Annotated in this window: 352 protein-coding genes, 5 tRNA genes, 7 other RNA genes, 10 pseudogenes and 1 riboswitch (2 of these 375 running past the window's edge); of the genes and pseudogenes, 187 read left to right on the top strand and 187 right to left on the bottom strand. The window is 65.3% G+C overall.

Annotated features, from left to right (window positions below; translation table 11 throughout):
- On the top strand, window positions 1-196 hold the end of the coding sequence (locus tag XCC_RS10650) for an alginate export family protein (RefSeq protein ID WP_043877759.1). 1,196 nt of this gene lie to the left of the window's left edge; 196 of the gene's 1,392 nt are visible here — the last part of the coding sequence; its start codon lies off the left edge, out of view; its stop codon occupies window positions 194-196.
- A 230-nt stretch (window positions 197-426) separates the two neighbouring features.
- A protein-coding gene (locus XCC_RS10645) for an IS5 family transposase (RefSeq protein ID WP_087942925.1) occupies window positions 427-1,225 on the top strand; the annotation gives its coding sequence in 2 pieces (ribosomal slippage) (window positions 427-698 and window positions 697-1,225; 801 coding nt in all).
- 68 nt (window positions 1,226-1,293) lie between these two features.
- Here the strand turns inward: XCC_RS10645 and XCC_RS10640 are convergent.
- Window positions 1,294-1,602, bottom strand: coding sequence for a hypothetical protein (locus XCC_RS10640; protein ID WP_011269764.1), 309 nt, complete (start codon window positions 1,600-1,602; stop codon window positions 1,294-1,296).
- Between the two features lie 353 nt (window positions 1,603-1,955).
- On the opposite strand from XCC_RS10640, the gene XCC_RS10635 reads away from it, so the two are divergent.
- Window positions 1,956-4,064 (top strand): methyl-accepting chemotaxis protein, encoded by a 2,109-nt coding sequence (locus tag XCC_RS10635; protein WP_043877760.1) that lies wholly within the window; start codon window positions 1,956-1,958, stop codon window positions 4,062-4,064.
- 252 nt (window positions 4,065-4,316) lie between these two features.
- Here XCC_RS10635 and XCC_RS10630 read toward each other — a convergent pair whose 3' ends face one another.
- Complete coding sequence (locus tag XCC_RS10630) at window positions 4,317-6,365, bottom strand: TonB-dependent receptor (protein ID WP_011037209.1); 2,049 nt, start codon at window positions 6,363-6,365, stop codon at window positions 4,317-4,319.
- A 292-nt stretch (window positions 6,366-6,657) separates the two neighbouring features.
- On the opposite strand from XCC_RS10630, the gene XCC_RS10625 reads away from it, so the two are divergent.
- The 5 genes from XCC_RS10625 to XCC_RS10605 all read left to right on the top strand — a co-directional run bounded on the left by XCC_RS10625 (window position 6,658) and on the right by XCC_RS10605 (window position 10,435).
- Entirely contained in the window at window positions 6,658-7,083 is a 426-nt protein-coding gene (locus XCC_RS10625; protein WP_011037208.1) for a YqaA family protein, read from the top strand.
- Between the two features lie 131 nt (window positions 7,084-7,214).
- The gene (locus XCC_RS10620) at window positions 7,215-7,490 is read left to right on the top strand and encodes a hypothetical protein (protein ID WP_016945311.1); all 276 of its coding nucleotides are present in this window, start codon (window positions 7,215-7,217) and stop codon (window positions 7,488-7,490) included.
- A 198-nt stretch (window positions 7,491-7,688) separates the two neighbouring features.
- On the top strand, window positions 7,689-8,831 hold the full coding sequence (locus XCC_RS10615) for an SPFH domain-containing protein (protein ID WP_011037207.1): 1,143 nt from the start codon (window positions 7,689-7,691) through the stop codon (window positions 8,829-8,831).
- 15 nt (window positions 8,832-8,846) lie between these two features.
- Entirely contained in the window at window positions 8,847-10,184 is a 1,338-nt protein-coding gene (locus XCC_RS10610) for a hypothetical protein (RefSeq protein ID WP_012438421.1), read from the top strand.
- Window positions 10,181-10,435, top strand: a complete 255-nt coding sequence (locus XCC_RS10605; RefSeq protein WP_012438420.1) for a hypothetical protein — start codon at window positions 10,181-10,183, stop codon at window positions 10,433-10,435. The genes XCC_RS10610 and XCC_RS10605 overlap by 4 nt, the downstream gene beginning before the upstream one ends.
- A 109-nt stretch (window positions 10,436-10,544) precedes the next feature.
- Here XCC_RS10605 and XCC_RS10600 read toward each other — a convergent pair.
- Window positions 10,545-10,619, bottom strand: a non-coding RNA gene (locus XCC_RS10600) — sX9 sRNA.
- Window positions 10,620-10,680: 61 nt separating this feature from the next.
- Complete coding sequence (locus XCC_RS10595; RefSeq protein ID WP_011037204.1) at window positions 10,681-11,097, bottom strand: winged helix-turn-helix transcriptional regulator; 417 nt, start codon at window positions 11,095-11,097, stop codon at window positions 10,681-10,683.
- Window positions 11,098-11,339: 242 nt separating this feature from the next.
- On the opposite strand from XCC_RS10595, the gene XCC_RS10590 reads away from it, so the two are divergent.
- Complete coding sequence (locus XCC_RS10590; RefSeq protein WP_043877761.1) at window positions 11,340-12,548, top strand: MFS transporter; 1,209 nt, start codon at window positions 11,340-11,342, stop codon at window positions 12,546-12,548.
- 52 nt (window positions 12,549-12,600) lie between these two features.
- Here the strand turns inward: XCC_RS10590 and XCC_RS10585 are convergent, their stop codons facing one another.
- The 3 genes from XCC_RS10585 to XCC_RS10575 form a co-directional block, all read right to left on the bottom strand.
- Window positions 12,601-13,179 carry a copper chaperone PCu(A)C gene (locus tag XCC_RS10585; protein ID WP_012438417.1) on the bottom strand — a complete coding sequence of 193 codons (579 nt, stop codon included), beginning with the start codon at window positions 13,177-13,179 and terminating at the stop codon, window positions 12,601-12,603.
- A 90-nt stretch (window positions 13,180-13,269) separates the two neighbouring features.
- A complete protein-coding gene (locus tag XCC_RS10580) occupies window positions 13,270-13,881 on the bottom strand; it encodes an SCO family protein (RefSeq protein ID WP_228442175.1) in 612 nt (203 codons plus the stop codon).
- 388 nt (window positions 13,882-14,269) lie between these two features.
- Complete coding sequence (locus XCC_RS10575) at window positions 14,270-14,701, bottom strand: DUF2946 family protein (protein ID WP_011037200.1); 432 nt, start codon at window positions 14,699-14,701, stop codon at window positions 14,270-14,272.
- A gap of 310 nt (window positions 14,702-15,011) precedes the next feature.
- Between XCC_RS10575 and XCC_RS10570 the strand changes: the two genes are divergently transcribed.
- Together XCC_RS10570 and XCC_RS10565 are read left to right on the top strand one after the other, a co-directional pair.
- On the top strand, window positions 15,012-15,887 hold the full coding sequence (locus XCC_RS10570) for an SDR family oxidoreductase (RefSeq protein WP_011037199.1): 876 nt from the start codon (window positions 15,012-15,014) through the stop codon (window positions 15,885-15,887).
- 202 nt (window positions 15,888-16,089) lie between these two features.
- Window positions 16,090-18,180 (top strand): M13 family metallopeptidase, encoded by a 2,091-nt coding sequence (locus XCC_RS10565; protein WP_011037198.1) that lies wholly within the window; start codon window positions 16,090-16,092, stop codon window positions 18,178-18,180.
- A 107-nt stretch (window positions 18,181-18,287) separates the two neighbouring features.
- Here XCC_RS10565 and XCC_RS10560 read toward each other — a convergent pair whose 3' ends face one another.
- Complete coding sequence (locus XCC_RS10560) at window positions 18,288-18,983, bottom strand: thermonuclease family protein (protein ID WP_011037197.1); 696 nt, start codon at window positions 18,981-18,983, stop codon at window positions 18,288-18,290.
- Window positions 18,984-19,220: 237 nt separating this feature from the next.
- Here XCC_RS10560 and XCC_RS10555 point away from each other — a divergent pair.
- Window positions 19,221-19,295: non-coding RNA, sX9 sRNA (locus XCC_RS10555), on the top strand.
- Window positions 19,296-19,361: 66 nt separating this feature from the next.
- On the opposite strand, the gene XCC_RS10550 is transcribed toward XCC_RS10555, so the two are convergent.
- The 3 genes from XCC_RS10550 to XCC_RS10540 form a co-directional block, all read right to left on the bottom strand.
- Window positions 19,362-20,399, bottom strand: a complete 1,038-nt coding sequence (locus XCC_RS10550; protein WP_011037196.1) for a Gfo/Idh/MocA family protein — start codon at window positions 20,397-20,399, stop codon at window positions 19,362-19,364.
- 215 nt (window positions 20,400-20,614) lie between these two features.
- Complete coding sequence (locus tag XCC_RS10545) at window positions 20,615-21,925, bottom strand: PQQ-dependent sugar dehydrogenase (protein WP_011037195.1); 1,311 nt, start codon at window positions 21,923-21,925, stop codon at window positions 20,615-20,617.
- Window positions 21,922-22,338, bottom strand: coding sequence for a DUF2231 domain-containing protein (locus XCC_RS10540; RefSeq protein ID WP_011037194.1), 417 nt, complete (start codon window positions 22,336-22,338; stop codon window positions 21,922-21,924). The genes XCC_RS10545 and XCC_RS10540 overlap by 4 nt, the downstream gene beginning before the upstream one ends.
- A 662-nt stretch (window positions 22,339-23,000) precedes the next feature.
- On the opposite strand from XCC_RS10540, the gene XCC_RS10535 reads away from it, so the two are divergent.
- The 3 genes from XCC_RS10535 (at window position 23,001) to XCC_RS10525 (ending at window position 27,852) form a co-directional block, all read left to right on the top strand.
- Entirely contained in the window at window positions 23,001-24,272 is a 1,272-nt protein-coding gene (locus tag XCC_RS10535) for a GAF domain-containing sensor histidine kinase (RefSeq protein ID WP_011037193.1), read from the top strand.
- A 129-nt stretch (window positions 24,273-24,401) separates the two neighbouring features.
- Entirely contained in the window at window positions 24,402-25,175 is a 774-nt protein-coding gene (locus tag XCC_RS10530) for a DUF4440 domain-containing protein (RefSeq protein ID WP_011037192.1), read from the top strand.
- 712 nt (window positions 25,176-25,887) lie between these two features.
- Window positions 25,888-27,852 carry a beta-N-acetylhexosaminidase family protein gene (locus tag XCC_RS10525; RefSeq protein ID WP_011037191.1) on the top strand — a complete coding sequence of 655 codons (1,965 nt, stop codon included), beginning with the start codon at window positions 25,888-25,890 and terminating at the stop codon, window positions 27,850-27,852.
- Window positions 27,853-28,068: 216 nt separating this feature from the next.
- Here XCC_RS10525 and XCC_RS10520 read toward each other — a convergent pair whose 3' ends face one another.
- On the bottom strand, window positions 28,069-28,671 hold the full coding sequence (locus XCC_RS10520; RefSeq protein ID WP_323473846.1) for an alpha/beta fold hydrolase: 603 nt from the start codon (window positions 28,669-28,671) through the stop codon (window positions 28,069-28,071).
- Between XCC_RS10520 and XCC_RS10515 the strand changes: the two genes are divergently transcribed.
- The gene (locus XCC_RS10515; protein WP_016945305.1) at window positions 28,661-29,257 is read left to right on the top strand and encodes a TetR/AcrR family transcriptional regulator; all 597 of its coding nucleotides are present in this window, start codon (window positions 28,661-28,663) and stop codon (window positions 29,255-29,257) included. The genes XCC_RS10520 and XCC_RS10515 overlap by 11 nt on opposite strands.
- A gap of 1,503 nt (window positions 29,258-30,760) precedes the next feature.
- Window positions 30,761-33,586, top strand: a complete 2,826-nt coding sequence (locus XCC_RS10510) for a S8 family serine peptidase (protein ID WP_011037188.1) — start codon at window positions 30,761-30,763, stop codon at window positions 33,584-33,586.
- Window positions 33,587-33,669: 83 nt separating this feature from the next.
- Here XCC_RS10510 and XCC_RS10505 read toward each other — a convergent pair whose 3' ends face one another.
- Window positions 33,670-45,513 (bottom strand): autotransporter-associated beta strand repeat-containing protein, encoded by an 11,844-nt coding sequence (locus XCC_RS10505; RefSeq protein ID WP_221209867.1) that lies wholly within the window; start codon window positions 45,511-45,513, stop codon window positions 33,670-33,672.
- A gap of 692 nt (window positions 45,514-46,205) precedes the next feature.
- Between XCC_RS10505 and XCC_RS10500 the strand changes: the two genes are divergently transcribed.
- Window positions 46,206-48,011 carry an EAL domain-containing protein gene (locus tag XCC_RS10500; RefSeq protein ID WP_011037186.1) on the top strand — a complete coding sequence of 602 codons (1,806 nt, stop codon included), beginning with the start codon at window positions 46,206-46,208 and terminating at the stop codon, window positions 48,009-48,011.
- Window positions 48,012-48,079: 68 nt separating this feature from the next.
- Here the strand turns inward: XCC_RS10500 and XCC_RS10495 are convergent, their stop codons facing one another.
- From XCC_RS10495 to XCC_RS10470, 6 genes are all read right to left on the bottom strand, one after another.
- On the bottom strand, window positions 48,080-49,000 hold the full coding sequence (locus tag XCC_RS10495) for a M14 family metallopeptidase (protein WP_011037185.1): 921 nt from the start codon (window positions 48,998-49,000) through the stop codon (window positions 48,080-48,082).
- Window positions 49,001-49,137: 137 nt separating this feature from the next.
- Window positions 49,138-50,190, bottom strand: a complete 1,053-nt coding sequence (locus tag XCC_RS10490) for a chemotaxis protein CheB (RefSeq protein WP_011037184.1) — start codon at window positions 50,188-50,190, stop codon at window positions 49,138-49,140.
- A 381-nt stretch (window positions 50,191-50,571) separates the two neighbouring features.
- Complete coding sequence (locus tag XCC_RS10485; protein WP_011037183.1) at window positions 50,572-51,081, bottom strand: ferritin-like domain-containing protein; 510 nt, start codon at window positions 51,079-51,081, stop codon at window positions 50,572-50,574.
- A gap of 763 nt (window positions 51,082-51,844) precedes the next feature.
- A complete protein-coding gene (locus XCC_RS10480; protein WP_012438401.1) occupies window positions 51,845-52,102 on the bottom strand; it encodes a KGG domain-containing protein in 258 nt (85 codons plus the stop codon).
- Between the two features lie 211 nt (window positions 52,103-52,313).
- Complete coding sequence (locus tag XCC_RS10475) at window positions 52,314-52,622, bottom strand: hypothetical protein (RefSeq protein ID WP_011037181.1); 309 nt, start codon at window positions 52,620-52,622, stop codon at window positions 52,314-52,316.
- A complete protein-coding gene (locus tag XCC_RS10470; protein ID WP_011037180.1) occupies window positions 52,613-53,788 on the bottom strand; it encodes an NAD(P)/FAD-dependent oxidoreductase in 1,176 nt (391 codons plus the stop codon). Before XCC_RS10470 ends, XCC_RS10475 begins: the two co-directional genes overlap by 10 nt.
- A 245-nt stretch (window positions 53,789-54,033) precedes the next feature.
- Between XCC_RS10470 and XCC_RS10465 the strand changes: the two genes are divergently transcribed.
- The 6 genes from XCC_RS10465 to XCC_RS10440 are packed head-to-tail and all read left to right on the top strand — an operon-like array spanning window position 54,034 to window position 60,115.
- Complete coding sequence (locus tag XCC_RS10465; protein ID WP_011037179.1) at window positions 54,034-55,218, top strand: glycosyltransferase; 1,185 nt, start codon at window positions 54,034-54,036, stop codon at window positions 55,216-55,218.
- A gap of 54 nt (window positions 55,219-55,272) precedes the next feature.
- Window positions 55,273-56,046 carry a glucose-1-phosphate cytidylyltransferase gene (gene rfbF / locus XCC_RS10460; RefSeq protein ID WP_011037178.1) on the top strand — a complete coding sequence of 258 codons (774 nt, stop codon included), beginning with the start codon at window positions 55,273-55,275 and terminating at the stop codon, window positions 56,044-56,046.
- 4 nt (window positions 56,047-56,050) lie between these two features.
- Complete coding sequence (locus XCC_RS10455; protein WP_011037177.1) at window positions 56,051-57,100, top strand: NAD-dependent epimerase/dehydratase family protein; 1,050 nt, start codon at window positions 56,051-56,053, stop codon at window positions 57,098-57,100.
- Window positions 57,097-57,678: a dTDP-4-dehydrorhamnose 3,5-epimerase gene (rfbC, locus tag XCC_RS10450; RefSeq protein WP_011037176.1), complete on the top strand. Its 582-nt coding sequence runs from the start codon at window positions 57,097-57,099 to the stop codon at window positions 57,676-57,678. Before XCC_RS10455 ends, rfbC begins: the two co-directional genes overlap by 4 nt.
- Window positions 57,675-58,973 carry an NAD(P)H-dependent oxidoreductase gene (locus XCC_RS10445; protein ID WP_011037175.1) on the top strand — a complete coding sequence of 433 codons (1,299 nt, stop codon included), beginning with the start codon at window positions 57,675-57,677 and terminating at the stop codon, window positions 58,971-58,973. Before rfbC ends, XCC_RS10445 begins: the two co-directional genes overlap by 4 nt.
- 56 nt (window positions 58,974-59,029) lie before the next feature.
- Window positions 59,030-60,115 (top strand): acyltransferase family protein, encoded by a 1,086-nt coding sequence (locus XCC_RS10440; RefSeq protein WP_011037174.1) that lies wholly within the window; start codon window positions 59,030-59,032, stop codon window positions 60,113-60,115.
- Window positions 60,116-60,148: 33 nt separating this feature from the next.
- Here XCC_RS10440 and cobA read toward each other — a convergent pair whose 3' ends face one another.
- The 7 genes from cobA to XCC_RS10405 form a co-directional block, all read right to left on the bottom strand.
- Window positions 60,149-60,895, bottom strand: coding sequence for a uroporphyrinogen-III C-methyltransferase (cobA, locus tag XCC_RS10435; protein ID WP_029628959.1), 747 nt, complete (start codon window positions 60,893-60,895; stop codon window positions 60,149-60,151).
- Window positions 60,896-60,961: 66 nt separating this feature from the next.
- A complete protein-coding gene (locus XCC_RS10430) occupies window positions 60,962-63,760 on the bottom strand; it encodes a nitrate reductase (protein WP_019237668.1) in 2,799 nt (932 codons plus the stop codon).
- Window positions 63,757-64,122 carry a nitrite reductase small subunit NirD gene (nirD, locus tag XCC_RS10425; RefSeq protein ID WP_019237667.1) on the bottom strand — a complete coding sequence of 122 codons (366 nt, stop codon included), beginning with the start codon at window positions 64,120-64,122 and terminating at the stop codon, window positions 63,757-63,759. The genes XCC_RS10430 and nirD overlap by 4 nt, the downstream gene beginning before the upstream one ends.
- Window positions 64,119-66,536 carry a nitrite reductase large subunit NirB gene (gene nirB, locus XCC_RS10420; RefSeq protein WP_029628960.1) on the bottom strand — a complete coding sequence of 806 codons (2,418 nt, stop codon included), beginning with the start codon at window positions 66,534-66,536 and terminating at the stop codon, window positions 64,119-64,121. The genes nirD and nirB overlap by 4 nt, the downstream gene beginning before the upstream one ends.
- Window positions 66,537-66,594: 58 nt before the next feature.
- Window positions 66,595-67,764: a nitrate/nitrite transporter gene (locus tag XCC_RS10415; RefSeq protein ID WP_029628961.1), complete on the bottom strand. Its 1,170-nt coding sequence runs from the start codon at window positions 67,762-67,764 to the stop codon at window positions 66,595-66,597.
- Between the two features lie 373 nt (window positions 67,765-68,137).
- Entirely contained in the window at window positions 68,138-69,208 is a 1,071-nt protein-coding gene (locus XCC_RS10410; protein WP_011037168.1) for a CmpA/NrtA family ABC transporter substrate-binding protein, read from the bottom strand.
- Window positions 69,209-69,212: 4 nt separating this feature from the next.
- Window positions 69,213-69,785 carry an ANTAR domain-containing response regulator gene (locus XCC_RS10405; protein ID WP_011037167.1) on the bottom strand — a complete coding sequence of 191 codons (573 nt, stop codon included), beginning with the start codon at window positions 69,783-69,785 and terminating at the stop codon, window positions 69,213-69,215.
- Between the two features lie 84 nt (window positions 69,786-69,869).
- On the opposite strand from XCC_RS10405, the gene XCC_RS10400 reads away from it, so the two are divergent.
- Window positions 69,870-70,868 carry an NAD(P)-dependent oxidoreductase gene (locus XCC_RS10400; RefSeq protein ID WP_011037166.1) on the top strand — a complete coding sequence of 333 codons (999 nt, stop codon included), beginning with the start codon at window positions 69,870-69,872 and terminating at the stop codon, window positions 70,866-70,868.
- Between the two features lie 24 nt (window positions 70,869-70,892).
- Here XCC_RS10400 and XCC_RS10395 read toward each other — a convergent pair whose 3' ends face one another.
- The 3 genes from XCC_RS10395 to XCC_RS10385 are packed head-to-tail and all read right to left on the bottom strand — an operon-like array spanning window position 70,893 to window position 73,114.
- Window positions 70,893-71,255, bottom strand: a complete 363-nt coding sequence (locus XCC_RS10395; RefSeq protein WP_011269778.1) for a hypothetical protein — start codon at window positions 71,253-71,255, stop codon at window positions 70,893-70,895.
- Entirely contained in the window at window positions 71,239-71,817 is a 579-nt protein-coding gene (locus XCC_RS10390; RefSeq protein ID WP_011037164.1) for a molybdenum cofactor guanylyltransferase, read from the bottom strand. The genes XCC_RS10395 and XCC_RS10390 overlap by 17 nt, the downstream gene beginning before the upstream one ends.
- Before the next feature lie 46 nt (window positions 71,818-71,863).
- Window positions 71,864-73,114 carry a molybdopterin molybdotransferase MoeA gene (locus tag XCC_RS10385; protein WP_011037163.1) on the bottom strand — a complete coding sequence of 417 codons (1,251 nt, stop codon included), beginning with the start codon at window positions 73,112-73,114 and terminating at the stop codon, window positions 71,864-71,866.
- A gap of 172 nt (window positions 73,115-73,286) precedes the next feature.
- Here XCC_RS10385 and XCC_RS10380 point away from each other — a divergent pair, with 172 nt between their 5' ends.
- Window positions 73,287-73,562 (top strand): hypothetical protein, encoded by a 276-nt coding sequence (locus XCC_RS10380; RefSeq protein WP_011037162.1) that lies wholly within the window; start codon window positions 73,287-73,289, stop codon window positions 73,560-73,562.
- Here the strand turns inward: XCC_RS10380 and xth are convergent.
- Window positions 73,559-74,629: an exodeoxyribonuclease III gene (gene xth / locus XCC_RS10375; RefSeq protein WP_011037161.1), complete on the bottom strand. Its 1,071-nt coding sequence runs from the start codon at window positions 74,627-74,629 to the stop codon at window positions 73,559-73,561. The two genes, XCC_RS10380 and xth, sit on opposite strands and share 4 nt — an antisense overlap.
- Before the next feature lie 143 nt (window positions 74,630-74,772).
- Between xth and XCC_RS10370 the strand changes: the two genes are divergently transcribed.
- Window positions 74,773-75,543, top strand: a complete 771-nt coding sequence (locus tag XCC_RS10370) for an OBAP family protein (protein ID WP_029628963.1) — start codon at window positions 74,773-74,775, stop codon at window positions 75,541-75,543.
- Between the two features lie 61 nt (window positions 75,544-75,604).
- Here the strand turns inward: XCC_RS10370 and XCC_RS10365 are convergent, their stop codons facing one another.
- From XCC_RS10365 to XCC_RS10350, 4 genes are all read right to left on the bottom strand, one after another.
- Complete coding sequence (locus XCC_RS10365) at window positions 75,605-76,774, bottom strand: zinc-dependent alcohol dehydrogenase (RefSeq protein WP_011037159.1); 1,170 nt, start codon at window positions 76,772-76,774, stop codon at window positions 75,605-75,607.
- Entirely contained in the window at window positions 76,771-77,316 is a 546-nt protein-coding gene (locus tag XCC_RS10360) for a hypothetical protein (RefSeq protein WP_011037158.1), read from the bottom strand. The genes XCC_RS10365 and XCC_RS10360 overlap by 4 nt, the downstream gene beginning before the upstream one ends.
- A 3-nt stretch (window positions 77,317-77,319) precedes the next feature.
- Window positions 77,320-77,898: a DUF4142 domain-containing protein gene (locus XCC_RS10355; RefSeq protein ID WP_029628964.1), complete on the bottom strand. Its 579-nt coding sequence runs from the start codon at window positions 77,896-77,898 to the stop codon at window positions 77,320-77,322.
- Window positions 77,899-78,011: 113 nt separating this feature from the next.
- Window positions 78,012-79,370, bottom strand: coding sequence for a cytochrome P450 (locus tag XCC_RS10350; protein WP_019237687.1), 1,359 nt, complete (start codon window positions 79,368-79,370; stop codon window positions 78,012-78,014).
- A 209-nt stretch (window positions 79,371-79,579) separates the two neighbouring features.
- On the opposite strand from XCC_RS10350, the gene XCC_RS10345 reads away from it, so the two are divergent.
- The gene (locus XCC_RS10345; protein WP_011037155.1) at window positions 79,580-80,458 is read left to right on the top strand and encodes an SDR family oxidoreductase; all 879 of its coding nucleotides are present in this window, start codon (window positions 79,580-79,582) and stop codon (window positions 80,456-80,458) included.
- Window positions 80,459-80,595: 137 nt separating this feature from the next.
- Here the strand turns inward: XCC_RS10345 and XCC_RS10340 are convergent, their stop codons facing one another.
- Both XCC_RS10340 and XCC_RS10335 read right to left on the bottom strand, forming a co-directional pair.
- A complete protein-coding gene (locus XCC_RS10340; RefSeq protein WP_011037154.1) occupies window positions 80,596-80,811 on the bottom strand; it encodes a hypothetical protein in 216 nt (71 codons plus the stop codon).
- Between the two features lie 80 nt (window positions 80,812-80,891).
- Window positions 80,892-83,567: a TonB-dependent receptor gene (locus tag XCC_RS10335; protein ID WP_043877762.1), complete on the bottom strand. Its 2,676-nt coding sequence runs from the start codon at window positions 83,565-83,567 to the stop codon at window positions 80,892-80,894.
- A gap of 199 nt (window positions 83,568-83,766) precedes the next feature.
- Here XCC_RS10335 and moeB point away from each other — a divergent pair, with 199 nt between their 5' ends.
- A complete protein-coding gene (moeB, locus tag XCC_RS10330) occupies window positions 83,767-84,960 on the top strand; it encodes a molybdopterin-synthase adenylyltransferase MoeB (protein WP_043877763.1) in 1,194 nt (397 codons plus the stop codon).
- 10 nt (window positions 84,961-84,970) lie between these two features.
- On the opposite strand, the gene XCC_RS10325 is transcribed toward moeB, so the two are convergent.
- From XCC_RS10325 to ndk, 8 genes are all read right to left on the bottom strand, one after another.
- The gene (locus tag XCC_RS10325) at window positions 84,971-86,191 is read right to left on the bottom strand and encodes a molybdopterin molybdotransferase MoeA (RefSeq protein WP_011037151.1); all 1,221 of its coding nucleotides are present in this window, start codon (window positions 86,189-86,191) and stop codon (window positions 84,971-84,973) included.
- Window positions 86,192-86,222: 31 nt separating this feature from the next.
- Entirely contained in the window at window positions 86,223-87,620 is a 1,398-nt protein-coding gene (gene der, locus XCC_RS10320) for a ribosome biogenesis GTPase Der (protein ID WP_011037150.1), read from the bottom strand.
- A gap of 10 nt (window positions 87,621-87,630) precedes the next feature.
- Window positions 87,631-88,848: an outer membrane protein assembly factor BamB gene (gene bamB / locus XCC_RS10315; RefSeq protein ID WP_014507731.1), complete on the bottom strand. Its 1,218-nt coding sequence runs from the start codon at window positions 88,846-88,848 to the stop codon at window positions 87,631-87,633.
- The gene (locus XCC_RS10310; RefSeq protein WP_011037148.1) at window positions 88,848-89,486 is read right to left on the bottom strand and encodes a YfgM family protein; all 639 of its coding nucleotides are present in this window, start codon (window positions 89,484-89,486) and stop codon (window positions 88,848-88,850) included. Before XCC_RS10310 ends, bamB begins: the two co-directional genes overlap by 1 nt.
- Before the next feature lie 70 nt (window positions 89,487-89,556).
- On the bottom strand, window positions 89,557-90,411 hold the full coding sequence (locus tag XCC_RS10305) for a helix-turn-helix domain-containing protein (RefSeq protein ID WP_011037147.1): 855 nt from the start codon (window positions 90,409-90,411) through the stop codon (window positions 89,557-89,559).
- A complete protein-coding gene (pilW, locus tag XCC_RS10300) occupies window positions 90,408-91,196 on the bottom strand; it encodes a type IV pilus biogenesis/stability protein PilW (protein WP_011037146.1) in 789 nt (262 codons plus the stop codon). Before pilW ends, XCC_RS10305 begins: the two co-directional genes overlap by 4 nt.
- 10 nt (window positions 91,197-91,206) lie before the next feature.
- On the bottom strand, window positions 91,207-92,412 hold the full coding sequence (rlmN, locus tag XCC_RS10295) for a 23S rRNA (adenine(2503)-C(2))-methyltransferase RlmN (protein WP_011037145.1): 1,206 nt from the start codon (window positions 92,410-92,412) through the stop codon (window positions 91,207-91,209).
- 18 nt (window positions 92,413-92,430) lie between these two features.
- Window positions 92,431-92,856 carry a nucleoside-diphosphate kinase gene (gene ndk, locus XCC_RS10290; protein ID WP_002812972.1) on the bottom strand — a complete coding sequence of 142 codons (426 nt, stop codon included), beginning with the start codon at window positions 92,854-92,856 and terminating at the stop codon, window positions 92,431-92,433.
- A gap of 218 nt (window positions 92,857-93,074) precedes the next feature.
- Between ndk and XCC_RS10285 the strand changes: the two genes are divergently transcribed.
- From XCC_RS10285 to XCC_RS10270, 4 genes are all read left to right on the top strand, one after another.
- On the top strand, window positions 93,075-93,707 hold the full coding sequence (locus XCC_RS10285) for a TetR/AcrR family transcriptional regulator (RefSeq protein WP_011037144.1): 633 nt from the start codon (window positions 93,075-93,077) through the stop codon (window positions 93,705-93,707).
- A gap of 25 nt (window positions 93,708-93,732) precedes the next feature.
- Window positions 93,733-96,105: a 3-hydroxyacyl-CoA dehydrogenase/enoyl-CoA hydratase family protein gene (locus tag XCC_RS10280; RefSeq protein WP_011037143.1), complete on the top strand. Its 2,373-nt coding sequence runs from the start codon at window positions 93,733-93,735 to the stop codon at window positions 96,103-96,105.
- Window positions 96,106-96,252: 147 nt separating this feature from the next.
- Complete coding sequence (locus tag XCC_RS10275) at window positions 96,253-97,458, top strand: acetyl-CoA C-acyltransferase (RefSeq protein ID WP_011037142.1); 1,206 nt, start codon at window positions 96,253-96,255, stop codon at window positions 97,456-97,458.
- Between the two features lie 172 nt (window positions 97,459-97,630).
- A riboswitch (Fluoride riboswitch) is annotated at window positions 97,631-97,706 on the top strand.
- 85 nt (window positions 97,707-97,791) lie between these two features.
- Window positions 97,792-99,114 carry a voltage-gated chloride channel family protein gene (locus XCC_RS10270; protein WP_011037141.1) on the top strand — a complete coding sequence of 441 codons (1,323 nt, stop codon included), beginning with the start codon at window positions 97,792-97,794 and terminating at the stop codon, window positions 99,112-99,114.
- A 42-nt stretch (window positions 99,115-99,156) separates the two neighbouring features.
- Here the strand turns inward: XCC_RS10270 and XCC_RS10265 are convergent, their stop codons facing one another.
- Window positions 99,157-100,527: a replication-associated recombination protein A gene (locus tag XCC_RS10265; RefSeq protein ID WP_011037140.1), complete on the bottom strand. Its 1,371-nt coding sequence runs from the start codon at window positions 100,525-100,527 to the stop codon at window positions 99,157-99,159.
- Window positions 100,528-100,765: 238 nt separating this feature from the next.
- On the opposite strand from XCC_RS10265, the gene xopZ reads away from it, so the two are divergent.
- A complete protein-coding gene (xopZ, locus tag XCC_RS10260; protein WP_011037139.1) occupies window positions 100,766-104,932 on the top strand; it encodes a XopZ family type III secretion system effector in 4,167 nt (1,388 codons plus the stop codon).
- A 118-nt stretch (window positions 104,933-105,050) separates the two neighbouring features.
- Here xopZ and lolA read toward each other — a convergent pair whose 3' ends face one another.
- The 3 genes from lolA to XCC_RS10245 all read right to left on the bottom strand — a co-directional run bounded on the left by lolA (window position 105,051) and on the right by XCC_RS10245 (window position 110,234).
- Window positions 105,051-105,722: an outer membrane lipoprotein chaperone LolA gene (gene lolA / locus XCC_RS10255; RefSeq protein ID WP_029217217.1), complete on the bottom strand. Its 672-nt coding sequence runs from the start codon at window positions 105,720-105,722 to the stop codon at window positions 105,051-105,053.
- A gap of 64 nt (window positions 105,723-105,786) precedes the next feature.
- Window positions 105,787-107,715 carry a DUF3857 domain-containing transglutaminase family protein gene (locus tag XCC_RS10250; protein ID WP_011037137.1) on the bottom strand — a complete coding sequence of 643 codons (1,929 nt, stop codon included), beginning with the start codon at window positions 107,713-107,715 and terminating at the stop codon, window positions 105,787-105,789.
- A 161-nt stretch (window positions 107,716-107,876) separates the two neighbouring features.
- On the bottom strand, window positions 107,877-110,234 hold the full coding sequence (locus XCC_RS10245; protein ID WP_011037136.1) for a DNA translocase FtsK: 2,358 nt from the start codon (window positions 110,232-110,234) through the stop codon (window positions 107,877-107,879).
- Window positions 110,235-110,519: 285 nt separating this feature from the next.
- Between XCC_RS10245 and trxB the strand changes: the two genes are divergently transcribed.
- The 4 genes from trxB (at window position 110,520) to infA (ending at window position 113,754) form a co-directional block, all read left to right on the top strand.
- Entirely contained in the window at window positions 110,520-111,488 is a 969-nt protein-coding gene (gene trxB, locus XCC_RS10240; protein ID WP_011037135.1) for a thioredoxin-disulfide reductase, read from the top strand.
- Window positions 111,489-111,545: 57 nt separating this feature from the next.
- Window positions 111,546-112,664, top strand: coding sequence for a GNAT family N-acetyltransferase (locus tag XCC_RS10235; protein ID WP_011037134.1), 1,119 nt, complete (start codon window positions 111,546-111,548; stop codon window positions 112,662-112,664).
- A 41-nt stretch (window positions 112,665-112,705) separates the two neighbouring features.
- Complete coding sequence (gene aat / locus XCC_RS10230) at window positions 112,706-113,455, top strand: leucyl/phenylalanyl-tRNA--protein transferase (RefSeq protein WP_011037133.1); 750 nt, start codon at window positions 112,706-112,708, stop codon at window positions 113,453-113,455.
- A gap of 80 nt (window positions 113,456-113,535) precedes the next feature.
- Window positions 113,536-113,754 carry a translation initiation factor IF-1 gene (gene infA / locus XCC_RS10225; protein WP_011037132.1) on the top strand — a complete coding sequence of 73 codons (219 nt, stop codon included), beginning with the start codon at window positions 113,536-113,538 and terminating at the stop codon, window positions 113,752-113,754.
- Between the two features lie 407 nt (window positions 113,755-114,161).
- Here infA and clpA read toward each other — a convergent pair whose 3' ends face one another.
- Complete coding sequence (gene clpA, locus XCC_RS10220; RefSeq protein WP_011037131.1) at window positions 114,162-116,444, bottom strand: ATP-dependent Clp protease ATP-binding subunit ClpA; 2,283 nt, start codon at window positions 116,442-116,444, stop codon at window positions 114,162-114,164.
- 143 nt (window positions 116,445-116,587) lie between these two features.
- Window positions 116,588-116,908, bottom strand: a complete 321-nt coding sequence (gene clpS, locus XCC_RS10215; protein WP_011037130.1) for an ATP-dependent Clp protease adapter ClpS — start codon at window positions 116,906-116,908, stop codon at window positions 116,588-116,590.
- Between the two features lie 292 nt (window positions 116,909-117,200).
- Between clpS and XCC_RS10210 the strand changes: the two genes are divergently transcribed.
- The 5 genes from XCC_RS10210 to XCC_RS10190 all read left to right on the top strand — a co-directional run bounded on the left by XCC_RS10210 (window position 117,201) and on the right by XCC_RS10190 (window position 121,127).
- A complete protein-coding gene (locus tag XCC_RS10210) occupies window positions 117,201-117,659 on the top strand; it encodes an NUDIX hydrolase (RefSeq protein WP_011037129.1) in 459 nt (152 codons plus the stop codon).
- Entirely contained in the window at window positions 117,656-118,792 is a 1,137-nt protein-coding gene (gene mnmA / locus XCC_RS10205; protein WP_011037128.1) for a tRNA 2-thiouridine(34) synthase MnmA, read from the top strand. The genes XCC_RS10210 and mnmA overlap by 4 nt, the downstream gene beginning before the upstream one ends.
- Entirely contained in the window at window positions 118,792-119,406 is a 615-nt protein-coding gene (gene hflD, locus XCC_RS10200; RefSeq protein ID WP_029217215.1) for a high frequency lysogenization protein HflD, read from the top strand. Before mnmA ends, hflD begins: the two co-directional genes overlap by 1 nt.
- A gap of 151 nt (window positions 119,407-119,557) precedes the next feature.
- On the top strand, window positions 119,558-120,748 hold the full coding sequence (locus XCC_RS10195) for a methyl-accepting chemotaxis protein (protein ID WP_011037126.1): 1,191 nt from the start codon (window positions 119,558-119,560) through the stop codon (window positions 120,746-120,748).
- 88 nt (window positions 120,749-120,836) lie between these two features.
- Entirely contained in the window at window positions 120,837-121,127 is a 291-nt protein-coding gene (locus XCC_RS10190) for a hypothetical protein (RefSeq protein WP_012438360.1), read from the top strand.
- 558 nt (window positions 121,128-121,685) lie between these two features.
- Here the strand turns inward: XCC_RS10190 and XCC_RS10185 are convergent.
- Both XCC_RS10185 and XCC_RS10180 read right to left on the bottom strand, forming a co-directional pair.
- Window positions 121,686-121,760: non-coding RNA, sX9 sRNA (locus tag XCC_RS10185), on the bottom strand.
- Between the two features lie 506 nt (window positions 121,761-122,266).
- Window positions 122,267-125,053 carry a bifunctional diguanylate cyclase/phosphodiesterase gene (locus tag XCC_RS10180; protein ID WP_016945287.1) on the bottom strand — a complete coding sequence of 929 codons (2,787 nt, stop codon included), beginning with the start codon at window positions 125,051-125,053 and terminating at the stop codon, window positions 122,267-122,269.
- A 157-nt stretch (window positions 125,054-125,210) separates the two neighbouring features.
- Here XCC_RS10180 and XCC_RS10175 point away from each other — a divergent pair, with 157 nt between their 5' ends.
- Window positions 125,211-127,304, top strand: a complete 2,094-nt coding sequence (locus XCC_RS10175; protein ID WP_011037123.1) for a PAS domain-containing sensor histidine kinase — start codon at window positions 125,211-125,213, stop codon at window positions 127,302-127,304.
- A 3-nt stretch (window positions 127,305-127,307) separates the two neighbouring features.
- Entirely contained in the window at window positions 127,308-129,029 is a 1,722-nt protein-coding gene (locus tag XCC_RS10170; protein ID WP_011037122.1) for an EAL domain-containing protein, read from the top strand.
- A 150-nt stretch (window positions 129,030-129,179) separates the two neighbouring features.
- Here the strand turns inward: XCC_RS10170 and XCC_RS10165 are convergent, their stop codons facing one another.
- The 4 genes from XCC_RS10165 to flgA all read right to left on the bottom strand — a co-directional run bounded on the left by XCC_RS10165 (window position 129,180) and on the right by flgA (window position 131,853).
- On the bottom strand, window positions 129,180-130,406 hold the full coding sequence (locus XCC_RS10165) for an ATP-binding protein (protein ID WP_011037121.1): 1,227 nt from the start codon (window positions 130,404-130,406) through the stop codon (window positions 129,180-129,182).
- A 77-nt stretch (window positions 130,407-130,483) separates the two neighbouring features.
- Complete coding sequence (locus tag XCC_RS10160) at window positions 130,484-130,816, bottom strand: hypothetical protein (protein ID WP_011037120.1); 333 nt, start codon at window positions 130,814-130,816, stop codon at window positions 130,484-130,486.
- Window positions 130,817-130,830: 14 nt separating this feature from the next.
- Entirely contained in the window at window positions 130,831-131,142 is a 312-nt protein-coding gene (flgM, locus tag XCC_RS10155) for a flagellar biosynthesis anti-sigma factor FlgM (protein WP_011037119.1), read from the bottom strand.
- Between the two features lie 66 nt (window positions 131,143-131,208).
- Complete coding sequence (gene flgA / locus XCC_RS10150) at window positions 131,209-131,853, bottom strand: flagellar basal body P-ring formation chaperone FlgA (protein WP_011037118.1); 645 nt, start codon at window positions 131,851-131,853, stop codon at window positions 131,209-131,211.
- A 242-nt stretch (window positions 131,854-132,095) separates the two neighbouring features.
- On the opposite strand from flgA, the gene XCC_RS10145 reads away from it, so the two are divergent.
- From XCC_RS10145 to XCC_RS09895, 52 genes and pseudogenes are all read left to right on the top strand, one after another.
- Entirely contained in the window at window positions 132,096-133,040 is a 945-nt protein-coding gene (locus XCC_RS10145; RefSeq protein WP_011037117.1) for a chemotaxis protein, read from the top strand.
- A gap of 464 nt (window positions 133,041-133,504) precedes the next feature.
- Window positions 133,505-133,906, top strand: coding sequence for a flagellar basal body rod protein FlgB (flgB, locus tag XCC_RS10140; protein ID WP_011037116.1), 402 nt, complete (start codon window positions 133,505-133,507; stop codon window positions 133,904-133,906).
- 3 nt (window positions 133,907-133,909) lie between these two features.
- The gene (flgC, locus tag XCC_RS10135; RefSeq protein WP_011037115.1) at window positions 133,910-134,317 is read left to right on the top strand and encodes a flagellar basal body rod protein FlgC; all 408 of its coding nucleotides are present in this window, start codon (window positions 133,910-133,912) and stop codon (window positions 134,315-134,317) included.
- 23 nt (window positions 134,318-134,340) lie between these two features.
- Complete coding sequence (locus XCC_RS10130) at window positions 134,341-135,006, top strand: flagellar hook capping FlgD N-terminal domain-containing protein (RefSeq protein ID WP_011037114.1); 666 nt, start codon at window positions 134,341-134,343, stop codon at window positions 135,004-135,006.
- A 31-nt stretch (window positions 135,007-135,037) separates the two neighbouring features.
- Complete coding sequence (gene flgE, locus XCC_RS10125) at window positions 135,038-136,261, top strand: flagellar hook protein FlgE (RefSeq protein ID WP_011037113.1); 1,224 nt, start codon at window positions 135,038-135,040, stop codon at window positions 136,259-136,261.
- Between the two features lie 143 nt (window positions 136,262-136,404).
- On the top strand, window positions 136,405-137,160 hold the full coding sequence (gene flgF / locus XCC_RS10120) for a flagellar basal-body rod protein FlgF (protein ID WP_011037112.1): 756 nt from the start codon (window positions 136,405-136,407) through the stop codon (window positions 137,158-137,160).
- A gap of 793 nt (window positions 137,161-137,953) precedes the next feature.
- The gene (flgG, locus tag XCC_RS10115) at window positions 137,954-138,739 is read left to right on the top strand and encodes a flagellar basal-body rod protein FlgG (protein ID WP_005994332.1); all 786 of its coding nucleotides are present in this window, start codon (window positions 137,954-137,956) and stop codon (window positions 138,737-138,739) included.
- A gap of 38 nt (window positions 138,740-138,777) precedes the next feature.
- The gene (gene flgH, locus XCC_RS10110) at window positions 138,778-139,470 is read left to right on the top strand and encodes a flagellar basal body L-ring protein FlgH (protein ID WP_011037111.1); all 693 of its coding nucleotides are present in this window, start codon (window positions 138,778-138,780) and stop codon (window positions 139,468-139,470) included.
- A gap of 10 nt (window positions 139,471-139,480) precedes the next feature.
- Window positions 139,481-140,599, top strand: a complete 1,119-nt coding sequence (locus XCC_RS10105; protein ID WP_011037110.1) for a flagellar basal body P-ring protein FlgI — start codon at window positions 139,481-139,483, stop codon at window positions 140,597-140,599.
- 1 nt (window position 140,600) lies between these two features.
- Window positions 140,601-141,788, top strand: coding sequence for a flagellar assembly peptidoglycan hydrolase FlgJ (locus tag XCC_RS10100; protein WP_011037109.1), 1,188 nt, complete (start codon window positions 140,601-140,603; stop codon window positions 141,786-141,788).
- An 11-nt stretch (window positions 141,789-141,799) separates the two neighbouring features.
- Window positions 141,800-143,674, top strand: coding sequence for a flagellar hook-associated protein FlgK (gene flgK, locus XCC_RS10095; protein WP_011037108.1), 1,875 nt, complete (start codon window positions 141,800-141,802; stop codon window positions 143,672-143,674).
- Entirely contained in the window at window positions 143,674-144,879 is a 1,206-nt protein-coding gene (flgL, locus tag XCC_RS10090; protein WP_011037107.1) for a flagellar hook-associated protein FlgL, read from the top strand. The genes flgK and flgL overlap by 1 nt, the downstream gene beginning before the upstream one ends.
- A 318-nt stretch (window positions 144,880-145,197) precedes the next feature.
- Entirely contained in the window at window positions 145,198-146,397 is a 1,200-nt protein-coding gene (locus tag XCC_RS10085) for a flagellin (RefSeq protein ID WP_011037106.1), read from the top strand.
- Window positions 146,398-146,617: 220 nt separating this feature from the next.
- Window positions 146,618-147,946 carry a flagellar filament capping protein FliD gene (gene fliD, locus XCC_RS10080; RefSeq protein ID WP_011037105.1) on the top strand — a complete coding sequence of 443 codons (1,329 nt, stop codon included), beginning with the start codon at window positions 146,618-146,620 and terminating at the stop codon, window positions 147,944-147,946.
- Between the two features lie 147 nt (window positions 147,947-148,093).
- Window positions 148,094-148,507 (top strand): flagellar export chaperone FliS, encoded by a 414-nt coding sequence (fliS, locus tag XCC_RS10075; protein WP_011037104.1) that lies wholly within the window; start codon window positions 148,094-148,096, stop codon window positions 148,505-148,507.
- Window positions 148,508-148,515: 8 nt separating this feature from the next.
- Entirely contained in the window at window positions 148,516-148,809 is a 294-nt protein-coding gene (locus tag XCC_RS10070) for a hypothetical protein (RefSeq protein ID WP_016945285.1), read from the top strand.
- Window positions 148,809-149,375: a PilZ domain-containing protein gene (locus tag XCC_RS10065; RefSeq protein ID WP_012438350.1), complete on the top strand. Its 567-nt coding sequence runs from the start codon at window positions 148,809-148,811 to the stop codon at window positions 149,373-149,375. Before XCC_RS10070 ends, XCC_RS10065 begins: the two co-directional genes overlap by 1 nt.
- Before the next feature lie 69 nt (window positions 149,376-149,444).
- Window positions 149,445-150,077 carry a response regulator transcription factor gene (locus XCC_RS10060; protein ID WP_011037101.1) on the top strand — a complete coding sequence of 211 codons (633 nt, stop codon included), beginning with the start codon at window positions 149,445-149,447 and terminating at the stop codon, window positions 150,075-150,077.
- 225 nt (window positions 150,078-150,302) lie between these two features.
- The gene (rpoN, locus tag XCC_RS10055) at window positions 150,303-151,706 is read left to right on the top strand and encodes an RNA polymerase factor sigma-54 (protein WP_011037100.1); all 1,404 of its coding nucleotides are present in this window, start codon (window positions 150,303-150,305) and stop codon (window positions 151,704-151,706) included.
- A gap of 8 nt (window positions 151,707-151,714) precedes the next feature.
- Window positions 151,715-152,098, top strand: coding sequence for a response regulator (locus XCC_RS10050; protein WP_005997154.1), 384 nt, complete (start codon window positions 151,715-151,717; stop codon window positions 152,096-152,098).
- A complete protein-coding gene (locus XCC_RS10045) occupies window positions 152,091-153,581 on the top strand; it encodes a sigma-54 dependent transcriptional regulator (protein ID WP_011037099.1) in 1,491 nt (496 codons plus the stop codon). Before XCC_RS10050 ends, XCC_RS10045 begins: the two co-directional genes overlap by 8 nt.
- A gap of 228 nt (window positions 153,582-153,809) precedes the next feature.
- Window positions 153,810-154,946 carry a DegT/DnrJ/EryC1/StrS family aminotransferase gene (locus XCC_RS10040; RefSeq protein ID WP_043877902.1) on the top strand — a complete coding sequence of 379 codons (1,137 nt, stop codon included), beginning with the start codon at window positions 153,810-153,812 and terminating at the stop codon, window positions 154,944-154,946.
- 40 nt (window positions 154,947-154,986) lie between these two features.
- Window positions 154,987-155,979 carry an ATP-grasp domain-containing protein gene (locus XCC_RS10035; protein ID WP_225443804.1) on the top strand — a complete coding sequence of 331 codons (993 nt, stop codon included), beginning with the start codon at window positions 154,987-154,989 and terminating at the stop codon, window positions 155,977-155,979.
- Window positions 155,966-156,682: a class I SAM-dependent methyltransferase gene (locus XCC_RS10030; RefSeq protein ID WP_011037096.1), complete on the top strand. Its 717-nt coding sequence runs from the start codon at window positions 155,966-155,968 to the stop codon at window positions 156,680-156,682. The genes XCC_RS10035 and XCC_RS10030 overlap by 14 nt, the downstream gene beginning before the upstream one ends.
- A gap of 8 nt (window positions 156,683-156,690) precedes the next feature.
- Window positions 156,691-157,812, top strand: a complete 1,122-nt coding sequence (locus XCC_RS10025; RefSeq protein WP_228442177.1) for a class I SAM-dependent methyltransferase — start codon at window positions 156,691-156,693, stop codon at window positions 157,810-157,812.
- 23 nt (window positions 157,813-157,835) lie between these two features.
- Entirely contained in the window at window positions 157,836-161,435 is a 3,600-nt protein-coding gene (locus XCC_RS10020) for a glycosyltransferase (protein ID WP_043877764.1), read from the top strand.
- 273 nt (window positions 161,436-161,708) lie between these two features.
- A complete protein-coding gene (gene fliE, locus XCC_RS10015) occupies window positions 161,709-162,080 on the top strand; it encodes a flagellar hook-basal body complex protein FliE (protein WP_014507679.1) in 372 nt (123 codons plus the stop codon).
- 13 nt (window positions 162,081-162,093) lie between these two features.
- Entirely contained in the window at window positions 162,094-163,815 is a 1,722-nt protein-coding gene (gene fliF / locus XCC_RS10010) for a flagellar basal-body MS-ring/collar protein FliF (RefSeq protein ID WP_011037092.1), read from the top strand.
- A gap of 10 nt (window positions 163,816-163,825) precedes the next feature.
- On the top strand, window positions 163,826-164,815 hold the full coding sequence (gene fliG / locus XCC_RS10005; protein ID WP_011037091.1) for a flagellar motor switch protein FliG: 990 nt from the start codon (window positions 163,826-163,828) through the stop codon (window positions 164,813-164,815).
- Entirely contained in the window at window positions 164,812-165,432 is a 621-nt protein-coding gene (locus XCC_RS10000; RefSeq protein WP_011037090.1) for a FliH/SctL family protein, read from the top strand. The genes fliG and XCC_RS10000 overlap by 4 nt, the downstream gene beginning before the upstream one ends.
- A complete protein-coding gene (fliI, locus tag XCC_RS09995) occupies window positions 165,429-166,805 on the top strand; it encodes a flagellar protein export ATPase FliI (RefSeq protein WP_011037089.1) in 1,377 nt (458 codons plus the stop codon). The genes XCC_RS10000 and fliI overlap by 4 nt, the downstream gene beginning before the upstream one ends.
- Window positions 166,806-166,808: 3 nt before the next feature.
- The gene (gene fliJ, locus XCC_RS09990; protein ID WP_011037088.1) at window positions 166,809-167,264 is read left to right on the top strand and encodes a flagellar export protein FliJ; all 456 of its coding nucleotides are present in this window, start codon (window positions 166,809-166,811) and stop codon (window positions 167,262-167,264) included.
- Complete coding sequence (locus tag XCC_RS09985) at window positions 167,261-168,541, top strand: flagellar hook-length control protein FliK (protein ID WP_011037087.1); 1,281 nt, start codon at window positions 167,261-167,263, stop codon at window positions 168,539-168,541. The genes fliJ and XCC_RS09985 overlap by 4 nt, the downstream gene beginning before the upstream one ends.
- A 166-nt stretch (window positions 168,542-168,707) precedes the next feature.
- Window positions 168,708-169,250, top strand: coding sequence for a flagellar basal body-associated FliL family protein (locus XCC_RS09980; protein ID WP_016945280.1), 543 nt, complete (start codon window positions 168,708-168,710; stop codon window positions 169,248-169,250).
- Between the two features lie 12 nt (window positions 169,251-169,262).
- Window positions 169,263-170,276 carry a flagellar motor switch protein FliM gene (gene fliM / locus XCC_RS09975; protein ID WP_011037085.1) on the top strand — a complete coding sequence of 338 codons (1,014 nt, stop codon included), beginning with the start codon at window positions 169,263-169,265 and terminating at the stop codon, window positions 170,274-170,276.
- Entirely contained in the window at window positions 170,273-170,611 is a 339-nt protein-coding gene (gene fliN, locus XCC_RS09970) for a flagellar motor switch protein FliN (RefSeq protein WP_011037084.1), read from the top strand. Before fliM ends, fliN begins: the two co-directional genes overlap by 4 nt.
- Complete coding sequence (gene fliO, locus XCC_RS09965) at window positions 170,608-171,015, top strand: flagellar biosynthetic protein FliO (RefSeq protein WP_011037083.1); 408 nt, start codon at window positions 170,608-170,610, stop codon at window positions 171,013-171,015. The genes fliN and fliO overlap by 4 nt, the downstream gene beginning before the upstream one ends.
- A gap of 1 nt (window position 171,016) precedes the next feature.
- Window positions 171,017-171,859: a flagellar type III secretion system pore protein FliP gene (fliP, locus tag XCC_RS09960; protein WP_011037082.1), complete on the top strand. Its 843-nt coding sequence runs from the start codon at window positions 171,017-171,019 to the stop codon at window positions 171,857-171,859.
- A gap of 746 nt (window positions 171,860-172,605) precedes the next feature.
- Window positions 172,606-172,701: pseudogene (locus XCC_RS22190) on the top strand (superoxide dismutase family protein); the annotation flags it as partial.
- Window positions 172,702-172,944: 243 nt separating this feature from the next.
- Window positions 172,945-173,214 carry a flagellar biosynthetic protein FliQ gene (locus XCC_RS09955; protein ID WP_011037081.1) on the top strand — a complete coding sequence of 90 codons (270 nt, stop codon included), beginning with the start codon at window positions 172,945-172,947 and terminating at the stop codon, window positions 173,212-173,214.
- Between the two features lie 12 nt (window positions 173,215-173,226).
- Window positions 173,227-174,018, top strand: coding sequence for a flagellar biosynthetic protein FliR (gene fliR, locus XCC_RS09950; RefSeq protein ID WP_011037080.1), 792 nt, complete (start codon window positions 173,227-173,229; stop codon window positions 174,016-174,018).
- 104 nt (window positions 174,019-174,122) lie between these two features.
- The gene (locus tag XCC_RS09945; RefSeq protein ID WP_011037079.1) at window positions 174,123-177,113 is read left to right on the top strand and encodes a ligand-binding sensor domain-containing diguanylate cyclase; all 2,991 of its coding nucleotides are present in this window, start codon (window positions 174,123-174,125) and stop codon (window positions 177,111-177,113) included.
- Window positions 177,114-177,243: 130 nt separating this feature from the next.
- Window positions 177,244-180,171, top strand: coding sequence for a ligand-binding sensor domain-containing diguanylate cyclase (locus XCC_RS09940; protein ID WP_029628969.1), 2,928 nt, complete (start codon window positions 177,244-177,246; stop codon window positions 180,169-180,171).
- A gap of 87 nt (window positions 180,172-180,258) precedes the next feature.
- On the top strand, window positions 180,259-182,349 hold the full coding sequence (locus XCC_RS09935; protein WP_011037077.1) for a putative bifunctional diguanylate cyclase/phosphodiesterase: 2,091 nt from the start codon (window positions 180,259-180,261) through the stop codon (window positions 182,347-182,349).
- 446 nt (window positions 182,350-182,795) lie between these two features.
- Complete coding sequence (gene flhB / locus XCC_RS09930) at window positions 182,796-183,926, top strand: flagellar biosynthesis protein FlhB (protein WP_011037076.1); 1,131 nt, start codon at window positions 182,796-182,798, stop codon at window positions 183,924-183,926.
- A 17-nt stretch (window positions 183,927-183,943) separates the two neighbouring features.
- Complete coding sequence (gene flhA / locus XCC_RS09925; RefSeq protein ID WP_016945277.1) at window positions 183,944-186,016, top strand: flagellar biosynthesis protein FlhA; 2,073 nt, start codon at window positions 183,944-183,946, stop codon at window positions 186,014-186,016.
- A gap of 999 nt (window positions 186,017-187,015) precedes the next feature.
- A complete protein-coding gene (gene flhF / locus XCC_RS09920) occupies window positions 187,016-188,683 on the top strand; it encodes a flagellar biosynthesis protein FlhF (protein ID WP_011037074.1) in 1,668 nt (555 codons plus the stop codon).
- Window positions 188,670-189,554, top strand: a complete 885-nt coding sequence (locus tag XCC_RS09915; RefSeq protein ID WP_010374294.1) for a MinD/ParA family protein — start codon at window positions 188,670-188,672, stop codon at window positions 189,552-189,554. Before flhF ends, XCC_RS09915 begins: the two co-directional genes overlap by 14 nt.
- Window positions 189,551-190,318 (top strand): RNA polymerase sigma factor FliA, encoded by a 768-nt coding sequence (locus XCC_RS09910; RefSeq protein ID WP_011037072.1) that lies wholly within the window; start codon window positions 189,551-189,553, stop codon window positions 190,316-190,318. The genes XCC_RS09915 and XCC_RS09910 overlap by 4 nt, the downstream gene beginning before the upstream one ends.
- 23 nt (window positions 190,319-190,341) lie before the next feature.
- Window positions 190,342-190,734, top strand: coding sequence for a chemotaxis response regulator CheY (gene cheY, locus XCC_RS09905; RefSeq protein WP_014507662.1), 393 nt, complete (start codon window positions 190,342-190,344; stop codon window positions 190,732-190,734).
- Complete coding sequence (locus tag XCC_RS09900; protein ID WP_011037071.1) at window positions 190,734-191,360, top strand: protein phosphatase CheZ; 627 nt, start codon at window positions 190,734-190,736, stop codon at window positions 191,358-191,360. The genes cheY and XCC_RS09900 overlap by 1 nt, the downstream gene beginning before the upstream one ends.
- A 2-nt stretch (window positions 191,361-191,362) precedes the next feature.
- The gene (locus XCC_RS09895; RefSeq protein WP_011037070.1) at window positions 191,363-193,018 is read left to right on the top strand and encodes a chemotaxis protein CheA; all 1,656 of its coding nucleotides are present in this window, start codon (window positions 191,363-191,365) and stop codon (window positions 193,016-193,018) included.
- Window positions 193,019-193,248: 230 nt separating this feature from the next.
- On the opposite strand, the gene XCC_RS09890 is transcribed toward XCC_RS09895, so the two are convergent.
- The 11 genes from XCC_RS09890 to XCC_RS09840 form a co-directional block, all read right to left on the bottom strand.
- Window positions 193,249-194,151: an XVIPCD domain-containing protein gene (locus tag XCC_RS09890; RefSeq protein ID WP_068574067.1), complete on the bottom strand. Its 903-nt coding sequence runs from the start codon at window positions 194,149-194,151 to the stop codon at window positions 193,249-193,251.
- A gap of 104 nt (window positions 194,152-194,255) precedes the next feature.
- A complete protein-coding gene (locus tag XCC_RS09885; protein ID WP_228442179.1) occupies window positions 194,256-194,957 on the bottom strand; it encodes a hypothetical protein in 702 nt (233 codons plus the stop codon).
- A gap of 101 nt (window positions 194,958-195,058) precedes the next feature.
- Window positions 195,059-195,676, bottom strand: a complete 618-nt coding sequence (locus tag XCC_RS09880; RefSeq protein ID WP_011037067.1) for a hypothetical protein — start codon at window positions 195,674-195,676, stop codon at window positions 195,059-195,061.
- A 512-nt stretch (window positions 195,677-196,188) separates the two neighbouring features.
- Complete coding sequence (locus XCC_RS09875) at window positions 196,189-197,403, bottom strand: IS4-like element IS1481A family transposase (protein WP_011035386.1); 1,215 nt, start codon at window positions 197,401-197,403, stop codon at window positions 196,189-196,191.
- A gap of 174 nt (window positions 197,404-197,577) precedes the next feature.
- The gene (locus XCC_RS09870) at window positions 197,578-199,047 is read right to left on the bottom strand and encodes an XVIPCD domain-containing protein (RefSeq protein WP_195919096.1); all 1,470 of its coding nucleotides are present in this window, start codon (window positions 199,045-199,047) and stop codon (window positions 197,578-197,580) included.
- Window positions 199,048-199,061: 14 nt separating this feature from the next.
- Window positions 199,062-199,691: a hypothetical protein gene (locus tag XCC_RS22410; protein WP_011037065.1), complete on the bottom strand. Its 630-nt coding sequence runs from the start codon at window positions 199,689-199,691 to the stop codon at window positions 199,062-199,064.
- An 86-nt stretch (window positions 199,692-199,777) separates the two neighbouring features.
- Window positions 199,778-200,194 (bottom strand): SymE family type I addiction module toxin, encoded by a 417-nt coding sequence (locus tag XCC_RS09860; protein WP_011037064.1) that lies wholly within the window; start codon window positions 200,192-200,194, stop codon window positions 199,778-199,780.
- The gene (locus XCC_RS09855) at window positions 200,191-200,481 is read right to left on the bottom strand and encodes a hypothetical protein (RefSeq protein ID WP_228442242.1); all 291 of its coding nucleotides are present in this window, start codon (window positions 200,479-200,481) and stop codon (window positions 200,191-200,193) included. The genes XCC_RS09860 and XCC_RS09855 overlap by 4 nt, the downstream gene beginning before the upstream one ends.
- A gap of 483 nt (window positions 200,482-200,964) precedes the next feature.
- On the bottom strand, window positions 200,965-201,768 hold the full coding sequence (locus tag XCC_RS09850; protein ID WP_011037062.1) for a hypothetical protein: 804 nt from the start codon (window positions 201,766-201,768) through the stop codon (window positions 200,965-200,967).
- Window positions 201,765-202,571, bottom strand: coding sequence for a hypothetical protein (locus XCC_RS09845; protein WP_162866379.1), 807 nt, complete (start codon window positions 202,569-202,571; stop codon window positions 201,765-201,767). The genes XCC_RS09850 and XCC_RS09845 overlap by 4 nt, the downstream gene beginning before the upstream one ends.
- Before the next feature lie 244 nt (window positions 202,572-202,815).
- A complete protein-coding gene (locus XCC_RS09840; protein WP_164923333.1) occupies window positions 202,816-205,917 on the bottom strand; it encodes a TonB-dependent receptor in 3,102 nt (1,033 codons plus the stop codon).
- Window positions 205,918-206,782: 865 nt separating this feature from the next.
- Between XCC_RS09840 and XCC_RS09835 the strand changes: the two genes are divergently transcribed.
- From XCC_RS09835 to XCC_RS09710, 25 genes and pseudogenes are all read left to right on the top strand, one after another.
- Entirely contained in the window at window positions 206,783-207,523 is a 741-nt protein-coding gene (locus tag XCC_RS09835) for a flagellar motor protein (RefSeq protein WP_011037059.1), read from the top strand.
- A 7-nt stretch (window positions 207,524-207,530) separates the two neighbouring features.
- Window positions 207,531-208,505, top strand: coding sequence for a flagellar motor protein MotD (gene motD / locus XCC_RS09830; RefSeq protein ID WP_011037058.1), 975 nt, complete (start codon window positions 207,531-207,533; stop codon window positions 208,503-208,505).
- Between the two features lies 1 nt (window position 208,506).
- Entirely contained in the window at window positions 208,507-209,289 is a 783-nt protein-coding gene (locus tag XCC_RS09825; RefSeq protein ID WP_011037057.1) for a ParA family protein, read from the top strand.
- Complete coding sequence (locus tag XCC_RS09820) at window positions 209,286-210,521, top strand: chemotaxis protein CheW (RefSeq protein WP_011037056.1); 1,236 nt, start codon at window positions 209,286-209,288, stop codon at window positions 210,519-210,521. Before XCC_RS09825 ends, XCC_RS09820 begins: the two co-directional genes overlap by 4 nt.
- Window positions 210,522-210,618: 97 nt before the next feature.
- Window positions 210,619-210,927, top strand: coding sequence for an STAS domain-containing protein (locus XCC_RS09815; RefSeq protein WP_011037055.1), 309 nt, complete (start codon window positions 210,619-210,621; stop codon window positions 210,925-210,927).
- Window positions 210,924-211,289, top strand: coding sequence for a response regulator (locus XCC_RS09810; RefSeq protein ID WP_002806565.1), 366 nt, complete (start codon window positions 210,924-210,926; stop codon window positions 211,287-211,289). Before XCC_RS09815 ends, XCC_RS09810 begins: the two co-directional genes overlap by 4 nt.
- A gap of 33 nt (window positions 211,290-211,322) precedes the next feature.
- Window positions 211,323-213,326, top strand: a complete 2,004-nt coding sequence (locus XCC_RS09805; RefSeq protein WP_011037054.1) for a chemotaxis protein CheA — start codon at window positions 211,323-211,325, stop codon at window positions 213,324-213,326.
- A 459-nt stretch (window positions 213,327-213,785) separates the two neighbouring features.
- Window positions 213,786-216,050, top strand: coding sequence for a methyl-accepting chemotaxis protein (locus XCC_RS09800; protein ID WP_011037053.1), 2,265 nt, complete (start codon window positions 213,786-213,788; stop codon window positions 216,048-216,050).
- Window positions 216,051-216,286: 236 nt separating this feature from the next.
- On the top strand, window positions 216,287-216,820 hold the full coding sequence (locus tag XCC_RS09795; RefSeq protein WP_011037052.1) for a hypothetical protein: 534 nt from the start codon (window positions 216,287-216,289) through the stop codon (window positions 216,818-216,820).
- Window positions 216,821-217,553: 733 nt separating this feature from the next.
- Window positions 217,554-219,725, top strand: a pseudogene (locus XCC_RS09790) (methyl-accepting chemotaxis protein).
- Window positions 219,726-219,784: 59 nt separating this feature from the next.
- On the top strand, window positions 219,785-222,574 hold the full coding sequence (locus tag XCC_RS09785) for a methyl-accepting chemotaxis protein (protein ID WP_164923332.1): 2,790 nt from the start codon (window positions 219,785-219,787) through the stop codon (window positions 222,572-222,574).
- A 231-nt stretch (window positions 222,575-222,805) separates the two neighbouring features.
- The gene (locus tag XCC_RS09780; RefSeq protein WP_011037048.1) at window positions 222,806-225,064 is read left to right on the top strand and encodes a methyl-accepting chemotaxis protein; all 2,259 of its coding nucleotides are present in this window, start codon (window positions 222,806-222,808) and stop codon (window positions 225,062-225,064) included.
- Window positions 225,065-225,528: 464 nt separating this feature from the next.
- Entirely contained in the window at window positions 225,529-227,775 is a 2,247-nt protein-coding gene (locus XCC_RS09775; protein WP_011037047.1) for a methyl-accepting chemotaxis protein, read from the top strand.
- Between the two features lie 88 nt (window positions 227,776-227,863).
- A pseudogene (locus XCC_RS09770) lies at window positions 227,864-230,343 on the top strand (methyl-accepting chemotaxis protein).
- Window positions 230,344-231,080: 737 nt separating this feature from the next.
- A complete protein-coding gene (locus XCC_RS09765; RefSeq protein ID WP_011037044.1) occupies window positions 231,081-233,339 on the top strand; it encodes a methyl-accepting chemotaxis protein in 2,259 nt (752 codons plus the stop codon).
- Between the two features lie 61 nt (window positions 233,340-233,400).
- Window positions 233,401-233,473, top strand: a non-coding RNA gene (locus tag XCC_RS09760) — sX9 sRNA.
- Window positions 233,474-233,847: 374 nt separating this feature from the next.
- A pseudogene (locus XCC_RS09755) lies at window positions 233,848-236,520 on the top strand (Cache 3/Cache 2 fusion domain-containing protein).
- 978 nt (window positions 236,521-237,498) lie between these two features.
- Window positions 237,499-238,284 (top strand): flagellar brake protein, encoded by a 786-nt coding sequence (locus XCC_RS09745; RefSeq protein ID WP_019237702.1) that lies wholly within the window; start codon window positions 237,499-237,501, stop codon window positions 238,282-238,284.
- A gap of 111 nt (window positions 238,285-238,395) precedes the next feature.
- Entirely contained in the window at window positions 238,396-238,881 is a 486-nt protein-coding gene (locus XCC_RS09740) for a chemotaxis protein CheW (protein WP_011037040.1), read from the top strand.
- Between the two features lie 314 nt (window positions 238,882-239,195).
- Window positions 239,196-239,579 (top strand): hypothetical protein, encoded by a 384-nt coding sequence (locus tag XCC_RS09735; RefSeq protein ID WP_003486337.1) that lies wholly within the window; start codon window positions 239,196-239,198, stop codon window positions 239,577-239,579.
- An 85-nt stretch (window positions 239,580-239,664) separates the two neighbouring features.
- Complete coding sequence (locus XCC_RS09730; RefSeq protein ID WP_019237701.1) at window positions 239,665-242,031, top strand: methyl-accepting chemotaxis protein; 2,367 nt, start codon at window positions 239,665-239,667, stop codon at window positions 242,029-242,031.
- Window positions 242,032-242,225: 194 nt separating this feature from the next.
- On the top strand, window positions 242,226-243,095 hold the full coding sequence (locus XCC_RS09725) for a CheR family methyltransferase (RefSeq protein WP_011037038.1): 870 nt from the start codon (window positions 242,226-242,228) through the stop codon (window positions 243,093-243,095).
- Complete coding sequence (cheD, locus tag XCC_RS09720) at window positions 243,092-243,688, top strand: chemoreceptor glutamine deamidase CheD (protein ID WP_011037037.1); 597 nt, start codon at window positions 243,092-243,094, stop codon at window positions 243,686-243,688. The genes XCC_RS09725 and cheD overlap by 4 nt, the downstream gene beginning before the upstream one ends.
- Window positions 243,685-244,761 carry a protein-glutamate methylesterase/protein-glutamine glutaminase gene (locus tag XCC_RS09715; RefSeq protein WP_011037036.1) on the top strand — a complete coding sequence of 359 codons (1,077 nt, stop codon included), beginning with the start codon at window positions 243,685-243,687 and terminating at the stop codon, window positions 244,759-244,761. The genes cheD and XCC_RS09715 overlap by 4 nt, the downstream gene beginning before the upstream one ends.
- Window positions 244,762-244,766: 5 nt before the next feature.
- A complete protein-coding gene (locus XCC_RS09710) occupies window positions 244,767-247,049 on the top strand; it encodes a sensor domain-containing protein (RefSeq protein WP_372357244.1) in 2,283 nt (760 codons plus the stop codon).
- Between the two features lie 249 nt (window positions 247,050-247,298).
- Here XCC_RS09710 and XCC_RS09705 read toward each other — a convergent pair whose 3' ends face one another.
- The 4 genes from XCC_RS09705 to XCC_RS09690 all read right to left on the bottom strand — a co-directional run bounded on the left by XCC_RS09705 (window position 247,299) and on the right by XCC_RS09690 (window position 251,615).
- Window positions 247,299-248,114, bottom strand: a complete 816-nt coding sequence (locus XCC_RS09705) for an alpha/beta fold hydrolase (RefSeq protein WP_011037034.1) — start codon at window positions 248,112-248,114, stop codon at window positions 247,299-247,301.
- 195 nt (window positions 248,115-248,309) lie between these two features.
- Window positions 248,310-250,901, bottom strand: coding sequence for a bifunctional aconitate hydratase 2/2-methylisocitrate dehydratase (acnB, locus tag XCC_RS09700; protein WP_011037033.1), 2,592 nt, complete (start codon window positions 250,899-250,901; stop codon window positions 248,310-248,312).
- A gap of 52 nt (window positions 250,902-250,953) precedes the next feature.
- Entirely contained in the window at window positions 250,954-251,361 is a 408-nt protein-coding gene (locus XCC_RS09695) for a type II toxin-antitoxin system VapC family toxin (RefSeq protein ID WP_011037032.1), read from the bottom strand.
- Window positions 251,358-251,615, bottom strand: coding sequence for an AbrB/MazE/SpoVT family DNA-binding domain-containing protein (locus XCC_RS09690; RefSeq protein ID WP_011037031.1), 258 nt, complete (start codon window positions 251,613-251,615; stop codon window positions 251,358-251,360). The genes XCC_RS09695 and XCC_RS09690 overlap by 4 nt, the downstream gene beginning before the upstream one ends.
- 148 nt (window positions 251,616-251,763) lie before the next feature.
- Between XCC_RS09690 and acnA the strand changes: the two genes are divergently transcribed.
- A complete protein-coding gene (gene acnA, locus XCC_RS09685) occupies window positions 251,764-254,532 on the top strand; it encodes an aconitate hydratase AcnA (protein ID WP_011037030.1) in 2,769 nt (922 codons plus the stop codon).
- A 189-nt stretch (window positions 254,533-254,721) separates the two neighbouring features.
- On the opposite strand, the gene XCC_RS09680 is transcribed toward acnA, so the two are convergent.
- Window positions 254,722-255,168 (bottom strand): hypothetical protein, encoded by a 447-nt coding sequence (locus XCC_RS09680; RefSeq protein ID WP_012438294.1) that lies wholly within the window; start codon window positions 255,166-255,168, stop codon window positions 254,722-254,724.
- Window positions 255,169-255,265: 97 nt separating this feature from the next.
- On the opposite strand from XCC_RS09680, the gene XCC_RS09675 reads away from it, so the two are divergent.
- Both XCC_RS09675 and XCC_RS09670 read left to right on the top strand, forming a co-directional pair.
- Window positions 255,266-256,948: a long-chain fatty acid--CoA ligase gene (locus XCC_RS09675; protein WP_011037028.1), complete on the top strand. Its 1,683-nt coding sequence runs from the start codon at window positions 255,266-255,268 to the stop codon at window positions 256,946-256,948.
- A 176-nt stretch (window positions 256,949-257,124) separates the two neighbouring features.
- On the top strand, window positions 257,125-257,994 hold the full coding sequence (locus XCC_RS09670) for a crotonase/enoyl-CoA hydratase family protein (RefSeq protein ID WP_011037027.1): 870 nt from the start codon (window positions 257,125-257,127) through the stop codon (window positions 257,992-257,994).
- 12 nt (window positions 257,995-258,006) lie between these two features.
- Here the strand turns inward: XCC_RS09670 and XCC_RS09665 are convergent, their stop codons facing one another.
- The 6 genes from XCC_RS09665 to XCC_RS09640 form a co-directional block, all read right to left on the bottom strand.
- On the bottom strand, window positions 258,007-260,187 hold the full coding sequence (locus XCC_RS09665; protein ID WP_011037026.1) for an ATP-binding protein: 2,181 nt from the start codon (window positions 260,185-260,187) through the stop codon (window positions 258,007-258,009).
- A 7-nt stretch (window positions 260,188-260,194) separates the two neighbouring features.
- Window positions 260,195-260,809, bottom strand: coding sequence for a hypothetical protein (locus tag XCC_RS09660; RefSeq protein WP_014507612.1), 615 nt, complete (start codon window positions 260,807-260,809; stop codon window positions 260,195-260,197).
- Between the two features lie 10 nt (window positions 260,810-260,819).
- Complete coding sequence (locus XCC_RS09655; protein WP_011037024.1) at window positions 260,820-261,956, bottom strand: response regulator; 1,137 nt, start codon at window positions 261,954-261,956, stop codon at window positions 260,820-260,822.
- Window positions 261,957-262,094: 138 nt separating this feature from the next.
- The gene (gene lysS, locus XCC_RS09650) at window positions 262,095-263,612 is read right to left on the bottom strand and encodes a lysine--tRNA ligase (protein WP_011037023.1); all 1,518 of its coding nucleotides are present in this window, start codon (window positions 263,610-263,612) and stop codon (window positions 262,095-262,097) included.
- Between the two features lie 214 nt (window positions 263,613-263,826).
- Window positions 263,827-264,952 (bottom strand): peptide chain release factor 2 gene (gene prfB / locus XCC_RS09645; RefSeq protein WP_100097357.1). Its coding sequence is split into 2 segments (ribosomal slippage): window positions 263,827-264,876 and window positions 264,878-264,952, totalling 1,125 coding nucleotides; the frame shifts between segments, so codons are not numbered across the junction.
- Window positions 264,953-265,025: 73 nt separating this feature from the next.
- Window positions 265,026-265,874, bottom strand: coding sequence for a LytTR family DNA-binding domain-containing protein (locus tag XCC_RS09640; RefSeq protein WP_228442243.1), 849 nt, complete (start codon window positions 265,872-265,874; stop codon window positions 265,026-265,028).
- A gap of 209 nt (window positions 265,875-266,083) precedes the next feature.
- On the opposite strand from XCC_RS09640, the gene XCC_RS22555 reads away from it, so the two are divergent.
- The 4 genes from XCC_RS22555 (at window position 266,084) to XCC_RS09620 (ending at window position 269,835) form a co-directional block, all read left to right on the top strand.
- Complete coding sequence (locus XCC_RS22555; RefSeq protein WP_011037020.1) at window positions 266,084-266,410, top strand: acyltransferase family protein; 327 nt, start codon at window positions 266,084-266,086, stop codon at window positions 266,408-266,410.
- A 146-nt stretch (window positions 266,411-266,556) separates the two neighbouring features.
- Complete coding sequence (locus XCC_RS09630; protein WP_274400778.1) at window positions 266,557-267,279, top strand: acyltransferase family protein; 723 nt, start codon at window positions 266,557-266,559, stop codon at window positions 267,277-267,279.
- A 175-nt stretch (window positions 267,280-267,454) separates the two neighbouring features.
- Window positions 267,455-268,717, top strand: coding sequence for an acyltransferase family protein (locus XCC_RS09625; RefSeq protein WP_019237697.1), 1,263 nt, complete (start codon window positions 267,455-267,457; stop codon window positions 268,715-268,717).
- Between the two features lie 89 nt (window positions 268,718-268,806).
- The gene (locus tag XCC_RS09620; protein ID WP_011037017.1) at window positions 268,807-269,835 is read left to right on the top strand and encodes a DUF1176 domain-containing protein; all 1,029 of its coding nucleotides are present in this window, start codon (window positions 268,807-268,809) and stop codon (window positions 269,833-269,835) included.
- Window positions 269,836-269,922: 87 nt separating this feature from the next.
- Here the strand turns inward: XCC_RS09620 and recJ are convergent, their stop codons facing one another.
- The 13 genes from recJ to XCC_RS09555 all read right to left on the bottom strand — a co-directional run bounded on the left by recJ (window position 269,923) and on the right by XCC_RS09555 (window position 284,115).
- The gene (recJ, locus tag XCC_RS09615) at window positions 269,923-271,662 is read right to left on the bottom strand and encodes a single-stranded-DNA-specific exonuclease RecJ (RefSeq protein WP_011037016.1); all 1,740 of its coding nucleotides are present in this window, start codon (window positions 271,660-271,662) and stop codon (window positions 269,923-269,925) included.
- On the bottom strand, window positions 271,659-272,579 hold the full coding sequence (locus XCC_RS09610; protein WP_011037015.1) for a hypothetical protein: 921 nt from the start codon (window positions 272,577-272,579) through the stop codon (window positions 271,659-271,661). Before XCC_RS09610 ends, recJ begins: the two co-directional genes overlap by 4 nt.
- A gap of 3 nt (window positions 272,580-272,582) precedes the next feature.
- Complete coding sequence (gene greA / locus XCC_RS09605) at window positions 272,583-273,047, bottom strand: transcription elongation factor GreA (RefSeq protein WP_014507602.1); 465 nt, start codon at window positions 273,045-273,047, stop codon at window positions 272,583-272,585.
- Between the two features lie 8 nt (window positions 273,048-273,055).
- A complete protein-coding gene (gene carB / locus XCC_RS09600) occupies window positions 273,056-276,298 on the bottom strand; it encodes a carbamoyl-phosphate synthase large subunit (protein ID WP_011037013.1) in 3,243 nt (1,080 codons plus the stop codon).
- 57 nt (window positions 276,299-276,355) lie between these two features.
- Window positions 276,356-276,907 (bottom strand): hypothetical protein, encoded by a 552-nt coding sequence (locus tag XCC_RS09595; RefSeq protein WP_011037012.1) that lies wholly within the window; start codon window positions 276,905-276,907, stop codon window positions 276,356-276,358.
- Complete coding sequence (carA, locus tag XCC_RS09590) at window positions 276,907-278,034, bottom strand: glutamine-hydrolyzing carbamoyl-phosphate synthase small subunit (protein ID WP_011037011.1); 1,128 nt, start codon at window positions 278,032-278,034, stop codon at window positions 276,907-276,909. The genes XCC_RS09595 and carA overlap by 1 nt, the downstream gene beginning before the upstream one ends.
- Window positions 278,035-278,273: 239 nt before the next feature.
- Window positions 278,274-278,990, bottom strand: a complete 717-nt coding sequence (dapB, locus tag XCC_RS09585; RefSeq protein ID WP_011037010.1) for a 4-hydroxy-tetrahydrodipicolinate reductase — start codon at window positions 278,988-278,990, stop codon at window positions 278,274-278,276.
- Window positions 278,991-279,064: 74 nt separating this feature from the next.
- Window positions 279,065-279,793, bottom strand: coding sequence for an MOSC domain-containing protein (locus tag XCC_RS09580; RefSeq protein ID WP_011037009.1), 729 nt, complete (start codon window positions 279,791-279,793; stop codon window positions 279,065-279,067).
- Complete coding sequence (locus tag XCC_RS09575; RefSeq protein WP_040941378.1) at window positions 279,790-280,992, bottom strand: PLP-dependent aminotransferase family protein; 1,203 nt, start codon at window positions 280,990-280,992, stop codon at window positions 279,790-279,792. The genes XCC_RS09580 and XCC_RS09575 overlap by 4 nt, the downstream gene beginning before the upstream one ends.
- A 204-nt stretch (window positions 280,993-281,196) precedes the next feature.
- Window positions 281,197-281,697: a nuclear transport factor 2 family protein gene (locus tag XCC_RS09570; RefSeq protein WP_019237696.1), complete on the bottom strand. Its 501-nt coding sequence runs from the start codon at window positions 281,695-281,697 to the stop codon at window positions 281,197-281,199.
- Window positions 281,698-281,760: 63 nt separating this feature from the next.
- Window positions 281,761-282,009: a DUF6587 family protein gene (locus XCC_RS09565; RefSeq protein ID WP_011037006.1), complete on the bottom strand. Its 249-nt coding sequence runs from the start codon at window positions 282,007-282,009 to the stop codon at window positions 281,761-281,763.
- 1 nt (window position 282,010) lies between these two features.
- Window positions 282,011-283,870: a ferrous iron transporter B gene (feoB, locus tag XCC_RS09560; RefSeq protein WP_011037005.1), complete on the bottom strand. Its 1,860-nt coding sequence runs from the start codon at window positions 283,868-283,870 to the stop codon at window positions 282,011-282,013.
- Window positions 283,867-284,115, bottom strand: coding sequence for a FeoA family protein (locus XCC_RS09555; RefSeq protein ID WP_011037004.1), 249 nt, complete (start codon window positions 284,113-284,115; stop codon window positions 283,867-283,869). Before XCC_RS09555 ends, feoB begins: the two co-directional genes overlap by 4 nt.
- A gap of 116 nt (window positions 284,116-284,231) precedes the next feature.
- Here XCC_RS09555 and XCC_RS09550 point away from each other — a divergent pair, with 116 nt between their 5' ends.
- The 5 genes from XCC_RS09550 (at window position 284,232) to XCC_RS09530 (ending at window position 287,946) form a co-directional block, all read left to right on the top strand.
- Complete coding sequence (locus tag XCC_RS09550) at window positions 284,232-285,029, top strand: enoyl-CoA hydratase-related protein (RefSeq protein ID WP_011037003.1); 798 nt, start codon at window positions 284,232-284,234, stop codon at window positions 285,027-285,029.
- A gap of 76 nt (window positions 285,030-285,105) precedes the next feature.
- On the top strand, window positions 285,106-286,002 hold the full coding sequence (locus tag XCC_RS09545; protein WP_011037002.1) for a hydroxymethylglutaryl-CoA lyase: 897 nt from the start codon (window positions 285,106-285,108) through the stop codon (window positions 286,000-286,002).
- Between the two features lie 103 nt (window positions 286,003-286,105).
- A complete protein-coding gene (locus XCC_RS09540) occupies window positions 286,106-286,876 on the top strand; it encodes an SDR family oxidoreductase (RefSeq protein ID WP_011037001.1) in 771 nt (256 codons plus the stop codon).
- A gap of 100 nt (window positions 286,877-286,976) precedes the next feature.
- Complete coding sequence (yeiP, locus tag XCC_RS09535) at window positions 286,977-287,543, top strand: elongation factor P-like protein YeiP (protein ID WP_011037000.1); 567 nt, start codon at window positions 286,977-286,979, stop codon at window positions 287,541-287,543.
- Between the two features lies 1 nt (window position 287,544).
- The gene (locus XCC_RS09530; protein WP_011036999.1) at window positions 287,545-287,946 is read left to right on the top strand and encodes a hypothetical protein; all 402 of its coding nucleotides are present in this window, start codon (window positions 287,545-287,547) and stop codon (window positions 287,944-287,946) included.
- A gap of 248 nt (window positions 287,947-288,194) precedes the next feature.
- Here XCC_RS09530 and XCC_RS09525 read toward each other — a convergent pair whose 3' ends face one another.
- Genes XCC_RS09525 through XCC_RS09515 form a run of 3 tightly spaced genes read right to left on the bottom strand, consistent with a single transcriptional unit; the run spans window position 288,195 to window position 291,803 of the window.
- On the bottom strand, window positions 288,195-290,060 hold the full coding sequence (locus tag XCC_RS09525; protein ID WP_011036998.1) for a DUF4105 domain-containing protein: 1,866 nt from the start codon (window positions 290,058-290,060) through the stop codon (window positions 288,195-288,197).
- The gene (locus tag XCC_RS09520; RefSeq protein ID WP_011036997.1) at window positions 290,057-290,350 is read right to left on the bottom strand and encodes a DUF2388 domain-containing protein; all 294 of its coding nucleotides are present in this window, start codon (window positions 290,348-290,350) and stop codon (window positions 290,057-290,059) included. The genes XCC_RS09525 and XCC_RS09520 overlap by 4 nt, the downstream gene beginning before the upstream one ends.
- A 34-nt stretch (window positions 290,351-290,384) precedes the next feature.
- Entirely contained in the window at window positions 290,385-291,803 is a 1,419-nt protein-coding gene (locus XCC_RS09515; protein ID WP_011036996.1) for an FAD-binding oxidoreductase, read from the bottom strand.
- A gap of 207 nt (window positions 291,804-292,010) precedes the next feature.
- On the opposite strand from XCC_RS09515, the gene serA reads away from it, so the two are divergent.
- Window positions 292,011-293,252: a phosphoglycerate dehydrogenase gene (serA, locus tag XCC_RS09510; RefSeq protein WP_011036995.1), complete on the top strand. Its 1,242-nt coding sequence runs from the start codon at window positions 292,011-292,013 to the stop codon at window positions 293,250-293,252.
- A 211-nt stretch (window positions 293,253-293,463) separates the two neighbouring features.
- Here the strand turns inward: serA and XCC_RS09505 are convergent, their stop codons facing one another.
- Together XCC_RS09505 and XCC_RS09500 are read right to left on the bottom strand one after the other, a co-directional pair.
- A complete protein-coding gene (locus XCC_RS09505) occupies window positions 293,464-293,745 on the bottom strand; it encodes a hypothetical protein (RefSeq protein ID WP_011036994.1) in 282 nt (93 codons plus the stop codon).
- A gap of 106 nt (window positions 293,746-293,851) precedes the next feature.
- Window positions 293,852-294,403, bottom strand: a complete 552-nt coding sequence (locus tag XCC_RS09500) for an NUDIX hydrolase (protein WP_011036993.1) — start codon at window positions 294,401-294,403, stop codon at window positions 293,852-293,854.
- Between the two features lie 173 nt (window positions 294,404-294,576).
- Here XCC_RS09500 and XCC_RS09495 point away from each other — a divergent pair, with 173 nt between their 5' ends.
- From XCC_RS09495 to XCC_RS09470, 6 genes are all read left to right on the top strand, one after another.
- On the top strand, window positions 294,577-296,049 hold the full coding sequence (locus XCC_RS09495; protein ID WP_016944570.1) for an amino acid permease: 1,473 nt from the start codon (window positions 294,577-294,579) through the stop codon (window positions 296,047-296,049).
- Window positions 296,050-296,122: 73 nt separating this feature from the next.
- Window positions 296,123-297,553: an amino acid permease gene (locus XCC_RS09490; protein ID WP_011036991.1), complete on the top strand. Its 1,431-nt coding sequence runs from the start codon at window positions 296,123-296,125 to the stop codon at window positions 297,551-297,553.
- 667 nt (window positions 297,554-298,220) lie between these two features.
- The gene (locus tag XCC_RS09485) at window positions 298,221-298,874 is read left to right on the top strand and encodes a methylthioribulose 1-phosphate dehydratase (protein WP_011036990.1); all 654 of its coding nucleotides are present in this window, start codon (window positions 298,221-298,223) and stop codon (window positions 298,872-298,874) included.
- Window positions 298,875-298,907: 33 nt separating this feature from the next.
- Entirely contained in the window at window positions 298,908-299,474 is a 567-nt protein-coding gene (locus XCC_RS09480) for a 1,2-dihydroxy-3-keto-5-methylthiopentene dioxygenase (RefSeq protein ID WP_011036989.1), read from the top strand.
- A 2-nt stretch (window positions 299,475-299,476) separates the two neighbouring features.
- Window positions 299,477-300,175, top strand: coding sequence for an acireductone synthase (gene mtnC / locus XCC_RS09475; RefSeq protein ID WP_011036988.1), 699 nt, complete (start codon window positions 299,477-299,479; stop codon window positions 300,173-300,175).
- 355 nt (window positions 300,176-300,530) lie between these two features.
- A complete protein-coding gene (locus tag XCC_RS09470) occupies window positions 300,531-301,580 on the top strand; it encodes a C13 family peptidase (RefSeq protein ID WP_019237693.1) in 1,050 nt (349 codons plus the stop codon).
- A 190-nt stretch (window positions 301,581-301,770) separates the two neighbouring features.
- Here XCC_RS09470 and XCC_RS09465 read toward each other — a convergent pair whose 3' ends face one another.
- From XCC_RS09465 to hisS, 12 genes and pseudogenes are all read right to left on the bottom strand, one after another.
- Complete coding sequence (locus tag XCC_RS09465) at window positions 301,771-303,357, bottom strand: calcineurin-like phosphoesterase C-terminal domain-containing protein (protein ID WP_011036986.1); 1,587 nt, start codon at window positions 303,355-303,357, stop codon at window positions 301,771-301,773.
- A 130-nt stretch (window positions 303,358-303,487) separates the two neighbouring features.
- Window positions 303,488-303,805: pseudogene (locus XCC_RS09460) on the bottom strand (metallophosphoesterase N-terminal domain-containing protein); the annotation flags it as partial.
- Window positions 303,806-304,448: 643 nt separating this feature from the next.
- Window positions 304,449-305,069 carry a bifunctional phosphoribosyl-AMP cyclohydrolase/phosphoribosyl-ATP diphosphatase HisIE gene (gene hisIE, locus XCC_RS09455; RefSeq protein ID WP_011036985.1) on the bottom strand — a complete coding sequence of 207 codons (621 nt, stop codon included), beginning with the start codon at window positions 305,067-305,069 and terminating at the stop codon, window positions 304,449-304,451.
- On the bottom strand, window positions 305,059-305,835 hold the full coding sequence (gene hisF / locus XCC_RS09450; protein ID WP_011036984.1) for an imidazole glycerol phosphate synthase subunit HisF: 777 nt from the start codon (window positions 305,833-305,835) through the stop codon (window positions 305,059-305,061). Before hisF ends, hisIE begins: the two co-directional genes overlap by 11 nt.
- The gene (gene hisA, locus XCC_RS09445; RefSeq protein ID WP_011036983.1) at window positions 305,829-306,563 is read right to left on the bottom strand and encodes a 1-(5-phosphoribosyl)-5-[(5-phosphoribosylamino)methylideneamino]imidazole-4-carboxamide isomerase; all 735 of its coding nucleotides are present in this window, start codon (window positions 306,561-306,563) and stop codon (window positions 305,829-305,831) included. The genes hisF and hisA overlap by 7 nt, the downstream gene beginning before the upstream one ends.
- Complete coding sequence (hisH, locus tag XCC_RS09440; protein ID WP_011036982.1) at window positions 306,560-307,162, bottom strand: imidazole glycerol phosphate synthase subunit HisH; 603 nt, start codon at window positions 307,160-307,162, stop codon at window positions 306,560-306,562. The genes hisA and hisH overlap by 4 nt, the downstream gene beginning before the upstream one ends.
- Window positions 307,159-308,286: a bifunctional histidinol-phosphatase/imidazoleglycerol-phosphate dehydratase HisB gene (gene hisB, locus XCC_RS09435; protein ID WP_011036981.1), complete on the bottom strand. Its 1,128-nt coding sequence runs from the start codon at window positions 308,284-308,286 to the stop codon at window positions 307,159-307,161. The genes hisH and hisB overlap by 4 nt, the downstream gene beginning before the upstream one ends.
- A complete protein-coding gene (gene hisC / locus XCC_RS09430) occupies window positions 308,283-309,371 on the bottom strand; it encodes a histidinol-phosphate transaminase (protein WP_011036980.1) in 1,089 nt (362 codons plus the stop codon). Before hisC ends, hisB begins: the two co-directional genes overlap by 4 nt.
- A complete protein-coding gene (hisD, locus tag XCC_RS09425; RefSeq protein WP_011036979.1) occupies window positions 309,368-310,663 on the bottom strand; it encodes a histidinol dehydrogenase in 1,296 nt (431 codons plus the stop codon). The genes hisC and hisD overlap by 4 nt, the downstream gene beginning before the upstream one ends.
- Window positions 310,660-311,574, bottom strand: coding sequence for an ATP phosphoribosyltransferase (gene hisG, locus XCC_RS09420; RefSeq protein WP_011036978.1), 915 nt, complete (start codon window positions 311,572-311,574; stop codon window positions 310,660-310,662). Before hisG ends, hisD begins: the two co-directional genes overlap by 4 nt.
- 9 nt (window positions 311,575-311,583) lie before the next feature.
- Entirely contained in the window at window positions 311,584-311,910 is a 327-nt protein-coding gene (locus XCC_RS09415; RefSeq protein ID WP_011036977.1) for a YerC/YecD family TrpR-related protein, read from the bottom strand.
- 235 nt (window positions 311,911-312,145) lie between these two features.
- The gene (gene hisS / locus XCC_RS09410) at window positions 312,146-313,579 is read right to left on the bottom strand and encodes a histidine--tRNA ligase (protein WP_011036976.1); all 1,434 of its coding nucleotides are present in this window, start codon (window positions 313,577-313,579) and stop codon (window positions 312,146-312,148) included.
- Window positions 313,580-313,783: 204 nt separating this feature from the next.
- Between hisS and XCC_RS09405 the strand changes: the two genes are divergently transcribed.
- Entirely contained in the window at window positions 313,784-314,449 is a 666-nt protein-coding gene (locus XCC_RS09405; protein WP_029628971.1) for a Crp/Fnr family transcriptional regulator, read from the top strand.
- A 91-nt stretch (window positions 314,450-314,540) separates the two neighbouring features.
- Here the strand turns inward: XCC_RS09405 and XCC_RS09400 are convergent, their stop codons facing one another.
- Window positions 314,541-315,281: a murein L,D-transpeptidase catalytic domain family protein gene (locus tag XCC_RS09400; RefSeq protein ID WP_011036974.1), complete on the bottom strand. Its 741-nt coding sequence runs from the start codon at window positions 315,279-315,281 to the stop codon at window positions 314,541-314,543.
- Between the two features lie 99 nt (window positions 315,282-315,380).
- On the bottom strand, window positions 315,381-316,685 hold the full coding sequence (thrC, locus tag XCC_RS09395; protein ID WP_011036973.1) for a threonine synthase: 1,305 nt from the start codon (window positions 316,683-316,685) through the stop codon (window positions 315,381-315,383).
- A gap of 164 nt (window positions 316,686-316,849) precedes the next feature.
- Between thrC and XCC_RS09390 the strand changes: the two genes are divergently transcribed.
- The gene (locus XCC_RS09390; protein WP_042598957.1) at window positions 316,850-317,164 is read left to right on the top strand and encodes an EthD family reductase; all 315 of its coding nucleotides are present in this window, start codon (window positions 316,850-316,852) and stop codon (window positions 317,162-317,164) included.
- A gap of 68 nt (window positions 317,165-317,232) precedes the next feature.
- On the opposite strand, the gene XCC_RS09385 is transcribed toward XCC_RS09390, so the two are convergent.
- From XCC_RS09385 to XCC_RS09375, 3 genes and pseudogenes are all read right to left on the bottom strand, one after another.
- Window positions 317,233-318,201 (bottom strand): homoserine kinase, encoded by a 969-nt coding sequence (locus XCC_RS09385; protein ID WP_011036971.1) that lies wholly within the window; start codon window positions 318,199-318,201, stop codon window positions 317,233-317,235.
- The gene (gene thrA / locus XCC_RS09380; protein ID WP_011036970.1) at window positions 318,198-320,705 is read right to left on the bottom strand and encodes a bifunctional aspartate kinase/homoserine dehydrogenase I; all 2,508 of its coding nucleotides are present in this window, start codon (window positions 320,703-320,705) and stop codon (window positions 318,198-318,200) included. The genes XCC_RS09385 and thrA overlap by 4 nt, the downstream gene beginning before the upstream one ends.
- Window positions 320,706-321,428: 723 nt before the next feature.
- Window positions 321,429-321,916 (bottom strand): annotated as a pseudogene (locus XCC_RS09375) (TspO/MBR family protein).
- A gap of 303 nt (window positions 321,917-322,219) precedes the next feature.
- On the opposite strand from XCC_RS09375, the gene XCC_RS09370 reads away from it, so the two are divergent.
- Complete coding sequence (locus XCC_RS09370; protein WP_011035386.1) at window positions 322,220-323,434, top strand: IS4-like element IS1481A family transposase; 1,215 nt, start codon at window positions 322,220-322,222, stop codon at window positions 323,432-323,434.
- 14 nt (window positions 323,435-323,448) lie between these two features.
- Here the strand turns inward: XCC_RS09370 and XCC_RS09365 are convergent, their stop codons facing one another.
- The gene (locus XCC_RS09365) at window positions 323,449-323,712 is read right to left on the bottom strand and encodes a hemagglutinin repeat-containing protein (protein ID WP_373040003.1); all 264 of its coding nucleotides are present in this window, start codon (window positions 323,710-323,712) and stop codon (window positions 323,449-323,451) included.
- A gap of 10 nt (window positions 323,713-323,722) precedes the next feature.
- Window positions 323,723-324,223, bottom strand: a complete 501-nt coding sequence (locus XCC_RS22775; protein WP_407368642.1) for a PoNe immunity protein domain-containing protein — start codon at window positions 324,221-324,223, stop codon at window positions 323,723-323,725.
- A 159-nt stretch (window positions 324,224-324,382) separates the two neighbouring features.
- Here XCC_RS22775 and XCC_RS09355 point away from each other — a divergent pair, with 159 nt between their 5' ends.
- Window positions 324,383-325,750 carry an IS5-like element IS1478 family transposase gene (locus XCC_RS09355; protein WP_011035783.1) on the top strand — a complete coding sequence of 456 codons (1,368 nt, stop codon included), beginning with the start codon at window positions 324,383-324,385 and terminating at the stop codon, window positions 325,748-325,750.
- 69 nt (window positions 325,751-325,819) lie between these two features.
- Here the strand turns inward: XCC_RS09355 and XCC_RS22770 are convergent.
- Window positions 325,820-325,972: pseudogene (locus XCC_RS22770) on the bottom strand (hypothetical protein); the annotation flags it as partial.
- A gap of 138 nt (window positions 325,973-326,110) precedes the next feature.
- Here XCC_RS22770 and XCC_RS09345 point away from each other — a divergent pair.
- A protein-coding gene (locus tag XCC_RS09345; RefSeq protein WP_087942069.1) for an IS3-like element IS476 family transposase occupies window positions 326,111-327,243 on the top strand; the annotation gives its coding sequence in 2 pieces (ribosomal slippage) (window positions 326,111-326,366 and window positions 326,366-327,243; 1,134 coding nt in all).
- Here XCC_RS09345 and XCC_RS09340 read toward each other — a convergent pair.
- The 3 genes from XCC_RS09340 to XCC_RS09330 form a co-directional block, all read right to left on the bottom strand.
- Window positions 327,244-336,000 carry a filamentous hemagglutinin N-terminal domain-containing protein gene (locus XCC_RS09340; protein ID WP_011036966.1) on the bottom strand — a complete coding sequence of 2,919 codons (8,757 nt, stop codon included), beginning with the start codon at window positions 335,998-336,000 and terminating at the stop codon, window positions 327,244-327,246.
- A 69-nt stretch (window positions 336,001-336,069) separates the two neighbouring features.
- Window positions 336,070-337,770: a ShlB/FhaC/HecB family hemolysin secretion/activation protein gene (locus XCC_RS09335; RefSeq protein ID WP_011036965.1), complete on the bottom strand. Its 1,701-nt coding sequence runs from the start codon at window positions 337,768-337,770 to the stop codon at window positions 336,070-336,072.
- Between the two features lie 881 nt (window positions 337,771-338,651).
- A tRNA-Arg gene (locus XCC_RS09330) sits at window positions 338,652-338,728 on the bottom strand.
- Between the two features lie 136 nt (window positions 338,729-338,864).
- Between XCC_RS09330 and amaB the strand changes: the two genes are divergently transcribed.
- From amaB to XCC_RS09290, 8 genes and pseudogenes are all read left to right on the top strand, one after another.
- On the top strand, window positions 338,865-340,397 hold the full coding sequence (gene amaB / locus XCC_RS09325) for an L-piperidine-6-carboxylate dehydrogenase (RefSeq protein WP_011036964.1): 1,533 nt from the start codon (window positions 338,865-338,867) through the stop codon (window positions 340,395-340,397).
- 329 nt (window positions 340,398-340,726) lie between these two features.
- A complete protein-coding gene (locus XCC_RS09320; RefSeq protein WP_011036963.1) occupies window positions 340,727-341,011 on the top strand; it encodes a DUF4190 domain-containing protein in 285 nt (94 codons plus the stop codon).
- Between the two features lie 2 nt (window positions 341,012-341,013).
- Window positions 341,014-341,781, top strand: a complete 768-nt coding sequence (locus XCC_RS09315; protein ID WP_040941399.1) for a class I SAM-dependent methyltransferase — start codon at window positions 341,014-341,016, stop codon at window positions 341,779-341,781.
- Window positions 341,782-341,786: 5 nt separating this feature from the next.
- Window positions 341,787-342,842, top strand: a complete 1,056-nt coding sequence (locus XCC_RS09310) for a quinone-dependent dihydroorotate dehydrogenase (protein WP_011036961.1) — start codon at window positions 341,787-341,789, stop codon at window positions 342,840-342,842.
- On the top strand, window positions 342,839-343,891 hold the full coding sequence (murB, locus tag XCC_RS09305; RefSeq protein WP_011036960.1) for a UDP-N-acetylmuramate dehydrogenase: 1,053 nt from the start codon (window positions 342,839-342,841) through the stop codon (window positions 343,889-343,891). The genes XCC_RS09310 and murB overlap by 4 nt, the downstream gene beginning before the upstream one ends.
- Complete coding sequence (locus tag XCC_RS09300; protein ID WP_011036959.1) at window positions 343,885-344,796, top strand: DMT family transporter; 912 nt, start codon at window positions 343,885-343,887, stop codon at window positions 344,794-344,796. The genes murB and XCC_RS09300 overlap by 7 nt, the downstream gene beginning before the upstream one ends.
- A gap of 144 nt (window positions 344,797-344,940) precedes the next feature.
- Window positions 344,941-345,645, top strand: a complete 705-nt coding sequence (locus XCC_RS09295; RefSeq protein ID WP_011036958.1) for an aspartate/glutamate racemase family protein — start codon at window positions 344,941-344,943, stop codon at window positions 345,643-345,645.
- Window positions 345,646-345,839: 194 nt separating this feature from the next.
- A pseudogene (locus tag XCC_RS09290) lies at window positions 345,840-347,101 on the top strand (MFS transporter).
- A gap of 143 nt (window positions 347,102-347,244) precedes the next feature.
- Here XCC_RS09290 and XCC_RS09285 read toward each other — a convergent pair.
- Window positions 347,245-347,976 (bottom strand): phosphatase PAP2 family protein, encoded by a 732-nt coding sequence (locus XCC_RS09285; protein ID WP_011036955.1) that lies wholly within the window; start codon window positions 347,974-347,976, stop codon window positions 347,245-347,247.
- Window positions 347,957-349,222: a flavodoxin-dependent (E)-4-hydroxy-3-methylbut-2-enyl-diphosphate synthase gene (gene ispG / locus XCC_RS09280; RefSeq protein WP_011036954.1), complete on the bottom strand. Its 1,266-nt coding sequence runs from the start codon at window positions 349,220-349,222 to the stop codon at window positions 347,957-347,959. The genes XCC_RS09285 and ispG overlap by 20 nt, the downstream gene beginning before the upstream one ends.
- A gap of 121 nt (window positions 349,223-349,343) precedes the next feature.
- On the opposite strand from ispG, the gene XCC_RS09275 reads away from it, so the two are divergent.
- Complete coding sequence (locus tag XCC_RS09275; RefSeq protein ID WP_014507542.1) at window positions 349,344-350,570, top strand: sensor histidine kinase; 1,227 nt, start codon at window positions 349,344-349,346, stop codon at window positions 350,568-350,570.
- The gene (locus XCC_RS09270; RefSeq protein ID WP_011036952.1) at window positions 350,567-351,142 is read left to right on the top strand and encodes a response regulator transcription factor; all 576 of its coding nucleotides are present in this window, start codon (window positions 350,567-350,569) and stop codon (window positions 351,140-351,142) included. Before XCC_RS09275 ends, XCC_RS09270 begins: the two co-directional genes overlap by 4 nt.
- 321 nt (window positions 351,143-351,463) lie before the next feature.
- Here XCC_RS09270 and XCC_RS09265 read toward each other — a convergent pair whose 3' ends face one another.
- Window positions 351,464-352,465, bottom strand: coding sequence for a glycoside hydrolase family 5 protein (locus XCC_RS09265; RefSeq protein WP_011036951.1), 1,002 nt, complete (start codon window positions 352,463-352,465; stop codon window positions 351,464-351,466).
- A gap of 426 nt (window positions 352,466-352,891) precedes the next feature.
- Between XCC_RS09265 and XCC_RS09260 the strand changes: the two genes are divergently transcribed.
- Window positions 352,892-354,748 carry a sensor domain-containing phosphodiesterase gene (locus XCC_RS09260; RefSeq protein WP_011036950.1) on the top strand — a complete coding sequence of 619 codons (1,857 nt, stop codon included), beginning with the start codon at window positions 352,892-352,894 and terminating at the stop codon, window positions 354,746-354,748.
- Window positions 354,749-354,828: 80 nt separating this feature from the next.
- Here the strand turns inward: XCC_RS09260 and XCC_RS09255 are convergent, their stop codons facing one another.
- Complete coding sequence (locus tag XCC_RS09255; protein WP_011036949.1) at window positions 354,829-356,391, bottom strand: sodium/sugar symporter; 1,563 nt, start codon at window positions 356,389-356,391, stop codon at window positions 354,829-354,831.
- Between the two features lie 260 nt (window positions 356,392-356,651).
- A complete protein-coding gene (locus tag XCC_RS09250; RefSeq protein ID WP_011036948.1) occupies window positions 356,652-359,270 on the bottom strand; it encodes a glycoside hydrolase family 3 protein in 2,619 nt (872 codons plus the stop codon).
- 430 nt (window positions 359,271-359,700) lie between these two features.
- On the opposite strand from XCC_RS09250, the gene XCC_RS09245 reads away from it, so the two are divergent.
- A complete protein-coding gene (locus XCC_RS09245) occupies window positions 359,701-361,656 on the top strand; it encodes a PhoX family protein (RefSeq protein ID WP_019237714.1) in 1,956 nt (651 codons plus the stop codon).
- Between the two features lie 55 nt (window positions 361,657-361,711).
- Here the strand turns inward: XCC_RS09245 and XCC_RS09240 are convergent.
- From XCC_RS09240 to pcnB, 7 genes and pseudogenes are all read right to left on the bottom strand, one after another.
- Window positions 361,712-362,300 (bottom strand): annotated as a pseudogene (locus XCC_RS09240) (hypothetical protein).
- Between the two features lie 55 nt (window positions 362,301-362,355).
- The gene (pgi, locus tag XCC_RS09235) at window positions 362,356-363,870 is read right to left on the bottom strand and encodes a glucose-6-phosphate isomerase (protein ID WP_011036944.1); all 1,515 of its coding nucleotides are present in this window, start codon (window positions 363,868-363,870) and stop codon (window positions 362,356-362,358) included.
- Window positions 363,867-364,247, bottom strand: coding sequence for an aspartate 1-decarboxylase (panD, locus tag XCC_RS09230; RefSeq protein ID WP_011036943.1), 381 nt, complete (start codon window positions 364,245-364,247; stop codon window positions 363,867-363,869). Before panD ends, pgi begins: the two co-directional genes overlap by 4 nt.
- Before the next feature lie 107 nt (window positions 364,248-364,354).
- Window positions 364,355-365,209, bottom strand: coding sequence for a pantoate--beta-alanine ligase (gene panC, locus XCC_RS09225; protein WP_011036942.1), 855 nt, complete (start codon window positions 365,207-365,209; stop codon window positions 364,355-364,357).
- A complete protein-coding gene (gene panB, locus XCC_RS09220) occupies window positions 365,206-366,021 on the bottom strand; it encodes a 3-methyl-2-oxobutanoate hydroxymethyltransferase (RefSeq protein ID WP_011036941.1) in 816 nt (271 codons plus the stop codon). The genes panC and panB overlap by 4 nt, the downstream gene beginning before the upstream one ends.
- 35 nt (window positions 366,022-366,056) lie before the next feature.
- A complete protein-coding gene (gene folK / locus XCC_RS09215) occupies window positions 366,057-366,542 on the bottom strand; it encodes a 2-amino-4-hydroxy-6-hydroxymethyldihydropteridine diphosphokinase (RefSeq protein ID WP_011036940.1) in 486 nt (161 codons plus the stop codon).
- A 3-nt stretch (window positions 366,543-366,545) separates the two neighbouring features.
- The gene (pcnB, locus tag XCC_RS09210; protein ID WP_011036939.1) at window positions 366,546-367,913 is read right to left on the bottom strand and encodes a polynucleotide adenylyltransferase PcnB; all 1,368 of its coding nucleotides are present in this window, start codon (window positions 367,911-367,913) and stop codon (window positions 366,546-366,548) included.
- Between the two features lie 47 nt (window positions 367,914-367,960).
- Here pcnB and XCC_RS09205 point away from each other — a divergent pair.
- Window positions 367,961-368,035 (top strand) — tRNA-Glu (locus XCC_RS09205).
- Window positions 368,036-368,420: 385 nt separating this feature from the next.
- Here XCC_RS09205 and folE2 read toward each other — a convergent pair.
- Window positions 368,421-369,356, bottom strand: a complete 936-nt coding sequence (gene folE2 / locus XCC_RS09200) for a GTP cyclohydrolase FolE2 (RefSeq protein WP_011036938.1) — start codon at window positions 369,354-369,356, stop codon at window positions 368,421-368,423.
- A gap of 34 nt (window positions 369,357-369,390) precedes the next feature.
- The gene (locus XCC_RS09195) at window positions 369,391-370,551 is read right to left on the bottom strand and encodes an N-acetylmuramoyl-L-alanine amidase (RefSeq protein ID WP_011036937.1); all 1,161 of its coding nucleotides are present in this window, start codon (window positions 370,549-370,551) and stop codon (window positions 369,391-369,393) included.
- A gap of 220 nt (window positions 370,552-370,771) precedes the next feature.
- On the opposite strand from XCC_RS09195, the gene XCC_RS09190 reads away from it, so the two are divergent.
- A complete protein-coding gene (locus XCC_RS09190) occupies window positions 370,772-370,996 on the top strand; it encodes a hypothetical protein (RefSeq protein WP_011036936.1) in 225 nt (74 codons plus the stop codon).
- Window positions 370,997-371,202: 206 nt separating this feature from the next.
- A complete protein-coding gene (locus XCC_RS09185; RefSeq protein ID WP_043877915.1) occupies window positions 371,203-371,673 on the top strand; it encodes a hypothetical protein in 471 nt (156 codons plus the stop codon).
- Here the strand turns inward: XCC_RS09185 and XCC_RS09180 are convergent.
- From XCC_RS09180 to XCC_RS09120, 13 genes and pseudogenes are all read right to left on the bottom strand, one after another.
- Window positions 371,627-373,165 (bottom strand): MASE1 domain-containing protein, encoded by a 1,539-nt coding sequence (locus tag XCC_RS09180; RefSeq protein ID WP_011036934.1) that lies wholly within the window; start codon window positions 373,163-373,165, stop codon window positions 371,627-371,629. The genes XCC_RS09185 and XCC_RS09180 overlap by 47 nt on opposite strands.
- 381 nt (window positions 373,166-373,546) lie before the next feature.
- Window positions 373,547-374,974 (bottom strand): sugar porter family MFS transporter, encoded by a 1,428-nt coding sequence (locus tag XCC_RS09175; protein WP_019237716.1) that lies wholly within the window; start codon window positions 374,972-374,974, stop codon window positions 373,547-373,549.
- A gap of 85 nt (window positions 374,975-375,059) precedes the next feature.
- Window positions 375,060-376,400, bottom strand: coding sequence for a xylose isomerase (xylA, locus tag XCC_RS09170; protein ID WP_011036932.1), 1,341 nt, complete (start codon window positions 376,398-376,400; stop codon window positions 375,060-375,062).
- Window positions 376,401-376,436: 36 nt separating this feature from the next.
- Window positions 376,437-377,930 carry a xylulokinase gene (xylB, locus tag XCC_RS09165; RefSeq protein ID WP_011036931.1) on the bottom strand — a complete coding sequence of 498 codons (1,494 nt, stop codon included), beginning with the start codon at window positions 377,928-377,930 and terminating at the stop codon, window positions 376,437-376,439.
- Entirely contained in the window at window positions 377,927-380,290 is a 2,364-nt protein-coding gene (locus XCC_RS09160; protein WP_043877916.1) for a glycoside hydrolase family 95 protein, read from the bottom strand. The genes xylB and XCC_RS09160 overlap by 4 nt, the downstream gene beginning before the upstream one ends.
- Window positions 380,291-380,381: 91 nt before the next feature.
- Window positions 380,382-383,285 (bottom strand): TIM-barrel domain-containing protein, encoded by a 2,904-nt coding sequence (locus tag XCC_RS09155; protein WP_011036929.1) that lies wholly within the window; start codon window positions 383,283-383,285, stop codon window positions 380,382-380,384.
- 112 nt (window positions 383,286-383,397) lie between these two features.
- A non-coding RNA gene (locus XCC_RS09150) (sX9 sRNA) lies at window positions 383,398-383,472 on the bottom strand.
- Between the two features lie 61 nt (window positions 383,473-383,533).
- A complete protein-coding gene (galD, locus tag XCC_RS09145) occupies window positions 383,534-385,201 on the bottom strand; it encodes a GH35 family beta-galactosidase GalD (protein WP_011036928.1) in 1,668 nt (555 codons plus the stop codon).
- Between the two features lie 83 nt (window positions 385,202-385,284).
- Window positions 385,285-387,198, bottom strand: coding sequence for a sialate O-acetylesterase (locus XCC_RS09140; protein ID WP_011036927.1), 1,914 nt, complete (start codon window positions 387,196-387,198; stop codon window positions 385,285-385,287).
- A gap of 103 nt (window positions 387,199-387,301) precedes the next feature.
- A complete protein-coding gene (locus XCC_RS09135; RefSeq protein WP_011036926.1) occupies window positions 387,302-389,557 on the bottom strand; it encodes a sialidase family protein in 2,256 nt (751 codons plus the stop codon).
- Window positions 389,558-389,668: 111 nt separating this feature from the next.
- A pseudogene (locus XCC_RS09130) lies at window positions 389,669-392,404 on the bottom strand (TonB-dependent receptor).
- Window positions 392,405-392,741: 337 nt separating this feature from the next.
- Window positions 392,742-395,654 (bottom strand): TonB-dependent receptor, encoded by a 2,913-nt coding sequence (locus XCC_RS09125; RefSeq protein ID WP_011036923.1) that lies wholly within the window; start codon window positions 395,652-395,654, stop codon window positions 392,742-392,744.
- A 257-nt stretch (window positions 395,655-395,911) separates the two neighbouring features.
- Window positions 395,912-396,883, bottom strand: a complete 972-nt coding sequence (locus tag XCC_RS09120; RefSeq protein ID WP_011036922.1) for a LysR family transcriptional regulator — start codon at window positions 396,881-396,883, stop codon at window positions 395,912-395,914.
- Window positions 396,884-397,302: 419 nt separating this feature from the next.
- On the opposite strand from XCC_RS09120, the gene XCC_RS09115 reads away from it, so the two are divergent.
- The 5 genes from XCC_RS09115 to fdxA all read left to right on the top strand — a co-directional run bounded on the left by XCC_RS09115 (window position 397,303) and on the right by fdxA (window position 401,404).
- Window positions 397,303-397,941, top strand: coding sequence for a 2-dehydro-3-deoxy-6-phosphogalactonate aldolase (locus tag XCC_RS09115; RefSeq protein ID WP_011036921.1), 639 nt, complete (start codon window positions 397,303-397,305; stop codon window positions 397,939-397,941).
- Complete coding sequence (dgoD, locus tag XCC_RS09110) at window positions 397,938-399,086, top strand: galactonate dehydratase (protein WP_011036920.1); 1,149 nt, start codon at window positions 397,938-397,940, stop codon at window positions 399,084-399,086. Before XCC_RS09115 ends, dgoD begins: the two co-directional genes overlap by 4 nt.
- Complete coding sequence (locus XCC_RS09105; RefSeq protein ID WP_011036919.1) at window positions 399,080-399,991, top strand: SMP-30/gluconolactonase/LRE family protein; 912 nt, start codon at window positions 399,080-399,082, stop codon at window positions 399,989-399,991. Before dgoD ends, XCC_RS09105 begins: the two co-directional genes overlap by 7 nt.
- Window positions 399,988-400,866, top strand: coding sequence for a 2-dehydro-3-deoxygalactonokinase (locus XCC_RS09100; protein WP_011036918.1), 879 nt, complete (start codon window positions 399,988-399,990; stop codon window positions 400,864-400,866). Before XCC_RS09105 ends, XCC_RS09100 begins: the two co-directional genes overlap by 4 nt.
- Window positions 400,867-401,080: 214 nt before the next feature.
- Window positions 401,081-401,404 carry a ferredoxin FdxA gene (fdxA, locus tag XCC_RS09095; RefSeq protein ID WP_011036917.1) on the top strand — a complete coding sequence of 108 codons (324 nt, stop codon included), beginning with the start codon at window positions 401,081-401,083 and terminating at the stop codon, window positions 401,402-401,404.
- 76 nt (window positions 401,405-401,480) lie between these two features.
- Here fdxA and XCC_RS09090 read toward each other — a convergent pair whose 3' ends face one another.
- Both XCC_RS09090 and dapA read right to left on the bottom strand, forming a co-directional pair.
- Entirely contained in the window at window positions 401,481-401,999 is a 519-nt protein-coding gene (locus tag XCC_RS09090) for a hypothetical protein (RefSeq protein ID WP_011036916.1), read from the bottom strand.
- A gap of 16 nt (window positions 402,000-402,015) precedes the next feature.
- A complete protein-coding gene (dapA, locus tag XCC_RS09085) occupies window positions 402,016-402,924 on the bottom strand; it encodes a 4-hydroxy-tetrahydrodipicolinate synthase (protein ID WP_011036915.1) in 909 nt (302 codons plus the stop codon).
- 92 nt (window positions 402,925-403,016) lie between these two features.
- Here dapA and XCC_RS09080 point away from each other — a divergent pair, with 92 nt between their 5' ends.
- The 9 genes from XCC_RS09080 to XCC_RS09040 all read left to right on the top strand — a co-directional run bounded on the left by XCC_RS09080 (window position 403,017) and on the right by XCC_RS09040 (window position 408,529).
- The gene (locus tag XCC_RS09080) at window positions 403,017-403,643 is read left to right on the top strand and encodes a glycine cleavage system protein R (protein WP_011036914.1); all 627 of its coding nucleotides are present in this window, start codon (window positions 403,017-403,019) and stop codon (window positions 403,641-403,643) included.
- 13 nt (window positions 403,644-403,656) lie between these two features.
- Window positions 403,657-404,007, top strand: coding sequence for a ribonuclease E inhibitor RraB (locus tag XCC_RS09075; protein ID WP_016945239.1), 351 nt, complete (start codon window positions 403,657-403,659; stop codon window positions 404,005-404,007).
- A 38-nt stretch (window positions 404,008-404,045) separates the two neighbouring features.
- Complete coding sequence (locus XCC_RS09070; RefSeq protein WP_011036912.1) at window positions 404,046-404,528, top strand: peroxiredoxin; 483 nt, start codon at window positions 404,046-404,048, stop codon at window positions 404,526-404,528.
- An 82-nt stretch (window positions 404,529-404,610) separates the two neighbouring features.
- Window positions 404,611-406,008 carry a PhoH family protein gene (locus XCC_RS09065; protein ID WP_011036911.1) on the top strand — a complete coding sequence of 466 codons (1,398 nt, stop codon included), beginning with the start codon at window positions 404,611-404,613 and terminating at the stop codon, window positions 406,006-406,008.
- Window positions 406,008-406,487 (top strand): hypothetical protein, encoded by a 480-nt coding sequence (locus XCC_RS09060; protein WP_011036910.1) that lies wholly within the window; start codon window positions 406,008-406,010, stop codon window positions 406,485-406,487. Before XCC_RS09065 ends, XCC_RS09060 begins: the two co-directional genes overlap by 1 nt.
- Before the next feature lie 66 nt (window positions 406,488-406,553).
- Entirely contained in the window at window positions 406,554-407,369 is an 816-nt protein-coding gene (gene thiD / locus XCC_RS09055) for a bifunctional hydroxymethylpyrimidine kinase/phosphomethylpyrimidine kinase (RefSeq protein ID WP_029217200.1), read from the top strand.
- Window positions 407,360-408,211: an alpha/beta hydrolase family protein gene (locus XCC_RS09050; protein ID WP_011036908.1), complete on the top strand. Its 852-nt coding sequence runs from the start codon at window positions 407,360-407,362 to the stop codon at window positions 408,209-408,211. Before thiD ends, XCC_RS09050 begins: the two co-directional genes overlap by 10 nt.
- Before the next feature lie 68 nt (window positions 408,212-408,279).
- Window positions 408,280-408,356: transfer RNA gene (locus XCC_RS09045), tRNA-Arg, on the top strand.
- Between the two features lie 96 nt (window positions 408,357-408,452).
- Window positions 408,453-408,529 (top strand) — tRNA-Arg (locus XCC_RS09040).
- Between the two features lie 65 nt (window positions 408,530-408,594).
- On the opposite strand, the gene XCC_RS09035 is transcribed toward XCC_RS09040, so the two are convergent.
- Complete coding sequence (locus XCC_RS09035; RefSeq protein WP_011036907.1) at window positions 408,595-409,587, bottom strand: DedA family protein/thiosulfate sulfurtransferase GlpE; 993 nt, start codon at window positions 409,585-409,587, stop codon at window positions 408,595-408,597.
- Between the two features lie 44 nt (window positions 409,588-409,631).
- Window positions 409,632-410,576 carry a LysR substrate-binding domain-containing protein gene (locus XCC_RS09030; RefSeq protein WP_011036906.1) on the bottom strand — a complete coding sequence of 315 codons (945 nt, stop codon included), beginning with the start codon at window positions 410,574-410,576 and terminating at the stop codon, window positions 409,632-409,634.
- 137 nt (window positions 410,577-410,713) lie between these two features.
- Between XCC_RS09030 and XCC_RS09025 the strand changes: the two genes are divergently transcribed.
- Entirely contained in the window at window positions 410,714-410,914 is a 201-nt protein-coding gene (locus XCC_RS09025; protein WP_011036905.1) for a hypothetical protein, read from the top strand.
- Complete coding sequence (locus XCC_RS09020) at window positions 410,908-411,609, top strand: pirin family protein (protein ID WP_011036904.1); 702 nt, start codon at window positions 410,908-410,910, stop codon at window positions 411,607-411,609. The genes XCC_RS09025 and XCC_RS09020 overlap by 7 nt, the downstream gene beginning before the upstream one ends.
- A gap of 690 nt (window positions 411,610-412,299) precedes the next feature.
- Here the strand turns inward: XCC_RS09020 and XCC_RS09015 are convergent.
- The 9 genes from XCC_RS09015 to XCC_RS08975 all read right to left on the bottom strand — a co-directional run bounded on the left by XCC_RS09015 (window position 412,300) and on the right by XCC_RS08975 (window position 425,740).
- Window positions 412,300-414,264: a methyl-accepting chemotaxis protein gene (locus tag XCC_RS09015; protein ID WP_011036903.1), complete on the bottom strand. Its 1,965-nt coding sequence runs from the start codon at window positions 414,262-414,264 to the stop codon at window positions 412,300-412,302.
- Between the two features lie 1,036 nt (window positions 414,265-415,300).
- A tRNA-Ser gene (locus XCC_RS09010) sits at window positions 415,301-415,393 on the bottom strand.
- An 85-nt stretch (window positions 415,394-415,478) separates the two neighbouring features.
- Window positions 415,479-415,691, bottom strand: coding sequence for a carbon storage regulator CsrA (gene csrA, locus XCC_RS09005; RefSeq protein ID WP_011036902.1), 213 nt, complete (start codon window positions 415,689-415,691; stop codon window positions 415,479-415,481).
- 141 nt (window positions 415,692-415,832) lie between these two features.
- Window positions 415,833-418,481: an alanine--tRNA ligase gene (gene alaS, locus XCC_RS09000; protein ID WP_011036901.1), complete on the bottom strand. Its 2,649-nt coding sequence runs from the start codon at window positions 418,479-418,481 to the stop codon at window positions 415,833-415,835.
- A gap of 101 nt (window positions 418,482-418,582) precedes the next feature.
- On the bottom strand, window positions 418,583-419,071 hold the full coding sequence (gene recX, locus XCC_RS08995; protein WP_011036900.1) for a recombination regulator RecX: 489 nt from the start codon (window positions 419,069-419,071) through the stop codon (window positions 418,583-418,585).
- 115 nt (window positions 419,072-419,186) lie between these two features.
- Window positions 419,187-420,218, bottom strand: coding sequence for a recombinase RecA (gene recA / locus XCC_RS08990; protein WP_011036899.1), 1,032 nt, complete (start codon window positions 420,216-420,218; stop codon window positions 419,187-419,189).
- A 172-nt stretch (window positions 420,219-420,390) separates the two neighbouring features.
- The gene (gene lexA, locus XCC_RS08985; protein WP_011036898.1) at window positions 420,391-421,032 is read right to left on the bottom strand and encodes a transcriptional repressor LexA; all 642 of its coding nucleotides are present in this window, start codon (window positions 421,030-421,032) and stop codon (window positions 420,391-420,393) included.
- 66 nt (window positions 421,033-421,098) lie between these two features.
- Complete coding sequence (ubiB, locus tag XCC_RS08980; protein ID WP_011036897.1) at window positions 421,099-422,775, bottom strand: 2-polyprenylphenol 6-hydroxylase; 1,677 nt, start codon at window positions 422,773-422,775, stop codon at window positions 421,099-421,101.
- Window positions 422,776-423,199: 424 nt separating this feature from the next.
- A complete protein-coding gene (locus XCC_RS08975) occupies window positions 423,200-425,740 on the bottom strand; it encodes a TonB-dependent receptor (protein WP_011036896.1) in 2,541 nt (846 codons plus the stop codon).
- Window positions 425,741-425,985: 245 nt separating this feature from the next.
- Here XCC_RS08975 and XCC_RS08970 point away from each other — a divergent pair.
- Window positions 425,986-426,061, top strand: a non-coding RNA gene (locus XCC_RS08970) — sX9 sRNA.
- 190 nt (window positions 426,062-426,251) lie between these two features.
- Here the strand turns inward: XCC_RS08970 and XCC_RS08965 are convergent.
- The 7 genes from XCC_RS08965 to rlmE form a co-directional block, all read right to left on the bottom strand.
- Window positions 426,252-426,746, bottom strand: a complete 495-nt coding sequence (locus tag XCC_RS08965; RefSeq protein WP_016945236.1) for a CinA family protein — start codon at window positions 426,744-426,746, stop codon at window positions 426,252-426,254.
- Between the two features lie 405 nt (window positions 426,747-427,151).
- Window positions 427,152-428,471: a ribosome rescue GTPase HflX gene (gene hflX, locus XCC_RS08960; RefSeq protein WP_011036894.1), complete on the bottom strand. Its 1,320-nt coding sequence runs from the start codon at window positions 428,469-428,471 to the stop codon at window positions 427,152-427,154.
- 11 nt (window positions 428,472-428,482) lie between these two features.
- Entirely contained in the window at window positions 428,483-428,761 is a 279-nt protein-coding gene (gene hfq / locus XCC_RS08955; protein ID WP_011036893.1) for an RNA chaperone Hfq, read from the bottom strand.
- A gap of 76 nt (window positions 428,762-428,837) precedes the next feature.
- Window positions 428,838-429,821, bottom strand: coding sequence for a tRNA (adenosine(37)-N6)-dimethylallyltransferase MiaA (miaA, locus tag XCC_RS08950; protein WP_011036892.1), 984 nt, complete (start codon window positions 429,819-429,821; stop codon window positions 428,838-428,840).
- The gene (folP, locus tag XCC_RS08945; protein ID WP_016945234.1) at window positions 429,821-430,723 is read right to left on the bottom strand and encodes a dihydropteroate synthase; all 903 of its coding nucleotides are present in this window, start codon (window positions 430,721-430,723) and stop codon (window positions 429,821-429,823) included. The genes miaA and folP overlap by 1 nt, the downstream gene beginning before the upstream one ends.
- Before the next feature lie 312 nt (window positions 430,724-431,035).
- Window positions 431,036-432,976: an ATP-dependent zinc metalloprotease FtsH gene (ftsH, locus tag XCC_RS08940; RefSeq protein ID WP_016945233.1), complete on the bottom strand. Its 1,941-nt coding sequence runs from the start codon at window positions 432,974-432,976 to the stop codon at window positions 431,036-431,038.
- A gap of 61 nt (window positions 432,977-433,037) precedes the next feature.
- A complete protein-coding gene (gene rlmE, locus XCC_RS08935; protein ID WP_012438562.1) occupies window positions 433,038-433,670 on the bottom strand; it encodes a 23S rRNA (uridine(2552)-2'-O)-methyltransferase RlmE in 633 nt (210 codons plus the stop codon).
- A 65-nt stretch (window positions 433,671-433,735) separates the two neighbouring features.
- Here rlmE and yhbY point away from each other — a divergent pair, with 65 nt between their 5' ends.
- The gene (yhbY, locus tag XCC_RS08930; RefSeq protein ID WP_011036888.1) at window positions 433,736-434,041 is read left to right on the top strand and encodes a ribosome assembly RNA-binding protein YhbY; all 306 of its coding nucleotides are present in this window, start codon (window positions 433,736-433,738) and stop codon (window positions 434,039-434,041) included.
- Between the two features lie 16 nt (window positions 434,042-434,057).
- The gene (locus XCC_RS08925) at window positions 434,058-434,432 is read left to right on the top strand and encodes an Mth938-like domain-containing protein (protein WP_011036887.1); all 375 of its coding nucleotides are present in this window, start codon (window positions 434,058-434,060) and stop codon (window positions 434,430-434,432) included.
- A 167-nt stretch (window positions 434,433-434,599) separates the two neighbouring features.
- Here the strand turns inward: XCC_RS08925 and XCC_RS08920 are convergent, their stop codons facing one another.
- From XCC_RS08920 to surE, 4 genes are read right to left on the bottom strand one after another with little or no spacing between them, the layout of a single operon-like run.
- Window positions 434,600-435,382, bottom strand: coding sequence for a peptidoglycan DD-metalloendopeptidase family protein (locus tag XCC_RS08920; RefSeq protein ID WP_029628973.1), 783 nt, complete (start codon window positions 435,380-435,382; stop codon window positions 434,600-434,602).
- A complete protein-coding gene (locus XCC_RS08915; RefSeq protein ID WP_011036885.1) occupies window positions 435,379-435,993 on the bottom strand; it encodes a YqaA family protein in 615 nt (204 codons plus the stop codon). Before XCC_RS08915 ends, XCC_RS08920 begins: the two co-directional genes overlap by 4 nt.
- A gap of 18 nt (window positions 435,994-436,011) precedes the next feature.
- Window positions 436,012-436,689 carry a protein-L-isoaspartate(D-aspartate) O-methyltransferase gene (locus XCC_RS08910; RefSeq protein ID WP_011036884.1) on the bottom strand — a complete coding sequence of 226 codons (678 nt, stop codon included), beginning with the start codon at window positions 436,687-436,689 and terminating at the stop codon, window positions 436,012-436,014.
- Window positions 436,686-437,465: a 5'/3'-nucleotidase SurE gene (gene surE, locus XCC_RS08905; protein ID WP_011036883.1), complete on the bottom strand. Its 780-nt coding sequence runs from the start codon at window positions 437,463-437,465 to the stop codon at window positions 436,686-436,688. Before surE ends, XCC_RS08910 begins: the two co-directional genes overlap by 4 nt.
- Before the next feature lie 99 nt (window positions 437,466-437,564).
- Between surE and XCC_RS08900 the strand changes: the two genes are divergently transcribed.
- Together XCC_RS08900 and XCC_RS08895 are read left to right on the top strand one after the other, a co-directional pair.
- Window positions 437,565-438,104: a Smr/MutS family protein gene (locus XCC_RS08900; RefSeq protein ID WP_019237727.1), complete on the top strand. Its 540-nt coding sequence runs from the start codon at window positions 437,565-437,567 to the stop codon at window positions 438,102-438,104.
- Between the two features lie 60 nt (window positions 438,105-438,164).
- A non-coding RNA gene (locus XCC_RS08895) (sX9 sRNA) lies at window positions 438,165-438,240 on the top strand.
- A 120-nt stretch (window positions 438,241-438,360) separates the two neighbouring features.
- Here XCC_RS08895 and truD read toward each other — a convergent pair.
- The 9 genes from truD to XCC_RS08850 form a co-directional block, all read right to left on the bottom strand.
- The gene (gene truD, locus XCC_RS08890) at window positions 438,361-439,464 is read right to left on the bottom strand and encodes a tRNA pseudouridine(13) synthase TruD (protein ID WP_011036881.1); all 1,104 of its coding nucleotides are present in this window, start codon (window positions 439,462-439,464) and stop codon (window positions 438,361-438,363) included.
- A gap of 95 nt (window positions 439,465-439,559) precedes the next feature.
- Window positions 439,560-440,051 (bottom strand): 2-C-methyl-D-erythritol 2,4-cyclodiphosphate synthase, encoded by a 492-nt coding sequence (gene ispF, locus XCC_RS08885; RefSeq protein WP_011036880.1) that lies wholly within the window; start codon window positions 440,049-440,051, stop codon window positions 439,560-439,562.
- Between the two features lie 5 nt (window positions 440,052-440,056).
- Window positions 440,057-440,854, bottom strand: coding sequence for a 2-C-methyl-D-erythritol 4-phosphate cytidylyltransferase (gene ispD / locus XCC_RS08880; protein ID WP_011036879.1), 798 nt, complete (start codon window positions 440,852-440,854; stop codon window positions 440,057-440,059).
- Window positions 440,851-441,216: a cell division protein FtsB gene (gene ftsB / locus XCC_RS08875; protein ID WP_011036878.1), complete on the bottom strand. Its 366-nt coding sequence runs from the start codon at window positions 441,214-441,216 to the stop codon at window positions 440,851-440,853. The genes ispD and ftsB overlap by 4 nt, the downstream gene beginning before the upstream one ends.
- 3 nt (window positions 441,217-441,219) lie before the next feature.
- Window positions 441,220-442,512 (bottom strand): phosphopyruvate hydratase, encoded by a 1,293-nt coding sequence (eno, locus tag XCC_RS08870; protein WP_011036877.1) that lies wholly within the window; start codon window positions 442,510-442,512, stop codon window positions 441,220-441,222.
- Window positions 442,513-442,637: 125 nt separating this feature from the next.
- On the bottom strand, window positions 442,638-443,000 hold the full coding sequence (locus XCC_RS08865) for a hypothetical protein (RefSeq protein WP_011036876.1): 363 nt from the start codon (window positions 442,998-443,000) through the stop codon (window positions 442,638-442,640).
- The gene (gene kdsA, locus XCC_RS08860) at window positions 442,997-443,827 is read right to left on the bottom strand and encodes a 3-deoxy-8-phosphooctulonate synthase (RefSeq protein ID WP_011036875.1); all 831 of its coding nucleotides are present in this window, start codon (window positions 443,825-443,827) and stop codon (window positions 442,997-442,999) included. The genes XCC_RS08865 and kdsA overlap by 4 nt, the downstream gene beginning before the upstream one ends.
- Before the next feature lie 413 nt (window positions 443,828-444,240).
- On the bottom strand, window positions 444,241-445,905 hold the full coding sequence (locus tag XCC_RS08855) for a CTP synthase (RefSeq protein WP_011036874.1): 1,665 nt from the start codon (window positions 445,903-445,905) through the stop codon (window positions 444,241-444,243).
- Window positions 445,906-446,071: 166 nt separating this feature from the next.
- Window positions 446,072-446,311, bottom strand: coding sequence for a hypothetical protein (locus XCC_RS08850; RefSeq protein ID WP_019237729.1), 240 nt, complete (start codon window positions 446,309-446,311; stop codon window positions 446,072-446,074).
- A gap of 163 nt (window positions 446,312-446,474) precedes the next feature.
- Here XCC_RS08850 and parE point away from each other — a divergent pair, with 163 nt between their 5' ends.
- Window positions 446,475-448,364: a DNA topoisomerase IV subunit B gene (parE, locus tag XCC_RS08845; RefSeq protein ID WP_019237730.1), complete on the top strand. Its 1,890-nt coding sequence runs from the start codon at window positions 446,475-446,477 to the stop codon at window positions 448,362-448,364.
- A 263-nt stretch (window positions 448,365-448,627) separates the two neighbouring features.
- On the opposite strand, the gene XCC_RS08840 is transcribed toward parE, so the two are convergent.
- A complete protein-coding gene (locus tag XCC_RS08840; protein ID WP_011036871.1) occupies window positions 448,628-449,413 on the bottom strand; it encodes a CDP-diacylglycerol diphosphatase in 786 nt (261 codons plus the stop codon).
- 142 nt (window positions 449,414-449,555) lie between these two features.
- Here XCC_RS08840 and XCC_RS08835 point away from each other — a divergent pair, with 142 nt between their 5' ends.
- The gene (locus tag XCC_RS08835) at window positions 449,556-451,052 is read left to right on the top strand and encodes a S10 family peptidase (protein ID WP_011036870.1); all 1,497 of its coding nucleotides are present in this window, start codon (window positions 449,556-449,558) and stop codon (window positions 451,050-451,052) included.
- Between the two features lie 54 nt (window positions 451,053-451,106).
- Here XCC_RS08835 and XCC_RS08830 read toward each other — a convergent pair whose 3' ends face one another.
- From XCC_RS08830 to XCC_RS08820, 3 genes are all read right to left on the bottom strand, one after another.
- Window positions 451,107-451,868 carry a YdcF family protein gene (locus XCC_RS08830; RefSeq protein WP_011036869.1) on the bottom strand — a complete coding sequence of 254 codons (762 nt, stop codon included), beginning with the start codon at window positions 451,866-451,868 and terminating at the stop codon, window positions 451,107-451,109.
- 217 nt (window positions 451,869-452,085) lie between these two features.
- A complete protein-coding gene (locus tag XCC_RS08825; protein WP_011036868.1) occupies window positions 452,086-453,213 on the bottom strand; it encodes an inorganic phosphate transporter in 1,128 nt (375 codons plus the stop codon).
- 9 nt (window positions 453,214-453,222) lie between these two features.
- Window positions 453,223-453,849 (bottom strand): DUF47 domain-containing protein, encoded by a 627-nt coding sequence (locus tag XCC_RS08820; protein WP_011036867.1) that lies wholly within the window; start codon window positions 453,847-453,849, stop codon window positions 453,223-453,225.
- A 273-nt stretch (window positions 453,850-454,122) separates the two neighbouring features.
- Here XCC_RS08820 and XCC_RS08815 point away from each other — a divergent pair, with 273 nt between their 5' ends.
- Both XCC_RS08815 and XCC_RS08810 read left to right on the top strand, forming a co-directional pair.
- A complete protein-coding gene (locus XCC_RS08815; RefSeq protein WP_011036866.1) occupies window positions 454,123-455,433 on the top strand; it encodes a hemolysin family protein in 1,311 nt (436 codons plus the stop codon).
- The gene (locus XCC_RS08810) at window positions 455,417-456,091 is read left to right on the top strand and encodes an exopolysaccharide biosynthesis protein (protein ID WP_012438572.1); all 675 of its coding nucleotides are present in this window, start codon (window positions 455,417-455,419) and stop codon (window positions 456,089-456,091) included. The genes XCC_RS08815 and XCC_RS08810 overlap by 17 nt, the downstream gene beginning before the upstream one ends.
- A gap of 31 nt (window positions 456,092-456,122) precedes the next feature.
- On the opposite strand, the gene XCC_RS08805 is transcribed toward XCC_RS08810, so the two are convergent.
- Window positions 456,123-456,623, bottom strand: a complete 501-nt coding sequence (locus tag XCC_RS08805; RefSeq protein WP_011036864.1) for a pyridoxamine 5'-phosphate oxidase family protein — start codon at window positions 456,621-456,623, stop codon at window positions 456,123-456,125.
- A gap of 60 nt (window positions 456,624-456,683) precedes the next feature.
- Window positions 456,684-457,685 carry an LLM class flavin-dependent oxidoreductase gene (locus XCC_RS08800; protein WP_011036863.1) on the bottom strand — a complete coding sequence of 334 codons (1,002 nt, stop codon included), beginning with the start codon at window positions 457,683-457,685 and terminating at the stop codon, window positions 456,684-456,686.
- A gap of 423 nt (window positions 457,686-458,108) precedes the next feature.
- On the opposite strand from XCC_RS08800, the gene XCC_RS08795 reads away from it, so the two are divergent.
- Window positions 458,109-459,515: an MFS transporter gene (locus XCC_RS08795; protein WP_011036862.1), complete on the top strand. Its 1,407-nt coding sequence runs from the start codon at window positions 458,109-458,111 to the stop codon at window positions 459,513-459,515.
- A 79-nt stretch (window positions 459,516-459,594) separates the two neighbouring features.
- On the opposite strand, the gene XCC_RS08790 is transcribed toward XCC_RS08795, so the two are convergent.
- On the bottom strand, window positions 459,595-461,295 hold the full coding sequence (locus XCC_RS08790; protein ID WP_019237731.1) for an ATP-binding cassette domain-containing protein: 1,701 nt from the start codon (window positions 461,293-461,295) through the stop codon (window positions 459,595-459,597).
- Between the two features lie 39 nt (window positions 461,296-461,334).
- Window positions 461,335-461,373, bottom strand: partial view of an HPr kinase/phosphatase C-terminal domain-containing protein gene (locus tag XCC_RS08785; protein ID WP_011036860.1) — the 3' end only. Its footprint extends 1,050 nt past the window's final position; the window shows 39 of its 1,089 coding nt (coding positions 1,051-1,089); the start codon falls outside the window, past its right edge; it ends in the stop codon at window positions 461,335-461,337.

Genomic DNA, 461,373 nt, shown 5'->3' with positions numbered 1-461,373 from the left:
CATTCCACTGGCCGGCACAGCAGGCACCGGCACGCACTGGACAGGCCGTTACCTGCAGTTGCGTGGTGATTGGAAGCTGAGCACGCACCTGCAGACCGCCATCGAAGCGGTCCACTACCAGGCCGGCGAGACCGTGCATGCCGCCGGTGGCCGCGACAGCAACTACATTGGCTGCGAAATGAAGTTCATGTGGTAGCGCTGTTTGCATCGCCGGGGTCTCGGCTAGGCCTGCGCATGCCCGTTCCGGTGTCTCGGTGTTGTTAAGTGTGCAAATACTGTCTGCACTAAGCCGACTAATAGTGCTAAGAAGCGCTGCTTTTTGCTCGATTGGGTGGCCTGGCTGCGGTTCCGCTGCGCCCACCCAGTGACACCGAGAAACACTAAGAACCTGTTCACGATCTTTCCTGATCAGTGCAGACTATGCGGATGCGCCAAAAGACCTATCCAAGTGACATGAGCCGGGAGCAGTTCGAACACGTGCTGCCGATCCTGGAACAAGCGCGTAAGCGCACCAAGCCACGCCGTGTGGATATGTATGAGGTGTGGTGCGCAGTGTTGTACGTGCTGCGAACCGGTTGCCAATGGCAAGCGCTCCCCAGCGACTTTCCGAAGTGGCGGACCGTGCACTCGTACTTTGCCAAGTGGAGCGAGTGCGACGATGAGGGAGTGAGCCTGCTGGAGCAGGCACTTAAAAAATCAGGTTGGCGTGGCCCGCGCCAGACAGGAGCGCAACGCCTGCAGCAGGTTCTTGATCGTGGACGCGCAGAGCGTAAAGAACACCGACACAGCAGGGCAAAAGGGATATGACGCGGGCAAGAAGGTGTCGGGCATCAAGCGGCATATCGCTGTTGATACTCAGGGATTGCCCCATGCAATCGCGGTGACGACGGCGGAGGTGACCGACCGCAAAGGTGCGCTGCAGGCGTTGGAGCGCTGCCAGTCAAACTTGACGCATGTACAAACCTTACTGTGCGACAGCGGTTACACCGGCGTACGGTTTGCCGACGGCGTGCGAGAGATTTTAGGCGAGCAGCTCACGGTGCAGATTGCCAAGCGCAGCGAACTGCACACCTTCAAGGTCATGCCCAAGCGATGGATCGTCGAGCGTAGTTTTGCTTGGCTGGAGAAGAACCGAAGGCTATGGAAGAACTGCGAGCGCAAACTCAACACCAGCCTGCAGTTCATCCATTTGGCCTTCTTGGCACTATTACTCAGAAGATCGTGAACAGGTTCTTAGGCTGGTATTAGGCGAACGAGGCGCTGCGTGGCGCTCCAGTCACATGCGGTTTGCGATCAACGCGCCGCGTCTTTAAGTCCTTGCGCGTGCGCAAGCGCACCGGTGGACGCCAGCAACCGCGGCAATTCCTCGCGAAACGCTTCCGCCCTGCCCGGCAGCGCCCAGCTGCTGAAAGAAGCGCCTTCAAACATCACGTGATCGCGCAGCAGCGGTACATCGCGCCCCCGCAAGAGAAAATTGAAGCAGGCTTGCCAACGTGGGCCCGGCGCTGCCGAGAGGTGGACGGTGACTTTCTGGCCTGCGTCGGCAGAGCCCATCGGGCCGATGCTGACGGTGCGTGCTGTGATCTGGTTCCCACTGTTCATCCCGCCATCATCACAATTGCTGCGTCGCGGCGCCGTGAGCCACGCTCCGGGCCACTGAGGCCCGCCCGGTGGCCTGGCGCTGAGCTACGACGCGCGCTTCAGCGCAGTGACGCTGCTGGCTGGTGCGTATCGCACCGCCGCCGACAGCCGGGAGTCTGTCGCAGCAGGCGCGCCCGGCCGCTGCCAAAGCAAACGAGAACTAAACGCGATTGGGCGACGGGTTCAGCCAAGGCCCCCATCGCCGCTAACGGACTGGTCGAGTTCGCTAACCCGGTGCGCCGCGTCGGGCGGACAGCGATCGTGTTCCGCCTCCCGTGCATGGCATGGGCCCTCCCCCGCATTCGATCGAACCTATGTCCTTCTTCTCAAACCTGCGGATCGGCCAGCGCCTCGCGCTCGGCTTTCTGGCGTTGATCGTCCTGATGGTGATGCTCACGGTGGTGGGCATCCAGCGCGTACGCGCGATTGACCAACGGCTGACGCAAATCAATGACGTCAACAGCGTCAAGCAACGCTACGCGATCAACTTCCGCGGCAGTGTGCACGACCGTGCCATCGCCCTGCGCGACGTGGTGCTGATGAACACCACCGCAGACCGCCAGGCTGCCGAGCATGCCATCGACAAGCTCGCCGCCGACTACGCCCGCTCGGCGCAGCCGCTGGATGCATTGCTGGCCACCTCGTCGGACCAGAAAGAGAAGGACATCCTGCAGTCGATCAAGGCGATCGAGCAGCGCTCCATGCCGCTGATCGCGCAGGTACGCTCGCTGCGCGATGCGGGCGACCGCCTGCATGCGGAAGAAGACCTGTTGAAGCAGGCGCGCCCGGCCTTCATCGACTGGCTTGCCAGCATCAATGCCTTCATCGACCTGCAGGAGGCCAAGAACCGTGAGGCGGCCGAAGAAGCCGTCGCCACTGCGCGCGGCTTCGCCATGCTCATGGTGGTGTCCACCATCGTTGCCCTGCTGCTGGGCGCGGCCATTGCCTTGCTGCTGACGCGCAGCGTGGTGCTGCCATTACGTCAGGCGCTTGGGCTCGCCGAGCGCATCAGCGCGGGCGATCTGAGCAGCCGCGATGTGGCGGCAGGCGCGGACGAATCCGGCCAGTTGCTGCGTGCGATGCAACAGATGCAGGCGCGCCTGCAGGCCGTGATTTCCGCCCAGCGCGAAATGGCCGCGCGCCACGACGCGGGCGCGATCAGTTATCGCACCGATGCGGAGCGGTTTCCCGGCGACTACGGGCACATGGTGCAGGACACCAATGCGCTGGTCGATGCGCATGTGCGCACGCAGCTGCGCATGACCGAGGTCATGGGGCGCTACGCGGTTGGTGATCTTGCGCAAGACATCGAGCAGTATCCCGGCGAGAAGGCTGCCATTACCGCCACGATGTCGCAGGCCAAGCAGAACCTGCACGCAATCAATGCGCAGATCCAGGAACTCACCGAGGCCGCTTGCGCGGGCAACTTCAGCCGCCGCGGTCAGGCCGACCGATTCGAGCATGCATTTGCGCGCATGGTGGACAACCTCAACACCATGATGTCGACCTCCGACACCACCCTGTCCAGGTTCTCGTCACTGCTGCGCGCCATTGCCCAGGGTGACCTGACGGTTCGCATGCATGGCAACTTCCAGGGCGTGTTCGCCCTGATGCGCGACGATGCCAACAGCACCGTGGCGCGGCTCACCGAAATCGTTGCCGGCATCCAGGAGAGTTCCAACAACATCGGTTTCGCCGCCGAGGACATCACCGCCGGCAATCAGGCGCTGGCCAGCCGCAGCGCGCAGCAGGCCGCCAACCTCGAAGAGACCGCAGCATCGATGGAAGAGCTGACCTCCACCGTCAAGCAGAACGCCGACAATGCCCGCCGTGCCAATGCGCTTGCGCTGGGCGCGGCCACCGTGGCGTCGGAAGGCCGCGATGTGGTCAGCCAGGTGGTGGAGACGATGTCGGGTATTGAAGTCTCATCCAGGCGGATCGCAGACATCGTGTCTGTCATCGATGGGATTGCGTTCCAGACCAACATCCTGGCCTTGAATGCCGCCGTGGAAGCCGCACGCGCCGGCGAGCAAGGCCGTGGTTTCGCGGTGGTGGCATCGGAGGTGCGCACGCTCTCGCACCGGTCGTCGGATGCAGCGAAGGAAATCAAGATCCTGATCGCGCATTCGGTCCAGCAAGTGGCGGACGGTGCGGTGCTGGTGCACAAGGCAGGCGCCACGATGGGCGGCATCGTGGATAGCGTGCAGCATGTCACCGACATCATGGGCCAGATCGCCGCAGCGTCGCAGGAACAGGCCAGCGGCATCGAGCAAGTGAACCAGACCATCACCCAGATGGACGAGACCACGCAACAGAACGTCGCCCTGGTGGAAGCCGCCAACGCCGCCGCGCGTTCGCTGGAGCAGCAGTCCGCGCAGCTGGTGCAGGCGGTTGACGTGTTCAAGGTTGCCGCGCTGCACTGAGGCCACATGCGCTGGTTGCCACCGTCTGTCTCAGCGGTGGGCGGCGCCAGCACGGCGTATTAGACAGTCAGATCGCAGCGCGTCCGGTGACATTGTGCGCGTGGCAAAGGCGCCTGATGATTACCGCATCAGCCGAAGAAGTGGAGAGAGTGACCCCCGCGCCGAACCGCACAGCTGCACGAGCAGTCTGTGCGCCGCAGCTACACCGATCGCCTTGGCGTGACGGTGCTCGGGCACCGTCAAACGCGCCGATCACAGCTTGACGTTGAACGACAGGAACGCGGTGCGTCCCGGTGCCGGCGAGAACATCGGTTGATCGTTGCCGCCCCAGAAAAAGTTGTCGTACCAGGTGTAGGCATATTCCCGGCCGAACAGGTTCCTCACCTGCAGATCGAGGCTGATCCGTTCGGACAGCTGGTAGCGTGCGCTCATGTCCACCAACGCAAAGCCGCCGAACTTGCCTTGTGTGTTGCGCTCTTCGATGTAGTAATCGCCCTGCATCCGGCCTTGCACGCCGAAGGTCCACTGCGCGTTCGGGCGGTAGTCCGCGCCGATGTTGCTGATGTAACGCGGCGTGGCGATGACTTCATTGCCGGCCAGCGCATCGCCGGCAGTGGTGAAGGCGCTGATGACCTTGGCCTCTTGATACGCATGCGATGCCCACAGCACCCAGTGCTCGCCCAGGTGCGAGGACACCTGCAGGTCGACGCCCCGCCGGCGGGTTTCGCCCAAGCCCACCGTGGTGCCTGTGGCCGGCATGTTGGCCACTTCGTCGGTCGCATCCTGTTGCCAGACGGCCAGCCGCGCCTCGGTGCCGGCGGCGGGGGTGAACTTGATGCCCACTTCCTGCCCGGTGTTGATCGATGGGCGAAACGTCTCCTGGCCGGCGGTGAGATACGCAGGCGCGGTCGAGCCGGTGAGCACCTGGAAGGTCTTGCCCCAGTTGGCATAGACATGCAGGCCCGGGTTAAACGAATACACCACGCTGAGCTTGGGTTGCTCGATCCATCCGGTGTGCTGCAACGGTGCGGTCACGCCACCGGGAAGGCGCGTGTCGCCGCTGAAGCGGTCCACCCGAAATGCCGGCACGATCTTCAGCGCCGCGGTGGGCGTCAGCACGGCCTGCACGTAGGCGCCGACGTTCTCCAGCGTGTAGCGGTCGTCGTTCTGCGCGCGTGCCGGTGGGGCGTTGAAGTCGGTCGGCACGCTATAGGCGAAGCGCAGGCGGCGGTAGCCATTGTCTTGGTGCTCGACATTCGCCCCACCCTCCAGGGTCAGCAGCTCGCTCTGCCGCCAGGTGATGGTGCTCAGCATGCCGGTCTGCTTTTCGTCCCATTCGCGTTGTTGCCGCGGGGCATTGCCGGTGGGGAAACTGGTGAACGTCACGCGCCGGGTTTCTTCGTAGCTGTTGTAGTACAGCTTGTTGTTGAAGTGCAGGGTGTCGCTGAGCCGCAGGTCCAGATGCACGCCGAGATGGCGCATGTCGCGGTCCGCACCATCGTTGGCGTTCTTGGCTGCCGAGGCGGTGCGATCGGTGGCCAGTTCTTCGGCGGTCATGAACCCGGGTTCGTCGGCTTCATGGTGATAGACGCGCGCGACCAGGCCGAGCTTTGCGGTATCCGCGTCGCTGCCGACAAACCATTTGCCGCCCAGCGAATACTTCTGCGAGGTGTCGTGGTCGCGGTAGCCATTGGAGTCCTGCACGCCGACGAAGTAATTCTGTGCAAACCCGTCTGCCTCACGGCCGACGGCCAGCTGCGCCTCGCGGGTGTCGAAGCTGCCATAGGTCAGCCGGCCGTCGGTGTAGTTGCCACCCTGGCGGGTGCCGAAATTGATGTTGCCGCCAATGTTGTGCAGCCCGTAACGCGGATCGTTGGTGCCGCGCACCACTTCGATGTAGTCGATCTCCAGCGGGAACACCATGTCGATGAAGCGTTGATTGCCGCTGTTGACGTTGCTGGGCACGCCGTCGATCAGGATCTTGATGCCGTTGATGTAGCCCTCGCCGTTGAAGGCGCGGAACGTGGCCTTGCCGGATTCGGTGCCCTGGCGCGTTTCGGTCAGCTGGATGCCCGGCATTTGCCCGAGCAGCTCCCAGCTGTTCATGACGTTCTTGTTTTCGACCTGGTCGCCGCCCAGCACATCCACCGAGGTCAGGACCCGATTGGCGGCGAGCTGGCCGCGCCCGCCCTGCCGCACATCCACACTGCCCATCGTGACCGCCGAGTCGCCTGACTCGGCGCGCGCATCGTTTGCAAACGCCGCCGCCAGCATGGCGGGCACCAACACCTTGATTCTCATCTACGTTCGACCTTCGATCTGCGGACTGTTGCTGTATCGATATATTATAACGTAATTGGATTAGCGCCTAGGCGCGCTGGACACCTGCAGCGCCGCGCATGACCGAAGTGCGCCGCGTACTCGCACTCGGGCGCGTTGCCACTCGCGTATCGCCCTGCATCAGCAGAATCCGGATCAGCCGCCTACGCGTGCGTAGGTGCTACGCCTTGCCGTGTGCACCGGCCTCCCCTGCACGGCTTGCTAGCATCCACACCCCAGCACCACCTCCGTCACCCGCCCTTCCCCACGCGTCATGACCTATCTCTCGCTCTTTGCACTGGCGCTGATTGCAGCCACCTTGCTGCCGGCGCAGTCCGAGGCGGCGTTGGTGGCGTTGCTGCTGGATGGCGGTTCGGTGTGGGGCCTGGTCGCCGCTGCAAGCGCGGGCAACGTGCTCGGCTCGCTGATCAACTGGTGGATCGGGCGCGAGGTCACGCGCTTTCAGGGCCGGCGCTGGTTTCCCATCAAGCCGTCTGCCTTGCTGCGTGCGCAAGCCTGGTACGGCAGGTACGGCAAGTGGTCGCTGCTATTGAGCTGGATGCCGATCATCGGCGACCCGCTGACGCTTGCCGCCGGTGTCATGCGCGAACGCCTGGGTGTGTTCCTGATGCTGGTCACTGTGGCCAAGACCACGCGCTATGCAGTGTTGGCCTGGGCCACGGTGGGGCTCTCACGCTGACGCGTATTGCCTGTGCGCGCGTAACCGCCGAGCCGGCCCATCCGCACAACGCCTTCACCCTGCCGCCTTATGCTGGCGCGGCGTTGGACAAGCAGTGCAACGCATTCACGGACACTGCATCAGGAGACGTCATGAACAAGCTGCACATGCTGGTATTGGCTGGGGCAATGCTGGGCCTGAGCGCGCACGCATCGGCCGAGGTTGTGAACCTGACCAACAGCGCTGACGGCGCCAATCGCGACGCCGGTATTAGTGCGGTAAAGCAAAAACTGCAGGACGCATGCAAGGGACGCAAAGGCACGCCAGACATGGCGTCGTTCGAGGTGGTCTTCGAAAAGACCAGCACCAACCCTGACGTTCCAAAGCCGTATTACGTGGATGGAAAACTCAAATGCGACGTGCCCTGAGCATGTTGCGCTGACCTGCCGGCGCAAGCCAGGCACTGCCAATGAAAGCCCCGCTACGGCGGGGTTTTTTCGTTTGGCGCTCGCGCAATGTCACGACCGCTGCATCGCCGCCTGATCGGCCGGGCGCCCGGCCCGCTGCTGATATAGTGCCGCGATCACGCGGGGCGCCGTGCCTGCCGCGCATTACAGGGAGTTGTCATGGGTCTTGTGCAGGCGGTTGCAGGTGCAGTGGGTGGCGTTCTTGCCGACCAGTGGAAAGATTTCTACACCGTGCCGGCGGGCCTGCCTGCAACGGCTGCCGTGTTTGCCGCGGTGCCGCGCGGCAGTAATGCCGGACGCGGCGCCAATACCGGCGCATCTTCCAACGTCATCAGCAATGGCTCCAGGATCGTGGTCCCGGAGGGCTATGGGCTGCTGCTGATGCAAGACGGCGCCGTCACCGCGTTTGTCGCCGAAGCCGGCGGTTACGAGTGGCGCTCGGACGATGTCAACGCGCAATCGCTGTTTGCCGGCGACGGCCTGGTGTCGCCGTTGATCCGGCAGAGCTGGGAGCGCTTCAAGTTCGGTGGCCAGCCTGGGACGCAGCAGGCCGCCTTCTTTGTGGCGCTGAAGGAGCTGCCCGACAACCGCTTCGGCACGCAATCGGAAATCTACTGGGACGACGGCTTCCTGGGCACGCAGGTCGGCGCGGTGACGCGCGGCTCATACACGCTGAAGATCGTCGACCCGATCCTGTTCGTGAAGAACTTCGTGCCGGCCAGCTATTTGCAGCCCGGACAGGTGTTCGACTTCACCGACCTGGACAATGCGGCCGCCGGCCAGTTGTTCAACGAAGTGGTGAGCGCGCTTGCGCCGGCCTTCAGCCTGTACACCAACGACACCGCCAAGGGCAATCGCATCACCCGGCTGCAGCAGGATGCACTCGGCTTTGCCAAGAGCCTCTCCGCTGCGGTGGAAGAGGCGTATCAATGGCAGTCCGATCGCGGCCTGGCCATCGTCAAGACGGCGATTGTGTCGATCGAATACGACGCCAACACGCGCGAACTGCTCAAGACCGTGCAGCGTGCCGATGCGTTGAGCGGCGCGCGCGGCAATGCCAATCTGCAGGCGAGTGCCGCGCAGGGCCTGCAATCGGCCGGCGAACACGGCGGCGCGGCCGGACTGGTTGGCGTTGGCATGGCGACCGGCATGCTGGGCGGTTTGGGCAATCTGCAGCAGCCCGCCGCACCCGCAGCGCAAGACCCGGTGGCGACGTTGAAGAAGGCCAAGGAAATGCTGGACCTCGGGCTGATTACACAGAGTGATTACGACGCCGCCAAGGCCAAGGCGCTGGGCTTGTAAGTCGCAGGCCCGCCCATGTCCAGCTCCAGCATTCCGCCGCCGCTGCCACCGTTGCAGCCACCGCCGCTACCGCCTGCAGCGCACGGCCCAGGGTCGCCGCAGGGCGTGCCGCCGTTACCGGGACAGATGGCCATCGACCCGGCCACCCTGCCCGCGCCGATCCGCGCCGAACTGCAGATGCCCGACCCGCTCGCCATCGACACCGCCGCGGCCGAATTAAAAGATGGCCTCAACCGGTGTCCCAAATGTGGCGCCACCGATATCCGCCCCAAGCTCGGCACTGACCTGCTGGTGTGCCAGTACTGCCGCCACACCTGGGATGGCGCGCGGGTCGAGGAAGCGTATGGATTCGGCGCCGGCCTGGCCGAGTTGCGCGGGACGGTCATCGCCTCGGGTGCGCGCAACATCCAGGCCGATGCCAATAGCCTGATGAGCTTCAAATGCAGCGGCTGCGGCGCGGAAGTCACCATCAATACCGATAGCGCGATGACCGCGCGATGCCACTGGTGCCGACACGTGTTCGGCGTCAACGAACAGGTGGCCAATGGCGCGGTGCCCGATGCCGTGCTGCCCTTTCATATCGACAAGCAGGACGCGGTGGCGCGTATCCGCCAGTTCGTCGGCAAGCGCCGCCTGTTTGCGCTGAAGGCTTTCAAGCAGCAGTTCACCCCGGAGAACGTGGTGGGCGTCTATCTGCCTTACATGATCGTCGATGGCAACGTGAGCGCCAGCGTGACCGGCGTGGGCGAAATCACCACGCGCACGTACACCCAGGGCACCGAGAAGAACAAGAAGACCTATTACGACGCCGACATCTATGCGGTGAAACGGCAGGTGCAATTCACCGTGGACGATCTGCCACTGGAATCGTCTTCCGAGCGTGGCAATCTCGATAGCCGGGTCACGACCAACAACATCATCAACACCATCCTGCCGTTCGACACCAAGAATGCGGTGCAGTGGAACGCGTCGTATCTGTCAGGCTTCAGTTCGGAGCGGCGCGACAGCAATATCGAGCAGCTACGGCCACGGCTGGAAGACCAGTTGCTGTCGATCGCGCGCGCACAGGTGGAACGCTCGGTCAGCCGCTACGACCGCGGTGTGCGCTGGGAGCGGGAACAGCTCGAAGTGCACGGTACACGCTGGGTGTCGATGTATCTGCCGGTCTGGCTGTATTCCTATCATCAGCCTGGCCGCAACGGCGGTCTGCTGCACTACATCGCAGTGAATGGCCGCACCGGTGAAACCATGGGCAGCGTGCCGGTGCAGCAATGGAAATTGCTGCTTGCCGCGCTGGTCACCGGTACCGTGATCGAAGCGGCCGCACTGTGGTTTTTGGCGGTGATCGCATGAGCGACAATGTAGGGCTGCTGGTGTTGCTGGCCGGGCCGATCGGTGCAAGCACGCTGTACTGGGTCTTGTATCAGTACTACCGCAACACCGGGCAATCACATGCCTTCGAGCGCGAGACGCTGGTTGATGCCGAACCGGTGACGTGTTCGGACACCAGGATCGACACCATCACCGGAACACAGCGCAAGCAGATCGATGGCGACAATGTGGCGGCGTATCGCACGCGTGTGCGGCGCGATACGTCGCAATAACGCCTTGACTTGGAATGCCGAATGCATCGGCCTGCGCCCGAGCTTGAATGCGTTATGGCGCCGTGCGGTCGGCCGGGACTGGGCGCGGCACGCACACGGCGCTTAGAGCGGCTAACAAAACGTAGCGAGCAGTCGTCAGGCGGGTGCGGACGGCGCGGAGGAACCGGAGTGTACGTGGGTACATGCCGATTCCGAGCACCGGCCGCGCCCGCCTGGCGGCTGCGCAGTCGTTTTGATAGCTGCGCTTAGTCCTGCTCCGGGTCGGAGCCTTTGCTCAGCGGGCAACCGCCGGCGATCTCGCGCAGAGTAAGCGCAACGCCGGCCTGCGTTGGTTCTACCAGAGTCTCGGGCGGTGGCAGCGATTCGCCCCAGACGCGCATGGCGTCGAACACCGCACGCAGCTCCTCGCCCCGCGGCGTCAGTGCGTAGACCACGCGCGGTGGCGTCTCCGCGTAAGCGGTGCGGACCACCAGGCCGGCCGTTTCGAATTGCCGTAAGCGATGGGTCAGCGTGTGTGCGCTGATGCCGAGCAGGGCACTCCTGAGTTCAGTGAACCTGCGCGGCCCGGCGAGCAGTTCGCGCACGATCAACGACGCCCACGGCCCCTCCAGCAACAGCAGGAACCGCGCAACCCCGCAGCAGGGTTCTTTCGCAGTGCTCATGTGCGCCGTCCATCGGTGCAGTTGACTGGACCAAGGGCGCTCGCCCATCGTGCAGCGGCAGCAGGTGTGCCCTGCCCGCTCGCAGCACCTGCGTTGCGCGCAGGCTGCAGCAGGTGCACGGTGTAGATGTTGCTGCACCGCGTGCCTGCACGGCTGGCGGTGTGGTGTTGTTCCGGACATCCACGCGCAGCGCGCCGGCCGCACTGACAGCCTGCAGCACGCGCCCACGCACGAGGCCTTGCATGATTCGCGCAACCCAGGACCATCCCGCAGGATCGAAGCACGCACTGGTGGTGATCATCCTGGCGCAATTGCTGGGCACCTCGCTGTGGTTTTCGGTCAATAGCGCGGCCGAGGATCTGATGCGGCAATGGGCCAGTGGCCCGGCCAGCATCGGTGTGCTCACCATCGCCACGCAGCTCGGTTTCATTATCGGCACCTTGAGCTTTGCGTTGAGCGGGCTGGCCGACCGCTTTGCGGCCCACCGGATCTTTGCCAGCTGCGCGATCGCCGGCGCGGCCTGCAACCTGGGCTTTGCCGTGTTCGCCGATGGGGTGGCGAGTGGCCTGGTGTGGCGCTTCCTGGTGGGGCTCAGCCTTGCAGGCATCTACCCCATCGGCATGAAGCTGGTGGTGCGCTGGGCGCCCCAGCACGCTGGCAAGGCACTGGCATGGCTGGTCGGCATGCTGACCCTGGGCACCGCGCTGCCGCAAGGCATCAAGGCACTGGGCGCCGCGCTGCCCTGGCAGATGCCGATCCTGGTCGCCTCCGGCCTGGCCTGCATTGCCGCATGCATGATCCTGCGGCTGGGGCCCGGCGCGCAGCGCGCAGTCGGTGCGCCAACCAGGCTGGCGGTGGGTGCGGTCTGGCAGGCGTTTGCGGTCAAGGATTTCCGCGCGGCCACGCTGGGGTACTTCGGCCACATGTGGGAGCTGTATGCGATGTGGACGCTGACGCCGTTGCTGATCGCGCAGGCGGGGCTGGCACAGGCGCTCGGGATGCACCCGGCGGCACTGGCGTTCTGCGTCATTGCCGCCGGTGCAGTCGGCTGCGTGGCGGGCGGGCAGCTCAGCAGCCGGCTCGGCAGTGCGCGTGTTGCCGCGGTTGCGTTGCTGCTCTCGGCGCTGTGCTGTGCGGCATTTCCGTTGGTTGGCGCATGGTCCGCTCCAGCCACTGTCGCATTGATGCTGCTCTGGGGCGCCAGCGTTGTGGCCGATTCGCCGCAGTTCTCCGCACTGGCCGCGCGCGCCTGCCCGCCGGGGCTGGTGGGCAGCGCCCTCTCCATGCAGAACGCGATCGGCTTTGCGATCACCGTGGTCGCCATCGGGCTTACCACTCAGCTGGTGGAGACGCTTGGCCTGCGGATTGCCTGGGTGCTGCTGCCAGGCCCATTGCTGGGCCTGGTCGGGCTGTGGCCGCTGTGGCGCACAGCCCGCGCGGGCTCCGGCTAGCACTGCCGGCCGGTGCTGCCGATCGCGCCGCGGCACACGCAGCAGCCCGGCATCACTGCATGTGTCCGGCATGGTGGTGATCGTCGTCCGGCGCCGCAGCGCCCATTGCACGCACATCGAACTGCAGTTCCACCCGTGGCGCATGTTCAAAGACGAGGGTCGCCATGACCGGCTTGCCGACTTCGAACGGCGCATGCGGCCCGATGAACATCAGGTGGGTGCCACCTGGCCCGAGCACGACCGTTTCGCCCGGTGGCAGCGCCAGCCCGTCATCGAGGCGCCGCATCTTCATGACGCCACCGTCCATGCGCATGTCATGCAACTCCACTTGCGCGCTGGCCGGCGACTCCACCGCGACCAGCCGGTCCGGCGTGCTGGATTGATTGCGCAAGGTGACGTAGCCGCCAGCCACCGGCGCGCCAGGCGGCGTTGCGCGCGACCAGGCGTTTTCTGCCACCACCGATGCAGCGGCGGAGGTGGGGGCCGTTGCCGGGGCTGACGCAGGTGCCGGCGCATCGGCGGTGGCAGCTGGGGTTGCCGGCGACTGTGCAGCATCCGGTGCTTGCGTGCCCTTGCAGGCGGCCAGCGTCAATGCACTGATCGCAACCAGCAGTAATAAACGTGTGCTCATCGGTGTTCTCCGTCTACGTCGTGTGGCGATGCGTGGCGGCGTGTGTGCCGGCACGGGATGGGATGGAGCGGTGTCGCACGATGGCGCCACTTACTGCAGTGCCAGCACCTGGCGAATATCGGCGGCAACGGTTTCAACCGTCTGCTCATGGGTGAGGCCAACGCATAATTTGCCTTCGCGATCGAACACAAAACTGCGGGTGGAATGGTCGATGGTATAGGTCTTGCCCATCGGCACCTTGGCATACACCACTTTCAGATTATCTGCCGCCACCCGAATCTCCCCTTCGCTGCCGGTGAGGCCGATGAAGTCAGGATCGAAGGCTTTGACGTAGGTGCGCAGCACGTTGGGAACATCGCGTTGCGGATCCAGCGTGGCAAAGGCGAATTGCACCTGCGCCGCATCTGCGCCCAACGCGCGTTTCACTTGCGCGGCACGCGCCAGGGTAGTCGGGCAGACATCCGGGCAATTGGTGAAGCCGAAGAACAGCACCAACACCTTGCCGCGAAAGCTGCGCAATGGCCGTGGAGTGCCTTCGGTATCTTTCAGATAGAAGTCCACGCCCCGCCCCATGCTGCTGAGGTCCGTGCCGGTGGGTGAGAACGAGCTCGCCCATTGTCCGCACCCAGCGATGGCACACGCCATGCCCAGCACGATGCCCCGTATTCCCAGCCGTTTCAGCTGGCTTACAACACCCCGCATGTGTAACTCCTTTCGTTGTCTGCAGACGGCATCGCCGCCCTGCGTACGCTGACCCTGAGGGTGAGCGCGTGGATAGGTTGCCGAATGCGACGCCCTAGGCGGCATCCGGTTCGATCGCGTTGTCGGATTCGCATGCTTTGCCTGGGCACCGCGGTTGGTTGGCGCGCGCGCTCGGTGACTGGCGCGGGTTGGCGCTGCGCTGGGACACACGCCTGATATCTGCCTCGGTGACCAGCGCCAAGGTTGGGAGCAAGGTCACCAAGACAACGCAGGGCGTTGCCGCCGCAGGTGGCGGCAGAGAAAAATACGACATACGAAACGCTCCAAAGCACGTAAAACGCAGCCAGCCGTGGGCAACGCCCAGCGCTGACACACTCACTCAGCGTATTCAGGCCTGCAGCGGTGGCCCACGTGGCGTATGCGCGCGCCATCGCGCCTTCAAGGACCCAGGCGCTACGGTTCCTTCGCCGGGAACGGCCGCGCGCAGTAACGGGAACACCAGCAAGACGACCAACAACCACGGCAATAGCCTTGCCGAGAGCACGCAGTAATCGCAGGCCAATGCTCCATGCGCTGCTCCATGATCTTCGTGGTGCATGCTGCCCGGCCAGGCATCCGGTGCTGCACTGTTGATGCTCGCCGGACTTTCACCGCCAGCGATCTTGGCAAGCAACAGCACCGAGCGCGTGGCATTGCCAGCCTGATCGGGTTGGCTCTGGCACAGCGGCGCATCCAGAAAACGCTGTGCGCCATTGAGTGTTCGGCTCACCAACGGCGCGCACACCAACAACACCACGGCCAGGCAGGCCAGGTGCTGCATCAATCGGCGCAAAGGGGGAAGTGGCGTGGACACCGGCGAAGTGTAATGAAAAAACAGCGGCCGGGCTGCGACGCATTGTCGCAGCGCCAGCCCAGCTCAGTGTCGGCGCGTTGCAGGGTAATGAGGGGGCGCCGTGGACCAGTGCTGCGTTGACAGATGGCAGCACAGCCGCCTGCATCGCTTCGACATGCAGCGCCTCTGCACGATGCGCGAAGCATTCAGCCAGTTTCCATTAGTGCAGTTGAAGTAACCGATGGACGCCTCCCATGCTCCGGCGCCATCCCTCCAACCGCTCACACAGGAGCATGCAATGACCTACATCATCCACGGTGCCACCGGCGCTCAGGGCGCCCCGGTCCTCACACAGCTGCTGGCTGCCGGAAAGCATGCCGTTGCAGCAGTGCGCGCCCCCGATGCGCATGCAGGCACGGCCGCCATCCGGGTCGACAACACCTCCGTGCAGTCGCTCACCGAGGCGTATCGCGGCGCGAAGGGTGTCTTTATCCATTTGCCGGTCGCCCCGGAAGAGGCGCGCCTTGCACAGGCGAATGCCATCGTCGCAGCGATCGCTGCGGCCAGGCCGGCACGGGTGGTGATCTCCACCAGCGGCAGCATCGTTGATGCCCCCGGCAACGCGCTGCAGGCGCCGGCAAGTGCGGCAATCACCCTGCTGATCGAAGGTGTGCAGGCCACTGGCGTCTCCACCGCGATAGTGGCGCCGCGGCTGTTCCTGGAGAACCTGCTGCTGCCCATGGTGATTGGCGGCGCGCGTGCCGAGGGCGTTCTCGGCTACCCGATTCGTGAGGATTTCGCGGTCTCCTGGAGTTCGCATCTGGATGTTGCCGAGGTAGTTGTGCGGTTGTTCGAGATGCCGGATTTACGCGGTGTGGTTGGCGTGGGTCACCTCCCCGGCCTGCTCGGGAGCGATCTCGCGGCCGGCATGGCGAAGCAGCTGCAGCGCAGCGTGGCTTTCCGCGCTGTATTACCGGCTGACTTCGGCAAACTTCTCGAGCCGATGCTGGGGCCGGCTGCCGCGGGGATCGCCGGTTTCTATCAGGCGCTCTGGCAGGCTTCGGCAAACACCATCGATCCGGCCAGCAGTGCCCAGCACTTGCTTGGGCTGAGCCCGCGCTCGGTGGCGCAGTGGTTGCGTGACGTTTCGGCATCGGCTGCAACACCCAGCTGACAACGGCCTGCATGCGGACGCAGCGCCCGTACGTGGCTGTGTTACCGCAGTTGGCAACATGCCGCGTAGCCCATCACGGGCTCGTAGTGACCCAGCGGACGTGAATCCGAAACCTACGCAATGCTCAACATTCTTCACTCAAGCCCCCGGGGTGCAAGGCAAGCCTGTACATTGCGGCTCCCTCCTCCCCTGCGATGGCGCCATGACTCTTTCCAGGAGCACATTGCTCGCCGTTGCCACCGTGATGGCGCTGAGCGCCTGCAAGCGCGATCCGGCCACAGCGCCAGGCCCAACCGCAACACCGGCAGCCGCACCGCAACACGCTCCACAGCGCGCAGCGTTTGACCCGCAGGAACTGCAGCCCACCATCAGCGCCTGCCAGGACCTCAACGGCTTCGTCAATTCCAAGTGGCTTGCCAAGACAACCATTCCTCCCGACGAAACGGAAGTCGGCAGCTACCCAACGCTGCAGGACGAAAGCGATGCTGCCCAGCGCGAGATCGTGGAGGCGCTGGGCCGATCGAAACCTGTGGAGGGTTCCGTTGAGCAACTGGTGGGCACGTTCTACGCGTCCGGTATGGACGAAGCCACGATCCAGCGCCTGGGCGATGCACCCATTCGCCCGCGGCTCGCGCAGATTGAAGCGCTGAAAACGCCGCAGGACGTTGCCAATTTCATTGCTGCACGCAATACCCAAGGTGCCGGGCTGGTCTTCAAGTTCGGCGCCTACCCGGATTTCCAGGATGCGTCGAAGGTGATCGCTTATGCCGAAGAGAACGGCATGACGCTGCCATCGAAGGCGTATTACACCGACTCGCGCTATGCCGACATTCGCAAAGCGTATCTGGATTACATCACCCAGTCCTTCGTCCTGGCCGGCGCGACGCCCGAGGCTGCAACAGTGCAGGCCAAGCAGGTCTTGCAGGTTGAAACGGCGCTCGCAGCGGCATCGCTGAGTCCGGTCGAAGCGCGCGACCCAAAGACCCAATACCATCTGGTCAGCGTTGCACAGGCCGACGCAGTGACGCCGCATTTCTCGTGGAAGGCGTATCTGGCCGCGCAGGGGTTGAGCACGGATCAGCGTTTCTCCCTCTCGCAGCCGCGCTTCTTTGCAGGCTTCGATCACTTGTTGAAGACCTTGCCCGTCTCGCAATGGCAGGCCTATTTACGCTTTCGTGCGATTGACGATGCGGCGTTCGCCCTGAGCAAGCCGTTTGTCGATAACCGCTTCGCGTTCCGCTACAAGACCATGGACGGGCAGCAGGCGCAGCGGCCGCGCTGGAAGCGCGTGCTGTTTGCGACCAATGAAGCCATCGGCGAGGGTCTTGGCCAGCTGTATGTGGCAAAGATGTTCACCCCCGAAGCCAAGCAGCGCGCAACAGAGCTGATCGAAAACATCCGCCAGGCACTCAAGCTGCGGATCCAGCAGGCAGACTGGATGACAGCGGAGACCAAGTCCGCTGCATTGAAGAAATGGGCAGGATTCGTCGTCAAGGTTGGCTACCCGGATCACTGGCGCAGCTGGTCGGGCCTGCACTTCGAGCGCGACGCCTATTTACGCAATGTGGAAACAGCCGCGGCGTTCAACTATCGCTATGAGCTTGCCAAGGTCGGCAAGCCAGCGGACCGGACCGCGTGGTTCACCACGCCGCAAACCGTCAACGCGTTCTATTTTTCGCTGGACAACAGCATCAATTTCCCGGCGGCGGTCTTGCGTCCTCCCTTCTTTGATGTGACCGCGGACGACGCGCTGAATTACGGCGCCATTGGTGCCGTGATGGGACACGAGGCGACCCACGGCTTCGACGATCAAGGCAGCAAGTTCAATGCGGTTGGCACCAACGTCAACTGGTGGGCACCGGCCGATCGGGCCGCCTTCACTGCGCGCGCCAGCAAGCTGGTCACCCAGTTCAACGCCTACACCCCGCTGCCGAACAAGCCGGACGTGCACGTCAACGGCGAACTGACGCTGGGAGAGAACATTGCCGACCTCGGTGGCATCAATATTGCGTTCGATGCGTTGCAGGCCAATCTACAGCGGCATCCAAAGCGTGGTGCGGATATCGATGGATTTACGCCGCAACAGCGGTTCTTCCTCGGCTGGGCAAGACTGTGGCGCGGCACCATGCGCGAGGAGAAGCAGCTCAGCTTGCTCAGCTCGGATGGTCATGCGCCCTACGCGGTCCGCACGAATGCATCGCCGTCGAATATGCCGCAGTTCGCCACCGCGTTTGGATGCAAGCCGGGCGACGCGATGGTCCGATCGGAACAGGACCGCGTCGTGATCTGGTAAGACCATACCTGCGCCTGCGGGAGGACGCAGACACGGGTTCGCTGCATTGGCGGGCCCGTGCAGCGCTATACGCGCCTACGGGTTTTGATCGGCGAATGCGCTGCAGATCAACGCTGCGCCGGGCGCCAGCCCGCATCCAGTGCTTCCCTGACGCTGCAGAACATCCGCTCGCCATGGGCCGGGGCGATGCGTGTCTTTGCGTAGTCGCGCTGTCCGGGCAAATGGAAGATCTTGGCGCCCTTCGCCGAGACATTGCCCTTGATGGTGCAGCGGGCATTGCTCGGTGCGGACGTGCCTGCCGCAGGCTTGGCAGACGCACTGCGTTTGGCGCGCCGGTACTCCGATGGGGTCTGGAAGCTGCCGCTCCACAGCTGGCTCGCCTGCTGGCGGGCAATGGCTTCGTCAGCGACAAATGCCGTGGCATATTGCCGATACGCCACGGCCCAGCCCGAACGCACCATCCACGCGTTGATCGACTGGCCTTGCACGAAGCACTCGGCCACGATGCGCCCGTAGCGATCTGTATCCTTGGGCTGGCAGCGTACCGTCTTGTCCTGCACGTATGCGTCCAGTGCAGCTGCGGCGCGCCGGCCGCACGGCCATGCCTGGCCATTGCGGGCGGTGCATTGCTGCGCGCTCTCCGGCGCGTCGATCCCCCACAGACGAATGCGCTGCTGCGCCACGGTGAGGGTATCGCCATCGGTGACGGTGGCGCGACCGATCAGGTCTGCCGCCAAGGCGGGTGAAACGGTGAGCACACCAATAACGCACAACCAAGCTCTGAACCACATCAACAACAACATCCTTCTACATCAGGCAGCGCAGGACATCCGTGCGCGCTGGCCTTGGTGCAACGTTGCGGTTGCGTGTGACGTCGAGCAATCCATCGGGCTCGACACCAGGGCAGACACCACCGTCTGCCCTGCCTTGGGGCAGGCACTTTAGCGGTTACCGGCAGGGATTGGCAGTGCGGTGTTAAGAGCAGCTATCAAAACGACTGCGCAGCCGCCAGGCGGGCGCGGCCGGTGCTCGGAATCGGCATGTACCCACGTACATTCCGGTTCCTCCGCGCCATCCGCACCCACCTGACGACTGCTCGCTACGTTTTGTTAGCCGCTCTAAATGGTGCGCCCAACCCGGCGGCGATATGGGCACTGTGCACGCACGTTGCTGCTGCGCCCCTAACTGCGCATGCCCAGCTGCGCGCGTGCGGTGTCCAGTGTGGTCATGATCTGCACCACTTCGTCGAGTGGATGCAGCGGCGATTCGGTGCGACCTTCGCCGATGAAACGCGCGGCAGCGGTCGCTTGCCAGCAGAGCCCGTCATAGCCGCGGATGCCGGTCGGGTCCTGCCACAGCGCTGCGGCAGTGGCATCGCTGTTGCCTGCCAGCTGCAGCGTGGTGGGATTGTGGAACGAGGCGCCCAGGTCGACGCGCGCCTCGGTGCCGCTCACGTAAGCCGTGGACGTACTGCGGCCAACGATCGAGCTGATCAAGGTGGACTGCGCGTGTTGGCGGTGCGAGAGCACCAATGTGGAAAATGCATCCACGCCGGTGTCAGTGAGTGCGCCGGTTGCGGTGATGGCCGTCGGTGTGCCGAGCAGCATCGACGACAGCTGCACGGTGTACACACCCAGGTCGAGCAAGGCGCCGCCACCCAGCGCCGGATTGCGCTGCCGATGCGCAGGATCGCTGGGCCCCAACTGACTCAGGTCCGCAAAGACGTGGCGCACGCTGCCAAGCGCGCCGCTCTCGGACAGGGCCCTGAGCACCAGCGCATGCGGCAGGTAACGGCTCCACATCGCCTCCATCAGAAACAACCCACGTGCGCGGGCTTCCTGCACCAGCACACGTGCGTCCGCCGCGCAGGTGGTGATGGGTTTTTCGATCAGCACATGCTTGCCAGCGCGCAATGCGAGCAAGCCCTGCGCCAGATGTTCGCTGTGCGGCGTGGCGATGTAGACGATGTCGACCTGGGGGGCGTCCACCAGTGCCTGGTAACTGTCGTACGCTCGCGGGATGGACCAGGCCTGTGCAAACGCCTCCGCACGTGCCCGCGAGCGCGAGGCCACCGCGAACGGCTGTTGCCGGGTATGGCCGCGCATGGCCTTGACGAAAGCTGTGGCGATGACGCCGGGGCCCAGAATGCCCCAGCGCAGCGATGGCTCGCCCTGGTTGGCAACAAATAGCGCGGGTTCGGGAAATGTCAGCGATGGCATGCATGGCCCTTTCTATGACTGGCGCGATGGTAACAAAGCGCCGTTCCATCATCGTGCGTGTGCCTCGTTCGAACGTTGGCCACGACACCTCATGCCATGCCAGCGCGTTTTTCGAACAGCACGCCTACTCCACACACCGACCATGCCAACGCGCATCGGCCGTGTGCCCGCCTCCTTCGAAGCGGGCACACCGATTCAACGCCGTTGAATGCCGATCAGGGAGCGGCCGGCTTCGCAGCCGGAGTCACACGCCAGATGGTGTTGGCCAGATCGTCGGCCACGATCAGCGCGCCACGCGGATCCACGGTGACGCCGACCGGGCGGCCACGGGTCAGCCCGTCGTCGCCGTGGAAACCGGAGACGAAGTCGATCGGGTCGCCTGCCGGGCGGCCGTCGCGGAACGGCACGAACACCACCTTGTAGCCCGCCGGCGGATCGCGGTTCCAGCTGCCGTGCTCGCCAACGAAGACACCGTCTGCGAATTTTTCGCCCATGGCCGCCGACGAGAACGCAACGCCGAGTGCAGCCACATGCGAGCCCAATGCGTAATCCGGTGCAATGGCGGAGGCCACTTTTTGCGGATCCTGCGGCATCACGCGCGTATCCACATTCTTGCCCCAATAGCTGTAAGGCCAGCCATAGAAGCCACCTTCGCGCACGGAGGTCAGATAATCGGGCACCAGATTCGGACCGATCTCGTCGCGCTCGTTGACCACGGCCCACAGCGCGCCGCTCCCCGGCTGGATCGCCAGCGCGGTGGGGTTGCGCAGGCCGGTGGCATAGGCCTTATGTGCGCCGGTGGCGGCATCCACCCGCCAGATGCGTGCGCGATCGACTTCGGCGGGCATGCCGCGTTCGGTGATGTTGCTGTTGGAGCCGATGGCGACATACAGATAGCGCCCGTCGGCGCTGGCGGTGAGCGCCTTGGTCCAGTGATGGTTGATGGCAGACGGCAGCTCGGTCACCACCGTTGGCGCGCCGCTGGCCTTGGTCTGGCCTTCGCTGTAATCGAAGCGCACCAGCGCGTCCTGGTTGGCTACGTACAAGGCGTTGCCGATCAGCGCCAACCCGTAGGGCGCATTGAGCTTGTCGGCAAACACGGTCTTGAGTTCGTAGGTGCCGTCGCCGTCGGCGTCGCGCAACAACGTCAGCCGGTTGCCGCTCTTTACCGAACTGGTGCCTTTGGCCTTGATCTTGCCGGCGATCACGTCCTTGGGCTTGAGATTGGGCGCACCGCCGCCGCGTCCTTCGGCCACCAGGATGTCGCCATTGGGCAGCACCAGGGTCTGGCGCGGAATGCCCAGGCCGGTCGCAATTGCAGACACGCTGTAGCCAGCCGGCACGGTGGGACGGCGGTCGTTCCATGCGGCGGGTTTGGCAATCAACATGTCGGGCATCAAGCCACGGTACGGTGACGGCAACTCCGGCGCAGCGCCGTGCTGCTTGGCATCCGGTGCCTGGCCGCAGGCGGCCAGTGCAGTGGCCAATGCGGACACCGCCAACACAGCGAATGGACGGCGGCTCATCGTGCACCTCCGGTGCGCAGACTGGCGAAGCCCGCCCAGGTGGCCAGCAGCGCCAACAGCGTGACGATGACCGACAACACCAGTGCCATCGGCATGATCGCCCAGGCGTCGCGCGCATGATGCAACGCGTTCCAGAAACCGATCACCCAGGTGGCCACCAACGCAACGACATACAGCACATGCCGGCTACCGCGCACGAGCCCGACGATGCCGCAGAGCAAGGCGATGCTGGTGAATACCATCGCGCCGACCAGCAGCCAGGAGGCGAAGTTGCTCCACTGAATCTGGTAGCTGCTCCAGTACGCGTAGTCGCTCAGCAACGCGCCCAGGAACAGCGGCAACACGCCCCCCAGCACGGCTGCATGAAACGGGTGGATGGCCCATGTTCGTGGCGGGACAGCAATCGACTGCATGGCGGGCTCCTCTATAACGGTGTTTGGAATGCGCCGATGCTGCCACTGCGGTGTGCTAAGGCTTGTGATGTTTGCGGATGCAGCGGCGCGCGTCGTCGCGTGATCGCACGCGTCAGGCGGTTGGTCATGTGTGTACGCGCGTTGCCGGTGCGCGCACGCGACGCGCCAGGCAATAGTCCTTGGTGCATGCCCACAGGAACAACGACGCCACCGATGCACAAGACGGCGCTCGACATGTTCGTCATCGGCATCGGCATCATCTGAAAGCACCAAGCGCACGCAACCACCATGCGTTGTTGAACAGACTGGGCTGCCGAACCGACTTGCTGATCGAAGTCGCCTGCTGTGCTCCTGCCCCTACCCATTCCCCACTCTCGATTCCCGATTCCCCATCTCAGCGACGAATGCGGTCCGCCGATGCCGGGCATCGTGATCCAGCACCCACTGTCTGGATCGCTCTGTCCTCTTGATGCAAGCAATGCAGTCCAGGCCATCACAACGCCCCGGCCGCAGGCCCCGCCGCCTGCTCCGTCCATCTGGCAGCTCTGTTCGTTTGCCTGCCACTGCTCAGCTTGCAGGCAATTGGCACTAGACTGGCGCCACTTTGCGCCGCGCGGACTGATCAGCCCGCTTCTGCGCCCTTCCGGCCCGCGAGACGCACCATGCGCCCTTCCTCCGCTCCATCCGCGCTGAATGCCATCGCCGAGATCGAAAGAATCTCCGCCGTGCCGCAGATCCTGGAAACCGTTGCCCACATCACCGGCTCGCGGTTCACCGCCGTGGCCCGCGTCACTGACACCAGCTGGGTGGCCTGCGCCACCTACGACACGCTGGGGTTTGGCCTGAAGCCCGGCGGCCAGCTGGAAGTGGAATCGACCATCTGCCACGAGATCCGGCTGTCGCCCAAGCCGGTCATCTTCAGCCATGCCAGCCAGCATCCTGTCTACGCGCACCACCACACGCCCAAGTTGTACGGGCTGGAGAGCTATGTGTCGGTGCCGATCTTCCGGCGCGATGGCGGCTTTTTCGGCACGCTGTGCGCGATCGATTCCGCACCGGCCAACTTCGACGAAGCACATATCCTGAAGTCGCTGGAGTTCTTCGCCCTGCTCATCGGCAACTCGCTGGAAACCGAAGAAAAGCTGCAGCAGGCGGCAACGGCGCTGTCTGCGGCCAACGATGCAGGCGAGCTACGCGACCAGTTCATCGCCGTGCTGGGCCACGATCTGCGCAGCCCGCTGCAGTCGATCAGCATGGCCACCGAAATGCTGCAGCTGGAGCCGCAATCGCCACGTGGTGCGTCGCTGCTTGGGCATATCCGCACCAGCCTCACCCGCATCGGCGGGCTGGTGGATGACGTGCTCGACTTCGCGCGCGGCCGCCTGGGTGGCGGCATTCCGGTCACCTTGCGGGTGGAAGATGCGCTGGAGCGTCGACTGCTGGAGGTGGTGCAGGAAGTCTGCTCCGCCACCGGCCGCACCGACCTGCATGCCGACATCCACATTGGCGGCGAGATCGTCTGCGACGCGCCGCGGTTGTCACAGCTGTTCGCCAACCTGCTCAGCAATGCGGCCGTGCACGGCACGCCCAGCATTCCGGTCACCCTGCGCGCCTGGCAGGCTGCCGGCATACTGCACCTGAGCGTGCACAACGGCGGCGTGATTGCGCCGGAAAAGCGCGCCAAGTTGTTCAGCCCGTTCTCGCGCGACGACGACGACGCGCCGCAACCAGGTCTGGGGCTCGGGCTGTATATCGCGGCGGAAATCGCCAAGGCGCACGAGGGCCGCTTGTCGGTGAGCTCGGACCTGTTGGCCGGCACCACCTTTACCTTCGAGATGCCGGTCGCACCGGCGCAGCCACAGCACAGCGTGCATGCCGGCGACGAAGACGCGCTGGCCCGCGACGACGCACGCCCGCGCGCGATGCAGGGCTAACACCTGCGTTGTACTGACACGCGCAACGTCATCGCCCACGCCGATCGGCACGGTGACTTCCGGGCGGCGCGTCGCGCAGGCGCGATGGCCTAGCCTCGCTGATCGATGCACCCGCATCAGGAGTGACGCATGCCGCTGAGATCGGTCCGGACCACGCTCGCGGCCTTCGTGCTGGTCGCCCTGGCACCTGTCGCCACCGCCGCCACGCAGGATGAAGAAGCGGCCGTACGCGCCGCCGATGCCGCTTTCTGGAAGGCGTATAACGCGTGCGACCTGCCTGCCGCCGGCAAGCTGTTGAGCGCAGATGTGGAGTTCTATCACGACAGAACCGGGCTGACCCGGACACGCGACGGGTTGATCGAATCGTTGCGCAAAGGCCCCTGCGCCGATCCCAACATGCGGTTGCGCCGCGAAGCGATCGACACCAGCCTGGCGTTCCACCCGCTCAGCGGCGGCTTTGCACTGTTATCCGGCCAGCATCGCTTTTACGTGCAGCGGGCCGGCGCGCCAGAGTCGCTGGATGGCCAGGCATCCTTCACTACCGTGTGGATCGCCGATGGCGGGCAATGGCGCATGCATCGCGTGCTCAGCTACTCACATGGCCCGGCACCGTACATGCCGCCAGCGCGCACCCTCACCCTCCCCGCTGCGACGCTGGCGCGCTACGCCGGCCAGTATCGGTCCGCACGCATCGGCAGCATCGTGGTCGTGGCCGATGGGGACCATCTGCGGCTCACCGCCGGCAGCTTTGTCGCCACCTTGTATCCAGAATCGACCACCCGCTTCTTCGCGATGGAACGCGACCTGCGCTTTGACTTCGAAGCCGATGCCGCCGGCGCAATCGTCGCGCTGGCTGCCTACGAGCACGGCGAGGTCAGCGACCGTGCAGTGCGCGAGCCCTAGCCCTAGCCGCGGCGGTGCAGCCACCCCGCGCAGTGGCAACCCCACCCATTCCGCTCATCCTCACCACGACCATTCGGCCGCCCCGGCGACTGCAGGTCATGGATCGCTTCGAGCCCCGTCCCTGCACGTCTAGCCCCTCATCTACTGAGGTAGCAGGCATCTGATGATGGTTCGGGTAGCACTGTTGATCACCACCTTGAGCGCGACCGTGATCGGCCTTGCACAGGCCGCGCCCGCCGCTGAGGCGCAACGCCAGGCTGCCAAGCAGCCCGCAGATGCTCATCGCGACCACGCCGGCCAACTGCAGCAACTCCGGCACGCTGTCTTCGCTGGGCCGGGCCACATATGCGATCGCCAGGAACAGCGCCCACCCCAGGGCCTGCAGCAAGACAAACATCGGTTTTACGCGAACCATCGTGGCTCTTCCCTGGCAAGCATCGTGCCGCGCCCATCCCGTCATGGGGACCTGCACCGGCACACGGCGCCGGGCGGGAGCGAAGCATAGGACCGCATTCGGTCAACTGCATCGTTTAATGCCGGCCAGCGCACCAAGCGTTGCGGTGGCCGGCCGGGCGCGCCGGCAGGGCTGCGCAGCGTCGCGCGCGCCGGTCGTGCGTGGTTGCCGCCCCACTAAAGCCATGCCTCGACTTGCCCTGCATTGGTAGATACCATCCAAGATAAATCAAATACCAATTTGGCATGGAGATCTTTGATGCGACACCGCCGATCGTTTCGTATTGAAGCCGTGCTGACCGCCGCAGCGCTGGCCGCTGCCGTGCTCCCGGGCGCCGCTGCTGCCGAGTCCGCCACGCCGGCGACTGCGCCGGCGGTGTTTCCGGCGCCAACATCGCTGCGCTTGCTCGGGCCGGAGCTGAGCTTGGGCACGTCGGTCGTGCTGGTGCGCCCCAAAGGCACCGACGCGGCCTCCGAAGCCTTGGTACGCAAGGTGCTTACCACCGCCGGTGTGCGCAAGATCCGTGTCGCCACCACACCCGCCAGCGCGCCAGGCATCGTGCAGGTGGTGCTGGGCCTGAGCGAGACCGCCAGCGTGCGCAGCGCACTGGAACAGACCGGCGCTGCGCTGCCCGAGCGTGACGAAGCCTATGCACTGGGCAGCCGCGCCAGCGGCAGCGGCGTCACCATCGTGCTGGCCGGCAAGGACAGCGATGGCCTGTACCACGCGGCGCAGACCTTTCGGCAATTGGTGACCGCCGGGCAGATGCCGTCGGTGGCCATCGCCGATGCGCCGGCCATGCCGGTGCGCGGCTCGATCGAAGGCTTCTACGGCAAGCCCTGGAGCATGGCCGAGCGTGAGGACCACCTTGCCTTCCTCGCCCGCTTCAAGGCCAATACCTATATCTACAGCCCCAAGGACGACGTGTTCGCCCGTGAGCGCTGGCGCGAGCCCTACCCCGCGGCCACGCTCAAGGCACTGGGCAAGGTGGTGGAGGTTGCCAATCGCGAGCACATCAACTTCGTCTACGCGCTCTCGCCGGGCCCTTCGGTCTGCTACAGCGATCCGGCCGAGCTGGACGCCATCCGCCGCAAGTTCAGCGCATTGCGCAAACGCGGCGTGCGCAGTTTCTATGTCGCCTTCGACGATATCGAATACACCAAGTGGAACTGCAAGGCCGACGAAGCCGCCTTCGGCCCGTCTGGCGAACAGGCCGCGGCCACCGCGCAGGCTAAGTTGCTCAACGCCGTGCAGGCAGATATCGCCGCGGCCGGCCACGGCTCGCTGATCATGGTGCCCACCGAATACTTCAACGCCACTGTGTCGCCGTACAAGACCACGCTGCACAAGGCACTGGATCCGCGCGTGGTCATTCAATGGACCGGTACCGACGTGGTGCCCGCCTCCATCTCGGTAACCGACGCGCGCAACGCGACCAAGGCCTTCGGCCGCAAGACGCTGCTGTGGGACAACTACCCGGTCAACGATTTCGCCGAAACCACCGGGCGCCTGCTACTCGCCCCCTACGACCGCCGCCAGGCAGGGCTGTCGGCGGAGCTGAGCGGCATCGTCTCCAACCCGATGAATCAGGAAGTGGCCAGCCGGCCGGCGGTGGCGGGCTTGCTCGCCTTCGCCTGGAACGATGTTGGTTATGACGCACAGCGCACCTGGCGTTATGCGGCGCGCGATCTGGCCGGCAACGACCCGGTGGTGACCCAGGCCTTGCTGACCTTCTTCGACACCCAGCACGTCGCCCCGACCTTCGGCCACCTGCCCTGGCAACCGCAGGCGCCGCGCCTCAAGGCACTGGTCGATGACGCACGTGATGCGCTGGCCAGCGGCGACCAGGCGGCGATCACCCCGGCACTGCACGCACTCGCCAGCGCCGCCGATGCACTGGCGGCCGCGCCGGCGCAGATTCGCGCCGGCAGCACCACTCAGGCCTTCGTCCGCGAGGCCGCCCCGTGGCTCACCGCAGCACAGTTGTGGGGCCAGTCATTGCGCCGCAGTGTCGACGGCGTCTCAGCTGCGCTCGCTGCCAACTCGCAAGCAGCCACCCAGCAGTTCGATGCGGCCAAGCAACTCGCCGAACAGGCGGCCGCCATCCAGTCCATCCCCGGCGCCACCCGTTTCGCCGGCCCGGTGAAGGTGGCAGACGGCGTGCTGGACAGCTTCGTCAAGGACGCCCCTGGCTTGGTGTACGTGCCAACTGCGCAGGAGTAATCGCAAGTTGGTGCGTTGCATGCGTTGCATGCGCTGCGGTGGTGGCAGCGCCCATCGTGCTTGCATCAGTGTTGCGCATGATGGGCGATCGCCGTGCCGCTGCTTGATCGGTACCTGCACGCCCAAGGCCTTCCGTTCGGCTTTACCTGTCGTGGCGCGCAGTCAACGCGTGCGCGATTGCAGTGGCGACCGCGCCGAGCCACCGCAGCGCGCCGATCACCGATCCAAAAACGCCAGCACGCTCGCGACGAACGCGGCGTGGTACTGGAATGCCGCGCCGTGGCCGGCGTCCTGGTAGACGATCAGCTGCGCGTGGCGAATGCGCCTGGCCAGCGCTTCGCTGTGCACGGGCGGCACCAGGCGGTCGTGATCGCCGGCGGTGATGAGCACCGGCATGGTGAAGTTGGTGAGGTCTTGCGCGGGTTGTCGCGCCCATGCCTTGATCGCCTGCAGTTGCCGCCAGAACGCGCGCGGGCTGAGCGGTTTGTCGCGGTGCTGCGTGCGCTCGGCGAGGCGATCCAGGAACGCGGTTGCGGCGTGCCGCCCGCGCTGGCTGGCGGTGGAAAACAGGAAGTACTTTGGGTCGCGGCGCGTCAACGCACCCTTGAGAATCTGCGGCAGGCTGATTGCGCCCACCTTGTCGATCCCCGCGCCGCCGGCCGGGCCGCTGCTGGCCAGGATGAGCTTGCGCACACACTGCGGTGCCTGCCGCACGATGTCCTGCGCCACGAAACCGCCGAACGAGGTGCCGAGCAGATCAACCTGTGCGATGCCCAGGCTGCCGATCAGCGCGATCATGTCGTGCGCCATGGCGGCGATCGTCAGCGGCGCGGTGCCGCCCGAGCCGCCGATGCCGCGGGCACATATCGTCGAGACCGCGGCTGCGCTGTTTCGCGAGCGCGGCTACGACGGCGTGGGCGTGGCCGAACTGATGGCCGCGGCCGGCTTCACCCATGGCGGCTTCTACAAGCACTTCCGCTCCAAGGCGGACCTGATGGCCGAGACCGCCGCACTGGGTTTTTCCAAGACCGCTGCCGCCTCCGATGCGGTGGATGTGGCCGAATTCCTCAGCGATTACGTCTCGCGCAAGCACCGGGATAGCCGTGCACGCGGCTGCACCATGGCCGCGCTCTGTGGCGACGCCGCGCGGCAACCCGAGGCCATCAAGGCCGAATTCGCCAGCGGCATCAGCACGTTGCTGGACACGCTGGCCAACGCCGACGACGCGCGCAACGCTGCACAACGGCAGCAGGTGCGCGCCGACACCATCGACCGGTTGGCCCACGCGATCGGCGCGGTGGTGCTCTCGCGCGCCTGCCCGGACGATTCACCACTGGCAGACGAGATCCTGGAGGTCTGCCGCAGGAAGATCCTGGCTGCCCTGCCCGGGCAGCCAGCCAGGTAACGGGCGCGCTTAGCGACAGTGACACGGTCGGGCCCGGCTGAGACGCCGCGATCCGCTGCGACGGCCGTGCTGATGACCGAGATCGCCATGCATGTGGCCTGCCTGCGTCAGCGGCGCCCCTCGCCCGCTGCCTTTGGTGAACCGACGTCACCCCGCCACTTGGCTGCCGCAGCACTGAGATGCAGACAGCGTGGACCTTGCACCTGGCTGGATAGCTGGCTTGCGTCCGTCTACACGTGGTGCGCGCCGCTCAGGCAGCGGGAATCAGCTGAACGGCGCTGAACGGACCTGTGTTCGGACGGAAGCTCCGCCGAGAGCCCCGCTGAGCGGGAATCCGAGGCCTGTCGGCGCTGCTGCCCATCACTGCCTGGGCGAATGCAGCTGCTGGTTCGGCGTAACGCAGACGCCACCAGGCAGACGCCGCTCCGGATTCCAGTAAAGGCCGCTATGCATCGCGGGAACCAAACTGAGTAGCCCGGGTCCTGGCATCTACATCGCGCGATGCGTGCCGCAGATGGACACGTCGGTGGACGCTTTATTCAAATGGCGTACTCAGCCAGAGAATGGTGACGGTCGAGGGCGTCTGCAATCGTCGTCATTCAAACGCTCATTTGCTAGGCTGCGGCGCGTTGGCATGCGTACGGCATCCAAGCTCGAAATCCGCAGAAATCCGCAGAAATCCTGCTGAAAAACCGGATCGTCCTGTGCGTGGAGCACATTTCCCGAATTGTCAGCGCCAGGCATTTTCACTAGATCGCGATGGATAACGGCGCTGATTAAATTGGTGAGTCAGCGTCTTCGGCCAAGCGCACCCCGGGCAGCTCGATATAACCGTCTTCCAAATGCTTTAAACCAACCCATATAACAAGGCACCTTATCGACCTCTAATTTCGATGGATCGATGCGCATGAGTGCGGCCAGTTTATTCCTGAAAATAAACTGCGAGCAGCCCTGCATGTGCGCACGCCCAGAGCCACGCTCTATTCCGATAGTGTGCAAGCTAGAGTTCGCTAACTACAGTAGCGTCCGTCTTTACTGGTTGAGTTCGTTATCTACCGCTGCGTGGTAGGTGAATTGCCTACATCTACGATCGTCTTCCCTGATGCCATGCGACTTCGATCGCATTTAGGATGCTCGCCGTTTCGCCGCAAAGAATAAACGGACGCAAGCGTACAGCTTGTAGGGAATTGCCTTAAACCATTTCGGCTATTGCTCGAATCAATAAATCCTATTGAAGAGTTTCTTCTGAATACTGGCTGTCCAATCCTGTTTTAGAAGTTCCACCCATCGCCGTTAAACCATCAGGCAATTGAGGCGGCGCTACAAAACAGCCCTCTCGGCTGCGGTTCGCGACGACATCCATGGGGATGGATTCGCCAGCAACTTAAATGTCAATAACACGTGAATAAACTCTTGCGCCGGTCTGGGTCGGCGCAGGTCCACTGCGCCAGACGTTGATGTGAAGCGGCTAAGCGGCGCGCCATGACAGGAATCAGACCACCAATGAAACGCTCGCTCCTCGCAACGACGATCTCCTCCTGCCTTGTCCTGACTGCCTGTGGCGGCGGCGGTGGTGGCGGCAATGTCCGCAACGACCCGCCACCGACCACCACGGTGGTGCCGGCGCCGATCACCGATCCGACCCCCGCACCGGCCCCGACGCCTGCGCCAACGCCTGCTCCAACGCCTGCTCCAACGCCTTCTCCCGCTCCCGCTCCCGCTCCCGCCCCTCCCCCAACTGCCGATCCGCTGCCGAAAACTGCACCGGTGCCGGTCGCCCCCCCGCGCTACCAGGGCCTGGCCAGCAATCTGCTGGTGCCCACCAATGCGGATCTGGCCCAGCAGGCCGGTGCCAGGGGCCAAGGCGTCAAGATCGGCGTGATGGACGACAACCTGGTGCAGACCTACGCGCCGGTCGCTGGCAAGGTCGACGCGTTTACCGATTACACCGCCGTCCCCGGCGCAGCGGAATCCACGTCCAATCGGTTGCGGGGCCACGGCAGCGTGGTGTCTGCACTGGTGCTGGGTTCGGCGCAGGACGGCTTCGCTGGCGGTGTCGCGCCAGATGCCGACCTGATCTACGGCCGCATCTGCGCCGAGAATTCCTGTGGCACCCAGCAGGCGCGTCGCGCCGCAGTGGACATGGCTGCGGCCGGTGTCCGGATCGCCAACCTGTCGATCGGCGCCTCGTACGCCGATGCGGCCAGCAGCGCCAATGCGGCACTGGCTTGGCGCTTCGCGCTGACCCCGCTAGTGCAGGCAGATGCCTTGATCGTGGCCTCCACCGGCAACGATGGCGCCGCTGAAGCCTCCTACCCGGCCGCAGCGCCGGTGCAGGAAGCCAGCCTGCGCAACAACTGGCTGGCCGTGGGCGCGGTGGAGATCGACAGCGCCGGCAACCCGGCCGGGCTGAGCAGCTATTCCAATCATTGCGGGTCCGCTGCGCAGTGGTGCCTGGTGGCACCGGGCATGTACGCCGCCCCGGCCCTGGCCGGCACCGAGTTGCAGGGCCAGATCGCCGGCACCTCGTTCTCCACTGCCGCTGTCAGCGGCGTGGCCGCGCAGGTACTCGGCGTGTATCCCTGGATGAGCGCTTCCAACCTGCAGCAGACCCTGCTGACCACCGCCACCGACCTGGGCGATCCCGGCGTCGACGCGTTGTACGGTTGGGGCATGGTCAATGCCGCCAAGGCGATCAAGGGCCCGGGCCAGTTCGCCAGCAACTGGGCGGCAAACGTGACCTCCGGCTACGACAGCACCTTCAGCAACGACATCTCCGGCAGCGGCAACCTGACCAAGAACGGCGCCGGCAGACTCACCCTGAGCGGCAACAACAGCTACGCCGGCGGCACCAGCATCAGCGACGGCGTGCTGGCCTTGTCGGGCAGCGTGCGCTCCGACGTGCTGGTGCTCAATTCGGCCACGTTTGAATCGCGCGGCGGCACCATCAACGGCAACTACAGCCTGGTCAACAGCACCGGCACCACCGCGATCGAACTGGGCAAGGGCCTGACCGTGACCGGCCAGGCCAGCCTGAAAGGCAACCTGTTGTTGCTGCCGGAAGCGGCGGGCTACACGGTTGCCGGCAGCGAGCGCATCGTTCGTGCCGGCGCCCTGCAGGGCACCTTCGACCGCGTGCAGTACGCCAACAACTTCTTCTGGACCGCCGCGCTGGCCTATGACCCCACCAGCGTCACCGCCACGCTCACCCGCAATGCCGCTGCCGCCAGCGCACAGGCTGCCGGTGCGTCGCAGTCGGTGGTGGCCGGCGCCCGTCAGGCCGACAGCCTGGTCAAAGCCCTGGATACCCGCGTGGCGTCCGGCGACACCGCAAACCTGGGCGGCGTCATCACCGCGACCGGCGCGCTGCTACTGGCCACCGATGCGCAGGTCGCCAGCTCGCTGCCGACGCTGGTGGGCCAGGTCCACGGCATCGAACGCACGCTCGGGTTCCAGTCCGCGCTCAACGATGCACGTGTGGCGGCAGATCGCCTGCCGCTGCTGGCCAGCACCACCACGCTGACCACCTGGATGCAGGGCAGCTACCTCGACGGTGACCTGAGCCGCGCCGGCTACGCGTCGGCCGATTACACCCAGCGCGCAACCACCGTGGGCTTCGACATGCCGCTGGGCGGCGCCGGCACCATCGCGGGTGCAGCGCTCACCTCGGGCGAAGACCGCGGCACCATCAGCGCCTCGGCCAGCCGCCTGCGCGCCGACCGCTACGCGATGACCGCCTACCTGTACCAGCCGGTCGGCATGGCATATCTCTCGGCGATTGGCTCATACGGCATGGGCAGCGTGGAAACCGAACGCAGCGTGCAGGCCGGCAGCATCGGCGAGCGCCTGCAGGATCGTCGCCACGACACCAACTGGTCGCTGCGCACCGAACTGGGCTTGTTGCCGCGCGCCGGGCTGTCACCGTTCGTGGCCGCCGGTGTGGTCAGCCAGACCCAGGACGCCTTCAGCGAAGCATCGGTCACCGGCCTGGGCCTGAGCGCAGCCAGCGACACGCTGCGTGCCGGTTACGGCGAAGTGGGCGTGCGCGGTCACTTGGCGCATGGCAAGTGGGGCTTCGACGGCCTGGTTGCCTATCGCTCGCTGTTTGGCGACAACCGCGCCGACTTCACCGCCTGGTTCACCGGCCTGCCCGAGGCGCGGTTCACCGTTGCCGGTGAGCCGCTGTCCAAGGAAGCGCTGCGTGCATCGGTCGGCGTGCGCTACAGCGTCAGCGACACGTTCTCGCTGTACGGCAATGTGGGTGCCGAGCGTGGCAGTTCCGATGCCAGCAGCGTCAATGCCAATGTCGGCCTGCGCTGGCAGTTCTGAGGCACGCCGGGTCACTGGTGACAAACAAAAGGCCCCGGCATTGCCGGGGCCTTTGCTGTTTCAACACTGCAACCGCGACAGGATCAGAAGCTCCAACCCCAGGTCACCTGCCCGCCATACGCGGTCTGGCCATCGCCATTGAGGCCTTGCAGCGACAACGCCATGCGGCTGCTCGGCGAGGTGATCAGACTCACGCCCACTTCGCCCACCACCGCATTCTTGGCCAGGGTCACGCTGTGCACCGAGAAGCTGGTGCCCGCGCCGATGAAGCCCGCCGAGCGCTGCACCTGGCGGTCGCCATAGGCATGCCGCCAACCTACCGATGCGTAAAGACCGGCCTGGTGGCCCAGCTCCCAACGGCCGCGCACACCCACCGTACTGGTGGTGTACTCGTCCTTGGCGCTGTCCACCGACAGCCCGGCAATGCCGCCACGCTCGCTGAAACCGTCGGTCTTCAGATGCGTGTAGGCCGCCGCGACGAACGGGCTGTACACCGCGGTCCCTGCATGCAGGTTCCAGGCCGCTTCCAGCGAGACCGTGGTGGCCGTGGCGTCGTACTCGCTGCTCAGACGTTCTTCCATCACGCCGGGCAGAATCACGCGGCGGGTACTGTCGACACGATAGTCCGCATAGTCCACCCCACCCTGCAGGGTGAAAGCGGACCAGTCGGCCTGCGCGTACACGCCGACATGCGTGGCATCGATATCGGCACGATCATCGTTGGCACGCGACCAGCTTTCCAGGTCCTGGTTACCCACCGCGACGCCGATCAGGCTGCGCTCGCCGATGCGACGTTCGGCACCGGCCATCACGCCATCGTCTTCGCGCCGCACCGAGTTGGCAGTGCTGTCGCCGTCGATCCGGTTCGGACGGCTGCGGCCGGCGATCCAGACCGTGGTGTCGCCCACGCGGGTGTCCTGGCTGTCGCCACGCAGATGGCTGCTGATGCCGCTCATCAGGAAGCGGCTATCGAGCATTGCCGTCGCGGTAGTGGCGTGGCTTTCGCCGGACAGCGAGGCGAATGCAGTGCGCACGGCCTCCGGGGCGTCCGGCAAACGCAGCACCGCCTGCAAGATCGGGCTGGTGGTGGGCAGGCCATCCACAGCTGCGGCACTGGCCTGCTCGTTCGGCGTCACCGCAATGTCGACCATCGACACCGTATTGCGCCCAAACGACACCGACAGCCCGCCGGCACTCACGCTGACATTCGGGTCAATGAACGCGTAGTCGGAGGTGATGTTGGTGAACTGGCCGCTCAGGCCACCACCGGCATTGATCAGCGGAATATCCACGAACAGGGGCAGGTCCGGCGCGCGCACTAGTTGCAAGGTGCTGCCCGGCGCGACCACCGCCGTGCCGCCCACCGTGACCGGTGTGACCGTGCCGGTACTTCCCGGGGTTACTTGCCAGGTGGAGCCCGGATTGAAGGTGGCATTGCCGCCAACCGTGATCGAGCCGCTGTCGCCGCCACTGAGCAGGGTGCCCGACAGGTTCAGCCCACCGATGGTGCCGCTGCCGGTGAGCGTGCCGCCCGGGCCCACCGTCACCGGCCCACCCAGGGCCGCGCCCGGATTGGCCGGGTTGCCCACGCTCAAGGTGCCGCCACTCACCGTGGTCGGCCCAGTGAAGCCACCGCTGTTGGCGGTCACCAGCAAGGTGCCGGTGCCGTCCTTGACCAGGGTGCCGGTGCCCGACAGGGTGCCTGCATAGGTGCCGTTGGCGTCCTGCAGGAACACCAGCGCTGCGTTGTTGAGGATGTTGCCTTGCAGGCTGTCGGTGTCGCCGATCAGGGTGCCGGCATTGATGGTGGTACCGCCGAGATAGCTGTTGACGCCATCCAACGTGACCGCACCGGTGCCGTTCTTGATCAGCGTGCCGCTGCCGGCGATGTTGCCGGCAAAGGTGCCGTCACCGGCCTGGTCGAATACCAGCACGGCGTTGTCCAGGATGTTGCCCTGCAGGCTGCTGGTGGTGCCCTGCAAGGTGCCATCGGCAATCGTGGTGCCGCCGCTATAGCTGTTGGTGCCGCTCAGCGTGAGCACGCCATCGCCTTGCTTGACCACGTTGCCGGTGCCGCTGATGGCGCCGGCGAAGGTGCCGTCGGTGGCCTGGTCGAACACCAACGTGGCGTTGTCGACCACGTTGCCCTGCAGGCTGGTGGTGTTGCCGATCAGGCTGCCGGCGCTGACCAGGGTGCCGCCGGTGTAGCTGTTGGCGCCGGTCAACACCAACGCACCGGCGCCGGTCTTTTCGACACTGCCGGTGCCGCTGATCACACCGGCATACACGCCGCCACCGGCCTGGTCGAAGACCAGCGCCGCATTGTCGAGGATGTTGCCTTGCAGGCTGGTGGTATCGCCGATCAGGGTGCCCGCGGTGATGGTGGTGCCGCCGGTGTAGGCATTGGCGCCATTCAAACGCAGATCGCCCGCGCCGTCCTTGGTCACCGAGCCGGTGCCAGTGATCGAACCGGTGAACACGCCATCGGCGGTCTGGTTGAACACCAGCGCCGCGTTGTCGACGATCGCACCTTGCAGGCTGGCGCTGTCGCCCACCGTGGTACCGGCATTGAGCGTGGTGCCGCCGGTGTAGCTGTTGGTGCCATCCAGCGTCAGCGTGCCGGTCCCGGACTTGACCAGCGCACCGTTGCCGCTGATGTCACCGGCCAGGGTCAGATCTGCCGCGTTGGCGACATCGAGCGTGGCGCCGAGGGTGAGCGCGTTGCCCAGCGCCACCGCCACGGCATTACTCAACGTCGCATTGCCCAGTACCGAGAGGCTGCCGGTGCCCAGCGCCGTGTTGCTGCCCACACCGAGCGTGCCGGCATTCAAGACGGTGCCGCCGGTGTAGCTGTTGGCGCCATCCAGGGTGAGCGTGGCGGTGCCGTCCTTGATCAGCCCACCGGCGCCGCTAACCGGGCCACTCAGGGTCAGGTCGTTGCTGCCGGCCACGGTCAGCGCGCCGGTGAGGTCCACGGCATTGGCGATGGCAAGCGCCTGATCGGTATCCAATGTGGTGCCGGTGGCTGCGGTCAACGTGCCGGTGCCCAATGCCTGGGCATCGCCCAGCACCAGGGTGCCGCCGCCCAGCGCGGTACCACCGGTGTAGGTGTTGGCTGCGCCCAGAATCAACGTGCCGGTGTCGACCTTTTGCAAGGTGCCCGTGCCGCCAATGGTGACGTCGATGGTGCCGGTAACGCCCGGATCCACGCGCACGATGGTGGTGGCGGCATTGGCGCTGAGCGCGCCGGCGCCGGCATCGGTGAGCACATAGCCATCGGTGGCGAACTGCATGCCGGTGATGCCTTGCGTGCCCTGCACCCCGACGTTGCCGGCAGTGCCGGCGAATACGGCAAAGCTGTTCTGCCAATCGGTATTCGTGAGGCCGTCGATGCCGGTCCAGTTGGTGGCACCCGCCGTCCAGGTGCCGGTGCCGCCTTCGATCTGCGCGTTGCCCACCGTCTGTGCGCCATCCCAGAACTGCACGTTGCTGCCCGGCGCGGACACCACCACGTTGACCTGCTGCGCCAACGCGGTCTGCAAGGCCAACTGGGTGGGATCAACAGAACCAGGAATGGTGCCGAAGGCCAGGCCGTTGTCGGTCAGCCCGCCGGTGTAATCGATCAGGCGATACACACCATTGCCGAAGCCACCGATGTCGGTGATGTTGAGCGTGCCGTCCAGGGTGAGGTCGCCGTTGACCGCGAGCACGCGTGTATCGCTGGGCACTCCAAGCAATGCGTCGAGGCTGGCGCCAGATGCCAGCGTCAATGAACCGGTGGAGAGTGTGGAACCACTGGTCACCCCCAGGCGGCCGCCATCGGCGACGCCGACCGCGCCAACCACATTGCCACTGCCGGTAAGCGTCGCACCCGTCGCGACGGTAAGACCGCCGGCGCTACCAAACGTGCCATCCACATCCAGCGTGCCGCCGCTGATCTGCATCGTTCCGCCAAGTGCGCTGGTACCGGTGAGCTGCAGCGTGCCGGTGCCTACTTTCTGCAGGTTGCCGGCGTCGTTCAACGTACCGCCAAAGCTGCCGCTGGCGGCATTGGCACCCAACTGCAAGGTGTTGCCGCCGGTAATGGCGACAGTACCGGCCCCGGTCAAGGTGGCCAGCGCGGCATTGCCGCCCAGCGACAAACTGGCCCCTGCGGCGACATCGGCAGTGCTCGTCGTGCCTAACGTGCCGGCGGCTGTCGTGGCAAGCACACCGGCCTGCACCGCCAGTGGCCCGCTGAAGCTGTTGGCGCCGGACAAGGTCAGCGTTCCGGTGCCGCTCTTGGTCAGCCCGCCTGCCCCGCTGATCGCGCCGCTAAGCGACAGATCGGCCGCATTGGCAACAGCGAGATTGGCGTTGAGCGTGACCGCGTTGCCCAGTGCCACCGACACGGCATTGCTCAAGGTGGAGGTGCCGATCACGTCCAGGCTGCCGCCACCCAGTGCCGTGTTGTTGCCCACCGCCAAGGTGCCGGCGTTCAACACGGTGCCGCCCGCGTACGTGTTGGCGCCGTCGAGCGTCAGCGTGGTCGTGCCGTTCTTGATCAGGCTGCCGGCGCCGGTGATAGCACCGCTTGACGCTAGATCATTGCTACCGCCCACTGTCAGCGCGCCGGTGAGGTCCACCGCATTGGCGATGGCAAGCGCCTGATCGGCATCCAGTGTGGTGCCGCCAGCAGCAGTGAGCGTGCCGGTGCCCAGTGCCTGGGCATCGCCCAGCACCAGGGTGCCGCCTCCCAGCGCGGTGCCGCCGGTGTAGGTGTTGGCTGCGCCCAGGATCAGCGTGCCGGTATCGAGCTTTTGCAAGGTGCCCGTGCCGCCAATGGTGACGTCGATGGTGCCGGTGACACCCGGATCCACGCGCACGATGGTGGTGGCGGCATTGGCGCTGAGCGCGCCGGCGCCGGCATCGGTGAGCACATAGCCATCGGTGGCGAACTGCATGCCGGTGATGCCTTGCGTGCCCTGCACCCCGACGTTGCCGGCAGTGCCGGCGAATACGGCAAAGCTGTTCTGCCAATCGGTATTCGTGAGGCCATCGATGCCGGTCCAGTTGGTGGCGCCCGCCGTCCAGGTGCCGGTGCCGCCTTCGATCTGCGCGTTGCCCACCGTCTGTGCGCCATCCCAGAACTGCACGTTGCTGCCCGGCGCGGACACCACCACGTTGACCTGCTGCGCCAACGCGGTCTGCAAGGCCAATTGTGTGGGATCAACAGAACCAGGAATGGTGCCGAAGGCCAGGCCGTTGTCGCTCAGCCCGCCGGTGTAATCGATCAGGCGATACACACCATTACCGAAGCCACCGATGTCGGTGATGTTGAGCGTGCCGTCCAGGGTGAGGTCGCCGTTGACCGCGAGCACGCCGGTCTGGCTGGGAATGCCCAGGAACGCATCGATGGTTGCATTCGGTGCCAGGCTCAGCGTGCCGGTGGTCAGCAGCGCGCCGCTGCTCACGACCACGCGGCCACCGTCGGCTACCGTGACCGCCGCATCCACCACGCCGCTGCCGCTCAAGGCGCCGCCGTTGGCGACCGTGAGCCCACCTGCGCTGGCCAGCGTGCCGTCCACATCCAACGTGCCCGCACTCACCAGGGTGGTGCCACCAATGCTGCTGGTCCCGGTGAGCTGGAACACGCCGGTGCCGACCTTTTCCAGATTGCCCGCATCGCTCAGGCTGCCACCGAAGGTGCCGGTGACATTGGTGTTGCCCACCTGCAACGTGCTGCCGCCCAGGATGGCGACATTGCCCAGCCCGGTCAGTGCACCTAGTGCGGTGTTGCTGCCCAGCTGCAAGCCCGCGCCTGCGGCCACGTCCACTGCGCCCACGCCCGTGAGTGCACCCGGCGCGGTGGTCGCCACCACGCCGGTCTGCACCGACAAGGGACCGCTGAGGCTGTTGCTGCCCGCCAGCGTCAGCGCGCCCAGGCCGGTCTTGGTCAACCCGCCTGCGCCGGTGAGCACGCCGCTGAGCGAAAGATCGGCCGCCGTGTCTACGGTGAGCCCTGCACCGAGCGTGAGGTTGTTGGTCAATGCCAACGCGATCGCGTTGCTCAAGGTGGAGTTACCAATCACCGACAGGCTGCCGGTGCCCAACGCCGTATTGCTGCCCAGCGCCAGCGTGCCGGCATTCAACACCGTGCCACCGGCGTAGCTGTTGGCGCCGTCGAGCGTCAGCGTGGTGGTGCCGTTCTTGACCAGGCTGCCCGCGCCGGTGATGGCGCCGTTCAAGGCCAGATCGTTGCTGCCGGCAAGATTCAGCGCGCCGTTGAGCACGACCGCATTGCCAACGGCCAGGGCCTGGTTGGTATCCAGCGTGGTGCCGTTGGCGGTGGTGAGTGCACCACTGCCGAGCGCCTGCGCATCGCCAAGCACCAGCGTGCCGCCGCTGAGCGTGGTGCCGCCGGTGTAGCTATTGGCCGCATCCAGCACCAGCGTGCCGGTGTCCACTTTCTCCAGGCCACCTGCACCGCTGATGCCGACATCGAGCGTGGCGGTGGCATTGGGGTCCACGCGGACCGCCGTCAATGGCGTTGTGATGCTCAAGCTGCCCGCGCCGGCATCGGTCAACTGATACCCGTCGGCGACAAATTGCAGCCCGCCCACCGCTTGGGCGCCCTGCACACCCACGGTGCCGGCCGTGCCAGAGAACACCGCAAAATCGCCCTGCCAGGTGCTGTTGGCGGTGCCGTCCTGACCGGTCCAGTTGCTGGCGGCGCCCCATATTCCACTGCCGCCGTCCACGCTGCCGTTGGCAACCGTCTGCGCACCATCCCAGAACTGCACGATGCTGCCGGGTGCCGTGACCACCAGGTTGATCTGCTGGCCGATCGCGGTCTGCAGTGCCAACTGGCTGATGTCCACGCTGCCGGGAATGGTGCCGAGCAACAGGGCATTGTTGGTGAGCAGGCCGGTGTAGTCCATCAGCCGGTAAACGCCGGTGCCGAAGCCACCGATGTCGGTGATGTTGAGCGTGCCATCGAGTGTGAGGTTGCCGTTGACCGCAAGCAGCCGGGTGGCACTTGGCGCTGCCAGCGAGGCATCGATGAAGGCACCGGATGCAAGGGACAACCCGCCCACGCTGAGCGTGGAACCACTGGTGATCGCCAGACGCCCGCCGTCGGCGATGGTCACCGGGCCGGTCACCGCGCCGGCGCCGCGCAAGGTGCCGCCGAGCGCCACATTCAGCGTGCTGCTGGTCAGGCTGCCCGCCACATCCAGGGTGCCGCCACTGACCGAGGTGCTGCCGGCCACTCCATTGTCGCCGAGCAGGCTCAAGGTACCGGTGCCGATCTTGTCCAGGTTGCCATTGCCGATAAGGCTGCCGGCGAAGCTGCCCGCGCCCACCTGCAAGGTACTGCCCGCACCCACATCCACATTGCCGGCGCCGCCCAGGCTGTTGATCAGGCCACCGCCGGTCAGGCTCAGCAAGGCACCGGCGCCGACATCCACCGTACTCGCGTTGCCAAGTGCCGCAGCGGTGTTGGCCACCAGTGCACCGGCCTGCACTGCCAGCGGGCCGGTGTAGCTGTTACTGCCGTCGAGGGTAAGAATGCCCGCGCCGGTCTTGGTCAGCCCGCCGGTGCCGCTGATGTTGCCGGTGGCCAGCAGGTCGCCCACCGTATCGACGGTCAACGCCGCGTCCAGGGTGATGTCGTTGCCCAGTGCCACGGCAATCGCATTGCTCAGCACTGCATCGCCCACCACCGACAGGCTGCCGGTGCCGAGTGCGCCATCCGCACCCACGGCCAGTGTGCCGCCGGTCAGCGTGGTGCCGCCGCTATAGCTGTTGGTGGTGGTGAGTGACAACGTACCGGTGCCATTCTTGAGCAGGCCGCCGGTGCCAGTAATGGCACCGTTCAAGCTCAGGTCGTTGCTGCCGGCCAAGGTGAGCTGTGCATTCAACTGCACGGCATTGGCGAGGTTTGTCGCTGCAGCGGTATCCAGTTCGGCGACGCCGGCGATGGTCAGTTGCCCCGTGCCCAATGCGGCTTCGTTGCCAAGCACCAGGCGGCCAGCGCCCAGCGTCGTCCCACCGGTAAACGTGTTCGCAGTACCCAGCGTCAACGTGGCAGTGCCCTGCTTGTCCAGACTGCCGGCGCCACTGACCACCCCATTCAAGGTGAGATCCTGCGTGCCACCGATGGTGAGCGCGCCATCCACTGCGACTGCATTGCCCAAGGTTGCCGCGGTGGTGGCATCCAGCGTGGTGCCGGCGGCAGCGGTGAGGGTGCCCAGGCCAAGCGCGGTATCGCTGCCCACCAGTACCGAGCCGGCCTGCAGTTGCAACCCGCCGGCCCAGGTGTTGTTGCCGTTGAGCGTGAGCGCATTGGTGCCGTTCTTGATCAAACTGCCCGCGCCACTGACCACGCCATTGAGCGTGAGCGGTTGCCCATCGATGCTGAGCGCACCGCCCAGCGCGATGCCGTTCTGCAGCGTGACTGCAGTGCTTGCGCTGAGCGCGGTGCCATCGGCGGTGGTCAACGCGCCGGTGCCAAGCGCAGCATCCGCGCCAACCACCAGGCTGCCTGCGGTGAGTTGCGTCCCACCGCTGTAAACGTTGTTGCTGGTGAGCGTGAGTGCGCCGACACCCTCCTTGATCAGGCTGCCGGTGCCGCTGACGGTGCCGGTCAGATCCAGCGCGTTGCTGCCGCCTACCGTGAGTGCGCCAAGCAGGGCCACGTTATTGCCGACGCTGGCAGCGGCGGTTGTGTCCAGACGCGTGGCATCGGCTGCGGTGAGTACACCGGTTCCCAGTGCTGCGCCGCTGTTGATCAGCAACGTGCCTGCGTTGAGAGTGACACCACCGGTGAAGTTATTGGTGCCAGTCAAACTCAGCGCCGCATTGCCGTTCTTGATCAGTGCACCCGTCCCGCTGACGCTGCCGCCGAGTGCAAGATCCTGATTGCCACTCAGCGCCAGATTCTGCTCCAGCACCACTGCATTGCTCAGCGACACGGGCGCGGTGTTGTCCAACACACCGCCGGCGGCAGTCAGTGCACCGGTGCCCAGCGCCGTATCGCTGCCCACCAGCAAGCTGCCCGCGCTCAGGCGCGTGCCGCCGGTATAGGTGTTGTTGCCGGTCAGGCTCAGACTCGCCGTGCCAACCTTGTTCAAACTGCTCACGCCACTGATGTCGCCGCTCAGCGTGAGCGCGTTGGCACCGCCCACATTGACAGCGCCCACGCCGGTCAGCGCGATCGCGTTGGCGAGTGTGCTCACCACTGCAGAATCGAGCGTACTACCGGCTGCTGCCGTCAACGTGCCGCTGCCCAATGCGGTATTGCTGCCCACCGTCAACCGACCAGCGCTGAGCGTGGTGCCGCCGGTGAACACATTGTTGCCACTCAAGCTGAGATCACCGGTGCCGGATTTGACCAGGCTGCCGGTGCCGCTGACCGTGCCGGTCAGGCTGAGCGCTTGCGTCCCATCGAACGTCAGCGCGCCAGCAGACAGGTTCACGGCGTTGCCCAGCGTGGTGGCCGCCGTGCTTTGCAGCGCGGCATTGCCGGTGACGTTCAACGCCCCGCCGCCCAATGCCGTGGCACTGCCCACCTGCAAGGTGCCGCTTCCCAGCGTGGTGCCGCCGGTATATGTATTCAAACCACCCAGTGTCAGCGTGCCGGTGCCCAGCTTGTTGACACTGCCGGTGCCGCTGACGGTACCGGACAGCGTCAGCGCCGTGCCATTGCCGCCCACACCGAGCGCACCCGTGAGCGCGACCGCATTGGTCAGCGTGGTGGGTGCCGTGGCAGCAAGTTCGCCACCACTGGCGGTGAGCGTGCCGGTGCCCAACGCACTGCCCGTCCCCACCAGCAGACGGCCACTGCTCAACGTGGTGCCACCGGTGTAGCTGTTGGTGCCAGTCAGGGTGAGGTCGCCGGTACCGCTTTTAAGCAGGCTGCCGGTGCCACCGATGGCGCCGCCCAACGTCAGCGCCTGGGCACCGCTCACCGTCAATGGACCTGCAAGCGAAACCGCATTGCCCAGTGCCAGCGCAATGCTGCTCGACAAGGTGGACGCAGCCGTGACATTGAGCGTGCTGCCACCCAATGCCGCCGCATTGCCTACCTGCAAGGTGCCGCCGGCCAGCGTGGTCGCGCCGGTATAGGTATTGGCATTGGTGAGCGCCAACGTGCCGGTGCCGGTCTTGGTAATGCCGCCGGTGCCCGACAGCACGCCGGTCAGGCTCAGCGCGTTCCCGGTGGCACCCACGCCTAGTGTGCTGTTGAGAAGCACACTGTTCGCAAGCGACAACGGTGCGATGGTGTCCAGCGCTCCGCCGCCTGCGGTCACCACGCCGGTGCCCAGAGCGGCGGCATTTTCCAGCACCACTGTGCCGGCATTGAGCGTGGTGCCGCCGGTATAGGTATTGGTCCCGCCCAGGGTCAAGGTGTTGGTACCCGTCTTGACGAAACCACCGCCGCCGCTGACGGCGCCACCGAGCCGCACCGCATTGGTGCCGCCGATGGTCAGGCTATCGGTCAACGTAAAGGCGTTTGCGAGGTTGAGTGCGGTGGTGCCCGACAGGGTGCCACCTGCCGCAGTCACCGTGCCGGTTCCCAGCGCGGTGTTATTGCCCAGCGTCAGGCTGCCGGCTGCCAGCGTGGTGCCGCCGCTATAGGTATTGGCGCCGGTCAGGGTGACGGCACCTATACCGGTTTTGGTGAGCGCGCCGGTCCCGGTCAGCGCACTGCCGATGGTCAATGCATTGGCGCCCTGTACCGTCAGGCCGGTGCCGGTGAGTGCAATGCCACCGGTGGGGCTCAAGGTCAGATTGGCGGCGGTGGCCTCGATCGCGCCACCGTTGGCGGTGATGTTGGTGCCGAACAGGGCCGGGTTGGCGAATTGCGCCACGCCGCCATTGAGCGCGGTGTTACTGAAATTGGTCGCGCCGCCCAGCGTCCAGGTACCGCTGTTGACGCGCAGGCTACCGAAGTTGATGTATTGCGAGGTGCTCAGCGCCGCCGTGCCGGCGGTGCCGCTGCCAGTGCCCGTGGCGGAATTCTGCAGGATCAAGGTGTTGGTGCCGCCCGCCCCGCCATCCACGGTGCCGGTTGCCGCAAAGCTCAACAACCCGCCTGGGCCAAGTAGCGCGACCCCGATGCCACCTGCGCTGTTGACGCTGCTACCGGTGACCGCGGTGAAGCTGTTGATGCTGTTGGCGCCCATCGACACGCTGCCGTTGATGGCGCCGGAATTGATGAAGGTGTTGCCGGTGGCCGAGCTCTGGAAACCCACCCGCCCTTCGATGGTGCCGGAGTTCACTGCGTTGACCGTGGCGCCACCGCTGACCGCGATGACCGGCGTATCCGAGCCAAGCACCGAGAGATTCAACAGGGGGCGACTACTGATGGTGCCGGCGTTGTTGATCTGCACCACGCCGGCGGGCGCAGCTGTGATGCCCAGCGCCATGCCATCGAGGTTGAGCAGGTTGGCACCGAGCAGGCCGCCGCTTCCGTAGATCGTGCCGGTCGCGAGGTTATTGACGGTGACCTGCGTCGAGCTGGCGTTGCCCATCGTCACGCCGGTGCTGAGCACTGACAGCAGGCCAAGCACGGAAGGATCGATGGTGCCGCTGTTATTGAGCGTGGAATTGGTACCGCCGAGTGCAATGGCGGTGCCGCCAAGCAGCCCCGCCGTCATCTGCGTTCCGGGGGCGACATTGACGGTCAGATTGCTCGCGTTGCTGGAGAACGCATTACTGGTGATCGGCAATCCAGTGCAGGTCACCGTTTGCCCAGCGGCAGGTAGCGCCGGCGTGCACGCTCCCCAGGCCAGCGTGGGTGCAGCCGCTCCCAGGGCGAGGATCACCATGCTCGGCAGATTGCGCCGGGTCGCTCCCGATTTACGCCGCCGCCGCACCAACTCGTGCGTGACGACCCAATTACCGATAGCCGCGTTCCAGACCAGCGCAAACGCACGATTCATATGTTTCTCCTGAGTTACAAGCAAAGATCGGCGCGCACGCAAATGCGCGCCTGGATGACGTTTCAAAAAATGTTTGGATCAAACGCCGGCCTTATGGCAGCGCTCGATTAACCCCTGGATGAGTACGATGAATACCAATCCCGCCGAATGTTCTGAGCGATTAATAAACGAATCGTTATACACAAAGTGTGCGAAGTATCACTAACCATAAATACTTGCGCGACAGAACTGGAAAATGTCGAACGGTATGCTCGCGGTCGTTTGCAGTATTAAATTCAACATCAGGTGCAGTCGCGGCGAGCGTTACGGACCTGCCTGGTTAATGCGAACGACACAGTGCCCGATTTAAAAGGAACTCCAGCGGATGGGTTTGGCTGATGCTGCAAGCCACACAGTGGTCCGCGTCAAATTTCCGGCACTGCACGCACGCATCAGCTTTGCGGCACCGCATCAAGTTAATGCGCCAATTCCGAGAGGAGCGAATGAAATGAAATCAGATGAAATTTCATATACAAAATCCGGTACACCAATTAAACGACCTCTGCCGCCAAGACCACTGATTGGATAAGCAGCCTTTTTTCGTCGCGCGGAAAAAATGCCTCATCGTGTCTCGAGACAATGGAATGCACGCCTCGCTACAGAACCCCAAAGGCTGAATCAGCACTTCCCTTTGATATCGATCACGCGATAGTGTGATCTTCACCACGGAGCTCAATGGCATGACGCGTTCGTCAGACGAACAGGGACAGCAGCGGCATCTGGAGTGGCGCGATACACCGACCGACCTGGCCGGCATGGAGCCTCTCGATCAAATTGCACGTTTGGTATGCCATTCGCTGGGTGCTGCCGCTGCCGCGCTGACGATTACCGAATCCGGGCGGCGGCGTGTGTTGGCGGCGCATGGCATTGCACCGGACCAGGCCATGCAGACCGTGGCGGCCTTTGAAGACAACGGCACGCACGACGCTGAGCATGAGGCACTTGCCGTGGCGGTGCTGCCTGCAGTCCGGCTCGGTGAGACAGCGACCGCCGAGCCCGCACGCTTTGCCGCCTGTGTTCCCATTGGTGCACCGCAGACAGGCGTCTACGGCACCTTGTGCGTTCTGGATGCCTACGAACGGCGCCTGGACGTGCAGGAGCGCCAGCAATTGCGCATGTTCGCCAATGTGGCGGCCGCACAACTGGAGCTGCAGTTCGGTGCCGGCCGCCGCGAGCCGCATAGCGGCCTGCATAACGCCCGCCAGTTGCAGGCCGACCTGGACACGCTCGCCTACGGCAACCACGCCATGCCGGTGCTGGCGGCCTTCATCGAGATCTACGACACGCATGCGGCCAACGAGGCGCGGCAGGCGCTGGGCATGCAGCCCATTGAAGAGCTCGTTCGCCATGCCAGCTACGTACTGACGCGCGCACTGCGCGGCAAGGCCACCGTGTATCACGTGGCACCGATGCGGTTTGCCTTCTTCCTGCTGAATTCTGCCGCCGATGAAATGGAAGACCTGCTGCTGGATCTGCGCGACATGCTGCACGCGCCGGTGGATGCGGCTGGCATCCCGATGTCGCTGACCTTCCATGCCGGCGTGGTGAAGTTCCTGCCGCGTCAGCCCGACACCGGCGATGTGATGCGCAAAGGGCTCGTTGCTTTGGGCGATGCGGTGAGCCACCACGCGATCCTGTGCTGGTATAGCGCGGCGCACGACGACGCCATCCAGCGCTCGTATCGTCTGGCACTGGATGCAGAAGCGGCATTGGAGGCAGGCGATTTTCGCCTGGTGTTCCAGCCACGCATCAACCTGCTGGACCTGTCGGTGACCGGCTTCGAGGCCCTGCTGCGCTGGAAGCACGCAACGTTGGGCGCGATCGGGCCCGATGAATTCATTCCCTTGTTCGAAAAAACCGCGCTGATGTGCACGGTTACCGAATGGGTGATCGACCATGCACTCCGGCAACTGGCCGCGTGGCGCGCTGGCGGCCTGGATTTTTCGCTATCGATCAATCTGTCCTCGCGCGACTTCGGCAACGTCAATCTGGCCTCGGACGTGATCGACCGCTGCCAGGCCCTGGGCATTCCTACCGAACGGATCGAGCTGGAAATCACCGAAGGCCGCTGGTTGCGCAGCAATGTGCAGGCCTTGCCACGCTTGCGTGCCCTGCGCGACGCCGGCGTCAGCGTCGCGATCGATGATTTTGGCACCGGCTACAGCAACTTCGGCTACCTGACCGAGCTCCCCGTCAATGTGCTCAAGCTCGATCGCTCGCTGGTGACCGGCATCGCCGATCAATCCGGCATGCAGCTGCGTGCAGAAGCCGTCGTGCGGCTGGCCAGCGCACTCGGCTATCGCACCGTGGCCGAAGGCATCGAGCACGCCGACGAAATTGCGCTGCTACGGAGTTGGGGCTGCGACGAGGCGCAAGGCTTTCTGTTGGCCAGGCCGATGGAAGCCGGGTTGGTGCCAGCCTACGTGGCGCAGGCGAGCACCGCGGCAGGCCTGCCGTAACCGCTGTGCATCAGCGCCGCGCGCATATTCCGTTGGCCGCGCAATGTGCACGGCCTGGTGATGCCGCATCAGGTGTTGGCCAACGCACAATCCAGCGCGGCGCAGATCGCCACCACCTGGGCCAGGTTGCACTGCGCCGGCGTCGTACGCGGGCTGTCCGGGTACACCTCGGTGGTGGTGCGATAGCGCGCCTCGGTGACACCGGCGCACAAGCCGAGCCGGCGCACCGGGTAGTTGATCACGCCCTCGCCCACCACCGGCGCGCCGATGATCTCGCCCTGTGCATCGGCTGGCGCGATATGGGTCACCTGTGCCACCGCTGCAATCACCGCCTGCTGAAATGCCGGCTGCGGGTCGTCGCTGTCACCCACCAGATAGAAGCCGTCCGGGATGCTGCCGGGCACGAACGGCACGCCATCGCGCGCGGCCAACGCCGGGCGGAACTCGGTCTCGTCACTGTCGGTGGTTTCGTGCAGATCGATGTGCAGCAACGTCGTACCGGTGACGGTGGTCACCAGCTGCATGAGCGCTGCCGATTCCGCCGCAGGGCTGTTGGGCCGGAAGGCGCGATTGGGATCGATCGCCTCGGCATTCCAGCGCTGGATGCGCTCATAGCCCCACGGGTTGACGCAGGGAGCGACCAGCAGATTGATGCGCCCTGCATACGCTGCTGCGCGCTCCTGCAGGAATTGCAGTGCGCCCAGTACGCCACTGGTTTCATAGCCATGCACGCCACCGGTGACCAGCGCCCATGGCAAGGCGGCATCCCAGTGCGGGGTACGCAGTGCCATCAGTGGATACGTGTCCGCGCCCTGCCCGATAACGCCGTACTGCGTGCACTCGAATGCACCGGCGAGTGCGGCGACCGGCTGCAGCACGTCATCTGCATAGACCCGGCGGCGGACTTGCCGCGCACGCCACTGCGCACGTTCTGTCTCGCCCCAGGCCTGGCCGGGGCTGCCGATGGGATACCGCGTTTGCTCTGTCATTGCCGGGTCCAGTGCAGGAAGACCGACAAGCGTAAGCGCTCGCATGTCTCTGCGGAACCCACCGGCGCGGGTGGACCAATAGTGAGGCGAAGGCCAAGGTGACGGCTGGCCGCGCCTGTTGGCATGACTCGCGTTGCTTAATGCTGATCTTCCTGCGTCAGCAACGCGCCGTCTTCGACAAGCGCGCCGTGTTCGACCGGGCGCTGCAGTGAGGTCAACAAGGCGCTGCGCAACACATCCGCATAGCCGCGGTATTCCTTGGCACGCGCGGCATACAGCGAAGCGACCGATGGCTGGTGAGCGCGGTCGTCCCCGGCCATCCGGCTCACCAATTCGGCGCGTTCTTCGATCACGCGCAAGGCCACGCGCAGCGCCTCATCCACCGAACCTTCCTTCGCGGACATCAGTGCGGGCGCGGTGTAGCCATGACCCACCTGGCAACGAAAACGCAGCGTGCCCGGTGTATGCAGCTTGGTCAGCACGCCACCACACGCCGGGCAGCTGAGCGCCACCGGCTCCCCCAGCTGCGTCATCACCTCGGTGGTGGACGGCTGCCCGCGCGCGATCGCGACCTCCAGCTTGAGCGCATCCGACGGCGCGATCGGCCAGGCTGCGGGTTCGCGCACCAGATCGGTGATGACCGCACCCAGGGCCGCACTGGGTGCCACCACGTCCGGGGTGAGCGCACGCAGCGCGTTGCGCGGCATGTCGTCGGCGATTGCATCGTCCGGGTCCTGCACCGCCACCGCACCACCGCAGGCCTGGATGGCTTCCAAGCCGGCGCAGCCATCGTTGAGCATGCCCGACAGCAGCACCCCCAACGCGCGTGCGCCGTGTGAGACCGCAACGGAGCGGAACAAGGCATCGATCGACGGCCGCGACATGTTCTCGCGTGGCCCGCGCCCCAGCACGACGTGCATGCCATCGACCATCAGGTGGGAGTCCGGCACGGCCACATACACCGCACCCGGCACCAAGGGCATGCCATCACTGGCCACGTGCACCGGCAAGCCGCGCACTGCGCTGCGCACCATCTCCACGATGCCCGTGCCTTGCGGCGACAGATGCAGCACCACTAGCACCGCGGCGGGAAGATCGCGCGGCAGGTCTGCCAGCAGCGTGCGCAGCGCCTGGCTGGCGCCTGCCGACCCGCCGATCGCCACGATGTTGCGGTTATTTTCAATCGTCACTGGTCACTCCCATGCTGTCGCACATCACTATTGCCGAGCTTTCTTCTAGAGGGTGTGGAAGCAGACACGAGTTAGGTGTGTATCGATTCGGGTCTGCGGTGCGGCGAGGATGGCGAGCTGCTGCTGACCACAGACCATGCCGATTGCGACGCACATGTACGGCGTCATGCGTGTGGTGCGCTGCGCTGTCTCCGCAACAAGATGGAATTCCATAACAGCAGCAATCGAAGATTTCGGAACGCGTATTGCCCGCGTATTGCGTCTACCGCTTGGCCGCGTGATCCCGTATGCGTAAGTTATTGGCCAAAACGCACAGGGCCCCGCTATGCAGGGCCCTGTCTCCCACCCAGCACCAACACGTTGGTGCCCCAGGCGATGCAGTTACTTCTTCGCGGTGACTCCGGGCGTTGCATCACGCACCAGGAATTCTTCGGTCAGCTCGGGCAGGTGTTCCAGCAGCCATTTGGCCATGGCTTCTTCCTGCGGAAGGATCTGCTCGCACATGCGCTGTGTTTCGACGTCCCCCACCGTCTTTGCAGCACCCAACAGCGCGGTGTACGTGGCAATTTCCAGATTCTCGAACACGTAACTGGCCATCGCGCCTTTGACGATTTCGTCCGAGGTGGTCATGCCGCCCATGGCTTGCCCAAAGGCAGCCATCTTGCCCATCGCGTCCTTCACCACCGACGGCGACCCGCCCAGGCGCTCGATACTTGCCTCAACCAACCGCTGCTGCCCCAGCGTTTCTTCAAGGTGCTGCTCGATACGCGCCTTGAGCTTCGGGTAATGCTCGATCCGCGCGGCCTGGGCCTTGAGCATCTGCTCGGCCTGCTGCTCCATTGCATGCGCGTCGCGCAACCAGTCCATCAGGTTTTCACGGGGTTCGGCCATGCGGGGTCTCCTGTTGTCTACGATGGGTCCAGGCTGCCCGCGCTGCGATGAAAGGCGCGGCTGCATCGAGTGAACGGCGTGTGCGTCGTCGACAATGGCTTTACATGCACAGGCGTCGATGCGCGCCCGCGGCAAGTACCCGCGAGGTCGTGCGTCGTGTCTACATGCACGTTTTTGATGGCGCGCTTCACTGGCTTGTCGCTGACGACGCAGGCGCACACGGCGGCCCGGCGCAGTACTTCCGCGCAAGCCCGCGGTGGTCATGTTCAAGTCCGTTGCGCTGCATTAGCAGAGCCACACCCGGCCCAGGCCGCACTCTCTCGGGCAGTGGCGTCACAGCCATCTGCCCAGAGCAACTGCCTGTGCGGGCACTGCGTCGCACTGGGCTCGTCGCGCGTCACAAGCACGGCCACGCCAGGCATTCGGTGGTATGTGCATGCGTTGCACAGTTGGTTGCGGAGGCCAGAGTGATTGCGACAAATTCGCCTGCAATCGATCTCTCAGCACGAGACGGTGTGCAAAATTTGCCGACCCGACATGGATGCCTTGCGCATCAACAGGTTGGCAAGCCCAAGCGTACTGCATCACGCATCATGGCGCTGCCTGCATCCAGGAGCTGCAATCGATTGCGGCTGCCAGCAATGCGAAAGTGCGGGCAAAACGCGTCTTTTCAAACGCTAACGGCCCCGTGTCCGAAGCGCACCGGGGCCGGTTTCCATTGCTGACACAAGGACCCGGCACGCATTGCTGCGTGCCGGGTGACTTATGCGGATTCTTCCTGGGGCTTGGCCTGCTTGGAACGACCGCCCTTGCTGCCGATACGCGACATATGGTCACGATCACGACTCACGGCCTGGCCACCCTTTCGGCCTGCTTCGCGCGCTTCGTCGCTAGTAAATTCGTGCGCATTGCCACTGGCATGCGCCGCCTTGCCACCACTGCTCGCCAACAATCGGCGCTTCTCCGGATCCAATGCGGCAAAACCGCGCCGGCTGCGAGTTGCGTTCTGTCCGTCCTCCACTGTGCCTCCTCTCGATGCGTCGATGACTACGTCACTGGGTATAGGAGGTACCGCAACTATCGTGCCAACCCTCAAACCCACGCATTTCGGTGTGGCGACGACCAATGCAGGCAAAAACGGCTGCGCTCGCTGTGCAAAAGTTGCACACCCGCTTTCACGCGGCCCGACCCTAAAGGGATAGCGCTACCACGCACGCGCCGATCCGCACCGCTCAGAGCAGGGTGATCTCCTGCGCGCGCACGATCAGCTGTTCCTGGCGGAAGCGCTGCTCCAACTCCGCGCGGTAGCTGCGCCACCAGCCGCGATCCAGGTCATCGGCCATGACTTCGTAGATCACCAGGTCGTCGTGCACCAGCTGCGCGCCCTGCTCCTGCCACGCGCCATGCACCGGTGCCCGGGTGTAGGCAGTGATGCCACCAAACCGCATGGCCAGGTGGTGATGGACCTCGTCGAACATTGCCTGCTCAAACCGCACGCCATTGTTGTCGGCGAGCGGCAGCAGCACCTGGATCAGGAACATGCGGCACCTCCCTGCGCAGAATCACCTTGACTGGAAGCCCCTGCATGGGCGGCGGCCCGCGCCTCATCACCCAGCAGCGCTGCCACATGCTCGGCAATGCTCAGGCAAGCGGTCAGGCCAGGCGACTCGATGCCGAACAGGTTCACCAGCCCGGCCATGCCGTGCAGCGCGGGCCCATCGATCCGGAAGTCGGCGGCCGGCTCGCCGGGGCCGCTGATCTTCGGGCGCACACCGCAGTAGCCCGGTTGCAGTGCGCCATCGGGCAGCGCTGGCCAGTAACGGCGGATTGCCGCATAGAAATGCTCGGCGCGCGCCGGCTCGCAGTGATAGTCGGGCTGCGCCACCCACTCCACATCGGGGCCGAAGCGTGCACGCCCCTGTAGATCGAGCGTCAGGTGCACACCCAGGCCACCTGGCTCGGGCAACGGATACACCAATTTATGAAACGGCGACCGCCCGGCCAAAGTGAAGTAACTGCCCTTCGCATAGTGCGCGCGCACGCGCGCAGTGGCTGGCAGGCCTTCGGTGCATGCGGCCAACGCCGGCGCACCGTGACCGGCAGCGTTGATCAACCAGCGGCACGTCAACCCCATCGCGTCGCCGCCCGCCGTGCAGATGCGGAAGCCGGCAACCAGCGGTTCGATCGACTGCACCGGCGCGCGTAACGCCAGCGTGGCGCCATGTCGCTCGGCATCGCCCTGCAAGGCCAGCATCAATGCATGGCTATCGATAATGCCGGTGGTGGTGGATTCCAGCGCAGCCACGCAGCGCAGCGCAGGTGCGCGCGCCTGCATCTGTGCACTACTCAATGGCACCACACCGGGTGCGGCGCTGTCGGTTGCATTGCGCTGCAACGCCTCCAGCTGCGCGGTCTGCGCCTGATCGCAAGCAATGATCAACTTGCCGCAGCGTTGATGCGGCACATTGCGTTGGCGGCAATATGCATACAGCAATGCGTTGCCGCGAACACACAGCTCCGCCTTCAACGATCCGGGCGGGTAATACACCCCGGCGTGTATGACTTCGCTGTTGCGCGCACTGGTGCCGGTGCCAATGGCCGATGCGGCTTCGAGTATCAACACCTCGTTTCCCTGCATCGCAAGCTGTCGTGCAATGGCAAGTCCTACAACGCCGGCGCCCACCACGATGCAATCCACGTCGTGCATACGTTCGTCCAGTTCGAGACCGCGCAAGTGTAAACGCACACCAGATCGTCACGCATTGTCGCGACTGGTATCACTGTTCGCTTACGGAGATTTTCTATATTTAGGCTCCGTTAGCCAATGATTCACGGTTGTCTAGGGCCAACAAACTTTTATCTAACTTTTGTCGACGTGCGTTGCTCCACCCCACCCGGCCGTAGCGTTCGCTGCGGATCGGTCCGGAGAAGCGTTGGCGTCAAGGAGTTGCAATGCCTGCGGCCCGGTCAGTGCTGCTGTCCTCGAACTATGAGGCATGGCCCGAAGCGTTTAATGGGCAAGCCTATGCGTTTCTCAATGTGGTGCGCAGCCTGGAGCATGCCGATGTGGTGTGTCCGCCTGCGGCCGCGTATGCCAGCGGGCGCGGCGTCAACCCGAGTGTGTCCTATCTGCTCAACGAGCTCAGCTACCGCGGCGTATCCGCGCTGCGCCGCTTGCGCGGCCAACCGGCCGCATCCAATGCGCAACGGTGCGAGGTTGAGCGCGATTACGATCTGTTTTTCTACGTATGCCAGTTTCCTCGAGAGTTGAGCACGCTCAGCCGCATTGGGCACTGGCAAGAACGCTGCCGCACGCGCGTGGCCTATTTGCTGGAAACCTGGCCCGAGCAACTGGAATCGCAAAGGTCCGAGTTGCGCCTGCTGGATGGGTTCGATCACGTGTTTGTACTCAATGCCAGTTGCGTGGAGCCGTTGCGCGCGTACACGCGCACGCCGGTGTCGTTTTTGCCCAGCGCCTGCGATGTGTTGCTGGCCACGCCGATGCCGCATCCGCAACAGCGCTGCATCGATGTGGTGAGCATCGGCCGCCGCAAGCCAGACGTGCACGACAAGTTGTTGGCGCATGCGCAGGCGCACCCGGAATTCTTCTACCTGCACGATGTGGTGCGTGGCGGTGCCGTAACGCACTGGCCTGCCCACCGCCTGCAGTCGGCGGCGTTGATCAAGCGTGCCAAGTTCTTCATGGCCCACGACTTCGTGGTGGACAACAAGGGCTTCTTCAAGGGCGTCAGGAAGCAAGCCCTGGCCACCCGCTATTTCGAAGGCGCCGCCGGTGGTGCGGTGATCGTTGGCTCCGAGCAGCGTTGCCCCGAGTTCGCACAGTGCTTTGACTGGGACGATGCGGTGATCGAACTGCCGGCAGACCTGGACGATATTGGCGGGTTCCTGCGCGCGCTCGAACAGCAGCCGGAGCGGCTGGCACGCGCGCGCCTGCACAACACCGTGCACAGCCTGCGCCGGCACGATTGGGCGCACCGCTGGGCGCAGATCCTGCAGACCCTGGACCTGCCGCGGCCCACATTGATGGCAGAGCGCATGGCGATGCTCGACACGCTGGCCACCATGGCCGAGCAGACTGCCGTGTCTCCGTCCATCGCCCACAGCGTCAGCGCCTGACAGTCACCCATACAGCGCCAGCACCACCGGCGCGACAGCCCGAAGGATAGGCAGATGAAGGCAGTGATTCTGGCTGGCGGCCTGGGGACGCGCATCTCCGAGGAGACCGCCATTCGCCCCAAGCCCATGGTGGAGATCGGCGGCAAGCCGATCCTCTGGCACATCATGAAAATCTATGCGTATCACGGCATCAACGAGTTCGTGGTGTGCCTGGGATATCGCGGTGAGGTGATCAAGGATTTCTTCATGAATTACCACATGCGCGAATCGGATGTGACCTGCGATCTGGGCAGCAACACCACCACCTTGCACAACACCCGCGCCGAACCGTGGCGGGTGACGCTGGTGGACACCGGTGCGCAGACCATGACCGGCGGCCGCCTACGCCGTGTACGCGAGCACCTGCACGGCGATGACGCCTTTTGCATGACCTACGGCGATGGCGTGGCCGACATCGATATTGGCGCCGCCATCGCGCTGCATCGGCGCGAAGGCCGTTTGGCGACGGTGAGCGCGGTGCAACCGCCGGGCCGGTTCGGGGCGCTGCGCGTGGAAGGCGAACAGGTCACCGGCTTCCGCGAAAAGCCGCTCGATGGCGATGGCCTGATCAACGGCGGTTTCTTCGTGCTCGACCCGCGCGTCATCGACGTGATCGAAGGTGATGCCACGGTGTGGGAGAACAGCCCGCTGGAAACCCTGGTCGACCGCGGCGAACTGAGCGTGTACCGGCACGAGGGCTTCTGGCAGCCGATGGACACCCTGCGCGACCGCAATTATCTCGAAACCCTCTGGTCATCCAATCGGGCGCCCTGGCGCGTCTGGGAGTAAATACATGCGCATCTTGATCACCGGCAACATGGGCTATATCGGCCCGGTGGTAGCACGACACCTGCGGCAGCAGTACCCGGACGCGTGGCTGGTGGGCCTGGATCGCGGCTGGTTTGCGCATTGCCTGTCCGACCCGCGCCAGCTGCCCGAGGTGGTGCTCGATCAACAATGGTTTGGCGACGTGCGTGATCTAACCGCGCAGCAGTTGAGTGGCTTCGATGGCGTGGTGCATCTGGCGGCGATCTCCAACGACGCCATGGGCAAGCGCTTCGAGCAGGTCACCGATGCCATCAATTGCCGCGCCAGTGTCGCGGTAGCGCAGGCCGCCGCGCAGGCCGGCGTCAAACACTTCGTGTTCGCCTCCAGTTGCAGCGTGTATGGCGCCGCCGCAGACGGCACACCGCGATCGGAAAGCAGCGCAGTGGCGCCGCTTACCGCCTACGCACATTCCAAGATCGACACCGAGCGCGCCCTGGCCCAGCTGGAGACCGACATGGTGATCACCTGCCTGCGGTTTGCCACCGCCTGCGGTGCATCGCCACGCTTGCGGCTGGACCTGGTGCTCAACGATTTTGTTGCCAGCGCGGTGGCCAATGGCACGGTGGAAGTGTTGTCGGATGGTTCGCCCTGGCGGCCGTTGATCCATGTACGCGACATGGCGCGCGCGATCGACTGGGCGCTGGGCCGCACCCCACTGGCGGGCGGGCGCTTTCTGGCCGTCAACGCCGGCGCCGAGCAGTGGAATGTGCAGATCCGCGATCTCGCGCAGGCAGTGGGCGCGGCGATGCCATCGGCCACGGTGTCCATCTCCACCACCGCACCGGCCGACAACCGCTCGTATCGCGTGGATTTTTCGCTGTTCCAGCGCCTGGCGCCACAGCACCAGCCACAGCAGACACTGCAGTCCACCATTACCGAATTGCGCGATGACCTGCTGCGCGCAGGCTTTGCCGATGGTGACTTCCGCCAAAGTTCGGATTTCATCCGCCTGCGCATCCTGCAGCAGCTGGTGGACAGCGGCGCACTCGCGGCCGACTTGAGGGCGGCGGCATGATCTTTCGCCCCACGCCGTTGTCTGGCGCCTTCATCATCGAGCCCGAACCGCGAGGCGATGCGCGTGGATGGTTTGCGCGGGTGTTCTGTACCCAGGAGATGGCGCAGGCCGGGCTGGTGGACCAGTTCGTGCAGGTCAACAATTCCTTCAACGCAGAGGCCGGCACCTTGCGCGGCATGCACTATCAGCTGCCGCCCGCGCCGGAGGTCAAGATCGTGCGCTGCATCCGCGGCGCGCTGTGGGATGCCATTGTCGACCTGCGCCCGGATTCGCCCACCTACCTGCAGTGGTACGGGGTCGAACTCACTGCCGACAACCGCCTGGCACTGTATGTGCCGCGCGGGTTTGCGCATGGCTTCATCACGCTGCAGGCGCAGACCGAAGCGCTGTATTTCGCCAGTGCGATGTATACGCCGGCTGCCGAACGCGGACTGCGCTGGGACGATGCGCGCATTGGCATCCGCTGGCCGTGCACGCCCGCATTGGTGTCCGACAAGGACGCCGCCTGGCCGGAGTTCAATGAGCAGGTGCATGGCGTGACCCAACTGACCGGGCTGACTCAACAGGAGCGCGCATGAGCGTCGATCGGTTATTGCAGGCGCGTGCTGCCGAAGGCCGCCCGCTGCGTGTTGGGCTTTACGGTGCAGGATTCATGGCGCGCGGCATCGTCAACCAGATCGCCCACGCCGTGCCCGGCATGCGCGTGGCGGTGATCTGCAACCGCAGTGTCGATAAGGCGATCGAGGCCTACCGCCAGGCCGGCCAGCAAGCCATCCGCGTGGACGATGCGGCCGCATTGTCGCGGCAGATCGCCGCCGGCACACCGGCCGTCACCGACGACCCCGCGCTGCTGTATGGCTGCGATGCGCTGGATTGCCTGATCGATGCCACCGGCGCCATCGACTACGGCGCGCGGATCAGCCTGGGCGCCATCGCCAACGGCCGCCACATGGTCACCATGAATGCCGAGCTCGATGGCACCGTGGGCCCGCTGCTCAAGCGCAAGGCCGACGCGGCGGGCGTGATCTTCAGCGCCTGCGATGGCGATCAGCCCGGTGTGCAGATGAATCTGTACCGCTTCGTGCGCTCGATCGGGCTCACGCCGCTGCTGTGCGGCAACATCAAGGGCCTGCAGGACCCGTATCGCACGCCTACCACCCAGGCCGGATTTGCGGCCAAGTGGGGCCAGGACCCGCACATGGTCACCAGCTTTGCCGATGGCACCAAGATCAGCTTCGAGCAGGCGATCGTGGCCAATGGCACCGGCATGTCGATCCTGCAGCGTGGCATGACCGGTTATGAACACCACGGCCACGTCGATCAGCTGACCCAGCGCTACGACATCGATGCACTGCGCGCGGTGTGCGGTGCGGTGGATTACGTGGTGGGCGCCCTGCCCTCGCCCGGCGTGTTTGTGCTGGCCACGCACGACGACCCCAAGCAGCGGCATTACCTCAACCTCTACAAACTCGGCGAAGGCCCGCTGTACAGCTTCTACACGCCGTATCACCTGTGCCATTTCGAAGTGCCGCTGTCGGTGTCGCGTGTGGTGCTGCTGGGCGATGCCGTGCTGCAACCGCTGGGCGCGCCGCTGGTGGATGTGATCGCCACTGCCAAGCGCGATCTGGCCGCGGGCGAAACCATCGATGGCCTGGGTGGCTACATGAGCTACGGCCAATGCGAGCGCGCCGATGTCACCGCGCGCGCGCGCTTGCTGCCGATGGGCGTGGCCGAAGGCTGCGTGCTGCGGCATGCGGTGACCAAGGACCAGGTACTCACCTACGACGACGTCCAGCTGCCGCAGCACCGCCTGATCGATCAACTGCGTGCCGAGCAGGCCGCCGTGTTCGCATCGGCGGAGCTGGCCGCATGAGCGCGGCTGGCTGAGCCGCAGCACCGCCACGCAGAGCGCGTGGCAGTGCCACCCGCATGGTCTCGGTACCCGCCCGTTCCACCATCCGCGTGCTGCAGGCCGGGCGCGCGCTCGCCGCGTTGATGGTGGTGGGCAGCCACATGCTGCTGCCCACTACGCACCTGGTGGAACCCGTGCCGGCGTGGCTGGCCGCAGCCATGGCGCATGGCTATCTGGGCGTGGATTTCTTCTTTGTGCTGTCCGGTTTCATCATCTACTACGTCAACCACGCCAGCGCGGCGCTGCCCGGCTGGAGCCATGACTACGTCACCAGCCGGCTCAGCCGCATCTATCTGCCGTACTGGCCGGTGGGCATCGCTTTGGCGCTGATCTACACACTGCTGCCGGCGCTGGACGATGGTGGTCTGGACTGGTCATGGGTCACCACGCTGACGCTGCTGCCGGTAGGCGGGCAGTCAGCACTCGGCGTGGCCTGGACGCTCAGTTACGAATTGCTGTTCTACGCACTGGCGTGGGTGTTTTTTCGCAGTGGCCACCCCTTGCGCTGCGCGCTGGCCTGGGCTGCGCTCACCCTGCTCTACAACGCATTCCTGCACGCCGCCGCACTGCAGCCCGCCGACACGCGCGGCGCTGGCGCATGGGCCGCCCCGTTCGAACAACCCATCGATCCGGCCTGGCGTGCGCTGCTGCTCCACCCGATCACGCTGGAATTTGTGTTCGGCATGCTGGCCGCACGCGCAGTGTTGAGCACAGCGCGCTGGCCGCTGCTGGTGTGCGCGCTGCTGGCGCCACTGGCGTTGCTGTGCTTCGTGCTGGGCGGCCTGCAGCGTGCACATTCGCCGCTGCTCGGGCTGGCGATTGCCGCAGCGCTGGTGGGGCTGGTGCGTGCCGAATGGCGCGGCTGGATCCAGGTTGGGCCGGCGTTGGTCCTGCTCGGCAATGCGTCCTATGCGATCTATCTGGTGCACATGCCGCTGATGTCGGTGGTGGCGCGTGCCACGCGGCGGCTTGGGCCCGCCGCGACCTGGCAAGTGAACCTGCTGCTCAGTGCAGCCGCGGCGATTACGCTCGGCGTGGCCTACCACCTGTGTTACGAACGCCCCGCGTTGCGCCACGCACGGCGGTTGCTGTCGCGCCGCTAGCTGCGGTGTAACAGCCCAACACGGCGCACTGCCTCAACCCACGGCCTGCTGCAGCAGCAGGCCAAGCGAGTCATCGCACGCGGCATTGGCTTCGGCCATTGCCCCACCCACCAGCAACAGCGTGGGCAGGTCCGGCGGCAGCGTGGCAGCAGTGCGGCCCAGCTCGCCCAGCGTGGTGAGCCGGCGCTGCTGCTCGGCGCGCGTGGCCGCCTGCACGATGGCCGCCGGTGTCGTGGCCGGCAGATGCGCCAGCAAGGCACTGGCCACTGCGTCGGCCCGGCGCAGCCCCATGTAGATGCCCAGCGTGGTGCCGCTGGCCGCCAGCGCGCCCCAGTTCGGCCCGCCGTGGTCGTGCGTATGCGCGGTGACGAAGGTGATGCCGTGGCAATGCGCACGATGGGTCAGCGAGACCTCCAGCGCCGCCGCGGCCGCGAACGCCGCGCTGACCCCGTTGATCACCTGCACGCCCACCCCGGCGGCGCGCAGAAAGGCGATCTCTTCGCCCGCACGCCCGAACAACAAGGCATCGCCGCCCTTGACGCGCACCACCTGCACGCCTTGCAGCGCGTAGCGGCGCATCAGCCGGCAGATGAAGTCCTGCGGCGTGGAGCGGCAGCCACCGCGCTTGCCCACCCGGATCACGCGCGCCTGCGGTGCCAGTTCCACGATCTGCGGGTTGGCCAGATCGTCGAGCAGCAGCACCTGCGCAGTGGCCAGCGCCTTCACCGCCTTGATGGTGAGCAGTTCCAGGTCGCCGGGGCCGGCGGAGAGCAACACCACATCACGGCAGCGGGAGGACGAGTTGATCATGGCAGCGGTCTCGCAAGGCAGAAAGGGAACGCGCGCTCAGGCACGCTGGGACGGCCGGCACAGCCGGGTGAGTTGTGGAACGCAGGAGCCACACACCGTGCCGCAGCCCAGCCGTTGCTTGAGCTGCGCCAGGTCGGCGCCGTCGTCGATGGCGGCATGAATCGCGGCGCTGGACACGTGCATGCAGGTGCACACAATCGGATCGGCCGGCGCACCCTGGGTCTGCGCAAACACGGCCAGGCGCGCGCCGCGCCACGGCTGCCCGCGCAACGCCGTGTCAAGCAGCGACTGATTGGCCGCGCTAGGTTGCGCCGCAGTGAGCAGCACGCCATCGATATGGCTGTGCCCGTCCTGCAGCCGCCAGCCCACACGGCGCATCAGCCCGCGGCGCAGGTCGCGGTATTCGAGCACGTCGGCACCGGCCGGTAACTGCAACGCGGCCACCAACCGATCGATCCACTCCGCTGACGGAGCACGCTCGCAGGCCGCATGCAACACTGCCCACTGCCCGCCGGCATCGCCGCCCGGCTCGGCATGCAGGCGCAGGCCGGCATAGCCGCAATCGCGCAGCAACGGCTGCAAGGCTTGCTGCAGGGCCAGCGCATCGCCGCGGCGTGCCGCCAGCAGATGCCAACCGAACGCGGCCTTTTCCACGCGCACGGCCGCGTGCTTGAGCTCGGGCTGCTGCGAGCGTGTGTCCACGGCCGGCGTGCTGACTTCGTTGATGCCGCCGCTGGCCAGCGTCTGCGCGCTCCAGTGCATGGCTGCAAACACCGTGCCCGAGCGCAGCTCGTCGGACAGTTCCAACGGCAGCACCAGCGCGCCGCGCTTGCTGGCCACACGCACCAGTTCGCCGGCTTGCAGGCCACGGCGCACGGCATCGTCCGGATGCATGCGCAATGCCGGTTCGGGGCTATGCGCAAACGCACCGGGCGCGCGACCACTGCGCGACATGCCATGCCACTGATCGCGCAAGCGGCCGGTCAGCAAGCGCATCGGAAAGCGTGCCGAGGTGGGCTCGGCAACCTTGCGGTACGGCGTGGCATGGAAGCGCGCACGTCCGTTGGGGGTTGCAAACACGCCATCGGTGTAACGCCGCGCTTGGCCTTGCGTGGCACCCGCCGGGAATGGCCACTGCTGCGGCCCGCGTGCATCCAGTGCGGCGTGGTCCAGGCCGCCGATATCCAGGTCGCGCCCTACCGTCAACGCGCGGTGCTCATCGAAGATCTCCGCCGGCGTGTCGAATGCGAACAGGCCAGCGCCTTCCTGCGGGGCCAGGCGCACCTCCAGTCGGCGTGCCACCTCGCGCGCAATCCACCAGTCCGCACGCGCCTGGCCGGGCGGTTCCACTGCCTTGCGCACGCGGGTGATGCAGCGCTCGGAGTTGGTGACAGTGCCGTCCTTCTCGCCCCAGCTGGCGGCCGGCAGCAACACATCGGCATAAGGAACGGTGTCGGTGCCGGAAAACGCGTCCTGCACGATCACCAGTTCGGCCTGTTCCAGCGCCGCGCGCACGCCATCGATATCGGGCATCGAATGCACGGGGTTGGTGCACACGATCCACACCGCCTTGAGCGTGCCCGCGCGCAGGCGCTCGAACAATTGCACCGCCGGTGCGCCCGGCGTGGCGCTGATGCGCCCGGCCGGCACGCCCCACGCGCGCTCCACTTCCGCGCGCTCCTGCGCATTGCCGATCTCGCGGTGCGCGGCCAGCATCGTTGCCATGCCGCCCACTTCGCGCCCGCCCATCGCATTGGGCTGGCCGGTCAACGAAAACGGCCCCGCGCCCGGCTTGCCGATCTGGCCGGTGGCCAGGTGCAGGTTGATCAGCGCCAGGTTCTTGTCGGTGCCATGCGCCGACTGGTTCAAGCCCATGCAATACAGCGACAACGCGGCCGGGCTGCGCCCGAACCACTCGGCCGCCTGCACCAGGTCCTCGTGCGAGATTCCGCAGATCTCGGCGCTCATGCGCGGCGTGTATTCGCGCAGCATGTGCTTGAGGGCATCGAAGTCTTCGGTCTGCGCCGCCACGAAACGCGCATCCACCAGACCCTCCCAGATCAGGTGATGCAGCATGCCGTTGAACAATGCGACGTCAGTGCCGGGTTCGATGGCCAGGTGCAGGTCGGCCATGGCCGCGGTGTCGGTACGACGGGGATCGATCACGATCCAGCGAATCTCGGGGTTACGCGCGCGCGCATCTTCCAGCCGGCGGAACAGCACCGGATGCGCGTAGGCCATGTTGCTGCCGGCAAACAGCACCGTCTGCGCCAGCTCCAGATCCTCATAGCAGGTGGGCGGGCCATCGGCACCGAGGGCGAGCTTGTAGCCGGTGACCGCGCTGGACATGCACAGCCGCGAGTTGGTGTCGATGTTGTTGGTGCCCAACAGCCCCTTGGCGAGCTTGTTGAAAACGTAATAGTCCTCGGTGAGCAACTGCCCGGAGACATAGAACGCCACCGCATCCGGGCCGTGCTGGTCGATGATTGCAGCCAGCTTGCCGGTGACGTGATTCAAGGCCTGGTCCCAGCTCACCGCCGTGCGCGGTGCGTCGCGGTGGCGGCGCAGCTCCGGCGCTAGCACGCGGCCCTGTTGGCTGGCCGCGGTCTGCGGCAAGGCCAGTCCTTTGCTGCACAGGCGCCCGTGATTGGCCGGATGCAGCGGGTCGCCTTCGATGCCGACGATGCGCTCGCCGGCGTCATCGTGCGTGCTGTGGATCAACACGCCGCAGCCAACCCCGCAGTAGCAGCAGGTGGAGCGCGTGGTGCGATGCATCGGCGAGGACGCAAGCGGCTGCGCCTCACCGCCAAGCGCCGTCAGCAGGCCATCGCTCATGCGGCCGGCTCGGCAACGGCGTCGGCCTGCAGTACCGGCTGCAGCACGATCCACACCGCACCGGCCTCCACCTTCACCGGATAGCGCGGTGCGCAACCCACATCCGGTGCGCAGGCCTGGCCGCTCTGCAAGGCAATCGCCCAACCATGCAGCGGGCACGTCACCGTCTCTCCGGCGACGATGCCTTGCGACAACGGCCCGCCCTTGTGCGGGCAGCGGTCGCGCAAGGCAAATACCTGATCGCTGGCGGTGCGGAAGATCGCAATCGGCGGCAGGCCCTCCACGTCGAGCACGCGCGCACCCAGTTCGGGCAACTCCTGCAGCGCACACACACGCACCCAGGCGTTCTCGGCCATGCTCATTCCTTCACCGTGGCGGCTGGCGCGGCAATGCGCAGCGGTTGGTATTCCTGGCGGCGTTCGCCGGCGATGCGGGCCTTCCACGGGTCGACCAGGCCTTCGAGCGAATACAGCAGGCGCTCGTAGAGCGCGCGCCGGTTGGCGGCGTCGTCCACCACCTGCGCGCGGATGTAGTCCAGCCCCACGCGCGCGATGTAGTGCACGGTGCGATCCAGGTAATAGGCCTGTTCGCGGTAGAGCTGCAGGAACGCGCCGGTGTATTCGCGCACTTCTTCGGCGGTAGTCACCTTGACCAGAAAACGCGCCACCTCGGTCTTGATGCCGCCGTTACCGCCAACATGCAGTTCCCAGCCCGAATCCACCGCGATGATGCCCACGTCCTTGATGCCGGATTCGGCGCAATTGCGCGGGCAACCAGACACCGCCAGCTTCACCTTGTGCGGGCTCCACATGTTGGCGAGCATGGTTTCCAGATCGATGCCCATCTGCGTGCTGTTCTGCGTGCCGAAGCGGCAGAACTCGCTGCCCACGCAGGTCTTCACGGTGCGGATCGACTTGCCGTACGCATGCCCGGACTGCATGCCCAGGTCGCGCCATACATCCACCAGGTCTTCCTTCTTGACTCCGAGCAGATCGATGCGCTGGCCGCCGGTCACCTTGACCATCGGCACCGCGTATTTGTCGGCGACATCGGCGATCCTGCGCAGTTCGCTGGCATTGGTCACCCCGCCCTTCATCTGCGGAATCACCGAGAACGTGCCGTCTTTCTGGATGTTGGCGTGCGCACGTTCGTTGATGAAACGCGACTGCGGGTCGTCGATGGCTTCATGCGGCCAGGTCGACAACATGTAGTAGTTGATCGCCGGCCGGCAGGTGGCACAGCCGTTGGGCGTGCGCCATTCCATGAAGGCATAGGCCTGCGCGTGGGTCAGCAATTTGTGTTCGCGAATGGCGCGCCGCACCTCGCCATGGCTCAGGTCGGTGCAGGCGCAAACGGCCTTGGTTTTCGGGGTTTCCTGGAAGTTGGAGCCCAGGCAGTTCATCAGGATCTGCTCCACCAGCCCGGTGCACGAGCCACACGAACTCGCCGCCTTGGTGTGCTTCTTCACCTCGTCCACGGTGAACAGGCCCTGCTCGCTGATCGCCTTGACGATGGTGCCCTTGCACACGCCATTGCAACCGCAGACTTCGTCGCTGTCGGACATGGCGCTGGCGCGGTCCTGGCCGCCGGTGCCCGAATCGCCCAGTGCGCTTTCACCGAAGATCAACTGGTCGCGCTGCGCCTGGATCGGCGTGCCGTCCTTGAGCAACTTGAAGTACCAGCCACCATCGCTGGTGTCGCCATACAGGCATGCCCCCACCAGCACGTCGTCGCGGATCACCAGTTTCTTGTAGACGCCGCCGGCCGGATCCGACAGCACGATCTCCTCGCAGCCATCGCCGCCCATGAAATCGCCCGCAGAAAACAGGTCGATGCCGGTGACCTTGAGCTTGGTCGACGCCACCGAGCCGCGATAGATGCCGATGCCGAACTGCGCCAGATGGTTCGCGCACACCTTGGCCTGCTCGAACAACGGCGCCACCAGTCCGTACGCAATGCCGCGATGGTTGGCGCACTCGCCCACCGCATACACGCGCGGGTCGAAGCTTTGCAGGCTGTCGTTGACCACGATGCCACGCGAACAATGGATGCCGGCTTCTTCGGCCAGCCGCGTGTTCGGGCGGATGCCGGCGGCCATCACCACCAGGTCGGCCGGGATCTCGCTGCCATCGGCAAACCGCACCCCGATCACCTCGCCCTGCGCGTTGCCGAGCAGCGCGCTGGTGGCGGTGTTCAAGCGGAACTCCAGACCGCGCGCGCGCAAGGCCTGCTGCAGCAGGTTGCCGGCCACCGGGTCGAGCTGGCGTTCCAGCAACCAACCGGCCAGATGCACCACGGTGACCTCCATGCCGCGCACTTTCAGCCCATTGGCCGCTTCCAGGCCCAGCAGGCCGCCACCGATCACCACCGCGTGTTGGCGGGTGCGCGCGGTGTCGATCATGGTGCGCGTGTCCTGGATATCGCGGTAGCCGATGACCCCTTTCAGGTCGTTGCCGGGAATCGGCAGCACGAACGGCACCGAGCCGGTGGCGATCAGCAGGCGGTCGTATTCCGCCTCGGTGCCATCGGCGGCGATCACGCGGCGACGCACGCGGTCGATGCGGGTGACTTCCTTGTTCAAGTGCAGGTGGATGCCGTTGTCGCGGTACCACTGCAGCGGGTTGAGCACGATGTCGTCGAACTCCTGTTCGCCGGCCAGCACCGGCGAGAGCAGGATGCGGTTGTAGTTGGGATGCGGCTCGGCCCCGAACACGGTGATGTGGTACATGCCCGGCATCAGCTTGAGCAGTTCCTCCACGGTGCGGATGCCGGCCATGCCGTTGCCGATGACGACGAGTCTGGGTTGCTTCATTGCCTGGATTCCTGTCGACATGTCAGACGCGCGCCGCGCCGGCGGTGGACCATTCACTGCGCCATTGGGTCTTGACGCCGGCCAGCAGCGCCCAGCCACCCAGGGCGAACGCCGCGAACAACCACATGCCGATCGCATAGCTGCCGGTGTGCTGCTTGAGCACGCCCAGCCCCGCGGCCAATGCAAAGCCGCCAACGCCGCCGGCCATGCCGATCAGGCCGGTCATCACCCCGATGTCCTGGCCGAAGCGCTGCGGCACCAGCTGGAACACCGCTCCATTGCCGGCGCCCAGGCACAGCAGCGTGAGCACGAACAGCCCCAAGGTGATCGTGGCCCCACCTGCGCCAAAGCCGGCGATGCCGACCAAGGTGGCGACCAGCAAGTACACCGCCAGCAAGGCGCGCGTGCCGCCAACGCGGTCGGCGATGACACCGCCGAGCGGGCGCATCACCGAGCCGGCCAACACGCAGGCGGCCGTGGCCCAGCCCGCGGTGCGCGCATCGAAACCGAACTGGTCGTGGAAGTAACCCGGCAACGCGCTAGCAAATCCGGAGAAGCCGCCAAAGGTCACTGAGTAAAAAAACATGAAGCGCCATGCGTCGCGATTGCCAACCAGCACGCGGCCGTAATCGGCCCAGCGCTTGCGCGCAACCGGTATGGGCGCTTCGCGGGCAATCAACACAAACACGAGCAGCGTCAGCACCAGTGGAATGCACGCCAGCCCGAACACGTTCTGGTAGCCGAATGCCAGCGCCAGCATCGGCGCGAACAAGGCCGCCAGCACCGTGCCGGAGTTGCCGGCACCGGCAATGCCCATCGCCGTGCCCTGGTGTTCCGGCGGGTACCAGCGCGATGCCAGCGGCAGCGCCACTGCAAACGAGGCGCCGGCAATGCCGAGCAGCACGCCCAGCAGCAGCACCTGGCCCATGCTGTGCACGCCGAGTTGCCAGGCACCAAACAACGAGGCGATCACCGCCAACTGCGCCACCACGCCGGCGCGCTTGGCGCCGATACGGTCGGCCAGCATGCCCAACACCAGGCGCAACACCGCGCCGCACAGGATGGGCACCGCCACCATCAAGGCGCGCTGCTGCGTGTCCAATCCCAGCGCTTGCGCGATCGGCACCTGCAGCGGACCGAGCAGATACCACACCATGAAACTCAGGTCGAAATACAGGAAGGATGCGAACAAGGTGGGCGTGTGCCCAGATCGCCAGAACGAACGCTGCATAGAGGCATCTCCGAATGCGATGGCCAAAAAAAAACGGCGCCCCTCCGGTAAACCGGAAGGACGCCGTTGTCCTGGATGCGCGCGGATCGCCGTTGACCCGCTGCATCGTGTTCGTGTTGTGGCGAGTGCGCCGTTGCACCCACACGTGGTGCTACGCAATCACCGTGCCAACTTTTTCACTTCGCAATCACCGCGTGCAAGTACTTGAAAAGTAGGTATTTCAGCGGCCTCGCAGTACACGCCATGCCAGCGGGACCACGAGCCACTGCGGAGCCAATGCCCGGCTTTCGTGCGGCGATGCACCAACTGTGTGCGTCGCGGCCCCGCTGCGCGCTCAGGCGGCCGGCGTATCGAACAGGCGGTTGATGCGCCTGTCCGCGTCGGGCGCGGTGACGCCGGCACGCTGTGCCGCGCGGCGGTAGTTGTCCAAACGATGGATGTCGTGCAGGCGCGCGAGGTCGGCCGCTTGCAGCGTGTGCCAGCCCCAACGCTGGAATTGTTCCAGGAACCACTCGCCATCCGACAGCCACGGCATGTTCACCGCGCCACCGCGATGGAAGGCCAGCGCACTGGGGTCCACCGACACCGTGGCCGCGTCGGCATCCAGGCATGCGGCCAGATGTGCGGCCGGCACGCCGATGTAGTCAGGATCGGCCAGCCACTGTGCGCACTGCGCACGATTGGCGGGCGCCGCATCCAGCCAGCGGCACGCTTCCAGCACGCAGGCGGTCAGGCGTTCGCTCAGTTCCGGCTGCAGCGCGGCGAACTCGCGCCGGCACGCCAGCACTTTTTCTGGATGCTCGGGCCAGAGCTCGCCGCTGCGGATCACCCGCTGCCCGCTGCCCTGCGCTTCGGCCACGGCGGCCCACGGCTCGCCGGAGCAGTAGCCGTCCACCAACCCGCTGGCCAGCGCCTCGGGCATCTGCGGTGGCGGGATGCTCACTACATCCACATCGCGCATCGGGTCCACGCCGCAGGCAGCCAACCAGTAGTACAGCCACAGCGCGTGCGTGCCGGTGGGAAAGGTCTGCGCGAACACCACCCGGCGGCCCGCTTCAGCCAACACCTGCGGCAACGGTTGCCCCGCCGCCACGCCCTGTGCCAGCGCCGGCGCCAGGGTGATCGCCTGGCCGTTGTGGTTGAGCGTCATCAACAATGCCATCGGGCATTGCGGGCCACCAACGCCCAGGTCGATCGCATACACCAGGCTGGCCAGCGTGTGGGCAGCGTCCACTTCGCCGGCCAGCAGGCGGTCGCGCACGCCGGCCCACGACGCCTGCCGGTGCAACTGCAGCTGCAGGCCGTACGCGTGGTCCAACCCCAGCCGGCTGGCCGCCACCAGCGGCGCGCAGTCGATCAGCGGCATATAGGCCACGCGCAGCACGGGAAGTTCGGCTTGGCTCATGTAGTCATCCCAACAGATCGGCCATGGCGACGATGCGGCGCGCCACCTCCGCCAGCTTGACGCCCTGCTTCATCGCCTGCTGGCGCAGCGCGGCGTACGCATCGGCTTCGCTCAGTCCGCGTTTTTCCATCAGCAAGCCCTTGGCGCGGTCGATCTGCTTGCGGTCCTGCAAGGCCTGCTGCACTTCGTCCAGACGTTTGCGCATGCTGTTTTCGTGCGCGAACCGGGCCAGCGCCACCTGCACGATCGGCGCCAGCCGCGCCGGCGCCAGCCCATCCACCACGTAGGCGGTAACACCCGCGCCGACGGCGGCATGGATCAACGCATCGTCGCCATCGCCGGAAAACATCACCACCGGCCGCGGTGCATGCGCATGCAGCATCGACAACTGTTCCAGCGTGTCGCGCGAGGGCGAATCCACATCGATCACCACCACATCCGGCTGCTGGCTCTGCACTGCGTGCAGCAAGGCGCTGACCGATGCCACATCGTCGAGCACCGTATACCCGGCGCGCGACAAGGCCTGGCGCAGTTCGCCAATGGGCTTTTCGGTATCGTTGACCAGCAAAACACGCATTGGCGGCGGCGAGGCGTGGACGTGGCCCGATGGTGCCATGCAACATGCTGCCGGTGCGAGCCATCTTTTCCCGGAGCCAGCCTGATGCCGTTGTTCCCGTTGTTCGCAAACCTGCAGGCACGCGCAGTGCTGGTGATCGGCGGTGGCGAGGTCGCCACCCGCAAGGTACTGGCCCTGCTCAAGGCCGGCGCCCATATCCGGCTGTACGCGCACGCGCTGTCGCCGGAACTGGAGGTGTTGATGCAGGCCGGGCGTTTTGAACAGCTGCGCGGCAGTTTCGACGCCGCGTGGATCGATGACGTGTGGCTGGTGGTGGCCGCCACCGACGACACTGCGTTGAACCAGCAAGTGGCCGCCGCCGCGGGTGCACGCCAGCGGCTGGTCAACGTGGTCGACGATGCGGAGCTGTCCACGTATCAAGTGCCGGCCATCGTCGACCGCGACCCGTTGGTGATTGCGATCTCCTCCGCAGGCGCGGCACCGATGCTGGCGCGACGGCTGCGTGAGCGGCTGGAACGTGAGCTCGATGCCTCCGTCGGCACCTTCGCCGGCTTGTTCGCGCACTACCGCGAGCGCATTCGCAGCCAGTTCCCTGACATGAATCGCCGCCGCCGCTGGTTCGATCGCGTGATCGACGGGCCGGTGCCGCTGCTCCTGCAAGGCGGCGACACCGCCGCCGCCGATGCGGCCTTTCGCCAGGCGCTGGAGGATGCCGACGCGGTTCCCGCGCGTGGCAGCGTGCAATTGGTCGGCACCGGCCCGGGCGATCCCGGCCTGCTCACGCTCAAGGCACTGCGCGCGATGAACCTGGCCGATGTATTGCTGGTGGCGCACGACGTGCCGGAGGCGGTGGTGGAACTGGCACGGCGCGATGCATCACGCCGCGTATTGCCAGCCGACGTAGCCGAGCAGCAAGCCCTGTTGCTCCAGCTGGCCGGCGACGGCCTGCATGTGGTCGCGCTGCGCGGCGGTGCGGGGTTCGAGGCGGCACACGCGCAGCGCATCGCCGATGCGCTGCGCGTGCAGGGGCTGGCCTGCGATCAGGTGCCGGGCGTGGCTGCGGAGCCGCCAAGCGGCGACTGAGTCCGCGGCAGCGGTGTTACCGCGTCAGCTCTTGGGCAAGCGCTTGCGCGCACTGTCGCGCACGTCCACATCGAAGGTCACCTGCAAGGTCATGTGTTCGGCATGCCCGGCGCCCGCATCGAAGGTGAAGGTCAGCCCATCGCGGCTGGGCAAGCGCCGCGCATGCTCTTCCAGCGCATCGCGCGGGAGCGACAGCTGCCAGTGGTCGGTGGCGCAATTGCAGCTGGCGTGCCCGCCGGTGAGGCTGACGCTATGGCGCACCAATCGCGCGCCCTGCCCGCTTGGCAGCCGGCTCAGGTTGTCGATGCTGCGCCCATCCAGCAACGCGGCCAGTTCGGCCTCGTCGATACGGAACCGCAGGTGCTGACCTTCAATCTGGATTTTCATGGATGAGCTGAGTCCACTGCGCGGGCGTATTGCAATTGACGAACGCGGCACGTTCTGTGGCGGTGACGGCCACGCGATGGCACTGCAGTGATTGCTGCAAGGCGCGCAGCGAACGTGACGCTGCCGGCGCCTCCAGCAACTGCGCCAGGACAGCGCGGAGCTGTGCGTCCACCTGCACGCGCATCGGCAGCATCTCGTCTTCGAAGGTGGCGCAGCGTGCATCCGGCGGTGCCAACAGGCGTGCCAGCAGTGCACCAGACAGCAACGGCATGTCGACCGGCACCACCAGCAAGGTGGTGCCATCGGCAACGCGGTCGATCACGCTGGCCAGGCCGCCCAGCGGCCCGAGGTCGGCCCGGGCATCGGCAATGCCGGCAAACTGCGGGTAGTTGCCGCTGACCAGCACCTGCTGCGCGCCGGCTTGCAGCAGCAACGCCTGCATCTGCGCAAGCAAGGGGCGGCCATGCCACGGCAACAGCGCCTTGTCCTGGCCCATGCGCGAGGAACGCCCGCCCGCCAGCACCACACCGGTCCATGCGATGACTGCGGGTTTGGTTGTCATGCGGGCGTGCCTGTTGCAGGCCATTGCGCAGATTGCGCAAAGACCTTCATGGCACCAATACCGGCGCAGCGGGTTGCAGATGGCCCAGGCCGTACACCTGCGCCACCGTGCTGGGTGCAGCGCCGTCCGGCTGCGGCTCCACCACTGCCCAGACATTGGCCTGCAGCAACGGCGCCACGCGAAAGGATTCCTGCTGCGGCAACACCTGCACGCTGAGCATGCCCGTGGCCGAACAGGTCAGCTGCGCACGCAGATGCTGGCGCCATACCGGCCGCGCCGGCAGCGGTGCGTGCAAGGAAACTGGCAGGCCGTGTTCGTGCGGCATGCCAAGCAAGCCTCGCAATGCGGGCTCGACAAAAAAGCGTAGTCCTGCCGCGCTCGCCATTGGGTTACCGGGCAGCCCCACATACAGCACGCCATCCGGCAGGCGTGCCAGCAGCACCGGCTTGCCCGGCCGCACCGCGACCTTGTGGAACAGACATTGTGCGTTGTGGCGGGCCAGCGCATCGGGAACAAAGTCGTAGCGCCCACGCGACACCGCGCCGGTGCTCAGGATCACATCCGCGCCCGCCTGGCGCGCCTGTGCCAGCGCCGCATCGAAGGCCACCGGGTCGTCGCCCACCTGGGCCTGCCACACCACCCGCGCACCGGCCGCACGCAACTGGCTGAGCAGATAGTGGCTGGTGCCATCGCGAATCTGCCCGGGCAACAAGCGCTGCTCCGGGTCGGCCACCAGCTCGCGTCCGGTGGCGATCAGCGCCACGCACGGCTGGCGCATCACTGGCACGCGCGCGCAGCCCAGCGCGGCCAGCACCATCGCATGCGCGCCACGCAACAGCGTGCCGGCTTCGATCACGCGGTCGTGGACCGCCACGTCCTCGCCGCGGCGCCGGATGTGCTGCCCCGCACGCACGTCGGCACGCAGGCGGATCAGGCTGGGGCGATCGGCATGTTGTGCCAGGATCTCGAGTTGCTCGATCGGCACCACGGCATCGGCGCCCGCCGGCAACGCGGCACCGGTCATGATTTCCCACGCAGCACCGTCAGCGGTCGCAGGCACTTCGCCGGCAGCGACTGTCCCGGCAATCACATAGTCGCTGCCGGCGCGCGCACCGTTGCCGGCAGTGGCCAGCGCCACGCCGTCCATCGCGCTGTTGTCGAATGGCGGCAACGCATCCGGGCTCGACACGTGCTGCGCCAGGATGCGGCCTTCGGCCTCTGTACTGCTCACCCATTCGCCCGCAAGCGGTGCCACCTGCTGCTGCACAATCGCAAGGGCCTCGGCGTAGCTGATCATGAGCAGGAAAGGCCGATCGATGGATGACCTGGCTAGGATACCCGGCCGCTCGCATGCCGGGTACCGCGTGGCCATGGGGCGCCGCGCAACGCCACGTGTGCTTGACCCTGCTCGAACGCCCCGCCCACATCCACGCCGGCACAGTTGCCGCGTCCCCTCACTCGCTTCGCGCATGCAATTTGTCGATCTCGTCGGCTGGCTCGCCAGCGCTGTCCTCATTGCCACCCTCATCCGCCAGATCTACAAACAATGGCGATCGGACCAGAACCAGGGCGTATCGCGCTGGCTCTTCATCGGGCAGATCACCGCCTCGCTGCTGTTTATTCTCTACAGCGCGCTGGTGGGCAATGCGGTGTTCATCGTGAGCAATGCACTGATCCTGGCGACCGGCATCACCGGCTATGTGTTGCAGCGGATCAAGTTGAAGCGACTAGGTGATCGCGCTTAAGCCTTGGGACGTTTGCTAGCCTTGCGTGTCGTGGCGGGCGTTGCCTTCTTGGCTGCAGCTGCGGCTGATGCGGTGTTTGCCGATGCCTTTTTGGCTACTGGTTTCTTGGTGGCAGACTTCCTTGCAGCTGTCTTGGCGACCGCAGTGGTCTTCGCTGCGTTCTTTACGGCCTTCTTCGTCGCAGACGGCTTCTTCTCGCCCGCATTTGCCGCAGCCTCCTTCACCTTGGTGCGCTTGCGTGCAGGCCCGGCCGCAGCTGCTGGCACTGCATCGGTATCTGGCACATCCACCGTGATCCAGGTCGGCGCATGATCGCTGGCCTTCTCCAGCGCACGCACCCACTTGCCCACCCCCGCATCGCGTAGCCCCGCCGCCAACGTGCGGTTGAGCAAGAGATGATCGATGCGCAGCCCGCGGTCACGCGCGAAGTGCTGACGAAAGTAATCCCAGAACGTGTAGACCGGTGCATCGCCGTGGATGGCCTGCAGGCTGTCGGTCCAGCCCTGCGCCAGCAACTGCGCGTACGCGGCGCGGCTCTCCGGCTGCAGCAATGCGTCCTTGCGCCAGCCCTTGGGGTCATAGATGTGCGCATCGGTGGGCACCACATTGAAGTCGCCGATCAACGCAACCGGATGTGGCAGCGCCACCAGCGTGGCCGCATGCCGGAGCAGGCGCTGGAACCACTTCAATTTGTAGTCGAACTTCGGCCCGGGTTGCGGGTTGCCATTCGGTAGGTACAGGCAACCCACGATCACCCCGTGGATGGCGGCCTCCAGATAGCGGCTCTGCGTGTCCGCCGGATCCCACGGCAGGCCGCGCCGGATCTCTACCGGCTCCGCGCCACGTGCCAGCAGTGCCACGCCGTTCCAGGACCGCTGGCCCTGCCAGATCACCCCGTAGCCCGCATCGCGGATCGCCTGTTCCGGAAATGCCTCCTGCGTGGATTTCAATTCCTGCAGCCCCACGATATCCGGCTGCTCGCGTTGCAGCCATTGCAGCAGGTGCGGCAGGCGGCTGGCGATGCCATTGACGTTGTAGGTCGCAATCGTACGTTGAGTGGTGGGCATGGGCGAGCGGCCGCTGGCGTGGATCAAGAGCATCGCGTCTAACGCATTAACTCGATGCTCAAGCGAGGTGAAGCTGCGCGTGTGCACCGGTGCGCACTCACGCGCAGCGAACCCCTCGCATCCTTAGCCTTGGCAACCCCTGTATCGAAGGAGACCGCATGCGACCGTCCCTCTTGTTGCTGCCGCTGGCGTTTTGCGCCGCGTGCTCGCGCATTCCACCACCGGTTACACCGCCGGGCGCGGAAGAAACCACCAAGACCAATGTCCTCGAAGCCGGCGCCAAGGTCCTGCAATCCAATGGACCGGTGGGCAAACTCGATATCTACCTGGTTGGCTTTCATCCAATGAAGGATGCGCCGGAGCAACAGATGGAAGCGCATCACTACTGCCAGCAGGTCAACCAGGATCTGGCGCAGTGCGCGCTCTACGATGGCAATACGGCCGAGGCCAATCTCACCGGCATCGAGTACATCATTTCCGAAAGCCTGTTTGCGCAACTGCCCGCGCAGGAACGCGCGTTCTGGCATCCGCACAACGGCGAGATCCTGTCCGGCCAGCTCTCCGCACCCAATCTGCCGCTGGTTGCCGAAAAGGAACTGATGCGCAGCAAGATGAACAGCTACGGCAAGACCTGGCACACCTGGCATTCGCGCAAGGGCACCGCGCCAGGCGACACGCTGCCGCTGGGCGAACCGATGCTGGCGTGGTCATTCAGTCGCGATGGCGAGATCCAGCAGCCCTTGATCGAGCAGCGCGACAAGGCGGTGACCATTTCCACAGCCGAGCGCCGCGCCGATCGCAAGGACCTCACCGAGCTGGCGAAACCGCAGCATGGCGTGGATGCCCTGCACCGCCACTTCCCGGAAGCGACGCCGATCCCGGGCGTGGTGGATGCCGAGGCAACTGCGCAGTAAACACGAGTGCCCCGCCTGCAGTTGCAGCGGGGCAACGGAATGCCATCAATCACTGACCAACTTACGGAACAAACGCCGCGCGCACGCAGCCTTCGTGCTTGTGCTTGAACATCTCATAGCCGCGTGCGGCCTCTTCCAGCGGCATCTTGTGGGTCATCAGGAAGCTCGATTTGAGCCGGCCTGCGCGGGCCAGGTCCAGCAATCTGGGCACATACAACTGCCCATGCTGTTGCGCGGTGCGCATGGTCAGCCCCTTGTTCATGACCGCGCCGAGCGGGAATTTATCCATCAGCCCATACACGCCCAGCACGGACAGGATGCCGCCCTTGCGGCAGGCCAGGATCGCCTCGCGCAACGCCTGGCCGCGGTCGGTATGCAGATGCAGCGCCTGCTTCACGCGGTCATAGGCATGCCCCATGCCGGTGCCATGGGCCTCCATGCCCACTGCATCGATGCAGGCGTCTGGCCCGCGCCCGCCGGTCATTTCGCGCAGCACATCCACCACGCTGTCGACAGTCGAATAGTCGATGACCTCCACACCCAGCACATCGCGCGCCATGGCCAGGCGCTCGGGCAGGCGATCGATCGCAATCACCCGCTCTGCCCCGAGAATGCGTGCACTCTGCTGCGCCATCAGGCCGACGCCGCCACAGCCCCAGACCGCCACCGTATCGCCCGGCTGGATGTTGCAGAAGTCCGCACCCATGAAGCCGGTCGGCCCGGCATCGGACAAAAATAAGGCGTCCTCATCGGACACCTCGTCCGGCACTTCGAAGCAGCCAACGTCGGCATGCGGCACCCGGATATAGGTGGCATGCGAACCGGCGTAGCCGCCGAAGGCGTGCGTATAGCCGTAAATACCGGCGGTGGGGTGACCCAGCAGCGACTCCTGCATTTCCCAGTGCGGGTTGGTGTTGTCGCACAGGGAATATTCCTTGCGCTCGCAATGCCAGCAGCCGCCGCACGAAATAAACGAGGGCACTACCACGCGTTGCCCCACCCGCACGTTCTTCACTGCCGGCCCCACTTCCACCACCGTGCCCATGAACTCATGGCCGATGACATCGCCCTCGCGCATGGTGGGCAGATAGCCGTCGATGAAATGCAGATCCGAACCGCAGGTGGTGCTCAAGCCCACTTTCAGGATGACATCGCGTGGATTGACCAGCACCGGGTCGGGCACCGTTTCCACACGCAGGTCGTTGACGCCGTTCCAGCACAGTGCTCTCACAGCTGTTCTCCTGTTGGCTGGGAATGTTTGTCGCCACGTGCCGCGGGCGTGTGCGCCAGGGGCGGAATCTCCCCTGCCTCCAGCCATGCGCGCAGCCGCCGCAATGTCTTGCCCAGCAGCACGTAGGGCGCTGGGTTCACCAGCTTGGTAAACAGCTGCGCGATCACGCCCTCCACCGCGTAATGCAGCGTGGCGGTGACCTCGCTGGCATCACGCCCACGTGCGGGCCGCACCTGCAGCAGGACGTCGACTTGCAGGCCATGCTCGCCCTCGGCGATGTAGCGCACCGATTCCCCCAACCGTGCCTCGGCGCGACGTAGCTGCACGCGTAGTTGCTGCTGCAGCGGCGCGCGCAATTCCCATTCGGACGCGTGGCCGTCCCCATCGACCAACACGGCGGCGCCCTCGAGCAAGCGCTGCTGCACCGTGGCATCGCACCACGCGTCCAGGATCTGATGCGGCTCGGCGCGGATGGTCATGCTCCGCACGATGTGTGTGCCCTGCGCATCGGCGGCCACCGGGTTGGTCGGGGTCAGGCTCATGGCTTACTGCACCCCGGCATTCTTGGTGGTGGTTTGCAGGGCCTTGGCGGCGGCGAGATGGTCGGCCACGTGATGGCGCGTGGTCTTCAGGTGCTCGGCCACCTGCGGGTTTTGCGCTGCCGGGATCAGTTTCTTATCCAGTGCTTCCAGTGCGTCGGTGTGGTCCTTGACCATCGCCTTGATGTAGGCGACCTGGAATTGGTCGCCCTCGAGCTTTTGCAGTTTGCTCAGCTCTGCCTTGCCCTTGGTCATCTGCAGCTTGGCACCCATCGCAGAGGTATCCGGCGACCACTTGGCGATCTTCTGATTGTTCTCGGTGTGCTCCTTGATCATGCGCGTGGCGTAATCACGCACCCCGCCGGTGGCCTGCTTCTGCAGCGCCAGATTGGCCGCGTTGATCTCACTGGTATTGATCGCGCTGAGCATCCCTAGTGCTTCCTGCTCGTCTTCGCTGGGCGCGGCGGTGGCTGCACTTTTAGGTGCCGTGTTACTGCCGGGCTGGGTAGCGGTCTGTGCCTGCGCGCTCATCGCAAGTCCAAGCGACAATGCCAGGCCGGCCAGGAGTGGGGATGCAGTTTTCATGGGCAGTTCTCCAAAGGGATGTGGTGCAAGGATGCTGGCCCGCGCGGCGTGACTCGCTCGTCGAGCGCATGTCGAGACATGGCGAAGAAAGGCTGTTGCGGCGCAACACCCCCTCACGCACTCTGGACAACGCCGCCTACCGACACCGGCGGAATAAAATCGCGTAGCACCACGCCGCTGCGCGGCAGCGTTGGAAAACGATTCAATGGGTAGCGCAGATCCTGCGGCGCTAACGTGTAATCGCTGGATGCCAGCAGGCTGAGCGCAGACATCAGCAGTGCGATGCTCGGGTTTTCCCCGGGGCAGCGATGGTCGCGTTCGACACTGCCGCCGCCCTGCGCCACGAAGTCGTAGCGGCTGCCTTTCCAGTGCTCGAAACGCGAGGGATCGAAACGCTCGGGATCGCGCCAGACCGCAGGATGATGATTGGTGCCATACAGATCCACCATCATCCAGTCCCCCTGCTTGAAATGCCGGTCTCGCCAGACAAACGGCATGCGCACCCGCCCTCCAATTAGCGGAAAAAAAGGATAGAAGCGGCGCACTTCCTGCACAGTGTTCTGCAACAGACCGGGCTCACCGGCGCGCAGGCGCGAGCGCAGCGGCGGATGCTCATGCAGGGCAAGCGCGCAGAAGCTGATCCAGCGCGCCACGGCCACGATCGGGCGCAACAGGTTGATCAGCTCGGTTACCGCAGTGTGCACGCTCAACAGCACGCCGTCCGCATCGCGGTGCCAGGCGACTGTGGCTGCGATGCTGGCCTCGGGCGCTGTCCCGGCACGCCGCACATTGCGAACCGCACGTGCCACCCAACGCTCCACACGGCGACGGCCGCGCCATCCGCGCACCCAACGTGGCCCGAACGCCCCCGCGCCATCGATCATCGCACCCAGGTCGCGTGCAAGTGGCCTGCTCTGTTGCGCGCGCAGAGGCAGCCCCGCCCATCGGCACGCGGCGCGGCAGAGCACGTGTTCGGCTTCCTGCTGCAGGATGATGTGTGCGCTACGCGCCCAGGTGTCTGCCTGCCGGCTCCACTCCTCCTCGAAGCACGCCACCAGCCGCGAGGTTTCGGCAGGTGTCAGCACCGACAGGAACAGGCGCTTACGCTGCAGGTGCGCATCGCCATCGAGCTGCTGCACGCTGCCGCGTCCCTGCAACAAGCGCAGCGTGGTCGGCGGCATCGCGCCAACGCGGGTGAAGCGGCCTGGGTGATAGAAGGTGGCGAGCGCATCCGGCCCGCGCGCGAACACCACTTGTTGCAGCGCCAGACGTGCCTGAAACGCATCGCTGCCCAGCGCGTCGCAGTGTCTGGACACAAAGGCATAGCCGTCTCGCAGCAAGGCCGGGAGCACATCGCGCTGCGGTGCCTGTGCAATCCGTCCTTGGGTCTCCGCTGTCGCGTCCGCAGCGTCATCGCGCAGACGCTGCGCTGCGTGCCCAACATGGTCGGTGGTAGACGCGTGCATCGTCATTGCCTGTCTGCTCTTGTTGCGGTGATGCCTGGCACGCTGAACTCGGTGCACGCAGCAGCACGTGAATCGCACTCCACATGCGCCCCCGGCGCATGCGCAGACTTCACACCTGCCGCTGCGCGCGACGCACGTGAAGATGCTCGAGACTGGCTTCACTGCGTAATGAGCAACGCGTGCCTAGCGTCTAGGACTTTCCACGGAGCTACGCCATGGCCAAGCATCGCCCTCTCCACCAGCAGGTCATTGTCATCACCGGTGCCTCCAGCGGCATCGGCCTGTGCACCGCGCTGGCCGCCGCCGAAGCAGGCGCCAGTGTCGTCCTGGTCGCGCGCAGCGCCGGTGTGCTGCAGGAAGTGGCCGACCTGCTCACCACACAGGGCCACCAGGCCATCGCCGTGGTCGCCGACGTCACCGAACCGGCGCAGCTGCAACACGCCGCAGACACGGCAATCGCACGCTTCGGCCGCATCGACACCTGGGTCAACAATGCCGGCGTGGCGATCTTCGGCCTGTTACAGGACGTAGACGATCACGACAGCCGGCGCATGTTCGATATCAATTTCTGGGGCGTGGTCTATGGCTCGCGCATCGCGCTCCCGCACCTGGCCGCAAGCGGCGGCGCATTGATCAACATCGGCAGCGAAGCCTCGGAGGCCGTGGTCCCCTGGCAAGGCATGTATTCGGCATCCAAGCATGCGGTGAAAGGCTTCACCGACAGCCTGCGCATCGAGATCGAAGGCCTGGCCAAACAGCCGGTGTCGGTGGTGCTGATTCAACCCACCGCGGTGGACACGCCTTATCCGCAGCATGCGCGCAACTACATGCAAGCAGAACCGCAACTACCGCCGCCGCTGATCGAACCGATGCGCGTTGCCAACGCCATCCTGCATGCGGCCGAACACGGCGGCCGCGACGTCAAGGTGGGCGCGATGGCCAATGCAAATATCACCGTGACCCGGCTGATGCCGCGCGTGGCGGATGCACTCTCCGCCATGCGGTCCAAGACCCAACAACAGGATCGCGCTGCCGTCGATCCCGCAGGCACGTTGTACCGCGCGGGCGAAAGTGGACGCATCAACGGCGAATAAGCCTGGCGCCGGTCATGCGAGCACCGTCGCTTGACCGATTTCTGCCACATCTCTCGCTGCAAATACAGATCGCCGCAAGAGCGGCGATCTGTATCCATCACGCATCTGCGTCAAGAATGCGCGTTACACCATCGGTGCTAAGCGCCAGGGTCCGCCGGCCCAAGTTGGTTGGCCGCAAGCATGTCGTCGATGCGCTTGGTCACCTGCGCGGCATCCTCTTTGCTCTGCACCGCAGCGGTAATGGCCTCTGCGCGTGCATGGAACACATCCCAGAAGTCATCGGGATGCCGCCGCCGCAGCTCGGGGAGTTCGTCGGCCAGTGTTTTCAGTTGTGCGTCGATATCAGGGGTCATGGGGTCTCCTTTACGCGTCCACGCTACCCAGCAGCGGGTGAGCTTGGCGCCAACGTGCCTCCCACGCGGTCGAGCGCGCGTTACAGCCGGAAGCGCAGGCCTAGCGAATACGTGCGCTCGGGCGATGCAACTTCGCGCGGAAACGCACCACGTTGGGCAAAATAATTATCGGTGGTGGTGCCCAGCAGATTGGTCGCCTCGGCAAACACCGTCAGCCGCTCGCTCAACTCGTAGTTGAACGCCACATCCAGCCACTTTTCGCGCCCCTGGTTGATCTGCTCGGGTTGGTCACCGGAGCTGTTGAAGCTCACCGCATAATCGCCGCGCCAGTTGTAAGCCACGCGCGCGGAGAAGCGTGCATATTCGTACATCAAGATCGCGTTGTAGGCGTTCTTGGAGACATTGGTCAGCGGCTGGCTGACGCCCTCGGGTGAGTCGGCTTCGGCCGAAATATAGGTGTAGTTGAGCTGGGTTCCGAAGCCCGACAACCAGCCCGGCAAGAAGTCATAGAACTGCGTATAGCCCACCTCCACGCCCTTCAAACTGCCCTGCCCGGTGTTACGCGGGCGGCTGATCGAATAGGTGATGCCGTCGATCAGCTCATCGGCGGCGTAGTTCTGGATATAGCCGTCGATGTCCCGATGGAAGCCGGCGAGCGACAGCAGCGATCCCGGGCGGAAGTACCACTCCAGCGACAGGTCGGCATTGCGCGACTCCACCGGGCGCAGCTGCGGGTTGCCGCCATTGCCGCGCGCGGGCAGCGATTCGGTCGACTGATACAACGCCAGCTGCGGGTTCAGATCGGCAAACTCCGGCCGCGTAATGGTGGTGCTGCCGGCCAGGCGCAGGATCAGGTTCTCGTACAAGGTGAAGTTGGCGCTGTAGTTGGGCAACACCTTGTCGATGCGGCGATCGATGCTCACCGGGCTCAGCACACCGTCCAGCGACTGGCTGCCCTCCAGGCTGGAATCCAGCCGCGTCGCGCGTGCACCGATCCGCCCATCCACCGGCACCGGCCCCAGCGAGAAACCATAGTTCAGCTGCGCATAGACCGCGTAGTTGTCTTCGCGGTCATCAAAGAACAACGCCGGATTTTCCAGCGGCGCTTCCGGGGATTGCCCCATCAGCGTCCGCAGGCGTGCGCTTTGCTGCAGCAGCACGTCCTGGTTGGCGGAGGCCCAGCGATCGCTGGTGAACGCGCGCGCGCCGTCGAGCATGTTGCCTGGCGTTACCGATGCCAGCCCGGGCACGTCGCTCAGCAGGATCGGCGCGCCGGTGATGTTGTCGCGCGCACCGGTGTCGCCGGAATGATTGGTCGCGGTGCGCCGGCTGGCGCGCGCGCCCACCTCCAGCGAGGTCAGCGGCCCGGCATCCAGCTCGAAGGTGGCATCGCCGCGCCAGGCCCATTCTTCGCCGCGCTGCCGGTTCCAGCTGTCGTAGTACTGGCGCAAGACCCAGTTGCCTGGCGCAGTGATGTCATACGGGCTGCCATCGCGTTGGGTGATCCAGGTATCGGCCGCGCCACCGCCCGATCGCATGTGCAGCAGCGGCGCACGCGTGTCCATGTCCAGCGTGAATGCGCGATTCTTCGCATCGCTGTAGGTGTACGCCAGCTCGGTGCTCAGCTTAACGCGCTCCCCGCTCCAGCGCCCACCCAGCGCGGCCTGGTAGGTGTCCGACGCGTTCTTGTGCGCCTGCGTGCTGGACAGCGTCTGCAGATCGCGCGCCACCAGGCCATCGAGCACGTTGCTGCCGGGGCGCACGCTCACCGATTCGGTATTTTCCGCGTTCGCCAGCCCCGGGAATGGCAGCCAGTAATTCACCTGTGGCCGGTTGTCGTAACCGATGTACAAGGTGTCGATGTAGATTTCGCTGTTGTCGCTCGGCGCCCACTGAAACGAGAGATTGGCCGACTTGCGCTTGCGGTCGCCACGCGCCATCAACCCGCCGGCGCTGTACGGCACGTAGAGCTGCTGCGCTGGCTCCAGCGGATTCGGCTTGAGGTCATAAGTGCCGTAGAGCGTGTTGGACTCCTGATACGGGCGACGCTGGTAGGCCACACTGCCCATCACGCCCATGCGCCCCACCCCGGTCTCCCAGCGCTGGCTCATGGTGAGGCTGCCATTGGGCACGGTCTTTTCCGCCTGATCGCCGCGCAATGCGCTGACGCTGCCGGCAATCGTGCTGTCGTCGTCGAAATCGAACGGCCGCCGCAGATGCACATCCACCACGCCGGCGATGCCGCCTTCCTGGAACTGCGCACCGGTGGTCTTGTACACATCCACGCTGCGCAGCAACTCCGCCGGCACATCCGCCAACTCCATGTCGCGCCCCACCGTGGTGAAGACATTGCGCCCGTCCAGCGTGGTGACGACGTTCGGCAGGCCACGCACCAGCACCTGGCCCACTTCGCCGCCGGCACGCGCCACCTGCACGCCGGTCACCCGCTGCAGAGCCGCCGCAACGCTGTTGTCGGGCAGCTTGCCGATGTCCTCGGCCACGATCGAATCGCTGATCTCCTTGTGTGCCTGCTTGGTGGAAATGGCGCTTTCCACGCTGCTGCGCACGCCACGCACCTGCACCGCATCCAGCGTGGAGGTTGGCTGCGCGGTGGCTGGCTGCGCAGCAGCAGTGCCGTCGGGTGCGGCCTCCTGCGCGTGCACGCCTGGGCTGAGCAGCAGCGCGATCGACAACGCCAACGGGTGGCGTATTGCGCGTCTGCAATGCGCAGGCGATACGCAAAAAAGTGGGGTCATGACATTCTCCTGAAGCCGGCTGCAGGTATGGCGCACTGCGCGTTCTGCGTTCGGCAATGGGCGGACGAACCAGGCGCGAGCGCGCAACTGGCGCCACACCGGTAAGCGCTGGATTACAGCCACGTACCGGCCTAAGCCGTGTGATCGGCACATGCACATCCAGCGTGATCCGCACGCGCTCTTCATGCCGGCCACTCGGATGTTGCGCAACACACAGGTGCGTCATCGGATGGAGGCTTTGCGCGACAATGGCCGCATGAGCCACGACCTCTCTCCTGCCCAAGCCCGTGCCCGCGCCTTGCGCGGCGCCTTGCTGATCGATATCCGCCAACCGCACGAACGCGTCAGCGGCCAGGCCGAAGGCGCGCTTGCCATCGCACAGGCCGATCTGGAGCAGGCACCGGCGCAGCATCTGCCCGACCGCGATCGCGACATCCTGCTGATCTGCCAGAGCGGCAAACGCTCCGCACAGACCGCCGCGCAGCTGCGCGAGCAAGGCTATCCGCACGCGCTGTCGGTCCTCGGCGGCACCACTGCCTGGTCGCGCGACGGGCTGCCGCTGGTACGGCCGACGCTGCCGTCAGACGAAACGGATTTCCTGGAACGCTACTCACGGCATCTGCGCCTGCCGCAGGTGGGCATCGACGGGCAGCAGCGCCTGGCGCGCGCGCGTGTTCTGCTGATCGGTGCCGGTGGGCTCGGTTCGCCGGCCGCGTTTTATCTTGCCGCCGCTGGCGTCGGGCACCTGCGCATGGCCGATGACGATGTGGTGGATCGCAGCAATCTGCAGCGCCAGATCCTGCATACCGAAGACAGCGTCGGGATGGCCAAGGTGGTGTCGGCCGCGCAGCGCATCGCCGCGTTGAATCCGCGGGTGCAGGTCGACGCCATCCAGACGCGCGTGACCGCCAGCAACATCGAGGCCCTGCTGCAGGACGTCGATGTGGTGGTGGATGGCGCCGACAATTTCGCGGCGCGCTATTTGCTCAACGACGCCTGCGTGAAGCTCGGCAAGCCGTTGGTGTATGGCGCGGTGCAACAGTTCGAAGGGCAGTTGAGCGTGTTCGATGCCGGACGCCACCGCGGGCAGCTGCCGTGCTACCGCTGCCTGTTTCCCGAACCGCCGCCGCCGGAGTTCGCACCCAGTTGCGCCGAGGCCGGTGTGCTCGGTGTGCTGCCCGGCGTGATCGGCCTGTTGCAGGCGACCGAGGCGATCAAGCTCTTGCTCGGGCTCGGCGACAGCCTGGCCGGGCGCCTGCTCAGCTTCGACGCATTGGCCATGCGCTTTCGCGAGATCCGCCTGCCGCCCGATCCGCAGTGCCCGGTGTGCGCACCAGGCACGGCATTTCCCGGCTATGCCGACTACGCCACCTTCTGCGGCACGCCAGCCTGACGCACGGCGGTTAAAGCGCGTAAGGAATCACCCGCACCACCTCGCCCGCTTCGTAGTGACGCGCCGGCTCCGGCAGCACGATCAATACGTTGCTGTCGGCCGCGCCGCGCAGCAGATGCGAGGCGTCGCCACGGTGGGGCGTTGCGACCAGGCGGCCATCGGCGCCACAGTCCAGCCGGCCGCGCAGAAACTCCAGGCGTTCGTGGCTCTTGTCCCAGGGCGCCGACAAGGCCGCATGCCACACCGGCCGCGGCTCGCTGCGGCTCTGCAGGGCATCCAGCAGCGGCACGCCGTAGGCGATCAACGTCGCCAGCACCGACACCGGGTTGCCCGGCAGGCCCAACACCAGGCAGCGGCCGATCTGCCCCAACACCGCCGGCATCCCCGGGCGCATACGCACGCGCCAGAAATGGATCTGCCCCAATTCCTGGATCAGGCGAGGCAGATAGTCCTTTTCGCCAGCCGACACGCCGCCACAGGTGATCACCACATCGAAGGCCGCCGCCGCATCTTCCAGCATGGTGCGGATGCGCTGCGGATCGTCCGGCAAGGTTGGCCACGCGGTCGGCGCATAGCCCAGTGCCCGCAGCTGCGCCATCAACATGTCGCGGTTGCTGTTGTAGATCTGCCCCGGCCCCAGCGGCATGCCCGGCTCCACCAGCTCGTCACCGGTCGCCAGCACCGCAATGGTCGGGCGCGGCGCCACCGCAAGCCGCGACACGCCCAGCGCAGCGGCAAGGCCAATCCGCGCCGGGGTAAGGACCTGGCCGGGCTGGATCACCAGATCGCCCGCGCGCACGTCGCTGCCCGCCAGCCGCACCGCCGCCCCCAGTGTCGGGTGCGTGCGCAGGTGCACCAGACCTGCCTGCTCGTCGGCGTCTTCCTTCGGCACCACGGTGTCGGCACCGGCCGGCAACGGCGCGCCGGTGGTGATGCGCAGGCAGTGTCCGGCAGTCAGCGTGCCGTTCCAGGAGTCGCCGGCAAACTGCTCGCCCACCAGCTGCAGACGCACGTCCTCGCCCAGCGTATCGGCGTGGCGCACGGCAAAGCCGTCCATTGAGCTATTGGCGAACGGCGGCAGCGACAGTGGCGCGATCAGATCGGCGGCGGAGATCCTGCCGTCGGCACGCGAGGTGGCGATGTTCTCGTCGGGCAGGCGGTTGTTCGCCGCTACGGCGTGGAGAATCTCCAGTGCCCGTGCGTAAGGAATGCGGGAGGGATAGTCGGTCATGGCGCGCAGGATACCAGCGCGCCGTGCCGGCTTACTTGCCCTTGACGTGCCGCATCAGGCGACGCTTGCGCGCAATCTGCCGATCGGAGAGCGGATTCTTCTTGCCCTCGTACGGGTTGGCACCCTCGCGGAAAATGAAACGCACCGGCGTGCCGACCAGCTTGAAGCGCTTACGGAAGAAGTTTTCCAGATAACGCTTGTACGACTCCGGCAGCACCTTCAGGCGCGTGCCATGCACGATGAAGGTGGGCGGATTGGCGCCACCGGGATGCACGTAACGCAGCTTGGAGACATGCCCGCGAATGCTCGGCGGCGGATTGGTCTCGTAGGCAATTTCCAGCGCCTGGTTCACTTCGCTGGTGCTGAACTCATGCGTGGCCGATGCATGCGCACGATGGATCGCCTGAAATAGCTCACGCATGCCCGAGCCGTGCAACGCGGAGATCCGCACTGCCTCGGCCCAGTTCACAAAGCCCAGCTTGCGCGACAACAGGTCTTCGGCTTGGGCACGCTGATAGTCGCTCTGCCCATCCCACTTGTTGATCGCCACCACCAGTGCGCGGCCCGCATCGAGAATCGCACCGAGAATGGTCGCGTCCTGATCGGTTACGCCTTCGGTGGCATCCAGCATCAGCACCGCGACCTGGCATTGCTCGATCGCCTGCAGCGTCTTGAACGCGCTGAACTTCTCGACCGCCTCTTCCACCTTGCCGCGGCGACGCAGGCCGGCCGTGTCGATCAGGCGGTACTGGCGCCCGTCACGCTCCAGGTCCACGGCGATCGAATCGCGCGTCGTACCCGGAACTTCCGACGCGATCATCCGCTCCTCACCCAGCAGGCGATTGACCAGCGTCGACTTACCCACGTTCGGACGGCCCACGAATGCAATACGCACGCGCGCGGGGTCGTTATCGAGCAGTTCGCCCGCGCCTTCTTCCGGCAAACGCGCGCCGACTTCTTCCAGCAGGTCGTCGATGCCCTGCCGATGCGCGGCCGACAGCGCCACCACATCGGAGAAGCCATAGCGCGAAAACTCCGAACGCACCGATTCTTCATCGGTACCGTCGATCTTGTTGATCACCAGCACGGTCGGCCGGGCCAGCTTGCGCAGCCAGGCCAGGATTTCGTCGTCCAGCGACGAGGCGCCCTCGCGGCCATCGACCACGAACAACACCAGATCGGCTTCGCCAGCCGCAGCACGTGCCTGGCGCGCGGTGGCTCCAGCCAAGCCCTCTTCGTCGCCGGCGATACCGCCGGTATCGACCACGATGAAGGGTTGTTGCTCATCGAGCCGGCAGACGCCGTAGTTACGGTCGCGGGTGACGCCAGGCTGGTCATGGACCAGCGCGTCGCGGGTGCGCGTCAGCGCATTGAAGATGGTGGACTTGCCGACATTGGGCCGTCCAACCAGGGCGACCAGGGGCAGCATCGCAAGGTCCTTATTGTGCCAACCGGAAGGCGGTGATATCGCCGTCGGTATTTTGTACCAGCAGAATGCCATCGACGACCAGCGGCTGTGCCAGCAGCGTGTCGCGTCCAGCGCGAGCGCGCGCGGCCAGAGCACCGTCGCTGAGTTTCAACCAGTGCAGGTAGCCCTTGTAATCCCCCACCACGGCGTAATCACCCTGAATGGCCACACCGGTCAACGAGCGGCGTGCAAGCGCAGCCTGCGACCACATCGCCGCACCGCTGGACTTGTCCAGGCCCCACACCGAACCGGCGTTGTCGGCCACCACCACCACGCTGGACGACACGCCCGGACCACCGGCACCGCCGTGATCGCGTGTCCACAGCGGACGGCCACTGGGGCCTTCCAGGGCGAGGGTTTCGTTCTTGAAGCTGGTCGCATACAGGGTGGTGCCATCCAGCACTGGGGCGCCGTCCACGTCGGACATGCGCTCCAGCTCGGTACGGCCTTCCGGCACGCCGATGGCCTGTTCCCACAACGGGCGGCCATCCTGCAGCGCCAGGGCGCTCAGGGTGCCGACATCGTTGCCGACAAACACCACGCCCGGGCCGGTCACGATCGGCGCATTACCGCGCACCGACAGGGTCGGACCTTCCTCGGCATGGAACCAGCGGCGCTCGCCGGTGGCTGCATCGAACGCGCTCACGCGGCCGTCGTTGCTGCGCACCAGCACCAGGCTCTGCGCGATGGCAGGCGCGGCGATGACTTCGTTCGGTACCTTGGCCCGCCACTTCTCGGTGCCATCGGCCTGATTCAGCGCGATCACGTCACCGGACAGCGTGCCGATCACCACCAGGCCCTCGCCCACACCCGGGCCACCGGACAGGCGCTGCTTGAACTTGCGATCGTTGCGCTCTTCTTTCTTGGGCTTGTATTCCCACACGCGCTTGCCGGTCTGCAGATCCAGCGCCTGCACGCCACCGGTGATGGCGGCGGCATACACCTTGCCATCGGCCACGGCCGGACGCTGACGCACACCGATGTGCCCCTCGCCCTTGCCCACGCCGGTGGACCACAGCTTGTCGACCTTGACCGAAGGCTCGAACTTGACCAGTTCGGCCGGTTCCTGCGCCTTCTTGGCAGCCGCGTCCTTGCCTGCGAACCAACCCTTGACGGTGCTGCACCCCGCCAGCGACATGCCCATCAGGGCGATCAATGCAACGCGCTTGTACATATCAACCTGCTTCATCAAATCGGCTCCGCCGGATCGGGCACGGTGCCGCCCACATCCATCAGCTTGGTTTCCAGCAGGCGGCGCTGCGGCGATGCCACATCCACCGTTGCCAGTGCCTTGGTATAGAGCGCGCGTGCTTCGTCGCGCTTGCCCTGCTTCACCAGCGCATCGGCGCGGATTTCCAGGCTGGTGTGATCTTGCGCGTCGGCCAGCAGCTTGATCGCCTCATCCGGCTTGCCGCTGTCGGTCAGCACGCGCGCCAGGCGCTGCTGCACGATCTGCTTGAGCTCGCCTTCGGCGGGCACATCACGCAATGTCTTGATCGCTTCGGCGGTCTTGCCGGCATCCATCTGGGCCTTGGCCAGGCGCAGCGCAGCGAGCTCGGCATAAACGCCACCCTTGCCGTCGTCCAGCGCCACGATGTCCTTGGCGGCCTTGTCCAGGTCCTTGCCCTGGATGGACTTGACCACGGCCTCGTAGCGGGCATTGGCTTCCACCGACGCGGTCGTGTTGCGCTTCTGCCACCACTGCCACCCCAGGATCAGGGCCAGTCCCAGCAGGACTCCGCCAATCAGACCCGCACCATTCTTTCTCAACCAGGAACGAACCCGTTCACCTTGTTCGTGTTCGTCGAGCAGATCGTCGATCGCCATGCGTACTCTCGCTCCGCCACCTGCAGGCGCGGAACATCAAAAGGGGAAAATGAAAAACCGCAGTCCGCTTCTATTCGGAAGCAGGCACCACGGAGCCGTCGGAGGATACCGCAAAACGTGCCACGTTAGCGCGCTGGAACGGCTTCACGTCGACGATACTGCCGCCCTGCTGAACCTCTACCGCCGACGCATTGCCCAGCACCACACGGCCGATCTGGCCCGGTGAATAGGTGCGCTGCTCGCCGGCACGGATCAACGCTTTTTCCACCGCGCTGCCATCCGGTGCCAGGATCTGCACCCAGCTGTCACCGCTGAAACGCAACGACAACGTGCCAGCACTGCTGGCGGCCGGGGCCTCGGCAGCAGGGGCGGCCCGCGGCACCGGCGTCATCGAAGCGATATACGGCGCCGGTTGTTCACGCGGCACGGAGGACGGCGGCTCGGCAGTCCGCGCGGGCGTGCCGGTCTTGGCAGCATCCGGCATGCTGTCCAGCGACACGGTGCTTGGCCCCTGGCCATCCAGGTGCGAGCGCGTGGCGTACCACACCGGCACTGCGAACACGCCGGTGATCACGACGTACATCGCCTTGCGAGCGGTGCTTTCCAGAATCCGCCGGGCACGCGGGGTATGCGTGTGACTGACCAGCTTGACCGGTTCAACCGGCGCAATCGTGGTTTGCTGCAGCAGCGGATCGAGATCGACACGCAGCAGGCGCGCGTAGCTGCGCAACTGGCCGCGCACGAAGACCGGCGCGCCGAGGCGCTGCCATTCTTCCTGTTCGAGCGAACGCACCACGTGGGCCGGCATGCGCAGCTTGCCTGCCACATCGTCCACGCTCAGACCTGCCGCTTCGCGCGCGTCGCGCAACTGCTGCCCGCATCCCTTTTCCTGCTCGAAAGGATTCGGATTGGAATCACTGATCACAATGCATTGGCCCCAGGAGTAGCGGTCGCTGCGTCAGGAAATTCCTTGACCAACCGCTGTTGATAACGGCCGGCAGCTACCTTGTCGCCGAGCCCTTGCTCAATCTGAATGGCGAGTTGTAACACGGAAGCAGTTGCCGGTGCAGCCGCGAGCCGTCGTTCGACGAATGCGCGGGCTTCGAAATAATTGCGCTTGCCCGCTTCGGAACGGGCCATCGACTCCAGCGCATACGGATTATTCGGGTCCAATTCCAGCGCCTTGCGCAGGTCACGGGACGCACGCTCTAACTGCCCCACCTTGAGCGCGCAGCCGCCGGCATTGCCAAGCGCCGATGCAGGCGAGGAATAGCTGCGATCCGTCAACGCGCGATCAAACCAGACCAGCGACTCTGCCGGTTGGCCATTGGCACAGAGCCATGCGCCGTAGTTGTTGAGCACATCGCCACGTTGCGGCGCAAGCTCTGTGGCGCGGCGGTAGGAGGCACCCGAAGCCGCCCTGTCGCCTTTCGCGTCTTGAATCAGGGCGAGCATGCCAATGGCATCTACCGACTGGGAATCTTTCTTCAGCGCGGCGCGCACCTGCTCTTCCGCGCCGACGTAATCGCCAGTGCGCAGGCGATTGCTGGCCAGGCCAAGCTTTTCCTGCACCCCCAGACGACTCTTGGTGGCCGCGTTGTCGCGGAACGAATAGATCGGCGCAACCTCTTCGACCGTTTTCACCGTGCCGGCCTTGGCATTGCGCCCGCCGCAGCCAACCGCGCTGAGCGCGATCACCGCGGCCGCCATTAACGCGATATCACGCTGCCGCATCTCGATCGGCCTGCCCTTCCAATGTGCGGCGGAATTCCGCCTGGCGACGGGTCCGGTCCATGACCTGGCCCTTGAGCTGACCACAGGCTGCATCGATATCGTCGCCACGCGTGCGGCGTACCATCGTCAGCACCTGCGCATCGAGCAGGATCTTCTGGAATGCGCGGATCTCGGTTTCGCCAGAGCGCTCGTAGCGCGTGCCGGGGAACGGGTTGAACGGAATCAGGTTGACCTTGCCGGCATCCTTGGACTGCACGGCGTTGTCGAACTGCCGCATCAGCCGGGCGAGCTGACGCGCATGCTCGGGCTGGTCGTTGATGCCCTTCATCAAGGTGTATTCGAACGTCACCGAGTCGCGCTTCTTGTTGCCGCGCAGGTAGCGCGCGCACGACTCCATCAACTCGGCGATCGGGTATTTCTTGTTCAATGGCACCAGGCTCTCGCGCAGCACGTCGTTGGCGGCATGCAGCGAAACGGCCAGCGACACGTCGCTTTCGGTGGCCAGCCGGTCGATCATCGGCACCAGGCCCGAGGTGGACAGCGTCACCCGCTTGCTGGCCAGGCCGTAGCCCAGATCGTCGCGCATCACGCTCATCGCGCGCACGACGTTGTCGAAATTCATCAGTGGCTCGCCCATGCCCATCATCACCACGTTGGTGAGGCGACGCTGCTGGTGCGGCACGTTGCCCAGATGGCGCGCGGCAACCCAGACCTGCCCGATGATCTCGGCGGTGGTGAGGTTGCGGTTGAAGCCCTGGGTGGCGGTCGAACAGAAGGTGCAGTTCAAGCCGCAGCCGACCTGGGAGGACACGCACAGCGTGCCGCGGCCCTTGTCGGGGATGTAGACCGTCTCGATCGCATTCTTGCCGTCGGTCCCCATGGCCAGCAGCCACTTGTGGGTGCCGTCGGTCGACGGTTTGTCGAACACGACATTCGGGACGAGGACCTCGGCGTGCTGGTGCAATTTCGCACGCAGCGCCTTGCCGAGGTCCGTCATCTGGTCGAAATCGGTGACGTAGCGATGGTGAATCCACTTCATCACCTGATGGGCACGGTAGCGCGCCTCGCCGAGCGTATCGGCGAAGAAGTGCTCCAGTCCCTCGCGGTCGAGGTCGAGCAGGTTCTGCTTGTGCACCGGTGCCGCCGAGACGGGAACGTCCAGCAACACGGAGGGGATCACGACCTCATTCACGATTCGACTCTCTCGGCCTCAGCGCGAGACCACTTCAGTTGCAGCAAAGAAATACGCGACTTCGTTGGCAGCGTTCTCGACCGAATCCGAGCCGTGGGCGGCGTTGGCATCGATCGAATCAGCGAAGTCGGCACGGATGGTGCCCGGTGCGGCGTCCTTCGGGTTGGTGGCGCCCAGCAGGTCGCGGTGTGCGGCCACGGCATTCTCGCCTTCCAGCGCCTGGATCATCACCGGGCCGGAGATCATGAACTCGACCAGCGCGTTGAAGAACGGACGCTCGCGGTGCACGGCATAGAAGCCTTCGGCTTCGCGGCGCGACAGCTGCTTGTACTTGGCGGCCACGACCTTCAGGCCAGCCTTCTCGAAGCGGCTGTAGATTTCACCGATGACGTTCTTGGCGACGGCGTCGGGCTTGATGATGGACAGGGTGCGCTCCAGCGCCATGGGAGAATCTCCGTTGGGCGGGCCACTGAAGGCCCGAGGTTATCATGAAAAAAACCCGCGTCAAAACGCGGACTTAGCCTTCTTTGCGATGGTCAATTCTATCTCGTCGTCCTTACCTTTGCATACCAGGCCCTGAATCGTGCTGCAGTGCGGCATGACCATGGCATCGGCGAGACCGTAGACTCAAACAATCGTTTGATTGAGCGCCACGCCTGTCCATGCCCAAGCCCGCCCACTTCTCGACCAAGGACCGCATCCTCAGCGCGGCCGAGGAGCTGTTCGCACAGCACGGGTTCGCCGGCACCTCGCTGCGCCAGCTCACCACCCAGGCCGACGTCAATATCGCCGCGGTCAACTACCACTTCGGCTCCAAGGAAAATCTGGTCAACGAGGTGTTCCGCCGGCGCATGGACGAGATGACGGCCGCACGGCTGCAGCAGCTCGAGGCCGCCAAGCGTAGCCAGCCGGGCGAACTCACTGCGGTGCTGGCAGCGTTCGTGGAGCCGGCGCTGGCCATGGCCCAGGACCGCCAGAGTGGCGGCGCCTTCGTCCGCGTGATCGCCAGGGCCTATGCGGAAAAGAACGACAACCTGCGCAAGTTCCTCTCCGACCATTACGGCCATGTGCTGCGCGAGTTCGGCAAGGCTATCGCCGGCTGCGTGCCGGGCCTGAGCAAGGAGGAGCTGTACTGGCGCCTGGATTTCCTGGCCGGGGCGCTCACCTATGCCATGGCCGATTTTGGCCTCATCAAACGCCCGGCGGGCGTGAGCGAGGCCGACCATCGCGCGCACGCCGCGCGCGAACTGATTCGTTTCGCGGAACCCGGTTTCCGCACCCATTCCACACCGTAGTCGCACTCACCAAAGGCTCATCGCTATGTCCAATCCGTTGCTAGTCCGTCGCGCCGCCGTGCTCGGTGCCGGCGTCATGGGCGCACAGATCGCCGCGCACCTCACCAACGCCGGTGTCGACACCGTGCTGTTCGACCTGCCTGCCAAGGAAGGTCCCGTCGACGGCATCGTGCTCAAGGCGATTGCCAATCTCGGCAAGCTCAGCCCCGCCCCGCTCGCCAGCAAGGCGCTGGCCGAGGCGATCACACCGGCCAACTACGAGAGCGGCCTGGAACAGCTGCGCGACTGCGACCTGATCATCGAGGCGATCGCCGAGCGGATGGACTGGAAGCAGGACCTGTACAAGAAGATCGCGCCGTTCGTGTCCGAGCATGCGGTGCTGGCGTCCAACACGTCCGGCCTTGGCATCAACAAGCTCTCCGACGTACTGCCGGAGCAATTGCGCCATCGCTTCTGCGGCGTGCATTTCTTCAACCCCCCGCGCTACATGCACCTGGCCGAGCTGATCCCGGCCAAGGGCACCGACAAGGCCGTGCTCGAAGGCCTGGAAAGCTTCCTGGTCACCACGCTCGGCAAGGGTGTGGTGTACGCCAAGGACACCCCGAACTTCATCGGTAACCGCATCGGCGTGTTCTCGATCCTGTCCACCATCCACCACACCGCCGAGTTCGGCCTAGGCTTCGATGAAGTCGATGGCCTGACCGGCCCGCTGGTCGGCCGCCCGAAGTCGGCGACCTACCGCACCTCGGACGTGGTCGGCCTGGACACCATGGCGCACGTGATCAAGACCATGGGCGACACCCTGCCGGACGACCCGTGGCACCAGTATTTCAAGTCGCCGAAGTGGCTGGAGGCGCTGATCGCCAAGGGTGCGCTTGGCCAGAAGGTCGGCGCCGGCATCTTCCGCAAGGTCGGCAAGGACATCGTGGTGCTGGACCTGCAGAAGCAGGATTACCGCCCGGCCGACCGAAGCGCGGCGCCGGAAGTGATCGAGATTCTCAAGATCAAGAATCCGGCCGAAAAGTTCGCCAAGCTGCGCGAGAGCCAGCATCCGCAGGCGCAGTTCCTGTGGGCGACGTTCCGCGACCTGTTCCACTACAGCGCCTATCACCTGGCCGACATCGCCGAGACCGCGCGCGACGTGGATCTGGCGATCCGCTGGGGCTACGGTTGGTCGCTGGGCCCGTTCGAAACCTGGCAGGCCGCCGGCTGGAAGCAGGTAGCGCAGTGGATTGCCGAAGACATTGCCAGCGGCAAGAGCATGAGCAGCGCGCCGCTGCCGAACTGGGTGTTCGACGGCCGCGATGGCGTGCATGCGGCCGAGGGTTCCTACAGCCCGGCACGCGATGCCAAGCTGCCGCGTTCGGCGCTGCCGGTGTACAAGCGCCAGCGCTTCCCGGACCCGCTGCTGGGCGAGCAGTTTTCGCCGGGCGAGACGGTGTTCGAAAACGACGGCGTGCGCATGTGGCACGACGGCGATGACATCGCCGTGGTCAGCTTCAAGACCAAGATGAACACCGTGTCCGACCACGTGCTCAACGGTCTGCAGGAAGTCGTCGGCCGCGCCGAGAAGGACTTCGCCGGCCTGGTGATCTGGCAGCAGAAGGAGCCCTTCTCCGCCGGTGCCGATCTGGCCGGCGCACTGGGTCTGCTGCAGGCCGGCAAGGTGGACGCGTTCGAAGCGCTGGTCGCCAACTTCCAGGCCACCAGCCAGCGCATCAAGTATGCGCAGGTGCCGGTGATTTCGGCCGTGCGCGGCCTGGCGCTGGGCGGCGGTTGCGAGTTCCAGATGCATAGCGCCAAGACCGTGGCCTCGCTGGAAAGCTATATCGGCCTGGTCGAAGCCGGCGTCGGTCTGCTGCCGGCCGGTGGCGGCCTGAAGGAGATCGCGGCGCGGGCCTCGGTGGCTGCAGGTCCGGGCGGCGATGTGTTCGCCGAACTGAAGAAGACCTTCGAAACCGTCGCGATGGCCAAGGTCTCCAACTCGGCAGTCAACGCCCAGGAGCTGGGTCTGCTGCGCACCACCGACAAGATCGTCTTCAACAGCTACGAGGCACTGCACATCGCCAAGGCCGAAGCGCGTGCGCTGGCCGAAGGGGGCTACCGCGCCCCGCTGCCGGCACGCCGCATCCAGGTCGCCGGCGACGTCGGCATCGCCACCTTCAAGATGCTGCTGGTCAACATGCTGGAGGGCCGCTTCATCAGCGAATACGACTACGAAATCGCCACCCGCATCGCCACGGTGGTGTGCGGCGGCGAGATCGACCGCGGCGCGCTGGTGGACGAGGAATGGCTGCTCAAACTGGAGCGCAAGCACTTCGTCGAGCTGGCCCAGCAGGAGAAGACCCAGGCACGCATCGGCCACATGCTCAAGACGGGCAAGCCGCTCAGAAACTGAGATTCGTGATTCGGGATTGGGGATTCGTCACAACGGCTCCCCTGCCCTCCAACATTCCATCCCGCCGGACGGGACCATTCGGACATCGGAATTCGCTTTGACGAATCCCGACTCACGAATCCCCAATCCCGGCTATCGGAGATAGCCATGAGCAAGCAGATTCAAGAAGCCTACATCGTTGCCGCCACGCGTACGCCGGTGGGCAAGGCGCCGAAGGGCGTGTTCCGCAATACCCGTCCCGACGACATGCTGGCGCACGTGTTGCGCGCAGTGGTGGCGCAGGCGCCGGGCATCGATCTGTCGCGGATCGACGATGCCATCATCGGCTGCGCCATGCCCGAGGGCGAGCAAGGCATGAACGTGGCGCGTATCGGCGTGCTGCTGGCCGGCCTGCCCAATACCGTGGCCGGTCAGACCATCAACCGCTTCTGTTCGTCCGGCATCCAGGCCGTGGCGATGGCCGCCGACCAGATCCGTCTGGGCAATGCCGATCTGATGCTGGCCGGCGGTACCGAATCGATGTCGATGGTGCCGATGATGGGCAACAAGGTCGCCATGTCGCCGAGCGTGTTCGCCGACGACCATGTGGCCATTGCCTATGGCATGGGCATCACCGCCGAGAAGGTCGCAGAAGAGTGGAAGGTGTCGCGCGAGGATCAGGATGCCTTCGCGCTGGCCTCGCATCAGAAGGCGATCGCGGCGATCGCGGCGGGCGAGTTCCGCGACGAGATCACCCCGTACGAGATCCACTCGCATCAACCCGACCTGGCCGGCAATGTGATCGCGCTGCGCAAGCGCCTGGTCGATACCGACGAAGGCCCGCGCCCGGACAGCTCGCTCGAAGGCCTGGCCAAGCTGCGCCCGGTGTTCCGCAACGGCCAGTTCGGCGGCAGCGTCACCGCCGGTAACTCCTCGCAGATGAGCGATGGCGCCGGTGCGGTGCTGCTGGCCTCCGAGCAGGCGATCAAGGATTACGGCCTGACCCCGCTTGCCCGTTTCGTCAGCTTCTCGGTCGCGGGCGTGCGCCCGGAAGTGATGGGCATCGGCCCGATCGCGGCCATTCCCAAGGCGCTCAAGCAGGCCGGCCTGACCAAGGACCAACTCGACTGGATCGAACTCAACGAAGCCTTCGCCGCGCAGGCCTTGGCTGTCATCCGCGATAGCGAACTGGACCCGTCCAAGGTCAACCCGCTGGGTGGCGCGATCGCCCTCGGCCATCCGCTGGGCGCGACCGGCGCGATCCGTGCCGCAACGCTGGTGCACGGCTTGCGCCGCCGCCAGCAGAAGTACGGCATGGTCACCATGTGCATCGGCACCGGCATGGGCGCGGCGGGCATCATCGAAGCGCTTTAAACCGCGCAGTTAGCGGCCCGGCAGCGACTGCCGCTGCGATGGCCAAGAATGGATTGGAGCGCGCGCTCCAATCCACTGTCTCCGACCGATCCATTGCCGTCGGCAAGCGGACCGCTTGTCGTGCTATGCCACAAGGCAGCGGCTGGACAGCCAAGCGACGCGGGATTATTCTGGCCATCTCGGAGATGGCGTTCCTCCGCGCTGTACCATCAACCGTAGCGATCGCTACTGATGACGCCTACAAGAACTCTGGCCCGGCCAGGGATTGTAGGCGTGTCTCTGCTCACATCCCCCCTGCCGTGCCAGCCCTCACCTTCCAACCGACAGGCTGCCATGTCCGGATTCCGCCGCCCCGAGTATTTCGATCTTTTCCTACAGCTTGCCAAGTGGCTGGCGATCGCCAGCGTGGTGGGCGTCCTGGCGGGTACGGCGTCGGCGCTGTTCTTGCTGGCGTTGGAGGCGGCGACCGCCTGGCGTGAAAGCCATGCCTGGGTACTCTGGCTGTTGCCTGTGGCCGGATTCGGTGTCGGGCTGGTCTACCACCTGCTGGGCAAGGACGTGGACGCGGGCAACAACCTGATCATCGACGAAATCCACGATCCCCGGAAAACGTTGCCGCTGCGCATGGCGCCGCTGGTGCTCGGTGGCACGGTGATCTCACACTTGTTCGGCGCCTCGGTCGGGCGCGAGGGCACGGCGGTGCAGATGGGCGCAGCCCTCGCCGACCAACTGACGCGCGTGTTCCGTCTCCTGCAACAGGACAGGCGCCTGCTGCTGATGGCCGGCATCAGCGCCGGCTTCGCCTCGGTGTTCGGCACGCCGCTGGCGGGTGCAATCTTCGGCCTCGAAGTCCTGGTCATCGGCCGCTTGCGTTACGACGCGCTGTTGCCTTGCACGATGGCCGCGATCGTGGCCAATCAGGTGTGCCTGGCCTGGGGTATTCAACACACGCACTATGCGATCGAGCGCATAGTGCCAGTCGGTGTCGGCAGCGTATTGGCGGTGATGGCGGCCGGCGTGGTGTTCGGCCTGGTCGGCAGGCTGTTCGCCACGGCCACGCATCTCCTGGGTCAATCGGTCAAGCAGGCGATCGCCTATGCGCCGCTGCGGCCCCTGCTTGGTGGCGTGGTGATTGCCCTGGCGGTCTGGCTGCTGGGCACGCAACGTTACATCGGGCTGGGCATCCCGGAGATCGTGCGCGCCTTCCACGAACCCATGGAACCCTGGGATTTTCTTGGCAAGGCCTGCTTCACCGTGGCGTCGTTGGCCACCGGCTTCAAAGGCGGCGAGGTCACTCCCTTGTTCTACATCGGCGCGACCCTGGGCAACGCACTGGCGCCCCTGCTGCAACTGCCGTTCTCGATGCTGGCCGGGCTGGGCCTGGTCGCGGTGTTCGCCGGCGCGTCCAACACTCCGATCGCCTCGACGCTGATGGCGGTCGAACTGTTCGGCGCCGACATCGCCTCCTTTGCCGCCGTTGCCTGCATCACCGCCTACCTGTTCTCCGGCCATCGCGGCATCTATCACGCGCAGCGCATCGGCGATGGCAAGCATCATAGGCGTGGCATCGGTCCGGAAGACACCGCACGGCATGCCGACCTACCTGCGGCGGACTCGCAGCGCAGCGCCGCCGCGGACCACGACAACAGGCAATGAGTCGCTTCGGTCGTGGCGGCAGCCGCTCAAACTGCCGCTGCGCTAATTGCCGGCCTTGCCCTTGTCAGCCCGCGCCTGCGCGCGCGCCTCGCGCAGGCGATCGAGCTTTTCTTTCAGCTTGATCTCCATCCCGCGCGGCACCGGGTTGTAGTACACGCGCTCGCCCATCGCATCCGGGAAGCCGGTCTGATCCAGCGCGATGCCGCCCTCGGCATCATGGTCGTACTGATAGTCCTGGCCGTAACCCAGCGTCTTCATCAGCTTGGTCGGCGCATTGCGCAGATGCAGCGGCACCTCTTGCGTACCGCTGGCACGCACTTCGGCCTTGGCCTGATTGAAGGCCGCATAGCCGGCGTTGGATTTGGCGGTGCTGGCCAGGTACAGCACCAGCTGCGCGAAGGCCAGCTCGCCTTCCGGACTGCCGAGACGCTCGTAGATGTCCCAGGCCTCCAGCGCCATGCTCTGCGCGCGCGGATCGGCCAAGCCAATATCCTCGATCGCCATGCGGGTCAGCCGCCGCGCCAGATACGCCGGGTCGCAGCCACCATCGAGCATGCGCGTCAACCAGTAAAGCGCTGCATCCGGGTTGGAACTGCGTACGGATTTATGCAACGCCGAAATCTGGTCGTAGAACTGCTCGCCGTTCTTGTCGAAGCGGCGCGTGCGGTCGGCCAGCACCTGCAGCAGCGTTCGCGGTGTGATCTCACCGCCCTCGCCCGTCGCCAGTTCCGCAGCAATTTCCAATAGCGTCAGTGCCCGGCGTACATCGCCGTCTGCGGCGCTGGCGATTTCCAGCAGCGATGCTTCACTGACCTGGATCGTCTCCTGGCCCAAGCCGCGCTCGGCATCGTGCAAGGCCCGTTGCAAGGCTTCGACGATGTCCTGCGGCGACACGCCTTCCAGCACATGCACGCGACAGCGCGACAGCAACGCAGAGTTCAACTCGAAGGATGGATTCTCGGTCGTCGCACCGACGAACAGGATGGTGCCGCGCTCGATGTGCGGCAAGAACGCATCCTGCTGCGCCTTGTTGAAGCGATGCACCTCGTCGACGAACAGCACGGTGCGTCGGCCGCTGGCGAACCGCTGCGCGGCCTCGGCCAGCACCTGGCGCACATCGGGCAATCCGGACAACACCGCAGAAATCGCCTTGAATTCGGCATCGGCATAGTGCGCCAGCAACAAGGCCAGCGTGGTCTTGCCGCAGCCCGGCGGGCCCCACAGGATCATCGAATGCACGCGCCCGGATTCGACCGCGCGCCGCAAGGCGCTATCGGCCGCAAGCAAGCGTTTCTGCCCGACCATCTCGTCGAGGGTACGTGGGCGCATCCGCTCTGCTAACGGCCCCATGGCGCTGCGATCAACATGCAGCAGATCGGGCGTGATCGAGTCGGGACGTTTGGCTTTGCTCACCCCTTCATTCTACCGCCTCTGTCGGCGGGACGTTCCACAATGCGGTGTTCGGCCATCGCTGGCAGAAATGCTGGCGTTCTCTTTCCAAGCGACCACTTCGCGCAGGTGCAATACCTAAAACGCGCAGCACAATAATGTTACTAAGTAACGAGTGACCGCATACAATCGCTTGCCGGCACCCCGCACCGGCCGCCAGCTGCGCCAGCGCGAGCGGCACGTTCAGCGTACGGATCCCACCATGCCTCGCATTCCGCTTCGTCCCTCTGTCATCGCCGCTTGCCTTCCAGGGATGGCCGAGACCATCTCGCATCCATCCAAACCTTCAGCGAAGCGGCAGACGCATAACAAATTGGCGACGCCCGACCCACGCGCGTTCGAGGCGGAACTGATCCAGGCACAGGAAGATCCGCTGGGTTGGTCAGAGACGCTGCGTGAGCAAGTCAGACAGACAAGCGTCGTCGAGCCCGGATTGAAAGCCGCTCCCAAACGCAAACACGCTCTCCTGCGGCCCTGCAGGAAGGCCGCAGAGCGATTGGGCCTCAGCAGTGGTGCGCCAGAACCGCACGCGCGCCTGCTGCGCTATTCCTCGTTGCAGTGCGAGCGTGACAGACTAGCCGATCCATCGGATCGCAGCGCCAATGTCGCCCTTGCTCCGCACGCAGCCCCGCTGCTGTCGAATGCCACCCAGGATCTCAATGGAGCGCTGATAGCACGCCTTGAGCAATCCAACCACGACCTGGCCGCAGGGATCTCCCGGCGTCGCCAAGCCGAATTGAAGTACGCGCATGCACAAACGCTACACGCTGCACGCGAGCAGTTGGCGTTGAGAGCCCGGCGCGCCGCCAATCTCAGCGACAGCATCAATGTGCTGACGCGTGAACGCGCCGAACTGCTGCAGCAACTGCATGGATGCAATGTGCGAACTGATGCAGTGTCGGCGGCGATACACGATCTCGAGTCGAACATCGTCTCCGCGCGCGCTGCATTGAACGCGTTACCAGGCGTTCGGCAATCGCGCGCTGTCGTAGCGCGCACGGCGCCATCCGCGGCCAACGCGCATCAGGGCGAGGATCCCTCACACCTGCAGCGCGTCTGCACTCGGCTCGAACACGCAGTGCAGGATGCGCGCGCGCGCGGCGATGTGCTGGCCAAGACGGTCTTTTTCGGCCGCGGCTCGGCACAGGCAGCACAGGCAGAGCAAGCACTTGCGGATACTAATGCGGAGATCGATCAATTACGGAGCGCGTATGCACAAGCGCGCGATGCGTTGCGGTCAGATCCAGCAAGCAGCTCTGCCAACAGGCCGGCATCTCGCACGCTTGCGTCGGAACTTGTTGCAGAGCAAGACCGAGAAATCGAGGCACTGCGCACACGACTTGGGTACGACGAGAAGATGCTGACCCTGCAAGGTACGCATGCCGAGCGCTGCCGGCGGAATACGCGGCGCCTACAGGCACGCCTAGCCCAGGTCGACGCAAAACTGGAGCAGGCGCGGCATTCGTCGCGGATCAACACCGAGGAGTTGTGGCAGCAGGAACAGACCGTCAGCGTGCTGGAAGCAGCGGACGGCGACATGCAGCGCGGAGTGGAACATGCAGCCGCGCAGCTGCCGGCAGATGAGGCCCGGCCCGTAGCTTCCGATATCGTCGCCGACACCATGCAGACACTGCTCGACGTGCTTCCCGGCTTTCGCGAGGAAACGCTCGACCCCGTGAGTCGACAGGTTCTGCGCGTCTGGGCTGATGGCCTGCATGCTCGCAGCGCTGCGTTCGGGACCGAGGCCCTGCAGCCGGTCGACGCGTTGCGCATCGCCCTGCAGGCCTTATCGATCGCCAGCGGGGGCGATGCCACGGCGGCGGCCAACGCACTGCAACGCCTGAGCGTCGTGCGGATGCGTGAGCTAATTCCGCCGCCGCAGGTCTCCATCGCTGCCGAGGCGGTCCCGCCAATGGAGACCGTCACCGCCTGCGTCGGCCTGCTGGCCAGCGTGCCGCGCGGCATGCAGGTGCTTTCGCACATGCTGCGCGAAGAACCCACGCCTGCCTCCCGGGAATGGTTGGAGGCGGCGCAGGTCCATCTGCGTGCCAGCCACCGGCTTGCACTGACGCAGGACGCAGAACAGGCTGAACGCACCTGGCTGGGCGATGCGCAAATGGGAGCGCGCCATGCCGTGCACGGCGCTTCGCCGCTCCAGGGCCTGCAGTCTGCAACCGATGCCCAGCGCGGCGCATTTCATGCGTTCCGCAATGGCTACGAAACCACCCGGACAGGTTCACCCTATGCGCGCGTCAACGCATGCCTGCAGATGTTTGCGCAATGGGCGGTAGCAGGCAGCAGAAGGCGGGGCAATAGCGACCTCAACCCCTTCAACGCGCTCGCACTGGGAATGAAGGTCGGCGCCTCCGAAGCGCTTCCCACCGCTGTGCGGCGTGCCAACGATGCTTTTCGCGAGGCGGCCGGCCACTTGACCAGCTGGCTCGTCGCGCGCCGCCAGATCCAGCTGGCGGGCGGGCGAATGCCGTCACAGGACGAGCTGGCGATGCAGGCACTGTCGGAATACGCGCACTGGCTACCACACGAGCAGAACGCGACCGACCTGACCTTCACTGCCAAGGTACTGGGCACGATCGAGCGGCGCGCCCAGGAGCTTCAGCGCTCGGTGGCCGCCTCCGCGAGCGAGAGCGACGATCTGCAGCCGGCGGCGTGCCATCCGGCGATCGCATCCGCCTGGGTCGCATTACGCGCGGGCCGCATGCGTCTGCCGGAAACGCTGCGCCTGATCCAACGCGGCCTGCTCGACCACGCCGGACAGCCGACCGACATGCCGATCGGTGCAGCGCCCTTGGATGAAGAACTGGCGTCGGTCGCACGCAACCACTTCCATCAGGCCGTTGGTCATGCCAGCCGCTTTCTGCATGAGGGCGACACGTCCCGCGTCAGGTCGCCCCGCGCGCTATTCGAATGCCTGCGCAACCTGATGGAACGGCTGGAATGGCGCGACAAGCTGCGTATTACCGAACAACGTGTGATCGGACTCAATACGACGCCGCTATCGGCCGCGCTTGCGATCATCCCCAGCGGCCTGGGACTGAAACTCTCCGCGGGCGGTCAGACCAGTTCCGATCGCTCGGTGGAGATTTACATGGGACGCACCGGGCTGTCGCTGCAGATCGGGCGGCAGAAGGCGCGGCAGTTCAACGCCAGTACGGGCATTAGCGCGGGCGTGCTGCTGCCGGGCACCGAACGCGCGCCGGTGGGTATCACGGGCGCAGCCGAGTGGCGCATGAAAAAGGAATCGAGCATCGAGCATGGCGTGCAGATCCGCGTACCACGGCGGGGAAAGGGCCAGGAGCTGGAGCAGCGCGCGCAATTCCTGGCCATGTTTGAACACCTGCTGCAGCTCGCCGAGCAATCCGGCGGCGATGCAGGCCAGCTGACCGAGCGCGACTTTCTGGGGGAGCTACTGGCGCATCACCCCAGCATCACCGTTGGCTTGATCGGCCATGCCGAGCGCAACGCTTCGGCCACCGAGTCCAGCCTCAGCGTCGCTGCGGGCGTACGCGTGGGAAACATGGATGGCAAACCGCGTCGGGCCACCCTGGGGGCTTCGCTCGGCTTAAAAGCGCGCCGGGAAACCTCCCGTTCGCAGACGCCGATCGAAGGCTACATGACGATGGTACTGAAGGATTCGAGCGCGCAATCCAGGGTAGAGCTCGCAGGCCGCGCATCGGCCAGTGTCGTCGCTCAGCAGTGGACGCACCCAAGCATTGGCAATGCGCCGCCCACGCCAGTGGCGCGGCTGTCCATGGCCACGCTCGATCTCGGCTATAGCAGAGAACTGCATTCGGCCGGCAGCAATACGTTCTCCACCTTGTGGATGTTCAACAACGAAATCGACCCTGTGCGCACGGATCGTGGCTTCGAATTCTTCGACTTCGCCTCATTCGAACGCGAAGTGAAACGCAACTGGCAGTTATGGACGCACTATGGAATCTCCAAACTGCAAGGCAAGGTCGACGACCAGCGGGTCTACATGGTGGCCGAGCGCCAATTGCAGGACTTCGTCGACCGGGTCCGCCTCCATATGCAAGACAACAAGTTCGCCTCGATGATCGTGGACTGGGTGTTACAGGCAGAGGCTGCACCGCGCCTGGACGCATTGCGCGCACAGGCCCAGCTATTACGGGTCGCCGGATGCGAAGCGCAAGCAGTGGAAGCAGATCGCGCCTTCGATGACCTGATCAGCCACCCAGGCATCTGGGAACCGACCATCCTGATCCTGCGCGAAAAAGGCAAGCGCCAGCGCGAGCGTGGCATCGACTTCTTCGTCAAACGCCAGACCAACCAAGCGGCGGAGGCGATGCGGACGGTCGGTCAATGGATCCCGTACGAGCCAGTCCCCTAGCTCTGCAGGCGTGGCCCCGAGGGGTGGGGTCTCCGCCAGGTCACGGTGACGGCTGCGCCCCTCGCAGGCACAACCGATCGTTGCACCTTGCCTTCATCCCGTGCGTCCGCAGACGCATCTACTGCGCGTCGCCCACCACATCCACGCCCTTGCCCGGGGTGTAACGGAAAGTGTCGGCCGCGAATGCGGGGTTGCGCTTCCACCCGCTGAAGCTGATCGCGGTGCGCTGGCCGACTGCATCCACGACTTCCATCTTGGCCAGGCCGTCCTTGCCGAACCCCAGCGAGGCCATCTGGAAGCTGGCGTCGGTGTCGACCTTGGGCGTCAACGACAACCACTGCAGCCCATCGCGCGGCGCGGCTTCTTCGCTGACGTCGTACTGCTTGTCCAGGCGCGTCGGATCGATCAATGCCACCAGCGGGCTGTTCTGTTCTTCGCTGCCTTGTGCGCGCACGGTGACCTGCTCCAGATCGGGGTCGAACACCCAGACCTTCTTGCCATCGGCCACGATCAACTGCTTGTAGGGCTTGGCATATTCCCAACGGAACTGGCGCGGTGTTGCCAACGCAACCCGCCCGCTTGAATTTTCCTTGACCCGACCATTCGCGTCGGTCACGCGCTGGCTGAACTGTCCATCCAGCCCCTTCAAGCCACGCGTGAAGGTGTCCAGCTCCTGGCGCGCACCGGCAAAGGCGGTACTGGCGAACAGAGCAGTGGCAAGGACGGCATAACGGAGCTGGCGATGCATCGCGGTCTTCCAAAAGGACATGCGTCGATTCTGATGCTTCATAGATGAATGGGCGAGCGCTATTGCACGACATGTTCAGATGGCGGCGCTTGCGCGGCGATCCGGCTCAGTGCGCGGTATGCACCTTGGACAAATCGCCGTACACGATCTGCCCGCGAAAGCCGCGCCGCACCTGCTGGTACAACTGGCGAAACGCACGGTAATCCTGTGGCTGGCACAACGCCTGCGGGCCACGCACGGCCGCACGCTGCAGGCGATGCACGGCGGTCACCGTCTGCCCATCGCGTGTCCAGTCGACCACGTATTCGCCAGCGGCATTGCGAAAGGTGCTGCTACGCGGGATCGCAATGATCGGCACCGTGCTGGGGAAAGTCACCACATAGGTCTCTTCGCGTACGCTGTCGTTGCAGTAGAACGGGGTCAGATTGTCTTCGGCCGAGGTGGTGGTGTAGATCGCGCGGATCGATTCGGCACCGGGCATGTCCGGCAAGGTCATTCCGCCGACCACCGAAAAATCCACCGCATCCTTCGCCAGGAAGCTGTAGCGATAATTGAAGGGCGCATCCAGATCCAGCGGGTCGCCCTGGATCAGCAGATCGCCGGTGCCGTCGAAACCGGACTGGGCAAGGATCGACTCTTCGATCCGGTTGCGATTCTGCGCATTGAGCTGCACGAACATCGCGCGCAAGCCCACTTCGCCGGTCTGCCCGCTGTCGAGCGTGGTCATGCCCTGCAGGCCGCCCTGGGGCGTGAAGCGGTAGTCGGTGCGCGCGACGTAGCGATTGACCTTGCGGTCGTTCGGCGGCGTCTGCGTGACCTTGCCGTCGCGCGTATGCACCACCGGCGCGCCGAGATCGCCGGCCGGCAACTGGCCGAAGCGCGCGTACGGGTTGGTCGAATCGACATACAGATCGAATGCAGGGATGTAGGTGATGGCGTGATTGAAGCGGCCCAGCACCGGAATTTCAGGCAGTGTCGGGCCGCCCTCGGCGCCGATCAGCACCGGCGTGCTGGCGATGCCCTTGGCTGCAAGCAGAGCTTCCAGGATCACGGTGTGGTCTTTGCAATCGCCATAGTGGTTAGCCAGGATGCTATCGGCGCTGTTGGGTTCCAGCCCGCCATTGCCCAGATACACCGCCACATAGCGAATATTCCGCGCGACCCAGGCGTACAGCGCAGCTGCCTGCGCACGCGGAGCGTCGATACCGCGGGTCACTTCATCGGCCAGCGCCTGGATCGCCGGCGTCACCGCGGCAGCGCGCCCGCCCTTGACGTGATACGCCAGGCCCATCTGCGACCAGCTATCGAAGGTGCTGGCCATCAAGGTGGGGCTGAACTCCCAGGTCGCCGCGCTCCAGTTCTGGTTTTTCATCGGCGCGGTACGCTGGTAGCGCCACTCCCAGCGCGCTTGGTCGCCACGCACTACCGGCTTGTTACTGCCCTGCAGCCCGCGTGTGGAAAGATGCATCGGCAGCGACTTCGGTGCCACTAGCGTGACGACCGCATCGTCGTACTGCGCGAACACGCTGAAGGTCTCCCACAAACTAAAATAGCCTGGGAAATACGGTGTGTTCTGCGCCCGCCGCACCCGGTAGACGATGCGCGCGCCCGGCGCCAGATTCGGGAATACCACGACCTTGACCTTGCGGTCGGCATACATCGCCGCCGAGGCGCTGGAATAGCTTTCCTGGGTGTAGATCTTGTCGGCCGCCACATCCTGGCGCAGCCCTTCGGCCGTGACGGTATACGCCTGCAGCACGTCCAGCGTTTCCATCTTCTCGCTGTAGCTCAGTCGGACCTGACTGAACTGCTCCACCGCCGACTTTGTCTTGAGCAGGATCTCGTACTCGTCGGTCTCCACGCTGCTGGCGTCGGCGCGCACTTCGTAATCAGCGCGATAGCGCACGAAGCTGTAGTTGGTGTCGGCCTGCGTGCGTGCCGCAGCAGTGGGCGCTGGCCGTTGCTGGGCCTGCGCCTGGGCGAGCAACGGTACGCAGAGAAACAGCACGAACAACAACAAGGGACGATCCAACATGGGTCTCGGTCGCGGCAGGCCGGAGCGGCCCTCACTCACAGGGTAGCCGTTGTGCCCGGCAATGACAGGCACGGACTTCCAACAATGCCGCATTGCTGCACGCGGCGAGGTTCCTGAATCGAAAACGCACCAGTGGCAGCGTGCACCGATACCGCAGGCACTCACTTGGGCGGTGGCGGCGCCAGCACGGTGCGGTCGCCGTTGTGTTCGGGCGGGCTGACCACGCCCGCCGCCTCCATCGCCTCGATCAACCGCGCAGCGCGGTTGTAGCCGATCTTCAAGCGACGTTGCACGCCCGAAATGGACGCGCGCCGGGTCTCGGTAACGATGCGCAGTGCCTCGTCGTACAGCGGGTCGGATTCGTCGCCACCGCCGCCACTGCTTTCCGGCAACCCGGTCGCGCCAACCACGGTGCCATCGCCCATGGTCTGCACTTCGTCCAGCACGCCGTCCACATACGCCACTGGCCCGCTGGCCTTGAGATGCTCGACCACCCGATGCACTTCTTCGTCGCTGACGAAGGCGCCATGCACGCGGTCCGGCAACGCTGTGCCCGGCGGCAGGTACAGCATGTCGCCGTTGCCCAGCAGCGCTTCTGCACCGGACTGATCCAGGATGGTGCGCGAGTCGATCTTGGAGCTGACCTGGAACGCCACGCGGGTCGGGATATTGGCCTTGATCAGGCCGGTGATCACATCCACGGACGGGCGTTGGGTGGCCAGAATGAGGTGGATGCCGGCCGCACGTGCCTTCTGTGCCAGGCGCGCAATGAGCTCTTCGACCTTCTTGCCGACGATCATCATCATGTCGGCGAATTCGTCGATGAAGATGACAATGAACGGCAGCGTTTCCAGCGGCCGCGGCGCTTCACCCAGTTCCGGGTTCGGCTTGAACAGCGGGTCCATCATCGGCTGGCCGGCGTCCTCGGCATCCTTGACCTTCTTGTTGAAGCCGGCCAGGTTGCGCACGCCCACCGCGCTCATCAGTTTGTAGCGGCGCTCCATCTCGGCCACGCACCAGCGCAGGCCGTTGGCGGCCTCCTTCATGTCTGTGACCACCGGCGCCAGCAGATGCGGGATGCCCTGATAGACGCTCAGTTCGAGCATCTTCGGGTCGATCATCAGCATCCGCAGTTCCTTGTGCGAGGCCTTGAACAGCAGGCTCAGCACCATCGCGTTGACCGCCACCGACTTGCCCGAACCAGTGGTACCGGCCACCAGCAAGTGCGGCATGCGCGCCAGATCGGCGACCGTCGGGCGGCCGGCGATGTCCTTGCCCAGGGCCAGCGTCAGCGGGCTGGCCGACTTGTCGTATTCCTTGGAGCGCAGCAACTCGGACAGGAAGATCATTTCGCGAGTGACGTTGGGGATCTCCAACCCCACCACCGACTTGCCCGGAATCACGTCCACCACGCGCACCGACTTCACCGACAACCCGCGTGCGATGTCCTTGTCCAGCGAACTGATCTGGCTGACCTTTACGCCGGGCGCGGGCTCGATCTCGAACCGGGTAATCACCGGGCCCGGATACGCACCGACCACCTGCGCCTCGATGCGGAAATCCTTGAGCTTGAATTCGATCTGCCGCGACAGCGTTTCCAGCGTCTCTTCCGAATACCCCTTGGCCTGCGGCTTGGGGTCGTCCAGCAGCGCGAGCGGCGGCAGATCCGAGCCGTCAGTGCTGACGCCCTGGAACATCGGGATCTGGGTATCGCGCTTGGCGCGCTCGCTCTTTTCCACCACCGGTGCCGGCGGCGGCTCGATCTTGACCGGCTCGCGCTTGGCCTGCTTGACCGCATCGACCTTGCGCACTTCTTCGCGTTCTTCGCGCATCACGCGGGTCTGCTGCCACTCGGTCGCCTGATGCGACTTGCGCTGCAGCAACGGTCCCAGCGCCAGCACCCACTTGCCGATGCGCTCCATCACCACGAACCACGACAACCCGGTCGCCAGCGTGATCGACACCAGCAGCAGCACCACCACGAACAGGTTCGCCCCCAGCGCACCGAACCCGGCGCTGAGCGAATTGCTCACCAGCCGGCCCAGGATGCCGCCCGCGCCAGCCACGTCGCCATTGAACAGGCGCAGGTGCAGGAAGCCGGTCGAGGCAATCAGGAAGCCGACCATGCCGACCAGGCGCAAGGCCGGGCCCAGGTCGGCCTCGGCCTGCCCTTCCTTGTCCATGCCGAACAAGGCGATCCAGGCCACTGCGCCCAGCACCACCGGCAATAGGAAGGCCACGTAGCCAAACAGCTGCAGCAGCACATCGGCAATCCAGGCGCCTACCCGGCCGCCCATGTTGTGCACCGGTGCGACCACGCTGCCGGTCTGCGACCAGCCCGGGTCCGCCGCCGAATAGGTGAACAGGCTCGCCAACAGGTACAGCAACAGCGGCGCAACCGCGATCAGCGCCAGATCGCGCCAGAGCTTCTGCCGACGGGGAGTGTCCGCGGCCGCCGGCTTGCGCGACGACGACTTGCCCTCTGCGGGCTTGCTGCGTTCGGGAACCTGCTTTGCCACCTGTAGCCAGACCTTAGAAAAATGCTGTTAGTGGTTGATAATAAACGACTGAGTGCACAGTTTCAGCAGCCACGCATCGGATCGCCAGCAACCTACGCCGCAGCCAACGAAAAACGCCGCACAGGGCGGCGTCGAAAGCGCGAATGGGGATGACCATGCCATCGGCGGTCCAAGCAGTTCCATCGCGCCGCCTTGATTCACCGGGTGGGGACCGCCACTCTATGCCGCCACAGGGGCGCTGATTGCACCGCGCCAACCCTGCCTTTTCCTAGATCGCGAGTATACATGAGCGCCTCCTCTGCCAGTCCCGCCAAGCATTCCCGCCTGCTGATCCTCGGCTCCGGCCCGGCCGGCTGGACCGCCGCGGTCTACGCCGCCCGCGCCAACCTCAAGCCGGTAGTGATCACCGGGCTGCAGCAAGGCGGCCAGCTGATGACCACCACCGAGGTGGACAACTGGCCGGGCGACCCCCACGGCTTGATGGGCCCGGACCTGATGAGCCGCATGCAGGCGCATGCCGAGCGTTTCGATACTGAGGTCATCTTCGACCACATCCATACCGCCGACCTGTCGCAGCGCCCGTTCCGGCTGATCGGCGACAGTGCCGAGTACACCTGCGACGCATTGATCATCGCCACCGGCGCGACCGCCAAGTACCTGGGCATCCCCACCGAAGAAGCGTTCAAGGGCCGCGGAGTGTCCGCCTGCGCCACCTGCGACGGCTTCTTCTACAAGGACCAGGACGTGGTCGTGGTCGGCGGCGGCAACACCGCGGTCGAAGAAGCGCTGTACCTGTCCAACATTGCCCGCAAGGTCTACCTGGTGCACCGCCGCGACACGCTGCGCGCCGAAAAGATCATGCAGGACAAGCTGTTCGCCAAGGTGGCGGCCGGCAAGATCGAAACCGTCTGGCACCACGCCATCGAAGAAGTGCTGGGCAACGATGCCGGCGTGACCGGCGTGCGGGTCAAGTCCACCCTCGACGGCAGCACCCGCGACATCGACGCGCACGGCTTCTTTGTCGCCATCGGTCACCACCCCAACACGCAGCTATTCGACGGCCAGCTGGCCATGAACAACGGCTACCTGGAGATCCGCTCCGGCCTGAACGGCGCGGCGACCGAGACCTCGGTGGCCGGCGTGTTCGCAGCCGGCGACGTCGCCGACCAGCATTATCGCCAGGCCATCACGTCGGCTGGTTTCGGCTGCATGGCCGCGCTGGATGCCGAACGGTATCTGGACAAGAGCGCCTGAGGTGATGGCTGGGCGACGGCCCCACCCGCAGGCCCCTTGCGCTAGAGGGGCAGCGGCGTGAGCGTGACTGCGCGCTGGTGCCGCCAGCTTGCGGAGATACCTGCCGGCGCCTGGGACAGCCTGCATGACGGCGCGCACCCCTTCGTTTCCTACGCCTTCCTCGAAGGCATGGAGCGCGAAGGCTGCCTTCGCCCGGACTGGGGCTGGCAGGCACTGCACCTGACGTTATGGGACGGCGACGCCCTGGTCGCCGCTGCCCCGGGCTACCTCAAGAACAACTCCCATGGCGAGTTCGTGTTCGACCACGCCTGGGCACATGCCTATGCCCGCTACGGCCAAAACTACTTCCCCAAGTGGCTGTGCGGGGTGCCGTACTCGCCGGTGACCGGCCCCCGCCTGCTGGGCGACCCGCGCTGGCATACGCACCTGCTCGACGGCATGCGCACGCTGGTGGAAAGCGCCAGCCTGTCGTCTGCGCACGTCAATTTCTATCCCGCCAACGAGGACGCGGCATTCACCGCAGAGTGGCTGGAGCGCAACGACCTGCAATACCACTGGCACAACGCGACCGGCTGGGCCGACTTCGAGGCCTACTTGGGCGCGATGAACCACAAGCACCGCAAGAACATCCGCCAGGAGCGCGCCAAGGTGCAGCGCGCCGGGGTGCGTTTTCGTGTGCTGCATGGTGACGAGGCTAGTGCGGACGAGCTGCAGGCCATGTACGGCTTCTACCTCAAGACCTTCGAGGAATACGGCAACTCCCCCGCGCTAACGCCCGAATTCCTGCAGCACCTGGCGCAGCACCTGCCGCGGCAGCTGGTGATGTTCCTGGCCGAGCTGGACGGGCAACCCATCGCCGGGGCGCTATGCCTACGCGGCGGCGACACCCTGTACGGCCGCTACTGGGGCGGCGAAGCACTGCCTGGCCTGCATTTTGAAACCTGCTACTACCAGGGCATCGAGTATTGCCTGCGCGAAGGCCTGACCCGCTTCGAACCCGGCGCCCAGGGGCAACACAAGATTGCGCGCGGCTTCCTGCCCACCCTGGTGCGCAGCCGCCACTGGATTGCCGACCCCGGCTTCCGTGAGCCGCTGGCGCAGTGGTGCGCCGATGAGCGCGCCGCCGTGGCCCAGCATGCCGTCGAGCTGGCCGACCACAGCCCGTTCCGCGACTGACGACGTCGCCGCAGCGCAGACCGCGCCGCTAGACTCTGCGCATGTCGCGCACCCTGCCCCATCTGTTGTCATCGGATCCTGCAAGCCCGTTCCCACCCGCCGAGCACGCCTTGCGCGAGCCCGATGGGCTGCTCGCCATCGGCGGCGACCTGCACCCGCAGCGGCTACTCAACGCCTACGCGCACGGAATCTTTCCCTGGTTCTCCGACGGCCAACCGCTGCTGTGGTGGAGCCCGAACCCGCGCACCGTGTTTCGCACCGACGCCATCCACTTGTCGTCCCGCTTCAGGCGGCAGCTGCGCACGTGCACCTGGACCCTGCGCGCCGACACCGCATTTGCGCAGGTCATCGCCGCCTGCGCGTTGAGTCCGCGCCCTGGCCAGGACGGCACCTGGATTACCGACCAGATGCAGGAGGCCTACCTGGACCTGCACAGACGCGGATACGCGCATTCAGTGGAAGTGTTTGACGGCGCGCGTCTGGTGGGCGGCATCTATGGGGTTGCGATCGGCCAGATGTTCTTCGGCGAAAGCATGTTCAGCGGCGCCAGTGGCGGCTCCAAGATTGCACTGGCAGCGCTCGCCGCCGAACTGCATGGCCTCGGCTGGCCACTGATCGATGCACAGGTGGAAAACCCGCACCTGATGCGCCTGGGCGCACAACGCCTGCAACGCGAGCAGTTCCTGCAGCACGTAGCCACCCAGGTCGCATTGCCCGAGCCACCTGGCAGCTGGACGCAACGCTATGGCGAACGGCACGCAAGCGCGCTTGCAGGAGTCCGCTTAACATAAAATTTGCGCCTCGGCGAGATGGAGCGTAAAATGCTGTCCCTTACGGCCCTGCCGGGCCAACCGTGATTGCACAGGATTACATGTCGAAAGACGACTCCATTGAATTCGAAGGCAGCGTCAGCGAGACGCTCCCCAACACCACGTTCCGGGTCAAGCTGGAAAACGGGTATGAAATCATCGCCCACATCTCCGGCCGTATGCGCAAGAACTACATCCGCATCCTCACCGGCGACCGTGTCAAAGTTGAGATGACGCCGTACGACCTCACCAAGGGCCGTATTACCTACCGCATGAAGTAAGCGGTTCTGGTATCAAGACGCGAAGCGGCCAAGTGCCGCTTTTTGTCGTGCCTGGAGTTTTATTTTCTGCCCGTGCGGTCGCGTTACATGGGCAGGCTTTCGCCTGCGCGCTGATCTGTGCGTTGACGTTTTCGGCGGCCGATAGCGCAGCTGCGTGACGCAGCCGCAGAGGAGCGGGCGCCGGCGTCGGCGCATCATGGCGTCCAAGTGCGGGAAGATCGCCGTAAACCACCTAGGCGCCATGCGCTGCGTACAACCCTGAGCCGCGCTGCAGCGGTCGAACAGTCACATGGTCTGCTCCAGCAGTACGCCAGAACAGTGCCGCTCCAGCTCCAGCTCCAGCGCCTTCAACACAAAAAAGCCGCTCTTTCGAGCGGCTTTTCTCTAGCAGCGACCAATCGCAACGATCAATCAACCGTAGCCGGCAACAGGCGCTCCGGTTCCGGATGCGCTTCGACCACCAACTCGCCATCCTTGACGTCGATATTGACGCGGCCACCTTCCACCAGCTTGCCGAACAGCAACTCGTCGGCCAGCGGGCGCTTGATCTTCTCCTGGATCACGCGCGACATCGGGCGCGCACCCATCAGCGGATCGAAGCCATGCTGGGCCAGCCAGTCGCGCGCGGTCGGCGTGGCCGACAGCGACACGTGCTTTTCCTGCAACAGCATTTCCAGCTCGATGATGAACTTGTCCACCACCCGCAGGATGTGGTCAAAGCCCAGCGGCTGGAACTGCACGATCGCATCCAGACGGTTGCGGAACTCTGGCGTAAAACCGCGGCGAATCGATTCCATCGCATCGGTGGAATGATCCTGCTTGGTAAAGCCGATCGAACGACGCGAGGCCTGCGTGGCACCGGCGTTGGTCGTCATCACCAGGATCACGTTCTTGAAGTTCGCTTCGCGCCCGTTGGTATCGGTGAGGATGCCGCGGTCCATGACCTGCAACAGGATGTTGAAGATGTCCGGGTGCGCCTTCTCCACCTCGTCCAACAGCAGCACGCAGTGCGGCGTCTTGACGATCTTCTCGGTCAGCAGACCGCCCTGATCGAAGCCGACATAGCCCGGAGGCGCACCGATGAGACGACTGATCGAATGCGCTTCCATGTACTCGGACATGTCGAACCGCACCAGCTCAATACCCAATTGCAGCGCGAGCTGCTTGGTGACCTCGGTCTTGCCCACACCGGTCGGGCCGGCGAACAGGAAGTTGCCGATCGGCTTCTCCGGATTGGCCAGGCCCGAGCGCGCCAGCTTGATCGAGCCAGCCAGCGTTTCGATCGCCGGGTTCTGCCCGAAGATCACCATCTTGAGATTGCGTTCCAGATGCTGCAGCACGTCCTTGTCGGTCGCGCTGACCTGCTTGGCTGGAATACGCGCCATCTTGGCCACGATGGTCTCGATCTCTTGGATGTCGATGAGCTCCTTGCGCTGCCCTTCGGGCAACAGACGCTGGCGCGCACCGGCTTCGTCGATCACGTCGATGGCCTTGTCCGGCAGCAGACGGTCGCCAATGTGCTTGACTGAGAGATCCACCGCCGCCTGCAACGCATCATCGGCATAGGTCACGCCGTGGTGCGCTTCGTACTTGGGCTTGAGGCCCTGCAGGATTTCGAAGGTTTCACCGACGGTCGGCTCGACGATGTCGATCTTCTGGAAGCGGCGTGCCAGGGCACGGTCCTTCTCGAAGATGCCGCGGTATTCCTGGAACGTGGTCGAGCCGATGCAGCGCAGCTCGCCCGACGCCAGTGCCGGCTTGATCAGGTTGGAGGCGTCCATGGTGCCGCCCGACGCCGAGCCCGCACCAATAATGGTGTGGATCTCGTCGATGAACAGCACCGCGTTCGGCACCTTTTTCAGCGCCGTCAACACGCCCTTGAGGCGCTTTTCGAAGTCGCCGCGGTACTTGGTGCCTGCGACCAGTGCGCCAAGGTCGAGCGAGAAGATCACCGCGTCGGCCAGCACTTCCGGCACGTCGGCATCGACGATGCGCTTGGCCAGGCCTTCGGCGATCGCGGTCTTGCCCACGCCGGCCTCGCCCACGTACAGCGGATTGTTCTTGCGGCGGCGGCACAGGACCTGGATGGTGCGTTCGATCTCGTCCGCACGCCCGACGAGCGGGTCGATCTTGCCGTTACGGGCATGATCGTTCAGGTTGGTGGCGTACTCGGCCAGGGCGTCGCCCTTGCCTTCGCCCTCGCCCGCATCGCTCTTGGGCTCACCATCGGAGGCGGACGGCTGCTCGCCGTCTTCACCCAGCTTGGCGATGCCGTGCGAGAGGTAATTGACGATATCCAGGCGGGTGATGTCCTGCTGATTCAGGAAGTACACCGCATGTGAGTCTTTTTCGCCGAAGATCGCCACCAACACATTGGCACCGGTGACCTCCTTCTTGCCGGAAGACTGCACGTGGTAGACGGCGCGTTGCAGCACGCGCTGGAAGCCCAGGGTGGGCTGCGTGTCGCGGCCATCGTCCTCGGCCAGGCGCGAGACCGAGGCCTCGATCGCCTGTTCCAGGTCAGTGTGCAGACGCACCTGGTCCGCACCGCAGGCCTTCAAGACGGCTTGCGCGGAGGGATTGTCCAGCAGCGAGAGCAGCAGGTGTTCGACGGTCATGAATTCATGCCGCGCCTCACGGGCTCGCTTGTAGCACTGGCCGATGGTTTGCTCTAGGTCTTTGCTGAACATTGGTAACTCCGAACGGCTGTTGCCAACAATATGCGGCTTTTGTTGGGATTTTCCACAACCCTATCGGATAGGCATGTTCAGACGGCGTTAGCACGCCATTGCAGCAACACCGTTGCACTGCTGGAATGATCCAGCCAGACCGCTCAGGCCTGCTCCATCGTGCACAGCAGCGGGTGCTGGTTCATGCGCGAGAATTCGTTGACCTGGGCCACTTTGGATTCGGCAACCTCGCGGCTGTAGACGCCGCAGACGCCGCGCCCCCGCGTATGGACATGCAGCATCACCTGGGTGGCACGCTCCAGCTCCAGGTTGAAGAACTGCTGCAGCACGGTCACCACGAAGTCCATCGGGGTGTAGTCATCATTCAGCAGGAGCACCTGGTAGCGCGGCGGTGGCGCCACCTCGGGCTTGCTGGTCTCAACCACTAGGCCGTGGTCGTGTTCGTGGGAGGTCTTACGAGGCATCCGGCCATTATACGGTCCCGCGCCCTCCGCATTGGACGATTTGGCCCCGCGCCCGCACAATTTACGCCTGTTCTCCGGCCGGCCACTGATGACGTCTTCCACCACTGCGTTGCAATGGCACGCTCCGTGGCGCACTGCGCTACTGCCGGCATCCGCATTGGCGGCATGCAGTGTTGCACTGCGCCGCACTGCGGATGCCCCACCTAGCGCCCGCTGCGATCGGTGGACGGCGCTTGTTTCCTGTGCGGCGCGGATCAATCTCCAGCCTGCCACTTCCTGGACCCAGTGACTGATGACGCTTCAAGAAACCCGCTGGCACCCCGATGTCACCGTGGCCACCGTGGTGGTCCGTGACGGCCGCTTTTTGCAGGTGGAAGAATCCATCGGGGGGCGCCTGCTGTTGAACCAGCCCGCCGGGCATCTGGAGCCGGACGAAAGCCTGCTGCAGGCGGCCGTGCGCGAGACCCTGGAGGAAACCGGCTGGGACGTGCGCCTGACCCAGTTCATCGGAACCTATCAATGGGTGGCGCCCACCGGGCAGTGCTTCCTGCGCTTTGCCTTCGTCGCCGATGCCCTCGCCCATCATCCCGAACGCAGCCTGGACACGGGTGTGGTGCGCGCGCTGTGGATGACGCCCGAGGAACTGCGCGCTGCCAGCGATCGGCTGCGCAGCCCGCTGGTGTGGGAGGTGGTGGCCGACTACCTGGCCGGGCAACGCCATCCGCTTGCGCTGGTACGGCACGTCGCATGAGCACGCCGCGGACCATCGTAGGGGTGTCGGGCGGCGTGGATTCGTCGGTGGCGGCATGGAAGCTGGCCCAGGACGGCGAGCCGATCGCCGGCCTGTTCATGCAGAACTGGGCCGACGATGGCAGCGGCGACTGCCGTGCCGAGGACGACCGGCGCGATGCGGTGGCTGTCTGCGGCGTGCTGGGTATTCCCTTCCATTTCCGGGATTTCTCCGGCGAGTACTGGAGCGGCGTGTTCGAGCATTTTCTGGCCGAATACGCAGCCGGACGCACGCCGAACCCGGACGTGCTGTGCAACCGCGAGGTCAAGTTCAAGCACTTCCTGGAGGCTGCCCAGGCGCTGGGCGCCGAGCGGATCGCCACCGGCCACTACGCGCGCGTGGCGCATCTGGGCGGGCGCTGGCGGCTGCTGCGCGGCGCCGACCGCAACAAGGATCAGAGCTACTTTTTGCACCAGTTGGGCCAGAGCCAGCTGGCGGCCACGCTGTTCCCGATCGGCGAGCTGGAAAAGAGCGCGCTGCGCCGCATCGCCCAGGACGCCGGCCTGCCGACGCATGCCAAGAAGGATTCGACCGGCATTTGTTTCATTGGCGAACGCGACTTCCGCGAATTCCTGGGCCGTTATCTGCCCGCCCGCACCGGCGAGATCCGTGACCCGCAGGGGCAGCGAATTGCCGAGCATCCGGGGGTGTTCTATTTCACCCTGGGCCAGCGCGAAGGCCTGAATATCGGCGGCGTGCGTGGGCGTGCCGCAGCGCCCTGGTATGTGGTGGGCAAGGATGTGGGCAGCAACGTGCTGTATGTGGACCAGGACCGCGACAGCCCGCTACTGCAGTCCCGTTGGCTGCAGTCCGAGCAGGCGCACTGGGTCACCGGCGCGCCGCCGGCGCGCAGTTTCAGCTGCACCGCGCAAACCCGCTACCGGCAGCCGGATGAGCCCTGCACCGTCACCGTCCAGGACGACGGCACGCTGCAGGTGAACTTTGAGCGGCCGCAACGCGCAGTGACGCCGGGGCAGTCGCTGGTGCTGTACGACGGCGAGGAATGCCTGGGCGGTGCGGTCATTGCCGCCACCGATGCGCCGCTGGAACGCCAGCTGGCGGGATCTTCTTTTTCTTCCGAGGTAGTGGCTTGATGAGTTCTTCCATGGATCACCGTGTGCTGGCGCTGGCCGGCGTCGCTCAGGCCTTGCAGCAGGTGCGGCGGATCGCCGAGACCGGGCATTCGGAAGCGGCAACGGTTCGCACTGCCGTGGACAGCGTATTCCGGGTGGACGCCGCAACGCCCGAGGGCGTGTATGGCTCCTCGGCCGATGTGGCGCCAGGCCTGCGCCTGCTGCACAACTATTTCACCAACCAGGGCAAGGACGACATGCTGCCGCGGCTGGCCCTGGCGGTGCTGCAACTGGAGCGGCGCTTCGTGCGCGACCATTCCACGGTCGAGACCGTCTCCAAGGGCATCGAGGCGGCCGCCCGCCAGGCCCAGACCTTGGGCGACAGCGCGCACCCGGATGTGCTGAGCGCGCTTGGCGCCCTGTATGCGCAGACCATCAGCCACTTGCGCCCCAAGGTCATGGTGCAGGGCAACCCGCACTACCTGGGCCAGGCCGGCGTGGTCGCCGAGATCCGCGCGCTGCTGCTGGCCGCGGTGCGCTCGGCGGTGCTGTGGCGGCAGATGGGCGGCAGCCTGTGGGATTTCCTGTTCGCCAAGCGTGCCATGATCGAGGCGGTGGCGCGCGCGCTGCGTTGATTGCGCAGGTCGCCTGCGTGGCGTGAGACACGCGCAGGCAGTGGGCACACAGGTGTGATGCAGTTGAATGGCGTGCAGCGACGTGGTGATCGTCGCTAAAGACAAAGGGGGTACGGCCGATACAGCAACCGTGACTCTGCCGAGAACGCCCATGTATTCACGTCCACTTATCCGTCTGGCCGCCCCTTTGGCCCTGACCTTGCTGTTTCCCTTCGCCGTTGGATTCGACTGGCCCGCTTCGGTGCGCTGGGCGATCCTGGTGACCATGACCCTCAGTTGGTTGGGTTTCGCTGCCTGGGTGACGTATTCCCAGTTCCGGCGTAATCCGGACCAGATCCGCATCCTGCGCGAGCAGGACCAGTTGCTCAACGAACTGCGTACGTTCGTCAGCAACGAAGTCGACGGTTCGCGCTCCGAAGTGGAACGCGCCCGTGAACTGATCCGCCAGGCCGTGTCCGGTCTGGGTGGCAGCTTCGAATCGATGAACCGCAAGTCGCGCCAGCAGAGCCAGGCATTGGCCCGCATCGTCGACCGTGCCGGTGACGACGGCAGTGCCGGCGTCGACGTGGCCCGCTTCGCCCAGCACGCCAGCTCCCGCATGGAGCAGTTGGTGGAAGCGCTGGAACAGGTCAGCGGCCAGAGCACCAACACGGTGCACCACATCGACGAGATGGCCCAGCACCTGGATGGCATCTTTGCGCTGCTGGAAGACGTCAAGTCGATCGCCGACCAGACCAACCTGCTGGCCTTGAACGCCGCCATCGAAGCAGCGCGTGCCGGTGAAGCCGGTCGTGGCTTCGCGGTGGTCGCCGACGAGGTGCGCAACCTGTCCGAGCGCTCCACTACCTTCAACGAACAGATCCGCAAGCTGGCACACAGCTCCAAGGAATCGATCGCCAAGGTACGTGAAACGGTCTCGCAGCTGGCCTCTCGTCACATGGACCGCTCCCGCGAGGCGCGCCATGAATCGGCCGCGATGCTGGAGAACGTTGCGCAGATCAACGCCTCGTTGGGCGATGGCATGCGCGAGATCTCCGAGTGCGCACGCTCCATCGATGGCAGCGTGGCCGAAGCGGTGCGTGCCCTGCAGTTCGAGGACATCGCCACGCAGACGCTGAGCGGTATCCACACCCACCTGGATCGCCTCACCGCGATCAACCGCGAAGCCACGGCGCTGCAGGAACTGCTGCATCGCAATGGCGGCGTGTACGACAGCGACCTGGTTGCGTCGCTGGCCAAGGTGTCCAGCCGTCTGCGCGACATGCGTGTGGAGTGGGAACGCCCGCCGCACAAGCCGGTCGCACAGCAGGGCATGGGCGCTGGCACGGTCGAGTTGTTCTGAGACCGATGCCACGTACTGCCTGATCCCGACATTCCCCGGTCTTCCCGGGGATTTGTCGTTCCGCACGACCCTTCGATACGCCACGACCATGACCCTTTCCGTCTCGCTCCCAGAACCGCGCACCGATGTCGCTCTTGCGGCGGCCGCTGCCACCGCAGCGGCGCAGGCCGAGCGCATCGCCCACAGCGAAGCTGCCCGCCCCGCGCTGCGTAGCGTGCGCCTGCCGGCCGCGCTGGAACAGTTGGAACGTGCTGCCCGTGCGGAAGTACGGGCAATGCAGCACCCACGCCGCAGCTGCAGCGAAGAAGAACTGCTGTTGGCGACCGTGGCTTGGGATATGGGGCTGGATGGCGCCGCTGTCGGCGTTTCTGCACGCTGACGGTTACACGACGGCGTGGTTCCTCGGCAGGCGCCCCGCCGGTTGTTTTCAATGCCCGACATTGAGTGCTTCTGCATCAGACCGTGCTAATGGCTTTGGTGTGAGCAAGCAGCGCCATTTCATGCAGCATCAGGGTGAGTTCTCCCCTGCCCGTCTGCACGATGTCTTCTTATGACGTCTACAGCTTCGACTAATGCTCCGATCAGCTGATCTGCGGCTTGGCTGCTAAATGGTTGCTCGCCCAGCATCGCTAGGTATGCCGTGAATCCTCGGATGGAGGATCAATGCGGCATTGTTCTTCGTGCTGCTGGGTTGCTCTGCAGCGATCGCGCGCCTTCAGATCGCGCGACTGCTAGCGAGCAGGGAACGATCGAGTTTGCTGCGGGGCCCTTGCCGGCCCACCATTGCGGGACACGCCGTGAATCCATCCATGGAGGCTCTTATGCGGCATCCATGCTGCATAAGGTCCCGCAACAGTGCGGCCGGCAAGGACCATTCAAGATTGTCGGTTTGCAAGGTCAAGAGCACTGCGTGACGCGCTATTCCGGTACTTAGAGCGGCTAACAAAACGTAGCGAGCAGCCGTCAGGTGGGTGCGGGCGGCGCGGAGGAACCGGAGTGTACGTGGGTACATGCCGATTCCGAGCACCGGCCGCGCCCGCCTGGCGGCAGCGCAGTAGTTTTGATAGCTGCTCTTAGGCGCTAGCTCAAGGTCCGACGTTATCTCGAAGAACAAACAGCTTTTTCAAGGGCCACCAACCAACTTTCTGGTGCGGTGTCCTCGCCGCTTGCGGGGCCATGTGGCGGCATGGATGCCGCCACTGAGCCTCCATGGACGGATTCACGGCGTGTCCCGCAAGTGGTGAGGGCACCGCGCGCTCCACTCACTGAGCTTTTGACGTGGGCACCACTGCACCTAAAGAGCGCTACTGCTCAACTGGCGGCGTGTGCATTTGGTGAGTGCGGCGAGCAGATAGCTCAGTTACAGCGTTTGATCCGCAGCCTGGCTGCAGGGCAAGCGACCGCATACTGCGGGAACCGCCGGGAGTCGTAAAGGCACGTGTATTCAACGCAATGAGCTTTTGATCTGGGCATTGAATGACACACGACGCCTAGACCAGGCCATGCCGCAGAGTGCGTTCAGCTGGCGATGACCAGGCGTGCGCCCAGGCGCATGCCGGCTTCGGCTTCGCGCAGCCACTGCGCCATGTCGCGCGGCGAGAGCGGGCGCGAATAGAAGTAACCCTGGATTTCGTCGCACCCCTGCTGACGCAGCAAGGCATCTTCCTGCACGGTTTCCACGCCCTCGGCGACCACCTGCATGCCGAGCGCATGGCCCAGATGCACGATCGCCTGGGTGACTTCGGCCGTGTTGGCATCGTCGAGCATGCCCTGCACGAAGCTGCGGTCGATCTTCAGCCGCTGCACGGGGAAGCGGTTGAGGTAATGCAGGTTGGAGAAGCCGGTACCGAAGTCGTCAACGGCGAGCAACACGCCGTTCTGTTCGAACAACTCGAAGCAACGGCGCAATGAGTCCGAATCGCGGATCAAGGCTGATTCGGTCAATTCCAGCTCCAGCCGTGCCGGCGACCAGCCGTTGTCGCGGCAGATCTCCAGCACGCGCTCGGCAAAACCGCGCTCGCGCAGTTGCACGGCAGACACATTCACCGCGATGCGGCTGAAATGGAGGCCGGCGCGGTCCCACACCACGGCCTGGCGGCAGGCTTCGCCAATCACCCACTCGCCCAGGCGCACGATCTCGCCGCACTCTTCGGCAATCGGGATGAATTCTGCCGGGCTGCAGGGGCCATGGCCGGGGCGATTCCAGCGCATCAGCGCTTCGATCGCAGGCGAGGTATCGCCCACCGTGTTGACCAGCGGCTGGTAGACCAAGGTGAATTCTTCGCGCTCCAGCGCACCATGCAGCGCGTGCTCGAGCTCCAGGCGGCGCTGCGCGCGCAGCAGCACATCCTGGCTGTAGTAATGGAAGGTGTTGCGCCCGGAATCCTTGGCCGCATACATCGCCGCATCGGCGGCGCGCAGCAGGCTGTCGAAATCCGACAGGCCTTCACCCTGCAACGCGATGCCGATGCTGGCACCGAGCTTTAGGGTGACGTGGTCCTTGCGCAGCGGCTCGCCCAGCGCGCTGATCAGCTTACGTGCCACATGGCCGGCGTCTTCTGGCTCGGAAAGATCGCGCAGCAGCACGATGAACTCGTCGTCGCTGAAGCGGCCAAACAGATCGCTGTTGCGCAGGTGCTGATGCAGGCGCGAGGACGCGAGCTTGAGCAGATTGTCGCCGGTGGCATGGCCGAACGAATCGTTGATGCTCTTGAAGCCATCCAGGTCGATCAGCAGCATGGCCATCACCTGGCCACGCTCGTGTGCTTCGCGGATGGCGTTCTCGGCCTGTTCGCGCAGCAGGAAGCGGTTCGGCAAGCCGGTCAGGCGGTCGTAATGCGCAAGCAATTCGATCCGCTCATTGGCTTCGCGTTCGCGGCTGACATCGCGGAACAGCGCCACATACCGCGGCGGCAGGCCTTCGCGACGGTCCAGCTCGATCAGCACCTGCACCCACACTCGTTGCCCGGAGTTGCGGTAGAAGCACAGCTCCAGCTGTTCCGGCAGCCCACCATCGACGATGCGCAGCAAAGCCGCTTCGAAGGCGTCGCGCGAATCCTGGGTGTACAGCGACAGCGCCTGCTCCAGAGTGATGTTTTCCTTGCGCAAGCCATGGATGCGGTAGCACTCCTCGGTCCACTGCATGCGCCGGGTATCCACCTCGATCTCGCAGCCGCCAATCTTGCCCAGCGCAGACACGCGGTTGAGCAACTCGGTACGCCAACGGATCAGGGCATCGGTCTGCCGCTGCTCGGTTACGTTTTGCAGCTGGCCGAGCACGCGCACCAGTGCGCCGTCGCCGTCGAACACCGGCTGTGCCCAGACGCGTAGATGATGTGGATTGACCCCGAGCCGGCCGTTGATCTCCAGCTCGAAATGCACCGGCATCCCTTCGTGCTTGATCTTGCGCCAGGCGCTGCGCAGGTGTGCCACGGACGGGCCGGCCAGCAGACGCAGGATGTCGCGCACGCTGTGCAGGCGCAGGTCCGCCAGGCCAAGCTGCTGCAGGAAATCCTGCGACACCCACAATTGGTCCTTCAAGGTGTCCCAGCCCCAGCTGCCCATGCTGGCAATACGCTGGGCTTCTTCGAGCTGGGCCTGCTGCTCGCGCAGCTGCTGCTCGAGCAATTTATGATGATGCACGTCGGTATGCGTGCCGACCATGCGCAACGGGCGACCGTCGGAGGTGCGCGATACCACGCGGCCGCGGTCCAGGATCCAGCGCCACTGGCCATCGTGCTGACGCAGCCGGAACTCGGCTACATAGGTATCGGTGCGCCCGTCCAGATGCGCCTGCACGGCCGCGCTGACCTGCGCATGGTCGTCAGGATGGATCAGCCCGGACAGGGCGGTGAGATTGTTCGGCAGCGGCTGTTCGGAGTAACCCAGCATGCGGGTCCAGCGTTCGGAGCGGTACACCACGTCGGCGGCGATGTCCCAGTCCCAGAGCCCGTGGTCGGCGCTGTCCAGGCCGATTTCCCAGCGGCTGGTGCCATCGGCGCCCAGCGGCTCGGGAATACTCAGGGTGAAGGCCATGACCTGGCCCTGCTCGTCGCAGACCGCGCGCAGCCACCCTTCCAGGCGCCCACCACCGCTGCCCGGCAGCACGCACGCCGCCATGCCGCCGCTTTCGGCGATCTGGGCACGGCTGCTTTCCAGCACTTCGGCGTATGCGCCAAGGGTTGCCGGCAATCCGAGGGATTGCGCGACGCGGTTGGCCGCCAGGGGCTGGCCATGCGCATCCAACAACACCACCGCTGAGGTCAGCGGGTGCTGAAGCATGCTTGCGATGACGCCTGAGTCCACTCTGGAGCACTCCGAAGGTCGACCCCTGCCTCGGAGTCGCAATGGATAGCGGCCGTCTGGCGGATTAGTTGAGGCAGCCTTTCGCTGGCCGGCCGTGCCGGGCCGAGTTACGGCTAAGATGGCCGCATTGCCCGCTCCATGAGGTCGTCCGCGGACCATGCACCAACACGTTGCCGCGCCGGTGTTTTCTTCTGCTCCCGTGTCCCGACTTCGCCTCGCCGAGCGCCTGCAGCGCGGCCTGTGGACGCTCACCGGCCTGTATCTGCTGGCGGGCGTGGTCTGGCTGCTGCTGGGCAACCGCATGCTCGACCTGGCCGGCGCGCCCCAGCCCGAGCGCTGGTCCGATGCCGGCTTCCTGCTGATCTCAAGCGTGGTGATTCATCTGGTGCTGCGCCGCTTTGCCCAGCAGATCGTGGAAGAACACGGCGAGCTGGCGCAATCCCTAGCACTTTTACAAGCCAAGTTCCACGCCCTGCCCAGCCCGGCCTGGATCTATGACCTGGCCACCTTACGCATTCTCGATGCCAATCCGGCCGCGCTGGAATTCTTCGGCTGGGAGCGCGACGCCCTGCTGGAGCAGACCATCCACGCGATCTGGCCGGATGCCGATGCCGGCCGGCTGGAAGAGATCGTTGCGCAGATCCGCACCAAGGGCGATGACACCTGTGCGCTCACCGAAGACCTGCTGACCCGCAGCGGCCTGCGCCATGTGGAGATCCGCAGCAACCAGCTGCACCTGGCCAGCGGCCCGGCGCGGCTGGTGGTCACCGTGGACCGCAGCGAGGAGCGTCAGGCGCAACAGCTGCGCGACGAGGCGCTCAACCGTCTGGAAGAAGCCCAGGCCATCGCCCGGGTGGGCTCGTGGGAACTGGACCGCGCCACCGGCGTGGGCCGTTATTCGCCCGCGGTGTACCGCCTGCTGGGGCGCAGCGTGCCGATGCATCGGCGCGACCATCGGCTCGAAGAGCTGCTCACCGCCTCCGACACCGCGACCCAGGCACGCATCGTGCGCATGATCGAAGACATGTGCACCGGCGGTGAGGTGCAGATCGACGTCCTGCTGCCGCTGGTCGGCGGCGACTCGCAACCGCGCACCGTGCACCTGCGTGCGGAGAGCGTGACCACCCCGACCGGCGCACGGCACATCCACGGCACGCTGCAGGACGTGACCGAACGTGAGCAGTCACGCCGCCTGCTGCGCGAGCGCGAGGAGCAGTTCCGCGAGCTGGTGCGGGTGTTGCCGGATGGCGTGCTGATCCTGGCCGACGAACACGTGATGTACGCCAACGCCGCCGGTTCGGCGCAGTTTGGCTTCCAGGGCGAAACCATCCTGGGCGAACCGCTGCAGACCCTGGTTGGCGATGCCGATCTGCCGGTGGTGCGCGAGTACCTGCGTGCCGGCAGCGATCGCAATGAGCCGGTGTCCAGCGCACGGGCGATGCGCCGGCGCGACGGCAGCACCTTTTACGCGGGGCTGTCGGCCGGTGACATCCGTTATGGCGGGCGTGACTGCAAGTTGCTGGTGGTGCGCGACCTGAGCGAGCCCGAGCGCATGCGCGATGCATTGGCCGAAAGCAATGCCGAACTGCAAGCAATGGCCAAGCGGCTGTTCTCGTTGCAGGAAGACGAACGCCGCGCCATCTCGCGCGACCTGCACGACGACATCGGCCAGGCGATCACCGCGATGAAGTTATCCGCGCACGCAGCACTCGATGAAGCCGACCCGGTGGCGCGCCGCGAGGACCTGCAGGAGATCGTCTCGTTGGCAGACAGCACCGTCACCAAGCTACGCAATCTCTCGATGCTGCTGCGGCCGCCGCAGCTCGATGCATTGGGGCTGGAAGCGGCATTGCGTTGGCAGGCATCAATGCTGTTCCGCGCCTCGCAGGTGCGGCTGGAGCTGGATATCCAGGCCCTGGACGAGCGGCCGGGCAACGAGATCGAACAGGCCTGCTTCCGTATTGCGCAGGAAAGCCTGACCAATGCGTTGCGGCACGCGTGTGCGGGCGAAGTGCGGATGAGCCTGCAGTCGATCGACGGCAACGGCTTTCGCCTGGAAGTCAGCGACGATGGCGACGGGTTCGAACCGGAAGGTCCGCGTGGTTTGGGGCTGATCGTGATGCGTGAGCGTGCGCAAACCGTCGGCGGTGCGCTCGCGATAGAATCGGCTCCCGGAGCAGGCACGCGCGTGACGTTGCGCCTGCCCTATCACCCGGTCGGCGAGTCCGTCCCTGAAGATGGTGGACGTTGATTCATGTGGAGCCCTGTGATCCCGCCCGGACTGGAAATAGTCAAGCCGACCCGTCTGGGCGCGGGAAACCCTGAATTACTGCATCTGGTGGATGCCGCCGCCTCCGGCGGCCCGCCGCTGATGATCTTCCATATCGACATCGACCACTTCGCCTCGATCAACGAGAACATGAGTGGCGAGGTCGGCGACCAGGCGTTGACCCTGACCGCACGCAGGCTGCAGGAATTCCTGGGCACGCGCGGCAAGCTGTGGCGGCACGGTAGCGACGAAATGATCGTGGTGGCGGTGCGGCGCGAAGACACGCCACTGCCGGAAGACTTTGCCGAAGAGATCCGCCAGCAGCTGGAATTGCCGCTGTCGGTGTTGCCGTACACGTTATTCATGACCGGCAAGGTCGGCATCAGCCTGTGTCCGGAACATTCCACCTCGCTCTCCACCCTGCTCGACTACGCCGAAGAAGCCAGCTACCAGGCCGCGCGCGAAGGCGGCAATACGGTGCGCCTGTACACCCGCAATTCGGCCACCAATGCGCATAGCGAAAGCATCATTGCGCGGCAGATCGTCGATGCGATCCCGCATGGCGAACTGCGGCTGCGTTACCAACCACTGGTGAGCGCGCGCGATGGCCGCATCGTCGGCATGGAGGCGTTGCTGCGCTGGCAATCGCCCACGCTGGGCATGCTGGTGCCGGAGCGCTTCATGCGCACCGCCGAGCGGCTGGGCGTGATCGTGCAGATCGGCGAATGGGTACTGCAGAACGCGGTACGCCAGGCACGGCTGTGGCGCGACCAGGGCTTTGACGATTTCAGCATTGCGGTGAACGTCTCCACGTTGCAGCTGCTGCGCCCGGGCTTCTTCAACGAAGTCATGGCCATGCTGCAGACCGCCGGCGTGCCGGCGCAGTTCGTGACGCTGGAGATCAACGAAAGCGCGTTGACCAACAACGTCAACTTCGTCCACGAGACGATGGCCAACCTGCGCAACGAAGGCATCAGTCTCAGCCTGGACAACTTCGGCACCGGCGACTCCAGCCTCAGCGCGTTGGTGCGCTACCCGGTAGACCGGCTGAAGATCGACCGCAGCTTCATCAAGAGCGCACCGGCCGGCAGCCGTGAGGCCGCGATCGCGCGCGCCATCATTGCGATGGGCCATCAGCTGGGCATGACGGTGATCGCCAACGGCGTGGAATCGCAGGCGCAACTGGGGTTTTTGCGGCGCAATGACTGCGACATCTTCCAGGGCTATCTGTTCGGTGAGCCGATGTCGGCCGAGTCCGCCGGCATGGCGCTCCGCCGCCGCTATCTGCGCCCGGAATCGTTCGCCGAAAGCCGCCCCGACCGTACCTTGCTGTTGCTGGACGACGAAGAGAACGTGCTGCGCTCATTGGTGCGGCTATTCCGCCGCGACGGCTACCGGATTCTGGCGGCAGGCAACGTGCGCGACGCCTTCGACCTGCTGGCCACCAACGATGTGCAGGTGATCCTCTCCGATCAGCGCATGAGCGACATGAGCGGCACCGAGTTCCTGGGCCGGGTCAAGATGCTCTACCCCGACACCGTGCGCCTGGTGCTCTCCGGCTACACCGACCTGGCCACGGTGACCGAAGCGATCAACCGCGGGGCGATCTACCGCTTCCTCACCAAACCCTGGAACGACGACGAGTTGCGCGAGCACATTCGCCAGGCATTCCGCACGCATGATGAGTTGCGGAACGGCCGGGAATAGGGAATCGGGAGTGGGGAATCGGTACAAGCGGTGCGCGTGCTCCGTTTGTCTCCGTGTGGAATGAGCACCTCCGGGCAACGAAGCATCAGCGACGCCGCTCTACCGATTCCCCATTCCCGATTCCCGATTCCCCATTCCCAGCGCGAAGCGCTACCGCGGCTGCCGCACCGGCAACACGATCCGGAAGCTTGCGCCCTGCCCCGGGACGCTTTCGACGTCGATGCGGCCGTGGTGCTTGTTGATGATGCCGTAGGAAATCGACAGGCCCAGGCCGGTGCCGCTGCCGACCGGTTTGGTGGTGAAGAACGGGTCGAAGATGCGCTGCAGCAGGTCCGGGGCAATGCCGGCGCCGCTGTCCTGGAATTGGATCCAGACGTTTTCCGCCTCGTCGCGGCCGGTGGTCACGGTGATCGTGCCGCGCTCGACAATGGCCTGCCCGGCATTGAGCAGCAGGTTCATGTAGACCTGGTTGAGCTCGGATGGCAGGCATTCCACCAACGGCAGCTCGGCGTAATTGCGCTCCAGGGTGACCTTGTACTTGAGTTCGTTCCAGATGATGTTGATCGTGGATTCGAGACCGGCATGCAGGTCCACCATCTTCCAGGACTCGGAACGGTCCGAGTACGAGAAGTCCTTGAGGTCGCGCACGATGCGGGTCACGCGCTCGATACCCTCGCGTGATTCGGCCATCAGCTGCGGCAGATCGCGGCTGATGAAGTCGATATCGGCGCGGTTGCGGATCTCGTCGATTTCGGGGATCAGTGCTTTCGGATCCGGCGCCTGCAAGGCGCGTTCGTAGGCTTCGATCAGGGTGAACAGGCTGCGCAGATATTCCTGCAGGCTGCCCAGGTTCGAGTGCACATAGCCGATCGGGTTATTGATCTCATGCGCGACGCCGGCAGCGAGCTGGCCGATGGAGGCCATTTTCTCGGACTGCAGCAGTTTGTCCTGGGCGCCGTTCAAGCGCAGATAGGCCTGGCGCAACTCGGCATGCCGCTGTTGCAGCTCGCGCTCGTAGTCCTGCTGGCCTTCGATATTGTGGAACAGCGCCAAAAAATGCCCGACGCCCTGCTCCTCGTTGTAATACAGATGCGCAATCACCACCCGGTCGCTCACCGGCAGGCTGCCGGTCCAGGTGCCCTTGCTACGCGCCTGGTTGAGCGCATCGGCGGGCAAGACCTGCGAGATCCGCTCACCGAGATTGCGGTCGTCGGTGGGATCTTCCTTGCACAGGCTCTGCCGCGCGATGGCGTTGGCCATGATCAATTGGCCATCGGCGCGGAACAGCAACACACCCTCAAGCATCTGATCGCCGAAGGCGCGCAGCATGGCCGAGGAAGGCAACAACGTCTGATTGAGAAAGAACTTGGCAGTCACGGGACGAGGCAGCGTAGAGGACGCCCCAATATACGCCGAACCCGTGACCGGCCGTGTTGCCGAATGCGGCGTGGCGCTCAGGCCACCGCGAGCGAGCGCCCGGCGCGCAATACGCTGGACTGGCCATTGGCGTCGTAGGACGGCGCGCTTTCGGTCCGCCCCAGATGCCGCAGTGCCCAGTTCACCTCACGGCGACGGCGTGCCAGCAGCGCGCCATTGGCGCGGTTGGCTTCGGCCAGTTCGCGCAGACGCTCTTCCTGGCCTTCGGGCATCTGCACTTCGAGCGCGCGCAGTGCCGCCAGCTTGTCCTGGGTGTGCCGCATCAAGCTTTCGATGTCGTGCTCGATCAATGCCTGCCGTTCGCCGGCCAGCGCATCGCTGAGACGTTGCAGGGAATCGTTCACGTTCATCCTTTGGCCGGCAATTAGCCCGCCAGTTGCTGGTTCAGATCCATCATGCGGCTGGCGATGGCATCCGGGTTGATGGAATAGCTGCCGTTCTGCAACGCTTCCTTCACCGCCTGGACGCGACCGGTGTCGATCGCCGAGGACTGCGAAAGCTCGCGCTGCAGCGCTTGCAGGTTGGTCGCCTCGCCGGTCAGCTTGACGCTGTCGGTGGGCGGTGTTGCGGCAACGGGTGACGCGCGGTCTTCTCCAGCGGAGGCAATCTTGCTGCCCACGGTGGCGGTACGAAGAGTCGCTGCGGTCGGTAGATTGCCTTCGATTTTCTGGCTCATGTCAGGAACTCCTCTACAGGTCGTAGGGGATAACGGCAGCCAGAAAAAAAACTTTATAGAAAATTTCTATCTGGACACCACCACGGTACCGCTCGCTTCAACAATGCCCTGAACGACCCGGCGTGAGGATGAATTCTCCACCGAGACACGCTCGTTCTCACCAGCGTCGGACAGCGCGCGACCGCTCATGCGCACCTCCAGCCCACCATTGCGCGACACCAGTGGCACCGTGTCGCCACGCCGTACCAGCCGCGGGGTGACCAGGTCATTGGCCGACAACAGCGTGCCAGCCGGCAGAATGCGGCGGGCGGTCTTGCCCACCGCCGTAGCCGGGTCGGCCAGGACCGCACCGACGATCCGCGCGGCATCGCGCTTCTCGATGCTGATATCGGCCAACGAGATGGTTTCTCCAGAGGTGATGCCGCGACGCAGGACCAGCACATCCTGGTTGCGCCGCACCTTGAGCGGCACGAACAGGCGCCAGCCGGCCGGCTGCGGGCACGCCACTTCCACCGTATTGGTACCGGTGGGCTGGGCCTGCAGCGCGATCGGGCACGCCGGCATGCGAAGACCGGGATCGAGCGTGGCCTCGGCTTCGGCATCGGGGCCCACGGTGGCGAGCGCGGCGGCACGGATCGAATCGACGGACTGGTAGCCATCGGCCCAGGCCGGGGCAGACACCAACAGGATGACAAGCAGGAGCAGGCGCATGGGACCAGATCCGGAAGAAGACGCGGAAGACCTTGCAAGCTGTGTGCCGTTCTTTGGGGAATCGGGAGTGGGGAATCGGGAATCGCAAAAGCCGGGCGGCGCATCGGATACCTCAAGTATGTGGACCGCCCGTCGATTGGTAATGGGGACGGACCGATGGCCTGTCAGACGATTCCCGATTCCCGATTCCCGATTCTCCATTCCTGCTCAAGTTATTGCGCACCCCTGTCGATATCTGCCCCATGACCCACGATCTGCTCAACCGCATCGACCAGCGCACGCGTCTGGCTGGCCACAATCGACTGGCCCTGCTGCTGTTTCGGCTGGGCGGCCGCCAGCTTTTTGGTGTGAACGTCTTCAAGGTGCAGGAAGTGCTGCGCCGGCCGGAACTGTTCCAGGTGCCCGGCCTGCCGACCGAGTTCGCCGGCGTTGCCGACGTGCGCGGGCGCTCGGTGCCGGTGCTGGATTTAGGCCTGGCCATTGGCCACCCGGAGCGCGACCCGCATGGCGATAATGGGCCCGGCTACCTGGTGGTGGCCGAGTTCAACCGCTCGGTGCAGGGCTTTCTGGTCAGCGGCGTGGAACGCATCGTCAATATTGCGGTGGAAGATATTCACCCGCCGCCGGAACTGGGCGCTGAAGCCACTTATTTGACGGCGGTGACGCGGTTCCAGGGTGAGCTGATCCAGGTCATCGACGTGGAAAGCGTGCTGGCCGACATCGCCAAGGTCAGCAAGGACGTGCAGCTGGATCCCGGGCTGCAGCTGGTCACCTCCGACCGGCAGTTCCAGGTGCTGGTGGTGGACGACTCACGCGTGGCACGCCAGCAGATCCGCAGCGTGCTCGACCAGTTGGGCGTGGCGGCAACGCTGCTCTCCGACGGCCGCCAGGCGCTGGATCACCTGCTGCAGGTGGCCGCATCGGGCGAAAACCCGGCCGAGCGCTACGCCATGGTGATCTCCGATATCGAGATGCCGGCAATGGACGGCTACACGCTGACGACGGAAATCCGGCGCACGCCGGGCCTGCAGGGCCTGTACGTGCTGCTGCACACCTCGTTGTCGGGCGTGTTCAACAACGCCATGGTCGAGCAGGTGGGCGCCAACGCCTTCGTGGCCAAGTACAGCGCCCACGAGCTGGCCGATTACGTGCTGGCCCGCCTGCGCGTGGTGGCCGAAGCCGCCTGATCCTGCTCGATCCGGCCCTCCTGCCCGCTTGAGCGTGCAGGCCTGACGGGATTGCCCCCGTCTGAGATTCCCTCCGAATATGCTGCTGCCCAAACGGGCGGCCATACGCCTGCGCAAGCGCCGCAAGGGTTTGCCTGCGGCTGGCCCTCGCACACGCACCTTCTTCTATTAGCGATCAGCCACTTCCCTGGATGGCTTCGCCTGCTTGCGCGCAATGGGCTCGGCAGATTAGCCGCGTTGCGCTCTGGCCAGCCTTAAACAAGAACGCGGCAAAGCCCGCTGCCCCGTCTCCGCGCCTGGCCCTGCCGACGACGACACGGCCCATGCCCCGCGGCCCACCGCTTGCAATGCCAAGCGACCCCAGCGGCGACGCCCAGGCCCCCCTGCCCGGCCCCACCAGCACGGCGCCCAGGATCTGGCACAAACATTGCTTCTTCCCTGGCAACCTTCCACGGGAGAACACCGTGTCCAGTCCCTTCACCTCCTTCCTAGGCATCCACGGCGACGCGCTCACCTTGCGCGAGCAGCGGATGAAGCTCATTGCCAGCAATCTGAGCAATGTGGACACCCCTGGCTACAAGGCCAAGGATCTGAACTTCGAAGCGGCATTGAAGGCGGCAGAAGGCGTCCGCGACGGCGGCCTGATGCAGGCCACCGATGCCAAGCACTACGAGATCGGCAGCACCGCCGGCCTCAACCCATTTCAGATCACCCGCGAAGCCGACCAGCCCAGCCTGGACGGCAACACCGTCGATCCTGATGCAGAACGCGCCGCCTACGGCCGCGCCGCGCTGGAATACCGCGCGTCGCTGAGCTTCCTCGAATCCAAGGTGCGCTCGATGCTCACCGCGATCACGGGCCAATAAGTCATGAGCAATCTCCCGATTTTCGATGTCGCCGGTTCTGCGCTGCACGCGCAGTCCGTGCGCCTGAGCACCATCGCCTCCAACCTGGCCAATGCCGACTCGATCGCGGGCTCGGCGGAAGCGACCTACAAGCCGATCGAGCCGATCTTCCAGGCGCAGCAAAACCGCCAGGACCCCAGCCTGACCTCGGTGAACGTCAAAGAGATCACCACCACCAACGCGCCACCGATCCGCCGCTATGAGCCCGGGCACCCGCTGGCCGACGCCGACGGTTACGTGTTCTCGCCCGACGTGGACCCGGTCTCGCAGATGGTCAACATGATTTCCGCCTCGCGTAACTACCAGGCTGGCGTGGAAATGCTCAACACCGCCAAGGAACTGGCGCTCGCCACCTTGACCATGGGTCGCTGACCCTTCCTTACGGACCATTCCAGATGAGCACGATCGGCAGTGACCTTTACAACAGCCTTGGGCTGACCACCAGCAGCAAGGTCGCCAAGAAAGAGGACGCGCTCGGCCAGGCCGACTTCCTCAAATTGATGACCGAGCAGCTCCAGCACCAGGACCCGCTCAAGCCCATGGAAAACAGCGCGTTTCTGGGCCAGCTGGCGCAGTTCTCCACCGTGCAGGGCATTGGCGACCTCAATACCAAGGTCGGCAATTTCTCCGATTCGATGAACAGCGACCAGGTGCTCAAGGGTGCCGCGCTGGTGGGCCACAACGTGTTGGTGCCCTCGGCGCAGGTGGCGATCGATGCGACCGGCTCGGCCAAGGGCGTGGTCGCCGCGACCTCGGCCGGTTTCGTCAATTTCGAAATCACCGATGCCAACGGCACCTTCGTCAAACAGCTCAGCGTGCCGGCCAGCGCCGCCGGTGAGGTGTCGTTTGCCTGGGATGGCACCGACGCCAACGGCAACCGCATGGCCGCCGGCAAATACGGCATTACCGCCACCCAAACCGACACCGCCGGTGCCAAAAGCAAACTGGCCACCTACGTGGACGCACCGGTGGACAGCGTCACGATCGGCTCGGACGGGCTGTATCTCAACCTGACGGGGCTCGGCACCTCCCCGCTCGCCAACGTGCTCCGCGTCAGCTGAGCCGGCAACCGCCACTTAAAGGAACTCATCCATGGCTTTCAATACCTCGTTGTCCGGCATCAACGCAGCCAATGCCGATCTGAACGTCACCTCCAACAACATCGCCAACGTCAACACGACTGGTTTCAAGGAGTCGCGCGCCGAGTTTGCCGACATGTTCCAGAGCACCAGCTACGGCCTGTCGCGCAATGCAGTGGGTTCGGGCGTGCGCGTCAGCAATGTGGCGCAGCAGTTCTCGCAGGGCAATATCGACCCGACCGGGCGCAGCCTGGATCTGGCGATCTCCGGCGAAGGCTTCTTCGCTGTGTCCTCCAACGGCGCCAAGATGTACACCCGCGCCGGCAACTTCCAGACCGATGCCAACGGCTATGTGATCAACCCGCAGGGCGCACGCCTGCAGGTATTCGCGCCCAATCCCAGCGGTAACGGCTTCGACGTCGGTCGCCTGTCGGACCTGCAGCTGCTGACCACCGACAGCCCGCCCAAGTCGACCTCCACCGTCAACCTGGCCTTCACCCTGCCCGGCAATGCCAGCGCACCGACGGTCACCCCGTTCAACCCGGCCGATGACAAGACCTACAGCCATTCCACCGGCGGCATCAACGTCTACGATTCGCTGGGCGTCAGCCACGTGCAGACCTCCTACTTCGTCAAGACCGCCAACCCGAACGAGTGGCAGGTGCACAACTACGTGGATGGCTCGGCTGTTGGCGCGCCGACCACGCTGCAGTTCTCCGACACCGGCTCGCTGACCACCCCGGCCAACGGCATCGTGGCGATGGACCCGTTCACCCCGAGCACCGGTGCCGGCGTGCTGAGCATGCAGCTCAATGTCAGCGGTTCCACCCAATACGGCGAAGCCTTCGCGCTGCGCGATACGCGCCAGGATGGCTACGCCAGCGGCAAGCTCAACGAGATCAGCATCGACACCAGCGGCGTGGTGTTTGCGCGGTACTCCAACGGCGCCGACAAGGCGTTGGGCCAGGTCGCGCTGAACAGCTTCGTCAACCCGCAGGGCCTGCAGTCGCAGGGCAACAACATGTGGGCCGAAAGCTACACCTCCGGCGCCGCCCGCGTCGGCGCACCGGACACCTCGGACCTGGGCCAGATCGAATCCGGCTCGCTGGAAGCCTCCACGGTGGACCTCACCGAGCAGCTGGTGAACATGATCGTGGCCCAGCGTAACTTCCAGGCCAACTCGCAGATGATCTCGACCCAGGATCAGGTCACCCAGACGATCATCAATATTCGTTAAGAGCTGGGAATGGGGAATCGGGAGTAGGGAATCGTAAGAGCAAGCATCTCGTGCATCGGATGCCGGCCTTACCCCCTTCTCCCAGTCTCCAGCAATCCCGCTTTTGCAATTCCCGATTCCCCATTCCCGATTCCCGGTGCCAAATGGACAAAGCCCTCTACGTTGCAATGACCGGTGCCCGCGCTTCGCTGCAGGCGCAGAGCACCGTGTCGCACAATCTCGCCAACGTCGATACGGTGGGTTTCAAGGCCGCGTTGGCCAACACCGAGGCATTCCAGATCCGGGGCAAGGGGTATCCGTCGCGGATCGATGCGCTGCATGTGGACCAGGGCTTCGATCGCAGCCAGGGCCATCAGAAGGTCACCGGCAACCCGCTGGATGTTTCGTTGCAGCAGGATCGCTGGCTGGCGGTGCAGTCGCCGGACGGCAGCGAGGCCTACACCCGTAATGGCGAATTGGCGCTCACCGCCAATGGCCAGTTGGTCACTGCCAACGGGCACGCGGTGCTGGATGAAGGCGGCAACCCGATGACCATCCCGCCGCACCAGGCGATGGAAATCGGCAGCGATGGCAGCATCTCGATCATTCCGCAGGGCGAAGGCCCGCAGACCATGGCCATCGTCGGCAAGATGAAGGTGGTCGATGCGCCCGCCGACCGTTTGATGCGACGCCCGGACGGGTTGATGCGCAATACCAGCACCGACCCGGCGCAGGCATTTGCGGTGGCCACCGGCAAGACCGTCAACAGCGGCATGCTGGAAGGCAGCAACGTGGATGCCGCCGGCGCGCTGGTGGAGATGATCCAGCTGCAGCGCCAGTTTGAAATGCAGGTGAAGATCATCAAGAACGGCGACGACAACGCGCAGTCGGCCAATTCGTTGCTGCGTGTCAGCGGCTAACCGTCATCGCCAAGGCGACTGCGTCGTCGCGGGTCGGCCGGCCAGGGTTTTTGCCAACCACTTCGAGAGCAGGCGCGAGGCGGCATGGCAGGCTGACGCAATCGGCATGTCGTTTGGCCACTCTCGTCATGCACACGCAGGTCTACTGCTGAGCGAATGATCCGGTCTCTGGCGGCGGCTGATCTGCAGCGTGGCTGCAGGACCCTGGCTCACCCAGCTTGGCTGCAGGGCCCTTGCCCGGCCACCATCGCGGGACACCCTTTAGAGCGGCTGATCTGCGACTTGGTTGCAAGGCCCCTGCCCGCCCACCATCGCGGGACCGTGTGGCGGCATGGATGCCGCCACCGAGCCCCCAGGGACGGGTTCACGGCGTGTCCCGCGAGCGGTGAGGGCACCGCGCCTTCGACAGACCAGGCTTTTGAAGACACCGCACGCTCGACTTACCAGGCTTTTGACGGCACCACGCGCTCAACCACCCAAGCTCTTGATTGTGTCGCAATGCCAGCCGGCAAGTCCCAAGCACCCTTCCGCACGCAGCGCCAAGGGTTCACACGTCTTCGACCACATCGCTGACCGGCAACCGATCTACCGCGCCTGATCTGCCGCGCAGATTTCCACCACTTCCGCCTAGCCGCGACCTACCCGCCGCCAGCCCTGCCTCGCGAAGGCCGCCGCGCCAACTCCGCGTGACCCACCGCACAGCCGGCAGAAAACCGGCGCGGCTTTGGCACAACACGTGCATATACCCAGCCGTGCCCGGAACACATCCCCGGGTCTAACGAGGAATCGGGTCATGAATCAGGCTTTGTGGGTCGCCAAAACCGGACTGGATGCGCAGCAGACGCGCATGTCGGTCATTTCCAACAACCTGGCCAATACCAATACCACCGGCTTCAAGCGCGACCGTGCCGCGTTTGAAGACCTGCTGTATCAACAGGTGCGCGCGCCGGGTGGTTCCACCTCCGCGCAGACGCAGCTGCCCACCGGCCTGCAACTGGGTACCGGTGTGCGCGTGGTCTCCACCTTCAAGGGCTTCGACCAGGGCAGCCAGCAGCAGACCGGCCGCGCGCTCGACGTGATGGTCAACGGCCGCGGCTTCTTCGAAGTGCAGATGCCCGACGGTACCTCGGCCTACACCCGCGACGGCACCTTCCAGATCAACGCGCAGGGCGAAGTCGTCACCAACAGCGGCTACCCGCTGCAGCCGGGCATCCAGGTGCCGGAAGGCGCGCAGTCGCTGACCATCGGCAACGACGGCACCATCAGCGTGACCCTGGCCGGCCAGGCCGCCGCGCAGGAAATCGGCGCGTTGACGCTGACCGACTTCATCAACCCCTCGGGCCTGCAGGCCAAGGGCGAAAACCTGTTTGTCGAAACCACCGCTTCCGGGCCCGCGCAGAACGGCACCCCCGGCCTCAACGGCCTGGGTACCACCGTGCAGGGCGCGCTGGAAGGCAGCAACGTCAATACGGTGGAAGAGCTGGTGAGCATGATCGAGACGCAGCGCGCCTACGAAATGAACGCCAAGGCCATCTCCACCACCGACTCGATGCTCGGTTACTTGAACAACAACGTCTGATCGGCTCGCCGCTCGTCGCCCTCTCAGGAACTCACGCCATGTCCCGCCTGCCCTCTCTTTCCTCCCTGTGCCTCGCCATCGCCTGCAGCGCGCTGCTGGGTGGCTGCGTGGCAGCCGGCGACGTGCGGCCGTTTGCCGAACTGGCGCCGATCGTGCCGGTGGTTGCGCCGGTCGCGCAGCCCACCGCCGGTGCGATCTACGCTGCCGGCCCGAGCCTGAATCTCTACGGCGACCGCCGCGCACGCGATGTCGGCGACCTGCTGACGGTGAACCTGGTGGAAAACACCACCGCCTCGTCCACCGCCAACACCAGCATCAGCAAGGCCGACACCGTGGACATGAGCACGCCCACGCTGTTGGGTGTGCCGCTCACCGTCAACGGCATCGACGTGCTGCGTAACTCCACCAGCGGCGACCGCAGCTTCGATGGCAAGGGCAATACCGCGCAGAGCAACCGCATGCAGGGCAGCGTGACCGTCACCGTGATGCAGCGCCTGCCCAACGGCAATCTGGTGATCCAGGGCCAGAAGAATCTGCGCCTGACCCAGGGCGATGAACTTGTGCAGGTGCAAGGCATCGTGCGCGCCGCCGACATCGCCCCGGACAACAGCGTGCCGTCGAGCAAGGTGGCCGATGCCCGCATTGCCTACGGCGGCCGCGGCGCGATCGCGCAGTCCAACGCGATGGGCTGGCTGAGCCGCTTCTTCAATTCCCGTCTATCGCCCTACTGAGCCTGCGACCATGAATCTGTCTTCCCTGCCCCACCGTCTGCTCGCTGCCGCTGTCGCGCTGTGCGCGATTGCCGCACCGGCGTCGGCCGAACGCATCAAGGATCTCGCCCAGGTTGGCGGCGTGCGCGGCAACGCGCTGGTCGGTTACGGCCTGGTGGTTGGCCTGGATGGCAGCGGCGACCGCACCAGCCAGGCGCCCTTCACCGTGCAGAGCCTGAAAAACCTGCTCGGCGAGCTGGGCGTCAATGTTCCGGCGAACGTCAACCCGCAGCTGAAAAACGTCGCGGCCGTGGCCATCCACGCCGAGCTGCCGCCGTTCGCCAAGCCCGGCCAGCCGATCGACATCACCGTCTCTTCGATCGCCAATGCGGTGTCGCTGCGTGGCGGCTCGCTGCTGATGGCACCACTGAAGGGCGCCGACGGCCAGGTCTATGCCATGGCCCAGGGCAACCTGGTGGTGGGCGGCTTCGGCGCGCAGGGCAAGGACGGCTCGCGGGTGTCGGTCAATATTCCCAGCGTCGGCCGCATTCCCAACGGCGCCACGGTGGAACGCGCGCTGCCGGACGTGTTCGCCGGCAGTGGCGAGATCACCTTGAACCTGCACCAGAACGACTTCACCACCGTTTCGCGCATGGTGGCGGCGATCGACAACAGCTTCGGCGCCGGTACCGCGCGTGCGGTGGATGGCGTCACCGTCTCGGTGCGCTCACCGACCGACCCCAGCGCCCGCATCGGCTTGCTGGCGCGGCTGGAAAACGTTGAACTCTCGCCCGGCGATGCGCCGGCCAAGGTGGTGGTCAATGCACGCACCGGCACGGTGGTGATCGGCCAGCTGGTGCGGGTGATGCCGGCGGCGATCGCGCATGGCTCGCTCACCGTGACCATCAGCGAAAACACCAATGTCAGCCAGCCAGGCGCCTTCAGTGGCGGCCGCACCGCGGTCACCCCGCAGTCCACCATCAAGGCCACCTCCGAAGGTAGCCGCATGTTCAAGTTCGAAGGCGGCACCACGCTCGACCAGATCGTTCGCGCGGTCAACGAGGTGGGTGCGGCTCCCGGCGACCTGGTCGCCATTCTCGAAGCTCTGAAGCAGGCTGGCGCGCTGACGGCGGAGCTAGAGGTGATCTGACATGCGTATCTCTGCATCGCCCATTGATCTCAACCCGAGCACCAAGGCCGATCCTGCAAAGATCGACAAGGTCTCACGTCAGCTCGAAGGCCAGTTCGCGCAGATGCTGGTCAAGAGCATGCGCGATGCGAGCTCCGGCGACCCGATGTTTCCGGGTGAAAACCAGATGTTCCGTGAGATGTACGACCAGCAGATGGCCAAGGCGTTGACCGACGGCAAGGGGCTTGGTCTGTCGGCAATGATCTCCAAGCAGCTGAGCGGCGACACCGGCGGCCCGGCCTTGAACACCTCGCTGAGCACCGCCGATGCCGCCAAGGCCTATGCGCTGGTGGCCGGCAAGCGCGACGCGTCTTTGCCGCTGCCCGCCCGTGACGGCGCGGCAACCAGCGTCGGTGCGAGCCTCGGCGCAGCGGTCGGCACCGCTGCAGGTATCGGCGCAGGCGGCCTCACCGGCATCGGCATGAGCCAGGTGCTGGATCTGATTGCCGGGCGCACCGGCGGCGAAGCAGGCGGCGATGACGCGGCCGCGCTGAGCTGGCCCTCGGCCAACGACCGCTGGAGCGATGTCACCGCCACCGATGCGGCCGACGCCAACGCCGCAGTGAATGCCACCGCCGCTTCCAGCGCCGCCGCCAGCCTGGGCGAGCGCACACCGGAAGGCTTTGTCGCCAAGATCTGGACGCATGCGCAAAAGGCCGCCCGCGAACTTGGCGTGGATCCGCGCGCGCTGGTGGCGCAGGCCGCGCTGGAAACCGGCTGGGGCCGTCGCGGCATCGGCAATGGCGGCGATTCCAACAACCTGTTTGGCATCAAGGCCACCGGCTGGAACGGCGCCAAGGTCACCACCGGCACGCACGAATACGTCAACGGCGTCAAAACCACTGAAACCGCGGATTTCCGCGCCTACGGCTCGGCCGAAGAGAGCTTTGCCGACTACGTGCGCCTGCTGAAAAACAACAGCCGTTACCAGACGGCGCTGCAGGCCGGCACCGACATCAAGGGTTTTGCACGCGGCTTGCAACAGGCCGGGTACGCCACCGATCCGGGCTACGCAGCCAAGATCGCGGCGATCGCCAACGGTCCGACCATCGACCGTGCGGTGGCCGCGATTGGCAACGCGGCGGCCGACCTGTCCAACCGCTATGCCAGTACCGCCGAGCCCGTTGGGCTAGGCACCATTCGTCGCTGAGGTAATCGCCCATGTCCATCATGTCCACCGGGACCAGCGCGCTGATCGCCTTCCAACGGGCGTTGTCGACCGTTAGCCATAACGTCGCCAACATCAATACGGAAGGCTACAGCCGCCAACGTGTGGAATTTGCAACGCGCACGCCCACCGACATGGGCTACGCGTTCGTGGGCAATGGCGCCAAGATCAGCGATGTGGGCCGCGTGGCCGACCAGCTGGCCATCTCGCGGCTGCTGGACAGTGGCGGCGAACTTTCGCGCCTGCAGCAGCTGTCGTCGTTGTCCAACCGCGTGGACAGCCTGTACTCCAATACGGCTACCAACGTGGCCGGGCTGTGGTCCAACTTCTTCGACTCGGCCAGCGCACTGTCGTCCAACGCCTCCTCCACCGCCGAGCGGCAGAGCATGCTCGACAGCGGCAACAGCCTGGCCACGCGCTTCAAGCAGCTCAACGGGCAGATGGACAGCCTGAGCAATGAAGTCAACAGCGGCCTGACTTCGTCGGTGGATGAAGTCAATCGGCTGACGCAGCAGATCGCCAAGATCAACGGCACCATCGGCAACAGCATCGACAACGCCTCGGCCGACCTGCTGGACCAGCGCGATGCGCTGGTGTCCAAGCTGGTTGGCTACACCGGCGGTACCGCGGTGATCCAGGACGGCGGTTTCATGAATGTTTTCACCGCTGGCGGACAGGCGTTGGTGGTGGGGACCACCGCGGCCAAGCTGACCACGGTGGCCGACCCGTATCAGCCGACCAAGCTGCAGGTGGCGATGCAGACCCAGGGGCAGAACGTCAGCCTCAGCCCCAGCTCGCTGGGCGGGCAGATCGGCGGCCTGCTGGAATTTCGCAGCAACGTGCTCGAGCCCACCCAGGCGGAACTTGGCCGGCTGGCCGTGGGCATGGCCAGCAGCTTCAACACCGCGCACAGCCAGGGCATGGACCTGTACGGCGCGCTGGGCGGCAATTTCTTCAACATCGGCTCGCCCACCACCGCCGCCAACCCGAAGAACACCGGCACCGCAGCCCTCACCGCCAGCTTCAGCAATCTGGGCGCGGTGGACGGGCAGAACGTCACCCTGAGCTTCGATGCCGGCAGCTGGAAGGCCACGCGTACCGATACCGGCTCCACCGTGCCGCTGACCGGCACCGGCACCGCTGCCGATCCGCTGGTGGTCAACGGCGTGAGCATGGTGGTCGGTGGTGCGCCGGCCAACGGCGACAAATTCCTGCTGCAACCCACCGCCGGCCTCGCGGGCAGCCTCTCGGTGGCGATCACCGACCCCTCGCGCATTGCCGCGGCCACACCGGTGAAAGCCACTGCGACCATCGCCAACCTGGGCACCGGCAAGATCAGCGACGTCAAGGTCACCAATGCACAGAACCCTGCGCTGCTGACACCGTCGTCGGTGGAGTTCATCGACGCCAACCAGTACACCATCGATGGCACCGGCCCGTTCGCCTACACGCCCGGCCAGACAATCAGCGCCAACGGCTGGAGCTTCGCGCTGGATGGCGCGCCCAAGGCCGGCGACACCTTCGGCGTCGGCCCGATGGGCGCCGGCTCCAGCGACAACGGCAACGCCAAACTGCTGGCCAAGGTGGAAGACGCCAAGGCGCTCAACGGCGGCACGGTCACGCTCAATGGCGCGCTGTCCGGCCTGACCACCTCGGTGGGCTCGGCCGCACGCGCAGCCAACTACGCGGCCGACGCGCAGGAGGTCATCAACGACCAGGCGCAGGCCAGCCGCGATTCCATTTCCGGCGTCAACCTCGACGAGGAAGCCGCCGACATGCTGAAACTGCAGCAGGCCTACCAGGCCGCCGCACAGATGATCTCCACCGCCGACACCATCTTCCAAGCGATCCTGGGCGCCGTACGCTGATGACCAACCGTATCTCCACCAGCATGATGTACAGCCAGTCGGTGTCGGCGATGACGGCCAAGCAGTCGCGACTGAACCAATTGGAAGCCCAGCTCTCCAGTGGGCAGCGCCTGGTCACTGCCAAGGACGATCCGGTCGCCGCAGGCACTGCGGTCGGCCTGGATCGCGCATTGGCGGCGATCACCCGCTTCGGCGAGAACGCCAACAACGTGCAGAACCGGCTCGGCCTGCAGGAAAACGCCCTGGCGCAGGCCGGCGACAAAATGGCGCGCGTCACCGAATTGGCGGTGCAGTCCAATAACTCCTCGCTCAGCCCCGACGACCGTAAAGCGATCGCCTCGGAACTGACCGCCTTGCGCGACAGCATGGTGAGCCTGGCCAACAGCACCGACGGCACCGGCCGCTACCTGTTCGCCGGCACAGCCGATGGCAATGCGCCTTTCATCAAGAGCAACGGCAACGTGCTCTACAACGGCGACCAGACCCAGAGGCAGGTGGAAGTGGCGCCGGACACCTTCGTCAGCGACACCCTGCCCGGCAGCGAAATCTTCATGCGCATCCGCACCGGCGACGGCAGCGTGGATGCGCACGCCAATGCCACCAATACCGGGACCGGCCTGCTGCTGGATTTCAGCCGCGACGCCAGCTCTGGCAGCTGGAACGGTGGCAGCTATAGCGTGCAGTTCACCGCCGCCGACACCTACGAGGTGCGCGACAGCACCAACGCGTTGGTGAGCACCGGTACCTATAAGGATGGCGGAGACATCAACGCCGCCGGGGTGCGCATGCGCATCAGCGGCGCGCCTGCGGTGGGTGACAGTTTCCAGATCGGCGCTTCCGGCACCAAGGACGTGTTCTCCACCATCGACGACATGGTCGCCGCGCTGAATTCCGATACGCAGACGCCGACCCAGAAGGCGGCCATGATCAACACGCTGCAGTCGTCCATGCGCGACATCGCGCAGGCTTCTTCCAAGATGATCGATGCGCGCGCCTCTGGCGGCGCGCAGTTGTCGGCGATCGACAACGCCAATTCCTTGCTCGAATCCAACGAAGTCACGCTCAAGACCACCTTGTCGTCGATCCGCGATCTGGACTACGCCTCGGCCATTGGGCAGTACGAACTTGAGCGCGCCTCCTTGCAGGCAGCGCAAACGATCTTTCAGCAGATGCAGTCGTCTTCGCTGTTCAATCTGATCCGCTGATTGCGCGCAAAAACCCGTGGTTTCCTGCCCCTTCGCACCAAGCAATGTGCGAAGGCAACGGAGTTTATCGCGGGTGCATTTATACCAACGCTAAAGATCTGGCAGTTGCTGCCGAATAAACCGAACCCCTTGATACACAACGCTACGCGCGTTGCGCCTTCAAGCAAGAAATAGAAAAAAAATACTGAAATGCGCTAAAGGTTCCCAGAGCATCGCCGTTATTCATCTCAGCAGCGGCAACGGCCAACTTGATGGCCCCCCTGCGGAGGCTCCAGGCAAGCCCCCTTGCCGGAAAAATCGCTTAGAGGAGATATCAAAATGGCACAGGTAATCAACACCAACGTAATGTCGCTGAACGCTCAGCGTAACCTCAACACCAACAGTTCGAGCATGGCGCTGAGCATTCAGCAGCTGTCCTCGGGCAAGCGCATCACCAGCGCCTCGGTCGATGCCGCGGGCCTGGCGATTTCAGAGCGCTTCACCACGCAGATCCGCGGCCTGGACGTTGCCTCGCGCAACGCCAACGACGGTATCTCACTGGCCCAGACCGCCGAAGGCGCGATGGTCGAAATCGGCAACAACCTGCAGCGTATCCGTGAGCTGTCGGTGCAGTCAGCCAACGCCACCAACTCGGCCACCGACCGTGAAGCACTGAACTCCGAAGTCAAGCAGCTCACCTCGGAAATCGATCGCGTCGCCAACCAGACCAGCTTCAACGGCACCAAGCTGTTGAACGGCGACTTCTCCGGCGCGCTGTTCCAGGTGGGTGCCGACGCTGGCCAGACCATCGGCATCAACAGCATCGTCGACGCCAATGTCGATTCGTTAGGCAAGGCCAACTTCGCAGCATCGGTGTCCGGCGCTGGCGTCACCGGCGCGGCCACCGCGTCGGGTTCGCTCAGCGGTATCACTCTGGCCTTCAAGGATGCCTCCGGCGCTGCAAAAAGCGTTGCCGTCGCCGATATCAAGATCGCTTCCGGCGATACTGCGGCAGACATCAACAAGAAAGTTGCCTCGGCGATCAACGATAAGCTGGATCAGACCGGCATGTATGCCTCGATCGACACCAGCGGCAACGTGAAGCTCGAGTCGCTGAAGGCTGGCCAGGACTTCACCTCGCTGTCCGGCGGCACCTCCGGCGCCGCGGGCATCACCGCCGGTGCAGGCATCCAGACCGCCTCGGCCGCTTCCGGCTCCACCGCTTCCACCCTCAGCAGCCTGGATATCTCCACATTCTCGGGCGCCCAGAAAGCCTTGGAAATCGTCGACAAGGCATTGACATCGGTCAACTCCTCGCGCGCCGACATGGGTGCGGTGCAGAACCGCTTCACCTCCACCATCGCCAATCTGGCCGCCACTTCGGAGAACCTGACGGCCTCGCGCAGCCGGATCGCCGATACCGACTACGCAAAGACCACCGCCGAGCTGACCCGTACGCAGATCCTGCAGCAGGCGGGTACCGCGATGCTGGCCCAGGCCAAGTCGGTTCCGCAGAACGTGCTGAGCCTGCTGCAGTAATCGGCAGCGTCACAGCAACGCTAGAGCCCCTCTCCGGAGGGGCTTTTTTGTGGGCGCGGGTTTCTTGACGCCAAACAACCGACGCGCCAGGCATGGAAGTTGCATGTCTCTTCGGGTCAATCAGACCCGTCGACGCCGCTCAAGTCCTCCCGGATGCGGCCGATACCCGTCTCGTAATCCCATGCATCCGCTTTCCGGATGCCCAGACGAGGAATGCAACATGGCATCGGTGATCAGTACGTCCAGCTCCGGGCTGGATATCCCCACCGTGGTGTCCACCCTGGTGTCCCGTCAGAAGGATCCGGAGCAGGCACGCATCAACAAGGCCGGCACCGCCGCCACCACGCAGCTGTCGGCGATCAGCCAGATCAAGAGCAGCATGACCACGCTCAAGTCTGCGCTGGACAAGGTGGTCAGCAGTGCCGACACCAATGCCTACAAGGCCAGCGTCCCGACCGATGCCGGCTTTACCGCCACCACCACCAGCTCGGCGGCGCCGGGTAACTACTCGGTGGAAGTGGTGTCGCTGGCCAGCGCCCAGAAACTGGCCTCCGGCGCATTCACCGCCGATGCCACTGTTGGCAGCGGCACGCTCACCATTGGCTACGGCGACAAAAGCATCACCGTGGACATCAGCGGCACCGACAAGCTCGCCGACATTGCCGCAGCCATCAACAAGGCGGCCGGCGGCAAGGGCGTCACTGCCAGCGTGGTCACCGCCAACGATGGCCAGCATCTGGTGTTCAACGCCGTCGACACCGGCACCAAGGGCGCACTGACCGTCAGTGCCAGCGACCCCAGCCTGAGCGCGCTTACCTTTGGCGCCGGCGTCACTGGCGGGCTGACCCAGCAGGTGGCCGCCGCCGACGCGCTGGTGCGCGTGGACGGCTTCGAGCGCACCTCCAGTTCCAATACCGTCACCGACATCGTGCCGGGCGTGGTGCTCAACCTGACCAAGGCCGCCGAAGGCACCAAGGTCACCCTGGGCGTCACTGCCGACACCAGCGGGCTGAAGGGCAACCTCACCGCATTTGCGGCGGCCTACAACACCGCCAACACCTTGCTCAAGAACAGCAGCAGCTACAACGCCGAAACCCGCACCGCCTCGGCGCTGACCGGCGACTCGCTGGTGCGCGGCCTGCAGCAGCAGTTGCGCGGCCAGGTCAGCGGCAGCATCAGCGAGCTCAAGGCGCTGGGCCTGACCATCGACAAGGATGGCGTGATGAGCTTCGATGGCGGCAAGTTCGACACCGCCATCGCCGCCGATGGTGGCGCGGCCGCCGAGGCGTTGGGCAAGGACAGCAAGTTCGGCAGCGGGCTGACCAAGCTGCTGGACGCCAACGTCAACGTCAACAACGGCACCCTGACCCTGCGTTCGGACAGCTTGAACAAGCAGATCAAGGGCTTCGAGGCCGACCTGGACAACCTCGATGCGCGCATGGAAAAGCTCACCGACCGCTACACCGCGCAGTTCACCGCGATGGAAACCATGATCAGCAAGATGCAGGGCGCCACCGGTTCGCTCAGCAGCCTGCTCGCGATCAAATGATGTGATGCACGTCCTCAAGTCACGCCTTGGTCTTGCCGATAAAAGAAGTACCTATCGTGATATCGGCCTTGCCTTCTGGCAGGAGCGTTGTCGCAGGAGCTCCCAGCTCCGGGACCAGCGAAGGCCAGCCAATTGAGGGAGTCATCCATGTACGGTTCCAATCGTCAGTACGCCGAGCAATACCGCAAGGTCGGCGTGTCCACCAGCGTGACCGAAGCCGATCCGCACAAGTTGGTGTCGCTGCTGTTTGCCGGTGCCTGCCAACGCATTCGTCTGGCCCAGGCATGCCTGGCGCAGGGCGACCAGGCGCGCAAGGGCAAGGCCATTGGCGAAGCCTGCGCAATCGTCGGCCATCTCAACGGCTCGCTCGATCACGAAGCCGGCGGTGAGATCGCTGGTAACCTGTCGGCCCTGTACGACTACGTGATCCAGCGCCTGACCGCGGCCAATCTGCACAACGACGAGACCGCGTTGACCGAAGCGCTGGATCTGCTCAGCGAAATCGACTCGGCGTGGAACTCCATCCCCCTCGATCAACGCGGCATCGCTGCCGCCTCGTGAGTCCTCCCATGCATAGTGTGCAAAGCCTTCAAGACGAAGTGTCCGAGATCCGCATCGCGATGTCGCGCGAGGAGTTCGAGGTGATGCCGCACATGCTCGATGTCCACGACCTGCACGTGCAGGAATACTGCAAGCATGCCGATGTGGCGCAGGACCGCGATGCGGTGCAAGCGCTGCAGGCCATGCAGCAGGAGCTGGTGCGGATGATGCGCGAGCGCCAGCGCAAGTTGCTGGAGCTGATCCGCGCGCAGCGCACCTCGGCCACAGCCAGCCGCGCCTACGCACGCGTCGGACGCATCTGATGTCCACGCTCGGCACGCTCGCACCGGCGGCCGATACCGAGCTGTTCGCCGACACGCTCAGCTGCGAGCTGCGCCTGCCGGCCGGCTTCCACGTCACGGCCGACCCCGGCTCGCACGCCACTGCCGAAACCCTATTGCGCAGCCTCGGCCAGGTCGAAGACCTGCGCAGCGAAGACAGCAGCGAGGAGCGCGGCGAGCTGCCGCTGCTGGTGCAGCGCATGGACGCCAAACTCGACCTCATCCTGGCCCTGATCGGCCGCCTGGTCCGCCAGAGCGACACCCGCCTGGCGCTGGGCACGGTGCATTGGTCGGTGCGCGGCATCCGGCTGGCCAGCCCGCACGCGCACCCGCCCGGCACAACTGGCAGCGTTCTGCTGCAGCCGTCGGACTGGCTTCCTGAATTGTTACAACTGCCTGCCGACGTCCTGGCGAGCGCAAGCGATGGTCAACAGCACTGGCTGTGGTTACGCTTTGCCCCACTGGGGACCGGTCTGCAGGACGCCCTGGAACGTCATCTGTTTCGTTTGCATCGCCGTCAGATCGCCGACGCCCGTCGCCAGCGCTGAACCGATGGTTGGCGCTCAGGCGCCGCGTCGGCTAAGGTGCCCTTTACAAAAAAAGGTCTCTTCTCCGCCGTGCGAGTCATCATCGTCGACGATCACACCCTTGTTCGCGCTGGCCTGTCGAGGCTGCTGCAGACCTTTTCCGGCATCGATGTGGTCGGCGAAGCGAGCAATGCGCAACAAGCCCTGGACATGACCTCCCTGCACCGGCCAGACCTGGTGCTGATGGACCTGTCCCTGCCCGGCCGCAGCGGGCTGGATGCCATGACCGATGTGCTGCGGGCCGCGCCGCGCACCCATGTGGTGATGATGTCCATGCACGACGACCCGGTGCACGTGCGCGATGCGCTCGATCGCGGCGCAGTCGGTTTCGTGGTCAAGGACGCCGCCCCACTGGAACTGGAGCTGGCCTTGCGCGCCGCCGCCGCCGGGCAGGTGTTCCTGAGCCCGCAGATCTCTTCGAAGATGATCGCCCCGATGCTGGGCCGCGAAAAACCGGTCGGCATCGCCGCGCTGTCACCGCGCCAGCGCGAGATCCTGCGCGAGATCGGCCGCGGCCAGAGCAACAAGGAAATCGCCGCCGACCTCGGCATCAGCGTCAAGACCGTGGAAACCCACCGTGCCCGCATGATGGAATCGCTGGGGTGCCGCCGCGCCAATGATCTGGTGCTGCTGGCCGCCAAGCATCACAACGAGCTGGTCTAGCCGATCCAGCCGGGCAGCGCCGCGCAACGCGGCCGCTGCCACAAAACAGTGACGGAATTCCGGCGGGCACGCTTGAGCTCGCACTAGCTGTAGGGGAATTCCCCACTAGGTGTCAGGAAAATCATGAGCCACCTCACCTGACTCCCTGATTCGAAACCCGTCGCTGTGTCCTGCAAGATGCATTCCATCGCCGCACGCTTGCGGCGCCTTCCGGAAAGCGCCTCCATGAAGACGACCATCTCTGCCCAGCTGGGCCAACAACTGCACCTCACCCCGCAGCTGTTGCAGTCGATCCGTCTGTTGCAACTGGACGGCATGCAGCTGGAACTGGAGATCCGTCGCGCCCTGGAAACCAATCCATTACTGGAATTGGAAGAGCTGGCCGACAGCAGCGACGAGGCTCCCAGCGCCGAGGATGGCGCCACCGACATGGCCGCCTTCGACGAGTTGCCCGAAAGCACCATGTGGGAGGTGCAGAGCAGCAGCTGGAATGGCGAAGACGACGACCGCATGCAGCGCGTGGCCGCCGGCGAATCCACCGACCCGCATGTGCGCATCCTGCGCGAGTTGGCGCTGGACCTGGACGAAACCGACCTCGGCACCGCCGCGTTCTGGCTGGAACAGACCGACGACGCCGGCTACCTGACCGAAGCCCTGCCCACCCTGCAACAACTGGCCGCTACCCGCTTGGGCATCAGCGTGGATGCCGCCGAGGCAATCCGCCAGCGGCTGTTGCACGGCGACCCGGCCGGGCTGGCGGCCTGCGATCTGCGCGAATGCCTGCAGGCGCAGCTGGCCGCCCTGCCCGGCCGCGTGCCTGCGCGCCACCTGGCTGGCCGCATCCTGGCCGGCGACCTGGACCTGCTGGCCGGCCACGACTACGCCCTGCTGGCACGCGCCCACGATGCCGATGTGGACGATGTGCGCGAAGCCGTGCGGCTGATCCTGTCGCTGCAGCCGCGGCCTGGCGATGACCTGTTGCAGGAAACCAATGCCAGCGTGATCCCGGACGTGCTGGCCTGGCACGCCGATGGCAGCTGGCGGGTGGCGCTGAATCCGGCCACCACCCACCGGGTGAGCATCAATCCGGTGCACGAACGCGCCCTGGCCGAAGCCGGCGACGCCGCCCAGCCGCTGCGCGACATGCTGCAGGAAGCCCGCTGGCTGACCCGCGGCCTGTCGATGCGCTACGAGACCCTGCTGCGCGCCACCCGTGCCATCGTCGAGCGCCAGGCTGCCTTCCTGGCCCGCGGCGAAGAAGCCATGGCGCCGCTGACGCTCAAGGAGATCGCCGACGAGATCGGCATGCACGAGTCGACGATCTCCCGTATTACCACGGGCAAATACATCCAGACCCCGCGCGGCACCTTCGAACTGAAGCATTTCTTCGCCGTGCGGCTGGAAGGCGCCAGCGTCTCCGGCCAGGCCGTCAAGGCCATGGTGCGCCGCCTGATTGAAAGCGAACCGGCCGGACGCCCGCTGGCCGACGAAGCCATCGCCGGGCTGTTGTCGCGCCAGGGCGTTAATATTGCGCGACGGACCGTGGCCAAGTACCGCGAACAACTCGATATCGCCCCGGCTCGCGAGCGCCGCCGCACCACCAAACCGCTGCTTGCCCGGGCGGGATAAGGACTACTATGAGCAAACTCACCGTGCTGCTGGTCGACGACCACGAGGGCTTCATCAACGCTGCGATGCGTCATTTTCGCAAAGTGGAGTGGCTCAATATCGTGGGCAGTGCCGCCAATGGACTGGAAGCGATCGAGCGCTCTGAGTCGCTGCGCCCCAATGTCGTGCTGATGGACCTGGCCATGCCCGAGATGGGAGGCCTGCAGGCCACCCGTCTGATCAAGACGCAGGACGATCCGCCGTATATTGTCATCGCGAGCCACTTCGACGATGCAGAGCATCGTGAACACGCTCTTCGCGCGGGTGCTGACAATTTTGTCAGCAAGCTGTCCTATATCCAGGAAGTCATGCCAATCCTGGAGGGCCTGACGGAAGGAGCCAGGAATGAGTGAGTCCCGCATTCTGTTAATCGACAGCGATGCCGTGCGCGCCGAGCGCACGGTGTCGTTGCTCGAGTTCATGGACTTCAACCCACGCTGGGTCACCGACGGCGCCGACATCAATCCTGGCCGCCACCGCCACGATGAGTGGATGGCGGTGATGGTGGGCTCGGCGCAGGACGCTGCGCAGGCCGACAAGTTCTTCGACTGGCTGGCCGATGCCAAGCTGCCGCCGCCGGTGCTGCTGATGGAAGGCAGCCCGTCGGCGTTTGCACAGGCGCACGGCCTGCATGAGGCCAACGTGTGGGCGCTGGATACCCCCCTGCGGCATGCGCAGCTGGAGGCGCTGCTGCGCCGTGCCAGCCTCAAACGCCTGGACGCCGAACACCAGGCCGGCGTGCAGCAAGACACCGGCCCGACCGGCAACAGCGAGGCGGTCACCCGCCTGCGCCGCCTGATCGACCAGGTGGCCGCGTTCGACACCACCGTTTTGGTGCTGGGCGAATCCGGCACCGGCAAGGAAGTGGTGGCGCGCGCCATCCACCAGCATTCGCCGCGCCGTGATGGGCCGTTCGTGGCCATCAACTGCGGCGCGATTCCGCCGGACCTGCTGGAAAGCGAATTGTTCGGTCACGAAAAAGGCGCCTTCACCGGCGCGCTGACCACCCGCAAGGGCCGCTTCGAAATGGCCGAAGGCGGCACGCTGCTGCTGGACGAAATCGGCGACATGAGCCTGCCGATGCAGGTCAAGCTGCTGCGTGTGCTGCAGGAGCGCAGCTTCGAGCGCGTGGGCGGCGGGCAGACCATCCGCTGCAACGTGCGCGTGATCGCCGCGACCCACCGTAATCTGGAAACCCGCATCAGCGACGGCCAGTTCCGCGAGGACCTGTTCTATCGCCTTAACGTGTTCCCGATCGAGATGCCGGCCTTGCGCGAACGCGTGGACGACCTGGCGATCCTGGTGCAGACCATTGCCGGGCAGCTGGCCCGCACCGGCCGCGGCGAAGTGCGCTTTGCCGACGAGGCCTTGCAGGCGCTGCGCAGCTACGACTGGCCGGGCAATGTGCGCGAACTGACCAACCTGGTGGAGCGCCTGGCGGTGCTGCATCCCGGTGGGCTGGTGCGGGTGCAGGACCTGCCGGCGCGTTATCGCGGTGATTTCGCTTCGTCGATCCCGGTGGAACTGCCGCCGGAGCCGGCGCTGGTCGCGCCACATGGCGAGGTTGCCGCCTTGCCGAGCAACGTGGTCACCCTGCAGCCGGCCACCGCGCACGCCGATGCCGAACCGTTGACAGCCTCCAGCCTGCCCGACGATGGCATCGACCTGCGCGGCCATATGGCCAACATCGAGCTGGCCTTGATCAACGAGGCACTGGAACGCACCCAAGGCGTGGTCGCCCACGCCGCGCAACTGCTCGGCCTGCGCCGCACCACCTTGGTGGAGAAGCTGCGCAAGTACGGCATCGACCGCGAGCAGACCGAGCTGGCAAACTAGAGCCAGGCAGCCGCTTGGCAGCTCTCTGCGTCAACACCACGGCTTTAACGAAGTTTAGGCACGCCACTTGCAGGATTGCACAGCCGGCTCCTGCCGGCTCAGCCGGAGACAGCCGTGTATCGAGCGCTCGACCATCGCCCCGTATCGCACGAGCCTGCGGCCGCCGGCTCGCACTACACGGAGGCGTCGTCTCCGGTAGCCGGGACCAACGGGGAAGGGCCAGCCACGCTGTCACCGCCGGCCTGCGACCCGCAGGCCGGCCGGGATCCGATCTTCGTCACCCAGCCCTATCTTCCGCCGCTGCATGAGTTCCTGCCTTATCTGGAAGGCATCTGGGAGCGCAAGGTGCTCACCAACAACGGTCCCTGTCATCAGGAACTGGAACGTTGCCTGGGCGATTACCTGGGGCTGAAGCACGTCTCCCTGTTTGCGAACGGTACCCTAGCGCTGATGACCGGGCTGCAGGCGCTAGACCTTGCCGGCGAGGTCATCACGACGCCCTACAGCTTCGTCGCGACATCGCACTCCCTGCTGTGGAACCGGCTACAGCCGGTATTTGTAGATATCGATCCTGAGACGCTGAATCTGCACCCGGACCGGATCGAGGCAGCGATCACCTCGCGCACCACCGCGATCCTGCCGATGCACTGCTATGGCAATCCCTGCGACGTGGCGGCGATCAAGGCCATTGCCGATTGTCATGGGCTGAAGGTGATCTACGACGCGGCGCATGCCTTCGGAGTGACCGACTCCGGCGGCAGCATCCTGCGTCACGGCGACCTATCGGTGCTGAGCTTTCATGCCACCAAGGTCTTCAACACGTTCGAGGGTGGCGCCATAGTCAGCCCGGACGCAGAGACCAAGCAGCGCATCGACCATCTCAAGAACTTCGGCTTCGTCGACGAGACCACGGTGGTGGAACCAGGCATCAACGGCAAGATGTCGGAGATCAACGCCGCCTTCGGCCTGCTCCAGCTCAAGCACATCGACGAGGTACTGGCCGAGCGTCGCCGCATCGCGGCTTTTTACAGGCAGCACCTGACGCAGGTGTGCGGCATTACCTGCCTGACCAGCAGTGCCAAACGCCACAATGCATCCTATTTCCCCATCTTTGTCGAGGCCGGCTACCCGCTCGATCGCGATGCGCTGTACGCACTGTTCAAGCGCAAGAATATCCATACACGTCGCTACTTTTACCCGCCGATCACCAGCTTTCCAATGTATAGCGCGTTGCAATCGGCCTGCCCGGCCGGGCTCCCAAATACCTACAGCGCCGCAGACCGGGTGATCTGCCTGCCGATCTATCCTGGCCTTCCTGACGAGGTGGTCCAGACGGTGGTGGACACGATCGCCAATGCGTCCTGAGTCCATCAGACGCGGCATTTTGGTGACGTCAATCGGCTCGATGTCGGGTGTCAGCGTGCTGAGCGCGCTTCGTGCCTGCAGTGACGCCCGGATCGTCGGTAGCGACATCCATCCGCGCAACTGGGTGGCGGCCTCGACCATGGTTGACGATTTCGTTGCCCTGCCGCCCGGCCAGGCCGCCGATGACTACGCCGATGCGCTACTGGGGGTCTGTTTGCGCGAGCAGATCGGCCTGGTCATGCCGCTAACCGACCCGGAGGTGGATGTGCTGGCCGCGCACAAAGCGCGCTTTGCCAATCACGGCGTGACCATCTGCACCTCCGACGCGGATGCGATCGCGCTGGCGCGCGACAAACTTGCGCTGCACGCGCGTTTTTCCGGCGATCCCCGGGTGGCGGCGATTCCTTCCTTTCCGCTCTGTCAGGTGGCCGACCTGCCCGCGTTCCCACTGCTGGTCAAACCGCGTCGCGGGCGCAGCAGCCAGGGCCAGCGCATCCTGCACGACGCCGAGGATCTTGCGTCCGCGCACCGGCACCTGGACCCAGACGACTACTTGCTGCAGCCCTACCGCCCGGGCGCAGTGTTCGTCGCCGACGTGGTACGCGAGCGTGTCAGCGGTGCAGGGCAGTGTCTGTGCCGTGAGGAACTACTGCGTACTGCCAACGGTGCTGGTACCACCGTGCGCGTTGCCGTCGCCCCGGACCTGGAAGCACAGGCCCTGCATGTCGCCGCCACGCTCGATCTGCATGGCTGCACAAACATCGAGTTCCTGCGCCTTGATGACCGCTACCTGCTGATGGATGTAAACCCACGCTTCTCCGCAGGCGTGGGCTTCTCGGTGCTTGCCGGTTACGACATGCCCGCCGCCCACCTGGCCTGCTTCACCGGCAGCCCGCTGCCACCGATGCCACAGATGACGCAGGCGCGCGTGTTCACCCGGAGCGCGCACATCGTCGAACTATCCGCCGAGCGCATGCCGGTCTCATCCTCTGTCCATGCCCTTTCCCGAGCGTCATCGCATGCCACTGATTAACTTGAATCCGACCTCCAGTGCCGACGAATGGGACCGCAAGTGGACCCAGATCTTCGACCGCTATCAGCACGATCGTCGCCATGCTCACTATATCCACGCCCTGCTGGAACGCGATGAGCACAGCGTGCTGGAGCTTGCTGCCGGCAGCTTCCGCGATATGGCTTCACTGCGGTCGATGGGCGTGAACTGCTCCGGCATGGATTTCTCCATGGAGTCCGTGCAACGGGCAAAGCAAGCGTTTCCGCAATTCGCCACGCACATCGCCCGCATGAGCGCCTTCGAGATGGCCTTACCCGACCGCGCGGTCGATGTCACCTACCACAACGGCTTCTGGGTGCTGTTTTCCGATGACCAGATCCAGACCCTGGCCAGGGAACAGGCCCGGGTCACCGCCCATCGCATGATCGCCACCGTGCATAACCGGCACAACGCCCGGTTCCTCGCCTACTTCGACACCATGAAGCGTACCGATCCTCTCTACGACATCCGGTTCTTCAGCGTTGCGGAGATCACCGCGCACATGCGTGAGGTCTGCGACGAGGTGGTCGTGATCCCGGTCGGCAAGTACAAGCGCCGCCACGAGGATGCCCTGATCCGTTGGGGACTGACCCAGCCTTGGCTGTTACGTGCCTATCTCAAGGCCTCCGGCCACCGCTTGCTGGACACCAGCGAGCGGCTGCTGTGCATCGGCTGCGTCCGATGAACGCCCCGGTGGCGCGCACGCCGGCCCCAGGCGTACCGACCGTGTTGGTTTTTCCGGTCAACCTGGACGCATCGGCAGCCTGGATCGCGGTCGCCCGCTCGCTGGGCCAGCGTGTGCTCGGTGCCAGTTCCGAGCCCACCGAGGATCGCCTGTTCGGCGTGGAAGCGGTTCTGCCCCTGCCCTACATCACAGACCCGGCGTTCGTACCTGCCCTGCGGTGTCTTGTCGCCGCGCATGGTGTTACTGACGTGTTCAGCGCGCACCAGGGCGTCTGGGCCTATCTGGACCATTTACTGGCGAAGGACTGGGGCACGGGGCAGCCTTTAAGGCTGTGCACGCCCAGTCCGCATGAGACAGAGCGCGCTGCATTTGCCCGCAGCCGGCAGTGGGCCGAAGCGGCGATCGAAGATCCGTCTCCCTGGCAGCTACCCGATGCCCCGGCGCCGGCGGCCGCGCTGACGGTGCACGAGGCGGCTGGCCTGCACCGCCAATTTTTGCGCACACCCGGACAGTGCGACGAGACGAAGCTGCTTGCGCTTTGCGCGCTGGCGCGGATTGCGCCCCCCGGTGACGTCGTGGAGATCGGCTGTCTGTATGGAAGATCAGCGCTGGCGCTTGGTAGCCTGGCACACCGCTACGCGCTTGGCTCTACCATCTGCGTGGATGCCTGGGGCTTTGCGCAGGCACGCGACCAGGGCGACGCCGCCGCGATCCTGAACGGAAACGATGTGGTGGTGGATTTTGCGCAGATCTTCGACAATTTCCTGGCGGCTGCTTCGCAAATCCCTGGCATGGGCTGCATCCGCCTGCCCTCGCAGGCAGCCATCTCGGTCTACCGCCAAGCCGCAGCCAGCGGCTCGCTGGACAGCGGGCCGCTGCGACCGGTCGCAGTGCGGGGAACCATCGCAGTGCTGCATATCGACGGCAACCACGCCCATGCCGAGGTCGTCGCCGACATCGCCACCTGGCTGCCGTGGATGCGCCCCGGCGGTTGGCTACTGCTGGACGACTACGTCTGGGCATTCGGCGACGGCCCATGCCGCGCTGGCGATGCCCTGCTCGTCGGTGGCGGATTCGACTGCGCCTTCGTCACCGCCGGCACCCTCTTTCTCCGCAAGTGCGTTGCCTGAGCGCCCGACCTTTGACGATCCCGATGCCCACTTCATTTGCTGCCACCGCCACTGCGCCGCGGGTCACCGTGGCGGTTCCCGCATACAGAGCGACTTTCCTGAAAACCGCCCTGGACAGCGTGCTCGCGCAGGACATGCACGACCTGGAACTGCTGATCTGCGATGACTGTCCGACCGATGCCGTCGCCGAGGTCGTGAAAAATTTCCTGGACTCGGAACACGGTGCGCAGATTCGCTATCTGCGCAACCCGCAGCCGCTGCTGGAAGTGGGCAACTTCGGCCGATGCATCGCACAGGCACGTGGCACCTACCTCAAATTCCTCTGCGATGACGACGTGCTGCTGCCCGGTTGCCTAACCGCAATGGCCGACGTGCTCGACCGGCACCCGGAAGTAGCACTGGTCTCATCGCGCCGCCAACTGATTGATGAGCGCGGCGCTCTGCTGCCGGAATCGGGCGCAAACGCAATTCCGTTCGAGGGCGATGTCTGTGTGCACGGCCAGGAGCTGGTCTCCTTTCTGGCAGAGCGCACCTTGAACTTTATCGGCGAACCCAGCACGGTGATGTTCCGCACCGCGCAGATGCGCCCCCATGCCGATGCGCCGTTCTCGCTGCAGGGGCGGCGTATCCAGTGGCTGGGCGACCTCACCATGTACGTCAATTTGCTGCGCAAGGGCCACCTGGCCATGTTGCAAAGTCCATTGTCGTGCTTCCGCATTTCCGCCGGACAGGTCAGCAATGCCGCGCGTCTGAAGCCCGACATCGGCCGTGCCGGTTTCACCGCGTTCCGCACAGCTATTGGCGAACTGGGCTGGCAGCGCGCCGTGGACAACCACCAGGTCGGGGTCAGGACGCTGGAGGGCGCGCAGCCCTTCGTTGCGCTGGATCTGGGCGTGCGCGTGGATCGCATGCTTCGCGGTCTGCCGCCGGTTCTGCCGAGCAGTGGCGAGATCCTGCGCAATTGGCTGGATCAGCGCGTGCCCGACAACGCCCAGCACCGGCTGATCGAGGCGCGCTTTCAGGCCGCCGGCGGCGGCCCCCTGATCTGCATCGTGTTGCTGGATCGTCATGGCGACGCAGAGGCGATCGACGCCACCGTCCAGAGCCTGATCGCGCAGGCCTGCCAGTATTCTCGGATACAGCTGCGTATCCTAAGCCCACTGGCCGTGGTCACGCCGCAAACAGCGCCGTTCTCGATCCAGCTGCACCGCCACGAGGGCTCACTGGCGCAACTCGAGGCAATCAATGCGCTGTCCGCCACCGAGTCAGCCGACTGGCTACTGCCGGTCAAGGCTGGCGCCACCTTCACCGCCTCGGGCCTGCTCACCGTCGCGCTGGATCTGCTCGGCGACGACAGCCTGCGCGCGGTCTATGCCGATGAAATGATCCGTGCCGAAGACGGCGAACTGTCGGCGCTGCTGCGTCCGGACTTCAACCTGGATCTGCTGCTGTCGATGCCGGCCAGCATGGTCCGTAACTGGCTCTACAGGCGCGAGATCTTCGTTGCAGCCGGCGGACTGGACCCGGCGTTGACCGACGCGGCGGAACTGGATCTGCTGCTGCGCCTGATCGACGCCGGTGGCCTTGACGGTCTGGGCCACGTCCACGAACCGCTGCTGGTGAGTCCCACTTCGCGCGTCTGGTCGCACCCGTCCGAGCAGCAGGCCTTGCTGCGTCACCTGCACCACCGCAGCTACGCACAGGCAAAGATCCACAGCCACCTGCCCGGCTGCTATCGCATCGAGTACGGGCATGCGCACACGCCGGGGGTGTCGATCATCGTCCCCACCAAGAACCAGCTCGGCATGCTGCAGCGCTGCGTGGAGACGCTGCTCGAAAAGACCGCCTATTCCAACTACGAGCTACTGATCGTCGACAACGGCAGCACCGACGCCGACGCATGTCAGTGGCTGGATGGCATCGAAGCAATGGACAGCCCGCAATTGCGCGTGCTGCGCTACCCGCATCCGTTCAACTATGCAGCCATGAACAACCTGGCGGCGCAGCATGCCAGGGGCGAGTATCTGGTCCTGCTGAACAACGACACCGCGATCCTGCAGGAGAACTGGCTGGATGCGCTGCTCAACCACGCGCAACGGCCGGAGGTGGGCGTGGTTGGCGCAAAGCTGCTGTATCCCAACGGCACCGTCCAGCACGCCGGCGTGGTGCTGGGCTTGCGTGGACCCGCCGAGCATCCCTTCAACGGCCAGGCGCTGGATGCACCCGGTTACATGTACCGGCTGCAGGTGGATCAGAACTACAGTGCGGTCACAGGTGCATGCATGATGGTACGCGCCAGCCTCTACGCCGAAGTCGGTGGCCTGGACGAGGATGTTTTCAAGGTTTCCTACAACGATGTGGATCTGTGCCTGAAGATCCGTCAGGCCGGTTATCTGGTGGTCTGGACACCACATGCTGTGCTGCTGCATGAGGGCAGCGTCAGCCAGACACAGGTGGATACCGCCCCGCAGCTGGCCAAGGTGCAGCGCTTCGAGGCCGAACAAGAGGCCATGTACCGCAAATGGCTCCCCTGGATCGCAAACGACCCGGCATACAACCGCAATCTGAACCTGAATGGCGACGCCTTCCAGGTGGAAGATAACAACAGTCTGACCTGGCGCCCGTTGCGTTGGCGTCCGCTACCCACCGTGCTGGCGATGACTGCAGACCAGACTGGCTGCGGCAACTACCGCATCATCCAGCCCGTGCACGCCATGCAGGCGGCCGGACTGGCCGACGCGATCTGGTCGCTGCGCTACCTGTCGCCCGTGGAGATGCAGCGCCTCCAGCCCGAGACATTGGTGCTGCAACGGCAGATGTTTGATTACAACCTGGAGCCGCAGCAACGTGGCACCCGCTTCAGCAACTGCTTCAAGGTGGCGGAACTGGACGACTACCTGCCCAACGTGCCGCGCAAGAGCCTGCATCGTGATGCCATTCCCAACGACATCATGCGCAGCATGCGCAGATCGTTGGCGATGGTGGACCGCTTCGTCGTCTCGACACCGGCGCTGGCGGAGGCATTGCACGGCCTGCACCGCGACACCCGGGTCGTGGAGAACCGCCTGCCGCTACCGTGGTGGCGGGACCGGCAAGGCCAGCGCCGCCAGGGCAAGCGCCCGCGCGTTGGCTGGGGCGGCGGCGGCGGCCACCAGGGTGACCTGGAAATGATCGAGGAAGTGATCAAGGCGCTGGCCACAGAGGTGGAGTGGGTGTTCTTCGGCATGTGCCCGGAAAGCCTGCAGCCTTACGTCCACGAGTTCCACCCCGGCGTGCCTATCGATCTCTACCCCGCAAAGCTGGCCGGACTGAACCTTGACCTGGCGCTGGCGCCGCTGGAAGACAACCTGTTCAATCAGTGCAAGAGCAACCTGCGCCTGCTGGAGTACGGTGCCTGCGGCTTCCCGGTGGTATGCAGCGACGTGCGCCCCTACCAGGGTTCGCTCCCTGTGACCCGCGTGCGCCCGCGTTACCGGGACTGGGTTGAGGCAATCCGCATGCATACCCACGATCTGGACGCTGCCGCTGCCGCCGGCGATGCACTGCGTGCGGCAGTACACCGCGACTGGATGCTGGACCAGGACCACGCTGCGCATTGGCTGACGCAGTGGTTGCCCGACTGAATCGGCATGAAGCTGGCGGCCGGGCGCCGGCCGCATCTGCATGGCCGGCCGGCGCATCGCCTGCCGGTCTTGAGGTCTGAATCGGACGTGCGCGGTGGCCACGGCCATCCGAGCTGTCTCTCCGGCGCTACTGATTGCCACCGCTTGCAACCGCTTGCAACCGCTTGAGCGGATCACGCAAGCCCCCTCATCGCCGCCCCTGCGCCAGAAACCCGCCGCGGTTTCGGCACGCCGCTTGCATTGGTGTGGATGCCTCCCTGGCTGACCGCACCCATGAGCGACTCCGTTACCTCAATTCTTTCGCAGATCCGCAGCTACCAGACACAGATGGGCCAAGGCCCGATGGGTCAGGTGGCCGATGCTGCGCGCGGAAATCAGATCCAGGGACTGGCTGGCGCGCAAGGCACGCCGGCCACGCAGGCACCGAGCTTCAGCGAGACCTTGCGCGGCGCCATCGGCGGCGTGAACGAGGCCCAGCAGAAGTCCGGCGCGCTGGCCAAGGCGTTCGAAATGGGTGACCCCAGTGCCGATCTGGCACGGGTGATGGTCGCCTCCCAGCAGTCCCAGGTGGCCTTCCGCGCCACCGTGGAAGTCCGCAACCGTCTCGTCCAGGCTTATCAGGACGTCATGAACATGCCGCTGTAAAGGTTGACGACACATGGCCCTCGCGATCACCAAAGATTCCATGAACCAGAACGCCGAAAAGGCGGGACAGTGGTTCGACCGCATCCGCAGCATGCAGATCACCCGCAAGCTGACCATGATGGCGATGATCGCCCTGGCGGTGGCTGCAGGGCTGGCGGTGTTCTTCTGGTCGCAGAAGCCCGGCTACCAGGCGCTGTATACCGGCCTGGACGATAAAGGCAACGCCGAAGCGGCCGACCTGCTGCGCACCGCGCAGATCCCGTTCAAGATCGACCAGTCCACCGGCGCCATCTCGGTGCCGCAGGATCGCCTGTACGACGCCCGCCTGAAATTGGCCGGCTCCGGCCTGACCGGTCAGCAGACCGGCGGTGGCTTTGAGCTGATGGAAAAGGATCCGGGCTTTGGCGTCAGCCAGTTCGTGGAAAACGCCCGCTATCAGCACGCGCTGGAAACCGAACTCTCGCGCACCATCGGTACCTTGCGCCCGGTGCGCGAGGCCCGCGTGCATCTGGCCATTCCCAAGCCCAGCGCGTTCACCCGCCAGCGCGACGTGGCCAGCGCCTCGGTGGTGCTGGAGCTGCGCGGCGGCCAGGGCCTGGAGCGTAACCAGGTTGATGCCATCGTCAATCTGGTGGCGTCCAGCATCCCGGACATGACGCCCGAGCGCGTCACCGTGGTCGACCAGAGCGGCCGCATGCTCTCCATTGCCGACCCCAACAGCGACGCCGCCCAGCACGCCGCCCAGTTCGAGCAGGTGCGCCGCCAGGAAAGCTCCTACAACCAGCGCATCCGCGAGCTGCTGGAGCCGATGACCGGCGCCGGCCGGGTCAACCCGGAAGTCAGCGTGGACATGGATTTTTCGGTGGTCGAAGAAGCCCGCGAGCTTTACAACGGCGAGCCGGCCAAGCTGCGCAGCGAGCAGGTCAGCGACAGCAGCACCAGCGCCACCGGCCCGCAGGGTCCTCCGGGCGCCACCAGCAACAGCCCCGGCCAGCCGCCTGCCCCGGCCGCCACTGCCGGTGCACCGGGCGCTCCGGCCGCTGGCCAGGCGGCCACCCCGGCCGCGCCGACCGAAAGTTCCAAGAGCGCCACCCGTAACTACGAATTGGACCGAACCTTGCAACACACCCGTCAGCCGGCGGGCCGCATCAAGCGGGTGTCGGTGGCGGTGCTGCTGGACAACGTCCCGCGCCCGGGTGCCAAGGGCAAGATCGTCGAGCAACCGCTGACCGCCGCCGAGCTCACCCGTATCGAAGGCCTGGTCAAGCAGGCGGTGGGGTTCGACGCGGCACGTGGCGACACGGTGTCGGTGATGAATGCCCCGTTCGTGCGTGAAGCGGTGGCGGGCGAGGAAGGTCCGAAGTGGTGGGAAGACCCGCGCGTGCAGAACGGTCTGCGCCTGCTGGTCGGTGCGGTGGTGGTGCTGGCGCTGCTGTTCGGCGTGGTGCGCCCCACCCTGCGTCAATTGACCGGCACCGCTGCGGTCAAGGAAAAGCACAAGAAAGGCGGCAACGACGGCACCCCGCAAAGCGCCGACGTGCGGATGGTCGACGAAGACGACGACCTGATGCCCCGCCTGGAAGAAGACACCGCGCAGATCGGCCAGGACAAGAAGCTCCCGATCGCCCTGCCGGATGCGTACGAAGAACGGGTGCGCCTGGCCCGTGAAGCCGTCAAAGCCGATTCAAAACGTGTTGCACAAGTCGTGAAGGGATGGGTCGCCAGTGAAGCCTGATACACAATCGATGTCCGGTGTGCAGCGTGCCGCGGTGCTGTTGCTGTCGCTTGGGGAAACCGACGCGGCCGAGGTGCTCAAGCACATGGACCCCAAGGAAGTGCAGAAGATCGGCATCGCCATGGCCACCATGAGCGGCATCTCGCGCGACCAGGTCGAAAAGGTGATGGACGACTTCAACGGCGAACTGGCCGGCAAGACCTCGCTGGGCGTGGGCGCCGACGACTACATCCGCAACGTGCTGATCCAGGCGCTGGGCGCCGACAAGGCCGGCGGCCTGATCGACCGCATCCTGCTGGGCCGCAACACCACCGGCCTGGACACCCTGAAGTGGATGGACCCGCGCGCGGTCGCCGACCTGGTGCGTAACGAACACCCGCAGATCATCGCCATCGTCATGGCACACCTGGATAGCGACCAGGCCGCCGAAGCATTGAAGCTGCTGCCCGAGCGCACCCGCGCCGACGTGCTGCTGCGCATCGCCACCCTGGACGGCATCCCGCCCAATGCGCTGAGCGAGCTCAACGACATCATGGAGCGTCAGTTTGCCGGCAACCAGAACCTGAAGTCGTCCAACGTGGGCGGCATCAAGGTGGCTGCCAACATCCTCAACTTCCTGGACACCGGCCCCGAACAGGGCGTGCTGGGCGAGATCGGCAAGATCGACGCCGACCTGGCCAGCAAGATCCAGGACCTGATGTTCGTGTTCGACAACCTGGTGGACCTGGACGACCGCGGCCTGCAGACGCTGCTGCGCGAAGTCTCCGGCGAGCGCCTGGGCCTGGCCCTGCGCGGCGCCGACGTCAAGGTGCGCGAAAAGATCACCCGCAACATGTCCCAGCGCGCCGCCGAGATCCTGCTCGAAGACATGGAAGCGCGCGGCCCGGTACGCCTGGCCGACGTGGAAGCGGCGCAGAAGGAAATCCTCACCATCGTCCGCCGCCTGGCTGACGAAGGTGCCATAAGCCTCGGCGGCGCCGGTGCGGAGGCGATGGTATGAACGACGTGGTCACCCGCTGGCTCGCCCCCGACCTGCACATGGCGCCGGCACTGCCGGAAGCCGAATTCGACGAGCCGGCCGTGTACGAGCCGGTGCTGCGCCCGCCGACCCTGGAGGAGATCCAGGCCATCGAGGACGCTGCCCAGCAGGAAGGCTTCGCCCGCGGCCATGCCGAGGGTTTTGCCCAGGGCCAGTCGGAAGTGCGCCGCCTGACCGCGCAGATCGACGGCATCCTGGACAACTTCACCCGCCCGCTGGCACGTCTGGAAAACGAAGTGGTCGGCGCGCTCGGCGAGCTGGCCGTGCGCATTGCCGGCTCGCTGGTCGGGCGCGCCTACCAGGCCGAGCCGCAGCTACTGGCCGACCTGGTGCAGGAAGCCATCGATGCGGTTGGCAGCGCCGGCCGTGAGGTCGAGGTGCGCCTGCATCCGGACGACATCACCGCCCTGCTGCCGCACCTGGCCACCAGCAGCACCACCCGGGTGGCCCCGGACCTGACCCTGAGCCGCGGCGACCTGCGCGTGCATGCCGAAAGCGTCCGCGTGGACGGCACCCTGGACGCGCGCCTGCGGGCCGCATTGGAAACCGTCATGCGTAAATCCGGAGCAGGCCTGTGAGCGCCTTGTTGGGAGCCACCCCGGCCGATTGGCTGGATGCACGCAATCTGCGCCTGGCCACCCGTCTGGGCGGGCTGGGCCTGGACCCGGCCGCCGGCCGCACCCTGATCCGCGAAGGCATCCTGCGCCGCGCGGTGGGCCTGACCCTGGAAGCCACCGGCTGCGAAGCGCCGATGGGCGCCACCTGCAAGGTGGAAGTCGATGGCGGCTGGGTCGACGCCGAAGTGGTCGGTTTTTCCGGCGAACGCACCTATCTGATGCCCAGCGCCGAACTGCACGGCCTGCTGCCCAACGCCCGCGTGGTGCCCTCGCGGCGCCGCGGCGGCGTGGAAGTGGGCGAAGGCCTGCTCGGCCGCGTCATCGACAGCGACGGCACCCCGCTGGACGGCAAGGGCCCGATCCGCGCCGAAGGCAGCGTGGGCATGGCCGGCGTGTCGATCAACCCGCTGGCGCGCGAACCCATCACCACCTCGCTGGACGTGGGCGTGCGCGCCATCAACGCGATGCTGCCCATCGGCCGCGGCCAGCGCGTGGGTCTGTTCGCCGGCTCCGGCGTCGGTAAATCGACGCTGCTCGGCATGATGACCCGCTTCACCTCCGCCGACGTCATCGTGGTGGGGCTGATCGGCGAACGTGGCCGCGAAGTGCGCGACTTCGTCGAAACCACCCTGGGCGAGGAAGGCCTGCGCCGCGCCGTGGTCGTGGCCGCCCCGGCCGACCGCCCGCCGCTGGCCCGCCTGCACGGCGCCTACCGCGCCACCGCGATTGCGGAATGGTTCCGCGATCAGGGCTTGAACGTACTGCTGCTGATGGATTCGCTGACCCGTTTTGCGCAGGCCCAGCGCGAGATCGGCCTGTCGGTCGGCGAGCCGCCCACCACCCGCGGCTACCCGCCGTCGGTGTTCGCCAAATTGCCGGCGCTGGTGGAACGTGCCGGCAACGGCGCCAAGGGCCGCGGCTCGATCACCGCCTTCTACACCGTGCTGACCGAAGGCGACGACCCGCAGGACCCGATCGCCGACGCCGCCCGCGCCATCCTGGACGGCCACATCCTGCTTTCGCGCCGGGTTGCCGACAGCGGCCTGTACCCGGCCATCGACCTGGAATCCTCGGTCAGCCGCGTGGTGCAGGACATTGCCAACGACACCTGGCGCCTGCGCATCCGCAAGCTCAAGCGCCTGCTGTCGGCCTACACCGCCAACCGCGACCTGATCGCCATCGGCGCCTACCAGCGCGGCAGCGACCCGGCCACCGACGAAGCGTTGGCGCGCTGGCCGGAAATTGTCGACTTCCTTGGCCAGGACGTGCACAAGGCGTCCGATCTGACCGACAGCCTGTCCGCGCTGCAGCGGCTGGTGGAACCAGAGAACTAACCGATGATGCAGTCCAAACGAATCGACCCGCTACTGCGGCGTGCGCAGGAACAGGAAGACAAGGTCGCCCGCGACCTGGCCGAGCGTCAGCGCGCCCTGGACACGCATCAGTCGCGTCTGGAAGAACTGCGCCGCTACGCCGAGGAATACGCCAGCAGCCAGATGTCGGGCACCAGCGCGGTGGCGCTGAGCAACCGCCGCGCCTTCCTGGACCGGCTCGACAGCGCCGTGCTGCAGCAGGCCCAGACTGTGGAAAGCAACCGCGCCAAGGTGGAAGCCGAGCGCACCCGCCTGCTGCTGGCGAGCCGCGAAAAACAGGTACTGGAGCAATTGGCTGCCAGCTACCGCGCACAGGAGAACAAGGTGATCGAACGCCGCGACCAACGTGAGATGGACGACCTGGGCGCACGCCGCGTACGCCTGGCCCGCAGCGAAGACGCCACCGGAGAATCCGCATGAACCCCTTGTCCGCCTTTGCGGCCGGCCTTGGCGCACTCGCCAGCACCGGCAAGAAGTCCAGCTACAGCGATCCCTCCTCCGAGCAGGACCCGGGGCAGGACCAGTTCGCGCGCATGCTCAACCCGGCCAACACGCCCAACCAGGCCCCGCCGCAGGCGCCCGAGCGCGTGCCGGCCAAGCAGGCCGCACCCAAGTCGCCCGCCGACAAGCAGCGCAGCGACGACGACAACAACGAGGACGCGCCGGGCGATGCCACTGCGCGCCCGCGTGCGCAGGACGGCGATGGAAAATCTGCCCAATCCGCCAAGCAGTCCACCAAGGAGCCGGCGGCCAAGGACGCCAGCACAGCCACTGATACGGCCAAGGCCAAGCCGGCCGGCGCCGACGGCAAAGAAGAACCCACGGACGCGACTGCCACCCCCGACGCCGCCTGGCCGCCAGCAGGCCTGGGCGGGTTCGGCATGAGCCTGCTGGCGGCAGCGGTACCGGGCGGCGACGCCCTGGCTGCAGCGGCCGCAGCACTGGCGGCCAGCATGAGCGCTGCCACCACGGCGACCACCGCCACGCCCACCCTGCCCACCGATGCAGCCGCACCGGCCACCACCGCCACGGCCGCCACCGCCCTGCCCTCGTTGGGCGCGCTGGCACCGGCGGCGGCCACCGCCAAACCCGCCGCAGCCACGGCGCTCAGCGGCGAGCCGCAGGCCGCCGCACTGATGAGCCTGGCCACCGCCGCACTGGACAGCCCGGCCGACGACCTCAAGACCGATGCGCCGGACGCGCCGGCCTTCGTGCTGCCGACCACCACCGCCTCCGCGCTGAACCGCCTGCAGGACGCCCCGGCCGTGTTCAGTGCCTCGCCCACCCCGACCCCGGAAATGGGCAGCGACACCTTCGACGATGCCATCGGCGCCCGGCTCAGCTGGCTGGCCGACCAGAAGATCGGCCACGCCCACATCAAGGTCACCCCCAACGAGATGGGCCCGGTCGAGGTGCGCCTGCATCTGGAAGGCGACAAGGTCAACGCCAGCTTCACCGCCGCCAACGCCGATGTACGCCAGGCGCTGGAGCAGAGCCTGCCGCGCCTGCGCGACATGCTGGGCCAGCAGGGCTTCCAGCTGGGCCAGGCCGATGTGAGCCAGCAACAGCAGAACCCGTCCGGCAATCGCAACGGGGCCGGCACCGACGGCAACGGCCTGAGCCTGGAAGACAGCCCGCCCGTCGGAATTCCGTCAGTGGTGCTGCGCCAGCGTGGATTGCTGGACGCTTACGCCTGATTCCCACGGGCCCATGGGCCCCGATCGCGTCGTGCACCGCGGGCACGCCCCCGCCCGCGGTGCCCTCCATACCCCCGCAGCGCAAGGGCTGCGGGGGTTTTGGTGCGTCCGCAAGACGGGCGCCAGGAAACCGGCGCGGTTTTGGCACGCTGATTGCATCCACTGGGTGAGCATTCCCCTGGAGCACACCGTGGCAGCCGCGAAGAAACCCGAAAAGACCGAAGAGAAAGACGAGAAGAAGAAGGGCGGCAAGAAGCCCATCCTGCTGATCGCCATCGGTGTCGTTGTGCTGGCGGCTGCCGGCGGCGGCGCCTGGTTCTTCCTCGGCCACAAGGGCGAAGAGAAAGACGGCAAGCACGCCGCGCCCAAGGTTGCCGAAGTGCCCAAGCCGGCGCAGTACTTCCCGATGGACCCGGCGATCGTGGTCAACCTGGCCGACCCCGGCGACGGCCCGCAGTACCTGCAGGTCGAAGTGCAGCTGGTCACCCGTGACCCGGAAGAACTCAAGCTCATTACTGAAAACGCCCCGGCCATCCGCGCGCATCTGCTGATGCTGCTGTCGCAGGTCAAGGCCGCCGATGTGGCCGACCTGCCCGGCAAGCAGAAGCTGCAGAAATCCGCGCTGGCTGAAGCGCAGAAGGTCATGACCAGCGAGACCGGCAAGAAGTGCGTCGAAGAACTGCTGTTCACCAGTTTCGTTACCCAGTAAGGCACCGTCCCCATGAGCGTCAGTGATCTGCTTTCCCAGGACGAAATCGATGCCCTGCTGCATGGCGTGGATTCGGGCGCGGTCAACACCGAGCCGGAGCCCTTACCCGGCGAAGCGCGCCAGTACGACCTGTCCAGCCAGGACCGCATCATCCGTGGGCGCATGCCGACCCTGGAGATGGTCAACGAGCGCTTCGCGCGGCTGTGGCGCATTGGCCTGTTCAACCTGATCCGGCGCTCGGCGGACCTGTCGGTGCGCGGCATCGACCTGGTCAAGTTCAACGAGTACATGCACTCGCTGTACGTGCCCACCAACCTCAACCTGATCCGCTTCAAGCCGCTGCGCGGCACCGGGCTGATCGTGTTCGAACCCACCCTGGTGTTCACCGTGGTGGACAACTTCTTCGGTGGCGATGGCCGCTTCCACACCCGCATCGAAGGCCGCGAATTCACCGCCACCGAGATGCGCGTGATCCAGCTGATGCTCAAGCAGACCTTTGCCGATCTGAAGGAAGCCTGGGCGCCAGTGATGGATGTGGACTTCGAGTACATCAACTCGGAGATCAACCCGCACTTCGCCAACATCGTCACCCCGCGCGAATACGTGGTGGTGTGCCGCTTCCACGTGGAACTGGAAGGCGGCGGCGGCGAGATCCACATCACCCTGCCGTACTCGATGCTGGAGCCGATCCGCGAACTGCTCGACGCCGGCATCCAGAGCGACCGCAACGACCGCGACGATTCGTGGAACGTGATGCTGCGCGAGCAGCTGGACACCGCCGAGGTCACCCTCTCCAGCGTGCTGGCCAGCAAGCGCATGAGCCTGCGCCAGCTCACCGGCCTGAAGATTGGCGACATCCTGCCGATCGACCTGCCCGCCCAGGTGCCGCTGTGCGTGGAAGAAATCCCCTTGTTTACCGGTGAATTCGGCGTTTCCAACGGCAACAACGCCGTCAAGATCACCGCCGTACGCCCGCCCGGCGTGCAAGCCCCACGCGCCGTTCCCTCCCAGGACTCCAGCAAATGATCAACTCCGACATCCTCGACGCCGCGCCCGCCACCTTCGAAAGCCTGCACGCCGAGCGCGACCAGGACGCCACCGACCTCAACCTGGACGTCATCCTGGACGTGCCGGTCACCCTGTCGCTGGAAGTCGGCCGCGCGCGCATTCCGATCCGCAACCTGCTGCAGCTCAATCAGGGCTCGGTGGTGGAACTGGAACGTGGTGCCGGCGAGCCGCTGGACGTGTACGTCAACGGCACCTTGATCGCGCATGGCGAAGTGGTGGTGATCAACGACCGCTTCGGCATCCGCCTGACCGACGTGGTCAGCCCCAGCGAACGGATCCGGAGGCTGCGGTGATCGGCCTGCTGGCCATTGCCGCGCCCGCCGCGGCCAAGGCCACCCAGGTCGGCGCGCAGGCGCCCTCCTCGCCAGGCCTGTTTGGCGCGGTCTTTGCATTGCTGTTGGTGCTCGCGCTGATCGTCGGCCTGGGCTGGTTGCTCAAGCGCATGCCCGGCAGCGGATTCCGCAGCAGCGAGGGCTTGCGGGTGGTCACCAGCCTGGCGGTGGGTGCCAAGGAACGCGTGGTGGTGGTGGAGGTCAACGGACAGCAATTGCTGCTGGGCGTGACCGCCGGCGGCATCAGCACCTTGCACACCCTGGCCGAACCACTGCCGCCCACGCCTGCACCCACCCTGCCCAATTTCAAGCAACTTCCCAATTTCGCCCAGCTGCTCGCACAGAAGCTGCGCAAGGACCCGTGACATGTTCAGTCGTTGGAATCGCTGGGGGCGCAGTGTGCGCCTGGTGTTGATCCTGCTGGTGATGAGCTGCCCGCTGCTGGCCAGCGCCACGCCCGCGGCCCTGCCGGCCATGGCCCAGGCCGCCGCGCCTGCCGCCGCACCGGCGGCGCCGGCCACCGGCAATCAGATCCCCACCTTGCCCAACGTCAGCGTTGGCCGCATCGGCGACCAGCCGGTGAGCCTGCCGCTGCAGACACTGCTGCTGATGACGGCGATCACCCTGCTGCCGTCGATGCTGCTGGTGCTCACCGCCTTCACCCGCATCACCATCGTGCTGGGCCTGTTGCGCCAGGCGCTGGGCACCGGCCAGACCCCCTCCAACCAGGTCCTGCTGGGCCTGGCGATGTTCCTGACCGCGTTGGTGATGATGCCGGTGTGGCAAAAGATGTGGGGTGCCGGCCTGCAGCCGTACCTCAATAACCAGATCGATTTCTCCACCGCCTGGACGCTGACCACCCAGCCGCTGCGCGCCTTCATGCTGGCGCAGATCCGCGAGACCGACCTGATGACCTTCGCGGGCATGGCCGGCGACGGCAAGTACGCCGGCCCGGACGCGGTGCCGTTCCCGGTGCTGGTGGCGTCGTTCGTGACCAGCGAGCTGAAGACGGCGTTCGAGATCGGGTTTCTGATCTTCATTCCGTTCGTGATCATCGATCTGGTGGTCGCCAGCGTGTTGATGTCGATGGGCATGATGATGCTGTCGCCGATGTTGATCTCGGCACCGTTCAAGATCTTGTTGTTCATCCTGGTGGATGGGTGGGTGTTGGTGGTGGGCACGCTGGCGGCGAGCTTTAACGCGTCGTAGGTGTGGACGCGCGTTGCGCGCGGTAGCACGGCCCTAGTTGAATGATTTCGGCACGGCAACGCTGGACTGCTCAACCATCAGCTCGGATTGCCGCTCGCCGCTTGCCGCTTTTTGCTTTGCCTTAGCTCTGGCTTTCAGCTTTTCCGGGGCCCCATACCGCAGCGGCAAGGCCGGCAGATACAACCCGCAGGGCGGCGCGCATGGATGCGCGACGTTTTTGTAAGGGACATGGATGTCCCTTACAAAAATTTCTGTCGGACTTGCGGACCCGGAGCGCCTTGGCGCGGAGGGCGCGAGGACGGGGTGTGCTTTCTTTTGGTTACTTTTCTTTGCACAAGCAAAGAAAAGTGACTCGCGCCCGGAGGGCGTGAAAGCATTTGATTGATTGCTCCAACACACAGCAAAAGCTCAAGCGAAAGCAGAGCTTTCGGCCCCCTTCGGGGGTCGAGTTACTTTCTTTGCTTGTGCAAAGAAAGTAACCAAAGAAACACACCCCCGTCCTCGCGCCCCTCCGCGCCAAGGCGCTCCGGGTACGCAGTCCACGTGGGAATTTTTCAAAGGGACGTCCCTGTCCCTTTGAAAAACGTCGCGCATCCATGCGCGCCGCCCCGCTGGGGTTTGACCCACGTGGCCTGCCGCTGCGGTATGGGGGACCCCGAAGCAGAACAGCAAAAGCCAGGCAACAGCAAAGCTGAGCAACGGCCGAGAACAGCTAGTAACAGCGAAGGGACAGCGACAGCGACGAGGTAAGGGGCACGGCCACCTTCAAGACCGTGGAGGGCGCACTGCGTATCACCGGCCAACTGAGCGGGCTCAAGCCCAACAGCGAGTATGGCTTCCACAGCGGCAGCGGCAGATTCGCCGCATCGCTGCTCGGTGCGCCACCGCAATCAGTCCCAACCGGGCGCTTCGGCACCGTGACCAGAACGATCCCCACTCCCGTGTCGACAGACTCAACAATCCTTGCTCGGTGCACCACCGCAATGCGTGCCCGCATCGGGCACTTCAGCCCCTGCTCCAAACGAATCACCAATCCCACCTCCCCAATCCCCTCCTTTGGCACCGCACTTGCATCAGCACTCCCCATGAGCCCTGAAATCGCCCTGACCGAATTGCGTGGTGGCCTGGTCACCGTCTTGTGGATTGCCGGACCGATGTTGCTGGCGGTGCTGGTCGTTGGTGTCGTGATTGGTGTGGTGCAGGCCGCCACCCAGTTGAACGAACCCACCATCGGCTTTGTCGCCAAGGCCGTTGCCTTGACCGCAACCCTGTTTGCCACTGGCAGCATGCTGCTGGGACATCTGGTGGAGTTCACCATCGAGTTGTTCCACCGCATTCCGCATCTGATCGGGTAGCGGCACGCGCTGATGGATGCCGCTACCCAGATGGTGATCGATGGCCAGCGCGCGTTTGCGATGGTCGGGGCGATCATGTGGACGATGCTGCGCACCGGTGCGCTGCTGACTGCGATGCCGTTGATCGGGACGCGGGCGGTGCCGGGGCGGGTGCGGGTCATGCTGACCGGGACCCTGGCGATGGCGCTGGCGCCGATCCTGCCGCCGGTGCCGGAGTGGGACGGGTTCAATGCCACCGCGGTGCTGAGCATTGCGCGCGAGCTGGCCGTGGGGGCCAGCATGGGTTTCATGCTGCGGCTGATCTTCGAGGCCGGTGCGCTGGCCGGCGAGCTGGTGTCGCAGGCCACCGGTCTGTCGTTCGCGCAGATGTCCGACCCGCTGCGCGGGGTGACCTCCGGTGTGATCGCGCAGTGGTTCTACATCGGCTTCGGGCTGCTGTTCTTCGCGGCCAATGGGCACCTGGCGGTGATCGCGTTGCTGGTGGACAGCTACAAGGCCTTGCCGATCGGCACCGCGGTGCCGGATGCGGCGGCGTTTGCCGAAGTGGCCCCCACCTTGCTGCTGCAGGTGCTGCGTGGTGGGCTGACCCTGGCCTTGCCGATGATGGTGGCGATGCTGGCGGTGAATCTGGCCTTTGGTGCGCTTGCCAAGGCCGCGCCCGCGCTGAATCCGATGCAGCTGGGCTTGCCGCTGACGGTGTTGCTGGGGCTGTTCCTGCTGTCCAGTTTCGCCAGCGAATTCGCACCGCCAGTGCAACGGCTGTTCGACAGTGCGTTCGATGCGGCGCGCGCACTGACAGGATAGCGTGACCGGCCTCAAGCTTTAGGTGCCATGGCCGACAATGCTGGTGGACGATTGATGGCGGCAATCGCCAGTGTTCACTGCCCTTCTTCCGTCGACAGGAAACGATGCCCACGCTGCCTGCCCTGCTCGCCCTGCTGCTCCCGCGCCGCGGTTCGCTGCGGGCTCGGCCGTGGCTGCCGGCGGTCTGCATGCTGGTGCTTGCCCTGCTGGGCACCGCAGGTGCGGCGCATGCACAGACCTTCAGCTTTCGCGAATACGACCAGGCCGATGGCCTGCAGGGGATGTCGGTCAACGGCATCCTCGAAGACCGCAACGGCGCGGTCTGGGTGGCCACCGAAACCGCGCTGCACCGCTTCGAGCGCGATCGCTTCGTCCCGGTGGGTGCCGAACAAGGGCTCGATGCCCGCTATACCCGTGCACTGACCCTGGACCGCGCCGGGCGGTTGTGGGTGGCCACCGCCAACGGCGTGTTCGTCCGCATCGGCGAGCGCTTCGAGCAGGTGCACTACAACGGCAAGCGGATCCGCGCCGATGCCGGCAACGTGATCGCCGCCTACCGCAACGGTGTGGCGGTGGTGAGCGACAACACGCTGCTGGCGCTGACCCCTGCCGCAGTCACCGGCTGGCAGGTGCAGCCGCTGCCGCTGCGTGCCGCCGATGGCACGGTGCTGCCGCCGCGCCGCGCCTTGCTGGCCGATGGCAACGATTTGTGGGTGGCCTGCGCGGCAACTGTCTGCAGGCTGGATGCGCACGGCACGCTGGTGGAGGTGCTCTCGGACGAGGAAGGCGTGCCGGCCAAGCGCTGGCGGGTGATCTTTCGCGACCGTGCTGGCCGGCTGTGGTTGCGTGGCGGTGGCCTGATCATCTCGCGCGGGCCAGGCGAGGGGCGTTTCCGTTCGCATCCGTCCAGCGCGCAAGCCACCTTCAACACACTGTCGGGCGCCACCACCATGGTGGAAGACCCGCAAGGCCGGCTGCTGACGCGTGCCGACCATGGCCTGGTGCGTTGGCAGGACGGCCACTGGACGGCGATCGGTGCCGACCAGGGCCTGCACCTGGATGCGATGGTGGGCCCGCTGCTGCAGCAATCCACCGGCACCTTGTGGATCGGCACGCGCGGCATGGGGATCCAGCGCTGGCTCGGCTACGGCAGCATCGAACACCTGACCGAAGCACAGGGCATGGCCGCCGCGCCCACCTGGGCCATCCAACGGCTACCCGACGGCACCCTGGCGGTGGGTGCGGACGGCGGCGGCAGCCTGCTGCCGGCACAGGCGCAGCGCGCGCAGCCCTGGCTGCAACACGACGGCCAGCCGCTGCCGCAGGCGCTGGCCATTGCGGTGGCGCCCGATGGCGCGGGCTGGGTGTCGTTTTTTTCCGGGGCCATTGCGCGCCGCGACCCGATCACCGGGCAGACGCGCCGGGTGATGGACCTGCCGAGCCCGGTCTACAAACTGGTCTTCGACCGCAGCGGCACGCTGTGGATGGCCACCCCGCGCGGCATCTACCACGGCAGCAGCCAGGCACCCTACCCGCTGGCACCCGATGTCGCGTTGGCCGGTACCTTTATCGGCGATCTCGATCTCGACGCGCAGGGCCGGCTGTGGGCGGCCACCGCCGATGGCCTGTATCGCCGCGATGGCAACCGCTGGGTGCAGGTGCCGGTGCATGGCGATCTGCCCAGCCAGGACCTGTTCCAGCTCGACTTCGCCGCCGATGGCGAGCTCTGGGTGTCGCTGCGCGAGGTGGGCCTGTGGCACGGGCGTGTGCAGCCCGACGGCAGCGTGGCGCTGCAGGCAGTGACCGACCCGCTGGTCTCAAAGGTCATGCCCTTCATCCTGCGTCACGACCGCAAGGGCCGGCTGTGGGTGGGCAGCAGCCAGGGGCTGGATCTGTATCAGCACGGCCATTGGTCGCGGATCACCCGCGCCGAGGGGCTGCTGTGGGACGACATGTCGGCCAATGCGTTTTTCGAAGACACCGACGGCAGCATCTGGATCGGCAGCAGCCGCGGCCTGAGCCATCTGCGCCAGCCCGAGCGCCTGTTTGCTGCACCGCCATTGCGGGTGGAGATCGCCCAGGTGCAGCGCGGCGAGCGCAGCCTGCGTGCGGATGCATCGGTGGGCTGGTCGGAGACGCCGCTGGAGATCGACCTGCGCACCCCCGGTGTGGAAGGCGGGCCGGAGCGCATCAGCTTCCGCTACCGGGTGGAAGGCCGCCAGGCACGCTGGACCACCACCTCGCTCAGCCACATCACCTACCCCTTGCTGCCACCGGGCAACTACACGCTGGAAGTGCAGGCGTTAGACGCCTACCAACGCAGCGCCAGCCCCATTGCGCAGTTCGCCTTCGCACTGCGACCGCCGTGGTGGCGCAGCGCGCTGGCCATCGTGGCGTACGTGCTGGCCGGCATCGGCGGCGTGGTGGCGCTGCTGCGTTGGCGCACGCGCAAGTTGCTGGCGCGCAAGCAAGAGCTGGAACATCTCATCGCCGAACGCACCGCCGAGCTCGAGCAGGACAAGCGCGACCTGGAGGCCGCACGCGCGGCATTGACGCACAAGGCCACGCATGACGAATTGACCGGCCTGCTCAACCGCGCCGGCATTCTGGAAGCGCTCCGCGGCATGCTCGACAGCGCGCCGCTGCGCGAGCAACCGCTGGCGGTGGTGCTGATCGACCTGGACTACTTCAAGCAGGTCAACGACCAGCACGGCCATCTGGCCGGCGATGCGGTGCTGGCGGGCGTCGGCAAGCGTTTGAATGCGCTGGTGCGTGGCAACGACCGGATCGGCCGCTATGGCGGCGAAGAATTGCTGGCGCTGCTGCCCGGCCTTGGTGCTGATGCAACCCATCGCCTGGACGCGTTGCACGCCGGCATCTGCGGCGATTACCCCACCGGCGAGGTCGTGCTGCCGATCACCTGTTCGATCGGCGTGGCCTGGCGGCACCCCGGCGACAGCGTCGAACACCTGCTCGCACGCGCCGACGCAGCGCTGTATCTGGCCAAGCGCAACGGACGCAACCGCATCGCATACGACGCTGCGCCGCAGCTGCACGCCAGTGATGCAGCACGCAACGCCGACAACGCCGGTTAAAGAAAGCCGTCACTGCAGCCGTTAGCGTGGTAACGCGGCTTGCACGACCGGCCGTCCATGGCACCCGTGAGGTACGGCGCATGATGCACCGGCCTTGACGCCTGCCGCTGCGTGGGAGAGCGCGACGCCCGTGGGGTTCGAGAACCGCCAGTGCATTTCGCCAAGCCGGCGTCCGTCGAAAGGCGTGGCGCTGCTGTTGGTACTGCTGTGGCTGGCGTTTGCCGAACTCGCCGGTGCGCAGACCGCCACCATCCGTCGCTACGCACACGATCAAGGCCTGCTCGGCCTGGCCGGCACCTGCCTGCTGCAGACCCGCAACACATTGCTGTGGGTATGCACCGAAACCGGGCTGTATCGCTTCAATGGCCGCAATTTTCAGCAGTCGCCACTGGATGGCCTGCGCAACGAACCCATTTCGTCGATGAGCGAAGCGCCCGACGGGCGCTTGTGGGTGGCCGGTTTCCAGAGCCTGTTCGTCGGCGACGAACACGGCTTTCGCAAGCTCGACACCACTGAAGTCAACCACCTGCAAGACGGCGTGTTGCTGGCCAGCCTGCCGTGGGGCACCGTGCTGGCCAATAACGGGACCCTGCTGCGGCTGTTGCCACGTGCACGCGAACGCTGGCATAGCGAACCGCTGCTGGACACCGCCACCCGGGTGCGCGTGCCGGACCTGTCCAAGGTGCTGAGCCTGTCGGTGGATGGCGACACCTTGTGGGCCGGCTGCGGACGCCAGCTGTGTGCGATCGATGCGCAGCGCCAGGTGCAGGTCTACGGCCCGCAGCAAGGCGTGCCGGACGATCGCTGGTACAGCGTGTTGCGTGACCGCGCAGGTGGGCTGTGGGCCCGCGGCGTGGGCACGATCGTGTACCGCGCACCGGGCGCACACAACTTCACGGTACGGCCACTGCCGGTGCTCGATGGCCGCACCGTCGGCCAGCCAGCGCCACTGGTGCTGGACCGCAGCGGCCGCGTGCTGGTGCGCAGCCACGCCGGGCTGGTGCGCTGGGAGTCTGACCACTGGCGCAGTTTCGATGCCGGCAACGGGCTGCCGCAGGGCAGCAGCCACGCGGTGGTGGTCGACGGCGAAGGCGACGTGTGGATGAGCGTCGATGGCGAAGGCCTGGTGCGCTGGGCCGGCTACGAATGGATCGAAAACTGGGACGCCTCGCAAGGCATGCCACTGACACCCACCTGGTCGATCACCCGCGACGCGCGTGGCGCATTGCTGGTCGGCAACGAACACGGCGTTGGCCGGCAGGCCGTGCCGCATGGCCGCTTTGCACCGGCGCTGCCGGGTTCGGGCATCCAGGTGGTGAGCATGGTGCGCTCTGCCGACGGCAGTGTGTGGAGCCTCAATTCCGCCGGCGCGGTGCGGCGCGACTGGCCGGATGGGCGCAGCGCCCAGGTCGGCAAGCTGCCGCGCACCGGGCGCCGCCTGCTGCTCGACCGCCAGGGGCGGCTCTGGGCGCTGAGCGCGGCCGGGCTGTTTGTCATCGACACGGCCCTGGAGGGCGGCCCCCTGCAGCGGGTGGCCGATTTGCCGGCGATTGCCTATACCGATGTCCAGCAAAGCGGCGACGGCAGTGTGTGGGTGTCCAGCGCCAATGGCCTGTTCCGCCTGCAGGGAGCGCACTGGAGCAAGATTCCGATCCGCGTCAACGGCGCGCCGGGCGAGCCCTGGGTGAGCAAATTCCACGTCACCGACAGCGGCGAAGTCTGGCTGGCCTTCTATCGCCCCGGCGTGTGGCATGGCGTGTTGCGGCCCTCCGGGCTGGACCTGCAGGCGGTCAGTGATGAAGCCCTAGGCGAAGCGGGCGTGTACCTGCTGCGCGAGGACAGCGCCGGGCGGATCTGGGTGGGCCACGCGAGCGGCGTGGAGGTCTACGACGGCCAGCGCTGGTCGCATCTGTCGCAGTCGCAAGGCCTGCTCTGGGACGATGTCTCCGAAGCCGCGTTCCTGGAAGAGCCCGATGGCTCGGTGTGGATCGGCACCGCGCGTGGTGTCAGCCATGTGCGCACGCCGGCGCGGCTGTTCGACCAGCAGCAGCCCAGTGTGCGTATCGACAGCGTCACCCGCGGCGGTGTGCCGGTGCAGCGCGGCCAGCTGCTGGCCTGGAACGACAAGCCACTGCATCTGGCGTTGTCCAGCCTGCAGGTCTACGACGACCCCAGCCGTCTGAGCGTGCGTTATCGCCTGCTCGGCCTGCACGACGAATGGATCCAGACCAACGACCTGGCCATCGACCAGCCGCCGCTGCCCTCGGGCCATTTCCGCCTGCAGGTGCAGGTGCTCGACCGCTACCGGCGCACCGCCTCGCCCATCGTCGACTGGCCGTTTGCGGTGGCACCGCTGTGGTGGCGCAGCCCGCCGGCCATCGCGCTGTACGTGCTGATCGGCGCTGCCGTGCTGGCCGGCCTGTGGCGCTGGCGGCACCGCCATCTGGTGGCGCGCGAACGCATGCTGGCCGAGCTGGTGGCCGAACGGACCTACCAACTCGAGCGCGAGAAGCGCGAGCTGGAAACCGCACGCGCCGCGCTGGCCTTGAAGGCCAGCCATGACGCGCTGACCGGCCTGCTCAACCGCTCCGGCGTGCTGGAGGCCATGGCCGAAGAACTGCAGCAGTGCGCCAGCGCCGGTCACCCGTTGGCGGTGGTGCTGATCGATCTGGACCACTTCAAGCTGGTCAACGACGAACACGGGCACCTGGTGGGCGACGCCGTGCTGGCGCAGGTCGGCGCGCGGCTCACCAACTGCCTGCGCGATTCCGACAAGGTGGGCCGCTATGGCGGCGAAGAACTGCTGCTGTTGCTGCCGGGCATGACCCAACAGAGCCAGCACCGCCTGCGCGCCATCCATGAGGCGATCGGCGCCACGCCGTACGAGGTCGGCATTGCGCGGCCGTTGCGGGTCACCTGCTCGGTCGGTGTGGCCTGGTTCCGCAGCGGCGACAGCACCCCGACCCTGCTAGCCCGTGCCGACGAGGCGCTGTATCGCGCCAAGGGCCAGGGGCGCAACCGGATCGAACCGGAAACCCCGGCCTGCTCGGTTGCATGAACCCCGTCGCCCCGCCCACTCAAGAAGCGGCGCGGCGGGTCGTTAGCTCACAGGGCAAGCGCTGGTGTCGGCGCGGGATGTGGACGGGTGCTCGGTACTTACAATCTTTCGCTGGTGCTGCTGTCGCTGGCGGTGGCCGTGCTGGCCTCGTATACCGCGCTGCACCTGGCCGCGCGCATGACCGCCAGCCGTGGCGGCATTGCGGCCGCGTGGCTGGTGGGCGGCGCCATTGCGATGGGGTTCGGCATCTGGTCGATGCATTTCGTCGGCATGCTGGCATTCCAGCTGCCGATTCCGCTGGGCTACGACCTGGCGTTGACCGCGTACTCGATGCTGGTGGCGATCCTGGCCTCGGCGTTGGCGCTGTGGCTGACCTCGCGCGCCGACCTGCCCTGGCGCCGGTTGAGCCTGGGCGCGCTGCTGATGGGCCTGGGCATCGCGCTGATGCACTACATGGGCATGGCGGCGATGCGCATGGATCCGGAGATCACCTATGACCCGCTGCTGTTCGCGGTCTCGGTGGCGATCGCCATCGGTGCCTCGGCTGCAGGGTTGTGGATCGCCTTCCAGCTGCGCCACGACGGCCGCCGCTACAGCCTGCGCGTGGTCGCCGCCATGATCATGGGCGTGGCCATCGTGGGCATGCACTACACCGGCATGGCTGCCGCGCAATTTGCGCCCGGCAGCATCTGCGGCGCGGCCGGGATCGGCGCGCAGCTGCCGCTGTCGTGGCTGGCCTCGGTGGTGGCGGCGGTCACCTTGGGCCTGCTGGGGCTGGCGCTGGTGATCTCGGTGCTGTCGCGCCGCTTCCAGCAACGCACCGACGTGCTGGCGCAATCGCTGGCACAGGCCAACCAGGAATTGGTGCTGGCCGCCCTGCACGACCCGCTGACCCGCCTGCCCAACCGCGTGCTGCTGCATGAGCACGTGCTGCAGAGCATCGAGCGCGGCCAGCGCGACGGGCAGCGCTTTGCGGTGATGCTGATCGACCTGGACGGCTTCAAGGCGGTCAACGACGGCTACGGGCATCAGCTCGGCGACCAACTGCTGATCGCCGTGGCACAGCGGCTGGGCGCGCATCGGCGCGCGCATGGCAGCCTGGCGCGGCTGGGCGCGGACGAATTCGTGCTGGTGGCCGACATCGCCGACCCGGAAGATGCCGCCGCCATCGCCGGTCATCTGGTGCAGGCCCTGGCGCTGCCGTTCCTGGTGGGCGACCACGAGCTGCGCCTCAGCAGCAGCGTGGGCATAGCGCTGTATCCGGAAGATGCCGGCAGCGAGCACCAGCTGATGACCCACGCCGATGCGGCCATGGGCCACGCCAAGCAGGCCGGCCGCAACCGCTACAGCTTCTTCGACCGTTCGATGACCGGCACCACCCGGGAGCGCCTGCAGTTGCTGCAGGACCTGCCGCGCGCGCTGGAGCTGGGCCAGTTCGCCCTGCACTACCAGCCCAAATACTGCGCCGAAGACGGCCGCCCCCTGGGCGCGGAGGCATTGATCCGCTGGCTGCATCCCGAACGCGGCATGGTGCCGCCGGACAGCTTCATCCCCTTGGCCGAGCGCAGCGGCATGATCGGCCCGCTCGGCAAGTGGGTGCTGGAAGAAGCCTGCCGGCAGATGCGCGCCTGGCGCGATGCCGGGCACGGCGACTGGCGCGTGGCAGTGAATCTCTCCGCCACCCAGCTGGCCTCGCCCAGCCTGCCGGCGGAAGTGGCCGCCACCTTGGCCGCGCACGCCATCGCGCCCGGCCAGCTGACCCTGGAGATCACCGAAACCATGGCCATGCGCGACGCCGACGCCTGCTTGCGCACGCTGGGCCAGCTCACCGACCTGGGCGTGCGGATCGCCATCGACGACTTCGGCACCGGCTATTCCAACCTGCTCTACCTGCGCAAGCTGCCCGCCCACGAGCTCAAGATCGACCGCAGCTTCGTGCAGGCCATGGACAGCGGCCCGGAAGACATCGCCATCGTCGCCGCGGTGGTGGCCCTGGCCCACACCATGCGCCTGCAGGTAGTGGCCGAAGGCGTGGAGACCCCCGCCCAGCGCAATACGCTCGAACGCCTGGGCTGCGACCAACTACAGGGCTACCTGCTGGGCCGGCCGATGGAACCGGACCGCTTCATCGCCCTGGTCGTCGCCCAGCGCGATGGCGAACGCCGCCGCGCCAGCTGAGCCCAAGGCTGCAGGTGAAAGTTCCGCGGGCGCAAGCCCGCACCTTGCGCGTACGCAGCCCAACGCCGGCAACCTGACGCCCCCCTCCTTCAGCCCCATGCAGGCCAATCGATCCCTTGGCCTAGTTCACGTTCGCGCTCCCAGCATCCAGCCGCCAACACACACCGAACCACCCAACAGCACACCCACATGGTTGGCATCGCCAGGCGCCCCGATCTAGACCATGCACGCTCCCAGCCATACGGCGTAAAACGCACCGCCGCCGCTTGCCCGGCCAGCGCAACCTACCAGGCGTCTGCTACCCGGCTTTACCTATTCCCGCCCCCCCCTGCAATCGCCCAGCGCGCAGCCCCCCGCCCTTGCGATTCCCGAATCCCGATTCCCCATTCCCGTTTTAAGGAACACCACTTGCATGACGCAAGGCCAATCCAGTCAACGGCCCCCCAATGTCCGAGTCCGAAGACGGCGGCGAACGCACCGAACTACCCACCGAAAAACGCCTGCGCGAAGCCCGCGAGCAAGGCAACATCCCGCAATCGCGCGAGTTGTCCACCGCTGCGGTGTTCGGCACCGGGGTGTTCGCGCTGATGCTGATGGCGCGCGGCATCGGCGACGGCGCCAGTGTCTGGATGAAGACCGCGCTGAGCCCCGACCCGAAGATGCGCGAGAACCCGATGGCCTTGTTCGGCCACTTCGGCGACCTGCTGCTGCAACTGCTGTGGGTGATGGTGCCGCTGATCGGCATCTGCCTGGCGGCCGGGCTGGTCGGCCCACTGCTGATGAGCGGCCTGCACTTTTCCGGCAAGGCGATCATGCCCGACCTCAACAAGCTCAATCCCATGAACGGGATCAAGCGCATGTGGGGCAGCAACAGCCTGGCTGAGCTGGTCAAGTCGATCCTGCGCCTGCTGTTCGTGGGCCTGGCGGCCAGCCTCTGTATCTCCAAGGGCCTGCACGGGCTGCGCTCGCTGGTGAACCGGCCACTGGAACAGGCCGTGGGCAACGGGCTGGACTTCACCAAGAGCCTGCTGTTCTACACCGCCGGCGCGCTGGTGCTGCTGGCCGCCTTCGACGCGCCGTACCAGAAGTGGAACTGGCTGCGGAAGCTGAAGATGACGCGCGAGGAGATCAAGCGCGAGATGAAGGAAAGCGAAGGCAGCCCGGAAGTGAAGGGCCGCATCCGCCAGATGCAGATGCAGATGTCGCAGCGCCGGATGATGGAAGCGCTGCCCACCGCCGATGTGGTGCTGATGAATCCCACCCACTACGCGGTGGCGCTGAAGTACGAAGGCGGCAAGATGCGCGCCCCGGTGGTGGTGGCCAAGGGCGTGGACGAAATGGCCTTCCGCATCCGCGAAGCCTGCGAGCAGCACCGGGTGGCGATCGTCACCGCGCCGCCTTTGGCACGCGCCTTGTATAGGGAAGCCCAACTCGGCAAGGAAATTCCCGTGAGACTCTATTCGGTGGTGGCACAGGTGTTGTCCTACGTCTACCAGCTACGCGGCTGGAATGGCGGCCCGATGCCGGATCTGCCGCCGCTCGAGGTGGATGAGTTCGGCAAGGGGGCCAGCGCATGAGCGCCCAACCCGCCCCGATGAACGCCCGCCGCGTGATGGAGCTGCTGCGCAACGGCCTGGGCGCCCCGCTCGCCCTGATGGCCATGCTGGCCATGCTGATGGTGCCGCTGGCCGCGCCGGTGCTGGATGCGCTGTTCACCTTCAACATCGCCATCTCGCTGATGGTGCTGCTGGCGGTGGTCTACGTGCAGCGCCCGCTGGAATTCACCATTTTCCCGATCGTGCTGCTGATGACCACGATGCTGCGGCTGGCGCTGAACGTCGCCTCCAGCCGCGTGATCCTGATCAACGGCCAGGACGGCCACGCCGCAGCCGGCAAGGTGATCGAGGCCTTCGGCCAGTTCGTGATCGGCGGCAATTACGCCGTGGGCATCGTGGTGTTCGCGATCCTGACCATCATCAACTTCGTGGTCATCACCAAGGGTGCCGGGCGCGTGTCGGAAGTGACCGCCCGCTTCATCCTGGACGCCATGCCCGGCAAGCAGATGGCCATCGACGCCGACCTCAACGCCGGTTTGCTGACGCGTGAGGAAGCCAAGGCCCGCCGCGAAGAGGTCCGCGAGGAAGCCGACTTCTACGGCGCAATGGACGGTGCCAACAAGTTCATCCGCGGCGACGCCATCGCCGCCATCCTGATCCTGTTCATCAACCTCATCGGCGGCATGGCGGTGGGCATGCTCCAGCACAACATGTCCTTCATCGACGCCGCGTCCACCTACACGCTGCTGTCCATCGGTGACGGCCTGGTGGCGCAGCTGCCGGCCTTGCTGGTCTCGTCCTCGGTCGCTTTGCTGGTGACCCGCGCCTCGCGGGCGCAGGACATGCGCGGCGCCATGATCAGCCAGGTCTTCGGCCAGCACCGCGCATTGGCGGTGGCCGCAGCCATCCTGGGCCTGGTCGGCCTGGTGCCCGGCATGCCGAACGTCGCGTTTTTGACGCTCGGCCTGATCCTGGGCGTGATCGCCTGGAAAATGTACAAGCGCAGCCTGGTGGTCGCCCCCACCGGCGAAGCCGCGACCGACCCAAAAGCCGCTGCCGCAGCGACGGCCGCCGCCGCCAGCGCCGAGCTGAGCTGGGACGAATTGCGCCCGATCGACCCGCTGGGCCTGGAAGTGGGCTACCGCCTGATCCCGCTGGTGGACAAGAACCAGGGCGGCGAATTGATGGCGCGCATCAAGGGCGTGCGCCGCAAGCTCACCCAGGACATCGGCTTCCTGGTGCCGCCGGTGCACATCCGCGACAACCTGGAGCTTTCAGCCAACGCCTACCGGCTGCTGGTGCACGGCGTGCCGGTGGCCACCGCAGAGATCTACCCCGACCGCGAACTGGCCCTGGACCCGGGCGGTGCGCTCGGCCAACTAGACGGCATTCCCGGCAAGGACCCGGCGTTCGGCCTGGATGCCACCTGGATCCAGCCGCACCAGCGCGCCTATGCCGAATCGATGGGCTACACCGTGGTCGACCCGGCCACCGTGGTGGCCACCCACCTGTCGCACCTGATCCGCGAACACGCCCCGGAGCTGCTCGGCCACGAAGAAGTGCAGCAGTTGCTGGCCACCCTGGGCAAGACCGCGCCGAAGATGGTCGAAGACCTCACTCCGAAGGCGCTACCGCTGTCGGTGGTGGTGCGCGTGCTGCAGAACCTGCTGATCGAACGCATCCCGGTGCGCCAGCTGCGCAAGATCGTCGAAGCCCTGGTCGAGCACGCCCCGCACAGCCAGGACCCGGCCGCCCTCACTGCCGCGGTGCGCACCTCGCTGGGCCGGTTCATCGTGCAGGAAATCGCCGGCATGTCGGCCGAGCTGCCCGTGTTCACCCTGGCCCCGCAGCTGGAGCGCGTGCTGCAGGAATCCACCCATGGCAACGGCGTGGCGCTGGAGCCAGGCCTGGCCGAACGCCTGCACCAGAGCCTGGCTGAATGCGTCGGCAAGCAGGAAGCCCGCAACGAACCGGCGGTGGTGCTGGTGCCCGGCCAGGTGCGCGCCGCCCTGGCCCGCCTGGTCCGCCACAGCGTGCCGAGCCTGTCGGTGCTGGCGTATAGCGAAGTGCCGGAAGACAAGCGGTTGAAGCTGGTCGGCACGATTAGCTGAGCCGGGCACTTCGAATCAAGCGGTTGAAGCTGGCGGGCACCATTAGCTGAGCCGGGCGCTTCGAATGGTGAGACGGGTTTGTGGTCAGCCAGCCTTCGCTGTGGTGATTGATGAGGCGGGTTCGTCGATTGGCCACCGCGTAGGAGCGCACCCGGGCGCGACGGTCGTTATCGGGAATGCCCTCGCGCCCAAGGGCGCTCCTACGACATTCCGGCGACCCGACCACGCGCAGTGGCCCAGACAATCTCGCTAACACCGCTTGTGTAGGAGCGACCTCGGTCGCGAGGGCTTTACCGGGAACGCCCATAGGGCTTCATCGGGAACGCCCCCGCGCACAAGTGCGCTCCTACGGCATTCCGGCGATCCGACCACGCGCGATCGGCCAACAATCTCGCTAACACGCTTGTGTAGGAGCGACCTCGGTCGCGAGGGCTTTACCGGGAACGCCCATGGGCTTTACCGGGAACGCCCATCGCGCCCAAGGGCGCTCCTACGCATTGACCGGCGCCCCGCCCCTTCCCTCTACGCGCCGGCAATGCCTGCCAACCGGTAATCGAATGCCAAAACCCGGCGTCGGAAACCCGCCACTGGTCCGAACCTCCAATCGATTGCAGGGCGCTGGCCGTTTCCAGGCGCTCCAATCGCTCAACGTTCGACGTACAGCCCACCAGCGGCTCTGCCCGCAAGGCGTCGCCACCACATCGCCGCCCCGGAAAAACGTCAATCAATCCAGTGACTTGACCACTTCCGCCCAGGCCAAACCCCCAGCCCTGCCTCCGTCCCAATCCCCCAAATCCACGCGCCGGAACCCCGGCGCCGCGTTTTGGCACACCGCATGCATTAGCTCTGGCGAGACCGCAGACAGCCACACCGCTGCGGGGCGGGACGCAGCACTTGGACGAACGAACGGGACAGGCACCTCATGACGCTGGCAACACACCCACATTTCACCCGCACCCGTACGGCGTCCGTCGGGTCCTGTTCCTGGAGGCACTTCGCATGAAGATCAAACGCTTTGTTGCCCCGGACATGCGCACCGCATTCCGCATGGTGCGCGAAGAGCACGGCCCGGACGCGGTGATCCTGTCCAACCGCCGTACCGCCGAAGGCGTCGAGATCGTCGCCGCCAGCAACTACGACGAAGAACTGGTGCAGCGCGCCCTGGAAACCGCCCGCTCCGACGTGCCGGTCACCGCCGCGGCGCCGGCTCCGGTCCAGCAGGCGCCGGCCATCCAGCCTGCCCCGGTGCACGTGCCGCGTCGCGACACCGCCGAAGTCGGCATGACCCAGCGCCAGCGCGTGGCCAGTGCCGCCGAAGAAATGATCGCCGCCATGGCCCTGCGCCAGCCGGTCAGCGTGCCGCGCCCCGCCCCGGCGGCTGCACCGGTCCGCGCTGCCGCGCCGATGCCGGTCGCCGTGCAGAGCGCACCGGCTGCCGCCATGCGCCAGCAGCCCGAGCACGCCCTGTCGGAACTGCCCGAGCAGCTGTTCGCCGAATTCCTGACCACCCCGCCGGTGCCGCGTGCACCGCTGCAGGCCCCGGTCGTCGCCACCGCGCCGGTCCCGGCGATTCCGGCCGCTGTTGCCGCACCGGTCGCGATCGCACACCACCACGACGACGAACTGGTCGACGACGGCTTCGACCTGGACGACGCGCTGCCGCAGATCCTGCCGCCGGCCGCGCTGCCGCCGCTGGTCGTCGCCCCGGTGGCGCCGGTCGCCCTGGCCGCCGTGCAGGCCGCCGCCCCGGCGCCGCAGAACGACGAAGAACTCAAGCAGCTGCGCGGTGAGCTGGCGCTGATGCGCCAGATGATCGAGCGCGAAATGAACCGCCTCACCGACGAACGCCTGCGCGGCTCGCCGGTGCGTGCCCAGGCGCTGGAGCTGATGGACGACTACGGCTTCGACGCCGGCCTGATCCGCGATGTTGCCCTGCAGATCCCGGCCGACACCGAATTGCACCGCGGCCGTGGCCTGATGCTGGGCCTGCTGTCCAAGCGCCTGCCGGTGGCCCCGGTCGACCCGCTGGAACTGGGCGGCGTCATCGCCCTGGTCGGCCCGACCGGCGCCGGCAAGACCACCACCATCGCCAAGCTCGCCCAGCGCTTCGCCGCCCAGCACGCCCCGCGCGACGTGGCCCTGGTCACCACCGACACCCAGCGTGTCGGCGGCCGCGAACAGCTGCACAGCTACGGCCGCCAGCTCGGCATCGCCGTGCACGAGGCCGACAGCGCCGAAAGCCTGCTGGAGCTGCTCGAGCGCCTGCGCGACTACAAGCTGGTACTGATCGACACCGCCGGCATGGGCCAGCGCGACCGCGCCCTGGCCGCCCAGCTCAACTGGCTGCGCGCCGCCCGCCAGGTCACCTCGTTGCTGGTGCTGCCCGCCAACGCCCATTTTTCCGACCTCGACGAGGTCGTGCGCCGCTTCGCCCATGCCAAGCCCCAGGGCGTGGTGCTGACCAAACTCGACGAGACCGGACGCTTCGGCAGCGCCCTGTCGGTGGTCGTCGATCACCAGATGCCGATCACCTGGGTCACCGACGGACAACGCGTCCCCGATGACCTGCACCGTGCCAATGCCGCCAGTCTCGTTCTTCGCCTTGAAGATTTGCGGCGCGCTGCCGATAAGCCCTGTACTCCGGAGCACAACCATGCAGTCGCGTGAATACGCAAAGCTGACCAACGCCTTCCCCCTGTCGGCGACCCGTCCCGAGCCTTTGGGCCCGGTGCGCACCATTGCCGTGACCGGTGGCAAGGGTGGCGTGGGTAAAACCAACATCTCCGCCAACCTGGCGGTGGCCCTGGCCGACATGGGCAAGCGCACCCTGCTGCTCGACGCCGACCTGGGCCTGGCCAATCTGGACGTGGTGCTGGGCCTGTCGCCCAAGTACACCCTGGCCGACCTGATCGCCGGCCGCTGCACGCTGGACGAAGTGATCATCGAAGGCCCCGGCGGCGTGCTCGTGGTGCCGGCCGCCTCCGGTCGCCGCCACATGGCCGAACTGGCCCCGGCCCAGCACATCGGCCTGGTCAACGTGTTCTCCGAACTGGAGCGCGACCTGGACGTGATGGTCATCGACACCGCCGCCGGCATCACCGACAGCGTGCTGACCTTCTGCCAGGCCGCCCAGGACACCGTGGTGGTGGTCTGCGACGAGCCGGCCTCGATCACCGACGCCTACGCGCTGATCAAGGTGCTCTCGCGCGAACGCGGCGTGGACCGCCTGCAGATCATCGCCAACATGGTGCGCGACCCCAACGAAGGCCGCCTGCTGTACGACAAGCTCTCGCGGGTGTGCGAAAAGTTCCTCGGCGATGTCTCGCTGAACTACCTCGGCCACGTGCCGCAGGACGATTGGCTGCGCCTGTCGGTGCAGCGCCAGCAACCGGTCATCAAGGCCTACCCGGCCAGTCCCTCGGCACAGGCCATTGCCGAAATCGCACGCCGTACCTCGCGCTGGCAGGCCCCCACCGTGCCGCGCGGCAACGTCGAGTTCTTCGTCGAACGCATCATCCAACGGGGAGTGGCCGCATGAGTACCGCCACCGCAACGACCGCCACGGCCCAGTACCGTGCCGTGCAACGCAATAACGCCAACGATGTGGTCACCCAGCACGCCGACCTGGTGCGCCGGATCGCCCACCATCTGGCCGCGCGCCTGCCGGCGAGCGTGGAAGTGGACGATTTGATCCAGGCCGGCATGATCGGCCTGATCGAAGCCTCGCGCAGCTACGACTCCGACCAGGGCGCCTCGTTCGAAACCTATGCCTCGATCCGTATCCGCGGCTCGATGATCGACGAGATCCGTCGGGGCGACTGGGTGCCGCGCTCGGTGCACCGCCGGGCCCGCGACGCCGCCGCCGCCGTGCGCAAGATCGAACAGAACACCGGCCGCGCCGCCGCCGCCACCGAAGTGGCCGCCGCGATGGAGATGCCGCTGCCCGACTACCTGCGCCTGATGGAAGACGCCGCACGCGGCCAGGTGCTGAGCCTGGAATCGCGCATCGAAGACCACGGCGAACTGGACACCACCGCCAAGGGTGGCCCCAATCCGCAGCAGATGATGGAGCGCGGCGAGTTTGGTCGCGAGCTGGGCAAGGCCATTGGCCAGTTGCCCGAGCGCGAGCAGCTGGTGCTGTCGCTGTACTACGAACAGGAATTGAACCTGAAGGAAATCGGCGCCGTGCTCGGTGTCAGCGAGTCGCGCGTCTGCCAGATCCATGGCCAGGCCGTGGTGCGTTTGCGCGGCCGCCTCAAAGTCTTCGAGCTGGCAGATGCCGGTGTCGAAATTGACGATTAATTTTTTCGTGTTAGGAGCTTGATGTGAATAAGAACATGCGGATCCTGATCGTGGACGACTTCTCGACGATGCGCCGTATCGTCAAGAATCTGTTGGCGGATCTCGGCTTCACCAATACCGCAGAGGCCGAAGACGGCAACAGCGCACTGGCTGCGTTGCGCGCGGGCCCGTTCGATTTCGTGGTCACCGACTGGAACATGCCCGGCATGACCGGCATCGACCTGCTGCGCAACATCCGCGCCGACGCCAAGCTCAAGCACCTGCCGGTGATGATGGTGACCGCCGAGGCCAAACGCGAACAGATCATCGAAGCCGCCCAGTGCGGCGTGAACGGCTACATCATCAAGCCGTTTACCGCCCAGACCCTGGAAGAAAAGCTGGGCAAGGTGTTCGAACGTCTGGCGGCGACCGCCTGATGAACGCCACCGTGGACACCAATGCCGAACGCGCCGCGCTGATCGACCGCCTGCAGGGCGCGCTCGATGCGTTGGAAAGCGGTGACGAAGCCGCCTGGAAGCGCGAGGTCGACCACCTCGCCGCCTTGCGCACCCGTCCGATGATGCAGGGCCTGAGCCGGCTTGCACGCGAACTGGGCCAGGCCCTGGGCGAACTGCCCACCGTGCCCGAAGAAGCCGGCGAGCTGGACGACGCCTGCTCGCGGTTGGACCACGTGGTGGAAATGACCGAAAAGGCCAGCCATCGCACGCTGGATCTGGTCGAAGAATGCCGTTTGCTGGCGAACCAGCTGCGCGATGGTGGTCTCAACCAGGACCAGGGCGCGCTGATGGACAAGATGCGCCACAACCTGACCGAGCTGTCGCTGGCGCAGAGCTACCAGGACCTGAGCGGCCAGATCATTCGGCGCGTGGCCGGCATCGTGCGGCGCGTGCATGAAGGCTTTGGTGCCCTCGGCCTGCCGCCGAAAAGCACCGAGCCGAAGAAAGACGACGGCGGTCTTGCCGGTCCTGCAGTCAAGGGCCTGGACCGTCACGCGGTGTCGCAAGACGACGCCGACGACCTGCTGTCCGGATTGGGGTTGTAACCATGAGTGCTGTTCCAGACGATATTGCTGCCGATTTCATCGTCGAGGCCCAGGAAATCCTGGATCGCCTCGGCGAACAGCTGGTGTCGCTGGAACAGGCGCCAGACGAAGCCGACCAGCTCAACGCGGTGTTCCGCGGCTTCCACACGCTCAAGGGCGGCGCCGGCTTTCTGGCGATCAAGCCCATGGTGGAGCTGTGCCACGCCGCCGAAGAAACCCTCGGCATGGCGCGCTCCGGCCAGGCGGTGCTGCAGGCGCATCACTTCGATGCCGCGCAGCAGTCGCTGGATTATCTGCAGGCCATGCTCGATGCGATGGGCTCGGGTGACCCGGTGCCGCATGCACCGGCGTCGCTGATCGCGCAGTTCGATGCCAAGAGCGGCCCGCCGGCGGTGAAATCCGCGCCCAAGGCTGCTGCGCTCGCCGCGGTGCCCGCCGGCCAGGCACCGGCCGCCGCCGGTGCCAAGGCCACGCCGAAGGCCGCAGCCAAGAGCGGTGGCGCCGAAGCCGAACAGACGGTGCGCGTGGATACCAAGCGCCTGGACGCCATCGTCAACCTGATCGGCGAACTGGTGCTCTCGCGCAACCGGCTCAAGACCTTGCGCACCCGCTTACGCGACGAAGAACTCGACCGCGCGGTGAGCACGCTCGACATCGCCACCGCCCGCTTGCAGACCGCGGTCATGCGCACCCGCATGCAACCGGTGAGCAAGGTGTTCTCGCGCTTTCCCAAGGTGGCCCGCGATGTGGCGCGCACGCTATCCAAGGAAGTGGAACTGGAGCTGATTGGCGCGGAGACCGAGCTGGATCGCAACCTGGTCGAAGCCCTGGCCGACCCGCTGGTGCACCTGGTGCGCAATGCGATCGACCACGGCATCGAATCACCGGCATTGCGCGAAGCCACCGGCAAGCCGCGTAGTGGCCACGTGCGCCTGTCCGCGCAGCAGGAAGGCGACTACGTCAGTATCGAAATCCAGGACGACGGTGCCGGCATCGACCCCGAGCGCCTGCGCGAAATCGCCCGCAACAAGGGCCTGATCGATGCAGAAGCCGCCGCGCGCCTGAGCACCGACGAGTGCCTGCATCTGATCTTCATGCCCGGCTTCTCGACCAAGGCCGAGGTGACCGACATCTCCGGCCGCGGCGTCGGCATGGACGTGGTGCAATCGCGTATCCGCGAGCTCAGCGGGCAGATCCAGATCCAGTCCGAACTGGGCCGCGGCAGCCGCTTCATGATTCGCGTGCCGCTGACCCTGGCGATCCTGCCCACCTTGCTGGTGCAGGCCGGCGAAGCGGTCTATGCCCTGCCGCTCGCCCGCGTGGTTGAGGTGCTGCATGCCCCGCAGTCCTCGCTCGGCTGGTTCGACGGCCGCGCCGTGCTCGATCGTCGTTCGCACACCTTGCCGCTGATCGACCTGCGCCGCTGGCTGGGCGTGCCCGCCGAACAACCGCCGCTGCTGACCGTGGTGCTGCTGCAGGCCGGCGAAACCCGCTTCGGCCTGGTGGTGGACCAGGTCCGCGGCCGCGAGGAAGTGGTGATCAAGCCCCTGCCCCGCGCCCTGCGCGGCCTGCCCGGCTACGCCGGCGCCACCCTGATCGGCGATGGCCGCATGGCGCTGATCCTGGACGTGGATGGGCTGCGTTCCAGCGATCATTGATTTTGGGGATTGGGGATTGGGGATTGGGATTCGGGATTCGGCAAGACGATCCTGGTTGCCTGATCTAACGACAACGGCCGCGTACTGCGGCCGTTGTCGTTTCACTACCAGCATCGCTGCCGATCTACGCCGCCATGCGCGCAGGCATGGGCGCGATGGTTTGGCGACGGCCAGGCTGCCGTGGAACTGAATCTGGAACCGTTATTTCAGAACCGTTACTTCACTAGCTCTCACACCATCCGGTGTTGAGGCGCAATCGACTGCTCTCGCTGTTGCTCCTGCTGCTGGGATTGCTGTTGGCGCTGAGTTTCGCCCAAGGCCTGTAATTGCGCCAAGGATTGCTCGACGGGCTGCGCAATCGCATCACTCGTCATCATATGCGCCATCTTGTGAGCGGGATCGTTCAACGCACCTTCCACAACGAAGACGTTCTCGCCCTGCCGCACGGACTTGGTGTACTCGCTCAGCACGACATGATCGATTCGCGACAGCCCGTTCTCTTTGGCTAAATACGCGCTGCTTGCTGCCAGCCGTGCACCGTTGTCGTCGTACTCGCGGCCGAGACCTTGCTCAAGGCGGCGAACGGCCTCTTCTGCTTGGTGATGCAGCGGATCTGTTGGCAGCACTCTCGCGAGCTGTGTTGCTTCCTGTAGTGGAGATACCTGCTCACCGGGCGGCTGCGCCTCACCAATCACCTTCTGCCAAAGTTCCTGCTTGGGCTTCGGATTGATGTGCTCCTTATTCAACTCACTTTTAGGCAAAGGAGCAGAAATGCTCTTGATATCATCTACGTTTTCTACGGGCCTGATATCCCCCTCGAAGCCTTTATCGATTCCGTCTTTTGTCTTCCGGTGCAGTCCAGCGTGGTTGAGCGCATCCCACGTGAAGTCGATACAACTATTCTTAGCACCGTGATATTCCATATTGAACCCATGCTTTGCAGGGGCTACGCCGAAGGCTTCCAGCTTGTCATACTGCGCCTTATCGATCTCCATCGTGCGTGAGTAATACGGCTTTTGATAGGTGTCGACGTCATTGAAAGAAACTTTCCCTGGCCCGCTAGCCTCGCCATGTTTGATAGGCGAAAACCCATAACTTTTGACAGTCGCTCCGTCGTCAATCGAGTAATACATATGGCCACCGAAGGATGTGCCTCCGGCCATCAACGGCGTACCTGCGGCAGCGACGTAGACAGTGACTGCATAGCGCTTTTCATGATCATCCATGCTCATTCCCCTTACTTTCCTTTGTAGGTGTAAGCGACAAGAAGTTGCGCATTAGCCGCAACCAGCGCCTCGGCGTTCTGATCAAAGCGCAGTTTGAGCCGATAACGGCCTGGCTTGACAGCATTGCTATAGCCGAACGCCAACTCCCTGGACGCGGTCTGTTCAGTAGACAAACCGGCGTCTTGCAGCGTCGTACCGTCCGCATCAAAAGCGAACAGACCAGGAGCCATACCATCAGCTGACAAGGGAATGGACGCCTGCTGACCTACCCCCACACGCTGACTACGCTGCAATTCCACGGAGACCGGACCGGATGGTTCAATACGCTCCAAGTGGAGCTCGGCCGAAACACCAGCGCTAATCAGCCTGTCAGCACTTTGGGAGACGGCAGTTGGATCGACACCGGTGATCCGCACACCGATGAAAACGGGAGGAGTCGCGTCGTCGGGCAGTGCGGGCACATCGAATTCCAGCTCTGTAGGCCCACGATCATGTGGGGTCAAACTCCGTACCAACGGGACGACCGTTCTCATCTCTATCTGCTCCTTTGCGATAGGCACGTTTTCAGGCGGCGGTTGCAGGCTGCAGCCAGCGATCAGGCAGGTAATCAATGCCGTGAGTGCAAAGCGCATTGGATCGTTTGCAAGGGGCACGGCCTTTCTCCAATAAGTGTTGGTGCTGCAGGGGGAATTTTGACAGTTTTTCAATGTCATCGTGTCATGCACGCCTCTCAACCACCCCCAATGCCCTATGCACGCATTGCTTTATGAGGCCTGACAACTCCAGGGCTGAGTGATATGTCCGCTACCTCAGCTTATCGGATGTAGACCCATTCGACGCATTTGTGCGCCACCAACTCTTGCGGTTCCGCAGCTTCACCTCTTGGGAAAACCTCTACACGCATCCCCGGGCGCGTGTAGAAATCACTCATCCAGCGGCCGTCCTCGACGATGTTGCGCTCGCGCGCAAATCCCATTAACTCAAGCTGCTGGGTGAAGCGGTCGAAGTCCAGACGACAGATCTCGGTCATTGAAGGCGATGCACCGGCCACATTGCGATCAAAACGGAATTCAAACCAGCGTCCATCGAGTTTGGTTTCATCAACACCAAAGCCGTAGCTCCACTCTTTGGTGAGCCGGCCAAAAGCACGGTATAGGGGTTCATCATCTTTTACGAATTGAACGACCTGCCCCATTGCCGACTTCAGACGCTCGGGAGTGAAGTCGGAAATGGTCTGGCTGCCTTTGATCAACGCAAGCAGCTGGCCAAGCAAACCCTCCGCAGTGGGCTTGTCAGGCGGCACAGTGGCAGGGCTGGATGAACTCAAGGCGGATGTCTCCTTGACGGTTGCCGGAGCTGCGCCGCCCGCCGCGTGGGCGCAAGCTCCCAGAGCCAGGGTGGCGAGCAAGGCGTAGAGGGGGCGCGCGATCATGAAGCGTCCGTTATGCGCTGGTGTGGCTGCGACGCTAGTGGCATGCGGCACTGAGGTCAATCGCAGGGCATCTGGCAGCCGCAGCATCATCACCGCACGCTGCGCGCCTTGGCCGGCACATCCACCTGCGCCAACACCCGCCTGATAATTGCACCTGACCCCATCACGCTCCGTGATCAAACCACTACCCCACGCCCTGCGCGGCCTACCCGGCTACGCCGGCGCCACCTTAATCGGCGACGGCCGGATGGCGCTGATTCTGGATGCGGACGGATTGCGCTCCAGCGATCATTGATTTTCGGGAATCGGGAATCGGGAATCGGGAATCGGGAATCGTCAAGACGATCCTGGCTGCCTGATCTGACGACAACGGCCGCGTACTGCGGCCGTTGTCGTTTCAGTACTAGCATCGCTGTCGATCTATGTCGCCAAGCGCGCAGGCACGGGCGCGATAGTTTGGCGACGGTCAGGCTGCCGTGGAACTGAACCTGGAACTAAGGTATCCCCACGTTTTACACCGTAAGCGTCATCTGCTCGCGCACTGCCGCAGGCAGTGCGCGCAAGCGCCCTATCCACCGTGAGACGGGTTCCATCGGCCACTGCCTGACCAGCGCTTCTCGGCCGATGCGTAGCGTGGAGTAAAGCTTGCGTGTGCTGTTGCGAGGAGACAGCCACTGGGCGATACCGGTCGCTTCGCATCCCAGCCCCGCCAACCAGCTGGCGAATGCAGCCAACGTATTGATCAGCAGCAGGATCTGCAGTCGCTCGCCGCGTCGGGTCAAACTGTCTTCCAGCGCCTGGCCGTAGCGATGTGATTTCAGATCGCGAAATGCAAGCTCGATCTGCATCCGTCGTGCGTACACATTGACCAACTGCTTTGCGCTGGGCGCCTGCAGCTGCGGGGATGCAACGATGAGCCAAGGCTCGCGCTCGCGCGCTGCGGCCTTCAGACTCGATGACGCACGCGAGACTTTGGCGGGTGAGCGGCGATTGCACTGTTTGCGCCCTTGCCGTGCCTTGGCGTAAATCACCAACCTGCAATCGAGTGGATCGCTGCGATTGGCCTGCATCGGCGGTAACTCGCATGCACGATTGGACGCCAACACATGCAGTTTCCGGCTGTCGATCCACTGATCTGCTTCATCCCGCACGTCCTGCGGCTTGACTTGCGTGCGCCCGCGCAGTCGCCCAACCCAACACCAGCCCATGGCCGATACAGCGCGGAACCACGGTGTCCGGAAGCCGGCGTCAGTGACCAGGATCGGGCGAACATCGTCCGGAACCAGTGCCCTCAGTTGTTGCAAGAAGCGTCTTTCTGCACCAGGCGATCCCTGCTGCTTTCCTGGCACTACCATGTCCAGCAAGGTAAGCGTGCGGCCGCCCACCGGCACCGCTGCGCGCAGCAGACACCACGATTTGTCTGGCTTCAGATCGCTCCAGTCGATGACGATTACCGGCTGCGCGCCGCGCAGCAGCCAGTGCGCCATCTCGTGGTCGATCACTGATCGCTCGACCTGCAAATTGCGATTACTCAACAGGCGATCAACTGCCTTGAGCGGCGCGCGCACCCGCAGTGCGCTCGGCCACGAACGTGCGATGTCCATCAGTGTCAGCCTGCGTCCGTGCAACAACGCCTCGACCGCATGCAGCAACGCGCGTTCGCGCAACGCATGCATCCCGGACAGTGAGTTGGGCAGGCACTTCTGCAATACTTCGCTGGCGCGCATGGTCGTCAACCTTCTCTGGCTTAGTCACCTTGAAGATTGCGCCATGCGCGCACTTTCTTCCAGGCAATTACGTCGCAAGTGATTGATTTGCCAGGAGGAAATGTGGGGAAACCTCAGAACCTGGAACCGTTATTTGAACCGTTATTTTGACCCCGTTATCTCGTTGCGAAACACTCAGCGCGTCACCGACGGACCAGCCTGGCTGACGGCTTGCTGGGACTGCTCCAGCGCCTGCTGCTGTTCGCGCGCTTGGGCCTGGGTTTGGTTGATTGCCTGCAGACGATCGAACGACTGGGTCTCTGGTGTCTGCACGGCGTCCATGGTCGACATATGGGCACGCTGGTGAGCCGGGTCGTTGAGGGCGCCCTGAACGACGAAGACCTTCTCGCCGCCCGCCAGCTGAGCCGTTGGGTTGTTGAGCACCACATGATCCACCCGCGACAACCCTTCCTCTTTTGCCAGAGCAAGCAGGCTGGCAGTCATGCGCTGGCTTGATGCATCCCACTCCCTGCCATGCTGGGCATCGAGCTTTTGCACCCCATTCCTGATCTGTTGGTAGAGCGAGTGATCCGCATGACCGGGGTCTGACGGAAAAAGCTGTGCCGACGGCCCCGGCGATTGCGGATCGCGCTCTCGCAGCTCCTGCTCCAGCGCCTGGGCAGAAATCGGCGAGATGTGCAGGTGAGTGTCCTTGCTGTGCTGGAAGAGCCCAGGGGTTGGCGGCTGTGTACTACTGTCCAGGTATGGCATGGGACGGGTGTCGCTGCCCAGGTCAACGCCGTTGTGCTCCAAAATTTCTTCTTTGAATCCCAGGCGCTGCATGTCCAGGATCATTGGCTGCTCCGGCTCGCCGGGCTTTGACTTGTTGTAGTGTCGCTCGTAGATGGCGGCTGTGCCAACCACCCACGGACCGTAATGGTTGACGCAGTCGGACTGGCCCGCATGACCGATACGGGTGTCCTTGACCGATTTGTCGAAGTAATTCACTCCCATTGCCTCGACATTAGCCGCCGTGGGCGACAACGTCAGGTCGCTATTGAACGTCAGGTTTGCCTTGGGCGTATAGACGCTTGGATAACCGCTGCGCGTGACGAAATCTCTGGCCCGACCATCCGCAAACAGGTACACATCTTCAAGCGTAGGATTAGGATTACGACTCTTGGCCGCGCTCACGATAGCGTTCCATCCGGCTATTTCGGCCGTTGCTTCGTCCGCACGGTTACTGGCCAGCACCTTCTCGCCAGCAGCAGTGTAATCGTGCGTGCTACGGGCAATTTTTATTGCCTCTGTTTTGAACTGTTCCCGCGCAAGCGCAGCAGTGGGACTGTAAAGGCTATGCTGAATTTCATGCCCCAAGACGAAAGTCAGATCGCCTGCTGCTGCATGCTTGCCGTTGGCATCATTCACCAGCGCTGCAAGCGGCAGGTGAATTTCCTGATCGCGTGGATCATAGGTGCCTCCCGCATGCGGATCATTTAACGGCGCGAAGCCTTTCAGCACCTTTTTCTGCACCGCCTCGTTGATCTGGCGGGTCAACTCGGGCGAATCGTTCAGGACCCGGTTGAAGTTGTCCAGATGCTCACGTGTGACACCTGGTTGCTGACCAAATGACGCCACCACGGCACTTGCTTCTTGGCTCAACATGTCCGCTCCTTGGACTACCGAATTTGAACCCACTCGACGCACTGATGAGTGGTGCGCGCTAAAGGTTCGTCAGCCTCGCCACGCGGGAAGAGCTCTACGCGCATCCCTGGGCGTTGAAAAATATCGCTCATCCATCGTCCATCCTCGACAAGGTTGCGCTGTCGCGAAAAACCCATTTTCTCGAGATGCGCCGCAAATGCCTCAAAGTCGATCTGGCAGATATCCGACATAGAGGGAGATGCTTCTGGCGGGTTAGGCAGGAACAGGAACTCGAACCATGCACCCTTTACTTCGGTTTTGTTGACACCAAACCCGTAGTTCCAGTTTCGGGTCAGCACTCCGCTGGCACCGAACCGCCCGGACCCATCATCGCGATGCTGTGCCGACTGGCCCATTGCTCGAGACACATGGTCGGAAGTGAACGATTCAATACTGGCGCTTGTGCGAATCAGCTCCAGTACCCGCTCCAATGCTTCCTGCGCGGTACGTGGTCCACCTTTGGAAGGATCTGCAGGTACGTGATCGGCTGGGGAACTCATGGCAGATGTCTCCGTGACGGTTGCCGAGGCTGGGGTGGCCGCCGTGTGGGCGCATGCGCCCAGAGCGAGGCTGGCGAGCAAGGCGTAGAGGGGGCGCGCGATCATGAAGCGTCCGTTGTGCGCTGGTGTGGCTGCGACGCTAGTGGCATCCGGCACCGAGGTCAATCGCAAGGGGTCTGGCAGCCGCAGCATCATCGCCGCACGCTGCGCGCCTTGGCCGGCACCTCCACCAGCGGCAACACCTCCATCAACAACTGCCCCGCGCCGGCGGTGATGCGCAGCTTGGTGCCGATGGCAAAGCCCAAGTGTTCCAGCCATAGGCCGCTGAGACGGACGTGGGGCACGTGCTGGTCGCCGGCGTGGTCGTGGGCGCCGGGGTAATGGGTGTAGCTGACGGTGCATTGGCGCGGGCGGCGGGCGCGGCGGGGTGCGCGTAGCGTGCCGGGGCCTTGCGAGGAGGCGTCCGGGTCGGGTGGTAGCATCGGTGGCAGCTTGGTGCGGTCGGGTTCCACAACGACCCACTGCACCCGCTTGGGCGGCGCGGGGCGCGTACGCGTGCGGGTGGGCCGTGCGTTGGCAGATGCCTTGGGTGGGCGGCGGCGTGTCATGGCGCCTCCGGGTGATGGCGGATGATGGATGCGGCGAAATGCTGCTGCAACGCCACGGCCTTGCGTGCGAACCGGCGGCGCGAGGTGTGCGGCAATACACCGAGCTGGCGACTCAGCGAATGCGCGGCATCGTCGCTCGCCTGCTCAACAGCTGCGCGTGCGACGAGCCGGCGCAGCACCTCGCCAACATCCCACCGCAGGCGGTGAGCGGAAGCTGGCAACAGATCAACCGGCACAGATGCCGGCATGGATGGTGCGGTAGACATGGCAACGCCCTCCTGGAACAACCCAAGAACCGCCGCCAACGGCGACGGGATGTCGGGAGGTTCGAAACCGCTAGTAGCCGGCGGGCATATTCCCCTTGCGGGTGTTGTATTAGCCGCCCTCCCGACACAGGCATTGCGTCGGCTTGTACCTGCGGGATGCAGGCACAAAAAACCCACCGGTTTGACGGAGGTGGGTACCGCTACTAGAGGAGTTTCGACGCTCCTTGGGACTAGATTGCAAGTACACGGTCTGGCGTGTCAATACACGCTGGCGGGTCTCGCGCGGCTGTGTGCGCCGCTGGCGCAGTTACATAAGGGCCACGCAAGCCGAACGCCGTCGCCTGATAAGTGCACCTGACCCCATCACGGTTCTGCGGCCGTTGTCGTTTCACTACCAACATCGCTGCCGATCTATGCCGCTACGCGCGCAGGCACGGTCGCGATAGTTTGGCGACGGTCAGGCTGCCGTGGAACTGAACCTGGAACCGTTATTTCCCCCAGCTCTTATGTTATATCAAGCCAGCCTGGGCGACGGTAGAAACGCCCATGTTCAACAAGCTTATCGAGCCGAGTAATTCTATCGTGGCCGTTGTGCCGGGGCGCACGACGCTTGAACTCGGCCAACGCCTCCCGTGCTCCATCCAGGTCGTCCTGTCCAATGTGCCACTCAACAATGAACGTAATGAACGACGTATTGATAGGCTGGTATGCGTCCATATCCCGCAAGACCTCCCCAAACCGGCCTGTTTCGGTCCGGTAGGGGTTGAGGGCGTACTGCATATTCTGGGCCGTCAGTGCGGCTTGGAAGATCATTGCAGCTGGCTTTTTGCTGCGTACGATTGGGTAATACGGTCGGATGGCGTCTTTTTTATCGTTCTCTTCCTTGAGCGCCGCGTAGTCCATGCCTCGGTTGAAGCTTGATTGATTGAGCAGCCGTTTGTTGTAGGTCTCCAACATCTGTTCAAAAATGCTTTGGGCGTGAGCCTCCGACATGCCAACGGCCAACACCACCACGCGGTACTCTCCGCCCAGCCGCTCACGAACAAACCATTCCCAGGCTACGCCACCGTTCTTCTGCCACGCAAACGCCCCGCGACCATACCCGGCGTAAAACGGCACGCCCTCTGCGTCCACGTGCAGCCACGCGTAGTTCTTGTTGAAGTGAGGGCCGGCCATCCACTGCGTTTGCGAAATACACGCCTCTTGGGAGTAGGACGCAAGCAATGGGACATCCACGCTGATCTTGCTCACGCCAGACATCTTGGCCTGTGCGATCAACTCTTCCACGTCCACGAGCTTGAACGTCACTGATCGTTGCCCAGTTCGTACACCTTAAGGACGGTGCCCGTCTTGACATCAACCACCGCAATTTTTATCAAGCGCCCTTCAATGAAGTGCTGCTCGTTCTCGTAATGCGTCGGCAGATCAAAGGTCGGGTATTCCCGCTCGGTGTCCTGCGAAATGAGGGGCGGAACAACTTCGTACTGGTAGATTTCCGTAAGGCGCCCTTTATGCGCGCGCGCATCGTCAGGCTCCATAGGAAGAATGGCCGCAATCGTCTCTTTGCCCACATTCAAGCCAGGAACGTCAGACGCCGCATCGGTGAGCGCGTTGCGAGGCAGTGCAACCTGGTATGTGGTTCGCTCAACCTTGGGTACGCGCGCGGTCACACCATAGGCGTTGGTTCCCATGTACGAGCTTTCGCGGCGCTTCGTCTCTTTGCCGTAGATCGGTGCGTAGTAGCCACTGACACGATGCATCTGGATGTACAGATCCGTCCCCTCGTACTGGCGTTTCTCTGCGTTGTACTTCCACGAGTCAAACAATGGGTTGATCACCATGCTTCCCGCGCACAGTTGTCCCGTGGCGATGGCCGTTGGGAGTGCAGCGACAGCGCTTTTGACACGTGAGGCGTGATCCGCCGCAGTCTCAAACTCGTCCTTGGCCGGTATCGACTTCAAGGCGCTGTAGACCGCCACCGTGTCGTGACCTGCAAAATTGATCGGGAGGGTTGATCCCTCTTCCAATGTGCACGGAGTGGTGAGCGGCAACGGCGCTGCCGACAGACTGCCGCACCCCACAAGCGCGGCCATCGCGAACATCCTTTTCATGTTTTCCCCTGTATGTACTGTTCGACCTTGAAACGTGGATGATAAGCCGACCCTAGCCGGATCGCGCACCTATCGCCCGGTCGTGACCCCGCGCCCCGTTGCGGATACACACCAGGCGGCCAGGGAAGTATCCATTAGGGTGTAGAAATAACGATTCCAGGTTCACTTCCACTGCAACCCGGCCGTCGCCAAACCATCGCGCCCATACCGCCATGTGGCAGGCATGGGCGCGACCCACCAGGGCCTAGAACTTGTAGGTCAGCCCCAGGTACGCCAGCCGGCCTGCGTATCCGCCGGTATAGAAGCGGGCGCGGGTGTCGTCGCCAAGGTCCGAGCGGGACTCCTGCTTGGTCAGGTTCAGCACCGAGGCGGTGAGGCTGAGTGCCGGGGTGATGTTGTATGCCGCGTTCAGATCGATCTGGTAGTACGGCTCCTCGAAGACGTTCAACCCGTTGACCAGGCCTTGCACCAGCTCGCCGCGACGGTTGTACGAGGCGCGCAGCAGCAGGCTGTCGGCTTCGTAGAACACGGTGAGGTTGGTCTGGTTTCTGGCGCTGCCCGGCATGGAGGTCTTGCCGGCCTCGGTGCCGTCCTCCAGCCGCACCGCCGCCTTGCTGGCATCGTTGTAGGTGTAGTTGAACTGCACCCCGAGACCGAATGGCAGCGTGTGCTGCGCGTAGAGCTCCACACCCTGCGAGACCGCGTCCTGGCCGCCGGCCTGGGTGCTGTAGTTCTGCACCGTGACCGGTTGCCCGTCGACCATCATGTTGACGTCGCTGATCACGTCGACCGCGAAGTTCTCCACATTCTTGCGGAACAGTCCCAGACCGGCCACCGAACCCGGGTGGAAATACCATTCCAGCCCCAGGTCGAACTGGTTGGCCTTGTACGGCTCCAGGTTCTTGTTGCTGCCCGAGCCGTACCAGCCCTGCTCGCTAGCACCGCCGGTCAGGCGCCGGTCGGCCACGTACTCGGGGCTGTAGAACTCCAGGCTTCCAGGCGCGGCAATATCGTTGTAGCTGGGACGTGCGATCACCTTCGCGGCTGCCGCGCGCAGCAGCAGGTTCTCGGTCAGGTCGTAGGCCAGGTTGAAACTCGGCAACACGTCGGTGTAGTTGCGGTCCAGCCCGCTGATGACGAACGACTCGGTGCGTTGCACGCTGTCGGACAAACGCCAGTAGCCTTCGGTTCCGCAATAGGTGTCGGCCGGGGCGCCGCTGGGCATGGCGGCGCCCTGCTGGCAGGCCAGCGGATTGCCGTCGGCGGCGTCGAAAAAGTAGTCGTTGTAGGCGGTCACCTTGTCGGTGGAATCGGCACGCTGGCCGGTGCGCGCCACCCGCACGCCGACGTTGCCGCGCAGCCGCTCGGTGTGGAAGTTGAGTTGCAGGTAGCTGGAGTAGATCTCCTCGTCGACGTTGTAGACGAAATTGTCTTCGCTGCGGGTCTGCATCGCGCCGTAGGTTTGATTCAAGTAGCCGATGTAGCCCGGGAAGTTGATCGCCGGGAACGCGCTGGCGTTGACGCCACCGGCCAGGTTGTCCTGCGCGAACAGCAGGCCCGGCGAGAACTGCGTGGCGATGGCATTGCAGCGCCCGTTCCAGTAGCGGTTGTCGTAGTCGCTTGGGTCGGTGCCCGGGCACACCCAGTAGTTGTTGCCGGTACTGCGGTGGATGCCGCCGTCGCGACGTTTAATGCCGAACTGCAGCGAGTCGAAGACCTCGCCGTCGAAATGCCAGGTGGTATCGATCTGCGCGTACTGCTGCTGATTGGTGTTGCGGGTCCAGGACGAACCGGTCGAGCCCAGGTCGACCTGCAGGATGCCGTCGCGCAGGTTCTGCATCAGCTGCGGCGAGAACGTCATGGACGGCGTGCCGGTCAGGTCCCAGGCGCTGGCGAAGTTGCCGTTGGTCCAGCTGCCATCGGCGTTCTGCAGGCGCGGCTTGATCGGCAGGGAGAACTGCAGCTCCGGCCCGCCCTTGGCCCAGGTGCGGCCGACCTTGAACGCCACGTCCACCTGCTCGCCACGCCATTCGCCGCCCAGGTCCACCGTCTGCGACTGCGATTTCTCGATGTTGTAGCTGCCGGTGATCTGTGGCGTCGGCACGGTGCAGTCATCCGAGCCCCAGCCGCCCGGCGGCAGGCCGGCCGCGGCAGCCTGGGCCTCGCTGCAATAGTAGGTCTTGCCCGGACGCAGACTGTAGGCGGCGCCAGTGACAATCGTGCCGCTGGGATCGAACTGCAGCCCGTCAAGCAGGCGGCCGCCGCGCCAGTTGCCGTCGCCGTTATAGCGGGCAATGTTCCACTCGGGAATCTTGATGGTATTGGTCTGCGAGTCCTGCGACAGGTCGAAGCGGAAGTAGTTCGCGGTCAGCGTCAGGTCGTCGGTGGGCTTGAACTGCAAAGTCAGTTGCCCGCCCTTGCGCTCGCGCTCCTCGCGTTTGGCGTCCAGGCTGACCGCCGTCGGCATCATGAAACCGGTGGAGTAATTGCCGTCCTGGTTCCAGAAACCGGTACCGCCCCACCAGTTGGCGTTGAAGTCCGACGGATTTCCGTTCACGTCGACCGCCGGGCCACCTTCGTCGCGGCCGTACCACTGCCAGCTCTCGGTACTGGCATTGAGCGTGCGTGCGGTGCGCTTCTGCTGCGTGTAGCCAACGAAGACACCGAAGCGGTTGTCCTGGTCGTGCCAAGAGTACGAACCGGAGAACTGGCCGTCGGTCTTCTTGCTGGTATCCGACCAGGTGCCCTCGGCGGAGACGAAGCCGGAATTGGGTTCCAGTTCCAGCGGGCGCCGCGTCTGCAGGATCACCGTGCCGCCAATGCCGCCTTCGTCGATGCGTGCTTCCGGGGTCTTGTACAGCTCTGCGCTGCCGAGCAGGTTCGACGGCAGCAGCGTGTAGTTGAACGAGCGCGTCGGGTCGCCGTTGGACTCGGCGGTGGCAATGTAGTTGCCGTTCAATTCGGTCAGCACCAGCTCCGAGGACAGGCCGCGCACGCTGACGTTCTTGCCTTCGCCGCCGTCGCGGCTGATGACCACGCCGGGCACGCGCTGCAGCGCATCGGCCACGTTCTTGTCGGGGAACTTGCCCACGTCCTCGGCGGTGATCACATCGACCACGGCGTTGGCGTTGCGCTTTTGCTCCAGACTTTTTTCGATCGCGTAGCGGTAGCCGGTCACCGTCACCGCGTCCAGGTCCGTGGCCTGCACCTCGGCCTGGCCCGTGGGCGCCGGCGTGCCGTCGGCCTGCTGGGCGGAGACGCTGGTGGAGGCGGCGCTCGCGAACAAGGCGATGGCGATACCGGCGGACAGCGTGCTGTGGTTGCGTGCGAATGGCATGCAGTTCATTTCGATCGTGCTCTCCCAAAGATTGATCGGCCTCGGCGGCTTTGTATCCATCCAACGACCGGACAAGAACACCGCGCGAAGTCATGCAAAAATATCCGGCACCATTGCGGCGTCCGGTTTCCCTGCTGTTCTCTCCCCCTCTGCGCGGATGCGATTAGATCGTTCTAATGCAGTGGACGCCTAAGTAGCACAGCTCATGCGCCAGCGCATTCTGCCGCGCAGCAGGCCCGCGGCGTTGCAAGCGCCACGATGGCGGCCGGGCTCGCCAGGCGTGCACGCGGCACGGTAGAGCCTGCCTGCTGCAGCAACTTGATCGCGGCCCGCCAAACGCCCTCGCCCGCAACCAGGCGCAAGCGGCTCACCGAACCCCCTGCACTCTCTCCATCATTTGCAACCGAGCTCAGCTAGAAGCAGGATCGACATGCGCGTTGGCACACTCCAGCACATGGCAACCGCACGCCGCTTGGCTGCTATCGCCATCACAGGGATGTGCCGTGATGACGCGCCATAAGCAATGCCTGTCGCGCCGAGGATTCGATTCCCGGCCGCATGGCGCCCCTCACCGAAACCTACAATCGACAGTCCGCGCCTGGACGTACCCTCACCCCAACCCCTCTCCCGGCGGGAGATCGGCTTGAGTGCCGCGTCGGTCGTGTCTTCTATGTCCGCCTCGGTAACGCAAGGGCTGACCTGAGGCACCACTGAGTTCATCGAGACCTTTGACGACCGAGAGACCGGTCCCCCGCCGCGCTACCGCTCTCAGCGCAGTCGGCAATTGAAGACCATCCCCCAGAACGACAACTTTCTGGCGCACTGGACCGCGCGCATCTATCAAGTCCGCCCGGCCTGGGCCGATACCGCTTCCATGGACAGACTCAGCCTCATTGGACTGGTGCTTGCGATCGTGGCGATCGTAGGCGGCAGCGTGTTGAAAGGCGCCGGGATTTCGTCGCTGTGGTCGCCGGCTGCCTTCCTGATTGTGATCGTCGGTACCGTGGCGGCGATTTTGCTGCACACCTCCCCGGCAGTTTTCCGGCGCGCCTTCAAGATTGTGCGCTGGGTGATCCAGCCGCCGGCCAGCGACGGCCCGCAGCTGCTGGCGCGCATCGTCGAATGGAGCAACATCGCCCGTCGTCAGGGCCTGCTGGGCCTGGAAGACCAGCTCCCGCGCCAGGACGACGCGTTCCTGCGCAAAGGCCTGCAGATGCTGGTCGATGGCGTGGAGCCCGAATCCATGCGGCATATGCTCGAGATCGAAGTGGACAACCAGGAGCGCCAGGATCTTGCCGCCGCCAAGGTGTTCGAAGGCATGGGCATCTACGCGCCCACGCTGGGCATCATCGGCGCGGTGCTGGGCCTGATGGCGGTGATGAAGAACCTGGCCGACCCGTCCATGCTCGGCCACGGCATCGCTGCCGCGTTCACCGCCACCATCTACGGCATCGCCTCGGCCAACCTGCTGTTCCTGCCGGTGGCCGCCAAGCTCAAGAGCGTCATCCATTGCAGCACCAACGAGCGCGAAATGGCGATCGAAGGCTTGATCGCGATCGCCCAGGGCGAGAACCCGCGCAACATCGAGTCGAAATTGGCAGGCTACTTGCATTAGCCCCCCCATGGCCCGCCGTCGCAAACATCACGAAGAACATGGCAACCACGAAGCGTGGGCGATTCCGTATGCCGATCTGATGACGCTGCTGCTGGCGTTCTTCGTGGTCATGTACGCCATCTCCTCGCTCAACGAAGGCAAGTACAAGGTGATGGCGCAGGCGCTGACCACCGCCTTCGGTGGCTCGTCCAAGGCTGCAAGCCCCGTGCAGCTGGGCAACACCCAGAGCCTGGGCGCCGACTACGACCGCCCTTCGGTGATCAAGGCCGGCGCGCCGATGGCCGCCTCCAACGGGCCTACCGACCCCACCATCCTGCCGTCGATGGCCGCGCAGATGCGCATGCCGGTGTCGCTGCGCAATCAGGCGCAGCTGGCGCGCGCGCAGCGGCAGATGGATGCGGTGGCGCAGCAGTTGAACAAGACCCTGTCGCCGCTGATCGACAAGCAACTCATCACCATCCGCCGCCGCGATCTGTGGATCGAGGTGGAGATCAACAGCGACATCCTGTTCGTCACCGGCTCTGCGCTGCTGGCCGGGAGCGCGCGCGGCACCCTGTCCACCCTGGCGGCAGTGTTGCGCGATGCACCCAACGGCGTGCGCGTGGAGGGCTATACCGACAACCAGCCCATCGCCACCGCGCAGTTCCCCTCCAACTGGGAACTGTCGGCCGCGCGTGCCGCCAGCGTGGTGCACCTGTTCGCCGATGAAGGCGTCGCCCCGCAACGATTGGCGATGGTTGGCTATGGAGAATTCCGCGCACGTGCCGATAACAGCACCGAGGCGGGACGGAATGCGAACCGGCGTGTGGTGTTGATCATCCTCGCTGACTCGGCTGGCTCACTCGCACCCGATCCGCCATCGCAGATCCATGCGACCGCCGCCGGGGCGCCGAAGCTTCCCAAGTCTGACGGCGGCCAAACGGCCGTCACCACCGAAAGCGGCACAAGTTCCGTCCCCGCCGTAATTGAAGGAGTGCACTGAGATGCGTATCTGGGCAATCGCCAACCAAAAGGGCGGCGTGGGCAAGACCACCACGACGCTGGCACTGGGTCGCGGCCTGGCCGCGCTCGGGCACCGGGTGCTGTTGATCGACCTCGATCCGCACTCGTCACTCACCCGCGCGTTCGGCGTGGCCGTGGACCCGCCGCCGCGCGGCGTGCTGGACCTGTTCGGCACCCCGCCGAGCGACCTGGCCAGCCTGGCGCACGAAAGCGCCATCCCCGGCCTGTCCTACGTGTGCGCACAGGCTGCCCTGGCCACGCTGGAGCGCCGCAGCGCCAACCAGCCTGGCCTGGGCCTGGCCCTGCAGAACGCCATGGCCCGGCATGCCGGCCAGCACGACTACATCCTGCTCGACTGCCCGCCCACGCTGGGCCTGTTGATGATCAACGCGCTGGCCGCCTGCGACCGCGTGGTGGTGCCGACCCAGGCCGAACCGCTCGCCTTGCACGGCCTGGCCAGCATGGTGCGCACCGCCGACATGGTGCAGCGCTCGCGCCGCCGCGACTTGCCGGTGTCGATCCTGCCCACCCTGTTCGACCGCCGCACCCGCGCCGGCAACGAAACGCTGAAAGAAATGCAGACCACCTACGGCCCGGTGGTGTGGGAAGACGCGGTGCCGATGGATACACGCATCTGCAACGCCGCCGCCCTCACCGTGCCGGCCACCACCATCGATTACCAGGGCCGCGGCTTGTCCGCGTATCGCCGCGCGCTGGAATGGGTGCTGGCCGATGACGCGATGCGGATGGAGCAAGCGGCATGAGCAACCACACCGCCAATGGTGAGCTGGACGATTATCTGGAAGGCCTGCTGCACGATGCCGGCGTCGAGATCGACGTGGCCACGGTCACCGCCGTCGCCAGCGCAGCGCCAGTGGCTGCCGAGGCAGACCTCGCGCAGGCCGATGACCTGGCACTGGCGGAACCGCCCGTGCAGGCCACTGCAGCACCGCAGGTGAGCGCCCCGGTGCTCAGCGCCGAAGCGATCGCCGCCGATTTTCTCGCCGAAATGGACGCCGACCCGGCGTTCGGCCCGCCAGTGATTGCCGCGCCGAGCGCCGACGACATCGCGGCGGATTTCCTGGCCGAGATGGATGCCGACCCGGCCTTCGCGCCGCGCGTGGTGGCACCCAGTGCCGCCGACATCGCCGCCGATTTCCTGGCCGAAATGGATGCCGACCCCGCCTTCGGCCCGCCGGTGGTGGCTGCACCGAGCGCCGCAGATATCGCGGCGGATTTCCTCGCCGAGATGGATGCGGACCCCGCCTTTGCCACGGCCGCGCCCAGCCCATTCATGAGCACTGCAGATCTGATGGCCGAGATGGATGCCGACCCGGCATTCGCCAGCGCAGAACCCAGCGCGGACATGATCGCCGCCGACCTGCTGGCAGAACTGGATTCGGACCCGGCTTTCGGGCTGGACGCCGCGCCGGTGGCCGTCCCCGTCCCCGCACCTGCACGTCCGGCACCGGCACCCGCGCGTGCTGCGCCGGCACCGGTCTACCCGCAGGGCCTGCAGGCACTGCTGGCACCGGGCCAGGCCGAACATATCCACGCCGAGCGCCGTGCCAGCGAGCGCAGTACGCGCTGGCTGCGTCTGCGCTGCGGCGAACAAACCTATGCGCTGGAACTGCTCAAGGTGCAGGAAGTGGTATTGCCGGTGCCGCTGCTGCCGCTGCGCGGTACGCCCAGCGCCATGCTCGGCATCATGAACCTGCGTGGCCAGGTGGTGCCGGTGATCGACCTGGGCATACACCTGGGCTCATCGCCGGTGGACATGGACCTGCACACCCGCGTGGTGGTGCTGGAAGAGAACGGCGAAACCATGGGCCTGCGCGTGTCGGCGGTGGAAGACGTCACCAGCCTCACCGATCACCAGATCGAGCCGCCGGACAACGCCCGCCTGTGCCGCATTTCCAACAACCTGTTCCGTGGCGTGGCGCGCCTGGGCCATCACCCGATGATCCTGCTCGACGCCACCCACCTGCTGCATTAATGCGCGCATGGTGCCGCGCACCAATGCGCCGATTCAACGTTAAAGCTTTCCCGCCCGCCGCCGTTAGTACGCATAGAACCATCCGTTCGGAGCAACAATGAGCACAGTGATATTGGGTGAGGATCTCGGCATCGAGACCAGCGCCGACCTCAAGCAAAAACTGGCTGCAGTCCTGACGCAGGACGGCGAGCTGGTGCTTGACGCCGGCGAAGTCCGGCGCATCCACACCGCAAGCGTGCAGCTGCTCTGCGCTTTCGTGCAGGCCCGCCGCAGTGCGGGGCTGCAGACCGAATTCGATGGCTGCAACGACACTTTTAGAGATGCGGCCCGTCTGCTCGGCGTCACTGACGCGCTCGGACTTTCCGCATCCAATGACAACCTGAAATCTGTGGAGAACGCCGCATGAGCGCACGTATCTTGGTGGTGGACGATTCGGCGTCGATGCGCCAGATGGTCTCTTTCGCCCTCACCTCTGCCGGCTTTGCCGTCGAAGAAGCCGAAGACGGCGCCGTGGCGCTGGGCCGCGCGAAGGGCCAGCGCTTCAATGCGGTGGTGACCGACGTGAACATGCCCAACATGGACGGCATCTCGCTGATCCGCGAACTGCGCCAGCTGCCGGACTACAAGTTCACGCCCATGCTGATGCTGACCACCGAGTCGGCAGCCGACAAGAAATCCGAAGGCAAGGCGGCCGGCGCGACCGGTTGGCTGGTCAAGCCGTTCAATCCCGAACAGCTGATTGCCACCGTCCAGAAAGTCCTGGGTTAACCCTTCCTCGTTTCACGATCGGATTTCACGCCCATGAGCATGGACCTGCAACGTTTCCACGCCACCTTTTTCGAGGAAAGCCGTGAAGGGCTCGACGCGATGGAGGCCGGGCTGCTGTCCCTGGAAGAGGGAAACCGCGACCCGGAAATCATCAACTCGGTGTTCCGCGCCGCGCACTCCATCAAGGGCGGTGCGGCCACCTTCGGCTTTGAAGCCGTCGCCGGCCTGACCCACGTGCTGGAAACGCTGCTGGACGAGCTGCGCTCCAACAAGCGCCAACTCGAACCCAATGCGGTCGACGCCATGCTCGGCTCGGTCGACGTGCTGCGCGCCCTGTTGCGCGAAGCCGAACACGGCACCCCGGCCGACCCGGCAGCGGTCAAGGCCGTGCACACCCGCTTGAACGCGGTGCTCGCCGGCGAAGCGCCGGCCGCCGTGGTCGTCGCCAAGCCGAAGGAAGAAGAACCCGAAGCCTGGCACATCGGCTTCACCCCGGCGCCGTCGCTGTTCATGAGCGGCAACGACCCGCTGCGCATCATCCGCGAGCTGGAGCATCTTGGCCCGCTGCAGATCGCCGCGCGTCTGGAGCGCATGCCGGGCTTTGAGAACATCGACCCGCTGGAAGCCTACCTGGCCTGGGATCTGGGCCTGATCGGCAAGATTCCGCGCAGCAAGATCGAAGACACCTTTGCCTGGGTCGTGGACGACTGCGAGCTGGACATCCGCCCGATGGCGGTGCCCGGCCCGCCGCCGAGCCTGGCGGTGGAAGCGGCTGGCACTGCTGCCGTCGCGGTTGCGACAACCGCCGCTGCAGAACCTGCTGCCGCCGCTGCCGCCACGCCTGCCAAGGCCGCCGCTGCCGAAGCCGAAAGCTCCATCCGCGTCAGCGTCGACAAGGTCGATGCGCTGATCAACCTGGTCGGCGAACTGGTGATCACGCAGGCCATGCTCAAGCAGGTCTCCACCGGCCTGGACCCGGCGCATGCCGAACAGTTGTTTGCCGGCCTGGATCTGCTCGAACGCAATACCCGCGATCTGCAGGAAGCAGTCATTGGCGTGCGCATGCTCCCGGTGGACGCGGTGTTCCGCCGCTTCCCGCGTCTGGTGCGCGACCTCTCCAGCCGCCTCGGCAAGCAGGTGCGTCTGCGCACGATTGGCGAAAGCACGGAACTGGACAAGGGCCTGATCGAAAAGATTGCCGATCCGTTGGTGCACCTGGTGCGCAACTCGATCGACCATGGTCTGGAAATGCCCGATGCGCGCCGCGCCTCCGGCAAGGACGAAACCGGCACCATCACCCTGGCGGCATCGCACCAGGGCGGTCACATCGTGATCGAAGTCAGCGACGACGGCCGTGGCCTCAATCGCGCCAAGATCCTGGAAAAAGCGGCCGAACGCGGCATTGCCGTGCCGGACAACCCGACTGATTCGCAGGTGTGGGATCTGATCTTCGCACCGGGCTTCTCCACCGCCGATGCCGTCACCGACCTCTCCGGTCGTGGCGTGGGCATGGACGTGGTCCGCCGCAACATCCAGGGCCTGGGTGGCGAAGTGCAGCTGGAAAGCAACGCCGGCAGCGGGACCCGCGTGCTGATCCGTCTGCCGCTGACCCTGGCCATCCTGGACGGCATGACCGTGTCGGTTGCCGGCGAAACCCTGATCCTGCCGCTGTCCTACGTGCTCGAAGCGCTGCAGCCGGCGCCGGAAGATGTTCGCTCGATGGCCGGTGACGGCCGGGTGCTGCGGGTCCGGGGCGAGTATCTGCCGATCCTGTCGCTCACCAATTACTACGGTTTCGGCGGACAACAGTCCTCCAAGGAATCGCTGGTGGTGGTGGTCGAAGGCGACGGCCAGAAGATCGCGCTGGAAGTGGACGAACTGCTCGGCCAGCAGCAGGTGGTGGTCAAGAACATCGAGAACAACTACCGGCGGATTCCGGGCGTCTCCGGCGCCACCATCCTCGGCGATGGTCGCGTCTCGCTGATCGTGGACATCGGTGGCCTGGTGCGCTCGCTGAAGGTGCCGCAAGCCGCGTAATGCAGTCGCCGCGGCGTGGATGCCGCGGCAGTAAGGCTCCACCACGCCATCGCTGCACGATGTGCGCCGGAGCGATCGCTGGCAGTCTGGGGACTGCCGGCATCCGTAACACCCGTTCGGCCCACGACGACCGACGGTAGATCCTGGCCCTTTGTCCGGATCGTCTGTGTAGCGCCGCTTCCAAAGCGGCCAATACGCTCAAGCCCCGGCAGCGATGTCGGGGCTTTTGTTTGCGCGTGTGCGCTCTTATCGACACTCACGCGTAAGCATCGCGGTCTCCATCAGGGCAGGTCACGCATCGCAGCCAGCATGAGTGCGCGATGCATCGCTCGGCAACGCTTGCCTTGCCGAAGTGAAACCATGAACGCAAGCATGCTGCACTGCAGCAAGACGCTTCAGAATTTCAGCTGGCGAACGCTACCGGTGTATCTCTTTTCACCCTTCCCTTAGAGAAACACCATGAAATTTCTGCATTCCATGACCGTCGGGCGACGCCTGGCGTCGGCATTCGCGTTGCTGATCGTCTTACTTGCCGGCTCCACCACCCTGGCGCTGTACGAGTTCAAGACTGTCAAACACCAGGTCGCGATCATCGTCGAAGTCAATAACCGCAAGGCGGCGCTGCTCAACCAAATGCGCGAGAGCAACATGCTCGGCGAGCGTTATCTGCGCGACTTTATGCTGGCAAGCCCGCAACAGCTGCCGGCCGTCGATGCGCAGCTCAAGGCCAATCGCGCACATTACGCGCAGCTGTGGGCGGCGTTGAAACAACTACCAACCAACAGCGACGGCATGCGCGCACGGCAGGCCATCGAATACAGCCTCACCGCTGCACGCGCCACCAACGGCCGCCTGCTCGACCTGGTGCGCGCTGGCGACCTGGAGGGTGCAAAGCGGCTGCTCAGCGGCCAGGCGCAGCCATTGCTTGAGCGTCGCTCCAAGGCGATTGCCGCCGCGGTGGAATTGCAGAACCAGCAGAATGCCGCCGGTGCCGACACCATTTTGAGCAGCGTTGCGCTGGCAAACCGTGCATTGATCGCCTTCGGCCTGCTCGCGGCCGGCCTGGCCGCCGCGTTGGCGTGGCTGATTTCGCGCAGCCTGGTGCGTCCGCTCAAGCAGGCCACGCAGGTGGCCGAGGCCATCGCGCACGGCAAGCTGGATAACCCGATCGGCCCGCAACCGGGCGACGAACCTGGCCAATTGTTGACCAGCATGCGCGGCATGCAGGATCAGCTCAAGGCGGTAGCAGCCGCGCAGCAGGACATGGCGCGCCGGCACGACGCCGGCCAGATCAGCTTCCGCATGGATCAGGCGGCGTTTCCCGGCGAGTACGGCAGCATGGTGCGCGATACCAATGCACTGGTCGCTTCGCATATCGAAGTCAAGATGAAACTGGCGCAGATCATGTCGCGCTATGCCATCGGCGACATGAGCCAGGACATGGACCGCCTGCCCGGCGAGAAGGCCGTGCTCAGCGACACCATGGATGCGGTCAAGCGCAACCTCTCGGCGATGAACAGCCAGATCCAGCTGCTCGCGCAGGCGGCCGCCAATGGCGACTTCAGCGTACGCGGCGACACGCAGCGGTTTCAGCATGATTTTCTGGCGATGGTGGAAAGCCTCAACCAGTTGATGGCCACTGCCGATGGCAACCTCGGTGCGTTGTCCAAGGTGCTGCAAGCCATTGCCGCCGGCGATCTGACAGAGCGCATGCACGGCCAGTTCCACGGCGTGTTCGCGCAGATGCGCGACAACGCCAATGCCACCACCGAACAGTTGTCCGCCATCGTCGGGCGTATCCAGCTGGCTACCAGCGCGATCGACACCGCTGCCGGCGAAATCGCTGCCGGCAATAACGACCTGTCGCAGCGCACCGAGCAGCAAGCGGCCAATCTGGAAGAAACCGCCGCCTCGATGGAAGAACTCACTTCCACGGTGAAGCAGAACGCCGAGCACGCCAGCCAGGCCAATCAGCTCGCCATCGGCGCCGCGGCCGTGGCCTCGCAAGGTGGCGAAGTCGTCGCCAAGGTGGTCACCACCATGGCCGACATCCAGGGCTCTTCGAAGAAGATTGCCGAGATCATCAGCGTCATCGACGGCATTGCGTTCCAGACCAATATCCTGGCCTTGAATGCGGCCGTGGAAGCGGCGCGTGCCGGCGATCAGGGCCGCGGCTTTGCGGTGGTGGCCAGCGAGGTGCGCACCCTGGCCCAGCGCTCGGCCGGCGCGGCGAAGGAGATCAAGGAGTTGATCGACGATTCGGTGAGCAAGGTGGCCGAAGGCTCGGTGCTGGTGGACCAGGCCGGTACCACCATGGCCGAGATCGTCGCCAGCGTGCAGCGTGTGACCGACATCATGGGCGAGATCTCCGCCGCCTCGCAGGAGCAGTCGTCCGGCATCGAGCAGGTCAACCTCACCGTCACCCAGATGGACGAAGCCACCCAGCAAAACGCCGCTTTGGTCGAAGAAGCCACTGCGGCTGCGCGTTCGATGGAAGAACAGGCCGGCCAGTTGTCCGATGCGGTGTCGATCTTCAAGCTGCAGCAGCAGAGTGCACCGGTGGCGGTTGCCAGCCTGCCCACGGCCACGCGTGTTGCCGGCAAGGCGCCGGCCAGCAAGCAGGCTGCGAGCACAAAGCCCGCATCTGCCAAGCCGCGTGCTGCCGCACGTCCGGTGGCCGCCGTAACGGCTGCCGCTGGGGACTCAAGCTGGCACGAGTTCTAAGCGGTAACCGCGCAACTGCCTGGCCGTCGCCAGGACGGGAGTGTCAGCGCAGCTCAAAACGCCCCGATCCTGTCGGGGCGTTTTGCTATGTGGCGGCCACCGGACGATGGTCCGCGCCCCGGCAGCCGGTATTCCTCGACCCCGCCGTTGGTCGAAAGGTGATCAAGCACACCCTCCTGCGGCCGATACATACCGCAATGAGGGCTGTCTGGCCCGCACCACGTCGAGAAGCCCGCATGCACACCACCAAGTCCATTCGTTCTGCGCACCACCTGTTGGGCTGCGCGCTCGGCGTGGCCATGCTGGCGGCCTGCGTGTCGTTGCCGCCGTCACTGGCAACGCCGGCGGCGCCGGCATCGGTGTTGCTGGACAACGTCCCGGTGGGCGCGCTGCAGTCGCTGGCGATCGACCTGGTGCAACTGCGCAACACGCAGCGTGCACAGCTCGCAGCCGCGCACGACCCAGCCCGCATCGACGCCTACGACGAACGCCTGGGCAATCTGCGTCAACGCATCGCGCGCCACGCAGGCTACGTCCAGGCCACCGTGCCGCAAGGCGAACAGGCGCAGCAGTTCGCGCGTGTGCAGCAGCAACTGGGCCAGTACCTGGCGCAACACCGGCAAGCCAATCGCGCCCTGCACGATGGCGATCTGCATGCTGCCCAGGCGTTGTCGCTGGGCTATGCCGGCGACACGCGGCACCTGCTGTGGACCGAACTGCAGAGCCTGCAGCAGTCGGTCGCCAGCGTGAGCAGCACGCCGCGCCGTTGAGGTCGCGGCAAGGCCGCGGCGCGTCGCGCGCGGCCCTGCCATCGCAATGCATGCAATGCTCATTGCCGATCCACGCCAGCGTTTGCTCGAAGCACGTGCGCGGTTGCGCAGCGTAACCAGCGATGGATTCACGGTGTTGCCGACCACACGGCAGGACTTGCGATCAACAAAAGCGCAGGCGGCGCCACCTTTAGCCCTGCCGATCGTCCTCGCCTCGTAGATCAGACGCGTAGGTCAGAGATGTCGCGCGCCACTGGCAGCGACTGCTTGCCAAGTGGGTAACGCGTGACTTCGCTGAGAAATCCAGCAGCCGTGCAGCAGCCGCACGAAGACGTCAGTGCGTCACGAGACGGCTGCTCCGAGATTAGTGTCTGCAGTAGCCAGCCCTGGCATGCGTGCACCGGTCGTCCAGCGCCTGATGACGCGAACGCGCGCCGGGTTCAGTGCGTTGCGTTGCCCACTCATCACATTCCCCGCGGCAGCACGCAGGTCACCCAGCGATGCCAACGCGACGCCCAGTGTGTTGCACACCTCCCAGGGCCGAGGCCGCCACGGCGCCGACGTTCAGTGCGCTGCGTGCAATCGATTGGTGCACCGCCGGCCGTTTGGCACCCCGCAGCCGCTGAATGCGTAATGCGCTAGCACATTGAGTGTCAAGTCGCGCTCAACATTTCTGCGATCTGGTCGCTATTCGACTTAAGCCTGTCACACATTCCCTAGTTGGATACCCGTCATGACGTTCAAGACCACGATTGCAAAAACGCTGGCCAACGTACCGCTCAAGCGCAAGTTCCTCGCCCAGACGGCGCTGGTGGCGCTGGGCATCATTGCGTTGGCGGTGATCGCCGCGCGCATGCAATACGTGGATCTCACCGACACCCGTCGCGATGGCCTCAAGAGCCAGATCGAGATGGCCATGGCGGTGGTCAACGGCTACCAGGAACGCGCCGAAAAGGGCGAGATGGACGTGGACACCGCCAAGAGCCGCGCACTGGCGACGCTCTCCACCATGCGCGCGCGCGGCGGCGTGGATTACATCTACGTCACCGACCAGGCGCCGGTGATGCTGATGCACCCCACCCGCCCCGACCTCAACGGCAAGCCGCTGAACGATGTGCTGAGCCCGGACGGCAAGCGCATCTTCCCGGCCTTCGTCACTGCCGCGCAGGCCGGCGGCGGGTATGTCGACTACACCTGGGCCAAGCCCGGTGAAAAGGACCCGGTGTAGAAGACCTCTTACGCGTCGCTCTACAAGCCGTGGGGCTGGGTGATCGGCACCGGCGTGTACCTGGACGACACCCAGTCGCAGGCGCTGGTATTCACCGGCATCGTGGCTTTCGCCGGCGGTGTGCTGGTCCTGGTCAACCTGCTGGTGGGCTGGCTGATCGGCAACTCGATCCTGGAGCCGGTGGCGCGCGCATTGGCCGCGATCAAGGGCGTGGCACGCGGCGATTTGAGCGTGCGCACCGCCGAGCACGGCAACGACGAAATCGGCCAGATGCTCAAGGCCACCGACGACATGGTGCACACGCTGGAGCGCTTCTCCGCGCAGACCAAGGTGATGATGCACAAGCATGCCGGCGAAGACATCAGCCACCGCATGCCGACCGATTTTCCGGGCGTATACGGCGAACTGGCCGGTGGCATCAACACCATGATCTTCGAACACCTGGATGCCATCGTCGCTGCGGTTGGCATCCTCAACGAATACGCACAGGGCGATTTGTCGCGCGATGCCACGCGCCTGCCCGGCACCCGCGCGGTGCTGCACGAAGCCATGGACGCGGCCAAGGCCAGCCTGTTGGCGATCAACACCGAGATCAAGCGCCTGGCGCAGGCCGCGGCCAATGGCGACTTCAGCCAGCGTGGCGATGCAACCCGCTTCAAGCACGACTCCGCGCGCATGATCAACGACCTCAACGCGATGATGGACGTCAGCGACCGCAACCTGGGCAAGCTGTCCGAGCTGCTGGCCGCACTGGCCGAAGGCGACCTCACCGCGCGCATGGAAGGCGATTTCCACGGCGTGTTCGCACGCATGCGTGACGATGCCAATACCACCGCATTGCAGTTGTCAGGCATCGTGGGGCGTATCCAGCAGGCTGCACAGTCGATCACCGGCTCGGCCAGCGAGATCGCCGCCGGCAACAACGATCTGTCGCAGCGCACCGAACAGCAGGCCGCCAACCTGGAAGAAACCGCTGCCTCGATGGAGGAACTCACCTCCACCGTCAAGCAGAACGCCGAAAGCGCCCGCCAGGCCAACCAGCTGGCCATCGGCGCGGCCGGTGTCGCCTCGCAGGGCGGCCATGTCGTGAGCCAGGTGGTGGACACCATGTCCGGCATCCAGACCTCGTCGAAGAAGATCGCCGAGATCATCAGCGTCATCGACGGTATCGCGTTCCAGACCAACATCCTGGCCTTGAACGCGGCGGTGGAAGCGGCGCGCGCCGGCGAACAGGGCCGTGGGTTTGCGGTCGTCGCCTCGGAAGTGCGCACGCTTGCCCAGCGCTCGGCTGGTGCAGCGAAAGAGATCAAGCACCTCATCGACGATTCGGTGGGCAAGGTCACCCAGGGCGCGGCACTGGTCGACCAAGCCGGCAAGACCATGGCCGACATCGTGTCTTCGGTGCAGCGCGTGACCGACATCATGGGCGAGATCTCCGCCGCCTCGCAGGAACAGTCCGCCGGCATCGAGCAGGTCAACCTCACCATCACCCAGATGGATGAGAGCACCCAGCAGAACGCGGCGCTGGTGGAAGAAGCCACCGCTGCGGCCAATGCGATGCAGCAGCAGGCGCAGCAGCTGGACGATGCGGTGTCTTCGTTCCGCGTCACCGCCACCGTGCCGTCGCTGCGCGCACGCGCCGCACAGCACACCGACGCCCTGCTGGCCAGTTATTGAGTGACGTGTCACGCCCGCCGGCACGGCGGGCTTTTCTCCCCACCATGCAGATCGGCCCAATGACCTCTACGCTCTCTTCCCCACGTCGCGGCGCCAGCCTGGCCTATCGTCTGATGCTGGGGACGGCGGTGGTGGCACTGCTGTGTTTCGGCCTGACTGCCGCCATCACCTACTGGCAAAGCAGCAGCGCGTTGACGGCCTCGGCGCAGGCCACCATGCAGAACGCGGCACGCTATCAGGCCGAGCAGATCGGCAGCGAGCTGGGGCAGGCCCTGACCACCGGCAAGTCCGTGGCCACCACGTTGCTGGTGCAGCGCGCCAACAACAGCATCGACCGCGACACCGCCGCGGCGGTGGTGCACGACCAGCTGCAGGACCATCCCGAGTGGGTCGGCATGGGCACCTTGTGGGAAGCGCAGGCCTTCGACGCGAAAGACAGCGCCTTCGTCAGCGCCAAGGGCCACGACGCCAGCGGCCGCTTCATGACCTACTGGGGACGCGACGGCCAGTCACTGGTGCGCGAACCGCTCACCGATTACGACACCCCGGGCCTGGGCGACTGGAACCTCAAGCCGCGCGAACTTGGCCGCCAGACCGTGGCCGAACCGTACAACTACCAGATCGGCGGCAAGACCGTGCTGATGACCACCTTGTCCACGCCGATCCAGCAAGACGGCACGTTCCTGGGCGTGGTCACCGTGGACATCGCGCTGGCTGCCTTGCAGCAGCGGCTGGGTGCGCTACGCCCGATGGACAGCGGCTATGTCGAGCTACTGTCGCCGGGCGGCATTGTGCTGGCCTCGCGCGACACCGCGCGGATTGGCAAGACCTTTGCCGACGCGCGTCATCGCGCCGTGCTCGATGCCATCAAGGCCGGCAAGGACGCGGTCGATTTCGTGCCTGATGAGAACGGCGCGGTGAGCGCCTATGTACCGCTGCAGATCGGCCAGGCGCAGGAACGCTTCGCACTGGGCGTGGTGGTGCCGTACGCCACGATCATGCAGCAGGCGCATCGCCTGCTGTGGACGATTCTGCTGGTGGGCCTGGGCTCGGCACTGGTGCTCAGCATCGCGTTGTTTGCGCTGCTGCGCCGCCAGGTGGTGCGCCCGCTCGATGCCGCCGCACGCGTGGCCGATGCCATTGCCTCGGGCAAGCTGGACAACCAGATCGCCGTTCGGCGCCAGGACGAAGTGGGCCGCCTGCTGAGCGCCATGCAGCGCATGCAGAGTGATCTGCGCCAGCGCATCGAACGCGACACCCAGATCGCCAACGAGAACCTGCGCATCCGTACCGCGCTGGAGCACTCGGAGATGGAAGTGCTGCTGGCCGACGAACACCACACCGCGGTATTCATCACCGAGGCGCTGCACACCTCCTTAAAACACGGCGAAGCCGCCTTCCACGCCAAGGGCCAGACCGGCTTCAGCGCCGATGCGGTGGTCGGCCAGCCGTTGGAGTACGTGTTCGGCAGCGATGCCGACAGCAAGGCGCGCACGCAGCGCCTGCAGCAACTCACTGCCACCGTCTCCGAGCGCTACACCTTCGGCCCGGTGACGCTGGACCTCACCATGACCCCGCTGTATGCCGGCGATGGCCGCCGCAGCGGCAGCATGCTGCTGTGGCGCAATGTCAGCGCCGAGGTAAGCGTGCAAAACGAAGTGGCCGCCCTGGTGCAGTCGGCGTTGCTGGGCGACTTCACTCAGCGGTTGGCGCTGCAGGACAAGCACGGCTTCTATCTGGAATTCGGCCGCCAGCTCAACGACCTGGTGGACACCACTGCGCAAGGGCTGGAACGCATCTCGCGCCTGCTCAGCGCGCTGGCCGAGGGCGACCTCACCGTGCGCATGGATGGCGACTTCCAGGGCGTGTTTGCGCGCATGCGCGACGACGCCAATGCCACCGTGGCCCAGCTCACCGGCATCGTTTCCGGCATCCAGACTTCGGCCACGCAGATCAATGCGGCTGCCAGCGAAATCGCGGCTGGCAATAACGACCTGTCGCAGCGCACCGAACAACAGGCGGCCAACCTGGAAGAAACCGCCGCATCGATGGAGGAGCTCACCTCCACCGTCAAGCAGAACGCCGAAAGCGCGCGCCAGGCCAACCAGCTCGCAATCGGCGCGGCCAGCGTCGCCTCGCATGGCGGCGAGGTGGTGGCGCAAGTGGTCACCACCATGTCCGGCATCGAAGTGTCTTCGAAGAAGATCGCCGAGATCATCAGCGTCATCGACGGCATCGCGTTTCAAACCAATATCCTGGCGCTGAACGCAGCGGTAGAAGCCGCGCGTGCGGGCGAACAGGGCCGCGGGTTTGCCGTGGTCGCCTCGGAAGTGCGTACCCTCGCCCAGCGCTCGGCCGGTGCAGCCAAAGAGATCAAGCACCTGATCGACGATTCGGTGAGCAAGGTGGCGCAGGGCTCCTCGCTGGTGCACCAGGCCGGCACCACCATGGCCGAGATCGTGGCCAGCGTGCAGCGCGTCACCGACATCATGGGTGAGATTTCCGCCGCCTCGCAAGAACAGTCTGCGGGGATCGAGCAGGTCAACCTCACCGTCACCCAGATGGACGAGGCTACCCAGCAAAACGCCGCCCTGGTGGAAGAAGCCACTGCCGCCGCCCGTGCGATGGAAGAACAGGCCGGCCAGCTCAGCGATGCGGTGGCCGTGTTCAAACTGGGCACTACCGCGACGACGACTGCGCCTGTTTCTTTGCCGCGTCGCGCAGCGGTCTCTCCGGCAACGGCGGCGCGCGCATCGGCATCCGTCAAGCACGCACGCACACCCGCAGCAGAGCCGGCCAAAGCGTCAGCCGCATGCCAAAGCAACAAGGAACAGTGGCAGAACTTCTGACTGGCTGGCCGTTCGCTTCGGCCAGCAGCAGCGGACATCTCGATTGCCGGCAAGGCCAAGCCTCCCCTGCTCCTCCAAGCGGCGAACGACAACATCGCAACGACTCACCGTCCCTGGCCCTGGAAAGACCATCTGCTGCGATGCAGCGTTCAGGCACCGCGCGTAAAGAATCCAGGGCACGGGCCGTTAGCAACCAGGACATTGTCTCTGCGCAACACCCTGGGGTAAGGAATGAACAAGTTCAACGATTGGCCGATCCGCCGCAAGCTGATGATCGCCTTCTGCCTGAGTGCCGTGCTGACCGCCCTGCTGGGTGGACTCGGCTTTTCACGCATGAAGCAGATGCAGCAGGAAACCACCCTGATCAACCAGGACGTGGTGCCCGTGCTCAGCCGGCTCTCCGAACTGCGTGGCTTCGCGGGCGAATTCCGCGTCTACGAAGTGGGCCAGTTCGTCAACCTGGACGATCCCGAGCGCTATGCGTATTTCTTCAAGCGCATGGACGAGATCCAGGCCAAGTACGCCGAAACCCAGAAGGCGCTGGACGCCAAGATCGGCGCCGCCTCGCCGTTGAAGGCCGAATACGCCAAGCTCGCCGATGCCAGCACGCGCTACTTCGCCGCCAACCTGAAGCTGCGTGAGCTGTATCCGCAGCCGGACCGTGCAGCCGCAATGGAATTCTCGCGCAAGCAGTCCGGCGAGATCCGCAAGGAACTGTTTGCCTCGGTCCACAAGATGTACGCGCAGCAGTCCAAGGCACTCGGCGACATGGTCACCGCCAGCGCCGCATCGTTCAAGTTCACCAGTGCGGTGCTGCTGCTCGGCACGCTGCTGATGGCCGCGCTGTCGGTCACCTTCGGTTGGCTGATCGCCCGCAGCATCACCACCCCGCTGTCCAAGGCGCTGGGCGCCATCCAGGCGGTTTCGCGTGGCGATTTGAGCGTGCAGGTCGGCAAGACCAGCAACGATGAAATCGGCCAGATGCTCGAGGCCACCGGCCGCATGACCCAGATGCTGCGCCGCTTCTCCGACGAAACCGCGCGCATGTCGCACCTGCATGCTGCCGAAGACATCACCCACCGCATGCCGGAAGATTTCCCCGGCGTGTACGGCACGCTGGCCGGCGGCATCAATACGATGATCTTCGAGCACCTCGACGCCATCATCGATTCGGTGCGCATCCTCAACCAGTACGCCCAGGGCGACCTCACCGAAGACGCGCGCCGCCTGCCCGGCAGCCGCGCCGTGCTGCACGAAGCCATGGACGCGGCCAAGGCCAGCCTGCTGTCGATCAACACCGAAATCAAACAGCTGGCACAGGCCGCCGCGGCCGGCGACTTCAGCGCACGTGGCGATGTCGCACGCTTCAAGTACGACTTCGCGGTGATGGTGGCCGATCTGAATTCGATGATGGAAGTCAGCGACCGCAACCTGGGCAAGCTCTCGCAGCTGCTCGGCGCCGTGGCCGATGGCGACCTCACTGCGCGCATGGATGGCGAATTCCACGGCGTGTTCGCACGTCTGCGCGACGACGCCAACGCCACCGTGCAGCGCCTGACCGACATCGTGGGCCGCATCAAGCATTCCACGCTGACCATCAACACTGCCGCCAGCGAGATCGCCGCCGGTAACCAGGACCTGTCGCAGCGCACCGAGCAGCAGGCCGCCAACCTGGAAGAAACCGCTGCCTCGATGGAAGAGCTCACCTCCACCGTCAAGCAGAACGCCGAACACGCCCGCCAGGCCAATCAGCTGGCGATCGGTGCGGCCGATGTGGCGTCGCATGGCGGCAGCGTGGTCGGCCAGGTGGTCACCACCATGTCCGGCATCGAAACCTCGTCCAAGAAGATCGCCGAGATCATCAGCGTCATCGACGGTATCGCGTTCCAGACCAACATCCTGGCCTTGAACGCGGCGGTGGAAGCGGCGCGTGCCGGCGAACAGGGCCGCGGCTTTGCCGTGGTGGCCAGTGAAGTGCGCACGCTGGCACAGCGCTCGGCCGGTGCGGCCAAGGAGATCAAGGGCTTGATCGACGACTCGGTCAGCAAGGTGGCCGAAGGCTCGGCGCTGGTCCACCAGGCCGGCACCACCATGAGTGAAATTGTCTCTTCGGTGCAGCGCGTGACCGACATCATGAGCGAGATCTCCGCCGCCTCGCAGGAACAGTCGGCCGGCATCGAGCAGGTCAACCAGACCGTGACGCAGATGGACGAAGCCACGCAGCAAAACGCAGCGTTGGTGGAAGAAGCCACCGCTGCGGCACGTTCGATGGAAGACCAGGCACAGCAGCTCACCGAAGCGGTGGCGCTGTTCCGCCTGTCCAGCGAACTCGAATCAGTGACGCGTGCGACGCCGGTGGTACGTGCACAAGCCGCAGTGGCCCGGCCTGCTGCCAAGGCCGCTGCCCTCGCCAAGCCGAGCAAGCCGGTGGTGCGTGCCGCGCCGCGGGCGGTGACGACCTCGAACGAATCGGATTGGGCGGAGTTTTAAGCGCCCCAGCCGCAACGTCAGTGCTGACAAGACCAAGCCGCGTTTCTGATGGAAGCGCGGCTTTTCTTTTGCTCGGTTTGCCGCATTCCTGCAGTGCGCAGCGTCATGGGACACGCGTGTTGAGCACTCTCCATCAAGCACGCGCCTCAGGCGCCTGGCGTTGGCAACGGTGGATTGTTCGTGCCGGCGGCAACGCGGCGCAATGAGCTCCATGCGCTTGTCGAGCTCGCCAGAATCTACATCGCAGCGCTTCGGTCGCGATCGCTTGGTAACGCTTCCGGCGTAAGTTGCCATCCCTAAAGCAGTTTTAGGCTTCATTTGCATAACCGTAGTTATGCGGTTTTTGGCACACAGGTATTCAGTTCTGGCAGGCGGAGGCCGCTACTGCACATAGCAGAGCGTGTCACGACCCCATCGTCCGCGCATGCAACGCACCCTTCGCTTCGTCTTACGGAACCCTCGTCATGAATGCACTCCTGCAGCGTTACAACGTTGGCCCACGACTGGCCAGCGCATTTGCCATTTTGATCGTGCTCTCCGGCGTCATCGCCTTTATCGGTTATCGCGGCCTGAGTTCGGCGCGCGTGCTTGTCGACGATATCGTCAACTCGAACATGGCCAAAATTCGGCTCTCCAACGAGATGGTGAATGCCAACTACGTTATTGCGATGCAGATGCGCAATATCGTGCTGCCTACCAGCGACGAAGAGAACGTCAAGTTCTTGGCCGCGTTCAAGCAGGCGCGCGCCGATTACGCCAAAGCGCGTGACACGCTCTACGCGATGCCGACCAACCCGCAGGGCCAGGCGATCCGCGACGAGATCGACCGCCGCCGCGCAGAGACCAAGGTGCTCAACGACAAGGTGGTCGAACTGAGCCTGGGCGGACATGCCGATGAAGGACTCGCTCTGTTGCTGACCAAGGCCGCACCGTCCCTGCAAAGCTGGCAAGACAAGATCAACGAGAACATCGCCCTGCAAGACAAGCTGGCGGCCGACGCGTCCGCCGGTGCGCTGCAGTCGATGGATGACTCGCGCAAGATGCTCGTCGCCGGTACCGTCCTGGTGGTACTGCTCAGTGGTGCGCTGGGCCTGTTGATCACCCGTAGCCTGACCCAGCCGCTGAGCCGCGCCACCCGCGCCGCCGAATCGATTGCTGGCGGCAAGCTGGATAACGATGTCGATACGCAAGCCACCGACGAAAGCGGACGTCTACTCAAAGCAATGAGCAAGATGCAGGACCAGTTGCGCAGCCTGATCACCGCACAGACAGACATGGCCAAGCGCCATGACGATGGTCAGATCAGCTTCCGTATCGATGCCTCCGCATTCCCCGGCGACTATGGCCGCATGGCGCATGACACCAACAATCTGGTGGGCTCGCACATCGCGGTGAAGATGCGCCTGGCACAGATCATGGGCCGCTATGCGATTGGTGATCTCAGCGACGATATGGACAAGCTGCCCGGCGAAAAGGCCGTGCTCACCGAGACGATGGCGCAGGTCAAGGTCAACCTGTCTGCGATGAACCACGAAATCAAGCACCTGGCGCAGTCCGCCGCCAACGGCGACTTCAGCGCACGTGGCGATGCCGAGCGCTTCCAGTACGACTTCCGTGTGATGGTGGACAGCCTCAACACCTTGATGTCCACCGCCGATGGCAACCTGCAGTCGCTCTCCAGCCTGTTGCAGTCGATCGCCGCCGGCGACCTCACCGCACGCATGAGTGGCGAGTTCCGCGGCGTGTTCGCACAGATGCGCGATGACGCCAATGCCACTGCCACGCAGCTGGCCGAGATTGTCGGCAGCATCAAGACCTCGGCGGTGTCGATCAAGGGCGCGGCCAGCGAAATTGCGGCCGGTAATCAGGACCTGTCGCAGCGCACCGAACAGCAGGCCGCCAATCTGGAAGAAACTGCGGCGTCGATGGAAGAGCTCACCTCCACCGTCAAGCAAAATGCCGAAGGCGCACGCCAGGCCAATCAGCTCGCCATCGGTGCAGCCAGCGTGGCTGTGCAGGGCGGCGAAGTGGTCGGCAAGGTCGTCGAGACTATGTCCGGTATCGAAGCCTCGTCGAAGAAGATCGCCGACATCATCTCCGTCATCGACGGCATTGCCTTCCAGACCAACATCCTGGCGTTGAACGCCGCGGTGGAAGCGGCGCGTGCGGGCGAACAAGGCCGTGGCTTTGCCGTGGTCGCCTCGGAAGTGCGCACGCTTGCGCAGCGCTCCTCGGGCGCCGCCAAGGAGATCAAGGACCTCATCGACGACTCGGTGCAACGCGTGGCCGAAGGCTCCGCACTGGTGCACACCGCCGGCAAGACCATGGGCGAAGTGGTGGCCAGCGTGCAGCGCGTCACCGACATCATGGGTGAGATCTCCGCCGCTTCGCAGGAGCAGTCGGCCGGTATCGAACAGGTCAACCAGACCATCACCCAGATGGACGAGACCACCCAACAGAACGCCGCGCTGGTGGAAGAAGCCACTGCCGCCGCGCGCTCGCTGGAAGAACAGGCCGTGCAACTCACCGAAGCAGTGGCCGTGTTCAAGACCGACGCCGGCTATGTGGCCGCACCGCTGCAGCAGGCGTCACGCCCGGCGGTCACCCCGGCGATCAAGGCGAAAGTGGTCGCTGCCGGCCGCACGGCGGCGTCCAAGCCACGCGCCGTCGTCACCACTGCCAGCAACGAGGCCAGCTGGCAGGAATTCTGACTGAATGAAGCCAGCCGGCCTCCAGGCCGGCTGGCTCAAGGGCAACCGGGCGCCGCCGATACGCTGCGTACGCCTACGAGAATTCTTCATGACCACGTCGCCCGCGCTGTCGTCCAAGCCCGCTTTTTCAACCCAACGTCGCTGGACGCACCGATGGGACGACCTGGGCATCAGCCGCAAACTCGGCTTGATCGGCGTGCTGGCCCTGGTCGGGCTCGTCATCCCGGTGGTGCTGTATAGCGGCAAGCTCAATGAGAGTGTCGCCATCAGCAGCAACGAACTGCGCAGCTATGGCCCATTGGCCAGGATGCTCGGCCTGATCACCGACCTGCACGCCGAACATGTGGACAGCGGCGACGCCGCCACCGCGGCCGCAACACGTGCAGACAGCGATCTGCAGGCTCTGCTGGCCACTACCGCCACGCTGGAAGGGTTCGAGCGCAGCCAGAAGGCACTCACCGCCTTGCAGCAGCAGCGCAGCGCAGCGCCGGCAAGGATGCAGCGGCCTACACCGGCCTGAGCGAACACGCCTTCGCCGCACTGGATGCGATGCGCGATGACAGCCAATTGGTCTACACCCCCTATATCGAGAGCTACCACCTGGTGGTGGCCACCCTGATCTACAGCCCGGACGCGACCGAGTCGCTGACCCGCCTGGATGCCGCCAGCGACCCGTCGCAGGCCGGCGAAAGCACCACCATGCTGCGCGAGCAGCTGGGCCAGCTGCAACGCAACCATGCCCGCTTCCGCCATGAGCTGGAAAAGGCGATGGGCTTGCTGGAACAACCCGACCCCACGCTGGCAGCTGCGGCGCAGGCCGAGGCAAGCCAGGCCAAGACTGCACTCGCCGCATTGAGCGCTGCCCTGGACGGCAATGATGCCCAGGCCGATGTGCAATGGAATGCGGCACTGGATGCGGTGGGCCAAGCGATGCAGCAACTCAGCAGCGTTTCGCTGCAGGCCCTGCAGCGGCAATCCGAGCGCCACCTGGAGGACGCCCGCAATGCGATGTGGCAAGCCATTGCCGGCTTGTCGGTGCTGGCCTTGCTGATCGCCGGCCTGTGCTGGTACACGCTCTCCGCCCTCACCCGCAATGTGCGGCGCGCCGCCAGCGTGGCTGCGCAGATTGCGCGCGGCCAGCTGGACGAGCACATCGTGCCGCCCAGACAGGATGAAACCGGCCAGCTGCTGGACAACATGCGCAAGATGCAAGAGCAGCTGCAGCGCGTGCTGGCAGCGCAGTCGGACATGGCGCAGCGCCACGACGCCGGCCAGATCAGCTACCGCATGGACGCCGACAGCTTCCCCGGCGACTACGGCACCATGGTGCGCGACACCAACGCCTTGGTCGGCTCGCATATCGCAGTGAAGATGCAGCTGGCGCAGATCATGTCGCGCTATGCCATCGGCGATTTGAGCCAGGATATGCAGCGCCTGCCCGGCGAAAAGGCCGTGCTCACCGACACCATGGACACGGTAAAAGCCAACCTCTCGGCGATGAATACCGAAATCAACTTGCTGGCGCAGGCCGCGGCCAACGGCGACTTCAGCGTGCGTGGCGATGCACAACGCTTCCAGTACGACTTCCGCGCCATGGTGGAGAGCCTCAACACCTTGATGGCCACTGCCGATGGCAACCTGGAAGCCTTGTCTGCCGTGTTGCGGGCCATCGCCGCCGGCGACCTCACCACGCGCATGCAGGGCGAGTTCCATGGCGTGTTTGCACGCATGCGCGACGACGCCAACGCCACGGTGAGCCAGCTGGCCGATATCGTGGGCCGCATCCAGCGCTCCACCGACACCATCAACGATGCCGCCAGCGAAATTGCCTCTGGCAATCAGGACCTGTCGCAGCGCACCGAGCAGCAGGCCGCCAACCTGGAAGAAACCGCCGCGTCCATGGAGGAACTCACCTCCACCGTACGCAACAATGCCGACCACGCGCGTCACGCCAATCAGCTGGTGCTGGGCGCGGCGCAGGTGGCGTCGCAAGGTGGCGAGGTGGTGAGCCAGGTGGTCGGCACCATGGCCGGCATCCAGGCAGCGTCGAAGAAGATCGCCGACATCATCTCGGTGATCGACGGCATCGCCTTCCAGACCAATATCCTGGCCTTGAACGCCGCGGTGGAAGCTGCGCGTGCCGGCGAACAGGGCCGCGGTTTTGCCGTGGTCGCCAGTGAAGTGCGCACGCTGGCGCAGCGCTCGGCCGGTGCGGCGAAGGAGATCAAGCAGCTGATCGACGATTCGGTGCAGCGGGTCGAACACGGCAACCAGCTCGTGGGCCAGGCCGGCCAGACCATGCAGGAGATCGTCAGCTCGGTGCAGCGCGTGACCGACATCATGGGCGAGATCTCCGCTGCTTCGCAGCAGCAGTCGCAGGGTATCGAGCAGGTAGGCCAGACCATCACCCAGATGGACCAGGCCACCCAGCAGAACGCCGCGCTGGTGGAAGAAGCCACCGCCGCCGCCCGCGCGATGGAAGAACAGGCCCAGCAGCTGCGCGATGCGGTCTCGGTGTTCCGGCTGCAGGCCGCAACGGCACGGCCGGCGCTGAGGCGCGCGGCCTGAGCCACGCTGCCGGCGCTTGCAAAGCGAGTGCTGGCAGTTGCTTCCTCCCGATGACCGGCGATCCAGCCGAATCACCCTCAGAATCGGCCCGGCCTGCAGCAAGGCCGGGCCGCTTGCGTTAAAGCACAACGCGCAGCACCGCGCTGGCGCGATCGCATCAAGCCGGCTGCGCAGGGTAAGCCTTGCTTGGTCTGACGCGCACTTCGGATCGTTTGCACAGACGCCAAGCACGCCAACACGCATGCCACCCCTGCCCTTCGTGACACGGGCACTGCGGTTCCTACCGGCGTGTGCCGTGACAGCTGCAATTGCTGCAGCACCATTGCAGGTGCGGTTACGCCATCGCGTGCGCATCGGCAGTGCACCCGCCCCAGCCTCATGACGCCGCCCCTTGCCCAGGCAGCCGCAACCAAACCGTGATGCGCGTCGTGAGCACTGCGTGCACGGCCATTGCAGCGCTCACCCCTGAAAACGCCTGAAAGCACGGCGTTTCGGCACGCATCTACACACGCAGCTCACCTCCATGACGCTGAACCATATGGAAACGGGCGCGGCTGTTCAGTGCTCAAGCGCAGCGCCGTTACCGGACACAAGCAAACGCGCACCGGCGCGGCATGACGTGCACACCGCACGCTCCTGCCCCGGCCGCCACGTCTGCCCAGCTCCGGACAGCCGCGCCCTCCCTGCGCGTGCCTGGCCAGGGCGCTACCGTCCTCCCATGCCACCTGAGACCCGAAATGACCGCTTTCCTTCAACGCTACAACGTGGGCACGCGCCTGAGCTTTGCCTTCGGCATACTGATCCTGTTGTCCTGCGCCCTGGTGGCTGCGGGCCTCTACACGCTGGCGCAGGCACGCGAACGGTTGGACACCGTGGTCAACCGCAACATCACGATCATGCAGCACCTGCAGGACATGACCGACGACACCTCGGTGATTGCCGTGCAGTTGCGCAACCTGGTACTGCCCACTTCGCAGGAAGACAATCTGCGCTTTGCGGCCCTGATCAAGGACCGTGCAAAGGCCTACGAACAGACCCGCCAGACCTTGTACGTGTTCTCGGCATCGCCCGAGGCCCAGGCGCGGCGCGACAAGATCGATGCGGCCAGCGCCGCTGCCGCCAAGGCCAACGCGCAAGTGGCCGAACTGGGGCTCGCCTCCAAATCCGACGAAGCGCTGGCCATGCTGATGCAGCAGGCCGCCCCGGCCACCGAAGCGTGGCAGAGCGCCCTGGCCGAGTATTCGGCACTGCAGCGCAAGCGCGCCAAGACCGCCTATGAAGACGCCACCGCCGCAATGGCACGTGGCCGCGCGATGTTGATCGGCGGCGGCATTGCCGTGCTGTTGTTCAGTGGCTTGCTCGGCTGGATGATCACCCGCAGCCTGGTGCGCCCGCTCAGCCAGGCCACGCTGGCCGCCGAGGCGATCGCCAACGGATCGCTCGACAACGATGTGCGCAGCACCGCCAACGACGAAACCGGCCGCCTGCTGCACGCCATGGACCGCATGCAGAGCCAGGTGCGCAACCTGATCACCGCACAGCTCAACATGGCCAAGCGCCACGAAGAAGGCCAGATCAGCTTCCGCATGGATGCCGCCGCATTCCCCGGTGACTTCGGCCGCATGGCCAGCGACACCAACGAATTGGTGGCCAGCCACATCAAGGTGAAGATGCAGACCATCCACTTGGTAGAGCGCTACGCCATCGGCGACCTGAGCGAAGACATGCCGCGCCTGCCCGGCGAAAAGGCCGCCATCACCGCGGCGATGGACCAGGTCAAGACCAACCTGTCCACGATGAACCAGCAGATCAAGCACCTGGCACAGGCCGCGGCCAGCGGCGACTTCACCGCACGCGGCGATGCCGACAAGTTCCAGTTCGACTTCCGCCTGATGGTGCAGAGCCTCAACACCTTGATGTCCACTGCCGACGGCAACCTGCAATCGCTGTCCAGCCTGTTGCAGTCGATCGCCGCCGGCGACCTCACCGCACGCATGACCGGCCAGTACCAGGGCGTGTTCGCACAGATGCGCGACGACGCCAATGCCACCGCCGAACAGCTGGCCAGCATCGTCGGCCGTATCCAGCATGCCGCTGATGCAATCGGCCTGGCTTCCAGCGAAATCGCCTCGGGCAACCAGGATCTGTCGCAGCGCACCGAGCAGCAGGCCGCCAATCTGGAAGAAACCGCCGCCTCGATGGAAGAACTCACTTCCACGGTGAAGCAGAACGCCGAGCACGCCAGCCAGGCCAATCAGCTCGCCATCGGCGCCGCGGCCGTGGCCTCGCAAGGTGGCGAAGTCGTCGCCAAGGTGGTCACCACCATGGCCGACATCCAGGGCTCTTCGAAGAAGATTGCCGAGATCATCAGCGTCATCGACGGCATTGCGTTCCAGACCAATATCCTGGCCTTGAATGCCGCGGTGGAAGCGGCGCGCGCCGGCGAACAAGGCCGTGGCTTTGCAGTGGTGGCATCGGAAGTGCGCACCCTCGCCCAGCGTTCGGCCGGTGCGGCCAAGGAGATCAAGCACCTCATCGACGATTCGGTCAGCAAGGTCACCCAGGGCGCGGCGCTGGTCGATCAGGCCGGCACCACCATGGCCGATATCGTGGCCAGCGTGCAGCGCGTGACCAACATCATGGGCGAGATTTCCTCTGCCTCGCAGGAGCAGTATTCGGGCATCGAGCAGGTCAACCAGACCGTGACCCAGATGGACGAAACCACCCAGCAGAACGCCGCCCTGGTGGAAGAAGCCACCGCCGCCGCCCGCGCGATGGAAGAACAGGCCCAGCAGCTCACCGAAACGGTGGCCGTGTTCAAGCTCGCCGCGCAGGCACCGGTGGCACGCCAGCTCTCGGCCATTGCCAGCGCACCGGGCAATGCCCGCTCCGCCGCACGCCCGGCCGCGCGCACCACCGTGGCAGCTGCAGCACCGCGACCGGTGCGCACCGCACCTGCCACCACTGCCGATCAGTCCGACTGGCAGGAGTTCTAAGAGCAGCCATCAAAACGACTGCGCAGCCGCCAGGCGCGCGTGGCCAGTGGTCGGACTCGGCATGTACCGCCGTACTCCGGTTCCTCCGCGCCGGCCGCACCCACCTGGCGGCTGCTCGCTACGTCTTGTTAGCCGCTCTACGCCCAACGCGTCATCCGTGTTGCACCGGTCTGCTCCAGCGGACCGGCCAGGCCGCTTCCCGCGAGGGAGGCGGCCTTCTTTTGTGGCTGCGCAAGCGTAACGCCTGCGGCCACGCCCACCTGGATGGCGTGCAGCTGAACCTGGCAACGATTGCGCAATGTACGCACTTGACGTGGCCGATCCCTGCGAGGAGCGAACGTTCCATACATCCGAAGCACACTGCAAACCATTGCCCGTGTGTGGAAAAGATCGAACGAGCGCGACCATTGTGCAGATTTCGACAGATTTTCCATCAATTTCCCCTGATCGCGGCCGCTATCGACTTCACACATTCGTAACGCCCCTCCCCCGGGCAAGGTCGAGACCTATGCATTCCTTCCACCGGCTTTCCGTCGGCACCCGCTTGTCCGCGTTACTGACGCTGGTCATTGCCCTCTCGCTTGGCGCCCTGGCGCTGATGATCTATCGCCAATCCGCCAGCGACATCGAATCGCAGGTCAAGGCCGAGCTGCTGTCCAGTACGCGGCTGATGAACCAGTCGGTCGGCATGTACGACGTGACCCTGACCGAAGGCACCCAGCGCCTGGGCAGCGTCTTCGACGACATGCTCGGCAGCGGCGCGCGCCAGCTCGACACCACCACCACCGTGAAGATCGGCGACCAGGACACCCCGACCCTGCGCACCGGCACGCAGGCGCAGAACCTCAATTTCACCGCAGTGGACCGCTTTGCGCAGGCCACCGGCGGCGTCGCGACCATCTTCGCGCGCACCGGCGACGACTTCGTGCGCATCACCACCTCGCTGCGCAACAAGCAGAACGAGCGCGTGATCGGCACCCTGCTCGACCGCAAGGGCAAGGCTTACGCCGCGCTGGCCGAAGGCAAGGCCTTCACCGGCCAGGCGCAGTTGTTTGGCGACCAGTACATGACCCACTACCAGCCGCTGCGCAATGCCGCCGGCGAGGTGATCGGCGCGCTGTTTGTCGGCCGCAACTACACCCAGGGCCTGGCCGCACTGAAGGCGCAGGTGAGCACCACCAAACTGGGCAAGGACGGTTACTTCGTCATCGTCGACATGGCTCCCGGCGAGCACCAGGGCCAGGTCATCGCCGCGCCGGCTGGCACACCGGCCACGCTGGCGGCACTGGTACCGGCCGAACAACAGGCCCAGCTGCAGTCGGTGCTGGACGGCAAACTGACCAGCACCACGCTGCAACTGCGCGACGCCAAGGGCGCCAGCCAGGCCTACGAGGTCACCGCGCAGCGCTACACGCCGTGGCAGTGGGCGGTCATCGGCACCCAGCCGCGCAGCGCCATCGACGGCCCGCTCGACGCACTGATGAGCAGCATGCTGCTGCTCTCGCTGGTGGTGCTGGTGCTGTGCATTGCGGTCGTGTTCGTGGCCGCACGCAAGATGGTCACCCGCCCGCTGCTCGCCGTGGAGCGCGTGCTGGGCGACGTGGCCGCCGGCCGCCTGGACAGCACCATCGAGGTCGATCGCCAGGACGAACTGGGCCGCCTGCTGCTCAGCGCCCGCACCATGCGCGACGACCTGCGTGCACGCCTGGAGCGCGACCATTTGATCGCCAGTGAAGCGCTGCGCGTGCGGACCGCGTTGGACGATGTCAGCACCAACGTGATGATCGCCGACATCCATCAACGCATCATCTAAGTCAACCGTCCGTTGCAGCGCCTGCTCAAGGACGTGCAGGAGCAGTTGCGCGCCCACCTGCCCAGCTTCGATGCCGACAAACTCATCGACACCAGTATCAATCAGTTCCACGCCGTCCCGAAAGACCACGAGCGCATGCTCGAACAGCTCAGCGGCACCAACGTGGCGCAGATCGCGGTCGGCGACCGCATCGTGCGTCAGGTCGTCAGCCCGGTGTTGAATGCGGCCGGCGAACGCATGGGTTTCGTCGTCGAGTGGGCCGACCGCACCCAGGAAGTGCAGGTGGAAGAAGAAGTCGCACGGATCGTGCAGGCCGCCGCTGCCGGCGATCTGAGTGAGCGGGTCGGCACCGCCGGCAAGCAGGGCTTTTTGCTGCAGCTCGCGCAGCAGCTCAACATGTTGCTGGACAACAACGCCGATGGCCTGTCGCGGGTGTCCGCACTGCTGTCGTCGCTGTCGCAGGGTGACCTCACCGCACGCATGGACGGCGATCTGCAAGGCGTGTTCGCCACCATCCGCGACGATGCCAACGCCACTGCCGACCAGCTGGCCGGCATCGTGCGCCGTATCAAGGACTCCTCGCTGGCAATCAACTCGGCCGCCACCGAGATCGCCACCGGCAATAGCGACCTCTCGCGCCGCACCGAACAGCAGGCCGCCGCGCTGGAAGAAACCGCAGCCTCCATGGAAGAACTCACCGCCACCGTCAAGCAGAACGCCGACAACGCCGACCAGGCCAACCGCCTGGTGCTGAATGCCGCCTGCGTGGCCGCGCAAGGTGGCGATGTGGTCGGCCGCGTCGTCAGCACCATGGCCGACATCGACGCCTCGTCCAAGAGGATCGCCGAGATCATCAGCGTCATCGACGGCATTGCGTTCCAGACCAACATCCTGGCCTTGAACGCCGCGGTGGAAGCCGCGCGTGCTGGCGAACAGGGCCGCGGCTTTGCTGTGGTGGCTTCTGAAGTGCGCACCCTCGCCCAGCGTTCGGCCGGTGCCGCCAAGGAGATCAAACACCTCATCGAGGATTCGGTGGCGCGCATCGGCAACGGCGCCGCGCTGGCCTCGGAAGCCGGCAGCACCATGCAGCAGGTGGTCAGCAGCGTGCAGCGCGTGACCGACATCATGGGCGAGATCACCAGCGCCTCGCGCGAGCAGGCCGCCGGCATCACCCAGGTCAACCAGACCGTCACCCAAATGGACGAAACCACCCAGCAGAACGCCGCACTGGTGGAAGAAGCCACCGCCGCTGCCCGCTCGATGGAAGAGCAGGCCGCGCAATTGGTGGACGCTGTGGCCGTGTTCCGGCTCGAGCAGGAAGACCGCCTGAGCACGCTGCTGGCCAACGCCCGCCACGCCTATCACTAAGACGTATTTACAGCGCTTCCCGCGAGGGTTGACTGGCAAGAGCCCCGCCGCACACTTGCAGCGTCGAGTGCGCGGTGCCCTCGCCGCTCGCAGGACACGCCGTGCACCCATCCATGGGGGCTCGATGGCGGCATCCATGCCGCCAACGGTCCCGCAATCGGCGAGGACACCGCACCAGATAGTTCGCTGATGGTTTGTTGAAGAGCGAGCAAACCGGGCCGCACATTTGCCAACTGCTCTGTTGAGACTCTGCGCACCGACCATCTCGACTGGTCCTTGTCCGCTCACCGTCGCAGGACCCTTGGCGGCATGGATGCCGCCACGGAGCTTACATGGACGTACTTGCAGCGTGTCCTGCGATGGTGGGCGGGCAAGGGCCCTGCAGCAAAACGCGAGGAAGTCGAGTGCGCGGTGCCCGCACCAGATAGTTCGCTGGTGGTGTGTTGAAGAGCGAGCAAACCGGGCCGCACAGTTGTCAACCGCTCTGCTCAGACTCTGCGCACCGACCATCTCGACTGGTCCTTGCCCGCTTACCGTCGCAGGACCCTTGGCGGCATGGATGCCGCCACGGAGCTTACAGGGACGTACTTGCAGCGTGTCCTGCGATGGTGGGCGGACAAGGACCCTGCAGCACACTTGCAGCGTCGAGGGCGCGGCGCCATCGCCGCGCGGAACACGTCGCGAACCCATCCATGATGGCTCGGTGGCGGCATCCATACCCCCAACGATCCCGCAATCGGCAAGGACACCGCACCAGGCAGGTGACTGATTGCCTTGCCGAAGAACGAACACATCACGCCAGAACCGCGCTGGTTGCTGCGTTGAAAGCTCCGCGCATCCACCATCGCGACTGATCCTTACCAGCGACAGGCAGACGCGTTTGTCGGCGGCGCTTAAAGATTTCGCTTTGCCGCCGATATCAAGGCGACGCCGGGACAACCCTCCGGGCGTCTTCCCGCTACCACTGTGCTTGTGCCCATGTCCGAAGGCGATACCTCAGAGCTCGACCACGACGCCGATCACCTCGCCGAAGGTGACGAGCGCTATCTGCTGCGCAACAAGCGGCAGATCCGTGGCCTGCTGCAACAACTGATCGACCAGCGTGCCGTGGTGACCATGCATGTGGCCGGCCGCGACATGGCCGTGCCCACCGCCGTGCTGGAAGTGGACGAAGACGACGACTGCGTGATCCTGGACGGCAGCCATAACGACGCCTCCAACCGAGCCATCGAACAGGCCAAGTACCTGCTCTGTTACGCGCAGCTGGAACGGGTCAACATCCGCTTTCGTCTGGAAACGCCGGAGCGGCTGGAACGCGACATCCACGTTGCTTTCCGCGCCACCCTGCCCGATTCGCTCTATCACCTGCAGCGCCGCGAATCGTACCGGCTGGAAACACCCATCACCGATTCACCCACCTGCACCATCCGCCAGGATGCCGCCAGCGGCGGCAATCTCAACCTGCAGCTGCGGGTGATCGACATCAGCAGCGGCGGCCTTGCGGTGTCACTGACCACCGGCATGCCGCTGCTCGATCCGCAACACACCTACCGCGACTGCACCCTGCAGCTGCCCGATTCCGCGCCCATCGCGCTGCCGCTCACCGTGTGCAGCCAGTACAAGATGACCTTGCCCAACGGCAGCGAAGGCTTCCGGGTGGGCATGCAATTCAGCGACCTGCCGCGTGGCGCGGACGAAACCATCCAGCGCTACATCTTCCGGGTCGACCGCCAGCGCAATGCGCGCAAGAGCGGCGTGTTCTGAACCCTCCCGCACCACCGCCCCCCTGCACCTAAAGTTGCCGCCGCAGGCGCCGATGTTGCAAGGGTAAGCCTCTGCCGCAATCCGACATTAGCCGCAACGCCCGGAGTTTCCATGAACGACAAAAGCACTGCCACCGGCACCGGTGGTGAATTCCTCAGCTTCGCCCTGGGCGAAGAGCACTACGGCGTGGACATCCTGAAAGTGCAGGAAATCCGCGGCTATGACTCGGTGACCCGTCTGCCGGACGCGCCCGACTACATCAAGGGTGTGATCAACCTGCGCGGCACCATCGTGCCGGTGATCGACCTGCGCCTGAAGCTGCGCCTGAAAGAAGCGCGCTACGACGCCTTCACCGTGATGATCGTGCTCAACGTCGAAGACCGCGTGGTCGGCATCGTCGTCGACAGCGTCTCGGACGTGATCCCGCTCAACGACGACCAGATCCGCCCCACCCCGGAATTCGGCGCTGCCGTCGATACCCGCTTCATCTCCGGCATCGGCACCCAGGACGATCGCATGCTGATCCTGCTGGATATCGAAACCCTGCTCGACAGCACCGAGCTCGGCCAGCAGCAATTGGCCGAAGAAGCCGCCTGAGTTCCACAGGCCAGCTGGCCGGCGCAAGCGGTCGTCGGTGGGTGTGCAGTGCAGGATCGCGACGGCTTCGGCCCAGGCGATCTGGGCGCTGCCCACGCCCATCGACGGCCGCTTCGCCGTTGTGGCGAGCCCAAGCGCTGGGCGTAATGCCATCTGGTGTCGGGAAGCTCCTGACACGAGACGCACAACGATAATGAAGTGAGATGTAAATCACGTTTTTCCGATTCAAGTTGAACGGCAGCTAGCCGATAGCTGAATAGAAGCCCGCGCACCTAAACGGGTCACCGTTCGACTTTTGATTCTGGAGAATCTCTATGAAGTTCCTGCTCTCGCTCCTCCCCGTTGCTGCTCTCGTGATCGTTGCCCCCACGCTGTCGGCTCAATCGCAGGAAATGATTCCGCCGGAAATGGCGACCCGCTTCGTCGGCAAGGACGGCATGGTGTGCGGCAAGGTCGAAAAGGCCAAGTACGCGCAGAGCTCGGAGGGTGAGCCGACCTTCCTTTACATGGGCGGCATGTTCCCGCGCCACACCTTCTCGGCCCGCATCGACGGCGCCAACCGCGGCAAGTTCAGCTTCGCCCCGGAAACGCTGGAAGGAAAGGACGTCTGCGTCCTCGGCAAGATTCAGCGCGACAGCTCGCGTGCCGAAATCGAAGTCAGCTCGCCGGCCAGCCTGAAGCTTGCGACCATCAAGTAATTGCAGAGCACAACGCCACGTCCCAGGACGTGGCGTTGTGCTGTAAGCGGTTACGCGGACTGACTTCTACGGGGGAATCGTGTCAATGCAATGGATCAACAATCTGAAACTGATGCCGCGCCTGATGCTGGCGTTCGGCATCGTGCTGCTGATCATGCTTATTCAGGGGATCATCGCCTACTCGGGCCTGGCCTCGCTCAACGACGTCACCAGCGGGCTGGCAGGCAACACCATGTCCAGCGTGCGCGAAGCCGGCGATCTGCGCGGCATGCTCGGCGAGTTCCGCAACTCGTCCTATCAGAGCCTGGTGCGCGCCAGCGATTCGGTCAAGCAGGAAGCCAAGGCCAACGTTGGCAAGCTGCGCAAAGACATCGACGGTGTGATCAAGGACTACCCACGCCTGATCGAGAGCCCCGAACAGAAGAAGCTGTTCGACACCTTCGTGGCGGACTGGAAGAAGGCCTCGGCCTCTTACGCCAGTGTCGATGAAATGCTCGAACTCAATCTCCCCGACGATGCCGTGGACACCTTCGTGGGTGAAACGCGCACGTTGCACAACAAGGCCAAGGATTCACTGGCCGCGTTGATCGCCGAAGACAACCGCCTGGCGCAGGCTGCCAAGGCCAAGGCCGAATCGGTGCATGCCACCTCGGTCACCCTGACCGTGCTGGTGGTGCTGATCGGCGTTTCCGGCGGCCTGGGTCTGGCGTTCCTGTTTGCCCGCGCCATCGTGCGCAGCATGCGCGGCGCCGTGGCCACTGCCTCCGAAATTGCCGGCGGCAAGCTCGATGGCCAGATCAATGTGCAGGGCCAGGACGAAGTGGGCGAGCTGATGCGCGCCATGCAGCGCATGCAGCGTGACCTGCGTGAGCGCATCGAACGCGACCAGCAAGTAGCCAACGAAAACCTGCGCATCCGTATCGCACTGGACAAGTCCTCCACCGGGCTGTTCATCACCGATACCGAGCGCAAGCTGATCTACGCCAACGACTCGTTCAAGAAGACCGTGGCGCATTACGAAGGCAGCATCCGTCTGGCTTCCAGCGACTTCGACGCGTCCAAGGTCATCGGCCAGCACGTGAGCTACCTCGGCCTGTCCGACGCCACGCTGCGCAAGGCCATGGCCGCGCTGGATCGCGACGGCACCACCACCTTCGAAGAACGCTTCGGCGAAGCGGTGTTCGCCCAGACCGTCACCACCATCCAGGACGAAGATGGCCAGTGGGTGGGCGATGTCTGCGAATGGCGCGACCGCACCATCGAAGTCCAGGTCGAAGACGAAGTGGCCCGCATCGTGCGCGCCGCCGCTGCTGGTGACATGACCGGCCGCGTCGATACCGACGGCAAGCAGGGCTTCTTCCTGCAGCTGGCCCAGCAGCTCAACGGCTTGCTGGACGCCAACGCCGCCAGCATCGAGCAGATCTCGGCATTGCTCTCGGCGCTGTCGCGGGGCGACCTCACCGTGCGTATGCAGGGCGAGTTCAAGGGCGTGTTTGCGCAGATGCGTGACGATGCCAATGCCACTGCCACGCAGCTGGCCGACATCGTGGGCCGCATCAAGCTCTCGTCGACGGCAATCAATGCCTCGGCCGGCGAAATTGCCTCCGGCAACCAGGACCTGTCGCAGCGCACCGAGCAGCAGGCCGCCAACCTGGAAGAAACAGCCGCTTCGATGGAGGAACTCACCTCCACCGTGCGTCAGAACGCCGAGAGCGCCCGCCAGGCCAACCAGCTGGCGATCGGTGCAACCGGCGTCGCCTCGCAAGGTGGCGAAGTGGTGTCGCAGGTGGTCAACACCATGTCCGGCATCGAAGCCTCGTCCAAGAAGATCGCCGACATCATCTCGGTCATCGACGGCATCGCGTTCCAGACCAATATCCTGGCCTTGAACGCAGCGGTGGAAGCCGCACGTGCCGGCGAACAGGGCCGCGGCTTTGCGGTGGTGGCTTCGGAAGTACGCACGCTGGCACAGCGTTCGGCCGGTGCCGCCAAGGAAATCAAGGGCCTGATCGACGACTCCGTGCACAAGGTGGCCGAAGGCTCGGCGCTGGTGCGCAAGGCCGGCAGCACCATGGCCGAAATCGTCGCCAGCGTGCAGCGCGTCACCGACATCATGGGTGAGATCTCCGCCGCCTCGCAGGAGCAGTCCGCAGGCATCGAGCAGGTCAACCAGACCATCACCCAGATGGACGAAACCACCCAGCAAAACGCCGCGTTGGTGGAAGAAGCCACTGCTGCCGCCCGCTCGATGGAAGAACAGGCCGGCCACCTGGCCGAAGCGGTGTCGGTGTTCAAGCTGGACGCGCCTGCAGCACCCGTCCACGCCCGCCCGGCAGCCTCACGCCCGGTCGCGGTGAAGACGGCTGCCAAGCCGGTACGCAGCGCTGCAGCTCCCGCTCGTCCGGCCAAATCCGAAACCGCCCTGGCGGATGGAAACTGGCAAGAGTTCTGAGGTGTAGATTGACCCAACAACGCCCCGGTCTCCCGGGGCGTTGTGCATTTGGGGCACGGCACGCTGCCGAAGGCACAGTGGTGTGTGCAGCCCCCCTGCAGTGCGACCGCCCGTCGTCGCGGATGCACCCGCTGCAAATGGCGCTTCAGTTGCATGCCAACGTGGCCGATACCTGGTTATAGCTCACCACGCGTATGGATATGACGACGACCTCCACTCCCGCATCAGACACACGCGAGTTCGACTTTGGCGACCGCGATTTCAAGCGCGTCTGCGACCTGATCTACCAGCGGGTCGGCATCGCCCTGGCTCCCGCCAAACGCGACATGGTCTATGGCCGGCTGTCGCGCCGTTTGCGCGTGCTCGGCCTGCGCTCGTTCCGCGACTACCTGGACCAGCTCGAATCCGGCAACGACGATGAAGAATGGCAGGCGTTCACCAATGCGCTGACCACCAACCTCACCTCGTTCTTCCGCGAGCCGCACCACTTCGACAAGCTGCGCGAAGAACTGCAGAAGCGTGCCTCGCAGGCACCGCTGAAGATCTGGTCATGCGCCGCCTCCACCGGCGAGGAGCCCTACTCCATCGCCATCACCGCCTGCGAAGCCTTCGGCACGCTCACCCCGCCGGTGAGCATCGTCGCCACCGACGTCGACACGCAGGTGCTGGAAACTGCCTCGCGCGGCGTCTACGCCATCGACCGCGTGGCCTCGCTGGATGCGGCGATCAAGCGCAAGTATTTCCAGCGCGGCAGCGGCCCCAACGAAGGCAAGTGCCGGGTCATTCCCGCACTGCGCCAGTTGATCGAATACCGCCAGTTGAACCTGTTGTCCTCGCGCTACGACGTTGGCGGCCCCTACGCGGCGCTGTTCTGCCGCAACGTGATGATCTATTTCGACAAGCCCACCCAACGCGGCATCCTGTCACGCCTGGTCACCCACATGGGCGACGACGGCTTGCTCTACACCGGACATTCGGAGAATTACCTGCATGCGGCCGACCTGATCCAGCCGTGCGGGCGCACGCTGTATCGGCGCGCCCCGCGCGCAGGAGCCGGATCATGAGCACCGCCGTGCAAGTCGACGATGTCATGCGCTACCGCGATTCGAGGTTCCAGACCATCGCCGCCAAGCTGCTGCCCACCCAGTACCTGGTGGTCGATGACGACACCGCGTTGACGACCACCTTGGGATCGTGCGTTGCGGCCTGTCTTCGCGACCCGGTGCTGAAGATCGGCGGCATGAACCACTTCCTGCTGCCGGAAGGTCAGGTCGGGGATGGCGCACCCGCGCGCTATGGCAGTTATGCGATGGAGTTGCTGATCAACGACATGCTCAAGCGCGGCGCACACCGTAAGCGTATCGAGGCCAAGGTCTTCGGTGGCGCTAACGTGCTCAAGGGCTTCACCAGCAACCCGGTGGGCACGCGCAACGCCGAGTTCGTCCGCCAGTACCTGCAGGCCGAGCACATTCCCATCATTGCCGAAGATCTGTGCGGCATCCATCCGCGCAAGGTGTGGTTCTTCCCGACGACTGGCCGCGTTGTAGTGCAGCGTCTGCCGCACGCACACGAAGCCGAAGTCGCCGCCGCCGAATCGGCCGTGCGCGCCCGTCTGTCCAAAGCCCCGGTCACCGGTGGCGTGGAGTTGTTCGAATGACGCTGGAAACTCCTGTACGTGTGTTGATCGTCGACGACTCGGCGGTTGTGCGTCAGATGCTCACCGAAATCCTCTCGCGCGACCCCGGCATCGAAGTCGTCGGCTCGGCCGCCGACCCGTTGCTGGCGCGCGAAAAGATCAAACGCCTCAATCCGGACGTGATCACGCTGGATGTGGAAATGCCGCGGATGGACGGGCTGGTGTTCCTGGAAAACCTCATGCGCCTGCGCCCCACCCCGGTGGTCATGATTTCCTCGCTGACCGAGCGCGGCGCCGACACCACGCTGCAGGCGCTGTCGCTGGGCGCGGTGGATTTCATCTCCAAGCCCAAGATAGACGTTGCGCGTGGCCTGGAAGGCTATGCCGAAGAAATCGTCAGCAAGGTCAAGATGGCCGCCAAGGCCAAGGTGAGCGCGCTCAATCGTCCCAGCGCGCCCAAGATCACCCTGGACATGCAGTCCGCGCCCGTGCCGGGCAGCGCGCTGCGTTTCCGCACGACTGACCGCCTGATTGCCATCGGCGCCTCCGCCGGCGGCACCGAGGCGCTGCGCGTGGTGCTGGAACACATGCCGGCCGATGCCCCTGCGGTGGTCATGACCCAGCATCTGCCGGCCAGCTTCAGCACCGCATTTGCCGAGCGCCTGAATCGCCACTCGGCGATGTCGGTGCGCGAGGCCAGCGACGGCGAAGCCATTCTGCCGGGCCACGCCTATCTGCCGCCGGGCGGCCAGCATCTGCGCATCATCCGTGACGGTGCGCGCTGGCGCTGCCGTATCGACGACGGCCCGCCGGTCAATCGCCACAAGCCGGCGGTGGACGTGCTGTTCCGTTCCGTCGCCGCCAACGCCGGCCCGAATGCGGTCGGCGCCATCCTCACCGGCATGGGCGACGACGGCGCACGCGGCCTGCTGGAAATGCTGCAGGCCGGCGCGCCCACGCTGGTGCAGGACGAAGCCAGCAGCGTGGTCTGGGGCATGCCCGGTGCCGCCTACAAACTGGGCGCTGCGCAGGAAGTGGTGCCCTTGGAACGCGTGGCCGAACGCCTCATCGCGCTGTCCGCACAGGCACGCTGAAGCGTATGACCGCACCTCCCCCGCATCCAGCCGACCCCGCGGCGGACCCCGGCAGTCCGGGATCCGCCGCGGCCGGCCATGCGGAAACGCCGACACAGATCGATGCCATGCCGGGAGAGAGCGCGTCGGACACCCGTTCGCGCCTGCTCGCCCAGGCCCTGGATGGCAGCAGCAGCGCCATCCTGATCTGCGATCTGCAATCGCGCCTGCTGTACGCCAACGATGGCTTCGAGCGCATGTTCGGCTACACCGAAGCCGAACTGGTCGGCCAGCGGCCCTCGCACGTGCTGACCCGCGCGCTCAGTGACCAGACCGAAGTCGCGCGCATCCGCGAACGCGCCGACGCCTTGCAACAGACCCAGGCCGACCTGCTGGTGTACCGCAAGGACGGCACGCCGCTGTGGATCTCGCTCAACTTCAACCCGATCTACGACGCCCAGCACAACCCATCGCATTACGTCGCGGTGCTTACCGACATCACCGAAACCAAGATGCACGAAGTGCTGCAGCACCGCGTGCTGGAGGCGCTGGTGCAAGAGCGCCCGCTAATCGAAGTGATGACGCTGATCTGCACCGAGGTGGAACGCATCGCCCCGGAAGTGCTGGCCACGGTGATGAGCGCCGACAACGACGGCTGCCTGCACTCGCTGGCCGCGCCCAGCCTGCCGCCCGAGTATGCCGATGCGGTCAATGGCCTGAAGATCGGCCCCGGTGCCGGCGCTTGCGGCACCGCTGCCTGGCGCGGCCGCGCGGTGATGGTGGAAGACATCGCCAACGATCCGCTGTTTACCCATTTCCGTGATCTGCTGTTGCCGATGGGCCTGCGTGCCTGCTGGAGCACGCCGATCCGCGCCAACAGCTCGCGCGTGCTCGGCACCTTTGCGCTGTATTACCGCAGTGTGCGGCGCGCCGATGCCTGGCACGTCAAGCTCACTGACCTGTGCCAGCAGCTGTGCACCCTGGCGCTGGAGCGCGAACAGATCCGCCAGCGCGTGCATCAACTGGCCTTCTATGACGCACTCACCGGCCTGCCCAACCGCATCATGTTCAGTGCCCGCGCCGAGCAAGCCCTGACGCATGCCGAATATGCCGGCGAGCCGGCTGCGTTGATGTTCATCAACATCGACCGCTTCAAGCTGATCAACGACAGCCAGGGTCACGCGGCCGGCGACGGCTTGTTGCGCGACATCGCATTGCGTATCGGTGAACAGCTCACCGCCACTGCCATGCTGGCGCGCCTGGCCGGCGATGAATTCGCCCTGGCCCTGCCGCAATGCAGCGCCGAGCAGGCCAGCGCCACCGCCGAACGCCTGCTCGGCACCATCGCCGGCCCGCTGCCGGTGGGCCACATGACCGTGCACCCGTCTGCCAGCGTCGGCGTGGCGATGTTTCCCGAGGACGGGCGCGATATCAACATCCTGCTGCGGCATGCCGATCTGGCAATGAACCGCGCCAAGAAGGAAGGCGGCGGGCGTTTCCGCTTCTTCAGTGCCGACATGAACCGCATGGCGCAGGAGCGCGTGGCGCTGGAAGCAGAGCTGCGCCAGGCGATCGGCCGCAATCAACTGCAGCTGCACTATCAACCGCAATTGCTCAGCCAGGCGCCGCATGCGCTGTATGGCGTGGAAGCCTTGTTGCGCTGGAACCACCCGCAACTGGGCGCCGTGTCGCCCGCGCGCTTCCTGCCGGTGGCCGAAGAGCAAGGCATGATGCCGCAGCTCAACGACTGGGTGCTGCGTCGCGCCTGCGAACAGGTTGCCGATTGGCGCCAACGCGGCGTGCCGGTGGCGCGGGTCTCGGTCAATCTGTCGGCGAGCAGCTTCGAAAGCCCGCGCATGCTCACCGACCTGCTGCGCCTGATCGACGACATGGGCGTGCAGCCGTCGGACCTCACGCTGGAAATGACCGAGAGCGTGATGCTCTCCGGCCAGCCCGGCGTGCTGGAGAACCTGCACGCCATCCGCGAAGCCGGCATCTCCCTGTCGCTGGACGACTTCGGCACCGGCTATTCCAGCCTGAGCCACCTGCACCGCCTGCCGATCGACGAACTCAAGCTCGACATGAGCTTCGTGCGCGACATCGAACACAGCGAAGACGCACGCGCGCTCACCACCTCGGTGCTGCGCATCGGCGAGCACCTGCGCAAGCACGTGGTCGCCGAAGGTGTGGAGAACGAAGCACAACGCCTGCTGCTGGCCGATCTGGGTTGCGAAGTGCTGCAGGGCTACCTGTTCTCGCGCCCCCTGCCCGCCGCCGCCCTGGAAGCCTGGTTGGGTGCGCAGTCTTAGCGGGTTGCAGTCTTGGCGGTTTGCTTCAGCCTCGACGGTTGCATGCAGTGCAATCGTTAAACTTTTGATCACGCTTGAGCTGGTGGTACTCGCTTGGGCTGGTGGTACTGGAGTAAGCCGTACCCTCATCCGGCGCTTTGCGCCACCTTCTTCCCGATGGGAGAAGGAAACCAAAGCCCCTCTCCCTGCGGGAGAGGGGTTGGGGTGAGGGTACGGGCTTCATCCCGCACGCGCCCAACTCCTCAAGCACTACCCCACTGTCCGCTTCAACCAACCCAACAACTGGGCAGTGACGAACGCAGGATTCTCCAGCGACGCGATATGCCCGGCATCGGGCACCAACTCGTAATCGCAGCCGATCACTTCGGCCATCAGCCACAACTCTTCCGGCGGGCGCGGAATATCGTATTCGCCACCCAGCAAGAACGTATTTGCCGGATTCAGCGCAGACAACGCCTCCAATCGATCGGCACGCCCGAAGATCAACCGGCCCAGCGGCACCACCGATGCGCGCAGCTGCTCGGCCGACATCGCCGCCAATCGCTGCGCAAACGCAGCCGGCAATGCAGAGCTCAGATCGATACCAGGCCGAAAGAAAATCGGCACGATCGCCTCGATCAACGCAGGCGTTACCTGCCCTGCCGCTTCGATCGCATCGAGCAGACCGAAATAGCGCGTTTGCGTCGCCTGCGGTTCGGCACCCAGGAAGGTATCCATCAGCACCAGGCTGCGCACGCGCTCCGGTGCCAGCAGCGCCAGCTCGGCGCCCCACATGCCACCGACCGACAAACCGACCACCGCACACTGCGGCAGTTCCAACGCATCCAGCAGCATCAGCATCTGCTCGGCAAGATCGCCAACCGTCTGCGTGCCATCCGGCAGCGCCGCCGATTGCCCATGTCCCCACAGCTCGGGAACGATGACCCGATAATGTTGCGAGAGTGCGTGAACCTGCGGTTCCCACATTGCCGCATCCCAGAGGTAACTGTGTCCCAGCAACACCGGGAACCCGTGACCATGTTGTGCGTAGTGCAGCGGTTGACCAGCGATCGTGCAAGTGGGCATTGGACATCGAACCGCAATGGGGGAAGCGGCGACACTCTAGACCCGTGCACATCAGATTTTTGTTGCAACGCGCCAGAGGAGTTACCTGCGATTTGCGTTGGCGCACGCACTTGTACGGCCAGACGAAGCCAGTGCCCGTTAAACGAAAAACGCCCGGCAATGCCGGGCGTTTTGCGACGAACGTGCTGCGCTCGATCAGGCAGCGACGGTGTCGGCCACGTCCTGATATTCCTGGATCTGATCGAAGTTCATGTAGCGGTAGATCTGCTCGCCACTGGTCTTGATCACGCCCACATCGGCCATGTACTCGTCCTTGGTCGGGATGCGACCCAGACGCGAGCAGATTGCCGCCAGCTCCGCCGAACCCAGATACACGTTGGTGTTGCGGCCCAGACGGTTCGGGAAGTTACGCGTGGAGGTGGAGAACACCGTGGCGCCCTCGCGTGCCTGTGCCTGGTTGCCCATGCACAGCGAGCAGCCCGGCATTTCCATGCGTGCACCGGCCGCGCCGAAGGTGCCGTAATGGCCTTCCTTGGTCAGCTCGGAGGCGTCCATCTTGGTCGGCGGTGCCACCCACAGGCGGGTCGGGATATCGCGCTTGCCTTCCAGCAGCTTCGCCGCGGCACGGAAGTGGCCGATGTTGGTCATGCACGAACCGATGAACACTTCGTCGATCGCCGCACCGGCAACCTCCGACAGCGTCTTGACGTCGTCCGGGTCGTTCGGGCACGCCACGATCGGCTCGTGGATATCGGCCAGATCGATCTCGATGACGGCGGCGTATTCGGCGTCGGCATCGGGCTGCAGCAGCTGCGGATCGGCCAGCCACTCTTCCATCTTCTTGATGCGGCGGCCCAGCGTGCGCGCATCGGCATAGCCTTCGGCAATCATCCAGCGCAGCAGGGTGATGTTGCTGGTCAGGTATTCGATGATCGGCGCCTTGTCCAGGTGCACGGTGCAACCGGCCGCGGAACGCTCGGCGGACGCGTCGGACAGCTCGAACGCCTGCTCCACCTTCAGGTTCGGCAAGCCTTCGATTTCCAGGATACGGCCGGAGAAGATGTTCTTCTTGCCCTGCTTGGCCACGGTCAGCAGACCGTCCTTGATCGCGTACAGCGGGATTGCGTTGACCAGGTCACGCAGGGTCACGCCCGGCTGCATTTCGCCCTTGAAGCGCACCAGCACGCTCTCCGGCATGTCCAGCGGCATCACACCGGTGGCGGCGGCAAAGGCCACCAGACCGGAGCCGGCCGGGAACGAAATGCCGATCGGGAAACGCGTGTGCGAGTCGCCGCCGGTGCCGACGGTGTCGGGCAGCAGCATGCGATTGAGCCAGCTGTGGATCACGCCGTCGCCCGGGCGCAGCGACACGCCGCCGCGGGTGGAGATGAACTCCGGCAGCGTGTGGTGGGTCTTGACGTCCACCGGCTTCGGATACGCCGCGGTGTGGCAGAACGACTGCATCACCAGGTCGGCCGAGAAGCCCAGGCAGGCCAGGTCCTTCAGCTCGTCGCGGGTCATCGGGCCGGTGGTGTCCTGCGAGCCCACCGAGGTCATCTTCGGCTCGCAATAGGTGCCCGGGCGCATGCCCTGGCCTTCCGGCAGACCGCAGGCGCGGCCAACTATCTTCTGTGCCAGCGAGAAGCCCTTGCCGGTGTCCGGCGGGTCCATCGGCAGACGGAACAGGTCCGACGCCGGCAGGCCGAGGAATTCGCGTGCCTTGGCGGTGAGGCCACGGCCCACGATCAGCGGAATGCGGCCACCGGCGCGCACTTCGTCGAACAGCACGTCCGACTTCATTGCGAACTCGGCAATCACCTGCCCGTCCTTCAGCGCCTTGCCGTCATACGGACGCAACTCGACCACGTCGCCATGCTCCATCCGCGACACGTCCAGCTCGATCGGCAACGCACCGGCGTCTTCCATCGTGTTGTAGAAGATCGGCGCGATCTTCGAACCCAGGCACACGCCGCCGAAGCGCTTGTTAGGGATGTACGGAATGTCTTCGCCGGTCCACCACAGCACCGAGTTGGTCGCCGACTTGCGCGAGGAACCGGTACCGACCACGTCGCCAACATAAGCAACCAGATGGCCCTTGTCCTTGAGATCGGCGATGGCCTGGATCGGGCCGCGCTTGCCGTCTTCTTCCGGCACGAAGGCCGCGCCTTCGCGCGCATTCTTCAGCATTGCCAGTGCGTGCAGCGGGATGTCCGGGCGGGTGGTCGCATCCGGTGCCGGCGACAGGTCGTCGGTGTTGGTTTCGCCCGGCACCTTGAACACGGTGATGGTCATGCTCTGCGGCACTTCCGGCTTGCTGGTGAACCACTCGGCATCGGCCCAGCTCTGCAGCACGGCCTTGGCGTGCGCGTTGCCGGCTTCGGCCTTTTCCTGCACGTCGTGGAACGCATCGAACACCAGCAAGGTGTGCTTGAGCGCTTCGGCGGCGGTGGCGCCGAGCTCGGTGTTGTCCAGCAGCTCGATCAGCGGATGGATGTTGTAACCGCCCAGCATGGTGCCCAGCAGTTCGGTGGCACGCGTCGGCGAGATCAGCGCGCTGGTCTCGGTGCCGAACGCCACCGCGGCCAGGTACGAGGCCTTGACCTTGGCGGCGTCATCCACGCCGGCCGGCACGCGCTGGCTGAGCAGCTCGACCAGGAAGGCCTCTTCGCCGGCGGGCGGGTTCTTCAGCAGCTCGATGACCTCGGCGGTCTGCTGCGCGGTCAGCGGCAGCGGCGGGATACCGAGCGCTTGGCGCTCTGCAACGTGGTGGCGATAGGCTTCCAACATGCGGATTCTCCAAAGGACAGCTAGTGAATGTGTAGAACGTGAAAAACGTGGATCAGGCAGCGGGCTTGGGCACGATGATCTTCAAGCCCTTGAAGTAGTCGCGGAAAAAACTGTCGTCGCGGGTGATCAGGCCGTCGCATTGCAGCATCGCGTGCGCACCGATCAGGAAGTCCGCCACCACCCGTTCGCGCTTGCCGCCGCGCGCACGGAAGCGGCGCTGCATCTCGCCGGCGCGCAAGGCCGACTTGGCCTCCAGCGCGTTGAAGCGGATGCTCATGTCTTCCAGCACCGACAGCGCTTCGGCGCCATCGCGCAGCGCGCTGCAGACCTCGGCCAGCACCACGTCGCAGACCACCACCGGGCCGGTGCTCAGGCATTGGCGCAGGCAGGCTTCGGCAGCGTCTGCTTGGGCACTGTCGGCCAGCAGGTCGACCAGCACCGATGAATCAATGGCGATCATGCGCCGGCTTCGGGATCGAGCGGATCGCCCGGCGCACGCCCACGGATGGCACGCATCGCATCGTCGGTGCTGGCAAAGCCGTCCAGCTTGAAGCGGCCGCGTGCACGTGAAATGGCATCGTCAACACTCTTGCGCAGAATGATGCGGCCGCCTTCCAGCTCGACCTTGAGCGTGGTGCCCTTGGTCAGCCCCAGCGCATCGCGCACCGCCTTGGGCAGCGTGATCTGACCGCGTTCGGCAACAGTGGCTTCCATGGGCGCTCCGCGGAAAAAGTATGCATGAATTCTACATACTTGACTTGTCGTACTCAAGGCCACATACCGGTGTGCACAAACCGGGCGTACACACTGAATCGGTCACACTGTGGCCGAGCCTAAAGCCTGCAAGCCATAGGAGTGATGCATGAGCGATTCCTTTTCCACCCGCACCTCGCTAGAGGTCAACGGCCAGCGCTACGACTACTACAGCCTGCCCAAACTGGGCGAGCGCTTCGATGTCGCCCGCCTGCCCTACTCGATGAAGATCCTGCTGGAGAACCTGCTCCGGCATGAAGACGGTGGCGTCACCGTCGGCAAGGACCACATCGAAGCGGTCGCCAAGTGGGACCCGACCGCCGAACCCGATATCGAAATCGCCTTCATGCCGGCGCGCGTGGTGCTGCAGGACTTCACCGGCGTGCCCTGCGTGGTCGACCTGGCCGCGATGCGCGATGCGGTGGTCAAGCTCGGCGGCAATGCCGACCAGATCAATCCGCAGATTCCCTCCGAACTGGTCATCGACCACTCGGTGCAGGTGGACGTGTTCGGTAAGCCCGAGGCGCTGGACCTCAACGGCAAGATCGAATTCCAGCGTAACCAGGAGCGCTACGGCTTCCTGCGCTGGGGCCAGAAGGCCTTCGACAACTTCAAGGTGGTGCCGCCCAACACTGGCATCGTCCACCAGGTGAACCTGGAGAATCTGGCACGCGTGGTGATGAGCGCGGACAAGGACGGCACCCAGATCGCCTATCCGGACACCGTGTTCGGCACCGACAGCCATACCACCATGATCAACGGTATCGGCGTGCTGGGCTGGGGCGTGGGCGGCATCGAGGCGGAAGCGGCGATGCTCGGCCAGCCCTCCTCCATGCTGATTCCGCAGGTGGTGGGCTTCAAGCTCACCGGCAAGCTGCCCGAAGGCGCCACCGCCACCGACCTGGTACTCACGGTCACCCAGATGCTGCGCAAGCACGGGGTGGTGGGCAAGTTCGTGGAGTTCTACGGTGAAGGCCTGCAGCACCTGCCGCTGGCCGACCGCGCCACCATCGGCAACATGGCGCCGGAATACGGTGCCACCTGCGGCATCTTCCCGGTCGATAACGAATCGCTGACCTACCTGCGCCTGTCCGGCCGCAGCGAGGAGCAGATTGCACTAGTGGAGGCCTATGCCAAGGCACAGGGCCTGTGGCACGACGCCGATACCCCGCATGCGCAGTACAGCGCCACGCTGGAGCTGGACATGGGCGACGTCAAACCGTCGCTGGCCGGCCCCAAGCGCCCGCAGGACCGCGTGCTGCTGGAAGACATGCAGTCCAACTACCGCGAAAGCCTCAAGCCGTTCGCCGAGGCGCGCAGCAAGCGCTTGGCCGATACCAAGCAGGAAGACCGGCTCAAGAACGAAGGCGGCGGCGGCACCGCGGTGGGCGCCAAGGCCTCGCAGGCCGAAAGCGCTGGCGACAGCGGTGCGGGCTGGCAGCTGCGCGATGGCTCGGTGGTGATCGCGGCGATCACCTCGTGCACCAACACCTCCAACCCGGCAGTGATGCTGGGCGCCGGCCTGCTCGCCCGCAATGCCGCGGCCAAGGGCTTGAAGGCGCAGCCCTGGGTGAAGACCTCGCTTGGGCCGGGCTCGCGCGTGGTCACCGACTATCTGAGCAAGGCCGGCGTGCTGGCCGACCTGGAACAACTCGGCTTCTACGTGGTGGGCTACGGCTGCACGACCTGCATCGGCAACTCCGGCCCGCTGCCGGAAGACGTCTCGGCGGCGATTGCCAAGGATGACCTGGTGGTGACTTCGGTGTTGTCGGGCAACCGCAACTTCGAAGGCCGCGTGCATCCCGAGGTCAAGATGAACTACCTCGCCTCGCCGCCGCTGGTGGTGGCGTATGCGATCGCCGGCACCACCGACATCGACCTCACCCGCGACCCGCTCGGCACCGGCAGCGACGGCCAGCCGGTGTACCTGCGCGACATCTGGCCCAGCAACAAGGAAATCGGCGACACCATCGCCGCCACCGTCGGCCCGGAAATGTTCAAGCAGAACTACGCCGATGTATTCAAGGGCGATACGCGCTGGAACACCATCGCCTCGCCGGATGGCGCGCTGTACGAATGGGATGCCGGGTCCACCTACATCAAGAACCCGCCCTATTTCGAAGGCATGACGATGCAGGTGGGCCACGTCGACGACGTGCATGGCGCGCGCATCATGGGCTTGTTCGGCGACTCGATCACCACCGACCACATCTCCCCGGCCGGCAACATCAAGAAGGATTCGCCCGCGGGCCGTTTCCTGCAGGAGCGCGGCGTGCAGCCGGCCGACTTCAACAGCTACGGCAGCCGGCGCGGCAACGACGATGTGATGGTGCGCGGCACCTTCGCCAATATTCGCATCAAGAACCTGATGTTCGGTGGCGAGGAAGGCGGCAACACGCTGTATTTCGGCAAGGACGGCGCCACGCCTGAGAAGCTGGCCATCTACGACGCGGCGATGAAGTACAAGGCCGACGGCGTGCCGCTGGTGGTGCTGGCCGGCAAGGAATACGGCACCGGCTCCTCGCGTGACTGGGCCGCCAAGGGCACCAACCTGCTGGGCGTCAAGGCCGTGGTCGCCGAAAGCTTCGAGCGCATCCACCGCTCCAACCTGGTCGGCATGGGCGTGCTGCCACTGCAGTTCCTGGAAGGCGAAAATGCGCAAACCCTGGGCCTGGATGGCTCCGAGGTGCTGGACATCACCGGCCTGCAGGACGGCGCCAGCCGTCGCGCTACCATCGATGCGAAGAAGTCCGATGGCAGCGTCAAGCAGTTCCAGGTCAAGGTGCTGCTGCTGACGCCGAAGGAAGTGGAGTACTTCAAGCACGGCGGCCTGCTGCAGTACGTGCTGCGCCAACTAGCCGCCCGCAAGGCAGCCTGATTGCACTGAAGTGATGTTCTCGACACTCCCGCCGCCCGGCGGGAGTGTCGTTTTTGGGCAACGGATGTCTCGCAAGCGTGGCTGGGGATCGCCTGATGGCGGTGAAACAGCACTGCGTCTGTGAGCCAAGAAGAGCGCACGCACTGCACCAGTCCGATATGGTCGCGCTCGCTGATATTGGAACCTGCCCTACCCGCCACCTGCCGTCCACTGCGCGTGGTACAGCTCCCAGTCGCTGCCACGCAGCCGCCAGCCGGTGGTGACCTGGTAGTGCTGCGCCTGATCAGGCAGCCAGCGTCCGCCGCCGCCGGTCAGCAACACGCTGAAGCGCACGGTTGCCGTACTGCCCTGCATCTGCACGTCCACCGGCCCGACGGTGACGCCGATCGCTTGATGACCCAGCAGTTGCAGTTGCAGCAGGCGCCGCGCCCCGGCCGCGTCCATGCCGTGCTCGCCGACAAAATCCTCTGCCACCGGCGCCATCGCCCCGCGTACATCGCGTGCCTCGATCGCCGCGCGCATCTGCTCCACCGTGGCACGCAGCCGCTGCTCCGGGCCCGGCTTCGCGCAGCCGGCCACCAGCAGCACGCAGAACGCGACTAGCCCGACCTGCCACCTCAAAATGCTGCTGCGCATCACGCTTCGCCTTTTCCATCCATGACGGTATGCTGCCAGTTGCTGTGGCGCCGTGGAACATGGCACGCCACCAACGAATACCCTGGAGGGGGGGCAGATGAGTCAGGCACGTCCTTGGTTGCAAAGTTATCCGGCCGGAGTGGCCGCGGAGATCGATCTGGAGCAGTTCCGCACCGTGGCGGAGGTTTTCGCCACCTCGGTGGCGCGCTTCGCTGATCGTCCCGCGTATCACAGCTTCGGCAAGACCATTACCTACCGCGAAGCAGATCAGCTGGTCGACCAGTTCGCGGCCTATCTGCTCGGCGAGTTGCAGCTGAAAAAAGGCGACCGCGTCGCCTTGATGATGCCCAACTGCCTGCAATACCCGATTGCCACCTTCGGCATCCTGCGCGCCGGTCTGACCGTGGTGAACGTCAACCCGCTCTACACCCCGCGCGAGCTCAAGCACCAGTTGATCGACTCGGGCTCCAGCGTGCTGGTGGTCATCGACAACTTCGGCACCACTGTGCAGCAAGTGATCGCCGACACGCAGGTCAAGCAGGTCATCACCACCGGCCTGGGCGACATGCTCGGGTTCCCGAAAGCCGCACTGGTCAACTTTGTCGTCAAGTACGTCAAGAAGCTGGTGCCGGAGTACCGCATCAACGGCGCGATCCGCTTCCGCGACGCGCTGGCACTGGGCCGCAAGCACCGCGTCCCGACCCTGCAGATCGAGCCGGACGACATCGCCTTTTTGCAGTACACCGGCGGCACCACCGGCGTGGCCAAGGGCGCGATGCTGACCCACCGCAACCTGGTCGCCAACATGCAGCAGGCGCACCAGTGGCTGGCCGGCACCGGCAAGCTGGAAGAAGGCCACGAGGTGGTGATCACCGCGCTGCCGCTGTACCACATCTTCGCGTTGACGGCGAACGGCCTGGTCTTCATGAAGATCGGCGGCTGCAACCACCTGATCAGCAACCCGCGCGACATGCCGGGCTTCGTCAAGGAACTCAAGAAGACCCGCTTCACCGCGTTTACCGGCGTCAATACGCTGTTCAATGGCTTGCTCAATACGCCCGGCTTCGATCAGATCGACTTTTCGTCGTTGAAGATGACCCTCGGCGGCGGCATGGCAGTCCAGCGCTCGGTCGCCGAACGCTGGAAGCAGGTGACCGGCCTGACTCTGGTCGAGGCTTACGGCCTGACCGAGACCTCGCCCGCCGCCTGCATCAACCCGATGGATCTGGTCGACTACAACGGCTCGATCGGCCTGCCGATTCCGTCCACCGATGCCTGCATCAAGGACGACGACGGCAAGGTGCTGGCGCTGGGCGAGATCGGCGAGCTGTGCATCAAGGGCCCGCAGGTGATGAAGGGCTATTGGAAGAAGGCCGACGAGACCGCCAAGGTCATGGACGCCGAAGGCTGGCTGCACACCGGCGACATCGCGCGCATGGACGAACGTGGCTTCGTCTATATCGTCGACCGCAAGAAGGACATGATCCTGGTGTCCGGCTTCAACGTGTACCCCAACGAGATCGAAGACGTCATCGCGACGATGCCGGGCGTGCTCGAAGTGGCCGCAGTCGGCGTGCCGGATGAAAAGTCCGGCGAAATCGTCAAGGTGGTGATCGTCAAGAAAGACCAGGCCCTGACCGCCGAGGACGTAAAGGCGCACTGCCGCACCAACCTGACCGGCTACAAGCAGCCGCGCGTGATCGAGTTCCGCAAGGAATTGCCGAAGACCAACGTCGGCAAGATCCTGCGTCGCGAATTGCGGGATGCGGCCAAGGCATAGCCAACCGTGCAACCGCAGAGTTGAAGACGTTCAGTCGTCATGACGCCCGCGACGCCGCAAGGCCTTGCGGGCGTCTGCTTTTGCACGCATAGAATCCGATGTCGGCGCACGCTCACGCGTTCACCCTTATCTCCGTCCGCAAGGCGGCCGGCCGGACGGTCTCACGGAGAACCACCATGTCTGCAGTTCAACCCTTCATTCGTACCAATATTGGCTCGACCCTACGCATCATCGAAGAACCGCAGCGTGACGTTTACTGGATCCATATGCATGCCGACCTGGCCATCAATCCCGGGCGGGCCTGTTTCTCGACACGCCTGGTCGACGACATCACTGGCTACCAGACCAACCTGGGACAACGCTTGAATACTGCCGGTGTGCTGGCGCCGCACGTGGTGCTGGCATCGGACAGCGACGTGTTCAATCTGGGCGGTGATCTGGCCCTGTTCTGCCAACTGATCCGCGAAGGCGACCGCGCCCGCCTTCTCGACTACGCCCAACGCTGCGTGCGCGGCGTGCATGCCTTTCATGTCGGCCTGGGCGCGCGTGCGCACAGCATTGCGCTGGTCCAGGGCAATGCGCTTGGCGGCGGGTTCGAAGCGGCACTAAGCTGCCACACGATCATTGCCGAGGAAGGCGTGATGATGGGGCTGCCCGAAGTGCTGTTCGACCTATTTCCGGGGATGGGCGCCTACTCCTTCATGTGCCAGCGCATCAGTGCGCACCTGGCGCAAAAGATCATGCTTGAAGGCAACCTGTATTCGGCCGAACAGCTGCTCGGCATGGGCCTGGTCGACCGTGTGGTACCGCGTGGCCAGGGCGTGGCCGCAGTGGAACAGGTGATCCGCGAGAGCAAGCGCACGCCACACGCGTGGGCGGCGATGCAACAAGTGCGCGAAATGACCACCGCCGTGCCGCTTGAGGAGATGATGCGCATCACCGAAATCTGGGTAGATACCGCCATGCAACTCGGCGAAAAATCACTGCGTACCATGGACCGCCTGGTGCGCGCGCAGTCGCGTCGCTCAGGGCTCGACGCGGGCTGATGCGCCGGCGGTCTATTCGTTGCTACGGGGGGAGCACTCGCCGTCCTTGACGCCCTGCACGCGTGCGTCGAGTGCATCCTTTCCCGCCTTCAACTGCTCGCGCAGTGTGGACAGCCGCAGCCGCCATTCTGCCTGCAGCTGCCAATCGGCCATGCGCATCAGCTCGCCACCGCTGCTGGCAACCTGCGCCAGACCAAGGTTGCTGGCCACGCCGCGTAAGGCATGCGCACTCTCGCGCAGTTGTTCCCAGTCCGAGCACGTGCCATCGCGTTCGATATCGCCCACGCAGTTCTGCGCATCGTCCAGACACTGGCGCACGAACTGGCGTTCGAATTCCTCGCCCATGCCCAGCGCGGCCAGCTCGTCCAGCACGCTGGAATCGAGCACGCCTTCGAAACTTGTCGCCACCTGCACCGTGGTTGCCGGCGTCGCCAACTGCCGGGTGCTCACTGCCAGATCGGCCAGGGTGTCGAGCAACTTGGCCGCCACGACAGGCTTGGCCAGAAACGCACGCGCGCCGGCCTGTTCGCAGGCGCGAATCGCTTCGGGCGTCACGTCGGCGCTGAGCACCACCACTGGCGTGTAGCGCATGCCACTGGCCTGCATCACCCGCAATTGCTTGAGCATGTCCAGGCCGTTCATGCCCGGCATGTGCAGATCCACAATCACCGCGTCGTAATCCTCTTCGGCCATCGCATCGAGCACCTGCTCGGCGCCGTTGACGCACAGCACCTTATGCCCAGCCTTCTCTAGCAACCGCTGCAGCACCATGCGGTTGGCTTCGTGGTCGTCGGCCACGAGCATGCGCATACTGCGCACACGTGCGCGATGACGCAGGAATGGGTTGGAAAAAGCGATGATGTTGGAAGATTCCAACTCCTCGGGAGCATCCACCAACGCCCCGGTCGGCACCCGTACGGTCGAAGATTTCAGCGGCTCGCCGATCGCCATCGGCAGCTCGAACCAGAACACGCTGCCGCTTGGCTGATTTTCCTTGAACCCGATACTGCCTCCCATTGCCTCTACAAGGCCCTTGGCGATGGTGGTGCCCAGGCCGGTGCCCTCGTAACGGCGCGACAACCCGACATCGGCCTGCTCAAAGGCCTCGAACAGCCGCGGGCGCATGTCCATCGGCACGCCGATGCCGGTGTCTTCCACATCGAAGCGCAACCGGACGGCGTCCTCGGCACTCCCGGACACACGCGTGACCCGGAGCAACACATGCCCGTGCTCGGTGAACTTGACCGCATTGCCGACCAGATTGAGCAGTACCTGACGCAGATGAGCGGTGTCGCCCTTGAGCAGATCGGGCACGTCGTCGGCCACCTGCGTGCCGTACTCCAGCCGGCGCCCCCTGGCCTGCGGCTGCAGGATCAAGTTGACCGAGCCGATCATCTCGCGCAGCGAGAAGTCGCGGCGATCGATACGGATCTTGCCGGCCTCGATCGCCGAAATATCCAGCACCTCTTCCACCAGCGACAGCAGGCTGCGCGCCGATGCCTGGATGGTGTTGAGGCACTCCTTCTGCTCGGCGTCCAAGCGCGTGGTCGCCAGCACTTCGGTCATGCCCGACAGCCCGTTGAGCGGCGTGCGGAACTCATGGCTCATATTGGCCAGGAAGCGGCTCTTGGCCTGGTTGGCGTGCCGGGCTTCGCGCACTGCACGGGTCATCGCACGTAACAGCGAGTCGAAGTACAGCGGCACCGCAATCAGGCCCAGCAACAACCCCCAACTCAGATAGGGATTGGCTTTCCAATAAGGAGAAATCAGGATGGCGCCGAGAAAACACAGGCTGCCCATTGCGGTCGCCGCACGCAGATAGTTGCTGCCATAGCGCAGACCGTTGCCGATGGTCACCCACATGCACACCGCATACAGCGGCGAGGCTGGCTCGCCCTGGATGGCCATGATCGCGCCGGTGCAGGTGTAGTCGAGCAGCATCCCGATCAGCCGGCGCGTATGCGACACCTGCGGTCGCAGCAGGATTGCCACCATCAAGCCCAACGACACCAGCAGCTCGCCGACCAAGATCAGCCAGGTGGCCATCAAGGTATCGCCGTGGGTGTGCTGATAGCGCCATCCCAGGTACGAAATGAACAATGTGGTGATGATGATGCGGATCAGATTCTGCGCGTGTTCCGAATCTGCTCGCCCTGACAGGCGCCGCTTCAACCATGGCAATGGAGACTTCATAGACGCCTCAGACGCGCGGCGGCGTCGATGGGGTTGGGATCCTTCCGTGCTGCGAAGCAGCGTCGATACCTGCTGCTGGCGACCCGGCCATTGCCTGGTCCCGCTCGCGTAGCGTACGCAACAATGACATAGGAACCACGATCAGCGCACCCAGAAGCGCGATCCCCAAGCCAAGCTGGCCCTGCCAATACGTGCTATTGGAAAGCGTCGTGCCGAAGCTGAGCGTGGCCATGGCAACAGCGGTATGCAGCGTCTCGCTGCCGAAGCGCAGCCCATTGCCGATCGTGATCCAGAGCAACACGACGTATAGAAAGGCCATCGGTGCGCCCATCCAGGTCATTGCCAGCCCGATCAAGCCATAGTCGGCGAGCATCCCAAGCGTCCGCCGCAGATGCGAGCGCGGTGGGCTTGCCACAATCCGGCAAAAGATCAGCACTGCTGTCGCCTGACCGATCGCGATCAGACAGAACAGCTGCTGCAACTGGCGCCCGGAGACCGGCCATCGGGGAGCGCTGATCAGCGTGTAGACCAGGATCAGCGCAATCAGCGTGATGCGTACCAGGGCTTGACCGTGCTCGCTGTCGGCGCGCCGGGCAAGTCGAGCACGCAGCTGGCTGAGCACCGCCCTCACCTCACACCCCAGGACGCGCCGATGCGGTGGAGAACTGTCCGCAGATCTGCTCCAGTTGCGCGCGCCCGCGCAGCAGTGCGTCCACGCAGCGCGGGTCGAACAGCCGACCGCGTTGGGCGTACAGGTAGGCTAGTGCTGCGTCCATCGTCCATGCTTCCTTGTAAGGCCGTGCCGAGAGCAGTGCGTCGAAGACGTCGGCCACTGCCACGATGCGTGCTTCCAGCGGTATCGCTTCGCCCACCAGGCCGTCGGGATAACCGCTGCCATCGTAACGCTCGTGATGGCGCAGCGCGATCAGCGCGCCCACCTGGATGAAGCGGTTCTGGCTGCCGCTGAGCAGCTCATAGCCGATGCGCGGGTGGCGCTTCATCACGTTCATTTCGTCTTCGGTGAGCTTGCCCGGCTTGAGCAGCACAGAATCGGGAATGGCGATCTTGCCCATGTCGTGCAGCGGCGCGGCCATCTCGATGATGCGCACTTCTTCTTCCGACAAGCCCAGCTGCTCGGCCACCAGGCCGGCCACGTGCGACATCCGCTCCAGGAAGGCGCTGGTGCCGCCGTCGCGGTATTCGATGGCGCGTGCCAGGCGCGAAAGCGTTTCGCGTTCGCGCTCTTCGACCTCGTTCATGCTCGCAAGCAGGCGTTGCTCCAGCGACAGCGCACGTTGCTTGACGCTCTCGCTCTGCTGGCGCAACTGCAACAGGTTCGAGCAGCGGGCGCGCAGTTCGCGCGGCCGGATCGGCTTGACCAGGAAATCGATCACGCCCGCTTCCAGCGCCGCCTGGCGGATCGGCTCGTCGCCGACGATGGTGATCAGGATGATCGGAATGTCGCGGTGGCTCGGCAAACGGCGCAGCCGCCGCGCGAATTCCAGCCCGTCCATGCCCGGCATCCGGTAATCGAGCAGCAACAGATCCACGCGACCAGCTTCGCACCAGGACAGCGCGTCCAGCGGATCGCCGAAATCGTAGACCTTCAACTCCGGCGCGATGTCTTCGATGACATGACGCAGCATTGTCCGCGCGGACATCTGGTCATCGACAATGACGATGTTCAATCCCAGATCCGCCTTTTCCGACCAGCTTCCCCATGTCTCCGCCGAAGATACACCCGCCGGATTCCCTAAAACATCCTGCATAACCGTTTCTCCTCTCGTTCGAGAACGGGAAAGCGACGACGTCGGTCCCTGAACCGACTCCTCCGGCCACACCGTGACCGAAGCTCCGCCCTAGCATATGCAGTATCTGTGCCGTCGGCACGCGGCGGCACAAAAAAATCAGGCTTCCGGGCGCATGTAGGGGAACAGCAGCACGTCGCGAATGGAGGTACTGCCGGTCAGCAGCATCACCAGCCGATCGATACCGATGCCCAGCCCACCGGTCGGCGCCATTCCGTACTCCAGGGCACGGATGTAATCGGCGTCGTAATGCATCGCTTCGTCGTCGCCGCCGTCCTTCGCCTGCACCTGGGCCTGGAAACGCGCCGCCTGGTCTTCCGGGTCGTTGAGCTCCGAGAACCCGTTGGCCAGCTCCTTGCCATTGATGAAGAGCTCGAAGCGGTCGGTATACCCCGGCTCGGTGTCGCTGGCGCGTGCCAGCGGCGACACCTCGACCGGGTGGTCGGTGATGAAAGTCGGCTGCACCAGCGTGTGTTCGACGGTGGACTCGAAGATTTCCAGCAGCAGCTTGCCCCAGCCGTAGGACGGCTTGACCTTGATCTTGAGCCGCTCGCAATGGCGCAGCAGCGCGGCGCGGTCGGTGCAATCGGCCGCGCTGATCTCCGGGTTGTGGTGGCGCACTGCCTCATCCATGCGCCAGCGTCGGAAAGCCGGCGCCAAATCAATGTCGGCACCGTCCCAGCTGACCTGGGTGGTGCCGAGCACGCCCTGGGCGGTGTCGCGGATCACCTGCTCGGTCAGGTCCATGATCTCGTGGTACGTGGCATAGGCCTCGTAGAGCTCGAGCATGGTGAACTCGGGGTTGTGCCGGGTCGACACGCCTTCGTTGCGGAAATTGCGGTTGATCTCGTAGACGCGCTCCAGCCCACCGACCACCAGCCGCTTGAGGTACAGCTCCGGGGCCACGCGCAGGTACAGGTCCAGATCCAGTGCGTTGTGGTGGGTGGTGAACGGCTTGGCAGTGGCGCCGCCGGGGATGTAATGCATCATCGGCGTTTCAACTTCCAGGAAGCGGCGCGCGTCCAGCCAGGCGCGGATGGCGCGGATGATCTTGGAGCGCTTGATGAAGACCTCGCGCGCTTCCGGGGTGACGATCAGGTCCACATAGCGCTGGCGATAGCGCTGCTCCACGTCCGACAGGCCGTGCCACTTGTCCGGCAGCGGACGCAGCGACTTGGTCAGCAAACGCAGCGCAGTGGCCTTGACCGACAGCTCGCCGGTCTTGGTGCGGGTCAGCCCGCCCTCCACCGCCACGATGTCGCCCACGTCCCAGCCCTTGAAGGCGGTGTAGGCATCGCCCAGCACATTGCCCTGCAGGAACAACTGCACGCGCCCGGACTCGTCCTGGATCTGCGCGAAGCTGGCCTTGCCCATCACCCGCTTGGCCATCAACCGGCCCGCCAGCTTGACGCTGCGGTCGGCTGCTTCCAGCGCTTCGGCAGTCCAGGTTTCGGCCTCGGCGAACTCGGCCTGCAGATCGCCGGCAAAGTGGGTGCGCACGAAATCGTTCGGATAGGCGATGCCCTGGCCGCGCAACGCGCCCAGTTTCGCGCGCCGCTCGGCGATGAGGCTGTTCTCGTCGGCGGGGAGCTGCGGCGTGGGGGTCTGTTCGGTCATGGCGGGAATCGATCTGCAATGGGTCGGGCACGGGCCCGGTGGGGGTAAGGCGCCGGTGGGGTCGGCGCCGCTGCGACGGTGCAGCGCGATGGAACGATCGCGTAGCGGTGTCGCGTGGTGTGAGATCGCAAGGCGTCGCTGGCGAGCGACGCGGTCTCCGCAGTGCTGCAGTGCGCCGGTGCGACANNNCNCNGGCNCCGGCGCACCCCGGCACTCAGGCATCCAGGCGCTTGGAGCCCGCCGCCAGGCCGGCCTTGAGGCTGGCTTCGACGAATTCGTCCAGATCGCCATCGAGCACCTTCTGGGTGTCGCTGCGTTCGATGCCGGTGCGCAGATCCTTGATACGGCTCTGGTCGAGCACATAGTTGCGGATCTGGCTGCCCCAGCCGATGTCGGACTTGGTCGCTTCCAGCGCATCGCGCTCGACGTTGCGCTTCTGCACTTCCAGCTCGTACAACTTGGCGGCCAGCATCTTCATCGCGTTGTCGCGGTTCTGGTGCTGGCTGCGGCCGGTCTGGCAGGCGACCACGGTATTGGTCGGAATATGCGTGATGCGCACCGCCGACTCGGTCTTGTTGACGTGCTGGCCGCCGGCACCCGAGGAGCGGTAAACGTCGGTACGCAGATCGGCCGGATTGATGTCGATCTCGATGTTGTCGTCCACTTCCGGCGACACGAACACCGAGGTGAAGCTGGTATGCCGGCGGTTGTCGGAGTCGAACGGCGACTTGCGCACCAGCCGGTGCACGCCGATCTCGGTCTTCAACCAGCCATAGGCGTACTCGCCTTCGATGCGGATCGTGGCCGACTTGATGCCCGCGACTTCGCCGCCGGACACTTCCATCAGCTCGGTCTTCCAGCCGCGCGACTCGGCCCAGCGCAGATACATGCGCAGCAGGATTTCCGCCCAGTCCTGGGCTTCGGTACCGCCGGCGCCGGCCTGGATGTCGACGAACGCGTTGGCGCCGTCCATCTGCCCGGAGAACATGCGCTGGAATTCCAGCTTTTCGACGTGTGCCTGGTACTTGTCCAGGTCGGCGATCACCGCCACGGCGGTGTCTTCGTCCTGCTCGCTCTCGGCCAGGTCCAGCAACTCGCCGGCATCGGTGAGGCCGGCCAGCACATCGGCGATGCCGATGACGGTCTTTTCCAGCATGGAGCGCTCGCGTCCCAGCGCCTGGGCGCGCTCGGCGTCGTTCCAGACATCGGGGCTCTCAAGCTCCCGGCTGACTTCCTCTAGACGCTCTTTCTTGACGTCGTAGTCAAAGATACCCCCTGAGCGAGAGCACGCGATCGTTGAGATCGGTGATGCGCTGGCGGATCGGATTGGTTTCGATCATGACGGACTTCCGGCAAACAAGCCCGGTAGTTTAGCAAGCGGGCGGCGACGGCGGAACGCGGTGGCCATCCAGTTCAGCCCGGCACAACCGGCACCGCTGGCGCCTCGGCATGGCCGGCGGCCCGCCGCAGCGACGCCAGGTAACGGCGGCTGCACGGCAGCGGGCCATTGCCGGACAGGTGCACGCGCGCCTCGCCGGCGTCCAGCGGCTCGATGGAAACCACGCAGCCCAGGTTGACGATGTAGCTGCGATGGATCCGCACGAACACGGCCGGATCGAGCTTCGCCTCGATCGCCGTCATCGTGCTGCGCAGCGGATAATCGTGCCCGCGCACATGTAGATTGACGTAATTGCCGGACGCCTGCAGCCATTCGATATCGGCGGCGGCGACCAGGAAATCGCGCCCCAACTTACGCACCAGAAAGCGTCCGGGGCGCTCGAGCGACTCCACCGGCGCGCCTTCGTCGGGCGCAGCCAGCAGCCGCACTTCGCCCTGCAAGCGCCGCAACAGAAACCGGTAGCCGTGCATGCACGCGACGATGATCACGAAGGTGCGCACGTCCTTGAGATATTCGTAGACCAGTTCCTGCGGCCACGCGCCGAAATCGTAATGCTCGCCCAGCAGCCGATAGGCCAGCATGCGTAGCCCGACCATCGTCAGGACGTGCACCACCGAGACTGCCACGCTGACCAACAGATACCAGGGCAGCCGGCGCCACCAGGTATCCAGATGCAACGGCAGCTTGCGCGTGAACCAGCCAATGACGGGGACGAGCATCAGCAGCCAGACCAGGCCGCTGGACAGCTCCCAGACCCAGGGCTCCCAGCTTTGGATCGGCAGCCCGGCGCGCCGGCGATCCATCAACTCGGTGACCGCGTTGCCGCTGGCGTTGACCACCACCACCAGTAGCCAGAAGAACATGCCTGCGCTGCGCTGCCACGGCAGAAAGCGCTCCAGGGTCGTGCGGGCGGGGTCGGTGCTCATCCCCATATTCTAGGGCTGGCTCGGCCGGTCGCCCCCATTGCAGACGCCGTTCGTCCCTGAATCTCGCGATGTCGCCCCTATCCGCTGGCCGCCTGCAGCGCCGCCCCATGTAGTTGGCCCCCTATCGGCGATGGCAGAGGCAGCCAATGCAAAGGCGTCACGATCTGGACTGGCTGCGCGTCATCGCGTTTGGCCTGCTGGTGCTTTACCACGTCGGCATGGACTACGTGACCTGGGACTGGCACGTCAAAAGTCCCACCACCCAGCTGATGCTGCAGCCGGTCATGCTGCTCAGTAGCCCGTGGCGGATGTCGCTGCTGTTGCTGATTTCCGGTGTCGCCACAGCCTTCATGCTGCGCAGCAGGCCGGAGGGCTTGCTATATCGACGATCGCGCCAGTTGCTGCTGCCGCTGTTGTTCGGCATGGCCGTGATCGTGCCGCCACAGTCCTATTATCAAGTGGTGGAACAATGACCCGGCGGCTACCACGAGGGCTACCTGGCGTTTTATGCAAAGTATCTGAGCCCCACCAAGGATTCTGTGGCACCGACGGCGACTGTCTGCGCCTGCCGACCTGGAACCATCTGTGGTTCCTGCCTTACCTGTGGGCTTACACGCTGGTGGCCTGGTTCCTTTGGCGTCTGCTTCCTGCCGACGCGATGGTGCGGATACGCGCATGGACCGCGCGGGAAGTTCGGGGCTGGCGGGTGTTGCTGGTACCGGTGACGCTCCTGGCGCTGGCACGTCTGCTGCTGGTGGCTCGCTTCGAGCAGACCCATTGGCTATTCGACGATTGGTACAACCACGCGCGGTACCTGCCAATCTTCCTGATCGGAGTGCTGATTGCGCCAATGACCAGCGTCTGGGAGTCGCTGCAACGCCTGCGCTGGGTGGCACTGCTGCTGGCCGTTTGCAGCTATGCGTTGATGATCCACACCTTGTATTTATGCATTTACGATGACGCGCATCCCGCGCCCACCACGCTGCGCCTGCTCTTGCGGGTGCTGTGGGCGGTCGACCAGTGGTGCGCGATCGCCGCCGTCCTGGGCTTTGCCTACCGTTTCCGTCATGCAGACGGCGCCGCCTTGCGTTATCTCACCGCTGCCGTGTTTCCGGTCTATGTGCTGCATCAGACCATCATCGTGGTCCTGGCGCATTCCCTGAAGCCACTGGCACTGCCGCAACTGGTCGAGAGTGCGACGCTGATCGTCGTGACCGCCGCGCTGTGCCTGGCGGGCTACGAGGTCATCCGCAGACAGCGCTGGCTACGGCCGCTTTTTGGCCTGCCAGCGATGACAAGGCTGCGCGCGGCTCCCGTCATAAAGAAAGAGACGGCGACGTAGCGACGCCAGAGCCGGCCTTCGCTCGGGTGAAACTATTCGCGCATCTCGGGCCAATCGCCCGCTCGCCGTCCCCGTGGGACCGCAACTGGTCACACAGGGACGGCATTGCTCCCTTGGCACAGCTGTATGGGGCCAGATTGCCGAGGATGCGGGCACGCCTTCCAACGACACGACCATGAACGAGCGCCGCCACGATATCGATGCCTTGCGCGTCTTCGCTTTCGCACTGCTGATCCTCTATCACGTGGGCATGGCCTACGTGGCCGGCTGGGAGTTCCACCTCAAGAGTGCCTATACCACCGAGTGGTTACAGGCGCCGATGATCGTTCTCAACCGCTGGCGCATGCCGCTGCTGTTTATGATCTCCGGCATTGCGATCGGGCTGGCGCGTGCGGAACGCGCGCCGTGGCAGTTCGCATGGCGACGCTGCGGCCGGTTATTGCCTCCATTGCTGTTCGGCATGTTCGTGGTGGTGGCGGTGCAGGCGTACTGCCAGGGCGTGACGAATGGAAAGGTCAGCCCGGGCTTTGGCGCCTTCCTGCTGCGCTATTGGCAGGTGCGTCCCTGGCCGGCCGGCAGCTTCGATGGCGGGGAGCACGGCATCACATGGAACCATCTGTGGTATCTGGCCTACTTGCTGCCGTACACGCTGTTGCTCCTGGCGCTAATGGCGCTGGCCCGCGCGCTGCCGACGCTGGCACTGCCACGGCTGCCCGCCGCCGTGCTGGTACCGGCGCTCTTGCTGCTGCCGATCCTGTGGGAAAGCGTCTGCGTGCTGTGGCTGCTGCCGCGCTACCCGCCCACCCACGCCTTGGTCGGCGACTGGTTCGTGCATGCCGAATCGTTCCCGTTGTTCCTGCTGGGCTATCTGCTGGCGCATAACACGCGCTTTTGGCGCTGGGCGGTGCAGTTGCGCTGGCTCACCTTGGCGAGCGCGGTGCTGGCAATCACGGTGGAGCTGACCTTGCGGGCGGGCGGCCAATCGCTACTGCCGGCCGGCTTGCAAACCGCTCTGGCCGCGCTGCCGCTGGGGACGATCGAGCGCCTCGCGCGCGCTGCCTATACGTGGCTGGCCTTGCTCGCTTTGCTGGGCTGGGCGCGGCATCGCCTCAACCGCCCGTTCGCCTGGTTGCCGTACTGCACCGAGGCCGTGTTTCCCTGGTACATCCTGCATCAGAGCCTGATCATCGTCGCGTTGTACTGGCTGGCGCCATTCAAACTCGGTGCGTGGCTGGAGCCGGCCTTGGTGCTGGCGGCGACCGTGGCCGGATGCCTGTTGCTGCATGAGCTGGTCATCCGCCGCCTGCGCTGGCTGCGTCCCTTGTTCGGCGTGCCAGCGCGTCCCCGCGCCGCGCCCGCTGTGGGCACGGGTGTTTCTGCGGCTGCTGAGCACCCAGGCGAGCCTAGGCAGCGCGATCAACGCGGCACATTGCCCTAACCCGCGCCAACCGTGCTCCGCCGCGGGATGGACGGCAACTGCCGGCGGCACGCAAGATGCGCTTCCGTTCCTGTTGTTGAAGATCATCGATGCGCCCTTCCCTGTGTACCGCCCTGTTGTTGCTCTCGCCTGTCGCCGCGCTCGCCGCGCCTGCCACCAGCGTCGATTTCAGTCACGACGACTGGACCATCGCCTGCGACAACACCCGCACCTGCCGCGCTGCCGGCTACCAGGCCGATGACAGCGACCCGCCGGTTTCGGTGTTGCTCACCCGCAAGGCCGGTGCCGGCCAGGCGGTGACGGCGGAGCTGATGCTGGGCCAGTACGACAAGGTCAAGATGCCGGCCTCGCTTAGCCTGCAGATCGATCAGCGCAACCAGGGCAAGCTGGCGCTGGATGGCAAGCGCGGCACTGCGGTGCTGACCAGTGCGCAGGTCGGCGCGCTGCTGGCGGCGTTGCCACGCAGCAGCAAGATCGTGGCGCTCGGCAACGATGGCCGGCGCTGGCAGTTGTCCGATCGCGGCGCGGCCGCGGTGCTGCTGAAAATGGACGAATTCCAGGGCCGGATCGGCACGCGCGGGGCACTGGTGCGCAAGGGCGACCGCGACGAAACCGCCGTGCTGCCGCCGTTGCCGGCACCCCAGGTCCGCGCGGCCAAGCTCGCCGCAGCGCAGGCAGGCGACGCACGCCTGGGCACGCTGCCGGCGCTGTATCAGGCGCTGCGCGCCACCCTTCCTGCCGATGAGGAGTGCAAGGGGCTCGACGCCAGCGATGCGTCGGAACCGCTGAACGTCACGCGCCTGACCAACGACAAGCTGCTGGTTTCCACCGATTGCTGGATGGGCGCCTACAACATCGGCACCGGCTTCTGGGTCGTGAATGCGCGCGCACCGTTCACCCCAACCCTGGTGACCCTACATGCCAGCGATCTGGATGGCGCCACCATCCTGGAGTCGCAGAAGGGTCGCGGCCTGGGCGACTGCTACAGCCAGGCAGCGTGGACCTGGGATGGCCGCCGCTTCGTGCTGACCTCCAAGTCCACCTCCGGCCTGTGCCGGCTGGTCGCCGCCGGCGGCGCCTGGGAGCTGCCAACCGTGGTGGCCGACGTCAAACAATAACCTGCCCGATCACCCGGCCGGCGCATCGTCAACGGCGCGGTCTGCAGCACGGCAGATCGCGCCAGGCCTGCGCCCGGAGCGCACCTCTCAACCCGCTGACGCCGCCGGCTCGCAGTGCTCGACGATGAGCTGTACCGCAGTGCCACCGCGGTAGTCGTCGCCGACCAGTCGATAGGCGATGCGCACCGTGCGCGCCGGCTCGCTGCCGCGCCAGCCATTGAAGTGGATGGCGTTGAGCGGCTCGGCGCGCCCGGCGCAGCGCAAGGTCAGCTTGAGGTGGCGCTCCTTGAGCAGGCGCCATTGCAGCACCTCGAATTGCCCATCGAACAGCGGTTCGGGAAAGCCCTGCCCCCACGGCCCGGCGGCACGCAGCGCTTCGGCATGCAGATGATCGAGTTCGTGCGCGGCCAGCTCGCCATCGCTGTGCAATTCGGCCTGCAACAGCGAGGCATCGACCATCGCCTGCACCTGGGTCTGAAACGCCTGCTCGAACGCGGCCAACGCGCGGTGCTCCAGGCTCAGGCCGGCCGCCATCGCATGCCCGCCGAACTTCTGGATCAGCCCCGGATGGCGCGCATCCACCGCCGCCAGCACGTCGCGGATATGCAGGCCGGGAATGGAGCGCGCCGAGCCACGCAACTGGTCGCTGCCCGGCTCGGCCGGTGCCAGCGCGATCACCGGACGGTGCAGGCGGTCCTTGAGCTTGGAGGCGACCAGGCCGATCACGCCAGGGTGCCATTCAGGGTCGAACAGGCAGGCCGCCATCGGCAGCGCGCCATCGGCAGCCAGCATCACCTTGGTGACGGCCTGCTCGGCATCGTCGGTCATCAACTGCTGGACCGCACGACGCTCGGCGTTGATTTCTTCCAGCAGGCCGGCGATCTCGCGCGCCCGGCTCCAGTCCTCGCACAGCAACAGTTCGATGCCCAGTGCCATGTCTTCGAGCCGGCCGGCGGCGTTGAGACGTGGCGCCAACGCAAACCCGATATCGCTGGCACTCAGCCGCGCCGCATCGCGGCCACTGGCGTCGATCAACGCACGCAGGCCGATACAGCCTTTGCCGTCACGCAGGCGGCGCAGGCCCGCCGACACCAGTGCGCGGTTATTGGTGTCCAGCGGCACCAGATCGGCCACCGTGCCCACCGCCACCAGATCCAGCAGCACGGACAGATCCGGTTCTGCCCGCTCGGCAAACGCCCCGCGTGCGCGCAACACGCCACGCAAGGCCAGCAGCACGTAGAAGATCACCCCGACCCCGGCCAACGTCTTGCTCGGGAAACTGTCCTGCACCAGGTTGGGGTCCACGATTGCATCGGCCGGCGGCAAGACCTCGCCGGGCAAATGGTGATCTGTGACCAGCACGGTCCAGCCGCGTGCCTTGGCCGCCGCAACACCGGCATGGCAGGCGATGCCGTGATCGACGGTGACCAGCAGATCCGGCTGCAGTGCAGCCAGTTCGTCCACCAGCGCCGGTGACAGACCATAGCCATGCACCATGCGGTTGGGCACCGCATGGTGCACATCCAGCGCACCCAGCATGCGCAGACCGCGCACGCCGACTGCGCACGCGGTAGCGCCATCGCAATCGAAGTCGCCTACCACCAGGATGCGCCGTTGGGCGGCGATCGCATCGGCCAACAGTTCGGCCGCGACGCGGCTGTTGTGCAACAACTCCGGCGACAACAGCTGGCCGAGCCGCGGGTGCGCGCCGTGCACATCGACCACGCCGCGCGCGGCGTAGATCCGCCGCAACAACGGCAGCATTGCGTCGGGCCAGGTGCCGCCCTGCCCCGGCGGGCGTCGCACAATCGTGGGGCTGGAGGTCATTGCACCAGCTGCAGGCGCGGCTTCCGCCAGAACCGCCAGCGCTGCGTGCGCTGCAGCGTCAGGGTCTTGCCGTCCTGGAAATCCAGCACCAGGCGATCGAGTTCGCCGCGCGCGATGGCGGCGAGCAATGGCGCCACCGCATCGGCACTGAACTGCTCCAGCGAGCGCAGGTGGCGCAGATCCACCAGCGCATCCACGCGCTGCTCGCCCTGCGCATCGGCACCTGCGGCAAGCGCCAGCGAACGCAGCAACGAATCGCGACTGCGTACCTGGCGGTGCGGCGAGGTCACTGCGTGCGGCAACACGCCGCCACCCCAGAACCACAGCGAATTGATCGGCGGCTTGCCGCTGGCCACGCGCCCCTCGTTCCAGGGATGCTGGTGCAGCACCACCTGGGCTTCGGTCAGCAGCGCGCGCCAGCGCCGGCCCGTGTCGCCGGCCGGCAAATGATCGAACAGGTCTTCACCGATCGCCGCTTCGGGTGAGGCGAACTCCGGCAGCTGTGCATCCGGCGACAGCCGCAGATACCAGCGCGAGGGCGTGGGTGCATCCAGCAGAAAACCGGCATCGCCAAACATCGGCTTGAGCACCGGCAACAGCATCACCAGATCTTCGGCGGTGGCGCCCAGTGCTTCGCCGTAACCCATCAAGCGCGCGCCCTGCATGTCCGGCACCACATAGGCCGGATCAGCGCGGACCCAGGTCGCGCCAGCGGCGTCGCCGGCATCGAGCTGACGCGTCAGCGCCGCCACCGGCCACTGGCGCGGGGTGAGCGCGAAATGGCGCTGCAACTGCGCCACTTCGCCAGCCTCGGCCAGCTGCACATCGGCGCGCGCCAGTGCACGCGCCACCGCTGCATCGCCCAGGGTTCCGGGCAGGCGGCGGCGTTCCGGCAGCAGCAGGGTCGCGGTGGTCATCGATCAGTCGAGATACGCCACACTGACGACTTCGTATTCGCGCTGCCCGGCCGGCGCATCGATGGTCACCGAATCGCCTTCCAGCTTGCCGATCAGCGCACGCGCCAGCGGTGAGGAGATCGCGATCAGGCCCAGCTTGATGTCGGCCTCCAGATCGCCAACGATCTGGTAGCGCTTCTCTTCGTCGGTTTCGGTATCGGCCAGCGTCACGGTGGCACCGAACACGATCTTGGTGCCGGCCGCCAGCTTGGTGATGTCGATGATCTCGGCATGCGACAGCTCGCCCTCCAGCTGCTTGATGCGGCCTTCGATGAAGCTCTGCTGCTCGCGCGCGGCGTGGTACTCGGCGTTTTCCTTGAGGTCGCCGTGCGCACGCGCTTCGGCAATCGCAGTGATCACCGCCGGGCGCTTGACCGACTTCAGGTGGTCCAGTTCCTCGCGCAGACGCTGCGCGCCCTTGGACGTCATGGGGGCTCTCATGCTTCCAGCTCCTTGTGCAGTTCCTGCAGCGACCAGACGGGGCCGGTGCCGCGGAATTCCAGTGAATGCACCAGCGCCTTGGCGCCGGCGACGGTGGTCGAATAGGTCACGCGATGCTGCAGCGCTTCACGACGGATCGAGAACGAATCGGAGATCGCCGCGCGCCCTTCGGTGGTGTTGACGATGTAGACGATCTCGCCGTTCTTGATCGAGTCGACGATATGCGGCCGCCCTTCGGCCACCTTGTTGACGATCTCACAGCTCAGGCCGTGCTGCTGCAACCACGCACCGGTGCCACGCGTGGCCACCAGGGTGAAGCCGCGCTCCACCAGGGCCTGGGCCACCGGCAACACGCGCTGCTTGTCCGGGTCGCGCACCGACACGAAGGCCTTGCCCAGCGGCGGCGCCTTGATGCCGCCGGCTTCCTGGGCGCGCGCAAACGCGGCGCCGAAGCTGCGGCCCACGCCCATCACCTCACCGGTGGAGCGCATCTCCGGCCCGAGGATCGGGTCCACGCCCTGGAACTTGGCGAACGGGAAGATCGCCTCTTTCACCGAATAGTAGTCCGGCACGATTTCCTTGGTGGCGCCCTGCTCGGCCAGCGTCTTGCCGGCCATGCAGCGCGCAGCGATCTTGGCCAGCGGCATGCCGGTGGCCTTGGACACGAACGGCACGGTGCGCGAGGCACGCGGGTTCACTTCCAGCAGGTACACGATGTCATCGCCGGCGTCGTTGACCTGCACCGCGAACTGGGTGTTCATCAGGCCAACCACATTCAGGCCTTCGGCCAGCATCACCACCTGACGACGCAGCTCGGCCTGGGTTTCGGCCGACAGCGAGTACGGCGGCAGCGAGCAGGATGAATCGCCCGAATGCACGCCGGCTTCTTCGATATGCTCCATCACCCCGCCGATCAGCACGTTGCCGTCCTTGTCGGCAATGATGTCCACGTCCACTTCCACCGCGTTGTCGAGGAAGCGGTCCAGCAACACCGGCGAATCGTTGGAGACCTTCACCGCATCGCGCACATAGCGCGCCAGGTCGGATTCGCCATACACGATCTCCATCGCGCGGCCGCCCAGCACATAGCTCGGGCGCACCACCAACGGGTAGCCGATTTCGCGCGCCAGCACTAAGGCCTCGTCGGCATTGCGGGCAATGCGGTTCGGCGGCTGCTTCAGGCCCAGCTTGTCGACCAGCTGCTGGAAGCGCTCGCGATCTTCCGCCAGATCGATCGAGTCCGGCGAGGTACCGATCACCGGCACGCCGTTGGCTTCCAGCGCACGCGCCAGCTTCAGCGGGGTCTGGCCGCCGTACTGCACGATCACGCCCTTGGGCTGCTCCAGCTCGACGATCTCCAGCACGTCTTCCAGCGTCAGCGGCTCGAAGTACAGGCGGTCGGAGGTGTCGTAGTCGGTGGAGACGGTTTCCGGGTTGCAGTTGACCATGATGGTCTCGAAGCCGTCATCGCGCAGCGCCAGTGCCGCGTGCACGCAGCAGTAGTCGAACTCGATGCCCTGCCCGATGCGGTTGGGGCCACCGCCCAGGATCATGATCTTGTCGCGGTTGCTCGGCAGCGCTTCGCACTCGTCCTCGTAGGTCGAATACAGGTACGCAGTGCTGGTGGCGAATTCAGCCGCGCACGAGTCCACGCGCTTGTACACCGGGCGCACCTTGAGCGCGCGGCGCAGCGTGCGCACGGCTTCTTCGTTGGTGCCGATGAGCTCGGCCAGGCGTGCGTCGGAGAAACCGGCGCGCTTGAGCAGGCGCAGGCGTGGGGCATCCAGTGCCGCCATGCCATCGTCGGCCAGCTGCTGCTCGAGGCTGATCAGCTCTTCGATCTGGTCCAGGAACCAGGGGTCGATGAACGACAGAGCATACACATCGGCCACGCTCATGCCGGCACGGAACGCATCGCCCACGTAGAACAGACGCTCCGGGCCCGGGGCCTTGAGCTCGCGCTTGAGCGCGGCCATGTCGTCTTCGCTGCCCAGATCCAGGCCGGTCGGGTCCAGGCCGATCTTGCCGGTTTCCAGGCCACGCAGGGCTTTCTGCAGCGATTCCTGGAAGGTGCGGCCCATCGCCATGACTTCGCCGACCGACTTCATCTGCGTGGTCAGGCGTGCATCGGCCTGCGGGAATTTTTCAAAGGCAAAGCGCGGAATCTTGGTGACCACGTAATCGATCGACGGCTCGAACGAGGCCGGGGTCAGGCCACCGGTGATCTCGTTCTTCAACTCGTCCAGCGTGTAGCCCACCGCCAGCTTCGCGGCGACCTTGGCGATCGGGAAGCCGGTGGCCTTGGACGCCAGCGCCGACGAACGCGACACGCGCGGGTTCATTTCGATCACCACCACCCGGCCGGTGGTCGGGCTGATGCCGAACTGCACGTTGGAGCCGCCGGTATCCACGCCGATCTTGCGCAGCACCGCGATCGAGGCATCGCGCAGGCGCTGATATTCCTTGTCGGTGAGCGTCTGCGCCGGCGCCACGGTGATCGAGTCACCGGTGTGCACGCCCATCGGGTCGAGGTTTTCGATCGCGCACACGATGATGCAGTTGTCCGCGGTATCGCGCACAACTTCCATCTCGAATTCCTTCCAGCCCAGCACCGATTCTTCCACCAGCACCTCGGTGGTCGGCGACAGTTCCAGGCCGCGGCCGACGATGTCGATCAGCTCTTCGCGGTTGTACGCAATGCCGCCACCGCTGCCACCCAGCGTGAAGCTGGGGCGGATGATGGTCGGATAGCCGACGCGGGTCTGGATATCCAGCGCTTCTTCCAGCGTGTGCGCCACTTCGGCCCGGGGGCAATCCAGGCCGATCTCGCCCATCGCCACGCGGAACAGCTCGCGGTCTTCGGCCATGCGGATCGCTTCGCGCTTGGCACCGATCAGCTCGACGTTGTACTTCTCCAGCACGCCGTGGTCGGCCAGGTCCAGCGCGCAGTTCAGCGCGGTCTGGCCGCCCATCGTCGGCAGCAGGGCATCGGGCTTTTCCTTGGCGATGATCTTTTCGACCGTCTGCCAGTTGATCGGCTCGATGTACACGGCGTCGGCCATGTTCGGGTCGGTCATGATCGTGGCCGGGTTGCTGTTGACCAGCACCACGCGATAACCCTCGTCACGCAGCGCCTTGCACGCCTGCGCGCCGGAGTAGTCGAACTCGCAGGCCTGGCCGATGACGATCGGGCCAGCGCCGATGATCAGGATGGTTTTAAGGTCGGTGCGCTTTGGCATTGTCTTCTCTAAGTCTGGACAGCGTGACAAATAGGGGGAGTGATCGGACGCTGTCGATCAGGAAACGGCATCGGCGGTCAGCACGATGCCGCACTGCGCCTTCAGGTCTTTCGCCATGCGTGCTTCGTGGTCCTCGGGCATCGGCGAGGCGGCATCCAGCGCGGCCATCAGGCGTGCGCCGGAGGGGCTGCGCAGGAACGTGTCCAGCTCGGCATGTGCCTTCTCGTCCAGCCCTGCACCGGCCCTGTCGGCAATCGTCTGCGCGTTGGACCCGGCAAACACGCTCGCCAGCGACTTGCCGGCGGAGGTGTCCAGAAACTGCGCCCAATCGGCAACCACCTGCGCGCCGTCGGCGCCGAGACCGGCGATCATCGAGCTGCGAAAGCCTTGGTCGATCATGTCCTGGATCGGCTTGCGCGCGCAGACACGCTGCGCCTCATCCAGTGCGCTCAACGATGGCGTGCTCTTGACCGTCAAGTCGGCCATGTCGGTTCCAAGCCCGCCCATGCCCAACCGGGTCACCAGCGTCTTGACCGCGCCATCGCTGGCTGGCGCGGCATGCACCACGCCCACCGTGCAGCACAGCGCCAGCAGCAGGCATACCCGCATCAAGACTTCGCCTCGGCCATCGATGCGACAAACCGATCGAACAACGGCCCGACATCGCGCGGGCCCGGCGAGGCTTCCGGGTGGCCCTGGAACGAGAATGCCGGCGCGTCGGTCAGGGCGATGCCCTGGTTGGTGCCATCGAACAGCGAGCGATGGGTCACCCGCACGTTGGCCGGCAACGTGGTCTCATCCACCGCAAAGCCATGGTTCTGCGAGGTGATCATCACCCGGCCGCCATCCAGATCCTGCACGGGGTGATTCGCGCCGTGGTGGCCGGTAGCCATCTTGACCGTCTTGGCGCCGGCGGCGAGCGCCAGCAACTGGTGGCCCAGGCAGATGCCGAAGGTGGGTACCTTCTTGGCGATCAACTCCTGGATCGCGCTGATGGCGTAATCGCAGGGCTCCGGGTCGCCCGGGCCGTTGGACAGGAACACGCCGTCGGGCTGCATCGCCAGCACCTCGGCCACCGGCGTGCGTGCCGGCACCACGGTGACGTCGCAGCCGCGCTCGGCCAGCATGCGCAGGATGTTGATCTTGACGCCGTAGTCGTAGGCCACGACCTTGAACTTCAGCTCGGCCTGCACGAAGGCGTTCGCGTTTAGGTCCAGCTGACCTTCCTGCCACTGATAGGTGGTTTCGGTGGAGACCACCTTGGCCAGGTCCATGCCCTTCAGGCCGGGGAACTTGCGCGCGGCTTCCAATGCCTTTTCGACATCGATCTCGCCGGCCATCAGTGCACCGTTCTGCGCACCCTTCTCGCGCAGCAGACGGGTCAACTTGCGGGTGTCGATGCCGGAGATGGCCACCACGCCGCGGGTCTGCAACCAAGCCGGCAGCGCCACCTGATTGCGCCAGCTGCTGGGGCGGCGCGGCACATCGCGCACGATCAGGCCGGCGGCCCACACCTGCTTGGCCTCGTCGTCCTGATCGTTGAAACCGGTGTTGCCGATATGCGGATAGGTCAGCGTGACCATCTGGCGGGCGTAGGACGGATCGGTCAGGACTTCCTGGTAACCGGTCATGGCGGTGTTGAACACCACTTCGCCGACGGATAGCCCGTTGGCGCCTACGGATTCGCCCTCGAACACGGTGCCGTCTTCGAGGACAAGGATTGCGGGTTGGGTCACGTGGGGTCTCGCTCTGGCTGCCTGGGACTCCGATGCGCTCCCGGCCAAATTCCGGTTGCAGCAAAGCGCGGACGCGGTGCTGGGGACCGGTCCGACGCTAGGTTCGGGCAAGCGAGAATTGTAAAGGCAAGTGCCCCGGCATGCCAGTGCGCGGCACACCGATCAGCGCGGGCGCCGCATCGCTGCCAGGTGAATACGGCCCGCTGGCATGCGTCCATTCATGTACCGGACGCCCGCGTTTAAAGCACCAGATCGCGCACCCGGTAGCTGCCCGGCGGCTTGCCGAGCAGGCGCTTGGCCGCATGCAACGCACCGCGCGCGAAGATGTCGCGGTTGGTGGCGCGGTGGATCAGCTCGACGCGTTCACCCAGCCCGGTGAACTGCACGCTGTGCTCGCCGACGATGTCGCCGGCACGCACGCTGGCGAACCGCGGCTGCGCCCCGCTGCCAGTGGCGGCCTCACCCAGCGTCAGCGCAGTGCCCGAGGGGGCGTCCTGCTTGTGCACATGATGGGCTTCGATGATGTCGCAGTCCCAGCCCGGCAGACTGCCGGCGGCGCGCTCCACCAGTTCGGTGAGCACCGCCACGCCCAGGCTGAAGTTGGACGCCCATACCAGCGGAATCTGGCCCGCAGCCTGCAGCAAGCCGGCCCGCTGCGCCTCGTCCAGCCCGGTGGTGCCCGAGACCAGCGGTTTGCCGCGCTGCACGCACAACGCCAGGATCGGCGCAAAGCCCTGCGGCAGGCTGAAGTCGATCGCCACATCGAACGCCGGCGCACCGCCCAGTTCGTTGGCGGCGAAGTACGGCACGCCGTCCACCACGCGCTGCGAGGGCGACCGCCCCACCACCGCACCGACGACGTGCAAGGCGTCGTCTTCGGCGGCCAATCGCAGCAATGCCTTGCCCATGCGCCCGGAGGCACCGTGGATCAGAACTTTTACGGGAGAAGTTGTCATGGGGTCAGGCTAGCGAGGCGGCAACGGTTTCACAAGATGAACCGGCAACCGCCTGCTGCGCGTGACGCCAGCGCTCATCCCGGATCGACAGCGCCGTGCAAGCGCGCGCCCCAACTCTCCACTTCGCGGCGCTGCAGGCGGCGCTCGAACAACGCGCGCCACGAAGGCACCAGCGGCAGCTGCAACACCGCGGTAATGGCCTCGGCATCCACCTCGCGCGCATACAGCACCTGCTGCACGCGCGACAGCGTCCACTGCGGATGCGGGCGTTCCAGAAGCGTCAGCGCATCGCCGGCCGCCAGCTGCCCGGGCTGCAGCACGCGGTAATACCAGCCGGTGCGGCCGCTGTCCTGGACGCGGCGCGCCATGTCGCGCAGGCCGAAACGGTCGGAGAGTTTCCAGCACGGTTGCCGCAGTTGCGACACCTCCACCACCGCACTGCCCAGCGCCAGGCGATCACCCAGGCAGACATCGGCCTCGGTCAGGCCGAGGCTGCTGAGGTTTTCGCCGAACGCGCCGGCCGCCTCCAGCAACGCATGCGCGCCGATCGCGGCCTGCCACGCCGCATAGTGGTCGCGCGGGTAATGGTGGATCGCCTTGTCGGGACCGCCATGCACGCGGCGGTCGCCCTGCTCGTCGCCCTCCAATCCTTCGGCACAGATCTGCAGCGGCCGCGTGACCATGCGCTTGTCGATCGCACTGCGGCTGCCCGGGCGGGTGAAGTCACGCGCCACGCCGGTGGCCACGCTGTCGATCCGCGTCAACTGCGTCGGTGTAGAGAGGCGTGCCTCCGCAGCGCTCACGCGCCCTGCCCCGGCAGCTCCGCCAATGCCTCACGCAGCAATTCGCCGAGCACCTGGATGCCGGCATCGATGCGTTCGCCCGGCACGGTAACGAACGACAGCCGCAGCGTATTGGTCTGCGGCAAGGTGGCGAAGAACGGCGCGCCGGGCACAAACGCGACATTGCGCGCGATCGCACGCGCCAGCAGCACGCTGGCATCCAGGCCCTGCGGCAGCGTCACCCACAGGAACATGCCGCCGTCGGGACGATTCCACTGCACCTGCGGCGGAAAGTGCCGCTCCAGCGCCTCCAGCATCAGGCTGCATTGCCGCGCATACAGCGCGCGGATCTGCGGAATATGCGTATCCAGGAAATCGTCCTGCAACGTGGAGTGCACCACGCGCTGGGTAAACGACGGCGTATGCAGATCGGCCGCCTGCTTGGCCTGGATCAACTTGCCCAGCACTGCCTCCGGTGCCACCACGTAGCCCAGGCGCAGACCAGGCGCCAGCACCTTGGAGAACGAGCCCATGTAGATCACCCCGTCCGGGTGCATCGACAACAGGCTCGGCAGCGGCTCGCCGCTGTAGTACAGCTCGCCGTACGGGTCGTCTTCGACGATCGGCACGCCCGCCTCCGCAGCCCGCGCCACCAGCGCCTGGCGGCGCGACAGCGGCAGCCGGCGCCCGGTGGGGTTCTGGAAATTGGGCAGGCAATACAGAAAGCGCGCATCGGCCAACAGCGAGGGGTCCAGTGCATCCACCACCACGCCATCGGCATCGGACGGCATGCCGGCAAAGTTGGGCTGGAACAGCGAAAACGCCTGCAATGCACCGAGATAGCTCGGCGTCTCCACCAGCACCTTGCTGCCTTCGTCGATGAATATCTTGCCCAGCAGATCCAGCCCCTGCTGCGATCCGGTGGTGATCAGCACCTGGGTCGGGCGGATGCTGGCACCGTCACGGCTCAGCCGCGCGGCGACCCACTCGCGCAGCGGCAGATACCCTTCGGTGGGGCCGTATTGCAGCGCCGCCTGCGGCGCATCGCGCAGCACCTGGTCGCTGGCCGCACGCATGCGCTCCACCGGGAACGTGGCCGGCGACGGCAGGCCGCCGGCAAAGGAAATCACCTCCGGCCGTTCGGTGATCTTGAGGATTTCGCGAATCGCCGAACTGGTCAGCGCCTGCGCACGTCGGGAGATCTGGAAAGAGGTCGTCATCAACCAAGCATAGCGACTGCCCGCCGCCAACGCGCTGTGCGCTGCAGCGAACGCGGTGCGGCCTGACTACGATTGTTTACCGCGTGATTGCGCTGCCATGCGTGCATTCGGCAGCGCATGGCATCACTGCTTGGCGCGCTCACTGCCGCACGATGCTGAAAGCGCCAGTGCTCCCGCGCACCAAAGGCGGCGCGCGCGCCGCGCTCAGTCGTACGCGGGCCCGACCCAGGCGGTGCCTTCGCTGCGTTCCACCAGAGTTTTCCAGCGCTTGCGAATCACCTTGTCGCGGCTGCGCAAGGTCATGCGCATGCCGGGCAACCCGATCGTGGCGCGGGTTTCGACCATGGCCGAGGCTTCGTCCGGTGCAATCTCGATCTTGGTGATGGAGTGCTTGTAGTCCATCACGTCTCCCAGGTTGACCGACGCATGCACCTGGCGCAGCGCCTGCGCCCACTCGCCATTGGCCTTGCAGTATTTTTCGCGCGAGGTGGTGCGGCGCTGCTGGTGCGAATCCATGCGGTACAGCACCACCATCTCGAAATCCGGTGCGGTCATGGCGCACAAGGCCTCACCATCCTGGGCCAGCATCGCCTTGTCGTGCGCGGCATACAGATCGCGCACCTGCTGCTCGTCCAGCGCATTGCCACCGTAGTTATAAATCCCCGCAATCGCTGCCAATACGGCCAGCAACACCAACACACGCATCGCCTTTCCCCTGGACTGCCGCGTCCTGCGGCCGCGCAAGTGTAGCGAAGGCGCTGCCGGCCGTCAGTGGCTGCGCGGCGTCTTCGGCCCGCAACTGTCACAGCCACCGCAGGCGGCCGCGCCCTGCCCGGCGGGCGGTGCGACGCGGCGCCCCATTGCCTGCATCCACGCGGGGCGGCCCTCGCGCACCAAGGCGAGCGCAAGCGCGCCGCGCAGACGCCGCAGCGTGCCGGGGAATTGTTTTTTCATCACCACCCATGCGCTCACCAGCACGGCGAGCGCGATGATCACGTATTGCAGGGTCAACGACATCTCAGCCGGCTCCGAACAACACGGCAAGCTGGTAGGTCACCAGCGAGGCCAGATAGGCCAGCGCGAACAGGTAAACCGCGCTGATGGTCATCTGTTTCCACGAGTTGGTTTCGCGCTTGATCGTGGCCAGCGTGGAGATGCACATCGGTGCGTAGATGTACCAGACCAGCAACGACAACGCGGTGGCCAGCGACCAGCCGTCGCTGATCAACGGCGACAGCGCCTGCGCGGCCGCGTCGTCATCGGCTGCGGACAACGCATAGACCGTGGCCAGCGACGCCACCGCCACCTCGCGCGCCGCCAGGCCGGGAATCAGCGCAATGCAGATCTGCCAGTTGAAGCCCAGCGGCGCGAAGAACACCGCCATCGCATGGCCGATCCGCCCGGCGAAGCTGTAGTCGATTGCGGGCAACGTGGCATTGGCTGGTGCGGCCGGGAACGACAGCAGGAACCACAACAGAATGGTCAGCGCCAGGATGATGCCGCCCACGCGCTTGAGGAAGATCACCGCGCGCTCCCACAGGCCCAGCGCCAGATCGCGCAGCTGCGGCACACGGTAGGACGGCAGCTCCAGCATCAACGGATGCTCGCTCTTGTCGCGGCGCCACTTCTTCATCGTCCACGACACCAGCAGCGCACTGACGATGGCCGCGGCATACAGCGCGAACAGGATCAGCCCCTGCTGATTGAAGATGCCCCACACCGTTTTTTGCGGAATGAAGGCGCCGATCAGTAGCGCATACACCGGCAACCGCGCCGAGCAGGTCATCAGCGGCGCCACCATGATGGTGGCCAGGCGGTCGCGTGGGTCCTGGATGCTGCGGGTGGACATGATGCCGGGCACCGCGCAGGCAAAGCTCGACAGCAGCGGAATGAAGGAGCGCCCAGACAGGCCTGCCGAGGCCATCATGCGATCGAGCAGGAACGCCGCGCGCGGCAGGTAGCCGGACTCTTCCAGCGCCAGGATGAAGGCGAACAGGATCAGGATCTGCGGCAGGAAGACGATCACCCCACCCAGGCCAGCGATGATGCCGTCCTTGAGCAGGCTGTTGAGCGGGCCTTCGGCCATGTGGGTGCCGACCCACTCGCCCAGCATCGCGGTGCCGCCGTCGATCAGGTCCATCACCGGGGTGGCCCAGGCGTACACCGCCTGGAAGATCAGGAACATCACCACCGCCAGCGTCACCAGCCCCCACACCGGGTGCAGCAGCCAGCGGTCCAACGCATCGTCCACACGCGAGGTGCGCGTGGGCATGGTCACCGCCGCGCTCAGGATCTGCCGCACCTGGGCGTGATAGTTGCCATCGGCCGGCGGCGTGGCGGTGGGGGCAGCCAGGTGCGCGGCCTGCGCGTCGATGCGCTCGACCAGCGCCTTGGCGCCGCCGCGCCGCACCGCCACCGTCTCGACCACCGGCACACCGAGCGCCTGCTCCAGTGCGGGCAAGTCGATGACGATGCCGCGCCGCTGGGCGGCATCCATCATGTTCAGCGCCACGATCATCGGGCGGCCCAGCTCACGCAGCTCCAGCGCAAAGCGCAGGTGCAGGCGCAGGTTGGTCGCGTCCATCACATAGACCAGCACATCGGGCGCCGGCTCGCCGGGGTAAAAACCGCGGCACAGATCGCGGGTGATCGCCTCGTCCAGACTGGCCGGCTGCAGGCTGTAGGCGCCAGGCAGATCCAGCACCGCAAACTCGCGCCCGGAGGGCGCACGGAAATGGCCTTCCTTGCGCTCGACGGTGACGCCGGTGTAATTGGCCACCTTCTGCCGGCTGCCGGTCAGCTGGTTGAACAAGGCGGTCTTGCCACTGTTGGGGTTGCCCACCAACGCCAGCCGCATCGGCAGGCCGATCGCGCTCATGCCGCCACTCCGTCGTCACGCACCTGCACACGGGCCGCCTCGCTGCGGCGCAGTGCAAAGCGCGTATAGCCAACCTGCACCAGCAACGGCTCGCGGCCAACCGGGCCCATCGCCAGCACCGTTACCTCTTCCCCCGCCACGAAGCCTAGTTCGCGCAGACGCCGGGCGATGGTGTCGTTGGGCTGACGGTCCTGCACGGATTCCACGGTGGCGACGCGATGCAATGGCATATCCGACAACGTCACAAAGACGGCCTGATTGTTAGGAATGGTTCTCAATTCTAGCATCGACGCACCGCGTCATGGCTCCAGCGGGTGGGCCGGCTATCATGGTTCGCATCCCATTCATGGACGCATGCGCAATGCAGGAAACCGGCTTGATCGTCGAGGACCAGGGAGCGGTCCGTACGCTGCGGCTCAATCGCCCGGCAGTGCACAACGCGTTCGACGCGACCCTGATTGCCGCCCTCACCGGCGCCCTGCAGCAGGCCGGTGCCGATGCGCAGGTGCGGGTCGTGGTCGTCACCGGTGCCGGCGCGGCGTTTTCCGCCGGCGCCGACCTGCACTGGATGCGCAGCATGGTCAGCGCCAGCGAAGCCGACAATGCGGCCGATGCACTGGCGCTGGCGCGCCTGATGCGCACGCTGGACGAATTGCCCAAGCCCACCATTGCGCGCGTCAATGGCGCCGCGTTCGGCGGCGGCGTCGGCCTGGTGGCGTGTTGCGACATCGCCATCGGCTGTACCGAGGCGCGCTTTGGCCTGACCGAAAGCCGCCTTGGCCTGCTGCCGGCGGTGATTTCGCCTTACGTGATCGCCGCGATCGGCGCGCGCCAGGCACGGCGCTGGTTCGCCACCGCGGAAATCTTCGATGCCGGCATGGCGCAATCGCTCGGGCTGCTGCATCAATTGGTGGCCGCCGACCAGCTCGACATTGCGGTGCAGCGCCAGATCCGCCTGCTGCTCTCCGCCGCTCCGCAGGCCGCAAGCAGCGCCAAGGCGCTGGTGCGCAGCATGCTGCCGCATTGCGAACGCGATGCCATCGATGCGGCCAACGCCGCGTTGATCGCCCGCTTGCGGGTCTCGCCGGAAGGCCAGGAAGGCCTGGGCGCCTTCCTCGACAAGCGCCCACCGGCGTGGGCGAGCGAGGAAAACGCATGAGGCTGTCCTGGTATCTAGCCGACCCCATGCCGTGCAGCGGGCAGCAGCAACGGCGCTCCACGGCCCGGAGCCGCCCATGAGCGACTTCGTACGCATTGTCGAAGTGGGCCCGCGCGACGGCCTGCAGAACGAAGCCAACCCGATTGCCTCCGCCGACAAAATCGCCTTGATCAACCAGCTCTCGGCCACCGGGTTGCGCACGATCGAGGCGACCAGCTTCGTCAGCCCGCGCTGGGTGCCGCAGCTGGCCGACGCCGCCGAGGTGTTTGCGGGCATCACCCGCCAGCCCGGCATCGCCTACCCGGTGCTGGTGCCGAACCTGCAGGGCTATGCGCGTGCCCACGCGGCCGGCGCGCAGGAAGTGGCGGTGTTCACCGCGGCCTCCGAAACCTTCAACCGCACCAATACCAATGCCGGCATCGACGAATCGATCGAGCGCTTCCGGCCGATCCTGGCGCAGGCCGCGCAGGACGGCGTGCGCGTGCGCGGCTACGTGTCCACGGTGCTCGGCTGCCCCTACCAGGGCGAGGTGGCGGTGGCCGATGTGGTGAATGTGGCCGAGCGGCTGTACCGCCTGGGCTGCTACGAGATTTCGCTGGGCGACACCATCGGCGTCGGCACCCCGGCCAAGGCACGCCAGATGCTGGCCGCGGTGGCCGGCAGCATCCCGCTGCAGGCCCTGGCCGTGCACTTCCACGACACCTACGGCCAGGCGCTGGCCAATATCGCCGCCTGCCTGGAGCAAGGCGTGCGGGTGGTGGACGCGGCCGTGTCCGGCGCCGGTGGCTGCCCGTATGCGAAGGGTGCCAGCGGCAATGTCGCCAGCGAGGACGTGGTCTATCTGCTGCATGGCCTGGGCATGCCCACCGGCATCGACCTGCCTGCCCTCGCCCGCACCGGGCGCTGGCTGGCGCAACTGCTGGGCAGGGAAACCGGCAGCAAGGTCGGCAAGGCACTGGCGGCGGCCGCCTGATCATTCCACCCGCGTTGCGCCGCGCAGCGATGCGATCAGCGCTTCGGCTAGAATCGCCGACCGATCGCCGGCCGGCATCCCCGCTTTCAAGGAACCCACGCGCATGCAGCCTTCTTCTGTCCTTGCCATCGTCACCGGCGGCGTTTCCGGCCTCGGCCTGGCCGTGGCGCAGCGCATCGTCGCCGACGGCGGCAGGGTCGCGCTGTTCGATGTCAACGCCGACAAGGCCGACGCGGCGCTGGCCTTGCTGGGCGCGGGCAACGCGCACTATTTCGCCACCGACGTGACCGATGAAGCGCAGGTCGCCGCCAATGTCGCGCAAGCGGCGCAGGCACTGGGCGGGCTCAACCTGGCCGTGAACTGCGCCGGCATCCTCGGCGCCGGCCGCGTGCTGGGCAAGGAGGCCGCGATGCCGCTGGCCACCTTCCGCACCACCGTCATGGTCAATCTGGTCGGCAGCTTCAATGTCGCCAAGGCCGCCGCCGATGTGATGCAACACAACGCCGCCGGCGAGGATGGCGAGCGCGGGGTGATCATCCACACCGCCTCGGTGGCCGCCTACGAGGGCCAGATCGGCCAGGCCGCGTATGCTGCCAGCAAGGGTGGCGTGGTCGGGATGACCTTGCCGATGGCGCGCGAACTCGCCCGCTTCGGCATCCGCGTCATGACCATTGCGCCCGGCGTGTTCTGGACCCCGATGTTGGATGGCATGCCCGAAACCGTGCAGCAATCGCTGGCCGCCTCGATCCCGTTCCCCTCACGTCTGGGCCAACCCGACGAGTACGCCGAAACCGTCGCATTCATCCTGCGCACGCGCTATCTCAACGGCGAAGTCATTCGCCTGGACGGCGGCGTGCGCTTGGCGCCCAAGTAGCAGGGGATGGGGAATCGAGAATGAGGAATCGCAACCGCGTCCCACTCCCAGCACCCCGGCCCCGGCTTTTCCAATTCCCCATTCCCAACTCCCGATTCCCATGAAAGCTAACGACATCAAGAAAGGCAACGTCGTCGAATACAACGGCGGCATCTACCAGATCCGCGACATCGAACGCAGCTCGCCGCAGGGCCGCGGCGGCAATGTGCGCTTCCGCTTCATCATGTACAGCGTGCCGGGCGGCGCCAAGCTGGATGCCAGCTTCGATGCCGACGACAACTTGCCGGAAGTGGAACTGCTGCGCCGCCAGTCGACCTATTCGTACAAGGACGGCGAGGCCTTTGTGTTCATGGACGACGAGGACTACACCCCCTACATGCTGGACGCGGAGGTGATCGGCACCGACGCCGGCTACATCACCGATGGCCTCACCGGCATCTTCGTGCAGGTGATCGACGACCAGCCGGTCGCCGTGCAGCTGCCGCAGACGGTGACGCTGGAAGTGGTCGAAACCCCGCCAGAGCTCAAGGGCGGCACTGCCACCAAGCGGCCCAAGCCGGCCAAGCTCAACACCGGGCTGGAAATCATGGTGCCGGAATACATCACCAACGGCGAACGCGTGCTGGTCAACACCACCACCGGCGAATTCGCTGGCCGCGCCGACTGACATGCGCAGCATCCTGTGCCTGCTCGCGCTGCTGGCGCTGAGTGCCTGCACCGCCGAGCCGGCACCGGCGCCCGCCCCTGCGGCGGTCGCCCCCGTGACCGCTGCACTCGCCTGCACCGACCCGGTGGTGGAAGAGGAATGGCTGCAACATCCGGCCGGCCTGTGCGGCATGCCGGATGACGTGCGCAAGCTGGTGGACGACTACGACACCTGCGAGCATTTCGCCGGCGAAGAGCCGTACGACGACGCGCGCCGCCGCGAAATCGAAGCGGCCGTAGAACAGTACTGCACGCCGGCACCCGCCCAGCTGGCTGCCTTGATGCAGCGTTACCGCAACGATGCCGGCGTCAGCGAGTGGCTGCGCAACTATGCAAAACAAGCGGATCTGCAGCCCGCGAGCTGAGCCGTGCCATGCAGACGTAGCGGCTGGCTGTGTTCCCGACGATCCCAAGCCGCTTTCTCACGCTGGACGCGCTGGAAAGTGCGTCCGCTCTGTAGTTAGTTTGCGCAACGCGGCATGCGCGCTGTTGTGAGCGTCAACTCATTCGCAGTTGCCTAAAGCCCTTCAAGTCGCGGGCGTGTTCGTCTGTCGGATGCACCCGCAATGCCTGCAATGCCGCCATCAACCGACGCGGATGCAAACGTCGCCGCTCACTTTGCAATTGCCTGCTCCGGCACAGCCGCAACTGCCTGCACCGGCTGTGCAAGCACACGCAATCGTGCACGCAGCCTTTCCACGTTCGCCTCACTCTGTTCCAGATCATCGCGCAGCTCGGCAGACAACTGCTGTCGGCCCAACGCCTGCAATTGCTTCCAGCCATCGGCCAGGCCGCTACTGGCCTGCGCGACCTGGGCGCGCACACGTTGCTGCTCGTCGGACTGCGGCAATCCGTAGCCGGGGCCATCGAGAAGCGCCGCCGGATGACTGAGCCGCGCCTGCCGGACGAACAGGCTTTGCAGTTGATCCTGCACTGCTGCGCGCTCGGCGATGCCGGGCCGCAACAGGCGCTTGAGCGCATCGCGCGCAATCAGCTCCTGTCGCCGTAACGCGGCCTGCTCCAGCAGTAATGCAGCTGCGGTTTCGCGCAGGCCGCCGCGGTCGAACCACTGCGCGCGTGCGCCAGGCGCGGCATCCAGCCATTGCGCAACACTCATCTGCGGTACCGGAATGCCGCGCCGAAGCACGTCGAACATGGCCTGATAATGCGCAGCCGCCGACTCGAAGTAATAGCCCTGACGTGTGGCCTGCGCGGGGTCGTCCAGCACATGCAGATCGGCAAGGCCGGCGCGCTGCAGCCGCTGGCGCACGCCGCGCGGGGTGATCGATGACACGCCGGCTTCAGCAAGACGCGGCACGCCGTCGTGCAACAACTTGTAGGTTTCCACCGCGCAGTTGTTGCTGATGAAGTAATAGCGCCCGTCGTAGCTCCAGTGCACCTGCGCGGCGCGCGTCAGCAGCGCGGCGACCTCATCCGGGCGCAACGCCAGCGGCACCGACGACAGGGCACGCAATTCCACTTTGGTGTATTCGTCAATGACCTGGTTCAACGGCAGCACGAACAGCCGCGACGGATACGAGCCGGTCAGCCCGCGCCAGCTGGAGATCTGCACATCGCCGACGAAGGCACGAAACGACAGCACGCGGTGATATTGCAGATCCAGCCGGCACGCCGGCCCTGGCGCGCGGCCGGGCGCGCAGATCACCAACCGCAACATGCCGTGGCCCCAGCGACTCATCGGCTGCTCGTTGCCTTCGGCAAGCAGATAGTCCACCGCATAGACCCGCGCCGGATCCAACGCCAAAAGCGACATCGCACCGGCATCGTTGTCGGCCTGCAGATACGGCAAGGTCGGCGCGCATGCTGCCGCAGCGTGCGGCGGCCCTAGCCGCTCGGAAAACCAGGCCGCGAGCGCTGGACGGCGGCAGGCGTAGTCCGCATCCAGCACGTAATGCTCGAGATTGACCGCAACAAATTCGGCCGGGCTATGCCGCTCGTAGGCATCGGGACTGCGGTCGCTGAAGCGGTTTGCACCGCGCCCGACCCGCCAGGGACGCACCTGCCAGCCGGCAAGATCGCGCAGGCGTGGGTCGCGCGACAACGCACTGCCCGCTCCACGGTCGCGCACGTGCGCCAATTCATGCACCAACGCCGCCATCGCCGCACGTGTGGCCGGGGCGCTGATGTCAGTGCGTGCGCTGGCGGGCTGCATGCTCCAGGCATCCAACAGCGCATGATCGAGCAGGATGCGATTGCCGATCGCACGACCATGCACCTGCGCCGGCAAATCGCGGCGCCACTGCAATTGAATGGGTGCTGCATCGCGCGTTACCCAGCCCGCCGGCAAGCGTTGTCCGACCTGCTGCAGCAGCGCCTGGCTGGCCGCGCGCTCGGAAGGGGTCAACTCCGATGCGACAACCGACACCTGCAGCACGGGCGAACGCTGCGATTGGGCGTGCGCCGCCGGTGCGATCGCTGCGGCCAGCCACAGCCATGCGCACCGGCGACGACGATTCACTGCGCCAGGATGGACTGAGCCAGTTCCAGGTCGCTGGACACGCGCGCCGCATCGCTGCGACTGCGCAATTGCAGCAATGCCGCTTCAAGCCGCGCACCGCGGATGGCGCCATCGCTGGCCACGAAACCAGCCGCATCTTCGCGTGCGTCGGCAACCACCTTGTCGTCGCCGGAACTACTGCTGTTGGACGAACCGGCCGACGACGCACCGGCCGAGGTTCCCGCAAGACTGGATGCGGCGGCTGCCAGCGGCAGCAAGGTCAACGCACAAAACACCAGGGAGCGCATCATCGGCGTGTCTATTCCATGTGAGGTGGTGAAGAGACTACCCGGCAGGCGTTGCGCCGGGCACCTCGTCCATGTCGAACAGCTTGCCTGGATTCAGCAAAAGATGGGGGTCGAGCACATGTTTGATGCCGCGCATCAGCGCGATTTCTGCCGCCGAACGCGTGCTCCACAGGTACGGTTTCTTGACCAGGCCAATGCCGTGCTCGGCCGAGATGCTGCCGTCGAAACGCTGCAGGCTCTGCGCCAGCAACTTGGTGACCTGCTCGCAGGCAGTGATGAAATCTGCCTGGCTGGTGGCGTCGGGCTTGAGCACGTTGATATGCAGGTTGCCGTCGCCGATATGGCCAAACCACACAACATCGAAATGCGGGTAGGCGTCGTGCAGCAATGCCTGCGTCTCGGCCAGGAACGCCGGCATCGCCGAGATCCGCACCGACACATCGTTCTTGTACGGGGTGTAACGCGCCAGCGCCTCGGTGATGCCTTCGCGCAGGCGCCACAGCTGCGCCGCCTGCGCATCGCTCTGGCTGATCACCCCGTCGCTCACCCAGCCCTGCTCCATGCAGGCTTCGAACGCCGCCATCGCCGCCGCTTCCTGCGCCTCATCGCCGGCAGCGAACTCGGTCACCACGTAGTACGGGTGCACTTCGGCAAATGGCGCCTGCGCGCCATGCGCCAGCACGTGCTCCAGCGCGCGATCGGTGAAAAATTCAAACGCTTCCAGCCGCAGCTGTGCGCGAAACGCCGCGAACACCTGCATCAACACATCGAACGACGGCAGCGCCAGCAGCATCACGTTGCTTGGCGGCGGCGGGTCGGTCAGCCGCAGCGTTGCTTCGACCACGATGCCCAGCGTGCCTTCCGAGCCGATCATCAGATGCCGGAAGTCGTAGCCGCTGGAATTTTTCACCAGCGCATTGTTGAGGTGCAGCAGCTCGCCGGTGCCGGTGACCACACTGAGCCCGGCCACCCATTCGCGGGTATTGCCGTAGCGGATCACGCGGATGCCGCCGGCATTGGTGGCGATGTTGCCGCCGATCGAGCACGAACCACGCGCTGCGAAATCCACCGGGTACACCAGGCCGTGCTCGCGCGCGGCGTTGTGCACCGCTTCCAGCGGCATGCCGGCCTGCACGGTGAGCGTGCGATCCACCGCATCGAAGGCCAGCGGCTTGTTCAACCGCTCCAGGCTCAGCACCAGCTCGCCATTGGCCGCGACCGCGCCACCAGACAAACCGGTACGCCCACCCGAGGGCACCACCGCCACCGCATGCGTGTTGGCCCAGCGCACCACCGCCTGCACTTCTTCCACCGACCCCGGCAGCGCGATGGCCAGCGGATTCGGCGTCCAGCGGCGCGTCCAGTCACGGCCGTAGTGCTCCAGGTCGGCCGGCTCGGTCTTCAACCGCAGCGCGGGGACGGCCTGTTGCAAGGAGAGGATGCGGGGATCGGTCATGGCACGCAGCGCGGCGGTAGGAACCGCACAGCGTGCCAGCCTGCGCCGGCCCCGTCCAGCCGCGTCAACCTGCGTACGCGCAGCGTTGGATTCAGCTGAAACCGTTGCGGCACAAGGGCTGCGGCGTCACACCGCAGGCACTGCGGGTGCCAAATCGCCCACCCCATCTGGCATAGTGGCCGGCCCGATTGCTGCAGTGCGTCCACCATGTCGCCGAAGAAAACCTCGTTTCCCAAGCAGGACATCCGCGTCCTGTTGCTGGAAGGCATCAGCCAGACCGCCGTGGACGTGTTCCGCGCCGCCGGTTACTCGCAGATCGAGCTGCACGCCAAGTCCCTGCCCGAGGACGAACTCAAGGCGCGCATCGCCGAGGCGCACATCGTCGGCATTCGCTCGCGCACCCATTTGAGCGCCGATGTGCTGGCGCACGCCAAGCGGCTGATCGCGGTGGGCTGCTTCTGCATCGGGACCAATCAGGTCGACCTAGAGGCGGCGGAACTGGCCGGCATTCCGGTGTTCAACGCGCCCTACTCCAACACCCGCAGCGTGGCCGAACTGGTCATCGCCGAGGCCATCCTGCTGTTGCGCGGCATCCCGCAGAAAAATGCGCAATGCCACCGCGGCGGCTGGTCCAAGTCGGCCGCCGGCAGCCACGAAACGCGCGGCAAGGTGCTCGGCATCGTTGGTTACGGGCACATCGGCACCCAGGTTGGCGTGCTGGCCGAATCGCTAGGCATGCAGGTGATTTTCCACGACATCGAAACCAAGCTGTCGCTGGGCAACGCGCGCGCGGCGATCGACCTGGACGACCTGCTGGCGCGCTCGGACGTGGTGACCCTGCACGTGCCGGAGACCCCGTCCACCAAGGACATGATCGGCGCGGCAGAAATCGCCCGCATGAAGCCCGGCGCGCATCTGATCAATGCCTCGCGCGGCACCGTCATCGACATCGATGCACTGGATGCGGCGCTCACCTCCGGCCAGATCGGCGGCGCGGCCGTGGACGTGTTCCCGATCGAGCCCAAGGGCAATGGCGATGCGTTCGAGTCCCCGTTGATTGCGCACGACAACGTCATCCTGACCCCGCACGTGGGCGGCAGCACGCTGGAAGCACAGGACAATATCGGCGTGGAAGTAGCCGCCAAACTGGTGCGCTACAGCGACAACGGCAGCACCTTGTCGGCGGTGAACTTCCCTGAAGTCACCCTGCCCGAGCACCCCGACAGCCTGCGGCTGCTGCACATCCACCGCAACGTGCCGGGCGTGCTGTCGCAGATCAACGAACTGTTCTCGCGCCACAACCTCAACATCGATGGTCAGTTTTTGCGCACCGACCCCAAGGTGGGCTATGTGGTGATCGACGTCAGCGCCAGCGAGGAGCTGGCGGGCGTGTTGAAGGACGAGCTGGGTCAGATCACCGGCACCTTGCGGACGCGGGTTCTCTACTGACGGGGATTAGGGATTCGGAATTTGGGATCGGGAAGAGTGGCGGCGCTGGCGAGCCCTTTCTCTGACAGGTATCTGGCTTGGATCGATTGCGGTGGCGCAAAAGCGAATGCGCACACCGCCAAAACAAGCGCGCAAGAGCGGATCACGCGACGTACGCGCTTGCGAATCCCCAATCCCCAATCCCGAATCCCGAATCCCGAATCCCAGCCCCTCAGGGCTGCAACTCGCCGCGCAAGCCCTCGCTCAACAGATAGTCGTCGGCCTTCAAATACCACCGCTCCGGGCCGGTGGTGACCGCCTCCATGTACAGGCCGTCGCCATCCTCGCGCGGCGGGCGCTGCAGGCTGACGATCGCCACGCCATGCGGCGGCCCGCTCAACGCCAGCAGCGCCCGTTGCACGGTACGCGCCAGTTCGGCCGAGTCCATCCGGTCGTCGACCGGGCGGAACGCCAAGCGGTAAGTGAACGAAGCAGCGGTGCGGGACATGGGCATGGACAGGCAACGGGCGCCCAAGGGTACCCAATCCCGCCATGCCCGCCCAGCCAACGGACGCTCGGCGCCCGCGCAAGCCGGCCCGGCAACGCCCGTCGCCGGCGCATCAGCTGCCGCCGTGCACCATCCACTTCTCGGCCATGCGCCGCATCGACGGATCCAGCTCCGGGTCGGCCAGCAGCTCGGCGATCGGGCGCCACGCCAAAGCGAGCGATTCTTCGCTGACCTGGAAGGTCTCGTCGGCGCCGGCGACCACCACGTAGCGGGCGTCGTAATGCCAGTGGCCGGCCACCTCGCCACGGGCCGGGATCCAGTGCCGATCCAGGTCGAACAGCAGGCCGTCGGCCAGGGTCAGCCCGGTGAGGCCGGATTCCTCCTGCGCCTCGCGCAGTGCCACCTGAGCCAGATCGCGGTCACCATCGGCGTGGCCGCCCAGCTGCAGCCAGCGCTGCAGCTTGCGGTGATGGGTCAGCAGCGTGCGGGTGCCATCGGCACCGACCACCCACGCCGAGCCGGTGAAGTGACCTTCGACACGCTCGCGCACGAACGGATCGGTGGCATCGTCCAGGAGTTGCTCGAACTGGTCGGCCACCTCGGACTCGTTCGGCCAGCGGGCGCGGTAGACCGTCAGTTGCTGCCGCAGGGGTGCATCCACCATCTATTGTTCCCGGTTGTCATGGACCAGCGACCATTATCGCCATTCATGCTGCGTACGCGCTTGTCGTGAGCGTGTAGCTTTGGCAAGGTAGGCCGCTTGCCTGTCCCATCGGGATGCGGCGCACACTTCGCCCAGGCGCGCGCGCCTTCGTTCTGCCACTTAGGATGTACCGAATGCTGAAGTCTCTGTTGAGGGTCAAACCGATCGAGCCCGCCGGACGTGTGGATGCGGGCGAACCGGTCGAAGGCAGCCTGCAGGGCGAAGCGACGCTGCAACGGACCCTCACCGCCAAGCACCTGATCATGCTCGGCATCGGCGCGGTGATCGGCGCAGGCATCTTTGTGATGACCGGCCAGGCGGCTGCCAACCATGCTGGGCCAGCGGTGATGCTGTCGTTTGTCTTCGCGGGTATCGCCTGCACGTTTGCCGGCCTGTGTTACGCCGAGTTCGCGGCAATGATGCCGGTCTCCGGAAGTGCTTACTCGTATTCCTACGCGACGCTTGGAGAAGGCATCGCCTGGTTCATTGGCTGGTGCCTGGTGCTGGAATATCTGTTCGCAGGGTCAAGCGTCGCGGTGGCGTGGTCTGCCTATCTGATCAGCTTCATCACCGGCACGCTGGGTCTTCCGTTCCCCACAGAGCTGACCAACGCCCCGCTTGCCTGGATCAATGGCGAATTCGTGGCGTCTGGCAACATCCTCAACCTGCCTGCCGTGCTCATCGTGGCTGCGGTGAGTGGGTTGTGCTATGTCGGCATTACCCAGTCGGCCTTCATCAACGCAATTGTCGTGGCGATCAAGATCGCAGTGATCTGTCTGTTTGTTGGCTTCGGCGCGGCATATATCGACCCGGCCAACTGGCATCCTTTCATTCCCGAAAATACCGCCCCAGGCGTATTTGGCTGGAGCGGCGTATTCCGCGCTGCCTCGATCGTGTTCTTTGCCTACATTGGCTTCGATGCGGTATCGACCTCGGCTGGAGAAACCAAGGACCCGCAACGCAACATGCCGATCGGCATCCTCGGCTCGCTGGCGGTGTGCACCATCATCTACATCATCGTGTGTGCAGTGCTGACAGGTTTGATGCCATATACCCAGCTTGGCACTGCCAAGCCGGTGGCCACTGCGCTGGAAGCGCACCCGCAACTGACTTGGCTCAAGACTGCGGTGGAGATCGGCGCGATCGCCGGCCTGTCCTCGGTGGTGCTGGTGATGCTGATGGCACAGCCGCGCATCTTCTACACCATGGCCAAGGATGGGTTGATGCCCAAACTGTTCGGCAAGGTGCACCCGAAATTCCACACGCCATATGTCGGCACCGTGATCGTGGGGGTGGTCGCCGCATCACTGGCGGGGTTGATCCCGCTCAGCGTGCTGGGTGAACTGGTGTCGATGGGCACCCTGCTCGCCTTCGCCACCGTGTGCGCCGGCGTAATGGTGCTGCGTTTCACCAAGCCCGAGCTGGAGCGTCCGTTCCGTGTACCGCTGGCAATGATAGTTTGTCCGTTGGGTACGCTTGCGTGCCTGGCCCTGTTCTTCCAGGCCTTCCAGGAACACTGGAAGGTGTTCGTGGGCTGGACCGTGATCGGCCTGGTCATCTATTTCGGCTACGGCATCCACCATAGCCGTCTGGCTCGCAAGGCCTGACCCTTTCAAGACCGGCGTTCGCGCCGGTCTTCTCGTTCAACGATCGCGCGCAGCGCCAAGCCGGAACCGCTCCATGTTCAAACAACTTTGGGCCACCAAACACCCGCACGCCAGCCATGAGGCGGCCGACGGGCTGGGCCTGCAACGCGCGCTCGGTCCCTGGGGGCTGACCGCCCTGGGCATCGGCGCGGTGATCGGCGGCGGCATCTTCGTGATCACCGGCCAGGCCGCGGCCGACCATGCCGGCCCGGCGATCGTGCTGTCGTTCGTGCTCGCGGCGATCTGCTGCGCGTTCTGCGCCATGGCCTACGCCGAATTTGCGGCGATGGTGCCAGTCTCCGGCAGCGCCTACACCTATACCTACGCCACCTTCGGCGAGCTGGCGGCCTGGTTCATCGGCTGGATGCTGGTGCTGGAATACGGCGTCTCTGCCTCGGCGGTCGCGGTCAGCTGGACCGGATATTTCCTCAGTCTGCTGGAACACTTCGGCATCCATTTGCCGGCCGCCCTGGTCAGCGCACCGCTGGACGGCAAGCTGCAGCGCACCGGCGCGATCGCCAACCTGCCCGCCGCCGGCATCGTGTTGTTGCTGACCTGGCTGTGCTATGTCGGCATCCGCAAGTCGTCGGCGATGAACATGGCGATGGTGATCCTCAAAACCGGGCTGATCATCCTGGTCATTGCGGCGGGCTGGAAGTACGTGGACCCGGCCAACTGGCATCCCTTCATCCCCGCCAACGAAGCACCGGGCAAGTACGGCATGGAAGGTGTGCTGCGTGGCGCGGCGATGGTGTTCTTCGCCTACATCGGCTTCGAGGCGGTGTCGGTGGCGGCGCAGGAATCGCACCGTCCGCAACGCGATCTGCCGATCGGCATGATGCTGTCGCTGGTGATCTGCACCGTGCTCTACATCGCCATGGCCGCGGTGATGACCGGCCTGGTGCCGTTCACCCAGCTGGGCACCGATGAGCCGGTAGTGACCGCAGTGGCCGCGCATCCGCAGCTGGCCTGGTTGCGCGTGGTGGTGGAAGTGGGTGCGCTGATCGGGCTGTCGTCGGTGGTGCTGGTGATGATCATCGGGCAGCCGCGCATCTTCATGATCATTGCGCGCGATGGCCTGCTGCCGGCGGTGTTCACGCGCATCCATCCCAAGTACCGCACGCCGCACATCAACACGGTGATTACCGGCATCGGCATCGCTCTGCTTGCGGCCGTCTTCCCGCTGGATGTGCTGGGCGAGCTGACCTCGATGGGCACGCTGATCGCCTTCGCCGCCGTGTGTGCGGGCGTGCTGATCCTGCGCCGCACCCATCCGGAACTGCCGCGTCCGTTCCGCATGCCGGCCGCGTGGCTGATCTGCAGCGCCGGTGTGCTCAGCTGCCTGGCCTTGCTGTCGGCGATGACGCTGCACAACTGGATGCTGATGGGGCTATGGACCCTGGTCGGGCTGGTGGTCTATTTCGGCTACGGCTATCGCCACAGCCGCCTGCGCGAGGGCCGCTGAGCACGCGCGCGGGCCAGCAGGGACTGACAAAACGGCTGCGCGCCCCCTAGGGGAGCGGGCGATCTGAGCCTTCGTTGCAGGGCGGCTGATTTGTGGCTTGGCCTCCAAGGCTCTGATCTGCGGCGTTGCTGCAAGGACCCTGGCCCGCCCACCATCGCAGGACACTTCGCGAGGATGTCCCCGTCGGCTCTTACGCGGCATCCATGCCGCGTCATTTCCCGCGGTGCTGTGCGGGCAAGGACCGGTCGAGATGGTCGACGTGCATAGCAAAGCGCCCTACGTGATGCACGTTTTTTGATGCTGGTGCTGGTTCGACATCCGACACAGGTGCGACAAGCGGCTGTTCATGCGGCCACCGACCAACCGTCTGGTGCGGTGTCCTCGCCGCTTGCGGGACCGTGTGGCGGCATGGATGCGGCCACCGAGCCCCCAGGGACGGGTTCACGGCGTGTCCCGCGAGCGGTGAGGGCACCGCGCGCCCGACCCACTCAGCGTTTGACACGGGCTTCTGACTGAACCCAAAAAGAGACAACGAACAAAACCACTGCGCTCACTGCCAGACGCACGCTCGTTACATTCCGTCAGCCATTCGCGATCCGAGCGCGGCAGGAACAGCCCCTGCTGCGCTGCACCTGACCGTAATCCGGTGGGGCAGTAGAATAGGCGCATGAATGCGACCACTGCCCCCCTGCCCTATAGCGCCGCCCGTTTGCACGAGCTGGCGCAGCTGTTGATCGGCAATATCCGTGAGCTGGCCCAGGCCGGCTGGACGCCTGCCACCAGCAGTAATTTTTCCCATCGCCTGGACGAGCAGCACGCGGCCATCACCGTCTCCGGACGCGACAAGGGCCGCCTGGTCGAAGAAGACATCATGGTGGTGGACTTCGATGGCCAGCCCGTGGGCCGCCCGTTGCGCCCGTCTGCCGAAACCCTGTTGCACACCCAGCTGTATCGCCGGTTCCCGGAGATTGGCTGCGTGTTGCACACGCATTCGCCGGTGCAGACGATTGCCTCCCGCCTGTATGCAGGCAGCGGCGTGATCCGCCTGGAAGGCTATGAACTGCTCAAGGCCTTCGAGGGAAATACCACCCACGAAACCGCGGTGGATGTGCCGGTGTTCGCCAACACCCAGGACATGCAGGTGCTGGCCGCGCAGGTCGAGGCCTTGCTGGACAAACAGAGCATGTGGGGGTATCTCATCGAAGGACACGGCCTGTATGCCTGGGGCCGCAACATGGCCGAGGCACGCCGTCATCTGGAGGCATTCGAATTCCTGCTGCATTGCGAACTCGAGCTGCTCAAGCTGCGCAGTCCGCGCTAAGCCCTCCCCGCCCCACGTGTGAGCCAGACCGCCATGAGCCGACTGCGTATTTTTGCCGATTCCAACCCGACCACCCCGCACTTCGACAGCCGCGACGGTGAGCAGATCGCCACCGAGCTGCGCAAGATTGGTGTCACCTTCGAGCGCTGGCACGCCAGCCAGCCGGTCGAACCGGGTGCATCGCCCGAACAGGTGATGGCCGCCTACCGCGCCGACATCGACCGCATCAGCGCCGAGCGCGGCTTCAAGACCGTGGACGTGGTGAGCATCGCGCCAGACAACCCCAAGCGCGAAGAAATGCGTGCCAAGTTCCTGGATGAGCACTTCCACAAGGAAGACGAGGTGCGCTTCTTCGTGGCCGGCTCCGGGTTGTTCACGCTGCACGTGGACGCGCAGGTCTACGAGATCGAATGCGTCAAAGATGATCTGATTGCGGTGCCGGACAGCACGTTGCATTGGTTCGACATGGGCCCGGAGCCGCACTTCGTGGCAATCCGTTTCTTCACCGAGCCGGACGGTTGGGTCGGCCACTTCACCGGCACCGAAATCGCCAAACAATTCCCCCGCTACGCCCCCGAGAAACCTCCAAAGGCCAGCTGACGATGACACGACCGCAAGCGATCCTCACCGATATCGAAGGCACCACCAGCAGCATCTCTTTCGTCAAGGACGTGCTGTTCCCGTATGCGCGCCGCGCCATGCCCGCTTACGTGCGCGAGCACGGCGGGCACCCGCAGGTGCGGCACTGGCTCAATCAGGTGGCCGACGAGATCGGCGAAGACGTGCCGGACGAGGTGCTGATCACCACCTTGCAGACCTGGATCGACGAAGACCGCAAGCACACCGCGCTCAAGGCCCTGCAGGGCATGATCTGGGAGGACGGCTACCGCACCGCCGATTTCAGCGCGCATATCTATACAGACGCGGCGATCCAGCTGCAGGCCTGGCATGCGGAAGGTATTCCGCTGTACGTGTATTCGTCCGGTTCGGTGCCGGCGCAGAAGCTGTTCTTCGCACATAGCGATGCCGGCGACCTGAGCGGCCTGGTGAGCGACTGGTTCGACACCGAGGTGGGCCCCAAGCGCGAGAGTTCCAGCTACCGCCGCATCGCCGAACGCATCGGCGTGCCGGCGCCGGAGATCCTGTTCCTGTCTGACGTGATCGAGGAACTGGATGCTGCCAAGCGCGCCGGCATGCGCACCGCGCTGCTCGACCGCCTGGAGGATTACCCCACCCCGCGTTCGGCGGACGATGTGGGCAGCCACCAGCGCGTGGAAAGCTTCACGCAGTTGGTGCTGTAACTGGCCACGCGCCATCGCTTCGGTTGATGGCGCGGTTTTGTTGGCGTGGGCGGCACCGTGAGTGTGCGGAAGCTGGGGTGACGGTGCGCCTGTTGATCACGGCGAGCGTGTCCACAGCAGATTGCTGGCTTGTATTGACTGCAGAGCGCAGCTGCAGGCGCCCTTGGCGGCTCGGTAAGTTGAGTCGACAACACGGCCGCTCATGCAAGCCAGCATGACGCCCGCCTACCGCAACGCCAGTGTGCGGCCCCTTCGCGTTGGATCACCGATCAGCTACATACGACGCCAGCCGCCTCGGCTTGTTATCCGCCTGCGCAAGCGCTACATCTGCATCTTTCCGGTCCTGGCGTCCTCCATGTTGCAGTCATCCCGATCCGGTCCGCCTGCCCTGTTGCGCCGGTTGCTGCTGCTGACCGCACTGGTGGCCCTGGTTGCCGGCTGCCACCCGGATGCCGGCGCGGCGCTACCGGCGCAGCAAGACGCCAGCGACGCGCAGGTCGATCCGGTCGACCAAGCGACGCTCACCAGCGCGCTCACAACGTTGGCGCCGCAACGCCCAGGCGTCACCGATCTGTATGTGGTGGGCTTTGCCGGCGATGCCAGCGACGACGTCTTCCGCAATGAAACGCTCTACCTCAAGCAGCTGTTCGAGCAACGCTTCGACGCCCGTGGCCGCGTGATCACGCTGGTGAATCACCCGGACAATCTCGGCGAGCGCCCGTACGCACCGCTAGCCACCTACGACAATCTCTACGACACGCTCGCGGCGATCGGTAAGCGCATGGACCGCAAGGAAGACGCGCTGCTGCTGTTCGTCACCACGCACGGCACCGAAGACCACACGCTGTATGTGCAGGTCGACCAGAACGAAGAAGATTTCATCAGCCCGCAGGATCTGCGCAAGGCGCTGGACGATGCCGGCATCGGCAACCGTGTCATTGTGCTGTCGGCGTGTTATTCGGGCGGCTTCATTCCCGCGCTGCGCTCTGCCACCACGCTGGTGCTCACCGCGGCACGTGCCGACCGCCCGTCATTCGGCTGTGGCAACACCTCCAACGCCACCTACTTCGGCCAGGCCTGGTTGATCGATGCGATGAACCAGGTGGCGGACCCAGTGGCGGCGTTCGATGCAGCCAAGGTGGCGATCACTGCACGCGAAAAGGAGGACGGCGAGCTGCCGTCATTGCCGCAGCAGTCGGTCGGCAAGGATATCGGGGCCGTGCTGGCGCGCTGGCGTGCCGGGTTCCAGCCGGGGCCGGCGCTGGCATATCCGTATCCGCCGGTCATTGCCGAAGCCGCGGATGACGCGGTCGCCGATCAGGGCGACACCCCCGCCGACACCAAAGACGCTGCGCCCTCCAAGCCTGCGCAGCCCACGGTAGCGCCGCAACCGAAGCGTCCGTGATGCGCTAAAGGTTGCGACTAATTCTCATTACGTCACCGGCGGCCGCGCATCTTTAGACTTGCCGGGCCAGCCAGCGACACGCCAGCCAGCACCGATCCCCGCCAGCGCGCCCATCGCCTGCCAGCCCGGATCCAAGACGCCTCCCTCGTGGAGGCGTTCGCGTTTGTGGGGTGCGCCCTGCGCGCCGAACTCAGGGCGTGGCGCGCTCCAGGCGATAGGTGGTGCGCGCGCTTTGCACGCCGGTAGGCAAGGTGGCACGCACATCGACGGTATGCGCGCCGACCTCCAGCGTGGTCGGCAATGCGCCCCGCCATAGATGCGTGGAGGGCGTGGCCTCCGGTGAGCGGTCGTACCCCCGCAGCTGCTCGGCTGCATCGTCGCGCGTGTTCTCGGCGAGCACGCGTGGATCGGGCCGCTCCACCCGCTTCATCGGCTGCCAGGCGCCGCCGTCGATGCGCATCTCCACCGGCGTTTGCGCATCGCCGATGAACACGTTTGCGTACACGCCCCAGGCCGCATACGCGCCCTGCCGCAACACCTTGGGTGCACTCAGCAGCAACTGCGCATCGTCCGGCGCACGCGCGGCGTGATACGCCAGCGTGTAGTCGCCACCCGGCGCTACCTGCAGCACCGCATAACCGTTCGGGGTGCCATCGCTCATGGTGGCATCCGGGATGCCGTCGGCGTCCTTGACCCCGGACCAGAACGCGCCACAAGCCGCGCCCACGTTGTATTCGTGCAGCGGACGCGCGCCCTGCCAGCCTTCATCGGCGCCGTGCGCCGCCTGCCGCTGGGTATGGCTGTGTGCGCTCAGCACCAGCACGTGCGGGAAGTCCTTGAGCAACGCAAACAGGCGACGCCGATCGGCATGGCGAAACGTCTCCTGCCCGGGCGCGGCATCGAACAACGGGATATGCAGGCCCAACACCACCAGGCGCTCGCGCGGCAGCTGCGCCAGGTAGGCCTGCAGAAAGGCGAATTGATCCTCGCGCAGGCCGCCGACGTACGCCGGCTTGGCGCCCGGCGTATAGATCACATCGTCCAGAAACACGAAGCTCGCGTTGGCCTCTTCCACCGCATAAGTGTCCGGGCCATAGATCGCGCGCCAGCTGTCCAGTGATTGCAGGTCATCCCGCGCATCGAAGTTGAGGTCGTGGTTGCCCGGCACATGGAACCACGGCACGCCCAGCTGCGTGGTGACCTTGTTCAAGGCCGGGTACAGGCTCAGATCGTCGCTGACGATATCGCCCAGCGTGGTACCCAGGCGCGCGGGGACCTTGCCGACGATGGGCGCGACGATATCGCGGCGGTAGTAGTCCACATCGGCCAGGCTGGCGGTCTGGCTGTCGGCAAACACCAGCATCTGGAAGCCGCTTGCCTGCGCGGCGACGCGCGGGGTCAGTGCGAAATTCCAGTTGCGGGCGTTGGTGCCAGTGGCAGCGATGCCGCTGTATTTGCGCTTGGGCGAGCCCTTGGGCGCGTAATGGCGCCAGAACCCGGGCAAGCCATCGGCATCGGGAACGAAACTGCGATCGCCCGGCTTGATCACAAACACGGTCTGGCCCTCGCGCACCGGCAGACGGTAGCGGCCCTGCGCGTCGGTGCGCACCAGCTGCTGCCCATTGGAGACGATGACATCGGCAAGACCAGGCTCATCACGGCCCCGCCCCGGCGTGCCGTCGCGCTCTTCGAACACCAAGCCATCGACCACGACATCGCGCGCATGCGCAGTGCCTGCGAGCAGGCCCAGGGCCAGGAGAGCGAAACGAAGCTGCATGGGTGTTCCCGCGATAACCAGCCGTAATTGTAGCGGGGCCTGCTGGGCCACCGCAGTGTCGGGTGGGTAGGTCATCACGACGCGTGGGGGTGTCTGCGCGATGAGATGTCGGATCCGCAGTGCGTAGGAGCTTGGGCGAGCCCTTGGGCGCGTAATGGCGCCAGAACCCGGGCAAGCCATCGGCATCGGGAACGAAACTGCGATCGCCCGGCTTGATCACAAACACGGTCTGGCCCTCGCGCACCGGCAGACGGTAGCGGCCCTGCGCGTCGGTGCGCACCAGCTGCTGCCCATTGGAGACGATGACATCGGCAAGACCAGGCTCATCACGGCCCCGCCCCGGCGTGCCGTCGCGCTCTTCGAACACCAAGCCATCGACCACGACATCGCGCGCATGCGCAGTGCCTGCGAGCAGGCCCAGGGCCAGGAGAGCGAAACGAAGCTGCATGGGTGTTCCCGCGATAACCAGCCGTAATTGTAGCGGGGCCTGCTGGGCCACCGCAGTGTCGGGTGGGTAGGTCATCACGACGCGTGGGGGTGTCTGCGCGATGAGATGTCGGATCCGCAGTGCGTAGGAGCGCGCTTGCGCACGATGAGGCGTTATCGGTAACGCCCATCGCGCGCAAGCGCGCTCCTACGACGTGCATTAGCTACCACGCGAATCACCTTGTGCCGGGATTTCCAACAGCGCCATTGCATTGACCAGGCCCAGCCGCGCGCGTCAATGAGATGCAGTGCACAGCGACGAGGAGCTGAGTGCAATCAGATCTGCGGCAGCCCAGCTCTACGTAGGAGCGCGCTCGCGCGCGATGAGGCGTTATCGGTAACGCCCATCGCGCGCAAGCGCGCTCCTACGGGGTGCACTAGCTATCACGCGAATCACCTTGTGCCGCGATTCCGGCGACGCCATTGCATCGCACAAGCCTAGCGGTGCGCAGCAACAAGAGGCGCTGCGCAGCGACGATGCGACTGGCTGCGATAAGGTCTGTGGCAGTCCCGCTTTGCGTAGGAGCGCGCTTGCGCGCGACGAGGCGTTATCGATAAAACCCATCGCGCGCAAGCGCGCTCCTACGAGATGCTTTGGTGGGCGATTACTTGTGCCGCGATTCCAGCAGCGCCACTGCATCGCCCAGGCCCAGCCCGCGTGCGCGCAGCAGCACGATCAGGTGGTACAGCAGGTCGGCGGATTCGCCCAGCAACTCGGCGTCGCCCTGCACTACGCCGGCCAGCGCGGTTTCCACGCCCTCCTCGCCCACCTTCTGCGCAATGCGGCGGATGCCTTGCTCAAACAACTTGGTGGTGTAGCTGCCATGCGGGCGCTCGTGCTCGCGCTCGGCGATCAAGGCGTCCAGGCTGCCGAGGAACTGGCTGGGCGCGGTCGGGAAGCAACTGGTGCGGCCCAGGTGGCAGGTCGGGCCGTGCGGACGTGCCTGCACCAGCAAGGTGTCCGCATCGCAATCGGTTTCGATCGCGACCACGCGCAGCACATTTCCCGAGCTCTCGCCTTTGGTCCAGAGGCGCTGCTTGCTGCGGCTGAAAAAAGTGACCTCGCCACGCGCACGCGTCACCGCAAGCGCCTCGGCGTTCATGTAGCCCAGCATCAGCACGCGCAGGTTGTCGGCGTCCTGCACGATCACAGGCAGCAAGCCGTCGCCCTTGTTCCAGTCCAGCGCATCGAGCGCATCGCCCGCGGCCGTAGTTTCACTGCCCATCACGTACCTCGATCTGTTGCGCACGCAGGAAGCGCTTGAGTTCCGGAATCGGAATTGCGCCGCTATGGAAGACACTGGCCGCCAGCGCACCATCGGCGTCGGCCTGGTCGAACACGTCGGCGAAGTGCTGCATCTCGCCAGCGCCGCCGGAGGCAATCAGCGGTACCCGGCACAACGCGCGCACCTGGCGCAGCTGCGCAATATCGTAGCCATGCCGGACCCCGTCGTTATCCATGCAATTGAGCACGATCTCGCCCGCACCCAGTCGCTGCGCCTCGGCCACCCAGTCCAGCGTGCGCATCGGCAGCGCCTGGGTCTTGCTTGGGTCGCCGGTGTAGCGGCGGACGCGCCACTGCCCGTCCTCTTCGCGGATCGAGTCGATGCCGACCACCACGCATTGCACGCCAAAGGCGTCGGCCAGCTCGGAGATCAGCTGCGGCCGCCCCAATGCCGGCGAGTTGATGGAGATCTTGTCGGCGCCGGCATGCAGCACCGCACGCGCGGTTTCTACATCGCGGATGCCGCCGGCCACGCAGAACGGGATGTCGATCAGGCGCGCAACGCGCTCGACCCACGCATAGTCCACCGAACGCCCTTCCGGGCTGGCGCCAATGTCGTAGAACACCAACTCGTCCGCGCCCTGGTCGCGGTAGCGCATCGCCAACTCGACGATGTCGCCCATGTCGATGTGGTCGCGGAACTTGACGCCCTTGACCACGCGGCCATCGCGCACGTCCAGGCAGGGAATGATGCGACGGCTCAGCATGCCAGTGCGTCCTTCAGATCCAGATGACCTTCCAGCAGCGCCTTGCCGAGCACGATGCCGGCACACCCAGCCGCCTTGGCCGCGGCCACGTCGGCCAGATTGCGCGCGCCACCGGAGACCTGCACCTGCAACTGCGGCGCCAGTGCGCGCAGATGCGCATACAAGCCCATGTTGGGGCCGGACAGCATGCCGTCACGCGCGATGTCGGTGCACAACAGATGCTGCAGACCGGCCTGCGCGTACTGCGTGGCCAGTTGATCCAGCGTGGCCTCGGCGGTTTCGGTCCAGCCATGCACCGGCAGTTGCCATACGCCCGCTGCGTCCTGGCGTGTGTCCAGCGCGATGGTCAGCCGATCGGTGCCGAATTCCTGCAGCCAGCCGATCACCGTGGCGCTGTCGCGCACGGCCAGCGAGCCCACCACTACACGCGCCGCGCCGGCATCGAGAATGCGCGCCACATCCTCGCGCGAGCGCACACCGCCACCGGTCTGCACCTGCAGGCCGGTCTGACGGCTAATCTGACCGAGCAGCGCGGCCAAGGTGTAGCCGCCGGCCTTGGCCGCATCCAGATCCACCAGATGCATCCACTGCGCACCGGCGTCGGCAAACGCCTGCGCACGCGGCAGCACATCGTCGCCGTAGCGGGTTTCGCGGGCGTAATCGCCTTGCAGCAGCCGCACCACGCGGCCGTCGCGGATGTCCAGCGCGGGGTAAACGGTGAAACTCATGGGAAGCTCATCTCAAGAAAATTGCGCAGGATGCGCGCGCCGGTGTCGGCGGAACGCTCGGGGTGGAATTGCGCGCCGCACCGCAAGCCGCTCTGCACCACCGCGGTGAACAGCCCGCCGTGGTCGCAGGCGGCCACGGTGTCGGCGGTGACTGGCGCGGCATAGCCATGCACGAAATAGGCGCTGGCACGCTCCGGCAATCCAGCAAGCAGCGCGGAGTCACGCATCGGCACCAGCTGGTTCCAGCCCATGTGCGGTACGCGAATGCCAAGCGCCGGCGTCATGTGCCGCACGATGCCCGGCAGCATTCCCAGGCAGTCCACATCGCCTTCTTCGGAATGCTCGAACAACAGCTGCATGCCCAGGCAAATACCGATCAGCGGCACCTGCAATTGCTGCAGCGGTTCAATCAGGCCCTGCGCACGCAGGCGCGCCATGGCCTCCGGCGCTGCGCCCACGCCCGGCAGGATGACGCGCTCGGCGCCCTGCAGGCCCTGCGCATCACGCACCACGCGCGCTTCCACGCCCAGGCGCTCGAGCGCATAGCGCACCGAGCCCAGATTGGCACCGCCGGCGTCGATGAGCGCGAGATCGGTCATAGCGCCCCCTTGGTGGATGGCAACGCGGTGCCCTCGCGGCGGATCGCCTGGCGCAGTGCACGCGCCAATGCCTTGAAGCAGCCTTCCACCTTGTGGTGATCGTTCTCGCCGCGCACGTGCAGATGCAGATTCAATCCGGATGCATCGCACACCGAACGGAAGAAGTGCGGCACCAGCTCGGTGGGCATGTCGCCAACGCGCTCGCGTTTGAAGTCGCCGTCGAACACGAAGTATGGCCGGCCGCTGAAATCCAGCGCAGCACTGGCGATGGTTTCGTCCATCGGCAAGGTAAAGCCGTGCTGTGTGGTGTCGCCCGCTACGCGCCATGGGCTGTCGTCCGGATCAAAGCCATAGCGGCCAATACCGCGCTTGTCGCCCAAGGCTTCGCGCAAGGCCTGCCCCAGCGCCAAGCCAGTGTCTTCGATGGTGTGGTGCTCATCGATGTGCAGGTCGCCTTCGGCGCGGATATCCAGCGCAAACCCGCCGTGCTTGCCGATCTGCTCGAGCATGTGATCGAAGAACGGCAGCCCGGTGGCGGTGTGCGGTTCGGCCACGCGGTCCAGGTCGAGCTCCACGCGGATGCGGGTTTCCTTGGTATTGCGCTGGACCACCGCGCGGCGCGGGGCATCGGCCAGTTCGTGTGCGATGCCGGCCCAGTCCCAATCGCCGCCGAACTGCTCGGTGCGCAGCTGGAACCCGCGGATGTTGAGGTTCTGCGCGAACTGGATGTCGGTGATGCGGTCGCCCACCATCGCCGAACGGCTCCAGTCGATGGTGCGGTCCTGCAGGTACGGCACCATCAGGCCAACGCCCGGCTTGCGCGTCGGCGCGTTGTCGGCCGGCCAGCTGCAGTCGATCAGCACTTCGCGGAACACGATGCCCTGGCTGGCGAAGATCTGCAGCATCAGGTTGTTGGGGCCGTCGAAGGATGCCTGCGGATAGCTCTCGCTGCCCAGACCGTCCTGGTTGCTGACGATGACGAACTGGTAGCCGGCATCGCGCAGCTTGAGCATGGCCGGAATCACGCCGTCGACAAAGCGCAGCTTTTCGTAGGCGTCGATCTGGAAATCGGCCGGCTCGGTAATCAGCGTGCCATCGCGGTCGACGAAAAGAATCGGGGTCATGCGGCCTCCTGCTTGCGCTGCAATGCGCCCAACACACGGTCATTCTGGTCGGGTGTGCCGATGGTGATGCGCAGTGCATCGGACAGGCGCGGCACCGCGCGTTGATCACGCACCACCACACCCGCTTCGAGCAGCGCCTGGAACGCTGCTTCGGCGTCGTCGAAACGCACCAGCAGGAAGTTGCCCTGCGAGGGGTAGACCTGGCGCACGCCGGCCACCTGCACCAGCGCGGCATGCAGGCGTGCGCGCTCGGCACGGATCTCGGTCACCCGCCGCTGCGTCACCGCCAGCGCAGGTGCAGACAAGGCCTGCTCGGCCATCACCGCGCATGGCGTGGGTACCGGATACGGCGCCTGGCAACGGCGCAACAACGCGATCAGCTCGGCATTGGCGATCAGGCTGCCGATGCGCGCAGCCGCCAGCGCGTGCGCCTTGGACAAGGTGCGCAACACCGCCAGATTGTCGTAGCGCGCAAGCAGGCCAATGGCCGAGGGCACATCGGAGAACTCGCCATAAGCTTCATCCACCACCACCACCGCCTTGCCCTGCAGCGCCTGCAAGGCAGCTTCGATTTCGGCCAGCGGGATCGCCGAGCCGGCTGGGTTGGACGGCGAGCACAGGAACACCAGCTTGGCCTTGGCGTCCAGCGCGGCCTGCACGATCGCCGGCACATCGGCATGCAAACCGTCCGCCCCATCCACCAACGGCACTTCGACCAGCGGCGCGCTCTGCAGGCGCGCGCACACCGCATACATGCCGAACACCGGCGGTGTGACCACCACCGCATCGCGCTCGGGCACGCACAGGCCACGCACCAGCAGATCGATGGCCTCGTCGCTGCCACGGCCGATCAGCAATTGCTCGGTCGCACACCCATACAGCTGCGCCAGCGCCGCACGCAGGCCCTTGGGCTGCGGATCAGGATAGCGACGCGTGCTGGCGTCGGGATCGGCCGGATTTCCCCAGGCCGACTCGTTAGCGTTGAGCCACACATCGCCTTGCAATGCACTCGTGCGCGCCGACGCATAGCCTGCAAATGCGCGCAGATCGTCACGCACCAGATCCATTACCGATGCCGTGCTCATGCGGCCACTCCCATGCGCAGCGCCACCGCGTTGGCGTGCGCATCCAGGCCCTCGGCGCGCGCCAGAATCACTGCGCATGCGCCGATTCCATCGATACCGGCCTTGCTCGCCGCCTGCACGCTCACCATGTTCTGGAAGCTGGCCACGCTCACGCCGCTATAGGCACGCGCCGCACCGCTGGTCGGCAACACGTGGTTGGTGCCGCTGCAGTAATCGCCCAGTGCTTCGGGCGTGTAGTCGCCGAGAAATACCGAGCCGGCGGCCTCCACCTGCGCCAACCACGCACGCGGCTCGCGCAAGGCCAGGATCAGGTGCTCCGGTGCATAGCGGTTGCTGATCTCGAACGCGTCCTGCAGCGTCGCCACCTTGATCAACCGCGACTGCGCCAACGCCTGGCGCGCGATGTCGGCGCGCGAGAGTTGCGCCAGTTGCAGGTCCAGTTGCTCCTGCACTGCGGTAATCAATGCATCGCTGTCGGACAACAGCAGTACTTGCGAATCCGGGCCATGTTCGGCCTGCGACAACAGATCGGCCGCGACAAATGCCGGTTGCGCGCCGGCATCGGCAATCACCAGCACCTCGGACGGGCCGGCCGGCATGTCGATCGCGGCCGCGCCGGATTGCGCCACCTGCTGCTTGGCTTCGGTAACGAAGCTGTTGCCCGGGCCGAACAATTTGTCGCAGCTGGGAATGGAGTCGGTGCCATAGGCCATTGCCGCAATCGCCTGCGCGCCACCGAGCTTGAATACTCGGCGCACGCCGGTGAGTTGCGCGGCCACCAGCACCGCCGGGTCGACACTGCCATCCTTGCGCGGCGGCGTGCACAGCACCACTTCGCGGCAGCCAGCCAGCCGCGCCGGCACGCCCAGCATCAAGGCGGTGGACGGCAACGGCGCGCTGCCGGCCGGCACGTATAGGCCCACGCGGCCGATCGGGCGCACGATCTTTTCGCAGACCACGCCAGGTGCGGTTTCCACCGCATAGCCTTCGCTCATGCCGGCGCGGTGAAAGGTGTCGATGCGCGCCACGGCGTCCTGCATCGCCTGGCGCAGTTCCGGCGCGATGGCGGCATCTGCCGCGGCAAATTCGGCATCGCTGACCGCAAAGCTCTCCAGCGTGACGCCGTCGAAGCGTGCGGTGATCTCGCGCAGCGCCACATCGCCACGTGCACGCACATCGGCGATCAGGGTGGCGACCGCCTCGCGTGTCTGCGTGGCGACGGTCTGCACCGGGCGCGTCAACGCCTGGGTGCGTGCGTCTGCAGTGAGTTGGGTCCAATCAAGCGTGTTCATGCGAGCGAGCGCTCCACCGTCAATACCATCAAGCCTTGCGCACCTGCGCGTTCCAATTCTTCCAGGCGTTGCCAGGTCACCGCGCCGTGGCACATGGTCTGCAGGCGCAAGGCGCCATTGCCGTCGTCGGGCAACTGCACCAGCGGGTCGGCATCGGGCAGCAAGCGGCGCAGCGCATCCACGTTGCCTTGCTCGGCGCGGAACATCAGCAGCTTGCTGTCGCGCAGCTTGAGCACGCCATCCATGCGCCGCAGCAGCATCGCCAGCAGCGCCGCGCGCGCATCGGCCGGCTCGCGCACGGCACCAGCCAGCACCGCCTCGCTTTCCATCACCAGCTCGACCGGCTTGAGCTGGTTGGCGGCCAGCGTCGCGCCGCTGGAGACCAGGTCGCAGATCAGATCGGCCGTGCCCAGGCGCGGCGCGATTTCCACCGAGCCGGAGAGCTCGACCACCGATGCGTCGATGCCCTGGCGCTCCAGCCAATCGGCCAGGATCGCCGGGTAGCTGGTGGCGATGCGCTTGCCCGCCAGCTGCGCCACGCCCTGCCAGCCCCACTCTTCCGGCACCGCCAGCATCAGCCGGCACTGGCCGAAACCGACCCCGCGCACGGCGTGATACGCGGCCGGCAGGCCAGCGCGACGACGCGCCGATGCCTGCTCGTCCAGCTCGTTCTGGCCGACGATGCCCAGGTCGCAGACGCCATCGGCGATCAGGCCCGGGATGTCGTCGTCGCGCACCAGCAGCAGGTCCACCGGCAGCGATTCGCCGTAGCAGAACAATTTGTCGCGGCTCTGCCGCCAGCTCAGCCCGCAGGCGGCCAGCAGGCTGCGCGCCGGCTCGGCCAGGCGGCCGTTTTTCTGGATGGCAATGCGCAACCGGTCACGTGCCGGTGCTGCCGTGGAAGCACTCATCTTGTTCTCTCAGTGGGATTCGACAGGGCGCGACGATTGCTCGCGCAGGGCCGCGGCATAGCCGCCGGCGCCGTGTTCCAGGGTGCGCGCGACACGCCCGATGGTGGTGACGCTGACCTGGGTCAGGTCATGGATCTCGCGATACGGCACGCCCTTGACCAGCAACGGCACCACCCGCCAGCGGTCGGACATGGCTTCGAGTTCGGCCGGCGTGCACAGGTCACGCAGGAAGGCCTCGACGGCGCCGGGCGCCTCCAGGCAGGCCAGTGCCTCGGACAGCATCTTCAGCGAGGCGGCGACATCGGTACTTTCGCGGGGAGCAGGTCGTTGTTTCATCGCGTTAATGTAATAGCGTGTTAGTACATTAGCGCAAACGGGGCCATGAGGACAAGCGGGCGAACTTGCGGTGTTCATGCAGAGCGCCCTGCACGGACGCGCCCTGGTATCGCTACCGCAGCGCCACCGCCACCGCCACCGCCACCGCCACCGCCACGCATCCTGCCCCGAAAACGAAAGCAGCCGGCCAGATCGCTCCGGCCAGCTGCCCGCAACGCCCGTGCAATGGGCGCGATCAGTTCGCCGCGATCCCCGACACCAGCATCGCCTTGGCCTGCTCCAGCTCCACCTGCAACGTGCTGGCCAGCTCGTCGCGGGCCACGTCGAACTGCTGCTCGCGCACCAGGTCCTTCACCGCCACCACGCCACGCGCCAGCTCGTCGTCGCCGGCCAGCACCACAAAGCGGATGCCCGCACGCGCGGCGTACTGGAACTGCTTGCCGACCTTCTTTGGCTCCATCTGCACTTCGGTATTGATGCCGCCAATGCGTAGGCGGCGCGCGATATCCAGCGCATCATCCAGGCGCGACTCGTCCATCAGCGCCACCATCGCGTGCACGCTGCTCTCGGCGATCCCGGCGATCAGGCCGGCCTCGCGCAGCTGCCAGAACAACCGCGTCAAGCCAATGGAAATGCCCACGCCCGGCAGCTTGGACTTGGTGTAGTGGCTGGCCAGGTTTTCGTACCGGCCGCCCGAGCAGATCGAGCCGATCTGCGGGTGATCGGTCAGCGTGGTCTCGTAGACGGTGCCGGTGTAGTAATCCAACCCACGCGCGATCGAGAAATTCAGGCAGTAGGCGGTCTCGGGCACGCCCAGCGCCTTGACCAGTTCCAGCACCTCACGCAACTCGGCAATGCCCTCGCCCAGCGTTACGCTCGCGCCCACCGAGGTCTCCAGCGCCTGCAACTGTGCCAGCGCATCGGCATGCCCGTTGGAGCGCACCGCCACGAAGGCCAGAATCTTGTCCACCTGCGCGGCCGCAATGCCGAAGCCTTCGCCGGCCAAGGTGTCGCGCACGTACTCGGCGCCGCGCTTGTCGATCTTGTCGACCTCGCGCAGCACCGCCAGCTGCAGCTCGCCCTCGGCCACGCCCAGGCTTTCGAAAAAGCCGCGCAGCAGCTTGCGGTTGTTCAACTGCACCTTGAAATCGCCAATGCCCAGCTCGGCGAACACCGCGTGGATCACCGCCAGCACTTCGGCGTCGTAGCGGATGCTCAGCGCATCCTTGCCGATCACGTCGATGTCGCACTGGTAGAACTCGCGGAAGCGGCCACGCTGGGCGCGCTCGCCGCGGTACACGCGCTGCATCTGGTAACGGCGGAACGGAAAGCTCAATTCGTGCTCGTGCTCGGCCACATAGCGGGCCAGCGGCACGGTCAGGTCGAAGCGCAGCGCCAGCTCCGGCAGGCCGCCACTCTCGGCGCCCTCGTCGGCAGCCGCGGCGGCATTGGCCAGCGCGCCGGTGGACTGCACGAAATACACCTGGCGCTCGGTTTCGCCGCCGGATTTGGTCAGCAGCACATCGGAGAGCTCGAACACCGGGGTTTCCACCGGCAGGAACCCGAACCGCTCGTAGTTGCGGCGGATGACGTCCAGCATGCGCTGGAACGCGATCTGCTCGCGCGGCAGCAATTCCATGATGCCGGGCGGCGTACGGGGCTTGATCACGAGCGAAACTCCTGCGTATCGAGTGGGGCGAACGCGCAATTCTACCGGCTGGGCGGCCGTGCTGACCGCATGGCGTATCATTCGCCGCGTCCCAGCAGTGCGTGGCCCATGTACCGGCAGCTTCCAGACCCCAGCGTGACCTGCCCGGCCCCGGCCGAGGCCACTGGCGCCACCGCCCGTGACTCCGAATGCGCGTTGTGTGCGGTGCGCGGCCGGGCGATCTGCGCGGCGCTCTCGGAGCAAGAGATGGCCGCGCTGGACCAGGCCACCAGCGCGCAGGCCTATGCCACCGGCAGCGCGCTGGTGCGGGCCGGCGAGGCGCGCCACCACGTCTACACCGTGACTTCCGGGGCGCTGCGCATGGTGCGCACCCTGGCCGATGGGCGACGCCAGATCACCGGCTTCGTGCTGCCCGGCGACTATGTCGGGCTCACCGAAACCAGCCACCATCGCCACGATATCGAAGCCATCATCGACAGCCGGGTCTGCCGCACGCCGTTGGCGCAGATGCGTCAGCTCCGCGAGCGCTACCCAAGCCTGGAACGCAAGTTGTTGCAGCGTGCTGGCATGGAACTGGCCGCAGCGCAGGACACCGGCCTGCTGCTGGCGCGCCTGCAACCCAGCGAACGGCTGGCGCACTTCCTGCTGCGCCTGGCCGCACGCTCCACCCGCCCGGGCGCATCCGGCGACACCGTGGCGCTGCCGATGAGCCGCAGCGACATCGCCGACCATCTCGGCCTGACCATGGAAACGGTGAGCCGCACCTTCACCAAGCTCAAGCAGCAGCACCTGATCGCCCTGCCCCAGCTGCATCTGGTGCAGATCCTGGACTACCCGGCGCTACGCAAGCTGGCCGGCGACGAGGTCTGAGCCCGGCCGCCATGCGCTGGCGGCGAAACGGAGCGGGCAAGCATCGCAATCGCTGGCTGCGACATCTCCGGCAACGCCAGCCGCAGCGCCCCTAGCGCCCACCCACGCTGGCAACGGCAGCGCCGCAACCGCCACTCAACAGGCGCGATTGGCGCAACCAGGCACGGTCCGGGTAATAGGCGAACACGAAGGCGCCTTCGCGCAAGGTATCGATCAACTGTTTGGCCACCGCCGGCCGTACCGCCGGGCACCCCAGGCTGCGGCCCAGCCGGCCCTGGCTGCGGATCACCGCTTCGCTGACATACGGCGCACCGTGGATCACGATCGCGCGGTCGCGTGCATGGTCGTTGAAGCCAGGCTCCAACCCCTTCAGGCGCAGCGAGTAGCCGTTGTGGCCGGTGTAGGCCTCCTGCGCGGTAAAAGCGCCAAGGCTGGACTGGAAACTGCCGTCGTCGTTGGAGAATTTCGCAGCCAGGTTGTTGCCGGTATTGCGCCCATGCGCCACCCACTCTTCGAACAACAGCCGCTGGCGGGCCAGATCGAACACCCACAGCCGCCGCTCGGTGGAGGGGCGGCTGTAGTCGATGACGCTGAGCACCCGCTCGGTGCCCACCTGCTGGCGTTGACGCGCGCATTGCAGGGCTTCGGTGGCCAGGGCCAGGACCTGCCGGTCCAGCGCCGGTGCCTGGCGGGCCAGTGCATCGACCAGGCCTGCCTGCGGTGTGCCCAGGGGCGACACAGGCGAGGCAGCGATGGCGTCGGCGGCACCCGCCGTGCCGGCTGTTGCCCATCCGCACAGCGCGGCGGCAACGGCGATCAATCGATAAGACATGCAACAACCCACAGGGACGCGGTGCCACGTGGGCCCGCACCCCCTAGAGATAGCCGCATCCGGCCCGGTTTCCAACCCCGGCTGGCTGAACGTGTTCGGTCAGGGCGCATCCGCGAGCAGACGCTGCCGGAACGCCAGGTAGTCCGGTGCCAGCGGTTCGGCATGCGCCGGACGCTGCAACAGCGCCGCCAGCGCCGGCGGAATCTCCACCGCGCGGCCGATCAGTGGCTCCACCACCGCCTCGAACTTGGCCGGGTGCGCCGTGGCCGCCACCGCCCAGTCGCCGGTGCCGCCCTCGACCCCTTCCGCGCGCAATTGCTCCAGTACGTGCACGGCGGTGGCGGTATGCGGGCAATGCACCTCGCCGTAGCGTGCGAAGCGTTGCTGCACGGTATGGCGGATCGCCGTGTCATCCACCGACAGCGCACGGAACGCCTCGCGCAGGGCCGCATCGTCGCCGTCATACAGCCAACGCAGGCGTTCGAAATTGCTGGGTGCACCCACGTCCATCGCGTTGGCCACGGTGGCCACGCTGGGTTGCGGTGCGTAGTCGTCGCCGGCGAAGTAGTCGGGCAACACATGGTTGGCGTTGGACGCCAGCACGATCTGGCCCAGCGGCACGCCGAGCGCGCGTGCCAGGATCGCGGCCAGGCCGTTGCCCAGGTTGCCGGTGGGCACCACCAGGTTCAATGCGGCCCCGGAGCCAGCGTGGTGCTGCAGCGCTGCGTGCGCGTAGTAGCTCATCTGCGGCAGCAGCCGCCCCAGGCTGATGCTATTGGCCGAACTCAGCGGCAGCTGCGCCTGCAGCTCGCCATCGTTCAAGGCCTGCTTGACCATGGCCTGGCAGTCGTCGAAGGTGCCGGCCACACGCAATGCCTGGATGTTGTCGCCGAAGCAGCCCAGCTGATGCGCCTGCCGGGGCGACACGCGGCCATCCGGATACAGCACCACCACCCGCAGGCCGGGCTGCCGATGGAACGCCGCCGCCACGGCCGCGCCGGTATCGCCGGAGGTAGCCACCAGAATGGTCAGCGGGCGGTCTTCGGCGCGCCGCAGCCGCGTCAGACAAGCGGCCAGAAACCGCGCACCAAAATCTTTGAAGGCCGCGGTGGGGCCATGGAATAGCTCCAGCGCGTAGTCGCCCGGCGTGGCCAGCGGCACCAGCGGCGCCGGGAAATCGAACGCTTCGGCGCAGATGGCCGCCAGCTCGCCTGCCAGCGCGTCACCTTCGAAGAACGGCTGCAGCAGTGTGGTGGCCGTGTCGGCCAGCGTTGCGCCGGCCTGCAGGGTGCGCGCCGGCGGCAGGGTCTGCGGCACGTACAGGCCGCCGTCCGGGGCCAGGCCGGCGGCGATCGCCTGGCTCAGGCTCACGGCAGGTGCGGCGCCACGGGTAGAGATGAACATCATGCGGACTCCAGGCAGAGCGGAAACGGGCCAGCGCCCACCAACGAGAAAGGCGGATGCTGCGGGTGAGCGGCGGCATTGGACATCGCGGCGCGCCGCCAGGCGGTCGCACGGGGTTGCCGGCGCGGCGCTATGCTGCGCGCACCTTCCCGTGGAGCCCGCAAATGATCAAGGTCAGTGTGATGTACCCGTACCGCGATGGCGCCCGCTTCGACCACACCTACTACAGCGACACCCACATGCCGTTGTTGAGCGCGCGCATGGGCGCGGCCTGCCTCAGCTACACGGTGGACAAGGGCATCAGCGGCGGTGAGCCCGGCAGCACGCCGCCGTACATCGGGATGTGCCACATCTTTTGCGATTCGGTCGAGGCCTTCAACGGCAGCTTCGGGCCGCACGCGGCCGAGATACTTGCCGATATCGCCAACTACACCGATCTCGCGCCAGTCATGCAGATCAGCGAAGTGGTCGTGGGATGAACATGCCATCGCGGTGCGTGCATGCTGCGCGCACCGCTGATGCTTGATCGAACAACGCGTGCGCTGGCTCATGCAAGCAGCCGTGCCGCGGGGCTGTTAATCGGCGTCACCCAGGCCTGGCTGTCCAGGCCCACGCCGGCGAATGCGGCCTGCACCGCCGGCGCCGCCGCCGCGGCAGCCGCGCGGGTTTCGAACCAGGCAAACACGCTGGGGCCGGCACCGGAAATACTGGCGCCCAGCGCAGCATGCGCAAGCGCAGCCTGTTTCGCCTGCGCAAAGCCGGCAATCAAGGGCGCACGCCGCGGCTCGACCAGCACATCGCGCAGGCCGGCACGGACCAGGTCCGCATCGCCGGCATGGCAGCCGGCCAGTACCAGCGCCAGGTTGGTGCTCTGCGCCACGAACTCGCTCAGGCGGTAGTCGCCAGCCAGGGCTTCGCGCGCGCGGCGGGTTTCCAGCACTGCCTCCGGATGTACCACCAGGCTGTGCCACGCCTCCGGCACTGCGATCGGCACCAGCCGCTCCAAGGTGCACAGCACCAGCCCGCCCAGGAACAACGGCCCCAGGTTGTCGCCATGCCGGCTGCCACTGGCCACCGCTTCGCCATCGAGTGCGTGCTGATAGAGCTGGTCGGTGCTGATAGGTGTGTCCAGCAAGGCATTCGCCGCCACCAGCGCAGCCACGCACGAGGCAGCGGAGCCGCCCATGCCCGAACTCAAGGCGATGCCCTTGTCGATCTCCAGTTCAAAGCCGAACGGCAGCGCCAATGCCGCACGCAGCGACATCAACGCCGCGCCGGCGGTGTTGCGCTCGGCCTCCAGCGGCAGCGCCACGGTGGTGCCGCGAATGGCGGCAATCCGCACCACCGGCGCGTCGATGCGGCGCACGGTCACGGTGTCGCCCACGCCATCCAGCGGGTAGCCCAACAGGTCGAAGCCCACCGCCACGTTGGCCACCGACGCCGGCGCAAATGCGCGCGCCTCGCGCAGCCCACGCGCGGTGGGCACGGCGTGGCTCATGTCCACCATCTGATTCACAAGCGCGCCCCCTCGCCTGCCGCCACGCGCAGCAGATCGGCAAACACGCCGGCCGCGGTCACTTCCGGCCCTGCGCCCGGGCCTTGCACCACCAATGGGTTCTCGCAGTAGCGGCGCGTGGTGAACTGCACCACGTTATCGGTCAGGCGAAGATTGGCGAACGCATGGTGCGCAGGCAATTCCACCAGGCCCACGCTGGGCGCGCGATCTGGCGGCAGTTGCGCGACATAGCGCAGCACGTTGCCGCGCGCATGCGCGTCGGCCAGCCGCTGCGCAAAGCCGGCGTCCACTGTCTGCAGCTGTGCCATGAAGTCATCCACGCTGGCCTGGCGCAACGCCTCGGGCACCAGGCTTTCCACGCTGACATCGTCCAGGCTGATCGCCCGCCCCGCCTCGCGCGCCAGGATCACCAACTTGCGCGCCACATCCACGCCGGACAGGTCATCGCGCGGGTCTGGCTCGGTGTAGCCCATGCCGCGCGCCTGCGTCACCAGCTCGGAGAACGGCACGCTGCCGTCGTATTTATTGAACAGCCACGCCAGCGTGCCGGAGAAAATGCCTTCGATCGAGGTCACTGCATCGCCGGTATCGACCAGGTCGCGCAGCGTGGTGATCACCGGCAGGCCGGCGCCGACCGTGGCCTCGTAGCGGAAGCGCGCACCGCTGGCATCGGCGGCGGCACGGATCGCCTCATAGCGCGCCAACGGCCCGGAGCCGGCCTGTTTGTTCGGCGTCACCACATGGATGCCGGCTGCCAGCCAGCCCGCATAGCGGTCGGCCACTTCCGCACTGCCGCTGCAATCGATGATCACCGTATGCGGCAGGTGCGCGGAGAGCAGATGCGCGGTGAAGCGCTCCAGATCGGTGGGCGTAGACGCCGCTGCAAATGCATCGCGCCAATCGCCGGTCACGCTGCGCTCTTCCAGCAACATGCGCCCGCGCGACACCACGCCACGCAGGCGCAGATCCAGGTTGGCCTTGCCGAGCAGTTGCGGCTGCGCGGTACGCAGCTGATCCAGCAACGCCGCACCCACATTGCCCGGCCCGATGACACCCACCGAGAACGTCTGTGGCGACAACCAGAAGCCGGCATGCGCCGCGCGCAAGGCCTTGGTGGCATGCGCCGCATCGATCGCCACCGAGATGTTGCGCTCCGAAGAGCCCTGCGCAATCGCCAGGATATTGACCTGCGCGCGGCCCAGCGACTCGAACAGCCGCGCCGCCACACCGGGTTGCCCGGCCATGCCATCGCCCACCGCCGCCAGCACGCTGATGCCGGTGGTCAACTGCACGCGCTGCACCTGGCCAACCGTGATCTCGTGCGCAAATGCCTGCAGCAGCGCATTGCGCGCACGCTCGGATTCATGCTGCTTGACCACGCAGCAGATCGAATGTTCCGACGAGCCTTGCGAGATCATCACCACCGACACCTGCGCCGTGCGCAGCGCCGCGAACACACGCTCGGCCGTCCCCGGCACACCGATCAGGCCGGTGCCTTCCAGATTCAGTACCGCCAGATCCGGGCTGAGCGTCAGCCCCTTGATCGGCCCGCTCACCGCACTGCTGGCGGTGATGCGCGTGCCCGGATGTTCGGGTTGGAACGTATTGCGGATGATGATCGGCAAACCGCGCTCGATCGCCGGCGACATGGTCTGCGGATGCACGACCTTCGCGCCGAAATAGGCTAGCTCGCAGGCTTCGTCGTAACTCAGGGTTTCCAGCTGCACCGCCTCGGGCACCACGCGCGGATCGGCCGAGAGCACCCCATCCACGTCGGTCCAGATGTGCAGCTCGTGAGCATCGAACAAGGCCGCGAAGATCGCGCCCGAATAATCGCTGCCGTTACGCCCCAGCGTGGTGATGCGGTCGCCGCGATCGCGCGCGACAAACCCGGTGACCACCACCCGCGTCTGCGGATGCGCCTGCCGCCAGGTGTCCAGCCGCTGCGCGCTCACCGCCCAGTCCACATCCACGCCCAGCTCGCCACGATTGACCACCAGCACATCGCGTGCATCCAGCACTGCGCAGTCTTCGCCCAGTGCACGGAAGTGGTCGCCGAGCAGCTGCGCGGAATACACCTCACCCAGCCCCTGCACGCGATCAAGCACTTCGCGCGGCAGCTCGCCGATGACTGCAAGCGCCGCAAGGATCTGTGACAGATGCTCGAAGCGCTCGTCCAGCCACTCCACGGTGGGCCCGGAATGCTCGCCCAGCAACGCCACCGCCGCACCGCGATGGCGCGCACGCGTTTCATGCCAGCGCTCGCGCCACTCTGGACGATTCTGCGCGGCCAGTTCGGCCAGCTCGATCAACGCATCAGTCACGCCTTTCATCGCCGAGACAACCGTCACCTGCACGGTCTCATCGCGTGCCAGCAACAGCTGCGCCACATGCCGGTAACGCTCGGCATCGGCAACCGAGGTGCCACCGAATTTATGCACCACGGTGCGGGCGGAAGGCGTTGGGACAGCGGCGGGTTCAAAAGAAACGACAGGCGATGACATCGACAGACCTCGTTGGGAGGCCCCGTCCGCTTCAGGTGAGAGAGGGAGACCCCCGCATCCTGATCCGGGTGCGGGGCCGTTGTTTTCGGAAGTTACGCGAAGACGACGGACCGCACCGGGCGAATGGTGGCGGTGGTAATGGTGGTGGTAATGCCGGCCACGCCCGCACCTGGCCGCATCGGCGGCATCACGGGGCAAGCGGTGGCGAAGGCGTTACGCATGCATCCAAAAGACATCACCGGGGTGAAGCCTGTCAAGCAGGCCGGGTTGCAAGCGCTGCGCGCCACGCCACGTGCATGCAGAAAGCCTTGCAGGACAAAGATTTAAGCAAATCCACCACAAGCGATTGATTGCTATGGAAACTTTTCTGATGGGCGCGGAGTCGATCGCTGCGCAACTTGGCAGGTGTGAGACCTGGCTTCGGGCGTCGCTTCTGGCGGCTTGGTCGCGCGCTTTACAGAGCTCGCTTCTAGCGAATGCGTCGCTCGCTTCACAGCAGAGTTAGGACTTCGGCGGTTCCGATGATCTGATGCAGGTCAATGAGGGCCAGCGGCAAGCAATGACTCTGGACGTCAGGGACGACGACACGCCAGCTGAGCATTTCGAGGTCTTTCCCAGAATTGGGACGACCAAATCATTGTTTTGCGCTCGCTACGCGCGCAGCGCTCCAACGCAGAGTCAACGCAGCCAGGCGACCCGAACATGCCGCGTGGACCTTACCGCTCACCCAAGCAGCTGAGGATTGAGCTGCCACACCGCATAGTTCAGCGCCGCCGCAAAGCTGATCCACAGCAGATAGGGAACCAACAACCACGCAGCACTACGGCTGTGCCGAGCGAACGTCACGATGGTCGCCACCAGCGCCAACCACAGCGCCACGATATCGGCAAATGCCCACGCCCCCATGTGCCACGCAAAGAACAGCCAGCTCCACAACCCATTGAGCCCCAGCTGCAACACGAACACGGTCAGCGCACCGCGCGCCCCACCCCACCCGCCACGCCGCCAGATCAACCACACCGACACCGCCATCATCCCGTACAACACAGTCCACACCGGCCCGAACAACCACCCCGGCGGTGCCCAGCCCGGCCGCTGCAACCCGGCGTAGAAGCTGGCTGCCTGGATCGACGCCGCCGCTCCCAAGCCGCCACCAGATAGCAGAGCACCAACCAGCCCACCAGTCCAAGCCACTGCGCTTTCTTTGTCATCGACATCTCCATACAGCTAGCGAGTGAGCGCATGCTATTCAGGCATTCGAATGTCGCGCACGTTGCCACATAGACTGTCCAGGCGATGCAAACAGAGCGCAGACCTGTGATCATGGATGAATCAACTTTAGGCGAGGCTGCCAGTCGTTAAACTGACGCCGGCTCACTTGATAAGTGAACCTGACCCTGAGGTTTCCCCACATTTCCTCCTGGCAAATCAATCACTTGCGACGTAATTGCCTGGAAGAAAGTGCGCGCATGGCGCAATCTTCAAGGTGACTAAGCCAGAGAAGGTTGACGACCATGCGCGCCAGCGAAGTATTGCAGAAGTGCCTGCCCAACTCACTGTCCGGGATGCATGCGTTGCGCGAACGCGCGTTGCTGCATGCGGTCGAGGCGTTGTTGCACGGACGCAGGCTGACACTGATGGACATCGCACGTTCGTGGCCGAGCGCACTGCGGGTGCGCGCGCCGCTCAAGGCAGTTGATCGCCTGTTGAGTAATCGCAATTTGCAGGTCGAGCGATCAGTGATCGACCACGAGATGGCGCACTGGCTGCTGCGCGGCGCGCAGCCGGTAATCGTCATCGACTGGAGCGATCTGAAGCCAGACAAATCGTGGTGTCTGCTGCGCGCAGCGGTGCCGGTGGGCGGCCGCACGCTTACCTTGCTGGACATGGTAGTGCCAGGAAAGCAGCAGGGATCGCCTGGTGCAGAAAGACGCTTCTTGCAACAACTGAGGGCACTGGTTCCGGACGATGTTCGCCCGATCCTGGTCACTGACGCCGGCTTCCGGACACCGTGGTTCCGCGCTGTATCGGCCATGGGCTGGTGTTGGGTTGGGCGACTGCGCGGGCGCACGCAAGTCAAGCCGCAGGACGTGCGGGATGAAGCAGATCAGTGGATCGACAGCCGGAAACTGCATGTGTTGGCGTCCAATCGTGCATGCGAGTTACCGCCGATGCAGGCCAATCGCAGCGATCCACTCGATTGCAGGTTGGTGATTTACGCCAAGGCACGGCAAGGGCGCAAACAGTGCAATCGCCGCTCACCCGCCAAAGTCTCGCGTGCGTCATCGAGTCTGAAGGCCGCAGCGCGCGAGCGCGAGCCTTGGCTCATCGTTGCATCCCCGCAGCTGCAGGCGCCCAGCGCAAAGCAGTTGGTCAATGTGTACGCACGACGGATGCAGATCGAGCTTGCATTTCGCGATCTGAAATCACATCGCTACGGCCAGGCGCTGGAAGACAGTTTGACCCGACGCGGCGAGCGACTGCAGATCCTGCTGCTGATCAATACGTTGGCTGCATTCGCCAGCTGGTTGGCGGGGCTGGGATGCGAAGCGACCGGTATCGCCCAGTGGCTGTCTCCTCGCAACAGCACACGCAAGCTTTACTCCACGCTACGCATCGGCCGAGAAGCGCTGGTCAGGCAGTGGCCGATGGAACCCGTCTCACGGTGGATAGGGCGCTTGCGCGCACTGCCTGCGGCAGTGCGCGAGCAGATGACGCTTACGGTGTAAAACGTGGGGATACCTTAGAACCTGACCCCGTTATCACCGGCCTTGCCACGCGAGCCACTGGCGCTGGCGGTGATGCCGGCGGCAAAGTCGTCCGCACCATAGGTGACCGCCACGCCGATCGCTGCACTCTTGCTCTTGCTGGTGCTGTGCTGCTCGAAGGTGTCCTGCGCCGCTTCCAGGGTGATGTTGTTGTCGGCAGCCAACAGCAGGTTGTTGCCGGCTTTGATGTCGCTGCCGCGCACCAGGAGGTTGCTGTCTTCACCACCGCCGGTGGCGATCAGGTCGAATTCACTTTTTACGGAAATTAAATATTCCTCTTAGCCCACTAAAACTCTTCTTTTTTTGATCCAGCCTGAGCTCAAAAGAAGATGGGACATCAGGGTATCGAGGGCTTCGGCCGTCTGAGACAAGGTCGGCAGGATAAAATGGCATCTCCACGCAGGCACTATCGTCTATTTGACATAATCTTGCGACGACTGCTGCTTCAATGCACCAGCAACCGTGATAACTGCCCTGCATGCCAAACGCCTCATCGGCACAGGACTTCCACCAATATGGCGTGCGGTGTGGAGGGGGAACACTTGTGGATCCCGCATCGCGCAAACTTTGAAACCATCCCGCGATAAATTGCTTTAAATGCGACGCTTGATTTTCATCGCGCTCCCTCATCACCTCCAGGAGCGAACTATATGCTTGCGGAAAGCAAACTCTAGATCCGATAATTCTCCCCGGAGATCTATGAGCAATAATTCGATCAAGAACTTCATCCTCCCCCTCATTGCCAACCAAACTTATGAGCCGCTGCCATTTGGGAGCAGGAAAATCTAACAAGTCGCCCCTGAAAAACCCCCAATCACCCAACGCCCGCAAGGCCTTGATGTCTGCAGTGGCGTGCCAGAACTACCAGTTTTCGCTACGCTGAAGGCTGGTTTCTGGCAATTTCCACTCATGCATACACGCCGTCCTGCTGCCGAGCACATGCCTGCCGAGGAGTTGTTTCGTTCGCGCCTGGAGAACCAGATCGATCTGCGGCATCCGCTGGCGCAGCTGAGCCAACGGATGCCGTGGACGGCGTTGGAGCAAGCACTTTCATCGCGCTTGCCGGCCACCCAGGCTGGTGGCGGTCGGCCGGCATTGCCGGTGCGGCTGATCGCCGGTTTGCTCTACCTCAAACACGCCTACGACCTGTCCGATGAGGCGGTGTGCGAGCGTTGGCTGGAAAATCCGTATTGGCAGTTTTTCACTGGCGAGGTCGTGTTCCAGACGCGCTTGCCGTGCGATGCCAGCTCGCTGACGCGCTGGCGTCAGCGGCTTGACGAAGCGGGGATGGAAGAGTTGCTGGCACACACCATCAACGCTGCACATGCCATGCAGGCGGTGGACGCACGCGAGTTGTCGCGGGTGATCGTGGACACCACGGTGCAGGAAAAGGCGATTGCCTATCCGACCGATAGTCGGTTGCTGGAGGTGGCACGCAAGAAACTGGTGCTGCTGGCCAAGCGTTACGGCATCGGGTTGCGGCAGAGCTACGCACGGCAAGGTCCGGCCCTGAGCCGCAAGGCGGGCCGCTATGCGCATGCACGCCAGTTCAAGCGCATGCAGCGCGTGCTGCGACGTCAACGCACGGTCTTGGGGCGGGTGTTGCGCGATATCGCGCGCAAGCTGGACCAGGTGGAACCCGGCGTGCGCGAGCGCATCGCGGTCTGGCTGGAACGTGCGCAACGGCTGTACACGCAGCGTCCGAAGGACAAACAAAAACTGTACGCATTGCATGCCCCGGAAGTGGAATGCATCGGTAAGGGCAAGGCGCGTCAAGCGTACGAATTCGGCGTCAAGGTCGGCATTGCGGTCACCGCCTGCAAGGGATTGGTCGTGGGTGCGCGTAGCTTCCCGGGCAACCCGTACGACGGCGACACCTTGGCCGAGCAGCTGGAGCAGACACGCGGGTTGCTGCAGGATCTGAGCGTAGAACCGACGGTGGCGATCGTGGACCTGGGCTATCGCGGGCGCGAGGTCGATGGCGTGCAGGTGCTCCATCGTGGCAAGGCCAAGACGCTGACGCGACGGCAATGGCGCTGGATCAAACGACGGCAGGCGGTGGAACCGGTGATCGGACATCTGAAAGACGACTGCAGGTTGCGTCGCTGCAGGCTGAAAGGTGCACAAGGCGATGCGCTGCACGTACTCGGCTGCGCCGCCGGCTACAACCTGCGCTGGCTGCTGCGCTGGATCGCGTTTTTGCGTGCCTGGATGCGGGCGATGGGATGGCCATCCTTTAGCGCCGTGCCGCTGTCGCCGATGACACTTGGTGCTTGAAGGGGGTTTTTCAGGGGCGACTAACAACAAAGACAATCCTACAAGGCGCAGGCAATATGAATAAAAATCAATATTGACATCCCAGGAAGTTCTAGTTCGCTTAGTATCTTCGTCCCAGATATCATTTCCCAGCCCGACGGATTTCTCCCATGAGTCTAGCAATGTATCGAATCTCCGCCCTATTAGATTGATATCATCCCCGCGAGAGTAGCGATAAAGCATAAGGTCGGAAATATTTTTCGCTATTTCAAAAAAGAACTGAGGCAAATACTCTTTGTTTGGAAAGGGTGACCTGCTGACCTGCCCCCACTGAGCCGTACCAGCTGAAGCTATAAAGTCCGTGAACCCAAGAGGACGGACATGAAGAAGAGCAGATTCAGCACCGAGCAGATCATCGGGTTTATCAAACAGGCCGACGCGGGCATGGCCGTGGCAGAGTTGTGCCGTCGGCATGGTTTCAGCCCGGCCAGCTTTTATCAGTGGCGGGCCAAGTACGGGGGGATGGAGGCCGACGAGGCCAAGCGGCTGAAAGAACTGGAGGTCCAGAACACTCGATTGAAGAAGTTGCTGGCCGAGGCGCACCTGGACATCGAAGCGCTGAAGGTTGGCTTCGGGGTAAAACGCTAGCCCCGCAACGCAAGCGCGAGGCAATCCGACGAATGCTCGAACACACCCCGTTGAGCGAGCGCCGGGCTTGCCGCCTTGCGGGGCTGTCCCGCGATGCTTTCCGCCACGCACCCGTGCCGACGCCAGCCACGCAGGCGCTGTCGGCGCGGCTGGTCGAGCTGGCCCAGACCCACCGCCGCTTCGGCTATCGCCGACTGCATGATTTGTTGCGCCCGGAGTTTCCATCCGTGAATCACAAAAAGATTTATCGCCTGTACGAGGAAGCCGAGCTGAAGGTGCGCAAACGGCGCAAGGCCAAGCGTCCGGTGGGTGAGCGGCAGAAACTGCTGGCGTCCTCCATGCCGAACGACACCTGGAGCATGGACTTCGTGTTCGATGCGCTGGCCAACGCACGCCGCATCAAGTGCCTGACCGTGGTCGACGACTTCACTCGCGAGAGCGTGGACATTGCCGTGGATCACGGCATCAGCGGGGCTTACGTAGTGCGCCTGCTCGATCAGGCGGCGTGTTTCCGTGGCTATCCACGCGCGGTCCGCACCGACAATGGCCCCGAGTTCACCAGTCGCGCCTTCATTGCCTGGACGCAGCAACATGGCATCGAGCACATCCTGATCGAGCCGGGTGCCCCCACGCAGAACGCCTACATCGAAAGCTTCAACGGCAAGTTCCGCGACGAGTGCCTCAACGAGCACTGGTTCACCTCGTTGGCACAAGCCCGGGACGTGATCGCAGACTGGCGACGCCACTACAACCAGATCAGGCCGCACAGCAGTTGTGGTCGCATCCCGCCGGCACAGTTCGCCGCCAACTACCGTACACAACAAGCCAACAACGCAGTACCCTTCAACCCCGGGCTTTATCAGTAATCACTGGTACGGACGATGGGGGCAGGTCACGCCGGCTGCAAGCGAGGCGCCGCTGACATTACGCCCATCACTCCCCACTGCGCCGTTACTGATGTTGGCACCATTGATACTGACGCCTTGGCCACCGGTCATGCTGGCGCCGAGGGCGAGATAGCTGTTGTCCAATGTGCCGGATCCGAAAACGCGTGCCTCCTCTTCCCAATAGCAAGGAAGATTTTGACCGGGACGATGCATACAGTCGCCGTTGATCGGCATTGCCCTGTATTCGGTGTCCGTGTAATCGACAACTTGCCTTAGCGCCAGCGACTGATTGAGCACATCGTCACTGTCGGAGAGCATTGCGTCCGATAAACCACCGACGCCGCGTTGATTTAACAGTAGCGCTCCACCGGCGGCGATGGTGGACACATTGTTCGTCACGTATCCAGACAACGCGATACTACCGCCAGCAGCAATGCGTCCTTCGGCGCTAACGGCGATCAGCTGTTCACGCTCGCGTACGCTATACGCACGATAGAGCCCCGGCTGATGTCCTGTGTAGCGAATGCCCATGACGGTCGCCCCTGGGCTGGGATCACGCCGAATTTCATCTTCAGGCATCGCTGCATTTGCCGCAAAACGTTCAGCGTCGGTCAGCGGGCCGGTTCTAGCATCGACCACACGGCGCCGATTATTGATCTGATTCGCCGCGATCAAAATATTGCCATCCGCCTCGATGCTGCCCGACAAGTTGTTCACCACACCCGTGCGCGACACCAGCGTGCCGCCGGCATCCTGCGCACCACCGATGGCGATATTGCCCAGGCTGAAGATGCGTGCGTCGCGATTGAGCAGCTGGTCGCGCACGATAAGGCTCATGTTGCCGGTCGAGCCGAGCAACGCGGAGCCGTACGCGGCGTTGTCGGTGGCGCCACCAAGATCCGCGCCATTGACCAGCGTGCCGGTGTTCACAGAGACATTGCCACCGACAATGCTGCCGGTGTTATTGATGCTGTTCGCCACCAGCGACAGCGCGCCATTGCCGGAGATGCTGCCCGCGTTATCGATGACGCCGCCCCCATTGAGGCGGGTGTCATTGGACGCGATGTTGGCACCGGCGCGATTGGTGATGCTGCCGGCAGTAATGTCCAGCCGGCGCGTCGCCGTGAGGGTGGCTTCGTTGACCAGGTTGCCACCCACGCGCAGATTGAAATCGCCATTGCTGGTGAGGTCGGCCCCGGCGCGGTGGGTATAGTCGCTGCGCAGGGTCATGTCGAGCAGGTTCTGCGCGAGGATGCTGCCGCCACCGTCGAAGCCGACAGTATCGATCACGACATCGCCAGCGCCACCGGTCGTGCTGCCGGCGCCGATCTGCCCGCCCGCATTGCTCAGGCTCTGCACATTGAGGCGGACCGACTGCTCGGCCTTGATCTTGCCGTTGCGGTTATCCAACGTGGCGCCGCTGCGCTCCAGGCGGAAGTTGGCACCGGCGTAAACGTTGCCGCCCTGGTTGTTCAACGCACTGGTGTTGGCAATCAAATCGCCACCAGCGACCAGCTGGCCGCTGTTGTTGGCAATGCTGGCCGCATCGATGACCACGCTGCCACGCCCACCGAGATTGCCGCTGGTGTTGGTCAGCGCACCGCCGGTGGTGATGCGGGTCAGCCCGCCTCCGTTGTTGACGATGCTGCCTTGAGTGTTGTCGATCCGGCCCGCCGATGCAGTCAGTGCATTGCCGGCATCCAGTTGGCCACCGCTATTGAGTAGCGCACCGGTCGCCACAACGATGAGGTCGCGCCCGGCGCTGAGTTTGCCACCCTGATGATTGTCCAGCTGACCGCGCGCAGTGACATTGAGGTCACGCCCGGCTTGCAGGCTGCCACCGCTGCTGCTGATGTTTTCCGCCGTGATTACTGCATCGTTGCTGGCACCGATCACGCCATCGCCGTTATCCAGGCTACGCGTCAGTTCGACGCGCAAGCCTCCGCCTACGCCTGCATTGGCCAGTGCGTGCACGGTACCGCCGGCGTTGCTGAGGCTGTCTGCACGCAGGATCAGTGCACCGCCGTTGGCCTGCAGCAGGCCATTACGATTGTCGGCCGCGCCGGTGGTTTGCACAGTCAATCCACGCGCTGCCACCGAGCCGCCAACGTTGTTAAGGCTGGCGGCCGTAACCACTGCATCACCCGCCGCGGCAATCACGCCGCTCTGGTTATTCAACGCGGCACTTGCGCCGACGGATAGCTGACCCTGGCTGACCAGGCGCCCACCGCTGTTACCCAAGGCGCCGCGGCTGGTGACCGACAAACTGCCGGCACCGGCGTGTTCAATGCGGCCTTGCGCGTTCTCCACACTGCCGGCACTGATGGTCAGATCCTGGCCATTGCTGGCCAGCGTGCCGCCGGTGTTGTCGAATGCACCGCCGATCACGACGCGGGTCGCTCCGCTGCCGCTTTGCACCAGCTGGCCGCCGGCATTGTTCAAGCTGCCGCCATCGATGCTGATCTGGTTGGCCTGCAGCTTTCCGCCAACCGATCCAAGCAGACCGTGATCGATACGGCCACCCGCCTGCAGGCTAAGCGTACCGCCCGCAAGTAGATCGCCACCGCGATGATCCAGATCACCGCCCGTGGTCAAGCTGGCGTTGCCAGTGACGCGCGTGCTGGCACCGGCCAACTGCAACTGGCTTCCCTGTGCGATGAGATTGCCGCCGGCCAGCAACTTGCCGGACGCAGTGAGTTGGCGGTCTGCGATCACGCTGAGCGTGTTGCCGTTGCCCAAGCTGCCATCGCCTGCGATACCGGCGCCAACGGTGCCACCAATGCTGATGTCGCCGGCGCGCAAGGTGAGATTGCCGGAGGCTGTGGTCTGGCCGGCATTTTCGATACGCGCACCCTGCAAACCGACAGTGGTGCCGCTGACCACGCCTTGCTGGCGCAGGACCGCATCGCTGTTCAAGGTGATCTGCTGGCCGCCAAGCTGGCCAGCAACATTCAGGTCACCCTTCGCACGCAGCTCCACATTGGAGCCGGCACTCACGCTGCCGCTCTGCGCCAACGCGCCATCCGCCTGGGCCGAAAACGCCCCTGCCGCTGCGAGCGTGCCGCCAAGTTGCAGGTTGCCGCGACTGATCAGTGCGACATCGCCACGCTCGCTGCCCAGCTGGCCGCTACTGCTCAGCTGCGCCGCTTCCACACGCAACGCGTTACCGCCGATCAGATCACCACGATTGTCCACCGCGCCGCCGGCGATCAACCCCAGGCCCTGCAGACCGTAGGCCTGCCCGGTCTGGCGCAGGCTGCCGACGTTCATGCTCAGCTGGTTGCCCGCACGCACGGCGCCGGCGTTATCGAACAGGCCGCCGATCGCCAGCGTGGTGCTCCCCTGGGCGAGTAGTACACCGGTCGCGGCATTGCTCGCGCTGTTTGCGGTGACGCCGAGCGCCTGGCCGGCAACGACCTGCGCCGCATTGCTGAGCGCGCCTGTGGCGGCCAAAGTGAGATTGCGGTCTGCCTGCGCGATGCCGGCCACCGCAAGGTCGCCGGTACTGCGCAACGTCAGGTCGGTCGCTGCATCCAGCGCGCCGCGGCTATCGATCGCCGCACCGTCCACGGTGATGGCCCCACCGCTCTGCAGCACCGCCGCCTGACCGGTGACCACCTGCGCACCGCGCAAGCTGGCATTGCCGGCGGCACTCGCCTGCCCTGTCATGCCCAGCGTGCGCTGCGCCTGCAGGTCGAGTAACGATGCCGATTGCAGCGTACCGGAGATACCCAGGTCGCGGCCGGCCTGCAGCGCAACGGACTGCGCCTTGAGCGAGCCGGCCTGTTGCAGATCGCCCACCGCAGTGGCCTGCAAGGTGGTCGCCGCGGCAACAACGCCCTGCAACTGCAGATCGCCCCGGCTGTGCAGCGTGACGCCAGCTGTCTCACTACCCAGCTGCCCGCTGCTGCGCAAGCCACCGCTGTCCAGCTGCAATGCATTTTTGGCGGTGAGACTGCCGCGGTTGTCCAGCGTACCGGTGATGTTTGCAACCAGCGTATTGCCGGCGAACGCGCTACCGCTCTGATCGAGGCTTGCTGCGGTCATGCGCAGCTCGCCGCCACTCTGCAGGGCGCCGTCGTTCTGCAACGCGCCAGCGCTGACCACGGTAAGTGCTCCACCCGCACCAAGCGCGCCGGCAGCAGTGTTGTCGACACGACCTGCCTGCACCGACATGTCGCGACCGGCTACCACCTGGCCGCCGTTCTGCACGGTTCCCGCAGCGCTCAGCACCACGTCGCGACCTGCCTGCGCGATGCCGGCGACAGACAGGTCACCGGTGCTGCGCAATGACAGATCGCTACCGGCATCCAACGTACCGCGGCTATCGATGGCAGCGCCGTCCAGCGTGATCGCACCGACACTCTTGACGACGGCGCCAGTCCCTGTTGCCACGCTACCGCCCTGCAAGGCGATGCTGTTTGCCTGGGCTTGGCCACTTATGCGCAGTGCGCGCTGCGCCTGCATGTCCAAGGTGGAGGCAGACTGCAAGGTACCGGAAGCGCTGAGGTCGCGCCCGGCATTCAGCGTCACAGACTGCGCAGAGAGCGTGCCCGCCTGTAGCAGGTCCCCGCCGGCCGTGGCCTGCAGGGTGGTGGCGGCAGATACCACGCCCTTCAGGTCGACATCGCCCTGGCTGGTCAGCGCCACCGCGCCATTCACCGATCCCAACTGGCCATTGCTGCTGATGCGGCTTGCGGTAATGCTCAGATCATTGCCGGACACCAACTGGCCGCTATTGTCGAATGCGCCTTGCGAAGTGATCGACAGCGCATCACCGCTGTACAAACGCCCACGCTGCAGCAGCGCGCCCGTGCTCAGCGCCAGGCTGCGTTCGCCATGCAGGCTGCCGGCGTTGTCGAACACGCCAGCCGTCTCCACGTGCAGATCGCGCAATGCCCCCAATGTTCCGCCAGCTGCATTGCTGGCAGTGGCCGCCTGCAGGCGCAGATCGCGCGCCGCAACAACCTGTGCTGCGTTGTCGAAGGCGCCACCGGCGGTCAGCACCACGTCCTGCCCGGCCTGGGCAACACCGGCCAGCGCCAGTGCGCCAGTGCTGCAAATCTGCAGGTCACTGGCGGCATCGAGCGCACCACGGCTGTCGATGGACTGCCCGTCCAGGGTGATGCCGCTGCCGCTCTGCACGACGGCATCGACGCCGGTGGCAATCGTCCCGGCGGTGAGAGAAGTCGCTGCGCTGCTGGATGCCTGACCAGTGATGGTCAAGGCACGTTGCGCGCGCAGATCGAGCGTGGATGTGGACTGCAGGGTGCCGGCGGCAGCGAGATCGCGCCCAGCCTGGAGTGCGATGGACTGGGCCTTGAGCGCGCCGGCCTGTTGCAGGTCGGTTGCTGCAGTGGCCTGCAAGGTGGTTGCCGCAGCGACCACGCCCGCCAGTTGCATTTCGCCCAGGCTGTTCAAGCTGACGGCGGCACGCTCACTGCCCAACTGGCCGCTGCTGCGCAACGTGCCGGCATCAACGCGTAGCGCATCTTTGGCAATCAGGTTGCCGCTGTTTTCCAGAGCGCCTGCAATCATTGCGGTCAGTGCAGCGCCTGCAGAGGCGCTGCCCGTCTGTTCGAAGCCGGCAGTGGTGATCTGAAGATCCCGACCGGCTTGCACGCGGCCGGCATTGACCAGCTGCGTAGTACTGTCCACCGCAACATCCCGCTCGGCGGCCAACACACCGGCGCTGGCATTTTCAATGCGCTGCGCCTGTGCGGCCAAATCGCCGCCGGCAAACACTTGCGCAGCATTCTCGAGGTTTCCACCAGCGCTCAGCGTGACATCGCGCCCGCCTTGCGCAACACCGGCAAGCCGCAGATCTCCTTGGCTGCTGGCACGTAGGTCGCCCGCAGCATCGAGCTTGCCGCGGCTGTCGATGGCCGTAGCGTCCAGGCCAATCGCACCGGCGCTCTGGAGCACCGCAGCGTCGGTGGTGGCGAGCGTGCCTGCACGCAGACGCGCATCGCCGCCGACCGCACCCTGCGCAGCAAAGGTCAGCGTGCGCTGCGCCTGCAGGTCCAGCGCGTTGGTGGATTGCAAGCTACCTGCAGTGGTGAGGTCCCGCCCAGCCTGCACCGTCACCGATTGCCCACGCAAGGCGCCGTCTTGCTGCAGATCTCCGGCAGCCGCTGCCTGGAGCTCGGTTGCCGCAGCTACCACGCCGCCCAAGCGCATATCGCCTTGCGAATTCAATCGAACATCGGCCGACTCGCTGCCAAGCTGCCCATTGCTGCGCAACGCGCCGGCATCGATTTGCACGGCTTGCTTGGCGACCAGGCTGCCGGTGTTGTCGAGCGTTTCGCTGACCGAAGCGGTCAGTGCGTTGCCCGCAGTCGCGCTGCCCTGTTGCACCACGTTCGCTGCAGTGAGCTGCAGGTTGCCGCCGGCAGACAGGCTGCCCGCGTTATCCAGCAGGCCGGCGGTACGCAAGGTGGCATCACCCTGAGACGACAACGCCGCACCTTGCGCATTCCGCAGCGCTGCGGCATCCAGGCCCAACGTGCCCACCGCAACGACTGCACCGCCGTTGTGCACCCGGCCACTGGCTTGTAGCGCAGTTGCACCTGCGCTTTGAAGGGTGCCGGCTAGCTGCATGTCGCCCTGGCTGGCAAGACGAAGGTTGCCACCACTGTCCACGGTGCCGTCGCTATCGATGGCCGCACCTGCGAGCAGCAGATTGCCGTCGCTGCGCAGTTGTCCGCGCTGCAGCAGGGACCCGTTGGCCTGCAACGCCAGCTCGCCCGTGGACCGCAGGATGCCGCTGCTGGTCAGCGCTGCAGCAGACGCCACGGTCAGCGCACCGCTGCTGGTCTGTATCGCGCCGGCAAGTGTGGCGTTGCCGCCACTGCGCAGATCCAGCCGGCCCGCACTGAGCGTGCCGGAGACATCGGCGGTGGTCGCGGCATCCAGCGTCATGGCCGCGCCTGCCACGGTATTGCCGCGCAGATTCAGGCTGCTGCGGCTCCGCACCACAGTGTCAGCCGCCTGGCTGCCCACATCGCCGCGGCTGTCCAGCTGCCCCGCATCCACACGCAAGGTTGCGCCAGCGACCAGCGTGCCGCTGTTGTCCACCGCCTGATCCACCGCCACTTGCGCAGCGCGCACAGCAGACAGGCGTCCGGCGTTGTTCAGCGCACCCGCCTGGACCTGAAGGTCGCGGCCTGCATAGGCGCTACCGGCCGTCTCCAACAACCCGACGCTACGCATGGCCAGATCGCCACCCGCCGATACCGCCGCGCCTTGCGCGATACGCGCGCTGCCTGCACCCAACGAAAGCGCATTGCCAGCAACCAGCTGGCCCTGCAGCTCCAGGGGGCCGCCGGCCTGCACATCGGCATCCTGCCCCGCCTGGGCCAGCCCCGCCAGGCGCAAGCCGCCTGTGCTGTTCACCCGCAACGCGGTCGCTGCGTCCAACGTTCCCAGTGCATCGATCTCGTTCGCCTGCATGCTGATCGAAGCACCGCTCTGCAGTGTCCCCGACACGCCAAGGCGCACGGCGCGCAGGGTCGCACCCGCACCTGCATAAGCAACCCCGCCGGTGCGCAGCAGCCCATCGGCGCCAAGGTCCAGCACACCTTGCGTATGCAAACTGCCGTCCGCGTTCAATTGAGAACCGAACAGACGGATCGAGCCCGCGCTGCTACGCCCACTGTGTGTCAGCGTGCCACTGGCCTGCGCATCCAGTGCACCTGCGGCGACCAGATCGCCCCCCAGACGCAGCTGTGCGCCGCGCAGGCTGACCGTGCCCTGCTGCGATCCAAGCACGCCGCTCTGCTCCAGATCGCCAGCCGCACGCGCGCTCAAGCCGTCGCGCGCGACCGTGGTGCCACGCAAGCTCACCTGCCCTGCGCCATCGATCTGCAGATCACCACTTTGCGCGGCCAAGGTCCCGCGACTTACCACGCCGACACCGGCCTCTGTGGCAATTAGGCGAATCCGGTCCGCATACATGCCGCCAAGCTGCGCAACGTCGATACCGATCGCCGGTGCGCCACCATCGGTGCCCGGCAACACATCCAGCAGCATGCCGTCGTAATTGATACGGCCGGTACCGGCCGTGGCTACCAGTTCCTTGGTCCAGATGGAACCGCCCACGCTCAACTGGCGCGACAGCAGGTCCAGACGGTCCACATTGAACGCATCCAGGCCATTGCTACCGATGCTCAACGCACCGCCAGTCACCGTGAAGCCGTTCAATGCACCATCGCTACCCAGGTTGGGCGCGCCGGTCGTCAAAGTGACACGCGAGGTGTTGAGGAAGCCGCAGCCATCGCACGAAATGCCATTGGGGTTGGCGATGACCAATTGCGCCTTGGCGCCTGCAATTTCGGTATAGCCCTGCAGGCGGCTGCTGGCCGAGGTCACTTCGTTGAGGATCAACGAGGCCGCGCCGCTGCGTTGCAGATTGTTGTTACCGGCCACGTAGCCGCCAAGTTCGGTCTTGGAAATCTGCGCGCTGTTATTGAGGATCAATCCATTGGGGCCAACATTGAAGTTGCTGTAGCGGTTGTGCGAGATGCCACGCGCATTCGGCGCGACGATGTCCACCACCGGCACGCCGTTGGCCGCGACCTGCTGGCCGGGCTGTTGACCGCCGGGATTGGGCGTTGGCGCAACCTGCGCCCACGCCGGAAACGATGTCCAGGTCACCGTGCAGCACAGCAGCAGCGCCAGTCCGCGCTTGCACTGTTCGGCCACGTAACCACGCATGCCCATCGTTTGCTTGTCCATGTGTCTCTCTCGCCCGCCAATGGCGGCATCAATCCGAAAACACGCTGCCGGACGGCAGCGTGGTCAATGTCAAAACTGGTAGATCAACCGTGCGCCGTACGCAGGCTGAGCACTGCCGAAACCATCCGGGCGATGGATCGCCCAACCGGCAAAGGCATCGATGCTGGCGCCGAACCAGCCGCCACGCAGGCCCACGGCACCGCCGACCAGGCTGCGCCCGCGCAGGCCGCTGGCACTGCTGCCATCAATGCGGCCTGCATCCAAGCCGAGGTACGGCGTTATGCCGAGTTGCTGCACAGGCAGGCTGAGCGTGTTGCGCCAATAGGCGCCTTTCTCGGCACCCAGCGTGGCTTCGCCGTCGAACCCGCGCACGCTGTAACGGCCGCCAATGGTGACGAATTCCGACCCGAGCAACAGCTCGCCCGCCGTCTGTGCGCGCAGGCTGCTTTCCCATGCAAACGGCACCGCACCCAGCTTGAACGGCAGCGCTGTGCTGACGTCCAGCGTGGTGACGCCATAGCGAAACGAGGGGAAACCGATCTGCGGGTCATAGCCAGTCCATTGGCTGTCGAACCACGGCGTGCCACGCCGGTGCGCAAGCCGCACGTCGAGTTGCAGCGCCCCCAAATAGCGCCGATGGGTGAAATAGAATTCCGCACTGCTGGTATCGCGACGCTGGATGCCGATTTCCACGCCATCCAGATAACTGCGTGCACGCCGGCGCCCCACCGTGACGCCGACAGAGGTCTTGCTGGTGCCGTTGCGATGCAGGACACGCTGGAGATCCAGCTGTGCGTTGCTGGATTCGCCGCTGGACTGGAAAGTCTGCAGAAACCCATCCACCCGCTGGTGATAACGATACGAGGACGCAGACAGCGCCAGCGTCCACCATCCCCACGGCAGGTTGTAACTCAGGCTGTTGCCGCGCGTGCCGCGCTCTTCGTCGCGGGTGGCCAGATCGTGGCTGTAGCCGACGCTGAGCACATCGTTGAGGCCAAATGGATTGTCGAAAGATACGTCCAGACCGCCCTGCATCCGCCCCGTCGCCTCAACCCCCGAATCGTCGGCGTTGAGTACGCCGCGCCAGCGACGGCCGTGCTGCAGGGTGATGACCAGATCCGATTCGCCTGGCGCATCACCGGGTGCGATATCGATCTTGGCGTCCTGCGATGGCAGCCGTTTGAACTGCTCCACGGCCTGTTCGATCGCGCGCAGGTCCAGCAAGTCGCCACGGCGCAGTGGCAACGCATTCTTCCAATACGCGCTGCCCTGATCGGACACGATGCGCACGTCGCGCAAGCGGCCAGGCATCAATTCAAAGCGGAGTTCGCCGCGTGAGAGATCCTGCTCGGGCACGCCGATGCGCGTGGTTACCAGGCCCCGTGCAACCAGCTGGTCCAACGCGCGGCGGCGAATGACATCGATACCCGCGCGCCCGATGCAACGGCCTTCATACCGGCGCAGGGATTTCCAAAGCCACCCAAAACGCGCTCCATCCGCCCCAGCACCGGACAGACGTACACGGGTGATCGCAAAGCACAGTTCCTCCTTGGGCAGCACAGTACTGCGCGCATCAACCCGCTCGGCATCCTCGCGCGGGCCGGCGAACGGCGCCTGGCGCTCCTGCTCCTGCCGGCGCTGGATCTCTTCGGCCTGACGCAACTGCTCCTGCCGGTCCAGCGTGGTGGGTGCTGCCTGTTGTGCAGCCACCTGCCCGGCAACCGCCCATAGGCAAGCCGCCAGCGCAAAAGGCGCCGATCGTTTCCACATCGTGTCTTGCCCCTGTTGACAGCGTTACCGCGCTGCTGCGCGACCCCGCTGGCATCGGCGTGCCTGGTCGCCAAAATGGCGATCCAACCCGTCAGCACGCAAATCCGGCGCAACTTTGCTGGAACGTGAACAGGGGGTCAACGCTGCGTGTAGGGAGCTTCCTGTAAGAAAAGTCCCACCCTTTTCAATTTGTGACGCAAATCTCATAAATAAATCTGAGTTGCGAAGCAGAGGACGTGGATAACTGGGTGGCAAGTTGAGACTTGGCGCCTAACGTCTTCCAAATTCCCCTAAATACTTTTATCTAAGGGATGTTCTTAAGGGCATAGCTTTCATATTGCCAACAGGCCGTTTGGATCATCAAGGAAAAGCAAAGTTGCCAAGCACGTTGCCGCTGCTTGAACAGAAGCCGGCGGCTGGTTAGCTGCTAGTGCCTGCGGGAGGTCTCGGGCGTATTCACCTAACAGGCGCATCTACATAGAATTCGCCGGCATATGCCCCGTTGCTGCGAGGGCTTAGGCGATGAAGAAGTCAGGTTCTAGCGAGGGGCAGCTTGTCCAAGGGCATCTCAGGCGATGACAACCCACTGAACCTGACCATGGAAATCAGATAAAGATCAGGTTGCGAGATACATAGCGGATTCCACTTGCCGCGAGCGCACTGATGAAAATTGGGAAGAGCTTGAAACCATCTTTCGACTCAACGAGCTTTTCAGAATGGCCTCGCCAAGCACGCAGCACCGGGTAAGGGCAACGTGATCCCACGAGTGCCCGGATACGGGCGAATCAATCGCTGGTGCGGAGCCCTGGATTACGAACTGATCGACAGTGAAGACACCATTGCGGCTTTGTGCCCCAAGCCAGTCAGAGCGTCAAAACTTCTGGTGACCCCGGCCCGATTCGAACGGGCGACCTTCCCCTTAGGAGGGGGACGCTCTATCCAGCTGAGCTACGGGGCCAAGGGCGGCATTGTCGCATGTTCGTCCGGCTTGCCAAGCCGGCGGGTGGTGCGGGGAGCCTGCTAAAATCGGCGGCTACTCGCGTTGCGTCTCGCCTGGTGCGGGCTGCGGCCGTCCCGACTTTCTTGGAGATTCCATGTCCGCTGACCTGCTCAAGGCGCTCGACCTCGCCCCGTCCAATGCCGGCACCTATCTTGGCGAGGGGACCTGGTCGCAGGCCACCGGTGCCGGGGTGCTGCAGCCGCTCAATCCGACCACCAATGCGGTGATCGCCGATGTGCAGGCCACCACGCCGCAGGACTACGAGCTGATCGTGGCGCGCGCACAGGCGGCCTTCAAGGTCTGGCGCACCACCCCGGCGCCGCGTCGTGGCGAGGCCGTGCGCTTGTGCGGCGAGGCACTGCGTGCGCACAAGGACGCGCTCGGTTCGCTGGTGGCGCTGGAAATGGGCAAGAGCAAGCCCGAAGGCGATGGCGAGGTGCAGGAGATGATCGACATCGCCGACTTCGCCGTGGGCCAGAGCCGCATGCTGTACGGCTACACCATGCACTCGGAGCGCCCGGGCCACCGCATGTACGAGCAGTACCAACCGCTGGGCCTGGTCGGCATCATCAGTGCGTTCAACTTCCCGGTGGCGGTGTGGGCGTGGAATGCGTTCCTGGCGGCCATTTGCGGCGATATCTGCATCTGGAAGCCGTCCAACAAGACCCCGCTGACCGCGATCGCCACGATGAAGATCTGCAATGCCGCGCTCAAGGAAGCCGGCTTCCCGGACATCTTCTTCCTGATCAACGATGCCGGCACCTCCCTGTCGGAGAAGCTGGTCGAAGACGGACGCGTGCCGCTGATCAGCTTCACCGGCTCGACCCAGATCGGCCGCGTGGTCGCCGAGAAGGTCGCCCGCCGCCTGGGCCGCTGCCTGCTGGAGCTGGGCGGCAACAACGCCATCATCCTGGATGAAACCGCCGACCTGAAGCTGGCGGTGCCGGGCATCGTGTTCGGCGCGGTGGGCACCGCCGGCCAGCGCTGCACCACCACGCGCCGGCTGATCGTGCACGAATCCATCTACGACAACGTGCTGGCCACGCTGGTCAAGGCGTACAAGCAGCTCGACAGCAAGATCGGCGACCCCACCGACCCGGCCAACCTGATGGGCCCGCTCAACAGCCGCGGTGCGGTGGAGCAGTTCCTGGAGTCCATCGCCAAGGCCAAGGCCGCCGGCGGCACGGTCGAAGTGGGCGGCACCGCGATCGATCGCCCCGGCAATTTCGTGCTGCCGGCGATCGTGACCGGGCTGAAGAACAGCGACGCGGTGGTGCAGCACGAGACCTTCGCGCCGATCCTGTACGTGATGAAGTACAGCACGCTGGACGAGGCGATCGATCTGCAGAACGGCGTGCCGCAGGGCCTGTCGTCGTCGATCTTCACCCAGAACCTGAAGGCGGCCGAGAAGTTCCTGTCGGCGGCCGGCAGCGACTGCGGCATTGCCAACGTCAATATCGGCACTTCGGGTGCGGAGATCGGCGGCGCGTTCGGTGGCGAGAAGGAAACCGGCGGCGGTCGCGAATCCGGCTCGGATGCGTGGAAGGTCTACATGCGCCGCCAGACCAACACCATCAACTACTCCGATTCGCTGCCGCTGGCGCAAGGCATCAAGTTCGACCTTTGATCGCTCTGTGATCGCAGCGCCCCGGGCTCCGGGGCACTGTCCGATGCTGGCACCTGGCGCTCGCTGCGCCTGTTGGCACCACTGCCTGCAGCGACGCACGTACGGCTTCCTGCGCGCTGCCCCGCCAGGGCCAACGCGAGCACATGCAACACCCAGCGCTTGCCCAGTGCGCAAAAGACCGCCTCACGCCTCGGCCCCGACCCGATGCACGGCCGCAGGCCATACTGCACAACCGTCATTCCGCCGCAGACCGCACGCCATTTGCGTGCCCGCTCTGGGATAATTGTGCGGCGCCCTGCCCTCTGGCCGCGGCCACCCAAGGAGTTGTGATGAATCATGTCGTTCGACAGACCAGCACGCTGGCCATCGTCAGCCTGGTCTCAGGCATTCTCGGCTGGACCCTGCTGCCGTTCCTGGGCAGCGTCTGCGCCATCATCACCGGCCACCTGGCGCGCGGCGAGATCCGGCGCAATCCGCAAGGCCTGGAAGGCGATGGGCTGGCTGTTGGCGGCCTGCTCCTGGGCTGGATCTCGGTGGCGATGTGGATTGCGGGCGTGGCGATCTTCGTCCTGTTCTTCGGCGGCCTGGCCTGGTTTGCGGCGGCAAACGCGTGAGCATGGCCGCGCCATCCTCCGCGCAACGGTTCAACGACCGGGTGGCCGCATACGTGCGCTACCGGCCCAGCTACCCGCCGCAGGTCTTGCGCTGGCTGCATGAGCAGCTCGGCGTGACGCCCGCCAACCACGTGGCCGACATCGGTGCCGGCACCGGGATTTCCAGCCGGTTGTTCCTGGAGGCCGGCTACCCGGTGACCGCAGTGGAACCCAATCCGGCCATGCGCGAAGCAGCGCAGCAATGGCTGGCCAGCTATGCCAAATTCCGGGCGGTCGACGGCACTGCCGAGGCCACCGGGCTGGCCGATGCCAGCGTGGATGTGGTCTCTGCGGCGCAGGCCTTCCATTGGTTCGACATGCTCGCGGTGCGTGCCGAATGGGCGCGCATCCTGAAACCCGGCGGCCTGGCGGTGGTGTACTGGAACAGCCGCGAACTGGACAGCACCGCGTTCCTGCGCGGCTATGAGCAGCTGTTGCTGGACTACGGCACCGACTACACCGCCGTGGCCGAGCGTTACCAGGACGATGCCACCATGCAGGCGTGGTTCGGCGAGGGTTTCGTTGCGATGGCCAAGTTTCCCAACGTGCAGCAGCTGGACTTCGAGGCCTTGCGCGGCCGCTTGCTGTCGTCGTCATACGCGCCCCTGGCGCACGATCCGCGGCATGCACCGATGCTTGCCGCGCTGCGCGCCCTGTTCGATGCACATGCCCAGGATGGGCACATCGATTTCCATTACCAGACCCGCGTGTTTGCCGGGAGATTGAACTGACCCGCATGTATTCGCTCGCCCGCCCCTTCCTGTTCGCCTTCGACGCCGAGCGCGCCCACGCGCTGGCCCTGCGCGCCATCGACACCGCCTACCGCACCGGCACCACGGCGCTGGTGGCCACCCGGCCGGTGCCCCTGCCCACGCCTGCCTTCGGGCTGATGTTCCCCAACCCGGTGGGCCTGGGCGCCGGGCTGGACAAGAACGGCGAGCACATCGATGCGCTGCTGGCATTGGGCTTCGGGTTTGTCGAGATCGGCACGGTGACGCCGAAGCCACAGGAGGGCAATCCCAAGCCGCGCATGTTCCGGTTGCCCGAATACCAGGCGGTGATCAACCGCATGGGCTTCAACAACCTGGGCGTGGATGTGCTGGTGAAGAACGTGCAGCGTGCGCGCCGGCGCGGTGGCCTGCTCGGCATCAACATCGGCAAGAACAAGGACACGCCCAACGAGGAAGCGACCAGCGATTACCGCTATTGCATGGAGCGCGTGTATCCGCTGGCCGACTACATCACCGTCAACATTTCCTCGCCCAATACCGCCGGTTTACGCGAGCTGCAGGAAGAACAGGCGCTGCGCCGGCTGATCGCCGATCTGCGCGAAACCCAGGAAGCCCTGGCCGCCCAACACGGCAAGCGCGTGCCGATGCTGGTGAAGGTGGCACCGGACCTCAACGACCGCGACATCGATGCGGCCGCACGCGTGTTGGCTGACCTGGCGGTGGATGGCGTGATCGCCACCAACACCACGGTGACGCGCACCCTGGTGGCCAGCCATCCGATGGCCGAGCAGGCCGGCGGCCTGTCGGGCGCACCGCTGCTGGGGCAATCCACGCTGGTGCTGCGTCGCCTGCGTGCACGCCTGCCCGAGTCCATTCCGTTGATCGGCGTGGGCGGCATCACGTCCGGCGCCGATGCGGTGGCCAAGATGGCCGCCGGTGCCAGCCTGGTGCAGTGCTACAGCGGCCTGGTCTATCGCGGGCCGCGCTTGATCGGCGAGTGCGTGGATGCAATCCGGCGCCGCCGTGAGTCGCCCAGTGGCGGCGCGGTGGGGCCGCTATGAGCGCGGCATCGCCGCTGCGCTGGCAACTCATCGAACACGCCCCGCTCCGCGCACTCAATACCTTTCATGTGGATGCCACGGCACGCTGGCTGTTGAACATCCATGCGCCCGAGGCGCTGCCCGACGCACTGGCTGCGCCGCAGATCGCCGGGCAACCACTGCTGGTGCTGGGCAGCGGCAGCAATGTGTTGCTGGCCGGCGACCCGCCCGGCTGTGTGCTGTGTTTCGACAACCGCGACATCACCATCATCGCCCACCATGCCGACCACGCCATCGTGCGCGCAGGCGCCGGGGTCAATTGGCACGGGCTGGTGATGTATTCGCTGCAGCAGGGGCTTTCCGGCCTGGAAAACCTGGCGCTGATTCCCGGCACCGTGGGTGCCTGCCCGATCCAGAACATCGGCGCCTACGGCGCGCAGGTCAGCGACTTCATCCACGTGGTGGAAGCCTACGACCGCGGCACCGAGCAGTTCGTGCGGCTGAACCCGGCCGAGTGCGCCTTCGGCTACCGCGACAGCGTGTTCAAGCAGCAGCCGGACCGGTATCTGATCGTGGCGGTGGAATTCAACCTGCCGCTGCTGCACGAATTACGGCTGGACTATGCCGGCATCCGCGACGAACTCGCGCGCATGGGCGCCGAGCTTGCGGGCGCGGCCGATGTGGCGCAGGCGGTGATCAACATCCGCCAGCGCAAGCTGCCTGACCCGGAGGTGTTGGGTAATGCGGGCAGCTTCTTCAAGAACCCGCTGCTGCCGAGCGAGCAGATTGCCGCCTTGCAGGCGAGCTTTGCCGACATGCCGGTGTTCCCCGGCGAGCAGCCCGGCCAGGGGAAACTCTCGGCAGCGTGGCTGATCGAACAATGCGGCTGGAAAGGCAAGCGCGAGGGCGACGCCGGCATTTCCGAAGCGCATGCCTTGGTGCTGGTCAATCACGGCAGTGCCAGCGGCGCGCAGCTGCTGGCATTCGCACGCCAGGTGGCCGAATCGGTGCGGGAGCGGTATTCGGTGATCCTGGAACCGGAGCCGCGCGTGATCGGAGCGCATTGGTGACGGCGCAGCCAGCGTCGGCACGCGCTGCGCTGTGGATGCTGGTCAGCACATTTGCGTTCGGCCTGATGGCCATCACCATCCGGCTGGCGTCCAAGGACATCGCCACGACCGAGATTGCGTTTTTTCGTAACGCATTCGGCCTGCTGGCGCTGCTGCCGTTGATCGTGCGCCCTGGCAAACCGCTGCCGCGCACGCGCCAGTTACCGCAATACCTGGCGCGCACGTTGATCGGCCTGGCCTCGATGCTGTGCGGCTTCTGGGCGATCGGGCATCTGCCGCTGTCGCAGGCCATTTCGTTGTCGTATTCCACGCCGTTGTTTGTCACCGTGCTGGCGGTGATCTGGCTGCACGAGCAGGTGCGCCTGCGCCGCTGGCTGGCGGTGGCGGCGGGGTTTGTGGGCGTGCTGGTGATCCTGCGGCCAGGCTCGTCCACGTTCACGCCCGGGCTGCTGATTGCACTGCTGGCCGCGGTGATCAGCGCGGTGGTCGCCATCCAGATCAAGCAGCTCTCGCGTAGCGATGATTCGGACACGGTGGTGTTCTACACCTACGTGTTTTGGGTGCCGATGTCGTTGATCCCCGCGTTGTTCCAGTGGACCTGGCCACACGGGATCGACTGGCTATGGCTGATCGCCACCGGCATCTTCGGTACCGCCGGGCAACTGTTCTGGACGCGTGCGCTCAAGCTGGGCGAAGTCTCTGCGTTGCAGCCGATCAGCTTCATGCAATTGCCACTGGTGGCCTTGCTGGGTTGGTGGCTGTTCGGCGAAGCGATCGCGCGCCACACGGTGATCGGTGCGGCGATCATCATCTCTGCCAACGTGTACATCGCGCATCGCGAAACCGTGCTGGCACGCCGCGCGGCGACGCATGCGCCGGTGGAAGGCGCCAAACCGGGTGAGTGAGCGGGTCCACGCGGCAGCTGGATGGGCTCGCTGGCCATGCATCTCCTCGGCAATGGCAACGTAGACTTCGGTCGCCGCGTACTGCGTACCACCTGCGCCGTAAGGTTTCCGATTTACCATCCGCCGCACTGACGTGGAGTTCGCATGCCGGTCCCAACGAAAACCATTGGTTTGATCGGCGGAATGAGCTGGGAATCCACCCTGCCCTATTACCGCATCATCAACCAGCACTTGCGCCATGCGTGCGGTGGCCTGCACTCGGCGAAGCTGCTGCTTTACAGCGTCAATTTTCATGACATCGAGCGGCTGCAGCACGCCGGCGATTGGGAGGGGGCGGGTCAGGCGATGGCCACGGCAGCGCGTGCGCTGCAGGCCGGAGGCGCCGACTTCATCGTGCTGTGCACCAACACGATGCACTGCGTTGCTGACGCGATCACCGCCGCCACGCCCCTGCCGCTGCTGCACATCGCCGATGCCACCGCCGATGCATTGGTCGCCGCGGGCATCCTCCGTGTCGGGCTGCTTGGTACGCGCTTCACCATGGAGCAGCCGTTCTATCGCGAGCGACTGGAAGCGCGGGGCTTGGATGTGCTGGTGCCGCCGGCCGAGGCACGCGCACAGCTGCATCGGGTGATCTACGACGAGTTGTGCCAGGGCGTGATCAAACCGAAATCGCGCGACTATTTCCGTCAGGTCATGGCCGACCTCGGCCAGCACGGTGCGCAAGCGATCATCCTGGGGTGCACCGAGATTTCGCTGCTGGTGGACAGCACCGATGCGCAGCTGCCGTTGTTCGACACCACCGCGTTGCACGCCGAGGCGGCGGCATTGGCAAGCGTGTCCGGCTGATTCGCAGTGAAGGCGCAGCAATGGCGCCCCTGACCGAAGCAACAGCGTATTTGCGTGAAGTCTGATAGGTGCCATCGGCATTCCATTCCCCAAACGCCGTAGCGAGGGCACTGCATGGCAGCTAGCATTGGATGCTCGGCGCGTTACCAAGCTTCAATGGCAGTGCATCGCCACCCGCGACAGGATGCAATTGCATGACCACCGACGCCCTACCAACGCAACTCACCCGCCGCGATTACAAAACGCTGGGCTTGTCCGCGCTGGGCGGCGCGCTGGAATTCTATGACTTCATCATCTTCATCTTTTTCGCGAAGGTGCTGGGCGAGTTGTTCTTCCCGCCCGGCATTCCGGAATGGACGCGGCAGTTGCAGACGTTCGGCATTTTTGCCGCCGGCTATTTGATCCGCCCGCTGGGCGGCATTGTGATGGCCCATTTCGGCGACCTGCTCGGGCGCAAGCGCATGTTCGCGCTGAGCATCGGGTTGATGGCGCTGCCCACGCTCGCTATCGGCGTGCTGCCGACCTACGCGCAGATCGGCGTGGCGGCACCGCTGTTGCTGCTCACGATGCGGCTGCTACAAGGCGCAGCCATTGGCGGCGAGGTTCCCAGCGCATGGGTGTTCGTTGCAGAACACGTGCCCGCGCGGCGCAGAGGGCTGGCCTGGCTGCCGGCGTGCTGCTTGGTTCGCTGAGCGCCGGCGCACTCAATCGCGCCTTCACCCCGCAGGAGATCGCCGAATACGCCTGGCGACTGCCATTCCTGGCCGGCGGCATCTTCGGCCTGCTGTCGGTGTATTTGCGGCGTTGGCTGCATGAAACGCCCGTGTTCGCCGAGTTGGTGGCCATGCGCGCGCTGGCACGCGAGACGCCGCTGAAGGTGGTGCTGCGCGATCACCCGCGCAGTCTCGCGCTGTCGTTGTGGCTGACCTGGGTGGTGGCCGCCGCAGTGCTGGTGGTGTCGCTGATGACGCCCACGCTGCTGCAGACTGCGTATGGCTATCCGGCACCGGTCGCGCTGCAGGCCAACCTGCTGGCGGTGCTCATGCAGGCCATCGGCTCGGTGGTGGCCGGCGCGCTCTCGGACCGCTGGGGCAACGGGCGTGTTCTGCTGGCCGGCAGCGTGATCCTGGGCATCAGCGCATGGCTGTTCTATCGCCTGGCAGGCGATCCGCAACTGCTGTTCCCGCTGTATGCCCTGCTCGGTGCTGCGCTGGGCGTGCTGGGTGCGATTCCCCGCGTGATGGTCGAGGCGTTTCCACCGGTGGTGCGTCTGTCCGGCGTGTCGTTTGCCTACAACCTGGGCTATGCCGTGTTCGGCGGCCTGACCCCGTTGCTCGTGGTGCTGCTGCTCAAGCAACACCCGATGGGGCCGGCGTATTACGTGATTCTGCTGGCATCCATCGGAGCCATCGTTGGCGCTCGCTTGTGGCAACGGGAGCGTGTCAGCATTTCTTAGGGCCGCTGCCACCCCCTAGCGAACGGTGGTCAGGCGGGCGTGCACGGCGCGCAGGAGCCGCAGAGTACAAAGTGGGAATGGCTCTGATGCTGAGCACCGGCCGCACCCGCCTTGCGGCTGCGCAGTCGGTTCGTGAGTCGCCCTTAATCAGCGAACGGCACGCGCCCGGGCCGCTCCACCACCGCCCCGCTCGGCGTGCGCCAATGCGGGCGCCGCATACCGCGAAACATCACCAGATACAGGCCCACCACCCACACCAATGCAGCCGACCAGCCGCCGAGGATGTCGGAGGGATAATGCACGCCCAGGTAGATGCGCGAGACACCGACCAGCAGCGCGAACAGGCCGGCAACACTGGTCACCGGCCAGCGCCAACGCGTACGCCACGCCAATGCAATCACCACGGCCGCCAGGGTCATCGAGCCCATCGCGTGGCCACTGGGAAAGCTGAAAGTGCTTTCCGGGGCGATCGATTCCCACAGGCTGGGCCGGTGCCGCTGAAAGAACTGCTTGGCGCCCAGGTTGAGCAACGCCGAGCCCACAAACCCAAGCGCGGCGAAGGTGCCTTCGCGCCAGCGCCGCAGCACCAGCAACACCAGCACGATCGCGATATCCAGCGGGATCACGCCGTACTGGTAACCAACTTTAGAGACGATGCTGAAGAACGCATCCAGCCCCGGCGAGGCAATGCTGCGCAGGCTCCACAGCAACGGTTCGTCGAAATAGAAGTTTTCCAGCTCATGCACTTCGTCGGCGAGGTCGACGAACAATCCCAGCGGCAGCAGCACGCCCGCAAACAGCAGGCCGAACCGCCACGCATTGCGCTGCAGCCAGGTCTTGAATCCGGTCGGCGACTCAGCCGGCCCGACGGACATAGGTGCGTTCGACGTACTGGTCGATCAGGTCGATGAATTCGTAGGCGATGTTCTCGCCGCGCAGGGTGACGGTCTTTTCGCCATCCACGAACACCGGTGCCGAGGGCGCTTCGCCAGTGCCCGGCAGCGAGATACCGATGTTGGCGTGTCGCGATTCACCCGGCCCATTGACCACGCAGCCCATCACCGCCAGCGTCATGTTTTCTGCGCCGGGGTTGCTGATCTTCCATTCCGGCATCTTGGCGCGCACATGGTTCTGCACCACGCCGGCCAGCTCCTGGAAAAACTCCGAGGTAGTACGGCCGCAGCCGGGGCAGGCGGTGACCAGCGGCGTGAACGCACGCTGCCCGGTGGTTTGCAGCAGCTCTTGCGCGACGATCACTTCCTGCGTGCGCGACTGTCCCGGTTCGGGCGTCAGCGAAATGCGGATGGTGTCGCCGATGCCTTCCTGCAGCAGCACGCTCAGCGCCGCTGCCGAGGCCACGATGCCCTTGCTGCCGATACCGGCCTCGGTCAGACCCAGGTGCAGCGCGAAGTCGCAGCGCGCGGCCATGTCGCGGTACACCGCGATCAATTCCTGCACGCCGGACACCTTGGCCGACAGGATGATGCGCTCGCGCGGCAAGCCCAGTTCCACGGCGCGTTCTGCCGAATCCACCGCCGAGCGGATCAGCGCTTCGCGCAGCACCCGGCCCGCATCCCACGGCGTCTCGCGCTTGGAATTTTCGTCCATCAGCTGCGCGGCCAACGCCTGGTCCAGCGAGCCCCAGTTGGCGCCGATGCGCACCGGCTTGTCGTACTGGATGGCGAATTCGATCAACTGCGCAAACTGCAGGTCCTTCTTCTTGCCGAAGCCCACGTTGCCCGGATTGATGCGGTATTTGGCCAGCGCCTCGGCGCAGGCCGGTTCGGCCGTGAGCAGCTGGTGGCCGTTGTAGTGGAAGTCGCCGATCAACGGCACTTCGATGCCCATCATGCGCAGCTTCTCGACGATGCGCGGGATGGCCGCTGCCGACTCGGCATTGTTCACGGTCAGGCGCACCATTTCCGAGCCGGCCCGCCACAACTCGGCGACCTGCTTGACGCTGCCGGCGATGTCGGCAGTGTCGGTATTGGTCATCGACTGGACGACCACCGGATGGCCTCCGCCCACAATGACGTTACCGACCTTGACGGCCTGGGTGATGCGGCGCGGCCAGGCGCTGGCATCGGCGGGGGGACTTGGGCGGGTGACGGCGTCGTACATCGCGCTATTTTAGCCTGTCCGCCGTCCGCTCACAGCTGAAGCGCTGCACGCGGCCCCTCCCCGCCCGGATGCGACGGTTTGTCGCAGGCCACCACCCCGACGAGCGCATAGCATTGCCGTGATGAATACCTCCGACGCCTCCTTCCTGCGGACCCTGTGCAGCCTGCGCTGGCTGGCCACCGCCGGCCAGGCCGCCACCATCCTGGTCGCCAGCGGGCTCATGGGCCTCACCCTGCCGCAGGAGCCGCTCTGGGCCGGGGTGGCCGCGCTGGCGGTGTTCAACCTGTATGCGCAGTTGCGGGTGGCGCACCGCGGCGCGGTCAGCCCGGCCACCGAGTTCGGCCACATCCTGGTCGATGTGACGGTGCTGACCTGGATGGTGGGCTGGAGCGGCGGCATCGCCAACCCGTTCGGTTCGCTGTTCCTGGTGCTGATCGCGCTGGCCGCGCTCGCCCTGCCGCTGAGCTGGGCGATGGCGGTGGCGGCGGCCTGCGTGGCCGGCTACGTCATCAGCGCCGCATTCGGCTTGCCACTGCCGTACGGCGGCTTCGACCCGTTGACCCTGCACATGTGGGGCATGGCGGCCAACTTCCTGCTTTCCACCGTGGTGGTGCTGGTGTTCGCCACCCGGCTGGCGTTGTCGCTGCGCGAGCGCGAACGCGAGATCTCCACACTGCGCGAGCGCTTTGCACGCAACGAAGGCATCGTGGCGCTGGCCACGCATGCCGCCTCGGTGGCGCATGAGCTCAACACCCCGCTGGCGACGATGACCCTGCTGGCCGACGACATCGCCGACCAGTGCGATCAGGTCGAGCTGCGCGAAGACCTGGAAACCCTGCGCGAGCTGTTGGTGCAATGCCACGAGCGCGTGCTTGCGCTGGCCGCACCGGCCGACAACGGCCATCTCAGCCGCGAGGTGGCGGTGCGCGATGTGCTGGAACAGTGGCGCCTGGTGCGCCCGACCATCGAGCTGCGCCGCAATGAAGACGCGCCGCTGCGGCTGATGCTGCAGCCCGGCGTGAGCCACCTGTTGATGGTGCTGCTCAACAACGCCGCCGATGCCGGCGAACGCGCCGGCCGGCCGCTGATCGACCTCACCCTGCGCGTGGAAGACGACCAACTGGTCGGCGAAGTGCGCGACTACGGGCTGGGCTTCGACACCTCGCAGGCGATGTTGCCGGGCACCTTGTTCAACAGCGGCAAGCCCGACGGCATGGGCGTGGGACTGGCCCTGTCGCATGCCACCGTCGAGCGGCTGCAGGGTGAACTGTGGATGCTTCCCGCCGAAGGCAGCGGCGCCCGCGTCGGTTTCCGCCTGCCGCTCTCCGAACACGAGGCCCTTGCATGAGCACTCCCATCCGCACCGGCCTGCTGGTCGACGACGACACCCTGTATCTGCGCACCTTGCAACGCAGCCTCGCCCGCCGCGGCGTGGAAACGCTCACCGCCACCGATGCGGCCAGCGCCTTGTCCACCGCACGCAGCGCGCTGCCGGACTTCGCCTTGATCGATCTGAAGCTGGGCCACGACTCGGGATTGAACCTGATCCAGCCGCTGCGCGAGATCCGCCCGGACATGCGCATCCTGCTGGTCACCGGGTACGCGAGCATCGCCACCGCGGTGGAGGCGATCAAGCTCGGCGCCGACGACTACCTGCCCAAGCCAGCCAACATCCCCACCATCATGCGTGCGCTGGGCGAAGAGGACGACGACCTGCCCGATCCGGACGAAGAAGAAACCGCGCAGGAAATGATGACCCCGCTCAGCCGCCTGCAGTGGGAGCACATCCAGCAGGCGCTGCACGAAACCGGCGGCAACGTGTCCGCCGCCGCGCGCCTGCTGGGCATGCACCGCCGCTCGCTGCAGCGCAAGCTCACCAAGCGCCCGAGCCCGGGACCGCAGCGCGAGCCCGGGCGCTGAGCGCCTGGTGTGCCTGCTGCGGTTTCGGCAGGCTTTCGCAAAGACGTTGCGCGGCTGCCTCTGCATGGGTGATCGTTCGCCGCGGCTCATGGATGACAGCGCGTCAGTCATTGTCGTTGCGCTGAAGCACAGCCGACGTTGCATACACAGCGCAGTCGTCGAACGCCCTATCTAGGCTGCCAGCCGATTGCTTACGCGCTCTGCAACCGCCTAGAGCTCTGTAACCACGCTACAGCGCCTCAGCGAACACACTGCCCGAAACGCAGCAGACGCGATGATTCTTGCAGGCACATCGCGCCCCGCCGCAAAACCACCGATGCATCACTCCATCGCCCGCACGCGCGCACCGAACACCCGCGCACGGCGCGAGGTCGCGGCAATGCCGTCCGGGCCCTGGATCAGGCTGCGTCCCCAACTGCTCAAACGCGCAGGATCCCAACCGAGCACGATATCCAGCGACTGCGTGCTGCTGTCGTTGCCCGACCACGACCAGCCGAGATAGCCCACGCCGTACTCGCGCGCGCGGCGCATGATCGCCGCCTCGTCCACGGGCGCGCCGCGATGATCGGCGCCGAACTCGCCCACCACCAGCGCAAGATTGTTGCTGCGGAAGGTGCGCAGGTAGCTGTCCACCACCGCGTCGCTGCCGAACACCTCGTACATGTGCACGCTGAAAATCAGGTTGCGGCGGCTGTCGCGCGCCAGCAACGCCGCCGCGTTGTCGCGCATGTAGAACTGCCAGTCCTGGCCCCAGTTGGGCGCATCCACCATCAGCGCATGCGTGAGCCCGGCGCCACGCAGCGTGGCGATCGCATTGGCGTGGCCGTTGACCCATTCGCTGGCACTGAGCTGATTGCCGAAGGGCTCGTTGCCGATGTTGATGATCACGTAGTCTTCCTGGCCCACCAGCGCAGTGCGCACGCTGGTCCAGTAACTGGCGGCATTGGCCAGGCTGCCGGCGGCGCCGTCTTCGCCATAGCCGGTGGTGTCGTGCACCTCCAGCACCGCGATCAGCCCCAGGGCCTTGCAGCGCGCGATGATGCGCGCCACCTCGGCCTCGGGCGTGCGGTTCCAGCGGTGGCCGGAACTGAGCACCACCCGCACGCTGTTGGCACCGGTGGCCGCAATCTGCGCCAGCGCGGCATCAGTGCGATCGGCAAACCAGGCATGCGGCAGGTTGATGCCGCGCAGGATCAAGGTATTGCCATTGGATTCCTTCAGCTGTGTGCCCGACACGGACAAGCCGGCGTGCGCGGATGAGGCCAGCACCAGGCCGGCAAGGATCAGGACCAGGCGTTGCGCCAGGCGAGAAATGGTGTTCATGCTCGGCTCCAGACAAGGTGGACGCCGCAGACCGGCGTCCGCGGACAGCGCGCATCGGGCGTGCGCCAAGACCGTGCCAACCCGCGACGCAGGCGATCGCAGCGCGGGTCACAGAACCGACAACAGGTACAGATCAGGACAGAGCGCGCAGATCCGCATCCAGCGTGCTGGTAACGTTATCTCGTGCGTGTCCGGGCGCCACGCGCTCGTTGCAAACGGCGAGCAACCCCTCGGCCCTGTAGGCACAGCGCACCCGACCCCGTCTGCGCCCTGCCGTGGTGCAGCGCAGTGATTCGGCCGCCAGTGCTGCGCGGAGTGTCGAATGCAGCGTGCCGATTGCCGCGCTGCACCACTCGCATGCGCGGCCAACTGAACGGCGCCAGTCGCGCGTGATCAAGTCGCCGCGCTCGAGGCCGATATGGGCACATGCATTCCACGCCCGCCCCTGTCGCCTCCCCCCTCCCGTCTGCGCTCGATGAAGCGGCACGGCTGGCGGTCCTGCACGGTCTTTGCCTGCTGGACTCGCCGCCGGACCCGGTGTTCGACACCATCGCCGCCATGGCCGCACGCATGCTGGGGACCGAGATCGCCCTGGTCTCCTTGGTGGACGAACACCGCCAATGGTTCAAAGCCCGCGTCGGCCTGGAAGCGCCTGAGACCCCGCGCAAACATGCCTTCTGCGCGCACGCGCTGCGCTCCGATGACGTCCTGGTGATTCCCGATGCCTTGCTGGACCCGCGCTTCTGCAACAACCCGCTGGTACTGGGTGCGCCGCATATCCGCTTTTACGCTGGCGCACCGCTCAAGCTGCGCGATGGCCACACCATCGGCACGCTGTGCGTGATTGGCACCAGCCCGCGTGCCGGGCTGGATGCGGAGCAACGCATCCAACTGGAAGGCCTGCGCGACCTGGCCGTGCTGCGGGTCGAAAACCTGCGCAGCAGTACCTACCGCAATGGCCCCACCGGCCTGCCCAACCGCGCGCGCTTCAGCGAAGACCTGGACGCGGTATTGCTGCAACGCACGGCCGATTCCGCCGCCACCGCGATCGCGGTGGACCTGTGCGGCAGCGATTACTTCCGCGACATGGTCAAGGCGCTGGGCTGGGATTACGCAGACGGCTATGTGGCGCTGGCCTACAAGCGTTTGATCAGCAAATTGCCGGCCGGCACCGCCTTGTATCGGCTGGATACGACCACCTTCGCCTTCATGGTCACCACCGCCGACCCGCTACGCCTGAGCGCGCTGTGCAGCAAGATTTCCAAGGGGTTCGTGGCGCCGCTGGAGCACCAGGGCATTCCGCACACTGCGGTCGCCTCGATTGGCGCGGTGCTGCTGGAAACCAGCTACGGCGCCGCCGACACGCTGCGCTCGCTCACCACCTCGGTGGATGTCGCCCGCGAACATTGCCTGACCTGGAGCCTGTACGAGCGTAAGCACGACGTGGTCCAGCGCAACACCTTCCGCCTGCTGGCCGCCCTGCCCGCCGCGCTGGCCAGCAGCAATCAGCTGCGCCTGCACTACCAGCCGCGCGTGGATCTGCACGATCACCGCTGCGTGGCGGTGGAAGCGCTACTGCGCTGGCAGCACCCGATGATCGGCCCGGTGATGCCGTCGGACTTCATTCCGATGGCTGAAAAAACCGCGCTGATCAACCGCATCACCGCCTGGGTGATCGACCAGGGCATCGCCCAGGCCGCACGCTGGCAACAGCAGGGCCTGGACTTCAACCTGGCCTTGAACGTGTCGGCCGCCGATCTGGATCAACCCGGTTTCGTCGGGTTGCTGCGCCGCGGCCTGGACCGCCACAAGCTCGACCCGCGCCGGCTGGAGATCGAATTCACCGAAAGCGCGATGATCCGCCACCCCGAGCATCTGTCCGAGCAACTGGCGGCCGTTGCGGCGCTGGGCGTGCATATCGCCATCGACGACTTCGGCACCGGCTACAGCAATTTCAGCTACCTCAAACAACTGCCGGCCAGCTCGCTGAAGATCGATCAATCCTTCGTCCGCTCGCTGCCGGACAGCCGCACCGACCGCACCCTGGTGCCGGCGATGATCCAGCTCGGCCACAGCCTGGGCCAGCGTGTGGTGGCCGAAGGGATCGAGTCGGCGCAGGCCTACGCACAGCTGCGCAGCTGGGGCTGCGACGAAGGCCAGGGCTACTGGATCGCCAAGCCGATGCCTGCCGCAGCGCTGGAAGCCTGGTTGGAGACACCGTGGTACCAACGCGCCACCGACGCTGCCCCGCCAGCACCGCAACTGGAAGCCGCGCGCCTCTGAGTGACGGCGCCCAAACGCAACGCGGCGCAGAGAATGCTCTCCGCGCCGCGTTACTTATTGCGTGTGATGTGCGCTGGCGCTTACCAGAACACCGCGTACAGCGCGATCAGAATCGCAACCACGCCCACCGCGCCGATCTTGAAGCCCAGCGTGGTGCCGTAGGCCACGTCCTTGGTGCGGATCAGATCGCGTGCCTGCGTGGCCGGTGTCAGGAGCGACACCACCACCGCCAGCACCAGCGCGGCGACGAACACTACGCCGATGCGGTCCATGAAGGGCAGTGCCGGCCACAGGATCTTGAGCGCGAACGACAGCACCACCGAGCCGATCGCCGCAGTCAATGCGCCGGCTTCATTGGCACGCTTCCAGAACAGCCCCAGCATGAAGATCACCACCACACCGGGGGTAAAGAAGCCGGTGAATTCCTGGATGAACTGGAAGCCCTGGTCGAAGTTGCCCAGCAACGGCCGTGCGGTAAGGATGCCGATCAGCACCGAGACGGCGGCAACGATGCGACCCACACGCACCAGCTGTTTCTGCTCGGTCTGCGGGCGGAACTTGGCGTAGAAATCCAGGGTAAAGATCGTCGCCACCGAATTGATTTTCGACGCCAGCGAGGCCACGATCGCGGCCACCAGCGCGGCAAACACCAGGCCCAGGATGCCGGTCGGCAACAGCTGCATCATGGTGGGGTACGCCTGATCAGGCTTGGCCAGATCCGGTGCCAGCACCACTGCGGCAATGCCCGGCACCACGATCACCACCGGCATCAGCAGCTTCAGGAAGGCCGCGAACACCATGCCCTTCTGCGCTTCACCGATGTTCTTGGCGGCCAGTGCGCGCTGGATGATGTACTGGTTGAAGCCCCAGTAGCTGATGTTCATCACCCACAGCCCGCCCAGCAGCACGCTCAGGCCAGGCAGATCCTTGTAGAACGGGTTGTCCTTGCTGAGGATCATGTGGAAGTGCTCCGGGTGCGCACTCCACAGCTGCTTGAAGCCGGCCAGCACGCCAGCGCCATCGCCGATGCGCGACAACGTCAGGCCGGTCACCAGCAGACCGCCCAACACCAGCAAAGTGACCTGCACGATGTCGGTCAGGGCCACGGCCTTCAAACCGCCGTACAGCTGATACACCAGCGCGAACACGCCGATCAGGGTCAGTGCCAGGGTCTGGTCCATGCCGGTGACCTGGCTGACCGCGATCGAGCCCAGCCACAGGATCGAGGTGAGATTGACGAACACGTACAGCAGCAGCCAGAACACCGCCATCAGCGTGCGGATCCACTTGCCGTAACGCTGCTCCAGGAACTGCGGCATGGTGTAGATGCCGTTGCGCAGGAAGATCGGCAGGAAGAACTTGCCAACGATCAGCAGCGTCAACGCCGCCATCCACTCATAGGAAGCGATGGCCAGGCCGATCGCATAGCCGGAACCGGCCATGCCGATGATCTGCTCGGCAGAAATATTCGCTGCGATCAGCGAAGCGCCGATCGCCCACCACGGCAGCGACTTGCTGGCCAGGAAGTAGTCTTCGGCACTCTTGCTGTGCCCGGCCTTCTCGCGCGACACCCACTGCGCGAGCACGAAGATGCCGGCCAGATACACCAGCACGATCACGATATCCAACGTCGCCAAACCCACTGCACTCTCCTGTCTGGCTCTGGGGTGTGCCGCCGATCGGGCAAGCCTGCAGCGTGCCGCCGCTACGCACCTAGGTACGTAGCGTCAGCGCGGCGAACCGCGGCTGCAGGCCATCCCGGCCATTCGACGACACCGCTCCCCGCGGCGGCTGTTGACACCACCTGCAACGGTGGCCGCTGTCGTGCACCGCCACGGTGGCGGTGCACGTGTTGCTTCAGCGCAGCAGTGGGTGGCCCTGCGGCCAGCCACTGCGGCTGGACTTACTTGACCGGGCAGTCGACCGTGACTTCGGCTTCGTTGAGTGCGCCCAGCGCAATCTTGGACACCGCGATGTCCAGCGCCGCGGCGCTTTCAATGCTGGCGACCTGGGTCAGCTTGGTCACGTCGGCGCCGGCTACCGCAAAGCACTTCAGCGGGATGCCCACCACCTTCCACTGGCCCTGCGGCAACGCGGCCAGGGTCTTCTGCGCATCCACACGGCCGCCGCACTTTTCGCCACAGCCCACGCCCAGCCACACCGGCGCGGTCACCGCGCTGTCGCGGCGCAGGGTCAGCTGCAACTGCACGTCGCCATTGCTTTCGCGCGACACATCCACCGGCTTGCCGGACACCAGCAGCACGCTGGAGGCCTTGGCACCGGACCACTGCAGGCGGCGCGCATCTTCCTGCGCCTTGTGGTCCACCGCACTCATCTTCAGGCTGCCATCGGACAAGCCCACCGGCAGCGTGGTCGCCGGCATGTTGGCCTGGCCGGCGTTGGACAGCTGCATCGCAATGCCGAGCGCCGGCTTGCCGCGCACGAAGTACACCCCGCCCACCGACTGCTCACCGGAGACGCCCGATTCTTCCGGCAGCGCAGCCAGATCGCCCTTGTCCGCGTAGGTCAGGCCGAAGCCGAACTTGAACTGCGGGTCGTAGTCCTTCTGGCCGACGTTGTTGGCGAACTGCACCGCGGTCTTGGGCCAGGAGAAGCTCAGCTTGCCCTTGAAGTCGTTCTGCACGCTGCCATCGGCCTTGCGCAACAGCACGTCGGCAATGCCCTCGCCTTCGGAGCCCGGCAACCACGCGGCGACGAATGCATCGGCCACGTTGATGTACTGATTCATCCACAGCGGGCGGCCGCTCAGGAACACTGCCACCACCGGGATGCCTTCGGCCTTGAACTTCTTCAGCAACGCCAGCTCGCTGTCGTCGCCCGGCTTGTACAGCAGCGTGGCGATGTCGCCCTGGAATTCTGCATACGGGTTCTCGCCAAACACCACCACGGCCACATCGGGCTTGGTCTTGTAGGCGCCATCCACGGCCAGCTCGGCGCTGCCGCCGGCTGCGGTGATCTGCTTGTTCAGGCCTTCCCAGATGGTGTTGCCGTTCGGGTAGTCGCTGCGCTTGGTGCCGGTGCCCTGCCAGTTCAGCGTCCAACCACCGGACTGCTTGCCCATGTCGTTGGCGCCGTCGCCGACCACCAGCACGCGCTTTTTCGGATCCAGCGGCAGGACGCCGGACTGGTTCTTCAGCAGCACCAGCGACTCACGCACCGCCTGGCGCGCAATGGCGCGGTGCTCGGGCGCGCCGAGCAGCTCGAACTTGCCACCGAGCGGGCGCTTGGACGGCTTGCCGGCTTCCAACAGGCCCAGGCGCAGCTTGACGCGCAGGATGCGGCGCACCGCATCGTCCAGGCGTTCCATCGAAATCTGGCCGGACTTCACCGCGGCCAGTTCGGTCTCATAGATGCCCTTCCAGCTGTCGGAGGCCATCGCCATGTCGACGCCGGCAATGAACGAGGCTGGGCAGTTCTCGTTGGTGCAGCCTTTAACCTGGCCATGGCCATTCCAGTCGCCAACCACGAAGCCGCCGAAATTCATGCGGCCCTTGAGCACGTCGGTCAGCATGACCTTGTTGCCGTGCATCTTTTCGCCGTTGAAGCTGTTGAACGAGGCCATCACCGTCTGCGCACCAGCGGCAATCGCCGGCGGGTAACCGGCGGCGTGGATGTCGCGCATGGTGGCTTCGGACACCTTGGTATCGCCCTGGTCCTTGCCATCGGTGGTGCCGCCGTCGCCGACGAAATGCTTCACCGACGAAATCACATGGCTGCCGTCCAGGAACTGCGGCGTGCCCGGTACGCCCTGCACACCCTCGACCATCTTGCCGGCGAAGCTGGCCACCACGTCCGGCGACTCGGAATACCCTTCGTAGCTGCGGCCCCAGCGGTCGTCCTGCGGCACCGCCACGGTGGGCGCAAAGGTCCACTCCATGCCGGTGACGCGGGTTTCGGCGGCGGTGACTTCACCGATCTTCTTGATCAGGTCCGGGTTGCGCGTGGCGCCCAGGCCGATGTTGTGTGGGAACAGCGTGGCGCCGACGATGTTGCTCTGGCCGTGCACCGCATCGATACCGAAGATGATCGGAATCGCATTGCCACCCTTGGAGGTGTCCATCGACGCTTCATAGAACGCGTCGGCCAGCTTCAGCCACTCGGCCGGCTTGGCGTCGTACTTGCCGCCCGGGTCGGAGTTGCCACCGGCCAGCACCGAACCGATGCGGTACTTGCGCACATCGTCCGGGGTCATGCTGGCGATGTCGCCCTGGATGGTCTGCGCGACCTTTTCCTCGACGCTCATCTTGGCCATCACGTCGCTGATGCGCTGCTCCAGCGCCTGGTCCTGGGAGAACGGCCACTTCGGCGACGGCCACTGGTCCGGATGGATGGTGGTGGAGGTCTCGGCCGGTGTTGCCGCCGGGGCAGTCGTGTCGGCCGCAGCGGTGGACGTGGCGTCCTTGCCTTGGCAAGCAGCCAGCATCAGCACCGCAGCAGCGGTAGCCAGGGAGAGGGCGCGGCGCGCAACGGGCGCGGCGGTACGACGAAGCAGCATGTCCAAGATCCGGGTCTCCAGGTGGTTCTCCTGCCGCAATGCAAGCGCCGCAGGCCTTTAGGCGGCGTACGCTCACGTGATTCCCCTACCCTGTCAACCGTGCTCGCCCGTATGCCAAATCACGGGGAACTTATCGGACAGGGCTATAGCGTTGGAATACCGGCAGCCGCAGTCAAACCGCGGAAAATCGCCGAATCCGGTGCCACGCCTGCGCCGGCGCGCCCGCGCACTTTGCTGCATCGCACCACCGGCGCGCGCGCGCAGTGCGCAGCCGTCGACCCGTACTGCCCAGCCGGCACCACGCATCAGCTCGCTAATCTGAAACACAGCCAACGGGTGAGCCCGCCGTCAAACAAGTGTCATCTGGGCGTCCTAGCGTGACCGGCTTGCCGATGCGCGCGACGCATTGCCATTGCCGTCATTGCCTGGAGCTTCGATGTCTGCCTCCCCCGATCCCACCCGCCGCCGCGCCCTGCAATTGCTGGCGTCGGTTCCTCTGCTGCCGCTGGGCAGCGCCAGTGCCGCAGCGCTGCAGCAACTCGGCGGTGCCGCATTGGCTGCGCGCCCGCTGCGTCCCTCGGAAAACCCCGCGCGGCTGGTCTCGGCCACTTTCCACGGCATGCCGGCACCCACCCTGGCCAACCCGGCGGCGATGGCCACCACCACCGTCGGCTCGGCACTCACCGTGGCCCGGCATGACGGCAGCACCCAGCGCTACGCTCTGGCCTATCACCCGTTCTTCGTCACCGGCGACCAGGTGCCCGATGGTCACGGCGGTACCGTGCTGGCCGGCGGCTATTACGACATCCAGCATCGCCCCATCATCGACCGCTCCAAACCCGGTGCCGAGCGCCCGTTCTTTTCCGATTGCCCGGATGGGTCGTCGCTGCTCACCCTGCCCAATGCCAAGGTCGCAGGCGTCAAGGGAAACACGGTGTTTGCGGTGGTGCAGTTCGAATACACCACCCGCGACCAGGCCGGCAACGACACCAACCGCCACCTGCCCGCACCGATCGCCGTGCTCACGCTCGACCAGGACCCGGCGACCGGCAAGCTGTCGCTGGTGAAATACCACAACGTCGACACCGCCCCCGTCCACGGCTTGTGGACCACCTGCGGCGCCAGCCTGTCGCCGTGGAATACGCATCTGTCCAGCGAAGAGTACGAACCCGACGCCACCACGCTGGCCGGCAATACCCAGTTCCGCAGCTACAGCACGCATCTGTATGGCGACCCGGAACGCGCCAACCCGTACCACTACGGCCACCTGCCGGAGATCACCGTGCATCCGGACGGAACGGGGAGCGTGCGCAAGCACTATTGCCTGGGCCGCATCTCGCACGAGCTGGTGCAGGTGATGCCAGACAAGCGCACCGTGCTGATGGGCGACGACGCCACCAACGGCGGGCTTTTCATGTTCATCGCCGATCGCGAGGCCGACCTGTCGGCCGGCACGCTCTACGTTGGCAAGTGGCACCAGACCTCCGGCGTCGGCCCGGGCGCGGCCACGTTGAGCTGGATCAAGCTGGGCCACGCCACCAGCGCCGAGATCGAAGCCCTCGCCAACCGCCTCACCGCCGCCGACATTCTCGACGTGCACCTGAGCGACCCGGGCGATGCCACGTTCACCAAGATTCCCTTCAACGGCACCTACAACTGGATCCGCATCAAGCCGGGCATGGAGAAGGCGGCCACCTATCTGGAAACCCATCGCTATGCCGCACTGGCCGGCGGCAGCCTGGGCTTCACCAAGCTCGAAGGCACCACCGTCAACGCGCGCGACAAGATCGCCTACATGGCGATGTCCTACATTGTCACCAGCATGCTCAACGGCTCGGGCGACGTGAAGGTGGAAGGCCCGCAGTCCGGCGCGGTGTATGCGCTCAACCTGCGTGGCGGGCGCCGCGACACCAAGGGCGCACCGATCCACAGCGAATGGGTACCGATCGACATGGCCGCGCCTGCCGCGCTGACCGGCCACGACCTGGCGCAGGCCGACGGGCTGGGCAACCTGGCCGACCCGAACCGGCTGGCGAATCCGGACAACCTCAAGTTCTCCGAGTCGCTGCGCACGCTGTTCATTGGCGAAGACAGCAGCCTGCACGTCAACAATTTCCTGTGGGCCTACAACGTCGACAGCGGCACGCTGACGCGCCTGCTCTCGGTGCCGGCCGGCGCCGAATCCACCGGCCTGCACGCGGTTGACCAGATCCATGGCTGGACCTATGTCATGAGCAATTTCCAGCACCCCGGCGACTGGGAAAGCCCGCTGCACGACACCGTCAAGGCCACGCTGGATCCGTTGGTGCGCGCCAACTACAAGGATCGCTTCGGCGCTGCGGTGGGCTACCTCACCGGTGACCCGGTGGCGGTGCAGTTGAGCAAGGCGTAAGCGCGTCTGGCGTGCCGCTCGCAACGACCGGAAAGGCGTTGCGAGCCGCACGCCATCACGACACGCCGCGCGCCTCCAGTGCCGTCATCACAATGGGTTTTGCCCAGTCCGGCACCTGCGCCAGTTGCCCGGCGGTGGCCGGGTAATGCAGCCCGGCGTGATCCAGCTCCAGTACCAGCAGCGGTTCCACCTGCCCGGCCGCATCGGTCGGCGCGCTGTTGTCGTACACATGCAGCACCGCCAGATGCGGCAACAACGTGATCAGGTTGGCGCGCGATGCATCAAAGCGCTCGCGGATCTTGTGCTCGGCAATGGCATGGCCACCTGCGGCCACTCGCGCCGCGACGCGTTGCAAATGCAGCTCCACGCTCGACAAGCCGCAAAACCACACCGCGATTGCGGTGCTGCGCACAGGCGTCGAGCAACAGACGCGGGATTGTCTGCGCACCCAGCGTGGTTTCGAAGGCATAGTCGTGGCCTTCGTCCATTGCACGGCGCAGCCGCCGCACGCCTTCCTGCCAGGCCTGCGCATTGGCCTCGTCCAGCGCCCAGCCCTGCCCCACCCATTGCCAGGTGAAGGCGTCCGGGTTGAACCAGGTGGCGCCATCCTCCTGCAGCAGGCTGCCCAGCAGCGAATGGCTCAAACGCAACGGGGCCCGAAGGCCCCGTCACTCCACACGCCGGCGATTGCAGCCGCGCTTAGCCGCGCAGCTTGGCCAACAGCTCGCGCGTGACCGGGTCGGCCACATCGGCGGCCTCGCCCTTCAGGGCTGGCAGCAATTGGCTGGCCAACTGCTTGCCCAGCTCGACGCCGAACTGGTCGAACGCGTTGATGCCCCACATCACCGACTGCACGTACACGCTGTGCTCGTACATCGAGATCAGCGCACCCAGCGCCTGCGGAGTGAGTGCATCGAGCAGGATCACCGTGCTCGGGCGACCGCCCGGGTAACTGCGGTGCGGGTCGCTGCTGTCCTGGCCATTGGCCAGCGCCTCGGTCTGCGCCAGCACGTTGGCCATCAGCGCGACATGGTTTTCTGCGTACGGGTCGTCGTTGTGCACGGTGCCGATGAAATCGGCCGGCACCACGCTGGTGCCCTGATGAAGCGCCTGGAAGAAGCTGTGCTGCACGTCGGTGCCGGCACCGCCCCACCACACCGCCACGGTGTCGCTGTCCACGGCCGCGCCGTCCAGCTTGACGCGCTTGCCCAGGCTCTCCATCACCAGCTGCTGCAGATACGCCGGCAGCAAGGCCAGGCGCTGGTCGTAGGTCATCACCGCATGCGTGGCGCTACCGAGCAGGTTACGGTTCCACACTGCGGTCAGTCCGTGCAGCACTGCCACGTTTTCTTCCAGCGGCGTGTTGAGCACATGCGCGTCGAACTGCGCGGCACCGTCGAGCAGTTGTTCAAAACGCTCAAAACCGATCGCCAGTGCAATCGGGAAACCGACCGCCGACCACAGCGAATAACGGCCGCCCACCCAGTCCCACATCGGCAGCACGCGGCCAGGTGCAATGTCGAACGCCTTGGCGGCACGTTCGGGATTGGCACTCACTGCGTACAGGCGCTCACTGCCACCGAGCCACGCATGCAGGATGCTGCCGTTGAGCAGGGTTTCCTGGGTGCCGAAAGTCTTGGAAATCAGGATGCCGGCGGTCCGTGCCGGGTCCAGCGTTGCCAGGGTGCGCTGCATGGCCGCGCCATCGACATTGGAAACGAAATGCACCCGGAAACGCGCACCGGACGGTGCACGCAATGCATCGGCGACCAGACGCGGGCCCAGATCGGAACCACCGATGCCGACGCTGACAATGTCGGTGACGTCGGTGCCTTCCAGCTGCTGGATCAGCGCGCCCACGCGCTGCCGGACTTCGGCAGCGGTGGCGTATGCATCGGATGCGACCGGTGCATCGGTGAGATCACCACGCAGCGCGGTGTGCAGGGCGGCGCGCTGTTCGGTGACATTGACCTGCTCGCCACGGAACAGCCGCTGGAACGCGCCTGCCAGGTCGCGCTCGCGTGCGATTGCAAACAGCGCATCGAGCGCGGCGCGATCGTACTTCTGCCGCGCGAAGTTGAAATACAACGGACCGACTTGCCGGGCGTACTGCGTGGGCCGCTGGGGCTCTGCGGCAAGCAATGCGGGGATGGCAGCGCCGCGCAGGCGCTGGGCGTGGGCGTGAAGCGCGTCGAATCCGTTGGTATGTGTCATGCGGCCTGAGTGGGGATGCTGTGGTTGGTGTGGGAGATCGCGTTGTGCGCGTCCACATATACCAGATTGGGCTTGAAGGTCTTGGCTTGGTCTTCGCTCATGCTGGCGAACGCGGCCACGATGATCAGATCGCCCACCTGCACGTGGCGCGCGGCGCCGCCGTTGAGCGAGATGATGCCGCTGCCTTGTTCGGCACGGATGGCATAGGTGCTGAAACGCGCACCATTGGTGACGTCCCAGATGTGGACCTGTTCGAATTCGCGGATGCCGGTCGCTTCCAGCAGCAGGCCGTCGATGGCGATCGAGCCCTCGTAGTTGAGCTCGGAGTGGGTGACGGTGGCGCGGTGGATCTTGGCTTTCAGCAGGGACAGGTGCATGTGGCTACAACGCAAAGGAAAGCCGGCATTTTAGCGGAAAGTGCAGGCATCGACCGGCCAGCAGCGCAGCCGGTCGTGAGGGCTTCAGGCCGGCCGCGCGCGCGGCCTCAGAATTCCAGGTTGTCGATCAGCCGGGTGCTGCCGATCCGGGCAGCGATCAGCGCCACGCGTGGGCCGGCTGCCGGGTTGCTGGCACCGTCGTCGGGCTCGCTCAGATCAGGCAGGCGCAGCGCGGTGTAGTCGACACGGAAACCCACCGCTTCCAGTGCCTGGGTTGCCGCCGCCTCGACCTGCAGGCGCGGCACGCCGGCGGCATGGCTGTCGCGCATCTGCAGCAGCACCTTGCGGATCTGTGCCGAGATCGGGCGATCGTCGGCCGACAGATACTGATTGCGCGAGCTCATCGCCAGGCCATCGGCCTCGCGCACGATGCTGCCGCCCAGGATTTCGATCGGAAACGCCAGGTCGGCCACCATCTGCCGGATCACCGCCAGCTGCTGATAATCCTTCTTGCCGAAGGCAGCCACGTCCGGCTGCACCTGATTGAACAGACGCGCCACCACCGTGCAGACGCCATCGAAGTGGCCCGGCCGGCAGACGCCTTCGAGCACGTCGCTGACACCGGGTGCATGGATCGGCGTGGCTAGCGCGGTCCCGAGCGGATACATGGTATCCACGTCCGGCAACCACAGCGCGTCGCACCCGGCATCCTCAAGCCCACGCATGTCGGCTTCGGGCGTCCGCGGGTAGCGTGCGAAGTCTTCATTGGGGCCGAACTGGGTCGGATTGACGAACACGCTGGAGACCACGCGGTCGGCGTACTGGCGCGCCAGCATCACCAGCGAATAGTGCCCGGCGTGCAGGTTGCCCATGGTGGGCACCAGCGCCACGCGCAGCCCCTCGCGCTTCCAGCCGGTGACCAGTGCGCGCAGCGCCGACAGATCGGTAATGGTCTGGATCATGCGGCGTACGCGTGCTCGGCGTCGGGAAAGCTGCCATCGCGCACGGCCTGCGCGTAGGCCTGCACGGCGCCCGCGACCGACCCGCCTTCGGCCAGGAAATCCTTGACGAACTTGGGACGGCGATGGCCGCTGTCCAGGCCCAGCATGTCGTGCATCACCAGCACCTGGCCATCGCAGCCGGGGCCGGCACCAATGCCGATCGTGGGCACGCGCAACTCGGCGCTGATCTGCGCTGCGATCGGCGTCGGCACGCATTCGAGCACGATCAGGCTGGCACCGGCATCGACCGCGGCCTGGGCGTCGCGACGCAGCTGTTCGCCGGCTTCGCCACGGCCTTGCACCTTGTAGCCGCCGAAGCGCAGCACCGATTGCGGCGTGAGCCCCAGGTGCGAACACACCGGGATTTCGCGCTCAACCAGGTAGCGGATCACGTCGAGCTTGTGCCCGGCGCCTTCGATCTTGACCATCTCCGCACCCGCCTGCAGCAGCTGGGTGGCGGCATCGAGCGCACGTTCCGGCGTGGCATCGGCCTGGAACGACAAGTCGGCCACCAGCAACGCACGCTCCAGCACGCGGGCCACCGCGGCGGTGTGGTAGACCATGTCGGCCGTGGTCACTGGCAGCGTGGACTCGTGCCCCTGCACCACCATGCCCAGCGAGTCGCCCACCAGGATCAGGTCCACGCCATTGGCGTCGAAGGTGCGCGCAAACCCGGCGTCATAGGCGGTCAACATGACCAGTTTTCGACCGTCGCGCTTGGCCTGCGCCAAGGCGGGCACGGTCCAGGGCTTGCTGTCGGCGTGGCTGCTCATGAACTCATTACGTGGGGTGATAAGCCGGCCATTATCTACCCAATCGGCTCCAGCCCACAGCCATCGACGCCCTGCAGGGCGTGTCGCACTGTTCCATGCCCTGGAATGATCGCCTCCGGGGCGAGCTCGGCCAGCGGCACCAGCGCAAACGCACGGGCATGCAGATGCGGGTGCGGCACCTGCAAACGCGGCAGGTCGATCACCTGCTCGGCATACAGCAACACATCCAGATCCAGGGTGCGCGGGCCCCAGCGCTCGCCGTCGCGACGGTCGCGGCCGAATGCCTGCTCGATCGCCAGCAGCCCGTCCAGCAGCGCCAGCGGCGCCAGCGCAGTGCGCACGGCGGCCACGGCATTGATGAAGTCCGGCTGGTCCTCACGGCCCCAGGCCGGCGTGCGGTACAGCCGCGAAGCGGCGGTCACCGACGACTGCGGCAGCGTGCCCAGCGCGACGATGGCCGCGCGCACGGTGGCCTCGGCCTGGCCCAGGTTGGCGCCCAGGCCGACAAAGGCGGTCAGCACGCCCTACTCGCCTGCGGCGGCGCCGGTACGACGGCGGCGGCGGCGACGCTTGCGCGGTGCCGACTCATCTCCGTCGTGATCGGCCTGCGCGTTCTCGATCGCGTCCACCAGCTCCTGGCCGGACGACTGCTGCGCATCGCGCCAGAACTCGACATCGGCGGCATGGTCGGCCGAGGCGAACTGGCGCAGCACCAGGAAGTCGAACGCGGCCCGGAAGCGCGGGTGCGACAAGGTGCGGAACACGCGTTTGCGCTGGCGCGAGGAAAACCGGGTCTGCAGCAGCCAGATTTCCTGCATCGGCAGCGAGAAGCGGCGCGGCAGGGCCACCCGCTCCAGCTGGTGCAAGGTCACCCGATCGGCGGCGCGACGCTGCGCATCTTCCGGCTGCACGCCCTGCGCCTGCAGCCCCATCAGGGTGCGGCAGAACGCCGGCCACAGCAGCAGCGCGAACAGGAACGCCGGCGACACCGGCTCATCATTGGCCACGCGTGCATCGGTGTTGCGCAGGCCTTCCAGCACCATCGCGCGCAAAGCGCCGCTGCGGTTGGACTTGAGCGCGGCTGCACTTTCGGGGAACAGCGCCCCAAGCAGGCCATAACGCTCCAGGCCCTCGAAACTGGCCACGCCGTGCCCGGACAGGAACAGCTTGAGAATTTCTTCGAACAGACGCGCGGGCGCCGCTTCGGACAACAGCCCGGCCAGGCGCGGGATCGGCTCGGCGGTGCCGGCTTCGATGTCGAAGTTCAACTTGGCCGCCAGGCGCACCGCGCGCAGCATGCGCACCGGATCTTCCTGGTAGCGCAGCTCCGGGTCGCCGATCAACTTCATCAAGCGCGCCTGCACGTCTTCGAAGCCGCCGCAGTAATCGCGCACCGAGAAATCCTCGATCGCGTAATACAGCGCGTTGCAGGTGAAGTCGCGGCGGATCGCATCGTCTTCGATGGTGCCGTAGACGTTGTCGCGCACCAGGCGGCCGTTATCCAGCTCGCGGTCACCGCTGCCGTCATCGATATTGGCGCGGAAGGTGGCGACTTCGATGATCTCGCGGCCGAACACCACATGCGCCAGGCGGAAGCGGCGGCCGATCAGGCGGCAATTGCGGAACAGCGCCTTGACTTCCTCCGGCGTGGCGCTGGTGGCCACGTCGAAGTCCTTGGGGTGGCCGCCGACCAGCAGGTCGCGCACCGCACCACCAACCAGGTAGGCGCCAAAGCCGGATTCGCGCAGGCGGTACAGCACGCGCAACGCGTTGGGGCTGATGTCCTTGCGCGAGATGGTGTGCTGGTCGCGTGGGATGACGCGCAGCGTGAACGGGGATGTAACTGAAGGTTCGATGGTGGCGCTTCCGTTTCGTGTTTCAGGATTGCCCAACGGCTTTTACCTCACTATACTAGCGCGCTGCACAGCTCGCACCAAACGCTCCCTTCGTCTAGCGGTTAGGACGTGGCCCTCTCAAGGCTAAAACAGGGGTTCGAGCCCCCTAGGGAGCGCCAACTTCGTCCTCTGCAGACACGCCAAGGCCCCGCGATTGCGGGGCTTTTGCGTTGTGGGCCGAGAATGCAGGCGATCGAATCAGGGCAGCGTGTGGGCAACGCAGGTGTGGTCGCGGCCGTTATGCAGCGACCGCTGCGATGGCGGCCGCTGCGCCGATTGCCGAGGCCGCCTGCGCAGCAACACGCCGCACCGTACTGCGTGAGAGGTGTTCAACCGCGCTGAGCAAGTACGATGCCGCTCCAGCGCAGCCAGCGCCGATCACCGCATGCGGGCCGGCCCGCGCGCAGGTCATTCCGCCTCAGTCAGATGCAATGCGGTGTGCCTGACCAAGCGCGTGGGCAACACGCGCCTGGCACGAATTGCCGTAGATGCCTGCAGCGCACGTCACTGACCGTGCGACTCGGCAATCATGTGGAAGACGTCTGCATCACTGCCAGTTTCGGCAACCGCGTCGTGCGCGTGCAGGCTTTCGAAATGGCGGACCGCCACATGAAATGAGGCATAGCGCTCGGCCAACTCCTTGCGGAGCCGGCGCGCGGCATCTTCCACGTACATCAGGTTGGCACCGTTCAAGCGTGCAAATGCCTGCTCATCAATCCGCCGCACCGCTGCCTGTACTGGCGTGGCCAATGCGCTTTCGCACAAGAGCACCAACGCGCGGATGTCGAAACTCTGCACGCGCGCCACCAAGTCCACGCGCACTTGCGCCACGCTGCGCTGGCTATGTGGCGTGGCATACGAGCCGTTGCGTTGCAGCCACTGCGCGACATCCTCGACCCGCAAAGCGGTCTGTCCAGCATGCTGTTGCGCGAAGGCCTTGCTCAACAACTGACGTGATAGCGCGGCCGAACACGGGCAGGTGGAGGCATACAGCACATCGATCTGCAGACGCATCTCACTGCGCCCCGCCCTGCTCTGTGCGTCGATGCGCACCGGATAGGCACGCCAACCGGCCAGTCCCTCACTGCGCAGTGCCGGCATCCGCAACATCACTTCGAAGGCCAGACTCACCCGCGCCGCACGGCTGCCGCAATCGGCATGGCTGTCGATCATTGCCTGCAGCAACTGCGAGAGCATCGCCGGTGATAGCGGTTGCTCCAGATGCCGATCCAGCAAGCGATACAGCCGTGACATGTGGATACCCTTGAGTTCGGGCCGCGGCAGATCGACCTGCACCTGCGCGCGCGCAGCCACCGTGCCACTCGGCTCGGCCTCGTCCAGGCGCACGGGAATCGCAATGTCCTGCATGCCAACCCAGCGTAAGGGCGCATGCAGCGCGGAAGGTTCGGTGACGGCGATATCGGGAAGCGTGGTGGACATGAAAACCCATGGAAAAAGAAAGGGACGGCCGCACTCAGGCGCGACCGGGAAATGCCTGGAAGTAATCGTCGATGCCGGCGTGCAGCGTCTGCGCTAGTTCATCCTGATGCGCGTCGCCACAGAGCCGGTTGCAATCGTCGCGATTGCTCATGAAGCCGGTTTCCACCAGCAATGACGGGATATCAGGCGATTTCAGCACTGCAAACCCGGCCTGACCCACCTGGTCCTGATGCAGTCGTGTGACGTGCTGCAGGCGATCGAGCATCAGCTTGCCGAACTGCAGGCTGCTGGCAATGGTGCCGCTGAGCGACAGGTCGGCCAGCACCTGCGACAACACCGGATTACTCGGCACCCGCAGGCGGCGCGCGCTATCGCCCATGTCGTCGGCCGCGTTCTCGCTATCGGCGATCCAGCGCGCCAATGCCGAGCTGGCGCCACCTTGGGACAAAGCGAACACCGAGGCGCCACGTGCGGCACTGCTGGGCGCGGCATCGGCATGGATCGACACGAACAGATCGGCGTTGTGTCGGTGCGCGATCATGACGCGCTCATGCAAGGCCACGAAACGATCGTCGCTGCGGATCATGGTCGGCCGGTAACGCGGATCGGCCGCCAAGCGCTGGTGCAGCCGCCCCGCGACTGCCATGGCCACATGCTTCTCGTAGCGCGCATCGGCACTGACCGCGCCGGGATCCTTGCCGCCGTGACCGGCGTCGATGGCGACCACGTAGGGATGCAGGCGGGAGCGCGTGGGCGCAACCGCCGCAACGGCCGGCTCGGTCGGATCGGCTGCGGACAACGACGCAGTGCCGGACACAGCAGCAAGATCGACCACCAGTGCACCATCCTCCCAGCGCGCCGTGGCTGTTAGCGGCTGCGCCAGATCGAGCACCACGCGCAGCCCATCGCCGTGCGGGCCGCTGCGGATGGCAACGACCGCAAGACCGTCAGGCAATGGATCGACCTGCGGTGGTTGCGTCGAAACGCCCGGCAGGTCGATGACCAAGCGCGCTGGATTGGACAGGCTGAAGCTGCGGTAGGCGACCTGGGTACTCAAAGCGAGCCGAAGTCGCAGCCCCGCATCCTGACGCTGCAGATTGCAACTGCGTAGCAGCGGCTGCGGCTGCGCGTGGACCAAGCGTGGCGACAGCAGCAAGGCTGCACCGACGGTGTGCAACACCTGCCGCCGCCTCATCGGGCCAACCCCGCTGGATCGACGCGGCCACCGCGCCGCTTCGAGCACGGGAGGTTCGGCATGGTGACCAGGCAAACAACACTCTGCGGTAAGGGACGCGACACGGCGTAGCCAGACGAACGATGGAATCAAGTGTTATAAAGTAACACTAGTCGCGCAAATGCAAGCCCTCCACGGCCCGCCAACGCCCTCACGTTCACTTTTACCGAAGAGCACCACGATGTCGCCCGTCATCCCCGACAGCTATACCGCCTGGCGCCACTGCATCGAAGTCGACTGCGCCCAGCCGCTGACAGCCCCTTTCATCGCCCAACGACTCGCCAGCCTGCGCGACCTCGGCGACCACCACACCCAGCAGTTCTTGCGTCGTTGGGGCGAACCTCATCACCGGCGAGTGATTGGATGGTTTGAACGTGCCGGTGGCGAACTCGAGCCGAGCCGCTAAATAGCGCGCTCCAGCACTGCACATCACGCCTGACCGGATAGGTCCAGGTAACGGCGGACGCGGTTGACTGTTCCTCGCTGTTCGGCGGACGGTATGCCGCAGCGATTTTCTGCGACAAACAATCAACAAAATCTGCCATTCAACACGTAACGTGTAAGCGCCTGAATCGCAGGCGGTGTTGCCCCATGCAGGGGGAAGGCAAAATCATGAAGAACTCAAAAAATTGGCTTATGGCTTTTTGCGTCGTTGCTGGAATGCTGTCATCAGGCATGGCAGTGGCTCAGTGCTGTGCCAATGGTGGTGTCGGCGTACATGCAATGACAGGGCTTGGCGAAAGCAATCCCAAGGCAGCCAATCTAACAATGGATCCTTCGCTTGCCATTTATGAACTCCATCGTGATGGAGTGACATATCTCCAGATCAACGACGTAACTGGCGTGGTCCACGCAGTGGTAGCAAGAGTGGACAACGCACTCTGGACCTTGCCGATGGGCAAGGATGTAGAACGTGTCGTGTTGCCGGCTGCAAACAGGATTGCAGCCGGCACGAGTTCAAACAATCCGCCAATGCTTGATTCAACTCAGCGTGATCAAGCACGACTTGTCTACAAAACAAAGAACTTCACGGTATTCAACTGGCGGGAAGCAACTGGGGAACACTGGATAGTCTCCCCCTGACCGCAACGGAGACTGGCTCGGCAACCAGAAAGGTCAGAACCAGCGCATGGCGGCGGCGAAACATGCCGCCATGCGCTTTCAACCGCGCCTTCAGTTCAGCCTCCACATCGATCGAGTCGCTCTTGGCCGCCTCAGCTGACGACGAATCAGCAATTACACGCACCAACACGCCCCTAGCCCCTTTCCCGGTCCAAGCACGAGCCTGGATGAAGTGCCGACTGGCCGGCGGCAAGATCTCCACACAATTGAGAGTACTGCGATAAGCACTCAATTGAAGTTCCAACGATAGCTTCCTGCAGTCACCGCGAAACACGCATTGAAACTGAGACTGGCAGAAACGCTCGAGTGCTGACGAACGCAGAGCCTGATACAGCCCATGCGTCTCGATTTCCAACGGATACAGCGCGGCGACATACTGCTGAAGCAATTGCGACTCAAGGACACTGACTCGTGTCATTTCCATTGCTGCAGAATGCTGCCCTCTCCCCCTCAAATCAGCCACCACATCTTTGCGCATCTTGTTGATCTGAACATTGATGTCAGAGTACTCCAGCACTCGATTGCGTAGCATGCGCTCAGCACTAGAATAGCTGGCTCGGGCTAGAGTGAAGGCGTCATCTCCTGGTTGACTTGAAACCTTATTGCGGGCTGGCTCGCGCAGACGAGCATTGAAAACAAAAAGAACTGTCGTCGTGACCGCATAGAGCAACTGCATACTAAAAACTTGTTGATCAAAAAAACCGATCTGATACACCCGAGGAAGCGAGAACTCAATTGCGAAGCTTGCCAATAGTGACCCTAGAGCACTGCCTTTCCACCCGTGCCTGAAAGTCAACACGACCATTGGCACGAGCATCGCTACCATCAAGATGTTTCGAGTCAATGGCTCTTGCGAGACCCCTAATAAAAAAAACAGACTTAGGATAACAGCCACCGCGATTGCAAGATCTCGCTGGAGACTCAGGCGTACAGGACCATCATTCCAGTTAGCCCATAACATCGCCGGAAGAAGCAAGACCAGCATGCCCAGATAGCTACCTGACCAATAGCGCAACATCAGGTCTAGTACAGGATAAGCCTGCGGTCCACCGAGGGTCGAGTTTAGCACCAAGCTGCATATAGCGTTCCAGAGAGCTATGACAAGAGCAGCAGGAATAAACCATTGCTGGCTTTTAACAATATGAGGAACTTGGTATCGAAGTAGGCCAATCGCCCCAGCAATCAAAGGCGCATGTACGAAGGGACTCAGATATGACCATAACGGATTAAATCCCTGCAATTCGCCCAGCGGAATACGCAAGAACAACATCGCCGCAGCGTCACCTGCCAACAGAAAAGGCCACTCGCGGTAAGGCCGGAACAGCAAAGTGACTACGCGCAACCCAACTGGCAGATACCATTGGTCGATCGACAAGCGCCAAAGCATCAGAAACGCCAAGCAGTAGCACACGCTGATCAGCATGCCCCTAACAAGCTCTTTAGCTACCGCCATACCACCACTCCTTGGTTCCACGATTCGCCCTAGTCTGGAGGGAAACTACCTATTGGAGTATAGCGGTGGCGCACAATTTGCAAGAAGAGCCTGCGCGCTTGCGGGCGGTTATCGCAGTTGAAGACGTGCATTGCACTTTGCTGGTGCGTTGGGCCACGCGGGAATCAGGCCGCCTGATACAGCAGAGGCCAGAGCTGCGGGCAGTTGCCAGGGGCACACACGCCGCATCCAGCCCAACGATGACAGCCAGCTCGACTGAGTCGCTTGCAGCGATGCAGGCATGCGAGACATCGGCAGATCCCGGCGAGATCATCAACGCAGAAGGCCGCGCATTGCGCGGCCTTCTGCGTTTCTCATGCTGATATCAGCACAACGCCGTGATCAGCCCTCCATCTGCTCCAGCTCCTTGCCCTTCGTCTCGTAGACGTACTTGAGCACGAAGAACACCGAGATGAAGGCGGCAACGGTGTAGATGCCGTAGGCGCCGGCAAGACCGATGCTGCCGAGCAGGATCGGGAAGCTGACGGTGATGGCGAAGTTGGAAGTCCACTGTGCAGCGCCGGCAATGGCCAGGCCCGAACCGCGGATCTGGTTGGGAAACATCTCGCCCAGCATCACCCACATCACCGGGCCCCACGAGGCATTGAAGAACACCACGTAGACGTTGGCGGCAACCAGCGCGAGCATGCCCATGGCATCGGACATCGCGAGCTTGCCGTTGGGATCCAGCGAGGCGGTGGCGAAGGCGTAGGTCACCAGTGCCAGCGATACCGCCATACCGGCCGAGCCGATCCACAGCAACGGCTTGCGGCCGATCTTGTCGACCAGCATCACCGTGACCAGGCAGGCACCAATGCTGAGGCCGCCGGAGAGCACGTTGATCAGCAAGGCGTCCTGTTCGGAGAAGCCCACTGCCTGCCACAGCACCGCGCCGTAATAGAACACCACGTTGATGCCGACCAGTTGCTGGAACACCGCCAGGCCGACGCCAATCCATACGATCGGGCGGATCTTGCCGGTGGTCTTGCTGATCAGGTCGGAGAACTTGGGCTTGTGCTGGTCGGCCGACATCGAGGCGGAGATTTCGCCCAGCTTGGTCTGCGCGGCCGCGTTACCGTACAGCCGCTTGAGCACCACCAGCGCCTGCTCGCGACGGCCCTTGACCACCAGGTAGCGCGGGCTTTCGGGGATGACCAGCAACAGCAGCAGGAACAGCAGCGACGGGATGGCCTGCATCCAGAACATCCAGCGCCAGGCCGCCTGCCCGCCCCATAACGGCTCGGTGGACGCACCGGCGGCATTGGCCAGCAGGTAGTTGCTCAAGAACGCGCAGAACAGCCCGCTGATGATGGCGATCTGCTGCATGGTGGCGAGCCGGCCGCGATAGCGCGCGGAGGCAACCTCGGCGATGTAGGCCGGCGAAATGACGCTGGCTGCGCCTACCGCAAAGCCGCCCATCACGCGGGCAAAGATGAAGAAGCCGGAGCTGTGCGAGGCACCGGCACCGATAGCCGAGAGCAGGAACAGCGCCGCAGAAATGATCAGGACAGCACGGCGGCCCCAGCGGTCGGCCAGGCGGCCGGCAAAGAAGGCGCCGATGGCGCACCCCAGCAGCATCGAGGCAACTTCGAAGCCGGTCTCGGCGGCGCTGGACTGGAAGGTCTGCTTGAGCCCGTCGACGGTGCCATTGATCACGCCACTGTCGAAGCCGAACAGAAAGCCGCCGATCGTGGCCACGCAGCTGATCAGGATGATGAAACGGGTGTTCTCGCCGGCATCGGGGGCGCCGTCAATGGAGACACTGGACATGGGTTCACCTGGAAACATGCAAGGGAGCGGTCACGGGGGTGACCGCCATCGGCCGGCGACGCAGTGCGCCGCCGGCCACGGGACATCAACGCGTCAGGTACTGATTGATCAGGTTCTCGTAGGCCTCCTGGCGGCCGCTGACTTGCGTCGGCTCGCCCCTGCCGGCGGCGTACTTGGCCAGGTCCGCCAGCGTGCTGGTGCCGTTGGCAAAGTCCGCGCCCGCGCCGCTGTCGAAGCTGGCGTAACGCTGCGCGCGCCAGGTTTCCAGGGGCGAAGAGGTCAGCAGCGCGTCGGCCACTTCCAGCCCGCGTGCGAACGCGTCCATGCCGCCGATGTGGGCCAGGAACAGGTCCTGCGGGTCGGACGATTCACGCCGCACCTTGGCATCGAAGTTCAGCCCGCCCGGTGCCAGCCCGCCCTGACGCAGCACCACCAGCATCGCGCCGACGGTGTCGTACAGGTCGGTTGGGAACTGGTCGGTATCCCAGCCGTTCTGCGGGTTGCCGCGGTTGGCATCGATGCTGCCGAGCAGGCCGGCATCGCTGGCCACCTGCAGGTCGTGCTCGAAGCTGTGGCCCGACAGCGTGGCGTGGTTGGCTTCGATATTGAGCTTGAAATCCTGGTCCAGGCCGTGCTGGTGCAGGAAGCCGATCACCGTGGCGCTGTCGAAGTCGTACTGGTGCTTCATCGGCTCCATGGGCTTGGGCTCGATCAGGAAGTTGCCGGTAAAGCCAATCGCACGCCCGTAGTCGCGCGCCAGGGTCAGGAAGCGCGCCATGTTGTCCTGCTCGCGCTTCATTTGCGTGTTGTGCAGGCAGGCGTAGCCTTCGCGACCGCCCCAGAACACGTAGTTTTCCCCGCCCAGCTCCACCGTGGCATCGATCGCCGCCTTGACCTGCACCGCGGCGCGCGCCACGACGTTGAAGTCCGGATTAGTGGAGGCACCATTCATGTAGCGCGGGTGCGAGAACAGATTGGCGGTGCCCCACAGCAGCTTGACGCCGGTGTCGGCCTGGCGCTGCTTGGCAATGCGCACCATGTGCTTGAGGTTGTTTTCGTACTCGCCGATGTCGTCCGCATCCGGCGCCAGGTCGATGTCGTGAAAGCAGTAATACGGCACGCCGAGCTTGGTGAAGAATTCGAACGCGGCATCGGACTTGGCTTCGGCACGCGCCAGCGCGGTGTTGCCTACGTCCCACGGATACGCACGCGTGCCCGGGCCGAACGGATCGGCGCCATTGCCGCAGAAGCTGTGCCAGTAGGCCACCGCAAAGCGCAGGTGTTCGGCCATGGACTTGCCGGCGACCTGCTTGTTGGCGTCGTACACCTTGAATGCGAGCGGGTTGTCCGAATCGCGGCCTTCGAAGCCGATCTTGCCGATGCCGGGGAAGTATTCTTTCGCGCCGATGAAAACGGTGTTGCTCATGGGGTGAGAGGTCCTTGGTACTGGGGGAGTGATGAATCAGCCGGCGTAGAGCGGGCTGACGACGTGCAGGTGCTTGAGGAAGTTCTGGTAGTGCTGCTGGTAGGCGGCCACGCGTTGCGGATCCGGGCGCGCCGACAATGCATCGTCGATCTGCAGGTGCTCCAGCACCACCTCCGACAACGCGGCCTGGCCGCCATCGTCGCGGTCGCAGGCCCACACCGCCTGCAGCGCGGCACCAAACGCCGCGCCTTCGGGCTGGGTCGGCACCACCACCTGCAGGTTGAACACGTCGGCCACCATCTGCCGCCACTGCGCGCTCTTGCTGCCGCCGCCGGTGAGCAGGATGGTATCGAACTGCAGGCCGGCGGCGACAAAGGCGTCGAAGCCATTGCGCAGGCTGTAGGTGGCCCCTTCCATCGCCGCGCGATAGAAATGCGCCGGCGTGGTGTTGTGCAGATCCATGCCGAACAGGCAGCCACGCGCATCCGGCAGATTGGGTGTGCGCTCGCCGTTGAAGAACGGCAACAGCACCAGCCCGTCGGCACCGGGCGTGGTGTCGGCGATCATGGCCTCGGTCTGCGCACGGGTGATGGAGAACATGCGCATCACCGCTTCGGTGGCCACGGTGCAGTTCATGGTGCAGATCAACGGCAACCAGCCACCGCTGGACGAGCAAAACGCGGCCCAGCGTGCGTCGTCGTCCACCACTGGATGATCGGCGTAGGCAAACAAGGTGCCGGAGGTGCCCAGGCTCATGGTCAGGCGGCCGGGCACCACATTGCCGGTACCGATCGCCGCCATCATGTTGTCGCCACCGCCGGTGGTGACGCGCACGCCGGCCGGCAATGCGAGCGCTTCTGCAGCTGCATCGGACAGGGCGAACACTGCGCCGGTCTCCACCAGCGGCGGCAAGGCATCGCGCAGATCGCGTTGCGCATCCATCGCGCCAAGCATGCGCTCGGACCACTGGCGGGTGCGCACATCCAGCCAACCGGTCCCGGAGGCATCACCCACCTCGGTGAAGCGCTCGCCGGTGAGCCAGAAGTTCACGTAGTCATGCGGCAACATCACCGTGGTCATCGCCGCATACGCCTCGGGGCGATGCTTGCGCGTCCACGGCAATTTGGATGCCGTGTAGCCGGCCATGATCGGGTTGCCGGCGGTGGCCACGCTGCCTGCCGCACCGCCCACCGCATCCATGATCTCGTCGCATTCCAGCGCGGTGCTGGTATCGCACCACAGCTTCACCGGCGCGGTGACGCTGCCATCGGCGGCCACCGGCACGAAGCCATGCTGCTGCCCGGACACCGAGATGCCGCGCACGCGCGCACGCAGCTCGGCATCGAGCTGCGCGAAGCAATGCACGATGCCGTCGATCCACCACTGCGCCTGCTGCTCGCGGGTGCCATCGTCGCGGCTGATCAATTCCATCGGCGCGCCGATGGTGGCGACCACAGCGCGCTCCTGCGGATCGTAGGCCACCAGCTTGACGCTCTGTGTGCCGACATCCAGTCCTACGTACACGCTCATTGCTTCACCAATCGGTTGTTGTTGAGGCCCACCTGCTGGGTGCGCCCGGCGCCCAGTTGCAGGTCCAGGGTCTGCCCTGCATAGGACAGTTGATAGCGCCCGCCACGATCGCTGTGCACACGGGCCTGCTGCAAGCGACCTGCATCCCATTCCAGATCCACGCTGGCGCCGCCGCGCACACGCAGGCCGCGCACGCTGCCGCGCGGCCAGGCCTTGGGCAAGGCCGGCAGCAGGAACACACTGCCACCCCAGCTTTGCAGCAGCATCTCGGTAATGCCGGCGGTGCCGCCGAAGTTGCCATCGATCTGGAACGGCGGATGTGCGTCGAACAGGTTCGGATAGGTGCGCTCGGGCGAGAGCAGCAGTTGCAGGATGCGGTACGCATGCTCGCCGTCGGCCAGCCGCGCCCACAGGTTCAGGCGCCAGCCGATGCCCCAGCCGGTGGCGTTGTCGCCGCGAATCTCCAGCGAACGTCGCGCGGCGGCCGCCAACTCGGGCGTGTCACGCAGGTTGATCTGGCTGGAGGGATGCAAGGCATACAGATGCGAGACGTGGCGGTGATGGATCTCCGGCGCCTGCATGTCCCAGTCCTGCTGCCACTCCTGCAACTGCCCCGCCTTGCCGATGCGGTTGGGCGGCAATTGCTCGCGCAGCGTGGCCAGCTGCTGTGCCAGCGCGGCATCGACGTCAAGCAACTTGCTCATCGCGATGCACTGCGCGAACAGGTCGCGCAACAGCTGCGCATCCATGGTCGGGCCGGCGCAGACCGCCGCCCCGAATGGGTGCTGGTTTTCCGGCGACATCGACGGATTGGTCACCATCGCGCCGGTGCCGGGGTCGCGCACCAGGGTGGCGACGAAGAACTCTGCCGCCCCCTTGAACAAGGGATAGATCTTGGCCAGATACGCACGGTCGCGGCCGTAGTCCCAGCGGTCCCACAACTGCTGCAGCAACCACACCCCGCCCATCGGCCACAGGCTCCACTGCGCACCGTCGATCGGCCCGGCCTGGCGCCATAGATCGGTATTGTTGTGGACCACCCAGCCGGGCGCGTCGTACAGCGCACGGGCGGTGTGTGCACCGGTGCGGGCGAGATCGAACAGCATGGCTTCCAGCGGTTCCACGCACTCGTGCAGTGCGTTGGCTTCGCTGGGCCAGTAGTTCATCTCGGTGTTGATGTTGATGGTGTACTTGCTCTCCCACGGCGGCTGCATCAGGTCATTCCAGATGCCCTGCAGGTTGGCCGGTTGAGTGCCGGGCCGCGAGCTGCAGATCAGCAGATAGCGGCCGTACTGGTGATACAGCGCTGCCAGTGCCGGGTCGTTGCCCTCGGCAAAGCGCTGCACGCGCTCGTCGGTGGGAAGCCTGGCCGCTTCGCTGCTGCCCAGGTCGATCGCCACGCGCCGGAACAGGCGTTGATGATCGGCCAAATGCGCGCGCAACAACGCGGCGTAGCTGAGCTTGCCGGCTTTTTGCAGGCTTGCCACGGTGAGCGCGAGCGGATCGCCCTCCACCGCATCGAAACGTTGGTAGCTGGTGGCTGCGGTCAGCAGCAACACCACTTCATCGGCACCCTGGATACGCAGACGGTCGCGCACCGCGGTGACGCTGCCACCCTTGACCTGGGGCAGCACGCGCAATGCAAAGCGCAGCTTGCCGTCGATGCCGGCGAAGCTGCCATTGCGGCCACTGAACAGCAGGCTGCCCTGCTCTACCGTGACCTCGCCGCTCTGCGGGCTGTCGATGCCCACCCGCAATGAAATACCACCCGGCCGATCGCAGGACAGACGCACCACGATGCACTGCGACTGCGCCGACACGAACACCTCGCGCCGGTGCACCGCGCCGCCGGAGCGGAACGTGGTGGTGGCCACTGCGGTATCCAGATCGAGCTGCCGACGGTACTCACTGATGCCGTCGGCACGGTCGAAATCCAGCAACAGATCGCCCAACGGCTGGTACGGCATCTGCTTGAGCGGGCGCGACAACAGCTTGGCATCGGCCAGCTGCTCGGCCTCCGCATAGCGGCCGGCAAAGATCAGCGCGCGAACCTGCGGCAACGCCGCCAGCGCCTGCGGATTGGTGGCGTCGTACGGGCCACCGGCATACAGCGTGTCTTCGTTGAGTTGCAGACGCTCGTGGGCGATGCCGCCCCACACCATCGCGCCCAGCCGGCCGTTGCCGACCGGCAAGGCCTGCACCCATTCATTGGCCGGCTCGCGATACCACAGGTGCAAGGCATCGTCCGGGGCGACCGCAGGCAATGGCGCGATGTCGGCTGCCTGCGACAACGCCGGAGCGCCACCCAGGACCGCGACTGCGGCCCCGGTTGCCTTGCAGAGTTCTCTGCGTGTCAGCACGGTGACCACCGTGCGGCTTCACCGGAACTGCGCGCGTGTGCCTTGCGGCGCTCCGGCATCTGCACACTCATCGTGGAAAGACAGCCTGCAATCATCGACGACGCGCTTTGCCGGGCGCAATCTTGCGCTGCAACACGCTGACCGGCTTGCCGTCGTACTGGATGCTGGTGTCCACCTTGGGCTCCAGCGCACCGGCGTCCTCACGCGGTCCGTCGACAAAACGCACATTGATGGTGCGCTTGGCCTGCATGCCGGTCCAGCTGCCTTCGCGCTGGCCGATGCGCAGCTCGCCCTTGGCCTGGTCCCAGCTCAGCGGAATGCGGCTGAACTCGCCCTTCTCGTAGCCATAGCCTTTGCCGTCGTCCTCATACAACGAGAACTGACCATTGGCACCCGTGTAGACCACCACGGTGAGCGGCGCATCCGGCTTCTGGTCAACGTACTCCTGCACCGGGCCGGTGGGCACGATGGAGCCGGCACGCACGAACAGCGGCATGCGTTCGATCGGCGCGGCGGCCTCGATGGTCTGGCCACCCTCGTAGCGCTTGCCGGTGGCGAAATCCAGCCAGCTGCTGCCGGCCGGCAGATACACCTGCCGCGAGGTCGCGCCGAAGCGGGTCACCGGTGCGACCAGGAATGCCGGGCCGAACAGGTACTGGTCGTTGATGTCGCGTGCCTTCGCGTCATCCGGGAAGTCCATCATCATGCCGCGCATGATCACGCCGTCACGCTGGTAGGTATCGCCGGCCAGGCTGTAGATGTACGGCAGCAGGGCGTAACGCAGGCGGTTGTAGTAGGCCATGCTCTCGTAGAACGGCGTGCCTTCCGGGGCGATGTTCCAGATCTCGCGGTACGGGAACTGGCCATGCGAGCGGAAGATCGGCACGAACGCACCGAACTGGAACCAGCGCGTGTTGAGTTCGCGCCATTCCGGCAGATGCGCCGGGTCCTGGTTTTCGTAACGCTTCTCCACCGCAAAGCCGCCGATGTCGAAGGTCCAGTTCGGCAGGCCCGACAGCGCCATGTTCACGCCGGCGGAAATCTGGTCGTGCATGTCGTCCCAACGCGAGACGATGTCGCCGCTCCATACCGCCACTGCATTGCGTTGCGTGCCGGCATAGCCCTTGCGCGAGAGGATGAACACGCGCTTGTCGTCGGCGGCGCGGTCACCCACGTACACGCCGTGCGTGTGCGGCAACGGATACGAATTGAAGAACTCGGTTGAAGGGCCCAACGCGGTCGGCGTGGTGCGTGCCTTGCGCTCACCGATGTCCAGGTTGGAATGCACGTCCGGCTCGTCGGCGTCCATCCACCAGGCATCGAAGCCCTTGCTGTTGAGCTTTTCGTTGATCTGGCGCCAGTAGATGGCCTGGGCCTTTTCGGAGTACGGGTCGTAGAACGAGTTCTTGTAGCCCTTGCCGATCCAGTCCAGCTCGCCGACTTCGACGTTGCGCTTGAACATGAAACCCGCCGCGTCCAGTTCCTTGTAGTTGGCGGTGGTGGGATAGAACTTGGGCCAGATCGAAATCATGATCTGCGCGTGCATGTCGTGCACGGCCTTGACCATGCCGTCCGGGTCCGGGAAATGCTGCGGATCGAAATCATGCGAGCCCCAGGCGTTTTCCGGCCAGTACGACCAGTCGAGCACGATGTTGTCCAGCGACAGCTTGCGCTTGCGGTATTCGGCCACCGCGCCCACCAGTTCGTCCTGGCTCTTGTAGCGCTCGCGGCTCTGCCAGAAGCCATACGCCCACTTCGGCAGCATCACCGACTTGCCGGTGAGTTCGCGGTAACCGGCCACGGCCTGGTCGTAGGAGTCGGCCGAGACGAAGTAGTAGTCGATCATCTGTCCGGCTTCGGACCACAGCGAGAGATCCTTCGCCTCGGTGGCGGGCAGTGGGTCGCGGTGCAGCAGCGCGATGTAGCTGGGGTCGATCAGATCCCATTCGATCTTGACGGTGTGCCGCGTGCCGGGCTCCAGATCCAGCTTGAACTCGTGATTCCAGGGGTTCCAGTTCTGGCGCCAGCGATCGATCACCAGCTTGCCGTCCACGTACAGCTTGGCGTACTCGCTCGAGTACAGCGAGAAGGTGTGCTCGCCACCGGTGAGCGCTTCGATCTCGCCCTCCCAGGTGACCTGCATGCGGCTGTCCTTGTCCTTGGTGATCGCCTTCTTCGGGAACTTGGTCAGGTCGCTGAGGTACTGGTAATTCACTTCGCTCTCGCGGCGTTCCAGCACCTGCTTGCCATTGATGGCGTAGCGCGCGGTCAGTGCACCGGACTTGCCCTTGGCGTCGTACAACTTGAGCGACTTGGGCAGCGGCTGCAGGCCGCGCGGATCGCCCAGGCGGGTGATCGAGTTGTTGTCCCACAGCAGGCCGTAGTTGCGGCTGGACACCAGGTACGGCACCGCCATGTCGATGTTGTTCTGCTGCAGCTCGACGTTGCGGCCCTTCTGGTTCATCCAGCCCTGCTGGTGCTGGCCGAAGCCGTACAAGCCTTCGTCATCGGGCGACTGGAAACGCTGACGCACGCTCAGGTACTGCTTGCCTTCCACTTTCAGCGGCGCAAAGCTGCGCCCGCCGGCCACTTCGGACAACACCGGCTTGCCATTGGCATCGGCGAAGCTGACATGGCCATCGACGGTGGACACGGTGGCGGTGACCTTGCCGGTCTTCAGCTGCACGCTGTCGCCCTGCTCGGCCACCTGGAAGGCGGTATCGCCCTGCACCGGCACGCGCATCAGGCTGGGCGTGCGCGCGAAGTCGCCATCGGGATCGGCACTGACGCGGATGATGCCGGCATCGACCACCTGCAGACGCACCGCTGCGGCACCCTTGGCGCTCGGCATCACGGTGACGCCGTCGGCGGCCTTGCGCACTTCCTGCGCATACGCGGCATTGGCCAACAAGGCCAACGACAGCGCCACGCATTGCGCGAGCGGCCGACGTCGGGATGCGGGCGCACGGCCGGCGGAATGGTGGGTGGTTTGCATGTTCACTCCCTTTGAATGGCGAAACACTGCCGCGGGGGCGGCAGCACTGGGTTCGATGGATGTGCGGTGCGCCGCACGCCACGCAGCTGCGCGGCGTGTGGGGACTTAGAGCGGCTAACAAAACGTAGCGAGCAGTCGTTAGGTGGGTGCGGACGGCGCGGAGGAACCGGAGTGTACGGGGGTACATGCCGATTCCGAGCACCGGCCGCGCCCGCCTGGCGGCTGCGCAGTAGTTTTGATAGCTGCTCTTAGTTGTAGGTGGCCAGCTTGATCTTGAGCAGCTGCGGTGCACTGGAGAAATTGACGCCGTAGTCGGTCTGGTCGCCATTCCAGTTGCGCTGGAACTGCCAGGTGTCGCCGTCGTACTGGCCCTCTTCCACGCGGTCGTAGAGCATGTTGGCGGTGGCTTCGCTAGCCGGATGCAGGGTCACGCGCACGTGGTAACCGGTGACCAGGAATTCGTCCGGGCCCAGCTCGGCAATCAGTGCCGCGCCGATCGGCTCGGGGTTGCCCGGCGGCTCGCCCTTGAACCAGAACTGCGGCACGCCGTAGGTGATGGTGGCGCTCCAGCGGTCGTTGAGCTTGAGCTCCTGCACGGCCTGGCCGGGTTCTTCGGCGGTGCCGTGCAGCTTGCCTTCGGATGCAGCCTTGGCGAACGGGCGCATGCCTAGGCTTACCAGCTTGAAGCCCAGCGCAAACGGCGCCAGGGTTTCTTCGTTGACGTGCTTGGCGCCCAGCGGATAGTTGGAATAGCGCGTGTAGTCCATGCCGAATGCCGACCAGCCGACGCCGTCGTGCCCCAGCGTGGGGAACAGGTAACGCGCGTATTCCGGGCGGTTGCCGGTTTCAGCCACGAACAAGGCATTGTCCGGGCGCGCGTAGCGCTCCAGCACCGTGGTGTACATGCGGTACTCGGGCATGTAGATGTCCGGTGCCAGCAGGTCGATATGCGGGCCGGCGGCCTTCCACACGTCGAGCACGTTATCGGTGGGGCCACCGCTGGCGTACTGGCCGGGCTGGCCCGGATTGAACGGCCCGCGCAACGCCGCATTGACGTACATCGGCAGCGGATAGGCTTGCTTGCCGGCTTCGGCCACCTGATCGATGTAACGACCGATCGACCATGCGTGGAAGATCTCGTCGGCATCGGCGCCAAACACCTGCGCCCAGCTGCCCGGCTGCTTGTTCAATCGCTTGAGCAGTTCGTCCGGCACCGGGCCGTCGAACAACTTCTGCGCCATCGGCGAGAAGTCGCGCACGCTACCGTAGGTGCCCGGCTCGTTTTCCGGCTGGATCATGATCACCGTGTGCTGCGGATCGACCTGCTTGAGATGCTGCATGAAGGCGACGAACGCCTTGCGGTCGGCATCCAGCGTGGCCTGCGCATGCGGCGACAGCGACCCGATCGCCTTGCCTTCGCGCGTCACCACGCGCGGGAAGCGCTGGTTGTCGGTCTTCACCCAATGCGGCGCGTAGGCCGGGCCATTGTTCTTCCAGGTGGCGAACCACAGCAGCACCAGCCGCACCTTGTGCTCGCGCGCCTGCGCCAGCAACGTGTCGACAAAGGAGAAATCGAACTTGCCTTCTTCCGGCTCCACCTGCTCCCAGGCGATCGGCACCTGCACGGTGTTCGGGCCCAGCACCTGCATCGCCGGCCACACCTTGTCCATCACGCCGGGATAGTTGCTGGAATTGTTGACCTGCGCGCCGAGGATCAGGAACGGCGCGCCGTCCACCATCAGGGCGTGCTTGCCGTCCTTGCTGACGAATTGCGGCATCGGGGTCTGCGTCGCCGGTGCGGCGGCAGGCGCCGTGGCCGGTGCCGTGGTACCTGGCGTTGCGGCGGCCTGCGGCTTCGCGGCGCTGTCCGGCTCGCCGGACTGGCAGGCGGCCAGCGCCACCGCCAGGGAAGACAACAGCAACGGCCGCAGGCAACGGCCGGCCAGCGAACGGGGGATCACGCGTGCAACGGGGGAATGCATGGACATAGGACTCCGTGTCACCAGGTATCGGTTCGGAAGGGGGAAACGGGCAATTGCTCGCGGTTGACCAGGTTGGCGTCGGCGGGGTTTTCGCTCCAGCCGTAGCGCACTGCCACCGGCGCGGCCACCGCATCGCTGCGCACGATCACCCGATCGCCAGCGATGCGCGCCTGCGCCGGGTGGAACCGCTTGTCCGCACCGGCCACCGCAAAGCCCTGCAACGTACCGCCGCCGCGCACCTGCAAGGCACTGCCCTGCAGATCGAACTGCACGCTGGCCTGGCCATCGGCATAGCTGGCGCGGGCGAAGACCGGCGCGCTGTATACCAGCGTTTCGCCGTAGGCCACATGCCGCGCAGCGAGCGCCAGGCGATGGCCTACATCACGCTTGTTGGTGGGGTGGATGTCGGTGGGGTTGCCGATGTCGATGATCACCGCCTGCCCGGTCGCCGGCAGCGCCAGCGTCTTGGACTGCGATTCGCGCAGCAGCGCCCACGGACTCAGATCGCCGGTGTCGCCGCCGGCCTTGAAGTTGGCCAGCTGCACCCACAGGAACGGCAACCGCTTGGCACCGCGCTCGGCGCGCCACTGCTGGATCATCGCAGCGAACTGGTCGCGGTATTTCACTGCGCCGGTGTCAGTGGCGTTGGTTTCGCCCTGGTACCAGATCACGCCCTTGACCGGGAATGGCTGCAGCGGGTGGATCATCTGGTTGTAGAGCAGCGTGGGGAGCTGGTTCTTGTTGTCGGTGAGCGACACGCGCACCTGCGCCGGGCGGAATTTCCAGCCCGCCAGGGCGCGCTGGGTGCTGCCGATCTGCACGAAGCGCTGTTCGTCCGGGCCGTGCATGCCGCCACCGCCACTGAGGTCTTCCACGCGCACCGCGATCTGGTTGACGCCGGCCCGCAGCGCCGCCGCCGGCACTGCATACACGCGCGGCAGGTTCCACTGTTTCTCGGTCTGGCCCACCTGCTGGCCATTGACGTAGGTGATATCCGAATCGTCGATCTGGCCAACCCCCAGCTGCACGCCGGCCTTGGCTTCGGCGGCGGTCAGGGTAAAGGTGGTGCGGTACCAGGCAATGCCGTCCATGCCCTCATAGCCGCTGAGTTCCCATTGCTGGGTCACCGGGATGCTGTCCCAGTCGCGGTCATCGAATTCGGGCGTGCGCCACTGCGGGGTGTCGCCGTCCACCTTGGGCCAGCGCCCGATGCGCTTGCCGGTGGCGGCCTGCGCGGCCGCATCGCGCTGCTTGATCGCCTCGATCGCGCCCTGGTTTTGCTCGGCTTTCAGGCCCAGCGAGGCCGCGTCCATCCACGCCTCGATCGCGCTGCCGCCCCAGGTGCTGTCGACAATGCCGATCGGTACGCCGGTACTGGCGCGCAACTCTTTCGCAAAAAAATAGCCCACCGCCGAAAACGCACCGGCGTTCTCCGGCATGGCCGCTTTCCAGTCGCCACCGGTGAGCTTGGTCTCCGGCTGCACCGACCACGACTTGGGCACCTTGAAGTGGCGCAGCTGCGCATCGTTGGCCGCCGCCACCGCCTGCGGGCCATCGCTGGCCTGGGCCAGTGGCCACTCCATGTTCGATTGCCCACTGGCCAGCCAGACATCGCCGACCAGCACATCGCGCACCTGCAGCGCGCCGCCGTCGCCATGCACGCTCAGCACGTACGGGCCACCGGCGGTGTGTGCGGGCAGGAGAACCTTCCACTGCCCCTGCGCGTCGGTCTTGGCGGTGGCCTGCTTGCCATCGAAACTCACCGTGATTGAAGCGCCGGGCGTGGCCCAGCCCCATACCGGCATCGCCTCATCGCGCTGCAGCACCGCGCCATCGGCAAACAGCAACGGCAGGCTCGGTTGCGCGGCGGCGCTGCCGCTGGACAGCAACACACCCAGCAAGCAGGCGCGGGAAATGTGGGACGGGGTCATGCGGTGATCTCCAGGGTCGGCGGTGTCACGGCGCCCGCAGCGGCCAGGCCGGCGGCGCCGTACACGGTAAAGCAGCAGGGCGTCGCGGACAGGCATGCACTGCTCATCTCGGATCGCCGTAGAAAATGCCGCGGCCGCCGGTGGCGAAGTACACACGCCCGGCAATGCGCGGATCACCGGTCACGCTGTACGGGCGCCCGAAGCGGTGCGCGTCATCGTTGATGCGTTGCCACTGCACGCCGCCATCGTCGGAGCGGAACACGCCATCCACGCCCTGCACGCGCCCGGCCAGATACAGCGCCGGCGGCGCACCGGCCCGCAGCGCCTTGCCGATGCCGAGCGAGCGCGCTTCGTCCGGCTGTGAGAGCACCTGCAGCGTACCGTCCTGCCAGCGCATCACACCCTTGCCGGGGCTGGCCAGATACACCACGCCTGCGCGCCACGGGTCCGGACGCAGTTGCGGGCGGGTGCGCTCGTCGCGCGCCGGGCTGCCCACCTGCACACCGGTCGCACGGAAACTGCGCGCGGCATCGGTGCTCTCGTACAGCTGCCCGCTGGCGACATCCACCGCATACCAGCGCCGTGCGTCCACGCGATCGGCCATCACCACCGCGGTGTCCGGCAGGCCGTCCACACGCTGCCACTGCGCGCCGAAGTCGGACGTGCGCCAATTGCCGCCGCGCTCCGGTGCCCACACCACCTGCGCCGCATCGGCACCAATGGCAATGCTGCCGGCGCCCTGCCCGGCTGGCGGCTCACTCGCAAACGCCGTCCATTGCTTGCCGCCATCACGCGAATACAGCGCGCGGATTTCGTTGTTGCGGCGGTCGCGCACGGTACCGCTGCGCACCACCCACTGCGGCGCCTGGCCGGCGGCATCGATGCTTTCGCCATTGGTCAGCCGTGGGCCGGCGTACTGCAACTGCGCGCGGTCCAACTCGTCATGCCGGAAGCCATCGATATCGCCGAGTGCGCTGAGCAGATGCGCGCCGGCCATCGGGCTGAGCAGGTCCAGCGGCACGGTTTCTTCCAGCCCACGGTCCTGGAACCACCACTGCAGCGGGCGCTGCGGTGCGGCGAAATCCTGCAGATTGCGCGAGGCCCAGATGCCGTAGCCGGTCACGAACAGCGCGTGGTTGCCGTCGAACGGATCGATCGCCAGCGCCCCCATCCAGTGCGGCGTGGCATGTGCGGTCCACGGCGCGGCGCTGTGGTCGAACACCGCATCGGCCAACAACGGCGCCCAGTGCTTGCCACCATCCACGCTGCGATACAGCTCGTCGCGCGGCGTGCGCCGGCGGAAGGTGCTGGCCAACAGCACCTGCGGTTGTTGCGGATCCACCGCCACCGCGCCCCAGCCGAATCCATCGCCACTGGCTGGCTGCGGAATCGGGCTAATCTCGCGCCAGCGCCCCTGTGCCGGCGTGAATTTCCACAAGGCTCCCCCGGCCATCAGGTCCGGCCCGGGCTGGTCGCCGTAGCTCAGGTACCAGTGCCCATCGCTGCCGCCGGCCATGTGGCTCGGGCGCAGGCCGCGCGGCTGCCCGGCCACCGGTGCCCAACTGCGGCCGGCATCTTCGGACACATACAGGCTGGTCTGTTCGGTGGACACGCCCACGTAGATGCGCGGTGTTGGCGTGCCGGTGTTGCCACTGGCTGCGTCGAACACGACAAAGGCGATCCCCACCGCCTGCTCGCGCCCAACATGATTGCGTGCGGTGGCACCGGCCAGCGCGGCGTCGGGAAACGACGCCACTTTCGCCCAGTGCGCGCCGCGATCGTCGCTACGCCACAGGCCGGCATCGCGCGAGCCCAGCAGCAGCACGCGGCCATCGTGTGGGTCCACCGCCAGCCGCTCGCCATTGGCGCGGCCCAGCTGGTTACCACCCAGTTTGAACGGCAGGTCGGCGCGCTCGAACGTGCGGCCGCGGTTGAACGAGCGCAGCACTGCGGCATTGCCGGCGCGTTCGTGCATATAGGTGCCGGCCGCCAGATACAGCGCATCGGCATCGGCGGGGTCGACGGCGAATGCGTCGATGCCCATCAGGTTCCAGTCGTCGGCGCCCAACCAGTCGGTCAGCGCGGTCCACTGCTGCGCCTGCGCATCCCAGCGGTACGCGCCACCCACATCGGTGCGCGCATAGGCCAGACCACGTTCGGCGGGATGAAACAGCACACCGGTGACAAATCCGCCACCGCCAATGGCAACACTGCGCCACTGGTAGGGCCCGGACGTGGCGGGCTCGGCCGCACGCACGTTGGGCGTCGAAAAGAGCAACAGCAGCAGGCTCAAGACAGCCAGCCATGCTCCTGTTGTGGTGGTGCGGCGCTTAGTAGGCGGATCGATCATTGCGATCATTCCTCCGGCTCCCCTCGCGATCGACGGCAACGCCGTCGATAGGAAAAACACCAGTCCAACGAGCTGCCTGCACAGCTCGCCGGACCGGCGACGCACTTCCTACGGCGCGTTCTACAGGCTGGCCCGCAATGTCAGGCCATACCGACGATCGTTGATCACAAAGTCGCGGTAGCGCGACTCGGTTCCCAGGTAGCTTTCGCGACGGGTATCGAGCAGATTCACGCCGTCCAGCGAAATCGACCACACATCATTGATGTTGAAACGCAGCGAGGCATCCAACTGGCCGAAGCCCTTGTTGTAGACCGGCAGGTTGCCGGTGCCGTTGCCCGCGGTGGTCACCAGCCAGTCGCTGCGCCAGTTGTAGGCCACACGGCCCTGGAAGCGCGCCGTTTCGTAGCTGAGGATCGCGTTGTAGCTGTTCTTGGACAGGCCTTCCAGCGGCACCGTCAGCGACTGGCCGTTGGTGTCGGTGGCCGTCGGGCTCGGCGCCTCGCTGTCGACGTAGGTGTAGTTGGTCTGCAGGCCGAAGCCGCTCAGCCAGCCCGGCAGGAAGTCGAAGAACTGCGTGTAACCCAGTTCCGCCCCGCGGATCTTGCCGGCATCGCCGTTGACCGGACGGGTGATCTGCCACACCTGGCCGTCGTACACCTCGTTGAAGACGGCGTTGGCGATGAAGCCTTCAACCTTCTTGTAGAACAGGGTGCCGTACATCATCGAGCCCTGGCCGAAATACCACTCCAGCGCGGTGTCGAACTGGTCAGCCTTGACCGCTTCCAGGCTCGGGTTACCCGCGGTGCCGGTGAAGGTCGAAGCGCCGTTCTAGGTGCCGGTGCTCAGGCTCAGGTTCGGGTTGAGACGGTCGAAGGTTGGACGCGAAATACCGCGCGAGGCCGCAAAACGCCACTGCAGCTGATCGCTCAACATCCAGCGCAGGTTCAAGCTCGGCAGCACGTCGGTGTAGGTCTGCTGCGCAGCCACCGGAATCAGGCCACCGCCCTCGGCATCGGTACCGGTCCGCACGCCGTTGGAGCCGACTTCGGTGCGCACCACGCGCACGCCGATGTTGCCGTCGAACGGAATCGAATCGCTGTCCACACCGAAGCGCAACACACCGTAGGCCGCGTAGGTCTTCTCGGTCTGAGCGTTAATATTGTTGGGTGCGAATACAAGCGGACTGGCGCCGAAGGTGGCAAGAGTCTGCTCATAGTTGGACACTGCCGAATTGGCTGCGGTCAACGTACGTCCAAAGGTGCTGCTTTCACCACGGAAAAAATCGGTAATTGGATTGGTCACGATACCAATGCTGGGAAACGCCGCGAATGGCGAGTCGGTCGCAGCACCGCATGCGGTGTTCAAACACATAAAGCGATAGATATTGCCCTTGGTCTCGGCATCGCGATCGGTGTAGCGCACACCGGCCTTGAAGCTGCGCACGAAGTCGCTGTCGAACGCCAGGTCCATGTCGGCGCGCCAGGCGAACTCAGTGCCCTTGTTGTCGTCCTTGTTGTCCAGGTGGTAGCGCCAGCCGTCATAGTTGTTGACGTCGGCCAGGTAGCCTTCCGCGCCGCTAGCATCGGTCACCGACAGGCGCGGCAGATCGCCACGAAAATCGACGTTGAACTGCGGGCTGGTGTCCTGCCCGGTCGCCACGATGTAGCGCGTGCCAGTGGTGGTGGCATCGACATACTGGAAGTCGGTGCTCAGGGTCAGCTTCTCGTTGACCGTCCACTTGGCGCCCAGCGAGTAATCAGTGGTCACCGAATGACGCTCGGTCAGGCTGGTGTTGGATTCGGTCGGCACGTTCTGGAACGAGCCGTTGACGAACTCGTTGCGGTCGTTGACCTGGATACCGGGCAACCCTTGTATGGGATTTCGCTGCGTCAGTGCGAAGAACGAGTAATCCTGCCAGCTGAAGTCGTAGTCCGAACGCAGCACCTGCGTGTAGACCTCGACCGAATCGTTCGGGCGCCACTGCATCGCAAACGCGCCGGTCTTGCGCTCGCGCTCACCGATGGTGGTGTTGATACCGGCACCGTGCGGCACCGACACGCCCTGGCCTTCGTAGCCTGGCAGGTCGGTCTGGGTGTACCACGGCTCGATCGAGATGGTGTCCTGGCGGAACGGGCTCTTTTGCTGCGAGTAGTTCACCAGGATGCCGATCTCGCCGATGCCGGTCTGCCAGCGATCGCTGAACAGGCCCGAGAACGCCGGCTTGCCGTCGTCGGCCAGGTCGTAATAGTTGTACTGGACGCTGCCGGCGATCTTGCGGCCTTCGTAGTCGAACGGCAGGCGCGTACGCAGGTCGACGGTGCCGCCCAGGCCACCTTCGATCATGTCGGCCGACGGGTTCTTGTACACGTTGACGCCGCCGAGCAGTTCGGCCGACACGTCTTCGAAGCTCAGGCCACGGCCGTCATTGGCGGTGAAGATGTCACGGCCATTGAGCTCGGTGCGCACCTGGGTCAGGCCGCGGATGGCGATCGAGCTGCCTTCGCCGTAGTTGCGCGAAATCTGGATGCCGGAGATGCGCTGCAGCGCCTCGGCGACGTTGTTGTCGGGCAGCTTGCCGATGTCTTCGGCGACGATGGAGTCGACGATCTGCTCGGCGTTCTGCTTGACCAGCTGCGCCTTGGTGACGCTGCTGCGCGTGCCGGTGACCTGCACGGTGTCCAGCTGCTGGGTGGTCGCATCCGATGCCGGTGCGGCAGTGGTGGTCGCATCCTGCGCATAGGCCTGCGCGCTCAGCAGCGTGGCCACACTGATGGCCATCACGGAGCGGCGGAATTCACGGATCGAACGCTGACCCACAGCCCGGCCTGCCGGAATGTGGCGATGTTGCACTGACATGGTGCTCCCTCCCAGGACGCATGTACTGCTTATTTTTTGGCGGGCAGGTGCGCGAACGCCCTGCCCTGTCGTCGTTGCTGCCACATCCGGCCGCGGCAAGGGCCTTGGGCTGGTGGATGCGTGGTAATCCCAACAAGGCTTACCTAGCGGCTGCGGCGGGAGCATAGGGCGGGCCTGTCATGCCACACCAATGAAATATTCCTGGAAAGGTATTCAAAACGGCTATAGCAAGCCGGAGAAACCCGCTGTCTCTGGCATTGCGGCCTTCACGCCGTGGCAGCGGGCACGCGGGCCTGCACCTGCAAGCCCGCGCACACTTGCCGCGTGACGCGGCGCACTACCAATTCATGCGCAGCACCAGCGAGTAGCGGCGGTCGTTGACGAACGAGGAGCGCGTGTACAGCCGCGGATCCACTTCGCCGCCCTCGTACGAGGTCGGCCCCATCAGCACCTTGGTCACGGTGTTGGTCAGGTTGTTGGCCTGCAGGCCCAGCTGCAGATGGTCGTTGAAGCGGTAGAAGAACGAGCCATCGAGCTGGCCGTAGTCATCGGCCCAGGTCGGCAGCCGGGTAGCCGCATCGCTGGTGGTCAGCAGGTAGCGCGAGCGCCAGTTGTAGGCCAGGCGCAGCGACAGCGGCCCCTTCTCATAAATGCCCGCCAGGTTATAGCTGCGCCGCGACAAACCCTCCAGCGGCAGCTCCACACCGGTGACCGTGGTGTTGGTGTACGGGTCGGTGGCAGTGTTGGCGCCGCCCTTGCTGTCGACGAAGGTGAAGTTGGCATTGACGCCGAACCCGTTCAGCCAGCCCGGCAGGCTGTCGAAGAACTGGGTGTAGCCGAACTCCGCGCCGCGGATGGTGCCTTCGTCCATGTTGTACGGGCGGGTCACCAGCCACGGGCGGTTGTCGTAGATCTCGCTGCGGGTCTGGGTGGAGAAGTAGTCCTTGACCTTCTTGTAGAACAGCGTGGTGTAGAGCATGTCGCTGGTGTCGAAGTACCACTCCAGCGCGGTGTCGAACTGATTGGCCACCATCGGCTTGAGGTTCGGGTTGCCGGCGGTGCCAACGAAGTCGGTCGCCTGGCCGGCGTCGTTGGTTTCCACATTGAGCAACACGTACGGCTGCAACTGGGTGTAGTCCGGGCGCGCCATCGCCTTGGAGGCGGCAAAACGCCATTGCAGGCTGTCGCTGAAACGCAGCCGCAGATTCAGGCTGGGCAACACGTTGGTGTAGCTGCCTTGCGAATTGTTGTCGAAGTACTGCCCGGTGTAGCGCGCCTGCAACTCCGGCGAGACGTTCAGCCCGGCCAGGTTCTGGAACTGGCCAAAACCTTCGGCCTGGGTCTTGGTCTGCACCACACGCACGCCGACATTGCCGTCCACCGGAATGCCCCAGGCCTCGTCATTGCCGAAATACAGCGCCGCATACGCGGCCTGGGTGCGCTCGAACTGGCGATTGGTGTCCTGCGGTTGATAGGTGTCCGGCGCCCAGCCAGAGCCGCGCAACGCCACGATCTGCTGGATCATCTGCGAGGCGGAGCCGTAGTTGTTGACCAGGCTGCTGTTGGGCACCACCAGCGTGGTCGGCACATTCACCCCGCCCCGGAAGAAGTTGGAAAAGGTGAACAACGACGACTGGTCGGTCATGAAGTCCGACATGTTGGCCAGCCCGTTGCTGGTGCCCGGAATGGCGGCCCAGTTGTCGGAGATCACGCCCCAGTTGTAGCCGGAATTCTTGTTGACCTGGTTGCGGTCGGTGGCGCGCATGCCGAAGCGCGCAAAGCGCAGCCAGCTGCTGTCATCGAAGGTGTATTCCAGATCCACGCGCGTGGACAGCTGGCGCCCGCGGTTCTTGCCCAGGTGGTCCATCGCCGCCGCCCAGAAGTAGTTGGACGGGTCCTGGGTGAACGCCGGGTTGGCGATCTGCACGCTGGGATATTTGCCGGAGACATCGTAGGTCAGCCCCGGCAGATAGGTCGCACTGAACACGGTGAAATCCAGCTGTTCGTTCTCCGACTGCACCAGCTGCATGTCGCCCTTGATCTGCAGGTTGTCGTTGAAGAAGTGGCTGAAGCCCACCGACAGGTCGGTGGTGGTGGTGCGTTGTTCGGAATAGCGGTTGTCGGTGTTGAAGCGCACGCCATCGCCGGTGAGCGCGCCACGCCACGAGCTGGACACCGGCGCGCCGCGCAGGAAGGCGCCGCGCTCGTCGTAGTCGAAGGTCGTTCCCGGTGCCGGGGTGATGCTGTTGTTGCTGTCGTTGAAGAACGCCGCGCGCTCCTGCCAGTTCATCTCATACCGTGAGCGCAGGAACTGGGCATAGATCTCGGTGGCATCGCTGGGCTTCCACTGGAAGGCCGCGGCAATGCCGTCGCGGGTGCGCTCGAAATCCAGCTGGCGCCAGTTCACCCCGCCCGGCACATAGACCTCGCTGCGGCCACTACCGGCCAGCACCGCGTCGTCGGTGCGGCGCACATAGGGCTCGACCTGGATGCCGTCCGAGCGCGTGGCCAGCTCCGAATGGGCGATGTCGATCATGAAGCCCATTTCGCCGATGCCGGTGTTCCAGCGGTCGCTGAACAGGAACGAGGCCGACGGCTTGTACTTCTTGCTCATGTCGCCGTAGTTGTAATCGACATTGCCGCCAACGATGCGGCCCGGATTATCGAACGGCATGCGCGTGCGCAGATTGACCGTGCCGCCCAGCCCGCCTTCGATGATCTCGGCCGAGGGGTTCTTGTACACGTCCACGCCGGCCATCAACTCGGCCGGCACGTCTTCAAAGCTCAGCCCGCGGCCGCTGGCGGCGCTGAACACGTCGCGCCCGTTGAGTTCACCGCGCACCTGGGTCAGGCCGCGAATCATCACGCCGCTGCCTTCCGCCGAAAAGTGGTCGGGATCGCTGCGTGCCATGAAGCGGTCGATGGTCACGCCGCTGACGCGCTGCAGGGTTTCGGTGACGCTGCGGTCGGGCAAGGCGCCGATATCTTCGGCGCTGACCGAATCCACGATCTGGCTGGCATCGCGCTTGATCACCTGGGACTTGATCAGGCTGGCGCGCACACCGCGCACTTCCACTGTGTCCAGGTCCACCGCGCTGCCGCCGGCGTTGGTGAGTGGCGCCTGCTGAGCATAGGCCGGTGCCGCGAGCAGCACGCCGATGCTGATGGCCATGGCGGAGTGACGCAGGCGAACCAAACGACGCGCACGCGCGCCCGTGCCTGCCGAAGCATGGCTGGAAAATGTGTACATCCGAATCCCTCCCAGGACGCAAGACGACTGAAGACTGGTTGTCGCGACCAACGGGGTCGCGTGATCGATGGGACCTGGGCACTGGGGCCCGGTTCCGCTTCCCACTACATGGCGGCTTGGCCGCCGATCACTTGCCCGACTTCACGTGCGCTTCAGCGTGCGATCTGACGCACAGGTATAGGCGCCCGGTCTAGCGCCAGCCAATGAAAAAATCACAGGCTAGTATGCCGAAAAGGAATGGAAATGGAAGAGCCTGCTTAGACAGGCGATTCCGGGCTGCGCAGGCCTGGGTACAGGCGACGTGCGGTGCTGCGCAGGGCCTGCAAAATGCGCTCGGCGCCGGGCGGCAGGATGTAATCGCGCCGACGGATGATGCCGAACGACTCCATCCGCACGCCCAATTCGATCGGCAGCACGGTGAGCAACTTGGCCTGGATCAGCGGCGCCACCGACTCCACCGGCAGCGCGGTCAGCATGTCGCTGCCGCGCAACAAGGTGGAGGTCACCGGCAGCGACGAGGTCTCGATCGCATTGGTCGGGGTCTGCACGCCGTGCTCCATGAACATCGAATCCAGCCGCGCGCGCAGCACGCTGTCGGCCGGCGGCAGGATCCAGCCGTGGCGGACCAGATCGGCGTGCTGCAGGTTGGCGCGGCTGGCCAGCGGGTGGCCGGCGCGGGCGATCACCGAATGCGGCTCGTCGGCCAACGGCTCGAATTCCAGCTCGCCCACCCCTTCCGGCCCCAGGATGCGGCCGATCACGATGTCCAGCTGCCCATCCAGCAGCTTGGCCACCAGCGGCCGGCTGTAGTCCATCTCCACCCGCACCAGGATGTCGGGGAACTCGCGCTTCACCTCGGCGATGGCCTGCGGCACCAGGTTGGTGCCCGGGTTGACCACCGTGCCGATCGAGGCCTGGCCCATGCGGCCGGCGCGCAACGCGGCGATCTCTTCCTGCGCCCGGCCGATCTCCGACATTGCCGCGCGGGCGCGGCGGATCAGCACATGCCCGTACCAGGTGGGCTCCACGCCGCGCGCGTGGCGCTCAAATAGCTTCACCCCGAGCATGTCTTCCATTTCCGCCAGCAGTTTGGAGGCGGCCGGCTGGGTCATGCTGGCGGCCTCGGCCGCACGCAGGACCGAGCGCTGTTCGTGCAGATGCAACAACAACAACAGCTGGCGGGTCTTGAGCCGGGCTGCGTTGAACCAGGGAGTACCGGAATTTGCCATGGGGTGCCGTCGCGGACGTGTATTCGTCGGAGGAATAGAATATGCCGAAAATTTCATTTGCAGCACATATCTCCCCGCGCGAGGCTATCGAGCGCCGCAGCAGGAGCCCCTACCTCCCGGGCGCGGCCAGAACAGTCGTGGTTGCCCGCCAGATGGCGGCAACACGCGGATGCCATGACCGCCGAGGAGGAAGACGATGACGCCATCTTGCCGGCCAACCGCAGGCAGCCGGCCTGCGCCCGTGCTTGCGGCAATTGCCGCGCCGGCCAGCCGTAGCGTGCGCCGCGCCGCCGCCGCCGTGCCCGGGTCTGCAACGCGCACCGCCTGCCCTGCCCGATCGCGCAGCCGCGCCCCTTCCCCCGACATCGAGGGCCGCCTGGCCGTCGATGGCTGTATTCCGCTCTAGTGCGAGTAACCCGATGACTGCATCCACCACCCCCGTGTTCAACCCGTTCGCCCTGCCGCTGGTCGCCATCCTGCGTGGCATCACCCCGGAAGACACGCTGGCGCATGTCGGTGCCTTGATCGACGCCGGATTCGACGCGATCGAGATCCCGCTCAACTCGCCACGCTGGGCCGAGAGCATTGCCCTGGCGCAGCAGCGCTACGGCGCGCGCGCCTGGATCGGCGCCGGCACCGTGCTGCGCAACGAAGACGTCGACACGCTGGCCGGGATCGGCGCGCGTTTCATCGTCACCCCCAATACCAAGCCTTCGCTGATCCGCCATGCGGTGTCGCGCGGGCTGACCGTGGTGGCCGGCTTTGCCACCGCCAGCGAAGCCTTCGATGCCATCGACGCCGGCGCGCAGATCCTCAAACTGTTCCCCGCGGCCACCTATGGCGCGGCGCATGTGCGCGCCTTGCGCTCGGTGCTGCCGACCCACGTGCCGGTTTACGTGGTCGGCGGAGTGAGCCCGCAGACCCTGGCCGGCTTCATGGCGCAGGGCGCCGCCGGCGCCGGCATCGGCGGCGAACTGTACAAACCCGGCCAATCCCTCGAAACAACCCAGACGCATGCACGCGCCTTTGTGCAGGCTTACCAGGAACTGCAAGGATGAAGATCACCCGCCTCACCACCTACCACGCCGCACCGCGCTGGTTGTTCCTCAAGGTCGAAACCGACGAGGGCATCACCGGCTGGGGCGAGCCGGTCATCGAAGGCCGTGCGCGCAGCGTGGAAGCGGCCGTGCACGAGCTGGCCGGCTACGTGGTCGGCAAGGATCCGGCCCGCATCAATGACCTGTGGCAGACCATGTACCGCGCCGGCTTTTACCGAGGCGGCGCTATTTTGATGAGCGCCATCGCCGGCATCGACCAGGCGCTGTGGGACATCAAGGGCAAGGCGCTTGGCGTGCCGGTGTACGAGCTGCTGGGCGGGCTGGTGCGTGATCGCATGAAGACCTACCGCTGGGTCGGCGGCGACCGCCCGGGCGCAATCATCGCGCAGATCAACGATTACCGTGCGCTGGGCTTTGACACCTTCAAGTTCAACGGCACCGAAGAAATGAAGCTGATCGACAGCGCGCGTGCGGTCGATGCGGCAGTGGTCAAGGTGGCCGAAATCCGCGAGACCTTCGGCAATAGCATCGATTTCGGCATCGACTTCCACGGCCGCGTCGGCGCGCCGATGGCCAAGGCGCTGCTGCGCGAGCTCGAACCGTTCAAGCCGCTGTTCGTCGAAGAACCGGTGCTGGCCGAACAGGCCGAGTACTACCCGCGCCTGGCCGCGAGCACCTGCATTCCGTTGGCTGCCGGCGAGCGCATGTTCTCGCGCTTCGAGTTCAAGAACGTGCTGTGCGCCGGCGGCATCGGCATGGTGCAGCCGGACCTGTCGCATGCCGGTGGCATCACCGAGTGCGTCAAGATCGCCGCCATGGCCGAAGCCTACGATGTGGGCTTCGCACCACACTGCCCGCTCGGCCCGATCGCGCTGGCTGCCTGCCTGCACGTGGACTTCGTTTCGCACAATGCCGTGCTGCAGGAACAGAGCATCGGCATCCACTACAACGAAGGCGCCGACCTGCTCGATTACGTCATCAACAAAGAAGATTTTCACTGTGTGGATGGCAGCATTGCCGCACTGCCCAAGCCCGGGCTCGGTGTGGAGATCAACGAAGACATGCTCAAGCGCGCAAACGAAAATCCGCCGGACTGGCGCAACCCGGTGTGGCGTCACGCCGACGGCAGCATCGCCGAATGGTGAGCACCGCCGACTACACCGCCGTCCTGGCCGTCGACAGCCGCTGCACGCATGGCGAAGGCGTGCTGTGGTGCGAGCAGCGTGAAGCGCTGTATTGGGTGGACATCAGCGAAAAACGCCTGTGGCGGCATCATCCGGGCAGCGCGCAGACGCGCTTCTGGACACTGCCCGACCGCCCGGGCTGCATCGGCCTGATGGACGATGGCCGCCTGCTGATCGCGCTGGCCAAGGCCATCTGCATCGCCGACCCGGACAATGCCGACGGCGACACGCTGCCGCTCGACCATCTGGCCGATGTCGAAGCCGACAACCCGCTCACGCGCAGCAATGACGGCCGCGCCGATCGCCATGGCAACTTCGTGTTCGGCACCATGGACGAGCACGAAGACAAGGCCGGGCGCGGGGCGATGTACCAGTTCTCGCTGCGCCACGGGCTGCGTCGTCTGCCGTTGCCGGGCGTGTCCATTCCCAACTCGATCTGCTTCAGCCCGGATGGCCGCACGCTGTACTACTGCGATTCGGTGCGCCCGCAGATCCTGCGCTGCGATTACGACCCGGACACCGCGCAAACCAGCAACACGCGCGTGTTCACCACCCTGGATCGCGACGACGCCGAGCCGGATGGCTCCATCATCGACAACGCCGGCCACCTGTGGAACGCGCAATGGCGCGCCTGGCGCGTGGTGCGGTATCGCCCGGACGGCAGCGTGGAGCGCATCGTGCAGATGCCGGTCAAGCACCCCACCTGCAGTGCCTTCGGCGGTGCCGCACTGGACCGTCTGCACGTGATCAGCTCGCGCCTGGACCATAGCGATGCCGAGCTGGCACAGACCCCGCAGGCCGGCGGCCTGTACCTCTGCGACCTGCCGGTGCGCGGCCTGCCCGAAAGCCGGGTGACCAGCGCATGATCGCGATTGATTGGGGCACCAGCAGCCTGCGCGGTTATCTGCTCGGGCCCGATGGCCAGGTGCGCGACCACCGCCGCGGCGCCGACGGCATCCTGGCCTGCCAGGGCCGCTTCAACGCGGTGCTGGAAGCGCTGATCACCGGCTGGGACGGCCCGGTACTGCTGTCGGGCATGATCGGCAGCCGCAATGGCTGGGTGGAACAGGCCTACCTGCCCTGCCCGGCCGACACCGCGGCGCTGGCCCAGGCAATGCAGCGCTACGACGACCTGCTCCCCGGCCGCACGCTGTGGTTCGTGCCCGGCGTCAGCGTCGGCGAACGCGACGGCACCCCGGATGTGATGCGCGGCGAAGAAACCCAATTGGTGGGCCTGCTCGCCGCGCTTGGCGACGGCGAACACATCGCCTGCCTGCCCGGCACCCACAGCAAATGGGCCCGCCTGGCGCACGGCCAGCTCACCGACTTTGCCACCGTCATGACCGGCGAGCTGTATGCCCTGCTCCGCCAGCACAGCATCCTGGGCAAGCTGATGCAGGACGACGGCGGCAGCCTGGATGAGGGCGCCTTCCTGCAGGGCGTGACGCGCAGCGCCGAGCCCGGTGGGCTGAGCCATCACCTGTTCGGTGCCCGCACCCTGGGGCTGTTCGAGCGCCTGCCCGCGCAGGCACTGCCGTCCTACCTCTCGGGCCTGCTGATCGGCCACGAACTGCGCGACCACCGCGGCGATCACCGCGCGGTGCACCTGGTCGGCAGCCCCGCCCTGGCCCAGCGCTACGCACTGGCGTTGCAGCACCTGGGCGTGACCTCCCAGCTGCACCCGGAAGACCTGGCCGCCGCCGGCCTGTTCGCGCTCGCGCAACAGCGCGGCCTTGCCTGACCTCGGCAACGCCTTCTCGCGGTGAGGCGAGGAGGCGCGGCTGCGGGCCCCCAGCGCGCGTTCGCCCTAATGCCCGCGCCGCACGCGTAGGGCGCGCGAGGCGGCAGCACCGCCAACCGCCCCCGCACCGCCAAATCACTGCAAGATCACGCCTCACCCGCACACCCACCACGCGACTGCTTTAGAATTGCGCGGCTTAACGCCGGAAGTTGCCATGCCTTTTGTTGTCACCGAAAACTGCATCAAGTGCAAATACACCGACTGCGTCGAGGTCTGTCCGGTGGATTGCTTCCACGCAGGCCCGAACTTTCTGGTCATCGACCCGGATGAGTGCATCGATTGCACCCTGTGCGAGCCTGAGTGCCCGGCCAACGCGATCTATCCCGAGGACGACGTGCCGGCGGGACAGGAAGCCTTCGTTGCCCTCAACGCCGAGCTGGCCAAGGCCTGGCCGGTGCTGACAGTGCGCCAGGAGCCGTTGCCCGACGCCGCCGAGTGGGACGGCAAGCCGGACAAATTGCCGCTGCTGCAGCGCTGATCCGTAGCGCCGCCGGCCGCAAATACAAAACGGGCGCCCTGGGCGCCCGTTTTGCTGTCTGCACTGCCAACCGGCCTCAGCCGCCCAGCTTGCCCTTCAGCGAGGCGATCAACGCCACCGGCGCCGCCGCAGTGGCAGGCATGCCGCGCGGATCAACCGCCGAGACGTAGCTGCCGGCTTCGACCTTGACCACGCGCACCAGGAAGCTGGCGCCCTCGTAGGTGACGTCGTAGGAGCCCAGCATCTGCGCCTTGCTGGCGATGGTCAGGCCCGGGATATCGGCCAGCGCGTCGCCCACCTTGGCAAACACCGCATCGCGCTCGCCCGGCACGGTGAAGCCGCTGTTGGCGCTGGCCGATGGCGGCGTGTTGGCGTTCTGCTGGGTGGTGGACGCCAGCGTCGGCACCTTCATGGCACCGGAGGTGTCGGGCAGGTTCAGATCCGGCGGCACTTCCAGCGGACGTGCCTCCGGGGCCAGCGCATAGTCGCCGCGCGCGCCCTTGTGGAACCAGCTGCAGCCGTTCGTGGCGGCGACGGTGGCGGTCGCCAGCAACGCGAGCGAGAGCACGCGGACGGGGGAAACGGAATGACGCATCGATAGATCTCCTGGGTCAGGCCGCGAGCATTTCGCGGCTGGAAAGCGCTTCCAACGCAACTGCGTTGGCGGCAAGGCGGTCGGCGGCCGGCTGATGGGCCGCAGAAAGTGGCAGCAACGGCAAGCGCAGGCCGTGGCCGATCCCGGCGCGCTGCAGCAGCGCCTTGACGGGGATGGGATTGGATTCGATGCCGCAGAAGCTGTGGTACTCGCTCAGACGCGTGTCCCAGGCGTTGGCGGCCTCGTGCTGACCAGTGCGGGCCAGATCGCAGAGCCGGCGGTAGGCCGACGGCAGCGCGTTGGACGCCACCGACACCAGGCCGTCGGCGCCGGCCAGCATTGACTGGGCGGCGCTGCCGTCGTCACCGCTGAGCACCACGAATCTGTCGCTGCGCATGGCCACCAGCGCGGCAACCCGCTCCGGTTCGCTGCGCGCTTCCTTGATGCCGACGATGTTCGGGTGGCTCACCAGCGCGGCGACCGTTTCCGGCAGCAGGTCGCAGCCGGTACGGCCCGGCACGTTGTACAGCACCACCGGCAGGCCGCCGTTGTCGGCAACCGCCTGGAAGTGCGCCAGCAGGCCGGCCTGGGTGGGCCGCACGTAAGGCGGCGTCACCACCAGCGCGTACTGCGCGCCCAGCGTGGCGGCACGGCGGGTCTGCGCGATGGTTTTTGCGGTACCGGAGAGCCCGGTGCCAGCCAGTACCTGCACACGACCGGCCACCTGTGCCACGGCCGCACGCACCAGCGTGTCGTACTCGTCGTCGCTCAGTGCCGCCGCTTCGCCGGTCGAGCCGGCAACCACGATTCCCTGGACACCGCCGTGCAGCTGCTGCTCCAGCAGCCGTCGCCAGGCATCCAGGTCGAGTGTGCCGTCCGGCCCGAAAGGGGTCGCCAGCGCGGTGATGATGCCGGAAAGGGACAAGATTCTGCTGCTCTTACGTGACAGGAAAGGCCCGCGCGCACGCGGGTTGTGGCCGCCTGCATGTTACTTGCGGCGCGAAAGCACGGGCAAGTATGCTGGTCACCGCCAGGGCGCCTGCCCGGGCGGCCATTCAGCCTGATGCAATGCCGGAAGCCCCTTTGACTGACTCGACTCCCCGGCCTTCGCCGACCGAAAACCACCTCCTGATCAACGCCTACACGACGCATCCGGAGTCCCCCCTGTTGCCCGTCACCCGCCGCATCGCCGACAGCGGCTGCAATCTCGTGGACGCCCGCCTGGCCACCGTGGGGCGCGATGTCTCGGTCACCGCGCTGGCCACCGGCTCCTGGGACTCGGTTGCCAAGCTCGAAGCCATGCTGACGCGGCTCGAACGCGAAGAAGGCCTGAAGCTGGTGTGGTACCGCACCGGCCCCAAGCAGGCGCAATCCAATCTGCTGCCGTACATCGTCGAGGTGATCGCCGCCGACAAGCCCGGCATCCTGTTCCAGCTTGCCGATTTCTTCGACCGCCAGGGCATCACCATCGAGAACCTGCAGAGCACCCGTTACCGCGCGATGCAGACCGGTGCGGAGATGTTCTCTGCGCAGGTGACCATCGGCGTGCCGGCCAACATGCACATCGCTGCCTTGCGCGATGATTTCCTGGAATTCTGTGATCACCTCAATCTCGACGCGATCATGGACCCGATGAAGTTTTAAGACAGGAGTTCGCATGGCCATCGCGATGTCCGCGCTGAAACAGATGTTCGACCACATCCGCTCGGAAACCGACTGGAACCTGGACGGCCCGTTGCGCTGGGAATACTTCTTTGCCGATCCGGCGCAGCAACCGCTGCAGCAGCTGGCCGAGCAACTGACCAAGGACGGCTACCGCGTCATCGATATCTTTCTCGGCGAACGCGATGAGGACGATGGTGACGACGAAGAGTCGTACTTCCTGCATGTGGACAAACTGGAACACCACACCCTGGAAACGCTGAATCAGCGCAATGCCGCGTTCGATGCACTCGCCAAACGTTTCCATGTGGCTGCTTATGATGGGATGGACGTCGGGCCGGCCTGATCGGCACCGACCGCCTCTCCCCTTCAGGCTGAGCAACGATGACCGACGCTGTACTGGAACTGCCCGCTGCAACCTTCGATCTGCCGCTGTCGCTGTCCGGCGGCACCCAGACCACCTTGCGTGCCCATGCCGGCCACTGGCTGGTGATCTACTTCTACCCCAAGGACAGCACGCCCGGCTGCACCACCGAAGGCCTGGACTTCAACGCGCTGCTGCCGGAATTCGACAAGGCCGGCGCCAAGATCCTGGGCGTCTCGCGCGATTCGGTGAAGTCGCACGACAACTTCTGCGCCAAGCAGGGGTTTGCATTTCCGCTGGTCAGCGATGGCGATGAAGCACTGTGCCGCGCCTTCGACGTGATCAAGGAAAAGAACATGTACGGCAAGCAGGTGCTCGGCATCGAGCGCAGCACCTTCCTGCTGTCGCCCGAGGGGCAGGTCGTGCAGGCCTGGCGCAAGGTCAAGGTCGCCGGCCATGCCGATGCGGTGCTGGCCGCGTTGAAGGCGCACGCCAAACAGTGAGTCCCCTCGTTTCCCGCGTCCTCCATCACCCTGCCTGCGCAGGCGCGATGGCTCGCCCCTGCTCCATCACTTGGAAGACCCAATGACCCGAGGCAAGCGCATCTACGTGCTGGACACCAACGTGCTGATGCACGATCCCACCGCGCTGTTCAAATTCGAAGAACACGATGTCTTCCTGCCGATGCAGGTGATCGAAGAACTCGACAACGCCAAGAAGGGCACCTCCGAAGTCAGCCGCAACGCGCGCCAGGTCAGCCGCTTCCTGGACGAATTGCTGGAAAACACCAACGCCGAGCAGATCCAGGCCGGCATCCTGCTGAGTCATCCGCAGGGCATCCAGCTCAAGGGCCAGGCCGCGATCGGGCGGCTGTATTTCCAGATCCACCCGATCGAGCCGGGCCGCACCTTCGGCGCAATGCTGCCGGACAACAAGATCCTCGCCTCGGTGCTGGCGCTGCGCGAAGAGAACCCCGATGTGCCGGTGATCCTGGTGTCCAAGGACATCAACCTGCGCATCAAGGCCTACATCAGCGGCCTGGTCGCCGAGGACTACCAGAACGATCGCGCGCTGGACGATTTCAGCCTGCTGTTCACCGGCGCGATCGAGCTGCCGGAAGACTTCTGGCAAAAACACAACGAAGACCTGCGCAGCTGGAACGAGCGCGGACGCACCCATTACGAGATCGTGCTGGCCGACGACGAAGACTGGTATCCCAATCAGTACCTGTATCTGCCGGGCGAAGACGAAGTGGAACTGCGCGTGGCCAAGGTCGGCGGCGGCAAGGCCACGCTGTGCCTGGTGGATGACTTCCGCCATACCCAGCACGCGGTCTGGGGCATTGCCGCGCGCAACCGCGAGCAGAACTTCGCGCTCAATGCGCTGATGGACCCGGAGATCGATTTCGTCACCCTGCTCGGCACCGCCGGCACCGGCAAGACGCTGCTCGCGCTGGCCGCGGGCCTGGCGCAGACGATGGACCAGCAGCGTTACCGCGAAATCATCATGACCCGCGCGACGGTGAGCGTGGGCGAAGACATCGGCTTCCTGCCCGGCACCGAAGAAGAAAAGATGACCCCGTGGATGGGCGCGCTCACCGACAATCTGGAAGTGCTCACCCACAACCAGGACGGTGGCTCATGGGGCCGCGCGGCCACCAACGACCTGCTCGCCAGCCGCATCAAGATCCGCTCGATGAACTTCATGCGCGGGCGCACCTTCCTGTCGCGTTATCTGATCCTGGATGAAGCGCAAAACCTCACGCCCAAGCAGATGAAGACGCTGATCACCCGTGCCGGCCCCGGCACCAAGATCGTGTGCCTGGGCAACGTGGAGCAGATCGACACGCCCTACCTCACCGAGACCACGTCCGGCCTGACCTATGCGGTGGATCGCTTCAAGGCCTGGCCGCACAGCGCGCACATCACGCTGCGTCGCGGCGAGCGTTCGCGGCTGGCCGACTTCGCTTCGGAGGTGCTGTGATGCCCACGCTGCGCAGCGCTGCGGCGCTGACGTTGCTCACCCTGGCTGGCTGCGCAACCACCCAGCCGGCCAGCGTGCCGACCAACCTGAAAAGCGGCCAGTCGTGGGTGATCACACGGCAGACCATCGCCGATCAGGTGCTGGACACCTGCTCGCGCGACAGCCCGGCACGCCAACCGGGCAGGATCACCGGCTACTGGGCGCCGACCCATCAGCAGATCGAACTGCTGGAATCGCGCCAGGACGCACTCACCCCCACCATCGCCGAGCCGCGCGACTTCGACCGCCAATACGTGGGCGTGGTGGTCGATGGGCGTGAGCTGATCTACATCAATGCGTTCAAGCTGCCCGATGGCCCCTCGCTGAAACCGGCCACGACCGCAGTGGGTGCCTGTGATGGCGGGGCTGCCTTCTGGGGCGCGTTGTACGACCCGCAAACTGGCGCGTTCTCGGAAATCGCCATCAACGGCGGCGCCTGATCGACCACGATCCAAGGCGTTGAAGGGAGTCTGCACAGTCGCGCCGCGGCAGTGCAGAATCGCCGCATGACCACGCCCAGCACGCTGTCCGCATTGACCATCGCCGGTTCGGATTCCGGCGGTGGTGCCGGCATCCAGGCCGATCTGAAGACCTTCGCCGCGCATCGCGTGCACGGCTTGTCCGCCATTACCGCGCTGACCGCGCAACACACCCGTGGTGTCACCGCCGTGCACGTGCCGCCCCTGGCATTCCTGCGCGCCCAGGTCGATGCCTGCTTTGCCGATTTCCAGATCCAGGCGGTCAAGCTCGGCATGCTGGCCAACGCCGAGGTCATCCACTGCGTGGCCGACCTGCTCGAACAGTACCGCCCGCCATTCGTGGTGCTCGACCCGGTGATGGTGGCCACCAGCGGTGCGCGTTTGCTCGAAGACGCCGCGTTGGACGCACTGCGCACTCGCCTGTTGCCGCTGGCGAACTTGATCACGCCCAATACGCCCGAGGCCGAATTACTCACCGGCCGCCGTATCGACACCCCCGATGCCGCCGACCATGCAACCGCCGCCTTGCTGGAGCTGGGCGCCAACGCCGTGTTGCTCAAGGGCGGGCATTTGCGCGAAGGCACGCGCGTGATCGATCGGTTCGACGACGGCGTTGCGCAGGAGATCTTCATGCATCCGCGCCTGGAACTGGACACACACGGCACCGGCTGCACCCTCTCTGCCGCCATTGCCGCGCAGTTGTGTCAGGGCCTGTCGTTGCTCAACGCCTGCGAGGCCGCGATCGATTATGTGGCCCGTGCAATTGCCAATGGCCAGCGTCCGGGCCAGAGCGATGTGGTGGTGCTGGATCACTTTGGTGCCGCGCCGCACGCATGGGATTGATCAACGCCGCACACACGGCCATCGCGGCGGATGGGCACGGCTGGCAGCTGCTGCACTACGCGCCTGCGCAGCCGATCGCCAGCCTGTTGTGGTTACCTGCATTGGGCGTGGCGGCCCGGCACTACGCGCCATTCGCGCAGGCATTGGCCGAGCGCGGCATTGCGGTCTTCGTGCACGAATGGCGTGGCAACGGCAGCAGCACCTTGCGTGCATCGCGTCACCACGATTGGGGGTTTCGCACCCTGCTTGAACATGATCTGCCGGCCAGCCAGGCCATTGTCGCTGCGCAGTCACCGCCGCTGCCGCGGCTGCTGGGCGGCCACAGCCTGGGTGGGCAACTGGCCTGCTGCCATGCCGCGTTGCATCCGGGCAATGCGGCGCGCCTGTGGCTGGTCGCCAGCGGCTCGCCGTACTGGCGCAACTTTCCGTCACCGCTGCGTTATGGGCTGCCGTTGGCGTACCGGTTCCTGCCATGGCTGGCACGTGTGCAAGGCGTGCTGCACGGGCGGCGGCTCGGCTTTGCGGGGACCGAAGCGCGCAGCCTGATCGCCGACTGGGCGCGCGTCGGCCGCAGCAATCGCTACCGCGCTGCGGGCGCACCGTGGGATCTGGAGCAGGCACTGGCCAGTGTCACCTGCCCGGTCGACGGTGTGGTGTTCGCACGCGACCGCTTCGGCCCCGCTACAGCGCTGCACGCGCTTTGCGCCAAGATGCCGCAGGCGCCCACGACGCTGCGCCTGCTCGACGACGCAGCGCTGGGCATGCGCAGCGACCATTTCGCGTGGATGCGCGCACCCATCGCGGTCGCCGCTGCGTTACGCACGTCGCTGCACGATCGATAGCGCCACGGGATCGTCACAAAGGGATTGACGCACGCGTCAGGCATCCGCATAATTCCGCTCCTGACGAGGCGCCCGTAGCTCAGTTGGATAGAGTACCTGGCTACGAACCAGGCGGTCGGGAGTTCGAATCTCTCCGGGCGCACCATCTTCAGAACAACATAAGACAGCCTTCAACCGCTGTCTTTTTAGTTACAAAGGTTCGATCGCATTGCGGCGGATCTGCACCACTCAAACAAGACATGCGCCCGTAGCTCAGTTGGATAGAGTACCTGGCTACGAACCAGGCGGTCGGGAGTTCGAATCTCTCCGGGCGCACCATTCTTGGAAAAACGACCAGCTTGCTGGTCGTTTTTTTTTGCCCATCAGATCCAGCGGACCGTGCGTCAGGCCAGTGCGCCCGCTTCGCCGGTCGGCGCAAGCGTGGCCAATGGCACCAGTGACACCACCGGATGCCCCGCATCGCGCCAGGCATCCAGCCCACCCAGTAGCGGACGCACATCGCGATACCCGCGCTCGCGCAAGCGCCCAGCCAACCAGGCGGCGGACACTTCATCCGGGCAGGCGCAATAGATCACCACGCTGCGATCGCGCGGCACCGTTGCCAGAATCTGCGCCAGCTCGCGCTCATCGGCAAACACCGCACCGGGAATCGTGTACGGCTGCAGATCGCGAAAGCCCTGCGCGCGGATATCCAGCACCGCCGGCCGCATCGCTTCGTCGGCGGCGAGCATCGGCACCAGTTCTTCGACCGCAATGCGCGCGGTCTCCAGCGAGCGCAGCAGCGTATGGCGGCGCCACCAGCGCCAGCCGACATAACCGGCCAACAGCAACGCCACCACCAGCACGGCGCCCGAGCCCAGCGTGGAGAGAAAGTGCAGCACGTCCTGCACCTGATCGGCGAACAGCGCGCCCAACCCAAGCCCCACCGCTGCCCACAGCAACGCGCCAAACGCGTCGTAGCGCAGGAATGCTCCTGGCCGCACCTGCATCGCGCCCGCCATCGGCACCGATACCATCGACAGGCCAGGCACGAACTTGGCCACCGCCAGCACGCGTACGCCCCAGCGCCCGAAGAAACGCTCGGTCTTCTTCATGCAGGTATCGCGCGACAGCGACAGCCGGCACAGCGACTGCAAGGTGCGATTGCCGAAACGGCGCCCGGCCAGATACCAGACCAGATCGCCCAGCACGCTGGCGAATACCGAAACAGCCAGTGCTGCCAGCGCGGCACTCCACGCGGCGCTGCCGCCATGCAAGGCATAGCCGGCGCCCACCAGCACCAGGGTCGGCATGGCCGGCACCGGCAGACCGAGCGACAACGCCAGCACGTTGGCGAACACCAGCGCCAATCCGTACTGTTCGATCAAGCCTTGCATGCGGCACCCTGGCGCGACGGCGAGCGGCCATTATCCGCCTATCGCTACGCTACCGGCTGCCCGGTGGGGACGGAACGATACGTTTCGGCCAGCTGCTCCAGCCAGCGCGCAAATAACCCCTCGCTGCGCAGCGCCTGCCGCCACCAACTTAGCGCCTCGCCCTCCTCGCCCGGACGCCACGCCAGGTAGAACGTCTCGTCCGGCTTGTGCGTTTCCACCGCAAGCGCGCGCAGGGCGCCGGCCTGCAATGCGCCGCGCGCGTACGGCTCGGGCAGGAAGCCATAGCCGGCCCCAGCCAGCTGCAGCTGCAACTTGGTCTGCATGTCCGGCACGGTAAGCACGTCGCGGCCGGACAGCAGCCCCACCGTGCGTGGCAGCAGCCGGCGTGCGGAGTCCGCTGCCGCGATCGCGCGATGCTCGGCCAGCTCCGCCACGCCCAGCACTCCGGCGTCCACCAGCGGGTGCGTGGCGGCCACTGCGAACACGAACCGCAGCGAGCCGATCGGCTCGGCGACATAACCGCCACCGCTCGGCCCCTCGCCAGCAGCAACCACCAGATCCACACGTCGATCCAGCAGCGCCTCCCAGCTACCGGAGAGCGACTCGCTCACCACGCGCAACCGGGTGCTGTCAGCGATGCGATAGAAGTCCAGCAATTGCGGCAGCAGCAATGACGCCGGCAGCACCGCGTCCAGACCAATGGCGAACTCCGACTCCCAGCCGGAGGCGACCCGCCGCACCCGCACTTCCAGCTCCTGCGCCGCGCGCAGCAATTGCCGCCCCTCACGCAACAGCTCGCGGCCGGCCTGCGTTGGCGTGGCCTTGGGGCCAACGCGCTCGAACAACTGAACGCCCAGGTCCTCCTCCAGCTTGGCGACCGTGTAGGAGATCGTCGACGGCACCTTGAACAACACCTTCGCCGCGGCAGTGAAAGAGCCACGGCGGTCGATCGCGTCCAGGATTTGCAACGCATCCAGGCTGATTTTCATTGTTCGATTTTTTCGATGATAGCAGTCAAATCTACTCGCTTTTTTTACCCGGGGCATCTCTCCACACTACGCATCAACGGGACGGGCAAGCAAAACGCACCTTCCGCCTCATTCGAATCTTTCCAAGGAGAAGCACCATGTTGACTGTCCGCAAGAGCGAAACCCGTGGCCGCGCCGAGCACGGCTGGCTCTCCTCGCGTCATACCTTCTCCTTCGCCAGCTACCACGATCCGCGCCACATGGGCATCGGCCCGCTGCGCGTGATCAACGAAGACAAGGTAAAGGCGAACGCACCTTCCGCCTCATTCGAATCTTTCCAAGGAGAAGCACCATGTTGACTGTCCGCAAGAGCGAAACCCGTGGCCGCGCCGAGCACGGCTGGCTGTCCTCGCGTCATACCTTCTCCTTCGCCAGCTACCACGATCCGCGCCACATGGGCATCGGCCCGCTGCGCGTGATCAACGAAGACAAGGTAAAGGCGGGCGAAGGTTTCGGTACGCATGCCCACCGCGACATGGAGATCATTTCCTACGTGCTGGACGGCGCACTGGAGCACAAGGACAGCATGGGCACCAGCTCGGTCCTGCATTACGGAGATGTGCAGCGCATGAGCGCCGGCAGCGGCGTGACCCACAGCGAGTTCAACCACTCGGCCAGCGACCCGGTGCACTTCCTGCAGATCTGGGTGATGCCCGAGCGCAACGGCATCGAGCCCAGCTACGAGGAAAAGCATTTCGACGCCGACAGCAAGCGCAACACCTTGCGCCTGATCGCCTCGCCCAACGGCGACGGTGGCTCGCTGAAGCTGCACCAGGATGCGCGCCTGTACGCCACCATCCTGGACGGCGACGGTCGCCTGCAGCACCCGCTGGCTCAGGGCCGCCTCGGCTATGTGCAGGTGGCGCGCGGTAGCCTGACCGTCAACGGCCAGGTGCTGTCGGCCGGTGATGCCTTGCAGGTGACGGGCGAGCCGGAGATCGTGCTGGCCGATGCCCGTGATGCCGAAGTGTTGGTGTTCGACCTGCCGCAGTGAGTGGTTGGCAGTGCGTCGCCTTCATGCATCGGAGTCACGAGCGCTGCGACTGCGCACCAGTAATGCAAAAACCCGCCGACTGGCGGGTTTTTGTTGTGGCATCGGCTGCCTCGACTGCAGCAGGCGTTAGAACATGCCTGCTTGATTGAATGACAGGTGGCGTAGGCACCGTGTCATGCCAAGGGTGTAGCCGCACCTCTGCGCTGCAGCCTCGGCTGCCTGGCGGCGATAACGGCAGTAGAACCATAGGGGCTGCGCTTCTTGCAGTAGTCAGCCACGCGACGACACGGGCCAAACGCAATGAACGCGCCGCGATTTGATGCGATGCAAGCAATCCGAATCAACGCACGACGATTCGAGAAGCACTCTGCTCGGCACATCACAAACCGCAGGACGTACAAGCGTGCATTTCGCACAGGCATGCTCTGCAACGTGGGCGCTTCCGGGTCCACCGCACTACGGACAAATCGCACCACACGCGCCACACGGCGACCAACGCGGAGCACTCCAGCGGCGCTGCACACACGGCGCGTTGCATCACTCGCTAGCCACGCACTGAGCATACCGGTCGATCAGCAGAACGAGCATGCCTGCCACTGCTCCAGCACACGCGCTTTATCCAACCAACCGGACTCCAACCCACGTGCAAGCGAAACAGTCAGCGCCCGCAAAGAATGCTAGCCACATGCATCACGCACGCCGTGCCAACACCTCCACCGCGGGTGCGTCCTGCGGCTGACCGACCTCGTCGCCATTGACCAGCGCGAATAATGCGTCCGCATCGGCCTCCAGCACACGCGCAGAGCGCGCCAGATCATCGACCATCTGCGCCTGATCACGCGCCTGTACACCGATCGACTGCAGCGCCTGATTGGCAGTGGAAATGTCCTGCGCCTGCACCTGGCTGGCTGCGGCGATCTGCTCCACGGTCGCGGTCACCTTCAACACCGAGGTGACCATGTCCTGCATCACCTTGCCGGCCTGCTCGGCCAGGCGTGAGCCATCGCCCACCTGATTGGTGGCGTCTTCGATCAGTGAGCGAATTTCGCGCGCAGACACGCTGCAGCGCTGCGCCAGGCTGCGCACCTCGGTCGCCACCACGGCAAAGCCCCTGCCCTGCTCGCCTGCACGCGCCGCTTCCACCGCTGCGTTGAGCGCCAGGATGTTGGTCTGAAAGGCAATGCCGTCGATCACCTCGATGATCTGGCCGATACGGTCGGTCGCCTTGCGAATGCTGGAAGTGGTCTGCACGACCTCGGCAATGACGTGCGCGCCCTTGCGCGCCACAGTGGCTGACTCTTCGGCCATGTGTTGCGCAGCGCCGGCGTTTTCCGAATTGGCGCGCACCGTCTCGGCCAGCTGCTCGATGCTGGTGGAGGTCTGCTGCACGGCATCGGACTGGCTGGCCGCACGGCTCACCAATTCCTGGTTGCTTGCCGAAATATGGTGCGCCTCGCGCTGTACGTTCTGCGCAATGCCCATGGTTTGCCGCACCAGATCGCGCATGCGCTCGGCCGAGCGCACCTGGTCGGTGACGTCGGTGGCGTACTTCACCACTTTGTATGGGCGCCCGGACACATCCAGGATCGGGTTGTAGGAGGCCTGGATCCAGGCCGTGCTGCCGTCCTTGCGCAGGCGCCGATACCGGCCCGCATCGAACTGCCCGCGCGCCAGCGTGGCCCAGAACTGACGGTAGTCTTCCGAGGCGCTGTAGGCAGCATCGACGAACACGCTGTGATGCTTGCCGATCGCCTCGTCGGCGCGGTAACCAAGGATCGCCAGAAAGTTGTCATTGGCACTCAGCACCCGGCCATCCAGGTCGAACTCAATCACCCCCATCACCTTGGCGATCGCCTGGATCCGGCCGTCCGCATCGGCGGATTCCACCACCTGACGCGTGATGTCGGTGGCGTACTTGATGACCTTGTAAGGGCGCCCACGCTCGTCCAGCACCGGGTTGTAGGAGGCCTGGATCCAGACCTCGCGCCCGTCCCTGCCCACGCGTTTGTAGCGCCCGGCATCGAATTCGCCACGCCCGAGCTTTTCCCAGAACACGCGGTATTCGGCCGACTGCCGCTGCGCCGGTTCGACAAACAGACGGTGGTGCTGGCCACGGATTTCGTCCAGCCGGTAGCCCATGACCTCAAGAAAATTGGCATTGGCATCGAGCACCGTGCCATCCAGCGAAAACTCGATCACCGCCATCACCTTGTCGATCGCGTCGATGCGGCCTTCGAAATCGGCGGTCTGGCGCACCTGCGCGGTGATGTCGGTGGCGTACTTCACCACGCGATACGGCTTACCGGAGCGATCCAGCAGCGGGTTATAGGAGGCGTTGATCCACACCTCGCGCTCACCATTACCCAGGCGGCAATAGCGCCCTGCATGGAAGTCGCCGCGCCGCAGCGTGTCCCAGAACTGCCGGTACCCATCGCTCTCGCGCTCGCTCGGGTGCACGAACATGCGGTGATGCTTGCCGACCACATCTTCCAGCCGATAGCCCATCAAAGCGAGGAAGTTGTGGTTCGCATCCAGGATGCGGCCCTCCAGATCGAACTCGATGACGGCCATGACCCGATCCATCGCGGTGGCCTTGTGCTGCAGCCCTCGGGTCCAAAGAGAGGTAAGACGTCCAACAAGCGGCTGCAAGCGCATTCCAACGTTCCGTGGCGTGGGTCACATCTTTAGCGGCTCACCGATCGAATCCTTGACCGTTTCCGAGCGCGCACGAAGGCAGGTTTATGCATGATTTAAGGCGAAAACCGGGCTCTTCTGGACCGGCCACATCACTGAAGAAGCTTAGGTAGCGCTATCTCGCGAGCGCTCATCGATCAGTTGTTCCTATCCATCGGCGGCCGGCATGGCTTGCGCGCATGCAAAGGCCGCCCTGGCATTGCGAGTTTACTCTTCGCAATGCCATGAAATCGCTCCAAGGACGAAGCACCCACGCCAGGCGGCAATCGCACTATCGTTGCGTGGACGCCAAGGAAATAGATCGCGTGATCATCGGACGCGGTGCTGTGCCACGGATGCGGTTGAGACACCATCGGCACCCTGTGATGCGACCACGACGCAACGCATCCAATCAATGCCAGCCACACCGGTAGTCTCAATCTGCAGGCAGAGACTGTCGTGCCGAAATTCCGGAGCGACCTTCGCTAGAAACCGAAACCATCATCAATTGGAGGCATCTCAGCCATATCAGCCGGCGAGCAAGTGCAGCAGAAGCAACGCCTGACGATGCTGCGTTTGCTGTTTAGCTGATCGAGCACAGGATGTAGCCAAAAGGAACGGCCCTGCGCTCAAGGCCAGGCGATGCGTGGTCATACCCAGGGCCCAGCGAACAGCCGCATTGCACGCCGGCACGCGCTGATGCCGTTCGACACCGGCACCGCAATGCATGGCAACAGCAGCCAACACCACGCCATCCGCAACTCCAAGATGCCTGCATAGACCTGAAAGTAGCGCCGAGGCGGCTTTAGGGCCTGCATGCCAGTGGACGGGTCATGCCTGCAAGTGATCGCACTGCACGTGTGATGCTGGGTAGCGCCGTCCGCCTGGACAATCACTTTGACCACTGCAACCACACGGAGCATCCGAGCGTGCGAAGCAGATGGAGCGATATCTTCTACTTGGCGAACGCACAAATGAAAACACCCGCAAATCAGGGATTTGCGGGTGTTTTTTGAACTGGCGGAGCGAGAGGGATTCGAACCCTCGATAGAGCTTTTGACCCTATACTCCCTTAGCAGGGGAGCCCCTTCAGCCGCTCGGGCATCGCTCCAGTTTTTGCATCCTGCCGCGGTGTCTCGTGGCAGGCCGCGAAGAATACCGGGTAAGAGGGGCTAACGTAAACCCTTTTGAATCAATCAGTCCGAACAATCGTCGTTGTGATGCGCACCGGACGCAACCGGCTCGTCACCGCGCTGGATGCGCTGATAGATTTCTTCGCGATGCACGGCAACATCCTTAGGCGCGTCAATGCCAATGCGCACCTGATTTCCCTTGACGCCGAGCACGGTCACGGTGACCAAGTCGCCGATCATCAGGGTTTCGCCTACTCGGCGAGTGAGGATCAACATTTTGCAAATCTCCTGGAACTGGCAGGTATCCCACCAGCATCGGCGGCCTCCTGAATGAGACGCGCCCTAGGTAAAGGGGATAAAGACCAGAAATGGTAGCGGGACATCCTGCCAGCCAGCAAGGCTTGGCAGGACAAGTGTTCAGCCCAAGTGTTGCTTGACCCAGGAGGGCACGCCTTGGAGCGCAGTCGCAAGGGCGGGCCCGTCCTCGCCACCACCCTGGGCGAGATCCGGACGGCCACCGCCCTTGCCCCCGATCTGACTGGCGATATGGCCAAGGAGTTCCCCTGCCTTCACCTTGCCAGTTGGGCTGCCGTTCACGCCGGCCACCAGGGCGACCTTGCCGCCTGCAGCGCCGGCCAGCACGATCACCGAGTCGCCCAATTGTTGTTTCAGGCGATCCATGGCCTCGCGCAACGCCTTGGCGTCGAATCCCTCAAGGCGCACCGCAATCACCTTGACGCCTGCCACGTCCACCGCGCTGGCGCCGAGGTCGGCGGTCGCGCCGGATGCAAGCTTGGCTTTGAGCGACTCCAGCTCGCGCTCCAGGCGCTTCTGGCGATCGGTCAGCGCCCGCACCTTGTCGACGATCTCGGTGCTGTTGCCGCCGAGCAGGTTTGCGGCCTCACCCAGACGACGCTCCTCTTCAGCCACGTAGTCGAGTGCGCCCTGCCCTGTCACCGCTTCGATGCGGCGCACGCCGGAAGAGACGCCGCCTTCAGAGGTGATCTTGAACAAGCCGATGTCACCGGTGCGGCTGACATGGGTGCCGCCGCACAGTTCGGTCGAATAGCCGCCCATCTTGAGCACGCGTACGCGCTCGCCATACTTTTCGCCAAACAGCGCCATCGCACCGAAGTCCAGGGCCTCCTGCATGGCCATGTTGTGCACTTCAACGCTGTGGTTGGTGCGCACTTCCGCATTGACCTTGCGCTCGATCACTGCAAGTTCTTCCGCAGTGATCGGCTGGAAATGCGAGAAGTCAAAGCGCAGGCGATCCGGCGCCACCAGCGAGCCCTTCTGCTGCACGTGGGTCCCCAGCACCTCGCGCAACGCGGCATGCAGCAGATGCGTGGCCGAGTGGTTGAGGATGGTCTTGCCACGACGCTGCACATCGATACCACCGGACAACACGTCGCCAAGTTTCAGTGCGCCCTCCGCGATACGCCCGACATGCCCATGGAATTGGCCAGCGAACTTTTGTGTGTCGGCGACCTCAATACTGACGTCCGTGCCGCTGAGCTGACCGCTGTCGCCGACCTGGCCGCCAGATTCGGCGTAGAACGGCGTGCGATCGGTGAACACGATGACCTCATCACCGGCCTCGGCACGGTCCACCGGCCGCCCCTGCTTGAGCAACGCGACGACCTTCAGCGCGTCAGCATCCTGGGCTTCGTAGCCAAGGAACACGGTCGGCGCCATGGTGGCCACCAGATCCGCAGGCAGCGCCACGCCGCCACCGAATTTGCCTGCCGCGCGCGCGGTTTCGCGCTGACGCTCCATGGCGAACTCAAAGCCCTCCATGTCCACGCGCATTCCGCGCTCACGTGCGATGTCGGCGGTGAGATCGACCGGGAAGCCGTAGGTGTCGTAAAGACGGAACGCATCCGCGCCCGGAATGATCTCCTGCGAGCGCGACGCGACGTCATCGAAGATCTTCATGCCAGCGTCGAGCGTCTCGGCAAACCGTTCTTCTTCGGCCAGCAACGCACGCGCCACGGTCTCCTGCGCGACCACCAGCTCGGGATAGGCCTCGCCCATCAGCTCGACCAGCGTGGGCACCATCTTGCTGAAGAACAGCTGGCGGACGCCCAGCATCCAGCCATGCCGCAACGCGCGACGGATGATCCGGCGCAGCACATAGCCACGCCCTTCATTGGATGGCAACACGCCATCCACGATCAGGAACGAACAGGCGCGGATGTGATCGGCGATCACCCGCAGCGACTTGTTTTCCAGATCCGCAATGCCGGTCAGCGCGCTGGCCTTACCGATCAGCGCCTGGAAGACGTCGATTTCGTAATTGGTGTGCACGTGCTGCAGGATGGCGGCCAGCCGCTCCAGGCCCATGCCGGTATCCACGCACGGGGCCGGCAACGCCACCAGGGTGCCGTCTGGCTGGCGATCGAACTGCATGAACACCAGGTTCCAGATTTCGATGAAGCGGTCGCCGTCTTCATCGGGCGAACCCGGTGGGCCGCCGGCGATGTGATCGCCATGATCGAAGAAAATTTCGGTGCACGGACCGCAGGGACCGGTGTCGGCCATCTGCCAGAAGTTGTCCGAGGCATACGGCGCGCCCTTGTTGTCGCCGATGCGCACGATGCGGCTTTCCGGGATGCCGATCATGTCGCGCCAGAGTTCAAAGGCCTCTTCGTCGGTGTGGTACACCGTGACCAGCAAGCGATCAGCCGGCAGCTTCCAGACCTGCGTCAGCAGCTCCCACGCCCAGGCAATGGCGTCCTTCTTGAAGTAATCACCGAACGACCAGTTGCCCAACATCTCGAAGAAGGTGTGGTGGCGCGCGGTGTAGCCCACCGAATCCAGATCGTTGTGCTTGCCACCGGCACGCAGGCAGCGCTGCACGTCCGCGGCACGCACGTAGCTGCGCTTTTCCGCGCCAAGGAAGACATCCTTGAACTGGACCATGCCGGAATTGGTGAACAGCAAGGTTGGATCGTTGCCCGGCACCAGCGGCGCGGATGGCACGATGGTGTGGCCCTTCCCCTCGAAGAACGCGAGGAAGTCACTACGGATCTGGGAAGTGCTGAATTTGGCGGGTGCGTTCATGGGCTGGCATTGGGCGGGCGGTGGTCCCGGTCACCCCATGAGATGTGGGCGCAGAGGAGCGGAACAACCTGAAACCACGAAGGGTAGCAGGCCTGACGCCCTCAGTCCTCAAGGTCGAAGCGTGTTGCCAGCCGAATGCTGTTGCCATCGAAGCCGCGCCGCGCCAGCAGGTCGGCAGCCTTGCGCCGCTGTGCCAAGTCAACCGGCCCATCCTCGCCGAAACGACGACGTATCAGATCGAGTGCGTTTTCGGTCCAGTCCCCTTCGAAGGTTGCCATCGCTGCACTGACCGCGTCGCTATCCAGGCCGTGGGTTCCAAGTTCTGCGCGGATGTGCAACGGCCCATACCCCGAACTGGCCCGGTTACGGACCACCGAGGCTGCAAAGCGTACATCGTCCTGCCAGCCCTCGCCTGCGAGCCGCTCAACGGCGGCCTGTGCGGCCTCGGGCTCGATGCCACGCGCCTGCAACTTGCGGTTCAACTCTTTTTTGGAATGTTCACGGCGCACCAGTAATCCCAGTGCACGTTGGACCGGCGTCTGTTCCTTGAACCGACGTCCCCGCTTCGGTGCGGGCGCTTGCTCACTCATCGTGACGTGTCCCGAAGGTAAATGCGCCGTCCGTGGCGCCCGCCCTCCTGGCTTTCGATAGAACTACCGCGAGGAGCGACGGCACTGACTCCGCCGTCCCCGCGATAGGGAAAACTCACTCGCTCTCGGTCTCGCCGGCTTCACGCGGCGCCTCGGCGGGCTGGAACTTCTCGCGCAGCTCGGCTTCGAGCTTGATCGCCACCTGCGGGTTGTCGCGCAGATACCCACGGGCGTTGTCCTTGCCCTGGCCGATGCGCTCGTCGCCGTAGCTGTACCAGGCACCTGCCTTGTCGACCAGCTTGGCTTCCACGCCCATATCGATCAGCTCACCCTCGCGGCTGATGCCTTCGCCGTACAGGATCTCGGTGATGACCTGCTTGAACGGAGGCGCCAGCTTGTTCTTGACCACCTTGATCTTGGTCTGGTTGCCGATGATCTCGTCACCCTTCTTGATCGCACCGATGCGGCGGATGTCCAGGCGGACCGAGGCGTAGAACTTCAGCGCATTGCCGCCGGTGGTCACTTCCGGGCTCTGGCCCGGCATCATCACGCCGATCTTCATGCGCAGCTGGTTGATGAAGACCACCAACGTGTTGGAGCGCTTGATGTTGCCGGTGAGCTTGCGCAGCGCCTGGCTCATCAAACGGGCCTGCAGGCCGGGCAGCTGATCGCCCATCTCGCCTTCGATTTCGGCCTTTGGGGTCAGCGCGGCAACCGAGTCGATCACCACGATGTCCACCGAGCTCGAACGCACCAGCATGTCGGCGATTTCCAGCGCCTGCTCACCGGTATCCGGCTGCGACAGCAGCAGGTCATCGACATTGACGCCCAGCTTGGCGGCATAGATCGGGTCCAGCGCATGCTCGGCGTCGATGAAGGCCGCGGTGCCGCCCAGCTTCTGGCATTCGGCAATGGCCTGCAGTGTGAGGGTGGTCTTGCCCGAGGATTCCGGCCCGTAGATCTCGACCACGCGGCCCTTCGGCAGGCCGCCGATCCCCAGTGCGATGTCCAGCATCAGCGAACCGGTCGGGATGACCTCGACGGCCTCGATGACCCGGTCGCCCATGCGCATCACCGAGCCTTTGCCGAATTGCTTTTCGATCTGGCTCAGGGCGGCGGAAAGGGCGCGCTTCTTGTTCTCATCCATCTGGGTGATCCTCGTCAGTGATTTCGGTATGGGGCTAATGTAGCGGCGGTGTATCGCACGGACTGAGACTGCCTGCGACACACTTAGATTAGGGAGGCCAACCTGGTGGCGGCAGCGGGAAATTCTGCGCTACCGGCTCGGGAAACGGCCAGCGCATGCATCGGCGCAGTGCTCAACGGTTGGGCCGCAACAGGCCGCAATACAGGCCCTCGATGGCGAAATCCTGATCCGGCAGCACTTCGATCGGCGCGTAGTCTGGATTGCGCGGCAGCAGTCGGATGCGGTCCTTGCCGATCTTGAGCAGCTTGACGGTGATCTCTTCGTCGATCCGGGCCACCACGATCTGCCCCGAGCGGGCGTCGCGGGTGCGATGCACGCCGATCAGGTCGCCGTTGAAGATGCCTTCGTCGCGCATCGAATCGCCCTGCACCTTGAGCAGGTAATCCGGCGATGGCGAGAAGAAGACCCGGTCCAGCACCACGAAATCGTCCGACCCGATGTCGGCACCGATCGGCAGCCCGGCCGCCACGCGCCCCAGCACCGGCAAGCGCAGCACGTCATCGCGAACCGGCTCCTCTGCAGGGGCGGCCCTGGCGTGCGCAGCGGCGCCGGCAAGCCGGATACCACGCGCCTGGCCCGGCACGCGACGGATGGCGCCGGCCTGCTCCAGCGCCTCCAGATGGTATTGCGCGGCGCGCACGCCCTTGAAGCCGAATGCCCGCGCGATCTCGGTCTGCGAGGGCGGTACGCCATCGGTCTCGATCCGCTCGGCGATGAGGGCGAGGATTGCTTGCTGGGTATCGGTCAGGCCCATGGTTAGTAGTATTACTACTAACGACCGTGCGCGCAAGCGATTGCTTGCTCCGCCGCAGGGACCGCGTCAGCGGCGGCTGCGCCAGATCGAGAACAGGATCCAGACCCCGCACAAGGCCGCGCCGATGAACCCGCTGACGCCCAGCGCCAGCAGCCAGCGGCTGGCAATGCCGCCAACGCTGTTCATCACGATCGACGAGCCAATCACCAATGCGGCGGTGACGATTCCCATGGTGAGGCGGTTGGCGGCGCGGTCGACCTGCTCGCCGAATTCGCGCAAGGCTCGCGTTTCCACATGCAGCTGCAGCTTGCCGCGTCGCGCGGCCTGGATCAGCCGCTTGAGATCGCGCGGCAGATCGCCGATCAGATCAATCGCCCCGGTCACCGTACGCCGGCCACGCCGCAGCATCGCACTGGGCGCATACCGCTGCAGCACCACGCGTTCGAGATAGGGGCGCGCTTCGCTAGCCATGTCGAAATCCGGGTCGAGCTGGCGCCCCATGCCTTCCAGGGTGAGGAAGGCCTTGATCATCAGCGCCAGGTCCGATGGCAACGTCAGCCCGTGATCGCGCAGGATGGCAGTGACATCGCCCAGCATCGCGCCGATACGCAGCTCCTTGAGCGGTACGCCACGATAAGCATCGACGAAGGCGCCGATGTCCTGTTGCAGGCGCGGCTCGTCGATGTCCAGGCTGGTGCCTGCCCATTCCAGCAACACGTCGATCACCGACTCGGCGTCGTAGCTCACCATGCCGTGCAACAGTTGCGCGACCTGGAAGCGGCGCTGTTCGGAAATGCGCCCGACCATGCCGAAGTCGATGACCGCGATGCGCCCGTCGCGCAGATAGAAAATATTGCCGGGATGCGGATCGGCATGAAAACAGCCGTCCTGCAGCACCATCTTCAACACGATGCCGGCGCCGGTGCGTGCCAGCGCCTTGCGGTCCAGGCCGGCGGCATCCACAGCAACAAGATCGCGCCCGGGAATGCCGTCGACGAAGTCCTGCACGTTGAGCGACTCGCAGGTCCATTCCCAATGCACGGCGGGAATGAGGATCTGTGGATCGTTGGCGAAGTTGGCGGCGATGCGCTCGGCATTGCGGCACTCGGCGGCGAAATCGAGCTCGCGGCGCAGCGACAGCGTGAACTGCTGCACCACTTCGGCGGGGCGATAGCGCTTCAGATCCGGCGCGCGGGTTTCGACGATTTCGGCCAGCCGTGCGAGCAGACGCAGGTCGGCATCGATGGTGTCGCCGATGCCGGGGCGCCGGATCTTGAGCACCACCGCGGTGCCGTCGGCCAGCCAGGCGCGATGCGTCTGCGCCAGCGATGCGGCCGCCAGTGGCTCTTCATCCAGCCGCGCGAAGACCTGCTCCGGTTCCATTCCCAGCGCGGCCACCAGTTGCGGGCGGATGTGTGCGAACGGCAGCGCCGGCACGGCGTTCTGCAGCTCGCTGAGTTCCTCGATCCAGTCTGGCGGCAACAGATCCACGCGCGTGGCCAACACCTGCCCAAGCTTGACGAAGGTTGGACCGAGCTCTTCCAAGGCGCGACGGACACGCGTGGCCGCGGACATGCGCAGACGGCCTTCGGCATTGGTCCAGTGCAACAGCCGGCCCGCACGCTCCAGCACGTCGGCCAGGCCGATCCGCCGCACCACATCGCCGAAGCCATAGCGGATCAGGACGGATGCGATTTCCTGCAGGCGCCCAAGGTCACGGACGGTGCCAAGTGCTTCCCACATCAGCGTGCTCCTTGCGACGCAGCGATTGCGCAACGCAGCGACGCAGATGCCTGGACACTGCCCTGCACTTTGACTCGCCATAACGCAGCGGCCGCGCGCGTACGCGGAGCGATCAGCAGCGCGGAGCCCACCGCATCAGCACGCAGTGCCATCCACACAGACTGTTGAAAGCGAGGCGCATGCCGCAGCACACGCATGCGCGCACTGGAACGCCGCAGGCCCGTGGCGAGCGACGGCGCGACGAGCGCGCGCAACGAGAAAGCAGGAGACAAACGCATGGGTCACGCACACGGGAACGATATACGTTTGTAGCCGATCCGCCCGCATCTGTCGCCTGCGCAGCTGAAGCAGACGCCGCACCCAGCCCTTGGATTACCCAGGCCACGCAGCGCGGAAGCGCGTGCAGGCAGGCGCTGCACCTATCTCAGTAGCGCAAGCGCAGCGTCATGCCGAAGGTGCGTGGCGCACCCAAAAATGCATTCCACGAGCCGGCCTGCAGCGGTGCATCGATGGCCACCTGCCGATAGGTGACATTACCAAGGTTCTCTGCCCAGGCTTCCAGTTGCCAGCGTTTATCGCTGGCGCCGATGCCCAATCGCGCGTTGACGATGGTGTAGGACGGCTGCAGCTTCTGCGGATCCAGGTCGGTGCCGACGTTGTAATCGGAGCTGTACTTGGCGCCCAGATTGGCACGACCGATCAGCTGGCTGCCGATCGCGTGTTCGTAGCTCAGCGCGAGGTTGCCAGACAAGCGCGGCGCAAAACTCGTACGGCTGCCGGGCAGCAATGCCAGGTCCGCATCGGGCAGGCGGTCCTGACCGTAGGCGGTATCCGTATAGCTGAGGCCACCTTGCAGCATCAGGCCGGGCAACCCCGTCTGCCACAGCACTTCCGCGTCCACGCCTTGCGAGATCACCGTGGGAATGGCGCGCACCACGAAGCTGGTGCCCAGAAAATTATTGAGCTGGAAGTCGCTGAAATCCTGGTAGAACAACGCGGCGTTCAGTAGCAGGTTGCCACCCAACCACGTGGTTTTGGCGCCAAGCTCGTAACTGTCGACGAACTCGCCCGGGAAGGCGGTGTCGTCCACTGGCACGATGCCTTGCACGCCCGTGGACAAACCGTCAGCAGATTGCACGCGGTCCAGGTTGAAGCCGCCAGCCTTGTAGCCGCGCGCCGCCGACACATACGTCATCAGCGCGTCGTTCCAGCGATACGCCAGCTTGGCAGTGCCGGACCATTCGCGCTCCGTCAGTTGTTGCTGGGTCCTGCGGCCGTCATGCGCCACATTGCTCCACGGCAGGCAGCTAAAGCCCACCACTTGCGGAGCGATGCTCGGCACGGCTGCTGCCGGTACGCCACGCGCAGTCAGCGCCGCACCAATGCGTCGCGCCGCAGCCGGATCCAGCTGCCCGTTCGCGGCGAAGTAGCTCGCGCAGGCTGGGCTGCCATCCGGGTTCTCGAACGAGGAAGCCAGCGCTTTGTGTTCGTAGGTGTAGCGCAGCCCCACCACCACATCCAGCGCATCGGTGGCATGCCAGGTATTGTTGGTGAACACGGCAACGCTCCGGCCATCCTGGCGGAAGCGGTCCTGGCTGCCCTGGCCGCGAAACAGCGAACCGGTGGGCAGGCCGGTGGCATCGGCGAGAAAGCGCGGTGCATCCGCACGTGCGGCCAGCGCCGGATTGATGCGTCCTAACAGCGCCGTGGAGAGGTACGGCTCGTAGGCCGTTCCAAAGCGGTACGACTCGTTGCGATGCACGGTTTCATCGGCGTAAAACGCGCCCACCATCCAGTCCAGCTGCTCACTGGAACCGGCCAGCCGCAGCTCCTGGCTGAAGGTTCTGAACCCGGTGAGCATTTCATCCTGCTGCGGTGCGCGGTACAGCACGTCTGCGGCACTGAAATCGAAATCCAGGCCGTTGACCGAGGTCCAGTCACGTAACGCGGTGATCGACGTCAGCACCGGCGCGCCCAGCCAGGGCGTGGTCCAGTCCACCTGCGCCGACACCCCACGGTCGCGAATGTCCTGCGCGGTGCTGCGATTGCTGTAGGCCAGCCGCCGGGACGGATCCGCCTGCCCGATGGTGCCCTGCCCGCCTGGCGTCAGCGCGTTGAGGATCGCGGCGGTCGGCCCACGCTCGGTGGTGACGGTGACACAGCAGTTCTCGTTGCGATTGGTGGCATCGGCGGCGATATTGATGGCCAGTTCATGCGACGGCTCCCACAGCAGCTGGATGCGGCCGGTCTCCAGATTCTGGTCGCCGTCGTCGGTCGCCGTGCGCGGGCCGGCACCAGTCACGACATTTTCAAACCCGTCGCGGCGGCGTTTGGCGGCATAGACGCGCAGCGCGCTGGTTTCTCCCACTGCATCGTTGAATGCCGCAGCCAGACCGAACGCTCCGTAGTTGCCGGCCGTCAGTTCTGCTTCCGCGCTACGCGTGAAGCTGGGGCGGCGCGTCACCACATTGATGACGCCGGCCGAGGTGTTCTTGCCGAATACGGTGCCCTGAGGACCCTTCAGCACCTCGATGCGTTCCAGCTCGCCGAGGTCCGAGAACCCCACACCGTTACGCGCACGCGGCACCCCGTCGATCACCACGCCCACCGAAGATTCCAGGCCTGCGTTATCGCCCACCGTGCCGATGCCGCGGATACGTGCAGTGGTTTGCGCAGCGCTCTGGGTACTGGTGACGATCAATCCCGGCACCAGCACCTGCAAATCCTTGATGTCGTGGACGCCGTTGTCCAGCAACAGTTGCTCGGGCAGCACCGAAACGATGATCGGTACGTCCTGCAATGCTTCTTCGCGCTTCTGCGCAGTGACCGTCAAGGCGGCCAAGGTCGCTGGTTCCGTGCGTTCGGCAGGCGCGTCACTCTGCGCTTGTGCGTACAGCCAGGGCGCGTGCGTCGCTACGAAGATGGCAAGCGCAAGCCTGCCACCGCGTCGGTGATCGATATGCATTGGGTTTCCCGGCGGTGAGGCGGTGAGACGCTGCGACTGCATCATGCGGCGACGGCCGCGAGATATGTCACAAGCAACGCTACCGTTCGCGCATCTACGCAGCGGGCGCATGACCGAATCCATCGCTCGCGCGACGAACGCCAGGCGACTCCGTGCTCGCTTGTGTGAGCACGGCCGCGGTTTACAGCAGCCATCAACCCGACTGCGCGGCCGACAGGTGAGCGCGGCCGGCGCTCGGAATTCTCATGTGCAGCCTTAGCACTCCGGATCCTATGCGCCGTCCGAGCTCGCCTGCCAATTGCTTGCTACGTTTTGTCAGCCACTCTTAGATCGGTCGTGACCTCGCAGGATGCGGTACTGCCGCTGCTTACATGCAACGCGAACGGCCTCTCGCGCTGAGGCGCGGCCTTACAACTACCGGGTATTCGACACTTCAGGGATGACGGCGCCGCAGCGCGTGCCTGGAGCACCTGCAAGGCAGCGCGCCGTGCAGCAGTGCGCAATGCGCGTGCTAAAGCAGCGCGCTCAGGCCACGTAGCGCAGCGGCCACCGTCTGCCGACGTACCGCGTCGCGGTCGCCGCTGAAATGGAACAACTGCGCAGTGGCATAGCCGCCGCGCCGCTTCCAGCCGATCCAGACCGTGCCGACTGGCTTGTCGTCGCTTCCACCACCGGGGCCGGCAATGCCCGTTACGGCGACGGCGATGCTGGCGCCGGAATTCACGAGCGCGCCGGAGACCATCTCGATCACCGTCTCGCGACTCACCGCACCATGTACTTCCAGCGTCTGCGGCCGCACACCAAGCAAGGCCTGTTTGGCCTCGTAGCTGTAGGCGGCCATGCCGCACTCGAACCAGTGCGAAGAGCCGGCCACGTCGGTCACCGCCTTGGCAATCCAGCCGCCGGTGCAGCTCTCGGCGGTGACCAGGCGCTCGCGCGCGGCAAGCAACTGCTGCCCCAACACCTCGGACAGCTGCTGCAATTCGGAATCGGTGGACATGGACATGGGCACGGCGTGTGGGGAATCGACGTTTTAGCCCAATTCATCGCCAATGTCTGCGGTGAGACCAGCACAGGACGGGTTACTGGGCGGCCGCGGTTCAGTGGCTACATGCGCAGCGCGTCGCCACTGCCCCGACGCGGGCTGCACCAGAAAAGAATAGCCACCGCGTCAACCGACCAAGCTGGCCGTCTGCTAGCCGCAGACACGCCTATAGCTCTTTGCGAGATTCTCGGCCGCGTGTGCGATGCGCATTGCGGGGCCGCAGGCGACCACAGGAAGGTGGATCTGCCGCTAACAGACTCCATCGGTCGCCAGCGCGCACCCCAGGCGCGTTACGCGATGCTGCGGAAGCAACGGATGACATGCGATGCCGGAGCGGCCGCATCGCAGCGGCCGCACCGTCATGCATCAGGTCTCCCAGTCCTCACGGCGATCCGGCAACAACGCGCGCAGCGGTGCACCGTCTTCGCCGGCGGCAAGACGTTCGGCTTCGACATAGGGCAAGTCGACTTCCAGCAACCAGCCCTCCTCGTCCACCTGCTCGCTACGGATCACTTCCAGCTGATGCAGCTTGGAGCGCAGACGACCGGCAGAGGCCGGCAAGCGGAGCGAACCGGTGATGTGGCGCAGGTCCAGCCGATGGCCCAACGCACGCTGCAGTTCTTCCAGGCCACGTCCATCACGCGCAGAAATCCAGACGCGCTCGCGGCGTGCCTGGTCGGGGATGCCGTCCTGCGCGTCATGGCGCACCTCGGCGCCCTCGATCTTGTCGATCTTGTTGAACACCAGCAGCTGCGGCAGATCGCCTGCACCGACGGCCTGCAAGACCTCATCGACCTGATGGATGCGTTCTTCGCGCAACGGGTCCGCCGCATCAACGATATGCAACAGCAGATCCGCATCGCGCGCTTCGGACAAGGTCGACCGGAATGCAGCCACCAGTTCGTGCGGCAGATCCCGCACGAAGCCCACCGTGTCGGCCAGCACCGCGCTGCCACCTGGCAAGGCAATGCGCCGCACCGTGGGGTCGAGCGTGGCGAACAGCTGGTCGGCCGCGTAGGCATCGGCGCCGGTCAACGCATTGAACAGCGTGGACTTGCCAGCATTGGTGTAGCCCACCAGCGCAATCCGCGGCAATTCGCTGCGCATGCGCGCACGACGCATCTGGGTCCGCTGCACTTCGACTTTTTCCAGCCGCTTCTGCAGCTGCTCCACACGCTTCTGCAGCAGGCGGCGGTCGGTTTCCAGCTGGGTTTCGCCCGGGCCGCGCAGACCGATCGCACCGCCGCGCTGACGTTCCAAGTGAGTCCAACCGCGCACCAGGCGCGTGGCCATGTGGCGCAGCTGCGCCAGTTCCACCTGCAACTTGCCTTCGTGGCTGCGCGCGCGTTGCGCGAAGATATCCAGGATGAGCCCGGTGCGGTCGATCACGCGCCGCTCCAGATACCGCTCGAGGTTGCGCTCCTGGCCCGGCGACAAGGTGTGGTTGACCAGCACCAGATCCGCGCCGGTGGCCTCGGCCGCAGCCTTGACCTCTTCCAGCTTGCCGCTGCCGATCAATGTCGACGGGCTGGGTTTATCGATGCGCGCGGTGAGCGTGGCCGCTACCGTGGCGCCCGCCGACTTGGCAAGCTCGGCGAACTCCTCCAGCACATCCTCTTCGGCAGGCCCACCGGAGTGGGTCTGAATCAACAACGCGTGTTCACCCTTGCGTGAGCGATCAAACACGCACTACTCCATCATTGCTCGACGTCGTCATCTTCCGCCTGGTTGTTTTCATTGGATTGCACATAGCCGCCACCCGGGCCCACGCGCACGTTGCGCGCCGGAACAACGGTGGAAATGGCGTGCTTGTAGACCATCTGGCTCACGGTATTGCGCAGCAGCACCACGAACTGGTCGAACGATTCGATCGTACCCTGCAACTTGATGCCGTTGACCAGATACACAGAGACCGGCACCCGCTCGCGACGCAGCGCGTTAAGGAATGGATCCTGTAAAGATTGCCCCTTGGCCATCGAAAAATCCTCTTCATTATTGTTCTTATGATTCCGGTCGACCCTGCTTTCCCCAGCCGGTCCCGGAAACGGGATGTTACACGGCTGAAGGCTGCTGCATAGTGCGCCGTTGGCCGAGGAAGCCGGCAACCGCCTGTTCCAATTGACCGCGATCACGCTCCGGGTCGAACCAGCGCGCGTCGAGCTCGCCACGCAGCCAGGTCAGCTGCCGCTTGGCCAGCTGCCGGGTGGCCTGCACTGCCTTGTCGCGGAACTCGGCCAGGCTGCCGGCCCCATCCAGATACTCCCAGGCCTGCCGGTAGCCCACTGCCCGCACCGCCGGCAAATCCAGTGGCGCCGCCACCGCGCGCATCTGCGGCAACGCGCGCAGCTGCTCGACCTCGGTCAGGAAGCCGTCCGCCAGCATCACGTCCAGGCGCATGGCAATGCGTGCATGCAGCACGGCGCGTTGCCGGGGCGCGAGCACCAGTTTGAGCACCCGCACCGGCGCACGTGGGCCCGCTGGTCGCGTCTGCCAGTAGCTGATCGGCTTGCCGCTGATGCGGTAGACCTCCAGCGCACGCTGGATGCGTTGCCGGTCGGTGGCATGGATGCGCGCGGCAGCAACCGGATCAATCCGTGCCAGCTGCGCATGCAGTGCCCCCCACCCCACCTGCTCGGCTTCAGCAGCGATCGCCAGCCGCACCGCGGGGTCGGCTTCGGGCATCTGCGCCAGCCCCTCCAATGCCGCACGGAAATACAGCCCCGTCCCGCCCGCCAGGATCGGAATCTTGCCGCGCGCTACGATCTGCGCCATGGCGGTGCGCGCGTCAGCGGCAAATTCCGCCGCCGAATAGACCTGCCACGGATCGCGCAGGTCGAGCAGATGGTGAGGAACCGCCGCACGCATCGCCGCGTCCGGCTTGGCTGCACCGATGTCCAGACCGCGGTAGACCAGCGCGGAGTCGACACTGACGATCTCACCGCCCCAGCGCTGCGCCGCCTCGATCGCCAGTGCCGTCTTGCCGCTGGCGGTCGGGCCCATCACGGCGATCGCAAGCGGGCGCTGGTCGGCTGCCATCAGTCCTCGTCCGGCCAGCGAATCGTCGGCGCCGCAGGTGCTGCCGCGCGCGGGGTGGGAATTGCAGCCACCGCACGCCATACCTTCAACGCATCCACGGTCGCCGCCACGTCATGCACGCGCAGCAGTTGCGCGCCCTGCTGGGCGGCGATCAGATGCGCGGCCACCGAGCCATGCACGCGGTCGGCCGCAACCTGGCGACCGGTCAATTCACCGATCGTGCGCTTGCGCGAGAATCCCGCCAGCACCGGCAGGCCAAATTCTTGCAGCCGCTGCAGTTGCGCCAGCACGGTGAGGTTGTGCGCGGTGCTCTTGTCGAAGCCGAATCCGGGGTCGAGGATCAGCCGACGCTTGTCGATGCCGGCCATTTCCGCAGCAAAAATACGCTCGGCCAGAAAGCGATGCACCTCGGCCACCACATCGTCGTAATGCGGCTCGGCCTGCATCGCATGCGGTGCGCTGCGCGCATGCATCAGCACCACCGGCACCGCGAGTTCCGCAGCCGCCTCCAGCGCGCCCGGCGACCGCAACGCGTGTACATCGTTGATCATGCCCGCGCCCGCGCCGACTGCGGCGCGCATGACCTCGGGCTTGTAGGTGTCCACGCTGATCGGCACAGCGGTCTGCGCGCTCAGGGCCTGGATCACCGGGATCACCCGCTGCAGCTCCTCTTCCACCGATACCGCATTGGCGCCAGGCCGGGTGGATTCACCGCCCACATCCAGCACCGCCGCACCTTCTGCGACCAGTCGCAGCCCATGGGCCACCGCCGCGTCCACCGTCGTGTGCTGACCGCCATCGGAGAACGAGTCCGGCGTGACATTGACGATGCCCATCACCTGCGGGCCATCCAGGCGCAGGAGGCGGCCGGCGCAGTTCAATTGCGGTGTGGTGTCAAACATCGGCAATTCTCGATCAGGAAGAAGGATCCGCATGCGCACTTGGCATGCAGCCGTGCGCGCATTTCGCCGCGCAGCATCTTGTCGCGGAACGCGGTGACGCGTGGTTGAGACAGCGGCAACCTCAGCCCCGCTTACTCACTGGCGTGGGGCGGGCATTGTCGCGCAGCGCATCGGCCTCTGCACATCATCCCTGCACTTGCCATCGGTGGCGCAGGAGCCACTGACATTGGACCGGCAATTCAATCCACCACAATGCAACAAGGCCAGGATCGCTCCTGGCCTTGCGCGTTTCATGCAGCTGACCACCAGGCGTTACAGCTGCTCGGCAGGACCTGCGATCGGCGGCAACGGACGCGGGCTACCCTTGTCGTTGTTGTTGCCACCGTCCTTGTCGGACTTGCCCCAGCCAGCTGGCGGCGGCGGGTCGCGGCCTTCCATGATGGCGTCGATCTGCGGTACGTCGATGGTCTCGTACTGCAACAGCAGCTGCGACATCGCATGCAGCTTGTCCAGATTCTCCGTGAGGATGGTCTTGGTCTTGCTGTACGCCTTGTCCAGGATCGACCGCACCACTTCGTCGATCTTGCGTGCGGTCTCATCCGAGACGTTCTTGTGCTGGGTCACCGAACGGCCCAGGAACACCTCGTCCTCTTCCTCGCCGTAGGCCACCGGGCCGAGTTCATCCGAAAGGCCCCACTTGGTGACCATGTTGCGGGCCATCTTGGTGGCGCGTTCGATGTCGTTGGACGCACCGGTGGTGACCTTGTCGCCGCCGAAGATCAGCTCTTCAGCAACGCGGCCGCCATACAGCGAGCACAGCTGCGATTCGATCGCCACGCGATTCATCGAGTAGCGGTCGCCTTCCGGCAAGTACATCGTCACGCCCAGGGCGCGACCACGCGGAATGATCGTGACCTTGTAGACCGGGTCATGCTCGGGCACCAGGCGGCCGACAATGGCATGACCAGCCTCGTGATACGCAGTCAGGGTCTTCTCGTCCTCGCTCATGGCCATCGAGCGGCGCTCGGCACCCATCAGGATCTTGTCGCGTGCACGGTCGAAGTGGTCCATGCGGACTTCCTTCTCGTTGCCACGTGCGGCAAACAACGCAGCCTCATTGGCCAGATTGGCCAGATCGGCACCGGAGAAGCCCGGGGTACCACGTGCAATCACCAGCGGCACGACGTCGTCGGCCAGCGGCAGCTTGCGCATGTGCACGCGCAGGATCTGCTCGCGGCCCTTGACGTCCGGCAGGCCGACCACGACCTGACGGTCGAAGCGACCCGGACGCAGCAACGCCGGATCCAGCACGTCAGGACGGTTGGTCGCAGCAATCACGATCACGCCTTCGCCGCCCTCAAAGCCATCCATCTCGACCAGCAACTGGTTGAGGGTCTGCTCGCGCTCGTCATGACCGCCGCCCAGACCGGCACCGCGATGACGGCCCACCGCATCGATTTCGTCGATGAAGATGATGCACGGGGCATGCTTCTTGGCCTGCTCGAACATGTCGCGCACGCGGCTGGCGCCGACGCCCACGAACATTTCGACGAAGTCCGAACCGGAGATGCTGAAGAACGGCACCTTGGCTTCGCCGGCGATCGCCTTGGCAAGCAACGTCTTGCCCGTACCCGGCGGGCCCACCATCAAAACGCCGCGCGGAATCTTGCCACCCAGCTTGGTGAACTTGGTGGGATCGCGCAGGAAGTCGACCAGCTCGCCCACTTCTTCCTTGGCTTCATCGCAGCCTGCGACGTCAGCGAAGGTGACCTTGACCTGGTCTTCGCCCTGCAGCTTGGCGCGCGACTTGCCGAAGCTCATCGCCCCCTTGGCGCCGCCGCCACCGCCCTGCATCTGGCGCATGATGAACAGCCAGAAGCCGATGATCAGGATGACCGGCAGGAAGTTGAGCACCAGCGACCAGAAGCCCGGCCCGGTGGACGGCTTCTGGCGGGTCATTTCGATGTTCTTGCTGTACAGCACGTCGACCAGCTTGTCGTCGCGCGGACCGTAGACGGTGGCTTCGCTGCCGTCGGTGCGCTTGAAGCGGATCGCGTTGACGGCCAAGTTGGTCTCATCGGTGTAATCCACCGACTTCACCCGGCCCGAATCCACTTCCTTCAGGAACTGGGTGTAGGTGATCGAGTCAGGGCCCACTCCGCCGGCCATGCGCGGCGAAAAGCTCTGGAAGACGACCATCAACACAACCGCGACGACCACCCATAGCAGCAGATTCTTGGTCAAGTCGTTCATCCTCATTGGCTCCGGTGCCCTCTACTCTTCTATTCTTGAAAAAACAATCATCGTAGGCAGCTTACTTGATCTGGGCACGCTTGCCCTGACCGAGCACATAAACTTCCGCGGAGCGCTTTCGCGAGGCCGCCGGCTTGCGAATCGTCACCTTCTCATAGCGGCGGCGAAGCTCACGAATGTAGTCGTCGGACCCTACACCCTGGAACAGCTTGATCAGGAACGCCCCGCCTACCTTGAGGTGGGTGTCGGCAAATTCCATGGCCAGTTCCGCCAGGTGCATCATCCGCGGTTGGTCGACCGCATCCATACCGCTCTTATTGGGGGCCATATCCGACAGAACAAGGTCTACCGGCACATCGCCCAGCATGGCCTCGAACTCCGATAGGACGGCCTGCTCCCTGAAGTCGCCGTGAAGGAACTCCACCCCGGCCAGCGGCGGCATCTCCAGGATGTCCAGCGCCACCACCCGGCCGCTTGCCCCCATCGACTTGCGCACCTGCTGAGACCACCCTCCCGGCGCCGCGCCCAGGTCCACCACCACCATGCCGGGCTTGAGCAGGCGGTCGCGCTGCAGCAGCTCTTCCAGTTTATAGGCGGCACGCGAGCGCATGCCTTCGGCCTGGGCCTTTTTGACGAAGGGGTCGGCGAAGTGTTCCTTGAGCCAGCGCTGGCTGCTTTTACTACGGGAAGGCATTGGCAAAGGGGTCCGAACGGGCCGCCATGATACCCTGAACACCCTTTGCTTCCTTTCGATCCTGCATGTCCATCGTTCTAACCTCCGCCCAGAACCGTTTCCTGCGCGGCCAGGCCCATGATCTCAAAGCACTGCTGCAGACCGGCGGCAAGGGCGTCACGCCGGCGTTCGTGGCCGAGCTGGAAGATGTGCTCGAACGCCACGAGCTGATCAAGGTGAAGGTGGCAGCGGAAGACCGTGAAACCCGCGACGCGTTGATCGCCGAGATCATCGAACACACTGGCTGCGCGCTGGTGCAGCGCATCGGCCATGTCGCCATCCTGTACCGCCCCAGCAAGGAAAAGCGACAGATCGTGCTGCCGCGCGGCTGACCCGACGAGTTCTGCCATGCCTTTGAACCAGGAACACCCCGACTACACTTACGCGCTACGCGCGGCCGATGGCCGCCACGCCAAGGTGAACGAGCAGATTCTGCAGCAGAGTTTCATCCTGATGCCCGACGAGCTGGTGGAACACTGGCCCGTCCCCTCGCTCGGCCAGCTGCAGCCTGCCCACATGGACGCCGTGCTGGCGCTGAACCCGGCAGTGATCCTGCTGGGAACCGGCGAGCGCCAGCAGTTCCCGTCTACGGATGTCCTGGCCGCCTGCCTGACCCGCGGCATCGGCCTGGAAGCCATGACCAACGCGGCGGCGGCACGCACCTACAACGTGCTGGCCAGCGAAGGCCGCCGGGTGGCGCTGGCGATGATCGTAGGCGGGTGAGTTCGGGATTCGGGATTCGGGATTGCCTGCCGAAGCACTGGTCGCTGTCAAGCAAGCCATGCCACTTCGCTGAAGCGCTCTTGATGACGCGCAGAATTCGCGCCTTACCTTAGCGCCTCAGCCCAGGGCCGTTACGATTCCCGACTGCCCATTCCCAATTCCCGGCTTCACTTCTTAGGCAAATACAGCAGCGGGTCAACCGGCTTGCCGTTGTAGCGGATCTCAAAGTGCAGCATGTCGCGGGCGGCGCCGCTGCGGCCCATCTCGGCGATCTGCTGCCCGGCCTTCACGCTCTGGCCTTCGTTGAGCAGGCGCTTGCGGTTGTGGCCGTAGGCCGACAGCCACTGATCGTTGTGCTTGATGATGATCAGCTCGCCGTAGCCGACCAGGCCGGCGCCGGAATACACCACAACGCCGTCGGCGGCGGCGCGCACGGCTTGCCCGCTGGCACCGGCAATGTCCACGCCTTGCTTGGTGGTCTCGCCGGTGACGAAGGTCCCCACCACCACGCCGTCGGCCGGCCAGCGCCAGCTGAAGCCGCTACTGACCGGGGCCGCAATCGGTGCGGCCGGGCGCGGCGGAACCACGGTGCCGCCACTGGCCACCGGTGCACTTGCACCAGGCTTGCTCGCGCCGGGCGGATACAGCTTGAGCGTCTGCCCGGGGTAGATCGTGTTCGGTGAAGACAGCCCGTTCCAGGCAGCCAGGTCCGGCGCGGTGATATTGGTGCGGCGCGAAATCGCATACAGCGTGTCGCCGCGCTGCACGGTCACGGTTGCACCGGGACGCGGCACCGACGGACGCGGCGCGGCACTGGGCCGCGAAGCGCCACCACCACTGCCCGAGTTGGGCGAACGCACCACTGTCGCGCTGCTGCAGGCCGTCAGCCCTGCCGCCACTACCAGCATCACCGCTGTCTTGCGTACCAATTTCATCTGCGCCCTGCTCATCCGTTCGTTGCCTTCCACACCAGCCAGCCGGCCACCACCGCCAGGACCGCCATCGCCACCCAGCCCAGGGGTTCGATCCAGCGGTGCAGCGCGGCTTCCGCGCGCGCGCCGCCAAGACGGATCGCGCCGGCCACCAGGTACACGCGCTTGCCGCGCCCCACCAGCATGCTGGCGATGAACGGCAGGATCGGCACGCCGACCACGCCCGAGGCCCAGGTAAAGATCTTCAAGGGAATGGGCGTAAAGCCCACGATCACCAGCAACCAGAACGCCTTCCACGGCGATTCGGCCACCACCTGCCGCAGGTTCTGCACCTGCTCGTCGATGCGCGCGCTCCAGCCCAGCCACTCGATCAGCGGCTGCAAGGCAGCGAACGCGAAGTGGCCAAGCAGATAGCCCACCAGCGCACCGCTGAGCGATCCGATCAGGCTCAACGTGGCGAACCACAGCGCGCGTCGCGGCTCTGCCAGCGACATCGGCGCCAGCATCACTTCCGGCGGGACCGGAAAGATGAAGCCCTCGACGAAACTGAGGCCGGTCAGCAGCGCTGGTGCGCGGCGGTGGCGGGACCAACGGATGGCCACGTCGTACAACGGCCCGAATATCTTCATCGAGAAACTCTCATGGGTTCAATCCAGCATGCCCGACAACAGAGGGACGAACGTGACCGGCGCCAGAACCTCTTGCGCGATCTCGCCATCGGCGCCGCGCGTCAGCTGCACCAGTGATTGCGACGAGGCACCACCGACCGGGGCCACCAACCGGCCACCGACCGCCAGCTGATCGACCAAGGCATCGACCAGCGCCGGCGCGGCCGCGGTGACCACGATCGCATCATAGGGTCCGTGCTCCGGCCAGCCGATCCGGCCATCGTCGTGCTTGCTGCGCACGTTCATGCCCAGATGGCGAAAGCGCTTGCGCGCCTGGCGCAGCAGATCGCCGATGCGCTCGACGGTATAGACCTCCAGGCCCAGTGCCGCCAGGATCGCGCCCTGGTAGCCAGAGCCGGTGCCCACTTCGAGCACTTTCTTCGGCGCCACCTGCAGCACCGCCTCGGTCATGCGCGCGACCACCCATGGCTGGGAAATGGTCTGGCCATGGCCGATCGGCAGCGCAGTGTCTTCGTAAGCGCGCGAGGCCAGCGCTTCATCGATGAACAGGTGACGCGGCACGGTGCGCACGGCGTTGAGCGTGGCTTCGTCCTGGATACCGGACTCGCGCAGACGCTCGACCAGACGGTCGCGCACCCGCTGCGAGGTCATGCCGATTCCCACCGATTCCGGTTGCAGGCGCAGCCGCGGGGTCATGCCGGCGCGTCCAGCGCGGCGGTCAGGCCGCCGACCCAGCCGGCCACGGTGTCCAGCGCCTGGTAGCGGGTGAGATCGACGTGGATCGGCGTGATCGAGATATGCCCGGTGCGCACGGCGTGGAAGTCGGTGCCGGCGCCGGCATCCTGCTCGGGACCGGCCGGGCCGATCCAGTAGACGGTACGGCCACGCGGATCGTTCTGCGGCACGCACGGCTCGGACCGATGCCGGTTGCCAAGACGCGTCACTTCGAACCCGAGCACATCCGCCCAGGCCAGATCCGGCACGTTGACATTGAGGATGGTGTCGGCGGGCAATGGATCGGCCTTCAACCGCGCCACGATTTCCACCGCGGCGCGTGCGGCGGTCTCGAAATGATGGGCTTCGTGATTCTGCGTCACCAGCGAGACCGCCACTGCGGGCAGGCCGAGAAAACGCCCTTCCATCGCAGCAGACACCGTGCCCGAATAGATCACGTCGTCGCCGAGATTGGCGGAATTATTGATGCCCGAGACCACGATATCCGGGTCGTAATCGAGCATGCCCGTGAGCGCCAGATGCACGCAGTCGGTGGGTGTGCCGGCAACCGCGCAGGTTTGCGCGTCGATGCGGCGGGTGCGGATCGGCACATCCAGGGTCAGCGAATTGCTGGCACCAGAGCGATCGCGATCGGGCGCGACTACCATCACTTCATGACCGGCGCGTCGCAGCGCCTCGGCCAGAATCTGGATGCCGGGGGCGTCGACACCGTCGTCGTTGCTAACCAGTACGCGCATGGGACTCCTCGGAAAACCCGGCCATGATACCGGATGCGTCCGTCCGCTTCGCGCTTGATCTTCGCTTGCGCCTGAGGTTGGGCAGGGTACGCTGTGACGATGTCGCATCCTGAAGACGAAGACGACGGCGCGCTGTTCCGTGCAGCCATTGGCGAAGTGAAGCCGATCCGCGCCGTTGCGCCGCCCGCCAACACCAAGCCGCGGCCAAAGCCGCGTGCGCGTATGGCCGAGCGCGACGAAGCCGAGGCGCAGAGCGAATTTGCGCGCCTGCTGCGTGATTCTTCGCCGCTGGAAGCTGGTGACACCGCCAGCTACCGCCGCGATACCCTGCCCGCGCGGCTGTTCCAGCGACTCAAGCGCGGGCAGTTTTCGGTGCAGGACGAACTGGACCTGCACGGCGCCACTGCCGTACAAGCCGACGCCTTGCTACGCCAGTTTTTGCTCGAGGCGCATGCACACGAGCACGGCTGCGTGCGCATCATCCACGGCAAGGGCCTGCAATCGGACAGTGGCGCACCGGTGCTGAAGAATCTGGTCGACCGTGTGCTGCGTCAGCGCAACGATGTGCTGGCCTTCCATTCCGCACCGCCGACGCAAGGTGGAACCGGCGCCTTGCTGGTGTTGTTGGCACGACGTTAGAGCAGCTATCAAAACGACTGCGCAGCCGCCAGGCGGGCGCGGCCGGTGCTCAAAATCGGCATGTACCACTCCTGCACACCAGCTCTTCCGCGCCGTCCGCACCCACCTGGCGGCTGCTCGCTACGTTTTGATAGCCACTCTTAGTCGCACCTATCATGCAGCGTAGGAGCGGGCCCGGCCGCGATGAGGCGTTGTCGGTAACGCCTCATCGCGGCCAAGGCCGCTCCTACGGGAATGCTAGTGCTTGGCGTACCACTCAGCCCTCGGAACGCGACTGCGGTGCAACGCGCGCTGCATCGACGACCTCGCCCAGTTCCCACAACACCGCAGTCGCGTAGCAGCCCGGTGGCAAGGCGAAGGTGAGCTGCAGCGTCTGCGCGTCCAGCCAGGCATGTGCCAACCCCTGCGGACGCAGCCGCAGCGCGCGGCGCTCCTGCTTGAGGCCGGCCGCTTCCAGGCCCGTGCGCAACGCAAGCGATTGCGGATCCGACAGTGCCGCCTGTTCAATCGCCGCGGCATCAGCGCTGCAGCGTAATTCGCCGGCGCCCCACAACGGGCCGCTGGGATGAATGTCGAAACGCGCCAGACGCTCGGCCAACACCTCGCTCCAGGGTTCGGGACCGAACACGCTGCGTGAGCCGTCCAGCATCCAGGCCTCGCCGTCCAGTGGCGCATCCCAATTGCCCTGTTCCACGCGCGCAGTCAGCACCTGGTTGAACAGTGCCGAGCGTGCTGCCGACAACAGCAGCGAGCGTTGATCGTTGCGCAGGCGCCGTTTGGGTGCGGGCGCGAGCGTGCCATCCGGCTGCCGCGTGTGACCGAACATCGCCAATGCCGCGGCGACATTGCCACCATCGCGGCCGAAGCGCTGCTCGCCAAACCAGTTGGGGATGCCGCGCGCAGCGATCGCGTGCAGGCGCGCATCAATGACCGCCTGATCGCCCACCACCTCACGCAGCGTCAGCACGAAGCGATTGCCGTGCAAGGCGCCGCGCTGCAGCTTGCGGTTGTGCCAGGTGTGCTCCACCACCTGCATGTCGTCATCGTCCAGCGCACTCAGGTCCGGGGCGATGCGCTTGGGCAGATGCACGCTGAAGCGTTGCGTGGTCACCGCGTGGCGGTCCTTCAGACCCGCGTAGCCAATGCCCATCTCCGCAATGCCGGCCCACTGCGCCAAACGCTTGGCCACGTAAGCGGTGTTCTGGCCACGCTTGCGCACGGTCAGCAGCAGATGCTCGCCTTCACCCGATGCATCGAACGCGGGCAACTCATCAACCTGGAAATCCTCGGCAACGCTGCGCATTGCCGCAGTGAGCACCGCGGCGCCATGCGCGCGCGGCAAAACGGGTGAATCGCTCATGGGAAAGTCCAGTGAGATGCGACAGGTGACGTCCGCATGCTGCCGGCATCGCCGGCGTCAGAATGAAATCGCACGCCTCGCGCGTGCGACGCCAGTTAGGCAGCGATCTTGCCGAGCAGCACCGCAGCCTGTGCGGCAATGCCTTCGCTACGCCCGGTGAATCCCAGCTTCTCGCTGGTGGTCGCCTTGACGCTCACCGCATCCAGTTCGATGGCCAGCAGCCCGGCAATGCGCTCGCGCATCGCCAACGCGTGCGGCCCCACCTTGGGCCGCTCGCAGATCACCGTGATGTCGGCATTGCCCACCCGCCAGCCGCGATCACGCAGCAACTGGTCGCAGTGCTGCACAAACTGCGCGCTGTCGGCACCCTTCCAACGCGCATCGGAGGGCGGAAAATGCACACCGATATCGCCCAGCGCCAGGCCACCGAGCATTGCATCGCACAACGCATGCAGCACCACGTCGCCATCGCTGTGTGCCAGCACACCGTGACTGTGCGCCATGCGCACGCCACCCAGCATCAGATGATCGCCCGGGCCGAACGCATGCACGTCGTAACCCTGGCCGATGCGGAAATTGAAGGACATGTTGCTTACACCTCTTCGGAACCGGACGCCGCAGAACGCGCACCGGAAAAAACGGACGTTGCAGCGGAGGGCATAGCGCTGCGCTCAGCCTCCCGGCTTGCGCCACCGCGGTCGCGGTTCGCCAGCTCGAATTCAAAACGCGCCAGGTCCGCAGGCGTGGTCACCTTGAAGTTGTCTTCGGCACCTTCCACCAGCAAGGGACGCAAGCCAAGCCGCTCGATCGCCATCGCCTCGTCGGTCACGTCCACGCCGGCAGCCGATGCCTCGGTGAGGCCGCGGATCAACTGATGGCGCCGGAACAACTGTGGCGTCAACGCGCGCCACAACCGCTCGCGCGGCTCAGTGCCATCGATCCCGCCATCGTCGCCTGCGCGTTTGAGCGTATCGCGCACCGGCGCGGCCAAAATGGCACCGACCGGATCGCCGCGGCCAATCTCCAGCAACCGGTCCAGATCGGCCAGCGCCAGGTTGGGCCGGGCCGCATCGTGCACCAGCACAAAGTCATCGGCGCGCACGCCATCGGGTAACGCCAGCAACCCGGCCAGCACCGACGCCGCACGCGTGGCGCCGCCCACGCAGGTGAGCACGGGCTTGGCGTGCACGGCTGTCCAGCCCGGCCAGTCGGCATCGTCGGGAGCAATCGCCACCACGATCCCGGCCACCGCCGGATGTGCTGCCAAGGCCGCCAACGTGTAGGCCATGAGCGGCTGGCCCGCTGCGTGCAGGTATTGCTTGGGAACCGCACCGCCGAAGCGCGTGCCACGCCCGGCCGCTGGGACAATCGCCCACACCGAGCCGGTCATGGGTGATCTACCGGGTCGGCAGACGCTGCGGGCGGTTGTGCAGGCGGTGCTGCTTCCTGCGCTGCCGGTGGCAACAGCGGCGCATCTTCGACCACGCGATAAAACGTCTCGCCGGGCTTGATCATGCCCAGCTCGCTGCGCGCGCGTTCCTCGATTGCCGCCTCGCCGTCCTTCAAATCCTTGACCTCTGCCGCCAATGCCTGATTGCGTTGGCGCAGGCCTTCGTTATCCCGTGTCTGATGGGCAACCTGGGCTTCCAGCATCATCACCTCGCCGGAATTCCCAGGCCCGAACCAGAAGCGGTACTGCAGCCACGCCAGCAGTACCGCCAGCACCAGCAGGAGCCAGCGCCAGTTGCGCACGGCTTATCGCTTGAGCGAAACGAACGCGTCGCGGCCGGCGTAACGCGCGCCGGACCCCAGTGCCTGCTCGATGCGCAGCAACTGGTTGTACTTGGCGACGCGGTCGCTGCGGCACAGCGAGCCAGTCTTGATCTGGGTGGCGGTGGTGGCCACGGCGATATCGGCGATGGTGGTGTCTTCGGTCTCGCCCGAACGGTGCGACACGATCGAGGCGTAGTTGGCCGCATGCGCCATGGCAATGGCTTCCAGCGTCTCAGTCAGCGTGCCGATCTGGTTGACCTTGATCAGGATCGCGTTGGCGGTGCCGCTGTCGATGCCTTCCTTGAATATCTTCGGGTTGGTGACGAACAGATCGTCGCCCACCAGCTGCACCTTCTTGCCGACGCGATCGGTCAGCAGCTTCCAGCCGGCCCAGTCGTCTTCGGCCAGGCCGTCTTCGATGCTGATGATCGGGTACTGCGCCACCCAATCGGCCAAGAAGTCGACGAACTGCTCGCTGGTCAGGCGCTTGTTTTCGCCCACCAGGTTGTACTTGCCGTTGTCGTAGAACTCCGACGAGGCCACATCCAGGCCCAGCAGGATGTCTTCGCCAGCGGTGTAACCGGCCTTGCCAATCGCTTCGAGAATGGTGTCCAGCGCTTCGACATTGCTGCGGAAGTCCGGGGCGAAGCCGCCCTCGTCACCCACCGCCGTGCTGAGGCCGTGGCCCTTGAGCACCGACTTCAGCGAATGGAAGATCTCGGTGCCTGCGCGCAGCGCTTCGGAAAACGAGCTGCAGCCCACCGGCAGCACCATGAATTCCTGGAAGTCGACATTGTTGTCGGCATGCGCGCCGCCGTTGATGATGTTCATCATCGGCACCGGCAGGGCGACATCGGATTCGGTGATGGTCGACAGGTACTGCCACAGCGGCTGCTTGCGCGAGGCGGCGACCGCATGCGCGGCAGCCAGCGACACACCCAGCAGCGCGTTGGCGCCCAGGCGGCCCTTGTTCTCGGTGCCGTCGAGGTCGATCAGGCGACGGTCCAGGCCCTGCTGGTCGGCGGCATCGAAGTCCTTGAGCGTCTCGGCGATGGTGCCGTTGACGTTTTCCACGGCCTTGCGCACGCCCTTGCCCAGGTAACGGGTCTTGTCGCCGTCGCGCAGTTCCACCGCTTCCTTGGTGCCGGTCGAGGCGCCCGAGGGCACGGCGGCGCGGCCGAACGAGCCGTCTGCCAGCGTGACTTCCGCCTCCAGCGTGGGATTGCCGCGGGAGTCGAGGATTTCACGGGCGAGAATCTTGGCGATAGTGGTCATAGGTCCGATCGGTTACCAGTAAGGGGGGAAGTACACCGGAAACAAGCTGCCGGATTATCGCCGCACACTGCCCCGTTGCCAAATCGCATGGGCAGCGAACGCACGGCAAGCCAGCCGGCGCGCCGCTAGGCCATCACGCCCAGCAGCGACAAGCCAAACAACAAGAGCAAGAACAGCAGCGACGCCAGCCCCATCGCCGCGGCGACAGGCTGGCGACCCAGCCGAAGCGCAAGGGGGCCGGCCACCAGGCCGCCCAATGTCACCAGCGCACCCACCACCAGCGTGACCAGCATCGGGGTGCGCGTGGCCTGCATGGCATGACTGCCGTCGCCCGGCATGCCGAAGCTGGCGGCCGCCAGGAAGGCCATTACCGCAAAACAGGCCCACGCGGACAGCGACAGGCCCAGCACCACCCAGCCCCAGGGCCAGTGACGCCACTGCCGGCGCTGGCGGCGCACTGCTGCCTGCGCCCATGGATCAGGACTCATGCGAAGCGCGCGAACCCGTGCTTTTTGGTCACTGCATCCAGTTCCATCAGCGTCTCGAGCAACTCTTCCATGCGGTCCAGCGGCCAGGCATTGGGGCCATCGGACAACGCCTTGGACGGGTCCGGATGGGTTTCGGCAAACAGGCCGGAAATGCCCACTGCGACAGCGGCACGTGCCAGCACCGGCACGAATTCGCGTTGGCCACCGGAACTGCTGCCCTGCCCGCCCGGCAACTGCACCGAATGGGTGGCATCGAACACCACCGGGCAGCCGGTGTCGCGCATGACGCTGAGCGAGCGCATGTCGCTGACCAGGTTGTTGTAGCCGAACGAGGCGCCACGTTCGCAGACCATGATCTGCTCGTTGCCGGTCGACTTGGCCTTGTCCACCACCGGCTTCATGTCCCACGGCGCCAGAAATTGGCCCTTCTTGATGTTCACCGGCTTGCCGGCGGCGCAGACGTTCTTGATGAAGTCGGTCTGGCGCACCAGAAAGGCCGGGGTCTGCAGCACGTCGACGACGGCGGCGACTTCATTCATCGGGGTGTATTCGTGCACGTCGGTGAGCACCGGCACGCCGATCTGCTTTTTCACCGCGTCCAGCACCTTCAGGCCTTCTTCCAGGCCGGGGCCGCGGAAGCTGGTGCCGGAGGTGCGGTTGGCCTTGTCGAAACTCGACTTGAAGATGAAGTTGATCCCCAGCTTGCCGGTGATCTCCTTGAGCTTGCCGGCCACGTCAAGCTGCAGCTGCATCGACTCGATCACGCAGGGGCCGGCAATCAGGAACAGCGGCTGATCCAGGCCAACTTCGAAGTCACACAGTTTCATCAGGTCACCTTGTTGATTGAAGCCTCTCTCCCACCGGGAGAGGGGTTGGGGTGAGGGTAAGAATAAGGACACCAAGCGCTTATGAAGCCGGGTGGTTTGCGTTGGTTGGCGCGTGGCGACGCGTTCATCAGGGCCGCCATCTTCGGGTGTGTTGCGGCGCCCCTCATCCGGCGCTTCGCGCCACCTTCTTCCGATAGGGAGAAGGGAGCTGCCGCGCGCTTTTTGATTTGAGCCCCTCTCCCACCGGGAGAGGGGTTGGGGTGAGGGTATGGTTGCGAAGCATTGCTAAAGCAACATGGTCTGCCTTGGCTTCCGCGTCGACGCGTTCGTCATGGCTGCCACCTTCCAGTGTGTTGCCGCGCCCCATCATCCACATCTACGGACCACCTTCTCCCAACGGGAGAAGGCGTGGATCACGCACGCGCTTCCTTCAACAGCTTGCCGCCGGCCTTCTTCTCGCGCGCGGCGCGCACGAAACCAATAAACAGCGGATGCCCGTCGCGCGGAGTGGACAAAAATTCCGGATGCGCCTGGCAGGCCAGGAACCACGGATGCGTATCGCGCGGCAGCTCCACCATTTCCACCAGCGTGTCGTCCATCGACTTGCCGCAAATCACCAGGCCGGCATCTTCCAGCTGGGTACGGTAGCGGTTGTTGAACTCGTAGCGATGGCGATGCCGCTCGGCCACCACGTCCTTGCCGTACACCTCGCGCGCCAGCGTGCCCGGCTTCAGGCGCTGCTCCTGCAGGCCCAGACGCATGGTGCCGCCCAGGTCGGATTTTTCATCGCGCTTTTCCACCTCGCCGGTGGCGGTGCGCCACTCGGTGATCAGGCCGATCACCGGGTGCGGCGACTGGCGATCGTTCTCGGTGCTGTTGGCAGCATCCAGATCGGCCACGTGGCGGGCATAGTCCACCACCGCCGCCTGCATGCCGTAGCAGATGCCGAAATACGGCACCTTGTGCTCGCGGGCGTACTTGGAGGTCTGCACCTTGCCTTCGAAGCCGCGATCGCCGAAGCCGCCCGGCACCAGAATGCCGTCGATGCCCTGCAATGCGGCCATGTCGCTGCCTTCCAGATCCTGCGCTTCCAGCCAGGTCAGGTTGACCTTGGTGCGCTGACGCAGGCCACCGTGCTTGAGCGCCTCGGCCACCGACTTGTAGGCGTCCTGGTGATCGACGTACTTACCGACCACCGCGATGGTCACCTCATCGAGCGGATGCTTGACCGCATCGACCACCGCTTCCCACTCGGACAGGTCGGCCGCGGCGACCTTGTCGCGCAGCTTGAATTGATCGATGACCAGTTCGTCCAGGCCCTGGCGGCGCAGTTCCAGCGGCATGCCGTACAGCACATCGATGTCGGGGCAGCTGATCACCGCACGCTCGGAGACGTTGGTGAACAACGCGATCTTGCGGCGCTCCGAATCCGGCACCGCCTGTTCGGAGCGGCACAGCAGCACGTCCGGCTGGATACCGATCGAGCGCAGCTCCTTGACCGAATGCTGGGTCGGCTTGGTCTTCAACTCGCCGGCCGCAGCAATGTACGGCACCAGGGTGAGGTGCATGAACATGGCCTTCTCGGCGCCGCGCTCGGTGCGCACCTGGCGGATGGCCTCCAGGAACGGCAACGACTCGATATCGCCCACGGTGCCGCCGATCTCGATCAACGCCACGTCGAATCCAGCCGTGGCCTCGTCGATGCAGCGACGGATTTCATCGGTGATATGCGGGATGACCTGCACGGTCGCGCCCAGGTAGTCGCCGCGGCGCTCCTTGCGGATCACGTTTTCGTAGATACGGCCGGTGGTGACCGAATTCTTGCGCGACAGCCGCGTGCGCACGTAGCGCTCGTAGTGGCCCAGGTCCAGATCGGTTTCGGCGCCGTCATCGGTGACGTAGACCTCACCATGCTGGAACGGGCTCATCGTGCCCGGGTCCACATTGATGTACGGATCCAGCTTCATCATCGTGACCTTGAGGCCACGCGCCTCAAGAATGGACGCAAGCGAAGCAGCGGCGATGCCCTTGCCTAGCGAGGACACTACACCGCCTGTTACAAAAATCAGGGGAGTCATGGGGCTCAAGGCCTCCCGGAAAGCCATAGTTTAACGGGTGACGGGCGAATGCCCAAGGGTTGCGTGCACTCCAGGCGTCCGTGACGCCACTGGATGCACGCACACCGTGCAAATGCAGACGCCCCGGCCGGAGCCGGGGCGTCTGCGGGCGAAACCTGCGCTGTCCTCAGCGCGACGGCTTCTCTTCTTCCTCTTCTTCGCGCGGGGCCTGGCCTGCTTCCGGCTTGGCCTTGGCAGCAGCGGCGCGGCGCTCGGCCTTGCGCTCGGCCTCGGTCTTGGCCTTGTCGTCATTGGCCTTCTGCGCGCTGGCGCCCTGCCCCTGTGGCGGAGCGGTCTGCGCAATGGCCGGCAGTGCTGCAACCGCGGCGGCACCCAGGGTGAGCATCAGAATGTGCTTGAACTTCATGGGTCTGCTCCTGGTTCGGTGACATCCTAAGGTGGGGACGTTTGGTTCCGAATCCAACGCCAGCATAGTCAGCGGCGCCCGGCCGGGCACTGAACGCCGGTCGCGTGCAAAAAATCGCCCCAGACCCCACACTTGCGCGTCGTTTCACGTGCCAACGAGATGCATGAACACCCGTTATAACGCCGCCGATATTGAAGTCCTGTCGGGCCTTGACCCGGTCAAGCGCCGCCCTGGCATGTATACCGACACCGCGCGCCCGAACCATCTGGCGCAGGAAGTCATCGACAACTCGGTGGACGAGGCGTTGGCCGGCCACGCCAAGCAGGTCGAAGTGACCCTGTACAAGGATGGCAGCTGCGAGGTCTCCGACGATGGCCGCGGCATGCCCGTGGACATGCACCCGGAGGAGAAGATCCCCGGCGTGGAGCTGATCCTCACCCGCCTGCATGCCGGCGGCAAGTTCAGCAATCGCAACTACACCTTCTCTGGCGGCCTGCATGGCGTGGGTGTGAGCGTGGTCAATGCGCTGTCGACCAAGGTCGAGCTGTTCATCAAGCGCGAAGGCAGCGAGCACCGCATGGAGTTCCGCGACGGCAACGCCGCCTCCAAGCTGGAAGTGGTGGGCACGGTCGGCAAGAAGAACACCGGCACGCGGCTGCGTTTCTGGGCCGACCCGAAGTACTTCGACACGCCCAAGTTCAACGTGCGCGCGCTGCGCCATCTGCTGCGCGCCAAGGCCGTGCTATGCCCCGGCCTGACCGTGAAGCTGCACGACGAGGCCACCGGCGAGCAGGACAGCTGGTACTTCGAGGACGGTCTGCGCGACTACCTCAAGGGCGAAATGGCCGACCGCGAGCTGCTGCCTGCAGATCTGTTTGCCGGCAGCCTCAAGAAGGACACCGAGATCGTCGATTGGGCGGCCGCGTGGGTGCCGGAAGGCGAGCTGACCCAGGAAAGCTACGTCAACCTGATCCCCACCGCGCAGCACGGCACCCACGTCAACGGCCTGCGCTCGGGCTTGACCGATGCGTTGCGCGAGTTCTGCGACTTCCGCAACCTGCTGCCGCGCGGCGTGAAGCTGGCGCCGGAAGACGTGTGGGACCGGGTCACCTTCGTGCTCAGCCTGAAGATGACCGACCCGCAATTCTCCGGGCAGACCAAGGAACGGCTGTCGTCGCGCCAGGCCGCCGGCTTTATCGAAGGCGCCGCGCACGATGCCTTCAGCCTATATCTCAATCAGAACGTGGAGATCGGCGAGAAGATCGCGCAGATCGCCATCGACCGCGCCAGTGCGCGCTTGAAGACCGAAAAGCAGATCGTCCGCAAGAAGGTCACCCAGGGCCCTGCCCTGCCCGGCAAGCTGGCCGACTGCATCAGCCAGGACCTGTCGCGGACCGAGTTGTTCCTGGTGGAGGGCGACTCCGCTGGCGGCTCGGCCAAGCAGGCACGCGACAAGGATTTCCAGGCGATCCTGCCGCTGCGCGGCAAGATCCTCAACACCTGGGAAGTGGCGTCCGGCAGCGTGCTGGCGTCCGAGGAAGTGCATAACCTGGCCATTGCGATTGGCTGCGACCCGGGCAAGGACGACATCACCGGGCTGCGCTACGGCAAGGTGGTGATCCTGGCCGACGCCGACTCCGATGGCCTGCATATCGCCACCCTGCTCACCGCGCTGTTCCTGCAGCACTTCCCCGCGCTGGTGGCCGCCGGCCACGTGTTCGTGGCGATGCCGCCACTGTTCCGCGTGGACGTGGGCAAGCAGGTGTTCTATGCGCTGGACGAGGAAGAAAAGACCACGCTGCTGGACAAGATCGCGCGCGAGAAGATGAAGGGACAAATCAGCGTCACCCGCTTCAAGGGCCTGGGCGAGATGAATCCGCAGCAGTTACGCGAATCGACCATCCACCCCGACACGCGCCGCCTGGTGCAGCTGACGATCGACGACGGCGAACAGACCCGCTCGTTGATGGACATGCTGCTGGCCAAAAAGCGCGCGGGCGACCGCAAGCAGTGGCTGGAAACCAAGGGCGATCTGGCGTCGCTGGAAGTCTAAGGACGCGGCGATTCGGAACTGCCTTCTCGCTGCTCGTTGCAGCGGCGAGAAGGCATCTCTTCGCGCGGAAGTGAGCGTGCTCTGGAATGAGCGCGCTGCATGCAGGGGCCGAGTGGAGCTCGGATCGCAGCAGCGTGTGACGCATGTGTTTGTAGAGCGTTCAAACACCTGACGCTTCACTGGATCCCGATGCGCGCGTCATCAAACAGCGCGCAGCAGCAATCGCTTCAGCACGCATCGCGAGCCACGCGCTCCCGCATCACTCAGCGCACACCCGGCAACACCTTGCGGGCGCCGGTGACCAGGCCACAGGCGTGGTCCTGCAATTCTTCGCCACTGGCCCGATTGCCGGTGGCCGCATCCTGCCGCGTCGCCAGCAACACGAAGCCCGGCTGCCCTTCGTCCAACTGCGCGCCCGCCACCACCAGCGAGTAATCGCGCAGGCTCGCATCGGCAGGAATGGCGCTGGCGAGCAGGCGAATCGGATCCTCGTTGAGCGTATCGCCCGGCAGCGTCCTGGCCAGATACACATGGCCCAGCAAGGGCTCGGCCAACGCACGCCATTGCGGGCCGATCTGCGCATGCTCTCGCTGCAGGGCGGCATAGACGTCCGGGCGCAGGCAATCGATGTGGATGTGCAGCTGCTCCTGCGAGCGCCCGTACGGCGAGTTGAGCGCCAGGCTCACATAGGCGCGCGGCAACGGCTGCGCCAGCGCGGATGCAACGAAGCTGCGCGCCGACCATGCGCTGGCGAAATAGTTGGGCGCATCGGCCTGCAATAGCGAGGGATCTTCGATCCCGCTGACACGCACGCTGGGCACCAGCAGGTATTGGAAGCGGCCGTGGTTGTCCTTCAGTACCACCGCCTGCCGCTGCGGATCAGGCCACACCGCGGCGCAATCGTCCGGCACCGGCCCGGCCTGCAGGCAGTGCGTGGTGACGATGCGCCACAGCGCATCCGGATCGCTGGCATGCCGCACCGGCGGCGGCGAGGCGCAGCCGGCCACCGACAGCGCGACAGCAAGGAATTGGGCAACACGGCAACGCATGTTCGTCTTCAACCAGCGCCTGCGGCGCGCCATCATAACCAGCCGCGCCGCTTCGGTCAGCGCGTCCTGCCATGCCTTTGGGCACATCCAATAGCGATCGCAGGCGCCTAGGATCGTCGCTCCCTCATCGCCGTTGACCACCATGCCTTCTTTCCTGCGCGCCAGCGTGCTGACGCTTCTTCTGTTGGGCGGGCCGGCCCTGGCGGCCGTGCCGGCAGACAAAAAGACCGACCCCGCCGCCGATGCACCCGCTGCCAAACCGGCGCCGTTGCCTGCCGATGCCAGCGTGCGCCAGAGCACCCGCGTGGCCGGGCGCTCACTGAACTACACCGCCACCGTCGGCACCCTGCCGGTCCGCGATGCGCAGGGCAAGACCACCGGCGAGGTGGTCTTCACCGCCTACACCGTCGACGGCAAGGACCGCCCGGTCACCTTTGCGTTGAATGGCGGCCCGGGTGCTTCATCGGTGTATCTCAACATGGGCGCGATCGGGCCAAAGGTGGTGGCATTTGGCGCCGAAGGCAACAGCGCCTCGGCACCGGCCGCGCTTCGCGACAATCCCGGCACCTGGTTGGACTTCACCGACCTGGTGTTCATCGACCCGATCGGCACCGGCTTCAGCCGCTCTTTGATCAGTGACGACGAGGCCAAGAAGCAGTTCTACAACCCGCAGGCCGACGTCGAATATCTTTCGCGCGTGGTCTACGACTGGCTGCTCAAGAATCGCCGCCTGCAGGCACGCAAATACCTGGTGGGCGAAAGCTACGGCGGCTTCCGCGGCCCACGCATCACCCACTACCTGCAGACCCGCCTGGGCGTGGCGATGAATGGCGTGGTGCTGGTGTCGCCGTACCTCAACCCGACCCTGGACGATAACAGCGATGTGTCGCCGCTGGCCTGGATGATGACGTTGCCCTCCATCGCCGCCGCGCACCTGGAACGCCAGGGCCAGCTCACCGATGCGGCGATGCGCCAGGTCATCGACTACACGCGCGGCGACTACGCGGTGGCACTGATGAAAGGACGCACCGACCCGCAGGCCAGCGAGGCGATGCTGCAGCAGGTCACGCGCATGACCGGACTGGATCCGGCCTATGTGCGGCGCTCCGGCGGGCGCCTGGAAACCCAGGCGTATCTGCGCGAAGTCTTCCGCGATAAAGGCGAGTTGGGCAGCCGTTACGATTCCAACGTGACCGCGTTCGACCCGTTCCCCAACGACCCCGAGCAACGCGCCAACGACCCACTGCTGGACAGCATCATCGCGCCCACCACCACCGCGATGGTGGACTTCGTGACCCGCGTGGTGGGCTGGAAGATCGATGCGCGCTACCAGGCGCTCAATTACGACGTCAACAAGCTCTGGGACTGGGACGATGAGCTGCGCAAGGGCGCGGTGACCCAATTGCGCCAGGCGGTGGCGATCGACCCGAAGTTGCGCGTGCTGATCGCGCACGGCTGGAACGACCTCTCCTGCCCGTTCATGGGTTCGGTGCTCACCGTGGACCAGATGCCGGCGATGGGCAGCGACCATGAGCGCGTGCAGGTGCGCGAGTACCCGGGCGGCCACATGTTCTACAACCGCGCCGACAGCCAGGCCGCGTTCCGCAGCGACGTCAAGGCGATGTACGAGACACGCTGAGGTTGGTCCTGCCGGCGGCAGCAGTCGCCGACAGTGCGCAATGCCTTGCAGCGATCACAGCGCACCGGGCAGCGTGGCCTCCACGTTCCAGCCCAGCCATTCGTAGACACGGTAACGCGCGATGCCCAGGTATTCGTGCAGCGCCACATCGGCCAGGGTGAAGTTGTAGCTCTGCGGCAGCAGCGACCACGAGGCGCGCAACCAATCCGAGCGGACCGGCGTGGTGCGCATACCGAAGTGCAGGAAATACAGCTCTGCACGATGCAGGTGCGTGGCCGAGGACACCAAGACGATGCGCTGCGGCCGGTACGCGCGCAGCAGCGGCTGGCTGAACTGCGCGTTCTGCCAGGTGGTCATGCTGGCCGGCTCCAGAATCAGATCACCGGCCTCCACACCCAAGCCCAGCAACACCCGCCGGTACACCACCGCTTCGCTCAGCCCGAGCCCGCGCGCATCGCCGCCGCTGATCTCGATCTTGCAATCGTTGCCGGTGGCGGCGCAGGCGCGGTACAGGCGCGCCGCCTCGACGATGCGGCCATACGCGAACACGTTTGCTTCGGCCGGCGCGCCCGCACGGTCGGAACGCACCGTGCCCGCGCCAAGCAGCACGATGGCGTTGCGCGCGCCCCAGTCAGTGAAATCGTTGGCGCCGGTGCGCTGCAGGTCGCGCAGCATCCACGACGGCAGCGGGCCGCAGCCCACGGCCAGCACCAGCAGCAGGCTCAGCGCGCCGAGCAGGCGCGAGAAGCGCCGCATGCCCAGCCGATCGATCAGCCAGGCAAAGCCGAACAGCACACAGACCAGCGACAGCATCATCTTGCGTCTCCGTCAGCCAAGAGCGGGACCTCAGGTGTTTGCGTCGCGCAGACGCAGACGCAGGCGCGTGACGCCTGACAGCAGCGCGTATGCCGCACCCATCCCCCGGCCAGCATGCCTCATGCGTGGACTACTGACAGCATCCGCCCAAGCGTCGGACATCGCCGCGCGGGGCGGCGCATCGTCGACGATGCAGATGACCGCCGCGCGACAGACCTCAGGTCCAGCCGAACAGTTCGAACCCGCGCAGGATCAGATACGCCACGCCACCGGCAGCCGGGATGGTGAGGATCCAGGCCCAGACGATGCGTTCGATCACGCCCAGCCGCAGCGAGCGCGGATTCTTGGCAAAGCCCACGCCCATGATCGCAGTGGAAATGCTGTGCGTGGTCGATACCGGCATGCCGAAATGCGCGGCCACGGTGAGCACGGTCGCCGAGCTGGTTTCCGCCGCAAAGCCGTGGATGGGGTGCAACTTGACCATCTTGTGGCCGAGCGTCTTGATGATCTTCCAGCCGCCCGAAGCGGTGCCGGCAGCCATCACCACTGCGCAGGTCAGCACGATCCACATCGGAATGCCGGCACCCGCGGCCAGCCCGGTGCCCGGATGCAGAAACGACAGCCAGCTCGGCAGATCGTCCAGCGCACCGGCCGACTGCGCGCCGATCAGGGTCATCGCGATGATGCCCATGGTCTTTTGCGCATCGTTATGGCCGTGCGCGTAGCCCATGTAGGCCGCCGAGGCGATCTGCGCCTTGCCGAAGAACGCGTTGACCCAGCGCGGACGCGCCAGCCGGCCGATCGGCCCGCCCAGCTTGGCCATGCCGGCGATCAACGCCCACAGCAGCAGCATCACCACGATGCCCAGCAGGAAGCCGGCGATCGGCGAGGTGATCATCGGCACGAACACTTTCCACAACAGGCCCTTGTTCTTGGCCCAGTTGCCGATGTTTTCCGACCAGATCAGCGCATCCCAGTTGTTGTGCGCGGCAGCCAGGCCGGCACCGCACAGCCCACCGATCAAGGCGTGCGAGGACGACGACGGCAGCCCCTTCCACCAGGTGATCAGGTTCCAGATGATGCCGCCCAGCAGCGCGCACAGGATCACCTGCGGAGTGACATCCACCACGTTGGTGTTGAGCAGGCCCGAGGCGATGGTGAGCGCCACGGCGGTGCCGGTGAGCGCGCCGATGAGGTTCATGCCGGCCGCCAGCATCACCGCCCAGCCGGGCGAGAGCACCTTGGTGGCTACCACGGTAGCGATGGAGTTGGCGGTGTCGTGGAAGCCGTTGATGAACTCGAACACCAGCGCCGCCAGGATCACCACCAGAACAAGGGTAAGCACGCGGCGACCTCAGCTGTTCTTCAGCACGATCTGGTACACCACCACACCGGCCTCGCGGCAACGGTCGATGGCCTTTTCCAGGATCTCGAAGAACTCCTTGAGCAGGAACATCTGCAGGGTATCCAGGCGGCCGGAATAGATGTCGCGGTACAGCTCGAGCATCAGACGGTCGGCTTCGTTTTCCAGCATGCGCAGCTTGTCGTTGAGCGCGGTCATGCGGTCGATGTTCATGCGCGGCAGGTCGGTGACCATTTCCACCACCACCGCGGCGGCCTGCTCCAGCATCGAGGCGCGCGGGGCGAAATCGATGTGTTCCAGGTGCTGGGTGGCCAGCGAATAACGGTCGGCGAACTTCTCGACCTGCTTGGGAATCTTGTACAACGCCGAGCCCAGCGCTTCGATGTCTTCGCGCTCGATCGGGGTCATGAAGCTGTCCACCAGCGCCTGGCCGATCTTGTCGGAGGCAGCGCGTTCGCGCAGACGGGCCAGCTTGAAAGCGTCCAACGCGGGTTGCCGGTCGGACTCGCGCATCATGGCGTGCAAGGCCTTGGTGCTGTCGTAGGCGGCCTCGGCCGCTTCGTTCAGAAGCGCGTAGAACTGCTTGCCGGAACCGAAGATGGTCTGCAACGAGAACATGGGTGGAGGACTTCCTGCCGTCGAGGGAGAGACGGCACCAAGGGCGAATTATGACCGTTCCATGACCTGTCTGGGTATATCGGCGCTGCGCAGCCCCTTCACATGGGCATTTCCCGGCTCGAACCACCCTGTGATTTGCTAACATGCCACCGCGCCTTCGGGCGCATCCTATGGAAGACGACCCTAGCCCCCCCTGTTGCCGCTCCGCCCTTGAGGCCGCCGGCGACCTGCGTATCACCCCGCCCTCCCCTTCACTGACCGGGGAATGCGCCCGTGGTTGAGTTCCTGATCGTCATCGCCCTGATTCTGTTGAACGGCTTCTTCGCCATGTCGGAGATGTCGCTGATGACGTCTCGCAAGAGCCGCCTGAAGCAGATGGCAGGCTCGAGCAAGCGCGCCGCGCGGGCGCTGGCCCTGGCCGAGAGCCCGGAAAACTTCCTGTCCACGGTCCAGATCGGCATCACCCTGATCGGCATCCTGACCGGCGTGTTCGGCGGCGAGGCGATCGGCATCGCCATCGGCACCTGGCTGCAGGGCATCGTGCCGGCGCTGGACCCGTACGCGCCGGTGATCGGCAAGACCCTGGCGGTGGCGCTGATCACCTTCCTGACGCTGATCTTCGGCGAGCTGGTGCCCAAGCGCCTGGCCCTGCGCAATTCCGAAGACATTGCCGGCGTGGTGGCCGTGCCGATGGCCTGGCTGGCGAAGATCGCCGCGCCCGGCGTGTGGGTGCTGGCGCGCTCCACCCGGCTGGTGCTGCGCATGTTGGGCATGGGCAAGGACGAATCGGCGTCTGTCAGCGAAGAAGAGATCCGCATGCTGGTGGCCGAAAGCCACGAAGCCGGCGTGATCGACGCGCACGAGCGCGACATGATGAACCGGGTGATGCGCCTGGGCGACCGCACCGCCGACAGCCTGATGACGCCACGCAACCGCATCGCCTGGCTGGATGCCAACGCCGAACCCGAACGCAATCTGCATGTGATGCGCGAACACGAGTTCTCGCGCTACCCGGTGTACCGCGGCAGCGACCAGGACATTGCCGGCGTGCTGGAAGTCAAATCGCTGGTGACCCGCATGGATGGCCACGGCGCGCAGTTGTTCCAGAACCTGCGCGACACCTTGTTCGTCTCCGAATCCACGCATGCGATGAAGCTGCTGGAAATCTTCCGCGAAGAACAGCAATCGATGGCGCTGGTGGTAGACGAATACGGCGAGATTCGCGGGCTGGTCACCATCAGCGACCTGATGGGCGCCGTGGTCGGCCGCCTGCAGTCGGTGGAAAACACCGACGACGATGCGCTGGTGGTCACGCGCGCAGACGGCTCGCTGCTGATCGATGGCTCGCTGCCGGTGGAAGAACTGCGCGAAGTGCTGGGCGCCGAGCTGCCGGAAGCCGATGAGGGCGATTACCACACGCTCGCGGGCCTGTGCATCTACTACTTCGGCCGCATTCCGCAGGCCGGCGAATTCTTCGACTGGGCCGGCTGGCGCATCGAGATCGTCGACCTGGACGGTGCGCGCGTGGACAAACTGCTGTTGCGCCGCGTTGGCGACGAGGACAGCGATGACATCGTCGGGTGATGCCGCGCCGCCGCCCGATGCGGCGGCAGACAGCGAGCAGATGCGCTACCGCAACGAAGGTATCCGCAGCCTGCTGGCTGCCTTCAGCGACGGCGACCCGCAGCAGGTGCTGCGCGTGCGCGAGATCCTGGCCGACCTGCAGCAGAGCGCGTTCGGCGTGTTTCTGTTCCTGGCGATCCTGCCATCGTTCATCCCGATTCCGGGCATAGCCGGCGGCATCAGCGGCCCGCTGACGGTACTCATTGGCGTGCAGATGATGTGCTGCCTGCGCAAGCCCTGGGTGCCGCGCTTCATTGGCGAACGCGGGCCGCGCCGCAGTACCGGCCAACGCTTCATGACGCGGCTGGCGCCAACGCTGCGACGCCTGGACCGGATGCTCAAGCCGCGTCTGCACGGTTTGGTCGATCGCCGTCCAGCGCAGGTATTCACCGGATTGCTGCTGGTGCTGGTCGGCATTCTGCTGACCCTGCCGATCCCGTTCACCAACTACATCTTCGGGCTGATCCTGCTGCTGTTCGCGCTGGCATTGCTCGAACGCGATGGCGCCTTGCTGCTGGTTGGCTGGGGCGCAGCGTTGCTGTCGGTGGCCGCCTTTGGCGTGACCTCCGACCAATTGGTGGACCTGATCCGTGGCTGGTGGCCTGCCGCCTGGCGCTGAGCGCAGGCGACAGGCAGCTGCATCACCCGCTTTACTTGAGGTCCACGACGCGGTTGTCCGACAGGCTGCCCGGATCGTCGGTCACTGCAGTCATCACGAAGTACAGCGCCTTGCCGAGCAGCCCGCCGGGGCCATCCCAATACTCGGCCGATTCGGCGCGCACGTGGATCAGGCGCAGGTTCGGGTCGTCCTTTCCACCTGGGAAAAATACCTTCATTGCCGGCGACCACAGTTGCTCGATCTTGGCGCGGTCATCGATCACCCGCGCAGTGCCGGCCACCGAGACGTAGCTGTTCTTCGATGCTGAGGCATAGGCGACATTGACGCGCGGGTCGGCGGCGATTTCGGCCACCTTCGGGCTGTCGGCGGCGGTGGCAAACCACAGGTCGCCATCGAACTCCACTTCCTGCGTGCCGAGCGGCCGGCTGACCAGCCGGCCGTCGGCCGACACGGTGGTGAACATTGCCACGTTCACCCCGCGGATCAATTCCGCCAATTGTTTGATGCTCTCGCCACGTTCCTGGATCTGCATGCAGTCACTCCCAATAGATGTGGCTGCATCTGAGCGGATCTGTGCGCAAAGCAACGTGAATCACGCGGTGGTCACGTCCAGCTCGCGGCAGGCCGCCGCAGCGATCTCGAACGAGCGCAGACGCGCGGCGTGCTCGTAGATATTGGCGGTGAACAACAGCTCGTCCGGTGCGTGCCGCTCGATGAAGGCGGCAACGCCCTGCGCCACCTGATCTGCATCGCCGAGCACGGTGCAGGCCAATGCACGCTCCACGCCGGCTTTTTCATGCGGCTGCCAGAACGTTTCGATGTCGTCCACCGGCGGCGGAATCTTGCCCGGCCGGCCGCGACGCAGGTTGACGAAGCTCTGCTGCTGGGTGGTGAACAACTTGCGTGCCTGCGCGTGCGTTTCGGCAGCCACTACGTTCAGCGCCAGCATCACGTACGGCTTGGACAGCTGCGCGGAGGGACGGAACTCGCGGCGGTAAATTGCCACTGCTTCATCCATTGCATCGGGTGCGAAGTGCGAGGCAAAGGCAAACGACAGCCCCATCGCCGCGGCCAGCCGCGCACTGAACAGGCTGGAGCCGAGCAGCCACACCGGCACGTCCAGGCCCGCACCGGGCACGGCCTGCACCAACTGGCCCGGCACGGCCGGCGCGAAATAGCGCAGCAGTTCGGCCACGTCCTGCGGGAATTGGTCGGCATTGTCGAAGTACCGGCGCAGGGCGCGGGCGGTGGGCTGGTCGGTGCCGGGCGCGCGGCCCAGGCCCAGGTCGATCCGCTGCGGATACAGCGAGGCCAGCGTGCCGAACTGCTCGGCCACCTGCAGCGGGGCGTGGTTGGGCAACATGATGCCGCCAGCGCCCACGCGGATGGTCCTGGTGCCACCGGCGACATGGCCGATCAACACCGCGGTAGCAGCGCTGGCGATGCCCGGCATGTTGTGGTGCTCGGCAAGCCAGTAGCGCTGGTAGCCCCAGCGTTCGGCGTGCTGCGCGAGATCGAGCATGTTGGCGAAGGCGTGGGTGGTGTCGCTGCCTTCGCAGACCGGTGCCAGGTCCAGCACGGAAATGGGCGTCATTGGATGACTCCGGGAAGAATGATGGGACAGAGATGGGGCTGCGCTGCGCGCATTGCCAGCGGTACAAGGGCTGGCTGGGGGATTACAGCGTCCCAGCAGGTGAACACCGGTGGGCGCGTCTGTGGCGGTCGGGCAGACGGCAGCGAAGCGTACTGTGTCGCGGGAATGGTCGGGCTTGCTTGAGCGGATTGATGGCCAGCGAAACGGCAGCCGCGACGCATACGTGCGCATGTGGGGCACGGCATCGCGCGTGCATTTCGCAGTGGTGAAATCACGCAAAGCCGCGCTGCAGCCCTCCGCCAGCGGGCATGTCAGGCGAGCACACACCCCCTTGCGAACATGCAGCGCAGGTAGCGAAGCCGCACTGCGCAATGCCGCAGCTGGCTTGGCTATGCTCAGGCGCCCTGCCACTTGGCGCCTGCAATGACGTCTTCTTCCACCTCCGCTGCCGCGACGGCGAGCAGTGCGCAGATCGCCGCGCGCATCGACCGCCTGCCCGCCAGCGCCACGCTGTGGCGGCTGGTCGGGCTGCTGGCGCTGGGCGGTTTCTTCGAGTTGTACGACCTTTTCCAGACCGCCTATATCAGCCCGGGGCTCATTCGCGACGGCATCTTTGCCAGCGGCAATGACGGCGCCTTCGGCATGTCCGATCAAGCCGCGTTTGCCGCGGCGACCTTTCTTGGTCTGTTCGTCGGGGCCGCCCTGCTCAGCCCCTTTGCCGATCGCTTCGGTCGCCGCCTGGTGTTCACCGTGGCGTTGGTCTGGTACACCGCCGCCACGGTGGCCATGGGCCTGCAGAGCACTGCCACGGCAGTGATCGTGCTGCGCTTTGTGGTGGGGATCGGGCTGGGCATCGAACTGGTGACCATCGATACCTACCTGTCCGAACTGGTACCGCGTCACATGCGCGGGGCCGCATTTGCGTTCGCGTTTTTCCTGCAGTTCCTGGCGGTGCCCAGCGTGGCGCTGAGCGCCTGGCTGCTGGTGCCGCACGCGCCGCTGGGTGTCAGCGGCTGGCGCTGGGTGGTATTGCTGAGCGGTGTGTTTGCGCTGGCGATCTGGTGGCTGCGCAGCCGGCTGCCGGAGTCCGCACGCTGGCTGGCGGCGCAAGGGCGGCATGCCGAGGCCGAAGCGGTGATGGCCCAGCTCGAAGCTGCCTGCAGCCGCGATCTTGGCCGGGCGTTGCCGCCGCCGGAACCGGTGCAACGGGTCGCCGCACCCGACAGCCGTCTATCCGCATTGTGGCGGCCGCCCTACCGCGGGCGTATCGGCATGCTGGTGGTGTTCCAGATCTTCCAGGCCATCGGCTTCTTCGGTTTCGGCAACTGGCTGCCTGCGCTCATCAACGCGCAAGGCGCCGGGGTGACCAAGAGCCTGGCGTATGCCTTTGCGATTTCACTCGCTTACCCACTGGCGCCACTGTTGCTGCTGCGTGTTGCGCATCGCTGGGAAAACAAATGGCAGATCAGTGCATCGGCTCTGGGTGCAGTGGTATTTGGCGTGCTCTTCGCGCTACAGCACGCGCCGCTGGGCATGATTGCCTGCGGGGCGATGATTGCCTTCTGCAATGCGTGGATGAGCTTTGCCTACCACGGCTACCAGGCCGAACTGTTCCCCACGGCACTGCGCGCACGTGCGGTGGGTTTTTGCTATTCCTTCAGCCGGTTGTCTACGGCCGGCAGCAGCGTGTTGATCGGTTGGCTGCTGGCGCAGACCGGCAGCCACGGCGTGCTGGCCTTCATCGTGATCAGCATGACGATCGTGGCCAGCGTGATTGCTGCGTTCGGCCCACGCACGCGCAATCGTGCTTTGGAAGACATCGCGGGGTAATGCCATGTAGCGCCGTGTAGCGTGAAGCCGTGCGGAGTCGCACGCGTGTCGTGCGTTGATGGTCATGCGGGCCGCTGCGCTACGGCACGGCTTCCGCGGGGGTAGTCGCCGCAGCACCCAGGGGCACTGTGTGGTCAGCGATGCTGGCCAAGCTGGTGCGATGCGAGACCACCACCAGCGCGGTCTGCGGTAACCGCTGGCGCAACATGCACAGCACCTGTTGCTCAGACTGCGCATCCAGTGCGCTGGTCGCTTCGTCCAGCAAGGCCAGCGCTGGGGCGCGCAACAACACTTGTGCCAGCAACAGCCGTTGCAGTTCACCGCCGGAGAGCCGGCCATCGCTGCCATTGATCGGCGCATCCAGCCCGAGCGGATCGCGCTGCAGCCGCGCACCCAGGCCGACATCGGCAAGCGCCGCCCACATGTCTGCCTCCAACGCGCCGGGCAGCGCCCACTTCAGGCAATCGCGCACGCATCGCTGCCATGGCCGTACGCCCTGCCCCACATAGGCGCTGTGGCGGATCAGTGCGCGGTACTCGGGAAACCCGAGCATGCGGCCCGCCATGCGTGCCTGCAGGTGCAACGGCGCGGTCTGGCCCGACAGCACATCCATCAGGCTGCTCTTGCCGATGCCCGATGGCCCCACCACCAGGGTGATCTGCCCGGGCACCAGCGCCAGGGGGGGAATCTGCAGCGCGGACAGTGGCTGCAGCAGCGTGACGCGATCAATCTGCAGCGGCGCCGGCAATGTCGAAGCATCAGCACGTGTGGATTCACTGCGCGGGGCGGCAAGCGCCACATAGCGGCGCCACAGTTGCAAGGCCGGCCACGCCGAACGCAACTGCTGCACGCTTTGCCGGGTGGACACCAGATACGGCAGCAGGCGGCCCAGCAACAGGCTGACGGTGATCAACGCGGCGCGATCGGCGCCCTGCCACAGGTTGGCCACCACCAGAATGCCGGCGATGGCGGCCACTGCGGTGAGCTCCAGCAGCAGGCGGCTGTTGGCCACCAGTGCCTGCTGCTGCGCGTAGCCCTGCCCCAGGCGATCGGAAATGCGCGTGTAGTGGCCGGTTTCGACATCCTCGCGCTGGAACGAGCGCACGTGGCGCAGCCGCCGCGGGAAGTCCTCGCTCAGCCAGAACAGCCGGGTCATGTCGGCCACGTAGTCGCGACTGATACGGGCCTGCTGCGCACTGCCCGAAGCCCGCAGCCCGCACCAGGCCAGCACCAGCAACACCGGCGCGGCGGCAGCCAGACCCGGCACGATCAACAGCGCCAGACACACACTCACCACTGCGGTGATGCCGGCCACCAGCAACTGCAGCACCGCACTGAACCCCTGCGTGGCGATCTCGATGTTGTAGGTCAGCACGTTGGCGATTTCCGCCGAGCTGGCATCGGCCAAGGCCGGCAATGGCGCCTCGAGCAAGGAGGCATGCACGCGCTGGCGCAGGCCAATGGCATAGCGGCTGGTCAAGCGGGCCGCCAACCGCGCGCTCTGCCAGCGCAACACGGCAAACAGCAGGCTCACCAGGACGAACAGGCTTGCCTGCAATGGCAGGCCGCCGGGCAGGACCAGTACCTGCCCGGCCACGCGCAGGCCCTGGCCGGGCTGCACCAGCGGCACCAGGCACACGGCCACCGCGCTGCCCGCCAAAGCGGCGGCGAGCGACAGCAGCACGTAGAGCGCAATGCGGCTGCGATCGGCACGCACCAGCGTGGCGGCAAAGTTGCGCACCACCACGCGGACCGATGCACGCGATGTGGCGGCGTCCATTTCAGCGCTCGTCATGGGTTCACGTCGTGCGCCATGCGCTCACGCGCCCGGCAGTGAGGATGCGGCGCGGTGCAGCAG

The sequence above is a fragment of the Xanthomonas campestris pv. campestris str. ATCC 33913 genome (assembly GCF_000007145.1).
GTDB classification, from domain to species: Bacteria; Pseudomonadota; Gammaproteobacteria; order Xanthomonadales; family Xanthomonadaceae; genus Xanthomonas; species Xanthomonas campestris.
This window is presented reverse-complemented; position numbering and strand designations above follow the sequence as displayed.

Coding starts and splice junctions, on each gene's coding strand:
- XCC_RS10570 (WP_011037199.1), top strand. CDS start 15,012: ATGACCTACATCATCCACGGTGCCACCGGCGCTCAGGGCGCCCCGGTC.
- XCC_RS09900 (WP_011037071.1), top strand. CDS start 190,734: ATGAACGCCACCGTGGACACCAATGCCGAACGCGCCGCGCTGATCGAC.
- XCC_RS10350 (WP_019237687.1), bottom strand. CDS start 79,370: ATGACGATGCACGCGTCTACCACCGACCATGTTGGGCACGCAGCGCAG.
- carB (WP_011037013.1), bottom strand. CDS start 276,298: ATGCCAAAGCGCACCGACCTTAAAACCATCCTGATCATCGGCGCTGGC.
- XCC_RS10050 (WP_005997154.1), top strand. CDS start 151,715: ATGAGCAAACTCACCGTGCTGCTGGTCGACGACCACGAGGGCTTCATC.
- XCC_RS10390 (WP_011037164.1), bottom strand. CDS start 71,817: ATGACAACCAAACCCGCAGTCATCGCATGGACCGGTGTGGTGCTGGCG.
- XCC_RS09020 (WP_011036904.1), top strand. CDS start 410,908: ATGTTGACTGTCCGCAAGAGCGAAACCCGTGGCCGCGCCGAGCACGGC.
- XCC_RS08850 (WP_019237729.1), bottom strand. CDS start 446,311: ATGAAGTTCAAGCACATTCTGATGCTCACCCTGGGTGCCGCCGCGGTT.
- XCC_RS09415 (WP_011036977.1), bottom strand. CDS start 311,910: ATGAAACAACGACCTGCTCCCCGCGAAAGTACCGATGTCGCCGCCTCG.
- clpS (WP_011037130.1), bottom strand. CDS start 116,908: ATGCCTCGTAAGACCTCCCACGAACACGACCACGGCCTAGTGGTTGAG.
- ispD (WP_011036879.1), bottom strand. CDS start 440,854: ATGACCGGCTCGGTGTGGGCGATTGTCCCAGCGGCCGGGCGTGGCACG.
- XCC_RS10515 (WP_016945305.1), top strand. CDS start 28,661: ATGGCGGCGATCGTCAGCGGCGCGGTGCCGCCCGAGCCGCCGATGCCG.
- XCC_RS10410 (WP_011037168.1), bottom strand. CDS start 69,208: ATGAGCCAAGCCGAACTTCCCGTGCTGCGCGTGGCCTATATGCCGCTG.
- rfbC (WP_011037176.1), top strand. CDS start 57,097: ATGATCTTTCGCCCCACGCCGTTGTCTGGCGCCTTCATCATCGAGCCC.
- XCC_RS10210 (WP_011037129.1), top strand. CDS start 117,201: ATGACGCTTCAAGAAACCCGCTGGCACCCCGATGTCACCGTGGCCACC.
- flgF (WP_011037112.1), top strand. CDS start 136,405: ATGGACAAAGCCCTCTACGTTGCAATGACCGGTGCCCGCGCTTCGCTG.
- XCC_RS09465 (WP_011036986.1), bottom strand. CDS start 303,357: ATGCAGCTTCGTTTCGCTCTCCTGGCCCTGGGCCTGCTCGCAGGCACT.
- XCC_RS09195 (WP_011036937.1), bottom strand. CDS start 370,551: ATGAGGCGGCGGCAGGTGTTGCACACCGTCGGTGCAGCCTTGCTGCTG.
- XCC_RS09860 (WP_011037064.1), bottom strand. CDS start 200,194: ATGACACGCCGCCGCCCACCCAAGGCATCTGCCAACGCACGGCCCACC.
- XCC_RS22410 (WP_011037065.1), bottom strand. CDS start 199,691: ATGATCGCGCGCCCCCTCTACGCCTTGCTCGCCAGCCTCGCTCTGGGC.
- recA (WP_011036899.1), bottom strand. CDS start 420,218: ATGGATGAGAACAAGAAGCGCGCCCTTTCCGCCGCCCTGAGCCAGATC.
- XCC_RS09400 (WP_011036974.1), bottom strand. CDS start 315,281: ATGTCTTATCGATTGATCGCCGTTGCCGCCGCGCTGTGCGGATGGGCA.
- XCC_RS09910 (WP_011037072.1), top strand. CDS start 189,551: ATGAGTACCGCCACCGCAACGACCGCCACGGCCCAGTACCGTGCCGTG.
- XCC_RS08795 (WP_011036862.1), top strand. CDS start 458,109: ATGACGTCTTCTTCCACCTCCGCTGCCGCGACGGCGAGCAGTGCGCAG.
- XCC_RS10360 (WP_011037158.1), bottom strand. CDS start 77,316: ATGAGCCTGACCCCGACCAACCCGGTGGCCGCCGATGCGCAGGGCACA.
- XCC_RS09845 (WP_162866379.1), bottom strand. CDS start 202,571: ATGAAAAGGATGTTCGCGATGGCCGCGCTTGTGGGGTGCGGCAGTCTG.
- XCC_RS09690 (WP_011037031.1), bottom strand. CDS start 251,615: ATGGAAGCCACTGTTGCCGAACGCGGTCAGATCACGCTGCCCAAGGCG.
- hisB (WP_011036981.1), bottom strand. CDS start 308,286: ATGACCCCGATTCTTTTCGTCGACCGCGATGGCACGCTGATTACCGAG.
- XCC_RS09740 (WP_011037040.1), top strand. CDS start 238,396: ATGAACGACAAAAGCACTGCCACCGGCACCGGTGGTGAATTCCTCAGC.
- XCC_RS10430 (WP_019237668.1), bottom strand. CDS start 63,760: ATGAGCGATGGCCTGCTGACGGCGCTTGGCGGTGAGGCGCAGCCGCTT.
- XCC_RS10465 (WP_011037179.1), top strand. CDS start 54,034: ATGCCTGCGGCCCGGTCAGTGCTGCTGTCCTCGAACTATGAGGCATGG.
- XCC_RS09105 (WP_011036919.1), top strand. CDS start 399,080: ATGGTGAGCACCGCCGACTACACCGCCGTCCTGGCCGTCGACAGCCGC.
- XCC_RS09390 (WP_042598957.1), top strand. CDS start 316,850: ATGATCAAGGTCAGTGTGATGTACCCGTACCGCGATGGCGCCCGCTTC.
- XCC_RS09640 (WP_228442243.1), bottom strand. CDS start 265,874: ATGTTCTTCTGGCTACTGGTGGTGGTGGTCAACGCCAGCGGCAACGCG.
- XCC_RS10190 (WP_012438360.1), top strand. CDS start 120,837: ATGACCCTTTCCGTCTCGCTCCCAGAACCGCGCACCGATGTCGCTCTT.
- XCC_RS09470 (WP_019237693.1), top strand. CDS start 300,531: ATGTTGCAGTCATCCCGATCCGGTCCGCCTGCCCTGTTGCGCCGGTTG.
- XCC_RS09100 (WP_011036918.1), top strand. CDS start 399,988: ATGATCGCGATTGATTGGGGCACCAGCAGCCTGCGCGGTTATCTGCTC.
- XCC_RS09670 (WP_011037027.1), top strand. CDS start 257,125: ATGTCTGCAGTTCAACCCTTCATTCGTACCAATATTGGCTCGACCCTA.
- XCC_RS10540 (WP_011037194.1), bottom strand. CDS start 22,338: ATGCAGTCGATTGCTGTCCCGCCACGAACATGGGCCATCCACCCGTTT.
- XCC_RS10270 (WP_011037141.1), top strand. CDS start 97,792: ATGTCCGGATTCCGCCGCCCCGAGTATTTCGATCTTTTCCTACAGCTT.
- fliR (WP_011037080.1), top strand. CDS start 173,227: ATGGATGCCGCTACCCAGATGGTGATCGATGGCCAGCGCGCGTTTGCG.
- truD (WP_011036881.1), bottom strand. CDS start 439,464: ATGAGCGATTCACCCGTTTTGCCGCGCGCGCATGGCGCCGCGGTGCTC.
- XCC_RS10625 (WP_011037208.1), top strand. CDS start 6,658: ATGACCTATCTCTCGCTCTTTGCACTGGCGCTGATTGCAGCCACCTTG.
- bamB (WP_014507731.1), bottom strand. CDS start 88,848: ATGAAGCAGGTTGATATGTACAAGCGCGTTGCATTGATCGCCCTGATG.
- murB (WP_011036960.1), top strand. CDS start 342,839: ATGAGCGCGGCATCGCCGCTGCGCTGGCAACTCATCGAACACGCCCCG.
- XCC_RS10310 (WP_011037148.1), bottom strand. CDS start 89,486: ATGGCGATCGACGATCTGCTCGACGAACACGAACAAGGTGAACGGGTT.
- hflD (WP_029217215.1), top strand. CDS start 118,792: ATGAGTTCTTCCATGGATCACCGTGTGCTGGCGCTGGCCGGCGTCGCT.
- XCC_RS09875 (WP_011035386.1), bottom strand. CDS start 197,403: ATGCGCGCCAGCGAAGTATTGCAGAAGTGCCTGCCCAACTCACTGTCC.
- XCC_RS10065 (WP_012438350.1), top strand. CDS start 148,809: ATGTCCACGCTCGGCACGCTCGCACCGGCGGCCGATACCGAGCTGTTC.
- XCC_RS09125 (WP_011036923.1), bottom strand. CDS start 395,654: ATGTACACATTTTCCAGCCATGCTTCGGCAGGCACGGGCGCGCGTGCG.
- XCC_RS09625 (WP_019237697.1), top strand. CDS start 267,455: ATGAACGAGCGCCGCCACGATATCGATGCCTTGCGCGTCTTCGCTTTC.
- yeiP (WP_011037000.1), top strand. CDS start 286,977: ATGAAAGCTAACGACATCAAGAAAGGCAACGTCGTCGAATACAACGGC.
- XCC_RS09530 (WP_011036999.1), top strand. CDS start 287,545: ATGCGCAGCATCCTGTGCCTGCTCGCGCTGCTGGCGCTGAGTGCCTGC.
- XCC_RS08975 (WP_011036896.1), bottom strand. CDS start 425,740: ATGCATATCGATCACCGACGCGGTGGCAGGCTTGCGCTTGCCATCTTC.
- XCC_RS08800 (WP_011036863.1), bottom strand. CDS start 457,685: ATGACGCCCATTTCCGTGCTGGACCTGGCACCGGTCTGCGAAGGCAGC.
- XCC_RS10550 (WP_011037196.1), bottom strand. CDS start 20,399: ATGCCATCGCTGACATTTCCCGAACCCGCGCTATTTGTTGCCAACCAG.
- XCC_RS09880 (WP_011037067.1), bottom strand. CDS start 195,676: ATGATCGCGCGCCCCCTCTACGCCTTGCTCGCCACCCTGGCTCTGGGA.
- mnmA (WP_011037128.1), top strand. CDS start 117,656: ATGAGCACGCCGCGGACCATCGTAGGGGTGTCGGGCGGCGTGGATTCG.
- XCC_RS09180 (WP_011036934.1), bottom strand. CDS start 373,165: ATGGCGGTAGCTAAAGAGCTTGTTAGGGGCATGCTGATCAGCGTGTGC.
- XCC_RS10100 (WP_011037109.1), top strand. CDS start 140,601: ATGCGTATCTCTGCATCGCCCATTGATCTCAACCCGAGCACCAAGGCC.
- XCC_RS10485 (WP_011037183.1), bottom strand. CDS start 51,081: ATGGCCGAACCCCGTGAAAACCTGATGGACTGGTTGCGCGACGCGCAT.
- XCC_RS08830 (WP_011036869.1), bottom strand. CDS start 451,868: ATGATGCTGTCGCTGGTCTGTGTGCTGTTCGGCTTTGCCTGGCTGATC.
- XCC_RS09035 (WP_011036907.1), bottom strand. CDS start 409,587: ATGCAAGGCTTGATCGAACAGTACGGATTGGCGCTGGTGTTCGCCAAC.
- XCC_RS09490 (WP_011036991.1), top strand. CDS start 296,123: ATGTTCAAACAACTTTGGGCCACCAAACACCCGCACGCCAGCCATGAG.
- XCC_RS09050 (WP_011036908.1), top strand. CDS start 407,360: ATGGGATTGATCAACGCCGCACACACGGCCATCGCGGCGGATGGGCAC.
- XCC_RS10325 (WP_011037151.1), bottom strand. CDS start 86,191: ATGACCGACTATCCCTCCCGCATTCCTTACGCACGGGCACTGGAGATT.
- XCC_RS08910 (WP_011036884.1), bottom strand. CDS start 436,689: ATGACCCCGCGGCTGCGCCTGCAACCGGAATCGGTGGGAATCGGCATG.
- XCC_RS10000 (WP_011037090.1), top strand. CDS start 164,812: ATGAACGACGTGGTCACCCGCTGGCTCGCCCCCGACCTGCACATGGCG.
- XCC_RS09540 (WP_011037001.1), top strand. CDS start 286,106: ATGCAGCCTTCTTCTGTCCTTGCCATCGTCACCGGCGGCGTTTCCGGC.
- alaS (WP_011036901.1), bottom strand. CDS start 418,481: ATGAACGCACCCGCCAAATTCAGCACTTCCCAGATCCGTAGTGACTTC.
- XCC_RS08820 (WP_011036867.1), bottom strand. CDS start 453,849: ATGTTCTCGTTGCAGACCATCTTCGGTTCCGGCAAGCAGTTCTACGCG.
- XCC_RS10590 (WP_043877761.1), top strand. CDS start 11,340: ATGATTCGCGCAACCCAGGACCATCCCGCAGGATCGAAGCACGCACTG.
- XCC_RS10505 (WP_221209867.1), bottom strand. CDS start 45,513: ATGAATCGTGCGTTTGCGCTGGTCTGGAACGCGGCTATCGGTAATTGG.
- XCC_RS10380 (WP_011037162.1), top strand. CDS start 73,287: ATGCAATTTGTCGATCTCGTCGGCTGGCTCGCCAGCGCTGTCCTCATT.
- XCC_RS09140 (WP_011036927.1), bottom strand. CDS start 387,198: ATGACCCCGTCCCACATTTCCCGCGCCTGCTTGCTGGGTGTGTTGCTG.
- XCC_RS10170 (WP_011037122.1), top strand. CDS start 127,308: ATGTGGAGCCCTGTGATCCCGCCCGGACTGGAAATAGTCAAGCCGACC.
- hisF (WP_011036984.1), bottom strand. CDS start 305,835: ATGCTGAGCCGTCGCATCATTCCCTGCCTGGACGTGCGCGATGGCCGC.
- XCC_RS09680 (WP_012438294.1), bottom strand. CDS start 255,168: ATGCGCAGCAGCATTTTGAGGTGGCAGGTCGGGCTAGTCGCGTTCTGC.
- XCC_RS09545 (WP_011037002.1), top strand. CDS start 285,106: ATGAGCGACTTCGTACGCATTGTCGAAGTGGGCCCGCGCGACGGCCTG.
- dgoD (WP_011036920.1), top strand. CDS start 397,938: ATGAAGATCACCCGCCTCACCACCTACCACGCCGCACCGCGCTGGTTG.
- XCC_RS09135 (WP_011036926.1), bottom strand. CDS start 389,557: ATGATCGCAATGATCGATCCGCCTACTAAGCGCCGCACCACCACAACA.
- XCC_RS10630 (WP_011037209.1), bottom strand. CDS start 6,365: ATGAGAATCAAGGTGTTGGTGCCCGCCATGCTGGCGGCGGCGTTTGCA.
- clpA (WP_011037131.1), bottom strand. CDS start 116,444: ATGTTCAGCAAAGACCTAGAGCAAACCATCGGCCAGTGCTACAAGCGA.
- XCC_RS10475 (WP_011037181.1), bottom strand. CDS start 52,622: ATGTTCCTGATCCAGGTGCTGCTGCCGCTCGCCGACAACAATGGCGTG.
- flgG (WP_005994332.1), top strand. CDS start 137,954: ATGAATCAGGCTTTGTGGGTCGCCAAAACCGGACTGGATGCGCAGCAG.
- acnA (WP_011037030.1), top strand. CDS start 251,764: ATGAGCGATTCCTTTTCCACCCGCACCTCGCTAGAGGTCAACGGCCAG.
- XCC_RS09775 (WP_011037047.1), top strand. CDS start 225,529: ATGAATGCACTCCTGCAGCGTTACAACGTTGGCCCACGACTGGCCAGC.
- acnB (WP_011037033.1), bottom strand. CDS start 250,901: ATGTTGGAAGCCTATCGCCACCACGTTGCAGAGCGCCAAGCGCTCGGT.
- XCC_RS09185 (WP_043877915.1), top strand. CDS start 371,203: ATGAAGAACTCAAAAAATTGGCTTATGGCTTTTTGCGTCGTTGCTGGA.
- ubiB (WP_011036897.1), bottom strand. CDS start 422,775: ATGTGGGAAGCACTTGGCACCGTCCGTGACCTTGGGCGCCTGCAGGAA.
- XCC_RS08900 (WP_019237727.1), top strand. CDS start 437,565: ATGTCGCATCCTGAAGACGAAGACGACGGCGCGCTGTTCCGTGCAGCC.
- XCC_RS10285 (WP_011037144.1), top strand. CDS start 93,075: ATGCCCAAGCCCGCCCACTTCTCGACCAAGGACCGCATCCTCAGCGCG.
- hisC (WP_011036980.1), bottom strand. CDS start 309,371: ATGAGCACGGCATCGGTAATGGATCTGGTGCGTGACGATCTGCGCGCA.
- XCC_RS09895 (WP_011037070.1), top strand. CDS start 191,363: ATGAGTGCTGTTCCAGACGATATTGCTGCCGATTTCATCGTCGAGGCC.
- XCC_RS10525 (WP_011037191.1), top strand. CDS start 25,888: ATGCGACACCGCCGATCGTTTCGTATTGAAGCCGTGCTGACCGCCGCA.
- mtnC (WP_011036988.1), top strand. CDS start 299,477: ATGACACGACCGCAAGCGATCCTCACCGATATCGAAGGCACCACCAGC.
- XCC_RS09915 (WP_010374294.1), top strand. CDS start 188,670: ATGCAGTCGCGTGAATACGCAAAGCTGACCAACGCCTTCCCCCTGTCG.
- moeB (WP_043877763.1), top strand. CDS start 83,767: ATGTTGCGCAACACACAGGTGCGTCATCGGATGGAGGCTTTGCGCGAC.
- fliF (WP_011037092.1), top strand. CDS start 162,094: ATGGCCCTCGCGATCACCAAAGATTCCATGAACCAGAACGCCGAAAAG.
- XCC_RS10355 (WP_029628964.1), bottom strand. CDS start 77,898: ATGAAAACTGCATCCCCACTCCTGGCCGGCCTGGCATTGTCGCTTGGA.
- XCC_RS09575 (WP_040941378.1), bottom strand. CDS start 280,992: ATGACGACCTCTTTCCAGATCTCCCGACGTGCGCAGGCGCTGACCAGT.
- XCC_RS08805 (WP_011036864.1), bottom strand. CDS start 456,623: ATGCAGATCCAGGAACGTGGCGAGAGCATCAAACAATTGGCGGAATTG.
- XCC_RS10470 (WP_011037180.1), bottom strand. CDS start 53,788: ATGCACGACGTGGATTGCATCGTGGTGGGCGCCGGCGTTGTAGGACTT.
- xopZ (WP_011037139.1), top strand. CDS start 100,766: ATGCCTCGCATTCCGCTTCGTCCCTCTGTCATCGCCGCTTGCCTTCCA.
- XCC_RS09620 (WP_011037017.1), top strand. CDS start 268,807: ATGCGCCCTTCCCTGTGTACCGCCCTGTTGTTGCTCTCGCCTGTCGCC.
- XCC_RS09840 (WP_164923333.1), bottom strand. CDS start 205,917: ATGAACTGCATGCCATTCGCACGCAACCACAGCACGCTGTCCGCCGGT.
- XCC_RS09480 (WP_011036989.1), top strand. CDS start 298,908: ATGAGCCGACTGCGTATTTTTGCCGATTCCAACCCGACCACCCCGCAC.
- flgH (WP_011037111.1), top strand. CDS start 138,778: ATGTCCCGCCTGCCCTCTCTTTCCTCCCTGTGCCTCGCCATCGCCTGC.
- XCC_RS09665 (WP_011037026.1), bottom strand. CDS start 260,187: ATGAAGTCTCCATTGCCATGGTTGAAGCGGCGCCTGTCAGGGCGAGCA.
- XCC_RS09080 (WP_011036914.1), top strand. CDS start 403,017: ATGCTGGTCACCGCCAGGGCGCCTGCCCGGGCGGCCATTCAGCCTGAT.
- flgC (WP_011037115.1), top strand. CDS start 133,910: ATGAGCAATCTCCCGATTTTCGATGTCGCCGGTTCTGCGCTGCACGCG.
- XCC_RS10495 (WP_011037185.1), bottom strand. CDS start 49,000: ATGACAGAGCAAACGCGGTATCCCATCGGCAGCCCCGGCCAGGCCTGG.
- ispG (WP_011036954.1), bottom strand. CDS start 349,222: ATGTACGACGCCGTCACCCGCCCAAGTCCCCCCGCCGATGCCAGCGCC.
- XCC_RS10595 (WP_011037204.1), bottom strand. CDS start 11,097: ATGAGCACTGCGAAAGAACCCTGCTGCGGGGTTGCGCGGTTCCTGCTG.
- flgL (WP_011037107.1), top strand. CDS start 143,674: ATGACCAACCGTATCTCCACCAGCATGATGTACAGCCAGTCGGTGTCG.
- aat (WP_011037133.1), top strand. CDS start 112,706: ATGTCGCGCACCCTGCCCCATCTGTTGTCATCGGATCCTGCAAGCCCG.
- hisH (WP_011036982.1), bottom strand. CDS start 307,162: ATGACCGATCTCGCGCTCATCGACGCCGGCGGTGCCAATCTGGGCTCG.
- XCC_RS09025 (WP_011036905.1), top strand. CDS start 410,714: ATGTTGACTGTCCGCAAGAGCGAAACCCGTGGCCGCGCCGAGCACGGC.
- flgE (WP_011037113.1), top strand. CDS start 135,038: ATGGCTTTCAATACCTCGTTGTCCGGCATCAACGCAGCCAATGCCGAT.
- XCC_RS10340 (WP_011037154.1), bottom strand. CDS start 80,811: ATGACCCCTGATATCGACGCACAACTGAAAACACTGGCCGACGAACTC.
- flgA (WP_011037118.1), bottom strand. CDS start 131,853: ATGCGCCTGCTCCTGCTTGTCATCCTGTTGGTGTCTGCCCCGGCCTGG.
- XCC_RS09265 (WP_011036951.1), bottom strand. CDS start 352,465: ATGAACACCATTTCTCGCCTGGCGCAACGCCTGGTCCTGATCCTTGCC.
- amaB (WP_011036964.1), top strand. CDS start 338,865: ATGTCCGCTGACCTGCTCAAGGCGCTCGACCTCGCCCCGTCCAATGCC.
- XCC_RS09500 (WP_011036993.1), bottom strand. CDS start 294,403: ATGGTGGATGCACCCCTGCGGCAGCAACTGACGGTCTACCGCGCCCGC.
- XCC_RS09735 (WP_003486337.1), top strand. CDS start 239,196: ATGAAGTTCCTGCTCTCGCTCCTCCCCGTTGCTGCTCTCGTGATCGTT.
- XCC_RS09030 (WP_011036906.1), bottom strand. CDS start 410,576: ATGAAAATCAGCCTGGATGCGTTGCAAATCCTGGACGCGATCGACCGC.
- XCC_RS08840 (WP_011036871.1), bottom strand. CDS start 449,413: ATGCGTTGCCGTGTTGCCCAATTCCTTGCTGTCGCGCTGTCGGTGGCC.
- XCC_RS09370 (WP_011035386.1), top strand. CDS start 322,220: ATGCGCGCCAGCGAAGTATTGCAGAAGTGCCTGCCCAACTCACTGTCC.
- hisIE (WP_011036985.1), bottom strand. CDS start 305,069: ATGGGCAGTGAAACTACGGCCGCGGGCGATGCGCTCGATGCGCTGGAC.
- XCC_RS10175 (WP_011037123.1), top strand. CDS start 125,211: ATGCACCAACACGTTGCCGCGCCGGTGTTTTCTTCTGCTCCCGTGTCC.
- XCC_RS08810 (WP_012438572.1), top strand. CDS start 455,417: ATGACATCGTCGGGTGATGCCGCGCCGCCGCCCGATGCGGCGGCAGAC.
- XCC_RS10635 (WP_043877760.1), top strand. CDS start 1,956: ATGTCCTTCTTCTCAAACCTGCGGATCGGCCAGCGCCTCGCGCTCGGC.
- XCC_RS09570 (WP_019237696.1), bottom strand. CDS start 281,697: ATGCGTGTGTTGGTGTTGCTGGCCGTATTGGCAGCGATTGCGGGGATT.
- XCC_RS10510 (WP_011037188.1), top strand. CDS start 30,761: ATGAAACGCTCGCTCCTCGCAACGACGATCTCCTCCTGCCTTGTCCTG.
- trxB (WP_011037135.1), top strand. CDS start 110,520: ATGAGCGCCTCCTCTGCCAGTCCCGCCAAGCATTCCCGCCTGCTGATC.
- XCC_RS10545 (WP_011037195.1), bottom strand. CDS start 21,925: ATGAGCCGCCGTCCATTCGCTGTGTTGGCGGTGTCCGCATTGGCCACT.
- XCC_RS09550 (WP_011037003.1), top strand. CDS start 284,232: ATGCAGGAAACCGGCTTGATCGTCGAGGACCAGGGAGCGGTCCGTACG.
- XCC_RS10605 (WP_012438420.1), top strand. CDS start 10,181: ATGAGCGACAATGTAGGGCTGCTGGTGTTGCTGGCCGGGCCGATCGGT.
- rlmE (WP_012438562.1), bottom strand. CDS start 433,670: ATGCCTTCCCGTAGTAAAAGCAGCCAGCGCTGGCTCAAGGAACACTTC.
- XCC_RS09505 (WP_011036994.1), bottom strand. CDS start 293,745: ATGCCCATGTCCCGCACCGCTGCTTCGTTCACTTACCGCTTGGCGTTC.
- XCC_RS10280 (WP_011037143.1), top strand. CDS start 93,733: ATGTCCAATCCGTTGCTAGTCCGTCGCGCCGCCGTGCTCGGTGCCGGC.
- XCC_RS10610 (WP_012438421.1), top strand. CDS start 8,847: ATGTCCAGCTCCAGCATTCCGCCGCCGCTGCCACCGTTGCAGCCACCG.
- XCC_RS10640 (WP_011269764.1), bottom strand. CDS start 1,602: ATGAACAGTGGGAACCAGATCACAGCACGCACCGTCAGCATCGGCCCG.
- folP (WP_016945234.1), bottom strand. CDS start 430,723: ATGTTTGACACCACACCGCAATTGAACTGCGCCGGCCGCCTCCTGCGC.
- XCC_RS10130 (WP_011037114.1), top strand. CDS start 134,341: ATGAGCACGATCGGCAGTGACCTTTACAACAGCCTTGGGCTGACCACC.
- XCC_RS09675 (WP_011037028.1), top strand. CDS start 255,266: ATGAGTCAGGCACGTCCTTGGTTGCAAAGTTATCCGGCCGGAGTGGCC.
- XCC_RS10085 (WP_011037106.1), top strand. CDS start 145,198: ATGGCACAGGTAATCAACACCAACGTAATGTCGCTGAACGCTCAGCGT.
- XCC_RS09315 (WP_040941399.1), top strand. CDS start 341,014: ATGGCCGCGCCATCCTCCGCGCAACGGTTCAACGACCGGGTGGCCGCA.
- XCC_RS10560 (WP_011037197.1), bottom strand. CDS start 18,983: ATGTTGTTGTTGATGTGGTTCAGAGCTTGGTTGTGCGTTATTGGTGTG.
- XCC_RS09820 (WP_011037056.1), top strand. CDS start 209,286: ATGAGCAACCACACCGCCAATGGTGAGCTGGACGATTATCTGGAAGGC.
- XCC_RS09520 (WP_011036997.1), bottom strand. CDS start 290,350: ATGATGCGCTCCCTGGTGTTTTGTGCGTTGACCTTGCTGCCGCTGGCA.
- hisD (WP_011036979.1), bottom strand. CDS start 310,663: ATGAACACGCTTGATTGGACCCAACTCACTGCAGACGCACGCACCCAG.
- XCC_RS09945 (WP_011037079.1), top strand. CDS start 174,123: ATGCCCACGCTGCCTGCCCTGCTCGCCCTGCTGCTCCCGCGCCGCGGT.
- flhA (WP_016945277.1), top strand. CDS start 183,944: ATGAACGCCCGCCGCGTGATGGAGCTGCTGCGCAACGGCCTGGGCGCC.
- serA (WP_011036995.1), top strand. CDS start 292,011: ATGTCGCCGAAGAAAACCTCGTTTCCCAAGCAGGACATCCGCGTCCTG.
- XCC_RS09785 (WP_164923332.1), top strand. CDS start 219,785: ATGACCTCTACGCTCTCTTCCCCACGTCGCGGCGCCAGCCTGGCCTAT.
- surE (WP_011036883.1), bottom strand. CDS start 437,465: ATGCGCGTACTGGTTAGCAACGACGACGGTGTCGACGCCCCCGGCATC.
- XCC_RS09260 (WP_011036950.1), top strand. CDS start 352,892: ATGCATTCCACGCCCGCCCCTGTCGCCTCCCCCCTCCCGTCTGCGCTC.
- XCC_RS10455 (WP_011037177.1), top strand. CDS start 56,051: ATGCGCATCTTGATCACCGGCAACATGGGCTATATCGGCCCGGTGGTA.
- xylA (WP_011036932.1), bottom strand. CDS start 376,400: ATGAGCAACACCGTTTTCATCGGCGCGAAAGAATACTTCCCCGGCATC.
- fliP (WP_011037082.1), top strand. CDS start 171,017: ATGTTCAGTCGTTGGAATCGCTGGGGGCGCAGTGTGCGCCTGGTGTTG.
- XCC_RS09090 (WP_011036916.1), bottom strand. CDS start 401,999: ATGCGTCATTCCGTTTCCCCCGTCCGCGTGCTCTCGCTCGCGTTGCTG.
- XCC_RS09285 (WP_011036955.1), bottom strand. CDS start 347,976: ATGTCCGTCGGGCCGGCTGAGTCGCCGACCGGATTCAAGACCTGGCTG.
- pgi (WP_011036944.1), bottom strand. CDS start 363,870: ATGACACATACCAACGGATTCGACGCGCTTCACGCCCACGCCCAGCGC.
- XCC_RS10395 (WP_011269778.1), bottom strand. CDS start 71,255: ATGAAAATCCAGATTGAAGGTCAGCACCTGCGGTTCCGTATCGACGAG.
- XCC_RS09065 (WP_011036911.1), top strand. CDS start 404,611: ATGACCCGAGGCAAGCGCATCTACGTGCTGGACACCAACGTGCTGATG.
- XCC_RS09805 (WP_011037054.1), top strand. CDS start 211,323: ATGAGCATGGACCTGCAACGTTTCCACGCCACCTTTTTCGAGGAAAGC.
- fliJ (WP_011037088.1), top strand. CDS start 166,809: ATGATGCAGTCCAAACGAATCGACCCGCTACTGCGGCGTGCGCAGGAA.
- miaA (WP_011036892.1), bottom strand. CDS start 429,821: ATGGCAGCCGACCAGCGCCCGCTTGCGATCGCCGTGATGGGCCCGACC.
- XCC_RS09515 (WP_011036996.1), bottom strand. CDS start 291,803: ATGACCGATCCCCGCATCCTCTCCTTGCAACAGGCCGTCCCCGCGCTG.
- fdxA (WP_011036917.1), top strand. CDS start 401,081: ATGCCTTTTGTTGTCACCGAAAACTGCATCAAGTGCAAATACACCGAC.
- parE (WP_019237730.1), top strand. CDS start 446,475: ATGAACACCCGTTATAACGCCGCCGATATTGAAGTCCTGTCGGGCCTT.
- flgK (WP_011037108.1), top strand. CDS start 141,800: ATGTCCATCATGTCCACCGGGACCAGCGCGCTGATCGCCTTCCAACGG.
- XCC_RS10105 (WP_011037110.1), top strand. CDS start 139,481: ATGAATCTGTCTTCCCTGCCCCACCGTCTGCTCGCTGCCGCTGTCGCG.
- cheD (WP_011037037.1), top strand. CDS start 243,092: ATGAGCACCGCCGTGCAAGTCGACGATGTCATGCGCTACCGCGATTCG.
- XCC_RS09955 (WP_011037081.1), top strand. CDS start 172,945: ATGAGCCCTGAAATCGCCCTGACCGAATTGCGTGGTGGCCTGGTCACC.
- hisA (WP_011036983.1), bottom strand. CDS start 306,563: ATGAGTTTCACCGTTTACCCCGCGCTGGACATCCGCGACGGCCGCGTG.
- XCC_RS09745 (WP_019237702.1), top strand. CDS start 237,499: ATGTCCGAAGGCGATACCTCAGAGCTCGACCACGACGCCGATCACCTC.
- XCC_RS08920 (WP_029628973.1), bottom strand. CDS start 435,382: ATGAGCAGGGCGCAGATGAAATTGGTACGCAAGACAGCGGTGATGCTG.
- yhbY (WP_011036888.1), top strand. CDS start 433,736: ATGTCCATCGTTCTAACCTCCGCCCAGAACCGTTTCCTGCGCGGCCAG.
- XCC_RS09155 (WP_011036929.1), bottom strand. CDS start 383,285: ATGCAAACCACCCACCATTCCGCCGGCCGTGCGCCCGCATCCCGACGT.
- ftsH (WP_016945233.1), bottom strand. CDS start 432,976: ATGAACGACTTGACCAAGAATCTGCTGCTATGGGTGGTCGTCGCGGTT.
- ndk (WP_002812972.1), bottom strand. CDS start 92,856: ATGGCGCTGGAGCGCACCCTGTCCATCATCAAGCCCGACGCCGTCGCC.
- fliS (WP_011037104.1), top strand. CDS start 148,094: ATGTACGGTTCCAATCGTCAGTACGCCGAGCAATACCGCAAGGTCGGC.
- XCC_RS09985 (WP_011037087.1), top strand. CDS start 167,261: ATGAACCCCTTGTCCGCCTTTGCGGCCGGCCTTGGCGCACTCGCCAGC.
- rpoN (WP_011037100.1), top strand. CDS start 150,303: ATGAAGACGACCATCTCTGCCCAGCTGGGCCAACAACTGCACCTCACC.
- lolA (WP_029217217.1), bottom strand. CDS start 105,722: ATGAAGCATCAGAATCGACGCATGTCCTTTTGGAAGACCGCGATGCAT.
- thrC (WP_011036973.1), bottom strand. CDS start 316,685: ATGTTCATCTCTACCCGTGGCGCCGCACCTGCCGTGAGCCTGAGCCAG.
- XCC_RS22555 (WP_011037020.1), top strand. CDS start 266,084: ATGCAAAGGCGTCACGATCTGGACTGGCTGCGCGTCATCGCGTTTGGC.
- XCC_RS10145 (WP_011037117.1), top strand. CDS start 132,096: ATGACCCACGATCTGCTCAACCGCATCGACCAGCGCACGCGTCTGGCT.
- XCC_RS10160 (WP_011037120.1), bottom strand. CDS start 130,816: ATGAACGTGAACGATTCCCTGCAACGTCTCAGCGATGCGCTGGCCGGC.
- XCC_RS08865 (WP_011036876.1), bottom strand. CDS start 443,000: ATGAGTCCTGATCCATGGGCGCAGGCAGCAGTGCGCCGCCAGCGCCGG.
- XCC_RS10385 (WP_011037163.1), bottom strand. CDS start 73,114: ATGATCAGCTACGCCGAGGCCCTTGCGATTGTGCAGCAGCAGGTGGCA.
- csrA (WP_011036902.1), bottom strand. CDS start 415,691: ATGTTGATCCTCACTCGCCGAGTAGGCGAAACCCTGATGATCGGCGAC.
- lexA (WP_011036898.1), bottom strand. CDS start 421,032: ATGGGCCTGACCGATACCCAGCAAGCAATCCTCGCCCTCATCGCCGAG.
- XCC_RS09610 (WP_011037015.1), bottom strand. CDS start 272,579: ATGACCACCGCGACCCTGCTGCTGCCGGAACGCCGCCGCCTGCCCGGA.
- panD (WP_011036943.1), bottom strand. CDS start 364,247: ATGCACCTGTCCCTGCTGAAAGCCAAGATCCACCGCGCCACCGTCACC.
- XCC_RS09655 (WP_011037024.1), bottom strand. CDS start 261,956: ATGCAGGATGTTTTAGGGAATCCGGCGGGTGTATCTTCGGCGGAGACA.
- XCC_RS09870 (WP_195919096.1), bottom strand. CDS start 199,047: ATGTTGAGCCAAGAAGCAAGTGCCGTGGTGGCGTCATTTGGTCAGCAA.
- flhB (WP_011037076.1), top strand. CDS start 182,796: ATGTCCGAGTCCGAAGACGGCGGCGAACGCACCGAACTACCCACCGAA.
- XCC_RS09295 (WP_011036958.1), top strand. CDS start 344,941: ATGCCGGTCCCAACGAAAACCATTGGTTTGATCGGCGGAATGAGCTGG.
- XCC_RS09710 (WP_372357244.1), top strand. CDS start 244,767: ATGACCGCACCTCCCCCGCATCCAGCCGACCCCGCGGCGGACCCCGGC.
- XCC_RS09355 (WP_011035783.1), top strand. CDS start 324,383: ATGCATACACGCCGTCCTGCTGCCGAGCACATGCCTGCCGAGGAGTTG.
- XCC_RS10615 (WP_011037207.1), top strand. CDS start 7,689: ATGGGTCTTGTGCAGGCGGTTGCAGGTGCAGTGGGTGGCGTTCTTGCC.
- XCC_RS09245 (WP_019237714.1), top strand. CDS start 359,701: ATGTCTGCCTCCCCCGATCCCACCCGCCGCCGCGCCCTGCAATTGCTG.
- XCC_RS09815 (WP_011037055.1), top strand. CDS start 210,619: ATGAGCACAGTGATATTGGGTGAGGATCTCGGCATCGAGACCAGCGCC.
- XCC_RS09335 (WP_011036965.1), bottom strand. CDS start 337,770: ATGTGGAAACGATCGGCGCCTTTTGCGCTGGCGGCTTGCCTATGGGCG.
- fliM (WP_011037085.1), top strand. CDS start 169,263: ATGAGCGTCAGTGATCTGCTTTCCCAGGACGAAATCGATGCCCTGCTG.
- XCC_RS10405 (WP_011037167.1), bottom strand. CDS start 69,785: ATGCGTGTTTTGCTGGTCAACGATACCGAAAAGCCCATTGGCGAACTG.
- XCC_RS09835 (WP_011037059.1), top strand. CDS start 206,783: ATGGACAGACTCAGCCTCATTGGACTGGTGCTTGCGATCGTGGCGATC.
- xylB (WP_011036931.1), bottom strand. CDS start 377,930: ATGAGCGTGTACGTAGGACTGGATGTCGGCACACAGAGCGTCAAGCTG.
- XCC_RS09275 (WP_014507542.1), top strand. CDS start 349,344: ATGAATACCTCCGACGCCTCCTTCCTGCGGACCCTGTGCAGCCTGCGC.
- XCC_RS08915 (WP_011036885.1), bottom strand. CDS start 435,993: ATGAAGATATTCGGGCCGTTGTACGACGTGGCCATCCGTTGGTCCCGC.
- XCC_RS09075 (WP_016945239.1), top strand. CDS start 403,657: ATGGCCATCGCGATGTCCGCGCTGAAACAGATGTTCGACCACATCCGC.
- XCC_RS09825 (WP_011037057.1), top strand. CDS start 208,507: ATGCGTATCTGGGCAATCGCCAACCAAAAGGGCGGCGTGGGCAAGACC.
- XCC_RS09320 (WP_011036963.1), top strand. CDS start 340,727: ATGAATCATGTCGTTCGACAGACCAGCACGCTGGCCATCGTCAGCCTG.
- XCC_RS10045 (WP_011037099.1), top strand. CDS start 152,091: ATGAGTGAGTCCCGCATTCTGTTAATCGACAGCGATGCCGTGCGCGCC.
- xth (WP_011037161.1), bottom strand. CDS start 74,629: ATGCCCACCACTCAACGTACGATTGCGACCTACAACGTCAATGGCATC.
- XCC_RS09705 (WP_011037034.1), bottom strand. CDS start 248,114: ATGCCCACTTGCACGATCGCTGGTCAACCGCTGCACTACGCACAACAT.
- XCC_RS09795 (WP_011037052.1), top strand. CDS start 216,287: ATGCACACCACCAAGTCCATTCGTTCTGCGCACCACCTGTTGGGCTGC.
- XCC_RS09190 (WP_011036936.1), top strand. CDS start 370,772: ATGTCGCCCGTCATCCCCGACAGCTATACCGCCTGGCGCCACTGCATC.
- recX (WP_011036900.1), bottom strand. CDS start 419,071: ATGAGTGAGCAAGCGCCCGCACCGAAGCGGGGACGTCGGTTCAAGGAA.
- XCC_RS10020 (WP_043877764.1), top strand. CDS start 157,836: ATGCCCACTTCATTTGCTGCCACCGCCACTGCGCCGCGGGTCACCGTG.
- XCC_RS09800 (WP_011037053.1), top strand. CDS start 213,786: ATGAAATTTCTGCATTCCATGACCGTCGGGCGACGCCTGGCGTCGGCA.
- XCC_RS09485 (WP_011036990.1), top strand. CDS start 298,221: ATGAATGCGACCACTGCCCCCCTGCCCTATAGCGCCGCCCGTTTGCAC.
- pilW (WP_011037146.1), bottom strand. CDS start 91,196: ATGGCGGCCGCGGTGATCGCGCTCAGCGCGGTTGGCTGCGGCGGGCGC.
- XCC_RS10575 (WP_011037200.1), bottom strand. CDS start 14,701: ATGCAGCACCTGGCCTGCCTGGCCGTGGTGTTGTTGGTGTGCGCGCCG.
- folE2 (WP_011036938.1), bottom strand. CDS start 369,356: ATGTCCACCACGCTTCCCGATATCGCCGTCACCGAACCTTCCGCGCTG.
- XCC_RS10030 (WP_011037096.1), top strand. CDS start 155,966: ATGCCACTGATTAACTTGAATCCGACCTCCAGTGCCGACGAATGGGAC.
- XCC_RS09885 (WP_228442179.1), bottom strand. CDS start 194,957: ATGACATTGAAAAACTGTCAAAATTCCCCCTGCAGCACCAACACTTAT.
- XCC_RS09890 (WP_068574067.1), bottom strand. CDS start 194,151: ATGTATTACTCGATTGACGACGGAGCGACTGTCAAAAGTTATGGGTTT.
- XCC_RS10335 (WP_043877762.1), bottom strand. CDS start 83,567: ATGACCCCACTTTTTTGCGTATCGCCTGCGCATTGCAGACGCGCAATA.
- XCC_RS10250 (WP_011037137.1), bottom strand. CDS start 107,715: ATGTTGGATCGTCCCTTGTTGTTGTTCGTGCTGTTTCTCTGCGTACCG.
- XCC_RS09715 (WP_011037036.1), top strand. CDS start 243,685: ATGACGCTGGAAACTCCTGTACGTGTGTTGATCGTCGACGACTCGGCG.
- XCC_RS09070 (WP_011036912.1), top strand. CDS start 404,046: ATGACCGACGCTGTACTGGAACTGCCCGCTGCAACCTTCGATCTGCCG.
- XCC_RS10400 (WP_011037166.1), top strand. CDS start 69,870: ATGCCGTTGTTCCCGTTGTTCGCAAACCTGCAGGCACGCGCAGTGCTG.
- XCC_RS10585 (WP_012438417.1), bottom strand. CDS start 13,179: ATGAGCACACGTTTATTACTGCTGGTTGCGATCAGTGCATTGACGCTG.
- XCC_RS10275 (WP_011037142.1), top strand. CDS start 96,253: ATGAGCAAGCAGATTCAAGAAGCCTACATCGTTGCCGCCACGCGTACG.
- XCC_RS09765 (WP_011037044.1), top strand. CDS start 231,081: ATGACCGCTTTCCTTCAACGCTACAACGTGGGCACGCGCCTGAGCTTT.
- fliE (WP_014507679.1), top strand. CDS start 161,709: ATGAGCGACTCCGTTACCTCAATTCTTTCGCAGATCCGCAGCTACCAG.
- XCC_RS10035 (WP_225443804.1), top strand. CDS start 154,987: ATGTCGGGTGTCAGCGTGCTGAGCGCGCTTCGTGCCTGCAGTGACGCC.
- kdsA (WP_011036875.1), bottom strand. CDS start 443,827: ATGAAACTGTGTGACTTCGAAGTTGGCCTGGATCAGCCGCTGTTCCTG.
- der (WP_011037150.1), bottom strand. CDS start 87,620: ATGCTGCCCCTGGTCGCCCTGGTTGGACGGCCCAATGTCGGCAAGTCC.
- XCC_RS08965 (WP_016945236.1), bottom strand. CDS start 426,746: ATGTCCATGTCCACCGATTCCGAATTGCAGCAGCTGTCCGAGGTGTTG.
- panB (WP_011036941.1), bottom strand. CDS start 366,021: ATGAGCAGCCACGCCGACAGCAAGCCCTGGACCGTGCCCGCCTTGGCG.
- panC (WP_011036942.1), bottom strand. CDS start 365,209: ATGATCCAGACCATTACCGATCTGTCGGCGCTGCGCGCACTGGTCACC.
- thiD (WP_029217200.1), top strand. CDS start 406,554: ATGACCACGCCCAGCACGCTGTCCGCATTGACCATCGCCGGTTCGGAT.
- XCC_RS10535 (WP_011037193.1), top strand. CDS start 23,001: ATGCGCCCTTCCTCCGCTCCATCCGCGCTGAATGCCATCGCCGAGATC.
- XCC_RS09175 (WP_019237716.1), bottom strand. CDS start 374,974: ATGTCCAGTGTCTCCATTGACGGCGCCCCCGATGCCGGCGAGAACACC.
- XCC_RS09730 (WP_019237701.1), top strand. CDS start 239,665: ATGCAATGGATCAACAATCTGAAACTGATGCCGCGCCTGATGCTGGCG.
- fliN (WP_011037084.1), top strand. CDS start 170,273: ATGATCAACTCCGACATCCTCGACGCCGCGCCCGCCACCTTCGAAAGC.
- XCC_RS09015 (WP_011036903.1), bottom strand. CDS start 414,264: ATGCGCTTGCAGCCGCTTGTTGGACGTCTTACCTCTCTTTGGACCCGA.
- nirB (WP_029628960.1), bottom strand. CDS start 66,536: ATGGCCGGCATCCGCACCGTGGAGGAACTGCTCAAGCTGATGCCGGGC.
- ispF (WP_011036880.1), bottom strand. CDS start 440,051: ATGTCCTTCAATTTCCGCATCGGCCAGGGTTACGACGTGCATGCGTTC.
- eno (WP_011036877.1), bottom strand. CDS start 442,512: ATGACCACTATCGCCAAGATTCTCGCCCGTGAAATCCTCGACTCCCGC.
- XCC_RS10345 (WP_011037155.1), top strand. CDS start 79,580: ATGGCCAAGCATCGCCCTCTCCACCAGCAGGTCATTGTCATCACCGGT.
- XCC_RS10580 (WP_228442175.1), bottom strand. CDS start 13,881: ATGCGGGGTGTTGTAAGCCAGCTGAAACGGCTGGGAATACGGGGCATC.
- infA (WP_011037132.1), top strand. CDS start 113,536: ATGTCGAAAGACGACTCCATTGAATTCGAAGGCAGCGTCAGCGAGACG.
- fliG (WP_011037091.1), top strand. CDS start 163,826: ATGTCCGGTGTGCAGCGTGCCGCGGTGCTGTTGCTGTCGCTTGGGGAA.
- greA (WP_014507602.1), bottom strand. CDS start 273,047: ATGACGTCCAAGGGCGCGCAGCGTCTGCGCGAGGAACTGGACCACCTG.
- feoB (WP_011037005.1), bottom strand. CDS start 283,870: ATGAGCGCGATCGGCCTGCCGATGCGGCTGGCGTTGGTGGGCAACCCC.
- XCC_RS09595 (WP_011037012.1), bottom strand. CDS start 276,907: ATGCGGGTATGCCTGCTGCTGGCGCTGTGCTGCACGGTGGGCGTGGTG.
- XCC_RS09060 (WP_011036910.1), top strand. CDS start 406,008: ATGCCCACGCTGCGCAGCGCTGCGGCGCTGACGTTGCTCACCCTGGCT.
- motD (WP_011037058.1), top strand. CDS start 207,531: ATGGCCCGCCGTCGCAAACATCACGAAGAACATGGCAACCACGAAGCG.
- recJ (WP_011037016.1), bottom strand. CDS start 271,662: ATGACCTCCAGCCCCACGATTGTGCGACGCCCGCCGGGGCAGGGCGGC.
- XCC_RS09340 (WP_011036966.1), bottom strand. CDS start 336,000: ATGGACAAGCAAACGATGGGCATGCGTGGTTACGTGGCCGAACAGTGC.
- XCC_RS10620 (WP_016945311.1), top strand. CDS start 7,215: ATGAACAAGCTGCACATGCTGGTATTGGCTGGGGCAATGCTGGGCCTG.
- XCC_RS08855 (WP_011036874.1), bottom strand. CDS start 445,905: ATGACTCCCCTGATTTTTGTAACAGGCGGTGTAGTGTCCTCGCTAGGC.
- XCC_RS08790 (WP_019237731.1), bottom strand. CDS start 461,295: ATGGACGCCGCCACATCGCGTGCATCGGTCCGCGTGGTGGTGCGCAAC.
- XCC_RS10445 (WP_011037175.1), top strand. CDS start 57,675: ATGAGCGTCGATCGGTTATTGCAGGCGCGTGCTGCCGAAGGCCGCCCG.
- XCC_RS09270 (WP_011036952.1), top strand. CDS start 350,567: ATGAGCACTCCCATCCGCACCGGCCTGCTGGTCGACGACGACACCCTG.
- XCC_RS10440 (WP_011037174.1), top strand. CDS start 59,030: ATGGTCTCGGTACCCGCCCGTTCCACCATCCGCGTGCTGCAGGCCGGG.
- fliD (WP_011037105.1), top strand. CDS start 146,618: ATGGCATCGGTGATCAGTACGTCCAGCTCCGGGCTGGATATCCCCACC.
- thrA (WP_011036970.1), bottom strand. CDS start 320,705: ATGTCATCGCCTGTCGTTTCTTTTGAACCCGCCGCTGTCCCAACGCCT.
- XCC_RS09120 (WP_011036922.1), bottom strand. CDS start 396,883: ATGGCAAATTCCGGTACTCCCTGGTTCAACGCAGCCCGGCTCAAGACC.
- hfq (WP_011036893.1), bottom strand. CDS start 428,761: ATGGCCAAGGGGCAATCTTTACAGGATCCATTCCTTAACGCGCTGCGT.
- XCC_RS10530 (WP_011037192.1), top strand. CDS start 24,402: ATGCCGCTGAGATCGGTCCGGACCACGCTCGCGGCCTTCGTGCTGGTC.
- XCC_RS09115 (WP_011036921.1), top strand. CDS start 397,303: ATGACTGCATCCACCACCCCCGTGTTCAACCCGTTCGCCCTGCCGCTG.
- lysS (WP_011037023.1), bottom strand. CDS start 263,612: ATGACCGAACAGACCCCCACGCCGCAGCTCCCCGCCGACGAGAACAGC.
- XCC_RS10195 (WP_011037126.1), top strand. CDS start 119,558: ATGTATTCACGTCCACTTATCCGTCTGGCCGCCCCTTTGGCCCTGACC.
- XCC_RS09780 (WP_011037048.1), top strand. CDS start 222,806: ATGAACAAGTTCAACGATTGGCCGATCCGCCGCAAGCTGATGATCGCC.
- XCC_RS09725 (WP_011037038.1), top strand. CDS start 242,226: ATGGATATGACGACGACCTCCACTCCCGCATCAGACACACGCGAGTTC.
- flhF (WP_011037074.1), top strand. CDS start 187,016: ATGAAGATCAAACGCTTTGTTGCCCCGGACATGCGCACCGCATTCCGC.
- XCC_RS10565 (WP_011037198.1), top strand. CDS start 16,090: ATGACTCTTTCCAGGAGCACATTGCTCGCCGTTGCCACCGTGATGGCG.
- XCC_RS09810 (WP_002806565.1), top strand. CDS start 210,924: ATGAGCGCACGTATCTTGGTGGTGGACGATTCGGCGTCGATGCGCCAG.
- XCC_RS09495 (WP_016944570.1), top strand. CDS start 294,577: ATGCTGAAGTCTCTGTTGAGGGTCAAACCGATCGAGCCCGCCGGACGT.
- dapB (WP_011037010.1), bottom strand. CDS start 278,990: ATGACAACTTCTCCCGTAAAAGTTCTGATCCACGGTGCCTCCGGGCGC.
- XCC_RS09565 (WP_011037006.1), bottom strand. CDS start 282,009: ATGTCGTTGACCCTGCAATACGTGATCATCGCGCTCGCCGTGCTGGTG.
- XCC_RS10070 (WP_016945285.1), top strand. CDS start 148,516: ATGCATAGTGTGCAAAGCCTTCAAGACGAAGTGTCCGAGATCCGCATC.
- flgM (WP_011037119.1), bottom strand. CDS start 131,142: ATGAGCCAGAAAATCGAAGGCAATCTACCGACCGCAGCGACTCTTCGT.
- rfbF (WP_011037178.1), top strand. CDS start 55,273: ATGAAGGCAGTGATTCTGGCTGGCGGCCTGGGGACGCGCATCTCCGAG.
- nirD (WP_019237667.1), bottom strand. CDS start 64,122: ATGAGCATGGCCGAGAACGCCTGGGTGCGTGTGTGTGCGCTGCAGGAG.
- XCC_RS09310 (WP_011036961.1), top strand. CDS start 341,787: ATGTATTCGCTCGCCCGCCCCTTCCTGTTCGCCTTCGACGCCGAGCGC.
- XCC_RS08925 (WP_011036887.1), top strand. CDS start 434,058: ATGCCTTTGAACCAGGAACACCCCGACTACACTTACGCGCTACGCGCG.
- XCC_RS09695 (WP_011037032.1), bottom strand. CDS start 251,361: ATGATCGCCATTGATTCATCGGTGCTGGTCGACCTGCTGGCCGACAGT.
- XCC_RS08835 (WP_011036870.1), top strand. CDS start 449,556: ATGCCTTCTTTCCTGCGCGCCAGCGTGCTGACGCTTCTTCTGTTGGGC.
- hisG (WP_011036978.1), bottom strand. CDS start 311,574: ATGAGTGCTTCCACGGCAGCACCGGCACGTGACCGGTTGCGCATTGCC.